Genomic DNA, 374,540 nt, shown 5'->3' with positions numbered 1-374,540 from the left:
TCGCATCCCCGATCCCGGTCACACCGTCATCGGTGGTAATCCGGAGCGTCACGAAGTTACGGGACGGACTGGTCACAAAAACTTCCGCGGCAATGATTTTCACAGTTGATCCAGGCTTTCGGTGTCGGTCTGCAGTGGAGGGCTCATGGGTGATGGAGCCGGGGGGTCTAGCGCTGGGTGGTTCCGCTGGGAGTGGCACCCAGCAGCATCAGCTCGTCCCGGCGGGGCAGGCCCTCCCAGTCACCGGCAGTGCTGACGGCGAAGGCCCCGGCGAGGGCGCCGCGCTGCAGCCGGCCGCCAACGTCTTCGCCGTCGAGCAGGGCGGAGAGGTAGCCGGCGGTGAACGCATCGCCGGCGCCCACGGTGTCGATGCTGGTGACCGGCACGGCGGGCGTTTCCCAGCGGCGTGCCGCGGTGTGGACGCCGGCGCCGGCCGCGCCCCGCTTGACCACGACCTCCCGGACCCCGCGGTCCAGAAGTTCGGCGGCGAGGGCCGTTTCGGCGTCGTCGGCGCGGCCGGGGTGCCCTGGCCCTGCGGCGACCAGACCGAGTTCGTCGTCGGAGGCGATCAGGATGGTGGCGTGCCGGGCCAGCGGGGTGAGGACTGCCCGCGCCTCGTCGCGGGACCAGAGCTTGCTGCGGTAGTTGACGTCGAGGGAGACTTCCAGGCCTTCGCCGGCGGCCCGGGCGGCCGCATATTCCACGGCCCTCCGTGCCTCCGGGCTGAGGGCGGCGGTGATCCCGGTGAGGTGCAGGACTCGGGCGCCGTTGTGCAGGGCCCGGTCGACGTCGTCACGCTCCAGCGTGGAGCCGGCGGAACCTGCGCGGTAGTAGAAGGCGCGGGTGACGTCGGCGGTGCGCTGCTCGAGGAACATGACGCCGGTGCTGCGGCTGCCGTCCACCCGGTGCCGGACCGCGATGCCCTCGCCCCGGAGCTGGCGCAGGATGAACTCACCGTGCGGGTCGGCGCCCAAGACGCCGGCCCAGCCCACCCGGTGGCCGAGCCGCGCGACACCGACGGCCACGTTCGACTCCGCCCCGGCCACGTGCATCCCCAGCGAACCGCCGGCGGTCAGCGGCCCGGCGGAGCGCAGCGAGACCATGGATTCGCCGAGGGTCACGAGGTCAGGGATCCCGAGGTCGGGAGTCCCGGCGTCGGGAGTCACCGCAGGCTCTCCGCGGCGGTCGGGCGGTCAAATTCGGCTGCGAGCGCCACAAAACGTCGGGCGCGGTCACGGACCGGGGCCAGGTCGCCGCCCGATGCGGCGTTCCCGAGGAGCGGGCTGCCCAGGCCGACGGCGACGGCGCCCGCCTGCCAGTAGCCGGCCGCCTCGTCGAGCCCGACGCCGCCGACGGGAATGAAAGGGATCCCGGGGAACGGGTCCAGCAGGGCCTTGAGGTAACGCGGCCCGCCGATGGACGCGGGGAAGAGCTTGACTGCGGTGGCGCCGCGGGTCATCGCCTCGTAGGCCTCGGAGGGCGTGAGTGCCCCGGCCAGGACCGGGATGCCGCGCGCGGCGGAGGCGTCGATGGACTCGGCGAGCGCCGGGGTGACCATAAACTGTCCGCCGGCCGCGGCGACGTCGTCCACGTCCTGCGAGGTCAGCACGGTGCCGGCCCCGACGAAACAGCCGGCCGGGGCCGCGGCGCGGACCTGCCGGATCGCCGCGAGGGCATCCGGCGTGGTCAGCGCGATTTCAACGTACCGGAAGCCCTCGGCCATCACCGCGAGGGCGGCCTGCGCGGCGGCCCGGCCGTCCGCGCCGCGCACAATGGCGACCAACCGGGTCGCCCGGATTCCGGCCAGCAGGGTCTCCGGGGTCAGGGTCTCCGGGGTCAGGGTATCGGGGGTCAGGACCTCGGGGGTCAATGCCTGGTTCGTGCCGTCCGTCATCTCAGTCACCATTCTGCGTAGGATCCGTCGTTGTGCCGCCAGACAGGTCCGCGCCAGGCGTGGCCGCGCTTGTCCGCGGCGCGGACCACGGCCTCGTCGATTTCAATGCCGAGACCCGGGCCGGTCAGGCGTTCGATGTGGCCGTCCACGAACTTGAGCGGGGATTTGTCCACCACGTAATCCAGGACTTCGGCGCCCTGGTTGTAGTGGATCCCGATGCTTTGCTCCTGGATCAGGAAGTTGGGCGTCGCGAAGCCCACCTGCAGGCAGGCGGCCAGGGCCAGGGGTCCCAGCGGGCAGTGCGGGGCCAGCTGCACCTCGTAGATTTCCGCGAGCGAGGCGATCTTGCGGACCTCGGTAATCCCGCCGGCATGGGAGAGGTCCGGCTGGGCCACGGCGATGCCGGCCTGCAGAGCGGGCAGAAATTCCTGCCGGCTGTACAGCCGCTCACCGGTGGACACCGGCGTCGTGGTGGAAGACGTGAATTCGCGCAGCAGGTGGGTGTTTTCCGGGACCAGGGGTTCTTCGAGGAAGAAGGGCCGGTAGGGTTCCAGCAGCGGCGCCACCCGCCGGGCGTTGGCGAGGCTGAAGCGGCCGTGGAAGTCGACCGCGACGTCGCGGTGGTCCCCGAGGACCTCGCGGGCGGCGGCGACGCGGCGGACGACGCCGTCGAGCTCCGCCACGGTGGCGATGGGGCTCATCCGGCCGCTGGCGTTCATCTTCACGGCGGTGAGCCCGACCTCCAGCTGGGCGCTGATCTGGTCGGCCACCTCGTTGGGCTCGTCCCCGCCCACCCAGCCGTACATCCGGATCCGGTCCCGGACGTGTCCGCCCAGAAGCTGGTGCACCGGGGTGTTGAGGTGCTTGCCCGCGATGTCCCACAGGGCCTGGTCCAGCCCGGACACGGCGCTGGCCAGGATGGGTCCGCCGCGGTAGAAGGAACCCTTGGTCATCACCTGCCAGTGGTCCTCGATCCGGAGCGCGTCGCGGCCGATCAGCACCTCGGAGAGCTGCTGGACGGCGGTGCGGACCGTTTCGCTGCGGCCCTCGCAGGTGGCCTCGCCCCAGCCGACGATCCCGCTGTCGGTCTCGATCCGGACGAAGAGCCAGCGCGGGGCGACCAGGAAGGTTTCAATTCTGCTGATGAGTGTCATCGTGGCCTAGCCCTTGGTCGCGCCGGCGGTCATGCCGGAAACGATGTACTTCTGCGTGAAGAGGGCAATGATCATGATCGGGATGGTGACCACGGTGGCGGCCGCCATCAGTCCGCCCCAGTCGATGCTGGCGTACGAGACGAAGTCGAAGATCGCGACCGGCAGGGTCTTCGTCTTGGAGCCGGAGAGCACCAGGGCGAACATGAAGTTGTTCCACGAGAAGATGAAGGACAGGATGCCGGCGGTGGCGATTCCGGCGACGGAGAGCGGGAGCGTGATGCGGCGGAAGGCTCCGATCGGGGTGAGCCCGTCGACCTGCGCCGATTCCTCGAGCTCGAGCGGCATCGAATCGAAGTAGCTCATCATGATGTAGACGATCAGCGGCAGCGCCACGAACATGTGGCTGAGGATCAGCACTTCGAAGCCGCCGACCATGCGCAGGTTGGAGAACACGTAGTACCACGGCACCAGCAGGGAGACGCCGGGGATGACGCGGGCCATCAGGACCACCAGGGCAGAGCGGTGCATCGTGAAGCGGCTCATCGCGTAGGCCGCCGGGACGCCCAGGACCAGGGAAAGCACCGTGGAGACGAAGGCCACCCAGAAGCTGTTGAAGATGAAGATGAAGTAGTTGTTGCGCTGCAGCACGTTGGCGTAGTTCTCGGTGGTGGGGCTGAAGAGCAGCGCCTTGCCGGTGTCGTAGATGTCCACGTTGGTCTTGAAGGAGGCCAGGAGCATCCAGAACAGCGGAGCGATCAGGAACAGCACGACGGCGATCAGGGCAACGACGCGGAAGACCTTGTACGCGCGGGTGGCCAGCGGCTTCCGGCGGCGTCGGGCCACGGGGGTCCGTGCCGCTGCGCCGGCCTGGGATGCGATGTTTTCGTTAAGGACGGTCATTTGTTTACCGCTTTCTTGCGCATGGTCAGCAGCCACATCGAGCCGACGATGATCATAAAGAACAGGATCAGCACCGCGGAGGACAGCCCGTACTGGTTGTAATCAAAGCTCAATCCGTAGGCGTAGACGTTGAGGGTCTCGACCTCGTGGAAGGAACCGCCGCCCTTGCCCTTGGTGGCGTAGAGGATGTCAAAGGTCTTCAGCGCGTCGATGCCCCGGAGCAGGATGGCCACGATCACGGTCGGCATCATCAGCGGGAGGGTGATGTAGAAGAAGCGCTGGAAGGAGCTGGCGCCATCCATGCGGGCCGCCTCATCGGGTTCCTCGGAGAGGGAGGTCAGGCCGGCGAGCAGGATGAGGACCACCATCGGGGTCCACTGCCACACGTCCATGAAAATCGTGGTGCCAAGGGCGGTGTCCTGCCCGGACAGCCACGGCTGCGGCGGGATCCCCACCATGCCGAGCAGCTGGTTGGCGAAGCCGATATTGGGGTCGAAGATCAGCCGCCACATCATGCCGACGGCCACGGGGGTCGCGACCAGCGGCAGCAGGATGGCCACCCGAACCCACTTTTCGCCCTTGAAGGGCCGCCACAGCAGCAGCGCGATGCACATGCCGAGCACGACTTCGCAGACCAGCGCGACGCCGGTGAAGGTCAGCGTGCGGCCGACGGCGGGCCAGAAGCGGTCCATGTCGGACAGGACCGTGAGGTAGTTTTCCAGGCCGATGAACTCGGAGGCGGCACGGACTGACCCCTGCGAGTCGGTGAGGCTCAGGTACAGAGTCCAGGCCAGCGGGAAGATAATCAGGACGCCGACGAAGATCATCGCCGGGGCCGCGAACAGCCACTTCCGGTGCCGGTTGGCCCAGGCGGAGAAGTTCTCACGCGCGCCGGGAGGGCGGCCGGCGCTGCGGGCAGGTGCGCTGCGGGAAGGGTTCAGTACAGACATGGTTCACCTAAGGAGTCGGGGGTGAAGTGACGAGCGGGCCGCGGCGGGACGGCAGCAGGGCTGCCGTCCCGCCGGGCTGGTGTGCACTCCGGCGCGCTGCGCGCGAGGGGCGCGAAGCGCGGAGGGCGTTATTTCTTTTCGGTGTCCAGGAACTTCTGGAAGTCCTCGTGGGCCGTGTCAGCAGCGGCGGACGCGTCCGCGCCGGTGATGGTGGCTACGATCGGGCCGCCCACGATTTCGCGGGCCTTGCCCACGGTGACAACCTCGGGACGGTCGTGGCCGACGCCGTTCTTGGCGCTGGCGGCGATGGCCTCGGCCAGGTCCTTCGGGTACGTGGAGGTGCCGGCGGGATCGGACCAGACGGAGGTGCGGGGTCCGGGGACGCCGGCCTTCTGGGCTTCCAGCGTGCGTTCCTTGCTGGTGGCCCACTGGATGAACTTCCAGGCGTTGTCCTGGTTGCCCGAAGCCTGGTTCACGGCAAGGCCCCACGACGGGATGTTGTACGGCTTGGACCCTGCGGGGCCGGCCGGCAGCGCGGCGAAGCCGACTGTGTCCGCGACCTTGGACTTGGCCGGGTCGGTGGCGTTCTTGTAGAGCGAGTCGGCCTCGGTGTAGAAGGCGGCCTTGCCCTGAGTGAAGATTGCCATCGCCTCGGGCCAGCTCATGTCGGTGCTGACGTTGGCCGGACCGTAGTTGCGGATCAGGCCGCCGTAGTACGCGTAGGCCTGCTTGGCGGCGTCGGAGTTGACGGCGGACTTGCCGCTGGAGTCGGTGAAGTCGCCGCCGAAGCTGTACAGGAAGCTGGAGAACTGGGTGACGGCTGCGGACTTGCCGGTACGGGCCACGAAGCCCGCGATGTCCGGCGAGGAAGCCTTGATGGCCTTGGCGGCAGCCTCGAGCTCTTCCATGGTCTTGGGAACCTCAAGGCCGGCGGCCTGCAGCAGGTCCTTGCGGTAGTAGAGCACTTCGCGTTCGGTGATGATCGGGACGCCGACCACCTTGCCGTCCGCCGTGGTGGCCTTGACCGGGCCCTCCTGGTAGTCCTTCCAGTCCCAGTTGGCGTCCCAGGACACCTTGGATGTCAGGTCGGCGAGGTAGCCGTTCTTGGCGAACGCCTTGCCCTCCTGCAGCGGGCGGTACATCATGACGTCGATCTCGTCGCTGCCGGCGTTGAGCTTGACGTTGTACTGGTCCGAGAGCTGGTCTTCGCCAAGCTGGGTCAGCTCGACCTTGAGGCCGCTGGACTTCTCGAATTCCGGAATGGCTGCCTTGATGCCTTCAGTCCAGACGTGGTTGGCCAGCGTGACCCGGACGGTGCCGGCGGCCTTCGCATCGCTGCTGCCGCTGCCGCCGCTGCAGGCCGTGAGCCCCAGCGACAGTGCCGCGGCGACCGCCGCGTACTGCATGATCGAACGTCGCTTCATTACGACTCCCTTAGTTCGTTAGGGCTGGATGTCATCGTCCAGCCGGCTGCAGAGGCATCTTTACATCTGCTCTGGAAGCGATCTTAGATAAATAAGGCAGACTTAAACAACCCCTTGCGGGCAACCAGTATGATTTATTTATGACAACCCCAAAGGCGGAGTCCTCAGCTGACCTGCATTCCCTGCTGGTCCACAAGCTGGGACTCGCTATTGCCGAAGGGACCCTCGCTCCGCACTCCATTCTGCGCCTGGACGAGCTTGAGGCGCAGCACAAGGTATCCCGCTCGGTGGTCCGCGAGGCCACCCGGGTACTCTCCTCCAAGGGCATGCTGGAATCACGACGGCGGCTGGGCACGGTGGTGCAGCCCGAAGACAGCTGGAACGCCTACGACCCGCAGGTGATCCGCTGGCGGCTGGCCTCCTCCAGGCGGCTGGAACAACTGAAGGCGCTGAACGAACTCCGCGGCGCGATCGAGCCGCAGGCCGCCCGGTTGGCCGCCGAGCGGGCCTCCTGGGATGCCGGCAGCGATCTGGTCTCGCAGGCTGCCCGGCTCTGGGCCGCGGGCCAGCGCGGAGACAACGACGAGTTCCTCCGGCTGGACATCGAATTCCACGCCGCAGTGCTCAAGGCCTCCGGCAACCCCATGTTTTCCCAGCTGCACAACCTGGTCACCGAGGTCCTGACCGGGCGGACCGAGCACGGCCTGATGCCGCACCTGCCGCACCACGAGGCGCTGCAGCTGCACGTGGATGTCGCCAGCGCCATCCAGCGCGGCGAGGCGAGCGCAGCGCATGCCGCGATGAGCCGGATCGTGGAGCAGTCCTCCGAGGAGATGGGCAGCATCTGGTCCAGCCGCCGCCAGCCGGCCGTCCCCGAGCCCGCCGCCACCCCCTAATCCAACCCGCCCAAATCCCCCAATCCCCCAATCCCCCAACCAATCCCATCAACGCGGGGTCACTTAGCGCCCATCCGGGGTGCCGGAATCGGCGCTAAGTGACCCCGCGTTGCTGGTTTGGTCAGTCCTCGGTGGGGGTGGTGCGCAGCGGGTGGTAGTTCCGCCAGCTGTGCTCGGGTGCGTAGCCGAGCAGGCGTTTGGCCTTGTCGATGGAGAGCAGGGTTTCGTGCTCGCCGAGCTCCCTGACCACCGGCACGTTCGGGAACACCTCCGCGGCGAGGCTGGTGCTGCTGCGGCCCATCACGGTGTCGGCGTTGGCGATGATGAACGCCTCGAACCCCGGGGTGCCGTGCTCGAGGGCGCGGGCCACGGCCTGCGCACCGTCCCGGCCGTCGATGTAGCCCCAGAGGTTCCACTTGCGCAGTTTCGCGTCGGCGTCGAAGCCGGGGAACTCCTCGTAGTCCTCCGGGTCCATCACGTTGGAAAAGCGCAGTCCGGTGATGCTCAACTCGGGATCCCAGCGGGTGAGCTGGACCGCCATCTGCTCCTCGAGGTGTTTCACCAGCGAGTAGGTGCTTTCCGGCCGGGCCGGGTATTCCTCGTCGACCGGAAGGTAGGGCGGGTCGACGTCGAACGGCAGACCCAGCACCGTCTCACTGGAGGCGTAGACAATCTTCTTGATCCCGGCCCGGCGGGCGGCCTGGAACACGTTGTAGGTGGCCAGCATGTTGTTCTCAAAGGTCGCGGCGTCCGGGGCGAGCCCGGGGGCCGGGATGGCGGCCAGGTGAACCACCGCGTCAAATCCTTCGTGCCGGTCCTCCAGGCCCAGCAGCACATCCACCACCTGGCCGTAGCTGCTGAGCTGCACCTCGGCGTATCCGGGTCCGCGAGTTCCGGTGCGGTCCAGGTTGGTGACCTCGTGGCCGTCAGCACCCAGCCGCCGGACGACACTCCGGCCAAGCTTCCCGCTTCCTCCAGTAACAGCAACTCTCATCGGGTCTCCTCGGGTCGTGGGGATTTGTTCCACCCTAGATCGAGCCGGGGACCGTGCACATCCCCGGGGCCGCCCGGCGCGGGCCCCGGGTGACTTTCGGCCCTAGGCAGTGCCGGGCGGACCGGGCAGTCTGGGGGCCATGAACGCTGATCAGCGGATAGTCGTGGGCGTGGACGGTTCGGATTTTTCGACGACGGCGCTTCGGCTCGCCGGGCGGATGGCCAAGAGTCTGGGGGCGCCGCTGGAGGTGGTGACCTGCCTCGGCACCTCGGATCTTTTCCTGGCCTCGCACCTGCCCGAAGAGCGCTCCCCCACCACAACCCAGCTGGAGGAGACGGCCAAGCGGCTCGTCAGCGAATCCCTGGAACGTGCCTTTGGCGGTGACGTCCCGGAGGGCCTGACCCGGACGGTGAAGTTCGGCCCCCCGGCCAAGGTCCTCGTGGAGGAGAGCCGGGACGCCCAGCTTTTGGTGGTCGGCAGGCGCGGCCGCGGCGGGTTCCTCGCGCAGATCATGGGATCGGTCAGCAGTGCCTGTGCGGCACACGCCCACTGCCCGGTACTGGTGGTTGGAGACGACACGGGACAGGCCCCGGCGAGGGGATGAACGGCGGCGTTCCGGTAGCGCAACATCCACAACAGACTGGACGCAACGCATGAGCCGGCTCCGCGGTCCGCTGGCTGCTGTCGCAGCGGCGGTGGCCGCCGCCGGTTACGTTCTTGCCGCCCGGCCCCGGCTGCTGCACTGGGGTGCGACCGCCCAGGAAGCCGCCGGCCCGCTTCCCGGCGACGAACTCGTCCGGACCCCGCGGATGCAGAGCACCCGCGCCGTCACCATCAACGCGCCGGCCGCGGACGTCTGGCCCTGGCTCGTCCAGCTGGGCGCCGGACGCGGCGGAATGTACAGCTATGACCTGCTGGAGAACGCCGCTGGGCTCGGCATACACAGCACGGACCGGATCCTTCCGGAATACCAGCAGCTCGACGTCGGCGATGTCATCCCGCTGGGCCCCGACGTCGGGATCCCGGTCCGGCGCCTGGAAACGGGATCCGTGCTGGCTCTGGGCGGGAGCATGGATCCGCGGACCGGGAGGATCACCGCGTCCGGCGGGGGCCCCGCGGGACCGCGGCTGGAGCTCGGCTGGGCCTTTGTGCTGCAGCCCGTCAACGGGCGCACCACGCGGCTGCTGTCCCGCACGAGGTACGACTATTCCCCGCTGGCAGTGGGGCTGATCCTCCGCCCCGTGCTGGAACCGCTGCAATTCATCATGGAACGGCGCATGCTGCTGGGCATTAAGTTCCGGGCCGAGCACCGCGGCGCCCCGTGACCTTGGGCCCTACGCCGGCCAAGCCCACAGGAATAACCTGAAGATTCAGGGGCGGTGCCCGGCCGCCCCGCCGACCCGGGAGGCAAACGGTGAACTCGGCCAGAACAAGCATCATCGCCGGCATCGCATTGATGGCGGCCGGCGTCTTGTTGCTGCTGGATCTGCTCGGGATCCTCGACAGCGCAGCCCTCGTGTGGCCGCTGCTGTTCGGAGCAGTCGGGACCGTTTTCCTGACGCTGTTCAGCCGCAGCCGGGACAACTGGTGGGCTGCCATCCCCGGCTCGGTGTTCCTGGGCCTGGCGGCGGTAGTCCTGAGCACGCTGCTCTGGCCGCGCTCGGCGGAGGACTGGGCCGCCGCATTCCTGTTCCTGTTCATGGGCGCAGGCTTCGGTGCCGTTTACCTGCGCGAACGCTCCAACTGGTGGGCGCTGATCCCCTGCGGGGTGATGCTGACGCTCGCCCTCGTCGTTGCCCTTCCGCAGACCTGGGAAGGCATGCCGCTCGCCGCAGTCCTGTTCCTGGGGCTTGCCGCCACCTTCGCGGCGCTGTCCCTGGTTCCTGTCCACGCCGGCCCCGGCCCGCGGCCCGGGGCTTTTCACCCGGAGACTGCGTACCCGGCGTCTTCGCAACCCTCAAGGATGAAGTGGCCGCTAATCCCGGCAGCAGTCCTGGCCGTGCTGGGGCTGATCTTCGCCGTGCAGTCCACGGTGCTGGTCACCGCGAGTGAGTTCCTGGTCCCGCTCCTTCTGGTGCTCGCCGGCGTGGCGCTGCTGGTGTACGCCTACCGCCACCGGGCCGGCGGGCACCATAACGTGCGCGGGGTCTGAGGGATCAGGCGTCGGCTGCCAGTTCGGCCATCGCCGCGCGCAGGCGCGTGCCGGCGTCCTCCGCCACCTCGCGGACGGCGGGGGCGCTGCTGAGCTGCACCATGGTTTGCGGATCGATGGCGTTGACTGTCGTCGCGGTCGCCCCGGTTTCGCGGCGCACCACGACGTTGCAGGGCAAGAGCGCCCCCATTTCCGGCTCTGCGGCGAGCGCCCGGCTGGCGAGCATCGGATTGCAGGCACCGAGGATGACGTAGTCCCCCAGGGCTTCCGCGGCGTCCTCGCCGAGTTTGGCGGCGAAGGTGGCACGCACATCGATTTCCGAGAGGATCCCGAACCCCTGGGCGGCGAGCGCTGTACGCGTCTTTTCGACGGCATCGTCCCAGCTCAGCGGAACGACGGCGGTGTAGGTGTAGCTCATGCGGTTACTCCTGGGAAGTGGTCCTGGCGGGCAGTAGGTAGTCGACGAACCAGTCCCTGGCAAGGATGGCTGCCGCCGCCAGCGTACCGGGTTCTTCGAAGAGGTGGGTGGCGCCCTGGACCACGGCCAGCTGGTTGGGGCAGCGCATCATGGACTTCGCCCTGCGGTTGAGCTCGAGCACCTCAGTGTCGTAGCTGCCCACGATGAGCAGCGTCGGCGCCCGGACGGCGGACAGCCGGGGTCCGGCCAGATCGGGGCGGCCGCCGCGGGAGACGACGGCGTCGATCCTCGCTGTCGGTTCGGAGGCCGCCCGGAGCGCCGCCCCGGCGCCCGTGCTGGCTCCGAAATAGCCAACCGTGCAGGATTCCGTGTCCGGCCGTGCGGTGAGCCAGTCAGTGGCCGAGGAGAGCCGGCGGGCGAGGAGTTCGATATCGAAGACGTTGGCGCGGTTGCGCTCTTCCGCCGGGGTCAGCAGGTCCAGCAACAGGGTGCCGAGTCCGGCCTGCTGCAGCACACCGGCCACATACCGGTTCCGCGGGCTGTGCCTGCTGCTGCCGCTGCCGTGGGCGAACAGCACCACGCCCCGGGCAGGGACCGGCAGGTGCAGCTGGCCCTGGAGGCGGACCGCGCGGGACGGGATCTCGACTTCACCATCGAAGTCCGCGGCATCCTGCGTCCCGGACGAGCCCGGATTCCGGGACTCCGGCGTCGAGTGCAGCAGCCGCTTCGCCGCGGCGTCGAGCAGTTGCACCACCTCCTCGTCGTCCGTGGGGGAGAAATCGCGGTAGTGGTAGCCGACCGCGGAGAAGTGGTGCGGGGTGGCTAGGCAGACGACCTCGTCGGGTTCGGTCAGGTTGCCGAGGGTGTCGGCGGGGGCGACCGGGACCGCCAGGATGACCCGCGCGGCGCCGAGCTTCCGGGCTATCCGGCAGGCGACCCGGGCGGTGGAGCCGGTGGCGATGCCGTCGTCGACGACCACAGCGATCCGTCCCGTCAGGTCCTGGCGCAACCTGCCCTTCCGGAACCGGGCCACCCGGTTCTCCAGCACGGCGCGTTCGTGGTTTTCAACGGCCTGCAATTCTGCGTCGCTGACCCGGGCATGGGCCAGCACGTGTTCCTCCAGCACCCGGGCCCCGCCCTCGCCGATCGCTCCCATCGCCAGCTCCGGCTGGTACGGGAGGCCCAGCTTCCGCACCACGATCACGTCCAGCGGCGCGTCGAGGGCGGCTGCAACTTCGAAGGCGACCGGGACGCCGCCTCGGGGCAGGCCCAGGACCACGATGTCCTGGCCCCGCAGTTCCGCGAGCCGCCTTCCGAGTTGCCGGCCGGCGTCGACCCTGTCCTTGAAAATGCTCATCGGTACGGCTTTCCATCGAGATCTCGGCCGCGGCCTCATCCAGGCGTGCCCTCCGCAGGCTGGGAAAAATGACCAGCTGACCGTTCCTTCCCACTATCTGCCCGGAACCCTCCGGAGGTGAGGGCCTTTATGCCCGGTTTGGCCGACGCTTCCGCGCCGGCCGGTGATGAAGCGGGTGACCGGCCTTAGCGGTGCTGAACCTGGCGGCCCGGCGTGCGATGTGGTGGGTCCTGCCGCGGCGCGGGATCCCGCGGGGCCGCAGGAGGACCGGCTGCTGGGCGGCCCGCGCGTAGAGCCAGGGCTTCGCCAGTTCGACCAGCACCAGGTACACCCAGCCGTCCCCAGCAGGGCGAGGAAGAACGGGACGGGTAGCGGAGCGAAGCCCAGCACACCGGCCAGCGGAGAGAGCGGGAGCTAGGCGCCGGCTGCCACGACGCCCAGGGAGGCCCCGGCCAGGCCCAGCGACGGTCGGCGATGAACCAGCCGGCGCGGAATTCCCCTCTGGACCTGAAGCTCTGGCATGCACGATCCGTTCGATCGTCGAGTTACGATCTAGGCCGGCGGACCGGCAGGAGACGGGGCCGGAGTCGCGGCTGGTGTGGTCGCGGCCGGCATCCCGGCGGTTTCCGCCAGGATGGTACAAATCGTGTCCTCGTGGGCCAGGATCCGGAAGTGGCCGGCGGTGTCCAGCTGGACGTTCCGGGCGCCCGGCAGCACGCTGCCCTCGGGGATATGCGGGTCGAAGATCCCGTAGACCGAGGTGATGCGCTCGTTGACACGCTCCTCCCGGGAGAGCTGCATGGTCACGGAGCTCCGGGGCGAAAACGCGCGCAGGCTCGGCAGCAGCATAAACGAGGCGTAGCGCGAGCCGGAGAACGGCGAGCAGACCGCCACCATGCCCGCGATCCGGCGTTCCCGGTCCAGTTGCATCATCACGAATTTGCCGATCAGCCCGCCCTTGCTGTGGGCGACGATCACCGTGTCCGAAAGGTCCTGCTCCCGGATGTAGGCGGCAATCAGATCCGCAGCCTTGGGGACAGCGAGCCGGTTCCGCCCCAGCAGGGAGAGCACGTGCACCGGATGGCCTGCCGCATGAAGCCGCCGGACCAGCGGGAGCATAAAGCGCCAATCCTCGTAGACTCCCGGAATCACGACGACGGGCCGGCCGGTGCCGCCGAGGAAATCGTCCGGGCTGGTCCGGGAGACGGCGCTGAGGAGCTGCCGGCCCGCGGCGTAGAGGTAATCCTGAACCCACCAGCCGGCGGACTGCAGGACGCCGCTCATGCCGGGCGCTCCTGGGGAGTCTCGCTGGCCGCCGGGCGGATGGCGGCGAAGTCCAGGATGGCTCCGGCCACTTCGTCGGAGCGGTTGTGCTGCACCACGTGCCCGGTCCCTTCGACTTCGAGCAGCTGCCCGTCCGCCGCTTGTGCGGCCAACCGGCGGCACCAGTCAGCGGAGGCTACTGGGTCGTTGGCCCCGCGCAGGACGAGAACCGGCGCCGTGACTCCGGTGATCCGCACTTCGGTGGGGTAGTCCATCATGACGCGCAGCGTTTTCAGGTACCAGGTCGGGCCGCAGCGCAAATAGTCCGTGAAGACCAGGGCATTCGAGGAGGGGCTCTCGAACAACACGCTGTCCCGGCCGAGCGCCAGGGCCTGCTGCGCCACGGTGCGGCGCCGGGGGTCGACCACCGGCCCCATCAGGACCAGCCGGGATATCCGGTTCGGCTGCTGCAGCGCGGCTTCGATCGCGAACTGGCTCCCCATCGAGTGCCCGACGAGTACGAATTCCAGGACGCCCAACTGCTCCAGCGCACCAAGGAGGTAGCTGGCGTGGTCCGCGACGGGGAGGGTATTCTCCGGGCGGGGCGTGGCGCCGAAGCCTGGCAGGTCGATCGAGTACGTATCAACGGATTCCGCCAGCAGCCCGTGAAGTCTGCTGAGATAGCGGTGCGATACGCCGATACCGTGGATCAGTACGACGGCGGGGCGCGCCGTTGCGTGGCCGGCCGGTCCCCTGGAAACGAACACATGGCCTAGCTGGCCTGCGGCCTCAATCTCGAAGCGTTCGGGCCTGCCCATGATGGCTCTTTTCTGTTCAGTGCTTCCTTGTAACGCCGTGGTCAGCGTACAGTAAGCATACTGACGGAATCCCGCCGGTCAGCTATCGCGTTTGTCCCGCTCGCTGAATTCCTCGTCAAGGTCGAAGTGCCTGAACTCGGTCTCCGGATTGGGTTCGCCGTCGGCCACATATTCATAGTCCAGTTGCCGCTGGACCTGGCTGTCCAGAACCTGCAACTCCTTGTCCCCCACGGCACTGAGGTCCTCCGGGAACTCATCGTCCGGCGTGAGGTGCAGCTTCTCGGTCATGGCACGCCTCTCTGGACCGGGAGGGTGGACTCGATAATGCGGTATCCCGGCCGCCTCCAGAATAACCGCGGCGGACGGAAAAAGGGAATATTTCAAGGAGCGGCCGCCCCGGCACCTGCCCGGCGCGCGGGCCGGCGGACACCCTTTCGAACGCGGGCCCACGACGCTCAAACGCTGCCGCGGCGGTATCTTGGTCAGGTCGGGACCCGGCCGGGTCCCCGTCAGCGCAGGCGGGCCCCGGCCCGCCGGCAACCCGCTGCTACTTCAGCTGCTAGTACAAGGGGAGGAACCGATGAGCACGGAGTCAAAGGAACCAGAGGACATTGTCGAGGACGGCGTCGAGGGCGGAAGCCAGACGGGGAAGGCGCCGGTGGCCCGCGAGGAGGGCGCCGAGGCGGCCACTAAGGGCACTGGTGACACCGAAGCGAGCGCCGCAGCGGGGGGCAAAACCGCCAACGAGGCGGCGGGGCCGGCCGAGGAGCAGGATGAACAGTCAGGTGACGACCGCGGCCTCACCACGGATTCCAGTCCTGACTAGCGGCCTCTGACCAACGGACTGACGGGCTAACCAACCAACCGACTAACCGACTAACCGACTAAAGGCGAAGATAACCCGGACTAACCTCGGGGCAAGGTCCGGACCCGGGTGGGACCCGGACCTTGCCCGAGGTCAGCACAACCCCGGCGTGGTTGTACGCTACGCCTGGCCCGGCTCGGGACCGACATTGACCAGCCACTCAGTTCCGAATTTGTCGGTGCACATGCCGAAAATGTCCCCCCAGGGGGCCTTCTCCATCGGCACGGTGATCTTTCCGCCGTCGGCGAGCTTGTCGAAATAGCCGCGCAACTCGGCCTCATCGGAGCCGCTCAGGGACACCGAAATGCTGCTGCCGGGCGTGTACTCCATCCCGTTGGGCGTGTCGGCGCCCATCAGGACCATGCCCTTCTCCGCGGTCAACATGCCGTGCATGATCTTGTCCTGCTCGGCGGGATCCTCGCTGGCGTGATATTCGCCAAACGTGCTCAGTGCCAGCTGGCCGCCAAAGACCGACTGGTAAAACGTCATGGCATCCTTGGCGTTGTCGCGGAAACTCAGGTACGGGTTCAGCGTGGTCATATCCGGAACTCCTTGCAGCTGGGGCGCCGGCCAGGGGGTGCCGCGGTGCGGCCGCGGCCGGCACGCTTTTACAGGGCATATCCTGCCCCAAATCAGCCGTCCAGGGTAGGTGTCCGGCGTCAGGACAGGGCCCGCCTGTCCGTGCTCCGGCCGCTCCGGCCGCTTACGCCGTTTGCCCGGCGTGCTCGCCTTCTTCTATTTCCTCCAGCAGCTTGTCGTTGAAGGCCGGAAGGTCGCGCGGGCTACGGCTGGTCACCAGGCCCTGGTCGACCACGACTTCCTGGTCACTCCAGTTGGCGCCGGCGTTCTTCAGGTCGGTCTGGAGCGTGTGGTAGGACGTGACGTTCCGCCCGCTGATGACGCCGGCGTCGATCAGCAGCCAAGGCCCGTGGCAAATCGAGGCCACCGGCTTGTGCTGCTCGAAAAAGGCGCGGGTGAAAGCCTGGGCGTTCTTGTCGACGCGCAGATGATCGGCGTTGACCACGCCGCCGGGGATCACCAGGGCATGGAAATCTGAGGCGTCAGCCTCCGCGGCGGTGAGGTCGACGGCGAAGGTCTCGGCCTTCTCGGTGCCGTTGTAGCCCTGCAGCTTCCCGCCCTTGGGCGCCACCAGTGTGGGTTCTCCGCCGGCTTTCTTCACGGCGTTCCAGGGGCTGGTCAGCTCCACCTGCTCCACGCCGTCCGTGAGCAGAAAGGCGACCTTTTTACCGGAAATATTGTGCTCTGACATGCGTCCTCCTCTGGTGTCCGGGGAGGCTCCCGCAGCCGGCGAACCGGCCGGGTCCTCCGCTCGGTGAGTGTGATGCCTTACAGGGTTTAGTCTAGGAAGCCGCAAAATAATAAGCAAGCTGATCATGTTCATGCAGGCCGCGCGCTGGCCCCGCTGGAGGTGTAAATGCACTCTGGCCAGCGCATCTTGGCGTCGCTACGCTGGCGGGAGAACTGCTACCCGAAAGAAGGAAGCGATGGACGAGCAACACATCCTGGAACGCATATCAGCGCTGGTGGAGGAAGAACAGGTGCTGCGGGAGAAGGCCCCGTCCTCCTCGCCGGACTACGAGCACGGTCCCGAGCACACCCGGCTGAAGCGCATCGAGGAGGACCTGGACCAGTGCTGGGATCTCCTCAGGCAGCGACGGGCCAAGCGGCAGTACGGCGAAAACCCGGATGAGGCGCAGCCCCGTCCCGTGGACCAAGTGGAAAACTACGAGTCCTAGCTTCCGGCCGCCCTGCCGGCCGGCATCGCGGCAAGCCGGGCCGCGGGCGGCGGGCTAAACGGTCAGGTGTGCCATGTTGATTGCGTTGCTGGGCGACGTCATGCTGGGCCGGCTGGTGAATGAACGGCTGCGGCAAGTGGCCGCCGATTACCCGTGGGGGAACACGGGTTCCGTGTTGAAGACAGCCGATCTCACAATCGCCAACCTTGAATGCGTTCTGGCCGCCGGCGGGCAGCCGGAAGCCGGGAAGGTCTTCCATTTCCGTTCCGACCCGAAGAACGTGGCAAGCCTCCGATCCGCCGGAATCGGGATGGTGTCGCTGGCCAACAACCATGTGCTGGACTACAGGGAAAGCGCCTTCCGCGAGATGCTGCCCGCCCTCGACGCCGCCGGCATCCTGCATGCCGGCGCCGGACTGGACCGGGAGGCCTCCCGCCGGCCCGCGGTGCGGCGCGTGGCGGGGACGGCCGTCGGCCTCATCGCCTGCACCGACAACCAGCCGGACTGGGAAGCGGACCGGGGCCCGGGCGTCTTTTACGTGCCGGTGGCGGACAGCGACCGCCGGGTGGCGGATCTGCTGGCCCTGGTCCGGCGGACGAGGACCCGGGTCCAGCTCCTGATCGTCTCGGCGCACTGGGGGCCGAACTGGGGCACCGGGGCACCGCCCGAGCACCGCGAGCTGGGGCGCGCACTGATTGAGGCGGGGGCCGACGTCGTCTTCGGTCACTCGCCGCACATCGTCCGCGGCGTCGAGGTGTTCCGGAAGCGGCCGATCATCTACAGCGCCGGGGACTTCGTGGACGACTACGCGGTGGATCCGCTGGAGCGCAACGACCAGTCGTTCATTTTCATGCTCGAGACCGACGCCGGCACACCGCGGTCGCTGCGGCTGTTTCCGACGCTGATCATTGATTTCCAGGCCCGCCTGGCGGGCGGGAGTTCCCGGCAGATCGCGGAGCGGATGCAGCGGCTCAGCCGGCATTTCGGAACCGCGAGCAGCTGGGACGCAGCCGGCGGGTTCCTGGTGATTCCGCTTGCTGCCGGGACTCAATACTCAGCGGATTGAGGCTCCGCGGGCTGGGCTGCCAGGTGCCGGGCTGGTGTCCGGCACCGGCCGGGCCGTTCCGATCTCCCGGTTCACGGCCGGCATGATCTCGGTGGCGAGCAGTTCGATGGACCGGGCGGTCTCGGCAAACGGCAGCCCGCCGAGACCGATCTGGGCCATGTAGCGGCTGTTGCCGAGGGTCGCCTGGACTTCCAGCAGTTTCTCGATGACCTGTTGCGGGCTGCCCACCAGGAGGCCGCCGCCGGGCTCGGTCCAGTCATCGAAGGTGGAGCGGGGGAAGTGGTCCACCGGGCGCGGCATGTTCTGTTCAAAGTAGGCCCGATAGTGGGGGAAGAACGTGTCGCGTGCCTGCTGTGACGTCGGGGCCGCGTAGAAGTGTCCGCCGACCCCGACCTGCAGGGTGGCCGGGTCGTGGCCGGCGTCGGCGGCGGACTGGTGGTAGAGCTCCACCAGGTGGCGGAACCGGGCGGGACCGGACAACAGGGCGACAAAAAGGGGCAGCCCCAGGCGTCCGGCCCGCGCAAAACTGGCCGGGGTTCCGCCGACGCCCACCCAGACGGGGAGCTTGTCCTGGACCGGGCGCGGCGCGATGTCCATTCCGGGAATGCTCTGGGTCAACGTTCCCTGCCAGGTCACGGCTGCGTTGTCCCGCAGTTCCAGCAACAGCTGCAGCTTTTCTTCGAACAGCGCGTCGTAATCCTCCAGTTCGTGGCCGAAGAGCGGATAGGACTCGATGAAAGCGCCCCGGCCGGCGATGATTTCCGCGCGCCCGTCGGAGATCAGGTCCAGTGTGGCGAACTGCTCGAAAAGCCGCACCGGGTCCTGGGTGGAGAGCACCGTGACGGCAGTGCTGAGCCGCAGGTTCGTGGTTTCCCTGGCAATGGCCGCCAGCACTATTTCCGGGGCGGACACGGCAAAGTCCCGCCGGTGGTGCTCACCCAGGCCCAGGAAGCCCAGGCCCGCCTGGTCCGCGAGCTTGGCGAGTTCAATGATCTCCTTGAGGCGCTGCTGCGGGGACAGTGCCTTGCCGGTGCTGAGGTTGCGGGAAAGCTCGCCGAAGGTAAAAATTCCAAAGTCCATGTTTCATTGAACATTCAAGCATTGGATTTCATTCCGCGCCCCGCCCTTCTAACGACGCGGATCTACCGACGCGCACGACGACGGCGGCGGGGTGTCGCACTGTCATCATTTAGCAGCAACACAACAAGCAGGGCTATGCTTTAAGTGGACAGTCGCAAGCGGCGTCCCGGCTCAAGCAGGGGGCACACGCAGGGTAGCTTTACCCTCCCGCCGTAAGGCCCCAAAGTGCTCAACCAGCCATTCAACCCACTCCCCCTCGATGAACTGACCGCCGTCTTCGCGCGCATCAAAGGCCTACTTCTGACCGAGGACAAGGTGGACCGGGCGCTGCAGCTGCTCGTGCAGGCGGTCAGGGATGCCATTCCGGGATCGACCGGGGCCGGAATTTCCCTGTTCGACGCCCAGGGGCTCGGCAGCAGCACTGCGGCGACGGACCGGTTCGTGGAGCTGGCGGACGCTGCCCAGCATGACTTGGGGCAGGGCCCGTGTGTCGCTGCCTGGACGGCAGGCAAAACCATCCTGGTGCAGGACGCGGCCGCGGAGTCCCGGTGGCCGCTCTGGAGCCAGGCCGTCGCTTCCATGCCGGTCGGCTCGCTGGTAAGCGCCCCGCTGGGCACGACCGGGGGCCCGATCGGAACCCTGAAAATCTACGCCGCCCTGCCTGCAGCCTTCACGGCCGCGACGGGGCTGCTGCTCGAGAAGTTCGCCGTTCCCGCCGCGACTCTGATGGCCCACGTCCAGGGCCCGGACACACCGCGGCAACTGAGCCGCCCGTTCAAGGGTGCGCTCGCCGGACGGGACACCACCAACCGCGCCTGCGGGGTCCTGATGGAACGCCACGGCTTGACCGCAGAGGAAGCGTTACTTGAGCTGCTGCGTCGCGCCCGGGCCGACGGAACGCCGCTGTCCGGGATCTGCTCCGACCTGACCGACGGCCCGCGCCTGCCGGCCCTCGACTGACGCGCACGTCGGCTGACGCGCGCGGGAATGCCCGCCAGTACCGCCGGCGTCAGCGTTTCTTGGCCATTTCCCCGCTGACGGTCAGCCGTTCCGCGACGTCGCGGAGCTTGATGTTCAGTTCGGAGCTGGCCCGGGAGAGCAGCAGGAACGCCTGCTGGGCGGTGATCTTGAACCGTTCCATCAGGATTCCTTTCGCCTGCCCGATCAGGTCCCGGGTATCCAGGGCCTGGGTGAGCTGGCTGACCTGCTGGCTGCCGGCGACGGCGACGGCTGCGTGGGCGGCAACCAGCGCCCCGATCCGCTCCGATTCGGCGTCGAAGGCCCCCACCTCCTCCCCGAACAGATTCAGGGCGCCGAGGTGCTCCCCGTCCACAAAGAGCTGGAAGGAAAGCATGCTCCGCGCTCCGAGCTCGTAGGCCGCCCGCGAGAAGTCCGGCCAGCGCTCATCCGTGCTGAGATCGGGGACGCTGACAACACGCTTTCCATACGAGGCGTCCAGGCACGGCCCCTGTCCCAATTCGCTCTGGAGGGCATCCACCCTTCGCGGAAGATCACTGGACGCGGCACGTGAGTCGATCGTCCGGTCTCCCGTGATCAGGCTGACCGAGGCATCGGCAGCGTGTGGCACGAGTTCCAGGGCGGCATGCACTATCCCGTCCAGCATGGTTTCAGTGTGCATTTCGTGCTGGAGTTCCCGTGCAATGTCGCCCAGCCGGACGGCCAATGCATCAGCACCGATCGGTTCGGTGCCCTGCTCACCCCTCGTCCGTTCGCCGGATTCTGCAGAATTTGGCACCATCATGGGCCCCCTCTTTTGTGCGTGGTTGATTCCCGATGCTGCTCTCCTTCGAAATATACCCCCGGGTCCGGGACCGGGACCGGGCCGCAGACAAATATTTAAGGACAGATGGCCCCGCATTCACATCGCTGTGTGAGACTTGTGACATCGGACTCAATCGAGACTGGCAGCCCTGCTGCACCGCAGACCTACGAGGAGCCTCGCAGACATGAACGTTCCAGACGACGACGCATCCGGACACCGCCAAATTCATGAGGAAAGCCAGCACCGGCCCGACCTCAGCAGCCTGCATGTCCGCGAGGACGTCGCCATTACCGGGCTCTGCGGCAACGTTCACCTGCCTACCGGCCGGACCTGCGATGTGTCCGAGCGGCACGGGGGATCGTGCAACTTCGTCGGTCCCGAGGACGCGGAAAACCTGACTGCCCACTAAGGATCCATCAGGGCGACGACGGCCGGGGCTGGTTGCCGGTCGGGGACCGCGCGTACTCTCACCGTGTGGACATTGTCGAATTCCTGTCCGAGCGGATCACCGAGGACGAAGCCGTTGCCCGGACCCTCCTCGGCGACCGGACGGTGTCGAAATCCGCCTCCTGGTACGAGCAGCGACTGCTGCTCGAATGCGAGGCCAAGCGGCGCCTGATCCGCATCGTGGAATCCGCCCGGCAGGCCGCCCTCACGGCATTGGTCAGCGATCTCGGCCAGGACGCGGGCTGGATCCCGCAGTCCTTGGAGTGGATGGAACACTCGCTGAATGCCCTGGCGCTCCCCTACTACGACCACCCGGACTTCGAAGAGGACTGGTTCCGCGTGTAGTGCCGCTGCGTGCTCGGCACCGCTCGGGGCCGGCGTCCGACGGCGGCCGAGTGGCGCCGTCGTCGGATTCGCCGTCGCCGTGGACCGCCAAGATATTCCAAAGGTCCGTGTGCAAGAGACGGTTGCGGGTTTACGCTTAGCACCGGGGGGGCGCTCAATAGCGAACACGCTTAATGGAGGCCACGATGTTTAGCCACTTCCGCCGACCGGGATCATCACGGGAACCGGCGCATCAGCCCGCCAGGGCACGCCAGAATCCCGGGACCGCCACGCCTCCGTCTGCCGGGCCACGGATGCGGGGGGCCGTCGGCGGCCTCGCTGCCCTGTGCCTCGCCGTGGCCGGAGGGTTCGTCGCGGCCGTCCCCGCAACCGCCGCCGAACCGGAACAACGCTACATAGTGGTGCTCAAGGACGGCGCAGTTGACCCCGGCGTCGCGGCCGTGGCCCAGAAAAGCAGTTATGGTCTGACCGTTTCCACGATCTATCGCGCTGCCGTGAGCGGGTACGCCGCCACGATGACCGCTTCCGCAGCGGCCCGCCTCGCTGCTGACCCGGACGTCGAGTTTGTCACAGTGGCAAGAGAATTCCAGCTGCCCGAGGAGCCCACGAAGAGCAGCCAGGTAACGCCGGACTGGCAGAAGAGGATCGGCGGTACTCGCGCCAAGGACCGGGGTGGGGCCCAGCAGGCGGTGGACGTCAACGTGGCAGTGATCGACAGCGGCATCGACGCCAGCCATCCTGAGCTGAATGTGCGCGGCGGCATCGACTGCTCCACCGGGTCGCCGGTAGAGGTGACCCCCACGGACAAGGTTGGCCATGGGACCTTTGTGGCCGGCGTGATCGGCGCCAAAGACAATGACGAGGGCGTGATCGGCGCGGCGCCGGGAACCCCGCTGTGGTCGGTGCGGGTCGTGAATGACGCAGACCTCATCACGGAGGAAATGCTTATCTGCGCCATCGACTGGGTGACCGGAACCCACAAGGACGAGGACCCGGACAACGACATCGAGGTGGCCAACATCAGCATCGGCGGCCCGGGCGCCGATACCGCCGACTGCGGCAAGGGCACGGATCCGATGCACTACGCCATCTGCCGTTCGGTCAAGGCCGGCGTCGCCTACGCCGTGGCGGCCGGCAACGACGGCCGGGACTTCGCCGACACTGTCCCCGCCACCTACGACGAGGTGCTGACCGCCACGGCGATGGCGGACTTCGACGGCAAGCCCGACGGCCTGGCAGCACCGGTCTGCGGGCAGGATGACTGGACCACGATCGGCCAACTGGACGACCATCCGGCCTTCTTCTCGAACTTCGCCACCACGTCCAAGGACAAGGCCCACACCGTCGCCGCGCCCGGAGTCTGCATCACCTCCACGTCACCGACGCCGGAAAGCTACGGTGTGGCCCATGGCACCAGTTTCGCCAGTCCGGCCGTCGCCGGCTCTTTGGCGCTGTGTATTAGCAAAGGAGAATGTGAAGGCTCAGGCAAGGCCCTGATGTCAAAGTTCCTGGAGGCCACCAAGGCGTACAACAAGAAGCACTGGCACTTCGGCTTCGACGGGGACCCGCTCCGCCCGATCAAGGGGCAGTACTACGGCTACCTTGCCCGGATCGCAGGATACTGACCCGGCGCGGGCCACCCAACCAGCTAGGAACCGGACCGGATCCGCCGCCACCAGGGACGGCGGATCCGGTCCGTTGGCCGCTCTGGTCCTTGGTCTGCGACTTGCCCTCCGTTCCGCTCTGCGGCCGATACTGCGAGCGCCGCGCGGCGTTCCCGCCAGTTCCGCACCTCGGCCTCGACATCACGGATCTTCGTGACCACCGGCGGTCCGCCGAGCAGTTGCCGCCGGGCATCAATGACGCGGGCGTTGAAATCTTCCAGCAGCTCACGGACTTGCTTTTCGGCGGTCAGCTCGTCGATCCGGGCGTCCAGTCCGGCGTCCTCGGTGCGGAGCAGGATGGCCTTTGGGCCCATCCCGGTAATGTTCTCGCGCTGCAGCAGGCCTTTGACCCACCAGTCGGGGTCGTACTTCCCGTCCAACCCGGGAATCGGCTTCCCGGCGTATTTGAGGTGGTCGAATTTGCCCTGCGCCATGGCATCGCGGATCAGGTACTCGGCCCGGGCGGCGTCGTCGAATCGAGCGCGCAGTTCCCGTTCCCTCTCTTCGGCGGCGGCCAGGTCAGCTTCTTCCTGCACCGTCATTCCGCTGACCCTCAGGGCGCGGAGTTCCGCGGCACGCTCCACCCGGCGCCGGAACGACCCGTTTGACCCGCCCATGGATTCCCTGCTTTCCTGGCTGCGCGGATTTGCCTTCTCATTCCAGTATGCGAATCAGGGTCCCGCAGGCCAAGGATGGCGGAGGAAGAGATCGGTGCTCGTGCGCTCCTTCGCCGGCCTCAATGGTGTGGGCAGGCATGAACGTGCCACCGCCGAAGCCATTTCCGCGGCAGCCAGTCTGTCCGCGCACACCGACGCCACCCTGATCCACGGCCCGCATGCTCAGAGCGTCGGCAGCACCTGCTCGCGGACTTGCCTGCGGAGGATTTTACCGAGCATGGACCGCGGCAGGTCCGGGACGGCAATGATCCGTTTCGGGACCTTGTAGCCGGCCAGGTGCTCGCGGCAGTGCCCGCGCAGGGCGTCCTCGTCCAGCGTTGTGTCTGGCTCAAGTTCGACGGCGGCAACCACCATCTCGCCGCCCCGCTCAAGTGGCTTGCCGATGACGGCTGCGTCCTTGACGTCCGGGTGCAGGCGCAGCACCGTCTCCACTTCGGTGGGTGAGACGTTGAAGCCGCCGGTGATGATCAGCTCCTTGGCCCGGTCCACGATGGTGGTGAAGCCGTCCTCGTCCACCGTCACGACATCACCGGTACGCAGCCAGCCGTCGGCGGTGAGGGTCTTCGCTGTTTCCTCCGGATTGTTCCAGTAGCCCTGGAACACCTGCGGACCTTTCAGCAGCAGCTCCCCCGGCTCGCCCGGCGCAACCTCGACCGAGGGATCGCGCAGGTCCACGACCTTCATCGTGGTCGACGGGAACGGCACGCCGATCGTGCCGTTCCGGCGGGTGGGGTGGAAGGGGTTGCCCAGCGCGACCGGCGAGGACTCGGTCATCCCGTAGCCCTCGACCAGCAGCCCGCCGGAGACCGACTCCCACAGTTCCACGACATGGTCCGGCAGGTTCATGGCGCCGGAGATGCAGTACTTGCAGGACCGGAGCGAGATGCCCTTCTCCTTCGCGGCCATGGCGGTGCGCTCGTAGATCGGCGGGACTGCGCAGTAGACCGTGGCGGGCGACTTCTTCATGGCGGCAAGCACAAGCTCCGGATCGAACTTCGGGAACAGGACCAGCAGGCCCTGCTTGCGGATGCCATAGGTGAGGTACAGCGTCATGCCGAAGGCATGGAACATCGGCAGGATCGCGTAGAACACTTCCTTGCGGTACTCGGCCCCCCGCATCCAAGCCTCACCCTGCAAGGCGTTGGAGTACAAGTTGAAGTGCGTGAGCATGGCACCCTTGGGCCGGCCGGTGGTTCCCGAGGTGTACTGGATCGCGGCGAGGTCATCCACCGACGGGCGGGGGTGGTCCGGACCAATGCGGCCGTGGCTGAGGAGTTCCTTCCACGGGATGGTTCCCGGGGCAGCACCGGTCAGCGCATCGCGGGACGCCCGCAGTTTCTTCACGGGCAGGTTCAGGGCCAGCCGCTTGACGGCAGGGAACGCCTCGAGCAGGTTGACGGAGACGACATGGTCGATCTCGATGTCGGACGGGAACTCACGGAGGGCCGACGCGGCTTTGTCCCAGGTGATCACGACGCGGGCCTGGTGGTCCTCGAACTGGTGGCGGAGTTCCCGGGAGGTGTACAGCGGGTTATGTTCGACGACGACGGCGCCGAGGCGCAGCACCGCGTAGAAGGCGACGACGTGCTGCGGGCAGTTGGGCAGGATCAGGGCCACCCGGTCACCGGCGCGGACCCCCAGCCGGCGCAGGCCCTCGGCGGCACGGTCGACCTGTTCGCCAAGTTCGGTGTAGCTGGTACGTCGTCCGAAGAATTCCAGCGCCGGTGCACTGCCGGCCTCGGCGACGGACCGCTCCAGCATCGCGACCAGCGACTCCGTGGGCAATTCGATGTGGGCAGGGACGCCCGGCTGGTAGTTCTTCACCCAGGGTTGCTGGTCCGTGTTCTCCATCATCACATCTTGCCGCGAACAGCGTTCCGACAGCGAATTATCGGTTCTTCCCGGGCTCGCCGCCCGCTAATGCCGCTAGGTAGGTCCGGACGTGACAACGTGCCGCCACAGCCAGAAATCGCGATCGTCCAGAATGGCGGCCCGCAGCTGGGCCGAATCGGGCGAAGGAACGTCCTCGGTCGCGATGACCAACAGCGGAAGCAAACCGGGGTCAACGTTCCTGGACTGCAAGTGCGCGCGCAGTGGGGGCAGTGTCCAGCCTGCGGGCCCGAAGGCTTTGTCAAAGGCTGCAAGCTGGGCAACCCGGGTGAACGCCATGTCGGACGATTCACTGCAGGCAGGGAAGCCACGACGTCCTGACCCAATGCGACCGCCCGGCCAGATCGCCGGCGACCCGGTCCGGGTCCAGCGGGGCACCGGTCAAGGCAGTTTCGACCAGGACGGTGTGCTCCCCCAGATCAGTGTTGCCACAACCCGGGGATCCCTTCCACCCGCCCGTCGCGAAGGGTGGTGGCTGTGGTCCGCGAGGGAATCAAGGTCCACCGCGCCGATCTATTGGGCTCCCGCCCAGTCGGGAGCGGCCCCGGCTCCCATCGACGGTGCTGTGACCCAAGCCTGCGTCATCCTGTGCCACAAGAATCTCGTTTCCAACTTCAATTACGTGGCTTCCCTCCAGGGAAGTTTGGGATCAGGAGCAGGAGCGCCGGCGAAAAGCGATCCGGAGCCTTGGGCGACCCTGCGTCCCCGAACATATCCGGCGGCAGTGAATGCCAGAACGGCAACGGTGGCGCCGGCTCGTCGCCAGCCCTGGGGATCAGCGCCACGGCTCCAATCCGCCAGGGCTGAGAAGACCGCCCTCGGCAGGACGCTGCGCACATACCGGCGTTCCGGGCCCAGGGCCCGTTTGTGGCCCACTACGTGACTGACCTGGGCCTTGGAAATTCCCTCCGCCCAGGACCGCTCCAGCATGTAGCGGAAGGTCCCGCGGTGGGCGGGTACGTGGTGGCGCACCAGGGCCGCGGGCTCATAGACGATGCGCGAACCCGGGGAGCCGATCGCAGCCCGGATGCACATTTCGGTCTCTTCGCATCCCAGCGGTTTCGTGCCCTGGCGGCCTAGGGCGACGTTGAAGCCTCCCACCTGCTGGAGCACCTGGAGCCGGAAGGACATGTTGGCGCCGATGACATTGCGCACTTCGGAGGCCACCTTGGGCATGCCGCGGTGGCTGCAGCCGACGATCCAGTCCAGTTCCGGGCCGAAGTGGCCGGGCCGGCCGGCTTCCCACACCGGTTCGACCTTTCCGCCGACTGCCAGGACGTCGGAATCGTCGTAGAGCGCCGTCAGCTTTTCGAGCCAGTCCGGGGCTGCCACGGCGTCGTCGTCCAGGAAAGCCACGATCTCCGAGGTGGCCAGGCCTACGCCGGTGTTCCGCGCCCCGGAGAGCCCCTGGAGCCCGGTGCTCTCCACCAGGGTGACGTCCTGCATGGCCGCCACGAGCCGCTTGTACAGGTCCTCGTTGTGGTCCACGACGACGATCACCTGCTTGGGCTGGAGCGTCTGGGCGTGGACGGAGTCAATGACGTCCATCAGCAGTTCCCAGCGCTGCTCCGTGTAGGAGCAGATGACAACGGACGCGGACGGCCGGAAATTGTAGTCGAGCACCTTAGGCTCCTTCCGCCACGGTGAGCACGCTGTGCGGATCCGTGGGTGTGCGGGCAAACCGGACATTCGGATAGGTGTACTTCACCCGTCGGAGGGCTTCGGGCCTTGCCCCGGCAGTTGGCGCTTCCCAGGTTGTGCATTCCCGGGCCAGGGTGCGGAGGACCCGCCATCCGTCACGGAAAGTCTGCAGGTTCGAGACTCCGGAGATGCGGTCAAGTTCGAAGCTCGGCACTTCCGCGATGCGGAGGCCGGCGCGGGCGGCCCGGACAATCAGCTCCGTCTCGATCTCAAAGCCGTCCGACTCCAGCTCGAGGACCTCCAGGCATTCCCGCCGCAGTGCAATGTAGCCGTAGCAAAGGTCGGAGTAGTTGCTTCTCAGAACCGTGTTCGCCAACCCCGTCAGGACCCGGTTGCCGGCATTCCGCAGCCAGGTCAGGTCCTCCGACCCGCCTCCGGTGACGTAGCGCGAGCCCTTGACGAAGTCGTAGTCGTGCTGGAGGGGGGAAACGAACCAGCCAATTTCCTGCGGGTCCATGCTCCCGTCCGCGTCCAGCATGACGATGATGTCCCCGGACGCTGCCGCGAAGCCGGCGCGGACAGCGATCCCTTTGCCCTTGCGGGGTTCCGCCACCACCACGACGTCGACCCGCAGTGCCCGGGCGACGTCGATTGTGTGGTCGTGGGAGCGCCCGTCCACGATAACGACCTCGTCCACGTAGGAAGGCATGCGCCGCAGAACCCAGGGTAAATTCATTTCTTCGTTAAGCGTCGGGATAACGACGCTGACCGAAGCCCTCGGCGAGGCGGCAATTCGCTCGGACGGCGAATTAGGGACCAAATTTGGAATAGACAAAAGCCTCACCAATTCATAAAATTTCCGGACGCCGATGGCCTAACCATCTGCGAATGAGAACCTAGCGGACGAATTCAAAGACATCCGTCGAATTATTAGCGACCCCGAACCCCAGCTGCCACTGACTGTGGCCTTGCCAAGAGCCTAAAGTTCACCCAAAGTTGTGTCACGAGTGGAAAATACTTGGTTGTTCGTTCCACTCGGCGCGAGGCTCCCGTACCTCTACTTGGGTCTTCGGGGCGGCCTACTCGGGAACTACGAGTCATTCTTCAACGGCGTACTCGGTCGGTAAAAAAAAGGTGCCGATATTCGCTGAGCTTCAGCGCTTTGGTCCTGATACTGGAACCGTACGCCGCTCCATTGGCAACGTCCAGAGCCGGCGCACCACAGCCACAGCAGGGTTGCCAAGTGGCTGCGCGTTCACGGGGAATCGGGATTCCGGGAGGCAGTGCCGCTGACACCCAGGGGGCATATCGCGGATTCCGTGTCAGTTATTTCTCCGCCAGGAAAGCAGAAGAAAAACTCAAATATAGAATAGTGCCCTTTTCACTTCCGGAAAGAGTAGCGAGCACCACCCTAGTCGGGAGACATCTGCAACACACCATGGAACCGGCGATCAAACGCATGAAAGACGCGGCGATCAAGGTGAGACGAACAGTCCGCTGGCTTAGCAAGAGCCTGGTGTTCGACGACGTGTGTTCTCCCTGCGCCGAGCAGTAAATACCCCCTTCTGCTCGAACGGGACATTTACGGACTAATTATTCTGTACCTCATTGACCCCTACTGTCCCTCAAGGCTTAGGGATCAGCCGTGGAACAGCACATTTTCGACGAAATCTAGCGCATATCCGCCCGATCGGACCGTGAGGATACTGACCGACCTCGTAACAATGGGTTCCGGGTTCGAGTCCCGGGGGCACCCAGGAAAAACCCCGTCTTTACTGGCCACAAGCCATGAAGGCGGGGTTTTGCTTTGCCCTGATTGGGCCCGAGGGGATGTTTACTTCCCAACGGATGCTCAGTGCACCGCACGCAGTACGGGTAGCCGTCGTCGACAATCAGCACAGTGCCGATGCAGGGACGGGGCTCGCTGGCGGGGGGTACGATTACCCGGCCCGACAAGGTCCAGGACCCTGATGTCTCCCAACCCCTGGTCAGGGTGTGGCAGGACCTATCCAACGCGATGCACCACCTTCTGGTCCGGCTCGAAGCAACTGACCACACTTCGTGGCCTTCCGGGTTAGGCTCGCATCATGAAGCGCCGGGGGTTACTTCTAATGCTGCTGGGCGCGGTCGCCATCGTGTTTGCCCTGGTGATGTTCAGTCGNTCGACCCGCAGTGCCCGGGCGACGTCGATTGTGTGGTCGTGGGAGCGCCCGTCCACGATAACGACCTCGTCCACGTAGGAAGGCATGCGCCGCAGAACCCAGGGCAAATTCATTTCTTCGTTAAGCGTCGGGATAACGACGCTGACCGAAGCCCTCGGCGAGGCGGGAAATGGCACCGACTGCGAATTCGGGACTAAATTTGGAATAGACAAATGCCTCACCACTCCATGAAATTTCCGGTGCTGATGGCAATGCCATCGGCGAATGAGAACCTATACGACGGATTCGAGATATCCGTCAAATTGACGTACGACCCCAGACTCAACTGCCACTGGACGGTGGCCCTGACTAGAGCCTAAAGTTCACGAAAATTTAAGTCACGAGTGGCTAATACTTGGTTGTCTGTTCTCGTTCGTGCGCGGTTCCCATGCCCCTACTTGGGTCTCCGAGGCCGCCTACTCGGGAAGCCCGAGTCATTCTTGAAAGGGGTACTCGCTCCGGGCGCAGAGGGCGAATTGCCGTTGAGTTTCAGGGAATTTTTCCCGATACTGAAACGGTACGCCGGCGGGATGGCAGGGTCTAGTGCAGTGTACCCCGCAGCCAGAGGCGACGTCGACGGAGGCTGAAGGTTTCAGGGGATGCGGGATTCTGGGTGGAGTTTCGGTGTCACCGCGAAATGATCGCGTATTCCATGAATACTTTCTCCGCCAGGAAGACAAAGGAAATCAACAACGTTAATACGCTTTTCACTTCCGCAGAGATTGGGTAGCATCAGCCTAGTCAGGTGACATCTGCAGATTCACCGCAGAAAAGGCGATCAAACGCATGAAAGAAGCGGCGATCAAGGTGAGACGAACAGTCCGCTGGCTAAGCCCGAGCCTGGTAATGGCATTAGTTGTTGCCGGAAGCCTGCTGGGAATCTCCACCAGCGCCTCGGCGGCTACTACTTACGGTTATCCCAGCATCAGCTACTCCGGAGTGAGCAATCCGCCAACATCGGACAAGCCGCAGAGCAAGCTCTGGTTCCACGCTGGATCGTGGTGGGCCGACATGTGGACTACCGGCACCGGCTGGCAAATTTACCGGATGAACGTCGCAACAAAAACCTGGGTCAGCACCGGTCTCACGAATGACACCCGCGGCAGCACGCTGGCGGACACGCTCTGGGACGGCACCCACCTCTACATCGCCTCCCATGTCGTCACCGTGTCCACTGAATCCTTCCATAAGGCATCCGTTTCGGGACAGCCGGCCAAGCTGTACCGCTACAGCTACGCCGGGGGAAAGTTCACCCTGGACAGCGGCTTCCCGACCACCATCATGAACAACAGCAGCGAGTCGATGACGATCGCTAGGGACAGCACCGGCGCCATTTGGGCGACCTGGACCCAGGTGTCCGGCAATTCAACCAGTGGCTACACCAACACCGTCTACGTCAACAGCTCCGCGAAGGGCGGAACCAGCTGGACCTCCCCGTTCGTAATTCCTATTGCCAGCCCGAACCCGGCACCGGATGACGTTTCGGCAATCGTGGCCTACGGCGGCAACAAGATTGGGGTCATGTGGAGCGACCAGCGCGCAGGCGCCGTGCGCTGGGCGACCCACACCGATGGGACCAGCGCCAAGTCGATGTTCTCCTGGAGACTGCGGGACGCCGTCAGTGGCAACAAACTCGCCGACGACCATCTGAGCGTCAAGACGCTTCAATCCGACAGAACCGGCCGTGTCTTCGCGGCGATCAAGACCAGCCTCAACGACGGTTCAACCAACAAGAGCCTGGCGCAGGTGAAGTTGGTGGTTTTCAAGCCCGGAACGGGCACGTTCTCGCAATCAACGATTGCCACGATTTGGGACTGCGTGTCCCGCCAGCAAATCATCCTGGATACGCAGAACAACACTGTGCACGCCTTCCTCACGGCCCCCGGGACCGGAGTCAGAGGCTGCGCCTACTCCGGCACTCCCGGCGCGATCTATGAAAAGACCGCGTCCATGGATAATCCGGTCTTCCCGTCCGGGCGTGGCACGCCGATCATCCAGGACGGCGCGTCAGCCAAAATGAACGACGTGACCACCAGCAAGCAGAGCGTGAACAGCACGACCGGCCTGGTGGTGCTGGCCAGCAACAACGTGACCAAGCGCTACTGGTTCTCCTACCGGGCACTGGGCGGAACCACTCCCCCTCTCGCCGCCCCGGCGGCCTCGTTCACCGCGCCTCCGACGTCGGGTGCTGCGCCATTGAATGTGGCCTTCACTGACACCTCCACGGGCGCACCGACCTCCTGGGCCTGGAATTTTGGGGACGGCGGCACGTCGACCACCCGGAATCCGTCGTACACGTATTCCACCGCCGGGATCTACACCGCGACCCTGACCGCCACTAATGCCGCCGGCTCGTCCTCGACCAGCAGGACGATCACGGTCACCGCGGGCAACCCGACGCCGTAGGCATCCATCAGTGTGCCGGTCGTTGTGCCTGTCGTTGCGCCGGGCTGCTGGCTAGACCGCGGACCAGCCGCCGTCGGAGGCGAGGATCGCGCCGTTGACGTTGGTACCGTCGTCGCTGAGCAGGAAGGTGATCGAGGCGGCAAGCTGCGCCGCGCTGGCAGGGGCCGGGATGTTCGCACCCATCAGCGGGCCGAGCCGTTCGGCGGCCAGCTGGGAACCCCAGGTGGCTTCGATGTTGGTGATGGTGGCGCCCGGGGCCACGGCGTTGAAGCGCAGGCCCTTGGGCCCGTACATCACCGAGGAGTTCTTGGTCAGGCCGACGACGGCGTGCTTGGACGCGGTGTACGCAGCGCCGGCGGCGGAACCGCGGAGCCCAGCCTCGGACGCGACGTTGACCACGGAGCCGGAACCCGCCTCCAGCATGAGTGGCACCACGGCACGGGTCAGGCGCATGAGGGCAGTGACGTTGATCCGGAAGACCCGTTCCCAGGTGGCGTCGTCGACCTCGTGAATCGGGGCGAAGTGGTCCATGATGCCCGCGACGTTGGCGAGCGCATCCACCCGGCCGCCCGCGGCAGCGACGACGGCTGCGACGGTTTCCTCGTCCGAGATGTCACCGGCCACCGGGACCAGGTCCAGGCCGGTGTTCCCGGCCACCAGCTCGTCCAGCCGCTCGGAGCTGATGTCGGCGGCGATCACCCTGCCGCCCTCCTTGGCAACGCGGAGGGCCGTGGCCAGCCCAATGCCAGAACCGGCGCCCGTGACGATGACCGTCTTGCCGGCGAAGCGGCCCGTGCTGATGGATTCCTGCCATGAAGCTTCGTTGCCCATAATGACCTTCCGAATGTTTCCAAATGCTGACACACCCACCTTATGACACGGTGTGTCATTATGAAAGGATGAATACTGGTGGGATGTTCGAGCAAGAGCCCAGACCCACCGGCACGCGATCGGCGGGACGTCCCGTGACGATCGATCCGGACGCCATCGCCGACCTCGCACTGCGGCTCTTTGCCGAAAAGGGCTATGAAAAGACCTCGATGGAGGACATCGCCGGCGCGGCGGGAATTGGGCGCAAAAGCCTGTACCGGTATTTCTCCAGCAAGGCCGATCTCGTCTGGGGCGGCATGGAACCGGTGATCGAGGCATCGGGAGTGGCCCTCGACGTGGCCCGGGACGGCCGCGACGGTGGCGACGGTGGCGACGGCCTCATGGCGGGCTTACGGGCGGCGGCCACCGCCGGAGTGGACCGGATTCCCGACTTGTCTGTGTCGCGGGGCCGGTTGCGCCTGATCGCCGCACATCCCGAGCTTGCCAGCCGCAGCTACGACACCCTGGCACCCCAGCGCGATCGGGCACGGCGCTACCTCGTGGATTTTGGCGTTCCGGAGGCCACTGCGGGCTACCTGTGTGCGGCCTATCTTGCCGCCACGTTTGAAGCGTGGATGCGGTGGGCCGCGGGCACGGATCCCGATCCCGTGCCGTACCTGCTGGCTGCCGTCGAGGTGCTGCGGGTGCCGGGGACCTGACGGGTTGTCGGCGTGGGATACGCCGCCGCAGTTTGCGCTGCGCTATTGCGCGATCGCTGCGAAACTGCGCAGCCGCTGCGCAAAATGCCCTGCGCTGCGGGTATTCGCGTAGCGACATCAATTTGTCGCAGCGGCAGACATTTTGCGCAGCGAGAAACGCGACGGCGGGGGTGACTGCCGCCGCGCCTCCTCCAGTGCCGTATCACCAACCAGACCGGGGCCAGCACCCGCTTCGACGTCATCCTCGCCCCCGCCGAAAGCTGAGCGGCAGGGTGACGCTGCGCTACTGCGCAGCCGCTGCGCAAAATGCCCTGCGCTGCGGGTATTCGCGTAGCGACATCGATTTTTCGCGGCGGCGGCCATTTTGCGCAGCGGAAAACGCGACGGCGGTGGGGGGTGTTTGGCCGCAGTTGTTTGACGGCACAGCGGGCCGGCGGGCAGCAGAGTGTCGAATTTTCCCCGTGGGTGACATCCTGAGCCTGTACCGCGTCCGCGGCACCAGGAACCGCGCGGTGTGTGCTGATATGCACCGGCACCCCGCCGTTGCTGCGCTTTCGGTCACCGCTGGTGCCGGGGAAGAGGCTTTATGACGGAGCACGACAAGGAGCACGACAAGGCACCCGGCGGCGGGGCGGTGCCGGACGGCCTGACGACGGCCGCCAACGACACCAACACCGGGGCGGTGCCGGACGGCCTGACGACGGCCGCCAACGGCACCGGCACCAACACCGGGGCGGAGTCTGTCGGCGCAGTTTCGGGTACAGACCGGAGCCGTCGAGGGATCTCGGAGTGGATCCTGGGCGGCGGGACCGACCCCGATGCGAGGTTCACGCTTGCCAACGAGCGCACGTTCCTGGCCTGGATCCGGACCTCCCTGGCGATGGTGGCCGGCGGCATCGCCGTCGAGGCCTTCACCGCGGAGCTGTTTGTCCCGGAGCTCCGCAAGACCGTGTCCGTGCTGTTGCTGCTGCTGGGGTTGGTGACTGCCGGCGGCTCGTTCTTCCGCTGGCTCAACGTGGAACGGGCCATGCGCCGCCAGACTCCGCTCCCGGCGCCTCTGATCGCTCCGATCCTGGCAGCCGGCGGCGCCCTGGTTGCGGCGGTCCTAATCGTTTTTGTGATCGGCCGGCCGGCCTAGCCATGGCGAAAACCAGGCCCGCGGCGGTACACAACGACCCGGGGCTCCAGCCGGAGCGTACGGACCTCGCCTGGCGGCGGACCTCATTGACGCTGGTCACGGCTGCCTGCATATTCCTGCGCTGGGTGCCACACCACGGCTGGTTTGCGGGCACCCTCGTGGCGGCTTCACTTGTGGTCGCCCTTGGCATCGCACTCACACAGCGGCGTCGCTACCACCACCACGCCAGCGGCATCGCCGGGGCCGTGATGCCCGCGAACGTCAGGGCGACGGCGGCCATCGCCGGCAGCGTCGTGGTCCTCGCCGGACTGGGCATCTACACGGTCGTATACCTGCCCCTGCAGCAATAGCGTGGGGTCGCGTCGGGTCAGGTGCTCAGGAACGACAGGTGGATGTCGCTGCCGTACCGGCGGATGATGTCCCGCTTCGCACTGCGGAAGGCCTCAAGGTCGCCCGCATGCCCGCGCTGCTCGATGCGGCGCCGGGCCAGTTCGTCGGCGATCACGTCCATAAACAGCTCGGCGAGAAGCAGCCGCGCGGAGTCCCGGAAGCGCCCGCGGCCGTCGACATAGAGCCGCACCGTGGGCGCCTCTGTGTTGATAATGACCTTGCGCTCCGCAGCGCTGTAGACGGCCCGGTCCGAACCGTAGTGCAGACTCCGGAATTCGTAGCCGACGAACAAATCCCTGCCGTGGTCCCGGGGCACCCGGTGCGCAACCGGGTGGTCGGCGGGGTGGTCGGCGGGGTGGTCGGCGGGGTGGTCGGCGGGTCGAACAACAGCAGCGTGCGGGGGCTGGCCGTCGCTGCGGTGCGAGGCGTGCTCGGCCACGACGATCTCGCACCACGCCCAGTAGGCGCCGGCCCGGACAGTGATCTCGCCCCGCTCCCCCGGCACGTCCCCCGTGACCGTCCACTCGATCCGCCGGGTCCGTCCAGGGAATCGACCGGAAGGGCAATCGGGTCTGGTTCAATCCGCATCGACTCCGGCAGGTCGAGCTCGAAGGTCAGCTGTCCGCCGTCGGGCAGCTGGCCCGCATCGAGCAGCAGGGCGACGTGGAACGGGTGCCCCGGTTTCCGGTAGTAGAACGGGGTGGTGAACCGCAGCGCGGCCGGCGGTTCCTCCTGGGCCGGCGTCGGGCCGGAGGCGTCCGGGGATGACTCGATGCCAAGGTCGACCACGGCCGCCTCGCTCATGTGTTGCAGCAGCCGCTCGATCATTTCGGCGGTGCGCCCCGAGGTGGTGGCCCGTTCCAGGTGCGTAAGTTTCTCCTTCTCGGCCAGCACGGCGCCGCCGATCATGGCGCTGACGGCCCGGGAAAACGCTGCCACGAACGGATCCTTGACGTTCAGGCCCTCCCGCTCGTCGCTGATGACGGCCTTGCCGCGGCCCAGCATCTCGGTCAGCGCCGCACAGCGAACGGCGCCGAAGAGGTACTCCGTTCCCACCTGGTTCTCGTATTCAAACAGCGTGCAATCGAGCACCGCCATGCCGGACAGGACCACCAGGCCGTTGGTGCGTTCGTCGCCCTTGAGCGTCAGTTCCACATCCTTGGCCCGCTTCAGCGTGAGGGTGAACGGATATTCCTGGCCCTCATGGCTGAAACTACCCGGCTGCTCCGGGCCGAGTAGGAGGACGGCCGGGGGTTCCTCGAAGCGGATCGTGTCGCTGCCGCCGTCCCCGGTTCCATGGTGGCCGCTGCCCGGCCGGCCAGGCGTCAGTACCACCGTCCGGCGCTCCAGTACGTCACGCAGGTAGATGTTGTCGCAGAGGGACTGCAAAAGGGTGGCGTGCTGGGTGATCGTGACGTGGGGATTGTCGACGACGATCGTCACCCGGGTGCCGCTCTGCGCGACGCCGGGTGGAAATCCCAGCCGGGCGTAGTCCGCGGGAAACGCCCGGCGGTCCTCCTCGCCGTCGTCGTAGAGGTAACCGCCGTTCTCCCCGCGGAAGACGTCGATGCGGGTGAACCGGCCGTCCTTGACGGTCTCGATCCAGCCGTGCCCCAGGCCGAAGATCGCCTGCTTCAGTCCGCGTCCGAAGTACCCGCGGCCGTTGCCCTCGCCGCGGGAGAGCGGGCTGTGCGCGCCGCCGTAGGTGAGGATGCGGGCGGCCTCCTCGAAGGACATGCCCTCCGCCTGGTCGGTCACCATGAGCACAGCTCCGGTGTGGTGCCGCTCGTAGCCGACGTGGATACTGCCGGTCACTGGCGTCCCGGTCTTCTCCAGCCGGGCGTAGCTGTCGTCGCTGTTGGTGATGAGCTCCACCAGCGCCTTCTCCACGGAAGCGAACCGGCGGGAGTCGATCCCGATCACCCGCTGGTCAACCTGGATTTCGGCAACCGTCATGGCGTCTCCCTCACTCGCAACCCCGCTGGTGCACCTGCTGCCGGCGCCGGACGGTGCCGATAGCTGGAGCCTAGCAGTTTGGCGGGTTGTAGCGCGGGTGTGCGAAATCGGCGGCGCCTGCCGGTTCGGGGGTCACCGCGCCCGCCACTTCGCGCAGCCCGGCGGCGACAGATTCGGGGGTGGTGTCGTTGATGAACGCGCCCATGGCGGCTTCGGACCCGGCCAGGTACTTGAGCTTGTCGGCGGCGCGGCGGGGAGAAGTCAGTTGCAGGTGCAGGTGGCCCGACCGGCGCAGGGCGGGCTCCAGCGGCGCCTGGTGCCAGGCCGCGATGTAGGGGGTCGGCGTCGGGTACAGGGCGTCAAAGCGCTTGAGCAGGTCCGGGTAGAGCTGCGCCAGTTCGTCGCGTTCGGCCCCGGTCAGGGCGGCGAGGTCCGGGACCGGACGGTGCGGGACGAGGTGGACTTCCAGCGGCCACCGCGCGGCGAAGGGGACATAGGCACTGAAGTGTTCGCCCTCCAGCACCATGCGGCTGCCGTCGTTGCGCTCGGCACGCAGCAGGGAGGAGGTGAGGGTGGCCGTGCCGTCCGAGTTGTCGAAATACCCGCCGGCCGCGGCGGCCAGGACCGCGGCGCGGGGCGTGACGTAGGGGTAGGCGTAGATCTGCCCGTGCGGGTGGTGCAGGGTGACGCCGATTTCCGCGCCCCGGTTTTCGAATGGAAAAACCTGCCGGATGCCGGGCAGAGTGCTGAGGGCCTCCGTCCTGTGGGCCCAGGCGTCGATCACCGTGCGGGTGCGGCGCCAGCCCAGTTCGGCGAATGATCCGGTGTGCTGAGGCGTGAAGGCCACCACTTCGCAGCGGCCGACGGCGGGTGCGGTGGTTCCCCAGACCGGCGCGGCGGGTATCTCGCTGGTGTCGGGCCCCAGCGAGGGGAAGCGGTTCTCGAAGACGGCGACGTCGTAGTCCGGCGCGGGGATCTCGGTCCGGTTGGCCGGCGTCGTCGGGCAGATGGGGCACTGATCCGCCGGCGGCAAATGGGTGCGTGACTGCCGGTGCGCCGCGACGGCGACCCATTCGCGGCTGAGCGCGTCGAAGCGCAACTGTCCGGGTTCGGCGCGGGCGGGCAGGTCCCGGTGGTCCACCAGGGATGCGGCGGAACGCTCGGCGGAGCCGGCATCGTCGAAGTAGACGATCTCGCGGCCGTCCGCCAGCCGGGTCATCGTGGTTCGCGTCATGGTCTCAGTTGTACACGAGGGGTCGCGTTCTGGTTGGTGGGGTTGTTGAAAACCAGGTAGAGGACGCGGAGCATAAGGACGGCTGAGATGCCGGCAAGGTTGTACCCGATGACGTGGAATAGCGGCAGGCCGGGGGCGACCTCGGCGCTGTTGCCGAATGCGAGCATGACGACGCCCATGATTCCGAGCACCCCGGCGATGAGTGTCAGCAGGGTTTGGCCCAACATGCGGGTCAGGACTTCCCGGTCGCGGCGGTCCGCGAGGAGCCGGACGTTGACGCTCAGGTGACCTTCCTGCAGGGCTGAGGCGAGCTGGTCAAGATGGCGGGGCAATTTTCTGAGGAGCGGGAGGGTGTCCAGCAGCTCCTGTTGTACGGTCTCCTTGATCCCTCCGAGGGTGAGGTGTTCTCGGATTTGGGCGCCGGCGAACGTCCGGGCTTCGGCGACTATGTCGAAGCCGGGTGCGAGTGACGTCAGGGTTCCGTCGACGGTTGCTATGGACCGGAACGCCCCGGCCAGGGCCGGGGGGATCGCGAGATCGAACCGGGCGAGGATACGTATCAGTTCGTTGAGGACTTTCAGGTCCAGAGGGACCCCGGGCTGGAGGGACGTGCCCATGAACTGGCTGAGCGTGCGTTTGAGGACGGGAACGTCGATCTCGTCGGGCCGGATCACAACCTCGAAGAGAGCGTCGACGAGAAGTCCGGCGTCGGCCCGGTCAATGGCCAGTACAACCTGTTGGATGCTGGTCCGGAGTTGGTGGTCCAGCCGGCCAACGGAGCCAAAGTCGACCATGCCCAGCCGGCCGTCGGCGAGGATGATGATGTTTCCCGGGTGCGGGTCGGCGTGGAATGTTCCGTCGATCATGATTTGTCGCAGGAGGCTGCGCATCAGTTGGGTGGCATAATCCTTGCGGATACCGGCGTCCATGGAGCCGGCTGTTGCCGGGTCGCTGAACGTGCGTCCATCCAGCATCTCCATCACGAGCACGCGTGAGGAACAGAGCCCGGGGACGTGAAACGGGATGACGACGCGCACAGCGTCCGGGTGCCCGGCCACGACGGTGCGGAGGGCGACTATGTTGCGTGCCTCCTGCTCGTAGTCCAGTTCTTCACGGAGGTTTTCCGCGAAGCCGCGGGCCAGTGCCTCCGTGCCTAGGGAGCTGCCGAACGTTGTCGAATCTTCCAGCTTCCTCCCCAGCCGCACGGCGATGTCCAGGTCAAGGGCTACCTTGTGCCGGATGTTCGGTCGCTGGACTTTGACAGCAACCCGGGATCCGTCGGGCAGGGTTGCCCGGTTGACCTGTCCGATCGACGCGGCGGCCAGCGGGGTTTCCTCGAAGTTGATGAAGACCTCTGCGATGGGGCGGCCGGCGTCTTGTTCGAGGATCAGACGGACTTCGTCCCATGGGACCGGGCCCACGTGCTGCTGCAGCCGGGACAGTTCGGTGATGTACGCGGGCGGCAGCAGGTCCGGTCGGGTGGAGAACATCTGGCCGAACTTCACGAACGTCGCGCCGGCTTCTTCGAGCGCGAGGCGCAGGGATCTCGCCCGTTCGGCGTTGACGTCCGGGTCGTTCGAGGTACGAAGCGGGTAGAGCCCGTGTCTGGCGCCGATGCGCAGGATCTGAGAGTACCGGATCCCTCGTTGGGATCCAGCTCTCAGTGCGTGCAGCCAGGTCTGCGGCGGGGGCAATACCCCGCGGGGGACGACGAGTTCGGCGATAACCAGGAACAGGAACGCGGCGAACAGCGCGATGCCGAACTGGATGCTGATGAACACGAGTCCGCGGTTAGGGGTCTGCCAGAGGATCTGGGATTCGAAGAGAAATTCCGTCCCGACCGCCACGATCAGGGCCAGGATGGTCCGGGCCGCTCCGACACGCACCCCCAGGATCCGCCGGGACAGAAGTGCCAGCAGCATCATGACTAGCGCGAGCAGCCCGACCATCCCGGCTATCAAGACAACTCGTCCTGGATCCATGCTTTTCTTCTCCTGAAGTCGTCACTGAGGTGCGCGACGGGTGGGTTGGTTGGGGTGGGGTCAGTTGGCGCGGGTGAGTTGGGCTTCAGCGGATTCTTTGCCGGAGACGCGCTTGCCGAGGGTGATGAACAGGAGGATCAGCCCGGCGGTGAGGCCGATGTGCCCCAGCCCGGAGATGCCTGCGACCGCGGCTGACGGAGTGAAGCCCTGGACAGTTAAGACGCCGCTGAGGACCATCATCGCGGCTGTGAGTGCAAGGCCGGCGTTGTAGCTCCAGAAGAACACGTTGAACATGCGCAGGCCGGAGAGGTTGAAGAGCTTGTCCAGTGCCAGAACGGCGAGGAAGAACAGCATGCCCAGGGCCAGGAGGTGGGTGTGCACCAGGGAAAGCTGGCTGCCGCCGGTGAAGTCGTTGGCTTTGGTGAATTCACGGTAGAACAATCCGGAAGCGAGGCCGCCGATCATGTAGGAGAGGGAGGCGTAGTAGAGCTTTTTCATGAGTGGGTTCCTTGGATAGATGAAATGGAGGTCGGAGGCCAATAATCAGGGGCTGCGGGTGGGCGGGCACGGTCATGCACGACACGTCGGCCGGGTTTGCGGGTATCAGACCGTCGTCAGCACGGGGGCGGTGAGTTTGCCGTCGCGCATGGTGGCGACTGAGTCGGTCAGCGGGACGAATTCGGTGTCATGGGTCACCATGACGGTGGCGACCATGAAGTCATTGGTGACACGGCGCAGCAGCCGAACGATGGAGTCGCTGCGGTCGTGGTCCAGGGCCGCGGTGGGCTCGTCCACGAGCAGGACCTTTGGATCTCCCATCAGGGCGCGGGCGATGTTGACCCGCTGGCGCTGGCCGCCGGAGAGCTGGTGCGGGCGCTTGTCTGCGCTGGAGCTGAGTCCGACGATGTCGAGGAGTTCTGCAGCTTTGGCCCGGGCGGCTTTGACTGACTTCCCGCGCAGGTGGTCGCCGATGATGAGTTGTTCGGCGGCGGTCAGGGACGCGAGCAGGTTGGGCTGCTGGAAGATGATGCCGATCTTCTCCCGCCGGAGTGCGGTGAGGTCCTTGTCGTCCAGCCCAGTGGCATCGGTGCCGTCGATGATCACCAGCCCATGGGTGGGGCGGACGAGGGTGGCGGCGGCGGCCAGCAGACTGGACTTTCCGGATCCTGACGGGCCCACAAGGGAAATCATCTGACCCGCCGGCACTGTGAGGTTCACAGCGTCCAGGGCTTTGAGTGTTCCGTCCCCGTCAGGGTATTCGAGGGTGACGTTGACGAGATTCAGGGAACCACGGGCGGCGGTGTGTGGGTCGAGGGGGCTGGGCGTGGAGGACATGGGTACTTCCTTCAGAATGTTCTCGGGCGGAATCTACAGCGGGGCCACGGACGTGACCGGCTGGCGGCTTGGCTGGTTGGCTGACCGGCTGGCGGGCCGGCCGGGGAGGGTCTAGTTCCCGCCGAGGGCGATCAGGGCGTCGACCTTGGTGACGCGGCGGACGGCCAGTGCCGCGCCGGCCAGACCGAGGGCGATGATTCCGAGGATGGGCAGGAGTGTTGTGGCGGGGGTGATCAGGAAGGGGGCTGCCCGGGCTGCGACGAAGCCGCCGAGGATGCCGATCCCGCCGCCGATTCCGGCACCGGCCAGCAGGACGATCGCGGCCTGGGTGATGGCGTCGCGCAGGATATAGCCGCTTGATCCGCCCATGGCCTTCAGGACCGCGATGTCGCGGGTCCGCTGGACGGTCCACACAGTCAGGAAGGCCACGATGACCAGGGCGGAGATGCCGTAGAGGAAGGCCTGCATCAGGTTCAGCGAGCCGTTTTCGCTCTTGTAGGAGCCCAGGGCCTGGAACGATCCGGTGCGTGAGTCGCTCACGGTGTGGGCAGCGATGTTGGCGGCGGCTTCGTCAACGCTGGCGCCGTCCCTGTAGGTGACGGCGGCGACGGTTCCGAGCTGCTCCGGGTCGGTCAGGTGGGCAAGTTTGGACCAAGTGGGAAGCGCAGTCCAGACCACACTGGTGTGGGAGTACCACTGGTCTTCGACCACGGCGCTGACGGTCAGCTCGAGTCCTCCGACGCCGGCCCTGTCTCCGGTCTTCAGGGCAAGGGCCTTGGCGACCGATTTGCCGATCACGACAGTGTCGGCGGTTACCGTGGACGGGGCCAGTTCGCCGTCCGGTGCGACGCCGAAAACGGCGACGTTGGTGGTGCCGGTGCCCGAACCGGTATCCGCAGCCACACCCTGGAAGCGGGTCTGGCTGATGCCCAGGGCTTCAGCGTTGCGTACGCCGGCCCGGTTCTTCCAGCTGTCGACCTGCGCAGCGGTGACCTCACTTTCGGTGAAGGAAGCCTTGGGCGCGTTCGCGCCGGGGGCGCCGAAGACGATGCTGTCCACCGCCTTGGAGGCGACTCCGCTGCCATTGACGGCGCCGAGTTTGTCAATTGCCGACGTCGACTGGTCCCCCAGCCCGGCCGTCAGTCCCGAGAGCATCACGAGCAGCAGGGTGATCAGGGCAACGACGCCGCCCATCAGGGCGAACCGGCCCTTGGCAAAGCGGATATCGCGGATAGCAAGAAACACGTTTGTTCTTCTTTCAGTGGATGAAGCAGCGGCCGAAAGGCCCTAAGTCCACCCTCCCGCGGGCCGGCCCCGGTGCCATCGTGCAGCCGGTTGATCCGCGGCGGAACATTGGCTGGCTCCCGGGTCAACCATTCGGTTGATCACACCTGCCTCGCGGTCCACCGCCAGCGGTCTGAACCATCTCCTTTTGACTTATCCACAGCCCGGATGAGCATAATGCAAGAGGACCGCCGACCTTATTGGATCGTAGGCGGACCGCTCGGAACAGTCATGCAGGACCATTTTCCTGCTGACGGCAGACACCTATTGCCCCTTCTCCCGTTGCAGGCACAGGCCCGCAGGGATTGATTATCGAGGCCCGGCGCGCAGACGCGCCGGCTGTGTGTCACTGCAGAAGCCGTTACCCGCCGTGCGCCTTTGCGCCCCCTGCGGTGCGGCCGGGATGTCTCACGGCCACATGCCTTCCGGGCGTCGAATCTGATGGAGAAGATCCAACGAACAGGAGTAGGCATGTCAATGCGAGTCGGAATCATCGGGGCTGGCCCCAGCGGGATGGCACAGCTACGGGCATTTGATTCGGCACGCCAGGCTGGAGCCAGCATCCCGGAGATCATGTGCTTCGAAAAGCAGGACGACTGGGGCGGCCAGTGGAACAACAGCTGGCGGATCGGCCTGGACGCCTTCAGCGAACCCGTCCACAGCAGCATGTACCGGCACCTGTGGTCCAACGGCCCGAAGGAGTGCCTGGAGTTCGCCGACTACACCTTCGACGAGCATTTCGGCCGGGCGATCTCGTCTTATCCCCCGCGCGAGGTCCTCTTCGATTACATCAAGGGCCGGGTGGAGAAATCCGACGTGCGCAAGTACGTGCGTTTCAACACGGCCGCCCGCTGGGTCTCGTATGACGAACAGGCGCAGGAATTCACCGTAGCCGTCGAGGATCTGATCACCGAAACGACCGAGACCCACATCTTCGACAAGCTGGTGGTCTCCACCGGCCACTTTTCCTTCCCCAATGTCCCCGAGTTCGAAGGCATCGGCGGCTTCCCGGGGGAAGTGCTGCATGCCCACGATTTCCGCGGCGCCGAACGGTTCGCCGGCCAGAACGTCCTGCTGATCGGCAGCAGCTATTCCGCCGAGGACATCGGCATGCAGACCCACAAAATGGGCGCTAAGTCCGTGACGTTCAGTTACCGCAGTGCTCCGATGGGCTTCGACTGGCCCGAGAACACGAGGGAACGCCCCCTGGTGACACGTTTTGAGGGCAGCACGGCGCATTTCAGCGACGGAACCACCGGAGACTTCGACGCCGTCGTCCTGTGCACGGGTTACCAGCACAAATATCCGTTCCTGCCGAGCGAGCTCTCGCTGAAGTCGCGCAACGTGCTCTACCCGGGCCACCTCTACAAGGGCGTGGTGTGGCAGGACAACACCAACCTGTTCTATCTCGGCGCGCAGGACCAGTACTACACGTTCAACATGTTCGACGCGCAGGCGTGGTTCGCCCGCGATGTGATGCTCGGCCGCATCGCGCTGCCGGACACCGCGGAGCGGGCAGCCGACGTCGCGGGCTGGCTGGAGCGGCAGTCCGCCCTGGCGGACCACGAAGCCGAAGCCGATTTCCAGACGGAGTATCTGCGTGAGCTCATCGCGCTGACGGACTACCCCGAGTTCGATTTGTACACCGTGTCCGAGCTGTTAAAGCAGTGGATGCGCGATAAGCAGGACCACATCCTCGGGTACCGGGACAACGTGCACCGCTCGGTGATGACCGGCACGATGGCTGCGAAGCACCACACGCGCTGGATCAACGCCATGGATGACAGCCTGGGGCGCTACCTCCAGGGTCCCTCGGAAAACGTGGACACCGGAGCCCTTGCTGCCCTCACCGCGGCGGCTCCCGCGGGACAGCACGGGTAGACCCCAACTTCCGCTTGCAGCGGTAACGATTCAGGGCGGACGACGGCGGAACACTTCCGCCGTCGTCCTGTTGCGTCCGCCCCCGCTGTGATGAGTCTCACGGGCAATAAATGCGACATCAGCTTGAGTCGCCGCCGCCGCTCCATGCACTATGAAAAGGTAAAGATTTACCATCCTGGTGGACGCAATGAGGCCATACCGGTGAGCTCGCAGAGCTGGCCAAGGTCTCAGGTGTTCCTGGTTGGACCCTCCGCGGCTCCGCATCGGTGCGGCAGCCGGACCTCCGGAATTATGAATGGAAGCACTGAACAATGACGTTTGAAACTGCCACCTCTGTCGCCCACAAACTCTGGGACCGCTCCAACATGCACCACGAGTTGGACGCCCTGATCCACGACCACTCGGTGCGCCACAACACCTCCAAGAGCAACATCGCGGTCCACGCCAGCGGCCCCAACACCTTCACGCTCAGCCTGAACCAGGGAGCAGCCAACCTCGAGTCGGCCTCCTCCTAGCTCCACAGCACCACAGCAACACCACGACGACGGCGGCGGCGGGACTTTCCCGCCGTCGTTGTTCCGTCTCAGGAACCGGTCAAGATCCCGGTCCAGGTCCCCAGCTCGGCCGACGTGGGCGGGTTGGCGCCTTGCCGGGAACAGGTGATGGCCGCGGCCCTGTTCGCATAAGCGGCCAGGGCGGACAGCTCGTCCCGCGTGAGGTTCTGCAGGCGAGGCCGTGCCGCGGCGCCCAACGCGTCCAGCTGCGCAAGTCCGGCGATCAACGCCGCCATAAAGGAGTCCCCCGCCCCGACGGTGTCCGCCACCGTGATGGCTTCCCCCGGCAGTTCCACCCGTTGCCGCCGGGTCAGGATGATGGGCCCGGCCGCGCCGCGGGTCAGCGCCACCAACGCCGGTCCGAGCTCCAGCCACGCTGCCAGCGACTCGTCCGGCGTTTTGTCGGGGTAGAGCCACAGCAGGTCCTCGTCGCTGGCCTTGACGATGTCGCTGGCGGCAACAAAGTCTTCGACCCGGTCCCGGGCACCGGCCGTGTCCGGGCTGACGGTGGGCCTGCAATTGGGATCGAAGCTGACGGTGGCGTACGGACGTGCCGCCTCAATCAGCCGCCGCACGGCCTCGCTGCCCGGGGACAGCACCGACGCGATGGATCCGGTGTGGACATGCAGTGAGCTCTCCACCGCAGCCAGGGCCGGAATGGACGCTCCGTTGAGATCCCAGCTGATGGAGAACGTGTAGTCCGCGGCCCCGGCGGCATCCAGGGACGCCACCGCGGTGGAGGTCGGCTGGGAGCCGCCGGCCGTGGCATCGACGCCGTTGCTCCGCAAATGGTCGGCGATCAGCTGCCCGTACGGGTCCTCGGCAAAGTGGGTGATGAGGTTGGTCCGCAGATCCAGGCGGGAGCAGCCGACGGCCACGTTGAGGGGGCTGCCGCCGGGGTGGGCTTCGGGCCTGGCGGTTCCGCGCCGCGGGTCATGGATGATGTCAACGAGTGATTCGCCGATGACGGTCACCAGGGATCCGTCATCAGGGTGGCGTGGCTGGGGACCGTCCCCTTGTGCTGGCATGGCTGCCTCCTTGCAGGGTGTTGAACGTGGTGTCTGGTCCGGTGCGGTTCAGCGGCCGGGGTAGACGATGGCCTTGAGCTGGCCTGCCTGCTTGCCTGCGTTGAGTGCCGCTTCGGAGTCGGCGAGGGCGAACCTGCCGGTGACCAGGATGTCCAGGTCCACTTTCCCGTCGGCGATCAGCTGGATGGCGAGCGGCCAGGTGTTGGTGTAGCGGAATACCCCGGAGAGCCAGATCTCCCGGTTCTGGATGTACGAGACGGGGAGTTCGACGTCGTCGGCCCCCAGTCCCACGAGGATGACCCGGCCGGCCGGTCCCACGGCCTTGATCCCGGAACGGACGGCCTGCGGGGCGCCGGAGGCGTCGATGAACGCATCGACGTCGAGCCCTTCGACGCTGTCCGTCCTGGCGTTCAGGGCGTGGGTGGCGCCGTGTTCGAGCGCGAACGCCAGCCGGTCCTCGGCGATGTCGGAGATGTAGATTTCGGTGGCGCCGTAGGCGCGGGCGGCCTGGGCGGCGATGATGCCGATGGGGCCGGCTCCGGCGATCAGCACCCGGCTGCCGGGTTTGATCTGCGCGCGTTCGCAGGCCCAGAGGCCGACGGAGAGCGGTTCGATGAGGGCCGCCGCCTCATCGCTGACGCTGTCCGGGATGTCGTAGGCGAAGTCGCCCTGGATGGTGACGTATTCGGCGAAGGCGCCGTCGATCGGCGGGGTGGCGTAGAACTCGATGTCGGGGCAGAGGTTGTACCGGCCGGCCTTGCACTGCTTGCATTTGCGGCAGGGCCGCTGGGGTTCGACGGCGACCCGCTTGCCGAGGCGGGCGGGGTCCACGGCGCTTCCGACGGCGGCGATCCGTCCGGAGAGTTCATGGCCGAGGATCAATGGGTGGTCCACGACGTAGTCGCCGATCCGGCCGTGCTCGTAGTAGTGGACGTCGCTGCCGCAGACGCCGACGGCGGCGACCTTCACCAGGACCTGGTCGGGTTCCAACTGCGGGACGGCCAGGGTTTCCATGGTCATGTCGCCCTGGCGTTTGAGCACTGCGGCGCGCATCGTGGCGGGTACTTCCGGATGGCCGGGCGTGCGGGACTGTGCGGTTGAGGTTGTCATCGAAGTTTTTCCTTTTCTTCCTGTACAGATCGAAGGGGCGGCGGTCGGCTACTTGACGGCGCCGAGCGAGAGTCCCTGGACGAGCTTGTCCTGGGCGGCGAATCCGGCGAACAGCACCGGCAGGGAGATGACGACGGCGGCAGCGCAGACCTTGGCGAGGAACAGTCCCTGGCCTGAGACGAAGCCGGTGAGGAAGACCGGCGCGGTGCCGGCCACGACGCCGGTGAGGACCCGGGCCAAGAGGAGTTCGTTCCAGCTGAAGATGAAGCAGATCAGGGCAGTGGCGGCGATCCCGGGCATTGCCACGGGGGCGACGACCTTACGGAGCGTCAGTAGCAGGCCCGCACCGTCAATCTGGGCGGCCTCCAGCATTTCGACCGGCACTTCGTCGAGGAAGGAGCGCATCATCCACACGGCGATGGGCAGGTTCATCGAGGTGTACATCAGGACCAGGAACCAGATGTTGTCCAGCGCGCCGATGTTTTTGGCGACGAGGTAGAGCGGCAGGACCGCGGCAACGACGGGCATCATCTTGGTGGAGAGGAAGAAGAACATCACGTCGGACCACTTCTTCACCGGCCGGATGGAAAGGGCGTACGCGGCCGGGATCGCCAGCACCAGCACCAGGACGGTGGAGAAGATCGAGGCGGTGGCGGAGTTGATCAGCGACGGCCACGGGCTGACACCGGAGGTTGCCCCGAAGAACTCCTGGTACGCGTCCAGCGTGAGGTCGGCGGCGATGGAGGGCGGGTTGGTCGCGGCGTCCGTTTCCGAGTGGAAGGACGTCAGGATCATCCACAGGACCGGTACTGCGAACATCAGGGCCAGCAGCCAGGCCGCGATCCCGGCAGCCGTGTTGTTCCGGGTGGGGTCCATGCGCGACTTGCCGCGGCGCCGTGGCTTGTTGAGTGCGGTCGGGCCGGAAACTGATGCCCGGGGCTCGGTGGGGGTGAGCGTGCTCATCGTGCTGCCTCCTTCTTGAAGAGCGAGAATACGGTGCGGAGTGCGAAGGTCGCCACGATGATGGTGCCGATGACCACCACGACGCCGGCGGCGGACGCCAGGCCATATTCGTTGGCGAAGTAAAACGTCTCGTAGATGGCGTAGGGCAGGTTGGCCGTGCCCAGACCGCCGGAGGTGAGGGTGAAGACAGCGTCGAAATTCTGCACGATGTAGATGGCCCCGAGCAGCCCGCCCAGCTCCAGATACTGCCGCAGGTGCGGCAGGGTAAGGTGGCGGAAAATCGCCCAGGGAGTTGCGCCGTCCATTTGGGCGGCTTCGACGGTGTCCATCGGACGGGACTGGAGACCAGCAAGCAGGATGAGCATCATAAATGGTGTCCACTGCCAGACCAGGGAGATGATGATCGCCATCAGCGGCGCCGAGGACAGCAGGTCCGTCTGGGGCGGGGTGTCGCTGCCGAACAGCGCCCAGACCCAGGTGAGAGTGCCGTTGATCAGGCCATAGACCGGGTTAAGGATGGCGTGCTTCCAGATGAGCGCCGCGGCCACCGGCACCACGAGGAACGGTGCGATCAGCAGGGTCCGCGCCAGTCCGCGGCCGATGAATTTCTTGTCCAGGAGCAGGGCCAGGCCCAGGCCGAGGACCAGGCTGGCCAGAACCACCGAGACGGTCATGACGATGGTGGTGAGGATTGCCTGCTGCATGTAGGGATCAGTGAGGACCTGAACGTAGTTCTCGAACCCGGCAAACCCGGTCGTGTCCGGGCTCAGACTGTTCCAGTTCAGGAAGGAAATGACCAGGGTCACCACGAACGGCAGCTGGGTGACGATGATGAGGAAGATCAGGGCCGGAAGCAGCGGTGCACGCCGCACCCAGGCCACGGCCCGTTCCCGCGCTCTGGCGTCCCTGGAAGGTTTGGCTGTGGTGCTCCCGTGCCGGGAGACGCGCGCCGTTGCGTTAGTCATGATGTTCTCCTGCAGTTGGGGTTGTGATTACTTGTACTTGTCGCCGACTTTTTGTGCGGCTTCCTGTCCCTTGACCAGCGCGTCGGACACGGTGCCCTGGCCGGCGATGGCGGAGCTGACCCCCTGGGACACCCTGGTGCCCAGGGCGGCGAACTCGGGAATGCCGACAAACTGGATGCCCACGGCCGGACGCGGCTGGACGCCGGGGTTGGTCGGATCGGCGTTCTCAATGGCGAAGCGTTCGGCCTTGAAGAACGGGGCAGCCTGCTGGAACTCGGCGTTCTCGTAAGTGGAGATGCGCTTGCCGGACGGGACTTTGGACCAGCCGAGCTTGGACGCCACCAGTTCCTCGTACTTCTCCGAGCTGGCCCAGGCGATGAACTTCCCGGCGGCATCCTGCTTCTTGGAGGCCGCCTGCACGGCCCAGGACCAGGTCCACAGCCAGCCCGAGGACTTAGTTTCCTTCACCGGGGCCTGGGCGTAACCGATCTTTCCCTTCACCGGGGAGGCCTCGGCTTCCAGGGCGCCGGCCGCAGAGGTGGCGTCGTACCACATGGCGACCTTGCCCTGGCTCATGTTGTTCAGGCACTCGGTGAACCCGGCCTGGGCGGCCCCCGCCGGACCGTGTTCCCGGACCAATTTGGTGTAAAACTCGACTGCTGCGGTGAATTCCGGGCTGTTGACCTGTGCGTTCCAGTCCTTGTCGAACCAGGTTCCGCCGAAGGTGTTCACCACCGTGGTCAGCGGTGCGAAGACCTGGCCCCAGCCGGGCTGGCCGCGCAGGCAGATCCCCTTCATGCCCGGGGCGGCACCGTCGGCCTGGGCGGCAAGGGCTGCGACCTCATCCCAGGTGGGCTGCTCCGGCATCGTCAGGCCCTTGGCCTCGAAGATGTCCTTCCGGTACATCAGGAAGGAGGATTCTCCATAAAACGGTTCGCCGTAGAGCTTGCCGTCCTTGCCTGTCAGCGAGGCCGTGTAGGCCGGCAGGATGTCCGCCTGGTTGAACTCGGGATCCTTGGCCACCTGGTCCAGCGGTGCCAGCCAGCCGTTGGCGGAGTAGAACGGGATCTCGTAGTTGGACAGCGACGCAATGTCGTACTGGCCGGCCTGGCTCGAGAACTCCTGGCTGATCTTGGCCCGGACGTCATTTTCCGGCAGGACGGTGTAGTTGACCCTGATGCCGGTTTCTTTGGTGAAGTTGTCGGCGGTGAGCCGCTGCAGGTCCTCCATCTGGGGGTTGTTGACCATCAGGACATTGATGGCGTTGGGGTCACCGGCGGAGTTGCCTCCGCCGGCTCCTGCACAGGCCGAGGCGCTGAGCGCCACGCACAGGGCACCTGCGGCCAACGCGGCGACGCGTGTTTTTGCGCGCATTCAAGGACTCCTTTGTTCTTCGGGGATGCAATGCGACCTGCATTCCGACTGCTGTGTCGGGGTGCGGCGCCGAAGGCGGGACCGGGGCTGGAAGCCGGGGTGCCGCGCTGATGTTCCTCAAGATTAGGCCTGTGGGATAGGACACAACTAGCGCCGTGGTTGCCGGTTTCTGATACTTATTTTCCCGACCGGCCCCGGGCCGCGCGCTACTCTGGGAGAAGGCAACCAATGGCGCTGTCTGTTTTTCATAACCCGGGGAGGCCCATGACGAGCGCATCGGATCCCAGCGACGGCGCAGCGGCCCGGCTGGCAGAAAGGCTGCTGGGCATGCGCGCCAACCGGGAGGTCATTCCGGAAGACCCGGACCATTCCGTCCGGTGGCACGAGCACGACTATCCCAGCCCGGTGGCACGCTGGAACTACCACCCCGAATATGAGCTGCACCTGATCCGGAAAGGCACCGGAAAGTTCATCGTGGGCGACCACATCGGCACGTTCGAGGCCGGCCATGTAGCGCTGGTGGGATCGGGGCTCCCGCACGACTGGGTCAGCGACCTCGAGCCCGGAGAAGTCCTCCAGGGCAGGGATGCCCTCATCCAGTTCGACGGGAAATGGGTGGACCAGGCCGCTTCCATCATTCCGGAAATGGCCGAGGTCAAGCCTCTGCTGGAACAGTCCTCACGCGGGATCGAATTCCTGGGACAGACAGCCAAATCTGCGGCCGCATCCATCAACGCAATGGGCGCCTCCAGCGGCCTGGAGCGGCTGCACCACCTTTTTGAGCTCCTCACGGTTCTTGCCCGTGCACCACAGGAGGAACGCCGCTACCTGGCCGAGGAATGGTTCCGCCCCCAACTGGACGGCCAGGCCGCGGCAGTAGTGGACATCGTCCTTGAGTACGTCTTCGGCAACCACGCCGGCAGCGTCAAGATGTCCGAGGCCGCGGCGCTGGTCGGAATGTCAGAGCCAACGTTTTCGAAATACTTCAAGCGGGCCACCGGCCAGAACTTCAGTGACTTGGTCCGCAAACTCCGGCTCGCCCATGCGCGGCGCCTGCTGCAGCACAGCGACAAGGCCATCTCGGCCATTTGCTACGAAGTGGGCTTCTCGAACCTGTCCAATTTCAACCGGCACTTCCTCAATGACGCCGGCGAAACCCCGCGCGACTACCGTCAGCGCGTGCAGAACTGACGGCCACAGCCACGGGACCCGCCTCGTCGACTGAGCGATTCCGCTAGCTCTCCCCGCGCGCGGCCCGGATCTGCGCACGGCGGCCGTCCAGATAGTGCTCAATATCCGGGACGCGGTGCAGGGACAGGGAGGCGGGCTCCATGCCTCTTCCCTCCAGCATCAATCCGTTGCCGCTGTGCTGATCGCTGGCCCACCAGCGATCAGCGTCCCGCCAAACTTCGAAGACCTCCGGAAGGTCGTCCACCGGTATGGCCACTTCTTCGCCGGGCTCGGACAGGAGCGCTTCCAGCCGATGCGCCAGTTCCTCTCCGCTGGCAGGAGGACCGCCCTCGGCCAGCCGGCGGTGGGCGATGGCCATCCGCGGATCCTCGGACGTCGTCGAGGTCCGCAGATACGGGCCCGATTCCACGGAGCCGTAGACCAGGCCCGCCGCAGTGGGCGGGCGGCTGCCGAGATCCCATTCGCCGATGGCCATCGGACCGGACCACCCCTGGAGCCCGTAACAGGGCAGCTCACCGGCGGACTCCCTGACAAGCTGCTCCATTTGGTCGTAGCGATCCCAGAATTCCTTGGGCCCAAGCCATCCCGTCAGCTTCATGGCGCAAGTATGCCACCACTCACTGGCTGACAAGCGGGAGATGTTTGGCTATACCTAGCGCTGCTATGTTTGATACCCTTCAGCTCTAGGTATAGGAGGCGCAGTGCGCATTGATAAAGACCTGGTCGCCGCCTCGGCCACTCCGCTCGTGCTGGGCATCCTGTCCGGCGGCGACCTCTACGGCTACGCCATCCTCAAACGCGTCAGTGAGCTGTCGGGCGGGGGCATGGAGTGGACCGACGGGATGCTCTACCCGCTGCTGCACCGGCTGGAGCGGCTCGGTTACGTGACGTCGTCGTGGGGCACGTCCGACGCCGGGCGCCGGCGCAAGCACTACGCCATTACTCCGGCGGGCCGGGACGCCCTCGCGGACCGCCAGGAGCAGTGGACCGTCGTCGCAGACGCTCTGCGTCAGGTGTGGCAGAGCTCGCCGCGGCCGTCCGGCGCGGTCGAGGGGTGGGCGTAATGGCGTCACACGCAGAGCTGGAAGCCCAGATCGACCGGTGGCGCGGCTACGTTCAGCGGCGCCAAGCGATCTCCCCCGCCGACGTCGACGAGCTGGAAGACCATCTGCGCGAGCAGATTGCGGACCGGCAGGCGACCGGACTCGATGACGAGGAGGCTTTCCTGGTTGCCATCAAGCGCCTCGGCAACCTCGACGCCGTCTCCCACGAGTTTGCCCGCGAACACTCCGACCGGCTCTGGAAGCAGCTCGTCCTCGTGCCGGAGGGCATCGACGGCGGCACGCCACCGTGGCGCGAGCTGGCCATGGTGCTCGCACTCGCCTTCGGCACGGGCGTGGCGGTCAAGATCGGCCTCGTCTGGATCGAGGACGGCGCAGCGCTTATGCGCAACCTCGGCCTGCTCGTCTTCCCGTTCCTCGCCGCCTACTTCGCCTGGAAGCGCCGCTTCACCGGCGCGGTGGCGGCGGGGCTGATCGCCTCCTTTGCCGTTCTGGCAGTCGCCCTCAACGTCTACCCGTTCGCCCCCGGCGGTTCCACCCAACTCCTCACCGCATTGCACGCCCCGGCCGTTCTTTGGCTGCTGCTGGGCGTTGCCTACGTCGGAGGCCGGTGGCGGTCAGACAAGCGACGGATGGACTTCGTCCGATTCACCGGCGAGCTCGCGATCTACTTCGCGCTGCTGGCGCTCGGCGGTGCAGTCCTGATCGCACTCACCCTGGCGATGCTGCAGATCGTGGGCGCCGACTTCGAACCGGTTCTGGAGGGCTGGATCCTGCCGTTCGCGGTGCCCGGGGCGCTTGTGGTTGCCACGTGGCTGGTCGAGGCCAAGCAACAGGTGGTCGAGAACATCGCCCCCGTCCTCACCCGCGTGTTTACGCCGCTGACCGTAGCCATGTTGCTGGTCCTTCTGGCCGTTCTTGCCACCGCGGGCGGCTTCGCCGACATCGACCGCAACCTGCTGATCCTTATGGACGCCGTCCTCGTGCTGGTTCTATCCCTGCTGCTCTACTCGATTTCCGCCCGCGACTCGCTCGCTCCTCCCGGGCTGTTCGATGCCCTGCAGCTGGTCCTGGTCGCTGCGGCCCTGGCCGTGGATGCCGTGATGCTGACTGCAATGCTTACCCGTATCGCGGAGTTCGGCTACAGCCCCAACAAGGTCGCCGCGCTGGGCCTGAACCTCCTGCTGCTGGTGCACCTGCTCCGGGCCGCCTGGCTCGCCGTCGGATTCCTGCGCGGCCGACGCCGGTTCGCCGCGGTGGAGCGATGGCAGACCCGGTATCTGCCGGTCTACGGCGTCTGGGCGACAGTCGTGGCCCTGGTCTTCCCGCTACTCTTCGGTTTCGTCTAGGCACTACCCGCGGCCATCTTTTTCGGGCTGCAATCCGTGGCAAATGCTGGCCGGCGAGCCTCTATTTTCGACCGTTCAGTCCCTACAATTTAAGTGTTGGCCTCCACGGCAACCGGTCGCGGGGGTGACCAAATAAGGAGAACCACCATGGGCCTGGGTGACAAGATCCACAATGCCGCTGAGAAACTGCACGGCAAGGGCAAAATGGCAGCCGGCGAAGCCACCGGCAACGACCGGCTGAAGGCCGAGGGCAAACGCCTCCACATCAAGTCCGAGCTCAAGCAGGCGGGCGAAAGAGTCAGGCACGCCTTCAAGAGGCACTGACACTAGCCGTCAGAGGCCGAGGTGCGGTCCGGTGGAGCGCACCACGGCTCTTGTCTGCCACCCGGCGACCAATGACTGCACCCCGCCCGTGCAGCGACCGTGTCCGCACCTGTCAGTTGTCAGTAAACTGGAACGCATGACCGAGCAGGAACCGGCCACGTCCAGGGCCGCTGCGGCTCCAGACGGCAGCGCGGACTTCCCTGAGGACCTGGCCGTCACCTCCATTCCTGTCGACGACGGCGGGGCCTTGCGCCTGCCCGATCCCGACGCAAGCGACAAGCCCTTGCGCAGTCCGGCACAGCGGTCCCGCACTTTCGCCGGGATCCTGGTGAACACCGCCGTCGCCAACATCACGACCAGCTATCTGTGGTTCGCCCTGACGTTCTGGGTGTACCTGCAGACCCGCAACGTGATCGCCACCGGGGTAATCGGCGGCGCGTACATGCTGTTGATCGCCGTTTCCAGCATCAGCTTCGGCACCTTCGTGGACCGCTACCGCAAGCTGGCCGTGATGCGCTTCGCCGGGGGCTTCACCCTGGTGATGTTCGTGCTGTCCGCGGTCATGTTCCTGCTGACACCCGCGGCTTTGCTGCTGGACCTGACCCAGCCGTGGTTCTGGGTCTTCTCCCTCGTCATCCTGGTCGGTTCCGTGGTCGAAAACATGCGCAACATCGCCCTCTCCACCACAGTCACCATCCTCATCGAACCGGACCGGCGGGCCAACGCCAACGGGCTGGTGGGTATGGTGCAGGGGCTGATGTTTATCGTCACTTCGGTGCTCTCCGGGCTGTCAGTCGGGCTGCTGGGCATGGGCTGGACCATCGTCGTCGCCTTGGCGCTCACGGCGCTGGCATTCGCGCACCTGCTCACGCTGCGCATGCCCGAGGAGGTGCGCGCGGCCGCCACGGACGCCCACGGCGGATTCGACCTGCGCGGCTCCTTCTCCGCCGTGCTGGCCATTTCCGGACTGTTCGCGCTGATCCTGTTCTCCACGTCCAACAACTTCATCGGTGGCGTCTACATGGCGTTGATGGATCCCTACGGCCTGGAGATGTTCCCCGTGGAGCTGTGGGGGACGTACTTCGCGCTCGGCGCCACCGGGTTCATCGTGGGCGGCGCGCTGATCGGCAAGTTCGGGCTCGGGTCCAATCCCTTGCGGAGCATGCTCATCGCGGTGATCCTGATGGGGGTTCTCGGCGCGGTGTTTACGCTGCGGGAGTGGGCCTGGCTGTACATCGCCGGCATCTGGCTATATCTGGTCCTGGTGCCGTTCGTGGAGGCCGCCGAGCAGACGATCATCCAGCAGGTGGTGCCTCTGCATCGGCAGGGCCGGGTGTTCGGGTTCGCCATGGCGTTCGAGTCTGCGGCAGCGCCGGTCACCGCGTTCCTCATCGCGCCGATCGCCCAGGTCTGGATCATTCCGTACGCGCGGTCTGCTGAGGGCGCCGCCCAGCTCGCCCCGCTGCTGGGCGAGGGCACCTCCCGCGGCATCGCCCTGGTCTTCCTGATTGCCGGCATCATTATGATCGCGGCCGCGCTGCTGGCCTTCCTGACGCCGGTCTACCGACGGGTCTCGGGGTCGTATGCGCGGACGGCCGCAGAGGCGCCGGGGACGGCGAACACCGCGTCCTCGTCCGCCGGATGAGTACGAACGTGTGCAAAGCCGCGGAGGCAATATCCGGTGTTGGCCGCACTCCTGCTGGCACACTGAACCGATGACCGAACCTCTTTCCCAGCCCAGGCGGCCTGGCATCCGCGCGGCGATGTTCGTTGACTTCGACAACGTCTATACGGGCTTGATGGCCCTGGATCCGGCGGCCGCCAAGAGGTTCGCCGAGGATCCCAAGCACTGGACGGAAGCGCTGGCCGACGGCGGAGCGGGCGAGGAATCCCGGCGTTTCCTGATCCGCAACTGCTATCTCAACCCGGTGGTCTACTCCAGGTACAGGCCTTACTGGACCCGTGCCGGCTTCCGCGTGATCGATTGCCCCTCCCTCACGCAACGCGGCAAGAGCAGCACGGACATCAATCTGGTGCTTGAGGCAATGGACGCACTCTCCGGCAGCGGCGGCATCGACGAATTCTTCATCGCCTCGGCCGACGCCGATTTCACGTCCCTGATACAGCGGTTCCGGGCCGCTGACCGGATGACCACCGTCATCGCGGCCGGCGCCGTCGCCTTCGCCTACCGGGAGATGGCGGACCATGTGGTGGAGTCCCACGACTTCGTCGCGATCCTCAACGGCACCACGGCGGAGCCAATCCGCACCGTGGAGTCCCAGTCCCCGAAGCAGCAGCACGTCCCGGCCGCGGCGAAGGTGAAAACCAAGGCAGCCTCGCCCGCGGTCCGGGAGGTACTGGAGTTCGTCCGCACCGCACCGGGACCGGTTGTCGGCGCGATGGTGGCCCACCGGGCCCTCACAGCCGACCCGTCCCTGAAGACAGACTGGGGCGGCTTCGGAAAGTTTGGGACCTGGGTGGCCCAGATCGGCCAAAGCGTCGAATATTCCCCAGCGCAGGGCGGTTGGGTCTGGGACGCCAAGCGGTTTTCGAGCGAGGATCTTCCTGCCCCGGCCGACGCGCAGCCCGGCATCGAGGAGCAGGTCACCCGGGTGACGGATGTTCCGGCACTTTCCGGCGCCCAGTTCCGGCAGGTATTCCTGTCCATGGCGGCCAGGCTTCGTGAGCATCCGCTCAACCGCACCGAGTTGTCTCGGCTTGTCAGGGATGATTGCGTCAGCGCGGGCCAGCCGGTCTCCCGCAACGCCGTGAACTTTGTCCTTCAGGGCCTGGCTTACGCCAATTTCCAGTTCAACGACGAGGCGACTGCGGCAGATCTCGCAGCAGCCTGGACCGCGAACGTGGAAGAACTCTGCCGGGTGGCGCTGCTGGAGTTCGACGCCGCCGAGAAGCTTGCGGTGCGGCGCTGGGCCAGCGGCGGGCTGCTGGAGTCCACAGACTGACAACTTCCCCGCGCCCTGGCGATGTAAGGCAGCATCCCAGGGTTGGGGCTCCGGCCTCCGCCAGTCTGATCATTCAAAGTGGCCGCAACCACTCTCCGATGCAACCACACTCAGATCAGACGTGCTGGTCGACGAGCACCGGGTTTCCGTCCGGGTCCAGGACCATAAAGCTCGCGGGTCCCGTCGTTCCTTCGTCTGCCTCGGAAAGGAATTCGGTGCCCTTGGCTTTTAGTTCCCGCTGGAGGTCGCGCACGTCGGTGAAGGCGTCCATGGCCTCCGCGTTCTGATTCCAGCCCGGGTTGAACGTGAGCATGTTCTTCTCGAACATGCCCTGGAACAGGCCGATAACCGTCTCACCGTTCTTCAGGATCAGCCAGTTCTGGGTGATGTCGCCGCCGAATCGGCTGAAGCCCAGGTTCTCGTAGAACGCAGCGGAAGCCGCGATGTCCTCGACGGCGAGACTGACGGAAAAGGCGCCGAGCTGCATGTGTTGCTCCACTCTCCAGAAGGACGGTTTGCATCGATGATACCCGCGGCCATATTCCGGTAACGCAGGACACAGTTCGGTCAGGCCGTCGGATGGAGGATCATTCCCGCGGGCTTCGTCGCCATCACCGCATCCATCCCGCTCCCCACCGTGATCGCTGATGTCGCCGCGGGGCCCGGATGCGTGATCTGCGTCACCATAAATGGCCAAAGGTCCGCGTAATCCGGATAGTACGCGTCTGCTGCCACCCCCAGAATTGAGGAACTAGCAGCACTGAGGAGGTGTACCAATGTTGGTTGACAGCATGCCGGGTCACAGGACCAGGGCAGATGAACCAAGCGTCCCGGTAGCAGCACCCGAACTCCGATCGGTCATGAGGCACTGGGCAACCGGGGTCTGCGTCGTGACTACGGCGACAGCCGGCAGGCAGGCAGGGCTGGTGATGAACAGTTTCGCCTCGGTCTCCTTGGAGCCGGCGCTAGTCTCCTGGTGCGTTGACAAGGCATCTACGAGTTTTGACATCTGGATGGAGACAGAAAACTTTTCAATCCACGTTCTGGATCAGGCCGACGCCCACTACGTTCCCCGGTTCGCACGGCGTGGCGTAGACAAGTTTGACGGCCTCACGACGCAGCCGGGCGCTACCGGCGCACCGGCATTGCCCGAGGTGCAACTCCGCCTGGATTGCCGCTTGTGGAGCCGGTACGAGGGCGGAGACCACATCATTCTTCTGGGCCGGGTGGAGCACATATCCCAGCCGGCATCGATCGATCCGCTGCTGTTGCACCAGCTACGGAAACCCTGAGCATTCGCCATTTCGTTCTTTCCAGAGCATCTCCACCAACCAGAAAGAGGCATCATGCACCCCATGAACAGAAAAGACCACTTCAAGCTCGGGCTGTTTTCACCGAATTGTTCCGGCGGCCTGGCAGTGACCAAGATCGAGGAGCGTTGGGGCGCCACCTGGGAGGAGAACCTCAGAATGGCCCGCATCGCTGACAAGGCGGGAATTGACTTTCTCCTCCCCATTGCACGGTGGATCGGATACAAAGGCGACACGAACTTTCATGGCTCGGTGCTTGAGCCCATCCCGTGGGCCGCTGCGCTCCTGGCATCAACGGAGCGGATATCCGTTTTTTCCACGGTTCATACGGCGTTCAACCATCCTTTGGTGACTGCCAAGCAGATTGCCACACTGGATGCCATAGGCGGCGGCCGGGCCGGATTGAACATCGTTGCCGGTTGGAACCAGCCGGAATACGAAACCATGGGCGTGGACATGGCCGACGCCCATGATGATCGATACGGATTCGCCCAGGAGTGGTGGGACGTCGTGCGAGAAGCCTGGGATCGTGACGAAATCTTTGATTTTGACGGTAAGTTCTTCTCGCTCAAGCACGTTGAGTCCTTGCCGAAACCCGCCGCTGGAAGGGTCCCGATCCTGAACGCCGGGTCCTCTGCGCAGGGCCGCAACTTTGCCGGTCGGAATTCTGACTTCGTGTTCACAATCGTTGGCGGGCCTGAAGACGGGGAGGATATCGTCCGTTCAGTCAAAACCAAGGCCATGGAGGACTACCAGCGCGAAGTTGGCGTGCTCACACTTAGCCATGTCGTTTGCCGGCCCACTCGCCAGGAAGCTACTGACTACTTGCACTACTATGCCGAGGAAAACGCGGACTGGGGCGCAGTTGACTACCTCATGAATCTGCAAGGTCTCCACGCAGAGTCCTTCACCAAGGAAATGCTGGCAACCATGAGATCCAGGTTCGCAGCCGGTCACGGCTCCTGCCCGCTGATCGGAACCCCGGATGATGTGGCTAACGAGATCGCCAGGTTTGCGAAGGCCGGCTTCGATGGCATGACATTGGCGTTCGTCGACTACGCGGGCGAGCTTGAGTACTTCGCACAGGAGGTACTGCCCCGCCTCGAGCGCCTGGGCGTGCGGCAGCCGCTGCTCGAAACCGTATAGAACTATTTTTTTCACCGTCAGGAGAGCTCTATGCAGGTGGTGGCTGCCTGAACTAGAATTGGGTCCTAGGCTTTGAGAGGACATTTGCATGGGCACTTCAAGTGGCGCAGATGTTTCTCTGAGCGGGCCGACTGTGCAGCCCCTTGCCGCATATCCCCTGACGCGAAGCAGGTCTGCGGCCGTCGTCCGGGATTCAGTCAACAGTCTGACCGCCGAGGAACACCTGCTGGTACCTCACCGCGGAAAAAGCATTGACGGAACAGTCAATGGGCTCCACGTCGGCGCTGTAAGCCTGGTCTTTGTGGCTTATGGCGCCGGCGTGACTGTTGTCAGCCCGCCCTCCGGCCGGAGGGCACTGCTTGTCATCCCGCGAGGACCCATGTTAGTGGAGTCCTGCGGCAACCAGTGGGTGGCCAACACACCGTTCGCGCTGAGCTCGCATCATCAGACCAAGATGGTCCCCGACCCCGACCGGGGAGCATTGATTGGCGGAGTAGACGCCGACATCCTCGAACGACATCTGGCCTTGACTTCCAGCCGACTCATGGTTAAGCCAATATCGTTGTCCAGCGACGTCCCGCTCCAGCTCAGCAGCCCCGCCATGGTGACCCACGCCTGGCTTGATGCCTGCCATGAACTGGACCAGGGCGTCCCGCCACAAGCAATTGGATGGCTTGAAAACATTCTCTTAGCCACTATGTCCGCGGGCCTAGCCCCTTTTCTTGAGACATCCTTCGCCCCGCTGCCGGAGTCCGGCCTCCCGCCCTATGTCGAGTTGGCGTGCCGGTACTTCGACCAGAACCTCAGGGGAAATATCCGAATCGACGACGTGGCATCCGCAGTCGGAATCAGCACCAGGCAACTGCATTCGGCCTTTAAGGACCACCTTGGACGGACCCCTGCCCAGGTTCTTCGGGACATGAGACTGGCCAACGCCCGGCACAAACTGGAGTCCCTGGGCCCGTCCATGAAGATTTCCATCGCGGGGGCTGCCTATGACTCCGGGTTCTCGCATCTTGGGCGATTCTCTGCCTACTACACGCAGAGATACCAGGAGTCGCCGTCTGCGACGGTCCAGAGGCTACGCGCCGAAGCCAAGGGCGTCGTTTAGCCATAGCCTGCGAAGGGTCATTCCAAAGAACCACCAAACATGCAATGCCGTCCATCGCCCGTGGCATTTGGGCGATGAACGGCATCCTGTGGCCGGCCGGGCCTACCGGGCGGCCACGGACTGCGCCGAACGGTCAGTGTCCCTGGAAGGCTTCGGCGAGCCACCAGGATCCGCCGTCGGATGCAATTTTCGCATCGATCACCAGAGGGCGGTTCTGGGATCCGGCATCAAAGTCGGCCACCCATTCCTTGACTGCCTGCAGATCTTCCCGGTTTCGTACCGTAATTCCAACAGCCCCGAATCCCCGGGCAATCGCAGCAATGTCAGTGTCTGGAAAAGTCACACTGCTAAGGTCAACGGTTTCGCCTTCCTGCGCGAAATGGTGCACTTCCGCGCCGTAAGCGGAATCGTTGTAGACAATGCAGACGAGCGGCAGCTTCAGGCGGACGGCCGTCTCCAGCTCGCTGATGCCCATCAGGAACCCGCCGTCACCGGCGCCCAGAACCGGCAACCGATCCGGCTGGGCCAGCGCCGCCCCGATGGCGGTGTAAAGCCCGAGACCAATGGCCTGGAATGCCTGGGTGAAGCAGAAACCGAATTCATCCGGCACCGCCAAGTACTGGCTGGGATAGCCCATGAAATTTCCGGAGTCCACGGAAACAATGCGGTTCGCCGGGAGGATCGAGTCGAGTTCCCGGCTAAGTACACGGGGATCAATCGACGTCGTTGTGGACAGGTCGGGCGTTTCCACGTCACGCCACCTCGAAGCCTGCTTGATGAGCACGGCATTCGCCTCAGTGCGGTACTTGTCCGTTGGCCCCGGCTCCATGTCTTTCAGAAGGACCAGGGCATCGTCCGCGGTGAGGGCCGAGTCGCCAAGCACTCCCAGCGAAATTGGCCTGTTGGCGCCCAGGGAGGAGTCTTCGACGTCGACCTGGACTACTTTGGCACCCGGCGATATCAGCCGGCCGTGCCGCATGGTCCACATGTTCAAGGTGCAGCCCCAGCCGACGATCAGGTCCGCTCCGGCGATGAGCTCCGCTGTCAGCGGAGACGAGAAACCTCCGGAGATGCCCAGGTTGAAGGTCTCGCCGTTGAAGAGTCCGTTGGCTACTGCGGAGGTAGCCACGAGGGCGCCGCTGAGCTCTGCGAGGGCGAGAATCGAGTCGCGGGCGCCTCGTCCCCCTCGTCCGGCCACAAAGACGGGACGTTCCGCTTGCCGGAGGAGCTGAACGAGCTGCTCGACGGCGGCGGGATCGGGACGCAGACGGGCGGATGGCTGGAGGGTTACGTCGTCAACGGAACCGGCCGCCACCGTCTGTTGAACATCCAGGGGAAGGCTCAGGACGACGGTTCGCCGTTCGTTGACCGCTGTGCGGAAGGCCCGAACGGTGTCCGCCACGGCGGACTCAGCGGAGTGGATCCGCTCGGCTACGGCCCCGACACTTCGGGCAAGTCCGTCCTGGTCAATTTTGAAGTTCGATCGGACGGCCGCTCCTTGCGTATCGGCTGTCAGGACAATCATGGGCGTGCGGCTCTTTGCCGCCTCCCCAATCCCCGTGATCGCGTTGCTCAGGCCACAGCCCTGGTGCGTGCTTACCACGCCGACCCTGTTTGACATCCGGGAGTAGGCGTCCGCCATGGTCGCGGCGCCGCCTTCATGCCGGGCCGCAGTGAAAGGCACCCCTTCGCGGATAAGAGTGTTGGTGACGTCGAAGTTTCCGCTGCCGACGACACCGAAAACGTGGCCGACGCCGAGCTTCGCCAGCGTCTGCCCGACCAGCGTCGACGTCCGGGTCGCCTCGCTCACGGTGCTTCCACCAGTGCGTAGACGCGGGCCGGGCTGCCGGTTCCACCGACAATGGGCAATGGCGCAACAATTAGAGTGGCTCCGAGCACAGGGAGTCTGTCGACGTGGCGAAGCGAAGTCACTCCATATTTGTCCGCACCCATTAGGTATGAGTGAACCGGAAACATGGGGTCAAAATTTGCGGCCTGTCCTGCATCAATGCCCACAGTCTCCACCCCGAACCCACTGATGCTGGCGTTCGTCGAGATCCACTTGGCACCGGCGGCCGAGACTCCCGGCGTGTGTGGTCCGGCCTCGTCCGCGTTGGCGAATTCTTCGGCGTTGTCGCCTCGAGCGGACCAGCCGGTGCGGAAGATGATCCAGCAGTTATCGGGGAAGGTGCCGTGCTCCTCCTGCCATTGCTCCAGATGCTCGGGCTCCAGAAGGAAATCCGGATCCTCGGCGACTTCCGCCGTTTTGTCGATGACAACAAGGGGTCCGACGAGACGGGACGGTTCGATCTGATCCACTGATTTGCCGTCACGGCCGGAGATCCAGTGAACGGGCGCGTCCACATGCGTGCCGGCGTGCTCCCCGACGGAGACGTCGTTCCACGCCCAGGCCGGCCCCGCGTCGTCGAAGTTGCTCACGGCAGACAGACTCAGGCCCACGGTGTTGGCGAAGGGCTCCGGCAGATTGAGTATCGGGGTATCCCTGCTCAGCGGAGTCGTGAGGTCGAGGACTTCCACCGAACCGTCAGCGAGGGCCTTAATCAGGGCATCTACTACAGACATTGCTCTCCTATCCAGTTTGCTTCATCAGTCAAACGGGCCTGGCCAGGCGGGGCGTATCCTTCACGCTTCCGGCCGGCCGAGCACACCAGCCCGGTGCATTCACGGGGAGCTGGCTGGTTCCGGTTGATCAGCGGGTCCGCTCCGGCGCATCCGGGTTTTACTGATTCTAACCACAACCGGCACCATTTGTATCGCTTTATTTGCGATCGAAATTATTTCACTACATTATGACCGCAACGTCGCGGCCGTCGGGGCATCCCCGCTTAGGACGGATGTTCAGGGGTGAGCACCGACCGGGCGTACCGTTGGGCCTTGGGGCCCAACAAGGCATGCACCTCAGCGAAGAGCGCCTCTGCCGCAATACCCGACCAGCCCTCCGGAAGGTACTTCTCCGGCAGCCCCGGGTCCAGGTACGGAAGGCGGCGCCACTGGGTCACCGTTGGCACATAGTCAATGAACGCCTGCCGCAATTCTTCCGCCGTCTCGGCCTGCCCGGGCAGGCGGCCGGACCAGCGCGTCCGCACGTCCTCGTGGCGCACCAGAAAGTCCGAATAGAGGGCGTCCAGGGCTGGAAGGTCCCACCACTGGCCGACCTTTGCCCTGCTGCTTGCTTCGCCCAGGTGAGCTGCCTTGAACAGGTCCACGTACTCCATCAGCCCGGCGCGGTCCAGCTGCTGGGCGATTTCGCCCGCCAGGCTGCCTGGGGCGATCCAGAGCCCCGGGGAAACCTGTCCGCAGCCCATGCGGGTCAGTATGGTGCGCAGCTTGTGGCGCAGGTGCCGCTGAGACTCAGGCACCGAAAACGACGTCAGCAACCAGTCGTCGCCTTCCTCGGCCCGGCGGGGCGAAAAGATGCGTTCGTCGCCGGCCTTGAACACTTCTTCCAGTCCCGGAGCGAGGCTGTACGCTGCGGAGCCGCCACGTTTCAGGCTGACCAGCACACCGCGTTTTTTGAGTCTGGACACCGACGACCGCACACCGGCCGATTCGACTCCGAGGTCGCTGAGCAGACGGATGAGGTCCGAGACGGCGAGGACGCCGCCTAGCTCCCTTGCATACAGTCCATAGACCGTCACGATGAGGTGTTGATGGCGCGGCATGGGGACCATATCGGGGATAGTTTCGGCGTTCGCCATGTGGCACCTCGGGTTGGTCGGAGTTCGGCCGTTACTAACCGGCACTTTCAAATCGCAGCCGTGCCGGCCCTTGTTTTCAGTTGGACACACGGCTGTGGCACCATTGGAACGGTCGTCAAACACCTTACATAATAAACCGGAGGGACCATACCTCCACGGGTCCGGGAGCGCCATGACAGCACGAACTCCACGGGTCGGTCACGCCAGCATCGACAAGGTAGTCGAGTGGGTTGATACCGACGCCTCGGGGCACCAGCACAACTCCGCGATCATGCGGTGGGTTGAAGCTGCAGAGGCCGAACTCATGCGGAGCCTCGACCTGCCTGACTACTTTCCCAGTGCGCCTCGCGTCCACCAGGAAATCTCCTACCGGTCCAAACTCTGGTTCGGCCAACTCATCACGGCGGCAGTCGAAGTCCGAAAGCTCGGCCGTACATCCCTGACCTATGCGTTCGAAGTCCGCGGCCATGAGCACTCCAAGTCCGCTGGGGGCGTCGCCGCCTTTGGAACCGTGACGGTTGCCCACGTGCCACCGGGCTTCGACACATCGCAGCCGTGGCCCGGTGGCCTGGTGGATGCCATCAACAGACTGATGGCAGAACATATCCCCGCCCCATAAATGGCACTGGGCATAAATGGCCCTGGACGGCGAAGCGGGCCGGCCGTGAGGCGTCAGCGGTCCGCAATCACCGCTATGCCCTGAATCTCGATTTCCGCTTCCTTCTGCCATAGCCGCGTGACGCCGATCCCCGCCATGGCAGGGTACTCGGTGCCGGCCATTTCCCGCCAGATCCGGCCGATCTCGCGGCCGTTGGCCATGTAGTCATCGACGTCGGTGAGATAGATCGTGACGCTGACCAGATCCCGCGCGTCGCCGCCCGCAGCGGTCAGCGTCGCCAGCACGTTCGAAAATGCCTGCCTGAACTGCTCGACAATTCCCCCTTCGACGATCTTCATGTCCTTGTCGAGTGCTGTCTGCCCGCCCAGGAAAACCATGTTTCCGGAAAGGATGCCGTGCGCATACCCGGACGGCTTGGGCAGTGAATCGGGGTTGATGGTCCTGTTCACAATGATCTCCTGTATCGGCGTTGTTGCTGGTGCGTGAAAGGCACTATTCAGATCTTCTCTGTCGTGCTAACTTGAGCATATGTGACGACCGTAACAAAGTCGATATATGGATTGAAGGGACCGGATCCCGCACGTCGGCTGCAGCCACCAGCACCAAGGAGTGAAGACCATGACAGACACAACCACCGAATACCTGACCGAGGGCGACAACTCGATCTATGCCGGATCCGACGGGCGAGTAGTTCCCGTAGTCACGAGGGCCGGGGAGGAAGACACCAATACTGCCCAGTCCGGGGACTGCGTCCGCGTTTCGGGCGTCTCCATCCAGCACACCCCGGCCACGAAGATCTGGTTCGGCCAGGTATCCAATGTTCCCGGCTACCGTTCCCTGCCCCACCACCACGGCGAAGCAGAGACCGGCGGTTACGTCCTGCGCGGCCAGGGCCGAATCTACTTCGGCGAGAACTACTCCGAGTACCAGGACATGAAAGCCGGAGACTGGGTCTTCGTTCCCCCGTTCATGCCCCACGTCGAGGCGAACATGTCGGTGACCGACGAGCTCGTGTGGCTCACCGCCCGCACCCCGGAGAACATAGTCGTCAACCTGGACGACGTCGCCGATGACACGCTCGCCGGCTACCGCCGGGCATAGACGATGATTCCAGCTACCCCGGCAATCAAAGCCCCCACGTCGGAGACCTTTCTCCGCGCCATCAACCTCACCCCGGTTCCAGCCCAGCATGCGGACGAGGCCTACGAAGCGGTGACACAGTATGTGCCGTGGCCCAAGTCCTACGGCGGCGACATGGTCGCCCAGTCGGCGGCGGCGATGATGCGTTCCGTGGAGTCGGACCGCAGCCTGCATTCGATGCACAGCTACTTCATGCGGCCTGTGGAGCTCGAGTCGAGCGTCAGGTACGAAGTTGAGCGCCTGCGCGACGGCCGCGGCTACTCCACGCGCAGCGTCCGCGGCTACCAGAACGGCAAAACGGTGTTCGCCGCGATGGGATCCTTCCACGTTCCGGAAAACGGCCCGGACTTCCAACCGGACGCCCCCGCCGCGGTTGAGCCCGAATCCCTTCGCTCGGCAGCCGAAGCGCTTGAGGAGACACCCGGTGCAGCCGCGGCCTACTGGTCAGCCGGACGCAGCTTCGACATGCGCCACATTCCGGGTCCCCTCTACGTCCAGGTCGAGGGCGAAAGCCAGCCCCATCAAGCAGTCTGGGTGAAGGCCTTCGACCTGCTGCCCGACGCCGGCGACGCCCATGCGACAGCGGATCTGCACCGCACCGCCTTGGCCTACGTGTGCGACTACACCATCCTGGAGCCGCTGCTGCGGGTAAACGACCTGCACTGGTCCTCGCCAGGGCTGAGCACGGCCAGCCTTGACCATTCCATGTGGTTCCACCGTGACGGCCGCGCGGACGGCTGGATCCTTTACGCGCAGGAAGCCGTTTCGGTTCAGAACAACCGCGGGCTGGCACTGGGCCGGTTCTTCGACAGGGACGGCCGCCTGCTCGCCACCGTGGCCCAAGAAGGCATGATCCGCCAAGCTTCCTGACCACCAAGCCCAACCATTAGACGCACTGAAAAGGAGTGGCCATGACACGAGCTTCCTCAGCCCATGTGGACACCTTTACCCATGACCACCTGCCGCCCGCCGAGACGTGGCCGACAATGGAGTTCACACTGCCTGAACTCCAGTACCCCGCGATGCTCAATGCCGGCGCTGTACTTATTGACGATGCCGTGGCCGAACACGGAGCCTCCCGCCCCGCGCTCCACACCCCCGACGGGACAACCTGGAGCTACGGCGAGCTCCAGAAGCACGCCAACCAGGCGGCGCAGGTCCTCACGGAGAATTTCGGCGTCGTCCCGGGCAACCGCGTCCTGCTTCGCGGTCCCAACAACCCCTGGATCGTCGCGGCCTGGCTGGGAGTCCTGAAAGCCGGCGCCGTAGTTGTCACCACGATGCCGATCCTTCGCTCGTCCGAAGTTGCCACGCTGCTCCGGCTGACCACGCCCGTCCTGGCGATCTCGGACCACCGCTTCTTGGACGAAATGGTTCTCGCGGCAGGCGACGACGCAACTGTGGTCCCGTACGGCGGCACCCGTGCCGATGACTTCCTTGCCCTGTGCGCAACCAAAAGCGGCGAGTTCACCAACGTGCAAACCGCGGCCGACGACGTCGCGCTTCTGGGGCCAACGTCGGGAACCACGGGCATGCCCAAGGTCACCATGCACTTTCACCGCGACATCCTTGCGAATGCGGACACCTTCGCGCGCCATATCCTCCAGCCCACCCCCGACGATGTTTTCGCCGGGTCACCGCCGATCTCCTTCACGTTCGGCCTCGGCGGACTTGTCGTTTTCCCGCTGCGATTCGGCGCCTCATCACTCCTGACCGAACGGTCCGGCCCGGTAGAGCTTGCCGAGCACGCCGCGGCCGCCGGCGTGACCATCCTGTTCACGGCGCCAACGGCTTACCGGGCAATTCTCAAGGCCGGCCGCGGCGATCTCCTCAGCCGGCTCAGGATCGCGGTCTCCGCCGGCGAACACCTGCCCAAAGAAACATGGGAGGCCGTTTACAACGCCACCGGCATCCGGCTGGTCAATGGCATCGGCTCCACGGAGCTGCTCCATGTCTTCATCTCCGCGTCCGGGGAAGACATCCGGCCGGGCACCACCGGCCTGGCTGTACCCGGGTACCGCGCCACCATCCTGGACGAGGATGGCAACGAGGTGGGTCCCAACCAGGCCGGCAGGCTCGCAGTAATCGGCCCCACGGGCTGCCGCTACCTGGATGACGAACGGCAGGCCAACTACGTCGTCAACGGTTGGAACGTCACCGGTGACACGTTCATCCGGGACGCCGACGGATACTTCATCTACCAGGCCCGTTCCGACAACATGATCATCTCTTCCGGCTACAACATCGGTGCCCCCGAAGTTGAAGCGGCCATCGACCAGCACCCCGACGTTGTTGAGAACGCCGTCGTCGCACGCCCCGACCCTGAACGCGGCAGCGTGGTCTGCGCCTTCATTGTCCTGCGCGAAGGCGTCGCTGCCGACGATGCCAAACGCAAGGAGATCCAGGACTTCGTCAAAGCCACGATCGCGCCGTACAAGTACCCGCGGGACGTCCGCTTCGTCAGCGAACTCCCCCGCAACCCCAGCGGCAAGCTGCAGCACTTCAAGCTGCGCGACCGCCTCGAACTCGACAACGACCAGCTGGCCGGCGCAGCCGCCACCCGGCCATAGAAGGAGCAGACCATGAAGATCGCTATCGTCGGAGGCGGCCCCGGGGGCCTGTACTTCGCAGCACTGATGAAACAGCTGGACCGCTCCCACGACATCACGCTCTGGGAACGCAACGCCGCCTCAGACACCTTCGGATTCGGCGTCGTTTTCTCCGACGAAACCCTCGGGGGCATCGGCAACGCCGACCCTGTGGTTGCTGAATACATGAGTCGGCGGTTTGCTCGGTGGTCCGACATTGATATCCACTTCCGCGATGAAATCCTCACGGTAGGGGGCCAGGGCTTCGCCGCGATGAGCCGCAAGGAGCTGCTGGAACTGCTGCAGCGCCGCTGCAGCGAACTGGGCGTGGACGTCCGGTTCAGTACCCCCGCACCGCCCATCGCCGAGCTCGAGGCCGGCTACGACCTGGTGCTCGCCTCCGACGGGATCAACTCACAGATCCGGGCAACCTACGCGGAGTCATTCGGGCCCAGCCTTGACCCCCGGCCCAACAAATTCATGTGGCTGGGCACCGACCAGGTTTTCGAGGCGTTCAAGTTCTTCGTCAAGGACACCGAGTACGGCACCATGCAGATCCACGGATACCCCTACTCCGACGAAGGCTCCACCTTCATCGTGGAAATGTCCCCCGATGTGTGGGACGCGGCCGGCTTCGGCGAGACAGCTGCCGAGGTGTTTGCCCCCGGTGTCTCCGATGAGAAGGCCATCAGCAAGATCCGCGCCATCTTCGCCGATGAACTCGCCGGACACGAGGTACTGTCCAACAACTCCAAGTGGCTGAACTTCACCACGGTCAAGAACCGCAGCTGGCGCCACGGGAACATCGTGCTGCTGGGCGACGCCGCGCACACCGCGCACTTTTCCATCGGCTCAGGCACCAAGCTCGCCATGGAAGACTCGCTCGCACTGGCTGCTTGCCTTCACGAGCACCAGGACCTTGAAACCGCCCTTGCGGCCTATGAGACCGAGCGTCGCCCCGTCGTCGAGTCCACCCAACGGGCCGCCCAGGCTTCGCTTGAATGGTTCGAACGCGTGGGACAGTACAAAGGCCAGGAGCCAACGCAGTTCGCGTTCAACCTGCTCACCCGCTCGCGCCGGATCACGCAGGAGAACCTGCGCCTGCGGGATCCCGGATTCGCAGAAACCGTAGAGCGCCACTTCGCTGAATCCCAAGGATTGCCGGACATCGCCCCCGCGATGTTCCAGCCCTACCGCATCGGGGAGCTGGAGCTCAAGAACCGTGTGGTCGTCTCCCCCATGGACATGTACTCCGCCGTCGACGGCATGCCCGGGGACTTCCATCTGGTCCATCTCGGGTCCAAAGCACTCGGCGGCGCGGGCCTGGTCATGACCGAAATGGTTTGCGTCTCAGCCGAAGGGCGCATTACTCCCGGATGCTCGGGCCTCTACACCGACGGACAACGTGAGAACTGGAAATCAGTTGTCGAATTCGTCCACACGCGCTCGACCGCGAAAATCGGCGTCCAAATCGGCCACTCTGGCCGCAAAGGCTCCACCCGGCTCATGTGGGACGGTATCGACGAGCCGCTCAAGGAGGGGAACTGGGAGCCCGTCGGCCCGTCAGCCCTCCCCTACGGCCCCGGCAACCACGTCCCCCGCGAAATCGACCGGACCGAGATGGACAGGGTCAAAGCTGATTTCGTCAGCTCAGCACGACGGGCAGCAGAAGCGGGGTTCGACCTGCTCGAAGTCCACGCTGCCCACGGATACCTGCTCTCCTCGTTCCTCTCCCCCGTCTCCAACCAGCGCACGGACGAGTACGGCGGAAGCCTGGAGAACAGGCTGCGGTTCCCGCTCGAGGTCTTCGACGCCGTTCGTGCCACCTGGCCCGCTCACAAGCCGTTGACGGTGCGCATCTCGGCGACTGACTGGATCGAGGGCGGAAACTCCTCAGACGACGCGATCGTGATTGCCCAGGCATTCGTCGATCATGGCGCGGCCGGCATTGACGTCTCCACGGGGCAGGTTGCCAAGGAGGAAAAACCCGCCTTCGGCCGGAGCTACCAGACGCCGTTTGCCGACAGGATCCGGCAGGAGGTTGCGGCGCCGGCCGGAGTCGCGGTGATTGCAGTCGGAGCCATTTCAAGTTTCGACGACGTCAATTCCGTGCTGCTGGCAGGCCGGGCCGACCTCGTTGCCCTGGGCCGCACGCATCTGTACGATCCGCAGTGGACTCTCCATGCCGCCGCGGAGCAGGAATACCAGGGCCCGGGGTCACAATGGATCCCCCAGTTCCAGGCCGGCCGCCGCAAGCCTCCCAGCGGCAGGACGGACGCCGTCCGTCCGCGGTTGTCCCTCCTCCAGGAACCGGAGTTGATCACACCCGACGGTCATCTGCGCTGGACGCCCGGAATCTCTGCTGCAGAGCCGAGTCTGGCTCAGTAGGACTTGTCGAATCCATGACTCATAGGTGATGCGGCGGCGGCGGGAAGGCTTGTTTCCGGATGATTGCCGGCTTCAATATCCAAGCCGCCCCGCGCCACCAGTCACCACTTCCAACACCACCGAAGGACCTCAATGGCTGCGTTGAACCACACCCAATGGCCAGTTCCACCGAAAACAACCAACCGCGTACTGCTCGCTTGCTGGCTCGCCATCCTCGCGGAGGGCTACGACGTGGGGGTTCTTGGCGCCATCATTCCCGCCCTCGCCGAATACAAGGAGTGGGACCTGAGCCCGCTGGAGCTCGGCGGGCTGGGTTCCTATGCCCTGATCGGGATGCTGATCGGCGCCATGACGATCGGCACTCTCTCAGACCGCGTCGGCCGCAAAAACATGTTGCTGCTGTCCGTCCTGATCTTCACTTCCACCCAGCTGGGCGCAGCCTTGGCACCCACGCCGGAGATGTTCGGGTTGTTCCGCTTCCTGGGAGGCCTGGGCATGGGCGGCATCATCCCCGTGGCAGCTGCCCTCACCATCGAGTATTCGGCCCCCAAACGCAGGTCCTTCAACTACGGCGTTATGTATTCCGGGTACTCATTCGGAATTCTCGCAGCCGCCCTGGTTGCCCTCGCACTGCTTCCGACGCTGGGGTGGCGCTGGGTGATTGGTGTGGGATTCATCCCGATCCTGCTTATCCCGATCCTGGCATGGATCCTCCCAGTCCCTTGAATTCCTGATGAGCAAGGGCCGCCGCGCTGAGGCCCTGCGCCTCGCGGGCAAGCTGGGCGTCACACCGTTTGTCGACAACGACTGGGCTCCAGCACCGGTTGCCGGCGAGGCTCTGAAGCCTGTGGGGTGGAAGCAGTCTTTGATGGCTCTCTTCTCCCGCGACTACCTCAGGCCCACCGTCTTCTTCTGGATATCCCTGTTCTGCGGCATGGTCCTCGTCTACGGCCTCAACACCTGGCTGCCAACCATCATGCGGAAGGCCGGCTACGACCTGGGCTCATCCCTGACGTTCCTGGCAGTCTTCAGCCTCGCCTCCGCCATCGGCGGCATGGTGCTCGGCCGGGCCGCCGATATCTACGGCAAGAAACTCATCCTCGTCCTCTTCTACGCCATCGGCGGTGTAGGAATCCTGTTGCTGATGTTCCCGAACAATATCTTCGTCAACTACGTCTTCGTCGCCCTGGCCGGCGTGGGTTCCATCTCAACATCCCTCGTCCTTACCGGCTGGGTGGCCGACTACTACCCGTCCTACGCCCGGGCAACTGCCACCGGCTGGGCCCTGTCCTTTGCCCGCATCGGAGCGATTTCCGGGCCACTCATCGGCGGCTGGATCGGATCGGCACAGCTTCCGTTCCAGTGGAACTTCATCGTCTTCGCGTTCGTGGCGATCCTGGCCGCCGTTGCGGTAGCGATGATCCCCAAGACGCCAGGCTCAAGGCCCGTCATCGAAACGAATGCATCCGCCAAGCTGGAGCCTTCGAGCCGACTGCAGTGACGGTCCGGACCTGATAAAAGCTGCCTGCAGCTGGATCGGACGATGCGCCCTCAGGCGCATCGTCCGATTCCGTTTACCGTCCTTATCAATCGACTAACGTCGTCAGCAATCGGCACAGCCGCACCACTTCTGCCGCTGGGCCCGGTGCGGCCTTCGGCTACGGGCTACCGAGTGCCGGATCTACTCACCGAGGAACCGAAGCAGGAACGGGAAGGTGGCATGCATCGTCCGCAGGTCCCCGCCGCTGGCGCCCTGCTCGCCGAGGTAGTCGCCGTGGCCGCCGGGGACAATCAGCAGGCGCGCGCCCGGGATGGCGGCGGCCATCCGTGCGGCATATTCGGCGGGGATAAAGTCGCGGTCGGCGCTCACCACCAGCGTTGAGGCCGTAATGGTTCCCAGCTCGCCGTCGGACCATCCGGGAAAGTCCAGGATGCGCCGGCTGTCCAGCTCGAAGAGCCGCTCCAGGTGGCCGGGCTCGGGGTTCAGAACGCGGTCGGCGTGCTTGTAAATGTCCGGCATGTCCTCGAGGGTGGCTTTCGCCATACCGTCCCAGAATTCCTCCGGCCGGGCATTGCGGTTCGCGAAGGTGGAGGCAGCAATGAGGTGCCGGACAACTGCCGGACGCCGGAGCGCCAGCGCAATGGCGGTGTGCCCGCCGGAGCTGAATCCCAGCACATCCACCGTTTCCACGTGGAGCTGGGCCAAAACAGCGAGGACGTCGCCGGCGGAGTTCTCGGCCGTGAGCGGGCGGCTGGTGGGCTGGGTGCGGCCGTGGCCCTCCTCCTCAACGGCGACGACCTGGCGATGTTCAGCCAACAGGGGGATGAGGTCGCCGAAGTTGGTGCCGATCGTGGAGCCGCCGCCCGGGATGAGGAGCAGCGGCGACTGGCCGGGCACCGCCTGGCCGTGGACCTCGTAATACATACGAAGCCCGTCGTTGTCCGCGTAGCCGTGGGTGAAGCTCACACGGAATCATAACGCCGGGCGCTTCCGACGAAAAGATGGGCAAGGCCAGGACCGGACGCATCAGGAGCTCCGATCACTGGTTAGTGGCTGAGCCCTTGGGTAGCGCGAGACCCTGCGCTCGGCCAACAATGATCACAAGGGCAGCGGACTGCAGTCAGGCTCAAGCTCGCCTTACTTCTTGAAGGCGCTACTACCTTTACGCAACCGAGTATTCCCACGAGTTCCGAAGGAGCTGGAAATGCCCAACGACCTTAATGACCTTGTCAGCGTCCGATACATGGTGGACGACGTCGATGCAGCGGTCGACTTCTACACCAAGTACCTCGGATTCACCGTCCGGATGAGCGCCGCACCGGCGTTCGCCGACGTCACCAGGGGCCGGCTGCGGCTGCTGCTAAGCGGGCCGAGCAGCTCGGCAGGCCGACCAATGCCGGACGGAACCGTGCCGGCGCCAGGAGGATGGAATCGGATCCACCTCATCGTGAGCGACATCGCCGCAGACGTGGACCGGCTGCGCGCCGCAGGCCTCACTTTCCGAAACGACGTCGTTACCGGCCCAGGCGGCCAGCAGATCCTGCTGGTAGACCCGTCCGGCAACGTTGTCGAGTTGTTCCAACCCGCCGGCGGATAGCGCCGCCATTGGCTGCATACCCATTTTCAACCAGGGGTGGAGCTCAGCAGCTCGTAATGCTCGACCACGGGAAACGGCTGGTAGAAGCGGTGCAACAGCTCGCGCCACTGCTGGTACTGCGGAGATCCGCGGAAGCCGATGGTGTGGTCCTCCAGACGTTCCCATTGCACGAGCAGCAGGTAGGTGTTCGGTGATTCGAGGGAACGCGAGAGCGACATCGTGACGAAGCCGGGCATCGACGCGATAATCAGGCGGGCCTGATCGAACGCAGCCTCAAACTCTTCTTCGAGACCGGAGATGACAGGCAGCAAGGCGTGTTCGGTAAGCATGGGCCCAGTGTCGCAGAATCCCTGGAGATTGACTTTCAGGTCCACATCAAAGGGTTGGGGATTCTGCCTCCGCCAGTCTGATCAGCCGAAGTTCGTCCTCGACCGCGCGGGAAGGCCAGTAGTCCTTAGCCAACTGCGATGCCCGGCTTTGGTCTGCGGCCGGGAAGAGCTTTCCGAGCAGCCCGGCGGCCTGGAGCAGGGCGATCAGCGCCGTCGTTCTGGCATCGGGCGCCTTCGCGACGGGCGACTTGGAATCAGGCTTCGCCTCTGGCGCCGTCGCTTCGGGCGCCTTGGTCTCAGGCTTGGAATCTGGCGCCTTGGTCTCAGGCTTGGAATCCGGCTTCGGCGGTACGAGCGGCCCCCCGCCGAGTGCCGCTTTGACCTTTTCCAGGAGCGCAGCTTCCGGACCGTGGTCCTTCTCCGGATACCGCGTGGACTTGAACAGGCCAAGGTGTTTTTCGCCGACATGTTCCACGATGCCGCGTGACGCCATCCGCTCGTAGACACGCTGCGCTTCGCCCCGGCCCTCCAGCATGGAGACCCACCGCTTGGGGGTATGGGGCCGGGATTTGCCACGGATGAGCTCCAGCTCGTGCTGGAAGTCCGTTGGCGGGGCGGCGCCGGTAGCCCGGACGTGCTTCCCCTGCAGGGCGATTGCACCGAGGAGTTCCAGCTCGGCCAGTATGGCCCCGGCCAAGGTAGTCCTGAGTGCGAACACGGGCACTTCAGGTTTGCCGTTCTTGTCGTTCGTTGCCAAGAGCAGGAAAGCCTGGGGAAGGCTCAGCTCATCCACCTTAGTTGTTTCAACATCCATAGGATCATGGTGGCGTAGTTGGGCAGCCACCACAATGAGGATTGCATGCCTGAAACCAAAGAGTTCGCTCCCCCGCTTCGCGCGCGGGATCCCACCGCTGCCTTTGACGCGGCCGACCGGCCGGCCGTTATAGATGTCGTCGACATTGCGACGTGGCAGGGCGGGACTGACCAGGTCATCGCGGCGCCGGACCGGGTCAGCGAGCCCGGCTAGCTTTCGTCGCAGAGCAGGTGGTACCAGCTGTCGGCGAGCACTTCGAGGGCGTGCTCGCGGTGGGGCTCGAGTTTGCGTCTCGTCCAGAGCGTTGCGACGTAGTCGAGCTGCGTGAACGCGAGCGTCCCGCGGATGTGGCGGGTTTCCTCTGAGAAGCGGCCGGCCAACTGCATGCCTCGGACGATGTCGGCGATGACCTCCTCATGCCATCCCCGGACCAGTGCCCGAACGTCATGATCGACGGCGGCGGCCTCGTCGAGCACGTCGAGGTAGGGGCGGAAGACCGGCCAGAGCACCGCGCGCGACTCGAGCCAGGCAAGGATGCCGGGCAGTTGGCCCGCCCGGACGACGTCGACGAGGTCGGCTGCCGTTGTCGCCCGGTCGGGGCCATCCGCGCGGTCCAGCACGGCGTTGACGCGCGCCATGAAGTCCCCCATCAGATCGCTGCGCGAGGGGTAGTGCGCGTAGAAGGTCGCCCGGGTTGTCCCGGCTGCCACGGCGATCTCGTCGATCGTTGTCGCTGCGTAGCCCTTCTCGGTGAAGAGCTCGAGCGCGCGGTCGATGATCGTGTCGCGGGTCAGCTGCTTCTGGGCCTCTCGCAGCGACGACATGACCCAATCCTATCCATGGAGTGCAGTAGGTTCCCGGCGGAGTCAGCCCGGCGCCCTCGTCAAGCCGCCAGGCGGAGCGCTGCGACGGGGCAGACCCTTACCGCAGCCTTCGCGGCGTCGACGTCGGCCCCGGTCACCTCCTCGACATCGATCACGAGTTCGCCGTCATCATCGAGGTGCATGAGCTTGGGCGCGGCTTCCTCGCAGAGCCCGTGTCCCTCGCAGCGCGGCCGGTCGAGTTCGATCCTCACGCGGCCACAACCTCGGCGACTTGGAGCTTGTCGATGCTCCGGGTCATGTTGCTCGGCACCCGGACGACGTCGGTGATGGTGATCGATTTTACCTGGCGTGCGAGGGCGCTCACGATGGCGTGGCCTTCGAGCTTCGCCAGGCCCTGCCCTGCGCAGCCGTGCGGCCCGTAGCCGAAGGAGAGGTGGTCCACGGGGTTGCGTGTCACGTCGAAGACATCGGGATTGTCGTAGTGGCGGGCGTCCCGGTTGCCCGCACCGATGAGAATGCCCAGCTGGGCGCCGGCGGGAACTGTCACGCCGTCGAGCTGCACGTCGCGGGTCGCCGTGCGGCCCCAGATGTGCAGCGGGGTCCAGTAGCGCAGCACCTCGGCGAACGCTGCGGGGACGAGCTCCGGGTTCTCGCGGACGAGCTGGAGCTGCTCCGGGTGGCGGCCGAACAGCGCGACGATGTTGCCGATCGAGGCGATCGTCGTGTCCACGCCCGCCCCAAGGTACTGGTGAATGATGTGCCCTGCGGAGCCTTCGGGGATGCCGCCACGGGCCTCGGCGTCGAAGATTCCGCGGCCGATCGAGCCGGGAGCGAGGTCGTCGGCGGTGACCGAGGAGCACCAGCCGTAGAGCTCGCCGGCGATCGGGAAGCTCTCCTGGGTGCGTTGGTTCAGCGGCCCGATAACCTGCATCGCCGCCTGTCCCCAGCGCAGCATGTTGTCCTTGACGTGTCCGCTGAAGCCGATGAGATCGGCGACGATCTCAAGCGGGAAGGCGCGGGCCAGGGAGTCGATGGCCTCGAAGCTGCCGCTGGCGACGAGTTCGGCGACGAGCTTGTCCGCCTTCTCGTCGATGATGACTTTCAGGCCGCGCAGTGCGCGGGGCGTAAGGTTCTCCGACAGCGTCGCGCGCAGCTGGGTGTGAACCGGCGGGTCGGAGGCGAGGGAGGTGCCCTGCAGCGCCTCGTTCACCATCGGGTTGAAGCCGAGGGTGGTGGACGAGAAGGTCGCCGGATCGCCGAGCACGTCGCGGATGATGTCGTAGCGGGTCAGCACGTAAAGATCGTTCTTGGGCAGGTGGACGACGCCGGCCTGCTCGCGCAGAGCGGCGTAGGTGGGGTAGGGGTTGACGAGGATGTCGTCGTTCCATATGTCGATGTCTGATTCGATGGGTGCAGTCACAGTGCTCTCCTTGCGGATAGTGGGTGGTGGTCGGTGAAGGGAAGCCGTCCGTCTCAGACGGCCATTTCGGCGTTCGCCTCAGTGGTCTCCGCGATGGCATCGGGGGTGGGCGCCGTCGAACGAGCGGTGATGAAGAGGGTGAGGATGGCGGAGGCGGTCGCCGCGATGGCAGCGACGAGGTAAACCGTTTGGAAGCCCTGGCCGAGCGAGGCCCCGGCCGCGCCCTGGATCTGCTGCTGCGCGGCGGTGAGGGCCTGGACCATGCCGTCGACGGCCGGTCCGGGTGCGCCGCCGGCCAGTGCCTGGCCGGAGAACTGGGCGATGACGCCGTCCCAGCCGGAGAGATAGCCCAGGGGCGGCACGTGGGAGAGCCCTTCGACGGCGTTGGCGGGCAGCCCCGCACCGCCGAGGATCCCGCCGAGCGGGCGCGCGAAGATCGAGGCGCCGATGCCGAACGCGATGGCCGAGCCGATGACCGGTCCGAGGGCGAAGCCGAGGTCGCGCAGCAGGTTCGTCGTCGCGGAGGCCATGCCGATGTGCTGCGGCGGGACGGTGTTGATTGCCACCGAGGTGACGGAGCCAACGGTGAGCGCGAATCCGATGCCCAGCAGCAGAAGCGGCTGAATGAAGGCCGTCCACGGGGTGCCGCCGAAGGCCTCCGGCGTGCCCAGGGAGAACGTCGAGAGCCAAAAGCCGGAGAGAGCCATGAAGGCGAAGCCCGAGGTAAGCACCCAGCGCGGCGCTACGTGGTGGATGAGCCACCCCACCACCGGGATGAAGGCGAAAGCCGGACCCTGGATGAAGACGAACAGCACCCCGACCTTCCACGTCTCGGCCAAAGCGAGACCGCCGACGGCGACGCTGGTGCTGAAGCAGATTGCGAGGAAAGCGAACATGCCGGTGACCGCGACGATGCCGGTGATCGAGTAGGCGCTGTTCTTGAACAGGGAGAGGTGGATGAGCGGCTGCTTGGTGCGCATCTCAATGATTACGAACAGGACCAAGAGCACGACGCCGACCGCGTAGCTCACGACGACATCCCAGGCGCCGAAGCCTGCATCGACCGCCTGGACGGTCGCGAAGAGCACGGCGATGAGGCCGAGCGCGAGGGTGAACTGGCCGGGCAGGTCGAGTTTGCGTCCCTCGGAGGCCGCGGAGTCCTTCGCCCGGAGCGCGACGAGGAGAACGACGACGGCGACCGCTGCCGCAACGAGGTAGGCCACCCGCCAGCCGCTGAACACATTCGGCGCGCCGGGCGCAGCGCCCGGAACCGTGAACAACTGGGCGGTGAGGCCGGCGAGCACGGGTGAGATGACCGCGCCGAGCGACAGGAACCCGGCCCAGGTGGCAATGACCCGCGCACGCGCCCGGTGATCCGGGGTGATCGCCGCGATCATCGACAGCGAGATGGGAAATAGGATGCCCGCCGCGATGCCGCCGACCGCCTGCGCGAAGATCATCATCTCGGTCGTCGGCGCCAGCGCAGCCAGGACGGATCCGACGACGCTCAACGCCGCGCCGGCGTACAGAAGCTTCTTGCGTCCGAACAGGTCGCCAAGGAGCCCCCAACTGAGCTCGAACACGACGATACCCATTAAGAACATGCCCGCGATCCAGGTCAGACCCGCGCCCGAGGTGTGGAATTCCGTGGCAAAGGTGCCGCTGAGGGCGCCCGGGAGGGCGTTGGTAATCTGCGCCAGTGTGACCGCGCTGTAGGCGGCAACGAACGTCGCACGTACCGAACCTCGGCTCGACACCTTAATGGTTTGACTCATCGATGAAACTCCCTTGTTTCCGTTCGATCCTGGGCTGGTGCCCCGGGGCTTTCGCCTATTGACCTCCGACCGCCCTGGGGCCCGGAAGTGATAAGCGCCATACGACAGTGTGAAGCCAAGGTTTACACGATGTCAATAGAATTTACAATCTGGATGTCGCGGTCGGAGTCCGGGCTCCGGCCATCCCTGGTCGAAGAACTCGCACAACCGGTTTCCTAGCATCTCCACGCCGCTAGGATGAGGGAAATGGGCTCGGTCCAATCATGAGCGAGCGGCCCGGGGCGCTTCGTACTGTCAGTTCAGTTACAACCGGGGGAAATACATGCGACCGACAGAGCCAAGTGCAAGACGGCCATACCTCTTCACGATCGTTATCGCGGCCTCGATTGCCTCAGTGAACGTCATCTCTGCTGGCACCGGTGCCGCATTGCCCGAGTTGCCGCCTACCGTGCTGGAGCTGCTCGCTGAACTGACCCTCGCGGTTCTGGCTATCGCGGTGCTGACGGCCCTGCGGTCTTGGAGGACAGTCGGTTTTCGTGCCCTTCCCAGGCTGAGAGACCTGCGGCTGTACTGGATTCCACTGCTTCCGGTGCTGCCGGTGGTCGCGGCTACGATTATCGGCATCTCCCGCATGCGCTTTGAGGAGGTCGCCTTTTTCCTGGTCCTGGCCTGCCTCATTGGTTTTGTTGAGGAGGTCTTCTTCCGAGGCCTGATTTTGCAGGCCCTCGCTCCGGCAGGGCTCTGGCGGGCAGCAATCCTTTCATCCATCGTCTTCGGAGTGATGCATCTGCTGAACCTCCTGTTCGGCGCGGACCTGGTGGCGACCCTGCTGCAGGCCGCCTATGCCACGGCGATGGGATTCGGCTTCGCGGCTGTAACGCTTCGGACGGGTGCCTTGTGGCCCCTAATCGTGATCCACGCGTTGATCGACTTCGCGGGCTTTGTCACCTCGGAGGGAACGGTCATGATTGCCCCGACGTCCACGGACATCGTCATCTTCACCCTCTACATCGTTGTCTTCGCAGCCTACGGAATCTTCATGATGCGAGCGGTCACACACCGATCAGCGCGGCCCCGGCCCGACACAGACCACACTCCGATATCCGGACACGCCTTTATCAGCGGCTCAGCCGATCCGCGCGACACACGGCCGAGCTGATCTGACATCTGCATAAGGCGTCGCCGTCTTGGGCTTGGGCATAGGCTGGGAGTTCGGCCTTACTTGCAAATTCTCAAAGTAGGAGAGCAACAATGCGCGCACTGCTGGTCGACGAGTCCTTGTGGGGCAACACAGACGCAGTCCAAGCTCGCTCGTCCCCGCGCGAGCCAGCCCGCGGCGTCCGGGAATGGCTTAGCCGGCTTGAACGACCCGGCGCCGAGATCCCCCCAGTCACGGCGCGGACCGGCGATGTGCTCACGCAACTTGGTAGTGGCTTGTGAAGATGTCGCCCGCCACCACGTGGCCTAACGGCGTGGGAGCCCCCTCCGGTACGTTGCCTCAGACTTGGCTGTGGCTTTCCGTTTCGGCCGCGATGCTCGCATTCGGCGGAAGTGTTTTTGGGCTCCTTACGCCGGCGGCGGTCTACGGGCACGAGACGGACCAGCTCTTCAACGCAGCCATTGCCCAGGACGTGGTGAACGGCCTGCTGGTTTCCCCGTTGATCGTGGTCCTCGCTTGGCTGGCCAGAAGAGGATCGGTCAGTTCGTGGCTGTCATTGATCGGTTTTCTGGGTTTTACCGTATACAACTACTCGATCTACGCATTCTCGATCCATTTCGGTCCTCTATTCCTGGTTTGGGTAGCTGTTCTTGGCCTCTCAGTATTCGCACTCGTCGGCACGCTGGCCAGCGTCATTGCCGAGGTCACTCACTTGGTCGGGCGAACAGCTACGGGTCTTGCCGGTTGGGTTCTCATTGTGACCAGCGTCCTGTTCACACTTCTCTGGCTAAGCGAGATCGTCCCTGACCTCATGGCGGGGGCACCATCGACCAGCGCCTCGGCCTGGAATGTGCCGACCAACCCGGTTCACGTACTGGATCTGGCGTTCTTCCTCCCAGCGGTATTCACATCAGGGGTGCTCTTAATACGTGGACACGTGTGGGGACACGCAACAGCGGCTGGTTCCCTTGCTTTCCTCGGGCTGACGACCTTACCGATACTCGTCACGCCAATCGTGTCGTATCTTCGTGCAAGCCCTGCAGGATGGTCCATCATGGTGCCCATCGGAGCTCTCGCGGTTGTCCTCTGGGTGGTCTTCTTTCGGCAGCTGGATTCAACGAGTCGACAGCAACGAAACCATGTGATGGGCTCGTCCCAGCACTAGGCTGATCGCGCCCGCCGCGGCACGCACCGTCGGAACAGTGGCCCGCGCCGGCACTCCGTTTGAGTGTCCGGCCCGGCCGTGCGATCGAACGGCTGGGCCGGAATGCGGTGGAGAAGTCAATGCTGAAACACGCCAGGCAGCCGTTGGTGACAGAAGTCAGCCTCGCATCCTTGATTCGGCGGGACCACTGGTCCACGTCAGTGGCGTATGTTCCCGGGATGCAGCACTGTAGGGGTGCCGGACGGCCTGCGGAGCCAGGTGGCCTGAGGCACTGGTGAACATCAAGAAGTCCCATCCCCAGAATGCTGGGAAGGGGCGGACTGTTCGACATCCCCCTGCGTTTGTGGCCACGACACGGGCACTGTCCGCCTAGGAGGGCTCGACTTTGTAGACTCAATGGAGATTCGACATGTCTCCCCTACTGAGACATGCCCGCCAACGGAAGAGCATCGATGAAGATTATCGTCCTAGTTAAGGAGGTCCCCGACACGTACGGGGACCGAAAACTGAACCTTGAAACAGGCCTTGCCGATCGAGGAGCCAGCGAGGCAGTCATTGATGAGATCGGTGAGCGGGCGTTGGAACTGGCCCTGACGTACGCGGACGCTAACGCGGGCACTGAGGTCGCGGTCCTCTCCCTTGCTCCCGAGAGTGCGACGGCAACGATTCGCAAGGGCCTTGCGATGGGTGCGGGAAGCGCCACCCTCGTCGCTGACGAGGCGCTCCGGGGTGCGGACCTGGGACTTACCGCGGAAACCCTTGCAGCAGCGATCCGTCGCGTTGAGTTTGACCTTGTGATCACCGGCAACGTTTCCACCGATGGGTCCGGCGGCATGATTCCCGCGATGCTTGCAGAATTGCTTGACGTCCCGCTTGCTACCGGCCTCAGCTCCGTGGAGATCAGCGACGGCGCGGTGTCCGGCTCCAGGCCCGTTGAATCCGGCGTACAGAAGGTGTCAGCGAACCTGCCCGCGGTAATTTCCATTACCGAGGCGCTTCCCGGGCCGCGCTTCCCGAACTTCAAAGGAATTATGGCGGCGAAGAAGAAGCCGCTTGAGACGCTTACCCTCGCCGACCTCGGGATCACGGCCGACAACCCGGACGCGGCGCGTTCGATCATGCTGACCGTTGCAGAGAAGCCCCCGCGTGCGGCCGGCGTAAAGATCATTGATGAGGGTGATGCCGGCGAGAAGCTCGCTGCCTTCCTTGTCGAAAACCGACTGGCTTAGGGAGTAACGACATGACTGAATTCGCTCGTGACGCAATCCTGGTCGTCATGGAAACCGGCCCTTCCGGTGAACTCGAGAAAGCTGCGGCAGGACTCTTCGGTGCTGCCGCTGCCGTTGGCACGCCAGTTGCATTGGTCCTTGCCGCACCCGGCACTGGGAGCGCCGCCGCCGCGGAGGCCTCGGTCCTTGGTGCCGCGCGCGTACTGATCGCGGAGGCGCCGGATCCTGCTGCGCTCGGAGTGCCGAGCGTTGATGCGCTTGCCGCCGCTGTGGAAAAGGTGCAGCCGGATGCGATCCTGATTTCGCATTCCCTAAATGGGCGTGACCTTGCCGGCCGATACGCCGCTCGAACGCGTGCAGCGATTTCCGCCGATGCGATCGGCGTCTCACGTGATGACGAGGGCGTCGTGGCACACCACTCCGTGTACGGCGGTGCCTACGATGTGACGTCAACGTCCACGTTTGGGGCGCCGGTAATTACGGTTCGTCAGGGCTCCATCGAAGCGCGTACTGCGGCCCAGCCGGAAGCGTCGGAGACCTTGGAAGTGGAGCGCTCCGAGAAGCCGGCCGCACGGATCGACTCGTTCGAGGAGGCAGTTGTTGCCACCTCGCGGCCGGAGCTGCGTGGTGCAGCGAAGGTTGTCGCGGGCGGTCGCGGCCTCGGGTCGGAGGAACAGTTCGCCCTCGTTGGACAGCTCGCCGATACACTCGGTGCTGCCGTGGGTGCCTCGCGTGCCGCGGTGGATGCGGGCTACATCCCGCAGGCGCATCAGGTCGGCCAGACCGGGGTTTCCGTGTCATCACAGTTGTATATCGCGCTGGGCATTTCCGGCGCGATCCAGCACCGGGCTGGCATGCAGACCGCGAAGACGATCGTCGCCATCAACAAGGATTCAGACGCGCCGATCTTCGAGATCGCCGACTTCGGTGTGGTCGGAGATGTCTTCAAGGTTGTGCCTCAGCTGATTAGCGCCCTTGAGGCTCGGAAGAATCAGTGATGGCATCTCTGTCTCGGTCCGTCCGGCGGGGCCTGCCGCGCGTCGAAGGTGGAGACCCCTGGCCTGCAGCAGGCCAGGCGCCCGCACACATCGTCACGGCAGCAGCCGAAGCCCGGTCGGCGTCTGATTCCGGGGTGGGACCGGTCACCGCCGGGCCGGCGCCTGCCACGCCGGCGGCCGCCGCGCCCTCTGCCCCCGCTGCTGCCGCCCAGGAAACGGCGCCGGCTGCGGCGTTGTCCGCCCCGGCCACCGCAGAGAACGCAGGCGCCGCCGCAGCGTCGCGGCAGCTTCGCCGTGGCCTGCCGCGCGTGCCGGGCGGCGAACCCTGGCCGCCAGCGGGCGAGGCTTCGCTGTCCGTGCCGGTTCGATCCGGGGCTCCCGCCGCAGTCGCCCCGCCCGCGCCGGCCCCAGATACTGCTGCTGCTCCCCAGGCCGCGCCGGCCGCAGCTGCTGCCGCGCACGCAGCGCCCGCCTCGACGTCCGCTGCAGCTACCCCGGCCACCGAACCCGCCACGCTGCCGGCGGGAACCACCCCGCTTCGCCGCGGTCTTCCCCGTGTCCCCGCTGGTGAACGGTGGCCGCCGGCCGGACTTGCTCCGGCGGTCGCCGCCGCCCCCGCGGTGCACGCAGCTCCCGAACACAACGCCCAGCCCCAGGCCCCGGCTACCACCGAGGCGGAGCCCAGTGCCGAGGTGGAGCCCGTTGCCCAGGCCCGGCCGACGGCGGCTGCGACCGCCAGTGCACCCGCGGTCCCAGCCGCACCCGCAGCGGCGGCCAAGCCCGCCGTCGTCGACAAGCCCGCCGTCGTCGAACAGCCCGTGCGGCCAAAGGCCGAGGCAAGGCTCTACGGTTCGCGCACCCTGAATGAGTGGATCAAACGCGTCGCGCTCCTCGCGCTCGGCGCCGTGGCCGCCGCAGCGATCCTTGTGCTCGCCGCGCGCGGTGTGACGACGCTGCCCGGCGTGCCAGAGTTCCTCGTGAGGTACCCCGGCGAGTATCACCTGCCCGAGACCGCAGAGCCGGGCTTCCCGTGGTGGGCGCAGTGGTCGCACTTCCTGAACATCTTCCTGATAGTGCTCATCATTCGCTCCGGCTATCAGGTGCGCACCCAGCAGAAGCCGCCGGCGTTCTGGACGCCCAAGCGCGGCGGCAAGAAGATCAGCATCAACCTGTGGCTGCACCAGTCGCTCGACATTTTATGGCTGGCCAACGGGCTCATCTTTGTGGTGCTGCTGTTTGCCTCCGGCCACTGGATGCGGATCGTGCCGACCAGCGCGGAGGTGTTCCCGAACGCGCTCTCCGCACTCCTGCAGTACATGACCCTGGACTGGCCCGTGGAGAACGGCTGGGTGAACTACAACAGCCTGCAGCAGCTCATGTACTTCCTCGTGGTGTTCATCGCGGCCCCGCTTGCGGCGATGACCGGTGTGCGCATGAGCGAGGTCTGGCCGAAGGACGCGAAGACGCTGAACAAGATCTACCCGGTGGAGGTTGCCCGCGCGATCCACTTCCCGACGATGCTGTTTTTCGTGCTGTTCATTCTCATCCACGTGTTCCTGGTGTTCTCCACCGGTGCGCTGCGCAACCTGAACCACATGTTCGCCGGCACCGACGTGGTGAACTGGGTCGGGTTCTGGCTTTTCGCGGCCGCAATCGCCATCACCGTGGCCGGGTGGTACGCCGCCCGCCCGATCCTGCTCGCACCCATCGCGAAGCTGTTCGGCCAGGTGAGCAGCCGCTAGATCCGGCCCCTACGACCAACGCGTCTTCCGGGGATCGGACACAACGTTCCGCAGGAGGCCCGGACGCGTTCGCACAAGCCGTGGCGAGCCTGCCCTAGGTGCTTCCGCGCGCGGGCCCGGGCTGTTCGCTGCTGCAGGAAGCCGGCCCCTCGCGCCAGGATTCAGGGCAGAATGGAACGCATGACCCTTACGACGTTCGCCCTTGTCCGCCACGGCCAGACGGATTGGAATGCTCAGCGCCGGCTGCAGGGGTCCACCGATATTCCACTGAACGACGTCGGCCGCGGCCAGGCGCGTGACGCCGTCGCCGTCCTGTCCGGCTACCAGTGGGACACCATCGTGTCCTCACCGCTGAGCCGTGCCGCGGAAACCGCCGACATGATCGCCGCGGGGCTGGGACTCGGCCCCGCCCGCCGCATAGCGGAACTCACCGAGCGCAGCTTCGGCCCCGCGGAGGGCTTGCAGGACGGCCCTGAACTGGACGCACTCCGGATCCCTGGTGGTTTCCGGGGCGCGGAAAGCGGGGACGGGGCAGCCCGCCGCGGGTTGTCCTCGCTGGAAGCCCTCGCCGAGGAGTTCCGCGGCCGCAGGGTCCTGGTGGTCGCCCACGGTTCGCTGATCCGTGTGACCCTCAGCCGTGCCATCGGCCGCACCCTGCAAAGCGTCGACAACGCCGTGCTCAATCTGGCCCACCACCATACTGTTGACGGCTGGCAGCTCGAATACTTCAACGGCGAGCGGATTGCTGCCGGCGTTCCGGGCTGACCAGTACTGCGGGCCCGTTCCTGAAGGGACCGACGACCTAGTCTGACGACCGGTGAAGGACAAAGATGCCGCCGTAAGCGGGCTGGTCCGATCGTTGCCGGTCACTGTCGGTGTATTCGCTCAGCACAGCGTAGATGCGCGTGATGAGGTCCTCAGCGTCTCCCTCGGAGAGGTGCAGCACGAAGCGTGAGAGGCTGGCGAGCGCATCCGGCCCAGCTTCCATCAGCTCCTCCCGAAACGCCTCGACCGGTGCCAGCGGACCGCCCGGACCAACTTCACGCAGTGCGGTGTCCAGATTCCAGGACCGCCCCGTGGAACGATACGGCTTCTCCAGCGCACCACTCTCTCCCGTACGGACCTCGGCGGGTTCCAGGAATCCGCTGGAGAGCAATTGCCGCACGTGATAGAGCATCGTCCCCGGATCCTGGCCCAGGCGGTCGGCGAGTTGCTTGTTGGTCAGTTCGTGGAGCCCGCACAGGCGCAGGATCCGCAAGCGCAGCGGATGGGCCAGCGCCTTGATTTCGCGGGCGCTTGCGGCGGGTTTCTTCTCCGCGCTCGTCTGTTCTGCGTCCGTCATGTACTCATCCTACAAATTGATGTACTAGATTCAACCCCCTTGAATTTTCTCAATCAATAGGGAATGGTTCACCTATGACTGGTCAGGCTGCGCAGGTTAAAGAACGGCAACGTGCGCCGCTGGGTGCGTCCTACTGGAAGCTGTGGACCTCATCCGGGCTGTCCAACCTCGCGGACGGCGTCTTCAAAATCGCGCTGCCGCTGCTGGCCGTTCAGCTCACACAGTCACCCACGCTGGTTGCCGGGCTGACCGTCGCGGCGACGCTTCCCTGGCTTCTCTTCGCGCTAACTGCCGGAGCGCTGGCCGACCGGCTGGACCGGCGCAAGCTCATGTTGTGGGCCAACCTCAGCCGCGCGATGCTGCCCGCCGTGCTGGTCGCCGTCGTCCTGCTGGATCTGGGCTCCATTTGGGCTCTGTACGTTATTGCATTGATGGTGGGTGTGGCTGAAACGCTCTACGACACCTCCGCGCAGTCGATCATGCCCCAGGTGGTGCACAGGGATCAGCTTCCGCGCGCCAACGGCCGGCTCTACGCCGTCGAGCTCACCGCCAACCAGTTCGTTGGTCCGCCGCTGGGCGGGCTGCTGGTGGCCATCGGCGTCGTGGCGGGCCTTGCCGTGCCGGCGGCGCTGTGGCTTGCGGCCGTCGGTGGCCTGCTCCTGGTCCCGGGGGCTTTCCGCATCGAACGGGAGCAGAAGACGACACTGCGGTTCGACATTGGCGAGGGTTTGCGGTTCCTCTGGAACCAGAAGATCCTTCGCACGCTCGCGGTGATGACCGGGGTGTTCAACTTCGCATCCAGCGCGGCTTTCGCGGTCTTAGTGCTGTTTGCCGTGGGCCCGGCTTCAGAAATGAAACTGTCCGAGGTGGGGTTCGGCCTCCTTTTGACGACCTCCGCACTCGGCGCCTTCGTCGGCTCATTCATCTCCGAATGGGCGGAGGCCAGGCTGGGCCGGTCGAAGTCCCTGGCGCTCACGATCCTCGGGAGCGCGCTGTTGGTAGGTGCGCCCGCCATGACCGACAACCCGTATCTTCTTGGCGCACTCCTCTTTGTGGGCGGCATGCTGATCATGCTGTGGAATATCATCACCGTGTCCCTGCGCCAGCGCATTGCTCCCGCCCGCTTGCTGGGCAGGGTCAACAGCGCCTACCGGCTGCTCGCGTGGGGCACCATGCCGCTCGGTGCAGCAGCCGGAGGTCTGCTGGCCCAATGGCTGGGGCTGCAGGTCATGTTCGGCATCATGGGAGTGCTGACCCTCGCGCTGCTCGGGATGATGCCCATCCTCACGGACAAGGCCATAACCGCGGCCGACGTCGAATCCTAAGTTGCGCGGGCGCTTTCCCCGTGGGCGCGTGCTGCACCTCAGGGCACATCCGAGACGCCCGTGTAGGTCGCGTAAGTGGCGAGTCCGGCTCGTTCATAGACCTGGAGGGTGAGTCCGCCAGGGGTGGCCTGGCTGCTGACGAGACGCAGTCCCGCGGACGGGCCGCGGTCGGGGAAGAGACGGCGACCGAGACCGACGATGACGGGAGCGACCACGAGCCGGAGCTCATCGATCAGCCCTGCGGCCAGCAGGGACTGGACGAGCCGGGCGCTTCCGTGGATCTGGAGTTCCCGCCCGGGTTGCTGTCTAAGTTCCGCGACCTGGGCTTCGACGTCGGCGGAGACGATCGTGGTCGGATTCCATGAGCCGGTGGTCAACGTGTGCGAGGCGACGTATTTGGGCAGGCTGTTCATGAGCACGGTGAAGGGATCATTCGGATCTGTGATCTGGGGCCAGGCCCTCGCGAAGGCGTCGTAGGTACGCCGGCCGAGCAGGAGTCCGTCGGCCTGGCCGAGCCATTCCGCGGCCTGGCGGATGAATGCTTGGTCCATGTAGGGGACGAGCCATCCACCCCGGGTAAACCCGTCGCTGGTGTCTTCCTCGGGCGATCCCGGGCCCTGCGATACGCCGTCGAGGCTCACGAACTCGGTCACTGTCAGCTTCATGGTCTTCTCCCTGCTCGGCACGATTAGGCTATGCAACGCAGACGCCAAGGGCAATGGCTGTGCGTCGCCGAATACAGCGGGCGCGTCCGCCTTCCGGTTCTGGGGACAATGCGGCCGGCGGGGCCAGAATGGCAGCATGAGCTTTACATCCTTCGGCCGCGTCCAGACCCCCGTCCTGGACATCGGGTACGAGTCCGCGGGCACTCCGGACGGGACCCCGGTCATCCTGCTGCACGGGTTCCCGTACGACGTTCGGGCCTTCGACGGCGTCGCTCCGATCCTCGCCGGCCAGGGCGCCCACGTGCTCGCGCCGTATCTTCGCGGCTTCGGGCCGACCCGCTTCCTTCATCCCGCGACGGTCCGGTCAGGGCAACAAGCCGCCCTCGGGCAGGATCTCGTCGACTTCATGGATGCCCTCAACATCGAGCAGGCAGTCGTTGCGGGCTACGACTGGGGCGGCCGGGCGGCGTGCATCGTGGCGGCACTGGACCCCGGACGCGTCGCCGGCCTGGTCACCGTCGGCGGCTACAACATGCACAACCTCGCGCGTTCCGGCGAGCCTGTGGACCCGGAATGGGAGCGTAGCTACTGGTATCAGTACTACTTCCACTCCGAGCGGGGCCGCCGCGGGCTGGAACGGAACCGGAACGACCTGTGCGAACTCCTCTGGCGGACCTGGTCGCCCGCCTGGGCTGGCGCACACCAGGCGTTTCCCGCCAGCGCCCCGAGCCTGCACAACCCTGATTTCGTCGACGTCGTCATCCACTCCTACCGCCACCGGTACGGACTGGTCGACGGCGACCCCCGGTACCAGCGGTTCGAGGACCTGATCGCCCAAGAGCCGCGGATCACCGTTCCGACGGTGGTGCTCGAAAGCGGGGACGACGGCGTCGGCGGCCCCGCGGCGACAGCCGGCAGAGACCACTTCACCGGCCCCTACAGCCAACGCGTCCTTCCGGGGATCGGACACAACGTTCCGCAGGAGGACCCAGACGCGTTCGCACAGGCCGTGGCGAGCCTGTTCGGCTAAGTGCCCGACGGTGACTGGTTCCACCTCGGGCCCAGCGGGAATGACTATGGCAGCTTGCATGGCCATCGAGTCGACCCAATCCCGGCCTCTGAGACACTGAGGGGGTTGTAGTGATCCCCAGCACATGGAGAGAAGTCATGAAGTACAACCCGGCCATCGAACCAAGCCCGTTGCCTCACTCGCCCTTCAAAAGCTGCACTATTCCCCGTCCCATTGGCTGGCTCTCCAGCGTCAGCACCACCGGCGTGGAAAACATCGCCCCCTACAGCCAATGGCAGAACCTGACGTTCGACCCGCCCATGGTCATGTTTTCAGCCAACCAGCACCCCGACGGGCGCCGGAAGGACACCGTGATCAACGCCGAGAGCACCGGCTGGTTCGTTTGGAACATGGCGACCTATCCGCTTCGGGAAGCCGTTAACAAGAGCGCCATGGCACTGGGCCCGGAGGAAAGCGAATTCGATCATCTGGGGCTCACACGCAGCTACGCCGATAATTACCCGATCCCCATGGTGCAGGAGAGCCCCGTGAAGTTCGAGTGCAAATACCATTCCACCCACCGGATCCCGGGGGCCACCCCCGCAGGGACGGTCGACGTGATCTTCGCAACCGTTGAAACCATCCATATCGACGATGCGGTCATAACCGCTGACGGACGGCTGGACATCAAGAAAATCGAACCCATTGCCCGCCTGGGCTACTTTGACTACACAGTGGTGCGTGAGACCTTCGAAATGCGGGTCCCCGGCACGGAACAGGACGCCCGGACGGGCAAGGAAGGACGAGCAGCATGAGCAGCGAGTTGACGTCGAATTCCATGCCCACGAAACCATTGCGCTGCGCGGTCGTCGGCGGTGGCATCATCGGTGTCGCCGTTGCACGGGAGCTGATCAACCGACTGGACGGCGCTTCGGTGACGGTCTACGAGAAGGAGGAGAAACTCGCCTATCACCAGACGGGCCACAACTCCGGAGTAGTGCATGCCGGCCTTTACTACGAACCCGGTGGCCTGAAAGCCACCCTCTGCCGCCGGGGAGTCGATCTGCTGAAGGAATACTGCGCCGCCAAGAAGCTCCCCTACGATCAGTGCGGAAAGCTGGTAATCGCCCAGACGGCCGAAGAAAGCCGGCGGCTTGACGACATTTTTGTCCGGGCACAAGCCAACCGTGTGCCCGGGGCCGCGATGCTAAGCAGCGAGGAGATCAAGGACGTGGAGCCGAATGCCGTCGGCCTCTCGGCACTGCACTCGCCGGAAACGGCCATCGTTGACTACGCCGCTATCACCAACGCCCTTGCCGACGATGTCCGCCAGGCAGGCGGGCAGATCAGGCTGGGACAGGAAGTCAGCTCCCTGGAGCAGCAGAGGCAGGGCGTCGTGGTGCACACCAGGGACGGAAGTGAACACTACGACCTTGCGGTGGCCTGTACCGGGCTTCAATCCGACCGGCTGGCCGCGTCGACGGGGGAACCGTCCACCCCCCGCATAGTGCCGTTCTTTGGGCAGTACTTTCTCCTCGGCCCGGAGGCACGCAACCAGGTCAAGGGACTGATCTATCCGGTCCCTGATCCGCAGCATCCGTTTCTGGGTGTCCACCTCACCAAGCGCATCGACGGCGAAATGATGCTGGGCCCCAACGCCTTCATCTCGTTCGGACGGGAATCCTACTCCTGGAAGGACGTCAATCTGCGCGATGTCCTGGACTACGCGCTCTTCCCCGGTTTCTGGAACTTCGCCCGCAAAAACCTGCCGTCGGCAGTGCGTGAGTTTCAGACGGTCATCAGCAAGCGCAAGTTCATCGGCGAGGCAATGCGCTTCGTCCCCTCGCTTGAGGGTGCGTCCATCATTCCCGGCACGCGGGGTGTACGCGCCCAGGCGATGAACGGGGATGGGTCGCTTGTGGATGACTTTGTGATTGCCCGCCGCCAGGACCTGGTCCTCGTGCGCAACGCACCCTCCCCAGGTGCCACATCCTCCCTGGCCATCGCCGAATACATCGTTAGCCAGGCGCTGGAAGGGCGCGACGTCCCCGGGCGGGCCACGGGGCAACTCCCTCACTGACCAAGGACAACGCGACACACCCAGGGCCGCACTGCGTCAGCCCCGCCGGATGCCGCGACGGCTTGGCCGCGGCTTCCGGCAGGGTCTGCTCAGCGGAAGGCCGGAATCCCGGTGATGTGGTTGCCCAGGATCAGCGTGTGCACCTCGTCCGTGCCCTCGTAGGTGCGCACGCTCTCGAGGTTGTTGGCGTGGCGCAGCGGGGAGTATTCCAGGGTGATGCCGTTGCCGCCGAGCATGGCACGGGCATCGCGGCAGATCTTGATCGCTTCGCGGCAATTGTTGAGCTTGCCCACGGAGATTTGGTGCGGTCGGAGGACTCCGGCGTCCTTTAGCCGGCCCAACTGCAAGGCAAGCAGCGTGCCCTTGTTGATCTCCAGTGCCATGTTGACTAGTTTCTCCTGGGTCAGCTGGTAGCCGGCGAGCGGTTTGCCGAACTGCATGCGCTGCTGCGAGTAGTCCCGCGCCGTGAGGTAGCTGTCACGGGCCGCTCCCATGGCACCCCAGATGATGCCGTACCGGGCTTCGTTGAGGCACTCGAACGGGCCGCGGAGTCCCTTGGCGTTGGGAAGCATGGCACTCGCCGGCAACCGGATGTCCGCCAGTTCAATGTCGCACTGAATGGACGCGCGCATGGAGAGCTTCTGCTCGATGGGGGTGGCCGTGAAGCCGGGAGTGTCGGTGGGGACGACGAAGCCGCGGACGCCGTCGTCGGTCATGGCCCAGATGATGGCCACCTGCGCCACCGAGGCCAGCCCGATCCAGCGCTTGCTGCCGTTGAGGATCCAGTCGTTGCCGTCGCGCTTTGCGAAGGTCTGCATGTTTCCGGGGTCGGATCCGGCGGAGGGCTCGGTGAGGCCGAAGCAGCCTATGGCAGTTCCGGCGGCCATGCGCGGAAGCCACTCGAGTTTCTGCTCTTCCGATCCGTGCTTGGCTATGGCGCTCATGGCCAGCGAACCCTGGACGCTGACAAACGTCCGCAGACCCGAGTCGCCGGCCTCCAGCTCCAGGGCGGCCAGGCCATACTCCACCGAGGACCGGCCCGGGCAGCCGTAGCCCTTGATGTGCATGCCGAGCAGTCCCAGTTCCGCCATTTGCGGGACAATCTCCAGCGGGAATTCCGCGCGCTCGAACCAGTCGGCGATGTTCGGTTTGATGACGGAGTCCACGAAGCCGCGGACTTTTTCCCGCACGGCGAGTTCCTCCGGCGTGAGCAGTGTGTCGATGCCGATGAGGTCTGATGTATCAGTCATGGTGCTACTTTCCGGTGGGTGTGGGTTGGAGGGCTGCCGGTTTGTTCTGCTCCGCGAAGGTCGCGCCGCGGTGTTCGCCGAGCAGCGGCGGCAGCCGCCGGTAGGTGGCGGGCGTTTCCGAGAGCTGGATGGGGTTGGCTACCTGTCGGGAGGTCCGGGGGCTGGCCCCGTCCGCAATCTCCACCACGGGCTCCAGCCCCAGGTCCGCGGCCAGCTGGATCGCCTCCACGATGGAGTTGACCTTGCCGGCAGGGACGCCCGTTTCGCTCAGAAGTCCCGACCATTCCACCGCCGGCTTATGCCGAAGCTGCTCCTCAAGCAACGCCTTCAGCTCGACCCGGTGGGCCACCCTGTTCTCGTTCCCGCGGAACCTGCTGTCCTCCGAAAGTCCGGGAACCCCCAGCACCCGTGCCAGGGCGGCAAACTGCTTGTCCGTTCCGACCGCCAGGGCGAGTGGCCCGTCCGCGGTTTGCATCGTCTCGTAAGGCGCAATGCTGGGATGAGCGTTGCCCATGCGCTGCGGGGACTCGCCGGTGGCGAGGGTGCTGGACGCCTGGTTGACGAGCCCGGCAAGCAGCGAGGACAGCAGGTTGACCTCAACCCGCTGGCCCCTGCCGGTCTGGTCGCGGCTCCGCAGCGCGGCCAGGATGCCCACCACTGCGTTTTGGCCGGTCACCACGTCCACCAGTGCCACCCCCACCTTGCTCGGTTCCGACTCCGGGGATCCGGTGACGCTCATCAGTCCCCCTACGGCTTGGACCAGGAGGTCGTATCCGGGCAGGTGCGCCCCGCCCTTGCTTCCAAATCCGGTGATGGAGCAGTAGACCAGGTCCGGGCGCTCCGCCCGGAGGGTCTCATAGTCCAGGCCGAACCGCTGCATAACGCCCGGGCGGAAGTTCTCAACAACGACGTCGGCTGCCAGCGCTATGTCCCGCGCCTGGGCGAGCCCTTCCCCGGTGCCCAGGTCGCACGCGACCGAGCGCTTGTTCCGGTTGACGCTGGAGAAGTACGTACCCGCGCCGTGTTCGTCCACGGGAGGCACCCAGGCTCGGGTGTCGTCACCGGCCGGGCTCTCCACCTTGATCACATCGGCGCCGAAATCAGCGAGCATCATGGTTGCAAAGGGTCCGGCGAGCACCCGGGAGAAATCCGCCACCTTGATTCCGGCCAACGGTGCGGCGGCGGGAGGGCCATCCGGGACAAATTGTGCGCTGTTCAACGAGCGTCAGCTCCTTCGGTGGTGGTTCTCGGGTCTCCGCTGGAGGCGGTCACGGGATTACGGAGGGTTCCAAGCCCCGTCACGCGGCATTCGGCGACGTCCCCCGGTTCGACCTGGACTGCTCCGGGCGTTCCGGTGGAGATGATGTCACCCGGGAAGAGCGGCATTACCTTGCTGTGGAAACTGATCAGGTATGCCGGGTCGTAGCGCATATTCGACACCGTATTGCTGCGGCGCACCTCCCCGTTGACCACGGTGGATACCGTGACTTCGGCCAGGGACCCGGCGGTATCCTCCACCTCGGCGAGGGGCACGATGCGGGGACCGAAGGAAAAGAATCCCGGAAAGTTTTTGGAGCGGGTAAGGAACCGCGGATTGCGCTGCAGGATGTCCTCGGCCGTCTGGTCCAGTACCGGTACGACGCCGGCCAGATACGACAGCGCATCCTCCGGCTCGACATTGCGGCAATACCGGCCGATCACGACGGCGATCTCCGCTTCGGTCGTGGTGCGCTGGCTCTGCTCCGGAATCGGGATGTTCTCGTCCGGGCCGATGACCGTGTGGTCACCTTTGATAAACGAGGCAGGCTCGTCGGGCACCGCCTCGGTTAGGTCGGAGGCGTGCTCCACGTAGTTCAGTCCGATCCCCCACAGCATGCGGGGGTGCCGGTAAGGGGCGCCGTAGGTGAGGTGCTCGGGATCGCGGAAGACGGCGTCGTCGGCCTTGGCTGCGGCTGTTTCCAGATCCCCGAGCAGGTCCCCGGTGAGGACGTCGAGAATGTCGCCGGTAAAGCCCGGGAGCAGATCGCGGACCAGCGCGGCTCCGCGTTGCGGGTGGACGACGGCCGCCTCTTCCCGGGCCTGCCCGGGGTTGGGCCTGTCGGGAGTGTCGCGGATCGCGCAGAGATGAAGGATGCGGGACGTCATGGGAATTGTTCTCTCTGTTAGTAGGAACGGACGAGTCCGCCGTCGCAGCGGATCTGTTCCCCGGTCACGTAGGATGCAGGTCCGCTTGCCAGGAAGGCCACGACTGCGGCGAATTCCTCGGGCCGGCCGTACCTGCCGGCAGGGATCGTTGCTTCCGAGGCCGCCCTCGTCTCTTCCGGCGAGCGGCCGGTGCGTTTGGCCGCCGTTGCGTCCAATGAGCCAACGCGGTCGGTGTCGATGCGGCCCGGGAGCACCATGTTGACGGTCACGCCGTCCTTTGCCACCTCCGCCGCCAGGGTCTTGAGGTAACCGGCGAGCCCGACCCGCCCGATGTTGGACAACGCCAGGTTGGGCAGCGGCTGCTGCACCCCGCTGGAGCCCACCGCCACTACGCGCCCCCACCCGCGCCCCCGCATGCCGGGAAGCACCAGGGCGGTGAGTCGAATGTGTTGCAGCAGCAGCTGGTGAACAGCGTCAAGGGCCTGTTCGTCGGAGATGTCCGCGGCGCCACCGGGAGGCGGTCCGCCGCCGTTGAGGATGAGCACATCGACGGGGCCAAAGGCCCCCACCGCGGCTTCCACCAGCGCCGACGGGGCGCCGATGTCCGTGAGGTCGATGCCGATGCCGACGGCGGAAGCCAGACGCGCAGCTTCCGCCTGCACCAGGTCCCCGCGACGCGCAGCTAGCACCACGTTGGCGCCTTCGTCGGCCAACGCCCGTGCGATGGCGAGGCCTATCCCCGAGCTAGCGCCCGGAACCAGAACGTTCTTTCCCTTCAACCCGGTGTCCATCAGGCAATCACCGCCCTAACGGCTTCGAGGTGGGCATCGATCAGGTACGCTAGTGCTTGCGGCAGTCTCGGAGCAGGCGGCCGTACGATGGATTCGGAGATGATGCCGCGGCGGCGCAGTACTTCCTTGCGCAGTGCCAATCCGACGCCGGGCTGGGCCTCGAAGTTCACCAGGGGCAGCCACGGTGCGAACGCGTCGCGGGCGGCGCGGAAGCCGCCGTCGGTCCATGCGGTCAGCGCGGCCTGGAGACCCTCGGGATGCGAGAATCCGGTCATGGCACCGGCCGCGCCGGCGGCCAGCTCATCCAGCAGTCCCACTCCTCCAAGCCCGCCGTATACGGGCACGGACGTGGCGCGCGTCAGCGCGGCAATCGCGGAGGCGGTCGGCGGAGCTTCCGACTTGACGGCCGCGATGAACGGGCACTGCGCCAGGACCTCAAGGATCTGCACCGCATTGATGTTCACGCCGGACGCCAAGGGGTAGTCCTGCAGCACGATTCCCGCGCCCGTTGCCCGGTGCACGGCGGTCAGGTGGGCCGCGAGCACCTCTGGATCGGAGCTGTTGGCCTGCACCATAAGTGCTGCAAGGTTGCTGCCCGCCGCTTTAACCGCGACACGGGCTTGCTCCAGCGCCACTGCCGTTGACCGGGCTGAAAGGCCCACCACGAGAGGCGCGCCCTTCCCCTCCTCCGCGACGGTGCGCACAACCAGGGCCTGCTCCTCGGTATCCAGGGATGCCCCCTCGCCGAAGACGCCAAGCACCACCATTCCGGTGGCCGGTATTGCGGTGTAGAGCTGCACTTCACGGCGCAGGGAAACGGTGTCCACGGCAAAATGCGTTCCGCTGAACGGTGTGGCCAGAACTCCCCAGAGCCCGAGGGCAAGGGGCGGGATCGATGTCGTCATAGTAAGGTGTCGTCCTTTCGGCCAAGGGCCATTGGAAACTGCGTGTTCGGGCGCTGGTCAGCGACGATGGCGGGGCTGGCGACCGGCCATTGCGGACGCCGGACAAGCGCCTGTGAAGGTCACGTCCGCTCTGGCTTTGTCTCCGGGGACGTGGACACGGCGGCGGCTCCGCCCGGTTCGTCCCGGCGATGCCGGCGCAGCCCGAGGATGTGGACCAGAACGCCCACGGCAATGATGGCCGCTCCGATGCCGATGTAGAGGGGTTCCATCACCAGCATGGGGAGTGATCCGACGCCCAGCAGAATCCTTTCGGGCCAGCGGGCTGGGCCGAGGAGCCAGGCCCCGGTTGCCACGGCAAGGGAGGCCACGGCCAGGAGCGAGACGATGAACGCCAGTGCAACCGTCCCGGGACCGCCCTGCAGGAGCAGCCCGACGCCGTCGTCGGAGAGCACAAAGATGAACGGGACCAGGAACGCCGACAGCGTGTACCGCCAGGTCAGCCACATCGTCTTGATGGGTTTGCCGCCGGTTATGGCCGACGCCGCGAACGGCGACAGTGCGGTTGGCGGTGACACCTCGCTGAGCACCGAGTAGTAGAAGATGAACATTGCGGCGGCGAAGGCCGGCACGCCGACATCCTGCAGTGCGGGTCCGATGATCACCCACGAAATGATGAAGCTTGCCGTTACCGGCACGGCAAGTCCCAGGAGGGTGACGGAGATCGCGGAGAAGATGGCGGTCAGGAGAAGGCTGCCGCCGGCAAAGTCCACGATGATGTTCGCGAGCTTCAGGCCCAGGCCGGTGAGGGTCATGATGCCGACGATCAGGCCGGCGGCCGCCATGACGGGGATCACGGAGAGGGCGCCCATGGCGCCGAGGGCGAGCGCGTCCCAGATGCGCTTGGGCGTCAGCCAGGACTGGCGGTCCAGGAAACTGAGTATGAATGCGAGACCGGTGGCGTAGACCACGGCCCGGAACGGTGTCATGCCCAGGGACATGAACACCACGATCGCGATGAGGGAACTGAAGTGGTAGCCGAACCGCAGCAGCAGTTTGCCGACCGGCTTGACGTCCAGCTCCACCGCCTTGGTCTTGAACCGCCGGGCGTCCATTTCGATGGCGAGGATGATGCCGAAGTAGTAGAGGACGGTGGGAATGGTGGCCCAGATGAGCACCTGGAGGTACGAGACTCCGAGCAGCGCGGCGATGATGAAGGCTGCGGCGCCGAGGGTGGGCGGGGACATGATGGCGCCGATACCGGCAGCCGCCAGGATGGCGCCGCCGTGTTCCTTCGGGTAGCCGGCCTTGCGCAGCAGGGGCCAGGAGATGCCACCGAGGGTCACGGTGGTGGCGACGCCGGAACCCGACACGGTGCCGAGCAGGAAGCCGGCCAAGGTCACGGTCCGGCCGGGGCCCGACTTCGACTGCCCGAAAGCGGAGAACGAGAGGTCGATAAAGAATTTGGTGGCGCCCGAGGCGCCCAGGACGGCGCCGTAGATGGTGAAAAGAATGATGTACGACGCCGCGACGTCGGTGGGAACCCCGAACAGCCCTTGCGTGCCCATGACGTTGTGGCCGACGAGCCGGATCCAGTTGAAGGAGGCCGTGTTGAACGGAGCAGGGACGAAGGAACCGAACGCCGCATACGCGAAGAAGCCCATCACGACCAGCGGGACGAGGATGCCCACCGTCCGGCGGGATGCTTCCAGCGTAACCAGGATTGCGATCACGCCCATGGCCAGGTCCAGGTAGGTCGGTGTGATCGCGCGGCGGAAAAAGCCGTCCCAGTCCGAGATGATATAGGCGAACGGAACCACGGCAATTGCAGCGAGCAGCCAGTCCAGGATGGGCGGGTTGTCCGCACGTCCGGACTCCTTGGCCCCGGTCGAGCGGCCCCACCCGCGGTAGACCAGGAACGTCATGGGCAGCGCGATCATCAGGAACGCGGGCAGGTAAAACTGGGTGGGCATCGGATTGAAGACCCAGTACAGGGCGAACAGGGACAACGCCACACCGATAACCTTCACCGCGGTGCCGGGCAGCCCGCTGAGGTGCCGGGCAGGTTTCTCCGCCTCGTACTCCGCGATCAGCGCCTCTTCATCAATCACCCCGCCGTTGTCCCTGGGGATGCCGGCGACCTCTTTGTCCGCGCCAGACTTGTCCGCGTCAGCTTTGTCCGCGTCAGACCGCATGGCGTGTCCCGGGGGTTCAGGCGAGGTGCGTGCCTGAACGGCTCCGTTGCCGTTGGGTGTCTCGGTCATGGGGTCTCCTTGAGGGATAGCACAACGAACGGGTCGCTGTCTTCGACTAGCTTCCATAGTTCAAGTGGCGGGGCACCCGGGACGTACACGGTGCGGCGGCCCAGATCGGTTGCTGCCAGCGACAGTCGGCTGAACTCCGCAGGGCGCCCCGGATCGGGGTCGGTCACCCATTCCCTGCGGTCGGTGTCCCCGGCCGCGGACGGCGGTCCGGGGACGGCGTAGTACTCTTCCAGCACCGCGAGCTGGTCGGCGGCCAGCTGGGCCAGGCGGTAGCTTCCGTCGGCCTGGACGGTGTACCGCTCTTCGGCGACGGTGCCGTAGATGGAATTGCGGTAGCTCACTGCGAACGTGTCCCCGGAAAGGGGAATACTGGCCAGCACGCCGCCGTCGTTGCTGATCACCATGGCGCGGGCACGGTGGGACTCCGCCGGCGCGCCGGCCACGGCAATCCCGCCCGCTCCCAGGAGGGCGAGGCAAACGAGGCCGACGACGGCGGCGGCTGGCTTCCGCATGGGGTGCTAGCTTCCGGCCCTGTCGAAGTAGGCCTTCGAACCGGGGCAGGTCTCCACGAAGGCAACCTTCCCCGCCGTGGCCTTATCCATCTCACCGGCGGCGGGATGGACCTTGACCAGGGCTTCCTTGTTGTCAAAGAGCGCGGTGGTGATGTCCTGCTGAAGCTGCTGGTCCATTTTCTTGCTGGCAACCAGGATGTTCGGCGAAGCGATCGCCGGGACGGCCTCGGTCTGGCCTTCGTAGGTGTTGGCCGGGATGTCCTGCTTCACGTAGTAGGCGCCGTATTTCTGCGCGAGCGGGTCCGCGTACTCCCCGATCGGAAGCAGCTTCATGTCGCCGTCGCCGGCCAGGTCAATCAGAGCGCCGGTGGGCAGCCCTCCGGACCAGAATCCGGCGTCGATTGTTCCGTCGCGCAGCGCAGCGACGGTTTCCGCCGCTCCGAGCTGGCGGCGCTGGATGCCGGAGGTCGGATCAATTCCGGCGGCTTCGAGGATGCGCAGCGCCCCGACCTCGGTGGCGGAGCTGGGCGCGCCGACCGAGATGACTTTGCCCGCCATGTCCTTGACGTTCTGGATCCCTTTGTCGTTGACCGTGACGGCCTGCATGAAGTTGTTGTAGATGTTGCCTAGGGAGCAGACCTCCAGGGGCTTTCCCTTGAATTCACCTTCGCCTTTGACGGCATCCGAAACCACGTCACCCACAGAGAAGGCGAGCTGCGCAGACCCGTTCTCGAGCAGCAGCATGTTGTCCACGGAAGCGTTCGTTTCCTGCACGGTGGCGTCATAGCCCTTGACCTTGTCCCGGATCACGGTGGCGAAGCCGCCGCCCAGCGGATAGTAGACCCCGCCGGTGCCGCCCGTGGCGATGGACAACGTGCCGCCCTGGCCCGAGGCACCCCCGCCCCCGCCACCGCCACCGCCGCTGGGAGCGGGGCTGCCGCACGCGGAAAGGAAAACTGCCGGCACAAGGGCTGCTGCTGCGCACAGACGCTGCAGGCGCCTCCGGGCAGGGATGGTCATTGCGGTCATGTTGTTCTCCCTAGGTGGTGATGGTGGTGTTGGTTGGGTGAGCGTCTGTCGGCCTGGTGAGCGGTTCTCCGGTAATTGCTGGCGGAACAGGAATGTCCCCGGCGGCGAGAATGCCGGCCAGCAGGCGGTAGTAGCCCACCAGCACCGTTAGCTCCATAATGCCTTCGTGGCCGAAGTATTCAAGGGCTGCCGCATGTACTTCGTGGCCGACAGCGTTGCCGCGCAGCAGTGCGCGCGTCAGGCCCAGCGCTGCGCTTTCGTCCGCCGCCAGGATGTCCGGGATTTCGCCGTCGTGCAGCCTCGTCAGCTCGGGGCCGCTAATGCCAACTCTTGTGGCGACCCGGCTGTGCGCGTACCACTCGTAGGCGGATTCCAGTTCCGCGGCGACGGCGCAAACTACCAGTTCCCGCGTGCGGTCCGGCAGTGACCCGCCAAAGCGCAGGACGGCACCCAAAGTCTGTACCGCGTTTCCAATCGCGGGCGAGTACAGCAGCGCGTTGAAGGGGCCGTAAAGACAGCCGGCTTCGTCGACGATGGAAAACGGCCCGTTTCCCCTCGGTGGGCCGGCGATGGCGCCATACAGATCGCGCTGCTGATCCGAGAGTTCATCTGGAGCGAGGAGGGGGAAGCGGCCGACCCGGGGGGATCCCGGAGCGGTGGACCCGGCTTCCCGGTGAGTCGATTCACACAAGGGTCCTGCCCCCGTCCACATACAGGACGTGGCCGGTGACGAACGCTGCCTGGCGGGATGCCAGGTAGAGAACGGGACCGGTGAGGTCGTTGACTGTACCGAGCCGGCCTGCCGGAACCATCGAGGTGTAGTGTTCGCGGACCCCGGGGCGGTCCAGATGCGTCCTCGTAAGTTCCGTGTCCACATAGCCGGGGGCGATGGCGTTCACCGTTACTCCGCGGGAGGCCCACTCGCGGGCCATGACCCGGACTAACTGGTTGATCCCGCCTTTGCTGGCTGCGTAGGGACCGTGGTCGGGATGTGCCAGGATGCCGGAGACCGACGAGCAGTAGATCTGACGCCCGAAGCCGGCCTCGACCATCACCCGGCCGGCGGCGCGGCCCAGTCGGAAGGCGCTGGTGAGGTTGATCTCCAGGATGCGGCTCCAGTCCTCATCCCTGGTTTCGAGAATCGGCACCCGGTGGTTGACGCCAATGGAGTGCACCAGGACGTCCAGTCCTCCGAGCCGATCCTGGGCTGCCGCGACGGCATCCTCGCAGCCCTCCGTGGTCGTGAGGTCGAGCCGTTCGGTGGCCGCGCCCTGGCCAAGTGCAGCCAGCCTGGAGTCATCGCGGTCCACCGCGAGCACGCTCGCGCCGGCTGCCACGAATTCCTCAATGCAGGCGCCACCGATTCCTCCGGCGCCTGCAACCAGCACCCGTGCCCCGCTCAAACCGAGCCAGTCGTTCACGGACGCCAAGAGGTTCCGGTGGGCGGTTGTGCCACGCCTGAGTTGAAGGCCGCATCATTGCGGGTTGCTCGGAAGACCATTTGGATAATGTATCCAATTCTGCGGCTCCGTGTAACCCGTGTCACACAATCGTTATGTCGGTCCGCGGCTGGGGACTTCTAGGAAGGTTCGGAGGGCATCCACGGCATGCTCCCGGTGCTCGTCCAGGAGCGCCACAAGCAGCTCCGCGTCGCCCTCCGCGAAGGCCTGGACGATGCGGGCATGTTCGCGCTCCACTCTGGCCCGGTTACTTTCAGCCCCGTAGTACACAAACCGGTACGCCTCGGTCGCGTCCCACAGGACCCGCACGATCCGTTCCAGACGCGGCATCCGGGCTGCTGCCAAGAGTTCGAAGTGGAACCGCCGGTTCGCCTCGGTCATCTTGAGCAGATCTCCGGCGGCGCTGGCCAGTTCAACGTCCCTGGCGGCCACCTTCATTGCGGCGAGTACACCGTCGCCGCGGTTCCCTACGGCTACCCGGGCGGCCTCGGATTCCAGCAGCTGCCTGAGCCGGTAGACCTCCAGAAGGTCTGTGAGCGACAGGCTGGCGACTTTATGGCCACGGTGAGGCTCGTAGACCACTTGGCCCTCGCTTTCGAGGACTTTGAATGCCTCGCGGACTGGAACGCGGCTGACACCAAATCGCTCGGCGAGAGTGTTTTGACGAAGCGGCTGCCCCGGCAGGAACTCCCCTGCGATAATCGCACGCCGCAGCTCGGAAAGGACGAAAGCCTGGGCGGTGGGGGGGCGCTTAATCTCTTTTGCGGCGTCCTCGCTCATGCCGCCACCGCCAACACGTCTGCTTTCACCCCTGAATTCTAGCTGGCGGCATCCGTCGCCGTTATCCACTGCCGGACACACCCGCTCCGAACGGCAAGGCCTGAGCGCGCGAGCGTCCGGCTTGTTGGGGACTCAGCAGCTTCGGACCACCTCTTCCGTTGCACAGCCAGGGCACAGGTCTACCTCAGCCCCCAACAACTCCCCTGCTGGAGAGTGATCACAGGAACACCCGCCCCAAGGAGGACCCCGATGATCATCTACCGCCCCATCGCCCCGCTCACCGCCGGCCGCACCGGACTCAGGTCGGCTTTGGCCGCCATGGCCCTGACCGCCGTACTCGGCACACCCTGGCAGGTCTCCAATGAATCGTCAGTGGCACCGGACGCCACTGCGGAAACAGGGCCGAACGCAGTCCGACAGCTCGGCGGCCCGACAGCCCGGCCGGATGGGTCCGGCCCGGTGTGACACCGTGGGGCTGGGTCAATGGCCCGGCCCGGTCGGCAGGCATAAGCTGATACCAGTACGTCTCTTCCAGCGCCGGGAAGGTCATCATGGACTCTGAAACCGCCGATGTGATCGATCATGATGTCACCACCATCACCTGTGTGTGCGGCAACACCGTCAGCAAGGACGGGTTGATTCAGGCCAACGCACAAGGCGTCCCCGTCTACATCGGAGACGACAGCCCGGTTCCCGCCGAGCTGGCGAAATGGCCTGCGGATGAGGATCTCTACACCCTGTGTCCCTCCTGCGGCCGCGTGTACCGTGACTCGGTCATCGAAGAGACAGGGACCGCGCCGGTTGCTTTCCGGGTCGACGTCACCGCTGGCCCAATTGCTGAGGCCATCCGACTCCACTGGAACCTCAGCGCCCAGGAATGAACCTGGTGAGCGGACCAAGATGTAAGCGGGGCCGCTTGGCATGACCAGCGAACGGGAACGCGACGAGGAGCCAACGGGAAACGTTGCGCTCGTGACCGGCGCGAGCCGAGGAGTAGGCCGGGGCATCGCACTGGGCCTCCTGGCCGCGGGGTTTCGGGTGTACGGAACGGGCCGCTCGATCGACCAGGCGGACCTGCCGCGGGAGATCCGGCGGCTGCGCTGCGACCATCTCAAAGACGAAGAGACGGCGGGCGTGTTTGATGCGATCCGTTCCGAGGGCAGCCGCCTCGATCTCCTCGTCAACTGTGCCTGGGGCGGCTACGAGAAGATGGTCGAAGGCGGCGCGTTCACGTGGCCTGCGCCGTTTTGGGAGCAGCCGATGCACCGCTGGACCGGCATGATGGACGCCGGCCTCCGCGCCGCCTTTGTTAGTTCGGCGCACGCGGCGCGCCTGATGACGCCGCGGCGCCGCGGCTTGATCGTCAACATCAGCTTCTGGGCCGCGCAGCGTCACCTCGGCAACACGATCTACGGCATCGCGAAAGCGGCGACGGACAAGATGACGTCCGACACTGCGGTTGAGCTGAAACCGTTCGACATCCCGGTGATCTCGCTCTACCCCGGTCTGGTGCGGACCGAGGCGGTGCTGGCGGCAGCGGAGGGCGGCGCGTTCGATCTCTCGACCAGCGAAAGCCCCGAGTTCATCGGCCGCGTGATCAACGCACTGTTCCACGATCCGAACCTGATGTCGCGCACCGGCCAGGTGCTCGTCGCCGCCGCAGTCGCGAAGGAGTTCGGCGTACTGGACATCGACGGAAAGTCACCACCGGCCCTGACCCTTGCGGACATCTAGGACGACGCGTTGATCTACTGAGCCCAGTCGGCGTCGTCGTAGGTGCGACCGCGCGTCGGCAACAATCAGCGGACGACGGCGGGACCCCCCTCCGTTGTCCGCCTGCGATTTTCCCCGCTACCGCTGCATTCGAGGCCGTGGTACTTTCAGCCTGATCAGGATGTCCTAACGCGGCCCCTATCCAGCCCGGCTCCTGGCACCACCCCAGAAAGCAGAGGCAACGATGCCAACACTAATGATCCTCCACGAAGTCGACGACGTTGAGCACTGGCTCAGCTCACCCAAAAGGGAAGAAGTCTTCGGGCCGCTGGGCATCACGGTTCGAACGTTCATCGACCCGGCAAAAAGCCACCGTGTAGGCCTGATCGTCCAGGTCCCCGACATGGAAACGTTCCAGCGGATTATGGAGTCCGAAGAGGCAGCCGAAGCGATGAAATTCGATGGCGTCCGTCCGGAAACACTCCTGACGCTCGTCGAGCCGTAGGCCCGCGGGGCCCGGCCCCGACGCGCGTTCGGCCGGTACCCCAGAGACGATAGTTTGGTGGGATGACGGCAACCTACAGATACAAGGTCGAGATCCTGCACCTGCTCGTGTCGCCGGGGCACGCCTACTTCGGCCGTGCACGAGAGGGCGCCGCCGCTGTCCCCACCACAGATGCCGAGCAGGCGGCCTTCGTAGCCGGCAAGGGAATCGTCGGCGATCGGTTCTTCGGCAAAGCCGCGCACATGGACGCTGCTGTCACTGTGTTCGCCGTCGAGGCCCTCGAAGCGATCGCCGCCGAGCTGGGAGCGGCACCCCTTGACCCGCTGCTGACGCGTCGCAACGTGCACATCCGCGGAGCCCAGCTGGCGCCGCTGCTCGGTCACGACTTCGCGCTGGAGTCCGGCGGGCAGCTGGTGCGTTTCAAGGCCGGGCGGCCGGCGCATCCGTGCGTCTGGATGGATGCGATGCTCGCCCCGGGCGCCCACAAAGCCATGCGCGGACGCGGCGGCGTGCGGTGCCAGGTACTCTCCGACGGCGTCCTGCACCGCGGCCCGGCAGTGCTGCTCAGTCCCGTGCCCCTCGATCCCGATCGCGCGGGAGACGCGACCCTGCTGCGCCCCTCGCGGCTGCCGTAGACCGATGCGGTGCCTCCGTCTACTGAGCCCAGTCGGCGTCGTCGTAGGGGCGGCCGCGGAAGTGGGCGCGGAGGTATTCCCCCACCACGGCGGCCCCCAGCTCACCTGCCTCGGGCGCCACGATGCGGCCGTCGATCCGTCGGGCCATCCGCTGGACGAACCGTTCCAGGCCCGGGTCATTGCCGAGCCGGAAGAACGTGGCCTGCGTGCCGGCACGGCCCAGCCGGTCCAGCTCGGCCACCGTCACGCGGATGGTCTCCGCGTCCGGCGGCCAGGCGAACCACGACTCGCCGTCGGCCAACAGGTGCGCAGTGGGTTCGCCGTCGGTCACCACGAGCAGGACGGGCTGCATCGACGGGTGCTGGCGGAAAAACCGGCCGGCCAGCAGCAACCCGTGGTGCAGGTTGGTGCCCTGCTCCCGCAGGGCCGGCAGGGCCGTGAGCTCGCCGATGTCCATGGACTGCGCGTAGCGGCCGAACGTGATCAGTTGCAGCCGGTCGCCGCGGAACCGGGTGGAGACGAGGTGGTGCACGGCGAGCGCGGTGCGCTTCATCGGCACCCAGCGTCCCTCGGCGGCCATCGAGAAGGACACGTCGACGAGCAGGGCGACGGCGGCCTGCGTGCGCGCCTCGGTCTCCGTCACCTCGATGTCGCCCACGGCGAGGCGCAAGCCGCGGCCCGGATCCCCGCCTTCGGCAATCGTGCGGCGGATCGCGTTGGTCATGGTCCGGGTGACGTCCCACGGCTCGGCGTCGCCGAACTCCCACTGCCGGCTGGAGCCGGTCTGCTCCCCGGCCGCGCCGGCAACGCGGGTGTCCCGGCGCCCCTGCCGGCCGGAGAGCTGCTTGGCGGTGTCCCGCAGCAGCGACCTGCCGAGCCGGCGCATGGCCTGCGGTGAGAGCCGGAGGTCACCGTCGGCCCCGCGCCGGAGGTAACCGCCGTCCTGCATGGCCCGTTCGATTTCCGCGAGGGTGCGGGCCGTCACGGCGGCATCCTGCCCCAGCTGGCGGGCGAGAGCGTCCAGGTCCAGGTCGTCGAGGCGGGAGCCGTTATAGGACTGGGAGAGTTGTTCGGCCAGCTCGTCCAGTTCGGCGAGGTCCTGCAGCACGCCGGTGCCGTCGCCGAGTCCGAGCCCCTCCTCCCCCTCGAAGCGTTCCGAGCCGGTCCAGTCCTCACCCGGGCGCAGGGCGCGCAGGCTGGCGTCGAGCTGGCCGAGTTGGGCCATGAGTTCCGGCGAGCCGAACGCCTGGGCGGAGAGCTGCATCAGCTCCTCGCGCTGCTCGGGGGACATGGATTTCAGGAGCCTCTGGGCGGCGGCCGCGCGCTGGGCGAGCGCGTCCACCAGCTCCTCGACCGATTGCGGGTTCTCCGGAAAGAAGGCGCCGTGCCGGGCCATGAACTCCCGGAAGTCAGCGTCGGTGTCCTCGCCGCGGCGGTGTTTGTCGAGGAGCTCATTGAGGTCCTGCAGCATCTCGTTGACGGCCTCGCGGTCCTCGTCCGTGGCGTTCTCGAGGGCCTGCTTCATTCCGGCGAACCGCTGGTCAAGGAGTTCGCGTCCCAGCAGATCCTTGATCTGCTCGTAGGCTTCCCGGGCGGTGCTCGACTGCCAGTCGTAGGAGGCCAGTTCGTTGACCGCAGCTGCCGTGGATTTAGGCAGGTTCTGCAGCTGCATCTCCCGGAAGGCGCGGTCGGTGTTGTCCATCATGGCGTCGCGGGCCAGCTGCTTGCGCTCCTCCAGCACCGCGGTCTCGAGCAGCTTCTGGACCTCGTTGAGGGTGCCGTCCAGCCGGTGCCGGCCCAGCAGGTCACTGCGTCGCTGCTGGACCCGGCCGGCGAGGTCGTCGAGCCCCTCGCGGCTGCGGCCGCCGCGCCGCAGGTACTCCTGCAGGGCGTGCCGGGGCGAATAGCCGGCCATCACGTCCTCGGCGATGGCGTCCAGCGCCTCCGCCAGGTCCACCGGCGGGGCGAGCGGATCCGGCCCTCCGGTGTACCGGCCGTAGCGGGACCGGTTGTGAGCGCTCATGGGCCCTCCTGTGTTTAGCCGTAGATCGTCGCCTCGTCGTCGGACTCCTTGGAGATCCGCCGGGCGAGGTAGAGACCTTCCAGCGCCAGTTCGACGGCGGCGGCGCGCTGCCCGTCGTTTTCCGCGCCCAGGCGCTCACTGATCTGGTCGTAAAGGCCGGAACGGTTGAGGGGCGGGAGGTTTTGCAGGAACTCCCGGGCCGTGACCAGTTCCCCGGTGGTCACCGTGGCGTGGCCGTCGAGCGCGGCAACGAGCGGACCCATGTCGATGCCGTGGAAGTGCGCCCGCACGGCTTCCGCGGTGGCGGTGCGCAGGAGGTGGTCCAGGATGTCCTGTTCCCGCCCTTCCTCGCCGGACTCAAACTCGATCTTCCCGGCGAGGACGTCCACTGCGGCGTCAAGGTCGATGATCCGGGCGACGGCCTCGTCCTCGCCGCGCACGCTGGCCCGGCGCAGGGCCGCCGCGGCCACGGTTTCGGCACCGGCGATGGCGAACCGGGCGGACACCCCGGAGGTCTGGTTGACCGCCGGGGACTGCCGGAGCGCCTGGGTGTAGCGGGCCAGGATTTCGAGGATGACGGGCGGGACGCCGGCCACCAGGTGCCCCTCCTGCCGGATGACGGCGACCTCGTCGTCGAGCTCGATCGGGTAGTGGGTGCGGATCTCGGCGCCGAAGCGGTCCCGCAGCGGCGTGATGATCCGGCCGCGGTTCGTGTAGTCCTCCGGGTTGGCGGACGCGACGACGAGGACGTCGAGCGGCAGCCGCAGCACGTAGCCGCGGATTTGGATGTCGCGTTCCTCCATCACGTTGAGCATCGAGACCTGGATCCGCTCGGCGAGGTCGGGCAGTTCGTTGATGGCAATGATGCCGCGGTTGGAGCGCGGGACCAGACCGTAGTGGATGGTTTCCGGGTCCCCGAGGCGGCGGCCCTCGGCCACCCGCATCGGGTCGACGTCGCCGATCAGGTCGGCGACGGAGGTGTCCGGCGTCGCGAGCTTCTCGACGTAGCGTTCCGAGCGGTGGCGCCACGCCACCCGCAGCCGGTCCCCCTCGGTGAGGGCACGGGCGCGGGAGTGCTCCGTGATCGGTTCGTAGGGGTGTTCGTTCAGCTCCGAATCCTCGATCACCGGCGACCACTCGTCCAGCAGCCCGGCCAGGGTGCGGAGGAGCCGGGTCTTGCCCTGTCCGCGTTCGCCGAGCAGCACGACGTCGTGCCCGGCGAGCAGGGCCCGCTCGAGCTGGGGCAGGACGGTTCGGCTGAAGCCGTACATCCCGGGCCAGGGATCGCGGCCGGCGGCGAGCGCGGCGAGCAGGTTGTCGCGGATTTCGCGGCGCAGGTCTTTGTGAACGTGGCCGGAGGCACGCAGTTCACCAACAGTGAAGATATCGGGGCGATCACTCACCCCTCTAAGGTAGTCCTCGACGGCGCGGGGAATCGAGCAAATTCTTAGATTCCCGCGCATTGGCCCGCCGTGCGGAATACGCTGGATGCTGATGACTGCAGCAACGCGGCCGGCATCGTCGGCACCACCACCGGAGCCCTCTCTGACGCAGCAGGGCACGCTCCTGCTTCTGGTGCGCCACGGGGAGACGCCTACCACGGGCACGGTGCTGCCGGGGCGGGCCCCGGGGCTGCATCTTTCCGACCGTGGCCGGACCCAGGCCGAACGGGTTGCGGAACGGCTCGCGGGCCTGTCCTTCAGCGCCCTCTATTCCTCGCCGCTGGAGCGCGCCCGCGAGACGGCGGAGCCGACGGCGGCCCGCACGGGACGGGATGTGATCCACGACGCCGGGCTGCTCGAGTGTGACTTCGGCGAGTGGACCGGCGCTTTGATCGCCGATCTGACGGCCTTGCCGCAGTGGCAGACCGTCCAGCACAACCCGTCCGCGTTCCGTTTCCCGAACGGCGAGAGCTTTCCGCAGATGCAGGCGCGGATCGTGGGATTCCTTGAGGCTCTGTGCACAGCCCACGCCGGGGGCGTCGTCGTGTGCTTTTCCCACGCCGATCCCATCAAGGCCGCCGTCGCCCACGCCCTGGGCACACACCTGGACCTGTTCCAGCGGATCGTCATTAGCCCGGGCTCGGTGTCCGCCATCTCGTTTGTGGAGGGTCAGGCACCCGCCGTACTGATGGTGAATTCGACGTCGGAACCGCTCAGCGGGCTGAGGGCACAGTGAGGTTGATGCCGAGTGCGTTGGGACCTTCGGTGAATCGGGGCAAACGGTGTCCGGCCGGGAGCTGACACTGCTCACTGAAGGCAGTGTCGAGCTGCTCGGACGCCTCCCCCGCAGCAGCAACGAGACGTTCCTCGTCCAGGTCGCCTGCGGGGACGACGCCGCGTATGCGGTCTACAAGCCGGAGGCCGGAGAACGGCCGCTGTCCGATTTCGGGCCGGGGCTCTACCGTCGCGAACGCGTAGCCTTCCTGCTCAGCGAGTCCCTGGCGTGGGGCCTCGTGCCGCCGACGGTGATCCGCGAGGAAGCCCCCTTGGGAGTCGGATCGCTGCAGTGGTTCATCGAGTGTGACTTCGGCGAGCACTACTTCACGCTGTACGAGGATGCCCCCGAGACCCACCGCGAGCTGGCGCGGATCGCCTTGTTCGACTACATCGCCAACAACACCGACCGCAAGAGCGGCCACGTGCTGCGCGGCTCTGACGGACGGGTGTGGGGCATCGACCACGGGCTGTGCTTCTCGGCAGGATTCAAGCTGCGCACCGTGATCTGGGACTTCGCCGGTGAACCCATCCCCGATGCCCTGCTCCTGAACATCGCCCCGCTCGCAGAGGCCGTGCCTCCCGAGGTGGCGGAACTCCTCGATGACGAAGAGGTCACGGCCCTGCAGCACCGCGTCCAGCGCCTGCTTCACGCGCGGGCGCTGCCGGTTGACCGCACCGGCATGCGCTACCCGTGGCCGCTCGTGTAAGCGTCGATCGTCCGCGTTTCGTGAGCTACTCACGGATCCTGCAGCTTCAGCGCCGCGGATCGAACCGCACGGGCTCGGAGCTGCTGAGTACTACTCCGAGCGCAGACCTCACATACGGGGACACCATGGCGCTTGAAACGCCGGTCAGCTTCGCGGCGTATTCGATTGCAGCCTCTCCGCCTCCTGCCAGAACTCGTCGACGCGCGCATTCCAATCGTCCGGCCGCTCCTGGAAGGGCTGGTGGGATTCGTTCGGCATCACCTCGAAATGTGCGCCCGGTATGCGACGGGCCACGGCCTCACCCAGTTCCGGTCGGCTCATCGGATCCACTCCGCCGGCCAGGACAAGGGTGGGCGCGTTGATCTGCCCCAACCGGCTTGCCGTCTCGTGGACCACGAACGCGTCCAGGAACTTCAGGAAATCCGCGGTGGACTGCTGATGCGGGAATGCGAGGACGTCCTCGATGATCTGGCTTACCATTCCGTTGTTGTGTGCCCGTGGGGTATAGACAAGCAGGTAGAAGAACTCCAGGAATGCGCGTTCGTCCGGTGCCAGCGTGGCCTGCCAGTGGATGGACCGGGCCAGCGTTTTCATGTACTCGTCCATTGCTGGCCAAGTGCTCTGTTGCACCAGGCTTCGTACCAGCTCCGGGTGCCGGAGAGTAAGCTCCTGAGCGATGATGCTGCCGCCGGAGAACCCTGCGACATGCGCTGAGGAGATGTTGAGACCTCGCAGCACTGCAGCCGCGTCGTCCGCCATCGCCTCGACGGTCGGTTGCCCCTCCGGCATGGCCGTGCGGCCCGCACCCCCGTTATCGAACGCCGTCATGCGGTAGCGGTCCGCCAGCCCGTCCAGCTGGAACTGCCAGGATTCGACAGTATCCGCCAGCCCGCCGATCAGCAGTACATCCGACCCCTCGCCGACCTGTTCCGTCCAGATTTCCAGTTCGCCCGCTTTCACGTACCGTCCCATTCCGGCCCTCCTGTCTCCTTCGGCCGCCCTTGAATGGTCCTGCCGGTGCCGGCGCCGGGCAGCGATCGGCAACCCGCAGGGCAGTCCATTCGTAATCTACTCTCGTGTGGGTGGGGTGCCTAGGGCGCGGATACGTGGCTGAGCCGGCAGTGTATTTCCGGCCGGTTCCGCCCGCTCCCTGCCATTCAGACGGGCCCTCCACGTTGTCCGTTGTCCGGCGCCGCAGGCGAATCTATACTGTGGACACGGCGAGCTGTTCCCCTGCCTTGGCGGCTGGAAGTATCGCCCTGCAGCGCCGACCCCGGCGAGATCAAATCCACTATTGGACCAGGGGTACCAACCCCCCCCATGGCACGGAAGAAGCAGACCGATGAGCACAATGCATCAGGGGGAGCAGGGCGACGCAGAGGACCGCGCCCTGCAGGAGTTGCGCGGACATTTGGCGGGGTCGGTGATCGAACCGCAGGATCCGTTGTACGACGAGGCTCGGGCGGTATGGAACGGTATGATCGACGTGCATCCGCGGGCCGTCATCCGGGCGGGAGCCGTCGGAGACATTGATCCCGTCCTGCACGCGGCCCGGCGCACCGGCCTGCCGCTTGCCGTACGCGGAGGCGGGCACAACATTGCCGGCCACGGCACTGTCGAAGGCGGCCTCGTGCTGGATCTAGGCCAATTGCGCGGCGTGGAGGTCGATGTGAAAAACCGGCTCGTGACCGTCGAACCCGGGGCGACCTTGGCAGACGTGGACCGGGTCACCGCCACGCACGGACTGGCCGTGCCGCTTGGGGTGATCAGCGCCACAGGGGTCGCCGGACTAACCCTCGGCGGAGGGGTGGGCTGGCTGACCCGGTCCAACGGGCTGAGCCTGGACAACCTGGCTTCCGCCGATGTCATCACCGCCACCGGAGAACACCTGCACGCCAGCGAAGAGGAGAACCCCGAGCTGTTCTGGGGGTTGCGCGGCGGGGGCGGCAACTTCGGGGTGGTCTCGTCTTTCACCTTCCGCGCCCGGCCGCTGCCGGCTGCCGTACTGGGTGGAAACTTCTTCTACCGCCCGACCCGCTGGAAGAGCGCGCTGAGCGCGTTCGGCCGGTGGACGCAGGACCTACCTGAGGAGATGAACCCGATCGTCTCCTTCATGGTGCTCCCGCCCGATCTCGAGATGGGGGAGGAACCGTGGATGATCATCGGCTTTGCCTGGGCTTCGGAGAATCACCAGCCCGGGCTCGAGCTGATCGAGCAGCTGCGCGACGCAGCGCCCCCAGACGAGGAGGAAGTCGCGCCGACCGCCTGGCTGGAGTGGCAGTCCGCCATGGACAGCCTCTTTCCCAAGGGCTCCAGAGGGTACTGGAAGAACGTGTCGTTCTCCCGGATGGACGATGTTGCCGTCGATGTTCTGGTCGGTTTCGCCTCTGAAGTCACCTGGTTAGGGACCGGGATCGATATCCACCACATGGAAGGGGCCTTCGGGCGTGTGCCGGAGGAGGCCACAGCGTTTCCCAACCGCTCGGCGAAGTACTGGCTGAACATCTACGGTTTCTGGCACGACCCGGCGGAGGACGAGCGGCTGAGCGCATTCGCCCGGAAGGCCTACGCTCTCATGCAGCCGTTCGGCGAGCAGGGCCAGTACGTCAACTTCCTCGGCGCAGAAATCGGACAAGACATGATCGAGGCCGCACGTCAGGCCTACGGGCAGGACACATATGACCGACTGGTGGCCCTGAAGAACCGTTTCGACCCGCACAACCTCTTCCGCCTCAACCACAACATTGTGCCGACCTCCGCCTGAGACAGCGACGGCAGGCGCATTCCGGGACAGGTGGAACGCTACGTTGATTGTGGCCCCGGAGGCGAGCAGGAAGAGCATCGCCATAAACGCGTTTGGCAAGCCTTCATCGGCTCGGAGCAGGGTGCGGCCGGCCGGTTAGCCGGCGTTTTCGGCGGAGACTCCGAGTTCCCGGGAAATGGTCCGGGTGGTTTCCAGCAGCTCGGCGGTAACCTTGTTCATCTCGTCTTGGTCGACGACTTCGGCGGGGAACACGACGGAGATGGCCAGCGGCAGCGAGTCCCCCGTAGAGAACACGGGGGCGGCGATGGAGGACACCCCTGGAATCACGCCTCCGGTGGTGACCGAGTATCCGGCGGAAAGCACGTTCTTTTTGATCCGGCTGATTTCCTCGTCCGGGTACGCGGACCGGCTGCGCCGGGCGCGGTCGGCTTCCAGTGCCCCGGCGGTCATGGACGGGGGCAGGTAGGCCAGGAACACCAGCCCGCCGGAGGATGTGAGCATGGGCAGTTTCGCCCCGACCCGGACGTTGATCGGGAGAGCGTGGGAGCCGTAGTCCCATCGCACGACCACGGGGCCGTCCTCACCCCATACGGAGATATTGACTGAATGTCCGCTGCTGTCGCGCAGCATCATGGCGTAGTCCGACGCGACGGCGACTTCGTTGGTGCGGCGCAGTGATTCGGCGCCGAGCCGGCGCAGGGCGGCGCCGAAGTCGTACCTTCCGGTCTTGGGGGATTGGGATGCCAACCCGGCGCGGACAAGGCTGACAAGGTAACGGTGTGCCTTGTTGGGCTGGAAGCCGCTGCGTTCGGCAATTTCGGACAGAGACATGGGGCCGCCCCCGGCTTCCAGGGCCTGCAGTACGCGCATGGCCAGCTCGACGGATTGGATGCCCTGCCGTTCCGGGGGCCCGGCCTGTTCCAACGCGCTCAATGCTGATACTTCCTTTGCTTCATGGTCCATTATGACCGGCCGCGTCCCGGCCGTAACGGATGACGGTCGGGACGCGGGGGTGTTTGCCTGTGCCAGTCGGGCTTCGAAGGGTCAGGGTCGTGGTGGGACGTTGGTGCCGGTGACGGCCGGCACCTGGACGCGGGGCACGAGCACCGAGGCGATGGCGCCGATCACCGCAGGGATGGCGAAGGCGTAGAAGTTCCATTCGACCGCGAGCCCTGAGGTCATCACCCAGGCGCCCAGTGAGGGCCCGACGATGGCGCCTACTCGGCCGAAGGACAGGGCCCAGGCCAATCCGCTGCCGCGCATGTCGTCCGGGTACCGGGTGAGGATGAAGCCGTTGACGAGGATCTGCGAGCCGATGAAGCCGACGCCGCTCAGGAACATGAAGATGAACAGCACGATCACGTTGGGGTTCATGCTCATGACGATGAGGCTGACGGCCCCGGTCAGGAAGGCCGCCACCACGACGGGTTTGGCTCCGATGGCATCGGCGATCCGGCCGCCGATGATCACGCCCACGCCGACGCCGATCCACATGGCCGCGGTCTGCAGCAGCGCTGAGCCCAGCGAGTAGCCGTTGGCCTGCATCATGGTCGGCAGCCAGGCCGTGATGCCGAAGACCAGCAGCAGGCCGCAGAACGTCATGACCCAGAAGAGCAGGGTTGCACCCGCTACGCCGCGGGAGAACAGCGGACCGATACCGGCGAAGTGCCGCTTTCCGGCCACCGTCAGCACCGGCGTGGGAAGTCCCATGGCTCGGCTCAGGCTGTGTGCTTCCTCCGTGCGGCCGCTGCGCAGCAGGTGCACGGGCGGTACCGGAAGCAGCTTCCAGGCGAACGGCAGGATGATCAGCGCAGGGAGGACGCCGATGATGTACAGCCAGCGGAACGAGGTGACCGGCAGCAGCGCGGCTCCCAGCAGCGGCGCGGCCAGACCGCCGGCGGCGTAGCCTGCCATGACGATGCCGGTGTTGCGGTTGCGGTGTTCCGGGACGGAGAGGTCCGCCACGTAGGCAAGCAGGGTGGGCAGTACGACGCCCAGGCCAAGTCCGACCAGGGTGCGGCCTGCCCCGAAGAGGGCCAGGTTCGGCGCGGCAGCGGAGAGCACCATGCCCGCGGAGAAGATGATGCAGCTGGCAAGGATGAGGCGCAGCGCCCCGATTCGGCGCATCAGGGCGCCGGCCAGTGCAGCGCCGATAAGCATCCCGACGCCGACCACGGAGCCCAGGGTTCCGGCGGATCCCTTGTCCACGTGCAGTGATCCGTCGGCCAGCAGTGCCGGCACTGAGACGCCGTACACGGCCAGGTCGTAGCCTTCAAGGGCCGCGATCACGAACGCGATGGTCAGCAGGGTCCTTTCGGTGATGACCCGGCCTGTTGTCGTGCCAGCAGTTTTTGTCGTCATTGACATCGTTATACTCCTACTGTTTGCGCGTTGCTGCCCGCTGTGGAGCATACATCGCTGTATTCACGGAGGAGCGTCTGGTACTCGCGGTCGGTCCGCGCGGCTCCGAAGATGTAGAAATCCGGACGGACAAGAACAGCCTGGCAGTCGTTTTCATCGAACCAGCGCAGGTAGCTTCCGGTGACGTCGGTGAAGGATCCGGTCATCTCGCCGCTGTCCGGGTCGATGACAGTGACGTCGCCCGGGCTGCCGCTCCCGGAGGAGCTGCGGCGCAGGAGCTTGAAGCCGTAGCCGAAGATCTCGTCGAACCGGCCGGACGCCGCGTCGGTGCGTACCTCGTCCTGGATGAACAGCCGGCCGTTGGCGGGGTGGTCCGAGCAGGAGACCAGGCCCGGCCCCAGACCGGGGAAGCGGAGCTTGTCCGGCTTCATGTTCTTCCGCCGGTTTTCCAGATACTGCAGGTCCCGCTCCCGTGCTTTTTGCGGATCGCGCATGGTCTGGACCTTGCCTAGTTCGATGCCCTTGTGCACGACGGCGGCCACGTGCGGCTCGCGCTCACTCTGGTAGGTGTCCAGGATGGCTTCCCGCGCCCGGCCGGAGAGCAGCAGGTCCAGCTTGAAGGCCAGGTTCTGCGCGTCCCGGATGCCAGAGCACATGCCCTGCCCAAGGAACGGCGGCATCTGGTGCGCCGCGTCGCCGGCCAGCATGATCCTGCCGCGCCGCCATGGGCGGGCGATGAGGGACCGGAAGGTGTACGTCGCTACCCGGATCAGTTCGGCCTGGTCCGGCAACAGGTACGGGGCCACGCGCGCCCAGACCCGCTGCGGGTCGCGTTCGATCAGGAAATCCTCTGCGGAGTCAAGCATAAAGCTGAAGCGGTGATGGTCCGGTCCCAGCGAGATGATGGACTGCGGCTGGTTCGGGTCGCAGACCTGCCGGGCGTGCGGCAGGTTTGTCTCTGCGGTGAGCCGGAAGTCGCAGACCAGCCACGGCTCGGAGAACCCGAAATCTTCCAGGTCCGCCTCCAGCCAGCCGCGCGTGAAGCCGTTGCCGCCGTCGCAGGCCACCACGAAGGATGCCTGGACGTTTCCGCCTGGCACTTGCAGTTCCACCCCGGCCGCAGTCTCGGCATAGCCCTCCACCGGCGCGTCGAACCGGACGGTGACGTTGGGCATCGAGCGGCAGAGACTGTCCAGCTCCTCTTCGAGCTCCGGCTGGTACATCATGTACCACTCGGACCAGCCGGAGGCGCCCTTGAGTGCGAACTCGTGCTCGATGAGCAGGTCTCCGGCGGCGTTGCGCCATTCGTAGTTCCGCTGGGCGTTTATTTTGGGCAGCATCTTCTCTGCGATGCCCAGCCGGGCGAAGGTCCGCATCGTTTCATCGTCAAAGATCGCGGCACGCGGCAGGTTGTACAGCCCGGCATAGCGTTCCAGCACCACGACCTGATGCCCGGCCTGGCCGAGCAGCGCCGCCATGGCCATGCCTACGGGGCCGTAGCCGACCACCGCAACATCGAATTTTTCCATCATCATCCTCTAGTCCTCCGGATCGGGACCACAGTTGTGATCCTTGACACTTAGCCACAGTAGGATTCATTATTAGTGAAGTCAATGCATATTAGTGAATGACTTCGAATCAAGATGCCAGGAGATCCCGTGAAAAAGATTGCCCTCGAAGAACACTTCGTCACCCCGGACCTTGTCGGGTACGGAAGCAGCACCAGTGCCATCGCCCAGCCCCAGGCGTGGGCCGATGCCTCCCGTCGGCTGCTGGACTTCCAGTCCGAGCGCCTCCCGGAGATGGACCTGTATGGCATCGACATGGAAGTGCTCTCGCTGAACTCCCCCGGCATTCAGGCCGAAACGGATCCGGGCACCGCGATCGCGAAGACCACCACGGTCAATGACTTCCTGGCCGGTGTCATGGCCGAGAACCCCACCCGGTTCTCCGGCTTCGCCGCCCTGCCGCTGCAGGATCCGCAGGCCGCGGCGAAGGAACTGGAGCGTGCGGTCACACAGTTGGGCATGAAGGGAGCGCTGGTGAACGCGCACACCAACGGCATGTACCTGGATGACCCCAAGCTCCGGGTCGTCTGGGAGATGGCAGAAGGCCTGGATATCCCTCTATACCTGCACCCGGCCAACGGCGTGGACACCGCCGATGTCCTGAGCGGACACCCCGAGCTTGTCGGCCCGATGTGGAGCTGGGGCATCGACACCTCGACCCACGCACTCCGGCTGATCTTCGGCGGGGTTTTCGATGATTTCCCGCAAGCCAAGCTCATGCTCGGGCACATGGGAGAGGGACTGCCCTATGTCCTCTGGCGGCTGGATTCCCGCTGGAACTTCCACAACCACCACGGCATCGAACTGGCCAAGGGCAACCCATCCCAGTACATTCGCGACAACCTCTACATCACCACCAGCGGCGTCTGCTCCCCCGCCCCGCTGCTGTGTGCCCTCCTGGCCATCGGCTCGGACCACATCCTCTTCGGCACCGACTACCCGTTTGAGACCATCAAGGAAGCCTCCGAATTCCTCGACAACGCTCCCATCAGCGAGGCCGACCGGGAAAAGATCGGCTTCCGCAATGCCGAACGGCTGCTGCGCCTCAACGTGCCGGAATCCGCCGGCGTACCGTCGCTGTCCGCCCGGTAATCCTCCGCGCCAATCCGACTACGGCGGCGCCTTTCGCCCAGGAAGGCGCCGCCACCCCACCGGCACAACCCGCCTAACCTTTCAGGAAAGATCGCCCTCATGAGTCTTGTCTTTGACCACATTTCCCTAGGCCAGCGGGTGCTGTTCGGCACTGGAAAAGCCGCGGAAAATCTCGCCGCGGAGATCGCCCGGCTGGGAGCGAAGCGCGTAATGGTGATCGCCTCCGAGTTCGAGGCGCAGATTGCCGGGCAGGTCACCCGAAACATCGACGTGGCCCTGGCTTACGATGACGTCGCCCCGCATGTGCCGATCGACAAAGCAGAGAAGGCCCGGGCCGCAGCCGCGGAGCACGGGATCGACCTGCTGGTATGCGTCGGCGGAGGGTCCACTACCGGGCTGGCCAAGGCCATCGCGCTGACGACCGGGATCCCGATCGTCGCGATTCCCACCACGTATGCCGGGTCCGAGGCCACCAACGTCTGGGGCCTGACCGAGGCGGCGCGCAAGGCCACCGGCGTGGACGACAGGGTCCTGCCCGTGACGGTGGTTTACGACGCAGAACTGACCCTGTCCCTGCCGATGGAACTGTCCGTGGCCTCCGGGCTGAACGCCCTGGCTCACTGCGTGGACTCCATGTGGGCCCCGCGTGTGGATCCGATCAACGCCGCGCTGGCCGCCGAGGGCATTCGTGCCCTGGGCCGGGGCTTGCCCCTGGTCAAGGCCGATCCGCAGGATCTGGCTGGCCGCGAACAGGCCCTCTACGGCGCCTACCTGGCCGCGGTCGCTTTCGCCTCCGCCGGCTCCGGGATGCACCACAAGATCTGCCACGTCCTCGGCGGAACCTGGAACATGCCGCACGCCCAAACCCATGCCGCCGTATTGCCGTACGTGCTCGCGTTCAACGCCCCGGCCGCCCCAGAGGCGGAGCAGCGCATCGCCGCCGCATTCGGCACCGAGAGCGCCGTCACAGGCCTCAACCGGCTGAGGGACACCCTGGACGCCCCGAGGGCGCTGAAGGACTACGGCTTCGCCGCTGAGGACATCCCCGAGGCTGTGGACCTCATCCTGCCCGTCATCCCAGCCTCCAACCCCCGCACCGCCACCACGGAGAACCTCACCGGACTCCTCCAGGCCGCCTACGCCGGCACCACCCCCGGCCTCTGAAAGGACAACCAGAAATGATCGACACCACCACCAGCGGCATCACTCCCGAGCAGGCCGCCGTCGAGGAACAGCTCACCGAGACCGTCATTGCCTCCTTCGCCGCCGCGCCCGACGCCCGGCTGAGGCAGCTGATGCAGTCCCTCACACGGCACCTGCATAACTTCATCCGCGAGGTCCGCCTCACCGAGGAGGAGTGGAACACCGGCATCGAGTTCCTCACCGCCGCCGGACACATCACCGATGACAAACGCCAGGAATTCATCCTGCTCTCCGACGTCCTCGGCGCGTCCATGCAGACCATCGCGGTGAACAACCACGCCGTCGGCAACGCGACCGAGGCCACCGTCTTTGGACCATTCTTCATCGAGGATGCCCCGGAGATCCCCAACGGCGGGGACATCGCCGGCGGCGCACCCGGCCAGCCCTGCTGGGTCGAAGGCACTGTCACCGACATTAACGGCAACCCCGTCCCGGGCGCCCGGATTGAGGTCTGGGAAGCCGACGAGGACGGGTTCTACGACGTCCAGTACACCGACGGCCGCACCGCCGGACGCGCCCACATCTTCGCCGATGAGAAAGGAAGCTACCGATTCTGGGGGCTCACCCCTACGCCCTACCCGATCCCGCACGACGGACCGGTCGGGAAGATGCTCGAAGCTGTCCACCGGTCCCCCGTGCGCGCCTCGCACCTGCATTTCATGGTCACCGCCGAGAATCTGCGCACGCTCGTCACTCACATCTTCGTTGAAGGAGACCCCCAGATTGAGACCGGCGACTCTGTGTTCGGTGTCAAGGCTTCTCTCATCAAGCGCTTTGAGGAACAGTCCCCACGCACCCCGACACCTGACGGCCGCGACCTCGGCGGCAAGTCCTGGACACGCACCCGCTTCGACATTGTCCTCGCCCCCGAAGGTACCTAGCTGGCTATAGGTCATGTCAAGTCCGCGTCCGGGCGCGATGGTGCACGCCTCGGGTGGGTCCGGGGCCGTGCGTAGGTTGTGTGGCGGCTGACGGTTGATTGGCTGGTCCGATGTGGTTCCGGGCTGCGCCCACGCTGACTTATCCGACCTTGGGGCAATTCTCCGGGTCATCTGGCGTCGTTCGGGCTGCGGCCGGGGCGAGGGGCCCCTCCAGGCCCGGCCCCGTCATCTCAAAGTCCACCGGACCCAACAAGCGGTGCCGACCCGCGTCGGTGACCGACAACGCAACTACCGTCTTGCCGACATCATCAGCCACAACCACGGGCAAATCAACGGCCACCGCGGCCTGAACAGACATAACAAACACCTCCGAAGGTATCGGGAGGACCCCGCGGATCAACCCGCCCGGGGCCCCAAGGGAATCTGATACATCCCGTCCTGACATCTCCGGAGGTGTTTGGGAAGGACTAACTCAACTCATATCAGCCGGTGCCGTGCACAACTGCCCGGTTCAGAGCTCTCGGTAGTAGTACAGCATTGGGTCGGTCTGGCCGGGTTCGGTGTTGGTGAACCCGTGTGCTTCGTAGAAACGGCGCGCATCGGTGTCCACGCCATCGACGTTGATCTCGAGGAGCGAACCGCCCCGGTCGCGTACCAAATCGAGTGCCGCGTCCAGGAGCGCGCTGCCGAGGCGGTGACCGCGCAGCCCTGGACGGACGTAGAGCTCATCGAGGATCGCGACCGGCCCTTCGTACCAAACCGGCAAGGCTAAGGATGAACAGCAGGGCCGCGACGATGTAGGGCGGCCGCCGCGATCGAGTCGGCATGCTGCCCGGTCCGACGAGCGGCCATGGCCGCGGTCTACGGCTTCCAGATCACCTTGTCAACGTCTGGCTTCGTGCTCACGATGCCGTATTTGACGAGCAAATCCGCGAACAGCTGGATTGCCTCCCTTGAAACGGCCGGGCTGTAGATCGAGAGCTTCGTTTGCGCCGCGACCGCCGGATCGGTGCCGAGCGCAGCGGGCATTGCCGCGCGGACCAGATCGTTGTTGTTGGCGAGGAAAGATAGCGCCTCGTCCATGGCAGCACCGAACCGTTTTACCAGGTCGGCGTCCTTGTCTACGAGGTTGCCGCCCGCGATCGTGACAAGTTCGTTCTCGCCTAGTCCGGTGTCATGGATGAAATCGCTGACGACCCTCCCGCCCTTGCCCGTCACCTGCTGCATGAAAGGCGAGACTGTCATTCCTGCATCAATCTGGGCGGCATCAATCTGGGCAGCAACCTCCGGGAACGACAATTGGACGAAAGTGACCTTGCTCGGATCCCCGCCATCAAGGGCTACAGCTTCCCGGATGCCGATCTCTCCGATGCTGCCCAGTGCGTTGACCGAGACCCTCTTGCCTTCGAGATCACGGGCGCTCTTGATGCCCGAGGAGGCACCGACAACTACCGCGGTTGCGTCTTCCACGACCTTGGGGTCGTTCTGAATAACACCATCTACGATGCGCACATCGAGACCTTGCGTGGCAGCGGTCAGAGCCGTGACCGGGCTAGCGAGCATGAAGTCCAGCTCTCCCGTTGCCAGCGCGGGCAGTTGCGCAGCACTGCTGCCCGCACCCATGACCAGTTCAAGGTCGATGCCGTGCTTCTCAAAGTAGCCCTTGTCGACGGCCACCTGGAGCGCCGCGACTGTGCTTGTGGGGAACACCCCGTACTTCACGCGCGTGAGCCCGGTGGAACCATTCCCGGCCTGGGTCGAACCGCTGCCGTCACCGCTTCCGGTTGCGCAGCCGCTAAGTACCAGCGCCAGCCCTAGGGTGCCGATCGTCACTGCACGCTTTTTTGTGATGTTCATATATATTTCGCTCTCCTTTGAGTGAATGCTGCGCGGCATTGTGCTCACCGCCGTACGGGCGACTTGCTGCAACAGTATTATCCACTAACGTATTTGTCACCTGATTATGCATTTCTATTATTCTTATGCGTTCTTGGCACAGGAACCAGCGGGTTTCAGGCAAGGCTGAATGGGTGGCGAGGTCAGATTCTGGCGTCGGTACACGACGCAGACCATCAAGCAGCAATGCCAGCTGCTGGAACGGATTCAGGAGTTCACGGGCGATTTTCCGTGGCAATGGCGTCCGGTGGACATTGAGGATTTCCTGGCCGGACTGCGTTCCCGTGAGAAGCCGATCAGCCTGATGACGTTGCGCTCGGATAGCTTTCGGCGATGCTCCAAGCCAGATCTGCTTTTGATAGAACACGCCCAGGTACACGACCGATGACGCCGTGCCGGCACGGCGGAGGGCGTTCATCGAGGCGGAACTGCAAAGGCGTTTCGATCACATCGACGATCTAATCGATCGTGAGTACGCGGTCGGCAACAAGCAGTGGCTGTACCTGTTCCGTGATTCGGTGGCGTTCAAGGTCTGCTGGCACCACCAAAGACGGATGAACCTCATGGACGAGGTCACCGTGGCACCTTCCTCCGCGCCAAACAGGAATTCTCAGTCGCCACGCCCTCCTCAACTGACTCACCGGACATGCCGTCAAACTGCCCGAGCTGCAGCAATCCCATCTAGACGTGTGGCAAGACGAAGGGCCGACAACAAGGTGCATTGCTGACGGCTCGAGGAGGGACTCATGCGGCGTCACCATCTCAAGTACCCCTGGCTGTATCCGGGTGCTCCTCTCCGTGGTGCTCCAGCAGCTCGTGCCTATGGTGAAGACCGATCCAGGGTGATGAAGCGAACGCGTCAATATCAAGACCTTGCGCCCGCGCTGGGTCCTCTCTTCTCCATGCCGGTCCCGGCAAAGGTGACCTGACCGCCTTCTGCGGAATCTTTATAGGCGGAACTTGACGTCCAGACATGGTTTGCTCTCATCCTTTGGGTTCAGGTCCGGGCTACACAAGCGCCGGTCACTGCTGGCCGGCTAAGTTGTGGACTGGCGATGGGGTATCAGAGTGGTCACCATCAGAAGGCGCGGAGGATGTCTTCGACGCGTTGTTTGGCGTCGCCGAAGAGCATTTGGGAGTTCTCGCGGAAGAAGAGGGGGTTTTGGACGCCGGCGTAGCCGGCGGCCATGGAGCGTTTGAACACGACGACGTTGTCGGCTTCCCAGACCCGGAGGACAGGCATGCCGGCGATGGGACTGCTGGGGTCTTCTGCTGCGGAGGGGTTGACGGTGTCGTTGGCGCCGATGACGAGGACGACGGAGGTGTCGCCGAGGTCCTCGTTGATTTCGTCCATTTCCAGGACGATGTCGTACGGGACTTTGGCTTCGGCGAGAAGGACGTTCATGTGTCCGGGCAGGCGTCCGGCGACGGGGTGGATGCCGAACCGGACGTTCACGCCGCGTTCGCGGAGCTGGTGGGCGAGTTCGGCGACGGGGTACTGGGCCTGGGCGACGGCCATGCCGTAGCCGGGTGTGATGACGACGCTGGAGGCGTTGGACAGCATTTCCGCGGTGGCCTGGGCGGTGATCTCGCGGTGCTGGCCGTGGTCAACATCCCCTGCGGTGGGGGCGGCGATGCCGAACCCGCCGGCGATCACGGAGATGAAGGACCGGTTCATGGCCTTGCACATGATGTAGGACAGGTAGGCACCCGAGGAGCCGACCAGTGCGCCGGTGATGATGAGCAGATCGTTGTTCAGCAGGAAACCCGCCGCGGCTGCGGCCCAGCCCGAGTAGCTGTTGAGCATGGACACAACCACGGGCATGTCACCGCCCCCGATGGAGGCTACCAGGTGCCAGCCCAGCCCGAGGGCCAGGACGGTGACCACGATCAGCAGCCACAGCTGGGAGTCATTGACGTACCAGACGGTCAGGGCGATGAACGCGGCCAGGGCGCCGAGGTTGATGGCGTTCTTGCCCGGCAGCATCAGGGGTGAGGATTTCATCCGGGCCGAGAGTTTCAGGAACGCCACGATCGAGCCGGTGAAGGTCACCGCGCCGATGAAGACGCCGATGAACACCTCGGCGTGGTGGACGGCCATCAGGTCCGCGGACAGGGCCGGGGCTTCAAGGTGCCCGTTCCAGCCCACCAGCACCGCGGCGAGGCCAACGAAGCTGTGCAGCAGCGCGATCAGCTCCGGCATGCCGGTCATTTCCACGACGCGGGCACGCCAGAGACCTATGGCGCCGCCGACCAGCACCGCGGCCACCAGCAGCACCAGCCCGGTCAGCCTGTGACCTGACCCCCAGACGCCCTGGAGGCTCAGCCAGATGGTCGCGGCGAGGGCGATGACCATCCCGGCGATGCCGTAGATGACCCCTGCCCGGGCCTTCTCGTGCTTGCTCAAACCGGCAAGGCTAAGGATGAACAGCAGGGCCGCGACGATGTAGGCCGCCCCCGCGATGGAGTCGGCGGTCAACGGACCGGAGACGGTGTCAGACACGGTAAGGCTCCTCGTAAGTGTTGTTGCTGCTTCGGTGGCGGCGCTCATGAACGTGCCTTCTCACCGCGGGAGAACATCGCGAGCATCCGCCGGGTCACAGCGAAACCGCCGAAAATGTTAATGCTGGCCAGCAGGACCGCGAAGGCGGCGAGCACCTGCATCACCGGGTTCTCGGACGTGACCTGCAGCAGCGCACCGACCACAATAATCCCGGAAATGGCGTTCGTGACAGACATCAGAGGGGTATGCAGGGCATGGTGGACTTTCCCGATGACGTAGAAACCGACCACGATCGAGAGCATCAGCACCGTAAAGTGCTGCGGCAGCGGCGCCGGGGCAACCGCGTTGATCACGAACAAAACCGCGATCCCTGCGGCGAAGAGACCAGCCTTGCCGGCAGCGCTGAGGCCCGGCTTCTTCTTCGGCGCGGTGCTTTCGGCCGCCGTGGTCTGGGTCTTGGCCGTGGGTGCGGCGGAGACCTGGACCTGTGGCGGCGGCCAGGTCTTCTCACCCTCGCGCACCACCGTCACCGAGCGCTGCACCACATCATCAAAATCGAGCCGCAGGACCCCGTCCTTGTCCTTGGTCAGGAGCTTGAGCAGATTCAGCATATTCGTCCCGTAAAGCTGGGAGGCCTGGGCAGGCAACCGCGCAGGGAGATCCGTGTAACCCAGGATCACCACACCGTTCTCCGTCACGATCCGTTCCCCGGCGACCGAGCCTTCCACGTTCCCTCCCTGCCCCGCGGCCATGTCAACGATCACGCTGCCGGACTTCATCCCGGCCACATCCTCGGCCGTGAGCAGCTTCGGCGCCGGACGCCCAGGAATCAGGGCCGTGGTAATGATGATGTCCACATCCCGTGCCTGCTCGGAGTAGACCTCCGCCGCCCGGGCGTTATACGCCTCACTGGTGGCCTTGGCGTACCCGTCGGAGGACTTCATCTCCTCCTCGACCTCCACCTTGAGGTAGGTCCCGCCGATGGACTTCACCTGTTCGGCGACCTCCGGCCGCGGATCCGTCGCACGCACAATCGCGCCCAGGCTGCTCGCCACCCCGATCGCCGCCAGACCCGCCACACCCGCCCCGGCGACCAGGACCTTCGCCGGCGGGACCTTGCCCGCCGCCGTCACCTGACCCGTGAAAAACCGGCCGAACTCATGCGCCGCCTCAATGACCGCCCGGTAGCCGGCGATGTTCGCCATCGAACTGAGCACGTCCATCGACTGCGCCCGCGAAATCCGCGGCACCGCATCCAACGCCAGCGCCGTGATCGGACGCGCCGCCAACGCCTCCACCAGATCCGGCCGCAGACCCGGGCTCAGCGACCCGATCAGCGTCGCGCCCGCCGCCAGACGGCCGATCTCCTCCGAGGTGGGCGGATTAACCCGCAGCACCACCTCACTGCCCCACGCCTCATCCGCCCCCACAATAACGGCGCCCGCTTCGGCATAGGCCTCATCACGAAATGACGCGGACTCCCCTGCACCCTTCTCAACCACAACCTCGTAGCCCAACCCCAACAACTGCTTCACAGTTGTGGGCGTCGCCGCCACCCTCGTCTCGCGGCCCAACTCGGCCACAATGCCAATACGTGCCATTTTTATCTAGTTCCCTTCGAGCGTGAATGGTAACGACGAAACGATCTGTCTCTCCACGCATAGTTACGATTCCTTGTATCTCGTGCGGCTTTCCAGCCTTGCCGTGTCGACTGATTTCAGGACCGCACTCCAACCGATGAGCCTATTCACTGTCGGCCTCGCGCACTCCCAGCCCGGCTTCGAGCGCCGGCTCCAGGCGGATACCGTCAGCATCGAGGCTGAGCGTCTGTGGAGTAAGCGGGTCGAATCGATCCGACGTAGCCACTCCCCTGTGCACGAAGTCAGTGACCAGCTTTCGCATGGCGACGGTTACCCGCGCCGATTCTGACATCGATGCGCCGTCGAGCATTGGGGCATCTCGCCATTGGGCGGTGTCGCCGAAGATGAACGGCAGAACGAAGCAGTGTGGCGCGTAGGCTGCCTCGAGCTTGCTGCGATGATCCAGCCGGACGACACGGGCGGGGACGCGTGCATGGGTTGCGATCTCGAGTGCGGGCGTGCGAAAAAGCGCCAGCGTGGCCGCGCGCACCATACGTAAATACGCGTCGGGATCATCGCCACGGCTTGCGAGATGGGCCGCCGCTGTTGCGGGATCGGTGAAAGTCCGATCGATAAACCGGTCCACGTCTGCCTTCGCATAATCCGCGCGCGGCCGGTTGCGAAGGAAGCCGGCAGACTCCTCGGCTGTCGTGATGAGAAGGACAGCGTCGGTATGGATTCGCTGGGCGGAGGAGGCGTAACGCGCCAGATCGCTTGGCGTCTCCTGCGATTCGGCGGGCATGTAGGGAAAAGCCTGGAGGTCGGCCCGGGCGCGTCCCTGCGCGGCAAGTAGCGCTCCGACCGGCGCGGTCAGCAGAGACGTCTCTGAGCCCACGGCGTCGATGACGGCCGCCCGATGCCGAAGCCAGATGTCCACGGGCAACGGTGCCAACCGAGGCATACTGATCAGCAGGGTCCGAGCGGCCAACCCGCGCATGCGGGGGTCGGTACTGAGCGCGTAGGCGTACCACGCCCCCGCAGAATCTCCCGCGATCGTTATGCTCCCGGGATCCCCGCCAAAGGCGCTGATGTTCTCTCGCACCCACTCCAATGCGGCCTGGAGATCACGTACCGGCTTGGTCGACTCTGCCGGGTCCCCGAGCGGACCGAAGTGCCCCGACACACCGAGCCGGAGGTTCACCGTGACGAGGACGATGCGCGCGTCACGCACAAAGGCTGGCGACTCGTACCATCGGCTTTCGCCCGAGCCGGTCGTGAAGCCGCCGCCGGGAATGAAGAACACGACGGGAAGTCCGTCGGCACCCGCCGGCGCCTGGACCCGAAGCGTGAACGCATCTTCCTGCTGCTCCAACTCACTGAGGGCGGGCCCCAGCAGGTTGTCGAGCACACCCGGCGTCTGCGGGAAGGCTATCGGCGGAACCTGTACTTCGCCTGACGAAATCGCGTCGATCTCACCGAACCGGGGATCAGTCCTCGGAGTCCCGTAGCGCACTCCCCGCGCGTCGATCACTCCTGCGTGAAGATGAGCGCGCACGTCACCCCGCGGGGTGGAAATCACGAGCATGGTGTTCACGCAATAAACTCGTGATCGCCCTCGCTGATCGCCTCGGTAATCTGCCAATACTCCACGTTCGTATAGGGCCAGACTTGCGAAACACGGCCGTGCGCGTTCTGATACCACGTGTGCACATAGGGCTGCCCCCATGCCATCCGGCGGTTGCCGGCGTCGATCCAGTCGACGAAGCGGTCCAGGGCCGCGGGCCTTACGTCGATGGCGGCCACACCCCTTTGCAGGATTTCGTAAACAGACTTGAGGGAAAACTCGACGGCACGTTCAATCATGAAGTGCAGGCTCCCGGCGACGACACCTCCGACGTTAGGGCCATAGATGAGGAAGAAGTTGGGGAAGCCGGGCACCGTGATGCCGTTGTAGGCGCGCGCATCGCCCTTCCAGAAGTCGTGGATCTCCACGCCGTCGCGACCGATGACCTCCACCTCATCGAGATAATCCGACGGCTTGAATCCGGTCGCGAAGACAACGATGTCGACTTCATGCTCAGCACCATTGCTGTCGACTATCCCGTGCTCGGAGAACCGATCGATACCCGCGGTCACAACCGTCGTGTGCGGGGATTTGAGGGCGTCGGCCCACACCCCGTTGTCACGGAGCATCCGCTTTGCGCCCGGCGGGTAGTTGGGAACAGCATGAGCGAGCAGGTCCGGGCGTTCCGCGAATTGCGCTTCGAGCAGCCCGGTCAGCACCTCCCGGACCTCCTGGTTCTTGCGGGAGACGCTCAATGGTGCGCCCGCCCAGTCTTCCTCTGCCGTCACGGTGTGCAAGCGGCCGGGGATACCCTGGATCGTCACCCATAGGCGGTTCCACTGCGCGTAGTGCGGCACCTTGCGTCGCAGCCAGGTGAAGGCGTCGGTGACGCGGTCGTGATAGTTCGGCGCCGGCAGCATCCAGGGTGCGGTGCGCTGGAAGAGCACCAGTTTCTCCACGTCGCCCGCCAGCGCCGGCACAATCTGGTAGGCGCTGGCGCCTGTGCCAATGACGGCAACGCGCTTTCCCGCGTAGTCCGCCTCGTGTGGCCACTCCTGTGAGTGCATGGTCACCCCGCGGTACTGGTCGATGCCCTCGAAGTGAGGGATGTGGGGGCGGTCCAACTGACCGAGAGCGCTCACGACGGCCGCGAAACTCCTGGTCTGCTCTTTCCCGGCGGCATCGCGGGTGGTGGCCTCCCACCTGCGGGCCCGCTCGTCCCAGCGGAGCCGGTTCAGCCGGGTGGAGAACTCGATATCCTCTACGATTCCCGCGCGCTCGGCGACGTCGCGGACGTAGTCGAGAACGTCCCCTCCCTTCGCGAACTGGTGGGGCCAGTCGCCCCGCTGCGCGAACGAGTACGAATACCCGAACGTCGGAGTGTCGAGCCGGACACCCGGGTAGGAGTTCTTGGCCCACGTCCCACCCAGCATTGGAGCGTCCTCGACGACGATATAGGGCACCCCGGCTTGCTTATACCTGTGTGCCGCAGCGATCCCGGCGATCCCTGCCCCGACGATGAGCACGGGGAACTCGCGACCATCAGCGATGTCCTCGAAATGCCATTGCGGCGCTCCACCTTTGTCTGTGGCGAGGTCAAGCTCATGCTTCAGCGAACCGTACCAATGCTCACGCCCCGCGGTGAGGAAACCCAGGAGATCAGTGACGATCTCATCCGGGAGCAGATCGACTGCTGTGATCCCGATGTCCCGGAGCTCGCGCAATCCGGCCAACGCCGCTGCCTTGGCGCGTTCCTGCTGATCGGGCGACATGCCACCGTGCGGATGGGGTTGGGTGTCCACCGGGCTCAGCGGAGGTTGCAGGTCGCTGCTCAGTGCAGACGTATCGCCGAGCGCCGCAGCGATGGCAACGAGCAGCACGGGAAGTTCCGCTTGTGCGATGATCTCCGCCAGAAAGGCATCGTCCTCGACGATGGGCTCTGCGCAAGGTTCCCAATAGAGATCATCGAACCGGGCGGTTTCGGACCGCGATTCCTGCATGTTGGGCATTCCGTTCCTCCTTGTAATTGTTATCGCCGTGAGTGTGGATTGACGTACGAACGCAGATTGTGGATGACGGACTGTTCGCTTTCGTCCGTGAATACCGCTGCAACGTAGCGGTCTGGACGAACCACCAGAGTGTGAGGTTTCCCCAGGTGTGGGACTGCGAGCACCCGCCCGGCGTCGAGCAGCAGCGGAGTGTTGTCTTCCTCAGTCGGCGAAACGGGCGTGCCAGCCAATCGAAGCCGGCGGGCGCCAAGCAAGGCCCAGAATGCATCCGGCCTATGCGTTGACGGGCTTTCGGCTTCCAGGGTCAACAGGGACCAGCCGTCGCCGAGGTGAGCGTCAAGCGGCGTCGTCCCGCCGTCCGGGTCGGTCACCGACGGCTGGCTCAGTGCGAAACCGACCGATGCCGCCAACCGGCGATCGACGTCCCGTCCCGCCTTGATGGCGACGCCGTTGCGGTAATCGGGCGGTGAGATGAAACGCATTGAGCCCAGATACCGGTGAATGGCGGGAATGAGGCTGACCGTGCGGAAGGCGATGTCCCGGACGTTGGTCTTCACTGCGCCCACAGCCATGACGACGGCCCCCGGTCCGGCGCGACACCTTCACCATTTTCGCTGCATGGGTGCGGCGTTCGGATTCGTAGGTGGACAGGAGGCGGTCCGTGCCTCCGCCGCGGAGCACTTCTAACAGCTTCCAGCTGAGATTGAGTGCGTCGCGCAACCCGGCGTTTAGCCCCTGCCCTGAGAAGGGCGGCATGAGGTGCGCGGCGTCACCGATCAGGAAGGAGCGGCCGGAGCGGTAGGTACGCGCGATGCGCTGGTGGGCGACATAGACGACGGCGCGCCTGACATCCTCCGGCCCGACCTGCGGATGGAAGGGCCGGGACAGCTCAAGAATTTGTGCCGGTGACGCCATCTCGTCCGCGTTTTCGTGGTCGAAAAGCATGAACTCCAGGCGCAGCCGCCCCTTGATCCCGGGGACCAGAACGTAGGGACGCGTCCCGTTGCCGTGGAACTCCGCGTAGGGCTCACGGTCCTCGGGCACGTTGAGCAGGTCGATGACAACCCAGCGTTCCTCCTGGGTCGACCCGACCAGGTCAATGCCTAGAGCTTCACGGACGAAACTGCGGCCGCCGTCTGCGCCGATGAGCCATGAGGCAGCCACAGCGCCATCTCCGGCGTCGGATTGAAAACCGACGGTGACCCCGTCTTTGTCCTGGGCGATCGCGTTGACTTGAGCACCTGTGAGAAATGAGATGCGATCGTCATTGCTTGCTTTTGTCCAGAGGAGGTCTTCCAGCACGGGCTGGTCGAACTGTGACTTGGCCGGGTGTCCGATGCGGGAAGGAGCCGGTTTCGACGAGGCAAGGGGCCTGTCGTTCAGTCCGAAGTAACGGCTCCCGGTGCCGAGCAGTGACTCCTCCTTCAGCGCATCGGCAAGGCCCAATCGGTCCATGGTCCGAAAGGTTTCGTCGGCGATGCTGATGGCCCTTGGCAGGTCCATCGGCGCGTTGGCGGCGTCGAGCAGCGCGACACGCGCGCCGCCGTCGGCGAGCAGCAGCGCCGCGGTCAGTCCCACCGGACCGGCACCGACAACCGCGACGTCGAAGTCGTCCATGGAGTTACCTTTGCGCATCTTTAGGCGACGAGGACGTTGCGCAGGGTACCGAGTTTGCCGACCTCAACCTCGACGACGTCGCCGGGGGCGAGGAACGTGGGCGGCTCCATGAACAGTCCCACGCCTCCGGGTGTGCCGGTCACAATGACGTCGCCCGGGGACAGCGGGGTGAATGCCGTCACGTACTCGAGGATCGCGGGGATGTCGAAGATGAGGTCAGCGACGGCGGCGCGCTGCCGGACTTCTCCATTGACCCTCGTCTCAACGACGAGTTCCGTGACGTCTCCGACCTCGGAAGCAGTCATGAAGTAAGGACCAAATGCGCCGCTGAGCGGAAAGTTCTTCCCGGGAGTCCACTGTCCGGTGTGGCGCTGCCAGTCACGTGCACTGAAATCATTAAACGCGGCGTAGCCGGCGACGACCTTAAACGCATCCTCCGGGCTGACGTGGTCCGCGGGAGCTCCCACGACCAATGCGACCTCGCCCTCATAGTCATACATGTCGCTCTCGCTGGGAATCGGCAAGTCGGCTCCATGAGCGGCAAGCGTGTCGGAGAAACGTGCGAACACCGTCGGCTTTCCGACGTCTGCCCTCCCCGTCTCTTCGCGGTGGCTGCGGTAGTTGACACCGATGCAGATCACCTTGCCCGGCGCAGCCAGGAGTGGGAGGAACTGGGTTCCTTCCACCGGCTGAACCGGCGCACCGTCGGATTCCGGCGTCGTGGCAAGCAGTCCGTCCACAATCGCTGACTGAAGCGAAGGAGAAAGATTGACGCCGCTGGGACCCAGGTCGAACAGCTGGCCGTCGATCTCCAGACCCCAGGTGGGCTGTCCTGCCGGGGTGAGGTAACTCGCGTAGCGCATGTAAGTCCTTTCTGGTGCCGACGGCATTCGCCGTCGGGGAAATCTTTGTGTTGCTTGAACTGTACGCAGAATGCATTCCTCAGTCAATAACGCACTTTCGAATGGTCAGTGCGTATGTGTAGTCTGAATTCATGGCACGACAAGCGAATGCAGAGACGATTAGCGTGGGGGTCCGCGACATGTTGCGGGCCGATATCTTCGCGGCACAGTGGGCCCCTGGCACAAACCTGCCGATCGGCGAGCTGACCAAGCGTTACGCCGCCAGCTCGACCGTGGTCCGGGAGGCCATGGTCCGGTTGGCAGGTGAAAAGTTGCTGCAGTTCCGCCCTAACCGCGGGTTCTTCATCTCGGAATACAGCCTCGAGGAATTGCGTGGCCTGGGTGAGCTCCGCTGTCGAGTGGAGGAATACGGCTTGACCCTGGCCATTGAACGAGGGGACGTCGATTGGGAGTCCGACCTCGTTGCCATACACCATCGGCTGGAACGGACGCCTCGCCGCGACAGCGAAGATCCTCACCACATCTCAACCGAATGGTTCATTGCCCACCAGGGGTTCCACGCAAAGCTGCTGGAAGCGTGCGGAGTCCCACTGCTGCAGGACTTCGCCGCCACCTTGGGCGAAGCGACAGCGCTTTACCGGCTGTGGACGGCTCCGGATCAGCGTGCCCAATCGCGGGACATCGAGGCTGAGCATCGTGCGATCCTCGATGCGACCATCGCACGCGACGCACCGTTGGCCACTCGCCTGCTGCGTGAGCACTACATGCGCACGATTGACATAATCGAAGCCGCCGAATTTCGTGCCGCCGCAAAGGCCGGGCCGGCGCCGGAGTGAACACTGCACGGGAGCTCTCTAGCCCCGCGCGACTGGGAAGGCCCCGTGCAGGCGGAAATCCTCGCCGTTATAGGTGCCCCACCGGTTGAACCACGTCCGGTCGTCCTGGTCCCATTCGATGGGGGGACGGTCGATCTCATGGATCTGCTCGAGGTCGGTGTACAACTCCACGACCGTGCCGTTGGGCTCGACGTAGTAGGCGGCGATGTTGTGTCCCGCGCCGTGACGGACCGGGCCCCAGATCAGTCGCCGGCCCCGGGCGAACAGCCGGTCACCGAGGCGCCCAAGGTCCGCTATGGACTGGGTCTGCCAGGCGTGGTGGTGCAAGGAACCGCGCCCCTTGATGAGGGCGATACCGTGGTGGTCGGGGTTGCAGCGCAGGAAGTAGGCGAAGTCCTTGCCGATGACGTCGGAGACCTTGAAGCCGAAGAACTGCACCAGAAAGTCCCTCATTGCTGTGGGATTCTGGGGGTGGATGTTGATGTGGCCGTAGCGGTCCGGGCCAAAGGATGACGGACCATGCCGGAACGTCTTCATGCCGACATAGACGTGATAGACGTATCCCTCGGGGCCCAGGACGGCGAAGCCCTCACCGATCTCCCGTTCCAGGGGACTGCGCGTGAGGATCGGAAACCCTCCGGCCTCGAGGCGCTTGCGGATGATCTCCAAACCCTCGGGGCTGTCGGCGACAAGGCCAATATGGTCAATGCCGTCCTCCTCGCTCTTCACGTAGACGAGCTCGTGGTGACGGTCCGCCGCGGACAAATAGGCCCTGTCGTCGTCGTTGTGTGTCATGCGCAGACCGAGGACGTCAGTCGCCAACTCGAGCGACTCATCGTAGTCGCGGGTCCGCATTGCGAGATAGCCCATTTCGGTAATCACACCCAGTGACATAGCTAAAACCTTTCTTTCAAAGTCGGCCGCTAAACGGAGCGGGACGCGCCGCCATCCACTCGGATGTTCTGGCCTGTGATGTAGCTGGCTTCTTCGCTGGCGAGAAACCGGATGACGCGGGCCACCTCTTTCGTACTGGCAGCCCTGCGCAAAGGTATTCGGGTGGTCCATTCCGCCGGAACAGTGCTCGGATCCTCTTTGGTGAAGCCCGGAAGAACGTTGTTCATCCGGATTCCGGAAGGTCCGTACTCGTCGGAGTACAACTTGGTGAAAGTACCCAGCGCCGCACGGAACGTTCCTGAGACCGGGTAGTTCGGGTTGGGCTCGAAGGGGGAACTCGTGGAGACATTGACGATCGCCCCACCACCCGCGGCAACCATGTGAGGGGTAACGATCCGGCTCATGCGGATGACGTTGAGAAGGTACATCTCGTAGCCCTCTGCCCACTCGTCATCGCTGATCTCCAGCACGGGCTTTCTGGCAGCGTGTCCGGAACTGTTAACCAGGACGTCGATGCGTCCGTAGGTGGTCAGCGCCAAGTCCGTGACTGCTTCCAGGTCCGCCACGGACCGGTTGGAACCCTTGGTTCCAACCCCGCCCAGGCTGCGGGCCAGCTCCATCGCGCTGCCGGAAGGCGAAAGCGCGGCAATACGGTACCCATCGCCGGCCAGTGCGCGGACCGCGGCGGCCGCGATGCCGCGGCCGCCGCCAATCACCAGTGCTACCCGGTCCGTACCGCTCATGGCTTGTCCGCCGCAGCCCCGAGGTCTGCGTAGTGCTGGACGAGCTTATCCATGGCCAGGGCAGAGAGCTCCGCGGCCTCGGCAAAGTCGATCTTGTCCCCCGCGGATGCCGAGATGTAAAAACCGTCCGTCAGTGCGCGGCCAAGCATGACGATCTTGCGGGCGAGGTCTGGTTTCACGCGCAAGGCTGCAGCGGGGATCCCCGGAGTGACAGCCTCGACCATGAGTTCGTACATCTCCTCGCGCACTTCCAGGTATTTCTGGCGTGCAGCGTTCCCCGCCAGCCGCTTCTCCAGCGCAAAGAGCAGTCCAATGATCCAGAATGCTTCATGCGCGTTCGCCGGGTCGGCGGAATTAGCCGCGGATCCGGCGATGGCCGTGCGGAGAATGACCCTGTTTTCCGGTCCCCGGTGCCGCGTCTTCCAGTTTTCGAAGCAGTAGTCGATCAGCGCGGCGAACAAGCCTTCTTTGTTTTCGAAGTGCCAGTACACCGAGCCGATCGGCAAACCGGATACTCGGGCCACCTCAGCCATCGTGGTGCCCTCGTAGCCCACCTTTACTGCAAGCTGCAGGACTGCCTCAAGAATGGCACGTTCATTTTCCGGGGTGGACTGGTGGACCCGGCGACGCTTGCCCGTTTCCGGCTTGACTGCTCCATTAGTGCTGACGTCAGCGCCGGCCCGGGGGTTCATGAACGCAACTCCCCGCCGGCTGTCGCCCGTTCGCCACCCGGGTTGATCTTGGCGAACTGAACTTCCTCGTAGACCTGATGGCGCAGTTCGCCGAAGCGGTGAAGCGACCTGGTGTCAGCCTGGCTGCGCACATCCGGAAGGTCGATGTGCAGGTCGGCCTGGATGATGGTCGGGGAACTCGAGAGCACCAGCACCCGCTCCGCAAGGTAGACGGACTCGTCAATATCGTGGGTGACAAAGAGAATTGTCATATTGAGGCGCTTCCAGACGTCGCGGACGAGGTCTTCGAGCTCGCCGCGGGTTTGCGCGTCGACTGCTGCGAAGGGCTCGTCCATGAGAAGCACGCTGGGGTTGGAGGCGACAGCACGGGCAATTGCGACGCGCTGCTGCATGCCACCGGAGAGCTGCCACGGGTAGCTCTTGGTCGCGTGGGAGAGACTGACGGCCTCGAGCGCCTCACTGACACGCGCCTTGCGTTCAGCCTTGGGCACGCCGGAGGTCTTCAGCGGCAGTTCGACGTTGGCTTCAACGCTCAGCCAAGGGAACAGGCTGCGGCTGTACTCCTGGAAGACCACTGCCATGCCCTCGGCAGGGCCGGCAACGCGCCGGCCGTCGAGCACCACGTCGCCGGATGTGGGGTCCAGGAGGCCGGCGATGCATTTGAGCAGCGTCGTTTTCCCCGAACCGGACGGCCCCACCAGGCAGGCGAACTCGCCGGCATGCAGATCGAAGGTGAGGGACCGTACGGCCTCTACTTCGTTGCGGCTGCCTACACCATAGACCTTGCGCAGCTGCTGGACACTGAGTCGGACTTCCGACTTGTTAGCCGTCATTCGAGGCCTCCTTTAGACCGTAGTACCATCCCAAAACGCGCTTTTGGATCGCTTGGAAAGCTACCGACAGCAGCACTCCAATGATTCCCAGGAGAACGATGCCGCTCCACATTTCCGGGATCGCGACGCGGTTTTGGAAGTTAATAATCGAATAGCCAATGCCGTCGGTCGAAGCGAACATCTCCGAGACGACCAAGAGGATGAGGCCGACCGCGAGGCTGTGGCGGATGCCGGCCATGATGAGCGGTGAGGCGCCCGGCAGCACGAGGTAGCGGATGCGGTCGAATCCACGCAGGCGGTAGACGCGGGCGGTATTGGTCAGGACTTCATCAAGGGACCGCACGCCTTCCACAGTATTCAGCAGGATGGGCCAGAGGCAGCCGAGGACGATCACGGTGACCTTCATCGTGTCATTGATACCGATCAGCAGTAGCAGAACCGGAATGAGGATCGTTGAGGGCACCGCCCTGATGAATTCGAGCAGTGGCTCGAGAAGCCAGCGCAAGTTCCGTGAGAGCCCAATCGCAACCCCGAGGACCACCCCGAGCACGATGGAGATCACGAGGCTGATGGACAGTCGCACCATGCTGGGGAGAACGTCCGTGAAGAACTTGTCGCTGAACCACACTTTGGCAAAAGTGCTGGCCAGCTTGTCCGGTTTGGGGACGAAGAAGTTCACTCCCTGGGCTGTGGCCGCCCACCAGATGGCGATGAGGATGGCCGGCAGGCCGAACCACATACCAAGGCGTTTGAGGACGATCATACCGCCACCTCCGAACGGACTGAGCTGTGCCAGAAGAGCACTTTGCGCTCAATGAAGCGGAATATCAGGTTTACCAGGATGCCCAGCAGGCCGGCTGTGAGGATAAGGGCAATCATGGCTGGCGGGTTGTCGTTGAGCTGGGCCTGCGCGACTGCCCGGCCGATCCCCGGCGTGCCGACAATGAGCTCGGAACTGATCGCGAGGATCAATGCGACTGTGGCCGCGATCCGAATGCCGGTCATCAGGTATGGCAAAAGCGTGGGTAGTACGAGGTGGCGGACCCGTTGCAGCCATGTCATCCGCATGGTGTGAACCGTGTCATTTGCCACCTTGTCGATATCGGTGATGCCGTACAGGACCTGGATCATGACGATCCAGAAGCAACCGTAAACGACGATCATGAGCTCGGCGCCGATTCTCGGTCCGAACAGCAGGGCAGCCAATGGGATCAGTCCCACGGCCGGGATGGGGCGGAGGAACTCGATGGTAGTGTGCGTCGCAGACCGCAGGAAGTTGCTGGATCCGATGAGCAGGCCGACTGCGACACCACCGAGGGTGGCGATGCCGAGCCCCAGGAACCACGCCCACATCGTCTGCCCCATGGTCAGCCAGAATTGGGTGAAGGTCAGGTTGGTAAAGAATGTTGGAAGCACCACCGACGGCGGTGGCAGGTGGTGCTGACTGACCGGGCCAAAGGCTGAGTAGAGTTCCCAGACGATGAGTGCGGCGAGGATGCCGGTGACACCCAGGACGTAGGGCCCGACAGCAGTCCACCGGGCAGCACGACGCACTCTGTGCTCCCGCGTAGGCAGGGTGCTCACAGCCACGCTGCTCAGGGTTGGAGTTTGCGTTTCCACGGTTTTGTTCTGCTCTCAGTTGTTGCGATCAATAGGCGGTCGGGGCCGACGAGCGGCCCCGACAGCGGGGTTACGGCTTCCAGATCACCTTGTCAACGTCTGGCTTGGTGCTCACGATGCCGTACTTGACGAGCAAATCCGCGAACAACTGGATGGTCTCTTTCGAGACGTCCGGGTTGTAGAGGGAGAGCTGTGCTTTCGCCGCGGCGGCCGGATCGGTGCCGAGCGCAGCAGGCATTGCCGCGCGGATCAGGTCATTGTTCGCAGTCAGGAACGGCAGTGCTTCCTTCATGGCTGCATGGAACCGCTTGACCAGGTCAGTGTTGCCGTCCACGACCTTTCCACTGGAGATCGTGACGAGTTCATTCTCGCCTAGGCCGGTGTCATGGATGAAGTCGCTGACCACCCGGCCGCCCTTGGCTACTACCTGCTGCATGAACGGCGAACCCGCCATCCCTGCGTCAATCTGGCCGGCTTCGATCTGGGCTGCCACCTCGGGGAAAGACAACTGGACGAACGTCACCTTCTTCGGGTCCCCGCCATCCTTGGCGACGGCTTCACGGATGCCGATTTCTCCAATGCTGCCCAGTGCGTTGACCGAGACCTTCTTACCTTCGAGATCACGGGCGCTCTTGATAGCCGAGGAGGCGCCAACAACCACGGCGGTGGAGTCTTCCACGATCTTGGGATCGTTCTGGGTAACACCGTCAACGATGCGGACATCGAGGCCCTGTGTGGTTGCCGTCAGTGCTGTGACCGGGCTGGCCAGCATGAAATCGAGATCCCCGGTTGCCAGAGCGGGCAACTGTGCCGCGCTGCTGCCCGCACCCACGACCAATTTGAGGTCGATGCCCTGCTTTTCGAAGTAGCCCTTGTCGATGGCAACCTGGAGCGCTGCAACGGTGCTGGACGGAAACATTCCGTAGTTGACTTTGGTGAGCCCGGCTGGGGCATTCGCGGCAGCCGTGGAGGCGCTGCCGTCCACCGATCCGGATGCACAGCCACTGAGAGTCAGGGCAAGTGCCATGGCACCAACGGCCGCTACACGGGTTGTCTTGATGTTCATAAGATTCGCTCTCCCTTGAGTGAACGCTGCGCGGGCCTTCCCGCCTACCGTCTGGACCGACGAGTTGCAGCAACAGTATTTCGTGATTAAGTCTTTGTCAACGAATTATGCATTCCAAGATCAATTATGCGTTTTGATAGGCCAATGTGACGTCAGCCACGCTGAATACTTTCTTGAGAACGTCGTTCAGTTCCTGGGCGATGCACTCTGCGGCCACCACGTGATCGGGCCGCACAACGATCGCGGAGAAGGGCCTCTCGTCGAACCAGGCCTTCAGGAGGCCGCTTTCGTCGCCAACCACTCGAACCCCCGGCGCTGCCGCAGCCTTAGCCCACGTCAGCTGCGTGGCCGGTACGGCGTGCACCAGGGTTCCGCCGAGACCTGCCAGTGTCTGCGCCTCGGCCTCGCTGACGAACGCCCGGGGATCGTTGTTCCATACGATGACCCGCCATCCCTGGCCGGTGGCGTCGTCCAGGAGGACCGAACGGCCGTCCTCGTTCCGGACCGTGGGCTGCGGGAATAATGTGCCCACTGCGCGCGGGGCATCCGCGCGATCAGGCAACGCCTTCCACGTGGGGAGTTCGGACGGAACCACGACGCCGTGCTCGTACTTGGGCATCGGTTTGTAGCCTTGGCTGTTGAGCCGGGCACGGGCCTTCGGCATCTTGTCTACTACGGCCGCTGCCATGTCGCGGACCGCCGTGCGCAGTCTGTTGTGGTCGGTGACGAGGTTCGCCATGTTCAACGACAACGCCACCATAGCCTTGACGTGTTCACGCCGTTCACCTTCATAGGAATCGAGTAGTTTGTCGCTGGCCTTCCCCTGAACCACTGCAGCGAGTTTCCACCCCAGGTTCAGGGCGTCCCGGATGCCGGAGTTCCAGCCTTGGCCAGCAACCACCGGCATGACGTGGGCAGCATCGCCGGCCAGAAGGAATCGTCCTACGCGGAACTTCTCGGCTACACGGGCGTGGTGGGCGTAAACCCGACGGCGGATGATGTTCAGGCCAGCGGGATCGGGCACGTGGGCGGCAAGGAGGCCGAAGACGAACGCATCGTCTTCGGCAAGCTCTTCAGATTCACCCTCGAACAGCGTGAATTCCCAGCGGCGGATTCCATGCGGCAGGCTAAGTGTCGCGTACCCACGCTTTGGATCCCCGCCAAAGACCGCATGCGGGGTACCGATGGGGTCATTGACGACGTCGATGACCAGTCCGCGGGTCGACCGCGTTTCGCCTTCGAATGCCAGCCCAAGGTGCTGCCGGGTCAAGGACCGGCCGCCGTCGCAGCCGACGACGTAGCTGCCGGTCACCTGTTCTTCGCCCGACGCGGTACTGACGGTGGCCGTCACGCCGTCGGAATCTGAGGCAAAGGCGCTCACTTGGCTGCCGAAGCGCACCTCGACGTGCGGGTACCGGGCGAGACCTTCCAGGAGTGCTTTGTCGACAAGAGGCTGGATGAAGCCGTTTCTGCGGGGCCAGCCAAACTCGCGGGTGGTGGGGTTGATCTCCGCAAGGATCTTGCGGTCGCCGTTGACGATCCGGATCTTCTGATCCGGGACGGTGTGCGGAAGCACCTTCTCCACCAGTCCGATGGTCTGCATGGTCCGCAGCGCCTCGTCATCGATGCCCACTGCGCGGGGGTAGTCGATGAGTTCGTCACGGCCTTCCAGGACCACTGTGCTCACGCCGAACTGTCCAAGGAGGTTGGCGAGGGTAAGCCCGACGGGGCCGGCTCCGATGATAATAACGTCCTTGCGGTCGCTCATTTTGTACCCCTCAGGGTGTTGATGGAGTCCTGGGCCGCGCGGCTCAGGAAGATAAGGTCGATGCCGAGGCCGACGTAGTCGACAAGCTCCCGGTCAAAGAGGTCAGCGGCGTAGGCGCTCGATCCTGAGTAGATGCCCAGCGTGACGCCGTGCGCCCTGGTCAACGTGGACAGGTGCACGATGGCGTCGCGCACGGGACCGTCCTCCCAGTCCCCCCTCCCCGGAAGTCCGTAGGAGACTGCCAGATCCGCGGGACCGATATAGATCGAGTCGAGCCCGGGGGTGGTGATGATACTTTCCGCGTGTTCGACGCCGGCAACCGTTTCGATCTGGGCGATCGTGGACACCGCTTGGTTTCCCGTCTCGGTGTAGGGCTGGCCCGGGTACAGGTTGGGGCGGCTGGGGCCGAGGCTCCTGTTCCCAACCCCCGGATACTTGGTCGCTTCCACGAGCATGCCCGCTTGTTCCCCGGACTCAATGGTCGGTGCGATGATGCCGCGTGCACCGCTGTCGAGCAGCCGCAAGATGGGGGCCGGATCCAGACCTCCCACCCGGGCGTAGGTGTACGCCGAATCCCGGGGCGCAGCGCGCAACATTGTGCACGCCGCTTCCAGCCCGACCTCGCCGTGCTGGAGGTCCACGACGACGCCGTCGTAGCCTGCAGCCAGAGCCCACTCCGTCACCGACAGGGACGGAAGCGCCTGGTGCAAGAGCGCCGGCGGCTGCCCGCCGCGGCTGTCCCACTTCATTCGGCTGTGCTTTCTGCGAGACGCTTCGCATGGGCGGCGGCGTTATGCCCGCCGAAGATGGGCGCGATCTCACGCCGTGCGATCTTCCAGTCGCCGTCGACTTGCCGGTAGACCTCGCGGAATTCGCCTACGCTGGCGGGCATCAACGGGTTCTCCGAGGAATCCCGGAACGTCATGTACTGTGTCCAGCCGTGGAGTTCTTCACCCACCCATGCCAGCCGAATGCCACCAATAATGTGTCGTCCAACGACGCCGGTAATCTTCGCGCGGCGTTCGCCCCAGGCTTTGATGGCGTCCCGGCCATCCATGTTCCCGAGCGGTCCGGTGGTGACTGCGTCCTCCGTGTACAGCTCCCACGTGGTGTCAGCTTTGCCGTGGTCCAGCCGCCACAACAGTTCCGAGATGAGCTGCTCGATGGCGACACGCGTTGCGACGTCGACTTCACGCATCGACGGCCTCCGTCAGATGTGCAACGACGCTTCCCAGCCCGTGTGAATACTTGGCGGTGTATGTAACGTTGGGGTCCCAGTCAACGATCAGCCCAATGGACCCGGAGAGCAGGATCTCACCCGCCCGGAGGGGCTTGCCGATCCTCAGGGAAGTTTCGGCCAGCCACTGGATCGCGTTGATGGGATCGCCCATGACGTTCGCACCGAGGCCGCGCGTCAGTTCTTCCTCTCCGCGGTACAGGACCATTTCGACCTGCTTGAGGTCGATTTCGCCATAGGGGACGCGAACCGGTCCGGTGACAATGCCCTCGCAGGCTGCGTTGTCGGCGATCGTGTCAACGATGCCCATCTTGTAGCTGAAGTAGCGGTTATCCACCAGCTCCATTGCCGGCGTGACGTAATCGATGGCGGCTTCGACTGAGGCCAAGTCCGAATCCAGGATGTCGGACTTCAGGACGAAGGCAATTTCAGCTTCGATCTTCGGGTGGAAGTACGCTGACGCCGGCCGCTCAATCGGCGACTCAAACGTCATGTTGTCGAGGATGATGCCGTAGTCGGGCTCGTCCACCCCGGCGCGCTGCTGAACGATCGGGTTGGTCAGACCCACCTTGCGGCCGACGCGACAGCGGCCTTCTGCGGCTTCCCGCCGCTGCGTCACGAGCTCGGAGATGCGGTAGGCCGCATCCTTGTCGTTCTCCGGCAGGCGATGGCGCACGAATTCGATCGGGGTGCGCAGGGTGCGCGCGTTGTAGAGATCTCCAGCGATCTCCGTGATGATGTCCGACATCTGGGTCAGGCCTTTCTGCGGAGGAAATCGAGTGTCTTGTCGTTGAAGCTGGTGGGGTCCTCCCACTGTGGCCAGTGGGCGGCGTTGCGAATCAGCACGAATTCACCGTCCGGAATTGCTGCCGCTAGAGACTCGCCCGTCGCCACGCCACCAGTTGGCTCGTGGTCGGTCCACACGAGCAATGCCGGCACGGGGATGGCCGCATAATCTTCCTCGGTGACCTGGTTTCGCGCCCGGATATCAGGCACCTGGAGCGCCATGATGTGCTCCATTGACTTGATGAAGCCGGGGCGCCCATAAATGGACCGACGGACCTCGACGAGCTCATCGGTGATCTGTTCAGGATCGTGAATGACCACTTGCAGTCGGGCCTTGACGTTCCCGTACGTCGGCTCCTCGACGGCCTTCCGGCTCACCGGACTCACCCGGGCCATCGAGCTGTTGCTGATCATTCGGCCGCCTGGTGCACTGAGAACAACGCTGCGCAGTCTCTCGGGGTGGTGCGCAGCGAACTTAATCGCTATCCAGCCGCCCAGGGACTCCCCGATGAGGTGCACCCGATCCAGTCCGAGCACGTCGAGGAGTTCGAGAAGGTGTGCCTCGTAGTCCGGGATTTCCAGGTCGGCGTCGGCGAGCGTCGAATAGCCGTGCCCCGGATAGTCGTATCCGATGACCCGGTACGTCTGGGCCAGTACCCGTATGTTGTGGGTCCACGCTTCGATGTGGCCGCTCGTGCCGTTGAGGAGGACGAGCGTCTGCTCCCCGGCGCCGACGGACAGGACGCGAGTGTTCCACTCCCCTACCCGAACATATTCAAGGGTGTGGGGCAGATCCGCGATCTGCTCCCACATTGTCTTCTGGCTCATACTGCGTTGGGGATGGCCGCTGTGATGCCGAACCCGGCGCCCCAGGTCCGGACGGGCCAGTACCGGTCGACCACCAAGTTGTAGTCGCCCACGGTGGACAGGGCGCTGAAGGCTGCAATCCAGGACCGCATCTCGTGGGCGGCACTGCCACCTTCCGCGATGAACTCGTCGTTATCCCAGCTGTCGACGTCGGTCAGGGACCCCGAACGGAACACGTCAAGCAGCTTCTGGTCCCATTCAGTGTTGAGCGGTGCACTCGAGGCGCGGCCATCCGCAATGGCCTGGATGCCCTCGATGATCTTGCCCTCGCGGGCAGCCCGGTCCGCCTTCGACGGCGAATAGGAAACCAGGCGCTGCTGAATCGGCTCAGGCGAACCGTCATACACCGGGATCGGGGGGTTATGTGACAAGCCTCCCGAGGCCACTAGGAGCACGCGCTTGTCCAGCTGCTGGGCCGCCCGGCCGATCGCCTCACCCATCATCCGAATACGGGACATGGGAGTGAGTGGTTTACCAAGCGCGTTGACGAAAACAGGCACGAACGGACGGGTGAATCCCGCACCGAAGAGGAATTCCAGCGGCTGCATCACGCCGTGATCGACCTCCAACCGTTCCGAACGGGCGATATCGATCCCCTGCGCGATGGTCAGCGCGTGCAGTTCACGTGCCACTTCCGAGTCGACCGGGAGCGGACCTTCCGAGGTCCCGTAGTCCCCCACGCCGACCGCCTGCGCACCGATAGCGAACGGAGGCATCATCGAGTACAAGACGCCGTTGAAGTGGTCGGGGCCGAAGATAACAGTGACGTCGGGGTTGAAGTCCTCGACGAAGGACCGTACATCGGCAATCGCTTCGTTGATCTCGGCAAAAATCGTCCCGCCCGGGTCAACGTTTCCAAACGACGGAGCATGTGACAGCGCGGCAAGTGCAAGTGACATCGAAATCCTCTCTGCTGCGCCCTCCATTGGACGCTTCCCTAGAGTCTAGATTCTAGATTCCATGTGTCAACCCTTTTTCTTAGATTTCTGTCCCAGTTTCGTGGCGCCGGAGCTGGGCGCCCGGTACCTCCTGGACCAGATCGAGATCACCGCAGATTCCTGCGGCCTGGATCTCGACCCGCTCTGGCGGGGCGCGCATACCGACAGGATCCCGGAAGGCACGCTGACAGCGGCATGCTCTAGGACTGGAGTCTCGACGGTTTCCGGGGCGATGAAGGATTGAACCTGCAGCTCCGCCTGGCACCCAAGAACTGGAGTACTCGCTCGAACATTTCAACGAAGAAAGTCAGGTTTCCTCTTACCGCACGCTGATCCTCGATACAGGGCGGGTCGGCGTCCCTTTCGCGTGCGAGCTGGGAACGGTGCCTGAGAAGGTACCTCATCGCCTGCACAACTACCCGGTTCAGAGCTCTCGGTAGTAGTACAGCATTGGGTCGGTCTGGCCGGGTTCGGTGTTGGTGAACCCGTGTGCCTCGTAGAAACGGCGCGCATCGATGTCCTCGCCATCGACGTTGATCTCGAGGAGAGAGCCGCCCCGGTCGCGCACCAAATCGAGTGCCGCGTCCAGGAGCGCGCTGCCGAGGCGCCGACCGCGCAGCTCTGGACGGACGTAGAGCTCGTCGAGGATCGCGACCGGCCCTTCGTACCAGACGTTGGGCCGGAAACTCAGCACAGCAACCCCGCTCGCCATATCGCCGATCAGCAGGACCACGACGTCGTCGCCCGCCAGGAGCTGCGTCAATCGCGATTGAAGCTCGCGAGCGCCCGGTGTCGGCGTCGAGAACTCAGTGTTGAAATCATGAAGCAACTGGGCAACGACGGCGGCGTCGGCCGTCGTCGCCCGCCGCGCAGAACCGCCGGAGGTCATGACCTCATCTTGAGTACTGGGCGACGCGGTGTCCACCCTGACCCCGGAACGCGTGGCTACGGAGCGAATCCCGTTGAACCGCTGATCACCCGGTCACGTCCGGCCAGCAGACCCGTCACGGCGAGAACCGCCATGATGCCCGCGGTGACGAGGAGCGGAAGCGTCCAGCCTCCGCTTATGTCGCGAAGCCCACCGAACATTACTGGCCCCACCGCAGCGAGACCGTAGCCGACAGATTGCGCCATGCCGGACAAGGACGCTGCCTGCGGGTAATTCACGGTCCGGAGGCTGAACAGCGACAGAGCGATGACAATGAGGCTCCCGCACCCGATTGCCCCAAGAATGACCCACAGCAATGTGAGGTCCGGCGCAAGTGCCAGCCCGAGAAACGTCACGAACGTGAGCGCGCCGCTCGTGAAGGATACAAGGCGTTGGTCCGACCCTCGGTGAAGGATTCCCCCTGTGGCAAGGCTGGCGAACACGCTGATGAGCAGGAATACGGACAGATGGACGCCCGCAGTGGTGGCGGGGACCCCTTGGCTTTGTTCGATGGTGGGCAGCCATGCCATCAGGACGTAGAAGGCGATCGATTGCAGTCCCATGAAGATTGTCACCTGCCAGCCCAAGGCTGAGGCCCAGGGCGACCGGTAGGGAACCACCGGCGTGGTGGCGTGCGCGGCGCCTGAGCTGTGCCGGCGCAGCCACGGCAGGAGCACCGCCATGGCGATGAGAGCCAGTCCCGCCCAGATTCCGAGGGCAAGCCGCCATCCCGCCGGGGACGTTTGTGCCACGGGAACGACGACGGCTGCCCCGATTGCGGCGAAGGCGGCCTGCATGGCGGTGTAGCTTCCGGTGACCTGGCTGACCCTCATCGGAAAGTCCCGCTTAACAAGGGAGGGCACCAGGACATTGAGAAACGCGATAGCCAGACCGATCAGTGCGGTGCCAGCCCAGATGACGCCGGGCAAGGGTAAGGAGCGAAGCACGATGCCCGAGGCGAGGATCAGCAGGGACATCCACAGTGCCCGGTCGAGACCCAGACGGAAAGCGAAGCCTGGTGCCACGGGGGAGAAAACTGCGAAAGCAATGAGCGGAAGACCCGTGAGGAACCCAGCTGCGGCACTGGATAACTCAAGGTCGCTGCTGATGTTCCCAAGTACCGGTCCCACGCTGACAAAGGACACCCGAAGGTTAACTGCGATGAGCAGAAGGCCGATGAAAGCGAAGCCGAACCTGGCAGTGCGGTCCGGCGCGTTCCGGGTGGCAGCGGGCATCATGCGTTCTTCCATCCTTCAAGCGGTGAGGAGCGCCCTCGCGCCTGCTACGGTTCCGCCGTTGCCAGACAAAAGTAGTCGCTGACTTGGCATTCCAATTTCCCGACAATTTACCCTACGCCGAGCTGGTTGCCGTCTCCTGCGTCCGTCTCGAGCCATTGCTACGGATGCGCCCACGGCGCAGCCGGGCGCCTGCCCAGCGCTGTCCCTAAGCCCGGATTCCATCGCTAGGATGAGGTCGGCGTTGCGGATGGTGGAGATCTTTACACCCTGTGTCCCTCAGGCGGCCGCGGGTACCGTGACTCGGTCATCGAAGAGACAGGAACCGCGCCCGTTGCTTTCCGGGTGGACGTTACCGCTGGCCCGACTGCCGAGGCCATCCGAGTCCATTGGAAGCTCAACACCCGGGAATGAACATGCCACGGCATTGAAGCGCAGGCCCCTGGGCCCGCTGGCCCGCATGAAGTTGCGGCTAACTCAGCCGACGAGGACCGCCGGATTCTCAGCGGTCAGCCGGCGCCCTGGCCCTCGCGGGCCACCTCCTCCAGAACCCTGGCTGTCGGCGATGCCGACACCAGCTGCCCTATCACTTCCGGTTTGTCCCACACCTGGCTGCGTAGCCGTTCCAGAAAGACGGTCGCTGCGTCCTTGGTGTCGAAGTCAAGGAGCACGGCGATGCTGTTCTGGTCCTCTGCATCCCGGAACACCCGGACAGACCGGGCGCCCGAGGCGGCGCGGCCTGCGGGATCGCTGTCGAAGACCTTCTTCCATGCCGCGTAGTCCCGGAGCTGATAACCAATCTGCAGGGTGAACATCGTTGTTCCTTTCCTCGGGCTGAATCAGGACCACGATAGGCCGTCCAGCGGCATCCCGGTAGGGCCGGGGGGCGGCGTGAACTCGGTGCTGCGCGACGGCGGGGCTTCCCGCCGTCGTCCGCCTGCGTTGGGTGCCGCGCCTATACAGTGCCGACCAGCCGCCGCCGGAGGCGAGGATGGCGGCGTTGATGTTGGTGCCGTCGTCGCAAGCCAAAAGTCGGCACACCTTTCGACCCTTTCATTGGGCGGGGAGGCGCCGCATGATAGGCGCATGGCTCAAATCGCATCAGCCGACGAATCCGCTGTTGCCAAGGCTCAGCGCGAGCTCGAAGCGGCCGGCGTCCGCACTGTGATCGGCACAGTGGTGAACGCTTCGGGCATCACGCTGGCCAAGAGCGTCCCGTTGGCCCGGCTCAAAACCTTCCAGCAATCCGGGATGGGCGCTGCCCCCGTCTGGCATGTCTTCACCATCGACGGCGGAATAGCGTTCACGGACACCATCACCACCGTTGGCGATATGCGCCTCAGGATCGATATCGCGGGGCTCCGTGTCCTGCCGGGTGGCCGGGCGTGGGCACCGGGCAGTCTTTTCGAACAAGACGGAGCCGCGTCTCCGGCCTGTGCCCGCGGTCTTCTGGCCGATGTCGGCGGCAGCCTCGACGAGGCCGGCTACCAGGCACTCGTGGGCCACGAACTTGAATTCTTCCTCGTCGCCCCAGACGGTTCAGCGCTGGAAGACGCACCTTGGGTTCCGTACGGGGCAACCGGCCTTCTGGACCGATCGGAATTCCTCGATGATCTGCTGTCAGCGATGAACCACGCCGGAGTTCCGGTGGAGCAGATCCACGCCGAGTACGGCAGAAACCAGTTCGAGTTTTCTCTTCCCCCGGCTTCGCCGGTCCAGGCCGCGGACACCGTGGTCCTTGCCAAGCTCATCGTTGGCATCGCCGCCCGGGCCTACAGCATGCAGGCCTCGTTCTCCCCGCTGCCCTTTCCCGGCACCGTCGGGAACGGTGCCCACCAGCACTTTTCGCTCCACAGGAACGGCCTGCCGCTGTTCTCCGGCGGCAGCGGACCGCACGGCATCCGCGACGAGGGAGGCGCGGCCATCGGCGGCATCATCGCAGGACTCCCCGATATCCAGGGTTTCCTCACGGGATCAGTTTTGTCCGGAAGCCGCCTGGTCCCCGGCACGTGGTCGGGCGCCTACTTGTGCTGGGGCCTGGAAAACCGGGAAGCCTCAGTGCGTTTCCTGAACGAGGGCCAGAGCAATCCGCACGGAGCCAACGTCGAGGTGAAAATCGTCGACCCGTCGGCCAACGTGTATCTGGCGTCCGCATCCATTCTGGCGCTCGCCCTTGACGGCATCCGCGGCGGGCGCCGGCTTCCGGCAGAGATCCCGGGTGACCCGGGACGGCTCTCGGAAGGCGAACGGGGCCGGGCCAACGTCCGGCTGCTCCCGGACTCCCCCGCCGCCATCATCGACACGCTGGACACATCACGCCTTGCCCGCGGGCTGCTCGGAAACGCCATCGTCGATGCCACGGTCGCCGTCCGGCGCTACGAACAGCGAATCTCCGCGGAACTCTCGCCGGACGAGCTTGCGGAACGCTTTCGACTGGCCTGGTCGATCTGATGGCGGGCGGTTCTTTCCCCGACTTCGTCGAACAAGTCAGCCTGATTGATCACCACGTGCATGGCGCGTTCCACGCCGACGGCGATGAGGCACGCTTTCAGAACTCGCTCAACGAAGGAAACACCGAACCGCTGGCCAACCCCGAGGACACCTACAACACCCAAATCGGACTCGCCATCCGGCGCTGGTGCAGCGGCATTCTTGATCTGCCGCGGCACGCCTCACCGGCGGACTACTGGAGCCGGCGCTCCGAGCTTGGAGAACTCGAGGTGAGCCGGCGCATGACCCGCGCTGCCGGCGTGAGCGACTGGCTGATCGATACCGGCCTGGATGCCGCTGACTACCTCGGCATGGCCGGCATGGCCGAGGCCTCGGGCGGGCGGACCCATGAGATCGTTCGGCTGGAACTGGTCGCGGAGTCGCTGATCCGGGAGATCGCCAACCCGGCAGATTACGTCGACGAGTTCGGTCAGCGGCTTCACGAGCTCACCCGCAGCGCCGTGGGCGTCAAAACAGTGCTCGCCTACCGTGCAGGATTCGACCGGAAGCTCAGCCGGCCGGCACCGGCTGCGGTGGTTGAAGCAGCCGGCCGCTGGCAGCAGAACCCGCGTGCGGGCAGCAACGCGAAGCTCACCGATGTGACACTTATTGCCCACGGGATCCACACGGCGGTGTCGATGAAACTTCCGCTGCAGTTCCATGTGGGATTCGGTGACCGCGGCCTGGACCTCCACAGGACCAATCCCCTGTACCTCCTGGATTTCCTCCGGTCCCGCGACGTCCGGGACACACCCATCATGCTGCTCCACTGCTATCCGTTCGAGCGCGAAGCCGGCTATTTGGCGCACGCCTTTGAAAACGTCTACATCGATGTGGGCCTTGCCGTGAACTTCACCGGGTCACGGAGCCGGGATCTGGTGGCCCGCTCCTTCGAACTGGCACCCTTCACGAAGATTCTTTACTCCTCCGACGCCTTCGGCCCGGCCGAACTCCACTACCTCGGAGCGAGACTGTGGCGCAACGCCATCACCAAGGTCGTCGGCGGATGGATCGACGACGACGACTGTTCCGAGGTGGACGCCCGCAGGATCGTGCAACTCATCGCACACGACAACGCCCGCCGCGTGTATGCGCTCCCCTGAGCGCCCACCCGAGATCCCGAGCAAGCCGCCGTCCAAGGTGGCAAGGGCTAGCGGGTTTGCGACGTTGGCTTACCTGGAGACCCAACGTCACACAACGCGACGGCCTCCGCATAGGCATCAGCAACGCCCTACCCTTGTCACGTGACTTTGACTAAGATTCGCACCGCCGCCGCGACCTCCCTCGCCGCTGCCGGTCTCCTGTTTACCCTCGCCGCCTGTTCCACGCCGGCCGCCACCCAGCCAACCACCTCTGCCACGGCGCCTACGGCAACGGCTTCATCCAGCGCCGCCTCCGAGCCCTGCGCCGGTGTGAAGGTCATCGTCGATTCGGGCGCCCTGAAGCAGGCCGCCGCTGATTCCTCCGTTTGCGTGACCGTCGACGGGCCGACTCCCGCTTCCAAGGTGCTGGACGAGGCAAAGGTGAAAACCGAGGGCACTGCCGAATATCCCAACGAACTGGTGTGCCGTGTGAACGGTGTGCCCGCCGCAGACCTCGACATCACCCACAAGGGCGGCACGTACCGGGAAGAATGCAGCAAGATGCCCGCCGCCTTTGCCTACTGGGCTCTTTGGGTTAAGCCGGCCTCCGGTGACTGGGCGTACGCGCAGGAAGGCCTAGCCACCTTGCAGGTGAGCCCGGGCGAGAGCCTGGAACTGCTCTTTACGGTCGACGGCGAACCGGCTGCCCCCGCGGCATGACCTTTCGACCTGCGCCGCTTCGCGCGGCGGCGGTCCTCGCCGTCGTCTTCATCGCGGCGCGGGTCATCTACCGCATCCTCTTCAACGGGGCGGGCATTGGCGAACCGGTTCTGTTCGATCTGCCGGCGATCCGGCTGCCTGCCCCGTACGCCCATGTGGTCCTCCTCGGTCCGGTTACGGCGCCCGGGCTGTGGGCGGCGGTCCTGTCCGCCCTGCCGATTGCCGGGATGTTCCTCGCCTTCGGGCTGCTCAACGCCTGGGTGGACGTGGCCCGCGGCTTCGTGCACCTGGCCCGCCGCGGCCCCGCGCAGGGCCTGGCCCGGATGCTGGTGGTGGCGTGGGCGGCGCTTCCGGCGCTTGCCGACGCCGTGACCTCCGTCCACTTGGCGTTCCGGTTGCGGGGCGAACGCTTCGGACCCAGAGCCCTGGTGCCGGTGCTCGAGCGCACGCTTGAGCACGCGGGCCGGGTTGCCGCGGCCCTGGAGTTGCGCGGCTTCGGGAGCCGGGCACCCCAGCAACCCGGCCAGGGCATCGAAGCCCCTCTTCTTGTCCGGGACGCGCACTTCCGCATTGGTGACGCGCAGGTGCGCGTCGCAGGGTTCGCACCGCCCAGCGGGTCCATAACTGTCATTACCGGGCCGACCGGATCCGGCAAATCCACCATCCTGCGGGGTATCGCCGGCCTCCTTTCACACGTAGACGGTGGAGAAATTTCCGGCACCGTGCGCGTCGCCGGAACGGACCGTGCCACCACGCCGCCCCGCGACACCGCCCGCCTCATCGGCGTCGTACTGCAGAATCCCCGCGCAGCATTCGCCAGCACCCGGGTCCGGGACGAAATCTCCCTCGCACTTGAGCTGCGAGGCATGGCACCCGGGACCGCCAAGGTCCGGGTGCTGGAGGTCGCGGAACGTATCGGTGTGTCGGCGCTGCTGGACCGGAATGTCAGCACCCTCTCGGCGGGTGAGGCCACGCTCGTAGCCATCGCCGCCGCAGTGGTGGATCAGCCTGCCCTGCTCCTGGTCGATGAACCCTTGGCCGACCTTGACACCGCAGCACGCGGACACGTCATCGGCGTGCTCAACGCCCTCGCCCGCGCTGACAGTGTCTGCGTCGTCGTGGCGGAGCACCGGGCTGCGCAGCTCGTACCGGTTGCCGATTCGTGGTGGACCATCGACGGCGGCGCCCTGGTGCCGGGTGCCGCGCCATCCGCGCCTTTGCACCCTGCCGATGCCCGTCCGGCGCCGGCAGTGCCGGCTGACCTCGCGCCCGTGCTGACTGCGGCAAAGCTCGCGGTGCACCGCAAAGGCAAGCCACTCGTGCGCGAGGCTTCCCTGAGCCTGCACCGCGGTGAGGTGGTGGCCCTGGTGGGTCCGAACGGTGCCGGGAAGTCCTCCCTGCTGGTGGCGCTTGCCCTCGGTGAAGGAACGGTCGACGGCGGCAGAGTCGAGGGCGGCCGCGTCGCCCTCGTCCCGGACGCGTCTGACGACCTCTTCACCAGGGATACCGTCGCGGCAGAGCTCCGGGCGGCAGATCGGCGTCGGTCGCGCCGAAAGAACAGCGCACGGTCTGTGCCCGGCTCGGCAGCTGCCCGCCTGGCCCTCTTGTGGGGAGACGTCCGAATGCCTATTGGACAGGAGCATCCCCGGGACCTGTCTGCGGGAGAACGCAGGATCCTTGCCATCGCTCTGCAGACCATGGACGCCCCCCAGGTACTCCTGATCGATGAGCCCACCCGCGGACTCGATCCGGCGGCGCGCACAGCGGTCGCCGCGGCGCTGCGGGCAGCGGCGGACGACGGCGCGGCGGTCCTCATCGCCACGCACGACCTCGACTTCGCCCACAGCCTCGGCGCCCGGATCCTCCCGATGCGTGACGGCGTCGCGCCCTCTTCAATGCCGGCCAATGCGCCTGAATCGCCGCTCCCGCTTCGCCGGCAGGAAAACGCCCGACTGATGCCACGGGTCATCGAACGAACAGACACCCAGGGTGCGGCCAGACAGCGCCGCATCCGGATGCCGCGGGGCGCCGAGCTTGCAGTTCTCGCAGCTGCAAACCTTCTGGCTCTCGGGGCGTTCTGCTGGCCGCTGCTCGCTGCGGCCTTCCCGGAGGACGCCGCCGCGGCCCTCCCCTACGCGGCGCTGGCTATTGCGCCGATCGCCGCCGCCGCCGTCGTCGTGTCAATGGACGGCTCCGTCCGCTCTGCACACACGGTGGCGTTGCTCGGCGTGCTGGCCGCCGTCGGTTCGGCGGTCCGGGTGGCGAGCACCGGCGTCGGGGGCGTGGAGGCAGTGTTTATCCTGCTGATCCTGGCTGGCCGGGCCTTCGGTGCCCGTTTCGGCCTGCTCCTCGGTGCCGCCACCATCGCCCTCTCGAGTGCTGTGTGGGGTGGCATCGGACCGTGGACGCCGTTCCAGATCTTCGCCTGTGCGTGGGTGGGCGCGGGGGCCGGCCTGCTCCCCCGCCGGGTGCAGGGCAAAGCCGAGCTGTGGATGCTGTGCGGCTACGGCGTCCTGGCGTCCTACGTGTTCGGCCTGCTGACCAACCTGTGGTTCTGGCCCTTCGCGGTGGGCGCCGGCACGGGCATCTCCTACGTGCCCGGCGCGCCGCTAGCCACGAACCTCAGCAGCTTCCTGCTCTACTCGCTGGTGACCTCGACGGCGGGCTGGGACACTCTGCGTGCCATCACTACGGTCATCGGAATCGCTGTGGTGGGCCGCGCCATTCTCGCCGCCCTCCGACGGGTGAAGCCGATCTCCAGCGCGGGTGGGCAGGCCGCGCAGGCCCAACCCGCCCAGTTAAGGGACCGGCTTCAACTCACACCTTGAAGTACTTCGCCTCCGGGTGGTGGAACACGAACGCGTCGGTGGACTGTTCGGGGTGCAGCATCAGCTCATCGCTCAGGACCACGCCCATCCGCTCTGGACGCAGCAGTTCGGTCACCTTGCGGCGGTCCTCCATGTCCGGGCACGCAGGGTATCCGAGCGAGAACCGCGCACCGCGGTAGTCGAGCTTGAACAGGCCGGCCTTGTCCTTCGGCTCCTCGGCCGCGAAGCCCAGCTCCGAGCGGATGCGTGCATGCCAGAATTCCGCGAGCGCTTCGGTGAGCTGCATGACCAGGCCGTTGAGTTCGTAATAGTCGCGGTAGTGGTTGCCTTTGAACAGCTCGCCAGTCACCTCATCGATCTTCGAGCCGGCGGTGACCAGCTGCACCGGAAGGACGTCGATCTGCCCCGATTCGCGCGAGCGGACGAAGTCGGCGAGGCACAGGTGCCGGTCGCGGCGCTGGCGCGGGAAGTTGAAGCGCAGCCGCTCGGTGCCGATCGGGCCGCCTGAGCCGCCGTCGGGGGCGAGCAGTCCCGCGGTGCCGAGGACGCCGTCGCGGTCCTCCCCGTGGTGCAGCACCACCACCTGCTCCCCCTCGGAGACCACCGGGAAATAGCCGTACGCGACGGAGGCATCCAGCATTCCCTCGCCGAGGATGCGGTCCAGCCAGTACCGCAGGCGCGGCCGGCCCTCGCGTTCCACCAGTTCCTCATAGGAGGCGCCGTCCTCGCCGCGGCCGGGCTTGAGCCCCCACTGCCCCATGAAGGTGGCGCGTTCGTCGAGGAAAGTAGCGTAGTCGTGGAGTGCGACGCCACGCACGATGCGCGTGCCCCAGAACGGCGGCGAAGGCACGTGATTGTCGGCGGCGACGTCGGACCGGCCGGGCATCGCCTCCGGCTCGGTCACCGTGAACTTCGGGCCGCCTTTATGGATCCGCTTCTTCAGCGGCGGAAGGCCGACGGCGGCCGGGTCGGCGCCGCGGGCCACCTGCACCAGCGGTTCCATCAGTGCCAGGCCCTCAAAGGCGTCCTTGGCGTACCTGACGGTTCCTTCAAACTGCTCCGCTAGGTCCTGCTCCACGTAGGCGCGGGTCAGGGCTGCGCCGCCGAGGATGATGGGCCACTTCTTCGCCAGGCGCCGGGACTGCAGTTCGGCGAGGTTCTCCTTCATCACCACGGTGGACTTTACGAGCAGCCCGGACATGCCGATCACGTCCGCGTTGTGCTCCTCGGCCGCGGCCATGATTTCGGCGATCCCCTGCTTGATGCCGATGTTGATCACTTTGTAGCCGTTGTTGGTGAGGATGATGTCCACCAGGTTCTTGCCGATGTCATGCACGTCGCCGCGCACGGTGGCGATCACCATGGTGCCTTTGCCCGAGGAATCCGATTTCTCCATGTGCGGCTCAAGCAGAGCCACCGCGGTCTTCATCACCTCGGCGGACTGCAGCACGAACGGCAACTGCATCTCGCCGGCGCCGAAGCGCTCGCCCACCACCTTCATGCCCTCGAGCAGCTGGTCGTTGATGATGGCGAGCGGGGTCATGCCTTCGCTGCGTGCGAGGTCGAGGTCCTCTTCAAGGCCCTTGCCCTCGCCGTCGATGATGCGCCGCGCCAGGCGTTCGCCGGTGGGCAGCGCCGCAAGTTCCGCCGCGCGCTGGTCCTTCAGCGCTGCGGTGTCGACGCCGGCGAAGAGGTCCAGCATGCTGTTCAGGGGGTCGTAGGTGTTGTTGCCGTCGGCGTCGTATTCGCGGCGGTCCCAGACGAGGTCCAGGGCCACCTTGCGTTGCTCCTCCGGCAGGGACGCGAGCGGCACGATCTTGGCGGCGTCAATGATGCCGCTGGACAGGCCCGCCTGCACGGCCTCGTGCAGGAACACCGAGTTCAGGGCCATGCGCGCTGCCGGGTTCAGGCCGAAGGACACGTTGGAGACGCCGAGCGTGGTGTGGATACCGGGGTACTTCGCGGTGATCTGGCGGATGGCCTCGATTGTTTCGATGCCGTCCCGGCGGGTTTCTTCCTGGCCGGTGGCGATGGGGAAAGTCAGGCAGTCGACGATGATGTCTTCCACGCGCATCCCCCATTCACCCACCAGGGAATCGATCAGGCGCGAGGCGATGGCCACCTTGCCCTCGGTGGTGCGTGCCTGGCCCTGTTCGTCGATGGTCAGGGCGATCACGGCGGTGCCGTGTTCCTTCACGAGTGGCATGATGCGCCCGAAGCGGCTGTCCGGGCCGTCGCCGTCCTCGTAGTTGACGGAGTTGATCACGGGGCGTCCGCCGATGTGTTCGAGCCCGGCCTGCAGCACCTGCGGTTCGGTGGAGTCGATGACGAGCGGGAGCGTGGAGGCCGACGCGAACCGCGAGACGATCTCCTTCATGTCCGCGACGCCGTCGCGCCCTACGTAATCAATGCAGACGTCGAGCAGGTGCGCGCCGACGCGGACCTGCCCGCGGGCGATGTCGACGCAATCGTCCCAGCGCTCGTCGAGCATTGCCTGGCGGAACGCCTTCGAACCGTTCGCGTTGGTGCGCTCACCAATGGCGAGGTACGCGGACTCCTGGTCGAAATTCACATGATGGTAGAGGGAAGCGATGCCGGCTTCACGCTCGGTGGGAACGCGGCTGCCGTCGGCGCCCCTCCCGCCGCTGGTGACGGCAACGCTGGCGCGCAAGGGCGCAAGACGTTCGACGACGGCGGCCATGTGCGCCGGCGTCGTACCGCAACAGCCGCCCACCAGGCCCAGACCGAATTCGCGCACGAACTGCTCGTGGGCGGTGGCGAGTTGGCTGGGCGAGAGCGGATAGTGCGCGCCGTTGGCACCAAGGACGGGCAGTCCGGCGTTGGGCATGCACGCGATCGCCACCGAGGACTGCTTGGCCAAGTGGCGCAGGTGCTCGCTCATCTCATCCGGCCCGGTGGCGCAGTTCAGGCCGATGGCGTCGACGCCGAGCGGCTCGAGCGCGGTGAGCGCGGCGCCGATCTCGGAGCCCATCAGCATGGTTCCGGTGGTCTCGACGGTCACCTCGACGAAGATCGGGAGCCGGACGCCGCGGGCCACGATCGCCTGCTTGCAGCCGTTGACCGCGGCTTTGGTCTGCAGGAGGTCCTGGCTGGTTTCGATGAGGAAGGCATCCGCTCCCCCGTCGATGAGGCCCTCGGCCTGCAGGGCGAAGGTCTGCTTGAGGTAGTCGTAGCTGGTGTGCCCGAGGCTGGGGAGCTTGGTGCCCGGCCCCATCGAGCCGAGGACCCAACGCATCCGCCCGTCTGTTTTTTCTGCCGCTTCTGCTCGCTCACGGGCGATCTCAGCGCCCTTCCGGGCGAGCTCTTCAATCCGGTCGTCGATGCCGTAGTCGGAGAGGTTTGACCAGTTCGCGCCGAAGGTATTGGTTTCGACCGCGTCGACTCCCGCGGCGAAGTACGCGTCATGGATGTCCGCGAGGACATCGGGCCGCGTGGCATTGAGGATCTCGTTGCAGCCTTCCAGCCCCAGGAAATCGTCCTCGAGGGACAGTTCCCGGTCCTGCAACATGGTGCCCATCGCCCCATCGGCAATGACGACCCGATGGTTCACCGCATCCAGCAGCTCCTGGGCGCGGACGGGGCGGGGCACGGACTCAATATCAAGCGCAAAACGAGGCATCCAAACAGACTACGGCGGGGCCCGAAACATTGCGGCGTGTTTCCATGTACTACGACTGCGGGTGGGGGGCCTGAGACGGTCCCGGCGACCAGTGCCTTGATCAGGGCCGGCCTCGACGGCCCCGCAACGGTCGAAGCAGACGTCGCCGAGGCGATGACCGCCCCTATCTCTGGCTCACCCGTCGCGTCGGGCTTGACGGTCTATCCCTCACCGCTGCCGGCTGGCTGCCGCCAGCCGTGGTCCGCGAGGCAATGACAGAGCTCGGCTTGGCCAAGGAGTGGATCGGCAAAGCCAACCGTGAGGACCAGACCCTGCCCGTCCTTCAGCTGCGCGAAAGCGCTCAACGACTCGGCCTGATCCGCAAAATCAAAGGCAGGCTCGTCCTCACATCTGCCACCAAGCGGCTGCTCGATGATCCCGCAGGCCTTTGGCTTTTCCTGGCACGAGTTCTTGCCCACCGGCACCGTCATGACTCCGAGCGCGACGCGGCGCTGTTACTCCTGCTCGAAGTCGCGGCAGGGAAACGAACCGGATGGGCTGACTACCTTGAAGCCGTCTCCTTCGGTCTCGGCGCGCTCGGTTGGAGCACCCGCACCGGAGCCGAACTGGAACAGAACACCGTTCAAGCCCTGCTAGTCGACGCCCAAGAAGTCCTGCTGAACCTCGGCATCTTCGACGACCGCTTCGGGCTCAAAGCCAACACCGTCAACACGCCAGGGCAAACCTTCGCCCGCGCAGCACTTCACTCATAACCACAACCAGCAAATCACCGACCCCGCGGCAACACACGTCCTCGGAGGCTAAATCGTGCAATTGAGGCACTGTATTCGCAGGTTCCCGACTACGCAGGCTCACCAGCACGCCCAAGTGGCTACTTTGGGGGTGTTAGAGAGGCGTTCCCAGAATGATAGTTTCTGTCGGCGGAGCCCCTCACTCTGGCATGGCGAAGCTCCGGTCAAATAGCGGTTGACCGGAGCTTCAATTCAGTGGGCGGCTCCAACCTTAGAGATGGCTGGAGAGGATCTTGATTTAGGCGAGAGTGAGGCTCCAGAGTTCGCGCGGATTAAGATCCCAGCCACCACCTTCAGTGGGTAGTTGACCAATAACGCTCTCCCGTCCGTGACCCCAGCGGTTGTTGTCCACGACGACAAGGTCCCCCGCCCTGAGTTGTACGCGAAGGGCAGCCCACTGAGCCGCCTCGGCCAACGATGCAACAACCTGGGTTACGTCGGCATCTGGCGCGATTCCCTGCAGGTGTTGGAGCAAGTCACTCTTAAGACGGACGCCGTAGTCATACTCGTGTTGTTTCGGTTCTATCGAGTAGGCAACTGAGCGCGTGACTCCGTCCGGATAAGGGATGCCAGATAGGAGCATCTTCAGCATCCGCAAGTAATCTAAGGGGTGAGCCTCGGATAGCCTCCGCAAGGCATCCGCCCAAGGCACTAGCAGGGACTCTCCATTCATTCCTTCTTCTCGGTCCTGCCAGCCGGGACTAGCCATCAGCATGCAGAAATACCGCGGTCTGAGTTCCAAAAGTGACTGCGAGGAATGCACGGCAAGCGGACCATCGATAGCGTGCGCTTCTCCACGTCGCGCTCCCTCGCGATCGTAACTGACCCGCCATATCGCGTCATGATCCGGGTGCGTGCCAGTGCCCCCTCCGTAGTACCTAAGCGGCGTGCCCAAGCGTTCCAGGAGGTGGATGAATTCGATCGCCGAAGCTGGGAAGCTTGTAACCCTGACGACGCCGCGCTCTCGCAGCACTGCGTCCATGTCCTTTGCCAGTAGCCCTATAGAAGTTGAGCCGTATTCGATATCGGTCAACCATGGCAGGCTCATCGGTGACTCTCCCTTATCTGGTTCATTTCTGCACCCGTGTGGGCAACGGCCTGGCCCATACGATCCTCTGGTGGATAGGGGATCACCTGCATTGACGCACCCGCACGTTCCCATGCCCTGGCCAGCTCAAGGTCAGGGCGATCGTGAAATCCCCTTGCGGAAGCCGCGCCCGATGAATTACCCGAAGGATGAGCGCCGACCATCATACGGCGCAACCAACGATCACGACCATCGAAGTTGGCCTTGAAAGGCGAGCGAGAGTGCACCGCCCGACGGTTGTCGAGAAGCAGCATGCCACCCTGTGCAAGCTTGCCTGAAACAGCAACAGCCTCCGCCGCCTTGTCCGCAGCTGCCATGGCGTGACGGGCCTCCTGCCCTACGGGGGTGGTGAGTTCCGGTTCAAATCGGAACTGGACCCCGACAGCATGTTCATCAAGGACCGGGATGACCGGCCGTGCATCATCATGCCGAATGGGTCGGCCTTCGCATTGGTAAGTGCCATGCATTCGGGCTAGATCCACGGCAAACATCGGCGCGGTCAGAGCCGCGATTTCCCGAGCGGTGAGTCGACTCTTGATGTCATTCAAGGATGCGATACTGGTCGCCGCTCTGCCGGCAGGATCTGCTCGTAGACAATGCAAGATCAGAAAGTCGGGCGGCGCAGGATGGAAAAACATCTCGGTGTGGAATCCAAGGGACACCGAGGAACTCTGGCTTGAGACCTGTTCCGCGTTCTTACTGGTCGGGTACACGTCATGCACAAGGCGCCCGGCCCGCTGATCACGAAAGGAGATGGGAAACCCAAGAGCGAGTGAGAACGTAACCATGATGAACTCACCCAAGGTGTTAGCCACCACATCCGTCATTTGGCCGACGCGCGGGGTGGGAGGCAGATCAGGGTCGACAGGAAGATTGGTTATGTAAACCTCAGGACGAGAAGTCATTCCCTCGGCGAACCGCTCGATCCTGTTCCTGGTGCACTCACTGAGCGCAGCCCAACCACTCTTGGCTTCCTCACGAAAGTCGGCGGGATCCACGCGTGGATCGCTAGTGGATCGCGTTGCTGCTTCCGCGAGCCTGGCTGACTCGTCGTCGTTCAGTGCGATCGTCGCCCACTCCTGGCAGACGCTTTTGACGAGGCTGGTAGTCATCTTTGTAGCCGCCTTTATCTCGATTCCGAATGAGTGGCTGAAAATTGTGAAGCCGCTATGCGGCCACGAAGGGCGGTGTTCTCACCGCTTTATAGAAAGGTGTGGGCCGCAAGTGCGGCCCACACCTTCTTTCCGATCAGCAGGCGTAACCGAAGTACCCCTGCGACTCCCAGGGATAGATGGACAACCGGAACCCGGAGCACCAACCCCTGTTCGCATACTGCTGCGCGAACCACCGATGTCCGTATGCCAGCGCGTAATACGCGGTCCGGATCTGAACCGGAGCCGATGCCGGAGGTGCCGGAACGCGACCGTTGCCCAAGTCTCGGGTTTCTGCCTTGCTGAGGTAGATCGTGCAGCGCCCGCCGCCGCAGTAGCCTACGGCTGCCTCCGCTGGCTGAGGAGCAACAATTGCTCCTCCTGTAGTAATGGCTGCAGCTAGCGCCAGCGCTGCTGCAGTGTTACGTATCTTCGTCCTAATCATCGAACCTGCCCTCTCCCTTTATCCCGATCCGCCTAATCGGTGATAGGAATATCGTGACCCGCGGCGCAGCACATCAACGCTGGCGGGACGTTTCTGAGACACTTGGGACGGAAGAGGGAATGCGTGCATGGAAAACGCCCGGGGCCTGTCGCGGCGGACGCCCATGAGCTCGCATTCGGACTGAGAAAATTCCGCGGACGCGTAGGCCTGCGGAGCTATGAGGAAATCCAGGCACGCTGGGCGGAAACAGCCCGTGGGACAGGTTCAGCATGCCCGGTTATTTCCCGCTCACAGCTCTCAAGGTACGAGCACGCCAACCTCCCGCCCTTGAAACACGCAGACCATTTGGACAAGCTGTACGGAGGGGGAGGATGGGTAGCTATGTCGATTAAGTCACTTTGGCGCAGCCGTTGGGATCCGTGGAGTGGAGACTCCGAAGAATGGGCCTGCAAAAACCACTTCGGCTGCTGGCCAGCTGACTACTCCGGAATGGTCTGGATCAAGATCAAGCCAAAGCCGACCGAGATAGACACTACGGTTGAGGTCGACCTGGAATGGGGCCCCTGGGGAAACACGATCACCGTAGACCTTCCAAAGGAAGGCGTCACGATCGCGACCGGGAAAGCCCGAGACGCCGATGGGATCAGTCGCACCTGTAACGTACAAGCGAATCGACCCGTTTTCACTCTGTTTGGAGCCGGCGAAGACCTCGACAATGAAAACGTCGTCGACGTACGGAGGGGATGGTCCATGCGCCATCCCGAGTGTGCGCCCAACGAACGGCAAAGCGGTCCGGCAGAGCCAACCCTCTTAGAGTAAGAAGTTACTAAACCACGGCCGAAACAGTAAGGTACGACTCCCTCTCGAGGGCCTCCCCTGTGTAAGTGCGAAGGCGCGTGTGGTCAGCGGCTGAGACCCTTCAGCGCCTGTTTAGGGGCGCCCGGAAGGGTGTGCGACTTTCGAGCTTTGTGGGCTTTGCTGTGCGTTGACGCGATGGCCGCTGCCGGCGGCGTCGCTTGGTCTCGGTCAGATTTGAGACGGGCTTGGACGGTTTCACGGTCTGCAACGTGGTCGAGGCCTCCCCTACGCTCGGCCGAGTCGTAGGCCGCGTCGGCTTGGGTTGGGATGCCGTCCTTTTGCCGTCACTCCCCAAGGATTTCCCAGCGTCGATAATGGCCGCTATGTAAACCCTCAGACGATGAGGCAACCCGTCCTGTCGCACTGTGGATCTTCTACTCGCGGGTCTCGTCCAGTCGAGCAGGGTCGCTAAACCTCCGCCACCGGAGCCGCGAACTGCGCCGCGTACAGCGCCGCATAGGCCCCGCCCGCGGCGAGCAGCTCCGCGTGCGTCCCCTGCTCCACGATCTGTCCGGCGTCCATCACCAGGATGAGGTCGGCGTCGCGGATGGTGGAGAGGCGGTGCGCGATCACGAAGCTCGTCCGGTCGGACCGCAGCGCACTCATTGCCTTCTGCACCAGCACCTCGGTGCGGGTGTCCACCGAGCTGGTGGCCTCGTCAAGGATCAGCACGGACGGCCGGGCCAGGAACGCCCGGGCAATCGTCAGCAGCTGCTTCTCGCCGGCGGAGACGTTGGAGCCCTCGTCCTCGAGCACGGTGTCGTAGCCCTCCGGCAGGGACCGGACGAACCGGTCCACGTACGTCGCCCGCGCCGCCTCCAGGATCTCCGCTTCGGTGGCGGCGGGCCGGCCGTAGGCGATGTTGTCCCGGATGGTCCCGCCGAACAGCCAGGTGTCCTGCAGCACCATGCCCATCCGCGAGCGCAGTTCATCGCGCGTCATCGCGGTGGCGTCCACGCCGTCGAGCGTGATCCGGCCGGCGTCGAGCTCGTAGAAGCGCATCATCAGGTTCACCAAGGTGGTCTTCCCCGCCCCGGTGGGCCCGACGATCGCCACGGTCTGCCCCGGCTCGGCCACCAGGCTCAGGTCCGCGATCAGCGGCTTGTCCGGTGTGTACGCGAAGGACACGTTCTCGAACACCAGCTTCCCCCGCGTCGCCGTGGGAGCCACCCCGGGCGCAGGATCCGGCGACTGCTCCTCGGTATCGAGCAGCTCGAACACCCGCTCGGCCGACGCCACGCCGGACTGCAGCAGGTTCGCCATCGACCCCAGCTGGGCCAGCGGCTGGGTGAACTGCCGCGAGTACTGGATGAACGCCTGCACGTCCCCCAGCTGCATCGTCCCGGACGCCACCTGCAGCCCACCCACCACGGCGATCCCCACATAGACCAGGTTTCCGATGAACGTCATGGCCGGCATGATCAGCCCGGAGATGAACTGGGCGCCGAAGCTGGCCTGGTACAGCTCCACATTCTTCTGCCGGAACGTCTCCTCCACCTCGCGCTGCCGGCCGAACACCTTCACCAGCGCGTGCCCGGTGTAGGTCTCCTCGATCTGGCCGTTCAGCTCGCCGGTGTGTTTCCACTGCGCCACGAACAGTTTCTGCGAGCGCTTGGCGATCACCGCCGTCGTCACCAGCGTCAGCGGAATGGTCACTAGGGCGATGATTGCCAGCGTCGGGGACAGGATGACCATCATCACCAGCACCCCCGCAACGGTCAGCACCGAGGTCACGGCCTGGCTGATGGACTGCTGCAGGCTCTGCGAAATATTGTCGACGTCGTTGGTCACCCGGCTGAGCAGCTCCCCGCGCTGCACGGTGTCGAAGTAGCGCAGCGGCAGCCGGTTGATTTTCGCCTCGATCCGTTCGCGCAGCCGGAACACTGTTCGCTGCACGACGCCGTTGAGGATATACGCCTGGATCCACATAAAGCCCGAGGCCAGCACGTACAACACCAGCGCCCACAGCAGCACGGAGGACAGCGCGGCAAAGTCGATCCCGGTACCGGGCGTCAGCGCCATAGCGCTGAGCATGTCCGCTTTCTGGTTCTCCCCCGCCGCCCGCAGCTGCGCGATCAGCTGCGCCTTGCTCACCCCGGCGGGCAGCTGCTTGGACACGACGCCGGAGAAGATCAGGTTCGTGCCCTCCCCCAGCAGCCGCGGGCCGATCACGGATAACGTCACGCTCACGACGGCGAGGATGAGTACCAGCGTCAGCCAGAGCCGCTCGGGGCGGAGTTCGCCCAGCAGCCGCTTGGCGGAGGGGCCGAAGTTCATCGCCTTCTCCGCCGGTATGTTCATTCCGGCGAACGGGCCGCCGCGGCCAGGGCCGCCGGCCGGGCGCGGGATCCGCAGCGGGGCCTCCTTGGCGCCGCCGGCACCGGTTCCGCCGGCAGTTCCGCCGGCGCCCGTGCCGGGCGTCTGCGACTCGACCTTGCTCACGCCGCCTCCTCCGCCGCGAGCTGGGAGTTCACGATCTCCTGGTACGTCTCCGAAGTCTCCAACAGCTCCTCGTGCGTTCCGTGCGCGACGATCCTGCCGTCGTCGAGCACCAAAATCTGGTCCGCGTCCGCGATGCTGGACACCCGCTGGGCGATGATCACCAGCGTCGCCCCGGCGGTGTGCCGCTTGAGCGCCTGCCGGAGCCGGGCATCCGTGGCCGTGTCCAGCGAGGAGAACGAGTCGTCAAAAATGTAGAGCTCGGGCCGTTTCACCAGCGCCCGGGCAATCGCGATCCGCTGCCGCTGCCCGCCGGAGACGTTGGTGCCGCCCTGCGAGATCGGCGCGTCCAGCCCGCCCTCCATCTCGCGGACGAAGTCCTCCGCCTGCGCGATGGCCAGCGCCCGCCAGAGTTCCTCCTCGGTGGCCTCGGGTTTGCCGTAGAGCAGGTTGCTGCGGACCGTGCCGGAGAACAGGTACGGCTTTTGCGGGACCAGGCCGATGTGCCCCCAGAGCAGGTCCGGGTGCAGTTCCCGCACGTCGACGCCGTCGATCCGCACCGAGCCGGACGTCGCGTCGAAGAGCCGCGGCATCAGGTTCACCAGGGTGGTCTTGCCGGAGCCGGTGGCCCCGATGATCGCCGTCGTCTGCCCGGCGCGGGCGGTGAAGCTGACGTCCGAGAGGACCGGCGCCTCGGCACCCGGGTAGGCGAACCCGACGTCGCGCATCTGAAGCTCGCCGCGGCCGGCGCCGGACAGGCTGATCGGGTGCTCGGGCGGGCGGACGCTCGATTCGGTCCCCAGCACCGCGCCGATCCGGTCCGCGGAGACGGCGGCGCGCGGGATCATGATGGCCATGAAGGTGGCCATCATGACGGACATCAGGATCTGCATGAGGTAGCTCAGGAACGCGATCATGGTGCCCACCTGCATGGAGCCGTCCTCGATCCGGAACGCGCCGAACCAGATCACGGCCACGGACGAGACGTTGAGCACCAGCATCACGGTGGGGAACGCGAGCGCCATCAGCCGGCCGGCGCGCAGGGCGGTGTCCGTGACGTCCTCGTTGGCCCGGGTGAAGCGGGCGGTTTCCACGTCCTCGCGGACGAAGGCGCGGACCACGCGGACGCCGGTGAGCTGTTCGCGGAGCACCCGGTTGACGGTGTCGATGCGGGTCTGCATGAGCCGGAACAGCGGCACCATCCGCGTGAGAATGAGCGCCACGGCCACCAGGAGCACGGGCACGCTGACCGCGATCAGCCAGGACAGCTGCACGTCCTGCCGGACGGCCATGATGACGCCGCCGATGCTCAGCATGGGCGCGGTGACCATGAGCGTGGCGGACATCAGCACCAGCTGCTGGACCTGCTGGACGTCATTGGTGGACCGGGTGATGAGGCTGGGCGCGCCGAACCTGGTGACTTCCTGCTCGGAGAATTCCGCGACCCGGGTGAAGATCGCGCCCCGGACGTCCCGGCCCAAGGCCATCGCGGCCTTCGCGCCGAAGTAGACGGCGGCGATGGTGCAGGCGACCTGCAGCAGCGTGATCATGAGCATCACCCCGCCGACGCGCAGGATGTAGTCCGTGTCCCCCTTCGCCACGCCCTGGTCGATGATGTCCGCGTTCAGGGTGGGCAGGTACAGCGACGCGATGGAGGCGGCCAGCTGGAAGACGACGACGGCGAGCAGCAGCCGGCGCTGCGGCCGCAGGTATTCGACGAGCAGTTTCCAGAGCATCCGGTCTCCCAGCCACGCACACTTCACTAGCGGTGATCCGAAGGTCAGTTTACGTCCGGAGGCCGGGAGCGGACCGGGTTCCTCTCAAGGCGAATCCGCTGTGTCTGCGCCCCGCCGCGGCCGAATGCGCCAATTAGGCCCAGCTCGCATTCCATCCCGGCGGAAGATGGCAACATGGGGACATGAACCCTGCTCACGGTGTTTCCGGCTTCTTCCGGCGTCCCGAGCCCATTAAACCCACGGCCGGTCAAGAATCGGTATGGGACTACCCGCGACCGCCAAGGTTTGAGCCTCGGTCCGAACGGGTCGTCGTGCGGCTTGGCGGGCAAGTGATTGCCGACACCACCGATTCAGTGCGCGTCCTGGAGACGAGTCACCCGCCTGTCTACTACCTGCCATTGGACTCGTTCCGTACCGGAGTGCTCGTCCCGGCCGAGGGAACCAGCTTCTGCGAGTTCAAGGGTGAAGCGCGGTACTTCGACGTCGTCGCCGGCGGCCTTGTCGTTCCCCGTGCCGGCTGGACTTACCCGGAACCCACCCGGGGTTTCGAGGCGCTCAGTACCCGGGTGGCCCTCTACCCCGGTCACATGGACTCCTGCGAGGTCGACGGCGAGCAAGTGACCTCCCAGGATGGTGATTTTTACGGCGGGTGGATCACCACGAAGATCGTCGGTCCGTTCAAGGGCGGCCCGGGCACTGCCGGGTGGTGAGAACACCGGTTTTGCGTTCCGGCAAGGTTTGCCCCCGCCTTCTGGGCTGCCCCTAAAGACCGCAGGCCGGTGTAGCTTGGCCTGATGCTGACCATTGGCTCGATCGTCATCCGGGTGGGCAACCTCGAACGCCAAATGAGGTTCTGGCAGGCCGCGCTGGGCTATGAACTGCGGCGCGAGCCCATCGACGACTTTGTCGTCCTGCAGCCGCCGGGCGGCGTCGGCACGTGTATCTCCCTGGACCGCGTGCCCGCTGCCGTCCAGGTTCCCCCGCGCCTGCATCTGGACCTGTATACCGAGGATCAGGACGCCGAAGTGCAGCGGCTCCTGGCCCTGGGCGCCACCCGGGTCGAGTGGAGCAAGCGGCCGGCGGATGCGGACTACGTGATCCTTGCCGACCCGGAAGGCAACCGCTTCTGCGTGGTGGACACCGCGCGCGACAACTCTGGGCCGCCTTCCCGGCAGCCCGGGACTTAGCCGTTCAGCACCACGTTGACCGGCGGTTCGCCCGCGAGCATGAGCTCGATCTGCCGCTGGACCAGCCGGCCCATCCGCGGGCGCATGGCCGAACTCGCCCCGCCCACGTGCGGGCTGATGATGACGCCGGGCGTCCGCCACAGCGGGTGGTCCTGCGGGAGCGGCTCGGGATCGGTGACGTCCAGGGCGGCACGGATCCGGCCCGTGGCGGTGTGCCGGACCAGCGCGTCGGTGTCCGCGACCGGTCCGCGGGCCACGTTGACAACCAGCGCGCCGTCGGGCATGGCCGCCAGGAAGGCGTCGTCGATGAGGTGGCGGGTGCCTTCGCTGAGCGGCACCCCTACGATGACGATGTCGTGCTCGGGCAGCAGGGTGAGCAGCTCCGCGATGCCGTGGACGTGGCCCCGCGGGTCCGTCCGTTCCCGGCTGGCCACCCGGGCCACGGTGGTTTCGAAGGGCAGCAGCCGGTCTTCGATCGCCTTGCCGACGCCGCCGTAGCCGACAATCAGCACGCGCCGGTCCGCCAGGCTGGCGGTGGGCCGGGTCTCCCACCGGCCCTCCTGCTGGTTCTGCAGCAGCCGCGGGAGCTCGCGCTGGCTGGCCAGGATCAGCGCCAGGGCCATCTCGGCGGTGGAGGTTTCGTGGACGCTGGCGGCGTTGGCGTACACCCGGCCCGGGGGCAGCCACTCCGTGACGCCGTCGTAGCCGATCGATTGGCTCTGCACGATCCCGGTTTCCACAGCAGCGAGGCCGCGCAGGACCTGCATGCCGCCCATGTAGGGCGGGACCACGATGTCGAGTCGCGGCCGGGGCGGTTCCCCCGACAGGTCCCACTCCAGAACGGTGACGTCGGGGTGGGGCTGGAGGTACTCACGCAGGGTCGCGTCGGGCAGGCTGACAGTAATTTTCCTCGGCATAGCTGCCAGCCTAGTGGTGCTTCAGCCGCCCAGTGGCGCTTACGGGGCAGGCCGTGTCCCATATCCGGCCCGGTCCCGGCTGGGAGTTTTCCCTCAGCTTCGTGTTGCCCCGCGCGGCCTTTGGACATGCCCCCCGGCCGGGCATAGATTGCAGGAAACCCCTCTGCGACGTGAAAGGTCCTGCACCATGAACACCTCGGGTTCACCCCGCCCGGCCGCCCGTTCCCTGAATGCCAGGGGGAAGCTTCTCCTGGTCTGGGCGGCCACGGCCCTCGTGCTGCTGGGCACGGCGAGCGTCGCCGTCGTCCGCACCGTGCCGGCCAACGGGACGGACTTCATCGCCGGCCCGATGGACCCAAGGCAGGAGCAGGCCGCCGCGGCCCAGGAAGCGAAGGCCGAAGAGACGCCGGCCCCGCGGGCCGCCGTCGACCTCGACGCCGAGATCGGGCGGATCCTGGCGGCGAACCCCGACTACCGGATCGGCGTCGCGCTGGCGGACACCCACGACGGCGAGCCGCGCAGCTACGGCGACGGCACGGAGTTCGTGGCCGCCAGCACCGCCAAAATCATCACGGCGGCCGCCTACTACCACCTGGTGGAGACCGGCGAGAAGTCGCTGGAGGTGCCGCTGGGAAGCTACGACGCCGCCTTCCAGGTCAAGGCCATGGTCAACGCCAGCAGCAACGACGCCTGGCTGCTGCTGATGCAGGACATCGGCTACCCCAAGCTGATCGAATACGCCGCGTCCATCGGGATCAGCTACGACCCCGAACAGAACCTGCTGACACCGGCCGAGATGTCGGACCTGCTCAAGCAGCTCTCCACCGGGAAACTGCTCAACGCCGAGAACACGGAGGAGCTGCTGGGCTACATGCAGAAGACCAACAACGAACGCCTCATCCCCGCCGGCATCTCCCCGGAGATCACGGTCCAGCACAAGTACGGCGAACTGGGGGGCTACGTCCACGACGCGGCCCTGCTCACCTCCGGCGACCGCTCGTACGCGCTGGCCATCTACACGTGGGGCGAGGACGGCGAGAGCGAGGCGCGCCTGGCCATGATCCACGAGCTGGCGGACGTTGTGAGCCGGGACCTGCTGGAGTAGCCAGGACCCAGGGCCGGGGGCAGGAGTGCTGGCGGAACCGGCGTCGTCGGGTAGCTACGTTAAAGGGCTCAGCCCCAGCTGCACGAGGTGCATCGGGGGCTGCGCGTTCCAGCTGGAGATCCGCTCTTAACGGCCGAAGAGCTTGGCGAAGAAGCCGGTTTTAGTGCTGACTTCACCCTCGTGACCCTTGCAGCGATCGGCGCTCTTGACGCCCCGCATGACCTGGTCAACGTGCTGGCCGCAGCCGGCCCAGGTGGTCTTCCCGCACTTCTTGCATGCAACCTGTCGGCACATCTGGTTCTCCTTGGTTGGTGGGTCTGTACTAATAACTATACCCCTAGGGGTATGTCCGGAAGAAATGCGGCTGGCGGGAACCCCCTGTTGCCGGGCGGCGTTGGTTCCGTACAGTGGCACCAGGGCTGGGCCGCTCCTGCACGAACTGACTTCCGAACCGTACCGAAAGGACTGCTGACATGGCTTACATCAAGGTTGGAACCGAGAACAGCACTGACATCGAGCTCTACTATGAGGACCACGGGAGCGGGCAGCCGGTGGTCCTGATCCACGGCTATCCGCTGGACGGATCGTCGTGGGAGAAGCAGACCACGGCCCTGCTGGGCGCCGGTTACCGGGTCATCACCTACGACCGCCGCGGCTTCGGCAAGTCCAGCAAGCCCACCGACGGCTACGAGTACGACACCTTCGCCGCGGACCTGAACTCCCTGCTTAACAGCTTGGACCTGAACGACGTCGTGCTGGTGGGCTTCTCGATGGGAACCGGCGAAGTGGGCCGCTACCTCGGCACCTACGGTTCGGCCCGGGTGGCGAAGGCCGTGTTCCTCGCCTCGCTGGAGCCCTACGTGCTGCAGGCCGACGACAACCCCGGGGGTGTCCCGCAGTCCGTGTTCGACGGCCTGATGGAAGCCGTGACGACCGACCGGTACGCCTTCTTCACCGAGTTTTTCAAGAACTTCTACAACAGCGACACCTTCCTCGGCACGCCCCGGCTCAGCGAGGAAGTCATGCGGGCTAGCTGGAACCTCGCGACCTCGGGCGGTCCTACTGCCTCGGCAGCCGCGCAGCCGCCCTGGCTCACCGACTTCCGCGCCGACATCCCCAAGATAGACGTCCCCGCGCTGATCGTGCACGGCACGGCGGACCAGATCCTGCCGATCGACGTCACGGGGCGGCAGTTCACTAAGGCCCTGCCCAGCGCCGAGTACGTGGAGATCGAAGGCGCCCCGCACGGCATGCTCTGGACCCACGCCGCCGAGGTCAACGAGGCGTTGCTGGGGTTCCTGGCGAAGCCGCAGGCCTAGGCTGACTCGCCTGGGGCGGGGCGGGGTGACCGCCGGGCGCGGCCCGGGATTGCCCCGGACTGGATATTGATCACCGGCCGCAGCAGGCGCAGGATGGAAGCACAGAATTCCGCGTCCTAGTCGGAAGAACCGAATCATGTCCATCATCAAATCACCAGGAAAGTCCCGCCCCCAGGGCGCCAAGATTGTGCTGATCCCGGCGATGGCCCTGGGGCTGATCGCGGGACCTGTTGGCTTGGCCGGTCCGGCCAGCGCCTCAACCTCCGAACGCGGCTGCACCGTGGATCCGCTGAAGCCCACCGAACACCACCACACGGTGGGCTTCCGGATCTATGTGGACTGCGATGGCAAGAAGACCGTGGACATCCGGCAGCTGCGCGTGGAAGTTGACCACCACGGGCATGACGATAGCTTAGGGGAGTCAACGATCCAGGAGTCCTTCGGTCCCCGCGACGGCTCCGTGACGCTCCACAGCTACTGGGACGTGCCGGAGAAGTCGCACCACCACGAGGCGGAGGTTTACCAGCTGGTTTCCTTCCGCGTCCGCAGCGGCGACAGCGACAATTGGTCCGACTGGACCCGCTGGGAGAAGAGCGACGTGGCGACGATCCAAGGCTGCGAATGCCACAACGCTGACAACTTCGCGCCCGGAGCCGGGTGACCTGACCCCGGCTCTCGTACGTCACCGCTGCGCGACGCCTTCGTCTTGCCATCCCCGGGCATCCTGAGTCTCGACTGACGGCTCTCGGCCGAGTGTCCTGCTGCAGTCCGGGGACGTTGCCTGCAGTCCTTGGGCACTGCCTGCGCTCCGCCCCGAAAATGCCCTAAGCAGAAAGGCAATTTGTTGCCATGCTTGTGCAATCGGTTGCCAATGGTGTGATCTTGGCCCTAGTCTGAGACAAACGCCGACGAAGTCGTCGGTACGCCAAGAACAAGGAACAGCAATGACGCAGAATTCCCTGCCCGTGAAAACGGGGCACACCACACACGGCCCGCCCACCGCAGTTCCGCAGAAAGAGTTGCGCCGCGCCGGATGGGCCGGCTTTATCGGCACCGTTCTGGAAAATTACGACATGGTCGTCTACGGCGTCGGCACTGCCATCATCTTCAACACGCTCTTCTTCCCCAACGTCTCCCCCGCTGTGGGCTTCATTGCCAGCTTCGGCGCCTACGCGGTCGGCTTCATCGCGCGGCCCATGGGAGGGCTGTTCTTCTCACGCTACGGCGACAAAATTGGGCGCAAGTTCGTCCTTGTTGCCACCCTTGCCCTGATGGGCACCGCGACCTTTGCGATGGGCCTGCTGCCGACCTACGAGTCCGTCGGTATCCTGGCCCCGATTCTGCTGACCGTCCTGCGCTTCATCCAGGGCTTTGGCGCGGGAGCCGAAATGGCCAGCGCCGTGGTGCTGTTGGCCGAGTTCGCTCCGAAGGGCAAGCGCGGCGCCATGACATCGCTGGTATGGGCCGGCGCCGCCGTCGGCTCCGTGTTCGGTTCACTGGCCTGGGTTCTGGTCCAGCAGCTGCCGCGGGAAGATCTGGAATCCTGGGGCTGGCGGCTCGTCTTCCTCTCCAGCGCACTGGTGACAATCGCCGCCTACCTGATCCGCCGCCACATGAAGGAATCCCCGGTCTTCGCTGAGCTCAAGCGGGAGCACGAGGAGTCCGCGTCACCGGTGAAAGAGGTTCTGCTGAAGGGACGTCGTCCGCTTCGCCAGGTCTTCCTCATCAACATGGGCACCCACGCCCACTCCTACATCTACCAGGCCTTCCTGGGCACGTTCCTGATCTCAGTGGTCAACATTGACAAGGCACTGATCCCCCAGCTGCTCGCGATGGGCGGCCTCTTCGCCATCCCCGCGGCACTGCTCGCAGGACGTGCCACCGACCGCTGGGGCCGCAAGCCAGTCAACGTCTTCATCCTCGCGTTTCTGTTCCTCTTTTCCTTCCCGGCATTCTGGCTCAGCAGCACGGGAAATATCTGGCTCATCGCCCTTGTCTACGCCGTCGGCTTCACGTTCGCCGTCGAAGGCGGCATCGCCGCCCAGTCCGCCATGTACGCCGAGCTTTTCGGATCAAAGTACCGGTATGCCGGTGTAGCGATCGCCCGCGAATTCTCTGCCATCCTCGGAGGCGGAATTGCTCCGATCATCTGCTCCGCCCTACTGGCCTGGGCCACCAATTCGTACTGGCCGATCGCCGTCTACATGATGGTGATCGTGGGCATCTCACTCGTCCAGGCCATCAAGACCCCTGAAACCAGGGACCGCGACCTGACGTCGGAAGAGAACGCCAACTAGAAAGGCGCGAATTCCGCCTCGTCCCTTGCGCCGCCGGCCCTGTTTCTTTGAGGGGTTCGGAATGGCGAACAGGCCGGACCCGTCCAACCGGCGGGCCCGGCCTCGTTGCGTCCAGGCCGGCCCGCGCCCGCCAGCCGGGGCTGCGAGCCAGCCGTCACCGCAACCGGCAGGTCAGGTCTGCTCGTCCCACATGCCGGTGTCGGCGGCGTCTTCCGGTTTGTCCTCCGCCTCGGGATCACCGGATCCGACATAGGCGGCGGGCACCGTCCCCGCGGCCTGGGTCAACTGTTCCTCACGGATGTTCCCCTGGCGGCCGGGCTCGACGTGCGGCTGCTGGACTTCGACGGCTTCCCGAGACTCGACGGCGTCCGGGTCGCCCGGGCCGCGCAGTCCGGCCGGATCGGTGCCGGGTTCTATGGGTTCACTCACAACACTGCCTTTCATCCGCGGATCAGATCCTTCCCACACTAACGTGGGGAGCGGAATGGCTGCGCGAATTTTCCACAACCCGGCTCCATGGACGCCGGCACCGAGACCCGAGGACCTGTCGATGCTTCTTGCCCAGTTCAATTCGGCCGGCCGCGCCGAGGCTGCCGAGGCCCTGCGCCCGTGCCTGGACATCCAGCGCTGGATCAATGCACTCGTCGACGGGCGCCCCTATTCCAGCCGCGACGCACTTCTAAAGGCGTCCCGCGCCGCGGCCTGCCCGTTCACCCCGGCGGAGATCGAAGCAGCGCTGTCCCACCACCCCCGGATCGGCGAGCGGGCCCGGGGAAACAGCGCCGAAGCCCGGCTGTCCCGGGCGGAACAGGCCGCACTCGACGCCGCCGACGCCGCCGTCGCGGAGGCCTTGGCAGAGGGCAACCGGAGCTATGAGGAGAAGTTCGGGCAGGTCTTCCTGATCCGCGCAGCCGGCCGCAGCCGCTTGGAGATCCTGGCCGCGCTCAGAACCAGGCTCGCCCACACCGCGGGCGAGGAACAGGCAATCATTGGGCAGCAGCTGCGGGAAATCGCGGTGCTCCGACTCGAAGGACTGATCGGCGAATGAGCATGTCCCACGTCACCACCCATGTACTGGACACCAGCACCGGCAAACCGGCGGCGGACGTCCTTGTAACCCTGCACGGCTTCGACGGCGGGCGGTGGGTCCAGCTTGCCGAGGCCGCCACCGACGCCGACGGTCGCATCATGCACCTGGGACCGGAGCGGCTGCCCTCGGGCACCTACCGGCTGGCATTCGACACCGGAAGGTACTTCGCGGCCAGCGGCACCGAGACGTTCTTCCCGGAAGTGACGCTTACCTTTGGCGTGGTCGGGACCGAGGCCCACTATCACGTGCCGCTCCTGCTGAGCCCGTTCGCCTACTCCACCTACCGCGGCAGCTGAGCGCGCCGCCGTCGGGCGTTAGGGTGGGCACATGGGCGAGACTGGAACACCAGGCACGACGGCGGTGCTGCTGGCGGCCGGCGCCGGGACCCGGCTGGGGCTCGGGCCCAAGGCGCTGCTCCCGTTCCGCGGCCGCACCCTCGTCGAAGTGCTGGCGGACGTCCTGCTCGCCGGCGGCTGCCGCGAGGCGCTGACGGTGCTCGGTGCGGATGCGGCAAGGGTCCGGGCCGCCACCGACCTCAGCCGGTACCGGGCCATCGTCAACCCGGACTGGGACACCGGGATGGGCAGCTCGTTCCGGCTGGGGGTTGCCGCGGCCGACCCGGGGGACCACGTGCTCGTCGCGCTGGTGGACCAGCCCGGGCTGACCCCGGAGATCGTCGCCCGCCTGCTGGCGGCCCACCGGCCGGGCCGGGTCACGGCCGCCGCCTACCGCGGACCGGACGGGAAACTCCTGCGCGGGCATCCGCTGCTGCTGGATTCCACCCTCCGTGCCGAAGCCGCGGAAAAGGCAACGGGCGACGCCGGGGCGCGCTTTTTCCTCCAGGCCCATCCCGAGCTGATCGACCTCGTGGACTGCAGCGACCTCTCCGGCGGCGAGGACCTCGACACCCCCGACCAGCTGCACCTGCTCGACTAGCCACACCAACCAACGCGGGGTCAGCTACGGCCCATCAGACCCCTCCGGATGGGCCGTAGCTGACCCCGCGTTGGTTTACGAAGCCGCGCGCAGCTCCTGCAGTCCCCGCTTGAAACCGGGCCGGCCCCCATGGGCGGGATGCCTGATTTTCGGCGCGTCCAAACCGCTGCGCTGGAGGCTGCGGTGGGCCACGTTGCCCACCGCCACGACCGTTTCGATGGGAAACTCCTCAATCAGCGCCTGCCAGAACGGGGTTCCCAGCGCCGCCTCGGCCGCCGTCGGAGTGCGGTTGGACAGCGGCCGCCCGGCCACGTGGGTATGCCACGGGCAGGCACTCCAGAGCAGGGGGAGGAAGTCCAGCTCGGCCAGCACCTCCCACATCACCGTCGCCGTTGGCTCCGCCGCCACGCCCGCAGCTTCGGCCGGCAGCCTGTAGCCCTTGCCTGGCCCGAACAGCCCGAAACTGTTGGCGGGGCCCTCGAACATGGTGCGGTTGGTAAAGGGAACCCCGGTGATCCTCATGCCCCGGAAGCCAGGGGCTTCCCCCAGCAGCAGCACCTCCGGGGAGCGGTCCCGCATTTCCCGTAAATAGATGGTCAGGTTCCGGCGGCGCTGCGCATTTCCTGGCACGGTGTGGTCGAAGAAGTTGGTGCAACCCGGCCCTGTCCTTACGCCCGCGAGCCGGTCCACAAAGCCATCGATGGAGGATGAAGTCATTCCCTGCCCGTTCCCTTTCGCAGCTCGTAAGTCCCAGTTCGTAGTCCATCAGAACATCCCGGCCGCTTCGCCGCAGACACTGTCCGCCGCTACGCCTCCGGCACAATCCGCCGTGCCGCCTAGCATAGGGGCATGACGGACATGACGGGCATGACGGACATGACCATCTTCACGGTGGGGCACTCCACTCATCCCATCGACGAATTCATCGGCATCCTGAAGGCCCACGGCATCAAGAAGCTGATCGACGTCCGCACCATCCCCAAGTCCCGGCACAATCCGCAGTACAACGGGGACGCCCTGGCGGCGAGCGTGCGTTCCCTCGGGATCACCTACCGGCGGATGGAATCCCTCGGCGGCCTCCGGCACGCCCGGAAAGACAGCCCCAACGGCGCCTGGCGGAACGTGTCCTTCCGCGGATACGCGGACTATATGCAGACCGAAGGATTTTCCCGGGCCATCGACCAGCTGGTGGAACGCGGGCGGTCGAACAATTCGGCGATCATGTGCGCGGAGGCCGTCCCGTGGCGCTGCCACCGGTCGCTGATCGGTGACGCGCTGCTGGTCCGCAACGTCGAGGTCCTGGACATCATGACGGAAAAGTTCGCCAAACCCCACACCCTGACCCCCTTCGCCCGCGTCGAGGGACAGCGGATCTGGTATCCCGCAGACCCGTAACGGCCGGCAACCCAACCACAACGCGGGGTCAGCTACGGCCCATAAAACCCGCCAACATGGGCCGCATCTGACCCCGCGTTGGTTTGGGGAGGGGCTACCAGCGCGGGTGGATCGATTCGCGGAAGTAGCGGTCGTAGATTTCGTGGACGCCGACGTCGAACGTTGCGTCAATGCCCCGGACCTCCGCCGCGGCGGCGTTGGCGCGGGCCTGGTCCAAGTTCCGCGCGCCGGGAATCACCGTGCTGACCCCGTCCTGCGCCGCGATCCAGGCGATGGCCGCCTGGGCGGGAGTAACGCCGTCGGGCACCAGCTCCTCGAACTCGGCCGCCGCCTTGAGACCCCGCGCGAAATCGACGCCGGAGAACGTCTCCCCGACGTCGAACGCCGAGCCGGTGCGGTTGAAGTTCCGGTGGTCGTCCGCCGCGAAGGACGTGTCCTCGGTGTACTTGCCGGAGAGCAGCCCCGAGGCGAGCGGCACGCGGGCGATGATGCCGACTCCGGCGGCCTCCGCCGCGGGCAGCACCTCGTCCAGCGGCTTGAGCCGGAAGGCATTGAGGATGATCTGCACGGTCGCCGTGCCTTCGTGGCGCATCGCTTCGAGGGCTTCGTCGGTCCGCTCCACGCTGACGCCGTAGTTCCGGATCGCCCCCTCGGCCACCAGGGTGTCCAGCGCGTCGTACACTTCGGCGTTGCTGTACACCGCGGTGGGCGGGCAGTGCAGCTGGACGAGGTCCAGTCGCTCCATGCCCAGGTTCCGCCGGGACCGGTCCGTCCACTCCCGGAAGTTGGCGAGGTTGTAGTGCTCCGGCCGCTGCTCCACCCGGCGGCCCATCTTGGTGGCCACCGTGATGTCCAGGCCCGGGTTGTCCGCCAGGAACGCCCCGATCGCTTGCTCGCTGCGGCCGTCGCCATAGACGTCGGCGGTGTCGAAGAACGTGACACCGGCTTCCACGGAGGCGGCCAGGATGGCCTGCGCCTGTGCGGGGTCCACGTTGCCCCAGTCCGCGCCCAGCTGCCAGGTCCCCAGCCCGACAATGGAGACGTTCCGTCCGGTCTTGCCCAAGATTCGCTGTTCCATCATCCGACTATAGGCCGTTGACATCCGTCAAAGGCATGGCCAGACGGACTTCCTTCAGCGCGAGGCAGATCTTGTCCCGGGCGCGCGGCAGCTGGGCTAACGCCGCGAAGGACGTGTCCTCGGGGCAGCCCTGCCCGGCTACCCCCGGCCAGAAAACAGGACCGAGGCCACACCCCGGGCGGCCTCCCGCGGGTCGGCGGGGAGCCCCGGAGGCAGGTTGCCGCTGAGCCACAGCGTTGCGAATCCGTGAACCAGGGACCATGCCGCCAGGGCCGCCTCCTGCGATTCCGGGCTGGATTCCGACGCCGCGAATGGGGCAGCTCCCCGGTAGAGTGACTCGCCCGCGCGCGCCCTGGCCGCGATCAGCTCCGGGTCATCGGCCCGGTACAGCTCCGGCCGGAACATCACGGCGAAGTGGGCGGGGTGCCCGACGGCGAAGCCAACATAGGCCACCCCCACTTCCAGGAAGTCGCCGGTTTGCCGCTGCGCCTCGGCCAGCGCGTCCGCCAGGAGCCCGAAGCCCTGCGCCGCGACGGCGGTCAGCAGGCCGGCCCTGTCCCCGAAGTGGTGTGCGGGGGCGGCGTGGGATACACCCGCCCGCCTGGCCAGGTCCCGCAGACTCAGGGCCGACGGGCCGGACTCGGCGATGACGTCGAGTGCGGCGCGGATGATCGTGTGCGGAAGATTTCCATGATGGTAAGGCGCGTGCGTGCTCATGCCTCCAGCCTAACTCCAATCTAGCCATTGACAAGTTCGGGATGGAGCGTAATCTAGTCAGTGTCAAGATTCTCCCGATGCACCTGAAAGGACGCATCATGGCTCCACTCATAACCCTCCTGGCCGTCACCCTCCTGCTGCGAGCCGCCGGTGCCGCCGGCATCAGGCCGCTTCGGTCCTGGCACACCAGCCTGCGCGGTGGCCTCGCGGCAATGTTCACACTCACTGGGACGGCGCACTTTAACGGCATGCGCGAGGACCTCATCGCAATGGTGCCGCCGGCCCTGCCCTACCCTGAGCTGCTGGTCACACTGACGGGCGTGCTGGAACTGCTTGCAGCCGCCGGCCTGCTCTACCGCCGGACGGTGCCGTGGGCGGCAGGCGGACTGACCCTGCTGCTGGCGGCCATGTTCCCGGCGAACGTCCACGCCGCACTTGCCGGACTAATGGTTAACGGCGAACCGGCCACGGCGCTCCTGCCGCGCACACTGATGCAGCTGGTCTTCGTCGCCGCCACGGTCATCGTTATGGTCCCCTACATTCGGGCCTTGCCCCGCCGTCGGTCAGCGGCCACCCGCACAGCGTTGCCCGCCAGGATCCCGGAAAGGCTCCACGAGTAACTGCAACAAAGCTGCGGCTGCGGTCCCGTCGGATGACATCCGGCCGGGACCGCCGCCTTGTCTCGACCCGGGCTCGTCCCCGGCCAGAACGCGGGGTCAGCTACGGCCCAAGATGCCCGCACAACATGGGCCGTAGCTGACCCCGCGTTGGTTTTAGCGGGAGGAGGCCAGGCGGGCTTCCTTCAGGGCAAGGTAGATCCTGTCCCGGGCGATCGGCAGCTCCGCGAACCTGACCCCGGTGGCGTTGCGGATGGCGTTGGCCAGTGCCGGCGCCACCGGGTTGAAGGGGCTTTCGCTCATGGACTTCGCGCCCAGCGGCCCCAGTTTGTCGCTGGTGTCCGCGAAGTACACCTCGCTGCGCGGCACGTCGGCGAAGGTCGGAATGTGGTACTGCCGGAGGATGTCCGTGGTGACCCGTCCGGCGTCGTCGACCCTGACCTCCTCATACAGCGCGGCGCCCAGCGCCTGCGCGATGCCGCCCTCGATCTGCCCGCGGCACTGCCTCGGGTTGACCACCACGCCGGCGTCGGCCGCCTGGACGCTCTGCAGGATCCGCAGCTCCCCGGTCCCGGTGTTCACGGCCACCCGGAAACCGTGGACGTTGAACGCCACCGACCGCGGGGTCCCGCCCCAACGCCCCTCGCCGGAAAGGTCGACGCCGGCCGCTGCGGCGGCGTCGAACAGTTCCGCGAGCGGCACCGGCGTTCCCTCGCAGATGACGGCGTCGCCGTCGAGCACGCAGCCGGAGGCCTGGACCTGCCGGAGTCCGGCGGCAAAGGCGCGGATCCGCACGGCCAGTTCCTCGGCCGCGGCCAGGGTGGCTTTCCCGGCGACCACGGTCCCGGCCGAGCCGAATGCGCCGGAATCGTGGTCCACCAGGTCGGTGTCCGACTGCCGGACCGTGATCCGGTCCGCCGTGGTGGACAGGGCGGTGGCCGCGAGCTGGGCGTGCACCGTGGTGGTGCCGTTGCCGAACTCTGCGGTCCCCACGTCGACCTGGTAGCTGCCGTCCGGCAGGACCCGGATCTTCGAATGTGCGAAGTGCCCCCGCGGCGGTACGGTGTCGATCATGGACAGCGCCGATCCCTCCCCGGTGACCCAGCCCGGGCCGAGGTCCGCGAGGCCGGCTGCGCGGTCGCGTTCCCGCCCGCGCGCCAGCGCGTCCTCGACCAGCTTCGTGCACTGGTCCAGCCCGTAGCTGCCGTAGAGCACGTCCTCCTGCGGGTCCGGCTGCGTGGAGAGCATGTCGTCGCCCTCGCGGACCATGTTGCGGCGGCGGAATTCCATCGGGTCCATGCCGATTCCGGTGGCGAGTTCGTCGACGGCGGACTCGATCGCGAAGATCATCTGGCTCAGGCCGTAGCCGCGGAAGGCCCCGGACGGGACCGTGTTGGTGTACACCGCATGGGCGTCCACCTTCTTGTTGGCGCAGTTGTACACGCCCAGGGACTCGCCGCAGCCGTGGAACATCACGCCCACGGAATGGTTGCCGTAGGCGCCCGCGTTGGTCAGCACCTCCAGCTGCAGGGCCGTCAGCTTGCCCTCCTTGCTGGCGGCGGCCTTGAGGTGGATGGTGAACGGGTGCCGGGTGGTGGCCGCGGTGAACTGCTCGGTTCGGGTGAATTCGAGCTGCACCGGGCGCCGCAGTTTGAGCGCGGCGAGCGCCACGATGTCCTCGGTCAGGACTTCCTGTTTGCCGCCGAAGCCGCCGCCCACCCGTCCTGCCACGACCCGGATCCGGTCCTCCGGCAGGCCGAAGACCCGGCCCAGGGTGCGCCGGACCAGGAACGGCACCTGGCTGGAGGTGCGGACCTGCAGCCGGCCGTCGTCGTCGACCGAGGCGATGGCGGCGTGGGTCTCCAGCGCGGTGTGCGCCACCCGCTGCGTGCGGTAGGTCTGCTCGTGGATGAAGTCCGCGGCGGCGAAGGCCGCCGCGACGTCGCCCAGGTCGGAGTGCAGCTCGGCCACGACGTTCTGTTCCGGCCGGCGGATCCGGGCGGTGACGGCGTCCTTGTCCCCGTGGAGCAGCGGGGCCCCGGGGCGCATCGCCTCCGGCGGGGTGAACACCGCGTCCAGCAGCTGGTACTGAACTTTCAGCGCCCGGACGCCGGCATCGGCCGCGGCGACGGTGTCGGCGACGACGGCCGCGATCCGCTGTCCGACGAACCGGACGACGTCGTCCAGTACCCGGGTGTCGTCCGGATCGTCGGTGAAGTGCTCGTGCTGCGCGGTGGAAAACAGCTGCGCGGGCGCGTCCTCGTGGGTGAAGACGGCCTCGACGCCGGGAATCCGCAGGGCGTCGGTGGAATCGATGGACAGCACGCGGGCGTGCGCGTGCGGCGAGCGCAGGAGTTTCACATGCAGGAGCCCGGGAAGCTCCGACGCCGGGACGTCCAGCGTGTAGCGCGCCGCGCCGGTGACGATCCCCCGGCTGGCGGGCGCCGGAACGTCGTCGCCCAGCTGGCCGGGCCGCGGCTCGGGCTGGCCGGCACCTGCGGTCCCGGAGCCCTGACCTACGGGGTCCGGGTGGCTCGATTCGCCGTGCGCGGCCTCGCCGCAGACGGCGTCCGCAATGGCCCGGTAGCCGGTGCAGCGGCAAAGATTCCCCTTGAGGTTCCGGGGCAGGTCGGCCTTCTGCTCCTCATCGAAGGTGGCCGCCGTCATCACCATGCCGGCGGTGCAGAACCCGCACTGGAACCCCTGCCGGTCCAGGAACTGCTGCTGCATGGGGTGCAGGGCTGAGCCGGCGCTGGTGGCGGCGGCGGTGCGGGCGAGGCCCTCCACCGTGGTGACGGCACGGCCTTCCGCGCGGACCGCGGGGTAGATGCAGCTGTGCACGGGAACACCGTCCACGTGCACGGTGCAGGCGCCGCAGTCGCCGCCGTCGCACCCTTTTTTGACACCGAAGTTGCCCTGCTCCCGCAGGAACGTCCGCAGGCACTGCCCGGGCCTCGGGTCGGACTGCGCCGCGGCGCCGTTGATCTCGATAGCCATGCTCAGACCCCTTCCTGCTGCGGTGATGCGCGACGCGGCGGCGATGCACGACGCGGCGGCCAGAAGTCGCCGGACACGTGTGCCGCGGTCCCCGCCGGGGCCGCCAGCTCGGCGCGGATTTCCTCGGCGAGCCGGTAGGTTATGTCCTTGCGCCAGGCGGGCAGTCCGTGGATGTCGTCGTGATAGAGGTCGTCCGGGATGGCGGCGTCCAACGCCGCTGACAGTGCGGCTGCCGGTGCGGATGCCGCACTGGTGCGTGCAGCATTGCCGCCGGCGTTGCTGGCCTCGATCTCGAGGCGCAGCTGCACGGGTTGCTTGGTGGCGGCCGTGACGGTGAGGACCAGGCCGCCGTCGGCGTCGAGCCTTCCGATCAGCAGCACACCGGACCTGCCCAGGTTGCTCAGCGACAACCGGCGGAACGCCACCCGCGAGGCAAGGGCCGACGCCGGGAGGTGGACACTGCGGAGCAGCTCGCCGGGTGCCAGGCAGTTGCGCCCGTCCCCCGTGACGAAGTCGGCTACCGGCACCGTGCGAGCGGCGCCGCCCGGGCCGAGCACCGTGGCCTCGCCGTCCAGGGCCGCGCACAGCGAGATCATGGGTCCGGCCGGCAGGGAGGTGCAGAGGTTGCCTCCCACGGTGGACATGTTCCAGACCTTGAACGACGCCACGAACGAATCACAGCACGGCCGGATCAGCTCCAGCGCAGGCCAGGTGGCGGCGTGCGTCCGTCCAGTTTCGGTGGCGGGCAGTGCATAGAGCTCGGCCACGGTGCAGGTGGCCGCGAGCTCGATCCCGGCTTCGGACACGGTGACGGCCGGCCAGCCGGCGGAGCCGAGGTCCAGCAGCCGCCTGAGCGGTTCCGGGCCAAAGGCGAAGCTGCCATAGGAAAACAGCACGGTGCCGCCGGCCAGCCAGGCATCTCCGGCCTGCCAGTCGGCCGGATCCGTCGTGCGGACCACGGCCTCGATGGTGTTCATGTCCATTGGCACCTCCTGGTGCTGCGGGTCTTGCTGCTGCGGGCTAGGTCTGTTGGGACACTGACGCTGCGGGTCTTGCTGCTGCGGTGGTGGTGGTGAGCACATTCTCGCCCCTCACCGCGGCCGGTGAAAAGAACCGCCCAGGCCCGGTGCGCCGGAATGCGCTGCGGTTTCGGATTTACGCGCCCCGGATTCCCGTCGCGCCGGTCTGAAAGCGCAGCGAAAACAGCACCCCGGCCGCCGGGTCAGTAGACCGGCCTAGTAGTCAGTCCGGGTCTTCAGCCTGTGCCAGGTGGTGAAGGGCTGCAGCACCGGCGGCGCTTCCGGACCGTTGAGCTCCAGCTGGTGCACGCGCAGGACGGAGTCGGGCCGGTTGTTCTCGAAATACTCGTAGAACGCGGCGTCATCGAATCCGACCGAGGCTGCGTCATGGCGGTCGGCGGCGAAAACCACCCGGTTCACGCGGGCCCACAGGGCGGAGGCCAGACACATGGGGCACGGTTCGCAGCTGCTGTAGAGCGTGGCTCCGCTCAGCTGAAACCGGCCCAGTTCGGTGCAGGCCCGCCGGATTGCCGTGACCTCGGCGTGGGCCGTGGGGTCGTTGGTGGCGGTGACGCGGTTGACGCCGTCGAACGATATTCCGTCCGCGGTGACGATAATCGCCCCGAACGGCCCTCCGCTGTTCATCACGTTGGCCGTGGCAAGCTCGATGGACCGGGCAAGATACGCCTGGTCCGTGACGATGACAGTCATGATGACACTCCCTGGTGCTGTGGAAGCCGGTACCGCCTAGCGAAAAACGTGATGCCAGTTCCGTCGGTTACCAGGCTTCAACGGGTGCGATGAAGGTTTAGTTGCGCCTGGTAGATAGCCTCCCGAGTCCGGGTGCTCGCCTTTGACACCAGCGAGACTAACAGCGCACCGCGGGCTGCGCCATGTTTTGCAGAGGAACAATTCCGCGACCTGGGATTTGTGTTTCCACGTTTTCACCGTCCGGCCAGATTGCGGTGTACACGGGCGCCAGGCCGGGTTAGCCTTGGGATAATTCGTGGTTCCGGCCACGTAACCTGGGAGCAGCAGGCAGGGTCGTAATGAGCTGGCGTGAATTGGCGCCGGCTCTTTTTTGTGGGCCGGCGGACAAAGCAACAAACGTGAAATGCGCAGGAAATTTCTTTGTGGGATTTTCATTCCACCTACCGGAAGTTGGTAACCGCATATGAACAGCAGGATCATCCTCGGGCCGAACCAGTTCGGCAAGGCTGAAGTGCGCGTCGTCAAGATCACCCGCGACACTGAGCGCCACGAAATCGAAGACCTGAACGTCACTTCGCAACTCCGCGGCGATTTTGCCGCGGCGCACCTCGCGGGCGACAACAGCCACGTGGTGGCAACCGATACGCAGAAGAACACCATCTACGCGTTCGCCCGGGACGGCATCGGCTCGCCGGAGGCCTTCCTGCTCCGGCTGGGCGAGCACTTCACGTCGAGCTTCGACTGGGTGTCCGGCGGCCGCTGGGAGGCGGAGTCCTATCGCTGGGACCGCATCCAGGCCCATGGCGCGGCCCACGACCATTCCTTCGTGCGCAGCGGCCAGGAAGTCCGGACGGCAGTTCTGGTACGCGACGGTGCCGACCGGCACCTCATCTCGGGGCTCAAGGACCTCACCGTGCTTAAGTCCACGCAGTCAGGCTTCGCCGGCTTCCCGCGGGACAAGTACACCACCCTGCCTGAGACCGCCGACCGGATCCTCGCCACCGATGTTTCCGCCCGCTGGCGCTTCAAGACCGGGACGGACTTCGCTTCGCTCGATTTCAACAAGAGCTACGGCGATATCAAGGCCCTCCTGCTGGAGGCCTTCACCGAGAAGTACTCCCATGCCCTGCAGCAGACTCTGTTCGACATGGGCGCCAAGGTCCTGGAAGCACACGGGGAGATCGACGAAATCAGATTCTCGATGCCGAACAAACACCACTTCCTGGTGGACCTTTCGCCGTTTGGCCTCGACAACCCCAACGAGGTGTTCTTTGCCGCCGACCGCCCCTACGGCCTGATCGAGGCGACAGTCCAGCGCGAAGACGCCGTACCGGCCGAGGCCGCCTGGTCCGGCATCGCCGGCTTCTGCTAGGAACGGACTCCGCCGCAGCACGGGAGGAAACCCAATGGGTGGCATCCAAAGCCAGGGGCGCTAGTGTGTTCGCCATGGCCACCGCGCCGGAAAAGCGTTCCGGTCATCGCGTCGCGCCCGACGCGCCGCACGGTTCGCGGCCGGATTCGAGGCATGAACCGCAGCACGATCGCAGCCTAGGAAAGGACCCACAATGGCTCTCACCATTTCAGCCCACAGCCCTGTTGACCGTGCGGAGGAGATCCTCACGCCGGAGGCCCTGGCCTTCATTGAGGAACTGCACCAGCGCTTCGCCGCCACCCGCGGGGAACTGCTCAAGGCCCGGGCGGGTAAACGCGAGGACGTGGCCCGCACCGGCCGGCTTGATTTCCTGCCGGAAACCCGCGCCATCCGTGCGGGCGACTGGAAGGTTGCCCCGGCCCCGGCAGCCCTGCAGGACCGCCGGGTGGAAATGACGGGCCCGGCCGCCCCGGCCAAGATGGCGATCAATGCCCTCAACTCCGGGGCGAAAGTCTGGCTCGCCGACCTCGAGGACGCCAGCACCCCCACCTGGCCCAACGTGATCGAGTCGATCCTGAACCTCCGCGACGCCGCGGCCGGCACCCTGTCCTACACGTCCCCGGAGGGGAAGGAGTACCGGCTCCGGACCGACGCGCCTCTGGCGGTCGTCGTCGCACGCCCGCGCGGCTGGCACCTGGGCGAAAAACATCTTTTGATCGGCGGCGAGCACACCGTCGGCGCCTTGGTGGACTTCGGCCTGCACTTCTTCCACATCGCCAAACAACTGGTGGAAAACGGCCAGGGCCCGTATTACTACCTGCCCAAGATGGAGAGCCACCTCGAGGCCCGTCTCTGGAACCAGGTCTTCGTCTTTGCGCAGGACTACCTCGGCCTCCCGCAAGGCACCATCCGCGCCACTGTCCTGATCGAGACCATCCCGGCCGCGTTCGAGATGGACGAGATCCTTTACGAGCTCCGCGACCATGCCTCCGGCCTGAACGCCGGGCGCTGGGACTACCTGTTCAGCATCATCAAGTACTTCCGCGACGCCGGCCCGGGCTTTGTGCTGCCGGACCGCGCCACCGTGGCGATGACGGCACCGTTCATGCGCGCCTACACCGAACTGCTGGTCAAGACCTGCCACCACCGCGGCGCCTTCGCGATGGGCGGCATGGCGGCAGTCATTCCCAACCGCCGCGAACCCGAGGTCACGGCCCAGGCCTTCGAGAAGGTGCGCGCGGACAAGACCCGCGAGGCGAATGACGGCTTTGACGGTTCCTGGGTGGCCCACCCGGACCTCGTGCCGGTCTGCCAGGAAGTCTTCGACGCCGTCCTGGGTGAGCGGCCGAACCAGCTGGACCGGCAACGCCCGGAGGTTTCGGTCACCGCGGACCAGCTCCTGGACATCGCCTCCGCCGGCGGCACGGTCACCGAGGCGGGCCTGCGGCTAAACCTCTACGTCGCCGTCGCCTATACCGCGGTGTGGATTTCGGGCAGCGGCGCCGTCGCGATCCACAACCTGATGGAGGACGCCGCGACGGCGGAGATCTCCCGCTCGCAGGTCTGGCAGCAGATCCGCAACCAGGTGGTCCTGGCCGACACCGGCCGGACCGTGACGCGCGAACTGGTGTCCTCGATCCTGGCCGAGGAGACCGAGAAGCTCCGCGGCGAGGTGGGCGAGGAGGCTTTCACAAAGCACTATGCGCCCGCCAGCAGGCTCATCGGCGACCTGTGCCTCTCCGAGGATTACACGGACTTCCTCACCACGCCGGCCTACGAACTGGTGGGCTGAGCCGTGGCCCTGCCGCCGTCAGGGTCCTTTACCGGCGCCGATCTGGGCAGGATCGATGCCCAGCTGGCGGCGACGGACCTGCTGCTGGCGCGGAACTATCCGGGCGACGACGGCAGCCGCCAGCCCGTGCACACCGTCTATGTCCCGGCGGACCGGTTCACTCCGGGCTTCGCCGCCGACTGGGGCGCCCAGGCCCTGGCTGCCGCCGACGCCCACGGCGGGCTGGAACGGCTGGGCGCCCTGCTCGGCCAGGACGCAGCCCTGGCGGCCGCCGTCGCGTCCCGGGTGTCCGCGAAGCTGGGCAGCGAGCCGATCGAGGATCTCCGGCTGGACTTTGAGGACGGCTACGGCGACCGGGGTGACGACGCCGAAGACGCCGACGCCGTCGCCGCGGCGGCCGCCGTTGCCGCCGCGGTGGCGGACGGCAGCGCCCCGCCGTTCATCGGGATCCGGTTCAAGTGCTTTGAGGCGCCGACCCGGGCCCGCGGGCTGCGCACCCTGGATCTGTTCGTCTCCGGCCTGGCCGCTGCCGGCGAGCTCCCGGCAGGACTGGTCCTGACACTGCCGAAGGTCACCACCGTGGCGCAGGTGCAGGCGATGGCGTTCGCCGTGTCCCGGCTGGAGGACCTGCACTCATTGCCCGCAGGCCGTCTGCGGTTTGAGATCCAGGTCGAAACGCCGCAGCTGATCCTGGGACCGGACGGCACGTCCCCGGTGGCGCAACTGCCGCACGCCGTCCCCGGGCGGATCAGCGCCCTGCACTACGGCACCTACGATTACTCGGCATCCCTGCACATCTCCGCGGAATACCAGTCGATGGAACACCCGGCGGCGGATCACGCCAAGGAGGTGATGCAGCTAGCCGTCGCGGGCACCGGCATCCGGCTCTCCGACGGGTCCAGCAACGTCCTGCCCGTCGGAGACGGCGTGCTGGACGCCTGGCGGCTGCACGGCCGGCTGGTCCGCCGCTCGCTGGAACGCGGCTACTACCAGGGCTGGGACCTGCACCCCGCCCAGCTGCCCAGCCGCTTCGCCGCCACCTACGCGTTCTACCGGCAGGGCCTCCCGGCCGCCGCCGCGCGGCTCCGCCACTATGCCGGGCGCACCGCGGGCGGCGTGCTGGACGAACCCGCAACCGCCAGAGCCCTGGCAGCGTTCGTGCTGCGCGGCCTCCAGTGCGGCGCCGCGGGCGCGGCGGAAGTCCACGAACTGACCGGCCTCGGCCTGCCCCAGCTGACCGTCCTGGCTCACCCCCGGCCGGCACAAACCGCCGCCTCCTCCAACCACTGACCCCGTCCCTGACCTTTTCACAAAGGAACGCACCCATGACCAGCTACTTCTCTCCCGACGGCGGCCTGCCGCCACAGACCCAGCTCCTCACCGACCGCGCCGTGGTCAAGGAGGCCTACACCGTCATCCCCAAGGGGGTGTTGCGCGACATCGTCACGTCCAACCTGCCCGGCTGGACCAGGACCCGGGCATGGATCATCGCCCGGCCGATCGCCGGCTTCGCCACAACGTTCTCGCAGCTGATCGTGGAGGTCGCCCCGGGCGGCGGCAGCCAAAAGCCCGAGGCGGAGGCCGGCGTCGAAGGCGTCATTTTCCTCACCAAAGGCGAACTGACGCTGACGCTCGACGGCGACATCCACCACCTGGAGGCCGGCGCCTACGCCTACCTCGCCGCGGGCTCGGACTGGAAGGTCTCCAACGACGCTCCCAGGGACGGCGGAACCGCAGGCGACGCCGGCGCGGGGGCTGCCAGTTTCCAGTGGATCCGCAAGGCCTATGAGCCGCTGGAGGGGTACACGGCGACGTCGTTCGTGACCCGGGACCAGGACGTCGAGCCGCGGCCCATGCCGGACACCAACGGCGTCTGGGCAACCACACGCTTCGTGGACCCGGACGACCTGGCCCACGACATGCACGTCAACATCGTCACCTTCCAGCCCGGCGGAACCATCCCGTTCGCCGAAACGCACGTGATGGAACACGGGCTCTTTGTCCTGGAGGGCAAGGCTGTCTACCGGCTCAACGACGACTGGGTGGAAGTCGAAGCCGGGGACTTCATGTGGCTCCGCGCCTTCTGCCCGCAGGCCTGCTACGCCGGCGGGCCCGGCCCGTTCCGCTACCTGCTCTACAAAGACGTCAACCGCCAGATCCGCCTCACCTGAGCGGTCCCCCGGTGTTGATCCTGTGCCCGCTCAATCCTGCAAGTTCCCCCATGATGGACCGCCCAGGCACTGGAGGCACGGATCCACTGGCGCCCAGGAGTGCTGCGATTTCCACGCCCAGGTCCAAGGTGGATCTCCCCATCCCGGCGCCAGAAGGTGCGGGCAGCTGGGACAGAACGTGCACGGCCGCGGCCTCTACGGCAAGAGCGGCTTCCTCTTCGCCCAGATGTGCCAGCATCATGGCGGTGGAGAGGATGGAGCCGATGGGGTTGGCCCATCCCCTGCCGGCAATATCAGGGGCGGACCCGTGAATGGCCTCGAACATGCTGGGCGCAGAGCCATCTAGGTTCAGGTTGGCGCTCGAGGCAACGCCAAGGCCGCCCTGGATGACGGCGCCGAGGTCCGTGATGATGTCGCCAAACAGATTATCGGTCACAACGACGTCAAAGCGCTCGGGTGAGAGCGGAAGGTGGAAGCACATGGCATCCACGTGCACATAGTCCAACTCGACGTCGGGGTACCGCTTGCTGAGGTCGTTGACCGTGTCCTGCCAGAGCCTTCCGGCCTCGACCAGAATGTTTGTCTTGTGGCAGAGGGTCAACTTGCCTCGTCGTCTCTGGGCCAGCCGGAAGGAAAAGTCCACCACCCGCTCCACGCCCACCCGCGTGTTGACTGATTCCTGCACGGCCACGGCGTAAGGCGTCCCGGCATGAACTGTGGAGCCCCGACCCACGTAAGCGCCTTCAGTATTTTCCCGCACAATAATCATGTCGCATCGCTCGGGTGTGAGCCCGGAGATGGGCGTCTTGACGCCTGAATAGAGCTTTACCGGTCTCAGGTTGACTGCCTGCTGGAAAGTTCGGCGCATCTCCAGGATGAAGCCACGTTCCAAAATTCCTGGCGGCACGGAGGGGTCCCCCATGGCGCCGAAGAGGATTGCGTCCTGACCGCGAAGCCGCAGCTCCAGCTCCTGGGTCCACAGCTCCGACGTGCGCAGATAGTGCTTGGCCCCGGCTTCCACCTCCATCCGTTCGGTGCTGAAGCCAAATGTGGTTTCGGCGGCGTCGAGGACCTTTAGCGAGGCCTCGATGACTTCCGGGCCGATGCCGTCTCCGCGGATGACGGCTATCTTGTGGGTACTCATGGGGCTCCTGGTTCTGATGGTTTGGGTGAGGTCATGTCATGGCGGATCAGGGCTGCTGCGACGCGCAGCCGCGCGCGGGCGAGCCGTTCGGCGTCGTCCGCGTTTCCAAGTTCCAGCGCGAGGACGAGGGCGGCATGTCCTGCTTGCGCGGCGGCCGCGGCCTCGGGCGTTGAGAGGACAGGCGGCCTGAAAAGCTGCTCGGTCAGGCGGATGAGACCGCTCTGCCGCTGCACGAACCCGTTGCCTGAGGCCCGCAACAGGCCCTCATGGAATCTTCCACTGAGCTGCGCGAAGCGCTTCTCCCGGCCTTGCAGCAGTTCCCGGCTCTCCGCTTCGGCAAGCTCGCGCAACTCCACCAGGGCGATCGGCTCAGCCGATGAGCCCCGGCGGAGAGCAACAAAGCGGGCGCAGGCGAGCCGGGCGGCCAGTCCCTCCACGGCCTCGCGGAATTCCAGCGCGGCAAGCATCTCCTCTGCGCCCATCGTGGCCACGCGTGCACCGCCGCGGTCGTCCGTGCGGACCAGGCCCTGTTCCTCCAGCAATCGCAGCGCTTCCCGCAGGGGCGTCCGGCTCAGGCTGAGCTCAGCCGAGAGCTCCGCCTGGGATAGCCGCGCCCCCGGCGCATACCGGCCTTCGAAGATGCGTTCCCGCAGCAGGGCGGCCGTCTCTTCGACAAGAGGCACCGCGCTTCGCCAGGCCGCCGTCTGGCCCATCTGCATGCCTCTTTTCATTCATGCTCACTGAGTAAGCGAGGGCCGATCCCGACGTTGTCAGGGGATCCGGACGGTAACCGGACAGTGACACCGAGTCTAAGGAGATTGCCGGGATCCCATCCCGGATCCTCACTGCGACCTTGCCGCCGAACCCCGCTCCTTGTCAATAGAAGCCCAGAATGCAGGCCAATCCTGGCGAATTTCATCCCAGTCGTTGACCGCGAGCTCATCCCGCGTCTACTCTGAGATCGTTACTGGTCAGACCACTAAGCAGCCGCTCGCGGCAGGAAGCGGGCACCATGTCCACCTTCACGGCTCCCTACCCGGATGGCCTCCCAATCGGCGAGGGATGGGCCGCCTGCACGGACCATCAGAAGATCGTTTTCCCCTACGACGGTTCGTTTGTAGCGGATTCCCCCGTGGGCAACGCCGACCACGCACACCGCGCCATGGATGCAGCGGCCGCGGTGCGCAGCGAAATGGCTGCGCTGAGCACCGGCGCCAGGCGCGCCCTCCTGATGGCAATCCACGACGCCCTGGCCGCTCACGGCTCCGAGCTCATCGACTTGCTGATCTTGGAAACCGGCAAGCCGCGCGTGGACTGCAACACAGAGCTGGCCAGGTCACTGACCACTTGGGCCGCCAGTGCCGAGGAAGTGGCGCACACACACGGTGAGACCGTCCCGCTGGATTTGCAGCCGCTCGGCGAGGGCATGTTCGGCTTTTGGACCCGCCGACCGGCCGGAGTCGTCGTCGGCATCACGGGTTTCAACTACCCACTGCTGCTCGCGAGCCACAAGCTGGCCCCCGCGCTCGCCGCCGGCTGCCCTATCATTGTCAAGCCTGCCCCGAACACGCCGCTGGCCTCGCTCTGGGCGGTGCACTTGATCCGCCGGGTCCTGACCTCACACGGAGTATCCGCCGCTGCCGTGCAGCTTGTCACGGGAGGCGTCGAGGTAGGTGCCAGCCTCGTTGCCGATCCGCGTACAGCGGTCGTCTCATTTACCGGGTCCGCCGCTGTTGGCCACCAGATAGCCCGGGATGCTGCACCGCGCAAGACCGTTCTGGAGCTCGGTTCCAATGCCGCTCTCATCGTCGCTAATGACGCTGTAATTGCTGACGCCGTCGACGCAGTGATCCGCGGTGGTTTCTACGCCAACGGCCAGGCGTGCATCTCGGTGCAGCGCGTGATCCTGGTGGAAACCATCGCTGAGGAGTTCGAGCAGGCGCTGATGGCCCGGCTGGGCGAAGTGCGCGTTGGAGACCCGCGGGAGGAAGGAACGCGGGTGGCCCCGGTAATAAACGAAACTTCCTCCCGGCGGATCACCGGCTGGATCGCCGACGCCGTAACGGACGGGGCGCGCCTGCTGAGTGGCGGGACCCTAATCGGGCTCAGCATCGCCCCCACCGTGATCGCCGAGCTTCCCGACGACGCAGAGCTTTGGTGCGAGGAAATTTTCGGCCCAGTTGTCTGCCTCCGGCGCGCGCCGGACGTGGCGTCCGCGATCGGGCTAGTCAACGAATCGCGCTACGGGCTGCAAGCCGCCATTTACACCAAGTCTCTTGAGTCGGCATTCGACGCCATCAACAGGCTCGACGTAGGCGGTGTCGTAGTTAACGAGATCCCCGGCTTCCGCTCGGACATCATGCCTTATGGCGGCGTCAAAGACTCCGGGATTGGCCGCGAGGGTCCGCGCTTCGCCATCGAGGAATTCACCGTGACCCGGATGGCTATGATCCGCCCCTAGTCAATACCTTTGGCAGCCCGGCACGGTGCTTGCCTCCAGTCGAGTTCGACCAACCCAACACAGCGAAGAGAGTCGTGCCTTGGATTACAGTAGGCTTTTCCACCTTTCTGGCCGCCGCATTATGGTGATTGGCAGCGGCAGCGGCATCGGCCGCGAGTCGGCGCTGGCCCTAGGGGCGCACGGCGCGGCCGTCATCTGTGCGGACCGCGACGGCGCGACGGCCGCCGAGACCGCGGCAATGATCGGGAACAACGCCAGCGCCATCACCTTGGATGTTTTGGACCATGAGGCCGTTCGCGCCGCCGCGCTGCAGTTCGGTGATATTGCCGCGCTCGTTTTCACCGCGGCAACGAATGTGCGCAAGCGCATCGCGGATTACACGATGGATGAGTTTGACCGTGTGGTGAATCTGAACCTGCGCGCGTCTTTCAGCGTCATCCAGTCATTTGCGCCCGCAATGGCCGCGAACGGCGGCGGCAGCATCATCGGATTTGCCTCAATCCGTGCGGTCACGGTGGAACCGGGGCAGGGAGCCTACGCGGCCACCAAGGCGGGCCTGGTGCAGCTGTTGCGCACCGCCGCGGCCGAATATGGTCAGTTCGGAGTGCGTGTGAACGCCATTTCCCCGGGAGTTGTGGAGACTCCGCTGACCGCGCAGATCAAGAACAACGCCGAATGGTACGACGCCTACGCGAGTAAGAGCGCATTGGGCCGCTGGTCCCGCCCCGAGGAGCTGGCGGGCGCCGTCGTCTACCTCGCCTCCGACGCCTCCAGCTTCGTCACCGGTTCTGTGCTCACCGTCGACGGCGGCTGGACCGCCGTTGATGGCCGCTTCGATCCGCCCGACGCCTAGGCGGACACAATGGGCCTCCCCAGGCAGGGCAGGGATCGCCACAGCCGGGGGCAGCGTCTTCTAGAATGACACCAGTAGATCATGTGCACCAGTTAAGGGAGACGGACGTGGCCGATGCTGTACCCGCCGCGCCGCGCGCCAAACGCGCCTTCGAGGCGGTCGTCGATCACATTGAACAGGCCGTACTCCGCGGCGAGCTGAAGGCCGGAGACCGGCTTCCCGGCGAACGGGAACTGGTTACCCGTTTCGAGGTGGGACGATCCTCAGTGCGGGAGGCCATGCGCGTGTTGGAAAGCGGCGGGCTCGTCGCTTCCCGGCCAGGCGACCCGCGTGGGGCAGTCATCCTGGCCCCCACCGCGGCCCCGCTCAGCAAACTCATGACACGGCTGACTGTCTCATCCAGCAGCAGCCTGGCCGATCTGCTCATATATCGCATGACGCTCGAGTCGGCCGCCAATTCACTGGCTGCGTCGCGACGCAGCGAGGCCGATCTGCTCAGGTTGGAAAAGGCCATGGCACGGATGCGCCATTGCGTGTCCTTGGGACGACACGAGTTCAGCCGGGCCGACCTCGATTTCCATGACGTGGTGGCCTGGGCCAGTGGCAATGCCATGATCAAGGTTTCCGCCGAAGCCGTCCGGGACTCCATCGAAACGCTCATCGAGAGTTCCATCCGCGGCAGCGGTGACGACGACGAACTCATGCTGCGCACCCTCGCCCACCACGCGGATGTCTTCGCCGCGATACGGGATCGGGACGCGCACCGCGCGGAGTATCTCGCGCGCAGCAGCCTTTTCGAGTACTACGGCCACCTGCTCACGGAGGACGACCGTGCGGCCCTGGCCGCGCTGGCATCCTTCGGCGCGCCGGTTACCCCCACACCTGACACGACCTAGTCCAGCGCCGCCCAGTTCGGCACCGCTGCAGCCGGGCGCACGGATTCGTACCAGGCGGCGGCGCGCAGGATCTGGGCGTCTGCGCCAACCGGGCCCGCCAACTGCACCCCGATGGGGCGGCCGTCGGGGGTGAACCCGCAGTTGACCGTGGCGGCGGGTTGTCCCGACATATTAAACGGCACGGTGAAGCCGATATGCGCCATAGTGCTGTCTGGGTCGTCGACCGGCATAGGCTGCTCGGCGGCGAAGGCGGCCATCGGCGCTACGGGTGAGAGAACGACGTCGAACGCTGCTGTGGCGGTGATGGTCGCCTTCTGCATCTGGTCGATGCAGCTGAAGTGGCGTATGGTCGCGGCCCCGTCGAAGCTGGCTCCACGGGAGCACCATCGGACAATATAGGGCAGCACCAGCGACTGATGAACTGGCGGCAGGGCGCTGTAGTCCACCCAGGAACGGGTTCGCCAGAAGTTGTCGAGGCCGTCGAGCATGTCTTGGTTGATGAACGCGTCCAGATGGGTAACCTCAGCGCCGTGCAGGGCGAAGACCTCCGCCACGGCTTCCACGGCCGCCAGAACTTCCGGGTCTGGGTCGGAGCCCGCCCCGGCATTGGTCTGGAGAGCCACCTTCATGCCTCTGATGTCCCCTCCGGTAATCCCACCGTCAGGGTCCAGCCAGTCCATCGGAGGGTAGGGGCGAGCCGTGTAGTCGCGAATGTCGGGCCGGGCCAGCACGCTCATGAAGAGCGCCGCGTCTGCTGCGGTGCGGGTCATCGGACCTGCGGCCCGGCCGATATATGGGACGTCCAGCGGTATCAGTCCGGCGCTGGGCTTGATGGTGGCCAGACCCTGCCAGGTTCCGGGCAGTCGAATAGATCCGCCGATGTCCGTTCCGACGTGCAGGGGGCCATATCCGGCCGCAGCGGCCGCACCGGCGCCGGCGCTGGAGCCGCCCGTCGTCCAGGCGGGGTTCCAGGCGCTGCGTGTCACCCCATGCAGGCTCGACACGCCAGAGGAAAGCATGCCCCAGTCCGGCATCGTGGTGGAACCCATAATGACGCCGCCACTCTCCAGGATGCGGTCCGTGATCGGCGCATTGGCGGTCGGCACGCGCGGGCCGGGCAGTGCAGTGCCGCTGGGCATGGGCACCCCCGCGCGGGCAACATTCTCTTTGACGGTAGTGGGAACGCCGTCTAGCGCGCTCAGGGGGGTGCCCACGCTCCAGCGCTGCTCGCTTGCCCGCGCATCCCGCAGCGCTTCCTCGGGGTTGAACACGAAGAGCGCATTGAGCACCGGCTCACGCTCCTCAATCCGGCTGATCACAGCGGCGCAGACTTCCACGGGAGAGAGCTCTTTTGCCGCGTAGGCCGCGCCGAGTTCCCGGGCGCTGAGAAGGTGGATTTCGGTGGAAAGGGTGGCGGCCATGGTCGGTTCCTTACGTCGTTCGCGGCAGGGAGTTCTGTTCGGAAAAGCTGGCCCTGGGTGCTGGATTATCTAGTGCTGCAGGGCAGCCTCACGGGCCGCCATTTCAGCCCGGAGGGACATGGTGGCACCAACCAGTGTGCGGGTGTACTCGTGCTGCGGGCGCTCGTAGATCTGCTCCGTGCTCCCGCTTTCCACAATCTCCCCGGACTGCATGACCACCACGTTGTCGCAGATGTGCCGGACCACGCCCAGATCGTGGGAGACGAAGACCAGAGTCAGTTGGTACTGATCAACCAGATCGGAGAGCAGGTTCAGCACTTGGGCGCGGACGGAGACGTCCAGGGCGCTGACCGGTTCGTCCGCGACAAGGACCCGGGGTCTGCAGATCAGCGCGCGGGCGATCGAGATGCGCTGGCGCTGACCACCGGAGAACTGATGCGGGAACCGCTCCGCAGAATCGGCCGGCAAATCCACCGCGGCGAGCATTTCCCGGACAAGCCTGCGCTGGTGTGCGCTGTCGACACGTTTGCCCGGGGCCAGCAGGGGCTCGGCGATGATGTCTTCGACCCGCATCCGCGGGTTGAGCGAACCCATGGGATCCTGAAAAACGATCTGGAGCTCGCGGCGCAGCTCGATGAGTTGGCTCTCACGCGCCCCTGCCACTTCGTTTCCGGCCACCCGCACGCTGCCTGCGCTCGGCTGGTCCAGCCCGGCCAGGATTCGCAGCAATGTGGATTTGCCGGAACCGGACTCCCCCACTACCCCGAAACGCTGTCCGGCCTGCACGTCAAAGGAGATGCCACGCAGCGCGTTCACCTCGCCGGGCTTCTTGAACAGCGACGTCCGGCCCCGCTCGTAAGTGCGCACCAGATTCTTGACGCTGATGATGGGTTCCGCTGCGGCCTCCGGGCCCCTCGACACCGCTAGTCCTTCGTCGGTAGGCTGCCCGTCCAACTCGGAGCCGTCTCGCCGGCCCGAGAAGGGCGCGCCTTCGTCGATTCCGGCCCCGCCGGGGTTGGAATTCTCGGCCGCGCGCTCGGCATCCGGGGCGGAGGTCTTAAGCCGCAATACGTTCGGCGGAACCGTGGACAGGACATCCTGGATGGTCGGTGGAACGTAGGCCGCGGCCGAGGCCACCGTGAACAGCCGTCCGTTCTCATCTGAGGCATCCAAGTCGGACGCCGCGAGCAAACCGCGAGTGTAGGGGTGCTGGGGGTGGGTAAAGACCTCCTCCGTGGAGCCCTCCTCCACCACGATGCCCCGGTTCATGACCAGGACCCGGTCGCAGACGTTGGCCACCACAGACAGATCGTGCGTGATGAACAGCAGCCCCGTGCCGCGCAGCTGCACAGATTCAAGAATCAGATCCAGCACCTGCCGTTGGACCGTGACATCCAGCGCCGTCGTCGGCTCATCGCAGAGCAGCAGCTCGGGGTCGTTGGCGAGTGCCATTGCCAGCATGACGCGCTGGCGCTGACCGCCGGAGAGCTGGTGCGGGTAGGCCTTGGCGGCCTCGGCGGGGTCGGGCAGCTTGACGCTGGCAAGCAGCTGAACTGCTTTGTCCCGTGCCTCGCGGCGTCCGGACACTGTCTTGTGCTTAAGCATCACCTCGGCGACTTGAGGGCCAACCTTCATCAGCGGGTTCAGGGCCGTGAGCGGCTCCTGGAAGACCATCGTCATGTCATTACCGCGGATCCGGCACATCTGCCGGTCCGTGGCCGTGACCAGGTCCTCATCACGCCCGGCGAGCCGGACAGAGCCGGTGGCCTGGACGCCCGGCGGCAGCAGGCCCATCAGGGCCGTGGTGGTCATGGACTTGCCGGAGCCGGATTCACCGATGAGCCCTACCCGCTCGCCGCGGTCCATTGTTAAGTTGAAGTCCCGCACCAGGGAACGGTCCTTAGTGGCAATATTGAGACCGGTCACCTGCAGCAGCGGTCCGGTACCTGGTTTCTTCGAGGTGCGCACGGCTTACCGTTCTCCATTCAGCTTCGGGTCAAAGCGGTCACGCAGGCCATCGCCCAGCAGGTTGAATCCCAGCACCGCCACCGCAATCGCGGCGCCCGGCCAGACGACAAGCATGGGGAAAGTGCCCAGGAACTGCTGCGATTCCTGCAGCATCCGCCCCCAGGAGGGCACCGGCGGCGGCGTGCCGACACCTAGGAAGGACAGCGCGGCCTCGGCCAGGACGGCGAGAGCGAAGGTAACGGAGCATTGCACCACCACCATGCCCGCGATGTTGGGCAGCACATGGCGGCGTGCGATGCGGAAAGCGCTTTGGCTCGAGGCCCTCGCGGCGAGGACATACTCGGTGCTCATCACCTGGAGGGTGCCGCTGCGGGCCACTCGGGCGAAGCCAGGGATCGAGCCGATGCCAATCGCGACCATCGCCGTCGTCGTGCTCGCGCCGAAGACGGCACCGAACATGATCGCAAGCAACAGCGCGGGGAAGGCCAGCAGAATGTCGGCCCCTCGCATCGTGATCTCCTCCGTCGCGCCGCCGCGCATTCCGGCGAGGATACCCAGCGGCGTGCCGACCACGACGGCGATGCCCACGGAGATGAGTCCCACCATAAGTGTGATGCGCGCGCCGTAGAGAATGCCCGAGAAGATGTCGCGACCGAACTTGTCGGTGCCCATCAGGTGTAGGGCGCTGGAGCCCTGCAGCCGCTCCGTCGGGAAGGCTTTCACCGGATCGTAGGGGGTCCAGAACAGTGAAATCAGTGCGGCAAGGACGACAATGACCACTATCGTCGTGCCGACCGCCAGAGTCGCAGAGAGCCTCCGGAGTGGACGCCGGACGACGGCGTCTGACTCGCCGGGAGGCGATGCAACGTCGGTGGACTGGAACATTAGGCCTTCTTCCGAATTCGCGGGTCCAGAACTGTGTAGAGCAGGTCGACCACCAGGTTGATGATGAGCGTGATCGCCACTAGCACCATGACGACCGATTGAACGGTGAGCATGTCGCGATTGCCCACAGCGTCCAGCAGCATGGAACCAAGGCCCGGAATGACGAAGACGCGTTCCACGACGACGGCCCCGACGATCAGCGCGGCCAATTGCACGCTCGTCACGGTCAAAACCGGGATCGAGGCGTTGCGCAGGCCGTGGCGTACCAGGGACTCCAACGGTCCCAGGCCCTTGGCCCGGGCTGTGCGTAGATAGTCTTCGCTCATGACTTCCAGCACGGCGGAGCGTACATAACGGGTCAGAATCGCTCCCTGCACGGAAGCCAGTGCCGCAACGGGGAGGACGAGGCGACGCAGGAAGTCCCCGAAGTCCTCGCCGGGCGGGGTCCAGCCGTTAGACGGGAGCCAACCGAGCCCCACAGCGAATACGACGACGAGCAGGATGCCGGCCAGGAAGCCTGGAATGGCAACACCTAACTGACTCATTCCGCTGATCAGGACACCGCTCGGCTGGCGGTGCCGTACAGCGGCCAGAGTGCCGAAAGGAATCGCGATGAGCAGGGCCACGACCATGGACAGCATTACGAGGATCAGGCTGACCTGGACGCGGTCCGCGATCATCGGGCTGATATCTTGGCGGGTGACGAGGGAGACGCCGAAGTTGCCCTGCGGCAGGCCCGTGACCCAGTCGATGTACTGGACTGACAAGGGCCTGTCCGTGCCGAGCTGCCTTCGTGTCTCCTCGAGAAGCTCCGGCGAGGCATTGACGCCGAGTGCGATCTGCGCGGGGTCGCCCGGGATGGCGCGCATGAGCAGGAACACCGCCGCCGTGGCCACAAAAAAGGTCACGATGAACCTGCTCAGGTTAACTAACAGCCGTACGACCATCCCGGCCCCCTTTCTAGAGTTCTAACGCGTGGTTGCGGACGTTCGGGCCTCTTACTTCCAGCCGGTTGCGGTGAGATCCAGGGCCTCGGTAACTGAATTGGCGGGGATGCCGGTCACGTCGGCCTTGGCTACCACCAGGTTCGGGAAAAGGAAGAGGACATTGGCGGGGGCGTCCTCGGTGATCGTGCGGACCACCTGTTTCATGCCGGCCACGTACCCGGCCTGATCCGCAGCGTCAGCCGCTGCGGCGACATCCTTGATTTTGGAATTGTCGTAACCGATGTAGTAGTCCGGGTTATTGAAGACGGTCAGCAGATCCCGGCTTTCGACGGCCAGCACCACCGACATTTGGTATTCGTGCTTGGTGAAGACCTTGTCGAGCCAGACGGCGGGGAATTCCGCGGTCTCGATCTTGGCGTTGATACCGACCTCTGCGAGCTGAGACACAACAATTTGGGAGACGGCATTGGCGTAGGGCCGGGTGGGGACCGTGAAGGTGATCTGCAGGTTTTCAGCGCCCGCGTCCTTGAGTAACTGCTTCGCCTTGGCTGGATCGTAGGGGTATGCGTCGTTGTGATCCTCGTAGTACGGGTCGGTCGGCGGAACCGGGGCACCCAGCAGGGTACCGTAGCCGCTCCAGGCGGTATCCAGAACGGCTTTTCGGTCGATCGCGTACATGACAGCCCGGCGGACCCGCACGTCGTTGAATGGTGCCACCTTGTTGTTCATGGTGAGCTCCACCTTGCCGTTGGACGTGCCCTCCAGGATCTGGAAGGCCTTGTCCTGCTCAAAGGTGGGCAGCAGCTCGGGTGCCTGCATGTTGTATACGACGTCCACGTCGCCCGAGCGCAGCGCGTTGGTGGTGGCTGTGGCGTCGGCAAAGTAGCGCAGGGTAACTGTCTTGAGCTTGGGGGCGGTCCCCCAGTAACCGTCCCGGGCGGCCATCTTGATCGCCTCTCCCCGTTTCCACGACTCGATGGTGAACGGGCCGGTCCCGATGGCAGTGTTGGCTAGGTCCGCCACACCCGAAGGATCGAACATGGCACCCACCGGCGTGCCAAGATCGAAGAGCCAGGCGTTGCTGGGCCTGCTCAGAACCACCGTCACCTCCGTGTCGCTCACTACGTTGACGGCGTCCACAACGTCCATCTTCTTCTTGAGGCTGGAGACCCACGAAGACTTGACCTGTTCCAAGCTGAACTTGACGTCCTCCGCCGTGAAGGCCTCGCCGTTCGAGAATTTCACATCCTTGCGCAGCTTGAAGGTGTAGCTCTTACGGTCCTCGCTCAATGTCCAGGACTCGGCCAGCGACGGCTGGATCTTGCCTTCCTGATCGATCTTCACGAGGCCTTCGTAAACGTTCGCCATCAGAGCCTGCGGGATTGCGGCGCCCGCCGTCTTGGTGAAATCCAAGTTGCTCGGCTCGCCCGTCAGCGCAACCGTCAGCGAGGTCTTGGCCTCCGCCTTGTTGGTGGAGCCGGCGCTAGAGCCGGCGGAACACGCTGTGAGGGACAGGGAGGCCGCTGCAAGGACGGCGGCGGCCGTTTTGAAACGCTTTGAGCTGCGCATAGGGGCTCTCCTTTTGGCTGGAGCAGTATCTGCGTGGAGGATTTGGTGTGACCTAGATAACATGAAACTAGATCGACCCTACTACTCGTTTACTGGTCTGACCAGTGAACGATGTTAACGAGTTATATGTGTCAACTTGGGTCCGGGTGGGACGTATGCTTTCCTCAAGCCAGCACCCGAGGTGGCCCAGCCGAAGGATTTATATGAACAACGTCACATTCACGCCTGCCGTTGCCGTCCTGACTTACGAGCGGGTCGTGGAACAGATCGAGCAAGCCATCGTCGCCGGGGATATCAGGCCGGGCCAACGGCTCGCCAGTGAACGGGAGCTCATGGTGCAGTTCTCCGTCAGCCGCCCGACAATCCGGGAGGCCCTGCGTGTTCTTCAGGCCCAAGGACTGATCGCCTCCAAACATGGCGGGCGAGGCGGGCCCGAGGTTCTGGCACCCTCCCCCGAAACCCTGGCCCGGTCTTTCACCACGATGGCCCGCGTCGCGTCTCTTTCACTCTCGGAGCTGGTCCAGTTCCGCACCGTGCTGGAAAGCTCGGCGTGCCAGCTGGCCGCCGCTCTTCACACCCCCGAGCAGCTCAGCGCAATGCGCGAGGCGATCGGGCGGATGGAAGTGGAGGTAGCCAACGGCTCGGACAGCTTCAACCGTGCCGATCTGGACTTCCACGCGAGCATCTGGGCGGCGAGCCACAACGATCTTTTGCGGATCTGCGGCCAAGCCGTTTCCGGCTCCATCCTCAAGCTCATGGACGACCGAATGGACCGGGCGTCGAACAAGAGCCGGGCCATGCACGAATCCCTGGAGCGGGACCGGGCCATCTTTGCCGCTATTGCGGAGGGAAATAGCGCCGCCGCCGGCGACTCCGCACGCAATGCAATCGCCTGTTATTTCGAGCAGTACCTGAACGAAGAAGGCGCGAGGGGCCTTCAGGCTCTCGGCGCCGTGATCGACCCCAAATAGGACGCCTGGAGATTGCGAGGACGCTCCAGTGCCACACACAAGACGCCCGGAATTTAGCCTGGATGCAACAACGGGTCGGCCTGCTGAAATACCCATTTAGGTCATTGCTCGTGACTCACTCAAACCAAGGAGGCTGGGGTGGCGCGCCGCCCACGGCCGTAATTCCTCGACGGCAGCACCGACTGTGAAGACCGTCGCATCATCGAAAGGATGGCCCACGATCTGGACTCCCGTGGGAATGCCGCAATCGGCCATCCCGCTTGGCACGGCCAGCACGGGGCAGCGGTTGGCGATATTGAATGGCGCCGTCATGTGAGCCTGCCAGTAGTGGTCAAGCCGCACCCCACCGGAAGCGTCGATCCCGTCAAGATACATACCATCCGCATCCAGGGCCGCGACGGCCGACGCCGGGCAGATCAAGGCATCGAACCCGGCCATCGCAGCGGCCAGCTCGGCCTGCATGCGGGTTTCGGCCCGGATGCCGTCGATGAAGCGGTTCTCCGCGGCAGCCTTGCGGGCGTCCGCCATGAAGCGCCGGGTGTAGTCGGCAAGCAACTCGGGCGAATCAGCGGTGTCATCCTCCATGGCCGGGCCCAGCAGGTAGCCGAAATGAGTGAACATCGTCCGGCTGATCTCCACGGTGGTCCAGGCAAGTTCGATCTCCTCCACCTCGGCTCCCGCCGAGCGCAGCGCTGAAGCGACAGCTCGCGTGTTGGCCTCGACATCCGGGGCCACGGGGTAGTCCCCCAGCCGGATGCACAGCGCGATCCGCAGACCAGCCGCCGAGGAGGCTCCAGCAACCGGCGGGGAAAGTGCCAGACGGCCCTCGAGCGATGTATGGTCCCCGGGATGCCGCCCGGACATGACGTTTGCCAGCAGGGCCGTGTCCGCGACGGTTCTGGCCATCGGGCCGTCACCGCGGTAGTGGTCCGCGGACAGCGGCGCGACGCCCGGGATCCGTCCGTACGGCGCCTTGTAGCCGACCGTCCCGGTAAAGGACGCGGGGAGCCTGGTGGACCCGGCGATGTCGGAGGCCGTGGCGAGCGGCGCTAGTCCCGCGGCCAGCGCCGCCCCGGAGCCCCCCGAGGAGCCGCCCGGGGAGTACTGCGGATTCCAGGGGTTGCGGGTGACACCCCACAAGGGGCTGTGGGTGACCGTGGCGCAGCTGTATTCCGGGGTGGTGGTGCGCGCATGAATGATTCCGCCGGCACGTCGGATTCTTTCTATGACGGGATGGTCTGCCGTTGCGAGGTCCCGTTTCCGGGCAACGAGTCCCTGCGAGAGGGTGCGACCTTTGAGTCCGTGCTTTTCCTTGGCGGCGACCGGCAATCCGAGCAGGGGCGTCAGGTCCCGGCCGCGGGCGTAGCTGGCGGCCGCCTGCCGGGCGGCGGGAAGTGCTTCCTCGAACAGAGTTTCAGTCAGGGCATTGATGCCCCCGTTGACGGCTTCCGTTCTCGCTGCCACCGCCTCCAGCAGTTCCACGGGGGAGAGTTCCCGGGAACGGAAGAGCCGCAGTGCGGCAGTGGCGTCGAGGTAGTGCAGCTCGGTCATACCGCGCCCGACGCCGACGGGCCATAGGAGTCGACGAGGGCCCCGCCGATCAGCTGGCGGGTGACTCCGGTGAGCATGTCCACTCCGGTTACCATGTCGGCGTCCGTAGTGAACTCCCGCTCGCAGTGCGAGACGCCGTCCACGCTGGGAATGAAGAGCATCACAGACGGGGCCACCGTGTTCATGGCAACAGAATCGTGGCCCGCCATGGTCTGGATACGCCGCGAGGAAAGGCCTAGGTCGGCGGCCACTTTGTCCGCGAGTTCCAGGCCGGCCACAGGGAAGCGTCGAATTGGTCTGATGTCGAAGTCCTTGACGTTGACTTTGATGTCGTGCGCGCGGGCGAGCACGTCGATGTCCTCGATGAGCTTGGCGCGGGCAGCCACGACGATGTCAGGATCGCCCGAGCGGAGGTCGGCCACGAGATGCACCCTGCGGGCCACCACGATCGGCGAGTTCGGTTCAAGGGTCAGTTGCCCCACGGACGAGACGAGGGCCTCGTCCGCGAAATCCTGGGTGACGTCGTGGACCATGAGGATGATCTTGGCGGCGGCAACCAGGGCGTCGTGCCGGTCGGCCATGGCCGTCGCCCCGGTGTGTGACTGTTCGCCCAAGACTTCGATGTCCAGTTTCTGGGTGTACCAGCTGCTGTCGACCAGGCCGATCGAGATCCCCTCACGCTCCAGTATCCGGCCCTGTTCGATGTGGACCTCCGCGTAGCTGGCGACCTCGGGCCCTTCGGAGGTGCCGAGGTAGCCGATGCCTTCCAGCGCCTCGCGCACCGTGATGCCCTGCAGGTCACGGACGTCCAGCATCCGTTCCCGCGGCAACAGTCCGGCGAAGACCGAGCTTCCCATGATGCTCGGGGCGAAGCGGCCGCCCTCCTCGTTGAACCAGTTCACGACCGCAAGGTTGAACCGGGGCGCCGGGCCGCCCGCCGCGACCTCGGCCTCAAGCCTCCGGGCCGCGTGCATCGCGGCGATGACACCGTACGCTCCGTCGAAACGCCCGCCGAGGGGCTGGCTGTCCAGATGCGAGCCGATGAGCACGTACGGCGCCCCCGGTGTCCACTCCAGCAGCCCGAACATGTTGCCGATTCCGTCCATCCGGAGTTCCCATCCGGCGTCGCGCACCCAGCCGGAGAACCAGTTACGTGTCTGCGCGTCCTCAGCCGTGGCCGCCTGGCGGTCCACACCGTTATGGGAGGTGGCGCCGATTGTTGCCACGTGGTGGAAGTCTTGGAGGAAAGTAAGTGAGGTCATGGAAAGTCCTTTGTGGATTGGGGGCGGCGAGGAAGAGGCGGTGGGCTTAGCCCATCCGCCCGCGCGTCTCAGGAACCTTGGTGAACAGCACCAGGAGGAGTACGACGAGGGCAGCGGCTGCCATGTAGAAGCCGGGCGCGTGGGGCACGCCGGTGCCCCCGACCAGGGCAGTGCCGATGAATGGTGCTGTCCCGCCGAAGAGCGCGTAGGCGCCGTTGTAGCTGATCGCGGCCGACGTGAAGCGTGTCCGGGTGGTGAAGATCTCGACGAAGAAGGTATAGCAGCCGCCTCCGTAGATGCAGAGTGCGACGACGAAGAGCGCCTGACCCAGCAGCGCGAGCAGCAGGCTGCCGCTCGTCACGAGCATGAAGCTCGGAACCGAGAACAAGGCCAAAGCGCCCGAACCTGCAATCAGCATTGGTTTGCGGCCAAAGCGGTCACTGAGGCGGCCGCCGATGGGAAGCAGGACAGCGTAGAGCGCCAGGGCTGCGGCATTGGCCATGAGCGACTGCTCACGGCTGAGGTGACCGGTGGTCTGGACATAGGACACGAAATAGGCCGAGAGGAAATAGAAGCCCATCGCAGTGAGACCCATGACGAAGATGACCTGCACCATGCGGAGCCTGTTTTCGCGGAAGGCCTCCCGGACCGGGCTGAATTCCTTGGTCTGGGTCGCCTTTGCCTCGTTGAACGCGTCGCTTTCCACGGTGCGGCTGCGGATCCAGACGCCGAAGAGGGCGAGCGGCAATGCCAGCAGGAACGGCAGGCGCCACCCCCAGGCCATGAAGGCCTCGTTCGGCATTGACTGGCTAAGGATGAGGATCATCGACCCGGCCACCACGGAGGGCAGCGCGGTGGCGGCGATGGTGATATTAAGCCAGAACCCGCGACTCTTGACCGGTGCGTGCTCGAAGACAAACGACGGCGCTCCCACGGATTCGCCGCCGGCGGAGAAGCCCTGGATGAGGCGGCAGAGGACCAGCAGGACAGGTGCCCAGGCGCCGATCTGGCCGTAGGTCGGGAGCAGCCCCATGAGTGCGGTTGCCCCGCCGATGGCGATGAGGGTGATGGTCAGGACACGGCGCCGGCCGATCCGGTCGCCCAGGGCTCCGAAGAACAACCCGCCGATGGGACGGACCACGAACGCTACGCCGAACGTGGCGAAGGTGGCCAGCATGGCCGTGACGGGATTGCTGCCGGGGAAGAAGAGCTGCGAGAAGATGACGGCGGTGAGGCCGTACAGGGTGAAGTCGTAGAACTCGATGAACTGGCCGATACTGCCCCCGGCCAGAACCCGTTTTTGCATCTTGCTGATGCGGGGGGTCGCGGGGGCGGAGCCGTGGTCCAGGGCAGTTGTGGTCAGCCTGGTCCCGGAGACCGGTTGCTGGTCCTTGGTGTCGTTGATGTCATTGATCGTCATGACAGCCACGCTAGAGGCGCCGTGTTTCGGGAATCCTGTGGCGTGTTACGGCCACGGGAAATGAAATCTGCCGTTGTTGCCGCAGTGTTGCCGGCATGACGTTGCCCGGACACGTTTCGGACACGTGGGACCTGGATCGGAACCATTGAATCTCCCTTGATCAGCATGGCTTTTCGCGCTTAGGAATGCGGCCTGGGTTGTCGCTGCGGGGATTTTTTCACTGGAGAGTCTCCGGCATCACCGCACTGCAGCAACTGTGTGTGATCCGCTTCACATCTGTCCAATTGATAGTTTTCGGCGGGCCTATTGATTTTGTCGATGCCAAAATTCTGGATGCCTGCCGCCGCCGTGCGCACGATCTAAGTCCGTGCGGCCCCATAGAGACGGATGCACGTCTCCTCGAAAGCCAGTGCCCTGCGGGTCGGCGTGACACCCTCGGGCCGGACCAGCATCACTTCGATTGGCGGGAAGTCGTCCGTGAGGGCGAGCGCCACAACCCGGCCCCCGGAGTAAGTTAGGTCGCTGTGAAGCCGCTGGTTGAGCATCGCGTACCCGTGGCCCTTCGCCACAAATGAGCGGACCGTTTCATAGCCGGCGAATCGGTGCCGCACATTGGGTGTCACTCCCGCAATGGCGTAAAGCTGCTCGTAGTATTCGCGGCTGTGCGGCAGGTCCAGCACCACCGACGGTTCGCCGTCGAGATCCTTCAATGCAATGCTCCGCTCGGGGCGGGATGCCGCCGGATGCTCGGCATGGACCAGGACATGTGGCGGCACCCGCTCCAGCACCGTGCGCGTGAAACCCCGGCCCAGACCGAGGCCGTACATCAGCGCCACATCGCACTGCCCATCCAGCAGGGCGGTCTGCAGGCTCGCCAGGTCGGCCTCAAGGAAGGAGACCTCGACTCCCGGGTGTTGGCCCTCGAAAGTCTGAAGAATAGCCGGGAGCCTGAACGGAGCCAGCGGCGAAAAGACTCCGACCTTGAGCTCGCCGACCAGGCTCGTTGCGAGCCCCCGGGCCGACTCGTAAAGGGAATCGGCGTGTTCCAGCAACACCTTGATGTCCTGGGCCAACTGCCGCCCTGATGGCGTCAGCCGCAGGCCGCGCGTCCGCAGGCGCACGAACAACTGCGTGGCCAGGCTGGCTTCAAGCTGGGCCATCGCTGTGGAGAGGGTGGACTGGGTCACCAGGAGCCGTTCGGCCGCGGCGGTCATGTTCTCGAGCTCTGCCACCACCGCAAAATACCGGAGCTGGGTGAGGGTGAAGGGTTTTGCCATTGGTCATTGCTCGCATTCTGCGTAGATCCGCACGCGTTACAGGGCTCGCAGCCGGTGCAAGAGGAGGGCGACATGCAGTGAGGTCCTCGATTCGGCGTCGCCGAGGTCGACGGCGAGCAGCTCCTCCAACTTACCCAGCCGGGCGTACAGCGTTGGCCGGCTGAGGTACCCGTTGCGGGCGAGGGCGGCCTTGTTCCCACCGGATTCAAGGTACTGTCCGAGCAGCTCCAGGTACCCATCCGCACCCCGGGCCTCGGCATCCAGCACCCCCGCCAGCTCGGACTCGACGAACTGCTGCACGCGCGGGTCCTTGCGGAGCAAGGCCAGCAGCCCCCGCAGGCGCACGTCGGTTGCGCGGTAAAAGGACTTGCGGTCGCCTGGCAACGTCGCGGCCGTCTCGGCGACATGGGAAGCCTCGTCTATACCCGCTGCCGCCTCCAGCAGGGAATCGCGCAGGCGGCCGACGCCGATGCTCCACTTCACTTCCGCTGGGCCGGCCGGCCGGATTCCGGCGAGGGGTGGACCGGCTGAAAGGTCCCCGGCGAGAGCGTCGGCGAGCCGCTGGAGCATCGGGTCTTCGAGTTGTTTCGCCGGGACCGCCAGGATCATGCCGACCGAACCGGACCTGATACTCGCTGTCAGCGCCGTTCCCGAGACGGATTTGAGCGCCCGGGCGAGCTGCTCGAGCAGCGAGCGCTCCTCCTGCTGCCCGGCCAGCGGATCACCGCCGGGTCCCGTGGTACCGGACGCGACACCCGAGGATGCTCCGCCGCTCCGGAACACCACCGGAACGTAGTAGGGCGAGCGTCTGAGGCCCAGCGCTGCGGCGCGCGTCTGGGCCTCCCCCTCTCCGAGACCTCTTGGCTGACGCAGTGCGTTCAGGAGCCCGGCCTGCGCCTGGTGGCTCAGCTCGCGCCGGTCCCGCTCGGCCAACCGGTTGATCGCCAGCGTCTGGGCGGCGCGTTCCAGCACCATAGCCGCAGCCTCGTCGTCGTCGAGCGCCACCGGAACCACGAGCCGCCCCCACAACTGCCGGCGCACGCCAACCGGAGTCTGCAACCAGGCCTCGGGCCCGCTCCGCGATGTCTCCGGAGCTGACGGTGTGGTCCGTGACCTCCGTTCCCAGTCATCGAGCAGTTCCGCCGCGGCCAGCTCCCGGGTCGAATAGGCAAGGACCAGGTGGGACAGGTCCTCCAGAACCACCGGAGCGCCGATCATCGTCGAGGCCTGCTCCACGACCTGCTGCGTCCCCGCGCTTTCCAGGCTCAGCACCGTGAACGCTTCGTGGACGTCCCGCGCCCGCTCCACGCGCTCCAACTGATCGGCCACGATCATGCGGTGCACGATCTCCGTAATCTGCACGAAGCGCACCCTCTGCTCCACCACAATCACGGGCAGTACCGTGCCCAGCGCGGCAACCCGGAGGGCATCCATGCTGCGCACTCTGTTTCCGATGACTTCAACGATTAGGCCCGAGGCTCCGGCCTCCTCCAGCGACCGGATGAACGATGACGTGAGACCGGGTTCCTTTTCCAGTTCCAGGCCCGTGGTGAGCACGAGCTCGCCGCCGGACAGTAGCCCGGAAATATCGAGTACTTCGCTCACGTGGACCCAGCGGACCGGGTTATCCAAGGCGATGTCGGCGCCGAGGATCTGCGGGCTAGCCTCACGCAACACCGGGAGGTCAAGGATGGAGCGAACAGTGGGCAACATTTACAAAGTGTAAAGCAGGCCAGAACCTTCTTTACACATCGGCTCTTACCGCCTGGCTTTGGCCCGGACACACTGGACGCAAGACACACGCCGTTCCGTATTAGGAGATTTACTTGAACAACATTGAGCACTGGATCAACGGCAGCTACATTCCGGCTGGCAGCCGGACGGCCCCCGTGACGAACCCGGCGACCGGTAAGGTGACTGGCCAGGTTTCCCTGGCCAGCCTTGAAGAGGGCCAGGCCGCGGTTGCGGCGGCCAAGGCCGCGTTCCCTGCGTGGCGGGACACGTCCCTTGCCCGCCGCACCCAGATCCTCTTCGCCTTCCGCGAACTGCTCAATGCGCGCAAGGGAGAGCTCGCCGCCATCATCACGTCCGAGCACGGGAAGGTCCTGGATGACGCCCTCGGAGAAGTGACCCGGGGTCAGGAAGTCGTGGAGTTCGCCTGTGGCATCCCGCACCTGCTTAAGGGCAGCTACACGGAGAACGCGTCCACCAATGTGGACGTCCACTCAATCCGGCAGGCACTGGGACCGGTCGCCATCATCAGCCCCTTCAACTTTCCGGCCATGGTGCCGATGTGGTTTTTCCCACTCGCCATCGCCGCCGGCAACACCGTTGTCATCAAACCGAGCGAAAAGGACCCCACGGCGATCAACTGGATGGCCGAACTCTGGAAGGAAGCGGGGCTTCCGGACGGCGTGTTCAACGTCCTGCACGGCGACAAGGTGGCCGTCGACGCCCTGCTGGGCCACCCCGACATCAAGGCCGTCTCATTCGTCGGTTCCACACCGATCGCCAAGTACGTCTACCAGACTGCGACGGCCAACGGGAAGCGTGTGCAGGCCCTCGGTGGCGCCAAAAACCACATGATTGTCCTGCCCGACGCCGACCTCGACCTCGCCGCCGACGCCGCGGTGAACGCCGGATTCGGTTCGGCGGGCGAACGGTGCATGGCCATTTCGGCACTCCTCGCGGTCGGCGGAATCGCGGACGAGCTCGTGACGAAAATTGCGGAGCGTACGCGGTCGCTCCGCACCGGCGACGGCCTGCGAGGCTGCGACATGGGCCCGCTCGTCACGGCGGTCCACCGCGACAAGGTCGCAGGCTACGTCGACGCCGGAGAGGCCTCGGGCGCCACGCTGGTGGTCGACGGACGCCACGTCGCCCCCGACGCTGAAGGGGACGGCTTCTTCGTCGGCCCCACGCTGTTCGACAACGTCACCCCTGACATGTCCATCTACCAGGATGAGATCTTCGGCCCCGTCCTGTCGGTGGTCCGGGTTGAGAGCTACGAGCAGGCGCTGGAGTTGATAAACACCAACCCCTACGGCAACGGCACCGCCATCTTCACCAACGACGGCGGCGCGGCCCGCCGCTTCGAGAACGAAGTGGAAGTGGGCATGGTCGGCATCAACGTCCCCGTCCCGGTCCCCATGGCCTACTACTCCTTTGGCGGCTGGAAGAACTCGCTCTTCGGCGACACCCATGCCCACGGCACCGAGGGAGTGGGGTTCTTCACCAGGGGCAAGGCCGTGACCTCCCGGTGGCTGGACCCCAGCCACGGTGGCATCAACCTCGGTTTCCCGCAGAACGCCTGACCGGCCCCACAGTAGAAAGGGACACGACATGACTTCCACGATTGACAGCGGCGTCCTGCCGCTCCAGCACGATCCCGAAGCAGCCCGGCGGGCCTACGAACTGGACCGCAAGCACGTCTTCCACTCCTGGTCCGCCCAAGACCTCCTGGACCCGATGGTCATCACAGCAGCGCAGGGATCCCACGTCTGGGACGGCGAGGGCAACAAGTATCTGGACTTCTCGTCCCAGCTGGTCAACACGAACATCGGCCACCAGCACCCCGCCGTCGTATCCGCGATCACGGCCCAGGCCGCGAAACTGTGCACCATCGCCCCGAGCTACGTCAATGACGCCCGCTCCGAGGCGGCCCGCCTGATCGCGGAGCGGACCCCCGGCGAGCTCGACAAAATCTTCTTCACCAACGGCGGAGCGGACGCCAATGAGCACGCCGTCCGCATGGCACGGCTCCACACCGGCCGGCACAAGGTCCTCTCCGCCTACCGCTCCTACCATGGTGGTACCCAACTCGCAGTGAACCTGACAGGGGACCCGCGCCGCTGGGCCAGCGACAGCGCCAGCACCGGGACCATCCACTTCTTCCCGCCCTACCTGTACCGCACAGCCTTCCACTCCGCGACAGAGGAAGAGGAAAGCCAGCGCGCCCTGGAACACCTCGAACAACTGGTCAGTTTCGAGGGTCCGTCCACTATCGCGGCACTGATTCTGGAATCGATTCCCGGGACCGCCGGAATCTACATGCCCCCACCCGGGTATCTCCAAGGGGTGCGGGAACTGTGCACCCGGCATGGCATCATCCTCATCGCCGACGAGGTCATGGCCGGCTTCGGCAGGACGGGCAAGTGGTTCGCCATCGAGCACTTCGACGTCGTCCCTGACCTGCTCACCTTCGCCAAAGGCGTGAATTCCGGTTATGTCCCGCTGGGTGGCGTTGCCATCAGCCCCGAAATCGCGGCCACTTTCGGAAAGCGTGTCTACCCGGGAGGCCTGACCTACTCCGGCCATCCGCTGGCAACTGCGGCCGCGGTAGCTACCATCAACGCGATGGAGGACGAACAGATCGTGCAACATGCCGCGTCGTTAGGTGAGACCGTGATCGGGCCGGCCCTGTCCGACTTCGCGGAAAACCATCGCTCGGTCGGCGAAGTTAGGGGAACCGGCGTGTTTTGGGCCATCGAACTGGTCAAGAATCGCGCGACCCGCGAGCCAATGGCCGCATACGGTAGTTCGAGCCCGGAAATGAACCAGCTGGTCGCCGCCTGCAAGTCCCGCGGATTGCTTCCTTTTGCGAATTTCAACCGTATCCACGTTGTTCCGCCGTGCAATATCAGCGCCAACGATGCCCAAACGGGCCTGGCCATTCTGGACGAAGTTCTTGATATCGCAGACAGCCTGATCAGCTGACATTATCGACACGAAGTGACTTGCCGTCCCTGGTTGGGACGGCAAGTCATCGCGTGGTGGAGCGCAAGCCGGGCGATAGCGGCGCCGGTCATTTTGCTTGGCGGGGCTTGCTAGCCTGAGGGTGTGAAATACGAGTCCCTGTGGATCGGAATGCTTATTGGCGCCGCCATCGGCCTTGCCATCGGTGTGGCCACCGTCGACAAGCCGTTCACCGGCCTGTTGATCGGCATTGCCGTCGGGGCGCTGGTGGGCCTGGCGGCCCGGAAGGACCCCACGAAGGGGTAAGCCCTGGACCAGGCCGCCCACACCGGAAAGAACCCACCATGACGTATTCCGTGAACTGCTCCATCCTGCTGACCGAATTGCCCCTGCTCGAGCGGCCCGCGGCGGCGAAGGCCGCCGGCTTCGACGCCGTCGAGTTCTGGTGGCCCTTCGCGTCGTCAGTTCCGGGCGATGCCGAGCTCACCCGCTTTGCGCGGGCGATCACCGACGCGGGCGTCCAGCTCGCCGGCCTCAATTTCCATGCCGGCGACATGCCCGCCGGGGACCGGGGCCTGGTGTCCTGGCCGGGCCGCAGCTCAGAGTTTAAGGACAACATCGACGTCGTGGCCGGCATCGGCGGCCGGCTCGGCTGCAAGTTTTTCAACGCCCTCTACGGCAACCGGCAGGACGGGCACACCCCGGAGTCCCAGGATGAACTGGCGGTCGCCAACCTCGCGGCGGCCGCCGCCGGCGTGGCCGGCATTGGCGGCACCGTCCTGCTCGAACCCGTCAGCGGCGCCCCGCGCTACCCGCTCCTTACGGCCGAGGACGCCCTCCGGATCATCTCCCGGGTGACGGAGGAAACGGGTGCGGGCAACATCAAGTTCCTCGCCGACTTCTATCACCTCTCCGTCAACGGCGACGACGTGGCAGCTGTCATCGAGAAGCACGCCCCCGACTTCGGCCACGTCCAGATCGCCGACAGCCCGGGCCGCGGAGCTCCCGGAACCGGCGGGCTGCCGCTTGGCGACTGGATCGCGCGCAGCCGCCAACTCGGCTACGAAGGCTACATCGCGCTCGAGTACAAAGAACCCGCAGAGACCGCCTTCGACTGGATTACCCGCCTGCGCATGTCCTCCTGACCGCCGCTGGCACCCGCCCGCGGTCCGGGCCACTTCGCCGCGGACACGCCGGCACCAGGCTTCGCCGTCGTCCCTGTCGACCACGTCGGGCCGCCCGGCCTGCCCCGCCTGCGGTCCGGGGGCACTTAGCCGCGGACACGCCGGCCGCCGTCGTGATCTGCGGCGTCGACGCCCGCAAAGTGCCCCTCGGCGGATCACGAGCCATCCTTCGGCGGCGGCTGCGCTCCGCAACTGTTCACGGGCCACTCTTTGGCGGAGCCTTCCAACCCGCCCGCGGTCCGGGGGCACTTTGCCGCGGACACGCCGGCCGCCGTCGTGATTTTCGACGTCGACGCCCGCAAAGTGCCCCTCGACGGTCCAGCGCCCGTCCTTACCGCCCCGCACCGGCCCCGGCGACCGCGTGAAATCCGGCTTCCGCGCGGTGCGTGCTTTGACGGAACCCGAAACCAAGGTAGACACATCTATAGCGGAGGCGGCGGCGCTTCTGGACCGGACGGTACCTCGGCGCCCAGCGGGCGCTGGCTGCAGAACCGCGGCAGGAAGCAAGGAGAGCCCGAATGCCTGAAGAACCCTTCGACTTCGTCATCCGGGGCCGCCGCGTCCTCACGCCGGACGGGATCGCGCCGCGCGAGGTGGGGGTGCGCGGCGGCAGGGTCGTTGCCCTCGAACCGCTCGGCAGCGGGCTCTCCGGCGCCGAGGTCATTGAACTTTCGGACGACGAAACCCTGATTCCGGGGCTCGTGGACACCCACGTCCACGTGAACGAACCGGGCCGCACCGAATGGGAGGGCTTTGCCTCGGCAACCCGGGCCGCGGCAGCCGGCGGCGTGACCACCATCATCGACATGCCGCTCAACAGCATTCCGCCCACCACGACGGTGGAAGCCCTCAACCTCAAACGCGACGTCGCCGAGGACCAGGCGTTCGTGGACGTCGGGTTCTGGGGCGGAGCCGTTCCCGGCAACAAGGCGGATCTCCGCCCGCTGCATGACGAGGGAGTTTTCGGCTTCAAGTGTTTCCTGCTGCACTCCGGCGTCGACGAGTTCCCCCAGCTGGACGCCGAGGAGCTGGAGGAGGACCTGGCCGAACTCCAGTCCTTCGACGCGCTGATGATCGTCCACGCCGAGGACCCCCGCGCGATCGACCGTGCGCCGCACGCGGCCGGCGCCGAGTACGCCAGCTTCCTGGCGTCCCGGCCGCGTGGCGCCGAGAACAAGGCGATCGCCGAGGTCATCGAACGTGCCCGCTGGACCGGCGCCCGCGCCCACATCCTGCACCTGTCATCCTCGGACGCGCTGCCTATGATCGCCAGCGCCAGGCGCGACGGCGTGCGGCTCACGGTGGAGACCTGCCCGCACTACCTCACCCTTATAGCTGAGGAAATCCCCGACGGGGCCACCGCATTCAAATGCTGCCCGCCCATCCGTGAGGCCGCCAACCGGGAACTGCTCTGGCAGGGCCTCCAGGACGGCACCATCGACTGCATCGTCTCCGACCATTCGCCCAGCACCCTGGACCTCAAGGACCTGGAGAATGGCGACTTCGCCGTGGCCTGGGGCGGCGTCTCCTCGCTTCAGCTGGGCCTGTCGTTGATCTGGACGGAGGCACTGCAGCGCGGCATCCCGCTGGGGCAGGTGGTGGCCTGGATGGCCCAAAAGCCCGCCGAACTGGCCCGGCTGACCACCAAGGGCCAGCTCGCTCCGGGGTTCGACGCCGACTTCGCCATCTTCGCGCCCGACGAGGCCTTCGTGGTGGACGCGGCCAGGCTCAAGCACAAGAATCCCATCACCCCGTACGACGGCAAGGCCCTCTCCGGCGTCGTCCGCAGAACCTTCCTGCGCGGGCAGGAGGTCGACGGCCGGACTCCGCGCGGAAGACTGCTCCGCCGCCCTGGGGCGCAGTCCGGCGGAATACAGCATCCGGGCCCGTGGTTGTGCAACGGCAGACGGCCAGATCCGTAGCTAACTCCGACGAACCCCGAAGGATCCCCCATGAGCCTCAACCCCACCATCAAGCTCCAGCCCGGAACCCCCGCCCCGGAATTCACCCTTCCGGACGCCACGGGACACAAGGTTTCACTGGCCGATTACCGCGGCAAGAACGTCATTGTCTACTTCTACCCGAAGGCCGCCACCCCGGGCTGCACCACCGAGGCCTGCGACTTCCGCGACAGCCTGGCCTCCCTGCAGGGCTCCGGCTACGAGGTGCTGGGCATTTCCCCCGATGCTCCCGAGGCGCTGGCCCGGTTCAGCGGCGACTTCTCGCTGTCCTTCCCGCTGCTTGCCGACGAGGACCACGCCGTGGCGGTGGCCTACGGCGCCTGGGGCGAGAATCTGGTTAACGGCGAAGTCACCGAAGCGATCGTCCGCTCCACCGTGGTCCTGGACCCCGAGGGCAACGTGAAGCTGGCGCAGTACCAGGTCAAGGCGCAGGGGCACGTCACCGCGCTGAAGGAGGAACTGGGCGTCTAGGACGCTGCGTTTCCGCGGCGCTTTCGGACGCACGCACCCCGGATCCCCGCCGTACCGGTCCGAAGCCGCCGCGAAAACCGGCTAGACCCGCGTGCCCGCCACGATGGTGGCTGTGGAGCGGAGTCGGATGGCGCCGTCGTGTTCGTAGCGGCCCAGCAGCGCGAAGACGTCGGAGCGGATCAGCTCCCGGGATGCCCGGTCCGCCGTCGCCAGGCCCACGCCGACGGTGGTCGCGATCTCGGTCATGAATTCCCAGTACAGCTCCGGTGTCTCGTGGACCAGGTCCGTGCTGACCTTCCGCTCGCTCACATCAACCAGTCCGGCGTCCCTGAAGACCCTGGTCATGAATCCCTGAGCGGCGCACCGGAACAGTCCCGGCGCGCCCGTCTTCGGCACCGGCAGCTCGGTGTGGCGGGCAATCGTCCCAAGGATCAGGGTGGCCCACGGGTTTTCGGCGGCCCGGCCCCAGACTGCGGCGCTGATCCGGGCGCCCGGCTTGGCCACCCGGGCCATTTCCGCTACCGCGGTGGACACCCGGGGGAAGAACATAAAACCGAAGCGGCAGAGGACCGCATCGAAAACCGCGTCGCCGAAGGGCAGTTGGGCGGCGTCGCCGACGGCGGTGTGTACGTTCGCCAGCCCGCGGGCTGCTGCCTTCTCGGCTGCGACCCGCAACATCCCCTCGGAGAGGTCCAGCAGGGTGACGCTGCCGCGCGGGACCAGAGCGGCCGCTGTGAGGCCCGGTTCGCCGGTTCCGGCTGCGACGTCGAGGACAGCGGCGTCCGGGCGCAACCGCGCCTCCTCGATGACCGCATCGCCAAAGGGGGCGTGCCAGCCGAGCACCTCTGCGTCCCATTTCCGCCAGCCGGTGGAGAACTCGTCCCAGGTACTGCGCTGCTGGTCCCTGATCCAGTCTGCTGAGGCTGACATGGGCGCTCCTTGGCTGTTCCGTGCCCTCCCCCACCCACTAGTGTGCTCCCGCCGCCGCGGCGGGAGCAATGGTTGCCGGGGCAGTAGGCTTAACGGCATGTCTACCCCCGAAAACCCCGGCACCGCAGGCGAGCAGCATGTCCCCGAACGGCGCGACGTCACCGTGCGCCGGGCGCCGAAGTACGTGCCGTTCCTCGTCCTGGGCGGGCTTCTGGGCTTCGGCGTGGCGGCTTTCCTCGCCTACGGCCTCCCGGGCGATGAAAGCTACGACGCCAGTGCGGTGTTCGGTTTCTTTATGATCCTATGTGGCGCCGGCGGCGTGATTCTTGGTGGCCTTACGGCGCTCGTCCTGGACCGCCTGAGCGTCCGCCGCGCCAGGCGCGCCGTCGTCGAATCCGTCCCGGATTCCGGGGATCAGCAAGGGGCCTGAGCGGGCCGCAGGTCATAAATCGGCCGCCGGGAAAGTCCTAGCGCACAACGTGAGATAATCGACCAGTGGCACGCGGCGATGGAAAACTTTCTCATGACCTTCTCTCTGGCGAAAAGGGCCCTCAGGACGCATGTGGCGTCTTTGGGGTCTGGGCTCCCGGCGAAGAGGTTGCAAAACTCACTTATTACGGGCTGTATGCACTGCAGCACCGCGGTCAGGAGTCGGCTGGTATTGCTACCAGCGACGGCAAGCGGATCAACGTCTACAAGGACATGGGGCTCGTATCCCAGGTCTTCGACGAGACAACGCTTAACACCCTGACCGGGCACCTGGCCGTTGGCCACTGCCGTTACTCGACCACCGGCGCCAGCCACTGGGCCAACGCGCAGCCCACCCTGGGCGCGACGGCGACCGGTACCGTGGCGCTGGCCCACAACGGCAACCTGACCAACACCGCCGAGCTCAAGGCCATGATTGTGGACCGCAACAGCGGCCAGCTCACCGGCGAAATGAAACAGGGCAACACCTCGGACACCGCCCTTGTCACCGCCCTACTGGAGGGCGAAGAGGGCAAGTCGCTAGAACAGACCGCGATGGACCTGCTGCCCAAGATCAAGGGCGGCTTTTGCTTTGTCTTCATGGATGAAGGCACCCTCTACGCGGCCCGCGACACGTACGGCATCCGCCCGCTCTGCCTGGGCCGGCTGGAGCGCGGCTGGGTGGTCGCTTCCGAGCAGTCCGCCCTCGCCACAGTCGGGGCGAGCTTCATCCGCGAAATCGAGCCGGGCGAGTTCATCGCGATCGACGAGGAGGGCGTCCGCTCGCAGCGATTCGCCGCGGCGACGCCGGCAGGTTGCGTCTTCGAGTACGTCTACCTTGCCCGCCCGGACGCCTCCATCGCCGGCCGCTCCGTGTACGAGTCCCGAGTGGAAATGGGCCGCCAGCTGGCACGCGAAAACACCCAGGAAGCGGACATCGTCATCCCGGTCCCGGAATCCGGCACCCCCGCGGCCGTGGGCTACGCCGAGGAATCCGGGATCCCGTTCGCGCACGGTTTCGTCAAAAACGCCTACGTGGGCCGGACGTTCATCCAGCCCTCGCAGACCCTGCGCCAGCTCGGCATCCGGCTCAAGCTCAACGCCCTCGAATCCGTGATCCGCGGCAAGCGCGTGGTGGTCGTCGACGACTCGATCGTCCGCGGCAACACCCAGCGCGCCATCGTGCGGATGCTCCGGGAAGCCGGCGCCAAGTCCGTGCACATCAAGATTTCCTCCCCGCCGGTCAAGTGGCCGTGCTTCTACGGCATCGACTTCGCCTCCCGCGCCGAGCTGATCGCCAACGGCGCCACCGTCGAGGAGATCACCCAGGCCATCGGCGCCGACTCGCTGGCCTACATCTCCGAAGAAGGCATGATCGGTGCCACCCAGCAGCCGCGCGAACGCCTGTGCACCGCCTGCTTCACCGGCAAGTACCCGATTGAACTGCCGGGCGCCGACAAGCTCGGCAAGAACCTGCTCGAACGCACCGATCTCGGCGGTCTCCCCGCAGCTGCCAGCTCCCCGGCCCCGCTCGCGGCTGTCCCGGCCGCCGCTGTCCTTGGCGGCCCCGCCGGGGACGCCCCCGACGTCGACCCCGGCACGACCCTGGATGACGACCCGGCCGAAAAGGTCGGTGCCACCGGCTGCGACCCGGGCCCGGACGCCGAATTCGAAGAACTGCTCACCGACGCCGATCGCATTGATCGTCCCATTGCAGCCGACAAGAAAGAGCCCGTATGACTTCCGCCTCCCCGGCCGCTGACATGAACGCCGCCCAGAACACCGTCGGCATCACCTACGCTTCCGCCGGCGTCGACGTCGAAGCGGGCGACCGCGCCGTCGAACTCATGAAGGATGCCGTCAAGGCCACGCACAACTCCTCGGTGATCGGCGGCGTCGGCGGCTTCGCGGGCCTGTACGACGTCTCGAAGCTGCTCACCTACAAGCGCCCGCTGCTGGCCACGTCCACCGACGGCGTCGGCACCAAGGTGGCCATTGCGCAGGCCATGGACATCCATGACACCATCGGTTTCGACCTGGTCGGCATGGTGGTCGATGACATCGTCGTCGTGGGCGCCGAACCGCTGTTCATGACCGACTACATCGCCTGCGGCAAGGTGGTCCCGGAGCGGATCGCGGACATCGTCCGGGGCATCGCTGCCGCCTGCTCCGTGGCCGGCACCGCCCTGGTGGGCGGCGAAACGGCCGAGCACCCCGGCCTGCTGGGCGAACACGAGTACGACGTCGCGGGCGCCGCCACCGGTGTTGTCGAAGCCGCCGACCTGCTGGGTCCGGACCGCGTCCGCGCCGGCGACGTGGTGATCGGCATGGCCTCCTCGGGCCTGCACTCCAACGGCTACTCCCTGGTCCGCCGCGTCATCAACCACGCCGGCTGGGCCCTGGACCGCCACGTCTCCGAGTTCAGCCGCACGTTGGGCGAGGAACTCCTGGAACCGACCCGCGTCTACGCCGCCGACTGCCTGGACCTGGCCCGCACCTTCCCGGTGAACGGCTCCGCCGGCGGCCGGGCCGTGCACGGCTTCAGCCACGTGACCGGTGGCGGCCTCGCCGCCAACCTGGCCCGCGTCCTGCCGCAGGGCCTACTGGCCACCGTGGACCGCGCCACCTGGCAGCTCCCGGCCATCTTCCGGCTCGTGGCCGAACTGGGCAACGTGCCGCTGGCCGATCTGGAGCGCACCCTGAACCTGGGCGTGGGCATGGTCGCGATCGTCTCACCGGAGGCAGCCGACGCGGCCGTGGACCGGCTCAACGATCGCGGGCTGCCGGCCTGGGTCATGGGCACCGTGGAGGAAAACTCCGACTCGATCATCAAGACCGGCCCGGACTACGTGCAGGGCGCCAAAGGCGTCGACGGCGGCGCCGTCCGGCTGGTCAACGCCTACGCCTGACCCTTCTCGAGCAACCCTTCTCGAGCAACCCTTCTCGAGTAACCCTTATCGAGTGCTCCGTAACTGCCGTTTAGCACGTCCAAAACGGCAGTTACGGAGCACTCGATCTGTGGTTAAACCTCGAGGACGCTGAAGACGCCGCCCTGCGGATCCTCAAGGGTGGCGATGGTGCCGGCCTCCTCGTCCTCGTCCGGTTCAATCAGTACCGTGCCGCCGGCCGCCACCGCCGCCGCGACCGCGTCGGCGACGCTGGACACCCCGAAGTACACCTGCCATCCCGGCTGGAGCGTGCCCTCGGCCTCCCCGGGGACCGACGCGATCCCGGCCACTTCCGCGCCGTCCACCACCAGCGTGGTGTACTTGCCGCCGTCGTCCTGCGGGTATTCCGTTACGTCGTGCCCGAAGAGCTGCTGGAAGAACCCGACGGCGGCCTGCGGCTCGGGCGTCAGCAGTTCCGCCCATGCCAGGGACCCGGGTTCCCCGCTGCGGGCGGCGCCGAAGTGGCTTCCGGCCTGCCAGGCGCCGGTGGTGCCGCCTCCGGGCGGGGCGAAGAAGACCATCACCCCTGTGCCGGCCACGTCCTCCGGGCCGAATTCCAGGGTGCCGCCGGCGTCCGCCAGGCTTTCGGCCAGCCCTTCGGCGTCGGCGGAGGCGAGGTACACGTTCCACTGCCCAGGTGCCTTGGCGGCCGACTGCTGCGGATTCTGCGGCGCGATCACGGTGACCAGGTCCTCACCCACAAAGGCCTGCGCATAGCTGCGCCCGTCCGGGGTGGGCAGGTCCTTGTAGCGCCAGCCGAAGATGGCGGAGTAGAAGGTCTTGGCCGCCCCGACGTCGCTGGTCTGGAGATCCGTCCAGCAGACCTCCCCTTCGGTGAACCCCGTGCGCGTGGTCATGGCCATCCCTCCGGAAGTTGGTGCGGGCCGGTGGATCCGGCAGCTTCAACCTAGCCTGAGGGTCCGGCCGGGACAACTGCGGACGGGCTTGGCCGGTAGGTAATCCGCGGGCAGCAGAAAACCCGCCGGCCTCTCCCGTTTCGGGAGCGGCCGGCGGGCCTGAAATCACGTGGTCGGCAATCCGCTAACGGAAAAACATGCCGGGAAGAAGTCCGACTAACCTATCCGACGGGAATCTACCTCGTCGTCGTCCTCTTCCACATCGTCCGCGTACTTATCCACATAAGCCGAATAATCTGGCTCAACCGGCTCGCTCGAGAAGCGGCTCGGTGCACGAACCTCAGAACTCTTGAGCTCACGCTGGAGCGCAGTGTAGTCAGTGTTCGGGGAGTAATACTTGATGTCCCGAGCCTGCTTGGTAGCTTTTGCCTTTTGACGGCCGCGCCCCATGGCGTGACCCCCTTTTGTACTCGGACCGGAGGTGGTCACCATTGGCGTTAGTGAGGCCCCGGAATGTTTGGTCAATTTGTCGTACACCTAGATTACATGCTTTCAGCGGTAACTGCTCCCCGGGACGGCCGCTGTGGGCAGTGTCGCACGCGGCAGTGCCCGGTACGGCGCCGCGGCGGCGTGCGGCCCGCCCGGCATCTTCGATAGAGTTCCGTAGTGGACCCCCGGAAACGGGTCCCTCCAGCGGGCGTCCAGTCGCGGAAAAATGCACGGAAGTGGTGAAGTCCCAGTGACCGAAGAGAACGAGAGGCCCGGCGGCACCCGCTGGCCCGGGGTTCCCCCTGCCGGCGGATCCGGCGAACGGTCCGCCCCGGCGGGACCGCCTGTAGAGTCGCCTGCGGTCCCGCCGAGACCTTCGGCGCCGCCGACGTCCGCGACGCCCGTTGTACCGTCGGCCGCCCCGGCTGCCTCGACTACACCGGCCACCCCGCACCCCGTCCGCCCGTCTATCCCGCCAGTCATCCGGGCCGACGCCGGGCAGCCCGGCACTCGCGAGCGTCGAAGCGGCCGCGCCACCGCCGGGGCCGCCACGGGGGCCGCCGGCGTTGCTCTGGCGGGGGCTACGAGGGCCGCCTCGGAAAAAGCCTCGCAGCTGGGCAGCATTGTCCGCCGCCAGGCTCCCACCAGAATCATCGCCGCCGTCGCCGCCGTCCTCATAATGGGCCTGTTGATCTGGTGGTTGACGTCGCTGGGCGGTGGCAGCACCACGCAGTCTGCGGACGCCTCCCCCGCTGCCGCTGCCGCCGCCGCACCGGCGCCTGCTCCCGCGAGCCGCGGGCCGTTACCGCTGGAGGGCGTCAGCCCGCTGGACTTCCAGCTCGGCGACTGTTTCAAGGATTTTGACCCGGAGGCGCCGCAGTCCACCATCGTGGATTGCACCGCAGGGCACTCGGCGCAGCTGATCGCGATCCACCAGTATCAGGAATCGGACGCCTATCCCGGCCTGACCGCACTGAAGGACAAAGGCCGCGAGACCTGCCGCAGTGCGCAATTGGCCGCCGCCGCCACCAGCTACGGCCTGAAGCAACGCAACGCCTACCCGAGCTCCTCAAGCTGGGACAACGGAGACCGCCGCGTGGACTGCTACGTCACCGCGGACGCCGGCAACGTGATCATGGAATCGCTGGTTCCCTAGGAAGTAACCGCGGAGCCCTCGGGTTCCAGCCCCAAACAAACTGCCAGCCGGACAAGTTTCCGGCTGGCAGTGTCTGTTTGAGGCGGCGACCCCTACCCCTTGCGGCTGACGGAGAGCCCGCTGCCGGTGGAGGCGCCGCCGTCGGGCCGGTCCGATGCCGCGGCGCCGCCCATGGTGAGCTCCGTGAGGTCCGGGGCGGTGTCCACGAGCACGGTGTCGCCGTCCACGATCTCGCCGGCCAGGATGGCCTTGGCCAGCCGGTCGCCGATTTCGCGCTGCACCAGTCGGCGCAGCGGGCGGGCGCCGTAGGCGGGGTCGAAGCCGGTCACCGCGAGCCAGGCGCGGGCACCCTCGGTCACTTCCAGGTTGAGCCGGCGGCCCTTCAGCCGTTCGCCCAGTTCCTTGACCTGCAGTTCCACGATCCGGGACAGCTCCTCGACGCTCAGCGGGTCGAACAGCACCACTTCATCGAGCCGGTTCAGGAACTCGGGCTTGAAGGAGGAGTGCACGGTGGCCATCACGGCTTCGCGCTTGGCGTTCGCGTCCAGCAGCGGGTCGACCAGGAACTGGCTGCCCAGGTTGGAGGTCAGGACCAGGATCACGTTGCGGAAGTCCACGGTGCGGCCCTGGCCGTCGGTGAGCCGGCCGTCGTCGAGCACCTGCAGGAGGATGTCGAAGACCTCCGGGTGGGCCTTGTCGACCTCGTCGAGCAGCAGTACGGAGTAAGGGCGGCGGCGGACGGCCTCGGTGAGCTGGCCGCCTTCCTCGTAGCCCACGTAGCCGGGGGGCGCGCCGACGAGGCGGGCCACCGAGTGCTTCTCCGAGTATTCGGACATGTCGATCCGCACCATGGCCCGTTCGTCGTCGAACAGGAAGTCCGCCAGGGCCTTCGCCAGCTCGGTCTTGCCGACGCCCGTGGGGCCGAGGAACAGGAAGGAGCCGGTTGGCCGGTTGGGGTCGCTGATCCCCGCCCGGGCGCGGCGGACGGCGTCGGACACCGCGGTGACAGCCTTGCTCTGGCCGATCAGCCGTTTGCCCAGCACCTGCTCCATCTCCAGCAGTTTCTGGCTCTCGCCCTGCAGCATGCGGCCGGCGGGGATGCCGGTCCAGGCCGAAATAACTTCGGCGATGTCGTCGGCAGTGACCTCGTCGGCCACCATGAGTTCCTGCTTGGCCCCGCCGCCGGCCACCCGTGCCGATTCCGCTTCGGCGGCCTCGTTGAGTTCCCGCTCGAGCGCGGGAAGTTCGCCGTACAGGATCCGGGAGGCCGCCTCGAGGTCGCCTTCGCGCTGGAACTTCTCCGCGGCGGAGCGCAGTTCGTCGATCTTGGCCTTCAGGTCGCCGACCCGGTTAAGGCCGGCCTTTTCGGCTTCCCAGCGGGCGTTGAGCGCGCCGAGTTCTTCATTCTTGTCAGCCTTGTCCGCACGGATCGCGGCCAGCCGTTCCACTGATGCGGGATCGGTCTCGTTGGCCAGCGCCAGTTCCTCCATGGTCAGGCGGTCCACGGAACGTTTTAGCTGGTCAATCTCCTCGGGGGCGGAATCGATCTCCATCCGCAGCCGGGAAGCCGCCTCGTCGACCAGGTCGATCGCCTTGTCCGGCAGCTGACGGCCCGAGATGTAGCGGCTGGAGAGGGTGGCGGCGGCGACGAGGGCGGAGTCGGCGATGGCGACCTTGTGGTGCGCCTCGTAGCGTTCCTTGAGTCCGCGCAGGATGCCGATCGTGTCTTCAACGCTCGGCTCCCCGACGTAGACCTGCTGGAAGCGGCGTTCCAGGGCGGGGTCCTTCTCGATGTTTTCGCGGTACTCATCCAGCGTGGTCGCACCGATCAGCCGCAGCTCGCCGCGGGCCAGCATGGGCTTGAGCATGTTGCCGGCGTCCATGGAGCTGTCCCCGGACGCGCCGGCCCCCACCACGGTGTGGATCTCGTCGATGAAAGTGACGATCTGGCCTTCGGAGCCCTTGATCTCCTCCAGGACGGCCTTGAGCCGTTCCTCGAATTCGCCGCGGTACTTGGCACCGGCCACCATGGAGGCGAGGTCCAGGGCGACCAGGGTCTTACCGCGCAGACTCTCGGGAACATCATTGGCGACAATCCGCTGGGCAAGCCCTTCGACGACGGCGGTCTTGCCGACGCCGGGTTCGCCGATGATAACGGGGTTGTTCTTGGTCCGGCGGCTCAGCACCTGGATGATGCGGCGGATCTCGGCGTCGCGGCCGATGACCGGGTCCAGCTTCCCGGCGCGGGCAACCGCGGTGAGGTCGGTGCCGTACTTCTCCAGCGCCTGGAAGGAATTTTCGGGGTCGGCGTTGTCCACCTTGCGGTCGCCGCGGACACCCGGGAGAGCCGCGAGCAAAGCCTCGTGGGAAGTCCCGGATTCGCGCATGAGTTTGCCGACGGCGTCGCTTCCCGACGCAAGCCCCAGCAGCAGGTGTTCGGTGGAGACGTAGCTGTCGCCGAGCCGTTCGGCCTCATTCTGGGCATTCTTGATGGCCTGCAGCGCGGTGCGGGACATCTGCGGCTGCTGCACCGAGCTGCCGGAGGTGGACGGAAGGGCCTTGATGGCAGTGCTCGCCTGGACGCTGACGGAGTCCGGGTCCGCCCCGGTGGCGCGGAGGAGCGCGACGGCGACGCCCTCGCGCTGGTCCATGAGTGCCTTGAGGAGATGGGCGGGCTCGAGCTGGGGATTGCCCGCCGTCGAGGCGTTCATGGCGGCTGCCGCAAGCGCCTCCTGGCTCTTGGTGGTGAATTTGGCGTCCAAAGAGAGCTCCTTCCGGGAACATGCTGGTAATAAAGTTGAGTCTACTACGCTCAACTTTGCATTTGGTCCCTTTGGCTCCATGTTTGCCGACAGCGAAACGGCTGTCTAGGGCCGGAGTCCCCGCGCCCGCCGTCTCCCCACGGGACATGCCCTCCGCTCCCGCGGGCCACCGGACATAGTGCCAACATGCGCACTGCGCAGGCCCGGGACTGGGCATGTCCTCCGCATGTCCTCCGCACGCGCGAACCTGAGGTGCCCGGGGCTGGATATGCCCTCCCCCCGCAAGGGCCGGTGGACATAGTCCCGACATGTCCATTGCCCAGGTCCCGGACTGGGCATGTCCCCAAGGGGTGGGGCACTGAAGGGGGCATGTTCCGTTAAGGCAATTCGACGGTCGGCTCCCCCAAGGAGCCGACCGTCGATTGATGGGCGCCGGTCCGATGTCGGCGGACCAGCTCCACGGAGCGGTCGGGAAACCGCTCCTGCAGGAAATTTCGCTGTTCGTGGATCATGTCACACATATGACAAATCTGTCACGTATCTCTTTGAATGTTTCCCGTAGGTAGTCTTTGATCATGAACGAAACAGCGGCAGCGCAGCACCCCAACACCCGGTCCGTGTTCCTGGACAAGGAGCACCCGGCCGCCTGGCGGGCCCTTAACGGCTTGGGCTTGAAAGCGAAGGAGGCCGCGGAAGAGGCCGGCATTGACCGGACCTTGATCGAGCTGCTGAATGTCCGCATATCGCAGATCAACGGCTGCGCCTATTGCCTGGACCTGCACGTGGGCGACGCCGTGAAGAACGGTGAATCCACCCAGCGCCTCGCCGTCCTGCCGGCCTGGCGGGACACCGGCCTCTTCACCGAAAAGGAACGCGCTGCCCTGACCCTGGCCGAGGCCATCACCAACATCTCCGACGCCAGGGCCCGCGAGCACGAGGGTGCGGCGGCCCGGAAGCACCTCACGGACGGGGAGTTCTCCGCCGTCAGCTGGCTCGTGATCACGATGAACGCGTTCAACCGGGTTTCGATCGTCAGCCAGCACCCGGTCCGCAAGGACCGCGGCTAGCCTGCGGCCCGGACCCGCGACGCGGGTTCGCTTCCGCGACGCGGGTTCGCTTCCGCGACACGGGTTCTCTTCCGCGACGCGCATCCGTACCCGCGACACGGGTTCTCTTCCGCGACGCGCACGAACGCCACCGACAGGGGAATACCCGGTGCGCCCGCACTTTCGCGCGTCATGGAAACATTGGCGCCGCGGGAAGGCCTAGCTTGCGGCGCGCACTCCGGTTGGCGCTGCGCATTTGTCCTGGCGACACGCATTCCCGCTGGTGGCGCCGTCACGCCGGGGAGCTTGTGGCACCCCAACGCCAGGGAGCTGGTGGCGCCGTCACGCCGGTGAGCTTTGTGACGCGGTCACGCCGGGTAGATCGACACCGCCGCGGCCTTGACCACGAAATAGACGTCGAGTCCGGGAACCAGTCCGAGGTCGGCGGAGGCGGCCGGGGTCACGTCGGCGGACAGCTCGCCGGCACGGACCCGGATCTGGTCCCCGTGCGGCTCCAGGTCCGTCACCCTGACGCGGAACGAGTTCCGCGGGCTGCCGTGCGCCTCGCTCAGGAACACCGACACGGCCGACGGCGGGAACGCGGCCACGCCGGCCTGACCGGCAAGCAGCGGGGCGTCGTGCTGGCCGGCGAACTCAAGACCCTCGGCGGACCGGATCCCGGCCGACGTCGCGGTCCCCGACACCAGGTTCAGCCCGGCCAGCCCGGCGGCGAAGCGGCTGCGCGGCCTTCGGAGGACGTCACGGGTGGGTCCGTCCTCGGTGATCCGGCCACCCTCCATCACGATCACCCGGTCCGCGAGCATGTAGGCGTCCAGCACGTCGTGCGTGACGATGATGGCACGCCGTCCGGCCAGGACCCGCTTGAGCAGCCGCCGCAGCAGTGGAGCCGCGTGGATATCCAGGGCGGAGAGGGGCTCGTCCAGCAGCAGTACCTCCGGGTTCACGGCCAGGGCACGCGCGGCCGCCACGCGCTGCGCCTGACCGCCGGACATGTCCCCCGGCCGCCGGTCGGCGAGGTCCGCGGCGTCGACCTCGGCCAGCCAGTGCCGGGCGGATTCCCGGGCTTCCCGTCGGGGCACGCCCGCGCTCCGGGGACCGAAGGCGACATTTTCCAGGGCGCTCAGGTGCGGAAACAGCAACGGATCCTGGGCCAGCAGGGCGATGCCGCGGCGGTGCGGCGCGGTCCAGGTGTGCACGCCTGCACCGAGCTCGAACAGAACCCGGCCGTTCACCTCGGAGCGCCCGGTGTCCGGCCGGAGCAGCCCCGCAATCACGGCGAGCAGGGTGGATTTTCCGGCCCCGTTCGGGCCGAGCACGGCGACCGTCTCGCCGGGCGCCAGGGTCAGCGACACCTCGAAGCGGCGGGCGGCGAGGGCGGCGTCGAAAGTGAACGTCATGACGCCACCCGCTCCGGCGTGCCGGCCCGGGACACGCTGCGGGCGGCACCCGCGGGCCCGGATCCGCGGTAGGAGAGTCCGACGACCACGACCGCCACCACGACCAGCAGCAGGGAGAGCGCGACGGCGGCGTCGGCGTCGGTCTCGCGCTGCAGGTAGATTTCCAGCGGCAGCGTGCGGGTGACGCCCTGGAGGCTGCCGGCGAAAGTGAGGGTGGCGCCGAATTCGCCGAGGCTTCTGGCAAAGGACAGCACCGCCCCGGATGCGAGCCCCGGCAGGACCAGCGGCAGGGTGACCCGGCGCAGCACGGTGCTGGGCCTCGCTCCGAGCGTTGCGGCGACGGCCTCGTACCGGCTTCCGGCCGAGCGCAGGGCCCCTTCCAAGCTGACCACGAGGAACGGCAGGGCCACGAAGGTCTGGGCGAGCACCACCGCCGTCGTCGAAAACGCGATCTGGATCCCGGCGATTTCGAGGGTCCGGCCCAGCAGGCCCTGGCGGCCGAACGCGTAGAGCAGCGCGATGCCGCCGACGACCGGCGGCAGCACCAGCGGCAGCAGTACGAAGGAACGCAGCAGCCGCTGGCCGGGGAAGTCGGCGCGGGCCAGCACCAGCGCCAGCGGCACCCCGAACAGCACACACAGCACCGTACTCGCAGCGGCCGTGCGCAGGCTCAGACCCAGTGCCGTGAGGGAGGATTCGGAGGTGACCAGCGGGATGAACTGCGGCCAGTTGACCCGGGCAACCATGGCCACGAGCGGCAGCAGCACCAGCAGAGCCCCGACCGCGGCCACGCCCATGACCCAGCGCGGAATCCCGTGGTAGGCACTGTGGCTCCGGTGCATCATGGGTTCCCGGGGGTTCCGAAGCCGGCGCCGCTAAGGAGCTGCCGGCCTTCGTGACCCGTCACAGCCGCAATGAAGGCGGCCGCGAGGTCCTGGTTCCGGCTGGTCCGCAGCGCGGCGATCGGATAGGTGTTCACGGCCCTCGCGGACTCGGCGAACGGGATTTCCTTCACTTTGTTGCCGGCGGCCAGGACGTCCGTGACGTAGACCAGCCCGGCGTCGGCCTCGCCCGAAACGACCTTGCCCAGAACATCGGTGACGGACGATTCCTCGCTCACCGGCTGCAGCGTGATGCCGGTTTCCTTCTCGACCGTCTGCGCGGCCGCGCCGCACGGAACCTGAGCCGCGCACATAACAACCTTCACCCCCGGCCTGGCCAGATCCGCCAGCGAGCTGATCGACGCCGGGTTCTTCGGGGGCACCGCGATGGTCAGCACGTTCGTGGCGAAGTCCTGGGGCGGTCCCTCCACGAGCGAGGCCTCGGAGAGCTTGGCCATGTTCCTGGTGTCGGCGGAGGCAAAAACGTCAGCCGGTGCGCCCTGGCTGATCTGGGTGGCGAGGTCGGAGGACCCGGCGAAGCTGAGGGTCACGGTGGTTCCTGGGTTCCGGGTTTCAAACTGCTCGGCGAGCGCCGTGAAGGGGGCCTTGAGCGAGGCCGCGGCGAAGACCGTGATGGTCCTGCCTTCGCCGCCGGCTCGGTCCGTCGCGCCGCAGCCGGCCAGGCCGGCGGCAAGGCAGCCGGCAAGGCAGCCTGCTGCCAGCAGGGCACCGGCCCTCAGGCCAACCCCCGGGCCGCCCCTCATATGATGCCCTTGCCTTTGGGGGTTTCAATGATCACCGTGGTGGCCTTGACGACGGCGGTCGCGACCGAACCGAGTTCCAGCCCGAGCTCGCGCACGGCCTCGCTGCTCATCAGGGACACCACCCGGAACGGCCCGCACTGCAGCTCCACCTGGGCCATGACGGTGTCGGCGGTGATGGCCGTGACGAGGCCGACGAAGCGGTTTCGGGCCGAGCTGCCGGCTTTGGCCGGGTCCTCCGGAAGCTGGGCCTGCTCCCGGGCGAGCCGCGCGAGTTCCAGCCCGTCGACGGCGAGCCGTCCGGCGTCGTCCTTGAGCGGCGTCAGGCTGCCGTTCTCGGTCCAGCGCCGGATGGTGTCATCGCTGACGCCCAGCAGACGGGCCGCCTCGGAAACGCGAATATTAGGCATAGGGAAACTGTAGCCCGCATGTGCGGATAATTGCCCTTCTTTGATCCGCAAATCCGAGAGGTGCTGCCGGCTCTTGCCCGGGCACGCCAGCTGGCGCATACAGGTTTGTTGTAGCCCCGGTAGTGTCCTTCGACTTAAACTTTTGCGAGGGGTGGAGTCTCGGTGCCTAGGAGCGCCGCTGTGCATTGGATCAAACCTGAAGACCCGGGCTACGACGACCGGGCCACCCAGCAGCATGGCCTCGCGCTCACCGGGGGCCGCGTCTCCACCACCGGCCTTGCCGGCTTCACGCTGGGCGGCGGCTCCGGCTGGCTCGAGCGGGCCTTCGGATTCGCCTGCGACGACCTGATCTCGGTGGACCTGGTCACCGCATCCGGGGACCAGCTGACCGCAAGCGCAACGGAGAACCCCGAGCTGTTCTGGGCCCTGCACGGCGGCGGCGGGAACTTCGGCGTCGCCACGTCCTTTACCTTCAGCCTGCACCGGCTCGGGCCCAAGGTCCACGCGGGCCTGTTGCTGTGGCCGGGCGACGCTGCTCCCGAGATCAGCCGCGGATACCGCGAACTGGCGCTCGCGGCGCCAAACGAGGAAACGGGAGCCATCATCTACCTCACCGCCCCCGACGAATCCTTCGTGCCGCGGGAGATGGTCGGCAAGATGGCGGTCGGCCTCGTCTACCTATACGCCGGGGACGCCGCGGAGGGGGCCGACCACGCCAAGCCATACCAGGCACTCAAGCCCGCCGTGGACCTTCTGGAGGACATCGACTACGCCGATTTCCAGTGTTCCCTGGACGATCCCCCGGGCAAGTACAACTACTGGAGCGCGGACTACCACGACGAACTTTCCGACGACGCCCTCGACGTCATCGTCGAGTCCGCCCGGAACTTGCCCGGGCCAAGTTCGCAGCAGCTGATTGCCCACTGGGGCGGGGCTGTGGGTGGCGCGGCTGCGACGGCGACTCCGCTGCTGAACCGGAACGCCAGCTGGGTGACGCACCCGTTCGGGCTGGGCGATACACCGCAGGGCGGCGAGGACGCGAAGGCCTGGGTCAAGCGGTTCCGGCGCGACATCGCGCCCTTTGCGACCGGCGGGGTGTGGCTGAACTTCATTGGCGACGAAGGCCAGGAGCGGGTCCGGGCTGCCTTCGGGGAGGAGAACTACAGCCGGCTGGCGCGGGTGAAACGGGAGTTCGATCCGGAGAACACGTTCCGCGGCAACCAGAACATCCGGCCCGCCGCTTCGTGACCGGCGGGCCTGTCCCTCCGGGCCTGCACGCCCTGCTGTGAGACGGTTGGTAAGTAGCATGACCATCCGAGAGTGGGAGACAAACAGCATGGGCAGTCCCGAGAAGACCACCCCCTGGGGCGACAGCCTGGGCCGCGCCAGCATCAGGACCGCGCAGGTCCTGCTGCTGCTGGTCCTGACGGTGGTGGTGGTCTATGCCCTGATCCAGGTCCGGCTCGTGGTGATTCCCGCGCTGCTGGCCCTGATCCTGGCCGCCGCCATCTCACCCTTCGTCCACTGGCTGCGCCGCCGCGGCTGGCCGAGCGCCGCCGCAACCGGATTCTCGTTCGTGGCGCTCCTGCTCGCGTTCGGCGCCGTGATCACCGCGATCGTGTTCGCCGTCGTGAGCCAGGCCGATGAACTGGCGAGTAAGGCCACGGAGGGCTTTGACCGGGTCTACGACTTAATCCGCACCGGTCCCTTCCCGATCGACGACCAGCAGATCCAGCAGGCGCGCGACGCCGCCGTCGACTTTGCCACCAGCAGCACGGTCGGCGCCGGCGCTATCTCCGGGCTCAGCGCGGCCGGCAACTTCATCACCGGCGCCCTGCTCATGGCCGTGATCCTGTTCTTCTTCCTGAAGGACGGCGAACGCATCTGGGCCTTTGTGCTGCGGGCGTTCAAGGGCGAGAAGCTGGTGAAGGCACGCCGCGCCGGGGAACGGAGCCTCAACGTGCTTGGCGGCTACGTGCGCGGCACTTCCATCGTGGCATTGGTGGATTCCTTCTTCATCGGCCTGGCCCTTGTCATCATGGGGGTCCCGCTCGCACTGCCGCTGGCGGCGCTGACGTTCATCGGCGCCTTCATCCCGCTGATCGGCGCCACCCTGGCCGGCATCCTCGCGGCGCTCGTCGCACTCGTCGCCAATGGTCCGCTGGCCGCCCTGATCGTCATCATCGTCGTGATCGTCGTGAACCAACTGGAGGGCAACTTCCTGCAGCCCGTTGTGATGGGACAGGCGCTCAACGTGCACGCCCTCGTCATCCTGCTGGCCCTGACGGCCGGCACCATCCTTGCCGGCATTATCGGCGCCATCCTTGCCGTCCCCCTCGTGGCAGTGGGCTGGGCAGCGATCAAGGCCTGGAACTCGGCAGACGGCATCACCCCCGCGGACATCGCGGAGGCCGAGCATGAGACCCGGCTGAATGAAAAGGGCGAAGGCGTGCGCTCCAAGCCGCACACCGCCCGGACGCCGGCAGAGGAGCAGTCCGACACCGCCGCTAGTGACAGGGCCGACAGCGAGGCCAGCCAGGGCTGATCCGCCGCCCTCCGCGGCCGGATTAGACTTCGCCCATGGCCATCTATGTTGATCCTCCGCTCTGGCCGGCGCACGGAACACACTTCTCGCACCTGGTCTCGGACACCTCGCTGGAGGAACTGCACACCTTCGCGGCGGCGTCGGGCATCCCGGAAAGGGCGTTCGACGGCGACCACTACGATGTCGCCGAGGCCCGGTACAGCGACCTCGTCGCGGCCGGGGCCGTCCCGGTGGAGGGGCGGATCCTGGTCCGGAAACTGATCGCCAGCGGCCTGCGGATCCCGGCCCGGCGGCGCAGCGGCTCTCTCAGGCTCCCCCTGCTGACACGCTGGAACGCCGTTCTTCCGGGCCACGACGCGCTCTTCCTGGACCTGATGGACCGCTGGGGTGAGGAGCACCGGAGATATCACGGCCGCACCCACCTGCTGGCGGTCCTCGAGGCCCTGGACCTGCTGACCGAGCCGGCCGATCCGCCGGGCACCGTGCTGCTCGCCGCCTGGTTCCACGACGCCGTCTACCGCGGCATCGCGGGCCAGGACGAGGAGGAGTCGGCCCGGCTCGCCGAGGACCGGCTGGCCCATGCCGGCCTCCCCGCGGCCGAAGTGGACGAGGTGGCCCGCCTGGTGCGGATGACGGCCGACCACCAGCCGGAGACCGGGGACGACGCCGCCGCCCTGCTCAGCGACGCGGACCTCTCGGTGCTGGGCGGGGAGCCGGCAGCCTACGCCCGGTATCTGGCCGCCGTCCGGCAGGATTTTGCGCACATCGGCGACGACGACTTCGCTACCGGACGTGCCGCCGTCGTCCGCCAGCTCCTGCAGCTGGATCCGCTCTTCCACACCCGCCGGGGCCAGGCACTCTGGCTGGAGACGGCGCGGCGGAACCTGCAGGGCGAGCTCGGATAGGCGGGACGCTCAGTCCACCAGCAACGCGGAGTCACTTACGGCCCATAATTGCCCTCGGGATGGGCGCTGGGTGACCCCGCGTTGTCTGGGGTGATCAGGCGCTGCGGCGGAGGTGTTCGGCGAGGCGGTCGAAGGACTCACGCCAGCCGACGCCGTGGCCGTCGCGGTTGTCGATCGCGTCGAAGGGGCCCTGGAAAAACGTCATCCGGGTGCCGCCGTCGATCTCCTCCAGCTGGAAGGTCACCTCGGTCTCGAAGCCGCGGGTCCCGTCGTGCTTGTCCCAGGCGTGGGTGAAGACGAAGAGATTGGGCGGTTCGATGTCCGTGTGGACACCGCTCCACCAGTGCTCCTCACCGGTGCTGTCGCGGACCATGCAGGCCCGGTAAAGGCCGCCGATCTCCAGATCGGCGTCGATGCTCTCGCGGGGAACGTGGAACCCGCGCGGCCCCCACCACTGCGGGGCCTGCTCGGCATCGGTGAGGGCGGACCACACCCTGGCGATCGGTGCCTGGAATTCGCGGGTGATGACGAGCATGAGGTCTTCGGGCGGAGCGGGGGCTTCGCCTTGGCCGGACGTTGCCGGAACAGCTGTGACATGTTCGGACATTGCGGTATTCCTCCTCGAAAACGGGCTAGTGGTAGGCCCTGCTGTAGGTCGTCACGAAGGGCTTGTCGCTCGGGACGATCTGCTTGCCCAGCGGCATGAGCGAGACCGGAATGAGCTTGAGGTTGGCGATGGCCAGCGGGATTCCGACGATGGTGATGGCCATGGCGAAGGCGGTGACCACGTGACCGATCGCGATCCAGATGCCGGCGACCAGCAGCCAGATGACGTTGCCTAGCAGCGAAAACACCCCCGTGCCTCCCGGGCGGTCCACCACGGTGCGCCCGAACGGCCACAGCGCATAGTTCGCGATCCGGAACGACGCAAGGCCCCACGGAATGGTGACGACCAGCAGGCAGCAGATGACCCCGGCCGCGAAGTAACCGAGTGCGAGCCAGAGCCCGCCAAAAAGCAGCCAGATGATGTTAAGCAGTGTCTTCATGGCTCTATTCTCCCCCGGCGGACGTGCATCCGGCCTAGGGGTTCACCCTGAACATTTCCTGAAATGCGTCCGGTGACGCGGGCGGAGGGCGCGCGGCTTTGCGAACGCCCGGATGGGCATAATACTGGGAGCATGCCCGCACTCCTGAAGCTTGCCCTGATCGTCGCCGTCGTCCTGCTGGTCGTTGGCGTTGTTGTGAAGGCTGTGCAGTTCCTGCTCTATGTGGGTGTTCTGCTCCTGCTCGGCGCCGGCGTCGTGTACTTCCTGCGCCGCTCCCGCCTCACCCGCTGACGCCGCCGCCCGGGATGCGCAGATGACAACCATCGGGGACCTTCTGGGCCCCATTCTCGAAGTCATGACGTGGGTGGGTTTTGTCCTGGGCCTGCCGCTGCTCTGCTGGGGCTGGAACTCGCGGCGCCGCCGGTGCTCATGGACGGGTACCACCGGCACGGTGATCAGCGCCGGCGGTTTCATGGGCTACAGCTGGACGGACCACCACGACGCCGACCACCGCTCCCTGCTGCCGGCGGCCGAGTCGCACGGTCTCGTGGTCGGGTCCGACGTCGACCTCTTCTACGACGTGTGCCACCCCTCCCGCTGGGGGCTCAAACCGCCGCGGCACGACAACGCGGCCTGGACCCTGGGCTGGATCCTCACCGGAGTGGGGATCCTGTCCACGGTCGGCGGCTTCGTGCTCCTGCTCTTCTAAACGTTCGAACCGTTGGCTGGTAACATTCGAACCGTTGGCTAAGCCTGCTTCACCAGCGCTGCCTCGACACTGATCTTGACCTTGTCGCTGACCAGCAACCCGCCGGCTTCGAGGGCGGCGTTCCAGGTCAGGCCGAATTCCTTGCGGCTGATGTCCGTCTCCGCGCTGAACCCGGCGCGGGTGGCGCCGAACGGGTCGACTGCGATCCCGGTGAACTCGACTTCCAGATCCACCGGCTTGGTGACGTCGCGGATGGTGAGGTCTCCGGTCAGCGTGTAGTCCTCGCCGTCGCCCCTGATTCCGGTGGCTCGGAAAGTCATATCCGGGTACTTTTCGACGTCGAAGAAGTCGGGGCCGCGGACGTGGCCGTCACGGTTCGCGTCGCCCGAGTCAAAGCTGGCGGTCTTGATGCTGGCATGCAGGCTGGAGTCGGCGAGGGAGTCGCCGACACGGGCCTCCGCCGAGGCCTCATTGAAGCGGCCACGGACCTTGCTGATGCCGGCGTGCCGGACGCTGAAGCCGACTTCACTGTGGGACATGTCCAGCGTCCAGACGCCGGGGGTCAATCCTTCGGGCAGTGTCACTATGGTCTCCTTTGCAGGTGGCGGGCCGCGCCCGCCGGTACATCCGGGGTACTCCCCCAAGGAGCCATGCTAGCCACGGCGCGGCGGCGCGGCTAGCCTTTCGGCCGAACCCCCGCTGCGCCCGAACCCAACGCCCGCGGCCCGCCCGGCGCGGCGCCCGAGTTACGCCGCTGGCTGCGGCGTCCAGCCGATCGCCGGTGCGATGTGCCGGGCTACTGTGCCCAGCAGCTTGGCGTTGAAATCCACGCCGAGCTGGTTGGGGACCGTCAGCAGCAGGGTGTCGGCGGCCTGGACGGCGGCGTCGGCGGCCAAGTCCGCGGCAATGGCGTCGGGCGCGCCGACGTAGCTCCTGCCGAACCGGGCCACGAGTCCGTCGATCACCCCAACCTGGTCGCGTTTCTCGCGCAGCGCGCTGAGGCCGAAGTACCGCCGGTCCTCATCGTCGACGATCGGCAGGACGCTGCGGCTGACCGAGACGCGGGGCTCGTGTTGATGGCCGGCGTCGGCCCAGGCCTGGCGGAACATGGCGATCTGCTCGGCCTGCAGCTGGTCGAAGGGCACACCGGTGTCCTCGGTGAGCAGCGTGGAGCTCATCAGGTTCATGCCCTGTTCGGCGGTCCAGACGGCGGTGGCCCGCGAGCCGGCGCCCCACCAGATCCGCTCGCCAAGGCCGGCCGAATGCGGCTGCACGGGCAGCAGCCCGGATCCCCCGCCCGCGTAGCGCGGCTCTGCCTCCGCCATCCCGGCCCCCGAGATGGCGCGGCGGAACACCGCGGTGTGTCTCCGGGCCATGTCCGCGTCGGTCTCCCCGTCAGCGGGGACATGCCCGAAGGCGGCGGCGCCGTCGCGGGCCGGTTCGGGTGAGCCGCGGCTGATCCCGAGCTGCAGCCGTCCACCGCTGATCAGGTCGGTCGCGGCTGCCTCCTCGGCCATGTACAGGGGGTTTTCGTAGCGCATGTCGACCACGCCGGTTCCCATTTCGATCCGGCTGGTCCGGGCGGCGACGGCGGCCAGCAGCGGGAACGGGGAGGCCTGCTGCCGGGCGAAGTGGTGCACGCGGAAGTAGGCGCCGTCCACACCGAGCTCCTCGGCCGCGACGGCCAGTTCGATGCCCTGCAGCAGGGCGTCACGGGCGGTCCGGGTGCGGGAGCCCTCGCCGGGGCCCCAGTGTCCGAAGGACAGAAATCCGATGCGCTTCATGTCAGGGCCAACACGGCGCGGACCGGCGGCATTCCTGCGGCGCCCTTCAGGGCTTCGCGGCCAGGGACTTGGCCGCCGCCACGAAGTCCCGGATCTTGGCCAGGTCCTTCACCCCGCGGGAGGACTCGACGCCGGAGGAGACGTCCACGCCCCAGGCGCCCGCCTGCGAGGCCGCGCCGGCGACGTTGGCCGGATCCAGCCCGCCGGCCAGCAGCCAGTGGCGACCTGCCAGCCCTTTGGCGCGGACCGAGGCATAGTCCCAGGCTTCGCCGGAGCCGGGCACGGCAGCGTCGATCAGGAGCAGGTCCTCGCCCCAGTCCGCGAACGCCTCGGGTGCGGCGGACATCGTGACGGCCCGGATCAGCTTGAGTCCGGCGTCGTGCACGGTGCGCACGTCTGCCGGGGTGCGGTCGCCGTGGAGCTGGATCCAGTCCAGTCCGGCTTCGCGGGCCCGGGCGGCGGCGTCCCCGGCGGCCTCGTGCCGGAAGACGCCGACGACGGGGAGTCCCGCCGGGACGTGGGCCAGGAGCTCCCGAGCCCGCGCCGGGGTTACTTCGCGGGGGCTGCCGGTCAGGACGAACCCGACGGCGTCGGCCCCGGCTTCCGCAGCGGCCAGGACCGACTCGGGCGTGCTGAGCCCGCAAACCTTGACGAACATCCGGCTCCTTTTGCAGTGTTTCCTGTTCCTGACGTTAGCAAGGACGGCGGCCCGGCCGCGCGTCGTGCCCTGAGGGTTACGGCGCCGGCCGACGCCGCGGCGTCCACAATCCAGCGGGCGTCCAGCGGATTAGGCGGCCGGTCCCGGCGGATAGGCTAAAGGGATGCAGATCATCCGCTATGCCGAGCTGAAAGCCCAACCCTGGCGCAACGGCGGCGGGGTGACCCGCGAACTGGCCAGCCACACCAACGCCGCTTCTCCGCAGGACAATGCGGGGAAGAACACCAACTGGGACTGGCGGGTCAGCATCGCCGAGGTGTCCAAGGCGGGCGACTTCTCGGCTTTCCCCGGCATGGACCGCGTGCTGACGGTGGTTGAGGGCGAACTGCTGCTGCTGACTGTCGACGGGGCCGAGCACCCGCTCGAGAAGTACCGCCCGTTCCGGTTCTCCGGCGACGCCGCGGCGGCCGGAGCGCTTCCGACGGGCGACATCCGCGACCTGAATGTCATCACGCGCATCGGCGCGTTCAAGGGCTACACGTCCATTATCGAACTCTCCAAGAAGCGGGCCCACCCCGTATTCGAAGGCCAGTTGGGGATCCTGCTGCAGGGCCAGGCGTCCGTCGCTCCCGGCACCGCCGGCGACGGGTCCGGCGGCGCACCCGATGCAGGGGCACCCGGTGCACCGGCACCAGGAAGCACAGCGGGCGGCGGCAACTCTGAGGCGGCCGCCGCCGGGCCGACAGCGCTCGGCCGCTATGACGCCGTCGTCGGTTCCGACACCGACACCCCCGAGATCCTGGGCCGCGGCTTCCTCGCGGTCGTGTCGATCAACCGGGTCGCGGCCTAACTCTCCGTAGCCTTCACCCGGGTGGCGCCGATCCCCACCGAGTCCTCCGACAGCCGCTGCGCGAGCCAGATCGGCACAATCGAGACAACAATCAGGACCACCGCCACGACGTTGACCACCGGCGCCTGATTGGGCCGGAAGAGGTTCTGCAGGATCCAGATCGGCAGGGTGGTGTCACCGGCGCCGATGGTGAACGTGGTCACGATAATCTCATCAAAACTCAGCGCGAAGGCCAGCAGCCCGCCGGCCAGCAGGGCGGAGCGGAGTTGCGGAAACGTGACCAGCCGGAACGTGGTGAACACGCCGGCGCCCAGATCGGCGGATGCCTCCTCCAGCCCGCCGTTCATCCGCCGCAACCGGGCAATCACATTGTTGAACACGGTCACCATACAGAAGGTGGCGTGCGCGATCACCACCGTCCACAGGCTCAGCGAGACACCCAGGATAGTGGTGAACATGTTGTTCAGGGCGATGCCGGTCACGATCCCGGGCAGCGCGATCGGCAGGATCACGAGCAGGCTGATCACGTCCCGGCCGAAGAATTTGTAGCGCAGCAGTGCCAGCGCCAGGAGCATCCCCAGCACCAGGGAAATGAGGGTCGAGACCGCCGCCACCCAGAGCGAGGACACCAGGGCCTCGCGGACGCCGGAGGAATCGAAGGCGCGCCCCCACCACTCCAGGGTCAGTCCCCGCGGCGGCCAGCCAAAGGTCCGGTCCGCGTTGAAGGAGTTCACCACGACCAGCAGCAGCGGCACATAGATGAACAGGAACACCAGGGTCGTCACGACGCCGAGGATGACTTTGGCGCTTCGGGAAAGTCTCATCGTGCTCCTACCGGACGTTCAGGGTTCACAGGCTGTCAAGGGTTCACGGACTGGCCGCGCTTCACAGGCTGTTGAGGGCGCCGGAGCGCCGGACAATGAAGAGATAAAGCGTGATGATCGCAATCGGGACCAGCGAGACGGCCGCGGCGAACGGCAGGTTGTTGGCCGCTCCCACGTTCGCGTAGACCACGGTGCCGAGCATCTGCGTGGTGCCGCCGACGATCTGGGCCGTGATGTAGTCGCCCAGCGAGAGCGAGAACGTGAAGATCGTCCCGGCAATGATGGAGGGGACCAGCAGGGGGAACATGACCAGACGCACGGTGGCCAGGGGTTTCGCGCCCAGGTCACTGGAGGCTTCCAGCAGTGAATCGGGGACCCGGTCGAATCCGGCGTAGATCGGCAGGATCATAAACGGCAGCCAGATGTAGGACAGCGTCACGATCACGGCCGTCTCGCCGTATCCCGGGGACTCGAGCCCGGCCGGCGTCCCGAGCCACTCCAGCAGCCCGCCGTCGGCGAGCACGTTCCGCCACGCGTAGGCCTTGACCAGGTAGCTCGCCCACAGCGGCATCAGGACGGCCACCACCAGCAGCTTCCGCCAGCGGGAACTGGCGACCTTGGCGATGAAGAACGCCATGGGCAGCGCAAGGATCAGGTCGATCACGGTCACGGCGAGCGCGATCCACAGCGTCCGCAGCGTGATGCGCTGGTACACCGGATCGGTCAGGACCGTGACCAGGTTGTCCGCCGTCCAGACCGTGGACACCTTGCCGGTGAAGGTGTCCACGGTCCAGAGCGCGGTGATCAGCAGCGCTGCCAGGGCAGCGATGTAGACCAGCACCAGCCAGCCGGCGGGGGCCGTAATCAGCCCCGCGAGCCGCAGGTTCGGCCGGCGGTGCAGCAGCGCCGAGACCCGGTTGGCCCTGGCCGGCGGCACGGCGGCGCCGGCCCGGGGCGCCCCGGGGGCCGGCTGCCGCGTCTGGAGCGCCATCTCAGCCCTTGATTTCGGTCCAGGCCTTCGTCCACTCCGAGTAGTCCGTGCACTTGACGTCCTTGCGGCCGTCCAGGCATCCGGCCACCGGGGTGGTCCAGTACCAGATCTGCTTCGCGTAGGCCTCGTCACCGGAGTGATAGGTCTCGCAGTGTGCCTTGTCCTTGGTCAGTTCGCAGGCCTTGGGGTTGGCCGGTGATTCGCCGAAGTATTCCGCCACCGCCGCGTTGGCCGCGGGGCTGGCAATGTAGTCGAGCCACAGGTACGCGCAGTTCTTGTTCTTGGACGTCGCGCTGATCATCCAGGTGTCCGACCAGCCGGTGGCGCCCTCTTCGGGGAGCAGCGTCTTGACGTTGGTCCCGTTCGCAGTGGCGATGTTGGCGCCGACCTGCCAGGTGGTGCCGACCACCGTGCTGCCGCTCGCGAAGGCCTGGACCTCCTTGACGACGTCGCTCCAGTATTCGCCGATGTGCTGGCGCTGCTCCTTCAGCACGTTCACCGAGGCGGCGAGCTGGTCCTTGTCCAGCGCATAGGGGTTCTTGATGCCCAGCTCGGGCTTGTGTGCCATCAGGTACACGGCGGCGTCGGCAATATAGATCGGCGAGTCGTACGCCGTGACCTTTCCGCTGTGCCGCGCAGCGTCGTCGAAAACGGCCCGCCAGGAGGTGGGGGCAGGCGTGACGGCATCCACGGAGTACATCAGCAGGTTGGCGCCCCAGCCATGGGGCATCCCGTAGTTCTTGCCGTCCACCGTGTTCCAGGCCTTGTCCTTCAGGAACGGGTACACGTCGGGATAGTTCTTCAGCAGGCCGGTGTTGACGGGCTCCACGTTGTTGCCGGCGATCAGCCGCAGGGAGGCGTCACCGGAGGCCGAGACGACGTCGTACTGGCCCGTGCGCATCAGGGTCACAGCTTCGTCCGAGGTGCCGAAGGGCTTGAAGTTCACCTGGCATTTGGTCTCGGACTCGAAGGCGGTCACCCAGTCCACGGCCGGGTCGTTGCTGCCGTCCTCGACATAACCTGGCCAGGCCAGGATGGAGAGTTGCCCTTCGCCCTGGCCGATTTCAGACTTGACCGGCTGGGCCGACGGGCTGGCTCCTCCCCCGCCGGTGGTGCCGCATCCTGCCAGGGCGAGTGCTGCCGCCGCGGCCACCCCGACTACCAGGGAGGCCCTATTCCTTGATGCCATGATCCTTACCTTTCGTTTCGGGGGTGGAACGACCTCCTGGCTGGACCCGGAAGTTTCAGTCGCCGTCGGACGGCAGCCAGACGGCGGCGTCGTCATCCCAGCTCACGGTGACGCGCCGGTCCAGCAGTTCGGCGTCGCCTCCGGGCAGCGTCTCCGGCGTCAGGACGACGACGGCGGGACCGTCGTCGAGCTGTACCCTCACCTGCGTCGCGTGCCCCACGTAGACCAGCGCGGTCACCGTTCCGGGGCGGGAGGTGACGCCGGGCCGCGGTTCCGGCGCCGCCGTCCAGGACAGGCGCAGCCGTTCCGGCCGGATGCAGACCTGTTCCGCCCGGCCGTAGAGCTTCTGCGCGAGCGCGGCGTCGAAAATGTTGGAGGTGCCGACAAAGTTGGCCACGAACGCACCGCCGGGCCGCTCGTAGATCTCGTGCGCCGTGCCGATCTGTTCCAGGCTGCCGTTGTTGAACACGCCAATCCGGTCGCTCATGGTCAGGGCCTCCTCCTGGTCATGGGTGACGAAGATGAACGTGATGCCGAGCGAGCGTTGCAGTTCCTTGAGTTCAACCTGCATCTGCTGCCGGAGCTTCAGGTCCAGGGCGCCGAGCGGCTCATCCAGCAGCAGGACTTTCGGCTGCACCACCAGGGCCCGGGCGAGGGCGACCCGCTGGCGCTGGCCGCCGGAGAGCTGGGCGGGCTTGCGTCCGACGAACTTGCCCAACTGCACCCGCTCCAACGCTTCGCGGGCCCGCCCGTGCCGTTCCTTCCGGTGCATTCCCCGCACGCGCAGGCCGTAGGCGACGTTGTCCACGAGGGACATGTGCGGGAACAGGGCGTAGTCCTGGAAGACGGTGTTGAGGTTCCGTTCGAAGGGCGCCAGCCCGGTGACGTCCCTGCCCTCGAGCTCGACACTTCCCGAGGTTGGCAGCTCGAAGCCCGCGATCAGGCGCAGGACCGTGGTCTTGCCGGACCCTGAGGGGCCGAGCATGGAGAAGAATTCGCCCTGCCGGATGTCCAGGTCCACGGCGTTCACGGCGACGGTGTCCCCGAAGACCTTGGTGAGTTTCCGCAGCCGGATCGCCGGAACCGCATCCGTTCCGGCCTGCCGGCCGGCGGCGAGTGTCTCGGTCATCGGGTGCGCCTAACTCCGTTGCCGGATCGTCATAGCTGCGGCACAGCGGGACGTGAGGCAGACCACATCGGGCTGATGGGCCAAATACTATTACTCCACTGCTTTTATGCACAGACCCCGGCAAAAGCCGCTGATTCGGGATGAGATCACCCCTTCGCCGGCCGCCCCTGCACCCCGTCAGTTCGCCACCCCGCGGGGGCGTTGCTACGCTGGAATCAAGTCCCCTTCTTCGGGGCTCCGGACGACGGTTCAGTACCCGGCACGCGACAAGACTGGCCACAGGAGCAGTTATGTCGTGGTTAATTCTCATCCTTTCCGGGTCGCTGGAAGCCGTCTGGGCCGCAGCCCTGCACCGCACCTCGCGGGCCACAGGCCGCCGCCGGATCGCACCGGCCGCCGTTTTCCTCGTCTCCGTGCTGGCCAGCACCGGCGGCCTCGCGGTCGCCATGCAGTCCATCCCGACCGGCACCGCCTACGCCGTCTGGGTGGGCGTCGGCGTGGTGCTGACCTCCGCCTACGCCATGATCACCGGCGTTGAACCCGCGACGGCAGCACGGATCCTGCTGCTTGGCGGGGTCGTCGCCTGCGTGGCCGGCCTGAAGCTGGTGGCGTGACCATGGCCGCGAACCGCACTCCGAAATCAGCAGGCAAGACGCCCGCCGCCACGGTCGCATGGCTCGTCCTGCTCGCCTCCGCCGTGCTGGAGGCGGTCTGGGCCACGGCCTTGGGACTGTCCGACGGTTTCACCCGGCCGCTGCCCACCCTCGTGTTCGCGCTGACCGCGACGCTGAGCATGGTGGGGCTGGGCCTGGCCGTAAAAAGCATCCCGCTCGGCACCGCCTACGCCGTCTGGGTGGGGATCGGCGCCGCACTGACCGTCGGCTGGGCGATGGCGACCGGCGTCGAGCCCGCCAGCCCGCTCAAACTGCTGTTCATCGCGGGGATCGTGGGCTGCGCAGCCGGACTGAAGCTCCTCCCGGCCCGGGTACCCGCGGCGTCCGCGGCTGCCCCGACGCTCCCGCCCACTTAGTCCGCGCCGTGACCGGTTTTCCGCGGGGACACGCCGTGGCGTCGGCCGTTCCGGGCCGGCAACTGGGCGGGAGCGGCGGAATACACCGGTCCGGGGACGGGTTGGCGGTAAAAACAACGAAGGGAAACCCCCATGAAGGCAACACACGTGCGGCTCGGCGAAGGCCTGGCGGTCAGCCCGCTGGGGTTTGGCGGCATGGCCCTGACCCCGGTGTACGGCGCCGTGGATCCGGCCGAGGCGCTGCGGACCCTGCACCATGCGGTGGATGCCGGCGTCAGCTTCATCGACACGGCGGACATCTACGGCGGGGGCGGCAACGAGGAACTCATCGCCAAACTCCTGAAGGAACGCCGCGGCGAAGTGCAGCTGGCCACCAAGTTCGGCCTGGTGGGCACACCGTCGACCGGCTACTCCGACATCCGCGGCGACGCCGCCTACGTACGGCAGGCGGTGGACCGCAGCCTGCAGCGCCTCGGCACCGACGTCATCGACCTGTACTACATGCACCGCCGTGACCTCCGCGTTCCGATAGTGGAAACCGTGGAGGCCATGGCGGGGCTGGTGCAGGCCGGCAAAGTGCGGCATCTTGGCCTGTCTGAGGTGACGGCCGAGGAGCTGCGGGAAGCCAGCGGCATCCACCCGATCGCCGCGGTCCAGAGCGAGTGGTCGATCTGGAGCCGCGACGTGGAACGCAACGTTGTTCCTGCGGCAGTCGAGCTTGGGGTGGGTTTTGTGCCGTATTCGCCGCTGGGCCGGGGATTCCTCACCGGCACCGTGGACGCGTCGAAGCTGGGCAGCGGCGACTTCCGCCGCAACATCCCCCGCTTCGCCGAGGCGGCGCTGGACGCCAACCAGGGGGTGGTTGCCGCCGTGCAGGCAGTCGCGGCTGAACTTGCCGCGTCCGGGCAGGCTGCAACTCCTGCCCAGGTCGCCTTGGCCTGGCTGCTCGCGCAGGGCCGGAAGCTGGGACTGCCGGTGGTCCCCATCCCCGGCACCCGCAGGGCGGACCGGATCGACGAGAATCTGGGAGCCCTGACGCTCGACTTCGCCGCGGCGCACCTGACGAAACTCGACGCCGCCGCGGACGCCGTCGTCGGCTCCCGTTCCGCGGACCCCAACTGGGTGTCCGAGGGCCGTGAATAAGCGCCTCCGTAGACTGATGCCCATGGACTCGCTTATTCACTCGTTACGTGACATCACCATCCGCCGGATTTCGGTCAGCGAGATGGACAACAACGTGTATCTGCTCACCAGCAAGGCATCGGGCGCGCAGCTCCTGATCGATGCGGCCGATGATCTGGCCGCCATCCAGGGGCTGCTTACCGACGCCGCCGCGGATACTTCCGCGACGCCGAAGCTGGCGCTGGTTGCCACCACCCACCAGCACTGGGACCACGTCCGTGCGCTGCCGGGCCTGGTGGCGGCCACCGGGGTGAAGACGGCGGCCGGGACGGATGACGCCCCGGAGCTGCCGGTGCCGGTGGATGTGCTGCTGAACCAGGGCGACGTCGGCAACTTCGACGGCTTCGATGTGACGGCAGTGCATCTGCGCGGCCACACTCCGGGTTCGATCGCACTGGTGTACCAGGACCCCGAAGGCCCGGCGCACATTTTCTCCGGCGACTCGCTGTTTCCCGGTGGCGTGGGCAACACCCAGAAGGATCCGGAACGATTCGCCCGGCTGATCAGCGACGTGAGCGAGCGGCTGTTCGAGGTTTATCCGGATGACACCGTGGTGCACCCGGGCCACGGGAAGCAAACCACCCTGGGCGCGGAACGCCCGCACCTGGCGGAGTGGCGCGCCCGCGGCTGGTAGCCGGCGCTGCGCTTCCTGCTTCGCGCTGATCCACGCTGCGCTTCCCGATCCACGCTGCGCTTTGTGCTTCGCACTGCGTTTCTTGCTTTACGCTTCGCCCAGGGCCGGTCGCTGCGGGTATACCCGCAGCGACCGGCCCTTCGCGTAGCGCCAGCTATTTTGTGTAGCGAAAACCCGAAGTCTTAGCGGCTGCGGCGTTCGTTCGACGCCGGGGCGGATGCGCGGCGGGGGCCGCCGCTGCGTGCCGGACGGCCTTCGCTGGAGCGGCCGTTGCCGCCACCTGCGTAGGATCCGCCCGAGGTGCCGCCGGTGTTGGAGGACCAAACGGCCGCATTGGACCCGGTCTTGCTTCCGCCGGTCTTGGCACCGGCAGCTGCACGCTGGCCCGTTGCCGGGCGACCGCCGCGCTGGCCGCCGGTGGCGCCGCCCGTGCGGGGGGCACCGCCGGAGCGGGGAGCACCGCTGCGGGGAGCCGAAGCGCCCCGGGCGTCGCTGCGCCCTTCTGCGGCGCGGCCGTCGGAACCGCGGCCGGCCGATGCGCGGCCGCCGGCGGCCGGAACATCATTGCGGTGGGTACCGTACGAGGTCGAGCGGGCGCGGACGCTGCGGCGCTCGGCGCGCTCGGCGTCCTGCCGGTCCTCGTTCCGCTCGATCACACGATCCGCTGCGTTGCGGGCAGCAGTCTGGCCTTCGTAGGCCACGGCACGGCGCTCGGCGCGGGGCAGATCGGTGCGGGGAGCCTCGGCTCCGACGCGTCCGCGTCCGCCACGACCGCCACGGCCACCCGCGGTGGGTGCAGCCTGGGTGGTGCGGCGGGCCCGCTTGCGCTCGGCGTTGGCACCGGTGGAGCTGCCGCCGCCCTGGTTGGACTTGGCAGCCAGCAGGGCAGCGCGGGTGCGCGGATCGATCTTGTCAGCCATTTCGCCGACCAGTTCTGCAACCAGCGGCGAGTTGGCAGTGACGCGCTCGAAGTTAACCTCGACGCCGGCAGCCTTCATCAGCTTCTTGACGTCGGACTGCTGCTCCGGCAGGGTCAGCGTGACGACGGTGCCGTCGGAGCCTGCGCGGGCGGTACGGCCCGAGCGGTGCAGGTAGGCCTTGTGTTCGGTGGGCGGATCCACGTGGATGACCAGCTCGACGTCGTCGACGTGGACACCGCGGGCGGCGACGTCGGTGGCGACCAGGACGCGGACTTCACCGGAGGCGAACTCCGCCAGGTTGCGGTCACGGGCGTTCTGCGAGAGGTTGCCGTGCAGGTCGACGGCGGGGATGCCGGCGTCGGTCAGGGTCTTGGCAAGCTTGCGGGCGTGGTGCTTGGTGCGCAGGAAGAGCACCCGGCGGCCGGCGCCCGAGGCGAGCTCGACGATCAGCTGCTTCTTGACGGTCTGGTCGTTGACGACGAGCACGTGGTGTTCCATGGTGGTCACCGCGGCCTGTGACTCGTCCACCGCGTGGGTCAGCGGGTTGGACAGGTAGCGCTGGACGATCTTGTCCACGCCGTTGTCGAGCGTGGCGGAGAACAGCATGCGCTGGCCCTGGCTGGGGGTCATGTCCATGAGCTTCTTGACCACGGGGAGGAAGCCGAGGTCGGCCATGTGGTCGGCCTCGTCCAGGACGGTGATCTCGACGCCCTCGAGGGTTAGGACGCGCTGGCGGATCAGGTCCTCGAGGCGGCCCGGGCAGGCGATGACGATGTCGACGCCGGCGCGCAGCGCCTTTTCCTGGCGGGCCTGGGAAATGCCGCCATAAATAACGGTCGTGTTCAGGCCCATGGCCGTGGCCATGGGCTCGATGGTCGCGTTCAGCTGGGTGGCCAGCTCACGGGTCGGCGCGAGGACCAGGCCCATCGGGCGGCCGGGCTTGCGGAAGTGCTTGGCTTCCCGCTCAGCGAGTCGTGCTACAAGCGGGATGGCGAAAGCAATGGTCTTGCCGGAGCCGGTGCGGCCGCGGCCCAGGACGTCGCGTCCGGCCAGCGTGTCCGGCAGGGTCTTGACCTGGATGGGGAACGGTTCGATGATCCCCTGGGCGGTGAGGGTGTCGGCGAGGGCCTTGGGCGTGCCGAGGGCAGCGAAAGTAGTCATAGGTTTCAAAGGTCTTTCAGGCGGTATCCGTGCGGATATCGGCCCCGGCGCCGGTTGGCTCAGGGGTTCGCCGAAGAAAAGTCAGGTGATCAACCGGCCAGCTGCTGTTAAGGCGGCGGCCGGGACCAAATAGAACGCGTTCATCGACGCAGGATGTGCCTCTCACATGAAAAAATCCCACTCCCTGCGGCTGGAATCCGGAAGGAATCCATCAGGGGAACCGGTTGATGAACCGGAACGTTAGTGGGCATCACTGCACATCAAGTTCCCTCAGTCTATCATCCGGCGGGGCCAATCCCGTTTCCGCTGCTCAGGACACCAGGCTGGGCGCCTGGAACAGCGGGACGTGCGACGCCGTCACCCGGGCCGCCGGGGCCGCCGCCGGCTGTTTGGACGCCCCATCCGCGACCGCCGGCGAAACGAACTCGCCCGCCGGCACCGCAACGCGCAGGATAACCAGCGCCTCGGTGTCGATCAGCCTCCGGGTGCCGGTCCGCTCGTCCAGAATCCAGAACAAATCCGTGGCCGGCACCGTCCGGATCACCTCGCCCCGGTGGAACATCCGCCCGTTATGCCACGCCTCAATCTTGTCCCCCACTGACAACTCCTCACACGATTGAACCTGACGCGCCGCTTCTACAGTCATGGCCTGCTCCTATCCCGGATTCGGATTCACCCCAGTGTCATTCCGTCCTCCGGCTTCAGCCTCCACTACCGAGGTTTCGGGGGCGTTTCCGGGCGGTGATTTTCGTATGTCGATTTCCGGCGCCGGCCGATTTGCTGGTGTCCCCCGGGGGCCTTCCCCTGCCATGATGTGGGAATAACCCCACGGCCTTACGACCCCAAGGACAACGATGAAGGAGCACGAGCACACCGAACACGGCAGCAACGTCAGCGCAGCCCAGGTGTGGGACGAGAAATACAGCAGCCGCCCCAGGATTTGGAGCGGCGAGCCGAATCAGCAGCTGATCGCCGAGGCCGCGTCCCTTTCCCCCGGAACGGCCCTGGACCTGGGATGCGGCGAGGGCGCGGATGCGATCTGGCTCGCCAGCCGTGGCTGGAAAGTCACCGCCGTCGACGTCTCCGCGGTCGCGCTGGAGCGGGCCGAAGCGCATGCGCGGGAGCGCGGGCAAAGCGGGAACATCACCTGGGTGCAGCAGGATCTGGCCACCTGGGTGCCCGAGGAGCTCTTCGACCTGGTCACGGCACAGTTTCTGCATTCCACTGTGATGCCCTGGCAGCAGGCCCTCCAGCTAGCGGCCGCAGCGGTGCGGACCGGGGGGACGCTGCTGATCGTGGGCCACCACCCCGACGGGCTGCCGTCGGGCCACAATCACGAACCGGAGATGTTCTACACGGCCGAGCAGTTGGCCCAGGAGCTGAGGATCGAGGAACCCGAGTGGCGACTCGACCTCGTCGACACCCGGCACCGCAGCAGCACCGGCCCCGACGGCGAGGCTGCCGCCCTGACGGACGCCGTGCTGCGCGCCACCCGCCTTACCGCACACTGAGCTCATCCGACCCCTGAGCTCACCCGGCCGGGACCTCCCGAGGACCGGCCGGGGACGGACTCAGCGGGGACCCGACGCCGGAGCGCGCCGCCGGGCCACCCGCGGGGCGACGGCAACCGCGGCGATGCCGATCAACGCTGTCAGGGCGAAGACACCGCCAAAGGCCGCCGCCGCGGTCGGGAACGCGGTAAAGATGATGCCGGTGGTGGCGAGCGAAAGTGCCCCGCCCAGCGAGTCGGAAATGGACATCGCCGAACTGTTGAAGCCTTCCTCTTCCTTGCTGGACAGCGCCAGGGTCATCACGCTCAGGCGTGAATACATCAGCCCCATGCCGCCTCCGGCGACCACCCAGGCGACGATCGCCACGGCGGCCGGCCAGCTGAGGACCGTGGTCAGCAATACCAGGACGACGGCGCCGAGGACCAGGGCCGCCCCGATTCGAACAGCGCGGCGGTGATCCAGGCGTGACCCGAGGCGGCCCTGGACCGCGGAACCTGCCGCCCACGCGACGGCGCCGCCGGTCAGGGCAAGGCCGGCGAAGGTGGGGGAGAAAGCGTAGCGCTCCACGAGCAGGTACGGCAGATAGACCTCGGCGCCGAAGAACGCGGCGGAGGCCAGGCCGCGGGTGAGGATAACGCTGGGGAGTCCGCGGCGGCCCGTCAAAGTTCCGCGCGGCACCAGCGGGCGGACGGCGATGAGGGCCACGACGACGGCCGCCACAGCTACGACCCCGCCCGCCGCCGGGAGCCTGGCGGAGAGGTTCAGGCCGAGCACGGCGAGCGCTGCGAGGGCGGCCCAGGCCAGCCGCCCGGTCCCCGAGGACCGGTGCGAACCAGTGGACATGTCCTCCGGTGCCGCGGCTGTCGGCGGTGCGCCGTCCGGCATGCCGCCGGCGGTGCCGCCGGACTTAGCGTCGGGCGTGCCGTGCAGCCCGCGCAGGGCCGGCACAATCATCAGCAGTGCCGGCAGCACAAGCCCCACGACGCCGAGGAACACCCAGTGCCAGCTGGCCAGCTGCGCCACGATGCCGGCGGCGAACGGACCCACCAGCGAGGGGATCACCCAGGCTGCGGAGAAGGCGGCGAAGATCTTCGGGTGCAGCACCGGCGGGTAGACGCGGGCGATCACGACATACAGCGCCACCGTTATGGCGCCGCCGCCCAGGCCCTGGACCAGCCGGCCGGCCACGAGGGCAGGCATGCTCGCTGCTGTCCCCGCGAGCAGCAGGCCCACCACAAACATGGCGACTGATGCGTACAGCGGTCCGACCGGGCCGCGCCGGTCGGACCAGTTGCCGGCGGCCACCATGCCGATGACGCCGGTGGCGAGCGGGCCTGCGAAGGCCAGTGCGTAAAGGCTGGCCCCCGCCAGCTCCCGGCTGACCAGCGGCATGATCGTGGTCACCGCCAGCGATTCGAAGGCGGCCAGGAACACGAGTGCACAGGCGCCCAGGGTTACCAGCAGGTAGTCGCGGTGGAAAATGCCGGCTGATTCCAGGGTCGGGGCGGGAACGGAACGGGGCAAGGGCCTGGCCTGATCAATAGTCGTGTACGAACCTCAACGTGGGTTCAGGTCGAGGTCGGCTGCCGCGGAGCTTTCTGGCGGGTCCGGGATGTGGCTCAAGGGGAAGCATGCCACAGCCGGCGGGCCGGGCGCACCATGCGCGCGGCGTCGGTGCCTGGGGGTGCGACGGGAACCTGCCTGAAGACCCCAAAGTCCTGATCCCCGGGCTTTCATCCGTTATCGGATGCCCGTGTCGGGCCGAAGTGCCCTTCTTGCGAATCCCTACCGAAACGTAGCGTGTGCCTTACAAGACAAAGGGGGGCCTGCGATGTCCGCTCGGGCAGTAGTGACAGCTGGAGTATTCCGGGCGGCGCCGGGGGCGAGGGCCAGGCGGCGGCTTACCTGCATCGTCGCCGCGCTGCTGGCACTGGCGGGATGTTCCTCCGGGCCCTCGACGCCGGGCGGACCGACGACGGCGGATCCGTCCTCTTCATCTGCCGGCACCCCGTCGGCGGATACTGGCTCGGCCGGCGCTCCATCGGCGGGCGCGCCGAGCAAGGTCTATACGGACCAGGAATTGATGGCGATCATTAACGCCGTGGGCCAGAACCGCCAGTCACAGGGATGGGCACAGGACTCCCAGCGGATGCGAAGCGTGGCGGCGGGCGGCTCATACCCGGCGCAGAGACCGTGACGACGCCAGGCGACTGCGCGGTCTTCGCGTCCCGAAATCCCTTCGCCCAATGGGCGGACAAGAGTGTGAACATGGCGGAAGGAATGATGCCAATCGCCGGAACGCGGGAGTCGGGACCGACGACAACCATCATGCTCACGCTCCGGAGCGCGGAGGCGTCCGCGATCTCCCAGGCCGACTTCAACTACACAGACGACTTGGCTGCCCGCTGCAGCCAGTTCGACGTCGCGTCCACGGAGTCCGGCAGGACCTCGACGTACGCGGTCCAGCTCCTCAACGCACCGCCTGCCGGGGAGAAGAGGTTCGCCTGGCTGCAGACCACAAAACCGCAGGACCCCGGGGATTTTGGCTGGGTCGGGCTCCGGGTGCTGGCGGGCACGATGTCCGTCACGCTGGGTCTCTCCGTCGCCGCACCGAGCTCCGAGGCCGACGCCCGCCCCGCCCTCGATTCCATGGCCGCGCTGGCACAGGAGCTCATCGACCAGGCCGCGCAGCACCCGCCATCGGTAGCTGCGGCTCCGCCGAACTCCCGCACCCCGGACGATCTCGTCGCACTGCTTAAGGGCATTGCGGGACCAACCGGGAAAACAGTGGACATGCCTGCTGCGTCAGTCATCGGTTCGGAGCGTCCCGGCATTGATCTCGGCCAGCCGTCCCAGGGGCCACGGCCGCCGTGCAGCTTCAGCGGCGCCGCCTACCAGTCGCCGATCGGCTCGGTGGTCGGCCAGGGGCAGATCCAGGGTGCCAGCAAGATGGATTTCATCGAGCTCGCAGTGATCAGCATGCCCACAACCGCGACGCCACCATACCCGTTCGATGCCCAGGCCGCAGCGCTCCGCGACTGCCCGGCAATCCAGGAGGACCTGGGCGGAGGCACGCGCCAGTGGTCGGGCACCAAGCAGCTGAACATGGCCGGCGCCGGCGACTCAAGCTACGCCGTCGCCTACCAGTTAGCCGACGAGACCGGTCAATGGCACGTCCTCGTCGGCGCACGGAAGGGGACGCTGGCGGTGGAGGCGAGCACTGTCAGGTCCTCGGAGGCCGACGCGCAGCCCGCCGCGGACGTGCTGGCCGGCGTTCTCGGCCAGGTCTTCGCCAAAGCGGGCCTGTGATGCCACGTCGCGGCTGGGCGGCCGGCGCCGTCGTGGCCCTTCTGGCCCTCGCCGCGTGCACCCCGCCACCCGGCGGTACGTCGCCGTCGACCCCCGCCCGGCAGTGCGTCTCCGGGCAACACCTCGCCCGACAGTGCGCCACCCGCCGCCGCGGCGCCGGGCGAGATCTATACGGACCAGCAGCTCGTTGACCTGGCGACGACGGTGGTGCGCTCGCGAAACCTTCAGGGGATCGTGGTTGACACACGGACCCTCCGTGAGACGGCCAAGGTCGTCACACCGCCCGCCAGCACCGGCGCCACGACGCCGGAGCAGTGCGGCGCCTTCCGACTGCACGAGGAGACGGAGACCGCGACACGCCGGACCGATCCAGACGTGAGCTTCGCGGAGGGCCGCATGCCCCTCACCGAGCAGTCGTCGCAAACGACAACCATCGTCTTCGTGATCAGGAGCGCCCCGCACGACAAACTCGCCGCTGCGGATTTCAATAAGACGGCTGTCCTGGCGGCAGAGTGTTCCCAATTCGAGCGGAGCTACACCTACTCCATGGCCGGCGGAACGATGTCGTCAAGGTACGAGGCCCAACTTCCGGCGGCGCCGCCCGTCGGGCAGCAGGCATACGCAACCACGCAGAAGGCGAAGGGACTGGGGCCCAAAGACATCGGGACCGCTGGACTGCAGGTGCTGGCCGGGACGATGTCCATCGACATGGCTCTGACGGTCTGGCCGGTAAATGCTGAAACGACTGCACGGGCAGTGGACTCCATGGCGGGCTTCGCCCGGGACCTCATCGACGAGGCAGTGAAGAACCCGCCCAGCGCCCCGCAGCCGAATCCGGCGGGCGCCCGCAGCCCGGAAGAGCTAAGCCAGCTGCTCACGGGAGTGACTGGAGGGGCCGGCAGGGAGCTCTACGTGACGCCGACCGAGGCCCGCGTGGTTTCGCGGGCACCAGGGGCCTCACCGCTCCCGTCGCGCGCCAGCTGCGCCTACGACGACGCCGCCTACTACGGAACACTCGCCGGCGGAGCGACCCTGGCCCAGGGCATCGTCTCCACCGGCGACAAGATGATCTCGCTCGACGTGACCGTCATCAGCATGGGCACAGCCCTCGCGCAGCCCTACCCTTCGACCTCCGGACGTCGGCAATCAGCGACTGCACGTCCATCCAGGCGAACGTCCTGGGGCAGGGCCCACTAACCTGGCCGGCGGTGCAGCCCCTGACCGTGCAGTTCGACGCCGATTCCAGCCACGCCTTCAGCTACCAGACCTCGGACGGATCCGGCCAGTCCTACGTCCGTCTCGGTGCCCGGACGGGGACGCTGTCGGTGGAGGTCAGCAGGATGACTTATCGGCCGCTTGCGCAGGGCGATGTCCAGGCCGCAGTCGACGCGGCAAGCACCGTCATCCAGCAGGTGTTCGCGAAGGCCGGCGTTTAGGGAGCGCCAGGGGCGCCTCGGCCGGCCGGGCCTGTGTGAGGCTTTTCCAGATGGTGCGTCCCAGGCCGCCGTCAGCCGCCGATGAAGCGGTTCCGCCCGGCGCGGTAGCCGAACACCGCCGCCAGCGATCCGACGGCGAGGAAGAGCACACCCGCCGCCGCGAACGACCCCGTGGCCTGGTGCAGCTGGCCGACCAGCAGGGTCCCGGTGGACCCCACTCCGTAGCCCACACCCTGCATCATCCCGGACAGATGCGCCGCGGTGTGGCCGTCCCGGGTGCGGACCATGATCATGGTGAGCGCGACGGCGGTCAGGCTGCCCTGGCCCAGGCCCAGCAGCCCGGTCCACAGCCAGATCAGCTCCAGCGGGCCGAAAATGCTCAGCGCAAAGCCGCCACCGGTCATCAGCGCCACCACAGTGTTGATCGCGCGCTGGTCCCGGAACCGGGTGGCGAGCGCCGGCGCGAACAGGGACCCGAGCATCTGCAGCAGAATCGACACGGAAACGATCACCCCGGCCGTTCCGCCGTCCACCCCTCGCTCGCGCAGAATCGGGGCCAGCCAGGCAAAGACGCTGAACGACATCATCGCCTGCAGCACCATAAAAATCGTCACCTGCCACGCGACCGCCGAACGCCAGACGTTCACGCCGCCGTGCGCAACCTGGTGCCGGCCGTGGCGCTGCCGGAGGGCCAGCGGCAGGAACAGCAGAAGAACGACACCGGCGGGCAGCGCCCAGAACCGCAGCGCCGCCGTCCACTCCCCTGACGCGCTGAAGACCGGATAAGTGAAACCGGCGCCGAGGGCCGCGGAGGCGCAGATCGCCGTGGTGTAGAGGCCACCCATCAGGCCGAGCCGGTGCGGGAAGTCACGCTTGACCAGACCGGGCAGCAGCACGTTGCACAGCGAGATCGCCGCACCGCAGGCAGCCGTCCCGGCCAGCAGTGCCGGCAGGTGCCCGGCGCCGCCGGCCTCCAGGGGCCGCAGCAGGAGCCCTGCCGTGAGCACGGCCATGGCGCCCAGGAGCACACGCTCGGCGCCGAAGCGGCGGGCCAGGACGGGTGCGAGCGGCGCGAAAACCCCGAGCAGCGTTACCGGCACGGTGGTGAGGACGACGACGGCCCAGCCCGGCAGCCCGGCGTCGGCCGTCACCTCGGGAAGGACCGCGGAGAAGCTGGAGAAGACGGTGCGCAGGTTCAGCCCGATCAGGACCAGGCACACACCCAGGTAGGCCAGGCTGCGCCGGCTGCCGACCCGGGTGGGCTCCGCCGCGGGGACGTCGTCGATCTCGGCGTCCACCAGCATGCTTCGGCGGTCTTCGGCCCCGACGCCTGTGACGGCGGGGTCCTGGGAGCTTTTCGGTACAGTCACGGCCCCATTCTGGCAGGCTCCGGGGCGGGCGCCGGGACTCCACTATTCTGGAAGGGATGAGTGAATCCCCAGAATCCCCCGAATCACCGAAGCCTCCCCGGCCGGTGACCCCCGGCAGCCAGGCCTCCTTCGGCACCTACGGCGGCCGCCCGGTCAGCTTCGTGCGCCGCGGCACCCGCCTGCAGGGCCGCCGCCAGGTCGCGTGGGAGGAACATTCCGACCGGTGGGCCGTGGAAGTCCCCCGCCACATCGCCAACACGTCCGTGCACCCGGACTATGTCTTCGACGCCGCGGCCGAATTCGGCCGCACGGCCCCCCTGATCGTGGAGATCGGCTCCGGCCTCGGCGACGCCGTCTGCCACGCCGCCGAGGAGAACCCGGGCAAAGACTTCCTCGCTGTTGAGGTCTACACCCCGGGACTGGCCAACACCCTGATCAAGATCAACAGCCGCGGCCTGGCCAACGTCCGCGTCGTGGAAGCAAATGCCCCTGAGGTGCTCGCCACCATGCTGCCGGCCGGATCCGTGACCGAACTCTGGGTCTTCTTCCCGGACCCGTGGCACAAGTCCCGGCACCACAAGCGCCGCCTCATCCAGCCTGCTTTCGCCGAGCTCGCCGCTCGGGCCCTCAAGCCCGGAGGCATCTGGCGGATCGCAACAGACTGGTCGAACTATGCCGTCCACGTCCGCGAGGTCCTGGCCGGCTCCGCCGACTTCGAGAACCTTCACGACGGCGAGCGCAGCGGCGACGAGAGCCCGCTCACCCAGGTCTGGGAATCCGGCGTCGAGTCCCTCGTGGGCGGGGCCCCGGTGAAGGAGGGCCGTGCCCCGGTGAGCACCGAACATACCGGCCCCAACGAGGGAATCGATGAGGCCGGCGGCTGGGCGCCGCGGTTCGACGGGCGGATCCTGACGAGTTTCGAGAACAAGGCGCACGAGGCCGGCCGGCTCATCTTCGACCTCAGTTACCGGCGCCGCTAGGCCCGCCACACGTCAGTGCTGTTCCCGGCGGGTTTCGCGTGGCACGATTACGGAAAGGCATGAACCGGGCGGAATGGTCGTCCGGCAGAACCACCGAGTCAGTCGAGGAATCCGCCATCAAAAGAGAACTGAAGGACGCCGCGGACGCGGCCGAAAGCGTCACGAATTCCCGCGCACTGGAGCTGGTGGCCCGTGCCGGTTTTGCGGTCAGCGGCATCCTGCACTTTCTGATCGGACTCGTCGCGATCCGGCTGGCCATGGGGGGCGAAGGCGACGCCGACGTCAGCGGCGCCGTGGAGCAACTCGCCGCGCAGCCGGCCGGGCCGTTGCTGCTCTGGAGTTCCTTCGTAGCCTGCGTGGCCCTTGCGATCTGGCAGGCAAGTGACGCGATCTTCGATTTTGAACACCTGCCGGCCAAGAAAAAACTGGGGAAGAAGGCCAAGGCCGCTCTCCAGGCTGTGGTCTACGCCGGACTCGCCGTCACCCTGTACTCCTTCGCCAGCGGCGCCGGCAAAGATAACAGCACCTCCACGAGCGACCTCACGGCGTCCGTGATGAAAGCCCCCGGTGGCTACGCCCTGCTGCTCGTCGTTGGCGCGGCCGTGGCGATCGCCGGGATCGTCTACATCATCCGGGGCTTCCGGCAGTCCTTCGCCAAACACCTCCGCCTCCCCGCCTCGCTGCGGGCACGCTCGGCGGTGACTATCCTCGGCGTCGTCGGCTACGCCGCCAAGGGCATCGCCCTGCTGCTGGTGGGGCTGCTGGTCATCATCGCCACGGTCAGGGTCCACCCCGAGGAGTCCACCGGGCTCGACGGCGGCCTGAAGGCCCTCCGCGACCAGCCTTTCGGCCTGTACATCCTTGCTGCCGTCGGCCTTGGCCTGATCTTCTACGGCGTCTTCATGATGGTGCGGGCCAAACTCGCCAAGATGTAATGCCGGACGTGGACAGCCCGGACGTCCGCGAACCCGTCCCGGGTGCCGCCTGCGTGCTGGCCGGCACACTGATCTCCGACGGCGCCGCCACCGCCGACTCCATCGTGGCGGTGGCTGGCGGCAGGATCGCCTACGCCGGGCGGCGGAGCGGCTTCGACGCCGCCGGGTTCCGCGCCGGCGTCCGCGCTGCGGGCTTCGGGCACGCGGAGGAAATCAACCTTCCTGCTGGCAGCTCGATCCTTCCCGGCCTCGTTGACCTGCACTGCCACGGCGCAGCCGGCGGCGATTTCCCCACCGGTGACAGCACAGCGTGCCGCGCGGCCGTCGCATTCCTGCACCGCAACGGAACGACGACGCTGCTGGCCAGCCTTGTAACCGCGCCGGCGGAGGAGCTCATCCGGGGAATCACGGTGCTGCGGCCGCTCGCGGACGAGGGCCTCATCGCCGGCATCCACGCCGAAGGCCCGTTCCTCGCCCGCGCCCGCTGCGGCGCGCAGGACCCGGAGTGGCTCCGGAACCCGGATCCTGGGCTGCTGCGCCGGCTGCTGCACGCGTCCGGCGGCACGCTCACAACCATGACCTATGCCCCCGAACTGCCCGGAGCCGCCGGGCTGGTCAGCCTGCTCGCCGCGAACGGTGTCACGCCGTCGCTGGGACACACCAACGCCGATGCCCACACCGCCGCCGACTCGCTGGCCCGCGCGGCGGAAGACCTGCGCGGAACGGGCCGGCGGCCGACGGTGACGCACCTGTTCAACGGGATGCCGCCGCTTCACCACCGGAGCCCCGGACCCGTGGCGGCGTGCCTGCGCCTCGCGGCCGCAGGCGCCGTGGCGGTGGAACTCATCGGCGACGGCGTCCATCTGGACCCCGAGACGGTCCGGATGGTGTTCGGACTGGTCGGCGCCGACAACATCGCCCTGGTCACCGATTCCATGGCGTCGACCGGCCTGCCCGACGGCGACTACGGGCTCGGCCGCGCGGCGGTGGTGGTCCGCGAGGGCGTGGCGGCGCTGAAAAGCACCGGCGCCCTCGCCGGCGGCACGGCCACGCTGCTCGACGTCGTCCGCCGGACCATCGAGGCCGGCGTCGCACCCGCAGACGCCGTGAAGGCCGCGACCCTGGTCCCGGCCGGGATCCTGGGGCTTGGGACCGAGATCGGGAGCCTGCGGCCGGGCATGCGCGCCGACGTCGTGGCGGTGGACCACGACTTCCGGCTGGTCGCCGTACTGCGTGGCGGGCAACCCCTGGCGCGGCCAACGTCATGATGCTCGGGAAACTGGGGCTTTGTGATCGTTTGTTGCAGAACGTGTCGTAATTATTGGGAAATCGAAGATTCTGCAGGAAAGTAGGTGTTGCCTCCGTCCGAAACGGTCGCGGCAACAAGAAACGTCCTTCTGAACGAATTACCAACCATCCAGATCGGCTGAGAGACCTGGCTCGATGACGCCGTAGCAACCACCTTCGGGCACGGTGCTAATGCCAGGACCGATGGATATTGCCACGATCCCAAGTTCCACTAACCGGCGCCCTGCGGTGGCTGGCGTGTGTGGGGCCTGTGATTCTGGAGTTCCCCGGTCATGACCGAGAGGATCCGCGATGGATACCAATGAATCACGCACGGCCACGACGAACGCGAAGGCAAAACGCCGCCCGCTGCGGTTGCTGACATTGATGGGCGCGGCGGCCCTGGCCCTGAGCGCCTGCGGCGCCAACCCGGCCGGCACCCCGGCATCGCAGACCCAGGATGGGCCGCCGGTCCAAGGCGGAACGTTCGTCTTCGCCGAGGTCACCCCGATCAACAACTTCCAGACCCAGGCGGCGCGTTTCTACGAAAAGGCGAACGTCCTGAACAGCGTGCTGGACCGGCTGACCTATTTCGATGCCAAGAAGGGCGAGCTTGTCCCCTGGATCGCCAGCAAGTTCACCGCAAGCGAGGATCAGACCAAGTTCACCTTCACGATCCGCCCCGGAGTGACGTTCAGCGACGGAACACCGCTGGACGCCAAGGCGGTCCAGGCCAACTTCGAGGCGCTGGGGAAGGGCATTGAAAGTGCGAAGATCCAGCCGAACGTCGACTTCTCGACCTACCAGTCCTCACAGGTCATCGGCGGGGACCAGGTGGAAGTAACGCTGTCCTCCCCCGACGCCAACTTCCTGCGCGCCACGTCCTCCGTCACCGCCGGACTCGTTTCGCCGAAGACCCTCACCCTGGACAACGCCGGCCAGTCGGCCATCGCGAAAATCTCGGGATCGGGTCCCTTCACCTTCGAATCAGAGAAGGCAGATGAGGAAATCGTCCTGGCCAAGCGTTCCGACTACTCCTGGGCTCCGGAGGGTGCCGCCAACCAGGGCGCCGCCTATCTGGACAAGGTCGTCGTGAAGTACCTGCCGGAAGTGGCACACCGTGCTGGTGCCGTGCAGACCGGCCAGGTTGACCTGGTTCGTGGCCTGCAGCCGGCCGACGAAACTGCCCTTGCCGGGAGCGGCAACCAGGTCCTGCCGGCCAAGGGCATTGACCTGACGGCAAACATGGCGGCAGTGCGGGTCGGCAGCGGCAAGCTGTCGGACGCGAAGGTCCGCCAGGCACTGCAGCTCGGCATTGACCGGCCGACGCTCAAGGACACGGTGCTCTCCGACAGCTACGAACTCGCCGGCTCCATCCTGAACCGCGAAGCGCCTGACTTCGTTGATCTCTCCGCTGACCTGGCCTACAACCCCGAGAAGTCCAAGAGCCTGCTGGAGGAGGCAGGCTGGGCAGTTGGCTCCGACGGCATCCGCGCCAAGGACGGCCAGAAGCTCGAGGTCACCGTCACGTCGTCAAACAACTCTGTGGTGATCAAACCCGCCTTTGAACTGATCGAGCAGCAGTGGCGCGAGATCGGCGTGAAGTTGGTCAACCGCGCGGCGGACAACGCCTTCCTGGCGACTGCCATGAAGGATCCCAACGTGGAATTCTTCGGAACCCGGCAGTTCGCCTACGGCGGCCTGGGGCCGGTCTTCGGCCCGGTCACCAACACGCAGACGTTGAACGCGGACCCGCAGCTCAATGAACTCTTCGCCACGGAACGCGCCGCCACGAGCGCAGCCACGCACAAGCAGTCCGTCGCCGAAGAACAGCGCGCGCTGGTTGTCGACCAGGCGTTGGCCCTCGTTCTCTGGGACGAAGTCCAGGTCTACGGCGCCAACGCCACGTCGCATGTCGAATTCACCTCCGGCACCGCGCCGATCTTCCAGGGCGCCTGGAAGACCGGCAAGTAGATCGTCATGGGTCTCTACTTTGCGCGGCGCCTCGGACAGGCACTGCTTGTCATCTGGCTGGCGTACACGCTCGTCTTCCTGGCAGTACAGCTGCTTCCCAGCGATCCGGTCACGATCTTCCTCTCGGCGGACGCTGCAGCTGACCAGGCAACGATTGATGCCATGAAGGCCCAATACGGCTACGACCAGCCGCTGCTGGTGCAGTACCTAAGCCAGCTCGGGCAGTTGCTCGGTGGCGACGTCGGGTACTCCCTGGCCTCCGGGCAGTCGGTGGCAACCCGCATCGGAGCGGTGGCCGGATCCACCCTGTCGTTGGCCTCCAGTGCCTTCGTGTTGGCCGTTGTCCTGGCGGTGGCCCTCGTGGCCGCGGCCACGTTGAGCCGCTCGACGGCGCTGAAGCGCTTCATCACCAATCTCCCGCCGTTGTTCGCAGCGGTTCCGGTGTTCTGGCTCGGGCTCGTGCTGCTGCAGCTGCTGTCCATCCAGCTCGGCGTGATGTCCCTTTTCCCGGACGGTTCCTTTGCATCGCTGGCCGTTCCCGTCCTGGTCCTGGCCCTTCACGTTTCCGCCCCAATCGCGCAGGTACTGCTCAAGAGCATCACCCACGTCTATGAGCAACCGTTTATCGACGTACTGCGGGCCAAGGGCGCGTCCCCCGCGTGGATCTTCTACCGCCACGCCCTGAAGAATGCTGCGGGGCCGGCAATGACCATTGCCGGCATCACGGTCGGAACCCTGCTTGCCGGTTCCGTCATCACGGAGACCGTTTTCGCCCGCTCGGGCCTTGGCTCGGTGGTCCTTCAAGCCGTCACAGTCCAGGATGTCCCGCTGGTCCAGGGCCTGGTCCTGCTGACGGCGTCGGCGTTCGTTGCAGTGAACCTGATCGTCGACCTGCTGTATCCGCTGCTGGATCCCCGCATCCTCAAGAGCAGTGCCCACGGCTCGCCACGAGCACTGAGTGCCTGAGACCGAACGGAGAACCTTGTGAGCCTCGAGCTACTACCAACAGATCCGATTGAAGAGGTGGCGCTGCCGCCGGCCGGTCGCGGCGCCGTCCCGACCGGCCAGGGAAAGCGCGAAAGAAGCATCCTGCGCTCGGCGAGCCTGTGGCTGACCGTCCTTCCGTTGCTGATCGTCCTGGGGTGGGCATTTCTGCCGGGCCTGTTCGGCGCCTTCGACCCCATCAGCGGCATTCCGAAGCAGAAGTTCCAGCCGCCAAGTGCCGGGCACTGGTTCGGCACCGACCACTTGGGCCGGGACGTCTACTCGAGGGTCGTGCACGGCACCTCGCAGACCCTGCTCACCGCAGGGCTCGCTGTCCTGATCGGCTTCGTGGTGGGAACGGCCCTGGGTCTGTTCGCTGCGACGGCCGGCCGGGCCGCCGATGCGAGCACCATGCGCCTCGTGGACGTGCTCCTGGCCGTGCCGGGATTCCTGATCTCCCTGATCATCGTGACGGCGTTCGCGCCCGGACCGATCTCGCTCGGCGTGGGCGTGGGCATCGCCTCGATTGCCTCGTTCGCCCGCGTGGTGCGCTCCGAAGTCCTGCGCGTCCGCAACCTGGACTACGTCGAGGCCGCCTTCGTCAACGGAGGATCCTATTGGTCCGTCATCTGGAAGCATGTCCTGCCGAACTCCTGCGGCCCGGTCCTCGCACTGCTGGCAGTTGACCTGGGTGCTGCCATTCTCGCAATTTCCGGGCTTGGCTTCCTCGGCTTCGGCGCCCCGCCGCCCACCCCGGAATGGGGCTTGCTGATCTCTGAGGGTCGGCAATACCTTGCTGGCGCGTGGTGGATGACCAGCCTGCCGGGCCTGGTCATCGTGCTGACGTTCGTGCTTTTGGCCGGTCTCGGACGCCAACTTCTCAAGATCTTCCGGTTCTAGTCAGGAGCCCCATGACCATCAACTCAGTAAAACCCATAGCCGGACCCGGCCCGCTACTTGAAGTGCGCGGATTGCAGGTCGCATACGGCCGCGGCCCAGGGGCCGTTGTGGCCGCAGAGTCACTCGAACTGGTCCTCAAGCCGGGCGAAATCGTTGCCGTCGTTGGCGAATCCGGTTCCGGCAAAAGCACGCTCGCAAAATCGCTCATCGGCCTTCTCCCCGAAGCGGCCACGGTCTCTGCCGGAACCATCGTGTTCGATGGAATTGAGCTGACCGGGCTTTCCGAACGCGCGCTTGAGGAAATCCGTGGACGCAAGATCGGCATGGTTCCGCAGGACCCCGGCGCCTCGCTGGATCCGGTGAAGACGGTCGGATCCCAGGTGGCCGAGGTCTTCCGGCTGCACCCGGAGGAAGGCAAGCGCTCCAAAAGCGAGATCCGGGCGGAGGTCATCCGGCTCTTCGAACTGGTGGGCATCGACCGTCCGGCGGAGCGACTGAAACAGTACCCCCACGAACTCTCCGGCGGCCTCAAGCAACGGGTCCTGATTGCGATCGCCTTCAGTCTGGGACCGAAGCTGCTGATTGCCGATGAGCCGACCTCGGCGCTGGACGTCACCGTGCAGCGCCGGGTGCTCGAGGTTTTCAGCAGGCTGGCGCGGGACCACGGGACGGCCGTCATCTTCGTGACGCATGACCTGGCCGTCGCAACCGATCTGGCCGACCGGATCGTGGTGATGCGGCAGGGCAGGATCCTTGAAGACCGTCCGGTCACCGACATCCTGGCGCAGCCGGAGGACGACTACACCGTCAGGCTGCTCCGGGAGGCCTCTCCGACCGCCCCGAAAGCTGACCCGGCCGACGTGGATACAGCCCGCGAGGAGCCCGTTGCTGCGATCGAAGTCCGCGGCCTCACCAAGGTCTTCGGCCGGGGCGGGACTGAACACCGCGCCGTGGATGACGTCAATTTTGCGGTGCGCCAAGGAACCACGTTCGCGCTGGTCGGGGAATCCGGGTCAGGCAAGTCCACAACAGCCCGCATGATCATGCGGCTGCTCGACCCTACTGCAGGCACCGTGGTGGTGCACGGGAACGATGTCACGTCAACCCAGGGCAAAGACAAACGCGAGCTGTGGCGCTCCCTGCAGCTGGTGTACCAAAATCCGGATTCGGCGCTCGACCCGCGGCTGACCGTTCAAGACATCGTCGCCGAACCCCTGGTGAATTTCCGTGTGGGGTCACGCCTGGAACGTCGTGCCCGGGTTGCCGAACTCCTGGACCAGGTGAACCTCCCCGCACGCGTCACCGGCAGCAGGACCAAGGAACTCTCCGGCGGCCAGCGCCAGCGCGTGGCGATCGCCCGGGCCCTCGCCCTTGGCGCGCGCACCATCGTGCTGGACGAGGCCCTGTCCGCCCTGGACGTCCTGACGCAGGCGCAGATTCTGGTCCTGCTCGAAAACCTGCAGCGCGACCTGGGACTGTCCTACCTGTTCATTTCCCACGACCTGCACGTTGTTGAACGCTTCGCCCATGACGTCGGCGTGATGAGTCGGGGCCAGCTGCGAGAAGTCGGCCCGACTGCGCAGGTCTTCTCCAACCCGCAAAGCGAATACACCCGTCTGCTGCTCGACTCCAACCCCGGCCACCGCCTGCGCGACCTCGTTGCGGCAACCGGCCACTAAGAACGTCAGTCCCCCTTCAACGTTAGGAACATGATGACTGTCTCGACAGAAGTAAGAGAACTCAGCGGAGAGGCCCGCTACGCGGCGTTGTCCGCCCGCTTCCAGGATGTCTTCGCGCGGATTGCAGAGGGTGCCCTGGAACGCGAGTCCAACCACGTCCTGCCGTTCGAGCCCGTCGCCTGGCTGAAGGAAAGCGGATTCACGACCCTTCGCGTCCCCGCCGGGCACGGCGGCGACCCCGTCAGCTATGAGCACCTGAGCCGGCTGCTGATCGAACTCGCCGCCGCGGACTCCAACGTTTCACACCTGCTGCGGTCACACTTCTCGTTCGTGGAAACGATTGCGCTGCAGCCCGTCGAATTCCGCAACCGCTGGTTCCCCCGCGTCCTCGCCGGGGAGATCTTCGGCAACGCTGCCACGGAACGCTCCGGCAACGCGCTGGGCACCACCCAGACCAAGCTCCGCGAGGAGGACGGCCGCTGGCTGCTCAAGGGCGAAAAATACTACACAACCGGCAGCATCTTCGCCGACTGGGTCGTGGTCATGGCGAGCACGGAGGGCCTTGAGGGCCGCCAGTACGCGCTGGTCCGCGTGAACGACCCCAAAGTCACGATCCTCGACGACTGGGACGGGTTCGGGCAGCCGCTCACCGGCACCGGAACTGCCATCTTTGATGACGTGGAGGTCGACGCCGGGGACATCATCCAGCGCAGGGTCACCAGCACGCTGGAACCGGCTTTCTTCCAGCTCGCACTGCTGACCGTGCTCGTCGGAATCGGCCACGCGGCGCTTCGCGACGCCAGCAAGCTGGTCCGCGAGCGCACCCGTACCTTCAATACCGGGTCAGGTTCACTGTTCAGGGACGATCCGCTGATTCAGGAACGCGTGGGCCAGATCGCCGCCGGCGTCTACGCCGCGCAGTCCATCGTTGTGGCAGCCGCACGCGATCTGGATGCCGCCGTCGACCCTTCTCTCGGACTTGATGGGGAGGCGGCCTTCGTCCGGGCCGAGCTGGGGGTGCAGCAGGCCCATGTGACGGTCCCCGGCCTGGTTCTGGCCGCGGCGAATGAGCTGTTCGATGTCACCGGCGCTTCGTCGACCAGCCGCGGCAAGGGGCTGGACCGGCACTGGCGCAACGCCCGGACGGTAGCCACCCACAACCCGGTGGTGTTCAAGGCGCGGTCCGTCGGCGACTATCACATCAACGGAACCATCCCCACGGGCCTCCACAGCATCGGCGACGCGGTCCCCGCAACCACGCCCAGCCAGGGGAGCGATTCCTGATGGGGACCTTTGACGAACGTCCCCGGCTGCTCCTGAGCGCTTTCGTGATGAACACAACCACCCACATCCTGGGCGGTCAGTGGCGGCATCCGGAGGCGCAGCAGCACCGCTTCAACGAGCTGCAGCTGTGGGTCGATCTGGCCCGCGAGCTGGAGGAGGCAAAATTCGATGCGATGTTCTTCGCCGACGTCGTGGGGCTGTACGGTGACCACGAAGGCGGCTGGGCCTCGCTGGTCGAGCGGGGGCTTCAGGTCCCCTCGAACGATCCGCTGGTGCTCTGCTCCGCACTGGCCGCAGTGACCAAAGATATTGGCCTCGCCATGACGAGCTCGGTGATCCAGTCGGATCCGTTCCAGCTGGCCCGCCAGCTGTCGACCCTGGACCATATTTCCAATGGCCGTGTCGCCTGGAACATCGTTACCAGTGTGTTGGAGAACGCCCACCGGAACTTCGGCAACGCCGGGCTCACTCCGCACGACGACCGGTACGACTGGGCCGAGGAATACACCGAGGCTGCCTACAAGCTCTGGGAGGGTTCCTGGGACGACGACGCACTGCTGGCCGACAAGGTCCGCGGCATCCATGCGGACCCGGCGAAGGTCCACAAGATCAACCACCGCGGGACCCGTTACTCCATTGACGGCCCGCACCTGGTCGCGCCAAGCCCGCAGCGCACCCCGTTCCTGTTCCAGGCGGGGAGCTCCGCCCGCGGCAAGAAATTCGCCGCGGAGAACGCGGAGGCAACCTTCCTCTTTGCGCCCAACGTTGACTACGTCAAGAAGCAAACTGCCTCGATCCGGGCCCTCGAGTCCGCGGCAGGCCGGGCCGCCGGCGACGTCAAGATCTTCGGCGGACTGTCCTTCGTGATCGGCAGCACCGAGGCAGAGGTCGCCCGCAAACAGGCCGAATACGACGAGTACCTGGATCTCGACACGATCATCGCGCATATCGGCGGCGGGATCGGCGTCGATTTGGGCGGCCTCCCGCTCGATACCCCGCTGGGCGAGATCGAGACCGAGGGTGCCCAGGGTGTTCTTCAGGCGGCCATTGCGTCCGTTCCCGGCGGCAAGCCGACCATCGGTGACCTGGCGCGCTACCGCGCCAAGGCCCAGCAGATCGCCGGCACCCCGGATCAGATCGTGGACGAACTGGAACGCTGGCAGGATGCCGGGATCGATGGTGTGAACATCATCAACCAGATCATTCCGGGGTCCTACACGGACTTCATCCAGGGCGTACTGCCCGAGTTGCAGCGCCGCGGCCTGGCCCAGACGGAGTACGCGCCGGGCACGCTGCGGGAGAAGGTCTTCGGCCGTGGCCCGAAGCTTGAGCCGACCCACCCCGCAACACGCTATCGCGGTGCCTTCAGCGACCTGTCGGCCGCAGCAACGGTGAAGCCGACGAACGACCTGGCTTCGCTGCCGGCTTAGCCGGGCGCCATCTGACCACGGCAGGCAGCGTGCCTGCCGTGGTCAGACGGAGTGCCTGCCGTGGTCAGGCGGCGCCGGAAAGCAGTCCGCGCGGAGCCGAACGCCGGAGTAGTTGCCAGGGCCTCGGGCAGCACAGGGTTGCCCAGCGGCGACGGAGAGTTGTCGACTCCGGCAAATTTTTCGGTTCCCGACCGGGCGAACTGGGCGGCCAGATGCTGATGTTCCTGCGCCAGCATGTTCACCGTGAACTTGCCTGCCCCGCGCGGGCTCAGGTCTGAATGATCCGTCATGGCAATTTCCTTTCGAGGCTTTCCCCCCATCAAGCACCGTTGCTTCCGGTTCCCAACACACCAGCCGAAACCTGCGGACGCGGAGCGCAACATGGCTTCACACGACACCGGAAATTACGACGGCGGTCCGTCACTCCGCTTCATGATGTGACCGCCGCCCTGCCGCGTGGATCAGGGCTTGAAGTCGTCATGGACCACTACCCGGGACAGCTCAATCGTTCCGTCCGGCAGACGCCAGAAGTGCAGCCGCCGGGCCGATGCCACCTTCTGCTCGATCGCCGCGCGGTAGCACCTGGCCCCGTCCGCGCGCACCAGCGGGGCAGTGTCTCCGCCCGGGGTCGACCGCAGCGCATGGACTTCCCGCGCCGCGTTCCGCTCGGCCATCCCGGTCAGGACCTCCACAATGGCCTTCAGCGCCTTCGCCACAACTCCGGGTTCGGTGAAGCCGTAGAGGGTCGCCGCAAACTCCGGGCCGACTGTCCAGTCCGGGGGCAGCACGTGCCGTGCCTTGTCAACCGCCGACACGTTCTTGGCCCAGGCGAGGTACACATCGTGCCGCATGCGTTCTGCGGCCGTCGCGAAGAGTCCCTCCGAACCGCTGGCCATGGCGCGTTTGAGCGCCGGCTGCGTCCGGCGCTTGTAGGCCCGGAGGTCGAGGAGTTCTTCCTGCCGCCGGGAGAGACGGACCTCCGCGTCCTCCAGAGCCGCCCGCGCCGACTCGGCGATCTGTCGTTCCGCCGCGAGTTCCGCCCGGAGGGTGTCCTGCTTCAGCTGGAGGCTGACGAGTCCCGCCCCGGCCGTGCTGGCAGCGGCGACCAGTTCCTGCAGGGCCGCGACTATCCTCCGCTCGGCTTCGAGCTGGAGTTGGGTGCTCATCAGCGCAGCCGACGGCATTGGAGACCGGCCGGCTGCCGCGCCGGAAGTCCCGTGTGCCGCGTCTTCGGTTCGCGCCCCGGGGGCGCCCGCGGCTTCGGCGGCGAACGTCCGGCCCGAGGTGGGCTGCTCGGTGAGGTGCCGTCCGGGCCGGAGCCAGGGGGTACCGCCCGTCAGGAGCGCGGGCGCCTCCACGACGCCAGCGTCATCGTCGACGTCGAGCAATGACAAGGCCACGGCCCCGCTTTCCCGCAGGAACCGCGCCACCACCACTTCGCCTTCCGTGACGAGGCTGTCCACGGTGTCGAGGGGGTTGGCGGAGACCCGGGCCTGGTCAACGGTCCAGCTCACTCCCGGGTAGAGGGTGAGTCTCGCGCCCTTGGCGCTGACCTGCTCGGCCAGGGCGAGGACGAGGTCTCCGGACCGGTAAAGCTCCGCCAGCCGGGGTGCGGTCTTCAGGGCGTTGATGTCCAGCGTCCTGTCCTCGTCGTTGAGGTCGCCTTCCACGGACTGGCCGAGGTCGAGCATCCAGTCGAGGCGGACCGGCGGGACCACGCGCTCGCGCTGGATGGTGCAGCAACTGCCGTCGCCCAGTTCGATGATCGCCCGGGAGCCAGCGCTGGCGAAGGCCTTCACGGTACCCCGGACGCGCCGGGGCAGAGAGCGGACCGGCGCAGCCTTCGACGGGACGACGGTGATCAGTCCCAGCACGTCCTCGATGATGTCCTCGGCCGCGCGGGCAGCCGTCCGGCGGTCGCGGGCCATCCGCAGCGGGCTGCGGTGCACGTCGGTCATCCAGCGACGATCCTCCGAGTAGACACGCGCCGCATTGCCGAACACGTGCGCCCCGTACGGCAGGCTGTCGCCGAAGGCATAGCTTTCCGGACCGTTTTCCAGCCAGTAGACCTCGGCCAGATCCCCAATCTTTCGAAAGATATGTTCCACGTCGATCCGGTTGTCCTGCTGCCCCGGATGCCATGAGACAACCGCCGCCGGTCTGGTCCGTCCCGCCGCCATCAGCCGCAACGCGAGTTCTGTCCCCGAGGTGACAACTACATAAGACTGTTCCATAACGAATCCCCAATCGCCGGCGCGGACGGTGGCCGCAGGTGCTGGGGAAGACGGCCGCTCCCCCACCATCAGTAGAGCAGCGGGGTCCGACATTCTGCGCGCGGGCCTCCGAAGTTACCCCCCGGGGGGCACCGCTTGATGCAGGGCTGGCGCCTCCCCGGTTACCCCCGGGGCACAGCGATGACCGCCATGGTCTGCTGCTGCCCGTTCCGCATCTCGACGCTGGAGATGTTGGTGAGCTGCAGGGGTGTGGCTCCGGTGATCCGGACCCTTCCGCTGGGCGTTGCGGTCCAGGCGCAGGCGCGGTCTTCGCCGCCATCGTTGTCCTTCACCCACAGCGAGAACGTGCCGTCCACCGGCAGGCTCCGGCCCTCGACGGCAAGCTCGGTGCCCCATGTTTTCTTGACCATGCCCACCGTGATCTGCAGGCCGCCGCTGGCCTGGACGGAATAGCTGGCGTCCGGTTTGGGCGGCTGGTTGACCAGCGGCGCGGCCAGGATTCCGAGCGTGAGGCACGCGGCGGCGACCGCAGCGAGCGCCGCCGTCCAGCGGCGTCGTGCTGTCCGGCGCCGCGCGGACAATTCGTCCAGCATCCGCCGCGGCACCGCGGCCGGAGCGGGGACTGACAGCGCCGGGACCGAGGGCGCCGGCTCCCTCCCGGCGGCGGCCGTGGGGGCGCCGAGGGCGACGGCGTCGGGCACCGGGAGCGCGTCCAGCAGCGCCGGGAGGCTGGCCAGTTCGTCCAGTTCCTGCCGGCAGTCCGCGCAACCGCCCAGATGCTGCTCAAAGGCGGCGGCCTCCTCCGGCGCCAGCCCGCCCAGCAGGTAGGCGCCGAGCAGCTGGTGCAGTTCCGTGCCGTTCACCGCTGCACCCCCATCTCATCAAGGATCGTCCGGAGGGCGCGCACGGCGTAGAACGCCCGGGACTTCACCGTTCCGCTCGGGATATTCAGACTGACCGATGCCTCCTTGACGGTGTAGCGGCGGTAGTGGAGGGCGACAAGAACCTCCCGGTGCTCCGCGCTGAGCCGCAGCAGCGCCTCTTCCATCAGTACCCGGTTGAGGAGTTCGTCGACGCGTTCCTCGCCGCCGGCCGGGTCCGCCAGATCCCGGTCCGCCGTTTCGCGGGGCCGGCGCTGGGCCTTGCGGTAGTTGTCGATCATGATGTTGCGGGCTGTCCTGAACAGGTAGCTGCGCAGGCTGCCGGTGATCTGGGGTGCCTGCTGCCAGACCCGCAGCACGGTCTCCTGCACGACGTCGTCCGCCAGCTGCGGATCCCGGCAGGCGCTGAGGACAAAACGCCTGAGCGCCGGCCCGTGGTCGCGGTAGATCGCCGCCACCACGTCTTCGTCCAGCGACATACCCGTCCTCCCTGGCTCGCGCAGTCCTGCGCAGTCCTGCGCGGTCCTGCGTGCGGTCCTGCGCTTTGACCCTATGACGTGCGGACCGCCGGAACGGTTCACGCGTGAGGATTCCGGGCGCCCGTGCGGGATCTGCTGTGAACCATTCTTCCGCCAGCGGCGTCATACCGGGTAGCGCCGGCCTGCCCAGTTGGCCGGTTCGAGTCAAGGAGCAGCAGATGAAAAGGCACCTCAGCATTGGCTTGTCCGCTTTCGCCCTCGCAGCCCTGCTCTCCGGCTGCGCTGGCACCAGCGGGACCGGCACCTCCACGCCGCCGGCAGCCGCGACGACGGCGCCCGGCAGTGCCCCGGCGACTTCGGCTCCGGCGTCGGCCCCGGCCGTCTCCACACCCGCCGTCGCCACGCCGGACCTCAAGGTCGCGGAGTCAACCGCGGGCACCATCGTGGTCGACGGCAAGGGGATGAGCGTCTACTTCTACACGAAGGACGTGAAGGACTCGGGGACCAGCGCCTGCACCGGCGGCTGCCTCGCGGCGTGGCCTCCGGTCCTCGCCGCCGCCGATACACCAACGGTCGACGGCGTCACCGGCACCGTGGGCACGATTGACACCCCCGATGGCACGAAGCAACTGACCGTCAACGGGATGCCCGTGTACTACTACGCCAAGGATCTGGCCGCCGGGGACATCCTGGGCCAGGGGGTCGGCAGCGTCTGGTACCTCGTGGCACCCTCAGGTGAGATGATCACCGCCGCCGGGTAGCAACAAGCACGGGCCTAGCTGCCGCCGCGGCCAGCTGCTACGGCGGCAGCGGCCTAACTTGAGACTTAGTCGTCTTCGAGCTCGAATTCGACGGCGGCCAGAATCTCCTTCGTGTCCGGGTGGATCATGACCGCTTCGCGTTCGTCGTCCAGCATGAGGAACTCGCCCTGGTCCGTGGTGAAATGCCACGCCAGGGTGGTCTGGCCGTCGTGGTCATAGTTGGGGTCCCCCATGGTGATCTTCAGGAGCGTGTGGCCGGCCACGTCGCAGAGCTCGCGGATGATCATCTCGAATTCCGGGCTGTCCAGGAGTTCATCTTCGGCGGCCTCGGCCTGGCGTTCGGCCAGGTTGGGGATCCGGGACACCCGCTCGGCCACATGGCGGTCGAGTTCCTCCTCGTCCAGGACCAGCAGGTCCGGCTGGCCCCGCAGCCAGGCGGCGTTGAGCGCGATGATGTCTTCGGTCTCCAGCAGGGTTTCGAACTCGCCGTCGAGCTCCTCCAGCTGACGGACAGCGTCCGGAACGCCCGCGTCGGCGCCGTCGTCCAGATCCGCGTCCCCGTCCAGGTAGGCGTCGGCTTCCTCCTCGGAAAGCAAATCGAAGGCAGCGGCGGTGCGGTTGAAGAGGTCCAGGTGCGCCGTGGCCCCCATCCCTTCGAGCCCGGCCCTGATGTAGGCGTCGATGTCCTCGCGGTCCGGCGCGGTGAAAACGTACTGGGCGAACCCTCCGCCCAGCGACTGCGTCACGTAGAAGTCAACGTAGTAGCTGCGCAGGGCGGTGGGCGCGATTTCGTCGACGTCGAGCAACTCCGCGTACATGGTGTTGACCACGTCCACGTTGGCGTCCACGACGTCCGCGTTGCTGCCGTTGATGCTCTCCCGCGGCAGGACCGGCGCGTAATTCGTGGCGGGAAGGGTGGCGGGTAGGGCGGTGGAAAGGCCGTTGCTCATGGAAAATCCTCACTGCTGAAGGCGGGTGGCACTCCGGACCCTTTCACGGTACGTGGCACCGCGGGGCCCGCGGCTGAGCCGGAGCTGAACGTCCGGCGAAGTTTGGGTGTCCCGGGCCGGCGCCTTCCGCAGCCCGGTTATCCACATGGGCAGGGCCGGGTAAGGGGAGTCCCGCCAGGCTCGATAAGATGGATCAGATGACCAACTGCTGAAAGTAGTGCGCACATGCCATCCCATCCGGACGAGAGTGCGGCACTGGCAATACAGACACCCGCGATCAACGACCGCTCCCTCGCGGCCGGACTTGCCTACGCCATGGGGAGCCGTGTTTCCGGGATTTCCTTCGACGCTGCCACCGGGCTCATGCTCGGCAAGGTGCGGGGCGGCTCCGATGTGCCGTATTCGACGACGGCGAAGCTGGTCCGCAAGGCGGGCGGCTGGAGCTGCACCGTGGGCGTCTGCAGCTGCCCGGTCCGGAAGGACTGCAAGCACGTGGCGGCACTGTTGTTCGCCGCCGAGGACAACCCCGCGATCCGGGTCCAGTTGCTGGCCCCCGCCGATTCCAGGCTGTCCCGGCAGGCGCCGGTGCTTGAGGTGGCTGACTGGGAACAGGCGCTCAGCCCGCTGATCGCCCGGCCGGGAATCACGCAGTCCACCAACGGCATCCCGCTGGCACTCCAGTTCGAGATCGAAGAACCCGCCCCGCATTTCTCCTACACCGGCCGCCGGGATCCGCTGCGCAGCGTCCGCCAGCTCAAGGCGCGTCCCGTGATCATGGGCGCCAAAGGCAAGTGGATCCGCGGCGATGTCTCCTGGAACACCCTGAGCTACCTGAGCTACCGGCGCGAATGCAACGAGGCCCACGTCGAGTGGATGCAGGAGTTCCTCGCCTCACACACCGCACAGGCCAACCGCCAGCATGCGGGGACCGGCCTGTGGCTGGGCCTGAACACCTATGCCGGCAAGAACTTGTGGAGCCTGCTGTCGCAGGCCCGGAAGGTCGGCGTCGCCCTGGTCCACAGCCGGGGCTCGGAGCCCGTGCGGCTCGTGGAGCAGCCGGCCGACGTCGGGCTCAACCTGACCCGGTTCGGCCACGCGCCGGTTCCGGCCGGGGACGACGCCGGCGCCGTTGCGCCGGCTGCCGGCGGCGCGAACGACGGCGGGCTGTCCCTTGCCCCCACCATCACGGTAGAGGGCGAAGTCGTCGATCCTGCGTCCGTCGGGACCATCGGGCGCCCCGCCCACGGGATCTTTCTGACCTCCGGGCCCGATGCCCTGCCCGGTGTCGCAGCGACGGACACCATCATCACGCTCGCCCCGCTGGAACCGGGGCTCAGCGAGGAGCTGCTGACCTTCGTCACGGCCGGAACCACGCTGCACATTCCGGCCCGGGACGAGAGCCGCTTCCTGACCGGCTTCTACCCCAAACTCAAGCAGAGCGCCCGGGTGACGGCCTCCGATGAGTCCGTGGAACTGCCCCAGCTGGCCGTTCCCACCCTGTCGCTGCTGGCGAACTATGGCGCGGACCACCGGGTCCGGCTGCACTGGGAATGGCACTACAAGTCCGGCACCCTCGTCACGGCCCAGCCGCTGTGGCGCCACCCCGGCGACCACGGCTACCGGGACGACCCCGCCGAGGCCCGGCTGCTCGAAGCCGTGGGGCAGCCCTGGGACGTGGTGGCGGCACTGGGCGAGTCCGCCACGGGCGGCTGGGGCACGCCGCGGCTGGCGGCATCGGCTGAACTCAGCGGCCTGGACACGCTGGCCTTCACCGAGGAGCTCCTCCCCGCCCTCCGTGAGATCCCCGGCGTCGCAGTCGATACCGCCGGCGACATTGCCGACTACCGGGAGGCCGAAGAGGCCCCGGTCGTGTCCATCTCCACCAAGGCCACCGAACAGCGGGACTGGTTCGACCTGGGCATCCAGATTTCCCTGGAGGGCCAGCCCGTGTCCTTTGCGGCCGTTTTCTCGGCTCTGGCGGCCGGCCAGACCAAGATGCTGCTCCCCAGCGGGGCCTACTTCTCCCTGGACCTGCCCGAACTGCACCAGCTCCGTGCCCTGATAGAAGAGGCCCGGGAACTGCAGGACAACAAGGACGCGCCGCTGCAGATCAGCCGTTTCCAGGCCGGGCTCTGGGACGAGCTGGCCCAGCTCGGCATCGTGGACCAGCAGGCCGCAGCCTGGCGCGAGGCGGTCGGCGGACTGCTGGAAGGCGGCGTGAAGGGCCTGCCGTTGCCGGCGACGCTCAACGCCGAGCTGCGCCCGTACCAGCTGGAGGGGTTCAACTGGCTCAGTTTCCTCTACCGCCACGGACTCGGCGGCGTGCTGGCCGATGACATGGGCCTGGGTAAGACCGTGCAGGCACTGGCGCTGATCTGCGCCGCGAAAATCGCCGCCGGCATGCCTGCTGCGGCGTCCGACGGCGACGCTGTTGCCGCGGACGCTGGCACGGAAACTGACGCTGCGGCTGCTCCCGGGGACGCCTCTGACGCTGCGCCCGGCGCTGCCCCGTTCCTCGTGGTCGCCCCCACGAGTGTCGTCGGAAACTGGGAGGCAGAGACTGCGCGGTTCGCCCCCGGACTCACGGTGCGCGCGATCAGCGAGACCTTCGCCAAAAGCGGCTCGGACCCGGTTTCGGCCATGGCGGGGGCGGACATCGTGATCACCTCCTACGCCCTGTTCCGGATCGACTACGAGGCCTACGCCTCCAAGGAATGGGCCGGCCTGGTCCTGGACGAGGCCCAGTTCGTCAAGAACCACCAGTCCAAGGCCTACCAGTGCGCCCGGAAACTCCCGGCAGTGTTCAAACTGGCCATCACCGGCACCCCGCTGGAGAACAACCTGATGGAGTTCTGGGCCCTTACCTCGATCGTGGCGCCGGGTCTCTTCTCCAGCCCGAAGCGGTTCGCCGAGTACTACCAGAAGCCGGTCGAAAAGAACGGCGACAAGGCCCAGCTGGACAAGCTCCGGCGCCGGGTCCGTCCGCTGATGATGCGGCGCACCAAGGAGCAGGTCATCCACGACCTGCCGCCCAAGCAGGAGCAGATCCTCGAGGTCGTGCTGAACCCGCGGCACCAGAAGGTCTACCAGACGCACCTGCAGCGTGAACGCCAGAAGATCCTGGGCCTGATCGACGACGTCAACAAGAACCGCTTCACCATTTTCCAGTCCCTCACGCTGCTGCGGCAGCTCAGCCTGGACCCGTCGCTGATCGATCCGTCGCTCTCCGGGGTGCGGTCCAGCAAGCTCGATGTACTCTTCGAGCAGCTGGAGGACCTCGTGGCGGAAGGGCACCGCGCCCTCATTTTCAGCCAGTTCACCGGCTTCCTGGGCAAGGTCCGGGAGCGGCTCGTCGAGGAGAACATCGAGTTCTGCTACCTCGACGGCAGCACGCGCAACCGCACCGACGTCGTCAATGAGTTCAAGAACGGCGCCGCCCCGGTGTTCCTGATCAGCCTCAAGGCCGGCGGCTTCGGCCTGAACCTGACCGAGGCGGACTACGTGTTCCTGCTGGACCCGTGGTGGAACCCCGCCTCGGAGGCGCAGGCCGTGGACCGCACGCACCGGATCGGGCAGGCCCGCAACGTCATGGTCTACCGGCTCGTCGCCAAGGACACCATCGAGGAAAAGGTCATGGCGCTCAAGGCCCGGAAGTCCCAGCTGTTCGCCGACGTCATGGAGGGCGACGCACTATCCGGCGGAGCGCTCACCGCGGAGGACCTGGCCGGGCTGTTTAACGACTGACGGGATTCATACGCTGGCGCGGGCCCGGAGCCGGGCCAGTAGCGTCGCGGCCAGCAGCGCCGTCGTCATTTCCAGTGCCATGACCCCAAGGAGTGCCCCGGTGCCCGACGCCGCCGCTCCGGTTGCGGCAGGAGCGGCGGCAGCGGCGGCAGCATGGTGGATGGGCGCCGGTCCTCCGGCCCCGGAACCGACGCCGAGGAGCAGGACCGCGTGCACCCCTGTCATCACCAGTGCCGAGGCCATGACCTGCCGAAGGGCGCCCACCCGTCCCCGACGCCAAATGTGCAGTGCACAAGGCAAGCACACCGCCACCATGCCGAGCATGAGCAGGTTCAGCCACGTCCCGTGCTGGTTCCCGGCGACAAGCCACAAGTGCGCGAAGCACGACACCGCTGTCACAACTGCGCAGATCCGGGGATGAAGGACAATGCCGGCCCAGCCGCCCACACACCCTGTCGCGGTCACGGACATGTTCTAGCTGTGGCAGTGGCCGCCGGCCGGCTGTGCACTCGCGGGCACATCCAGCACGGGGCTGCGGTCAAAGAAACCCTCCGGCCGCAACTTGAAGCCTGCCGTATCCACGGGCATGATGGGCCAGTCCTCCGGACGCGGGAAATGCGTGAGGCCGAACGTGTGCCAAAGCACGATGTCCTGGCCGTCCAGGTCCCGGTCCTGGGCAACATAAGCCGGCAGCCCCGCCCCGCCCGAATGCTGGTTCACGAAGTCGCCCGTCGGGTAGCGCTCCTCCTCGGCGTGCCGGGTGACCCACAGGTCCTTCGTGGCGAAAGCGGCGCGCCGGGCGATCGAGGACTCCGGGTCCGCCAGCAGGGTGGGTTGCCCTTCGGCATGGAGCTTGTATGCCACGGGTTCGCCGAGGCGGTTCCGTGACTGCGGGTTGGAGATGACCCAGGTCCGGCCGTTGCGGGCGTCGGCCTCGCGCGCCCCCTCGGATTCGCGGGCGATAAGCGTGCGCTTCCGGGAAAAAGCGTTGCCGCGTTCGTTGCCTTCGCCCATCGCTTGCCGGACGACATCCTCTTCCTCGACCCGGTTGGTGAGGCCGTCGATTGCCATGTCGAGGCGCGCGCTGAAAAGGTGCTGGTGGAACGGGGCGCCCAGACCCGGCGCGAGCTGGGAGATATTGGCCGACCCGCCCTCCGGGAAGGCGGACGTAAAGACAACGCCGGTTGCCTTGGCCTCGAACTCGATGGTTCCGTCGAGGTAGAGGTACCAGTAGAAGCCGTAGTCATAGTTTCCGATGGTGGTGAAGAACGAGATCACCAGGCGGCGGTTGCGGCGGGTATAACTGATGCCGGTCCAGAGATCGCTGTGCTTGGCCAAGATCCCCCAGTCCTCCTCGTGCATGCAGATGCCGTTGCGGATCTCGCGGGGGTTGCCGAAGGCGTCGCTGATGACAGGGCTGAGGTAGGTGATTTCGCCGAGGCAGTCGCACCCCAGTTCAAGGGAGTTGGCGTACTGGCCCACGAGGTATTCACCGGTGTCGAAGTAGTTCTGCCAGGACCGGATCGGCGATGGATCCCCGTACGGCACCACCATTTCGGCGATCGACGCCCGGTTGATGACGGGCCGCAGACGGTCGCCGTCCTGGAACGCAAGGTTGTGCAGCACCACGCCTTCGCGCACATCGAATCCGACGTCGACACTCCACTTTTCCCACTCGACGTGGTTGCCGCCGGTGACTGTGAAGCTAGGCCCGTCAGGCTGGGTGATGTTGATGGGTTTCTGCGTGGTGCGCAGCGGTCCGGTCAGCTCCGGATCGGTGTAGTTCCCGTGCTCTGCGGGAATCGGGACGGCGGCGGTGTCCAGGACCTGCGTGACCTCCTTGCTGACGACGTCAACGTACGCCACGAGACCGTCCACGGGGTGCGCCCAGGCGCTGTCCTTGGGGAAATCCTGAACGAAGGCCAGGCCACGCAGTATCCGGCGCCCCTTTTCCTCCGGGTACTCGAACACACCGGCGGACAGCGGGGCAACACGGACCTTGCTGACGTCCAGTCCGCGGCTGGCCAGCGCCGTTAGCCACCGCTCATCCGTGGCCAGAAGCTCCTCGACCATCTCGAACTCCTCCTCTAGGACAGGAAGCTCGCCGGCCACTGCGGTGTCCAGCTCGACGACGGAGATTACAACGCCGCTGGAAACGGAGACGGTCACGTCGGACGGGCGCCCTCCCGAGACATCGTGGACGAACACCCGGAACCGGCGGTCCTCGATTTCCGCCGCCGCGTTCCTCGGGCGCTCCACGAGGCCCAAGTAGGCGATGCGTTTAGTCTCGCCCAGCAGGCCCGCCGTGCGCAGGATGCCTTGGACCTCCGTAATTTCGGTGCCCGCGGCCAGGCGGTAGGGAGTGCTGGTGTCAGTTTGTACGGTCATTACGGCGGCCTTCGCTCGGGGACCCTGGCGGGCCAGAACTTTATTTTCTATAGTTGTAGAGAATACGGAAATGTAAGCTGTGCCACAAGAGTCCGACGTGAAATATTTTGGGGAGCTGTCCGGTGCCAAAGATTGTCGACCACGACCAGCGGCGGCTTGAACTCGTCGACGCTACGTGGCGGATCATCGCCCGGCTCGGCATCGAAAGTGCCACCATGCGTGAGATCGCGCTCGAGGCCGGCTTTGCGAACGGGGCCCTCAAGCCGTATTTCCCCTCGAAGGATGACCTGCTGACCTTCGCATTCGGGCACGTCTTCAACCGCACCAACGATCGCATCGCCGGGGTCACCGCCGGACTGGCAGGACTTGCGGCCCTGAGGGCATTTTGCGTCGAGGTGCTGCCCCTGGACGAGGAGCGGATCAACGAGGCCCGGATTGTCATTCCGTTCTGGCAAAAGGCCATCAACGATCCGGAAAAGGCCCGCATCCATAAGGACTCGATGCAGCAGTGGCTTGCGGCGATGCGCCAGTACCTTGCCGAGGCGCGGCAGGCCGGCGCCATCACCACCGACGTCGACGACGCCACCCTCGCCGGACAGTTGCTCAACCTCCTCCTCGGCGCGCAGATCGCCGCGGCACTCGCCCCGGAGGGCCAGGTGGAACTCGGGCTCAACGAGCAACTGGAAGGATTTTTGACCTTGCTGGGCTGCTAGGCCGTGCGCAATTCTTTATTCGCCGGTTGTCGAAAAAAGATGACATTGGCGGGCTGCGGCGCTACCCTGAAAGGACTGTGTCCCATAACACATCCCTGAAATACGACGGCGTCAGGATTTTTCTATGACCGTGGTTGCAACTCGCCCATCGCTCACTCCCGCCGGACAGAACGTCCAGACCAGCACGGCTGAATCCTTCGACCACTGGCGGCACCTCGTCGCGGAGTCGTTTGTTCCTCTGGCCGCCTCGAGCAGGGATGCGGACAACTTCCGCGGCCGCATGCGGGCCCGCAGGCTGGACCGTGTGGCCGTGGTCGAGGTCTCCTCCACGAGCCATGAGGTGCACCGCACGCCGGCGCTGATTGCGCAGTCCAACCAGCGCTATTTCAAGCTCAATCTCCAGCTGGAGGGCACCGGGCTGCTCATCCAGGACAACCGCGAAGCTGTCCTGCATCCGGGCGACCTCTCCATCTACGACACCAGCCGCCCCTACACGCTGGCCTTCGAGGGGGACGCGCGGCTCATGGTGGTGATGTTTCCCTGGGACGCGCTGTCCTTGCCGCCGGACTGCATCGCGCAGCTGTCGGCCGTGCGCATGGCCGCCGACGGCGGCCTCGCCTCGATCGTCGGGCCGTTCATCGCCCATCTCGCGGAGAACCTGGATGTCCTGAGCGGCCCCAGCGGGTCCCGCCTCGCTACGAATGCCCTCGATCTCGTGTCCACGATGCTGCATTCGGAATTGGACATGTCCCCGGACCACATGAAGCCCCAGGCCCTCCTGGCGGCCTCCGTCCGCGAGTACATCGACGCCCGCTTGGCAGATCCGCTCCTCTCGCCAGCTTCCATCGCGGCAGCCCATTTCATCTCCACCCGCCACCTGCACAACGTGTTCCATGAATCCGGAACCACCGTGGCGAGCTGGATCCGAACCCAGCGGCTGGAAGGAGCGCGCCGCGAACTGCGAGATCCGCTCCGGGCCGGCATGCCGGTAGGGGCCGTGGCCGCCCGCTGGGGCTTCGTGGATGCGGCCCATTTCAGCCGCTCTTTCCGTGATGCCTTCGGCGAATCCCCCAGTGACTGGCGGCGCGGCGCCTAGCTGCACGCTGGCCATGACGTCGGGACGCTTTGGTCGTGCGAAAAGGGAGAACCTTCGGGCGGGAGCCATCCAGCTCCGCACCGGCCACTGAAGTTTCCTTGCCCCACACAACGCCTGTCTGACTGTTCACGGCAGGGCATTCCGCATCACCCGTGATCGAGGACCACCGTCCGACCGCCACGCCGCGACGGAGCGCGCTCTGGTCACTGAGTCGACCTACAGGCCTTCACCACCGATGGCCAACGAACCGCGGCGCTCGATCAGTCGAAGGCCACCAACCTCATGATTCAGCACTGAGCCGCGGCCGAGTGGGGTCACTTTGGGGCTGCGAAAGCCACCAACCCGGCCCCTCGCCCGGCGTGTCAGTGTCAAAGTGGCCCTGCTGCGCCGCGCTTGGCGGCAAGCGCCGGGAATCCGCAACATCCGCCGTCAGCACGGCCAGCAGCGACGCAAAGGAGGCGGTGCCGGATCAGCCCGGCACCGCCCCTCAGCGACTACGGCCGGTCGCTAGGCCGGGACTGCCTCCCTCGCGGCCCTGCGCTCCACGCCGACTTCGACCAGCACGCCAGCCGCAAACACTACGGGCACAGCGATCAGCAGGCCCACGGCCGTTTCGGCACTGCCGCCAATCAGTGCCGTGAAGTTGCTGACAACAAGGGACAGAACCCAGCCAAGAAGCAGGGTGGCGAGTATCGGCGCCACTTTGGTTTGCCAGACCTGGCCGGCTACGTTTTCGCGCCGGAAATACGCGACGACGGCAAGGGAGCAAAGGATATACAAGACGAGGAGTGCCGCCACGGCCAGCCCGCTGAACCAGGAAAAGAGGGTCAGGACAGGGTCCAGGGACAGCAGGGCGAACGGTGCCACGAGCAGGAACGCGATCACGGTCTGGATCCGCCCGGCGACGGCGGGAGCCCGGTGCCGGTTGGTGCGAGCCACGGCGCCTGGCATCGACCCGCGAAGGGCCAGTGAATGGAGGTAGCGGTTGATGCCGTTGTGGAAGGCGATGATGCCGGCCAGCAGAGACGTCACGAGCAGGATGCCCGTGACGATTCCGGCCCAGGGCCCGAACAGCTCCACCATCGGCGTAAGTACGAAGGAGGTGGAATCGCCTGATTCGAGGGCCGCCCCCGCGGCATCGATGACATGCGAGGGGCCGTAGTAGCTGACCAGCATCCACGAAATGAAGGAGAAGAACACCGAGATGACCCCCACCGAAAGGTACGTCGCACGGGCCACCGTGCGGTGGGCATCCTTGGCTTCGGCGGAGTAGATTGCCGTTGATTCGAAGCCAAACATGGAGGCGACAGCGAACATGATGGCCACGCCCGGGGCTCCGGTGGCGATCGCCTCCGGAGAGAAGGAGGCCGCCAGGCTGATTCCTTCCGGGCCGCCGCCCCGCAACAGCACGGTGATGCCGAACAGGATCAGGATGGCGACCTCCAGGCCCACGAGCAACGCCAGGACCCGGGCCCCCAGTTCGATATTGAGAGATCCCAGCACCTGCACGCCCGCCATGGTGACGACGGCCAGCAGCCACCAGGGAACCACGATGCCGGCGGATCCGAGAAGCCCCGAGAACGCCGCGCCGTACAGCCCGTACATCGCCGCCTGGACCGTGCTGTACGCAAGGAGCGCTAGCCACGCGGCTCCCGCTCCGGTCTTGCGCCCAAAAGCGGCCGTCACATAGGCGTAGAAGGCGCCGTTCGCCTGGATCTTGCGGCTCATCGCAACGAACCCGACGGCGAAGATCACGATGACTATACCCACCACCAGATACGCCCCGGGCGCTCCGGGACCGTTGCCGAGGGCTGCGGCCAGCGGTGAGGCCCCGACGATTCCGGTAAGCGGCGCTTGGGCGGACAAAACAAAGAAGAGAATGCCCATGACGCCGACGCTGCCGGCGCGCAGCGCTGTGGAGTGCTCCTCGCGGGGACTGGCTTCCGCGGTCCGGGGCTCGGATTTTGAAATACTCATCGGATCCTTCTTACGGTCAGGAGTCGGGGAAATTGCGGTCTGGGGTACGGAGGTTCCTGCACCGCGCAATCCAGCTTCGCAGGTGACGCCCGTCACCCTTTTGTCGATCAGCGATCGGTTGTTGTTCCTCAGCGCAACGGCAATTAAGGCCGCTCGATCCTTCGCAGTGTGTCAAATGCCGTTCGCGCAAAGACAAGACTGCACGCCCGCACCGGAGGACAGTCGGACATGACGGTACGGCCGCTCTGTAAGCAGCCAGTGCCACACCGCCCCGCGCCTAAACACCCGAGCGCTTCAATAACCCCGCGCATCAATTACTCGAAGTGGAGTACCCCATGGAAACGTACGACGCCCTCCTTGCCTCGATCACCCCGGATGCCAGCGAAACCCGGACGATCCTTGACCCCGCCACCGGCGCCATCGTCGGCAACGCGCCAGTGCACACCCTGGAGGACCTGGATCGCGCAGTTGCCGCGGCCGCTGCTGCCCAACCCGCGTGGGCGGCACTCGGCCACGACGCGCGGAGCGCCGTACTGCTAAGGGCGGCTGACGCCGTCGAACGCTCGGCCGAGGAGCTCGCCCGCCTGCTCTCCCGCGAGCAGGGCAAACCTCTGAACGGCCCCAATGCGCGGTTCGAGGTCGGTGCTTGCGCCGCCTGGCTCCGCACCGCCGCAAGCACCCCGCTAGACCCGGAAACCGTAGTGGACGACGGCGAAACCCGCGCCGAACTGCACTACCGGCCCATCGGCGTCGTCGGGGCGATCGGGCCCTGGAACTGGCCCATGATGATCACGACTTGGCAGATCGCACCGGCCCTCCGAATGGGCAATGCCGTGGTGGTCAAGCCCTCGGAACACACCCCGCTCAGCGTCCTCGCCCTGGCGAAGGTCCTCAACGAGGAGCTTCCCGAAGGCCTGCTCACGGTCGTCGCCGGCGGCCGCGACGTCGGCGTCCGACTGGCCGAACACCCCGCGATCGGCAAGGTGATGTTCACCGGTTCCACCGCCACAGGTAAGGCGATTATCAGGTCGTCCGCCGACACCGTCAAACGGCTCACCCTGGAGCTCGGCGGCAACGACGCCGGCATCGTCCTGCCCGACGCCGACCCCAAGGCGATCGCCGAGGGGCTCTTTTGGGGCGCCTTCATCAACACCGGCCAGACCTGCGCCGCCCTCAAGCGCTTGTATGTCCACAGCGACATCTACGATGAAGTCTGTGAGGAACTCACCGCCGTCGCCGCCGCGATGCCCATGGGCGTAGGACTGGATGAGGCCAATGTGCTCGGCCCGCTCCAGAACAAGCAGCAGTTCGACATCGTGGCCCGGCTGGTTGAGGCCGCCCGCGATTCCGGGGCCAAGGTACTTCTCGGCGGAAACCCAGACACGGACCAGCCCGGCTACTTCTACCCCGCCACCCTGGTGGCCGACATCGAAAACGACAATCCCCTGGTGGCCGAGGAACAGTTCGGTCCCGCACTGCCCATCATCCGCTACAACACCGTGGACGAAGCAGTGACGATGGCCAACGCCCTGGACGTGGGACTCGGCGCCTCAGTCTGGTCCGCCGATTCGGCTGCGGCCCGCAAAGTCGCCGCCCGCATCCAGGCCGGCACGGTCTGGATCAACAAGCACGGCGCCGTTGACCCGAGGGTCCCTTTCGGCGGCGCCAAGCAGTCCGGCTACGGCCTTGAGTTCGGCGTCGAAGGACTCAAGGCTCTGGGCGTGCCGCAGGTCATCAACGGCTGACGGGCCAGGGGTAACCTGCGACGACGGAGGCCGGGGGTGCCCCGGCCTCCGTCGTCGCAGCATCTGACTGGCGCTGACCGTCGCGAAACCCCCGACTTGTGACGCTGAACGCGAGCCGTTTGGTTACCTAGGCTCCCGGCATGAAAACATACCGACCATGGTCCAGAAAATTGCGTACCAGGGTGAGCCCGGCGCCAATTCCAATATTGCCTGCGCACAGATGTTTCCCGAGCTGGAAAGCGTCCCGTGCGCCAGCTTCGAGGATGCCTTAGAGCTGGTTTCCGGCGGCGAAGCTGCGCTGGCCATGATCCCCATTGAGAACTCGATCGCCGGCCGCGTGGCTGACATCCACATCCTGCTGCCACTATCCCGTCTGCAGATAGTGGGCGAGTACTTTCTTCCGATCCATTTCGACCTGTTGGGCATCCCGGGCAGCACCATCGAGGGTGCCACTGAGGTCCACAGCCACATCCACGCCCTGGGCCAGTGCCGCAAGTTGATCCGCAATGCCGGCCTGAAGCCTGTTATTGCCGGGGATACCGCCGGTTCTGCCCGTGAAGTGCGGGAGTGGAACGATCCGGCCAAGCTGTCCCTCGCTCCCCCGCTCGCGGCCCGGATCTACGGCTTGGAGGTGCTGGCCTCGCGGGTGGAGGATGACCCGTCAAACACCACCCGGTTCGTGGTCCTGGCACCGGAAAAGGAACTGCTGTCCCGGGAAGCATTGCCGGAAGCGGCTGTGACAAGCCTGCTATTCCGAGTCCGGAACGTGCCCTCCGCACTCTTCAAGGCGCTTGGCGGGTTTGCCACGAACGGCGTGAACATGACAAGGCTGGAAAGCTACATGGTGGGCAACGAGTTTGCTGCCACCATGTTCATGGCCGACGTCGAAGGCCATCCCGAGGACCTGCCCGTGCGACTGGCCCTTGAGGAGCTGGACTTCTTCACCACCGAAGTGCGCATTTTGGGCGTCTATGCCGCCGCCGGTTACCGGAGCGGGCAGGCCGCCACGAGCTGAGGGCCTCGCCGCGCACAAAAAGTGCGGCTTGCCGGCGTCGAACACTTCCTTCGACGCAGCGTACAAGCAGTAATTTCGCTGCGGATCCGGGCTGGTGACGCGCAAAAGGTAAAGCGCTGCGGGTATACCCGTAGCGCTTTACCTTTGCCGTGTCATGGGACGTCTTCCGCAGCGGAATCGGGCTGAGCCACGAAATTACACGAGCGTGGGCGGGTGCCTGTCCCGGCGCTTAGCCCGCGTGATCCTGGAACTCGGGGGCCCGGCGGCCTCCCTGCAGGAGCGGCGCGAAGAACGCGCCGAGTTCTGCCGTCGCCGACAGGGGCAGGACGTTCGCCACGTACTGGTCCGGGCGTACCACCACGACAACACCGCCGCGGTCGAGGCCGCGCAGCTCGAAGATGTCCGAACTTGGATCGGTGGCGTAGACCTTCTCGTAGTCCGTGAGCTGGAAGGGCCCCACCAGCGGTTTGAACGCCGGGGGAACAGCGCCGATGTCGACGCCCGTGTGGTCCTGCTGGTAGATCACTTTCACGTCGAACCACGCGTCACGGTCAGCCCCCTTGGGGGTTGCAGCGATTGGCGAGTCCGTCGCGTTCGCAATCCACTCGGCGAAGTCCGCGGTGGGTGACTGGGCACCGGCCGCTGCGGCGTCGGCGAAAACGTAGATGCGCCACCGCCCGTCCGCCGTTGCATGGTGGCCCAGGTGCATCGGGTTGGTGTCGCAGACACGCGCAACCTGCGCAGACTTGAAGCGCTTGCCGATGGGAAAACCGGTGGCCAGGTCCTGATGGGCGGCCTCGGCGGTGAGCATGGACGGCGTGTACTCCGTCATGAACCCGGCCGGGAACTCGGCGGTGCGCACGTAGAAGTCCTCGAGCTCCGAGGGGCTGTCGAACTCCTCGGGCTTCTTTGCCATCATCGTCGACCACTCCTTGTCGAAGTCGATGAGGTTCTTCGCGATGACCTGGCGCTCGGCCGAGTAGGTGGACAGCAGGCTCTCCGGGCTGCGGCCCTCAAGCACGTGCCCGAGCTTCCAGCCCAGGTTGAAGCCGTCCTGCATGGAGACGTTCATGCCCTGGCCGGCCTTGGCGCTGTGCGTGTGGCATGCGTCGCCGGTGATGAACACATGCGGCGTGCGCGTGCCGATCTGGTCCGGCAGGACGTCGTCGAACCGGTCAGTGAGACGGTGGGCGACCTCGTACACGCTGTGCCAGGCAACATTGCGCACGTCTAGGGTATAGGGGTGGAGGATCTCGTTGGCGTGGGCGATGATCTGTTCGATGCTGGTGCTGCGCACCGCGCCCTTGTCATCCGGGCCGACCTCGCCCAGATCAACGTACATCCGGAAGAGGAAACCGCCTTCGCGCGGGATCAGCAGGATGCTTCCGCCCGTTCCCGACTGGATGGCGCACTTGGTGCGGATGTCCGGGAAGTCCGTGACCGCAAGGACGTCCATCACTCCCCAGGCGTGGTTCGCCTGGTCGCCCGCGAGGGTGCAGCCGATCGAATCCCGCACTTTGCTCTTGGCGCCATCCGCGCCGACGACGTACTTCGCCCGGACAATGCGCTCCCGGCCCTCGTCAGGACCGGCCGTGTGGACGAGGGTGACGGTGACGGGGTACTCCCCCTCGTCGGCGATCTCCAGGCTCCGGAACTCCAGCCCGTAGTCCGGCGACATCCGGGTGGGCGAGTTCGCCATGAACTCAGCGAAGTAGTCCAGCACGCGGGCCTGGTTGACGATGAGGTGCGGGAACTCGCTGATCCCTGTCGTGTCGTCCACGGCGCGGGCGCCACGGACGATCCGGGACGGGTCGGCCGGTTCCGGCTTCCAGAACGCCATCTCGGTGATGCGGTACGCCTCGGCGATGATCCGCTCGGCAAAGCCGAAAGCCTGGAAGGTCTCGACACTGCGGGCCTGGATTCCGTCGGCCTGGCCGATGGGGAGCCGCCCGCCGCGGCGCTCCACAATCCGCGTGGTGATGCCCGGGAACTGCGACAGCTGCGCGGCAGTGACAACGCCCGCCGGCCCGGTGCCCACAATGAGCACGTCGACCTCGTCGGGAAGCTGGGTGGGCCGGTCGATGCCGACGCCGGCGGCTGGCTGGACTCGCGGGTCACCGGATACGTAACCGTGGTGGTGGAACTGCACGGGCTTTCCTCACTTCGCTGTGTGGCACTTCGTGGTGTGGCGGACTGGCGCCAGGTTCGGTGTTCGATATTAGAACGCAATGTTCGATAATAGAACTTTTATCTTCAATCCAAACTGTACGGCAGATATGACGTGGCTTACAAGTGTCGGAAAAACTCCCGCAAACAAGGGGTTGACGTGACCCGGTTCCTGGGCAATAGTTTTCGTATACGATTTCGTACTCGATGAGGAGCACCCTTTGGAACAGGTCACCGACCGCACCCTGGCCGCGGCCCGCAAGGTCATCGCGGTGCATATCAACTACCCCAGCAGGGCAGCCCAGCGTGGCCGTACCCCTGAGCAGCCGTCGTATTTCCTGAAGCCATCGTCCTCCCTGGCGGTCAGCGGTTCAACAGTTGAGCGTCCTGCCGGCTGCGAACTCCTCGGCTACGAAGGCGAGATCGCCCTGATCATCGGCAAGCCCGCCCGCCGGGTGGGCGTTGAGGAGGCGTGGAGCCACGTCGAGTGGATCACGGCGAGCAACGACCTCGGCGTCTACGACCTCCGCTACGCCGACAAGGGCTCCAACCTCCGGTCCAAGGGCGGCGACGGCTTCACGCCCGTGGGCCCGGGACTGATCGCCGCGGACGCCGTCGACCCGGCCCAGCTGCGGATCCGCACTTGGCACAACGGCGAACTGGTCCAGGACGACACCACCGGGGACCTGCTGTTCCCGTTTGCCCGCCTGGTCGCTGACCTGTCCCAGCTGCTGACCCTCGAGGAAGGCGACATCATCCTCACCGGCACCCCCGCCGGGGCCTCCGTGGCCAAGCCGGGCGACGTCGTCGAGGTTGAAGTCAGCACCGTTGACGCCAACGCTGAAAGTGCGACGGCGGGTGGCGCCGGTTCCGGCGGCCCCTCCAGCGGCAGGCTGGTCACCCGGGTGGCGGAAGGCACGACGCCGTTCGCTGACTTCGGCGCGCAGCCCCGGACCGATGACCTGCAGCGGGAGGAAGCCTACGGCTCGCGTGAAGCGGCCGGGCTCGCCGCCGTCGGGCATGTCCAGTCAGCGGAGGCTGCGGCCGCCGCCGTCGGGCATGTCCTGTCGCCCGCGCTGAAGGCGAAGCTCGAAAGCGTCTGCACGGCAACCCTGTCCTCCCAGCTGCGCAAGCGCGGCCTGAACAACGTCAGCATCGACGGCCTCACCTCCACCCGTCCGGACCGGCGGATCGTGGGCCTGGCCCGGACCCTGCGCTACGTGCCCAACCGCGAGGACCTCTTCAAGACCCACGGCGGCGGCTTCAACGCCCAGAAGAAGGCCATCGATTCGGTCAACGAGGGCGAAATCCTGGTGATGGAGGCCCGCGGCGAAAAGGGCACGGGCACGATCGGCGACATTCTGGCCCTCCGCGCCCAGGTCCGCGGCGCCGCCGCCGTCATCACCGACGGCGGTGTCCGCGACTTCTCCGCCGTGGCCGCGATGGACATGCCCACCTACTATGCCAACCCGCACCCCGCAGTGCTGGGCCGCCGGCACATCCCGTGGGACACCGACATCACGATCGCCTGCGGCGGCACCACCGTGCAGCCCGGGGACATCATCGTGGCCGACGCGGACGGCATCCTGGTGATCCCGCCGGCGCTGGCCGAGGAACTCGCAGACGATTCGATCGCCCAGGAACGCGAGGAGGTCTTCATCGCCGAGATGGTGCAGCAGGGTCACAGCGTGGACGGCCTGTACCCCTTGAACGCCGAATGGCGGACCCGCTACGAGGAATGGGAGGCAGGCAAAGCCAATGACTGACACCGCCAGCGCCACCGGCACGCACAGCGGCACGCACCCCGCCGCGCACCCAGGCAGCAAATCCGAGCAGGCCTACGCGGCCGTCAAGGCCCGGATCGTGAACGGGACCTACTCCCCCGGCTACCGGCTGGTGCTGGCGAAGATCGCCGAGGATTTGGGTGTCAGTGTGGTGCCGGTCCGCGAAGCCATCCGCCGGCTCGAAGCCGAGGGCCTGGTGACCTTCGAGCGGAACGTCGGAGCCACCGTCGCCGGGATCGACCCCACCGAATACCTCTACACAATGCAGACCCTCAGCATCGTCGAGGGCGCCGCCACGGCCCTGTCCGCTCCACTGATCGGGCCGGCGGACGTGGCCCGCGCCCGGGCCGTCAACGACGAGTTGCGGGAGTGCCTGCAGCACTTCGACCCCGTCCGGTTCACCCGGCTGAACCAGGACTTCCACAGCATCCTTTTCGAACACTGCCCCAACCCCCACATCCTGGACCTCGTCCACCGGGGCTGGAACCGGCTGGCGTCGCTGCGGTCCTCCACGTTCCGCTTCGTCCCCCGCCGCGCCCACGAATCGGTGGACGAACACGAGGCACTGCTCCGGCTCATCGAGTCCGGCGCCAGCGCCGACGAAATCGAAAAAGCCGCCCGACTGCACCGCTCCGCCACTCTGGACGCCTACCTCGCCCAAAGCAACACGGGGTCACCTAGCGCCCATTAACCGGCCCCGCATGGGCCGTAGGTGACCCCGCGATGCAATACCAGACAGGAAAAAACAATGACCTTCACTGCCGAAGAGGCTTCAACCCATTACGTCCCGCGGGACCTTCCCACCCGCATCCAGCACTACATCAACGGCGAATTCGTTGATTCGGTGGGCGGGGCGACCTTTGAGGTGCTGGATCCGGTCTCCAACACCAACTACGCCACCGCCGCCGCCGGCCAGAAAGAGGACATCGACCTCGCCGTCGCCGCTGCGCGCAAGGCCTTCACCACCGGGCCGTGGCCGCGGATGAAGCCGCGCGAACGCGCCCGCGTCCTGAACAGGATCGCCGACGCCGTCGAGGCACAGGAGGCGCGTCTGGCCGAGCTGGAAACGTTCGACACCGGCCTGCCGATCACCCAGGCCAAGGGCCAGGCGCTCCGGGCGGCGGAGAACTTCCGGTTCTTCGCTGACCTGATCGTGGCCCAGTTCGACGACGCCATGAAGGTCCCGGGCGCGCAGATCAACTACGTCAACCGCAAGCCGATTGGCGTCGCCGGCCTGATCACGCCCTGGAACACCCCGTTCATGCTCGAGTCCTGGAAGCTGGCGCCGGCGCTGGCAACCGGCAACTGTGTGGTGCTCAAACCCGCCGAGTTCACCCCGCTGTCGGCCTCGCTGTGGGCGCAGATCTTCAAGGACGCCGGGCTGCCCGACGGCGTGTTCAACCTCGTCAACGGCCTCGGCGAGGAAGCCGGCGACGCGCTGGTGAAGCACCCGGACGTTCCGCTGATCTCCTTCACCGGCGAAACCACCACCGGCCAGACGATTTTCCGCAATGCCGCGGAAAACCTCAAGGGCCTCTCCATGGAACTCGGCGGCAAGTCCCCGTGCGTCGTGTTCGCCGACGCGGACCTGGACGCCGCAATCGACTCCGCACTGTTCGGGGTCTTCTCACTCAACGGCGAGCGCTGCACCGCCGGCTCCCGGATCCTGGTGGAGCGCGGCGTGTATGAGAAATTCTGCGACAAGTACGCCGCCCGCGCCAAAAACATCGTCGTCGGTGACCCGCACGACCCCAAGACCGAGGTCGGCGCCCTGGTCCACCCGGAGCACTACGCCAAGGTCGCCTCCTACGTGGAGATCGGCAAGTCCGAAGGACGGCTGCTGGCCGGCGGCGGCCGCCCGGCCCACCTGCCCGAGGGCAACTACATCGCGCCGACCGTTTTCGCCGACGTCGCCCCGGATGCCCGGATCTTCCAGGAGGAGATCTTCGGCCCGGTCGTCGCGATCACCCCGTTCGACAGCGACGAGGAAGCACTGGCCCTGGCCAACAACACCCGGTACGGGCTGGCCGCCTACATCTGGACCCAGAACCTGACCCGGGCGCACAACTTCTCGCAGAACGTCGAGGCCGGCATGGTCTGGCTCAACAGCCACAACGTCCGCGACCTCCGCACCCCTTTCGGCGGGGTCAAGGCCTCCGGGCTGGGACACGAGGGCGGCTACCGCTCGATCGACTTCTACACCGACCAGCAGGCTGTCCACATCACCCTCGGCACCGTCCACACGCCGAAGTTCGGCAGCGTCGAAGACTCCGCCGCCGCTGGCGACAGCTAATCCTCCACCCCCTTTCAAAGAAGAGAGAGCATCATGACCAACTTTGTCCCCACCCCCTCCGTTCCGGCACCGGACATTGTCCGCTGCGCCTACATGGAAATTGTGGTCACCGACCTCGCCAAGTCCCGCGCGTTCTACGTGGACCTGCTGGGCCTGCACGTCACCGAGGAGGACGAGAACAACATCTACCTGCGGTCCCTCGAGGAGTTCATCCACCACAATCTGGTGCTCCGCAAGGGACCCATCGCCGCCGTCGCGGCCTTCGCCTACCGGGTGAAGTCACCTGCTGAGGTGGACGCCGCCGAGGCCTACTACAAGGAACTGGGCTGCCGCACCGAACGGCGCAAGGATGGCTTTACCAAGGGCATCGGCGACGCCGTCCGGGTGGAGGATCCGCTGGGCTTCCCTTACGAGTTCTTTTACGAGGTGGAGCATGTCGAGCGGCTCACGCAGCGCTACGACCTCTACTCCGCCGGCGAACTGGTCCGGCTGGACCACTTCAACCAGGTCACCCCGGACGTTCCCCGCGGCCGGAAATACCTGGAGGACCTGGGCTTCCGCGTCTCGGAGGACATCCAGGATTCCGACGGCGTGACCTACGCGGCCTGGATGCACCGCAAGCAGACCGTGCACGACACCGCCCTGACCGGCGGCAACGGCCCGCGGATGCACCACATCGCGTTTGCCACGCACGAGAAGCACAACATCATCCAGATCTGCGACAAGATGGGCGCCCTGCGCATCTCGGACCGGATCGAACGCGGCCCCGGCCGGCACGGCGTCTCCAATGCCTTCTACCTCTACATCCTGGATCCGGACGGCCACCGCGTGGAGATCTACACCCAGGACTACTACACCGGCGACCCGGACAACCCGGTCATCACCTGGGACGTCCACGACAACCAGCGCCGCGACTGGTGGGGCAACCCCGTGGTCCCGTCCTGGTACACCGAGGCCTCCCTGGTCCTGGACCTCGACGGCAATCCCCAGCCCGTCATCGAGCGCGAAGAGAAGAGCGAAATGGCGGTGACCGTGGGCGCCGACGGCTTCTCCTACACCCGCAAGGACGGAAACCCCGACGGGGACCGGACAGGCTTCAAGCTCGGGGCGCAGCTGTAGCCATGCTGGACGCCAAGACGATCGAGGCCATCGCGGACGAACTGGTCGAAGCCGGCCGCAACCGGAAACCTATCCCCCGCCTGACGGCCCGCTACCCGGACATGACGGTGGAGGACTCCTACGCGGTGCAGCAGTTGTGGCGGCGCCGCAACGAGGAAGCCGGCCGGACGCTGGTGGGCCGCAAGATCGGCCTCACGTCGAAGGCAATGCAGGCTGCCACCGGCATCACCGAACCGGACTACGGCGCCATTTTCGATGACATGGTGCTGGAGACCGGCTGCTCGGTGGAGTGGGACCAGTACACCCACCCCCGGGTCGAGGTGGAGCTGGCGTTTGTCCTCAAAGACGCGCTCAAAGGCCCCGGCTGCACCATCTTTGATGTCCTGCGGGCCACCGACTACGTGGTTCCGGCCCTGGAGATCCTGGACTCCCGGATCGAGATGGAGGGCCGGACCATCGTGGACACCATCTCGGACAACGCCGCCATGGGGGCCATGGTGATCGGCGGCAACCCGGTGAAGCCGGACGCCGTGGACCTCCGCTGGGTCTCGGCCATCCTGTACAAGAACCAGACCGTGGAGGAAACCGGTGTCGCCGCCGGCGTCCTTGACCACCCGGCAAACGGGGTGCACTGGCTGGCCAACAAAATCGCCGCGCACGGGGACAGCATGAAGGCCGGCGACATCATCCTGGCCGGCTCCTTCACCCGACCGATGTGGGTGTACAAGGGCGACACCGTCCACGCAGACTACGGACCACTGGGAGTTGTGACATGCCGCTTCGAATAGAACCCCAGAACACCTTCCGGGATGCCCTGGCGGCGGCGAACCGCCCGCTGGCAGGGATGTGGGTGTGCTCGGGCAGCCCTCTGGTGGCCGAGCTCTGCGCCGGATCCGGCCTGGACTGGCTCCTGGTCGACGCCGAACACAGCCCCAACGGCCTCGAATCCGTCCTCGCCCAGCTCCAGGCCATCCACGGTTATCCGATCCACACCCTGGTCCGGCCGCCTGTGAACGACACCGTGGTGATCAAGCAGTACCTGGACCTGGGCGTCCAGAATCTGCTGATCCCGATGGTCAATTCCATGGCCGAGGCGGAAGCCGCGGTGGCGGCAACCCGCTACCCGCCGCAGGGCGTGCGCGGGGTGGGTTCTGCCTTGGCCCGCGCCGCGCGCTGGAACCGGATTCCCGATTACCTGGCCCGGGCCGGTGAAACCATCAGCGTCACGGTCCAGATCGAATCCGGCGCGGCCGTGGAAGCGGTGGAGGGCATCCTGTCGGTCGACGGCGTCGACGCCATCTTCCTGGGCCCGTCCGACCTTGCGGCGTCGATGGGCCTGCTGGGGCAGCAGGAACACGAGGAGGTGCGCACCGCCGTCGAGCATTGCCTGGCCGCTGCCAAGGCGGCCGGGAAACCCGCCGGCGTGAACGCCTTCAATCCCGATACCGCCCGCCGCTATCTGGCCAACGGTGCCAACTTCGTCCTCGTGGGCGCCGACGTCGCCCTGTTGGCCCGAGGCTCCGAAGCCCTCGCCGCCAAGTACGTCCAGGACCTCGACGGCGGCACCCCCGCCAGCTACTGACTACTCAACGCGGGGTCAGCTAGCGCCGGTAAATCCACCTGGGATGGGCGCGGAGTGACCCCGCGTTGCTTGGCTCAGGCAGCAGCCGGCACGGTCGCGGACCGGGAGGACGTCTGGTTCCGGAACCACGTGGCCAGTTTCTTGCCCCGCCCCTTCCACCAGCTGTCCTCGTCACCGCCGTTGCGCCACCGGTAGATCACCATGACCATCATGAAGACTCCACCGGCAACGTCCTGCCACGTCCCGCTGGCTGCGTCGATCAGCACACTCACCGCACAGATCAGGATCGATGGCCAGGCCAGTGTGGCGAAGACGGTGTTTGCCACGTAGCGGCGGTGGGACCGCGGCACGGAGAGGGCGCGGACCATGTCGAAGCAGACACAGACGACGACGATTGCCTGGCCGAGGGACAACAGGACTGAGCCCGTCAAGGATCCCGCGAACATTACCAGGGTGTGGAGCCCGGAGTTCATAGCCTGTCCGCGATCGTTGCGGGTCCAGGCGCTGATTTACCCGGCGTCAATGGATCTAACATGCGGTGCCCCCCGGCTGTCCTCGCTGCTTGGCTGGCTCTGGCGCCAGCCTTTCCTGCCAGGACAATTCAAACGGTCGTGCCGCACTGATGTCACGCAAACGCTGTACCCGTCTTTCCGGTCAGCACTACCCGGTTGCGGGGCGTGCGTACTCGCTCCGGCAGCCCTGGACTACGTGGAAGACACCGCGGACTACGTGGAGGGGACGGAACGCCCAGCGTGCTGCGTCACTCGCTGTTCCGCGGTCTCCACACGACGACGGCCTGGGAACGCGCCCGGGGGCGCTTGCCCCGGACCAGGCTGACGACATCGCCCGCGGGCCCGGCAGCGAAGATGCGGGACTCCACGCTGCGGGGGCGTCGTTCGAGCTCTTCACTCAGTTCGGTGACGCGCCGCTGCAGTGCTGCGACCTGGTTCTCCAACTGGAGGATCCGCTTGATGCCCTCCAGCGAGACGCCCTCCTGCGAGAGCCGCTGCACCTCGCGTAGCATGTTGACGTCCCGCTGCGAATAGCGGCGGGACTTGCCGGGGGCGCGGCTCGGCGAGACGATCCCCAGCCGGTCATACTGCCGCAGCGTCTGCGGGTGCATGTCCGCCAACTGCGCGGCGACGGAGATCACGAAGATCGGCTGGTCGAAGTCGAACTCGATGGCCATGGCGGGGCGTCCGTTCCTAGAGCCGGGCCTTGGCTGCCAGTTCGGCGCGGACGTCCTCGCCGGCGGTGGCCGCGGCGAAGGCCTGGACGGCTTCCTCGGCTTCCTTGTTCAGCTTCCTTGGGACGGCGACGTCGATGGTCACCAGCAGGTCACCGGTGGCCTTCGAGTGCTTGACGCCGCGTCCCTTGACGCGGAGCGTGCGGCCCGGCGGAGTGCCGGCGGGGACCCGTACCCGGACCTTGTCGCCGTCGATGGTCGGAACCTCGATGTCGGCGCCCAGGGCTGCCTCCGGGAAGGTGACCGGGACGTGGATGCGCAGGTTGTCGCCGTCGCGGACGTAGAAATCGTGCGGTTTCACCGAGACGGTAACCATCAGGTCCCCGTTGCCGGCCGGTCCGTACTGGCCCTTGCCTCGGACCCGGACTTTCTGTCCGTCCTTGATCCCGGCCGGGACCCGCACGTCGATGACTTCGCCGTCGGGTTCACGCAGGCCGATGGTTGTGCCGCGGATGGATCCCGCGAAGGAAATGGAGGTCGACGCCGTCCGGTCCGCACCTTTTTGCGGCGGGCGCTGGAAGGACTGGCCTCCGCCGCCGAAGCCGCCACCGCCGAAGAGGTCGGCGAACTCGGGGGGAATGCCGCCGGCCGTGCTGTAGCCGCCGGAGTGCCGTCCCCCGGCACCTGTGAAGAGCCCGCCGAAGAGGTCTTCGAAGCCAGCCCCGCCGGCGCCGCCACCGCCGCCCGGAGCGAACCGGGCTCCGCCGCCCATGGCCCGGATGGCGTCATACTGCTGCCGCTCGTCGGGGTCGGAGAGTACGGAATAGGCCTCGGAGATGTCCTTGAACTTCCGCTCCGAAGCAGCGTTGCCCGCGTTGGTGTCCGGGTGGTGCTGCCGCGCGAGCTTCCGGTAGGCCTTTTTGATGTCGGCGTCGGAAGCGTCCTTGGCGATTCCAAGGATCTTGTAAAAGTCCTTGTCCACCCAGTCCTGGCTAGCCAATGGCGTTTCCTTTCAAATACAAAGAGTTAAGGCGAGTAACGCGCTGGCGCGGAGGCCGGATAGGGGGCGGCGGTGTGGAGGGCACCGCGGAGCGGGCACCGCCCCCTATCCGGCGTAGCGCCGGACGTTTTTACGCCGGGACAGCCACGATGACCTGTGCCGCCCGAAGGACCCGGTCACCGGACCTGTAGCCCGAGCGCAGGACCTGGCTGACGGTGTCGATCTCGACATCCGGGCCGGGCTGCTGAATGAGCGCCTCGTGGATTGTCGGGTCGAACTCCACGCCGGTCTCGGCGATACGCACCAGACCGTACGTCTTCAGCGCGTTCTCCAGCTTCGCGGCGATCGCGGCGAACGGGCCGTCCGTGAGGTCCCCGTGCTGCCGGGCGGCGTCGACGTCGTCCAGTACCGGCAGCAGGGAGTTCAGGACGCCGATGACGGCCATCTCCCCCGCCACGGCACGGTCGCGTTCGACCCGCTTGCGGTAGTTGACGTACTCGGCCTGCAGGCGGCGAAGGTCATTCCTGAGCTCCTCCGCCACCGCACCGTCGGCGCCCTGGGCCACGGACTCCGCGGCCGGGACCTCAACACTGTTGAGGATGTCCTCCGCCTGTGACAGGGCGTCACCGGAATCAGAGTCCCCGGCGGCTGCGCGTTCCTGGTCGGGGTGCCGGGCCTGGCCGGTCTTCGGATCAACCTTGCGGTTGTCGTGGATGATCGGCTTCTGCGGCTCGTTCTCCCGCTGTTCAGCGTCGCGACGGCTCTCGGAAGAACCGTGCTCTTCTTCGTTACCGTGATGGGGCATGATTACTTCTTCTCGTCTTCGTCAACGATTTCGGCGTCGACGATGTCCTCGTCGGTGCCGGCTGCCTTCTCACCTTCGGGTGCACCCTGGGCGCCGGTGGCGCCGTCCGGGGAACCTGCCTGGGCGTAGATGGCCTCGCCGAGCTTGGTCTGGGAAGCCTGCAGCTTCTCAAACGCGGTCTTCACGGCTGCGTCGTCGGTGCCTTCGAGGGCGGCCTTGAGGGCGTCGACGTCGGCCTTGACCTCAGTCTTGACCTCTTCGGGCAGCTTGTCGGCGTTGTCCGCGATCAGCTTGTCCACGGAGTAGGCCAACTGCTCGGCAGTGTTGCGGGTGTCGGCTGCCTCGCGGCGGGCCTTGTCCTCTGCTGCGTGCTCCTCGGCGTCCTTGACCATGCGGTCGATGTCTTCCTTGGAGAGGCTGGAACCGCCGGTGATGGTCATGGACTGTTCCTTGCCGGTGCCCTTATCCTTCGCGGAGACGTGGACGATGCCGTTGGCGTCGATGTCGAAGGTGACCTCGACCTGCGGCACGCCGCGCGGTGCCGGAGCGATCCCGGTCAGCTCGAAGGTGCCCAGCGGCTTGTTGTCGCGGGTGAACTCGCGCTCGCCCTGGAAGACCTGGATGGACACGGACGGCTGGTTGTCATCCGCCGTGGTGAAGGTTTCGGAGCGCTTGGTCGGAATGGCCGTGTTGCGCTCGATCAGGTGCGTCATGATGCCGCCCTTGGTCTCAATGCCGAGGGAAAGCGGGGTGACGTCGATCAGGAGGACGTCCTTGCGCTCGCCCTTCAGGACACCGGCCTGCAGGGCGGCGCCGACGGCGACGACCTCATCCGGGTTGACGCCCTTGTTCGGCTCCTTGCCGCCGGCGAGTTCCTTGACCAGGTCGTAGACGGCCGGCATACGGGTGGAGCCGCCGACCAGCACGATGTGGTCGATCTCGGAAAGCTTGATGCCGGCTTCCTTGATGACGTCGTGGAACGGCTTCTTGGTGCGCTCGAGCAGGTCCTTGGTGAGGTCCTGGAACTTGGCGCGGGTCAGCTGCTCGTCCAGGTGCACCGGGCCGTCGGGGGTGACGGAGAGGTACTGCAGGGAGACGTTGGTGCTGGAGGAGGAGGAGAGCTCCTTCTTGGCCTGCTCGGAGGCCTCACGCAGGCGCTGCAGGGCGATCTTGTCCTTGGACAGGTCGATGCCCTTGACCTTGAGCTGGTTCAGCAGGTAGTCGACAACGCGCTGGTCCCAGTCGTCGCCGCCGAGGCGGTTGTCACCAGCGGTGGAACGGACCTGGATCGTGGAGAAGTCGTCCTCGTCCTTGCCCACTTCGAGCAGGGAAACGTCGAAGGTTCCGCCGCCGAGGTCGAACACGAGGATGAGCTCGTCTTCCTTGCCCTTGTCCAGTCCGTAGGCCAGGGCGGCCGCGGTGGGCTCGTTGACGATGCGGAGAACCTTGAGGCCCGCGATTTCGCCGGCTTCCTTGGTCGCCTGGCGCTCGGCGTCGTTGAAGTACGCGGGGACGGTGATCACGGCGTCGGTGACCTTTTCACCCAAGTATGACTCGGCGTCGTTTTTGAGCTTCATGAGGATACGCGCGGAGATTTCCTGCGCCGTGTACTTCTTGTCGTCAATGGCGACGCTCCAGTCGGTGCCCATGTGGCGCTTGACGGAGGCAATGGTGCGGTCAATGTTGTTGACCGCCTGGCGCTTGGCGATTTCACCCACGAGCACTTCGCCGGACTTGGAGAATGCAACAACCGACGGAGTGGTGCGGCCACCCTCGGCGTTGGCAATGACGGTGGGCTCGCCACCTTCGAGAACTGAGACGACGGAGTTGGTCGTTCCGAGGTCAATACCTACTGCACGTGACATGTGTTGCTTCCTTCTTTTTCCTGGGAAACTTGCCGGAATGGCTGCGGACCCAAAGGATCCAACCGCTGTTGAGTGATCTGCACTCAACTTTACCGCGCGTCGGATCAAAGTCAATCCAAGGTTGAGTGATGTGCGCTCAACTTGGGATTCCGGGATTACACATGGCAGTTCCCGGAGGCCACTCCTTCCCGGAATTCCGGGCATCTTCGGTCACCGCGAAGCTTCGAAACCCTGTCTGTTCGCTGAACGCGAAGTAGGTCGCTTACCGGTCTCCGCGGCCAGTTTCGCCGGTGGAATCGTCGGAATCGTCGCGCGCCGGAGCTTCTTCGTCCACGCTGCCGTCAGTCCTCCGGGCACCCGCATCGCCGGCGGCGCCATAGTCGCCTTCCGGATACTCGCCCTCTTCGCCGGCCGCGGACCGAGCGCTTGTTGCGCCAGCGGCAGCACGGTCCCCATTCGGATACGCGCGGTCCTCGTCGGCGGCGCTGCTGCTGACACCCGCGTCTCCGTAGTCCCCCTCGGAGTAGGCTCCTTCCTCGAGGCCGACGGCGGTGGCGCCGCTGACGCCGGCCGCACCATAGTCTCCGGTGGGGTATTCGCCTTCTACCGCCTCGGGCGGGTTCTCCCCCGCGGTGCCCGCCGAGCCGTAGTCGCCCTCCACATACTGGCCCTCCGCGGGCTCGTCCTCGGGTTCCGCTGCCGCTCGGTCGAACTCGTTGTTTTCGGACATGGTTGGATCCTTCCCGGAAGCATCGGCGCGCCCAGGCAGGCGCAGGGGCAGTCTATCGAGCAGCGCCGGTCGGCAACAGAGGGGGACAGAACCCCAGGCACGGCGGCGGTTCCCGGGTGGGGCGGCCCATCAGCCGGACCGCTCCCCGGCGGGTCGAAGTCCAGCGAGGTCCGCCAGCGCAGCCAGATGGTGGGCGAACAGATCGTCCGCGGCCGCGAAGGTGCCTGCCCCGTACTGGCCGAAAACTTCGAAGCTGATGGCGCCGAAGAGGGAGGTCCAGACGAGCGCGCCGCGCGCCAGCAGCGGGTCCGGCACGGCCAGTCCCATTTCGCCGCGGATGCGCCCCAGGTCGGCGGCAAGCGGCGGCCCGACGGCGGCCCGGCCGCCAGGTTCCGCTAGTTGCCCGGCTCGGTACGCGCTGTCGAAGAGTGCCATCAGGGCGTAGATGACGCGGGTGCCCGGTCCCGTGGTCCGCTCGGCGGGCGCCCGGTAGCCGGGCACGGGGCTGCCGAACAGGAGTCCGTAGCGGGCCGGTTCGCGCAGCGCCCAGCGCCGGACCGCGGCTCCCAGGGCGCTGAACCGTCCGGCGAAATCGCCGGCCGGTACGGCGGCCACGGCGGCGTCCACTTCGTCGCCGAGTTCGTTGTAGGCGTCGATGAGCAGCAGGGTCAGCAGTTCCTCGCGGTTCTCCACATAACGGTAGACGGCTGAGGAGACGACGCCGAGGTCGCGGGCCACGGCGCGGAGTGACAGCGCGGCAGCCCCATGCAGCGCCAGGTGCTCCCGGCCAAGCCGCACAATGTCCTCGATGGTCCGGGTGCGGGCACGCTCGCGGGGCGTGGCCGGTTTCGCAGTCGGCGGCTTTGCGGGCGGGGCCGGCTCCACGGACGGCGCAGTGACGATTGGCGGCATAAGTCCAGCATTCCACAAAGCAGAGCAGTGTCAACAAATGTGAGCACTGCTCTTGACTTGAGGCGCGGCGGAGGTCATCCTGATTTCGGAGAGCACTGCTCTCGGCAACGTCCAGCCGGCCAGGCAGGACGGTCCGGCACAGTCGAGAGTTTCCACCCAGCGAGAGCGAGAGCACCATGTCCCAGCCCGAATCCCCCGAATCCCCCAGCTTCCCCGGTTCCGCTTCTGCCCCCGGATCCCAACCCGGCTCCCCCGCCCCGGCCCGGCATGTGGTCACCGGGGCAGGTCCGGTCGGCTGGACGGTTGCCGAGCAGCTCGCGGCCGCGGGCCACCGGGTGCGGGTGCTCACCCGGTCCGGCAGCGGTCCCGACCACCCGCTCGTCGAGAAGATATCCGTCGATGTGTCCGACCCCTCCCGGCTCGGTGAGCTGTTCCGCGGCGCCAGCGCCGTGTTCCACTGCATCCACGGCTCGAAGTACAGTGCCAGCATCTGGGCTGAGGAGCTTCCGGGCGCCGAGCAGTCGGTGCTTGCCGCAGCGGGCAAAGCCGGCGCCGGCGTCGTCTTTCCGGAAAGCCTGTACTCCTACAGCGAGCCGGACCGGCCGATGACCGAGGAGGGCCCGCGGAATGCCCGGGGCGGCAAGCGGGGAGTCCGCACCGGGCTGCTGGCGGCCCGCGCCGCGTCCGCCACGGACACCGTGAGTGTGGTGGCGAGTGACTTCTTCGGGCCCAGGGTGCGGGGCGCGCATGCCGGCGAACGGATGGTGAAGCCGGTGCTCGCGGGGAGATCCCTGATGGTGGTCGGGAACGCGGACCTGCCGCACTCGTTCACGTACGTTCCGGACCTGGCCGCCGCCATGATCGCGGCCGCGCAGAATCCCGCAGCCTGGAACCGCGTGTGGCATGCTCCGACCGGGCCGGCCCTGAGCCAGCGGAGGATCGCCGGAGCGTTCGCCGCCGCCGCCGGCGTCCGGGCCCCGCGGGTGGCCGCCGTCCCCGGCTGGATTCTGCGGACGATGGGCATGTTCTCCCCAGGAACCCGCGAACTGGCGGAAACCCTCTACCAGTTTGAGCATCCTTTTGTGATGGAATCGCGTGCCACCGAGGAGGTCCTGGGGCTGCGCCCCACCCCCCTCAACGAGGCAGCCGCCGCCACCGTTGCCTGGTGGAAGCACCAGGAACAGTGACGGAGCGGCTGCGGTCGGGTTTGCCGGCTAGCGGATTCCCACCTCCGCGGATTCCGGCTCGGTTTCCGGTTCCGGAGTGGACGGAAGGGCTCGTGCGGCGCCATCCGCATCGGGGCGTCCCAGCTTGCTGGGCCACCAGATCCGCGGTCCGATGTCGTAGGCCAGGGCCGGGATGAGCAGCGAGCGGACCAGGATGGTGTCCAGCAGCACTCCGAAGGCCACAATGAAGGCCAACTGCACCAGGAACATGATGGGGATGACGCCCAGGGCAGCGAAGGTGGCCGCGAGGACCACTCCGGCGGACGTGATCACACCGCCGGTAACCCCCAGCCCGCGCAGGATGCCCGGCCGCGTTCCGTGCTTCAGGGACTCCTCCCGGACCCGGCTCATCAGGAAGATGTTGTAGTCAACGCCCAACGCCACCAGGAAGACAAAGCCGAAGAGCGGCACGGTGGCGTCGGCTCCGGAGAACCCGAAGATGTTATTGAACACAGCGGCGGAGACACCCATCGCGGCGCCGTAGGACAGAACCACCGACGCGACCAGCAGGACCGGCGCCAGCACAGAGCGAAGCAGCAGCATCAGGATCACCAGGATCACGGCGAGGACCACCGGGATGATGGTGACGAGGTCACGCTGGGCGGTGGTGTTTGTGTCCAGCGCAGTCGCCGTCACGCCGCCGACCAGTGCGCCGCCGTCGATCTTCTTGAGTTCCTGGCGGAGGGCCACGACGACGTTTTCAGCCTCGTTGGAGTCCGCGGCGTAGTTCAGCGTCGCGTTGATCAGGACCTTCCCGTCCCTTTCCGCTGGCGTTGCGGGTGCACCGGGGGCGCCGGCAACGACCGGTGCGCCGCCGTCGGCCAGCAGGTACGCGGCCCCGATGCCGTCGGTCGCCGTGGTCTTGTCCAGCACGTCCTGGGCCTTGGCCTCGTCAACGACGATGACGGCGGGACTGCCGGAGCCGGCGTCGAAGTGCCGGGCCAGGGCGTCCTGGCCGTCGACGGCGTTGGAGGCGGTGAGGATGACGTCGGTCTGCGGGACGCCGTTGGCCTTGAGCTGCAGGACACCGGCGGAGGCCACCAGAAGCAGCAGCACGGACGCGATCCAGACGGTCCGGGGGCGGCGGGAGACGAGGGAGCCGGTGGCACGCCACAGGCCCTTCTGGCCCTCCAGTCCGGTGACGAGTTCAGGCTCGCGCCCGGCCTCCGGGAGCAGCTTGGGGCGGAAGGGCCAGAACGCGGCCCGGCCCAGCAGCGCCATCATCGCGGGCAGCAGCGTCAATGCGGCGAAGAGCGAGCACAGGATGCCCGCGGCGGCCACCGGCCCGAGGGCCTTGTTGGAGTTGAGGTCGGAGAACAGCAGGCAGAGCAGGGCGATGATCACCGTGGCGCCGGAGGCAACGATGGGTTCCCACGATTTTTTCCAGGCTGTGAGGGCGGCGGCCGTGCGGTTGGTGGTGTGGGTCAGGGCCTCACGGAACCGTGCCACATAGAGCAGCGCGTAGTCCGTGGCGGCACCGATCACCAGGATGGACAGAATGCCCTGGCTTTGGCCGTTGAGCTGGATCCAGCCGAGCTTGGCCATGCCGAAGACCAGCATGATGGCGGCGCAGAGGGCGAAGACGGAGGTGAACAGCACGGTGATCGGCAGCAGCAGCGAGCGGTAGACGATCAGCAGGATCAGGAACACCGCGCCGAGGGCCACGAGCAGCAGGATGCCGTCAATGCCGGCGAAGGCACTGACCAGATCCGCCGTGAGCCCGGCCGGGCCGGTCACGAAGGTCTGCATTCCCTCCGGAGCGGATGTCTGCACCTCCGTGCGGAGTTCGTTGACGACTTCCTTCACTTCGCCCGAGGACTCGATCGGAACCACAAACTGCACTGCCTTGGCATCCTCGGACGGGATCGGGCCGATGACGGTGCTGCCGGCGCCCAGCGCCTCAAGCTTGCCCTTAAGGGCCGCTGCCTCGCCGAGCTGGGCCGGAGTGAAGGCGGATTCGCTCTCGATGATGATGACGGCAGGGATCTCGTTGGAGTCCCGGAACTTGGCCTGCCAGTCCTGCGCCGCCGTGGCCTCGGCTCCGGCCGGGAGGAAGGACGCCTGGTCGTTCGAGGAGACCTCGCTCAGCCGGCCAAAGGTGGGTCCGCCGATCCCGGCTATGGCCAGCCAGGTGATGACGAGCAGCACGGGAACCAGCCAGCGCAGCCAGAAGGGGACGCGGGCACTTCCTAGTGGGGTCTTGTTCATGGTTCCTTCTGGTGCGAGTCTCGGAAGAGTAGAATTGAGTCCATAATAGACTATCTCCACCATGGAGATAAACAGTCGCTGGCGGATTCCTGAGAAACATTTGCGGCGACGGGCCGCGGTCCGGGGTCCCATCGCACTGCAGTAAACTCCGGAGGTCGCCATCTGCGGAGCAGGCGAGGACCACCACAGGGAGAGGAAGGTGCGCACCGTGACAGTCGATCCGTCAGGACGCCCCGACTCGTCAGGACGCCCGGACTCTTCCGAGCCGCCGTCTGCCGGGCCGCCGCCGCTGGTCCGGCTGCTGCAGGAGTTCAGTCTGGAGGCCAACCGCTACGTGGATTCCGCCGGCGGACGAAATGACATGCACCGGACGGACCTGAATGCCCTGGCTGTGATCATGCAGCACGCGGCCAGGAACGAGATTGTCACGCCGGGGGTGCTCCGCAGGGAACTCCACCTGAGCTCGCCGGCAACCACGGCCCTGATCGACCGGCTGCACAACTCAGGCCACGTGGTCCGTGAACGACAGGGCTCGGACCGCCGCCAGGTCCAGCTCCGCATGACCCCCAAGGCCTACCGCGACGGCGGCGCGATGTTCCAGCCGCTGGCCCGCCACATGGCGGCCGCGATTGCCGAATTCACCCCGGAGGAACTGGAAGTCGCGACCCGGTTCATGGCCTCGATGATCGAGGCGACGGTCAGGGCCGGGCAGGAGGCGGCGCAGCCTGCGCCGACGCAAAATACGGCGCCCTGAGGCAATTTCCGCGGCCGGAGCGGTAGCGTTTCCTTATGAGTGCGCAGCAGCCCGACGATGTGTACACCCACGGCCACCACGAGTCGGTGGTCCGTGCCCACGCCTCCCGGACGGCGGAGAACTCCGCGGCGTTTGTGATCCCGTACCTCACCCCCGGCGTTTCGGTGCTCGACGTCGGCTGCGGGCCCGGCAGCATAACGTGCGATTTCGCCGCGCTTGTCTCCCCCGGGAACGTTACCGGGCTGGACCGCTCGCCCGAGGTGATCGGCCAGGCGACCGCCCTCGCTGCCGGGCGCGGCGTGCAGAACGTCGGCTTTGTCGCCGGCAACATCTACGACCTCGACTTCGAGGATGAAACGTTCGACGTCGTGCACGCCCACCAGGTTCTGCAGCACCTCACGGATCCGGTTGCCGCCCTGCGGGAGATGCGCCGCGTCGCCAAGCCCGGCGGGATAGTGGCGGTGCGCGACGCCGATTTCCACGGCATGAGCTGGTTCCCGGCCGTCCCCGAGCTGGATGAATGGATGGAGCTCTACCAGCGGATCGCCCGCCGCAACGGTGCCGAACCCGACGCCGGCCGCCGCCTGGTTTCCTGGGCCCAATCCGCCGGGTTTACCGACGTCGCACCGTCCAGCAGCAACTGGCTCTACGCCACGGACCAGCAGCGCCGCTGGCAGGCCCGGGTCTGGGGCGAACGTGTGCTGCACTCAGCCTTTGCGGACCAAGCGCTGGAGTACGGCTTCGCCAACGCCGCGGACCTGGCCCGGATTTCAGCCGGCTGGCACCGCTGGGGTTCCACCGATGACGGCTGGTTCCTGATCCCCAACGGCGAGGTGATCGCCCGGGCCTGAGCGTCAGCCCTTTGTCCACATAGCCGCATTCCCTCCTGCCGCGGCCGCCGGAAACTTTCTAGCATCAGGACATGATCATCCAAGCAGGCTTTGACTTAGAGATACTGGCCCGCCCGCTCATCCTCCAGCACGGCAGGCCCATGCCCAGGCTCGTGCTGATCTGCCTGGACGCGGACATGCAACTAAACGATGTGGACGTCGTCCCCGGCGATTTCGTGGGCTGCCTGGTCCCTTTCCAGGATGCCGTCCAAGCGGCACTGGTTCCTGGAGACACGAAGTACTTTGCGATCGCCCATCCCGGCAGCTTCGGTGACGCCTACGGCTACCCGGATCCGATTCTGGACGAGGCCCGCGCCTTGGAATCGAAGGCAGCTGAGCGGGGTATCCAGCTGATCGGCCACTTCGCCCTCGACGAAACCGGCTACATGTCCGCCCGTGCGCGCTCGTACTTTGACCAGTATCCGCATCACGCGGACCTGCCAAGGACCATGTTCCACTGGTCGCATTCAAAGCTGGGAAAGTGTGGCCGAGCACGTTCGTATGTCGCCGCTGGTGACTCTCTTGGATCGCGGCAGTGCCGCGGTCCGGGGTATTCCCTGCCTTGGGATCTGCCGCTAGGGTGCAGTCAGAGACCCAACGGCGAGGAGATCCCATGCGTGACGTGACGGCCGGCCTGTTCAGCTCCGTGGACGGCGTGGTGGAAGACCCGTTCCGGTGGCAATTCGACAGCTTCGACGAGGAGCTGGGAGCGGGGATGGAGGAGATGATGGGCCGGATCGATACCGGGATCCTGGGCCGCATCGGGTACGAGCAATGGGCGCAATACTGGCCGAACGCTGAAGCCGACGCCGACTTCGGCGGGTTCATCAACCCGCTGCCCAAATTTGTGGCGTCCCGGACCCTGGCCGGCGAGCTGGCGTGGCAGAATTCGCAACTGATCGAGGGGACCCTGGAGGATTTCGTCGCGGGCTTGAAGAACGGCGACGGCGGCGACATCGGCGTCTTCAGCAGCATCTCGCTCGTCCGCCAGTTGCTGTTCGCCGGACTGCTCGACAGCCTGATGCTGATCGTCCATCCCGTGATCGCGGGCACGGGCCGGCGGCTCTTCAACGACGGCGATCCCCTGACCCGGCTGGAGCTCCAGGCGTCCCAGCAGACCAGCAAAGGCAACATGATTCTGAGCTACGGTCTGCGCGCCAGCTGAGGGGAGCGTCTGGCCCCGGTGATTCCGGACGGCCGGCAGCACCCGGCGGAAAAAGGGAGGTCCGCGGCCGTAAACTGAATCAGTGCAACCCTCCCTTTGGCTGGCCCTGGCGGGCGCCGGTGTCCTGATCAGCTTCACACCCGGCGCGGGCGCCATAAACACTATGAGCAACTCGCTGAACTCCGGCTTCCGGCGTTCCATCTGGGGGATCCTGGGCCAGCAGGCCGCACTGATTGTGCACATCGTGATCGTGGCCCTCGGCGTCGGCGTGCTGGTGGCAAGCTCGCCCGTGGCTTTCAATGTGATCCGTTACGTCGGCGCCGCCTACCTTGTCTATTTGGGCATCCAGCAGTTCCGGCACAAACCCGATCTCGACCAGGAAAAGGCCGCCGCCCTGCGCAACGAGCCAGCGTTCTCCATGTTCCGCCGCGGCCTCTGGGTGAACCTCTTAAACCCCAAGGCGGTCGTCTTCTTCCTCGCCTTTATGCCGCAGTTCATCCGTCCGGAGAATCCGCTGCTCCCGCAGTACCTGATAGTGTCCGCCACAGTGATTGTGATTGACATCCTGGTCATGTGGTTCTTCTTCGCCGCTGCGGCCAAGTCCTTCCAGCACTTCACGCACGATGCCCGCGGGCAGCGGATCCTCAACCGGACCTTCGGCGTGCTGTTCATGGCGGTCGGCGTGATGCTGGCCCTGATCCACTGACGGCCGGTGGCCGCAGCCGGTCATTGCTGCACGGAATTCAGCTTCCGCAGGTCGGCCTTCCTGATCTTGCCGCTGGCTGTCCGGGGCATCTCATCGACAAACACCACGGACTTGGGGATTTTGTAGCGCGCAAGGCGACCTTCCAGATACCGCCTGAGCTGCTCCTCAGTGAGTTGGGCACCCTCACGCAGCAGAACGACTGCCCGGGGCACTTCGCCCCACTTCTCATCCGGCACGCCAATCACGGCCACGCTTCCCACCGCCTCGAGTTCCGTGATGGCCTGTTCCACCTCGGCGGGGTAGATGTTCTCGCCGCCGGAAATGATCATGTCCTTAAGCCGGTCTGAGATGAAGACGAAGCCGTCGTCATCCTTGTACCCCATATCGCCTGACTTGAACCAGCCGCCCTCCGCATATGACTCGGCGGTGGCGTCAGGCCTGTCCCAGTATTCGGGGATCACGTTCGGGCCCTTGATCTGGATCTCGCCAACCGTCCCCGGAGCAACGGTGCTCCCGTCAAAGCCTGCGATCCGCACATCCGTGAAGAACTGCGGAAGCCCGGCGGATCCAGCTTTGTCTCTGGACCGCGCTGCCGGCAGGGTAGTGGCGCCCGGAGCAGTCTCGGTCATGCCGTAGCCGTTGGAGAACCGCAGCCCGCGCGCTTCGTAGGCCTCCAGCACCCGCATCGGCACCGCTGAACCGCCGCAGGTCAGCTTGTTCAAGGAGCTAAGGTCCGCAGTGGCCCACGCCGGATGCTCGGCGAGCATCTGATAGGTGGTGGGTACTCCGCTGATAGTGGTCGCCCGGTGCCTTTCAATGAGTTCCAGTGTCCGGCCCGGTTCGAACTTCGGCTCCAGCACCACAGTTCCTCCTTTGAGGAGGGTCGGCAGGACGCCCATGTCCAGTGACGCCACGTGAAACATCGGCGAAATCATCAGCGCCACGTCCTGCGAGGAGAAGTCGAAATCAACAATCACATTGATGCAGTTCCAGGTGACGTTGCCGTGGGTCAGCAGGGCCCCCTTGGGCCGGCCCGTAGTCCCGGAGGTGTAGAGGATCATGGCACCGTCGTCCAGCGTGACCGGTTCATCGACCGGCTGGTCCGAACCGGAGGCCAGCAGGTCCTCAAAGTCCTCCACCGCCGCCGGGCCCTCAGCGACTCCACTCCGCACCGCCGGGTTACTGCCAGCATCGTCGGCGACGATGACAAGCCTCGCCACCGCCGTGCCGACTGCCCCGCGGGCCGCCAGATCTCCCAGGCCGCCTGCATGGACCAGCGCCCGGGCGCCACAGTCCTGCAGCTGGAACTGGATTTCCGGGGATGCCAGCCGTGTGTTGAGCGGGACGAAGATGGCGCCCAAGGTGCCGCAGGCAAAGAGGGTCTCCAGGAAGGAAGGGTGGTTCTCGCCCAGGTACGCAACCCTGTCCCCCTTGGCCACGCCACGGTCCCGCAGGGCGTTGGCGAGCCGCAGAGTCCGGTCGGCGAACTGTTCATAACTGAGTTCCCGGTCTCCGCTGATCAGGGCGGTCTTGCTGCCGGACTTCGGGCGGCGACGTTGCAGCCATGAGCCGATGCCAAAATTTTCCACGGCGAATCCTTTCTACTGTGAGGTTAGCCCGTTGCGCGGGACCCGATGAAGGGTCAGGCCTGGACGGTCTGGAGGTCGTTGTTCTTCGGTTCCCGGGTCAGCAGGATGAAAATGATGGAGACCACCGACATGGCCGCCAAGTACCAGACCACCGATGTTGTGTCCTGCCCGGAGTCCTTGTAGATCTGCGCCACGATGCCCGGGGTGAAGCCGGCGCCCAGCAGGGTTGCCAGCTGGTAGCCCAGGGATGCCCCGGTGTAGCGGGAGGTGGTGCCGAACTGCTCGGACACGAAGGCCGCCAAAGGACCGAACAGCGTGGAATGGATCATCAGGCCGATGGCGAACGCCACGAAGATCAGCACGATGTTGTTGGAGGAGAGCAGCTGGAACATCGGCACCAGGTAGATGATGAAGAGAACAAGTCCGCCGATCATCACCGGCCGCCTGCCCACCTTGTCGGAGAGCTTTCCGCCCAGGATGACAAACACAATGGACAGGGCCGACGCTGCGGCAAACGCGTACAGCACACCCTGCCGGTCCGCGCCCTTGGATACTGCGAAGGTCACCGAGAACGTCGCCAGGACCACCTGGAGGGCGAAGCCGGCGGCCCCGGCCAGCATGGTGAAGATCAGAGTCTTGGGGCGCCGCAGCACCAGCAACAGCGGAATATCCAGCTTGGCAGTGATGCCCTGGCGGATGGCTTCCTGTTCGGCCTGCGCCTTTTCGGCCTTTTCCTGTTCCAGCGCGGCCTTGAAGATGGGGCTTTCGGAGACCTTCAGCCGGACGAACATGCCTATGCCCAGCAGGACGAAGGAGAGCAGGAACGGCACGCGCCAGCCCCAGCTCAGGAACTGGTCGTTGGGCAGGGCCGAAAATGCGCCCATGATCAGGGTGCCCAACACGGCGCCGGTAGGCGCACCGGCATTGACGAAGGATGCCGCAAAGCCGCGCTTGCCGGATTCGGAATGCTCCAGTGCCATCAGGGCTGCGCCGCCCCACTCGCCGCCGACGGCAATGCCCTGGACGACGCGGAGGATCACCAGGAGCACAGCGCCCCAGGGACCGGCCACGGAGGCGTCCGGAACCACCCCGATCAGCGTGGAGGCGACGCCCATCATCAGCATGGAGATGATCAGCATGTTCTTGCGGCCCAGCTTGTCGCCAAAGTGGCCGAAGATGACGCCGCCCACGGGACGGGCCACGTAGCCGGCGGCGAAGGTGCCGTACGCGGCCACGACGCCCACCCAGTCGTCCATGCCGGAGAAGAATACTTTCGGGAAGACCACCGCCGCAGCTGTGGCGTAGAGCAGGAAGTCGTAGTACTCGATGGTGCTGCCCAGGTAGCTCGAGGCAATGACGGTGCGCGCTTCCTTGCGCCGCTCGGCAGTGCCCATAGCCTGGAGGTGAGTGAGTTGGGACATGGTTGTTCCTTTGAACAGAGGAAGGTTCTTGGGGGAAGACTTTTACTTGTAGAAGCGGGCAAGGAACTCGGCGACGACGGCGGGGCGCTCCTGGCCTTCGATTTCGATCGTGTTGGCGACCTTGATCTGGGCGCCGCCCTTAACCTCGGTGACCTCGGCGATGGTGGCCTGCATGCGAATGCGGGAGCCTACCTTGACGGGCGAGGTGAAGCGGACCTTGTCCAGTCCGTAGTTGACCTTGGTGGTGACGCCGTCGACGTCGAACAACTCGCCCCAGAAGGGGATGATGAGCGAGAGGGTGAGAAAGCCGTGGGCGATCGGGGCGCCGAACGGGCCGTCCTTGGCACGCTCGGGGTCAACATGGATCCACTGGTCGTCACCGGTGGCGTCGGCGAACTTGTTGATCTGTTCCTGGGTGATTTCGCGGTACTCGGTGACCCCGAGATCGGTGCCGGCGAGGGTGAGCAGTTTGTCGAAATCGACGACGAGATTGGGCATGGTGTCCTCCTGGAGGGCTGGGTGGGGTAGGGAACTGTCCGACGGCGGTGCCGGAGCGGGGTGTGTTGGTTTGGGTGGGGGTGCCGGGTCAGCGAGTGAAGGCGCTTTCGCCGGTCAGGGCCCGGCCGACGATGAGGGCATTGATTTCGTGAGTGCCTTCGTAGGAGTAGACGGCCTCGGCGTCGGCGTGGAAGCGGGCGACGTCGGTCTCGAGGGTGATCCCGTTGCCGCCGACCACTTCGCGGGCGAGTGCGACGGTTTCGCGCATCAGCAGCGACGTCTGCATTTTGGCCAGGGCGGAGTCCTGGTCCCGGTAGATGCCCCTGGACTGCTGTTCGGCCAGCCGCACCACGAGGGACAGCGCCGACGTGACATTGCCGAGCATCCGGGCCAGTTTCTCCTGGACCAGCTGGAAGGATCCGAGCGGGCGGCCGAACTGCCGGCGTTCCGTGACGTAGCGCAGGGCCGCCTCGAAGGCACCGGCCGCGATGCCCGTGGCGATCCAGGCGACATCCGAGCGCATCGCCCGCAGCATTGCCGCGACATCCCGGAAGGAGTTCACGTTGTGCAGCCGCATGGCTTCCGGGACACGTACGCCGTCGAGGGTGATGTGCGCGTTCTGCATCATCCGCAAGGCGGTCTTGCCGTGGATCTTCTCCAGCGTCACGCCGGGCGCATCCCGCTCGACGAGGAAGGCCTTGACCTGGCCGTCGGCCACGTCGCGGGCGAACACGGCCAGGACGTCGGCGGTGGCGGCGCCGCCGATCCAACGTTTGGCGCCGTCGAGGACCCAGCCGTCGCCCTCGCCGTCCTGAACCCGGCGGGCTGTCGTGGAGAGCCCGCCGGCGATGTCCGAGCCGGACTCCGGTTCGGTCAGTGAGAAGACGCCCTTGAGCGAGAAATCGATGACCTTCGGCATCCACTGCGCCTGCTGTTCGGCGGAGGCGCCAACCCGGATGGCGGTCCGGAACAGTCCGGCCTGGGCTGTGTAGAAGGTGGCGAGCGAGGCGTCGGTGCGGGCGAGTTCGAAGATCCGGAAGCCCTGGTAGATTCCGCGGGCCGGGTTGCCCTCCGGGCCGCGCAGTTCAGCCGGTTCCATCAGGTCCAGGCCGATCAGCGGCTCGGCGAGTTCATCCGGGAACTCGCCGCGTTCCCAGTAGTCCGCCAGCAGCGGCCGCGCCTTCTCGTCCAGGAAGCTCCGCAGCCTGCCCAGCACGCGGCGTTCCCCCGCCGTCAACAGGGACTCGGCGTCGTAGTAGTCGCAGACGCCGTACAGCCGGGTTTGTTGTTCGGTATCGACAGTCATCTCAGCCTCCCAGTCCGAGCAGGCGGACGGCGTTGTGCTTGAGGATCTTGGGCCGGACCTCGTCCTTGAGCGGCAGGTCCGCGAAGGCGCCCAGCCACTTCTGCGGGGTGATCAGCGGGAAGTCGGTGCCGAAAAGGACCTTGTCCTGCAGCACGGAGTTGGCCATCTTCACCAGGGATTCCGGGAAGTACTTCGGGGACCAGCCGGAGAGGTCGATGAAGACGTTGGACTTGTGCGTGGCGATGGAGTTGGCCTCGTCCTGCCACGGCACCGAGGGGTGGGCCATGATGATCTGCAGTTCCGGGAAGTCCGCCGCGACGGCGTCCAGCAGCAGCGGGTTGGAGTAGCCCAGCTTGATGCCGTAGCCGCCCGGGAGCCCGGCGCCCATGCCGTTTTGTCCGGTGTGGAAGATGGCCGGCAGCCCGAGTTCCTGCAGGGTGGCCCAGAGCGGGTAGAACTGTTCGTTGGACGGGTCGAAGCCCTGCAGGGACGGATGGAACTTGAACCCGCGGGCCCCCAGGTCGATGGCCTGGTGCTTGGCGCCCTGGATGGCCTCGGGGCCGGTCCGGGGATCGACGCTGCCGAACGGGATCAGCACGTCGTTGTTCCGCGCGGCGCCGGCGATGAGGTCTTCGATGCTGTTGGGCTCGTGGTTGAGCTGGGTGCGGGCATCGACGGTGAATACGACGGCGGCCATGTTCAGTCCGCGGTAGACCTCGGCGATCCGGTCCAGCGACGGGGTACGGTCCTCGGACTTGAAGTACTTGGCGGACGCTTCGGTCAGGGCCGGCGGCAAGGATTCGTGGCCGTGGCCGTCCACCTCGAGGTGGACATGCATGTCGATCGCGTCGAGCTTCGCGGCATCGATGCCGAGTTCATAACGCTGGGAGGCCATGTCAGCGGACTTCTGCCGGTTCGGGCTTGAGGTCTTCGGGAAGCGGCAGGAATTCCTCGCCCACGCTCTGCAGTTTATCGCCGAAGAGCTTCCCGAAGTTATCGATCAGGTCGGCATAGCCCCAGCCACCTTCGCGGTACTCCGTAACGGCAGCCTCCGGGTGGGTCCACAGCTGCAGGCGGTCTCCGCCGGCGCCGATGGCCTGGCCGGTGATGCCGGCCGCTTCGTCGGAGGCGAGGAAGGCAATGAGTCCGGCGACGTCGGCGGCGGTGCCGAAGCCGAGCTCGTGGCGGAAGAAGGCCGGCATGGCCTCGCCACGCTCGTCCGCTTCGACGGCCTTCTGGAAGTACGGGACCGTCTTGGTCATGGCGGTGGCGGCCACCGGGATCACGGCGTTGGCGGTAACGCCGGCCTTCTTCATTTCCAGGGCCCAGGTGCGGACCATGCCGACGATGCCGGCCTTGGCGGCCGCGTAGTTGGTCTGGCCGAAGTTGCCGCGCTGTCCGGTGGGCGAGCCGATGGTAATGATGCGGCCGGCTATGCCGTTCTCCTTGAAGTAGGCGAAAGCTTCGCGGGCGCAGGTGAAGGTGCCCTTCAGGTGGACATTGATCACGGCATCGAAGTCCTCGTCGGTCATCTTCAGCAGGGACTTGTCCCGCAGGATGCCGGCGTTGGTGACCAGGATGTCGAGCCGGCCGAAGGACTCCGCTGCCTTCTGCACGAGCTGCCGGGCGGCTTCGGTGCTGCCCACCGGCGCGACGACGGCGACGGCACGGCCGCCGTCAGACTCAATGGTCCGGACCGCTTCGGCTGCGACCGCGGCGTCGACGTCGTTGATGACGACGGCGGCACCCTGGCGGGCGAGCTCCCGGGCGTAGGCCAGGCCGAGTCCCCGGCCGCTTCCGGTGACGATTGCGACTTTTCCTGACAGGCTCATAATGCTCCTTTGCACTGCGCCTTGCGGCGGGTATCCCTCGGAAGCCTGTGTATGTGAGGCACATCTCCCTTGACTGCTTCAATTAGAAACGTAATCCTTGAAAATGTCAATCATTTATTTATGCATTCAAAATAGCGTCCGGACGTGAAGAAGCACCTCCGTGCCGGATATTCCGGAAGCCCTTCAGCGGACTGGCACCCCGGGACGCCGTCAGCGTCCAGTCCCTCGCAAACCCGGAGGCGATGGAATGGTTCATCGCCCAAGCACAGAGCTACCGGGAGCGCGAGAACAGTGCGATCATTGAATAATTCAACGAACCGGTCTTCACTGCCCGAAAGGCGTCATGACACTCCAGGCAACTGCCGCCGTCGAAAGCTCCGGCGGGGCTTCCAGACGGCTGGCGGACTCAAGCATCAGCACTGACATCGGCTTCCTGCTGGCCAAGCTGCACGCGGCTGGCAGCGTGCTCAACAACGCCGCACTTGCGGAGTTCGGGCTGAAAGAGCGGTCCTACTCCGTACTGGCGCTGGCATGCAGCAATCTGGGACCCACGCAACGCGAACTCGCTGAATTCCTCAGCCTCGATCCCAGCCAGATCGTGGCCCTTATCGATGAGCTGGAACAGCGCGGACTGGTGGAGAGAAAACCGGGAACCGCCGACCGGCGGCAGAAACTGGTGTCCGCCACAAGCGCGGGACGCACCCTGCATGCTGCCGCCCAGAAAGCCACCCAGGCCGCGGAAGCACGCCAACTGGCGATGCTTACCGGCGGGGAGGTGGCGTCACTGCGGTCCATTCTCCGCAAGGCCGTCTGGACCGGGACTCCCGAGAACCGTTAGTTCGAAATCTGTAAACTCCAAGTGACTAATTTGTAATATCCGGAGCCCGGAAACTAGCCAACAGGTCCCGCATGATTCATCCTTAGCACTATGACCTCAATGCCGAGCCAGTACCGGATCATCACGGTCTGCACCGGGAACATCTGCCGGTCGCCGATGGCCGAACTGATGCTGGCCGAGTCCATGGCCACCGCGGGTCTGGCCGGCACCGTGGTGGATTCGGCAGGAATCACGGCCTTTGAAGCGGGACGTCCGATTGACCCGCGGGCCGCCCGGAAGCTCACCGCCAAGGGGATTTCGTCGGACCGTCATGTGGCACGGGAATGGGACTCCGGCTGGTTCCACAACCGCGAGCTCATCCTGGCCCTCGATGTGGACCACTTCGGCTGGCTGCAGCAGACGGCGCCGGACGACAGGTCCTTGGCGAAGATCAGGATGCTTCGCAGCTTCGATCCGGCCGTAGCGGGCAAGGACCCCCTCGATCAGGGGATTGAAGACCCCTGGTACGGGGGCCACGCGGACTTCGACCTCACCTGGGACCTGATCCACGCCGCGCTTCCCGGGATCGTGGCGCACGTCCGGGCTGAGCTCGCGCAGCGACGGCCCGACCTGCGAAATCCCGGCTCAACAGGGCACCGGGTACGCTCTATTTCATGAGTCCCGCACCCGTCATCATCGCCATCGACGGACGATCCGGCGCCGGCAAGACCACCCTGGCGATCGAACTGGCGGCGCGGCTCCGCGAGCACCACAAGGTTTCCCTCTTTCACCTCGAGGACATTTACCCCGGCTGGAACGGGCTGATGGCAGGCATTGAGCGCTACGCCACAACGGTCCTGGCCCCGCTGCACCGCGGCGAGAAGGCCGAATGGGTCAGCTGGGACTGGACGGCGCACTACGACGGCGATGTCCGCACCACCCAGCCCGCCGAAATTGTCCTGGTGGAAGGCGTGGGAGCGGCCGCGGCGGCCGCCCGCCCCTTCCTGAGCGCAGTGATCTGGACCGATTCGCCCGAACCGGACCGGCGCAGCAGGGCCCTGGCCCGCGACGGTGACAGCTACGAACCCTACTGGGACCAATGGGCCGCGCAGGAGCAGGAGTGGCTGGCCGTGGACGACGTCCCCGCCGGGGCCGACGTCCGGGTGCTCAACCTGGCTGACGGCGCCGCTCCGGCGGATGTGCTGCAGGCGCTCCAGTACCTTCCGTCGCTGTCGCCCGTACTGCTCCCGGAACTTGCCGCCCGCCGCGGCCTCGAGCTCCGCGCGGAACGGATCGACGCCGCCCCGGACCCGGCCGCGCTGTTCGAGACCCTTTTCGGCCGCTCAGCCAATGCCGTCTGGCTCGATTCATCATTGAATCCGCGGGATACCGGGCCGGAGGGCGGCCCGGGGCCGGAAGGCAGCGCCGCTGCGGAACGGAGCCGCTTCAGCATCCTGGCGGACGACGGCGGCCCGTTCGGCCAGTCGGTCCGGCACCGTTCGGGGACAACCAGTGTGAGCGTCGGCACCGCCGTCGTCCGTGCTGAAGGGCCATTCTTCCGCTGGCTTGACGGTGTCTGGGGCCGCCGCCGGCTCCAGGGCCCGGAGGGCTACCCCTGCGACTTCACTTTGGGCTGGCTTGGCTACCTCGGCTACGAACTCAAACGTGAGACCGGCGGCAGCGACGTCACGGCCGAAACGCCCGATGCCTGCCTGCTGTTCGCCGGCCGCGCCGTGGTCCTGGACCACGTGCAGCACACGGTCTGGCTGCTGGCACTGGACTCTGCCGGCGCCGCGGACTGGCTGGACACGGCGCGCGCCGCCGCGGTCGAGGGACCCTCCGGGCGGCCGGCGGCGGGCGGCAGCGGCGCCGTCGAACCTCCCGCCGCCGGCTCCGCTCCGCCGGACTTCGCGGCACGGGACTCGGAAATCTCCTATAAGGCCAAAGTCACCGACGCACAGCATGAGATCGCCGAGGGCAACACGTACGAGGTCTGCCTGACCACCGCGCTGACGGCCGAACTTCCCGCCGCCGCCCCGGCCCCGTTCCAGTCCTATGTGGCGCTGCGCCGGAGGAATCCCGCCCCTTTCGCGAGCTACCTGCGGTTCGGGGACCTCACGGTGGCGAGCACCTCGCCGGAGCGCTTCCTTCGGATCACGGCCGACGGCGGGATGCGGGCGGAGCCGATCAAGGGGACCCGGCACCGGGACCCGGACCCGGCCAAGGACGCGCTGCTGCGGCAGGAGCTGGCGTCCTCGCCGAAGGACCGCGCCGAGAACATCATGATCGTGGACCTGCTGCGCAACGACCTCAGCCACTTCGCGGTGCCGGGTTCGGTCTCGGTCAGCCGGCTCTGCGCGATCGAAAGCTACGCCACGGTGCACCAGATGGTGAGCACCATCGATGCCCGCCTCCGGCCCGGGATGCCCCGGGCCGAGGCGGTCGCGGCGTGTTTCCCCGCCGGGTCCATGACCGGCGCGCCGAAGGTCAGCACGATGGCCATCCTGGACCGGCTCGAGGGTGCACCCCGGGGGATCTACGCCGGCGCGATCGGCTATTTCTCGCTCAGCGGCGCGGCCGATCTCGCCGTCGCCATCCGGACCCTTGTGCTCACCGGGCGGGCCGGGGGCCGAACCGGACTCAGCCTCGGCGTCGGCGGCGCGATCACGGCGGATTCCTCGCCGCAGGAGGAGTACGAGGAGATCCGGACCAAGGCCTTCGGCGTGCTCTCTGCCCTCGGCGCGGAGTTCCCGGCCGGCTGACGCAGGCTACTGCAGGGTGGACGTCAGCCGCGCGACGTTGTCCACGTATTTGACGCCAATGGGCCGCTTCATCCAGTCCTCGAGCGTCAGTTCGCGCGATATGTCCCGGTAAGCGTCCTCCACGGCGCTGATCCGCCGCACGATGTCCTCGCCCAGAAGCATCACCGAGACCTCCAGGTTCAGCGAGAAGGAGCGCATGTCCATGTTGCTGGAACCCAGCACGGCCACCTCGTTGTCAATCGTGAAGTGCTTGGCGTGCAGCACAAACGGCGCCTTGTACAGGTAGATCCGCACGCCGGCTTCCAGCAGCGCCTCATAGTAGGACTGCTGGGCGTGGTGGACCAGGAACTGGTCACCCTTTTCCGAGACGAAGAGTTCGACGTCGACGCCGCGCTGCGCCGCCGTCGTCACCGCGTACAGCAGCGAATCATCCGGAACGAAGTAGGGGCTGCAGATCGAGATGGTGCGCTGTGCCGAGTAGATCAGCGTGTTGAAGAGCCGCAGGTTGTTTTCGGTGATGAAGCCGGGCCCGCTGGGCACCACCTGCGCCGTGATGTTGCCGGCGTGCAGTTCGGGGCGGTGCGCGAGCTGGCCCTCCAGCGACTCATCGGTCTCGCTGAGCCAGTCGGTGGCGAAGACGACGTTGAGGGTGGTGACGATCGGCCCGCGCAGGCACGCCATCAGCTCGACCCATTCGCGGCCGAGCTTGCGGTGCCGCGGGTTGTTGTAGGAGGGCTCGATCAGGTTCTGCGAACCGGTGAAGGCGACCTCGCCGTCGATCACCATGATCTTGCGGTGGTTGCGCAGGTCCGGGCGGCGCCACTGCCCCTGCAGCGGGTTCAGCGGAAGCATGGGCCGCCAGCGGATCTTGCTGGCCTTGAGCCGGGCGATCAGCCGGCGGTAGCCCTTGATCCGCAGCGTCCCCAGGTGGTCGAACAGGAGGCGGACCTCAACGCCGCGCTCGGCGGCCTCTTCCATCGCGGTCAGCAAGTCGTCGGTAACGTGGTCCGAGCTCAGGATGTAAAACTCGGCATTGACGAAGGTCTCGGCCTTGCGGACGGCGGCGGCCATGGCCTTGATGGAGTCCGGGTAGCCGGGCAGGAGCTCGACATAGTTGCCGTCGACCATCGGCAGCGAGCCCAGGGTCTTGTTCAATTCCGCCGCGGAGGACACCCATTCCGGGCCCTCGTAGCCGCTTTCCTGCATTGCCAGATCGGACGCGCCGGCGCGCACCCGGGTGTTCACGGCGTCCTGCTGCGCCCGGCGTTTGCGGGAGAGGCGGAAGTTGCCGAAGAGCAGGAAGAGGACCACGCCCACCGCCGGGACGAAGAAAATGACCAGGAGCCAGGCCATGGCCGTGGTAGGACGGCGGTTTCCCGGGATGATGCCGAGAGCCACCACCCGGATGACGAGGTCGACCACGGTCAGAATCAGGATCACCCACGACGGAAGCGTTTCCGCCAGCGAAAATGGCCACAACACAGGCGAACCCCTCAAGTTCCAGACCCGCGGAACAGTTCCGGAACGGGCAACCTTCAAATCCTAACCCGCGGCATGCCGCACTAAGCTGAAGCCATGACTTCTCCTGCCGCCGCCCCCGCCCCTGCCCCGGTGCTGGTCTTCCTGGATCCCGCGTTCGACGACGGCCGGCTGGCCGATGCCACCAAGCCACAGCTGATGGCGACGGACCAGGGCGCCACCCGCGGCGACGGGGTCTTCGAGTCATTGCTGGCCGTGGGCGGGCAGCCGCGCAAGCTCCAGGCGCACCTGAACCGGCTCGCCGGGTCCGCCCGGCTGCTCGACCTGGACATCCCGGCCGAGGACGCCTGGCGCCGGGCGATCACGACGGCTATCAGCGAATACCGGCGCCAGCACGTGCCGGGCGCCGCGAGCAGCACTGACGACGAACTCGTGGTCAAGCTCCTCGTGACCCGCGGCGTCGAAGGTGCAGCCAGGCCCACCTGCTGGGTCCAGGCCTCCGCCCCCGGACCGGCCGGGAGGCGCCAGCGCGAGACCGGGGTCGACGTCATCCTGCTGGACCGCGGCTATGACAGCGAAGTAGGGGAGCGGGCGCCGTGGCTGCTCATGGGCGCCAAGACACTCTCCTACGCCGTCAACATGGCCGCACTCCGCTACGCGCACGCCCAGGGCGCGGACGACGTCATCTTCACCTCGGCGGATGGCCGGGTCCTGGAGGGCCCGACGTCGACCGTGCTGCTCGCGCACCTGGAGACCTCCGACGACGGGGCCGGCGCGGTCCGCACCGTCCGGCGGCTCATCACGCCCCAGCTCGACAGCGGGATCCTGCCCGGCACCTCGCAGGGTGCCCTGTTCACAGCGGCCAAGGCCGCCGGCTGGGAGCTGGGCTACGGCCCGCTGGAGCCGCAGGACCTGTACGACGCCGACGCGGTCTGGCTGATCTCGAGCATCCGGCTGCTGGCGCCCGTCAACCACATCGACGGCAAGGAAATCGGCACCCCGGAGCTGCGCCGGCAACTCACGGCGGAGCTCAACGCGCTCTACGCCACCATCGAGTAGCCCCGCCCCACACTCCAAACCCCAACGCGGGGTCACCTACGGCCCATCCGGGACGGCGGAATGGGCCGTAGGTGACCCCGCGTTGGGGTTGATCCCGTTACCTAACATGACGGCGGCGGCTCTGCGGGCCGGCGCCGAAGGTGTTACGTTTTTGGTGAGTAATGAGACCCGGCGCCAAGCCCTGACTGGCCGGTCGGCAACCCTCCCTTTCGCGGCGGGGTGCCTCAGGTGAATACTCGGCATATCGACCATTCGAGCTGCAAGCGTGAAAGAAGGAGATCCGTCGTGCCTGACGCGTCCGCCCCCGCTGTCCCCGTTACAGCACCAGTCCCAGCCCCCGCCGCCGCATCCGGCCCCGCCGAAGCGAAACTGGCCTACCGCCTGTTCACCGGCCCCGATGACCGCGGCTTCTGCGAGCGCGTCTCAGCCGCCCTCGCCGACGGTTATGTGCTGCACGGCAACCCGGCCGCGACGTTCAACGGCAGCAGCGTCATTGTGGCCCAGGCCGTCGTCCTGCCGGCAGCGATCGCCAGCGCCGACGCCGCCGTCGCCAACGCCGTGGACGACCTTGAGTTCGACGGCGAGGGCCTCGCGTGAGCTACGCCGGGGACCTCAGCCCGCACGAGGCCTGGGCCAAGCTTGAGGACGGCGCCATCCTGGTGGACGTCCGCACCGAGGGCGAATGGGCCCACATCGGCATCCCGGACACCGCGTCCGCGGGCGACCGGCGGAACGATCCGCTCTTCATCCAGTGGAACCTCGCCGGCGGCATCCCCAACACGCGGTTCGTGGAACAACTGACCCTGCAGGCGCCCGCGGGCGACGGCACCGATCTGGTGTTCCTGTGCCGTTCCGGGGCACGGTCCATCGCCGCGGCGATCGCCGCGACCGAGGCAGGCTTCACCTCCTACAACGTGCTCGAAGGCTTTGAAGGCGAACCGGACCGCAACGGCGAACGCACCGTCAACGGTTGGAAAAACCGCGGCCTGCCCACCAACGCCGGAAAGCACTAAGTGGGCTTCAACCCTGACGCCGCCGGCTGGAGTGCCGACACCCAGGCTGTCCGCGGCGGACTCGACCGCACCGGTTTCCAGGAGACGTCCGAGCCGATCTTCCTGAACTCCGGCTTCGTGTACGAATCCGCGGCCGCCGCGGAGCGCGCCTTCACCGGCGAGGACGAGCGGTTTGTCTACTCCCGCTACGGCAACCCCTCGGTGGCCACCTTCCAGGAACGGCTCCGGCTGCTGGAAGGAACCGAGGCCTGTTTCGCCACCGCCTCAGGCATGTCCGCGGTTTTCACCGCGCTCGGCGCCCTGCTGGCTGCCGGCGACCGGGTGGTCGCGGCCCGTTCGCTGTTCGGCTCGTGCTTCGTCATCCTCAACGAGATCCTGCCCCGTTGGGGTGTGGAAACGGTCTTCGTGGACGGCCCGGACCTGGCGCAGTGGCAGGCGGCGCTCTCGGAACCCACGACGGCCGTCTTCTTCGAGTCGCCGTCGAACCCTATGCAGGAGATCGTGGACATCGCGGCCGTAAGCGAACTGGCGCACGCCGCCGGTGCGACGGTCGTCGTCGACAATGTCTTTGCCACTCCCCTGCTGCAGCGCTGCGGCGAACTCGGCGCGGATGTGATCGTGTATTCCGGGACCAAACACATCGACGGGCAGGGCCGGGTGCTCGGCGGCGCGATCCTGGGCACCAAGGAGTTCATCGGGGGTCCGGTCAAGCAGCTGATGCGCCACACCGGCCCGGCGCTCTCGGCTTTCAACGCCTGGGTGCTGACCAAGGGGCTGGAGACCATGGCCCTGCGGGTGAACCACTCCTCCGCGTCGGCACTGCGGCTGGCCGAGTGGCTCGAGGAACAGCCTGCGGTCAGCTGGGTCAGGTACCCGCTGCTGCCGTCCCATCCGCAGTTCGACCTGGCCGCCCGGCAGATGAAGGCAGGCGGCACCGTGCTGACGTTCGAGCTGTCCCCGTCCGGCGGTCGTTCCGCGAAAGAGGCCGCCTTCGCGCTGCTGGATGCGCTGCGGATCATCGACATCTCCAACAACCTGGGCGACTCGAAGTCCCTCATCACCCACCCCGCAACCACAACGCACCGCGCGATGGGCCCCGACGGCCGGGCGGCGATCGGGCTGAGCGACGGCGTGGTGCGGCTCTCCGTGGGCCTTGAGGACCTCGATGACCTGGTCCGCGACCTCGGCCAGGCGCTCAAACAGGTCTAGCGTCTGCAGCCGGACTTCCCGCACCGCTGACGGTCAGGCAGCCGGGGACGTTACTGCGGGAGCGGCCTCACTCAGTCGCCGCAGCTTCGGAATGGCGATCCGCTTGTTGAGGGCGACGGCGGTGCCGGAACCATCATCGTGGGACCAGCGCAGGAGGGCCGGGCCTTCGCGGGGATCGCCTTCGAGGAAGTCAGGGGCGCCGCCCAGGGGCAGGAAGCCGCTCGCCTTCAGGCTGAGGCCGAACTGCTCGGTCCAGAAGTACGGCTGGAAGTCGAGCTCGGCCGCGTCATCGCCCCGTACCAGTGCCAGCGCCGCGGCCTTGCTCTGCTCGATGGCGCTGGTCCACAGCGGAACGCGGTGGATGCCGCGCCTGGTCGGGAACGCGGCCACATCTCCCGCGGCGATGATGCCGGGCCGGACGCGCCCGCGGGAGTCGACTTCGAGCCGGCCGTTGGTCAGCAGGCCACTCGAGGCCAGCCACTCGACGTTGGGCGCGTCCCCCACGGCGCTGATCACGAGCCCGGCCTCAAGGGTTGAACCGTCGGCGAGCGCAACCAGCGTGCGGTCGCCGGCGTCTCGCAGTTCGACCGCGGCGGACGGGGCGAGCTTCAGACCGCGGCTGAGGGCAGCTGCCACGAAAACGTCGGACAGGTACGGACCCAGCTGCCGGGTCAGGGGACGGTCCTGCGCCGCGACGGTCACCTCGCACCCCACGGAGAGGCAGCCGGAGGCGATCTCCATCCCTAGCGCACCGCCACCGATGACGACGACGGACGGACGGTCTGCCAGCCGGCGGCGCAGCGCCAGCGCATCGTCGAGATTGCGCAGGGTAAGTTCTTCCCCGCCGGCGCCCGGATGTCCAGCGGGGCCGAGGCGCCGTGCCCGGGAGCCGGTGGCGATGACCAGGCCGTCGAACGGCAGTTCGCTGCCGTCGTCGAGGTGCACGCGCTTCCGGCCGGGATCGAGCCGCGTGGCGGTCCTGCCCAGGATCTCCTGTGCCTCGTGGGTCGACGCAGGCAGCTGGTGGGAGGTCATGTCGTCGGAGTCCAGGAGGGCAGCCTTGGACAGCGCGGGACGACTGTACGGCGCATGGTGCTCATCGCCGACGATGCTCAGGTCTCCGTCGAAACCGGCGGCCCTTAGGGAGTCACCGGCGGTAAGGCCGGCTATGCCGTTTCCGACGACGACGACGCGTTCCATGCTCATTCCAGCCGCAGCGCGGCAACCGGGCAGACGCGAACCGCGGCCTTCGCCGGTTCAAGATCGCGGTCGACCGTTTCGACGTCCAGCACAAGTTCGCCCTCATTGTCGAGGTGCATCAGCTGGGGGGCGACTTCCTCGCACAGGCCGTGGCCTTCGCAGCGCGGTCGGTCAAGGACAATCTTCATGACTTTCTCCTTTGAATACCGGAATACAGTGGCGTGCCTCACACCGTCCTTTTGAGCTTCCCAGCTGAAGGACAAGTCGGCAAATGAATAATTCTCATCATTCATATGCAGGGCGTGAATGAATCGGTAAACTGAGGGACCCGCGCCGGACAGACCGCGCGCTGAACTGAGGTGCGCGATGGAAGTTATGCCGGGACTGAGCTGGAATGTGAAAGACAGCCTTGTTTCGTATGTAGAGGCCTCGAGGACGGCGTCGCGGAAGCGTCCGCCCCCGCCTCCCGATCGGGGACGGGGTTCTTCTTTCCCTGGAGCCTCGAGTCTCTCCAGCGGACGAAAGGGACAGACGGTTCCGTTCGTTTGGAGCTGGCAGCATCCTTGACGGGGCAGGGGAAAATCCTGCCGGGCGGGAAGTACGCCGTCGGCCGGCCGCTGAGTCCAGTCCGCGTCGTCCTCAGCGAGCGTCATGCCTAGCAACCTGGAACAATCCGGAACGGACGGAGAGCTGGCCCGGCTGGCGTCGGTGGACCTCAACCTGCTGGTGCCGCTTCTGGCGCTGCTTGACGAGCGGTCGGTGACCAACGCGGCGAGCAGAATCGGGCTGTCCCAGCCGGCCATGAGCCACGGGCTGACGCGCATGCGGCGGATGTTCAATGACGAACTTCTCGTGCGGCAGGGGCGCGGAATGGTCCTGACGCCGCGGGCCGCGGAACTCCTCCCGGCCTTGCGGCAGACGCTCACGCAGACGGCCCGGCTGGTCAACGCCGCGCCGTTTGACCCCGCCACCGACGGCCGCCTGATCACCGTGGCCATGACGAACAGCACGGCGTTCGTCATCGGCAGCACGATCACCCGGCTCCTGGCGGAACGTGCGCCGAACACGGTCCTACGGTTGCGCACCACGTCCTCCGCCACCATCGCGGTATTCGCGGAGGACGCGGCCGACGTCATCCTGCTTCCCGAAACGTTCGCCACGCCGTACCCCCGCGAGCGCCTGTACGACGACCGCTGGGTTGTCGTCACATCGTGGGAGTCACCGCGGGATGCCGATGCGCTGGAGCTGCTGGAGGTCGTGCCCCACGTTGTGTTGGACGCGTCCCCGGAACGCCTCCGGCCGTATGAAATCCTCGACGAACACCAGGTGCCGTACAGGGTCCGCCAGCGCGTGTCCGACTACCTCTTCATTCCGCATCTGATCGCCCGCGCCGGCGGGGTGGCTGTCCACCGGTATCAGGTCGGCCTGGAATTCGAGGGCCGCTTCGACCTGCGCATGGAGGAGTTCCCCTTCCCCATCCAGACCCTGGGCATCGACATGGTCTGGAATCCCTGGCTCGCGGAGGACCCGTTCAAGGACTGGTTGCGCGGGATCCTCGTGGAGGCCGCCGCTCCGTTGCGGGCCAGATACGGTCCACCCGCATAAATCATTCAGCGCACGCATGGGTTATATGCGGATTATTCACTTCCGTTATGGGTGGCCTGTGGTCTTGAATGGTCTGAGCGGTGATGGGGGGCGGATCTCAATGAGGCGCTGGGAAACTGGGAAGTCTTCTCCTCCAACGCTGACGCCTTCAACGAGCCAATGAACGCCGCCCCGGGACGAGCCTGGCGACCGTCGGGGAGCCCGAGCGCCAGATCAGCAACATGACCCACAACCTCAACAAGCTGCCCGTGCTCTTGGTCGAGCCTGCCTGAGCCGCGGCAAGTGGGGTTCAGCCGCGGCGGACCCGGCCCAGGGACGAACCCTCATCGGCCGGGTCCCCGACGGCCGCTTCACGCATGGTCACTTCGACGGCCTGTTCGACGACGGCGGCCAGCCCGCCGGAGCGGAACGGCCGCCGCTGCAGCTCCGAACCGGTGCCTTCCGCCAGGATCCGGGCGACGCCGTCCTGCACGAGTTCCAGCTCGCCCTGCTCCTCCAGCACAGGAGCCACGAAGTCCACCAGGGCGTGGACAACGTCCGCGGCCGGGGCAGGGGTGAAGGTTCCGAAGTCCAGCAGCTGGCCGCGGAGGCCGCAGTTGCTGGCCTGCCAGGCGGCCATCCGCAGGAGCAGCGTGGGCACCGGGGCGGGATCGACGCCGTCGTTCCATTCCCGGGACGCTGACTCCACAAGGGCACGCACCAGCACGGCGATCAACGCCGCGTCCTCGGCCCGCAGGCAGACATCGGCGACCCGGACCTCCACGGTGGGGTGATGCCGGCACAGCCGCGCGTCGAAATAGACCATGCCCTCGTCCATCAGGACGCCGCTTTCCACCAGCCGGGTGACCACGCGCCGGTACACCGGCAGGCTGCCGAAGATCATCGTGGGACCGGAGCCGGGCCAGCGGTTCCACGCCTGCGTGCGGTAGCTTTCGAACCCGGTTTCCGCGCCGTTCCAGAAGGGGGAGTTCGCGCTGAGGGCGATCAGAACGGCGAGCTTGTCGCGGATGCGGTCCATCACCGCCACGCCTTCCTCCGGGGACTCCACAAACGTGTGGACGTGGAGGCCGCAGGTGAGCTGGTTCCGGACCGTGAGCCCGAAGCGCCGCTGCATGGTCACATAGCGCTGCTTCGGCGTCAGGTGCGTGGCGGAGCCCTGGGGCGAGGTGGCGAGGGCGGCAACGCGGCCGCCGTGCAGCCGGGCTGCCTGGTCGGCGAGGGCCCGGCCCTGCTTGAGCTGCCGGAGCATACCGGTGTAGTCCCGGCACGGCCGCGTCTGGGTCTCAATCTGTTCCAGCTTGAGCTCATAGCTGAAGTCGGCTTCCTCGTGGACCGGCTCCCCTACGGCGTCGTCGGCCCCGCCGGCATCCGGCGTCGGCGGCACAAGGGTGGGCAGCATGACGTCCGCGAGGGCAAGCAGCATCCCCGTTTCGGGATCCACTATGAGCAGTTCTTCCTCCACGCCGAAGGTCCGCATGTTTCTATTGTGCGACAGGATCCGCCGAAAGGCCCCCCAACGCGGGGTCACTTAGCGCGGATGGGGAGCCCGGGACGGGCCCGATCTGACCCCGCGTTGCTGGGGTTGCTGGGCGGAGTCAGTCCTGGAAATACTCGATCTTGGCGCCAATGGTGTTGAGCCGCTCCGCCAGGTCCTCGTAGCCGCGCTCGATCACGTAAATGTTGCGCAGTTCGGAGACGCCGCGGGCGGCGAGCATCGCCAGCAGCAGGCAGGCAGCGGGGCGGAGGGCCGGCGGGCAGCCCACCTCTGCCGCGCGCCACCGAGTGGGCCCGTTGACGTAGATCCGATGCGGGTCAAGCAGCTGCACCTGGGCGCCGAGTTTGTTCAGCTCGGTGAGGTAGATCGCACGGTTGTCGTAGACCCAGTCGTGGATCAGGGTCTGCCCGTGCGCATTCGCGGCGATGACCGCGAAGAACGGCAGGTTGTCGATGTTCAGCCCGGGAAAGGGCATCGGGTGGATCTTGTCCTCCGGGGCGCGCAGTTCCGAGGGCTTGGTGGTCACGTCCACCAGCCGGGTGTGCCCGTTGCGGGCCAGGTACTCCCCGGACACTTCGAGCCGCTGGCCCATCTGTTCCAGCGTCGCGAGCTCGATTTCCATGAATTCGATCGGAACGCGGCGGATGGTGACTTCCGAGTTGGTGACGATGCCGGCGGTGATCAGGCTCATCGCCTCGATCGGGTCTTCGGAGGGGAAGTACTCGATGTCGACGTCGACGTCGGGGTGGCCGGTGATCTTCAGGGTGGTGGTGCCCACGCCCTGGATCTCGACGCCGAGCATCTGAAGGTAGAAGCAGAGGTCCTGCACCATGTAGTTGGGACTGGCGTTGCGGATGATCGTGGTGCCGCTGCGGTGGGCGGCGGCCATGATGGCGTTTTCGGTGACGGTGTCGCCGCGTTCGCTGAGCACGAAGGAGCGGTCGCGACCGTCCGGCGGCGGCGCCTGCACCGTATAGAAGCCGGTCGTGGCATCTACGCTGAGCCCGAACTGCCGCAGCGCCTGCATGTGCGGCTGCACGGTGCGGGTGCCGAGGTCGCAGCCGCCCGCATACGGCAACCGGTATTCGGCGGCTTCGTCCAGGAGCGGGCCCAGCAGCATGATGACGCTGCGGGTCCGGCGGGCGGCCTCGACGTCCATCGAGCCGAGGTCCAGGACCGCGGGACGGCGGATCTGCAGATCGTTGGCGTTGAGCCAGGTGCATTCGACGCCGATGCTGGTCAGCACCTCGACGATCCGGTTGACCTCTTCGATCCGGGCCAGCCTGCGCAGGGTTGTGGTGCCGCGGTTGATCAGGCTGGCGCAGAGCAGTGCGACGCCGGCGTTCTTGCTGGTGTTCACGTCGACCGAGCCGGACAGGGTGCGGCCGCCCTCCACCCGGAGGTGCGTCATCGCCGGCCGGCCCACCTTGAGGATGCTCCGGCCGAGAATCGCCTCCAGCCGCTGGATCATTTTCAGGCTCAGGTTTTGCTTGCCCTGTTCCATCCGCGCGACGGCGCTCTGGCTGGTTCCCAGCTCGGCAGCGAGCTGCTCCTGGGTCCAGCCCTTCTCGCCGCGGGCGGCGCGGAGCAGGGCGCCAACGTGTTCAGCAGTCTCTAGAGTCATACCAAAAAAATATCACGCATGAGCTATTGAAGGCGCTTTTCCTCGGATAAATGGCACTGATCTCACAGGCCTATCCGCTTCGTGCGATAACCGGACGATTCGCGGCTTGGGTAGCAACAAGTTTTTAGAAGCCCACCGGGCAGGGCGGTCACGGCCATGGCCAGACAGTGGCAGGCTGTGGATTCGAACCCTAGGACTGGCGTTCCGGCTTTGTTTGCCGGTCTTTCGTGTCGGTCTCGAAGGGCGCGCCTGCGGCCGGCGGCTCGCCCGCCGCGAGACGGTCCGACTCTCGAGCCCCAACAACAGACTGGGCTCCACCGGACCCGGCTTCGGCAGGTGAGGGTCCAGGCGGTACGCCCCCGGTTGTTCGTGCCGAGCCTGTCACGATCCTCTGCCCCTCGGTCATGGCGGGGTCGTTAAACACCTGCTCGACGGGCGCCTCGCCTGTCTTCGCCCGTTCCGGATGCGAATGATCCCCCTGCGCCTCGGTCCCCGCCTCCGCGACGTCGACCGCTTCTCCCACATCTGCACCGCTACGGGAATCATCTGTCTGGGCGTCCGCACCGGACGAGGCGCGCCGGGCCTGAGATCTATCCTCTTGGGCGCCGTGCAAATTATCGCCCGACTCTGGTTCTACTGGGTTGGCATGGGTTTCCGGTGTGCCCATATCCGGGTCGATCTTGCTGGCCAGGTCATTGGCGGACTCCTCCGGGGGGCCGTCAATAGACTGCTGTCGGCCCAGGTCGCCGTCGCGGTCCGCCCTATCGTTTTCAGGGTTCTTGTCCATCAGGTCGATCCTCCGTCTGGCTGCCTTGCTTGGGTGTGTGGTCTGACAGCATCAGACATAGCAGCGCGCTGACCGATAGTCCATAGCAAGCGACCGCGACAAAGGCCATCCGACCGGCAGCGAACGCCTGGTCGGCATCACTGTTGGGCGAGGAAGACCATGTTCCAGGTTCCCGCCGTCACGGCAGCCGCGACGGCGGCGGCGGCAATCAGCAGACCGCCCGTGAACACCCAGGCGTCCAGGCCGCTGAAGGACGATTTCCGGGCCCACGTCCGTTGCGCGCCGCCGAAGCCCCGGGCCTCCATGGTGACGGCAAGCCTGGAGGCGCGCCGGACGGCCTGGACCAGCAGCCCAAAGCTCTGCCCCAGGGTGGCGCGAAGCCGTTCCAGCGGGTTCCCGTGCGAGCCCACTCCGCGGGCGCGCCGTGCCATGCCGATGGTCTGCCATTCTTCGGCCATCAGCCCGACAAGCCGCATCGCGGCCAGCGTCCCGAGGACGAAGCGGTGCGGCAGTTTCGCCTTCTGCGCGAGCGCGTCGGCCAGGTCCGTGGGGTCCGTGCAGCTCATCAGCAGCACGGCCGGCAGCGCGATGGCCAGGCCCCGGAGCATAAAACCCAGTCCGAGTTCGAGGGATCCTTCGCTGATGGACCAGATCCGGGCATCGAGCAGGATGCTGCCGCTGTCCGGCGCCAGGATGGTGGTGCTCCAGCCGCCCAGCGCCGCGGCCAGGATCAGCGGCCAGCCGCGCTGCCAGAGCAGCCCGATGGTCAGCCCGGCAAGCGGAAGCAGTGCCAGTTCGAAGGCGAGCGCCACCGAGGCGGAGATCCAGTCGATGGACAGCGCCAGGACCATTGTGATGAGCATGACGGCGGAAAATTTGGCCAGCGGGTTGGCCCGGGTCAGCAGGGCATGGTTGCCGCGCAGGGTCAGTTCGTGCCTCATGGCGCCGCGGCCCTTCCCGGTTCGCGCGGTCCCGCTTCCCGGGACCCCGGCTCACGTGGTTCAGGGGCGCACAGGCTCAGTTCGGTGCCGCCGAGGACCTCACTGAATTCGGCATCGTGCGTGACAGACACGACGGCGGTGCCGCCGTCGAGGAGTTCGGAGAGGAAGGAGGCGAGTTCGGCCCAGGTGTTGGCGTCCTGGCCGAAGGTCGGTTCGTCCAGGACGAGCACCCGGGGATGCGCGGCGAGCACGGTGGCCACGGACAGGCGCCGTTTCTCACCGCCGGAGAGGGTGTAGGGATTGGCGTCGACCAGGTCCGTCAGCCGGAGCCGCTCCAGCAGTTCGTCCACCCGGTCCCCGCCGCGGCCCAAATGCCGGGGCCCGAACATCAGTTCATCCAGCACCCGTCCGGTCACGAACTGGTGCTCGGGTTCCTGGAACACCGTGCCGATCCTGGCGATCAGCTGCTGGGCCTTCCACTTGTACGGATCGATTCCGGCGCCGGCGCTGAGCTCCAGCGTGGCGGACACCCTGCCGGACACCGGAGCGAGCAGGCCGGCCAGGGTCAGCGCGAAGGTGGACTTACCCGAGCCGTTGGGTCCGGTGATGGTCAGCGCCTCCCCGGCGCGGACCTGGCCGGTGATGCCGGACTGCACGGGCTCCGGCGGGATCGGGCGGAACCCTCCGCGCAGTCCCGCACGCCGCGGCCGTTCGCGCGACACGGCCAGATCCTCGGCCGCCAACAGCAGCTGCCCCGCACCGGTGGCACGGGTAGCACCGGCGCCTCGCGCCCGGGTCGGCGGCACGTAACCGGGAACCCAGACCCCGGCCGCGGTGAGCATGTCCCGTGCCTGCGCCAGGACCTGGTCCGGCGGCCCGTCGATCAGCACGGCGGAGTCCGCGGCCGATCCGGGCTGCAGCACCACGATCCGGTCCACCAGGTCCTTCCAAACGGAGACCCTGTGCTCCACCACCACCAGGGTGGCCCCGGTCTTGGCCACGCAGCGGCCGACGGCGTCGCGGACTTCCAGGACGCCGGCCGGGTCCAGGTTGGCCGTGGGTTCGTCGAGCAGGATCAAGCCGGGGCGCATCGCCAGAATGCCGGCGAGCGCCAGCCGCTGCTTCTGGCCTCCGGAGAGCGCCGACGTCGGATGGTCCAGCGGCAGCCGGCCCAGCCCGACGTCGTCCAGGGCCTCGGCCACCCGCCGCCAGATGTCGGCCGGGGGCACGGCCAGGTTTTCGGCGCCGAAGGCCACGTCGTCGCCCAGGCGCGAGAGCACCACCTGGGTCTCCGGGTCCTGCTGCATCAGTCCGGCCCGGCCGCGCTGGGCCCGGGGCGCGGCGCCGTCGATCAGCAGGCTGCCGGTCTCGTCCGCGTCCTCGGCGTCCGCCGCCGCGCGGCCAGCGGCCAGGTCACCGGTACGGTGAGCGTCACCGGCGGAGCTGTCGCCCAGCACCCCGGCCAGGGCATGGAGCAGCGTGGACTTACCGGCGCCGGAGGGCCCCAGCAACAGGACCCGCTCGCCGGGCCGGATGTCGAGGTCCAGGGAGCTGACGGCGGGCCTGGACCTGCCGGCGTGCCGCCAGCCCCAGCCCCGCGCGGTGACCCCGGCCGGGCGTACTGCATTGTCCCCGGGCATCAGGAGAAAACGGCCTCCTTGGCCGCCTTGCGCGAGGCGAACGAACCCAGCACGCCGGTCCTGGCCAGGCCCCGGGTGGCGAGCCAGGACAGCCCGCCGGCGATCACGGCGCCGGAGATGGCCGTGAAGATGATGTAGGCCAGCTTGTCGCCGCCGGCGTACGCGATGTTCCAGCCCCAGGGCAGGAACGCATCATTGAGCCCGCAGAACAGTCCCGCACCGGCCCCGGCCAGCAGGGACACCGGCAGGTTGAACTTCTTGTACACAAACGCGGCGAACACCAGTTCGGCGCCGAGGCCCTGCAGAAGGCCGGAAAGCAGCACCGTGGTGCCGTACTGCGAGCCCATGATCAGCTCTCCGGTTGCGGCCACGGTTTCGCAGAACAGCGCGGCGCCCGGCTTGCGGATAATGAGCATGCCCAGCACCGCCGGGATCATCCAGCCGCCGGCGTAGAGCCCGCTCAGCGGCGGGTAGAACGCGTTCACGGGGGCGGAGATGAGGTTGGCGCCCTGGGACCAGGCCCAGAAGATCACGCCGCCGGCCACCGCGATCAACGCGGCCACCACAATGTCCACCACACGCCAGTGGTAGCTGCGGCGGGTGAGCGTCTGCGGGGCAGATGTATCAGTCATGTCGTCCTCCTGAGGAACAGGAGGGGAGAGTGCCCCGGGTCCGCAGCTTCCGCCGCCGCTCCGGGCACTCTGAGATCTCGACTCCCTTGCGCCGGTACTAACCGGATCAGGTTCGAGGGTCTGCGGCTGTCCGCACTCTCAGCGCCCACCTGTGGTGTCCCCGGATTTCTCCGGTGATTCCCGACGGCGGCGCTCCCCTGTCGTATTTAATGTCGCCCTTATGGGCGTGGCCCAGTTTACACCTGTCGGGCGTTGCTTTTCCGGGTCAGCGTCATAATCCCGTGGCCGCGGCGCCGGTGACCCGGAACGCAGTGCTTGGTAGAGTCGGCAAGGCAATGGGACCACCGACGCCGCCTGCGCGGCGGCTAAACCCCCGGGAGCTAAAACACGTGACCGACTCAGCAGTGTCTTCCCCCGATTTCGACCCGGACTCGCCCGACGAGCAACCGCCCGGATCCCTCGCGGCGCTGATCGGCCGCATCCTGGCCGAAATGGACGAATTGCAGTTCCAGTCGTTCAGCAAGGACGACGCCCTGGATTTGGGACTCCGCCTGGTGGAACTCGGCCGGCAGCGTTCGCACCCGATTGCCGTCGACATCACCAAGGGGGAGCAAGTGCTCTTCCACGCGGCCCTGGAAGGCGCCACCCCGGACAACGACCGCTGGATCAGGGCGAAACAGCGCACCGCCGCGCGCTATGAGGTCCCGTCGCTGCTGGTGGGCCTTCGGGCCCGGGCAGACGGCCGGCGGATCGAGGACAACGCCTGGTTCGACCAGTCGGAGTTCGCCGCGCACGGCGGCGCCTTCCCCATTTACGTGCGCGGGACAGGGATGGTCGCCACCGTCACGGTTTCGGGGCTGCCGCAGAAGGCCGACCATGAGCTGGCGGTGGAAGCCCTCTCGGAAATCCTTGGCCGCGCCGGAACCCCGTGAGACTAGGCGAAGCTGGACCGCCGGTCCAGGACCGTTAGGCTAGGGGAAGCCCTGTTTTCTCCCGCTAGGAGCCCCGAAATATGAATATCATGATCAAACTGCTCGGCACCGGCATCAGCCTGCTCGCCGGCTTTGTCGGCACCAAGCTTGTTGACACGGTCTGGGAGAAATCCACGGGCAACAAGCCGCCCAAGGGCCACGACGACGACGTGCCCACCACGCTGCGCTCAGCCCTGACCTTCGCGCTGATCTCGGCCTCCGTCAGCGCCATCATCCAGGTCCTCGCCAACCGCGGCACCCAGCGGGCGATCACGCGTTTCGCCAAGTCTCAGGACATCGTCTAGCCATCTGCGTCCAGCTTTCACCGCCTGCGGCCATTACCGCCTTTCGGTGACCTCGCCGCCGTCGTCGTCGGTGAAACCGCGGGTGCCCGCTGCCTGCTGCACCACCGCTTCCAGTTCATCGGTGCTGAGCAGTTCCGGGTGCAGGTGCTTGGTGCGGTACCCGGCCCGGCCCACCATATGGGCCGACACCGGCACGGTCAGGAGCTGGAAGATCCAGGCCACCACCAGCACCGGCCAGACCCACCAGGTGCGCAGCTGCAGGCCCAGCGCGAAGAGCAGCAGGAACAGCCCCAGCACCTGCGGCTTGGTGGCCGCGTGCATCCGGGTCATCAGATCCGGAAAGCGGAGCAGCCCCACCGCCGCGGCGAGGGACATCAGGGCGCCGACCACCAGGAAGACCGCCGAAACCGCGTCGATCACGGCGTCGCCGGAGAATGCTTCAGGATTCACGCCTTTTTCTCCCGCCGGTCGGCAACGAAGCGGGCCACCGTGACGGAGCCGACGAACCCGATCAGGGACACCGCCACCAGCAGCATGAGGTTGTTCAGGTGCCGGTTCACGGCCATGTCGATGCACAGTGCCGCGCCCAGGATCGCCAGCAGCACGTCCGCGGCGAGCACCCGGTCCAGCAGCGACGGGCCCCGGGCGATCCGGATGATCGCTCCCCCGGCGGCCAGGGACAGCACCACCGAAGTCACCGTCAGGACGAGCTGCATCATGACCCCACCTCCTGGTTGAGAGCGGACAATTCGGCCGGGGTGCCCATGACCCGGATCAGCCCCGCCTCCGTGGCGCGGACGTTCCTGCGCAGTTGCGCGGCATCCTCCGCAGTGCGGACATTGATGCCGTGGATATAGAGCGTGGAGGTGGAGCGGTCCACTTCCACCACCAGTGACCCCGGGATCAGAGCGGTCACGTGCCCCGTCGCCGTGACCAGCAGATCGGAGTGGCTCCGCAGCGGGACGGCGACGACGGCGCTGATCACCTTCGGGCCTTTGGCCACGGCCAAATACAGCACCTGGAAGCTCGCCGTCACGACCCTGGCCAGGAAGCCAAGTGCGAACGCGGCCGCCCGGAGGATGTTGAAGCGACCGCCGAGCTCCACCGGCGGCAGGTAGAACAGCCGGGCCACCACAATGGCGATGAGCGCACCAAAGAGCAGGTTCCCCGGGCTGAAGTTCTGCCACAGCGCGCCCCAGACAATCACAAGCCAGACCAGCAGCGGCAGTTCCTGGCGCAGCGAGATGCGTTTCCGGCTCATTTGCGCTCCTGCCCGCTGGCTGGCGGAACGCCGCCGGTTTCCGGCTCAGGCTGGGCGATGGCCGGGACCGGCGCCCCATCGCCGAGAACCGCGTGAATATACGAGGTCCGGTCCAGCATGTCGACGGCGGACTGGTCCGCCACCTTGAACAGCGGCCCGGCGAACACCGTCAGGCCGACGCCCAGGACGACCAAGCCCAGCGTGGAGCCGACCATAGTGCGCGGCAGCAGGGTGACATTGGTCTTTCCGGCCCGGTCCCCGGTGGACGACTCCGTAGGGTCCGCCAGCAGCACGGGGTCGGGGTGTTCTGCGTCCTCGGGCTTACGCCAGAAGGCGCGGTTCCAGACCCTTGCAATGGCCAGCAGGGTCAGCAGGCTGGTCACCACCCCGCCGATCACCAGGGCGTAGGCGAGCGGGGTTCCGAGCTGGACACCGGCCTGCAGCAGGCCGACTTTACCCAGGAAGCCGGAGAACGGCGGGATGCCGGCCAGGTTCATGGCCGGGACGAAAAACAGCACCGCCAGCAGCGGGGACAGCTTGGCCAGGCCGGCGAGGCGGTCCACCGAGGAACTGCCGCCCCGGCGTTCAATCAGGCCGGTCACCAGGAACAGGCTGGTCTGGATCGTGATGTGGTGGGCGACGTAGAAGACGGCGGCACCCAGCCCGGCCACCGAGGACATCGCCAGGCCGAACACCATGTAGCCGATATGGCTGACCAGGGTGAAGGACAGCAGACGTTTAATGTCGCTCTGGGCCAGCGCGCCAAGGATCCCTACCAGCATGGTCAGCAAGGCGGCCACCATCAGGGGGCCGTTGAACGTGTCCCCCGGAAACAAAAGAGTCTCGGTCCGGACCATGGCGTAGACGCCCACCTTGGTGAGCAGTCCGGCGAACACCGCCGTGACAGGGGCCGGCGCCGTGGGGTAGGAGTCGGGAAGCCAGAAGGAGAGCGGAAACACCGCGGCCTTGATCCCGAAGGCCACGAGCAGCATCACGTGCAGCAGGTTCTGCGTGCCCTGGTCCAGGTCCGCGAGCTTGACGGCGAGATCGGCCATGTTGATGGTCCCGGTGGCCCCGTAGATCATGGCGATCGCGATCAGGAAGAGCACTGAGGACACGACCGAGACCACCAGGTAGGTCACCCCGGCCCGGATCCGCGGACCCGTCCCGCCGAGGGTCATCAGGACATAACTGGCGGTCAGCAGGATCTCGAAGCCCACGTAGAGGTTGAACAGGTCCCCGGCGAGGAAGGCGTTGGAGACGCCGGCCACCAGGATCAGGTACGTGGGGTGGAAGATCGAAACCGGAGCGTCCTCGTCCCCGTCGGCCATGCCCTGCCCGGTGGCGTAAACCAGCACGGCAAGGCTCACGGCGGATGACACCACGAGCATCAGCGAGGAGAACTGGTCCACCACCATGACGATGCCCCACGGCGGCAGCCAACCGCCGATGTTCACCGCCGCCGTGCCGCCCTCCCAGACGGAGGCCAGCAGCCAGCACTCGAGCAGCAGGGTCAGCGAAAGGACCACGATGCTGACGGTCCGCTGGGCCCGGGAATAGCGGATCAGCAGGAAGGTCAGGGCGGCTCCGAGGAGGGGAAGGATGACGGCGAGCGGGGCGAAGCTGGCAATGTTCACTGTCCGCCTCCTTCCTTGCTGGGTGGCGTGACGTTCAGGGACCCGGGCTGTTCCTCCGACGCGACCGCCTCGGCGTCGAGCGTGCGGTCGGCGACCTTGACGGTGGCGTCAGCCCCGGCGGGAACGTCGGAGACCGCCTGGCCTTCCGCGCCGATCATCGTCAAGGGGAATTCGGAGGTCTCCACCGGGATCACCGAGTCGTCCTCGGCGTCGAAGCTGGGGGTCTTGGCGACGCGGCGGTCTTCGGCGTCGTCCTGGATTTCGTCCTGGCGGCCCAGCACCCAGGTGCGGTAGATAATGCCGAGCATAAACGCGGTGACGGCGAAGGAGATCACGATCGAGGTGAGGATCAGGGCCTGCGGGAGCGGATCGTTGTACTCCCCGGGATCGGTGTCCTTGCTGTACAGCGGCGCCAGGCCGGCATAGCCGCCCGTGGCGAGGAGCAACAGGTTGGTGGCATTGGCGAGCACCATCAGCCCGAGCAGGACCCGGGTAAGACTGCGCTCCAGGATCAGGTAGATGCCGCAGGCATACAGTGCGCCCATCACCGTCAGCAGGGTCAGATTAACGCTCATGCTTTTCCCTTGGCTGTGGTTTCTGCCGCGACTCCGCCGGCTTCCTGCTCCTCGGACGGTTCTGCTGCGTGCTCCTCGAAGTGCTCGTCGATCTCGGCCCCCAGGCTGCGCAGCACATCCAGCACCAGGCCGACGACGACGATGTAGACGCCGATGTCGAAAATTGTCGAGGTGACGAACTTGACGTCGCCAAAGACCGGCAACCAGAACTCAAGAATGGCGGTCTGGAACACCTGGCCGCCCAGCAGGAGCGGCGCCACACCGGAGGCCGCGGCAGTGGCGAGGCCGATGCCCAGCAGCGCGCCGGCGCTGACCGGAGTGGCTTCGCGCAGCTCGAAACGGCCGCCGGCCAGATACCGGATGGTGAGTGCCAGGCCGGCGGTGAGACCGCCGGCGAAGCCTCCGCCGGGGAGGTTGTGGCCGGCCAGCAGGAGGTAGATCGAGAAAACAATCATCGAGTGGAAGATCAGCCGGGTGACCACCTCGAAGATGATCGAGCGGCGTTCCGGCGCCAGGGTCCGCCCGGCCACAAGCCACGCATCGCGGCTGGAGGCGGCAAAGCGGCGGCTCATGGCTAGCGCGGCGGCGTCGCGGGTGTTGTCCCGGCCTGCGCTTCGGCTCGGCTGTCGGCGCCCCACGGAGCCCGCTTCCACCGTGGCGGAAGTCTGGATCCGGTCCCCCCGGCCCCGGACGAAAATCAGGCTCGCAACCCCGGTGGCGGCCAGCGCCAGCACCGAGATTTCCCCGAACGTGTCCCAGGCGCGGATATCCACCAGGGTGACGTTGACGATGTTCAGGCCGCCGCCGCCTTCATAGGCAAGCTTCGGGAATTCGAGCGAGATGGGCGTCGCCACCCGGGCGCCCAGGGCATAGATCGCAACGAAGACCATGGTGAGGCCGAACGCCGCGCCGATGATCACGCGGATCACCCGGTATCGCCCGCCGGTGCGGTCGCGCAGTTCCGCGGGGAGGCTGCGCATGGCGAGGACGAACGCCACCAGGATGATGGTTTCCACCAGCATCTGGGTCAGCGCGAGGTCCGGGGCGCCCTGCAGCGCAAACATCAGGGCGATGCCGTAGCCGGTAACGGACACCATCAGCACGGCCAGGAAGCGCTTGTTGGCACGCACGGCGGCCAGCGCGCCGATCACGATCCCGGCGCCGACCACGATCTGCAGCGGGGCGTTGGGGTCGATGAAGTAGAGGTCCGTGGGCAGCGGCTTGCCCGCCAGCACCAGCGCGGTCAGCGGCAGGACGAACGCCACAGTCAGGATGACGGACAGGTAGAAGTACAGGGAACCCCGCTGGGTCCGCCCGGTGATCCAGACGGCGGCGTCGTCGAGTGCGCCGATCATCTGCTGGTAGTTGCGGTCACCGTCGATCCAGCCGGGGACCAGCCCCTGGAGCCGGGAGACGGCGTTGCGGCCGTAAAACATGGCCAGGCCCAGGGCGAAGGTGATGGCGGTCAGCCCCAGGGCCGGGGTCACCCCGTGCCACAGCGCCAGGTGCCCGGCCGCGGCGGCCGGGTCCTCGCCGTCGGGCACGAACAGCGCCGCGTACGGCTGGATCCAGCCGTCCACCGGAGCCGGCCACAGCCCGTAGACGATGGTCAACAGCGCCAGGACGGCGGGGGCGGCCAGGAAGGCCGGCTGGATCGGTTTGAACGGCGTGGCCTCGACACCGGGCTTGACGGCGAAGGCGCCCCACATGAACCGTGCACTGTAGGCGAAGGTCAGGATGGACCCCAGCACCACGCCGATCAGGACCACGAGCCCCCACACGCCGGCGGCGGCGTCGGTGCCGTAGTGAACGAACGCTTCGAACACCGACTCCTTCGCGACGAAGCCGGCCAGCGGCGGGATGCCGGCCATCGAGGCCGCGCCAACCGCGGCGACAATCGCGAGGGCGCGGGAGGAACGGTAGACGCCGGAAAGCTTGCGGATGTCGCGGGTTCCCGACTGGTGGTCAATAATGCCCACCACCAGGAAGAGCGTGGCCTTGAACAGACCGTGGGCCAGCAGCAGGGCGAGGCCGGCGAGCGCCGCGTCGGGTTTGCCGAGCCCCACAACCATCGTCAGGAAGCCGAGCTGGCTGACCGTGCCGTACGCCAGGATGAGCTTGATGTCCGTCTGGCGCAGCGCACGGTAGCCGCCGACCAGCATCGTGGCCAGGCCAAGGCCGAGCACCAGCGGCAGCCAGGGCGGGGTGCCGGCGAATCCGGGCGCCAGCCGCGCCACCAGATAGATGCCGGCCTTGACCATGGCCGCGGCGTGCAGGTAGGCGCTCACCGGGGTGGGTGCCGCCATCGCGCCGGGCAGCCAGAAGTGGAAAGGGACCAGGGCGGATTTGGTGATCGCACCAATCAGGATGAGAACGACGGCGGCGGCCACGGCTCCGGCGGCGGGCCCGGCGACGAGGGCCGGTGCCAGCTCGAGGATGGCCGAGATCCGGTAGGTCCCGGCGTTGAAGCCCAGGATGATCAGGCCAACCAGCATGCTCAGGCCGCCGGCGGTGGTCACAATGAGGGCCTGCAGCGCGGAGCGACGCGCTGACAGCCTGGTCCGGGCGTAGCCGATCAGCAGGTAGGACAGGACAGTGGTCAGTTCCCAGAAGATGAACATCAGGAGCAGGTCATCGGCGGTGACCAGGCCGAACATGGCGCCGGCGAAGGCCAGCAGCTGGGCGCCAAATCCGCCGAGGTAGTCGTCCTTGTCCTTGAAATACCGGGCGCAGTAGACGAGGACCAGCGCCCCGACGCCGAGCACCAGCAGGGACATCACCCAGGCCAGCGCGTCCATCCGGAAGGCGAGCTCAATCCTCAGCTCGGGGATCCAGGGCAGGACTTCGGCCACTCCGGTGCGGGCTGCGCCGGTGTCGGCATACACAGCACCGTGCTGCAGGACCAGCCAGGCGAACGAGCCCGCCGGCACCGCCGCGAGGGCGTAAAACGAATTCCGGCCGAACTTCCGGAAGAGGAATGGCGCCACAGCAGCCACCGCGAAGTGCACGGCAAGGACTGTGATCACTGGTATCTCCGCAACGTCAGGAATTCGATGGTCAAAAGTTGGAGCAGGCGGGGCATTCGTTAGGTTCAGTCCGGACAGTTTACCAAGCGTTGACAAATTCTTTTGGCAGCATGCGTCAGGCCCCGTCCCGGCTGCGGATAATATTCGAGCTATGAACTCCGCTGCTCCCCCAGAGGCCGTGCGCCCCGCTTCGGAACTGGAATCCGGAAACCAGGTCTCGCAGAAGGGACGCGTCCTCGCGTGGGCTGCCTGGGACTGGGGCTCGGCCGCGTTCAACGCGGTCATGACCACATTCGTGTTTACCGTGTACCTGACTTCCAACGCCTTCGGCGGGGAGGACCAGGCCTCAGCTGTCCTGGGCGGAGCACTCGCCATCGCCGGCGCCGCCATCGCCCTGCTGGCCCCGGTGACCGGGCAGCGTTCCGATGCCGGCGGGCGCCGGAAGCTCTGGCTCGGGGTGAACACTGCCGCCGTCGCGCTCCTGACCGCGCTGTGTTTCTTTGTCTTCCCGCGCCCGGAGTTCCTGCTGCTCGGGGTGACCCTGATTGCGCTGGCGAATGTCTTCTTCGAGTTTGCCGGCGTGAACTACAACGCCATGCTTGCCCAGATCTCCACCCCGCAGAACATCGGCAGGGTCAGCGGCTTCGGCTGGGGCATGGGGTACCTCGGCGGCATCGTGGCCCTGCTGCTTGTTCTCCAGGTGTTCGTCCAGCCCAGCTTCGAGTGGTTCGGTGCCTCCACGGTGGACGGCTTGAACATCCGGCTGGTCGCGGTGTTCTCGGCGCTGTGGTTCTTCGTCTTTGCGCTGCCGGTGCTGTTCGCCGTGCCTGAGCTTCCCAAGACCAGGCAGGGCGCGGGCCCGGGATTCCTGGCGTCCTACGGGTTGCTGGTGCGCCGGGTCAAGGCGATCCACCGGACCAGCCCGCACACGATCTACTTCCTGCTGGCCAGTGCCGTTTTCAGGGACGGGCTGGCCGCGGTGTTCACCTTTGGCGGCATCATCGCCGCGGGTACGTTCGGCTTCGAACTCAAGGACGTCATCCTTTTCGCGATTTTCGGGAACGTTGTCGCCGCGGTCGGCGCCATCGTGGGCGGCTTCCTCGACGACCGGGCCGGACCGAAAGCGGTCATCACCGGTTCGCTGCTCGGGCTGCTGATTGCCGGCTCCGTGATCCTGGTCCTTGGCAACGGGAGATATTCCTTTTTCGGCATGGACTGGGACGGCTCCACCACGTTCTGGGTCTTCGGATTGTTCCTGTGCCTCTTTGTCGGGCCGGCGCAGTCCTCCTCGCGGGCCTACCTCGCCCGGCTCGCCCCGCACGGTGAATCCGGCGAACTGTTTGGCCTCTACGCCACCACCGGCCGGGCGGTCAGCTTCCTCGCCCCCGCCCTGTTTACGCTGTGCATCGCGATAGCCGCCCCGCTGGTGGCCCCCGGTGAGGCGCAGCGCTGGGGCATCCTCGGCATTATGGTGGTGCTGCTGGCCGGGCTGCTGCTGCTGCTCCCGGTGAAGGCGCCGGGCAGGACGGAAATCGCCACCGTCCCCGCTGGCTGAAGCGGCCCTAAAAGCCCGGGCAGCGCACTAGGCTGGAGGCATGAACGTGGATGAAACAGACCTCCCTGGACTGGGCCGGCGCAAGGACTTCATGACCGCCTCCGGGAGGCGGATCGGCGTCGTGGAATACCGCGAAGGCCAGACTGAACTGATCGTTTCCACCTGGGATGATCCGGACACCTGCCAGGCGTCCATCCCCCTGACGGCCGATGAGGCCGCCGCGCTGGGAAACCTGCTGGGCGGCCAGCGGCTGGCCATGCAGCTTTCCGAGGCCCACCGCGAGGTTCCGGGAATCGTCACCAGGCAGTTCTCGATTGCCGCCGATTCCCCGTTCCATAACCAACCGATGGGCAAGGCCGCCATCCGGACCCGGAGCGGCGTCTCGATCGTCGCCATCATGCGCGAGGGCGAGGTGGTCCCCTCACCCGGACCCGACGTCGTCCTGCACCCCGGCGATCTCCTCGTGGCAGTCGGAACACAAGAAGGCCTGGACACAGCGGCCGGCATCCTGCGCAACGGCTGAGCGGATGGATCCGCTCGCACTGACCCTGATCGAACTCGGGGCCGTCGTCTTCTGCCTCGGCCTGCTGGCGAGGCTGGCCGGGCGGGTCGGCATGTCCCCCATTCCGCTCTACCTCATCGGCGGCCTGTTTTTCGGCGCCGGGGGCATCGTAAAACTCGAGGGCATGCACGAATTCACCCATCTCTCGAGCGAAATCGGCGTCATCCTCCTCCTGCTTATGCTTGGACTGGAATATACGGCCGCGGAGCTGGTCACGGGGCTGCGCCGCTCCTGGCAGGCCGGTGTCCTGGACCTTGTCCTGAACTTCCTGCCCGGTGCCATCCTGGCGGTCCTGCTGGGCTGGGGCGCTGTCGGAGCCATGGTGATGGGCGGCGTCACCTACATCTCGTCGTCGGGGATCGCAGCCAAGGTGATCACTGACCTGGGCCGGATCGGTAACCGTGAAACCCCGGTGGTCCTCTCCATCCTCGTGTTCGAGGACCTCGCCATGGCGGTCTACCTGCCGATCCTCACGGCCACCCTGGCCGGCGTCAGCTTCGTCGTGGGGCTGCAGACCGTCGGGATCTCACTCGCCGTGGTCACAGTGGTCCTGCTTGTCGCGCTGCGCCACGGGCACCATGTGTCCAAGGCCGTGCACAGCGAGAACTCCGAAGTGTTCCTGCTCAACCTGCTGGGCGCCGCCCTGCTGGTGGCCGGGCTGGCCGCCGCCATGCAGGTATCGGCAGCCGTGGGGGCCTTTATGCTCGGGATCGCCATTTCGGGTGCCACTGCCCACAGCGCCACCCGGATCCTCGAGCCATTGCGGGACCTCTTCGCAGCCATCTTCTTCGTGGTCTTCGGCCTCAACACCGACCCCGCCACCATCCCGCCGGTGCTCGGCTGGGCCCTCCTGCTGGCCCTCGTCACGGCGGCCACCAAGATGCTCACCGGAATCTGGGCGGCGAAGCGCGCCGGGATCGGCCTGCCGGGGCGTTTCCGGGCCGGCGCCGCGCTGATCGCCCGCGGGGAGTTCTCGATCGTTATCGCCGGACTCGCGGTCGCCTCCGGGGTGGTGCCCGCGGAGCTTGCCGCGCTGGCCACCGCCTATGTGCTGATCATGGCCGTGACGGGCCCGCTCGCCGCCCGGTTCGTGGAACCGGTGGTGGCGATGCTGCGCCGGCCGGCGAAACCGCCGACAGTGCGGACAGCCGACGGAATCTAGACCTCGGTGCGGTGGAAGTTCAGGTGGCTCCGGCTCGCGGTCGGGCCGCGCTGGCCCTGGTAGCGGTTGCCGTACTGGCCGGAGCCGTACGGGTGTTCGGCAGCCGAGGTGAGCCGGAAGAAGCACAACTGGCCGATCTTCATGCCCGGCCACAGCTTGATCGGCAGGGTCGCCATGTTGGACAGCTCCAGGGTCACGTGGCCGGAGAATCCGGGATCGATGAATCCCGCGGTGGAGTGCGTGAGCAGGCCGAGCCGGCCCAGCGAGGACTTGCCCTCGAGCCGGGCGGCGATGTCGTCGGGGAGCGTCACCGTCTCGTAGGTGGAGCCGAGCACGAATTCGCCGGGGTGGAGGATGAAGGGCTCGCCGGTCTCAACCTCTACCAGCCGGGTCAGCTCGGGCTGTTCCTCGGCCGGGTCAATGTGGGCGTACTTGTGGTTGTCGAAGAGCCGGAAGAACCTGTCGATCCGGACGTCCACCGACGAGGGCTGCACCATGGCAGGGTCGTACGGCTCCAGAACAATCCGTTGGGAGTCAATTTCGGAACGAATGTCGCGGTCGGAGATCAGCACAGTCTCAAATTACCGTACTCTCCCGGATCAACCGCGCGCGGGGCTTCTGTTAGCCCGGCTGTTACAGCTCTGCCTGTTCTTCCAGCACGGACTTCAGCTGCTCCAACTGGCAGACTTCTGCCTTCATCCGCCGGCCGAACGGGGACTTCAGCCGGGCCAGGAGCCCACGGGGCTCGCATTCCAGGGCGAAGCGGACGCGGGTGCTCCCGCCTTCGGTGCTCAGGTAGTAGCCGCCACGCGTCCGCTCCGGGCCGGCAACGACCCGGTATTGGATTTCCGCGCCGGGCCGCGCCGCGGTGATCTCGAAATCTCCGCTCACGGTCCGTCCGCCAGGTCCGGCGGTGGTCTGGCGGTAGACGGCCCCCTTGGTCCCGGCAGCGCCGGATTCCAGTTCGATGCTCCGGACGCCCGCACGCCAGCTCGGCAGGTTGCGGGCGTCGATCAGGAAGTCATACACGCTCCTGGCATCCCGTTGGATGACGACGTCGTACTCTGCAATGGTCACGGAAATCCTTGCTCGGCGGACGGCTGATAAGCGTAGCCCGCTTCCCCCGAACTGCAGCTAACCCCTTCAGGATAGACAGCAAGGCCCGTCTCCCGCGGCTGCGGGGACGGGCCTTTATCGAAGAGTTATCGACTCCCCGGTTTGTGTACTGGTCTGTGACCACTGCCGAACAGCAACGCGGGGTCAGCTACGGCCCATCCCGGGGTCGGGGATGGGCGCGATGTGACCCCGCGTTGCTGTGGCTCCCCCGCGGCGCCGGTCGAGAGCCTCCCGGCGGGCCGGGTCAGTCCCTGAGGTGCGCGAACGCCTCGTCTACGGCCTGCCAGGGAGCCGTTCCCGGCTCCTGTGTCACCCACCAGATGAGCCCGGCCAGTGCCGTGCTTTGTACGGACCATGCGAACACCTGGGCGCGGAGGGCGTCGACACCCGGTTGCGCGACGGCGAAGTCGCAGAGGCACTGGCGCCACAGCCGGAACGGGGCCGAGCTGCTGCTCTGCAGCTCGGGGGTCCGTCCGACGATGCGGATCCGGTGGCGTGCGGTCGGATCGACGTCACCGTCGCGGATCATGCCGACGAGGGCGGTGCGGGCGCGCTCGAGCAGCGGCGCCTGCGGTGAGGTCTGCTCAAGCGCGTCCGTGAGGATCTGGAACGACGCCGTGAGCGGGCCCCACACGATGTCCGCCTTCGTCGGGTACCGGCGGAAGATCGTGCGCGCGGTGACGCCCGCCTCGGCAGCGACGTCGGCGACGGCGACCTCGTGGAATCCGCGCTCGGACCAGAGTCGAAGGGCGACGGCCTCGGTCTGGTCAGCCGTGACCACGACCGGGCGCCCGCGGAGTGGTTTCGGTGTCCCGGCGTTGGTCATGGCAATACCCTAATCCGACGTCTTTATGTCATAGAGTGACGCAAAGCAGCCCGGCAGCGTCCCACCCGGACACAGGCGTCCGGGAAGCGAAAGAGCAAGCCATGTCAGAGTCGAAGCCCGTTGACCACAGCTATGACGTCGTTGTCGTCGGCACCGGTGCCGCCGGCCTGGCAACAGCCATGGGCGCCTCAGACGAGGGCCTTCGGGTCCTCCTTCTGGAAAGCACCGGCAAGTGGGGCGGCAACACGTCCATGTCCGGACGCGGCATGTGGATGCCCAACAACCCGCTCATGCAGCGCGACGGCGCCGGAGACTCCCGCGGCGAGGCGCTGACCTACCTCGAAAAGACGGTCGGCGACGAGGGTCGCGCCACGACGCGGGCCCGCAAGGAGGCGTTTGTCGACGGGATCGCCGACTTCGTCACCACCGCCGAGAAGTACGGCGTGACATTCGTGCGTGCGGCGGACTATCCCGACTACTACCCCGAGCTCCCTGGCGGCAAGATCGGCCGTGGCATCGAGGTGAAGCCGTTCGACATCAAGAAGATCGGCGACTGGTGGAAGACCTGCCAGGCGCCCGCCGCCCTGCCGGTCAAGACTGACGACGTTTGGCTCCTGGGGCGCGCCTGGTCGACGCCGGCCGGCTTTGTCCGGGGTGCGCAGCTCGTCTTCCGCGCCCTCGGCGGCGTGGTCACCGGCAAGAAGCTCGGCGGCATCGGCGCCGGATTCGCCGCCGCATTCCTTGATGTCGTGGTGCAGCAGCAGGGGGCCGAGCTGTGGCTGAATGCGCCGCTGCAGGATCTCGTCGTCGAAAACGGCCGCGTCGTCGGGGTGCGGATCACGCGGAACGGCAGGCCTGTGACGATCGGCGCGACGCGTGGGGTGATGCTCGCCGGCGGCGGCTTCGACCACACCAAGGACCTCCGCCAGAAGCACCACGGGATCGACGGCGCCCCGTCGGGCGCTCCGGGCAACCTCGGGCGCCCCATCGAGATCGCGCAGGACAACAGCGCGGCGCTCGAACTCATGGACGACGCGTGGTGGGGCGGATCGATCGCCGCCGCGCCGGGTCACGGACCCGCGTTCATCGTCGGGGAACGTTCGCTGCCCTACTCGGTCATCCTCGATGCCAAGGGTGACCGGTTCGCGAACGAGTCCGAGTCCTACGTCGACCTCGGCCACCACATGCTCGAGCACGACAAGGACGGCCCGTACTGGATGGTCGGCGACGTCCGGCACGCCCGCCGCTACCTCCGCACCTTCGCGATCGACCCGAAGAACAACAAGGCCATGAAGGAGGCGGGGATCATGGTCAAAGCGGATACCCTCGCCGAGCTCACCGCGAAGCTCGACATGGATCCCGCCCGGCTGAAGGCGACCATCGACCGGTTCAACGGTTTCGCGCGCACCGGCGTCGACGGCGACTTCGGCCGCGGCAACTCAGCCTACGACCGCTACTACGGCGATCCGACGGTTCACCCCAACGCGTGCCTCGGACCGCTTGAGAAGGGCCCGTTCACCGCGTTCAAGGTAGTAATCGGGGACCTTGGCACCAAGGGCGGCGTCGTCACCGATGCCGAGGCACGGGCCTTGCGCGAGGACGGCACCGTCATCGAGGGCCTCTACTCGGCGGGCAACAACGCCGCGTCCGTGATGGGGCGGACCTACCCCGGTCCGGGCTCGACCATCGGACCCGCCGTCGTGTTCGGTCTCCGCGGCGCGCGCCACATGGCACGCCAGGGCGGTTGACCGCGCAGGGACGGGCGGGCTGCCCGAGAACCACCAAGGCGACCTGGAACGGCCTGCCCTCGTGGCAGGCTGTTCCGTGGGGGGAGGTAGCCGCCGCGATCGGACGCCGGGTGTTCTGAGAAGGCTTCCGACTGGGGTAATGTGAAGCTCGTTGTTTTCACCGGGATTGTTGTCAGATTCTTGGCTGGTCCCCGTGCGGCTGTAGCTCAATGGTAGAGCGCTAGCTTCCCAAGCTTGATACGCGGGTTCGATTCCCGTCAGCCGCTCCAATTCTTCTCCAAACTCCGCTCAGCGGACCTCCCGGCCGTTAGGCCGCTGCCTGTATCGTTCGAAGTCAGGAACCTCTTCGGTTCCGCTACAGGAGCGATCATGGCTGACAAATCCCCCCGTCAAGCAGCATCCAAGAAGTCCGCAAAATCCATCAAGGAAAAGCGGGCCGACAAGAGAACCGCCGCAGCGCCGCCCAGCTCCCTGGACAAGGCCACCGGCTCCAAGCCGGCCACTCCCAAAAAGAAGTGAGCGGAACTGTGAGCCTCTTGACCCTCGGAGTCCTTGCCAGCACGCGGAAACCGGACGAGCGCCGCCTCCCGATCCATCCCCTGCACGTGGGCCGCATTGCCCCGGAACTCCGGCAGCAGCTCATCCTGGAGAAGGGCTATGGCGAGCGTTTCGGCGTCTCGGACGCCCACCTCGCCCCGCAGGTTGGGCGCATCGTCCCGCGGGCGCAACTGCTGGCCGAGGCCGACGTCGTCCTGCTGCCCAAGCCGCAGCCCGAAGACCTGGCCGAACTCCGGGACGGGCAGGTTCTGTGGGGTTGGCCGCACTGCGTCCAGGACCGGGCGGTCACGCAGCTGGCGATCGACAAGAAACTCACGCTGATCGCCTTTGAGGCGATGAACCACTGGGCCAGCGACGGCGGCTTCGGCCTCCACGTCTTCCACAAGAACAACGAGCTGGCCGGCTACTGCTCCGTGCTGCATGCCCTGGCCCTGACCGGGTCCACCGGGGATTACGGCCGCCGCCTGAGCGCCGTCGTCATCGGCTTCGGGGCCACGGCCCGCGGCGCGGTCACCGCGCTCAACGCGCACGGCATCCATGAGGTCCAGGTCCTGACCAGCCGCGGTGTGGCCGCGGTGGGCTCGCCCATCCACTCGGTGCGGATCGCCCAGTTCGACCATGACGACAAGGCGCCGTTCCTCAGCGAGGTCATCACCGAGCGCGGCCGGGTTCCGCTCGCACCGTTCCTGGCCGGGAGCGACATCGTGGTGAACTGCACCCTGCAGGACCCGAACGCGCCGCTGACGTACCTGCGCACCGAGGACCTCGACGCGTTCCGGCCCGGCAGCCTGATTGTGGACGTGTCCTGCGACGAGGGAATGGGTTTCAGCTGGGCGAAAACCACCACGTTCGCCGAGCCGATGTTCAAGGTCGGGGACCATATCGACTACTACGCCGTGGACCACAGCCCGTCGTACCTGTGGAATTCGTCCAGCTGCGAAATCAGCGAAGCGCTGCTGCCATTCCTGGAAACCGTCATCACCGGCCGCGAGGCCTGGACGTCGAACGAGACCATCCGGCGCGCGATCGAAATCCGCGACGGCGTCATCCTCAATCCGGAGGTACTGCAGTTCCAGCAGCGAAAGCCGGAGTACCCGCACCTGCCGCTCATGGAGTGACCCCTGACTGCGTACTTGTCGATGTACCTACTCGGTTGCGTACTTACGCATACCATTGATCCACCCGTATTCGTGGCTTATCCTTAGTGTGTTGAAGGTCAAGCAGCGGCCTATGACAACGATTCGAACTACGGACGTTGTCTGGTGTGTCTGCCGTGCGGCTGACCCGCCGGAGGCGTTCGGGATAGGCCGACAATGACGCCAGCCATTAACCGACCACACAGCTCCACCGCATCGGCAACCCGGAGTCTCAAACCCGTGGCCCCGCTCTCGCAGGTAGTGCACCGCGGCGCGTCCGCGCATCACCCGAGCCGCGGACGCCTCGACCCGCACCAGACGACCCTAGTTGAGGCCGAATACGTCGGTAACCCCTACTGCGAACGGTGCGGGACCGACGAATTCATTTATCTTGAGACATTTGTTCCGGCCACGCATCACAGGGACGGTTCCATCAACCGGCTGGGCGAAGTGACGTACTTCTGCTCCGGTTGCGACGATTTCTCTGCGCACGCCGTGCCGGCGACCTGGGTGCCGCCGGGCTGGTACTTCGGCTGAGTCAGCGGGCGTCGAGCGCCCTTAAACCACGAGCCGGGCGGCCACTATTGGAGGGTGGCTGCCCGGCTCGTTTGTGTTTTCCGGCGGAGCGGCGGTCCTTAGATCAGCCCCTCGGACAGGTGGTTCGGCGTGCCGAACCGGTGCGCCGTGATGCTGATGGCCTGCTCGTGCAGGTACGGCAGCAGCTCAACGCGTCCGGCTTCGGTGACCGGGTGGTGGTAGCTGGCCAGGTCGGGACGTCCGCCGGTCGCCTCGGCCAGTGCCGTGGCGTTCCCTCCGATGAGCCGGATCCGCGAGGTGGCAAGCCTCGCGGCGCCGGCGAGCCGGGCCGCGAAGGCCAGCCAGCCGGCGTCGTCCTCCAAGGTCTGGTCAATGCCGAGCCCGGTGAGCACGGTGCGCAGCTGGGCGGGAAGTTCGACGGCGGTGGACACGGTCAGCGCGGAACCGGCCAGCACGCCGGCTGCCACCGTCCGGACCAGGCGGGCCAGCGGTTCGCCTTCGGAGAGCCGCACCGTGACCGGCAGCGCGCGGTAGCGGAAGATGTTCCGCTCGGCGCTCAGTCCGGAAACGTCCTTGGCCGTTCCGAATTCCTCGGCCCAGGCGACAGCGTCGGAGGCCAGGGCACGGCGCAGGACCTCCAGCTCCCCTGCGGACAGGATGCCCTGCGCCGCCTGCTCGATCCGGCGGACGCCGGGATGCGCGGCCGTCCCGGCATTCCCCGCCGCGGCGCTGGGCTTGCTGGCCCATTCGCCGAGACCAAGGAGATAGTTCGGCCCGCCGGCCTTGGTGCCGGCGCCGACGGCGGACTTCTTCCAGCCGCCGAACGGCTGGCGCTGCACGATGGCGCCGGTGATGCCGCGGTTGACATAGAGGTTGCCGGCCTGGACGGTGTCGAGCCAGAGACCCAGTTCCGCCGGGTTCAGCGAATGCAGTCCGGAGGTGAGGCCGTAGTCGATCTGATTCTGGATGGCGATGGCATCCTCAAGGGTTTCCGCCGTCATCACGCCCAGCACCGGGCCGAAGAATTCGGTCAGATGGAAGTAGGATCCGCGGCGCACGCCGTAGCGGACGCCCGGGCTCCAGAGCCGGCCCGTCTCGTCCAGTTTCCGGGGCTCGACGGCCCAGCTTTCGCCTTCGCCCAGCGTGGTGAGGGCGTTGAGCAGCTTGCCGCCGGCGGGTTCGATGATCGGGCCCATCTGGCTCGTCGGGTCCTCCGGGTAGCCAACCTTCAGCGAGGTGACGGCGTCGATCAGCTGGTTGTGGAAGCGCCTGGACCTGGCCACCGATCCGACCAGGATGACGAGCGAAGCGGCGGAGCACTTCTGGCCGGCGTGGCCGAACGCGGAGTAGGCGACGTCCTTGGCTGCGAGGTCAAGGTCGGCACTCGGGGTGACGATGATGGCGTTCTTGCCGCTGGTCTCGGCCAGCAGCGGCAGGTCCTTGCGGAAGGAGCGGAAGAGTTCGGCGGTTTCGTAGCCGCCGGTCAGGATCACGCGGTCCACCGCGGGGTGGGAGATCAGCTGCCGGCCAAGCTCCCGCTCACCCAGCTGGACCAGGGCCAGCACGTCCCGCGGGACGCCTGCTTCCCAGAGTGCTTCGATCATCACGGCGCCGCTGCGGCGGGCCTGCTTGGCGGGTTTGATCACGACGGCGGAGCCGGCGGCAAGGGCCGCGAGGGTGGAACCGGCCGGGATGGCCACCGGGAAGTTCCACGGCGGGGTGACCACGGTGAGCTTCGCCGGGACGAAGGTGGCGCCGTCGACGTCGTCAAGCCGGCGGGCCGATTCGGCGTAGTAGTGCGCGAAGTCGACGGCCTCGCTGACCTCCGGATCGCCTTGGTCAATGGTCTTGCCGGTCTCGCTGGCCATGACCTCCAGCAGGTCGGCGCGGCGGGATTCGAGGACGTCGCCGGCGCGGTGCAGGATCGCCGCGCGCTCGGCGCCGGACAGCGCACCCCAGGCTTTGCCTTTGTCCACAGCGGTTTCAATGACCCTGTTGAGGGTGGTCTCGTCGTTAATCGTGGCGGCCTCGACGGCGGCGTTGCCCAGCACCGAGGTCGGCACCCGCCCCAGGATGGCGCGGCCCCAGTCCCGGTTGGCCGGCAGCGACGGGTCGGTGTCCGCGGTGTTCTCGAAGGAGTCGTGCGGCATCGGCTCGGCCGGAAGGGCACGGTTCTGCCGGCGGTTGGGCGGCGGGACCTCGTCGTCGAGCCTGGTGAGCGAGGCGAGGAAGCGCTGCTGCTCGCGTTCGAACAGGGTTTCGTTCTCACTCAGTTCGAAGACGGCGGACATGAAGTTTTCCTGGCTGGCGCCTTCCTCCAGCCGGCGGATCAGGTAGGCGATCGCGACGTCGAACTCGGCCGGGTGGACCACAGGAGTGTAGAGCAGCAGCGAGCCGACGTCCCGCTTGACGGCTTCCGCCTGGCCCTGGGCCATGCCGAGCAGCATTTCGAATTCGACGCCGGATTCCACGGCGCGTTGCTTGGCGAGAAGCCAGGCAAAGGCGATGTCGAAGAGGTTGTGCCCGGCGACGCCGATCCGGATGTTGCGGATCCGGTCCGGGTGCAGCGCGTAGTTGATGACGCGCTTGTAGTTGGTGTCCGAGTCCTGCTTGGTGTGCCAGGTGGCCAGCGGCCAGCCGTGCAGCGACGCCTCCGCCTGTTCCATCGGCAGGTTCGCGCCCTTGACCACGCGGACCTTGATCGCGGCGCCGCCGGCGGCGCGGCGCGCGGCGGCCCAGTCCTGCAGGCGGATCATGGCGGAGAGCGCGTCCGGCAGGTAGGCCTGCAGCACGATGCCGGCCTCGAGGTCCTTGAATTCGGGCTTGTCCAGGATCCGGGTGAAGACCGCAATGGTCAGGTCAAGGTCCTTGTACTCCTCCATGTCCAGGTTGATGAACTTGGCTTTCTGTCCGCCGGTGGCAAAGGAGGCGGCGCGGGTGAAGAGCGGCGTGAGCTTCTGGACGACGTGTTCCACGGCCTCGTCGAAGGCCCAGGCGGAGTGCGGGGCCACCGTGGAGGAAACCTTGATGGAGACGTAGTCGACGTCGGGGCGGGCCAGCAGCTTGTGCGTGCCCTCGAGGCGGCGCGAGGCCTCGTGTTCGCCGAGCACGGCCTCGCCCAGCAGGTTGACGTTGAGCTTGATGCCGTCCTTGCGGATCCTGGCAATGGCGGGACCCAGCTTCGCATCGGTGGCATCGACGATCAGGTGCCCGACCATCTCCCGCAGCACGCGGCGGGCGATCGGGATGACCATTTGCGGCAGGACCGGAGCCATCGTGCCGCCGAGCCGGACGGCGCCGCGCATGTACCAGGGCAGGAACGCCGGGACCTTGGGGGCCAGCGCGGCGAGGTTGTGGGCGGCGACCTGCAGGTCCTCGGGGCGGACCACGCCGTCGACGAACCCGACCGTGAAGTCCAGCCCGTTCGGGTCCTTCAGGACCCCGGCCAACTGCTCGGCGGACGCGTCGACCGGGACCTTGGCTGCCTCGGTGAGCCAGCGGCGTACCAGCCTGATGGTCTCCTCGGCGAGGGCTGCGGCCTCAAGGACCGGAGAGCCCTCCGCGACAGGTGCATGCACTCCCGGCTGCGTTGAAATGTTGGTCATGGCTGGTACTCGTTCTTTCTCAAGAGGGACGTTCTAAATTCAGTATGGGCCCGGATTTTCATAAGATAAAGCGATGTTTTTTGAGCAATACTGGTTAGAAAAATTGAGCGGTCTGCGACCTCCGCCACGACCGCAACCCACCCCCCCGACGCTCCCTCACTTCCGGCAGCGTTTCGGGCGACGCTCCCTCACTTCCGGCAGCGAAACGGCGAACCCTCCCCCACGGAGTGAGAGAGGGTTCGCCGAGATTGGGCCGGATCCGAGGGAGCGTCCGGTTATTTGCCGCAGGAAGTGAGGGAGCGTTGGGGGGTCAGCCGGTGTGGCGGTGCATCTCGACGAGTTCCTCGTGCCGCGGACTGTCCGGATTCATCAGCGAGTGCTTACGGCCGTAGCCGAAGTAGATGGCCAGGCCGATGACGAGCCAGACGCCGAACCGCATCCAGGTCTCCCAGTGCAACTGGAACATCAGGAACGCCGACGCCAGTACGCCGAACGCCGGAACCAGCGGCATGAACGGCAGCCGGAAGGTGCGCGGGGCGTCGGGCTTCTTGTAACGGAACACGATGACCGCGGCGCAGACGACGACGAACGCGGCCAGGATGCCGATGTTTGTCAGGTCGGCAACCGCCTTGATCGGGAACACGCCGGCCAACAGGGCGGAGGCGACGCCGGCGATCCAGGTGACACGCTGCGGGGTGCCGTGGCGGTCAGTCTTGGCGAACCAGCCGGGGAGCAGTCCGTCGCGGCTCATCGAGAACCAGACGCGGGTGACGCCGAGCAGGAAGGTGAGCATCACGGTCAAAATGGACAGCACGGCAAAGACCGAGATGATCGTGGCGATCACCGGCAGGCCCACTCCGTTGAACGCCGAGGCAAAGCCGGCCTTGGGGTCGATGTCCTGATAGTTCTGCATGCCGGTGAGGACCAGGGTTGCCGCGACGTACAGGAGCATCGCAATAATGAGGGACAGGATGATGGCCTTCGGCATGTGCTTCTTGCCGTCGGTCGCCTCTTCCGCAGCGGTGCTCATTGCGTCGTAGCCAAACACGGCGAAGAAGACCGTCGCCGCGCCCGCAACGACCGGGCCGAACCCGCTGGGCATAAACGGGTTGTAGTTTCCGGTATCGATGTAGAAGATGCCGAGGCCGATGATGAACAGGATCAGGACCACCTTGATGGCGACGGCCACGAGTTCGAAGCGGCCGAAGGTCTTGGTGCCCCGGGACAGGATCCAAGTGACGATGAGGCAGACGACGATCGCCGGGATGTTGACGATGCCACCGGTGCCTTCATCCGGGGTGGCGGTCATCCAGACAGGCATCTGGATGCCGATGCCGGATAGGAAGGCGGCGAAGTAGCCGGAAATGCCGATCGCCACCACGGCCACAATCGCGATGTATTCCAGCAGCAGGTCCCAGCCAATGAACCAGCCGATGATTTCGCCGAGCGCCACGTAGCCGTAGGTGTACGCCGAGCCGGCCCGCGGGATCATGCCCGCGAATTCCGCGTAGGACAAGGCCGCGGCCGCCGAGGCAAGTCCCGCGATCAGGAAGGAGAACAGCACGGCCGGGCCGACGCCGGGTTCGGATTCGCTGCCGTGGGCCACCAGGCCCGCCAGCGAGAAGATGCCGACGCCGATGATGCCGCCGACGCCGATGGCGGTCAGTTGCCACAGCCCGAGGCTCTTGAACAAGCCGCTGTGGAGGTTTTCTTCCTCGATGTCGTCGATGGGCTTCTGCCGCATGATCGACCTGTCTATATCTTTTGCAGTCATCAGGGTCTCCCGCTCAGGTGTGATACCCATCAATCCACCCAGTGATGGGGGTTACTCGGTCTCAACAGTATGCAATCCGAATTGCATTAGATAAAGTGAATTCTCCTAATCAATATTCATTAGAATCACAAAGGAATTAGAATGCTGGATGTCCGGCGATTGCGTCTGCTGCGCGAGCTGAAGATCCGGGGCACCCTGGCCGAGGTAGCTGAGGCACTCCAGTACAGCCCGTCGTCGGTCTCGCAGCAGCTGGCCCTGCTGGAAAAGGAAGCGGGCGTCCAGCTGCTTCGCAAGACCGGACGCCGGGTCCAGCTCACTCCGCAGGCCGAAGTCCTGGTGGCCCACACGGCCCACCTGCTGGAAACGCTGGAACAGGCCGAGGCCGACCTGGCAGCCTCCCTGACGACTGTGACCGGAACGGTCCGCATTGCCGTCTTCCAGTCCGCGGCGCTGGCCCTGATGCCGGACGCCCTCACCCGGATGACGTCGCGTTATCCCGAAGTGCGGATCGAGATGACCCAGCGGGAACCCGAGACCGCGCTGCATGAGACCTGGGCACGGGACTTCGACCTGGTGATTGCCGAGCACTACCCCGGCCACGCGGCCCCCCGGTATGCCGAACTCGACCGCCTCCACCTCACGAGCGATGCGATCCGGCTCGCGGTTCCGCCGCGCACCCCCGGCGGGGCGGCCATCACGTCCCTGACGGATACCGCCGGGCTGCCCTGGGTGATGGAGCCCCGCGGGGCGGCGTCGCGGCATTGGGCCGAGCAGGCGTGCCGCAGTGCCGGGTTCGAGCCCGACGTCCGCTTCGAGACAGCCGACCTGCAGGCGCAGATCCGGCTGATCGAGTCCGGGAACGCCGTGGCCCTGATGCCGGACCTGGTCTGGACGGGCAGAGGCACGACGTCGCAGCTGATCACCCTGCCGGGCGACCCGCACCGGACCATCTTCACCTCGGTCCGGCGCTCCAGCGCGAAACGCCCGGCCATCCTGGCGACCCGCGAGATCCTGGCCGAGACGGCGGCGTCGATTCCGGCCGCAGCTTAAGCCCGTGGCCCCGCGGCCCCGCACCCCTGACCCCATGACCCCGTGACCCCGTGACCCCGCGGACGGTGTTGGATGGCTCACAGCGCTCCCGCCAGCCCGGCGCTAGACTTGTCCCGTTATGAATCGCACAATATTCAAGTCCAAAATCCACCGCGCCACGGTCACCCACGCGGACCTCCACTATGTCGGCTCGGTCACCGTGGACCTGGACCTGCTGGAAGCTGCCGATATCCTGCCCGGCGAGCTGGTCTCCATTGTCGACGTCACCAACGGCGCCCGGCTGGAAACCTACACGATTGCCGGCGAGCGCGGATCCGGGGTCATCGGGATCAACGGTGCCGCCGCGCATCTGATGCACGAGAACGACATCATTATTCTGATCACCTACGCCCAGATGACCACGGATGAGGCCAAGGCTTACAGCCCCAAGGTGGTCCATGTGGACAAGGACAACAAGATTGTCCAGATCGGCAGCGACCCCGCGGAGGGTCATACCCCCGGGATCATGCGGCCGCCCTACGCGCTGAACAACGCCGCGCTCAACTGACATTCATACTTCTGCCGTAACAGCCGGCCCGCGCAAATAAAGCTGATTACTCTGGAAGGGTGACTGCCGCCCTTCCCCTGCCTTCCATGCTGAGCGCCGCGTGCTAGGCGTCCTCGCCGGATTCTTCGTGGTCTGGTGCATCATCCTGGTGGGCATGTTCGTTGGCCGGCGGGGAATCCTGGGCGAGAACGCCCGCTCCGTGCTCAGCGCGCTGACCTTCTTCGTCGCCAGCCCCGCCCTGCTGTTCGACACCCTGAGCAAGGCCAAAGTCCACGACGTTTTCGCCGCCCCGCTGCTGGTCGCCGCGGTCGGTGCCATCACGACCGCGGCACTTTTCTTCGGCATCGTCCGCTTCCTGCTCAAGCGCTCCCTGCCGGAATCACTGCTGTCCTCAATGAGCGCTTCGCTGGCCAACTCCGCGAACCTCGGTATCCCCATCGCCGTTTACGTCCTGGGGGATGCAAGCTATGTGGCGCCGCTGCTGATCTTCCAGCTGGCGTTCTTCACTCCCCTGTTCCTGATGCTCCTGGACGCCACCACCAGCAAGCACCGGACCACCCCGCTGAGCTTCCTGCTGATGATCCTGCGGAACCCCATGATCGTTGGTTCCGGCCTTGGCCTGGCGGTGGCCGCCACCGGCTGGCAGGTGCCGCCTCTGGTGATGGAGCCTATCCACCTGATCGGCGGGGCAGCGATTCCGGCCATGCTGCTCGCCTTCGGGATGAGCCTGAACGGGTCCCGCCCGCTGCAGGCCTCGGCCGGGCGCCGTGCCGACACCCTGCTGGCCAGCGGCTTCAAGCTCATTGTCCATCCCCTGCTGGCGTACCTCTTTGCCCGCTTCGTCCTGCACCTGGACGGCCACGCACTGTTCGCCGCGGTGGTCACCTCCGCCCTGCCCAGCGCCCAGAACGTCTTTGTCATCGCCAACCGCTACCGGACCGGCCTCACCGTCGCTAAGGACACCATCCTGATCACGACCATCGTCGCGGTGCCTGCCATGATCGGCGTCGCGCTGCTCCTGGCCTGAACGTCCGGCCGTCGACGCTTCCGCGTATCCCGCACCACACCCTCCGGAGGACAAATGAGAACCAGCCTGGACACCGTCATCATCGGAGGCGGGGCCATGGGCTCGGCGGCGGCCTGGGCCCTCGCCAGCCGAGGACGGGCCGTGACGCTGCTGGAACAGTTCAGTCCCGGTCACCGCAACGGCGCCTCCCACGGCGCCACGCGCAACTTCAACCCCGGCTACGCCGATCCGAACTACGTGGCCATGCTCGCCGAGGCCGTTCGCCTGTGGGACGAGCTCGAGGCCGACGGCGGCGAGCGCCTGCTCGCGCGCACCGGCGTCGTGAACCACGGGCCCGATCCGCGGCTGCACGACGTGCAGAACGCCCTGCACGGTGCCGGCCTGCGGGCCGAATTCCTCAGTGCCGCGGCAGCCGCCGAACGCTGGCGCGGCATCCGGTTCGACCAGCAGGTCCTGCACATGCCCGACGGCGGGCAGTTGAATCCCGACGCCGCCCTGCCGGTGCTGCAACGTCTCGCCGCCGCCCGCGGGGCCGACATCCGGCACCGGGTCAAGGTGCTGGACATCGATCTGGACGACGACGGCGTCCGGCTCACGGTCGATTCCGGCGGGCGCACCGAGATGCTGGCCGCCCGGCAGGCCGTAGTCACCGCCGGGGCCTGGACCTCCAAGTTGCTCGGCGGGATGGCGCCCCTCCCCCGGCTGACCGTCACCCAGGAACAGCCGGCGCACTTCGCCGTCGCGGACCCGGGCGCCGTCTGGCCCGGGTTCAACCATGCTCCCGGCTCCGGTGCGGAATACGCGGACTGGTATTCACCGGTCTACGGCATGCAGACCCCGGGCGAGGGAATCAAGGCCGGCTGGCACGGCGTGGGACCGGTCGTGGACCCGGACCGGAGGTCTTTCACGCCGGAGCCTGCACAGCTGGCGGCGCTGCAGCAGTACGCGCGGCGATGGCTGCCCGGAGTGGATGCCGGCTCCCTCACCGACATCAGCTGCACGTACACCACCACCGTGGACGAGAACTTCATCCTTGACCGCATCGGACCGCTGGTGATCGGGGCGGGCTTCTCCGGCCATGGCTTCAAGTTCACTCCTGTCATCGGGCGCATCCTCGCGGACCTCGCCACCGGCGAAGGCCCGGCGCCGGCCATCTTCTCGGCCGCCCGGCCAGGAGTCCGCTGACCCCCACCGCGCCACGCCAGGACCAACGCGGGGTCACTTCGCGCCCATCCCGGGCCCCGGCACCGGCGCGAAGTGACCCCGCGTTGCTGTGCGCAGCGGTAGGCTGGGACCGGTCTTAAGACGTTGCTCGGGCACCCCCGCGCAACAGCACGAAATGGGGAGAATTGCACAGGGTCAGAACACGCGGCGGCGCCAGGTCCGGAGCTGTCGACTGGGTCGCGGCCGGGCTGGCCGGGCTGCTGCTGGTCTCCGCGACGGCGTGCGCCAACACTGGGACGGCTCCGGCCGCGGCCCCGCCCGCCGCGAGTTCCACGGCCAGCACCGCCGCGGCCGCCTCACCGACACCCGGCGTCCGGCTGGACCCGGAGCCCGGCGCGAGCGAGGGGGCGGGCCGCGCGGCCCAGCAACCTGCCCCCGCCGCCAAGGTCCTGGACGTGCTGGCCACGATCCCGGTGAAGGGCCGGGCGCCCAAAACGGGTTACTCGCGCGACCAGTTCGGCCAAGCCTGGGCAGACACCGACCGCAACGGCTGCGACACCCGCAATGACATCCTCCGCCGGGACCTCGCCGACCTCGCCCTGAAACCCGGCACCCGGGACTGCGTCGTCCTCTCCGGCATCCTCAACGACCCCTACACGGCAACGCTGATCAACTTTCTCCGCGGCAGCAACACCAGCGACGCCGTGCAGATCGACCACGTGGTGGCGCTCAGCGACGCCTGGCAAAAGGGGGCACAGCAACTCACCGCGGCCCAGCGGCTCGCCTTCGCCAACGATCCGCTGAACCTGCTCGCGGTGGACGGTCCCGCCAACCAGCAAAAGAGCGACGGCGACGCCGCCACCTGGCTGCCCGCGAACAAGTCCTACCGCTGCGACTACGTGGCCCGCCAGATCTCGGTCAAGTCCAGCTACGGGCTGTGGGTTACCCAGGCCGAGCACGATGCAATGACCCGGGTTCTCGGCGGCTGCCCGGACCTGGCCGCCCCCACCAGCCAGGCGCCGCCGCCTCCCCCGATGCAGGCGGCGACCCCAGCGCCGGCGCCCGCCGCCCCGGCACCGGACCCGGCAGCGGCGTATTACGCCAACTGCGCGGCGGCCCGCGCCGCCGGTGCCGCGCCGCTGCGGGCAGGCCAGCCGGGCTACCGCGTGCAGATGGACGGCGACCGCGACGGTGTCGCCTGCGAATAGCAGGACCAACGCGGACAGCGGAACAGCGGGCAAAGCAGGCAACAGGTCGAGGCTCCGGCGGAGGCTCTAGTTCTTGGGCAGTGCGTCCAACAGCCTGGCGCAGCGGATGAAACCCAGATGCGAGTATGCCTGCGGGTGGTTTCCCAGATGCGTTTCGGTGTCCGGGTCGTACTCCTCCGGCAGCAGCCCGGTCGGCCCGAACAGGTTGACCAGCTGGTCGAACAGGTCCCACGCCTCCTCGATCCGGCCCACCGCAACGTAGGCCTCGATCAGCCAGGTGGTGCAGATGTGGAAGCCGCCCTCCAGGCCCGGCAGTCCGTCGTCGTACCGGTAGCGGAACACCGTGGGACCCACGCGCAGTTCCCGTTCCACCGCCGTGACGGTGTCCAGGAAGCGCTGGTCGCTGACGTCGAGCAGCCCGGAAAGGCCAATGTGCAGCACCGCGGCGTCCAGGTCCGGGCTGTCGTAGGCGACGGTGTAGGATTCCGAACTCTCGTCCCAGCCTTCGCTCAGGACTTCGTTCCGGATGGCGTCAGCGGCCGGTTTCCAGGCGGGCAGCGGTGTCCGGCCGTGCCGCACGGCGGTGCGCAGTGCCCGGTCCAGCGTCACCCAGCACATCACCTTGGAGTAGACGTGGTGCCGCGGCGCCCGCCGGGCCTCCCAAATCCCGTGGTCCGGCTCGTGCCAGCGGGCCAGCACGGCGGAGGCCATTTGCACCATCAGCTCCCAGTGGGCGTCGGCCAGATTTCCGCGCCGGGCGGCCAGGGCGTCGATCAGCTCGGCGATCGGCCCGAAGACGTCCAGCTGCACCTGGTGGTCCGCGGCGTTGCCGATCCGGACCGGGCGGGAGCCCGCGTAGCCGGGGAGGCTTTCGATGATGGCTTCAGTGGACAGTGGCGACCCGGTCACCGAATACAGCGGGTGGAGCCATTCCGGTCGGGGGGCGTGGGCCAGGATCCGCCCCAGCCAGGCCAGGAAACCGTCCGCCTCGGACGTCGACCCGAGATCCACGAGTGCGTTGACCGTCATGGAGCCGTCGCGCAGCCAGCAGTACCGGTAGTCCCAGTTCCGCGTGCCGCCGATCCCTTCCGGCAGCGACGTCGTGGGCGCAGCCAGGACCGCGCCGGTGGGCTCGTGGACCAGGGCGCGGAGCACCAGGGCCGAGCGGCGGACCAGGGAGGGTTTCACCGCGGGCAGCTGCAGGGACTGCACCCAGCGCCGGGAATGATGCGCGACGGCGGCGCGGCGCGAGTTTTCCTCGGGAGCTTGGGTGCGCTGCGGTGCTGTGTCGCCGCAGCGCAGGTTCAGCACCACCGGGCCGTGCCGGAGGTCCACTTCGGCGGTGGCGGTGGCATGCCGCCCGTCAGAGGTGATGGAAAAGTCAGCCCCGGGTGCCAGCAGGGTGATGGGATCCGCGGTGCCCACGAGGTGCAGCTCCTCGCCGCGGGCTTCCATGCTGAAGGACGCGTTGGCGTAGTCCGGGCGGGGCGCAAAGACAATCCGCGCCGCTCCGGTGCCCGACAGGACCCGGACCAGGCTGGTGACGCCTTCCGGTGCCGGCTCCAGGTAGTCGGTGACGGTGACATCCGCCCAGCGGGTTTCCACGATCATGGTGCTGTCCACATAGCGCTGCCCCAGGACTTGCGAGGCCTTCACCGGCTCGACCGAAAAATGACCGGCCGCATCGCCGCCGAGAAGGTGGGCGAAAAGGGATCCCGAGTCGGGCAGCGGGTGGCTCATCCAACAGATCCGGGCGTCCGGCGTGATGAGTGCCGTGGAGGACCCGTTGCCGATCATGGAATGCCGCTCCAGCCCAACGGCGTCCTCCCCGAACAGCCAGGCCCGGCGGAGTTCAAAAAGGATGGCAAGGACCCTGGCAAAGGACTCCGGATCCCGGAGCCGGTGCCCAGCCACTGTCGGGCCCTCCCCTACCCGTAGCGCCATGTCGGGTCCGCGCAGGGTCTGCATTGCGAACTCATCGCTGGCCGCGTCCCCCGCGTAAAGGGCCGCGCTGACGCCAAGCATGGAGCGCAGGTGTTCCAGTGCGCCGGCCTTGGCCGGCTCCACCACGGACAGGTCCAGGACCGAGCCGTCCACAATGAAGGACAGCCCGTGCGCCCGGGCGATTTCCTCCGCCTGCTGCATGGCCAGCGCTGCCACGTCGGGGGCGGCCGGGCGGGTGTGCACGGACACGGCGACGGGCTTCCGCTCGATGGTGATGCCGCGGTACGCGCCCACGGTTTCGGCGAGCGCCTGGCTGGCCTGCTGCAGCAACGATTCGGTGGCGAGGGACAGGCCGTGGGCGTACCCCATGTCGAACTCCGCGCCGTGCGAGCCGACCAGGTGCACTTCGGCGGGGAGCCGGGAGACGGCCGCCAGGTCACGCAGGGACCGTCCCGAGATGACGGCGGCGTGGGTGTTCGGAAGGGCGGCCAGCGCCCGGAGCGCAATCGCAGCACTGCCCAACGGCAGGGTCTCGGTGGAAATGCCTTCCGCGCTGCACAGGGTCCCGCCATAGTTGCAGGCCACGAGCAGCCCGGGCGTGCGGGCCAGGATCTTGAGTTCCGCCAGCAGCTGCGGCGTCAGGCCGTCGTCCGCGGCGTTGGTCTGCACAAAGGCGCGGAGCAGGCCCAGCGGCAGCGATTTCGTCAGGAGAGCAGAGTCGGCCAAGGACTGGTTGAGCGGGGTGGGCATGCGCGGAGTCCTTTGATTAGTCCCCAATGCCTGCATGAGACCGCCCGTAAAGGACGTACTTCCAGTATCCGCCCGGCCCATTTCCCGCGGGTGTCCCGGTTGTTGCAGCTATGTAACATCCGCGTGCGCCGGACCCACGGCGCCGCTGCCGCCGGACTCCCGCGAAGCCCATCGGGGCGCAGCCTCCGGCGTTTAGACCCGGACCAGGCCGGCGACGTCGGCCAGCAGCTGCACCGACCGCAGCCGCGCCTTCGTGCCGGTGCTCTGGTGCGCGACGATCAGCTCGTCGGCGTCGGCATGGGCGGTGAATCCGTCGAGGTATTCCAGCACGGCGTCCGGTGTTCCAACGGCGGAATACTTCATCATCTGCGCGACGTGCTGGCCCTGCGGCGAGTCCAGGATCATGTCCGCCTCGTCGTCGCTGAATTCGCGGCCGTTGCCGAAGAACAGCGCGACGCGCGCTCGTTTGGTGGCCTGGAACGTCTCCTGCGCCTCGGCAGCGGAATCCGCTGCGATCACGTTGACTCCGGCAATGACGTGCGGGGCGTCAAGCTGCGCGGAGGGCTGGAAGTCGCGGCGGTAAATGGCGACGGCGTCCTGGAGTGCGTTCGGCGCGAAGTGCGAGGCGAAGGCGTACGGCAGGCCAAGTTGCGCGGCGAGCTTGGCTCCGAAGAGCGAGGATCCGAGGATGTAGAGCGGCACGCTGGTGCCCTTGCCGGGGGTGGCTTCCACGCCCTGGATGCGCGTGGGGCCGGTCAGGTAGCCCTGAAGTTCCAGCACGTCCTGCGGGAAGCTGTCCGCGGACATCGGGTCCCGGCGCAGGGCGCGCAGCGTGTTCTGGTCGCTCCCGGGCGCGCGGCCCAGTCCCAGGTCAATCCGGCCCGGGTGCAGGGTTTCGAGAGTGCCGAACTGCTCGGCGATGGTCAGCGGCGAGTGGTTGGGCAGCATCACGCCGCCGGCGCCGAGCCGGATCCTCTCGGTCTGGGCGGCGATGTGGGCGATCAGCACGCTGGTGGCCGAGGAGGCGATGGCCGACATGTTGTGGTGCTCGGCGTACCAGACGCGGCGGTAGCCGAGCTTCTCGGCGAGCTGTGCCATGGCCACGCTTCCCGCGAAGCTCTCTGCCGCCGTCTGGCCCTTGCCGATGGTTGCCAGGTCAAGGATGGAAAGCGGAACAGTCACGGAAAAGCCGGCCTTTCGTAGCGGGGAGTCTCTGGCGCAGCGCCGGGTCCCGGCACACGCACACAATGGACAACGACGCCGGGCTCCCGGATATTTCTGCCCTAGCGGCGGCGCAGGCCATAAACGGGCCTCACGGCCGGTCCCGCCACCGCGCGCCGGCGGTGGCGCCTAGTCCAGATCAGGGTCAGGGCAGGAATAGTTGTAGTCCAGGCCGCCGGAAACGTACTGCGTCAGGGCCACCCGGCCGCCGGGTGTGAGCGCCGGCAAGGAGCAATTGGCCTTGGCCCCCGTCAGCGACCGCGCACCCGCCAGCCAGCTGGGCAAACCTGCGAGCGGGCTGCTGGACGGGACCGTCCCGGCGATCTGTCCCCACTGGTAGCCGGTGGAATAGAGGCCGACGTCGGCTTTGATGCTCTTGAAGTAGGCGGCCATTCCCTCCAGGTCGGCGACGTTGTCGGCCTTGACGGGCTGCCAGCTGTTTTCGGTCTCGACATCCAGCCACCACAGGTAGTCCTGCGGATTGGCGACTCCGCGGATCGTGGCGTCGTCGTACGCCTTGGCGTAGCCGTACATGTACGAGCAGGCTCTGAAATCGTCCGGTTCGCTGCTACACACGCCGTACGGGTTGGGCACGTCGACGCCGCCGTAGTGGTTCGATTTCGGCCACCATGATCCCTGCAGGCCCGGATTTGCCGTATTGACATACAGCGCGACCCTCGGCTGGGGGGTGATCGCCGGGTCCGGGGCGGTGTCTGCCCACGCGAGCTGGGCTGCCAGGCACGGGTTGGTGGTGTTGGCGAGGCCGTTGTTCACCCCGACGATGGCGAATGCTGGCTTTTTCGGGAGGGTCTTTCCGCACTGTGGCCACGAAACGTCGATGCCGACCGGGTTGGACGGCGGCGGGGCCGCGGCGGCCGGCCCTCCGCCCAGCAGCACGAGGCCAAGGGTGATGGCGGCGGAAGCAAGCTTGGTCAATACCCGGGTAGCCATACCCCAGCTTACTTCCGCGCCCGGCCCGGGTCCCGGAAAGCCGACGCGCGAGTCGGCGAACGGAATACTCAGCCGCCTTACGGAGTTTCCGCCCCTATGGGCCGGCAACGCCCCGCAGGCCGGACTCGAAGCCCCGAACGGGGCCCTCTCAAGTTTTCAACGCCGGCCGTGGGGCCGGCAGAACAGGAGCTTCACATGGCTAACATCCTGATGGTCGTATCCGCCGCTGATTCCCTCACCATGCGGGACGGCAGCGAACACCCCACCGGTTTCTGGGCCGAGGAGCTGGTGGTTTCCCACCGACTCCTGCTCGAAGACGGTCACAGAGTCCAGCTGGCCACCCCCAGCGGCGCGAAGCCCACGGTCGACGAGGTCAGCCTCGCCGCCGAGTCCGCCGGCGGCCAGGACCGCGCCGACGGGTTCCGGAAGTACCTGGCCGGGCTCGACGACGAGCTGTCCGCGCCGCTGGCCCTGGCCGACGTCGACCTCTCCGCCTACGCTGCGATCGTCCTGCCCGGCGGCCACGGCCCGATGGCCGACCTCTACCGGGATGCCGACCTCGGCAGGCTGCTGGTTGCGGCGAACACGGCCGGCAAGGTCATTGCCCCGTTCTGCCACGGCCCCGCCGGTCTGCTGAGCGCCACGGACGACGCCGGGGCGTTTGCGTTCGCGGGACGGCGCGTCACCGTGTTCACCAACGAGGAGGAACTCAACGGCGGCACCGGCGCCAACACGCCGTGGTTCGTCGAGGACGAGCTGAAAGGCAAAGGCGCGATCGTTGAGAACGCGGCCGCCTGGACCTCCCACGTGGTGCGCGACGCCAACCTGATCAGCGGCCAGAACCCGCAATCCAGCGAGGATGTGGCCAAGGAAGTCGTTAAGGCCCTCGCCGAATAACACTGCAGTTGTAAGACCTGCTCTAGCCGGGTCCAGCGACGCCGGACCCGGCTAAGCTGTCGGCATGGCCATCAAATCCACTGCAGACAAAGTCGCCACCATCCAGAAGGGTTACACCCTCGAGGGACCCACGATCGAACTGGGCGCCGCGATCATCGACGGCGAAGTCCACAAGGATGCTCCCGTCCGGCTCCCGCTCTCCATGATGAACCGCCACGGGCTGGTGGCCGGCGCAACCGGTACGGGCAAGACAGTCACCCTGCACATGATGGCCGAACAGCTCTCCACCGCCGGGGTCCCGGTGTTCCTCGCCGATATCAAGGGCGACCTCTCCGGCCTCGCCACGGCCGCCACCGGCAGCGAGAAGCTGCTGGCCCGCACGGATGGAATCGGCCAGACCTGGTCCGGCAAGACGTTCCCGGTGGAGTTCCTGGCCCTGGGCGGCGACGGCTACGGCATCCCGGTCCGCGCCACTGTCACCTCCTTCGGCCCCATCCTGCTCTCCCGCGTCATGGAGCTCAACGACACGCAGGAATCGAGCCTGCAGCTGGTCTTCCACTTCGCGGACAAGAACGACCTCGAGCTGATCGACCTGAAGGACCTGCGCGCCGTCATCCAGTTCCTCACCTCTAAGGAAGGCAAGGACGACCTCGAGGAACTCGGCGGGCTGTCCAAGGCGACCGCCGGTGTCATCCTGCGTGAACTGATCACCCTTGAGGCCCAGGGCATGGAGAAGTTCTTCGGCGAGCCCGAGTTCGACACCGCCGAATTGATGCGCACCGCCCCGGACGGGCGCGGCGTCATCACCTGCCTGGAACTGCCCACCCTGCAGACCAAGCCGATGCTGTTCTCCACCTTCCTGATGTGGCTCCTTGCCGACCTCTTCGACGAGCTTCCCGAAGCGGGCGACCTGGACAAGCCGAAGCTGGTGTTCTTCCTGGACGAGGCCCATCTGCTGTTCAACGGCGCCTCGAAGGCCTTCCTGGACGCCATCACCACCACCGTGCGGCTGATCCGGTCCAAAGGCGTCGGCATCTTCTTCGTCACCCAGACCCCCAGGGATGTCCCCGCTGAGGTCCTGGGCCAGCTGGCCAACCGCGTGCAGCACGCCCTCCGTGCCTACACCCCGGAGGATGCCAAGGCGCTCAAGGCCACGGTCTCCACCTTCCCAATGAGCGACTACGACCTTGAGGAAACCCTCACCTCGGCCGGAATCGGCGAAGCTGTCATCACCGTCATGAACGAGAAGGGCGCTCCGACTCCGGTGGCACTCACCCGCCTGCGGGCACCGGAATCCGTGATGGGCCCCAGCGCCGACGCGCTGATCTCCAGCACCGTGGCCGGCTCGGCGCTGCTGCCCATGTACGGCACCGCCGTCGACAACGTGTCCGCCTACGAGAAGATCTCCGGTAACGCTTCGTCCGACGACGCCGCGGCGGCTCCGAGCGCGGGCGGCGGTGTCGGTGGCACCGCCGACGTCGACGCCGACGCGCGGCGGATCGAGGAGGAAATCCTGGGCCGCCCCAGCAGCCGGCCCGCTCCGGCGCCCGAGCGCGCGGAACCCGAGCGCCAGGCACCTGCGCGCCAAGCACCACGGCAGTCCGAACGGCCGCCGTCGGACGGCGGCGGGTTCGCAGGGGCCCTGGGTGGCGCCCTCGGCGGAGGCCTCAAGAGCATGGCGCGGTCGCTGGGAACCCAGATCGGACGCGAACTGTTGCGCGGAGTCTTCGGCACGGCCCCCAAACGCCGCCGCCGTTAGGGGTCCGGGAAGCATTAGGACCCCTCCCGGACTTGCCCCTGCCGGCTGGCCGGGCGGTGATCCGGAGTGCCCTGCCAGGGTGGGCCGCCTGTGACAAGAGGAATCCGCTGGGGTGCAGGTAACGTAAGGTACGTGCAAATGAGTCAGGCGTTGGTCAAAATCGCAGCCGGGTGGCTGATGGGCCTGATGCTCGCCGTGGCCGGGGCAATCGTCGCGGTCAACATCGTGAATGGCTCAATCGCGAGCCCGCAGCAGCCAGTGCGCGAATACCTCGATGCGTTGCAGAAGGGCGAGGGCGAGAAGGCCCTGGGCCTGTTACGCGCCTCGGTACCCCAAGGCAACCCCGCCATGCTGGACGGCACGGCGCTACAGACAGCGGCCGCGCGGATCAGCGGCGTAAAGTACGGCGACGCCGAGGACCGCGGCGGAAACCAGGTCATGGTGCCGATCGACTACACGATCGACGGCAGCCAGTTGCGGACGGAGTTCCTGCTGGAGAAGTCCGGCGTGGAATGGTTGTTCTTCCACAAGTGGGCGTTTGTCCCGGCTGCCCTTCCGATCCTTGACGTCACGGTGGTCAACTCCAGCGAGGCCACTCTCAATGGCGTTCCGGTGAACATGCCCAACGGCAGCAACTTCTTCCCCGTGTTTTATCCGGGCGAGTACGAGGCGTCCCTGGCCGGTGAGTACTTCTCGGCCCCGCCCACCAAGGCGACGCTGTCCGGCCGGGACGTGCCCGTGGCCCCGCTGAACCTGATGACCGAGGCCACCGACGGACTGAAGTCCGCCGTGAGCGGCAAGGTCAAGGAGTTCCTGGACAGCTGCGCCGACACGGCCGACAAAGAGCAGAAGCTCCAGCCGGACTGCCCGTTCTACCACACGACCAACAACCGCGTCATCGACGGCACCATCGACTGGAGCATCACCGAATACCCCACCGTCAGCATTGAGCCCTTCGACGGACGCTGGCTCGTGGCCCCCCTGGACGGCAAGGCGCGGATCAAGGCCCAACAGGTGGATCTGTTCACCGGGGCGGTAGCGGAAGTCAACGCAGTCCACGATTTCAGCTTCACCACCCGTCTGGACGTCGACGCCGGCACCGTCAAGGTCACCCCGCTCCTGAGCTACTGAGCCAGTAAGCGGCTGCGCAGTGAGCGGTCCACGCGCAGCCCGTCTTCCGCTAAGTTTGTCGCTGCAGGCCCGCAATAACCTGCCCGCCGTGACACCGACCGTGGAAGATTCAGCCCGGCGAGGACGGCCAGGGCTTCGGCCATCATTCGCGCCGGTGAGTACATGACGTGCTCGTAGTAGTACCGGAGCACCGCGCAGCCCGTGACGACGGAGGCGTTTAACCATGGTGCCGAATCGATGCTTGAGGCCGAGAAGGACCTGGCGGGCGCGGCCATTGCGTCTCCCCGGGAGCCTGTCCCGCAGGAACTCGGTTTCCACCGCCCAGAGACGGTAGGGCGCAGCGCTGCGGCAAGTGATGAGCTGCCTCCGCTGCAACAGCGCTATGTGGTCCGGCGGCGTCGTCGGGAGTGCATAGAGTCCGCGGACCGGCTGGAGGACGCTTGCCCGCACCGCCGCCGCAGGGCCGCATCGTCGGCCCCTAGAAGGGCGAGCGCGGGCCTTCGGGCCGCTCCCCCGCAGATGGCCAAAGCCCTGAAGACATCCATAGGGCAATTCTTCGCCGACCCGGGGGCGGCCGGAACGCCCACCAGCTATGTGGACATCCTCGCGTCATCCGGCGCAGTTTTTTTGCGGCTGGCCGCATCCGCCGGGCCGAGGAATGCGCGGATCCCGGCTCCGTTTAAAGCCAAAAGGCTGCTGCCCGTGACGCCCTGGTCACGAACAGCAGCCAAATTTGGCCGCACGAATGGAACTCAGTCCATGCCGCGCAGGTCCAGCACCAGTTCCGTGTCGCCGTTGGCCTGCAGCAGCACCGGAATGCCCCAGTCCTGCTGGTACAGGTGGCAGGCCGCGTGGTCCGGGATCTCACCGTCCGCATCCTCGGGGCCGTCGCAGGCAGCGGCGCGGGCGGTGATGTGCAGCACTCCCTCCGGCACGTCGGAGGAGAGTTCCAGGGTGCGGAGCAGGCCCACCGAAGTCCCGCCGCCGGCCAGCAGCAGTTCCGGCGGGGTCGAGGAAATCTTCAGCTGGGTCGGATCGCCCCAGCGGTCGTCCAGTTTCTGGCCGGTCGGTGCGGTGAAACGGATAGTCAGCTCCAGCAGCCCGGGGGCCACGGGGCTCTTGGGCCGGTGGGTCTGGGCCGCTCCCTCGTCAACCTGCTGTGCTTCCTTGGGGATCGGCACGTAGACCAACTGGTGCTTGTTGGCCTCGACCACCACCAGCAGAGGTTCGGCGCCGGCCACCTGCGTGTGGTCCACAATGACATCGGAGGGCTCGGACAGCCCGCGAGCCAGCGTGGAGACGGTGCCGGAGGCGGGGTCGTAGCGGCGGACGGCACCGTTGTAGGTGTCCGCGATCGCCACGGAGCCGTCCGGCAGCACGGTGACGCCCAGCGGGTGCTGCAGCCGGGCATCGGAGGCCTGCCCGTCGCGGAAGCCGAAGTCGAACAAGCCCTTGCCGACAGCGGACTCCACGGTGATGCCGCCGCCGTCGCCGATCACGAGCTTGCGCAGCGCCGAGGTCTCGGAGTCCGCCACCCAGATGTTGCCGTCGGCGTCCTCGGCGAGACCGGAGGACTGGGCGAACCAGGCTTCCTCGGCCGGCCCGTCCAGCAGGCCTTCGAGTCCGTTGCCGGCGATGATGGAGACAGCCCCGGAGCGCGGGTCGAAGCTGAAAATCTGATGCACGCCGGCCATGGCAACCACGACGGCGTTCAGCTTGGTGGACCAGACAACGTCCCAGGGCGAGCTAAGCGAGACCTGCAGCGGGTCCGCCTCCAGCCGGGCCCCGTAGGCGACGCCCTCCTCATCGACCCTGGCCGGTCCGGTTTCCAGCAGCCGCTGGACACCGTTGCCGGCCAGCGTTCTGGTGGTTCCGTCTCCGAGATTCAGACCGCGCAGGCGGTGGTTCACGGTATCGGCGATCACGACGTCGTAGCCCGCCTCGACGGCGGCTTCCACGGGGAGCAGGACCAGGCCCTGGGGTTCGTTGAAGCGTGCCGCCGCGGCATTGCCGTCGAGGTGGCCCTTCGCGCCCGATCCGTAGGTGGCCAGCACCGTCTGGAAGTCGGTGGAGAGTTCCACGAGACGGTGGTGCCCGGTGTCGGTGACCAGCCAGGACCCCGCGTCCGGGGCGCTTCCGACGCCGCGGCCGGCGGGGAGGAACAGGGCCTTCCCGGGGAACCGCAGCGTCCCCGACGTCGGCTCCGGCGCCACATAGGGTCCGTCGCCCCGGTGCAGGGTGCCCTTGGCCTCGTGCTCGGCGATCAGCTCAGGGATGAGCACCGCGAGGCCGTCAGCGTGGCCTTCGCCGGAGAGGTGGGCCACGATGTAGCCCTCGGGGTCGATGACCACCAGCGTAGGCCAGGCGCGTGCCGTGTAGGCCTTCCAGGTGTCCAGCTCGGGATCGTCCAGGACCGGGTGGCGGATCTCGTAGCGCTCGACGGCGGCAGCGAGGGCCACCGGGTCCGCCTCGTGCTCGAACTTGGGCGAGTGCACGCCGACAGTGACGAGGACGTCGGAGTACTCCTGCTCGAGCGGTCTGAGTTCGTCCAGCACGTGCAGGCAGTTGATGCAGCAGAACGTCCAGAAGTCCAGCAGCACAATTTTGCCGCGCAGGGATTCCAGGTCCAGGGACTTGCCGCCGGTGTTCAGCCAGTTGCGGCCGACCAGCTCGGAGGCCCGGACCCGGAGGTGGGTGCGTACGGTTTCGGTCATGAGCGTCCTTCCAGCTTTGAGTTGCGTTCGGCAAGCTTGGCATCGCGCTCGGCCAGCTTGGCAAACATATCGTTGTAAGCAGTCAGATCGGCGTCGTTATTCCTGTCTGCCGCCCGGTCGGTGCGCTTGGACTCGCGCGCATCGGAGCGGGACCACATAACGGCGACGCCGATCGCAACCAGCAGGGTGGGCACTTCGCCGATGCCCCATGCCACCGCTCCGCCCATCTGCTGGTCAAGCAGGGCTGAGGGGCCCCAGGTCCGGCCCAGGTTGCCGAAGTAGTCCGCGGCCAGCAGGCCGGTTCCGCCCATGATGGCGACGCCGAAGAAGGCGTGGAACCCCATCGTGGCCAGGAGCAGCAGCAGCCGCATGGGGTACGGCGCGCGGCGGGGCAGCGGGTCCGTGCCGATCATGGTCAGCACGAAGATGTAGCCGGTGAGTGCGAAGTGCAGGTTCATCAGCTCGTGGCCCACATGGTCACGCATCGCGTAGCCGAACGCTTCCGAGTAATAAAACAGCACGATCGAGCCGGCAAAGTTCGCGGCGGCGAACAGCGGATGCGTCACCAGCTGGGAGAACTTCGAATGCACGAAGATCAGCAGCCATTCCCGGGGGCCGCGCGAGCTGTCCCGCCGCGGCGTGAGTGCCCGCAGGGCCAGTGTCACCGGGGCGCCGAGGACCAGGAAGATCGGGGCCACCATGGTCAGGGCCATGTGGTCCACCATGTGCGCGGAGAACAGCACCCGGCCGTAGACTGCCGGCGGGCCGGAGGTCACATAGGTCAGGACCCCGAGACCGATGACCCAGTTGACGGTCCGGAACCAGGACCAGGAGTCCCCGCGTCGGAGCACCTTCCGCAGGCCGAGGACGTAGGCCACGAGGCCAAAGACCGCGACGGCGACCCAGAGCCAGTCGAGCCGCCATTCGGTCAGCCAGCGCTCCGGGGTGAGTTCCGGTGGCAACTCGTAGCCGGAGACGATAAAGGCCGGGGAGGCATCCGTTACCGGAGCCTCGCTTCGCGGCGGCGCTGAGCGGCCAAGTGCGACGGCGATGCCCGACGTCGCGCCCATGATCAGCAGCTCCGCGATGACGAGCTGCCAGAGCACGCGGCGGGCGGACAGTCCGCCGCGTTGACTCCCCAGCTGCGGGATGACCCAGCGGCGGTGCATCAGGCCGATGCCGCCGAGGACGAGGGTGGCTGCTGCTTTGGCGAGGATCAGCTGCCCGTACGTCGAGCCGAAGAGGTCGTTCCAGGAGGTGAGGCGGATGCTGGAATTGATCACCCCGGACGCGAAGACCAGAACGAAGGCGAAGCCGGCCAGGGAAGAGAAGCGACGGAGTGTCGGTTCGGTGATATCCGGGCGGCTCCCCGCCTTGGAGCCGGACGCCGCGCCTCCCAGCACGCCGGAGAGCAGCACCAGCATGATGATCCCGCCGAGCCAGGCTGATATCCCCACCAGGTGCAGGCCGAGCGAGTTGATGGCGCCCTCGTGGTCGGCTGAGCTGGCGGAGTGGCCGATCAGCGCGGCTGGTACGAGTCCGATGAGGGAGAGCAGCAGGGTTGCCGTCAGGCCGCCCAGGGAGCGGACGCCAAAGAGGGCGGTGGTGACTACGGCGGCGATGATGACGACGGCCAGCCAGGCGCGGCCCGAGTCGATGTCGGTCATGAAGTAGACGAGGGACCGGGTGTACTCCGGGTCCCCGGAGACCTCCTGGCCGGCGATGTCCGAGTAGCTCAGCACCAGCACCGCAATCGCCGAGAGTGTCCAGACGGCGCCCGCTGCGGCCGCGACCGCCAGCGCCCGGGTGAACGCCGGGTGTTCCGGGAGATCCTTGGCCTTGGACCGCGATCCGGCAAGTGAGCGGGGCAGAATTCCTACGGCGAAGAGCAGCCCGCCGATGACTGTGGCAAGCGAGGTGTTGTGGACGGCCTTGCTGACCGGCAGCCCCCAGCGGACCAGGCCGCCCGGGTCAGAGACCCCGCGGGCGGCTGCCGCCCCGGAGAACAGCAGGGCTGCAGCAAGCGCCAGGAACAACACTGCAAGACCCGCGAACAGCCAGGGGCGGGAGACCCCGCCGGAACCGGCAACAGAACCTCGCTCTCCCCCGGACGGGGTGGGGGCGGCTGTTGTGGCACGGGGATTTGCTGCGGAAGGCACAAGTCCATTGTCCGCTACGCCCCGCCTGCTCGCCGAATCGAGCCTGCTGCGCACCCTGATGAAAAAGGAGCGGCGACCCATTGGGTCGCCGCTCCTTTCAAGCGTTCAAGAAGACTACTTCTTCTTGGAGACAGCAGCCTTCAGCTTGGACCCGGCGGTCAGCTTCACGCTGTGGCCTGCGGCGATCTGAATGGTCTCGCCGGTCTGCGGGTTGCGGCCGGTGCGAGCTGCACGGTCGGTGCGCTCAACAGCGAGCCAGCCCGGGATGGTGATCTTTTCGCCTGCGGCGACGGAGGTCTCGAAGACCTCGAACAGTGCATCCAGCACGGAGTTGACGGCTGCCTGGCTGGTGCCGGCCTTGCCTGCTACCTCTGCAACAAGTTCACTTCGGTTCTTAGCCATTTATGTCCTCCTGGACGGTCATGATCTCTGGAGCCTGCACGCGGCATGCGCACAAGCCACTGTTCGAAAACTTACCAGCTTGCCGCCGCCGAGATGGGAAATTCCGCGTGTTTTCGGCCTTTTTCAAGGAAAAACCCACGAATCGGCGTCTTTGGGACGCATATTTCGCCGTCAGCGGACGCTCCCTCAGTTCCGGCGGGGGTCTGCCCCGCGTTGCCCAAGGCGTACGACGGCGGTACCAGCCCCCTTGCCGCGGCCCGGCGGGCCCCGCCGGCGGGTGTTTGGGGGGTTAAATGCGGGAGAGCCCCGACCTGTGTGGTTGGGGCTCTCGACCGTGTAATGATGTTCCGGCGGTGACCTACTCTCC

344 protein-coding genes, 1 tRNA gene, 2 pseudogenes and 4 riboswitches are annotated in these 374,540 nt (G+C 66.4%); of the genes and pseudogenes, 158 read left to right on the top strand and 189 right to left on the bottom strand.

Features of this window, described 5'->3' with window-relative positions; genetic code table 11:
* Nucleotides 1–167 precede the first annotated feature (167 nt).
* The 6 genes from AC50X9_RS01735 to AC50X9_RS01710 all read right to left on the bottom strand — a co-directional run bounded on the left by AC50X9_RS01735 (nt 168) and on the right by AC50X9_RS01710 (nt 6,322).
* Nucleotides 168–1,166 carry a sugar kinase gene (locus AC50X9_RS01735; RefSeq protein ID WP_494889482.1) on the bottom strand — a complete coding sequence of 333 codons (999 nt, stop codon included), beginning with the start codon at nt 1,164–1,166 and terminating at the stop codon, nt 168–170.
* Complete coding sequence (locus tag AC50X9_RS01730; protein WP_494889480.1) at nt 1,163–1,894, bottom strand: bifunctional 4-hydroxy-2-oxoglutarate aldolase/2-dehydro-3-deoxy-phosphogluconate aldolase; 732 nt, start codon at nt 1,892–1,894, stop codon at nt 1,163–1,165. The genes AC50X9_RS01735 and AC50X9_RS01730 overlap by 4 nt, the downstream gene beginning before the upstream one ends.
* 5 nt (nt 1,895–1,899) lie before the next feature.
* Nucleotides 1,900–3,048 (bottom strand): galactonate dehydratase, encoded by a 1,149-nt coding sequence (gene dgoD, locus AC50X9_RS01725; protein WP_494889478.1) that lies wholly within the window; start codon nt 3,046–3,048, stop codon nt 1,900–1,902.
* A gap of 6 nt (nt 3,049–3,054) precedes the next feature.
* Nucleotides 3,055–3,948: a carbohydrate ABC transporter permease gene (locus AC50X9_RS01720; RefSeq protein ID WP_494889476.1), complete on the bottom strand. Its 894-nt coding sequence runs from the start codon at nt 3,946–3,948 to the stop codon at nt 3,055–3,057.
* Nucleotides 3,945–4,898 (bottom strand): carbohydrate ABC transporter permease, encoded by a 954-nt coding sequence (locus AC50X9_RS01715; RefSeq protein ID WP_494889474.1) that lies wholly within the window; start codon nt 4,896–4,898, stop codon nt 3,945–3,947. The genes AC50X9_RS01720 and AC50X9_RS01715 overlap by 4 nt, the downstream gene beginning before the upstream one ends.
* A 128-nt stretch (nt 4,899–5,026) precedes the next feature.
* Nucleotides 5,027–6,322, bottom strand: a complete 1,296-nt coding sequence (locus AC50X9_RS01710; protein ID WP_494889472.1) for an ABC transporter substrate-binding protein — start codon at nt 6,320–6,322, stop codon at nt 5,027–5,029.
* Between the two features lie 140 nt (nt 6,323–6,462).
* Between AC50X9_RS01710 and AC50X9_RS01705 the strand changes: the two genes are divergently transcribed.
* Nucleotides 6,463–7,218 (top strand): FadR/GntR family transcriptional regulator, encoded by a 756-nt coding sequence (locus tag AC50X9_RS01705; RefSeq protein WP_494889470.1) that lies wholly within the window; start codon nt 6,463–6,465, stop codon nt 7,216–7,218.
* A 121-nt stretch (nt 7,219–7,339) separates the two neighbouring features.
* Here AC50X9_RS01705 and AC50X9_RS01700 read toward each other — a convergent pair whose 3' ends face one another.
* Nucleotides 7,340–8,212, bottom strand: coding sequence for an NAD-dependent epimerase/dehydratase family protein (locus AC50X9_RS01700; protein WP_494889468.1), 873 nt, complete (start codon nt 8,210–8,212; stop codon nt 7,340–7,342).
* A 139-nt stretch (nt 8,213–8,351) separates the two neighbouring features.
* Here AC50X9_RS01700 and AC50X9_RS01695 point away from each other — a divergent pair, with 139 nt between their 5' ends.
* The 3 genes from AC50X9_RS01695 to AC50X9_RS01685 all read left to right on the top strand — a co-directional run bounded on the left by AC50X9_RS01695 (nt 8,352) and on the right by AC50X9_RS01685 (nt 10,364).
* Entirely contained in the window at nt 8,352–8,816 is a 465-nt protein-coding gene (locus tag AC50X9_RS01695; RefSeq protein ID WP_494889466.1) for a universal stress protein, read from the top strand.
* Between the two features lie 49 nt (nt 8,817–8,865).
* Nucleotides 8,866–9,537, top strand: coding sequence for an SRPBCC family protein (locus tag AC50X9_RS01690; protein WP_494889464.1), 672 nt, complete (start codon nt 8,866–8,868; stop codon nt 9,535–9,537).
* 89 nt (nt 9,538–9,626) lie between these two features.
* On the top strand, nt 9,627–10,364 hold the full coding sequence (locus AC50X9_RS01685) for a hypothetical protein (RefSeq protein ID WP_494889462.1): 738 nt from the start codon (nt 9,627–9,629) through the stop codon (nt 10,362–10,364).
* A 4-nt stretch (nt 10,365–10,368) separates the two neighbouring features.
* Here AC50X9_RS01685 and AC50X9_RS01680 read toward each other — a convergent pair whose 3' ends face one another.
* The 5 genes from AC50X9_RS01680 to AC50X9_RS01660 all read right to left on the bottom strand — a co-directional run bounded on the left by AC50X9_RS01680 (nt 10,369) and on the right by AC50X9_RS01660 (nt 14,508).
* A complete protein-coding gene (locus tag AC50X9_RS01680) occupies nt 10,369–10,782 on the bottom strand; it encodes a DUF302 domain-containing protein (protein WP_494889460.1) in 414 nt (137 codons plus the stop codon).
* Between the two features lie 4 nt (nt 10,783–10,786).
* Nucleotides 10,787–12,139: a phosphoribosyltransferase family protein gene (locus tag AC50X9_RS01675; RefSeq protein ID WP_494889458.1), complete on the bottom strand. Its 1,353-nt coding sequence runs from the start codon at nt 12,137–12,139 to the stop codon at nt 10,787–10,789.
* A gap of 552 nt (nt 12,140–12,691) precedes the next feature.
* Complete coding sequence (locus AC50X9_RS01670; RefSeq protein WP_494889456.1) at nt 12,692–13,423, bottom strand: esterase/lipase family protein; 732 nt, start codon at nt 13,421–13,423, stop codon at nt 12,692–12,694.
* Nucleotides 13,420–14,220, bottom strand: coding sequence for an alpha/beta fold hydrolase (locus AC50X9_RS01665; RefSeq protein ID WP_494889454.1), 801 nt, complete (start codon nt 14,218–14,220; stop codon nt 13,420–13,422). Before AC50X9_RS01665 ends, AC50X9_RS01670 begins: the two co-directional genes overlap by 4 nt.
* Before the next feature lie 78 nt (nt 14,221–14,298).
* Complete coding sequence (locus tag AC50X9_RS01660) at nt 14,299–14,508, bottom strand: hypothetical protein (protein ID WP_494889452.1); 210 nt, start codon at nt 14,506–14,508, stop codon at nt 14,299–14,301.
* Nucleotides 14,509–14,800: 292 nt separating this feature from the next.
* Here AC50X9_RS01660 and AC50X9_RS01655 point away from each other — a divergent pair, with 292 nt between their 5' ends.
* The gene (locus AC50X9_RS01655; protein WP_494889450.1) at nt 14,801–15,046 is read left to right on the top strand and encodes a hypothetical protein; all 246 of its coding nucleotides are present in this window, start codon (nt 14,801–14,803) and stop codon (nt 15,044–15,046) included.
* A gap of 159 nt (nt 15,047–15,205) precedes the next feature.
* Here AC50X9_RS01655 and AC50X9_RS01650 read toward each other — a convergent pair whose 3' ends face one another.
* Both AC50X9_RS01650 and AC50X9_RS01645 read right to left on the bottom strand, forming a co-directional pair.
* Nucleotides 15,206–15,625, bottom strand: a complete 420-nt coding sequence (locus AC50X9_RS01650; protein ID WP_494889448.1) for a VOC family protein — start codon at nt 15,623–15,625, stop codon at nt 15,206–15,208.
* Nucleotides 15,626–15,788: 163 nt separating this feature from the next.
* Nucleotides 15,789–16,355, bottom strand: a complete 567-nt coding sequence (locus tag AC50X9_RS01645) for a type 1 glutamine amidotransferase domain-containing protein (protein ID WP_494889446.1) — start codon at nt 16,353–16,355, stop codon at nt 15,789–15,791.
* 235 nt (nt 16,356–16,590) lie between these two features.
* Between AC50X9_RS01645 and AC50X9_RS01640 the strand changes: the two genes are divergently transcribed.
* Nucleotides 16,591–16,842: a DUF2630 family protein gene (locus AC50X9_RS01640; RefSeq protein WP_494889444.1), complete on the top strand. Its 252-nt coding sequence runs from the start codon at nt 16,591–16,593 to the stop codon at nt 16,840–16,842.
* Between the two features lie 73 nt (nt 16,843–16,915).
* A complete protein-coding gene (locus tag AC50X9_RS01635) occupies nt 16,916–17,908 on the top strand; it encodes a CapA family protein (protein ID WP_494889442.1) in 993 nt (330 codons plus the stop codon).
* Here AC50X9_RS01635 and AC50X9_RS01630 read toward each other — a convergent pair.
* A complete protein-coding gene (locus tag AC50X9_RS01630; RefSeq protein WP_494889440.1) occupies nt 17,897–18,988 on the bottom strand; it encodes an LLM class flavin-dependent oxidoreductase in 1,092 nt (363 codons plus the stop codon). The genes AC50X9_RS01635 and AC50X9_RS01630 overlap by 12 nt on opposite strands.
* A 225-nt stretch (nt 18,989–19,213) precedes the next feature.
* Between AC50X9_RS01630 and AC50X9_RS01625 the strand changes: the two genes are divergently transcribed.
* Nucleotides 19,214–19,948 carry a GAF and ANTAR domain-containing protein gene (locus tag AC50X9_RS01625; protein ID WP_494889437.1) on the top strand — a complete coding sequence of 245 codons (735 nt, stop codon included), beginning with the start codon at nt 19,214–19,216 and terminating at the stop codon, nt 19,946–19,948.
* Nucleotides 19,949–19,997: 49 nt separating this feature from the next.
* On the opposite strand, the gene AC50X9_RS01620 is transcribed toward AC50X9_RS01625, so the two are convergent.
* A complete protein-coding gene (locus AC50X9_RS01620) occupies nt 19,998–20,750 on the bottom strand; it encodes a GAF and ANTAR domain-containing protein (protein WP_494889435.1) in 753 nt (250 codons plus the stop codon).
* Between the two features lie 205 nt (nt 20,751–20,955).
* On the opposite strand from AC50X9_RS01620, the gene AC50X9_RS01615 reads away from it, so the two are divergent.
* From AC50X9_RS01615 to AC50X9_RS01605, 3 genes are all read left to right on the top strand, one after another.
* Nucleotides 20,956–21,180, top strand: coding sequence for a hypothetical protein (locus AC50X9_RS01615; RefSeq protein WP_494889433.1), 225 nt, complete (start codon nt 20,956–20,958; stop codon nt 21,178–21,180).
* A 65-nt stretch (nt 21,181–21,245) separates the two neighbouring features.
* Nucleotides 21,246–21,563: a DUF6221 family protein gene (locus AC50X9_RS01610; protein WP_494889431.1), complete on the top strand. Its 318-nt coding sequence runs from the start codon at nt 21,246–21,248 to the stop codon at nt 21,561–21,563.
* 185 nt (nt 21,564–21,748) lie between these two features.
* Nucleotides 21,749–23,188, top strand: a complete 1,440-nt coding sequence (locus tag AC50X9_RS01605; RefSeq protein WP_494889429.1) for a S8 family serine peptidase — start codon at nt 21,749–21,751, stop codon at nt 23,186–23,188.
* Nucleotides 23,189–23,211: 23 nt separating this feature from the next.
* On the opposite strand, the gene AC50X9_RS01600 is transcribed toward AC50X9_RS01605, so the two are convergent.
* The 6 genes from AC50X9_RS01600 to AC50X9_RS01575 all read right to left on the bottom strand — a co-directional run bounded on the left by AC50X9_RS01600 (nt 23,212) and on the right by AC50X9_RS01575 (nt 29,773).
* Nucleotides 23,212–23,844: a DnaJ family domain-containing protein gene (locus AC50X9_RS01600; protein ID WP_494889427.1), complete on the bottom strand. Its 633-nt coding sequence runs from the start codon at nt 23,842–23,844 to the stop codon at nt 23,212–23,214.
* 222 nt (nt 23,845–24,066) lie between these two features.
* Nucleotides 24,067–25,755 (bottom strand): long-chain-fatty-acid--CoA ligase, encoded by a 1,689-nt coding sequence (locus AC50X9_RS01595; RefSeq protein ID WP_494889501.1) that lies wholly within the window; start codon nt 25,753–25,755, stop codon nt 24,067–24,069.
* 75 nt (nt 25,756–25,830) lie between these two features.
* Complete coding sequence (locus AC50X9_RS01590; RefSeq protein ID WP_494889425.1) at nt 25,831–26,073, bottom strand: hypothetical protein; 243 nt, start codon at nt 26,071–26,073, stop codon at nt 25,831–25,833.
* Between the two features lie 339 nt (nt 26,074–26,412).
* Complete coding sequence (locus AC50X9_RS01585) at nt 26,413–27,417, bottom strand: glycosyltransferase family 2 protein (protein ID WP_494889423.1); 1,005 nt, start codon at nt 27,415–27,417, stop codon at nt 26,413–26,415.
* A 1-nt stretch (nt 27,418) separates the two neighbouring features.
* Nucleotides 27,419–28,279 carry a glycosyltransferase family 2 protein gene (locus AC50X9_RS01580; protein WP_494889421.1) on the bottom strand — a complete coding sequence of 287 codons (861 nt, stop codon included), beginning with the start codon at nt 28,277–28,279 and terminating at the stop codon, nt 27,419–27,421.
* A gap of 1,230 nt (nt 28,280–29,509) precedes the next feature.
* The gene (locus tag AC50X9_RS01575; protein ID WP_494889419.1) at nt 29,510–29,773 is read right to left on the bottom strand and encodes a glycosyltransferase; all 264 of its coding nucleotides are present in this window, start codon (nt 29,771–29,773) and stop codon (nt 29,510–29,512) included.
* A gap of 709 nt (nt 29,774–30,482) precedes the next feature.
* Here AC50X9_RS01575 and AC50X9_RS01570 point away from each other — a divergent pair.
* Nucleotides 30,483–32,042 (top strand): PKD domain-containing protein, encoded by a 1,560-nt coding sequence (locus AC50X9_RS01570; protein ID WP_494889417.1) that lies wholly within the window; start codon nt 30,483–30,485, stop codon nt 32,040–32,042.
* A gap of 51 nt (nt 32,043–32,093) precedes the next feature.
* Here AC50X9_RS01570 and AC50X9_RS01565 read toward each other — a convergent pair whose 3' ends face one another.
* Nucleotides 32,094–32,873 (bottom strand): SDR family NAD(P)-dependent oxidoreductase, encoded by a 780-nt coding sequence (locus AC50X9_RS01565; RefSeq protein WP_494889415.1) that lies wholly within the window; start codon nt 32,871–32,873, stop codon nt 32,094–32,096.
* Between the two features lie 134 nt (nt 32,874–33,007).
* On the opposite strand from AC50X9_RS01565, the gene AC50X9_RS01560 reads away from it, so the two are divergent.
* The 3 genes from AC50X9_RS01560 to AC50X9_RS01550 all read left to right on the top strand — a co-directional run bounded on the left by AC50X9_RS01560 (nt 33,008) and on the right by AC50X9_RS01550 (nt 35,059).
* Nucleotides 33,008–33,571: a TetR family transcriptional regulator gene (locus AC50X9_RS01560; RefSeq protein WP_494889413.1), complete on the top strand. Its 564-nt coding sequence runs from the start codon at nt 33,008–33,010 to the stop codon at nt 33,569–33,571.
* A gap of 781 nt (nt 33,572–34,352) precedes the next feature.
* A complete protein-coding gene (locus AC50X9_RS01555) occupies nt 34,353–34,709 on the top strand; it encodes a YidH family protein (RefSeq protein ID WP_494889499.1) in 357 nt (118 codons plus the stop codon).
* A 2-nt stretch (nt 34,710–34,711) separates the two neighbouring features.
* Nucleotides 34,712–35,059, top strand: a complete 348-nt coding sequence (locus tag AC50X9_RS01550; RefSeq protein ID WP_494889410.1) for a DUF202 domain-containing protein — start codon at nt 34,712–34,714, stop codon at nt 35,057–35,059.
* A gap of 17 nt (nt 35,060–35,076) precedes the next feature.
* Here the strand turns inward: AC50X9_RS01550 and AC50X9_RS01545 are convergent, their stop codons facing one another.
* The 7 genes from AC50X9_RS01545 to AC50X9_RS01515 form a co-directional block, all read right to left on the bottom strand.
* Nucleotides 35,077–35,220 (bottom strand): hypothetical protein, encoded by a 144-nt coding sequence (locus AC50X9_RS01545; RefSeq protein ID WP_494889408.1) that lies wholly within the window; start codon nt 35,218–35,220, stop codon nt 35,077–35,079.
* Nucleotides 35,211–37,055 carry an ATP-binding protein gene (locus AC50X9_RS01540; protein ID WP_494889406.1) on the bottom strand — a complete coding sequence of 615 codons (1,845 nt, stop codon included), beginning with the start codon at nt 37,053–37,055 and terminating at the stop codon, nt 35,211–35,213. Before AC50X9_RS01540 ends, AC50X9_RS01545 begins: the two co-directional genes overlap by 10 nt.
* Nucleotides 37,056–37,125: 70 nt before the next feature.
* Nucleotides 37,126–38,289, bottom strand: a complete 1,164-nt coding sequence (gene galT, locus AC50X9_RS01535) for a galactose-1-phosphate uridylyltransferase (RefSeq protein ID WP_494889404.1) — start codon at nt 38,287–38,289, stop codon at nt 37,126–37,128.
* Nucleotides 38,286–40,271, bottom strand: a complete 1,986-nt coding sequence (locus AC50X9_RS01530; protein ID WP_494889402.1) for an ABC1 kinase family protein — start codon at nt 40,269–40,271, stop codon at nt 38,286–38,288. The genes galT and AC50X9_RS01530 overlap by 4 nt, the downstream gene beginning before the upstream one ends.
* A gap of 60 nt (nt 40,272–40,331) precedes the next feature.
* Nucleotides 40,332–40,769 (bottom strand): DUF2871 domain-containing protein, encoded by a 438-nt coding sequence (locus AC50X9_RS01525; RefSeq protein WP_494889397.1) that lies wholly within the window; start codon nt 40,767–40,769, stop codon nt 40,332–40,334.
* 105 nt (nt 40,770–40,874) lie between these two features.
* Nucleotides 40,875–41,606 carry an ABC transporter ATP-binding protein gene (locus tag AC50X9_RS01520; protein WP_494889393.1) on the bottom strand — a complete coding sequence of 244 codons (732 nt, stop codon included), beginning with the start codon at nt 41,604–41,606 and terminating at the stop codon, nt 40,875–40,877.
* A gap of 111 nt (nt 41,607–41,717) precedes the next feature.
* Nucleotides 41,718–42,851 carry an FtsX-like permease family protein gene (locus AC50X9_RS01515; RefSeq protein ID WP_494889391.1) on the bottom strand — a complete coding sequence of 378 codons (1,134 nt, stop codon included), beginning with the start codon at nt 42,849–42,851 and terminating at the stop codon, nt 41,718–41,720.
* A 510-nt stretch (nt 42,852–43,361) separates the two neighbouring features.
* Between AC50X9_RS01515 and AC50X9_RS01510 the strand changes: the two genes are divergently transcribed.
* Both AC50X9_RS01510 and AC50X9_RS01505 read left to right on the top strand, forming a co-directional pair.
* A complete protein-coding gene (locus AC50X9_RS01510) occupies nt 43,362–44,771 on the top strand; it encodes a trimethylamine monooxygenase (RefSeq protein WP_494889389.1) in 1,410 nt (469 codons plus the stop codon).
* A gap of 311 nt (nt 44,772–45,082) precedes the next feature.
* The gene (locus tag AC50X9_RS01505) at nt 45,083–45,286 is read left to right on the top strand and encodes a hypothetical protein (protein ID WP_494889387.1); all 204 of its coding nucleotides are present in this window, start codon (nt 45,083–45,085) and stop codon (nt 45,284–45,286) included.
* A 68-nt stretch (nt 45,287–45,354) separates the two neighbouring features.
* Here AC50X9_RS01505 and AC50X9_RS01500 read toward each other — a convergent pair whose 3' ends face one another.
* From AC50X9_RS01500 to AC50X9_RS01480, 5 genes are read right to left on the bottom strand one after another with little or no spacing between them, the layout of a single operon-like run.
* Complete coding sequence (locus AC50X9_RS01500) at nt 45,355–46,353, bottom strand: carbohydrate kinase family protein (protein WP_494889386.1); 999 nt, start codon at nt 46,351–46,353, stop codon at nt 45,355–45,357.
* A 48-nt stretch (nt 46,354–46,401) separates the two neighbouring features.
* Nucleotides 46,402–47,463 (bottom strand): NAD(P)-dependent alcohol dehydrogenase, encoded by a 1,062-nt coding sequence (locus AC50X9_RS01495; RefSeq protein ID WP_494889385.1) that lies wholly within the window; start codon nt 47,461–47,463, stop codon nt 46,402–46,404.
* A gap of 48 nt (nt 47,464–47,511) precedes the next feature.
* On the bottom strand, nt 47,512–48,426 hold the full coding sequence (locus AC50X9_RS01490) for a carbohydrate ABC transporter permease (protein WP_494889384.1): 915 nt from the start codon (nt 48,424–48,426) through the stop codon (nt 47,512–47,514).
* Nucleotides 48,423–49,391: a carbohydrate ABC transporter permease gene (locus AC50X9_RS01485; protein ID WP_494889383.1), complete on the bottom strand. Its 969-nt coding sequence runs from the start codon at nt 49,389–49,391 to the stop codon at nt 48,423–48,425. The genes AC50X9_RS01490 and AC50X9_RS01485 overlap by 4 nt, the downstream gene beginning before the upstream one ends.
* A 27-nt stretch (nt 49,392–49,418) precedes the next feature.
* On the bottom strand, nt 49,419–50,765 hold the full coding sequence (locus AC50X9_RS01480) for an ABC transporter substrate-binding protein (RefSeq protein ID WP_494889382.1): 1,347 nt from the start codon (nt 50,763–50,765) through the stop codon (nt 49,419–49,421).
* A 264-nt stretch (nt 50,766–51,029) separates the two neighbouring features.
* Here AC50X9_RS01480 and AC50X9_RS01475 point away from each other — a divergent pair, with 264 nt between their 5' ends.
* Complete coding sequence (locus tag AC50X9_RS01475) at nt 51,030–51,956, top strand: AraC family transcriptional regulator (protein WP_494889381.1); 927 nt, start codon at nt 51,030–51,032, stop codon at nt 51,954–51,956.
* A 43-nt stretch (nt 51,957–51,999) separates the two neighbouring features.
* On the opposite strand, the gene AC50X9_RS01470 is transcribed toward AC50X9_RS01475, so the two are convergent.
* Nucleotides 52,000–52,554, bottom strand: coding sequence for a hypothetical protein (locus AC50X9_RS01470; RefSeq protein WP_494889380.1), 555 nt, complete (start codon nt 52,552–52,554; stop codon nt 52,000–52,002).
* A 103-nt stretch (nt 52,555–52,657) separates the two neighbouring features.
* Between AC50X9_RS01470 and AC50X9_RS01465 the strand changes: the two genes are divergently transcribed.
* The 5 genes from AC50X9_RS01465 (at nt 52,658) to AC50X9_RS01445 (ending at nt 57,653) form a co-directional block, all read left to right on the top strand.
* A complete protein-coding gene (locus AC50X9_RS01465; protein WP_494889379.1) occupies nt 52,658–53,020 on the top strand; it encodes a PadR family transcriptional regulator in 363 nt (120 codons plus the stop codon).
* Nucleotides 53,020–54,366, top strand: coding sequence for a permease prefix domain 1-containing protein (locus tag AC50X9_RS01460; protein WP_494889377.1), 1,347 nt, complete (start codon nt 53,020–53,022; stop codon nt 54,364–54,366). Before AC50X9_RS01465 ends, AC50X9_RS01460 begins: the two co-directional genes overlap by 1 nt.
* A gap of 147 nt (nt 54,367–54,513) precedes the next feature.
* Nucleotides 54,514–54,690 carry a CsbD family protein gene (locus AC50X9_RS01455; RefSeq protein ID WP_494889375.1) on the top strand — a complete coding sequence of 59 codons (177 nt, stop codon included), beginning with the start codon at nt 54,514–54,516 and terminating at the stop codon, nt 54,688–54,690.
* A gap of 136 nt (nt 54,691–54,826) precedes the next feature.
* The gene (locus AC50X9_RS01450; RefSeq protein WP_494889372.1) at nt 54,827–56,335 is read left to right on the top strand and encodes an MFS transporter; all 1,509 of its coding nucleotides are present in this window, start codon (nt 54,827–54,829) and stop codon (nt 56,333–56,335) included.
* Nucleotides 56,336–56,405: 70 nt separating this feature from the next.
* The gene (locus tag AC50X9_RS01445) at nt 56,406–57,653 is read left to right on the top strand and encodes an NYN domain-containing protein (protein ID WP_494889366.1); all 1,248 of its coding nucleotides are present in this window, start codon (nt 56,406–56,408) and stop codon (nt 57,651–57,653) included.
* A gap of 115 nt (nt 57,654–57,768) precedes the next feature.
* On the opposite strand, the gene AC50X9_RS01440 is transcribed toward AC50X9_RS01445, so the two are convergent.
* Nucleotides 57,769–58,140 carry a VOC family protein gene (locus tag AC50X9_RS01440; RefSeq protein WP_494889364.1) on the bottom strand — a complete coding sequence of 124 codons (372 nt, stop codon included), beginning with the start codon at nt 58,138–58,140 and terminating at the stop codon, nt 57,769–57,771.
* 289 nt (nt 58,141–58,429) lie between these two features.
* Here AC50X9_RS01440 and AC50X9_RS01435 point away from each other — a divergent pair, with 289 nt between their 5' ends.
* From AC50X9_RS01435 to AC50X9_RS01425, 3 genes are all read left to right on the top strand, one after another.
* A complete protein-coding gene (locus AC50X9_RS01435; RefSeq protein WP_494889362.1) occupies nt 58,430–58,945 on the top strand; it encodes a flavin reductase family protein in 516 nt (171 codons plus the stop codon).
* Between the two features lie 63 nt (nt 58,946–59,008).
* A complete protein-coding gene (locus AC50X9_RS01430; protein ID WP_494889360.1) occupies nt 59,009–60,109 on the top strand; it encodes an LLM class flavin-dependent oxidoreductase in 1,101 nt (366 codons plus the stop codon).
* Between the two features lie 319 nt (nt 60,110–60,428).
* Nucleotides 60,429–61,220 (top strand): AraC family transcriptional regulator, encoded by a 792-nt coding sequence (locus tag AC50X9_RS01425; protein ID WP_494889358.1) that lies wholly within the window; start codon nt 60,429–60,431, stop codon nt 61,218–61,220.
* Between the two features lie 133 nt (nt 61,221–61,353).
* On the opposite strand, the gene AC50X9_RS01420 is transcribed toward AC50X9_RS01425, so the two are convergent.
* The 3 genes from AC50X9_RS01420 to AC50X9_RS01410 form a co-directional block, all read right to left on the bottom strand.
* Nucleotides 61,354–63,030, bottom strand: coding sequence for a thiamine pyrophosphate-binding protein (locus AC50X9_RS01420; protein ID WP_494889356.1), 1,677 nt, complete (start codon nt 63,028–63,030; stop codon nt 61,354–61,356).
* Nucleotides 63,027–63,803, bottom strand: coding sequence for a cyclase family protein (locus tag AC50X9_RS01415; RefSeq protein ID WP_494889354.1), 777 nt, complete (start codon nt 63,801–63,803; stop codon nt 63,027–63,029). The genes AC50X9_RS01420 and AC50X9_RS01415 overlap by 4 nt, the downstream gene beginning before the upstream one ends.
* A 263-nt stretch (nt 63,804–64,066) precedes the next feature.
* Nucleotides 64,067–64,939 carry a PaaX family transcriptional regulator gene (locus AC50X9_RS01410; protein ID WP_494889352.1) on the bottom strand — a complete coding sequence of 291 codons (873 nt, stop codon included), beginning with the start codon at nt 64,937–64,939 and terminating at the stop codon, nt 64,067–64,069.
* Between the two features lie 172 nt (nt 64,940–65,111).
* Here AC50X9_RS01410 and AC50X9_RS01405 point away from each other — a divergent pair, with 172 nt between their 5' ends.
* Nucleotides 65,112–65,558 carry an acyl-CoA thioesterase gene (locus tag AC50X9_RS01405; protein ID WP_494889350.1) on the top strand — a complete coding sequence of 149 codons (447 nt, stop codon included), beginning with the start codon at nt 65,112–65,114 and terminating at the stop codon, nt 65,556–65,558.
* Nucleotides 65,559–65,611: 53 nt separating this feature from the next.
* Here AC50X9_RS01405 and AC50X9_RS01400 read toward each other — a convergent pair whose 3' ends face one another.
* Nucleotides 65,612–66,010, bottom strand: a complete 399-nt coding sequence (locus tag AC50X9_RS01400; protein WP_494889497.1) for a RidA family protein — start codon at nt 66,008–66,010, stop codon at nt 65,612–65,614.
* Between the two features lie 166 nt (nt 66,011–66,176).
* On the opposite strand from AC50X9_RS01400, the gene AC50X9_RS01395 reads away from it, so the two are divergent.
* The 5 genes and pseudogenes from AC50X9_RS01395 to AC50X9_RS01375 all read left to right on the top strand — a co-directional run bounded on the left by AC50X9_RS01395 (nt 66,177) and on the right by AC50X9_RS01375 (nt 73,175).
* The gene (locus AC50X9_RS01395; RefSeq protein WP_494889348.1) at nt 66,177–66,659 is read left to right on the top strand and encodes a cupin domain-containing protein; all 483 of its coding nucleotides are present in this window, start codon (nt 66,177–66,179) and stop codon (nt 66,657–66,659) included.
* Nucleotides 66,660–66,662: 3 nt separating this feature from the next.
* Nucleotides 66,663–67,568 carry an acyl-CoA thioesterase gene (locus AC50X9_RS01390; RefSeq protein ID WP_494889346.1) on the top strand — a complete coding sequence of 302 codons (906 nt, stop codon included), beginning with the start codon at nt 66,663–66,665 and terminating at the stop codon, nt 67,566–67,568.
* A 41-nt stretch (nt 67,569–67,609) separates the two neighbouring features.
* A complete protein-coding gene (locus tag AC50X9_RS01385) occupies nt 67,610–69,268 on the top strand; it encodes an AMP-binding protein (RefSeq protein ID WP_494889344.1) in 1,659 nt (552 codons plus the stop codon).
* Between the two features lie 12 nt (nt 69,269–69,280).
* Complete coding sequence (locus AC50X9_RS01380; RefSeq protein ID WP_494889342.1) at nt 69,281–71,674, top strand: bifunctional salicylyl-CoA 5-hydroxylase/oxidoreductase; 2,394 nt, start codon at nt 69,281–69,283, stop codon at nt 71,672–71,674.
* 132 nt (nt 71,675–71,806) lie between these two features.
* Nucleotides 71,807–73,175: pseudogene (locus AC50X9_RS01375) on the top strand (MFS transporter).
* Between the two features lie 180 nt (nt 73,176–73,355).
* Here the strand turns inward: AC50X9_RS01375 and AC50X9_RS01370 are convergent.
* On the bottom strand, nt 73,356–74,141 hold the full coding sequence (locus AC50X9_RS01370) for an alpha/beta fold hydrolase (RefSeq protein WP_494889340.1): 786 nt from the start codon (nt 74,139–74,141) through the stop codon (nt 73,356–73,358).
* Nucleotides 74,142–74,379: 238 nt separating this feature from the next.
* Here AC50X9_RS01370 and AC50X9_RS01365 point away from each other — a divergent pair, with 238 nt between their 5' ends.
* Nucleotides 74,380–74,772 carry a VOC family protein gene (locus AC50X9_RS01365; protein ID WP_494889338.1) on the top strand — a complete coding sequence of 131 codons (393 nt, stop codon included), beginning with the start codon at nt 74,380–74,382 and terminating at the stop codon, nt 74,770–74,772.
* Nucleotides 74,773–74,798: 26 nt separating this feature from the next.
* Here AC50X9_RS01365 and AC50X9_RS01360 read toward each other — a convergent pair whose 3' ends face one another.
* The gene (locus AC50X9_RS01360; RefSeq protein ID WP_494889336.1) at nt 74,799–75,101 is read right to left on the bottom strand and encodes an antibiotic biosynthesis monooxygenase family protein; all 303 of its coding nucleotides are present in this window, start codon (nt 75,099–75,101) and stop codon (nt 74,799–74,801) included.
* 46 nt (nt 75,102–75,147) lie between these two features.
* Nucleotides 75,148–75,915, bottom strand: a complete 768-nt coding sequence (locus tag AC50X9_RS01355; protein WP_494889334.1) for a GOLPH3/VPS74 family protein — start codon at nt 75,913–75,915, stop codon at nt 75,148–75,150.
* A 45-nt stretch (nt 75,916–75,960) separates the two neighbouring features.
* Here AC50X9_RS01355 and AC50X9_RS01350 point away from each other — a divergent pair, with 45 nt between their 5' ends.
* Nucleotides 75,961–76,128, top strand: a complete 168-nt coding sequence (locus AC50X9_RS01350) for a hypothetical protein (protein WP_494889332.1) — start codon at nt 75,961–75,963, stop codon at nt 76,126–76,128.
* Here the strand turns inward: AC50X9_RS01350 and AC50X9_RS01345 are convergent.
* The 4 genes from AC50X9_RS01345 to AC50X9_RS01330 are packed head-to-tail and all read right to left on the bottom strand — an operon-like array spanning nt 76,125 to nt 79,934.
* Nucleotides 76,125–76,739: a TetR/AcrR family transcriptional regulator gene (locus tag AC50X9_RS01345; protein WP_494889330.1), complete on the bottom strand. Its 615-nt coding sequence runs from the start codon at nt 76,737–76,739 to the stop codon at nt 76,125–76,127. The genes AC50X9_RS01350 and AC50X9_RS01345 overlap by 4 nt on opposite strands.
* Before the next feature lie 59 nt (nt 76,740–76,798).
* Nucleotides 76,799–76,990 (bottom strand): ferredoxin, encoded by a 192-nt coding sequence (locus AC50X9_RS01340; RefSeq protein ID WP_494889328.1) that lies wholly within the window; start codon nt 76,988–76,990, stop codon nt 76,799–76,801.
* Complete coding sequence (locus tag AC50X9_RS01335; RefSeq protein WP_494889326.1) at nt 76,987–78,159, bottom strand: cytochrome P450; 1,173 nt, start codon at nt 78,157–78,159, stop codon at nt 76,987–76,989. The genes AC50X9_RS01340 and AC50X9_RS01335 overlap by 4 nt, the downstream gene beginning before the upstream one ends.
* 53 nt (nt 78,160–78,212) lie before the next feature.
* On the bottom strand, nt 78,213–79,934 hold the full coding sequence (locus AC50X9_RS01330) for an MFS transporter (protein WP_494889324.1): 1,722 nt from the start codon (nt 79,932–79,934) through the stop codon (nt 78,213–78,215).
* A 394-nt stretch (nt 79,935–80,328) separates the two neighbouring features.
* Between AC50X9_RS01330 and AC50X9_RS01325 the strand changes: the two genes are divergently transcribed.
* From AC50X9_RS01325 to AC50X9_RS01300, 6 genes are all read left to right on the top strand, one after another.
* Entirely contained in the window at nt 80,329–81,093 is a 765-nt protein-coding gene (locus AC50X9_RS01325) for a CPBP family intramembrane glutamic endopeptidase (protein WP_494889322.1), read from the top strand.
* A gap of 313 nt (nt 81,094–81,406) precedes the next feature.
* Nucleotides 81,407–82,258 carry a hypothetical protein gene (locus AC50X9_RS01320; protein ID WP_494889320.1) on the top strand — a complete coding sequence of 284 codons (852 nt, stop codon included), beginning with the start codon at nt 81,407–81,409 and terminating at the stop codon, nt 82,256–82,258.
* 452 nt (nt 82,259–82,710) lie between these two features.
* Entirely contained in the window at nt 82,711–83,487 is a 777-nt protein-coding gene (locus tag AC50X9_RS01315; RefSeq protein ID WP_494889318.1) for an electron transfer flavoprotein subunit beta/FixA family protein, read from the top strand.
* A gap of 11 nt (nt 83,488–83,498) precedes the next feature.
* The gene (locus AC50X9_RS01310) at nt 83,499–84,485 is read left to right on the top strand and encodes an electron transfer flavoprotein subunit alpha/FixB family protein (protein WP_494889316.1); all 987 of its coding nucleotides are present in this window, start codon (nt 83,499–83,501) and stop codon (nt 84,483–84,485) included.
* Nucleotides 84,485–86,227 (top strand): cytochrome b/b6 domain-containing protein, encoded by a 1,743-nt coding sequence (locus tag AC50X9_RS01305; protein WP_494889314.1) that lies wholly within the window; start codon nt 84,485–84,487, stop codon nt 86,225–86,227. The genes AC50X9_RS01310 and AC50X9_RS01305 overlap by 1 nt, the downstream gene beginning before the upstream one ends.
* 171 nt (nt 86,228–86,398) lie before the next feature.
* Nucleotides 86,399–86,992 carry a histidine phosphatase family protein gene (locus AC50X9_RS01300; RefSeq protein ID WP_494889312.1) on the top strand — a complete coding sequence of 198 codons (594 nt, stop codon included), beginning with the start codon at nt 86,399–86,401 and terminating at the stop codon, nt 86,990–86,992.
* A 37-nt stretch (nt 86,993–87,029) separates the two neighbouring features.
* On the opposite strand, the gene AC50X9_RS01295 is transcribed toward AC50X9_RS01300, so the two are convergent.
* Entirely contained in the window at nt 87,030–87,569 is a 540-nt protein-coding gene (locus AC50X9_RS01295; RefSeq protein WP_494889310.1) for an ArsR/SmtB family transcription factor, read from the bottom strand.
* Between the two features lie 74 nt (nt 87,570–87,643).
* On the opposite strand from AC50X9_RS01295, the gene AC50X9_RS01290 reads away from it, so the two are divergent.
* Entirely contained in the window at nt 87,644–88,894 is a 1,251-nt protein-coding gene (locus AC50X9_RS01290) for an MFS transporter (RefSeq protein WP_494889309.1), read from the top strand.
* 38 nt (nt 88,895–88,932) lie between these two features.
* On the opposite strand, the gene AC50X9_RS01285 is transcribed toward AC50X9_RS01290, so the two are convergent.
* Nucleotides 88,933–89,559: a dihydrofolate reductase family protein gene (locus AC50X9_RS01285; RefSeq protein ID WP_494889307.1), complete on the bottom strand. Its 627-nt coding sequence runs from the start codon at nt 89,557–89,559 to the stop codon at nt 88,933–88,935.
* Between the two features lie 136 nt (nt 89,560–89,695).
* On the opposite strand from AC50X9_RS01285, the gene AC50X9_RS01280 reads away from it, so the two are divergent.
* The 3 genes from AC50X9_RS01280 to lhgO all read left to right on the top strand — a co-directional run bounded on the left by AC50X9_RS01280 (nt 89,696) and on the right by lhgO (nt 92,648).
* The gene (locus AC50X9_RS01280) at nt 89,696–90,589 is read left to right on the top strand and encodes an alpha/beta fold hydrolase (RefSeq protein ID WP_494889305.1); all 894 of its coding nucleotides are present in this window, start codon (nt 89,696–89,698) and stop codon (nt 90,587–90,589) included.
* A 137-nt stretch (nt 90,590–90,726) separates the two neighbouring features.
* Nucleotides 90,727–91,383 (top strand): flavin reductase family protein, encoded by a 657-nt coding sequence (locus AC50X9_RS01275; protein ID WP_494889303.1) that lies wholly within the window; start codon nt 90,727–90,729, stop codon nt 91,381–91,383.
* The gene (gene lhgO, locus AC50X9_RS01270; RefSeq protein ID WP_494889301.1) at nt 91,380–92,648 is read left to right on the top strand and encodes an L-2-hydroxyglutarate oxidase; all 1,269 of its coding nucleotides are present in this window, start codon (nt 91,380–91,382) and stop codon (nt 92,646–92,648) included. The genes AC50X9_RS01275 and lhgO overlap by 4 nt, the downstream gene beginning before the upstream one ends.
* Nucleotides 92,649–92,737: 89 nt before the next feature.
* Here lhgO and AC50X9_RS01265 read toward each other — a convergent pair whose 3' ends face one another.
* From AC50X9_RS01265 to AC50X9_RS01215, 11 genes are all read right to left on the bottom strand, one after another.
* Entirely contained in the window at nt 92,738–93,898 is a 1,161-nt protein-coding gene (locus tag AC50X9_RS01265) for an acyl-CoA dehydrogenase family protein (protein ID WP_494889299.1), read from the bottom strand.
* A 4-nt stretch (nt 93,899–93,902) separates the two neighbouring features.
* Nucleotides 93,903–95,117 carry a CaiB/BaiF CoA transferase family protein gene (locus tag AC50X9_RS01260; RefSeq protein ID WP_494889297.1) on the bottom strand — a complete coding sequence of 405 codons (1,215 nt, stop codon included), beginning with the start codon at nt 95,115–95,117 and terminating at the stop codon, nt 93,903–93,905.
* The gene (locus tag AC50X9_RS01255) at nt 95,114–96,043 is read right to left on the bottom strand and encodes a fumarylacetoacetate hydrolase family protein (protein ID WP_494889295.1); all 930 of its coding nucleotides are present in this window, start codon (nt 96,041–96,043) and stop codon (nt 95,114–95,116) included. The genes AC50X9_RS01260 and AC50X9_RS01255 overlap by 4 nt, the downstream gene beginning before the upstream one ends.
* Nucleotides 96,044–96,060: 17 nt before the next feature.
* Complete coding sequence (locus AC50X9_RS01250) at nt 96,061–96,822, bottom strand: SDR family oxidoreductase (protein ID WP_494889293.1); 762 nt, start codon at nt 96,820–96,822, stop codon at nt 96,061–96,063.
* A gap of 11 nt (nt 96,823–96,833) precedes the next feature.
* The gene (locus AC50X9_RS01245) at nt 96,834–97,739 is read right to left on the bottom strand and encodes a dihydrodipicolinate synthase family protein (RefSeq protein WP_494889291.1); all 906 of its coding nucleotides are present in this window, start codon (nt 97,737–97,739) and stop codon (nt 96,834–96,836) included.
* 119 nt (nt 97,740–97,858) lie between these two features.
* Nucleotides 97,859–100,000, bottom strand: coding sequence for a TRAP transporter permease (locus AC50X9_RS01240; RefSeq protein ID WP_494889289.1), 2,142 nt, complete (start codon nt 99,998–100,000; stop codon nt 97,859–97,861).
* Nucleotides 99,997–100,512, bottom strand: a complete 516-nt coding sequence (locus AC50X9_RS01235) for a hypothetical protein (RefSeq protein WP_494889287.1) — start codon at nt 100,510–100,512, stop codon at nt 99,997–99,999. The genes AC50X9_RS01240 and AC50X9_RS01235 overlap by 4 nt, the downstream gene beginning before the upstream one ends.
* 6 nt (nt 100,513–100,518) lie before the next feature.
* On the bottom strand, nt 100,519–101,541 hold the full coding sequence (locus tag AC50X9_RS01230; protein WP_494889281.1) for a TAXI family TRAP transporter solute-binding subunit: 1,023 nt from the start codon (nt 101,539–101,541) through the stop codon (nt 100,519–100,521).
* Nucleotides 101,542–101,551: 10 nt separating this feature from the next.
* Complete coding sequence (locus AC50X9_RS01225) at nt 101,552–102,232, bottom strand: carboxymuconolactone decarboxylase family protein (RefSeq protein WP_494889279.1); 681 nt, start codon at nt 102,230–102,232, stop codon at nt 101,552–101,554.
* The gene (locus AC50X9_RS01220) at nt 102,225–102,962 is read right to left on the bottom strand and encodes an SDR family NAD(P)-dependent oxidoreductase (RefSeq protein WP_494889277.1); all 738 of its coding nucleotides are present in this window, start codon (nt 102,960–102,962) and stop codon (nt 102,225–102,227) included. The genes AC50X9_RS01225 and AC50X9_RS01220 overlap by 8 nt, the downstream gene beginning before the upstream one ends.
* A 132-nt stretch (nt 102,963–103,094) precedes the next feature.
* Nucleotides 103,095–103,781 (bottom strand): GntR family transcriptional regulator, encoded by a 687-nt coding sequence (locus AC50X9_RS01215; protein ID WP_494889275.1) that lies wholly within the window; start codon nt 103,779–103,781, stop codon nt 103,095–103,097.
* Between the two features lie 249 nt (nt 103,782–104,030).
* Here AC50X9_RS01215 and AC50X9_RS01210 point away from each other — a divergent pair, with 249 nt between their 5' ends.
* From AC50X9_RS01210 to AC50X9_RS01190, 5 genes are all read left to right on the top strand, one after another.
* The gene (locus tag AC50X9_RS01210; RefSeq protein WP_494889273.1) at nt 104,031–104,246 is read left to right on the top strand and encodes a hypothetical protein; all 216 of its coding nucleotides are present in this window, start codon (nt 104,031–104,033) and stop codon (nt 104,244–104,246) included.
* 86 nt (nt 104,247–104,332) lie between these two features.
* On the top strand, nt 104,333–104,662 hold the full coding sequence (locus AC50X9_RS01205; RefSeq protein WP_494889271.1) for a hypothetical protein: 330 nt from the start codon (nt 104,333–104,335) through the stop codon (nt 104,660–104,662).
* 40 nt (nt 104,663–104,702) lie between these two features.
* Nucleotides 104,703–105,515: an SDR family NAD(P)-dependent oxidoreductase gene (locus tag AC50X9_RS01200; protein WP_494889269.1), complete on the top strand. Its 813-nt coding sequence runs from the start codon at nt 104,703–104,705 to the stop codon at nt 105,513–105,515.
* Nucleotides 105,516–105,738: 223 nt separating this feature from the next.
* Nucleotides 105,739–105,999 carry a hypothetical protein gene (locus AC50X9_RS01195; protein WP_494889267.1) on the top strand — a complete coding sequence of 87 codons (261 nt, stop codon included), beginning with the start codon at nt 105,739–105,741 and terminating at the stop codon, nt 105,997–105,999.
* A 62-nt stretch (nt 106,000–106,061) separates the two neighbouring features.
* Nucleotides 106,062–106,634 carry an MOSC domain-containing protein gene (locus tag AC50X9_RS01190; protein ID WP_494889265.1) on the top strand — a complete coding sequence of 191 codons (573 nt, stop codon included), beginning with the start codon at nt 106,062–106,064 and terminating at the stop codon, nt 106,632–106,634.
* A 19-nt stretch (nt 106,635–106,653) separates the two neighbouring features.
* Here the strand turns inward: AC50X9_RS01190 and AC50X9_RS01185 are convergent, their stop codons facing one another.
* A complete protein-coding gene (locus AC50X9_RS01185; protein WP_494889263.1) occupies nt 106,654–108,657 on the bottom strand; it encodes a vWA domain-containing protein in 2,004 nt (667 codons plus the stop codon).
* 14 nt (nt 108,658–108,671) lie between these two features.
* A complete protein-coding gene (locus tag AC50X9_RS01180) occupies nt 108,672–110,060 on the bottom strand; it encodes a sigma 54-interacting transcriptional regulator (protein ID WP_494889261.1) in 1,389 nt (462 codons plus the stop codon).
* 91 nt (nt 110,061–110,151) lie between these two features.
* Here AC50X9_RS01180 and AC50X9_RS01175 point away from each other — a divergent pair, with 91 nt between their 5' ends.
* Together AC50X9_RS01175 and AC50X9_RS01170 are read left to right on the top strand one after the other, a co-directional pair.
* Nucleotides 110,152–110,835: an MSMEG_4193 family putative phosphomutase gene (locus AC50X9_RS01175; protein ID WP_494889259.1), complete on the top strand. Its 684-nt coding sequence runs from the start codon at nt 110,152–110,154 to the stop codon at nt 110,833–110,835.
* Nucleotides 110,836–110,881: 46 nt separating this feature from the next.
* Nucleotides 110,882–111,583, top strand: coding sequence for an SCO1664 family protein (locus AC50X9_RS01170; RefSeq protein ID WP_494889257.1), 702 nt, complete (start codon nt 110,882–110,884; stop codon nt 111,581–111,583).
* 144 nt (nt 111,584–111,727) lie between these two features.
* Here AC50X9_RS01170 and AC50X9_RS01165 read toward each other — a convergent pair whose 3' ends face one another.
* A complete protein-coding gene (locus AC50X9_RS01165; protein WP_494889255.1) occupies nt 111,728–112,555 on the bottom strand; it encodes an alpha/beta fold hydrolase in 828 nt (275 codons plus the stop codon).
* 370 nt (nt 112,556–112,925) lie between these two features.
* Here AC50X9_RS01165 and AC50X9_RS01160 point away from each other — a divergent pair, with 370 nt between their 5' ends.
* The gene (locus AC50X9_RS01160) at nt 112,926–114,347 is read left to right on the top strand and encodes an FAD-binding oxidoreductase (protein WP_494889253.1); all 1,422 of its coding nucleotides are present in this window, start codon (nt 112,926–112,928) and stop codon (nt 114,345–114,347) included.
* A 135-nt stretch (nt 114,348–114,482) separates the two neighbouring features.
* On the opposite strand, the gene AC50X9_RS01155 is transcribed toward AC50X9_RS01160, so the two are convergent.
* The 3 genes from AC50X9_RS01155 to AC50X9_RS01145 all read right to left on the bottom strand — a co-directional run bounded on the left by AC50X9_RS01155 (nt 114,483) and on the right by AC50X9_RS01145 (nt 118,243).
* Nucleotides 114,483–115,280 carry an IclR family transcriptional regulator gene (locus AC50X9_RS01155; RefSeq protein ID WP_494889251.1) on the bottom strand — a complete coding sequence of 266 codons (798 nt, stop codon included), beginning with the start codon at nt 115,278–115,280 and terminating at the stop codon, nt 114,483–114,485.
* A 111-nt stretch (nt 115,281–115,391) separates the two neighbouring features.
* Nucleotides 115,392–116,708: an MFS transporter gene (locus tag AC50X9_RS01150; protein WP_494889246.1), complete on the bottom strand. Its 1,317-nt coding sequence runs from the start codon at nt 116,706–116,708 to the stop codon at nt 115,392–115,394.
* Nucleotides 116,709–116,716: 8 nt separating this feature from the next.
* A complete protein-coding gene (locus AC50X9_RS01145; protein ID WP_494889244.1) occupies nt 116,717–118,243 on the bottom strand; it encodes a bifunctional 3-(3-hydroxy-phenyl)propionate/3-hydroxycinnamic acid hydroxylase in 1,527 nt (508 codons plus the stop codon).
* Between the two features lie 123 nt (nt 118,244–118,366).
* Between AC50X9_RS01145 and AC50X9_RS01140 the strand changes: the two genes are divergently transcribed.
* The 3 genes from AC50X9_RS01140 (at nt 118,367) to AC50X9_RS01130 (ending at nt 121,452) form a co-directional block, all read left to right on the top strand.
* Nucleotides 118,367–119,368: an amidohydrolase family protein gene (locus AC50X9_RS01140; protein WP_494889242.1), complete on the top strand. Its 1,002-nt coding sequence runs from the start codon at nt 118,367–118,369 to the stop codon at nt 119,366–119,368.
* Nucleotides 119,369–119,467: 99 nt separating this feature from the next.
* Nucleotides 119,468–120,532 carry a maleylacetate reductase gene (locus tag AC50X9_RS01135; RefSeq protein WP_494889240.1) on the top strand — a complete coding sequence of 355 codons (1,065 nt, stop codon included), beginning with the start codon at nt 119,468–119,470 and terminating at the stop codon, nt 120,530–120,532.
* 14 nt (nt 120,533–120,546) lie between these two features.
* A complete protein-coding gene (locus tag AC50X9_RS01130; RefSeq protein WP_494889238.1) occupies nt 120,547–121,452 on the top strand; it encodes a dioxygenase family protein in 906 nt (301 codons plus the stop codon).
* A 511-nt stretch (nt 121,453–121,963) separates the two neighbouring features.
* Here the strand turns inward: AC50X9_RS01130 and AC50X9_RS01125 are convergent.
* From AC50X9_RS01125 to AC50X9_RS01080, 10 genes are all read right to left on the bottom strand, one after another.
* Complete coding sequence (locus AC50X9_RS01125; protein ID WP_494889236.1) at nt 121,964–122,218, bottom strand: GNAT family N-acetyltransferase; 255 nt, start codon at nt 122,216–122,218, stop codon at nt 121,964–121,966.
* A 95-nt stretch (nt 122,219–122,313) separates the two neighbouring features.
* Nucleotides 122,314–123,309: an ABC transporter substrate-binding protein gene (locus AC50X9_RS01120; RefSeq protein WP_494889234.1), complete on the bottom strand. Its 996-nt coding sequence runs from the start codon at nt 123,307–123,309 to the stop codon at nt 122,314–122,316.
* Nucleotides 123,248–123,766 carry a hypothetical protein gene (locus AC50X9_RS01115; RefSeq protein ID WP_494889232.1) on the bottom strand — a complete coding sequence of 173 codons (519 nt, stop codon included), beginning with the start codon at nt 123,764–123,766 and terminating at the stop codon, nt 123,248–123,250. Before AC50X9_RS01115 ends, AC50X9_RS01120 begins: the two co-directional genes overlap by 62 nt.
* 660 nt (nt 123,767–124,426) lie before the next feature.
* Nucleotides 124,427–125,899 carry a Re/Si-specific NAD(P)(+) transhydrogenase subunit beta gene (pntB, locus tag AC50X9_RS01110; RefSeq protein WP_494889230.1) on the bottom strand — a complete coding sequence of 491 codons (1,473 nt, stop codon included), beginning with the start codon at nt 125,897–125,899 and terminating at the stop codon, nt 124,427–124,429.
* Nucleotides 125,896–127,452 (bottom strand): Re/Si-specific NAD(P)(+) transhydrogenase subunit alpha, encoded by a 1,557-nt coding sequence (locus tag AC50X9_RS01105; protein ID WP_494889228.1) that lies wholly within the window; start codon nt 127,450–127,452, stop codon nt 125,896–125,898. The genes pntB and AC50X9_RS01105 overlap by 4 nt, the downstream gene beginning before the upstream one ends.
* Nucleotides 127,453–127,594: 142 nt before the next feature.
* Complete coding sequence (locus AC50X9_RS01100; RefSeq protein WP_494889495.1) at nt 127,595–129,016, bottom strand: carboxylesterase family protein; 1,422 nt, start codon at nt 129,014–129,016, stop codon at nt 127,595–127,597.
* A 5-nt stretch (nt 129,017–129,021) separates the two neighbouring features.
* The gene (locus AC50X9_RS01095; RefSeq protein ID WP_494889226.1) at nt 129,022–131,004 is read right to left on the bottom strand and encodes a flavin-containing monooxygenase; all 1,983 of its coding nucleotides are present in this window, start codon (nt 131,002–131,004) and stop codon (nt 129,022–129,024) included.
* Nucleotides 131,005–131,024: 20 nt separating this feature from the next.
* Nucleotides 131,025–131,375: a hypothetical protein gene (locus tag AC50X9_RS01090; RefSeq protein ID WP_494889224.1), complete on the bottom strand. Its 351-nt coding sequence runs from the start codon at nt 131,373–131,375 to the stop codon at nt 131,025–131,027.
* Nucleotides 131,341–132,621 (bottom strand): FAD-dependent monooxygenase, encoded by a 1,281-nt coding sequence (locus AC50X9_RS01085; protein ID WP_494889222.1) that lies wholly within the window; start codon nt 132,619–132,621, stop codon nt 131,341–131,343. The genes AC50X9_RS01090 and AC50X9_RS01085 overlap by 35 nt, the downstream gene beginning before the upstream one ends.
* 20 nt (nt 132,622–132,641) lie before the next feature.
* Nucleotides 132,642–133,484 carry a fumarylacetoacetate hydrolase family protein gene (locus AC50X9_RS01080; protein ID WP_494889219.1) on the bottom strand — a complete coding sequence of 281 codons (843 nt, stop codon included), beginning with the start codon at nt 133,482–133,484 and terminating at the stop codon, nt 132,642–132,644.
* Between the two features lie 131 nt (nt 133,485–133,615).
* On the opposite strand from AC50X9_RS01080, the gene AC50X9_RS01075 reads away from it, so the two are divergent.
* A complete protein-coding gene (locus tag AC50X9_RS01075; protein WP_494889215.1) occupies nt 133,616–134,320 on the top strand; it encodes a GntR family transcriptional regulator in 705 nt (234 codons plus the stop codon).
* An 18-nt stretch (nt 134,321–134,338) separates the two neighbouring features.
* Here the strand turns inward: AC50X9_RS01075 and AC50X9_RS01070 are convergent, their stop codons facing one another.
* From AC50X9_RS01070 to AC50X9_RS00995, 16 genes are all read right to left on the bottom strand, one after another.
* Nucleotides 134,339–135,214: a VOC family protein gene (locus AC50X9_RS01070; RefSeq protein WP_494889213.1), complete on the bottom strand. Its 876-nt coding sequence runs from the start codon at nt 135,212–135,214 to the stop codon at nt 134,339–134,341.
* Between the two features lie 29 nt (nt 135,215–135,243).
* The gene (locus tag AC50X9_RS01065; protein ID WP_494889211.1) at nt 135,244–135,957 is read right to left on the bottom strand and encodes an SDR family oxidoreductase; all 714 of its coding nucleotides are present in this window, start codon (nt 135,955–135,957) and stop codon (nt 135,244–135,246) included.
* Nucleotides 135,954–136,649 carry a TetR/AcrR family transcriptional regulator gene (locus tag AC50X9_RS01060; RefSeq protein ID WP_494889209.1) on the bottom strand — a complete coding sequence of 232 codons (696 nt, stop codon included), beginning with the start codon at nt 136,647–136,649 and terminating at the stop codon, nt 135,954–135,956. Before AC50X9_RS01060 ends, AC50X9_RS01065 begins: the two co-directional genes overlap by 4 nt.
* Nucleotides 136,646–137,482, bottom strand: a complete 837-nt coding sequence (locus tag AC50X9_RS01055) for an ABC transporter ATP-binding protein (protein WP_494889207.1) — start codon at nt 137,480–137,482, stop codon at nt 136,646–136,648. Before AC50X9_RS01055 ends, AC50X9_RS01060 begins: the two co-directional genes overlap by 4 nt.
* The gene (locus AC50X9_RS01050) at nt 137,472–138,245 is read right to left on the bottom strand and encodes an ABC transporter permease (protein ID WP_494889205.1); all 774 of its coding nucleotides are present in this window, start codon (nt 138,243–138,245) and stop codon (nt 137,472–137,474) included. Before AC50X9_RS01050 ends, AC50X9_RS01055 begins: the two co-directional genes overlap by 11 nt.
* Nucleotides 138,242–139,036 carry an ABC transporter permease gene (locus AC50X9_RS01045; RefSeq protein WP_494889203.1) on the bottom strand — a complete coding sequence of 265 codons (795 nt, stop codon included), beginning with the start codon at nt 139,034–139,036 and terminating at the stop codon, nt 138,242–138,244. The genes AC50X9_RS01050 and AC50X9_RS01045 overlap by 4 nt, the downstream gene beginning before the upstream one ends.
* 136 nt (nt 139,037–139,172) lie before the next feature.
* The gene (locus AC50X9_RS01040) at nt 139,173–140,168 is read right to left on the bottom strand and encodes an ABC transporter substrate-binding protein (protein ID WP_494889201.1); all 996 of its coding nucleotides are present in this window, start codon (nt 140,166–140,168) and stop codon (nt 139,173–139,175) included.
* A 124-nt stretch (nt 140,169–140,292) separates the two neighbouring features.
* Nucleotides 140,293–141,936, bottom strand: a complete 1,644-nt coding sequence (locus tag AC50X9_RS01035; protein ID WP_494889199.1) for a bifunctional 3-(3-hydroxy-phenyl)propionate/3-hydroxycinnamic acid hydroxylase — start codon at nt 141,934–141,936, stop codon at nt 140,293–140,295.
* On the bottom strand, nt 141,933–142,685 hold the full coding sequence (locus AC50X9_RS01030) for an HpcH/HpaI aldolase family protein (RefSeq protein WP_494889197.1): 753 nt from the start codon (nt 142,683–142,685) through the stop codon (nt 141,933–141,935). Before AC50X9_RS01030 ends, AC50X9_RS01035 begins: the two co-directional genes overlap by 4 nt.
* Nucleotides 142,682–143,134, bottom strand: coding sequence for a nuclear transport factor 2 family protein (locus AC50X9_RS01025; RefSeq protein WP_494889195.1), 453 nt, complete (start codon nt 143,132–143,134; stop codon nt 142,682–142,684). The genes AC50X9_RS01030 and AC50X9_RS01025 overlap by 4 nt, the downstream gene beginning before the upstream one ends.
* Nucleotides 143,127–143,921 carry a 2-keto-4-pentenoate hydratase gene (locus AC50X9_RS01020; RefSeq protein WP_494889193.1) on the bottom strand — a complete coding sequence of 265 codons (795 nt, stop codon included), beginning with the start codon at nt 143,919–143,921 and terminating at the stop codon, nt 143,127–143,129. Before AC50X9_RS01020 ends, AC50X9_RS01025 begins: the two co-directional genes overlap by 8 nt.
* Nucleotides 143,922–143,926: 5 nt before the next feature.
* A complete protein-coding gene (locus tag AC50X9_RS01015) occupies nt 143,927–144,787 on the bottom strand; it encodes an alpha/beta fold hydrolase (RefSeq protein WP_494889191.1) in 861 nt (286 codons plus the stop codon).
* Nucleotides 144,784–145,725 carry a 3-carboxyethylcatechol 2,3-dioxygenase gene (locus AC50X9_RS01010; protein WP_494889189.1) on the bottom strand — a complete coding sequence of 314 codons (942 nt, stop codon included), beginning with the start codon at nt 145,723–145,725 and terminating at the stop codon, nt 144,784–144,786. The genes AC50X9_RS01015 and AC50X9_RS01010 overlap by 4 nt, the downstream gene beginning before the upstream one ends.
* A gap of 463 nt (nt 145,726–146,188) precedes the next feature.
* Complete coding sequence (locus AC50X9_RS01005; protein ID WP_494889187.1) at nt 146,189–146,653, bottom strand: GNAT family N-acetyltransferase; 465 nt, start codon at nt 146,651–146,653, stop codon at nt 146,189–146,191.
* Between the two features lie 56 nt (nt 146,654–146,709).
* Nucleotides 146,710–147,930, bottom strand: coding sequence for an MFS transporter (locus tag AC50X9_RS01000; protein WP_494889185.1), 1,221 nt, complete (start codon nt 147,928–147,930; stop codon nt 146,710–146,712).
* Nucleotides 147,931–148,436: 506 nt separating this feature from the next.
* Complete coding sequence (locus tag AC50X9_RS00995; RefSeq protein ID WP_494889183.1) at nt 148,437–148,742, bottom strand: hypothetical protein; 306 nt, start codon at nt 148,740–148,742, stop codon at nt 148,437–148,439.
* 271 nt (nt 148,743–149,013) lie between these two features.
* On the opposite strand from AC50X9_RS00995, the gene AC50X9_RS00990 reads away from it, so the two are divergent.
* The 4 genes from AC50X9_RS00990 (at nt 149,014) to AC50X9_RS00975 (ending at nt 155,047) form a co-directional block, all read left to right on the top strand.
* The gene (locus AC50X9_RS00990) at nt 149,014–150,378 is read left to right on the top strand and encodes a type I glutamate--ammonia ligase (RefSeq protein ID WP_494889181.1); all 1,365 of its coding nucleotides are present in this window, start codon (nt 149,014–149,016) and stop codon (nt 150,376–150,378) included.
* Nucleotides 150,378–151,520, top strand: coding sequence for an amidohydrolase family protein (locus AC50X9_RS00985; protein ID WP_494889179.1), 1,143 nt, complete (start codon nt 150,378–150,380; stop codon nt 151,518–151,520). The genes AC50X9_RS00990 and AC50X9_RS00985 overlap by 1 nt, the downstream gene beginning before the upstream one ends.
* Nucleotides 151,521–151,661: 141 nt before the next feature.
* On the top strand, nt 151,662–152,219 hold the full coding sequence (locus AC50X9_RS00980) for a hypothetical protein (RefSeq protein ID WP_494889177.1): 558 nt from the start codon (nt 151,662–151,664) through the stop codon (nt 152,217–152,219).
* Nucleotides 152,216–155,047 (top strand): ATP-binding cassette domain-containing protein, encoded by a 2,832-nt coding sequence (locus tag AC50X9_RS00975; RefSeq protein WP_494889175.1) that lies wholly within the window; start codon nt 152,216–152,218, stop codon nt 155,045–155,047. The genes AC50X9_RS00980 and AC50X9_RS00975 overlap by 4 nt, the downstream gene beginning before the upstream one ends.
* On the opposite strand, the gene metH is transcribed toward AC50X9_RS00975, so the two are convergent.
* On the bottom strand, nt 155,037–158,687 hold the full coding sequence (gene metH, locus AC50X9_RS00970; RefSeq protein ID WP_494889173.1) for a methionine synthase: 3,651 nt from the start codon (nt 158,685–158,687) through the stop codon (nt 155,037–155,039). The two genes, AC50X9_RS00975 and metH, sit on opposite strands and share 11 nt — an antisense overlap.
* Before the next feature lie 251 nt (nt 158,688–158,938).
* Between metH and AC50X9_RS00965 the strand changes: the two genes are divergently transcribed.
* Complete coding sequence (locus AC50X9_RS00965) at nt 158,939–159,439, top strand: hypothetical protein (RefSeq protein WP_494889166.1); 501 nt, start codon at nt 158,939–158,941, stop codon at nt 159,437–159,439.
* Nucleotides 159,440–159,716: 277 nt separating this feature from the next.
* On the opposite strand, the gene AC50X9_RS00960 is transcribed toward AC50X9_RS00965, so the two are convergent.
* The 4 genes from AC50X9_RS00960 to AC50X9_RS00945 form a co-directional block, all read right to left on the bottom strand.
* Nucleotides 159,717–160,511, bottom strand: a complete 795-nt coding sequence (locus AC50X9_RS00960; protein WP_494889164.1) for a TauD/TfdA family dioxygenase — start codon at nt 160,509–160,511, stop codon at nt 159,717–159,719.
* An 11-nt stretch (nt 160,512–160,522) separates the two neighbouring features.
* The gene (locus tag AC50X9_RS00955; RefSeq protein ID WP_494889162.1) at nt 160,523–161,677 is read right to left on the bottom strand and encodes a TauD/TfdA family dioxygenase; all 1,155 of its coding nucleotides are present in this window, start codon (nt 161,675–161,677) and stop codon (nt 160,523–160,525) included.
* 1,750 nt (nt 161,678–163,427) lie between these two features.
* On the bottom strand, nt 163,428–165,461 hold the full coding sequence (locus AC50X9_RS00950) for an ABC transporter ATP-binding protein (RefSeq protein WP_494889160.1): 2,034 nt from the start codon (nt 165,459–165,461) through the stop codon (nt 163,428–163,430).
* Nucleotides 165,458–167,194 (bottom strand): ABC transporter ATP-binding protein, encoded by a 1,737-nt coding sequence (locus AC50X9_RS00945; RefSeq protein WP_494889158.1) that lies wholly within the window; start codon nt 167,192–167,194, stop codon nt 165,458–165,460. Before AC50X9_RS00945 ends, AC50X9_RS00950 begins: the two co-directional genes overlap by 4 nt.
* Before the next feature lie 182 nt (nt 167,195–167,376).
* Here AC50X9_RS00945 and AC50X9_RS00940 point away from each other — a divergent pair, with 182 nt between their 5' ends.
* Both AC50X9_RS00940 and AC50X9_RS00935 read left to right on the top strand, forming a co-directional pair.
* Nucleotides 167,377–167,904, top strand: coding sequence for a DUF427 domain-containing protein (locus tag AC50X9_RS00940; RefSeq protein ID WP_494889156.1), 528 nt, complete (start codon nt 167,377–167,379; stop codon nt 167,902–167,904).
* Nucleotides 167,905–167,988: 84 nt separating this feature from the next.
* A complete protein-coding gene (locus AC50X9_RS00935; RefSeq protein WP_494889154.1) occupies nt 167,989–168,381 on the top strand; it encodes a VOC family protein in 393 nt (130 codons plus the stop codon).
* Here the strand turns inward: AC50X9_RS00935 and AC50X9_RS00930 are convergent.
* Nucleotides 168,378–169,298, bottom strand: coding sequence for a 2-hydroxyacid dehydrogenase (locus AC50X9_RS00930; RefSeq protein WP_494889152.1), 921 nt, complete (start codon nt 169,296–169,298; stop codon nt 168,378–168,380). The genes AC50X9_RS00935 and AC50X9_RS00930 overlap by 4 nt on opposite strands.
* Before the next feature lie 187 nt (nt 169,299–169,485).
* Here AC50X9_RS00930 and AC50X9_RS00925 point away from each other — a divergent pair, with 187 nt between their 5' ends.
* On the top strand, nt 169,486–170,403 hold the full coding sequence (locus tag AC50X9_RS00925) for a serine hydrolase (protein WP_494889150.1): 918 nt from the start codon (nt 169,486–169,488) through the stop codon (nt 170,401–170,403).
* Nucleotides 170,404–170,529: 126 nt separating this feature from the next.
* On the opposite strand, the gene AC50X9_RS00920 is transcribed toward AC50X9_RS00925, so the two are convergent.
* Nucleotides 170,530–170,697: a DUF8730 family Cys-rich protein gene (locus tag AC50X9_RS00920; RefSeq protein ID WP_192815714.1), complete on the bottom strand. Its 168-nt coding sequence runs from the start codon at nt 170,695–170,697 to the stop codon at nt 170,530–170,532.
* Nucleotides 170,698–170,876: 179 nt separating this feature from the next.
* On the opposite strand from AC50X9_RS00920, the gene AC50X9_RS00915 reads away from it, so the two are divergent.
* The 3 genes from AC50X9_RS00915 to AC50X9_RS00905 all read left to right on the top strand — a co-directional run bounded on the left by AC50X9_RS00915 (nt 170,877) and on the right by AC50X9_RS00905 (nt 174,019).
* Nucleotides 170,877–171,722, top strand: a complete 846-nt coding sequence (locus AC50X9_RS00915; protein ID WP_494889148.1) for an alpha/beta fold hydrolase — start codon at nt 170,877–170,879, stop codon at nt 171,720–171,722.
* A 136-nt stretch (nt 171,723–171,858) separates the two neighbouring features.
* Nucleotides 171,859–172,383 (top strand): hypothetical protein, encoded by a 525-nt coding sequence (locus AC50X9_RS00910; RefSeq protein ID WP_494889146.1) that lies wholly within the window; start codon nt 171,859–171,861, stop codon nt 172,381–172,383.
* Between the two features lie 283 nt (nt 172,384–172,666).
* Nucleotides 172,667–174,019 carry an MFS transporter gene (locus AC50X9_RS00905; protein ID WP_494889144.1) on the top strand — a complete coding sequence of 451 codons (1,353 nt, stop codon included), beginning with the start codon at nt 172,667–172,669 and terminating at the stop codon, nt 174,017–174,019.
* Between the two features lie 171 nt (nt 174,020–174,190).
* Here the strand turns inward: AC50X9_RS00905 and AC50X9_RS00900 are convergent, their stop codons facing one another.
* On the bottom strand, nt 174,191–174,448 hold the full coding sequence (locus AC50X9_RS00900) for a hypothetical protein (protein WP_494889142.1): 258 nt from the start codon (nt 174,446–174,448) through the stop codon (nt 174,191–174,193).
* A 121-nt stretch (nt 174,449–174,569) separates the two neighbouring features.
* Here AC50X9_RS00900 and uraD point away from each other — a divergent pair, with 121 nt between their 5' ends.
* Genes uraD through nboR form a run of 3 tightly spaced genes read left to right on the top strand, consistent with a single transcriptional unit; the run spans nt 174,570 to nt 176,045 of the window.
* A complete protein-coding gene (uraD, locus tag AC50X9_RS00895) occupies nt 174,570–175,067 on the top strand; it encodes a 2-oxo-4-hydroxy-4-carboxy-5-ureidoimidazoline decarboxylase (RefSeq protein ID WP_494889493.1) in 498 nt (165 codons plus the stop codon).
* Nucleotides 175,064–175,405 carry a hydroxyisourate hydrolase gene (uraH, locus tag AC50X9_RS00890; protein ID WP_494889140.1) on the top strand — a complete coding sequence of 114 codons (342 nt, stop codon included), beginning with the start codon at nt 175,064–175,066 and terminating at the stop codon, nt 175,403–175,405. Before uraD ends, uraH begins: the two co-directional genes overlap by 4 nt.
* A 31-nt stretch (nt 175,406–175,436) precedes the next feature.
* Nucleotides 175,437–176,045 carry a nicotine blue oxidoreductase gene (nboR, locus tag AC50X9_RS00885; protein WP_494889138.1) on the top strand — a complete coding sequence of 203 codons (609 nt, stop codon included), beginning with the start codon at nt 175,437–175,439 and terminating at the stop codon, nt 176,043–176,045.
* A gap of 75 nt (nt 176,046–176,120) precedes the next feature.
* Here nboR and AC50X9_RS00880 read toward each other — a convergent pair whose 3' ends face one another.
* Nucleotides 176,121–176,762 (bottom strand): uracil-DNA glycosylase, encoded by a 642-nt coding sequence (locus tag AC50X9_RS00880; RefSeq protein ID WP_494889136.1) that lies wholly within the window; start codon nt 176,760–176,762, stop codon nt 176,121–176,123.
* 132 nt (nt 176,763–176,894) lie between these two features.
* On the opposite strand from AC50X9_RS00880, the gene AC50X9_RS00875 reads away from it, so the two are divergent.
* A complete protein-coding gene (locus tag AC50X9_RS00875) occupies nt 176,895–177,440 on the top strand; it encodes a DUF488 domain-containing protein (protein ID WP_494889134.1) in 546 nt (181 codons plus the stop codon).
* Between the two features lie 94 nt (nt 177,441–177,534).
* Here the strand turns inward: AC50X9_RS00875 and AC50X9_RS00870 are convergent, their stop codons facing one another.
* Both AC50X9_RS00870 and AC50X9_RS00865 read right to left on the bottom strand, forming a co-directional pair.
* Nucleotides 177,535–178,518 (bottom strand): aldo/keto reductase, encoded by a 984-nt coding sequence (locus AC50X9_RS00870; RefSeq protein WP_494889130.1) that lies wholly within the window; start codon nt 178,516–178,518, stop codon nt 177,535–177,537.
* A 138-nt stretch (nt 178,519–178,656) separates the two neighbouring features.
* Entirely contained in the window at nt 178,657–179,235 is a 579-nt protein-coding gene (locus tag AC50X9_RS00865) for a TetR/AcrR family transcriptional regulator (RefSeq protein ID WP_494889128.1), read from the bottom strand.
* Nucleotides 179,236–179,333: 98 nt separating this feature from the next.
* Between AC50X9_RS00865 and AC50X9_RS00860 the strand changes: the two genes are divergently transcribed.
* A complete protein-coding gene (locus AC50X9_RS00860; RefSeq protein ID WP_494889122.1) occupies nt 179,334–179,855 on the top strand; it encodes a DoxX family protein in 522 nt (173 codons plus the stop codon).
* A 153-nt stretch (nt 179,856–180,008) separates the two neighbouring features.
* On the opposite strand, the gene AC50X9_RS00855 is transcribed toward AC50X9_RS00860, so the two are convergent.
* The 3 genes from AC50X9_RS00855 to AC50X9_RS00845 all read right to left on the bottom strand — a co-directional run bounded on the left by AC50X9_RS00855 (nt 180,009) and on the right by AC50X9_RS00845 (nt 184,579).
* Nucleotides 180,009–182,849 (bottom strand): molybdopterin-dependent oxidoreductase, encoded by a 2,841-nt coding sequence (locus AC50X9_RS00855; RefSeq protein WP_494889120.1) that lies wholly within the window; start codon nt 182,847–182,849, stop codon nt 180,009–180,011.
* A 2-nt stretch (nt 182,850–182,851) separates the two neighbouring features.
* The gene (locus tag AC50X9_RS00850; RefSeq protein ID WP_494889118.1) at nt 182,852–183,832 is read right to left on the bottom strand and encodes an FAD binding domain-containing protein; all 981 of its coding nucleotides are present in this window, start codon (nt 183,830–183,832) and stop codon (nt 182,852–182,854) included.
* Nucleotides 183,833–184,084: 252 nt separating this feature from the next.
* On the bottom strand, nt 184,085–184,579 hold the full coding sequence (locus AC50X9_RS00845; RefSeq protein ID WP_494889116.1) for a nucleoside deaminase: 495 nt from the start codon (nt 184,577–184,579) through the stop codon (nt 184,085–184,087).
* A 463-nt stretch (nt 184,580–185,042) separates the two neighbouring features.
* Between AC50X9_RS00845 and pucL the strand changes: the two genes are divergently transcribed.
* The 4 genes from pucL (at nt 185,043) to AC50X9_RS00825 (ending at nt 189,914) form a co-directional block, all read left to right on the top strand.
* Complete coding sequence (gene pucL / locus AC50X9_RS00840; RefSeq protein WP_494889114.1) at nt 185,043–185,951, top strand: factor-independent urate hydroxylase; 909 nt, start codon at nt 185,043–185,045, stop codon at nt 185,949–185,951.
* Nucleotides 185,952–186,144: 193 nt separating this feature from the next.
* Nucleotides 186,145–187,743, top strand: a complete 1,599-nt coding sequence (aceB, locus tag AC50X9_RS00835; protein WP_494889112.1) for a malate synthase A — start codon at nt 186,145–186,147, stop codon at nt 187,741–187,743.
* A gap of 3 nt (nt 187,744–187,746) precedes the next feature.
* Nucleotides 187,747–189,033, top strand: a complete 1,287-nt coding sequence (locus AC50X9_RS00830) for a DUF6986 family protein (protein WP_494889110.1) — start codon at nt 187,747–187,749, stop codon at nt 189,031–189,033.
* 35 nt (nt 189,034–189,068) lie between these two features.
* A complete protein-coding gene (locus tag AC50X9_RS00825; protein ID WP_494889108.1) occupies nt 189,069–189,914 on the top strand; it encodes a bifunctional allantoicase/(S)-ureidoglycine aminohydrolase in 846 nt (281 codons plus the stop codon).
* Here the strand turns inward: AC50X9_RS00825 and AC50X9_RS00820 are convergent.
* On the bottom strand, nt 189,907–191,058 hold the full coding sequence (locus AC50X9_RS00820; protein WP_494889106.1) for a 3-isopropylmalate dehydrogenase: 1,152 nt from the start codon (nt 191,056–191,058) through the stop codon (nt 189,907–189,909). The genes AC50X9_RS00825 and AC50X9_RS00820 overlap by 8 nt on opposite strands.
* The gene (locus AC50X9_RS00815; RefSeq protein WP_494889104.1) at nt 191,055–191,777 is read right to left on the bottom strand and encodes a GntR family transcriptional regulator; all 723 of its coding nucleotides are present in this window, start codon (nt 191,775–191,777) and stop codon (nt 191,055–191,057) included. Before AC50X9_RS00815 ends, AC50X9_RS00820 begins: the two co-directional genes overlap by 4 nt.
* Nucleotides 191,778–192,070: 293 nt before the next feature.
* Between AC50X9_RS00815 and AC50X9_RS00810 the strand changes: the two genes are divergently transcribed.
* The 3 genes from AC50X9_RS00810 to AC50X9_RS00800 all read left to right on the top strand — a co-directional run bounded on the left by AC50X9_RS00810 (nt 192,071) and on the right by AC50X9_RS00800 (nt 195,268).
* Nucleotides 192,071–193,519, top strand: a complete 1,449-nt coding sequence (locus AC50X9_RS00810; RefSeq protein ID WP_494889102.1) for an aldehyde dehydrogenase family protein — start codon at nt 192,071–192,073, stop codon at nt 193,517–193,519.
* A 121-nt stretch (nt 193,520–193,640) separates the two neighbouring features.
* A complete protein-coding gene (locus tag AC50X9_RS00805; protein WP_494889491.1) occupies nt 193,641–194,372 on the top strand; it encodes an SDR family NAD(P)-dependent oxidoreductase in 732 nt (243 codons plus the stop codon).
* Between the two features lie 107 nt (nt 194,373–194,479).
* A complete protein-coding gene (locus AC50X9_RS00800; RefSeq protein WP_494889100.1) occupies nt 194,480–195,268 on the top strand; it encodes a FadR/GntR family transcriptional regulator in 789 nt (262 codons plus the stop codon).
* Here the strand turns inward: AC50X9_RS00800 and AC50X9_RS00795 are convergent.
* The 5 genes from AC50X9_RS00795 to AC50X9_RS00775 form a co-directional block, all read right to left on the bottom strand.
* Nucleotides 195,265–196,689, bottom strand: a complete 1,425-nt coding sequence (locus tag AC50X9_RS00795) for an amidase (protein WP_494889098.1) — start codon at nt 196,687–196,689, stop codon at nt 195,265–195,267. The two genes, AC50X9_RS00800 and AC50X9_RS00795, sit on opposite strands and share 4 nt — an antisense overlap.
* A 69-nt stretch (nt 196,690–196,758) precedes the next feature.
* Nucleotides 196,759–198,657 carry a dipeptide ABC transporter ATP-binding protein gene (locus tag AC50X9_RS00790; protein WP_494889096.1) on the bottom strand — a complete coding sequence of 633 codons (1,899 nt, stop codon included), beginning with the start codon at nt 198,655–198,657 and terminating at the stop codon, nt 196,759–196,761.
* A gap of 3 nt (nt 198,658–198,660) precedes the next feature.
* Nucleotides 198,661–199,542, bottom strand: a complete 882-nt coding sequence (locus tag AC50X9_RS00785; protein WP_494889094.1) for an ABC transporter permease — start codon at nt 199,540–199,542, stop codon at nt 198,661–198,663.
* Nucleotides 199,542–200,489: an ABC transporter permease gene (locus AC50X9_RS00780; protein ID WP_494889092.1), complete on the bottom strand. Its 948-nt coding sequence runs from the start codon at nt 200,487–200,489 to the stop codon at nt 199,542–199,544. Before AC50X9_RS00780 ends, AC50X9_RS00785 begins: the two co-directional genes overlap by 1 nt.
* 51 nt (nt 200,490–200,540) lie before the next feature.
* Complete coding sequence (locus AC50X9_RS00775) at nt 200,541–202,058, bottom strand: ABC transporter substrate-binding protein (protein ID WP_494889090.1); 1,518 nt, start codon at nt 202,056–202,058, stop codon at nt 200,541–200,543.
* A 203-nt stretch (nt 202,059–202,261) separates the two neighbouring features.
* Between AC50X9_RS00775 and AC50X9_RS00770 the strand changes: the two genes are divergently transcribed.
* The gene (locus tag AC50X9_RS00770; protein ID WP_494889088.1) at nt 202,262–203,029 is read left to right on the top strand and encodes a FadR/GntR family transcriptional regulator; all 768 of its coding nucleotides are present in this window, start codon (nt 202,262–202,264) and stop codon (nt 203,027–203,029) included.
* Between the two features lie 96 nt (nt 203,030–203,125).
* Here the strand turns inward: AC50X9_RS00770 and AC50X9_RS00765 are convergent, their stop codons facing one another.
* From AC50X9_RS00765 to AC50X9_RS00745, 5 genes are all read right to left on the bottom strand, one after another.
* The gene (locus AC50X9_RS00765; protein WP_494889086.1) at nt 203,126–204,580 is read right to left on the bottom strand and encodes an amidase; all 1,455 of its coding nucleotides are present in this window, start codon (nt 204,578–204,580) and stop codon (nt 203,126–203,128) included.
* Nucleotides 204,577–205,842, bottom strand: coding sequence for a M20 family metallo-hydrolase (locus tag AC50X9_RS00760; RefSeq protein ID WP_494889084.1), 1,266 nt, complete (start codon nt 205,840–205,842; stop codon nt 204,577–204,579). The genes AC50X9_RS00765 and AC50X9_RS00760 overlap by 4 nt, the downstream gene beginning before the upstream one ends.
* Nucleotides 205,843–205,888: 46 nt before the next feature.
* A complete protein-coding gene (locus tag AC50X9_RS00755; protein ID WP_494889082.1) occupies nt 205,889–207,262 on the bottom strand; it encodes an MFS transporter in 1,374 nt (457 codons plus the stop codon).
* 359 nt (nt 207,263–207,621) lie between these two features.
* Nucleotides 207,622–208,539 carry a LysR substrate-binding domain-containing protein gene (locus AC50X9_RS00750; RefSeq protein WP_494889080.1) on the bottom strand — a complete coding sequence of 306 codons (918 nt, stop codon included), beginning with the start codon at nt 208,537–208,539 and terminating at the stop codon, nt 207,622–207,624.
* A 36-nt stretch (nt 208,540–208,575) separates the two neighbouring features.
* Nucleotides 208,576–210,252 carry a PucR family transcriptional regulator gene (locus tag AC50X9_RS00745; RefSeq protein WP_494889078.1) on the bottom strand — a complete coding sequence of 559 codons (1,677 nt, stop codon included), beginning with the start codon at nt 210,250–210,252 and terminating at the stop codon, nt 208,576–208,578.
* Between the two features lie 113 nt (nt 210,253–210,365).
* On the opposite strand from AC50X9_RS00745, the gene AC50X9_RS00740 reads away from it, so the two are divergent.
* The 6 genes and pseudogenes from AC50X9_RS00740 to bcp all read left to right on the top strand — a co-directional run bounded on the left by AC50X9_RS00740 (nt 210,366) and on the right by bcp (nt 216,850).
* Nucleotides 210,366–211,853, top strand: coding sequence for a CoA-acylating methylmalonate-semialdehyde dehydrogenase (locus tag AC50X9_RS00740; protein ID WP_494889073.1), 1,488 nt, complete (start codon nt 210,366–210,368; stop codon nt 211,851–211,853).
* Between the two features lie 28 nt (nt 211,854–211,881).
* Nucleotides 211,882–213,255: an aspartate aminotransferase family protein gene (locus AC50X9_RS00735; RefSeq protein ID WP_494889068.1), complete on the top strand. Its 1,374-nt coding sequence runs from the start codon at nt 211,882–211,884 to the stop codon at nt 213,253–213,255.
* Between the two features lie 123 nt (nt 213,256–213,378).
* Nucleotides 213,379–213,540: a hypothetical protein gene (locus AC50X9_RS00730; RefSeq protein ID WP_494889066.1), complete on the top strand. Its 162-nt coding sequence runs from the start codon at nt 213,379–213,381 to the stop codon at nt 213,538–213,540.
* A gap of 38 nt (nt 213,541–213,578) precedes the next feature.
* Nucleotides 213,579–214,379 carry a hydroxypyruvate isomerase family protein gene (locus AC50X9_RS00725; protein ID WP_494889064.1) on the top strand — a complete coding sequence of 267 codons (801 nt, stop codon included), beginning with the start codon at nt 213,579–213,581 and terminating at the stop codon, nt 214,377–214,379.
* A 557-nt stretch (nt 214,380–214,936) separates the two neighbouring features.
* Nucleotides 214,937–216,274, top strand: a pseudogene (gene allB, locus AC50X9_RS00720) (allantoinase AllB); the annotation flags it as partial.
* A gap of 96 nt (nt 216,275–216,370) precedes the next feature.
* Entirely contained in the window at nt 216,371–216,850 is a 480-nt protein-coding gene (gene bcp, locus AC50X9_RS00715; RefSeq protein WP_494889062.1) for a thioredoxin-dependent thiol peroxidase, read from the top strand.
* 81 nt (nt 216,851–216,931) lie between these two features.
* Here bcp and AC50X9_RS00710 read toward each other — a convergent pair whose 3' ends face one another.
* Nucleotides 216,932–217,780 carry a class I SAM-dependent methyltransferase gene (locus AC50X9_RS00710; RefSeq protein ID WP_494889060.1) on the bottom strand — a complete coding sequence of 283 codons (849 nt, stop codon included), beginning with the start codon at nt 217,778–217,780 and terminating at the stop codon, nt 216,932–216,934.
* 97 nt (nt 217,781–217,877) lie between these two features.
* Between AC50X9_RS00710 and AC50X9_RS00705 the strand changes: the two genes are divergently transcribed.
* From AC50X9_RS00705 to purM, 3 genes are all read left to right on the top strand, one after another.
* Entirely contained in the window at nt 217,878–218,210 is a 333-nt protein-coding gene (locus AC50X9_RS00705; protein WP_494889058.1) for a hypothetical protein, read from the top strand.
* A 65-nt stretch (nt 218,211–218,275) separates the two neighbouring features.
* A complete protein-coding gene (gene purF / locus AC50X9_RS00700) occupies nt 218,276–219,988 on the top strand; it encodes an amidophosphoribosyltransferase (RefSeq protein WP_494889056.1) in 1,713 nt (570 codons plus the stop codon).
* Complete coding sequence (purM, locus tag AC50X9_RS00695) at nt 219,985–221,157, top strand: phosphoribosylformylglycinamidine cyclo-ligase (protein ID WP_494889054.1); 1,173 nt, start codon at nt 219,985–219,987, stop codon at nt 221,155–221,157. Before purF ends, purM begins: the two co-directional genes overlap by 4 nt.
* 113 nt (nt 221,158–221,270) lie before the next feature.
* Here the strand turns inward: purM and AC50X9_RS00690 are convergent, their stop codons facing one another.
* Both AC50X9_RS00690 and AC50X9_RS00685 read right to left on the bottom strand, forming a co-directional pair.
* On the bottom strand, nt 221,271–222,053 hold the full coding sequence (locus AC50X9_RS00690) for a VOC family protein (protein ID WP_494889052.1): 783 nt from the start codon (nt 222,051–222,053) through the stop codon (nt 221,271–221,273).
* Between the two features lie 216 nt (nt 222,054–222,269).
* Nucleotides 222,270–222,503: a DUF3073 domain-containing protein gene (locus tag AC50X9_RS00685; protein WP_282381218.1), complete on the bottom strand. Its 234-nt coding sequence runs from the start codon at nt 222,501–222,503 to the stop codon at nt 222,270–222,272.
* Nucleotides 222,504–222,792: 289 nt separating this feature from the next.
* Between AC50X9_RS00685 and AC50X9_RS00680 the strand changes: the two genes are divergently transcribed.
* On the top strand, nt 222,793–223,698 hold the full coding sequence (locus tag AC50X9_RS00680) for a septum formation family protein (protein ID WP_494889050.1): 906 nt from the start codon (nt 222,793–222,795) through the stop codon (nt 223,696–223,698).
* A 92-nt stretch (nt 223,699–223,790) separates the two neighbouring features.
* Here AC50X9_RS00680 and clpB read toward each other — a convergent pair whose 3' ends face one another.
* A complete protein-coding gene (gene clpB / locus AC50X9_RS00675; protein WP_494889048.1) occupies nt 223,791–226,460 on the bottom strand; it encodes an ATP-dependent chaperone ClpB in 2,670 nt (889 codons plus the stop codon).
* 575 nt (nt 226,461–227,035) lie between these two features.
* On the opposite strand from clpB, the gene AC50X9_RS00670 reads away from it, so the two are divergent.
* Nucleotides 227,036–227,527: a carboxymuconolactone decarboxylase family protein gene (locus AC50X9_RS00670; RefSeq protein ID WP_494889046.1), complete on the top strand. Its 492-nt coding sequence runs from the start codon at nt 227,036–227,038 to the stop codon at nt 227,525–227,527.
* A gap of 347 nt (nt 227,528–227,874) precedes the next feature.
* Here AC50X9_RS00670 and AC50X9_RS00665 read toward each other — a convergent pair whose 3' ends face one another.
* From AC50X9_RS00665 to AC50X9_RS00650, 4 genes are read right to left on the bottom strand one after another with little or no spacing between them, the layout of a single operon-like run.
* The gene (locus AC50X9_RS00665) at nt 227,875–228,924 is read right to left on the bottom strand and encodes a sulfate/molybdate ABC transporter ATP-binding protein (protein WP_494889044.1); all 1,050 of its coding nucleotides are present in this window, start codon (nt 228,922–228,924) and stop codon (nt 227,875–227,877) included.
* On the bottom strand, nt 228,921–229,769 hold the full coding sequence (locus tag AC50X9_RS00660; RefSeq protein WP_494889042.1) for an ABC transporter permease: 849 nt from the start codon (nt 229,767–229,769) through the stop codon (nt 228,921–228,923). Before AC50X9_RS00660 ends, AC50X9_RS00665 begins: the two co-directional genes overlap by 4 nt.
* The gene (gene modA, locus AC50X9_RS00655) at nt 229,766–230,569 is read right to left on the bottom strand and encodes a molybdate ABC transporter substrate-binding protein (protein WP_494889040.1); all 804 of its coding nucleotides are present in this window, start codon (nt 230,567–230,569) and stop codon (nt 229,766–229,768) included. Before modA ends, AC50X9_RS00660 begins: the two co-directional genes overlap by 4 nt.
* Nucleotides 230,566–230,976, bottom strand: coding sequence for a TOBE domain-containing protein (locus AC50X9_RS00650; RefSeq protein ID WP_494889038.1), 411 nt, complete (start codon nt 230,974–230,976; stop codon nt 230,566–230,568). The genes modA and AC50X9_RS00650 overlap by 4 nt, the downstream gene beginning before the upstream one ends.
* Before the next feature lie 180 nt (nt 230,977–231,156).
* Between AC50X9_RS00650 and AC50X9_RS00645 the strand changes: the two genes are divergently transcribed.
* The 3 genes from AC50X9_RS00645 to AC50X9_RS00635 are packed head-to-tail and all read left to right on the top strand — an operon-like array spanning nt 231,157 to nt 234,426.
* Complete coding sequence (locus tag AC50X9_RS00645; protein ID WP_494889036.1) at nt 231,157–232,224, top strand: FAD-binding oxidoreductase; 1,068 nt, start codon at nt 231,157–231,159, stop codon at nt 232,222–232,224.
* Nucleotides 232,225–232,282: 58 nt separating this feature from the next.
* Nucleotides 232,283–233,521: an AI-2E family transporter gene (locus AC50X9_RS00640; protein WP_494889034.1), complete on the top strand. Its 1,239-nt coding sequence runs from the start codon at nt 232,283–232,285 to the stop codon at nt 233,519–233,521.
* A 35-nt stretch (nt 233,522–233,556) separates the two neighbouring features.
* Nucleotides 233,557–234,426, top strand: a complete 870-nt coding sequence (locus AC50X9_RS00635; protein ID WP_494889032.1) for a DUF4031 domain-containing protein — start codon at nt 233,557–233,559, stop codon at nt 234,424–234,426.
* A gap of 94 nt (nt 234,427–234,520) precedes the next feature.
* Here the strand turns inward: AC50X9_RS00635 and AC50X9_RS00630 are convergent, their stop codons facing one another.
* A complete protein-coding gene (locus AC50X9_RS00630) occupies nt 234,521–235,033 on the bottom strand; it encodes an SRPBCC family protein (protein WP_494889030.1) in 513 nt (170 codons plus the stop codon).
* 25 nt (nt 235,034–235,058) lie between these two features.
* Nucleotides 235,059–235,472, bottom strand: a complete 414-nt coding sequence (locus AC50X9_RS00625; protein ID WP_494889028.1) for a YccF domain-containing protein — start codon at nt 235,470–235,472, stop codon at nt 235,059–235,061.
* Between the two features lie 132 nt (nt 235,473–235,604).
* Between AC50X9_RS00625 and AC50X9_RS00620 the strand changes: the two genes are divergently transcribed.
* Nucleotides 235,605–235,763: a hypothetical protein gene (locus AC50X9_RS00620; RefSeq protein WP_494889026.1), complete on the top strand. Its 159-nt coding sequence runs from the start codon at nt 235,605–235,607 to the stop codon at nt 235,761–235,763.
* Between the two features lie 22 nt (nt 235,764–235,785).
* The gene (locus AC50X9_RS00615) at nt 235,786–236,181 is read left to right on the top strand and encodes a hypothetical protein (RefSeq protein ID WP_494889024.1); all 396 of its coding nucleotides are present in this window, start codon (nt 235,786–235,788) and stop codon (nt 236,179–236,181) included.
* A 38-nt stretch (nt 236,182–236,219) separates the two neighbouring features.
* On the opposite strand, the gene AC50X9_RS00610 is transcribed toward AC50X9_RS00615, so the two are convergent.
* The 3 genes from AC50X9_RS00610 to AC50X9_RS00600 form a co-directional block, all read right to left on the bottom strand.
* Nucleotides 236,220–236,765 carry a YceI family protein gene (locus AC50X9_RS00610; RefSeq protein ID WP_494889022.1) on the bottom strand — a complete coding sequence of 182 codons (546 nt, stop codon included), beginning with the start codon at nt 236,763–236,765 and terminating at the stop codon, nt 236,220–236,222.
* A gap of 162 nt (nt 236,766–236,927) precedes the next feature.
* The gene (locus AC50X9_RS00605; RefSeq protein WP_494889020.1) at nt 236,928–237,965 is read right to left on the bottom strand and encodes an LLM class flavin-dependent oxidoreductase; all 1,038 of its coding nucleotides are present in this window, start codon (nt 237,963–237,965) and stop codon (nt 236,928–236,930) included.
* 46 nt (nt 237,966–238,011) lie between these two features.
* On the bottom strand, nt 238,012–238,623 hold the full coding sequence (locus AC50X9_RS00600; RefSeq protein ID WP_494889018.1) for a phosphoribosylanthranilate isomerase: 612 nt from the start codon (nt 238,621–238,623) through the stop codon (nt 238,012–238,014).
* Between the two features lie 163 nt (nt 238,624–238,786).
* On the opposite strand from AC50X9_RS00600, the gene AC50X9_RS00595 reads away from it, so the two are divergent.
* Nucleotides 238,787–239,473, top strand: a complete 687-nt coding sequence (locus tag AC50X9_RS00595) for a HutD/Ves family protein (RefSeq protein ID WP_494889016.1) — start codon at nt 238,787–238,789, stop codon at nt 239,471–239,473.
* Here the strand turns inward: AC50X9_RS00595 and AC50X9_RS00590 are convergent.
* From AC50X9_RS00590 to AC50X9_RS00575, 4 genes are all read right to left on the bottom strand, one after another.
* Nucleotides 239,470–240,297, bottom strand: a complete 828-nt coding sequence (locus AC50X9_RS00590; protein ID WP_494889014.1) for an ABC transporter permease — start codon at nt 240,295–240,297, stop codon at nt 239,470–239,472. The genes AC50X9_RS00595 and AC50X9_RS00590 overlap by 4 nt on opposite strands.
* Nucleotides 240,298–240,358: 61 nt before the next feature.
* Nucleotides 240,359–241,288 (bottom strand): ABC transporter permease, encoded by a 930-nt coding sequence (locus tag AC50X9_RS00585; RefSeq protein WP_494889012.1) that lies wholly within the window; start codon nt 241,286–241,288, stop codon nt 240,359–240,361.
* A 1-nt stretch (nt 241,289) separates the two neighbouring features.
* On the bottom strand, nt 241,290–242,477 hold the full coding sequence (locus AC50X9_RS00580) for an extracellular solute-binding protein (protein WP_494889010.1): 1,188 nt from the start codon (nt 242,475–242,477) through the stop codon (nt 241,290–241,292).
* Between the two features lie 55 nt (nt 242,478–242,532).
* Nucleotides 242,533–243,606 carry an ABC transporter ATP-binding protein gene (locus AC50X9_RS00575; RefSeq protein ID WP_494889008.1) on the bottom strand — a complete coding sequence of 358 codons (1,074 nt, stop codon included), beginning with the start codon at nt 243,604–243,606 and terminating at the stop codon, nt 242,533–242,535.
* Between the two features lie 216 nt (nt 243,607–243,822).
* A riboswitch (guanidine-III (ykkC-III) riboswitch) is annotated at nt 243,823–243,887 on the top strand.
* 9 nt (nt 243,888–243,896) lie between these two features.
* On the opposite strand from AC50X9_RS00575, the gene AC50X9_RS00570 reads away from it, so the two are divergent.
* The 4 genes from AC50X9_RS00570 to AC50X9_RS00555 all read left to right on the top strand — a co-directional run bounded on the left by AC50X9_RS00570 (nt 243,897) and on the right by AC50X9_RS00555 (nt 246,452).
* Nucleotides 243,897–244,220, top strand: coding sequence for a DMT family transporter (locus tag AC50X9_RS00570; RefSeq protein WP_494889006.1), 324 nt, complete (start codon nt 243,897–243,899; stop codon nt 244,218–244,220).
* Nucleotides 244,221–244,222: 2 nt separating this feature from the next.
* Nucleotides 244,223–244,636, top strand: a complete 414-nt coding sequence (locus AC50X9_RS00565) for a DMT family transporter (protein ID WP_494889488.1) — start codon at nt 244,223–244,225, stop codon at nt 244,634–244,636.
* Between the two features lie 132 nt (nt 244,637–244,768).
* Nucleotides 244,769–245,779: an aldo/keto reductase gene (locus tag AC50X9_RS00560; RefSeq protein WP_494889004.1), complete on the top strand. Its 1,011-nt coding sequence runs from the start codon at nt 244,769–244,771 to the stop codon at nt 245,777–245,779.
* Nucleotides 245,780–245,801: 22 nt separating this feature from the next.
* Nucleotides 245,802–246,452 carry an MBL fold metallo-hydrolase gene (locus AC50X9_RS00555; RefSeq protein ID WP_494889002.1) on the top strand — a complete coding sequence of 217 codons (651 nt, stop codon included), beginning with the start codon at nt 245,802–245,804 and terminating at the stop codon, nt 246,450–246,452.
* 182 nt (nt 246,453–246,634) lie between these two features.
* Here AC50X9_RS00555 and AC50X9_RS00550 read toward each other — a convergent pair whose 3' ends face one another.
* Entirely contained in the window at nt 246,635–248,533 is a 1,899-nt protein-coding gene (locus tag AC50X9_RS00550) for a DEAD/DEAH box helicase (protein WP_494889000.1), read from the bottom strand.
* A 310-nt stretch (nt 248,534–248,843) separates the two neighbouring features.
* Entirely contained in the window at nt 248,844–249,179 is a 336-nt protein-coding gene (locus tag AC50X9_RS00545) for a hypothetical protein (RefSeq protein WP_494888997.1), read from the bottom strand.
* Nucleotides 249,180–249,387: 208 nt separating this feature from the next.
* Here AC50X9_RS00545 and AC50X9_RS00540 point away from each other — a divergent pair, with 208 nt between their 5' ends.
* A complete protein-coding gene (locus tag AC50X9_RS00540; RefSeq protein WP_494888991.1) occupies nt 249,388–250,044 on the top strand; it encodes an SAM-dependent methyltransferase in 657 nt (218 codons plus the stop codon).
* Between the two features lie 60 nt (nt 250,045–250,104).
* Here the strand turns inward: AC50X9_RS00540 and AC50X9_RS00535 are convergent, their stop codons facing one another.
* Nucleotides 250,105–251,568: an MFS transporter gene (locus AC50X9_RS00535; protein ID WP_494888989.1), complete on the bottom strand. Its 1,464-nt coding sequence runs from the start codon at nt 251,566–251,568 to the stop codon at nt 250,105–250,107.
* 744 nt (nt 251,569–252,312) lie between these two features.
* On the opposite strand from AC50X9_RS00535, the gene AC50X9_RS00530 reads away from it, so the two are divergent.
* From AC50X9_RS00530 to AC50X9_RS00520, 3 genes are all read left to right on the top strand, one after another.
* On the top strand, nt 252,313–253,353 hold the full coding sequence (locus tag AC50X9_RS00530; RefSeq protein ID WP_494888987.1) for a hypothetical protein: 1,041 nt from the start codon (nt 252,313–252,315) through the stop codon (nt 253,351–253,353).
* 234 nt (nt 253,354–253,587) lie between these two features.
* Nucleotides 253,588–254,550 (top strand): hypothetical protein, encoded by a 963-nt coding sequence (locus tag AC50X9_RS00525; RefSeq protein ID WP_494888985.1) that lies wholly within the window; start codon nt 253,588–253,590, stop codon nt 254,548–254,550.
* Nucleotides 254,551–254,561: 11 nt separating this feature from the next.
* Nucleotides 254,562–254,789 (top strand): hypothetical protein, encoded by a 228-nt coding sequence (locus AC50X9_RS00520; protein ID WP_494888983.1) that lies wholly within the window; start codon nt 254,562–254,564, stop codon nt 254,787–254,789.
* A 71-nt stretch (nt 254,790–254,860) separates the two neighbouring features.
* On the opposite strand, the gene AC50X9_RS00515 is transcribed toward AC50X9_RS00520, so the two are convergent.
* Nucleotides 254,861–256,093 (bottom strand): MFS transporter, encoded by a 1,233-nt coding sequence (locus tag AC50X9_RS00515; RefSeq protein WP_494889486.1) that lies wholly within the window; start codon nt 256,091–256,093, stop codon nt 254,861–254,863.
* 122 nt (nt 256,094–256,215) lie between these two features.
* Between AC50X9_RS00515 and trmB the strand changes: the two genes are divergently transcribed.
* The 9 genes from trmB (at nt 256,216) to AC50X9_RS00470 (ending at nt 267,612) form a co-directional block, all read left to right on the top strand.
* The gene (gene trmB / locus AC50X9_RS00510) at nt 256,216–257,139 is read left to right on the top strand and encodes a tRNA (guanosine(46)-N7)-methyltransferase TrmB (protein WP_494888981.1); all 924 of its coding nucleotides are present in this window, start codon (nt 256,216–256,218) and stop codon (nt 257,137–257,139) included.
* Nucleotides 257,140–257,198: 59 nt separating this feature from the next.
* On the top strand, nt 257,199–258,074 hold the full coding sequence (locus AC50X9_RS00505; RefSeq protein ID WP_494888976.1) for a DUF1206 domain-containing protein: 876 nt from the start codon (nt 257,199–257,201) through the stop codon (nt 258,072–258,074).
* Nucleotides 258,074–259,342 (top strand): N-acetylglucosamine-6-phosphate deacetylase, encoded by a 1,269-nt coding sequence (locus AC50X9_RS00500; protein ID WP_494888974.1) that lies wholly within the window; start codon nt 258,074–258,076, stop codon nt 259,340–259,342. Before AC50X9_RS00505 ends, AC50X9_RS00500 begins: the two co-directional genes overlap by 1 nt.
* Nucleotides 259,343–259,484: 142 nt before the next feature.
* Nucleotides 259,485–259,572, top strand: a riboswitch (SAM riboswitch).
* A 101-nt stretch (nt 259,573–259,673) separates the two neighbouring features.
* Nucleotides 259,674–261,335: an ABC transporter substrate-binding protein gene (locus AC50X9_RS00495; RefSeq protein ID WP_494888971.1), complete on the top strand. Its 1,662-nt coding sequence runs from the start codon at nt 259,674–259,676 to the stop codon at nt 261,333–261,335.
* A gap of 6 nt (nt 261,336–261,341) precedes the next feature.
* Complete coding sequence (locus tag AC50X9_RS00490) at nt 261,342–262,301, top strand: ABC transporter permease (RefSeq protein ID WP_494888969.1); 960 nt, start codon at nt 261,342–261,344, stop codon at nt 262,299–262,301.
* 18 nt (nt 262,302–262,319) lie between these two features.
* Nucleotides 262,320–263,219 (top strand): ABC transporter permease, encoded by a 900-nt coding sequence (locus AC50X9_RS00485; protein ID WP_494888967.1) that lies wholly within the window; start codon nt 262,320–262,322, stop codon nt 263,217–263,219.
* Between the two features lie 11 nt (nt 263,220–263,230).
* Nucleotides 263,231–264,898 (top strand): dipeptide ABC transporter ATP-binding protein, encoded by a 1,668-nt coding sequence (locus AC50X9_RS00480; RefSeq protein WP_494888965.1) that lies wholly within the window; start codon nt 263,231–263,233, stop codon nt 264,896–264,898.
* Nucleotides 264,899–264,931: 33 nt separating this feature from the next.
* Entirely contained in the window at nt 264,932–266,182 is a 1,251-nt protein-coding gene (locus AC50X9_RS00475; RefSeq protein WP_494888963.1) for an acyl-CoA dehydrogenase family protein, read from the top strand.
* A complete protein-coding gene (locus AC50X9_RS00470; protein ID WP_494888961.1) occupies nt 266,182–267,612 on the top strand; it encodes an LLM class flavin-dependent oxidoreductase in 1,431 nt (476 codons plus the stop codon). Before AC50X9_RS00475 ends, AC50X9_RS00470 begins: the two co-directional genes overlap by 1 nt.
* Here AC50X9_RS00470 and AC50X9_RS00465 read toward each other — a convergent pair.
* The 4 genes from AC50X9_RS00465 to AC50X9_RS00450 form a co-directional block, all read right to left on the bottom strand.
* Entirely contained in the window at nt 267,609–267,902 is a 294-nt protein-coding gene (locus AC50X9_RS00465) for a flavin reductase (RefSeq protein WP_494888959.1), read from the bottom strand. The two genes, AC50X9_RS00470 and AC50X9_RS00465, sit on opposite strands and share 4 nt — an antisense overlap.
* Before the next feature lie 171 nt (nt 267,903–268,073).
* Nucleotides 268,074–269,846, bottom strand: coding sequence for a hypothetical protein (locus tag AC50X9_RS00460; protein ID WP_494888957.1), 1,773 nt, complete (start codon nt 269,844–269,846; stop codon nt 268,074–268,076).
* 161 nt (nt 269,847–270,007) lie between these two features.
* Nucleotides 270,008–270,709 carry an anti-sigma factor family protein gene (locus AC50X9_RS00455; protein ID WP_494888955.1) on the bottom strand — a complete coding sequence of 234 codons (702 nt, stop codon included), beginning with the start codon at nt 270,707–270,709 and terminating at the stop codon, nt 270,008–270,010.
* On the bottom strand, nt 270,706–271,206 hold the full coding sequence (locus AC50X9_RS00450; RefSeq protein ID WP_494888951.1) for a sigma-70 family RNA polymerase sigma factor: 501 nt from the start codon (nt 271,204–271,206) through the stop codon (nt 270,706–270,708). The genes AC50X9_RS00455 and AC50X9_RS00450 overlap by 4 nt, the downstream gene beginning before the upstream one ends.
* A 218-nt stretch (nt 271,207–271,424) precedes the next feature.
* On the opposite strand from AC50X9_RS00450, the gene AC50X9_RS00445 reads away from it, so the two are divergent.
* Complete coding sequence (locus AC50X9_RS00445) at nt 271,425–271,967, top strand: COG4315 family predicted lipoprotein (RefSeq protein WP_494888945.1); 543 nt, start codon at nt 271,425–271,427, stop codon at nt 271,965–271,967.
* Nucleotides 271,968–272,032: 65 nt separating this feature from the next.
* Here AC50X9_RS00445 and AC50X9_RS00440 read toward each other — a convergent pair whose 3' ends face one another.
* Nucleotides 272,033–272,917, bottom strand: coding sequence for a DMP19 family protein (locus AC50X9_RS00440; protein ID WP_494888943.1), 885 nt, complete (start codon nt 272,915–272,917; stop codon nt 272,033–272,035).
* A gap of 225 nt (nt 272,918–273,142) precedes the next feature.
* On the opposite strand from AC50X9_RS00440, the gene AC50X9_RS00435 reads away from it, so the two are divergent.
* The gene (locus AC50X9_RS00435) at nt 273,143–276,661 is read left to right on the top strand and encodes a DEAD/DEAH box helicase (RefSeq protein WP_494888941.1); all 3,519 of its coding nucleotides are present in this window, start codon (nt 273,143–273,145) and stop codon (nt 276,659–276,661) included.
* 6 nt (nt 276,662–276,667) lie between these two features.
* Here AC50X9_RS00435 and AC50X9_RS00430 read toward each other — a convergent pair whose 3' ends face one another.
* Entirely contained in the window at nt 276,668–277,132 is a 465-nt protein-coding gene (locus tag AC50X9_RS00430) for a hypothetical protein (RefSeq protein WP_494888939.1), read from the bottom strand.
* Between the two features lie 3 nt (nt 277,133–277,135).
* Nucleotides 277,136–279,049, bottom strand: coding sequence for a primary-amine oxidase (locus tag AC50X9_RS00425; protein WP_494888937.1), 1,914 nt, complete (start codon nt 279,047–279,049; stop codon nt 277,136–277,138).
* Between the two features lie 122 nt (nt 279,050–279,171).
* On the opposite strand from AC50X9_RS00425, the gene AC50X9_RS00420 reads away from it, so the two are divergent.
* Together AC50X9_RS00420 and AC50X9_RS00415 are read left to right on the top strand one after the other, a co-directional pair.
* Nucleotides 279,172–279,762, top strand: coding sequence for a TetR/AcrR family transcriptional regulator (locus tag AC50X9_RS00420; protein ID WP_494888935.1), 591 nt, complete (start codon nt 279,172–279,174; stop codon nt 279,760–279,762).
* Nucleotides 279,763–279,886: 124 nt separating this feature from the next.
* Entirely contained in the window at nt 279,887–280,858 is a 972-nt protein-coding gene (locus tag AC50X9_RS00415; RefSeq protein ID WP_494888933.1) for an AraC-like ligand-binding domain-containing protein, read from the top strand.
* 507 nt (nt 280,859–281,365) lie between these two features.
* On the opposite strand, the gene AC50X9_RS00410 is transcribed toward AC50X9_RS00415, so the two are convergent.
* Nucleotides 281,366–282,835, bottom strand: a complete 1,470-nt coding sequence (locus AC50X9_RS00410) for an APC family permease (protein WP_494888931.1) — start codon at nt 282,833–282,835, stop codon at nt 281,366–281,368.
* 335 nt (nt 282,836–283,170) lie between these two features.
* Between AC50X9_RS00410 and AC50X9_RS00405 the strand changes: the two genes are divergently transcribed.
* A complete protein-coding gene (locus AC50X9_RS00405) occupies nt 283,171–284,580 on the top strand; it encodes an aldehyde dehydrogenase family protein (protein WP_494888929.1) in 1,410 nt (469 codons plus the stop codon).
* Between the two features lie 157 nt (nt 284,581–284,737).
* Nucleotides 284,738–285,595, top strand: coding sequence for a prephenate dehydratase (locus AC50X9_RS00400; RefSeq protein WP_494888927.1), 858 nt, complete (start codon nt 284,738–284,740; stop codon nt 285,593–285,595).
* Nucleotides 285,596–285,824: 229 nt separating this feature from the next.
* Here AC50X9_RS00400 and AC50X9_RS00395 read toward each other — a convergent pair whose 3' ends face one another.
* The gene (locus AC50X9_RS00395; RefSeq protein ID WP_494888925.1) at nt 285,825–287,744 is read right to left on the bottom strand and encodes an FAD-binding monooxygenase; all 1,920 of its coding nucleotides are present in this window, start codon (nt 287,742–287,744) and stop codon (nt 285,825–285,827) included.
* Nucleotides 287,745–287,982: 238 nt separating this feature from the next.
* Here AC50X9_RS00395 and AC50X9_RS00390 point away from each other — a divergent pair, with 238 nt between their 5' ends.
* From AC50X9_RS00390 to AC50X9_RS00365, 6 genes are read left to right on the top strand one after another with little or no spacing between them, the layout of a single operon-like run.
* Nucleotides 287,983–289,527, top strand: coding sequence for a fumarylacetoacetate hydrolase family protein (locus AC50X9_RS00390; protein ID WP_494888923.1), 1,545 nt, complete (start codon nt 287,983–287,985; stop codon nt 289,525–289,527).
* Entirely contained in the window at nt 289,520–290,236 is a 717-nt protein-coding gene (locus AC50X9_RS00385; RefSeq protein ID WP_494888921.1) for a GntR family transcriptional regulator, read from the top strand. Before AC50X9_RS00390 ends, AC50X9_RS00385 begins: the two co-directional genes overlap by 8 nt.
* 57 nt (nt 290,237–290,293) lie before the next feature.
* Entirely contained in the window at nt 290,294–291,838 is a 1,545-nt protein-coding gene (hpaE, locus tag AC50X9_RS00380; protein ID WP_494888919.1) for a 5-carboxymethyl-2-hydroxymuconate semialdehyde dehydrogenase, read from the top strand.
* 33 nt (nt 291,839–291,871) lie between these two features.
* On the top strand, nt 291,872–292,957 hold the full coding sequence (gene hpaD, locus AC50X9_RS00375) for a 3,4-dihydroxyphenylacetate 2,3-dioxygenase (RefSeq protein WP_494888917.1): 1,086 nt from the start codon (nt 291,872–291,874) through the stop codon (nt 292,955–292,957).
* A 2-nt stretch (nt 292,958–292,959) separates the two neighbouring features.
* The gene (gene hpaH / locus AC50X9_RS00370) at nt 292,960–293,745 is read left to right on the top strand and encodes a 2-oxo-hept-4-ene-1,7-dioate hydratase (protein WP_494888915.1); all 786 of its coding nucleotides are present in this window, start codon (nt 292,960–292,962) and stop codon (nt 293,743–293,745) included.
* On the top strand, nt 293,730–294,539 hold the full coding sequence (locus AC50X9_RS00365; protein WP_494888913.1) for an HpcH/HpaI aldolase family protein: 810 nt from the start codon (nt 293,730–293,732) through the stop codon (nt 294,537–294,539). Before hpaH ends, AC50X9_RS00365 begins: the two co-directional genes overlap by 16 nt.
* 74 nt (nt 294,540–294,613) lie before the next feature.
* On the opposite strand, the gene AC50X9_RS00360 is transcribed toward AC50X9_RS00365, so the two are convergent.
* From AC50X9_RS00360 to AC50X9_RS00330, 7 genes are all read right to left on the bottom strand, one after another.
* Nucleotides 294,614–295,012: a hypothetical protein gene (locus AC50X9_RS00360; RefSeq protein WP_494888911.1), complete on the bottom strand. Its 399-nt coding sequence runs from the start codon at nt 295,010–295,012 to the stop codon at nt 294,614–294,616.
* A gap of 287 nt (nt 295,013–295,299) precedes the next feature.
* A complete protein-coding gene (locus tag AC50X9_RS00355) occupies nt 295,300–295,728 on the bottom strand; it encodes a heat shock protein transcriptional repressor HspR (RefSeq protein ID WP_494888909.1) in 429 nt (142 codons plus the stop codon).
* Nucleotides 295,729–295,744: 16 nt separating this feature from the next.
* Entirely contained in the window at nt 295,745–296,725 is a 981-nt protein-coding gene (locus AC50X9_RS00350) for a DnaJ C-terminal domain-containing protein (protein ID WP_494888907.1), read from the bottom strand.
* Nucleotides 296,726–296,855: 130 nt separating this feature from the next.
* Nucleotides 296,856–297,530, bottom strand: coding sequence for a nucleotide exchange factor GrpE (locus AC50X9_RS00345; protein ID WP_494888905.1), 675 nt, complete (start codon nt 297,528–297,530; stop codon nt 296,856–296,858).
* Nucleotides 297,531–297,532: 2 nt separating this feature from the next.
* Entirely contained in the window at nt 297,533–299,395 is a 1,863-nt protein-coding gene (gene dnaK / locus AC50X9_RS00340; protein ID WP_494888903.1) for a molecular chaperone DnaK, read from the bottom strand.
* A 262-nt stretch (nt 299,396–299,657) separates the two neighbouring features.
* Entirely contained in the window at nt 299,658–300,125 is a 468-nt protein-coding gene (locus AC50X9_RS00335) for a hypothetical protein (RefSeq protein ID WP_494888901.1), read from the bottom strand.
* Nucleotides 300,126–300,254: 129 nt separating this feature from the next.
* Nucleotides 300,255–301,037 carry a TetR/AcrR family transcriptional regulator gene (locus AC50X9_RS00330; protein ID WP_494888899.1) on the bottom strand — a complete coding sequence of 261 codons (783 nt, stop codon included), beginning with the start codon at nt 301,035–301,037 and terminating at the stop codon, nt 300,255–300,257.
* A 176-nt stretch (nt 301,038–301,213) separates the two neighbouring features.
* Here AC50X9_RS00330 and AC50X9_RS00325 point away from each other — a divergent pair, with 176 nt between their 5' ends.
* Complete coding sequence (locus AC50X9_RS00325; RefSeq protein ID WP_494888897.1) at nt 301,214–302,224, top strand: NAD-dependent epimerase/dehydratase family protein; 1,011 nt, start codon at nt 301,214–301,216, stop codon at nt 302,222–302,224.
* A 27-nt stretch (nt 302,225–302,251) separates the two neighbouring features.
* Here the strand turns inward: AC50X9_RS00325 and AC50X9_RS00320 are convergent, their stop codons facing one another.
* Nucleotides 302,252–304,471, bottom strand: coding sequence for an MMPL family transporter (locus tag AC50X9_RS00320; RefSeq protein WP_494888895.1), 2,220 nt, complete (start codon nt 304,469–304,471; stop codon nt 302,252–302,254).
* A gap of 208 nt (nt 304,472–304,679) precedes the next feature.
* Between AC50X9_RS00320 and AC50X9_RS00315 the strand changes: the two genes are divergently transcribed.
* The 5 genes from AC50X9_RS00315 (at nt 304,680) to AC50X9_RS00295 (ending at nt 307,986) form a co-directional block, all read left to right on the top strand.
* Nucleotides 304,680–305,225: a MarR family winged helix-turn-helix transcriptional regulator gene (locus AC50X9_RS00315; RefSeq protein ID WP_494888893.1), complete on the top strand. Its 546-nt coding sequence runs from the start codon at nt 304,680–304,682 to the stop codon at nt 305,223–305,225.
* Nucleotides 305,226–305,260: 35 nt separating this feature from the next.
* Nucleotides 305,261–306,076 carry a methyltransferase domain-containing protein gene (locus AC50X9_RS00310; protein WP_494888891.1) on the top strand — a complete coding sequence of 272 codons (816 nt, stop codon included), beginning with the start codon at nt 305,261–305,263 and terminating at the stop codon, nt 306,074–306,076.
* 71 nt (nt 306,077–306,147) lie between these two features.
* Entirely contained in the window at nt 306,148–306,741 is a 594-nt protein-coding gene (locus tag AC50X9_RS00305) for a hypothetical protein (RefSeq protein ID WP_494888889.1), read from the top strand.
* Nucleotides 306,729–307,280 (top strand): dihydrofolate reductase family protein, encoded by a 552-nt coding sequence (locus tag AC50X9_RS00300; protein ID WP_494888887.1) that lies wholly within the window; start codon nt 306,729–306,731, stop codon nt 307,278–307,280. Before AC50X9_RS00305 ends, AC50X9_RS00300 begins: the two co-directional genes overlap by 13 nt.
* Nucleotides 307,281–307,362: 82 nt before the next feature.
* Nucleotides 307,363–307,986 carry a LysE family transporter gene (locus tag AC50X9_RS00295; protein ID WP_494888885.1) on the top strand — a complete coding sequence of 208 codons (624 nt, stop codon included), beginning with the start codon at nt 307,363–307,365 and terminating at the stop codon, nt 307,984–307,986.
* 20 nt (nt 307,987–308,006) lie between these two features.
* Here AC50X9_RS00295 and AC50X9_RS00290 read toward each other — a convergent pair whose 3' ends face one another.
* From AC50X9_RS00290 to AC50X9_RS00265, 6 genes are all read right to left on the bottom strand, one after another.
* Nucleotides 308,007–309,575: an acyl-CoA synthetase gene (locus AC50X9_RS00290; protein ID WP_494888883.1), complete on the bottom strand. Its 1,569-nt coding sequence runs from the start codon at nt 309,573–309,575 to the stop codon at nt 308,007–308,009.
* A 53-nt stretch (nt 309,576–309,628) separates the two neighbouring features.
* The gene (locus AC50X9_RS00285; RefSeq protein ID WP_494888881.1) at nt 309,629–310,996 is read right to left on the bottom strand and encodes an MFS transporter; all 1,368 of its coding nucleotides are present in this window, start codon (nt 310,994–310,996) and stop codon (nt 309,629–309,631) included.
* A 42-nt stretch (nt 310,997–311,038) separates the two neighbouring features.
* Nucleotides 311,039–311,494 carry a MaoC family dehydratase gene (locus tag AC50X9_RS00280; protein WP_209742095.1) on the bottom strand — a complete coding sequence of 152 codons (456 nt, stop codon included), beginning with the start codon at nt 311,492–311,494 and terminating at the stop codon, nt 311,039–311,041.
* A gap of 88 nt (nt 311,495–311,582) precedes the next feature.
* Nucleotides 311,583–312,800, bottom strand: a complete 1,218-nt coding sequence (locus AC50X9_RS00275) for an acyl-CoA dehydrogenase family protein (protein WP_494888878.1) — start codon at nt 312,798–312,800, stop codon at nt 311,583–311,585.
* A gap of 1 nt (nt 312,801) precedes the next feature.
* On the bottom strand, nt 312,802–313,695 hold the full coding sequence (locus AC50X9_RS00270) for an amidohydrolase family protein (RefSeq protein ID WP_494888876.1): 894 nt from the start codon (nt 313,693–313,695) through the stop codon (nt 312,802–312,804).
* 1 nt (nt 313,696) lies between these two features.
* Nucleotides 313,697–314,632: an SDR family NAD(P)-dependent oxidoreductase gene (locus AC50X9_RS00265; RefSeq protein ID WP_494888874.1), complete on the bottom strand. Its 936-nt coding sequence runs from the start codon at nt 314,630–314,632 to the stop codon at nt 313,697–313,699.
* Between the two features lie 343 nt (nt 314,633–314,975).
* Here AC50X9_RS00265 and AC50X9_RS00260 point away from each other — a divergent pair, with 343 nt between their 5' ends.
* From AC50X9_RS00260 to AC50X9_RS00250, 3 genes are all read left to right on the top strand, one after another.
* Nucleotides 314,976–315,470 carry a MarR family winged helix-turn-helix transcriptional regulator gene (locus tag AC50X9_RS00260; RefSeq protein ID WP_494888872.1) on the top strand — a complete coding sequence of 165 codons (495 nt, stop codon included), beginning with the start codon at nt 314,976–314,978 and terminating at the stop codon, nt 315,468–315,470.
* Nucleotides 315,471–315,560: 90 nt separating this feature from the next.
* Nucleotides 315,561–316,127 (top strand): low molecular weight protein-tyrosine-phosphatase, encoded by a 567-nt coding sequence (locus tag AC50X9_RS00255; RefSeq protein WP_494888870.1) that lies wholly within the window; start codon nt 315,561–315,563, stop codon nt 316,125–316,127.
* The gene (locus AC50X9_RS00250; RefSeq protein ID WP_494888868.1) at nt 316,124–318,211 is read left to right on the top strand and encodes a chorismate-binding protein; all 2,088 of its coding nucleotides are present in this window, start codon (nt 316,124–316,126) and stop codon (nt 318,209–318,211) included. The genes AC50X9_RS00255 and AC50X9_RS00250 overlap by 4 nt, the downstream gene beginning before the upstream one ends.
* A gap of 6 nt (nt 318,212–318,217) precedes the next feature.
* Here AC50X9_RS00250 and cls read toward each other — a convergent pair whose 3' ends face one another.
* Nucleotides 318,218–319,693: a cardiolipin synthase gene (cls, locus tag AC50X9_RS00245; RefSeq protein WP_494888866.1), complete on the bottom strand. Its 1,476-nt coding sequence runs from the start codon at nt 319,691–319,693 to the stop codon at nt 318,218–318,220.
* Nucleotides 319,694–319,786: 93 nt separating this feature from the next.
* Between cls and AC50X9_RS00240 the strand changes: the two genes are divergently transcribed.
* The 4 genes from AC50X9_RS00240 to AC50X9_RS00225 all read left to right on the top strand — a co-directional run bounded on the left by AC50X9_RS00240 (nt 319,787) and on the right by AC50X9_RS00225 (nt 322,971).
* Entirely contained in the window at nt 319,787–320,749 is a 963-nt protein-coding gene (locus tag AC50X9_RS00240) for an aminodeoxychorismate lyase (protein WP_494888864.1), read from the top strand.
* A gap of 157 nt (nt 320,750–320,906) precedes the next feature.
* A riboswitch (SAM riboswitch) is annotated at nt 320,907–321,021 on the top strand.
* A 97-nt stretch (nt 321,022–321,118) separates the two neighbouring features.
* Nucleotides 321,119–321,346, top strand: a complete 228-nt coding sequence (locus AC50X9_RS00235; RefSeq protein ID WP_494889484.1) for a DUF1737 domain-containing protein — start codon at nt 321,119–321,121, stop codon at nt 321,344–321,346.
* Nucleotides 321,343–321,762 (top strand): rhodanese-like domain-containing protein, encoded by a 420-nt coding sequence (locus AC50X9_RS00230; protein WP_494888862.1) that lies wholly within the window; start codon nt 321,343–321,345, stop codon nt 321,760–321,762. Before AC50X9_RS00235 ends, AC50X9_RS00230 begins: the two co-directional genes overlap by 4 nt.
* Nucleotides 321,763–322,971 (top strand): O-succinylhomoserine sulfhydrylase, encoded by a 1,209-nt coding sequence (locus AC50X9_RS00225; protein WP_494888857.1) that lies wholly within the window; start codon nt 321,763–321,765, stop codon nt 322,969–322,971.
* A gap of 33 nt (nt 322,972–323,004) precedes the next feature.
* On the opposite strand, the gene AC50X9_RS00220 is transcribed toward AC50X9_RS00225, so the two are convergent.
* Nucleotides 323,005–324,171: an NAD(P)/FAD-dependent oxidoreductase gene (locus AC50X9_RS00220; RefSeq protein ID WP_494888852.1), complete on the bottom strand. Its 1,167-nt coding sequence runs from the start codon at nt 324,169–324,171 to the stop codon at nt 323,005–323,007.
* Between the two features lie 2 nt (nt 324,172–324,173).
* On the bottom strand, nt 324,174–324,359 hold the full coding sequence (locus tag AC50X9_RS00215; protein WP_494888850.1) for a ferredoxin: 186 nt from the start codon (nt 324,357–324,359) through the stop codon (nt 324,174–324,176).
* Nucleotides 324,360–324,822: 463 nt separating this feature from the next.
* On the opposite strand from AC50X9_RS00215, the gene AC50X9_RS00210 reads away from it, so the two are divergent.
* Nucleotides 324,823–325,776 carry a LysR family transcriptional regulator gene (locus AC50X9_RS00210; RefSeq protein ID WP_494888848.1) on the top strand — a complete coding sequence of 318 codons (954 nt, stop codon included), beginning with the start codon at nt 324,823–324,825 and terminating at the stop codon, nt 325,774–325,776.
* A 289-nt stretch (nt 325,777–326,065) separates the two neighbouring features.
* Here AC50X9_RS00210 and AC50X9_RS00205 read toward each other — a convergent pair whose 3' ends face one another.
* The 6 genes from AC50X9_RS00205 to AC50X9_RS00180 all read right to left on the bottom strand — a co-directional run bounded on the left by AC50X9_RS00205 (nt 326,066) and on the right by AC50X9_RS00180 (nt 332,895).
* Nucleotides 326,066–327,253, bottom strand: a complete 1,188-nt coding sequence (locus tag AC50X9_RS00205; RefSeq protein ID WP_494888846.1) for a glutamate--cysteine ligase 2 — start codon at nt 327,251–327,253, stop codon at nt 326,066–326,068.
* A 118-nt stretch (nt 327,254–327,371) separates the two neighbouring features.
* Nucleotides 327,372–328,895, bottom strand: coding sequence for a UDP-N-acetylglucosamine 1-carboxyvinyltransferase (locus AC50X9_RS00200; RefSeq protein WP_494888844.1), 1,524 nt, complete (start codon nt 328,893–328,895; stop codon nt 327,372–327,374).
* 190 nt (nt 328,896–329,085) lie between these two features.
* Complete coding sequence (locus AC50X9_RS00195; protein WP_494888842.1) at nt 329,086–329,682, bottom strand: hypothetical protein; 597 nt, start codon at nt 329,680–329,682, stop codon at nt 329,086–329,088.
* Nucleotides 329,683–329,819: 137 nt separating this feature from the next.
* Entirely contained in the window at nt 329,820–330,623 is an 804-nt protein-coding gene (locus tag AC50X9_RS00190; protein ID WP_494888840.1) for an energy-coupling factor transporter transmembrane component T family protein, read from the bottom strand.
* Nucleotides 330,620–332,263, bottom strand: a complete 1,644-nt coding sequence (locus AC50X9_RS00185) for an ABC transporter ATP-binding protein (RefSeq protein WP_494888838.1) — start codon at nt 332,261–332,263, stop codon at nt 330,620–330,622. Before AC50X9_RS00185 ends, AC50X9_RS00190 begins: the two co-directional genes overlap by 4 nt.
* On the bottom strand, nt 332,263–332,895 hold the full coding sequence (locus AC50X9_RS00180) for an ECF transporter S component (RefSeq protein ID WP_494888836.1): 633 nt from the start codon (nt 332,893–332,895) through the stop codon (nt 332,263–332,265). The genes AC50X9_RS00185 and AC50X9_RS00180 overlap by 1 nt, the downstream gene beginning before the upstream one ends.
* 65 nt (nt 332,896–332,960) lie before the next feature.
* Nucleotides 332,961–333,104, bottom strand: a riboswitch (TPP riboswitch).
* Nucleotides 333,105–333,284: 180 nt separating this feature from the next.
* On the opposite strand from AC50X9_RS00180, the gene AC50X9_RS00175 reads away from it, so the two are divergent.
* Both AC50X9_RS00175 and AC50X9_RS00170 read left to right on the top strand, forming a co-directional pair.
* Nucleotides 333,285–333,827, top strand: a complete 543-nt coding sequence (locus AC50X9_RS00175) for a heme-degrading domain-containing protein (RefSeq protein ID WP_494888834.1) — start codon at nt 333,285–333,287, stop codon at nt 333,825–333,827.
* A gap of 80 nt (nt 333,828–333,907) precedes the next feature.
* The gene (locus AC50X9_RS00170; RefSeq protein ID WP_494888832.1) at nt 333,908–334,171 is read left to right on the top strand and encodes a DUF4235 domain-containing protein; all 264 of its coding nucleotides are present in this window, start codon (nt 333,908–333,910) and stop codon (nt 334,169–334,171) included.
* A gap of 33 nt (nt 334,172–334,204) precedes the next feature.
* On the opposite strand, the gene mnhG is transcribed toward AC50X9_RS00170, so the two are convergent.
* The 6 genes from mnhG to AC50X9_RS00140 are packed head-to-tail and all read right to left on the bottom strand — an operon-like array spanning nt 334,205 to nt 340,670.
* Nucleotides 334,205–334,621 carry a monovalent cation/H(+) antiporter subunit G gene (mnhG, locus tag AC50X9_RS00165; protein ID WP_494888829.1) on the bottom strand — a complete coding sequence of 139 codons (417 nt, stop codon included), beginning with the start codon at nt 334,619–334,621 and terminating at the stop codon, nt 334,205–334,207.
* The gene (locus AC50X9_RS00160; protein WP_494888823.1) at nt 334,618–334,890 is read right to left on the bottom strand and encodes an MrpF/PhaF family protein; all 273 of its coding nucleotides are present in this window, start codon (nt 334,888–334,890) and stop codon (nt 334,618–334,620) included. Before AC50X9_RS00160 ends, mnhG begins: the two co-directional genes overlap by 4 nt.
* Nucleotides 334,887–335,432, bottom strand: a complete 546-nt coding sequence (locus tag AC50X9_RS00155; RefSeq protein WP_494888821.1) for a Na+/H+ antiporter subunit E — start codon at nt 335,430–335,432, stop codon at nt 334,887–334,889. The genes AC50X9_RS00160 and AC50X9_RS00155 overlap by 4 nt, the downstream gene beginning before the upstream one ends.
* On the bottom strand, nt 335,429–337,069 hold the full coding sequence (locus AC50X9_RS00150) for a Na+/H+ antiporter subunit D (RefSeq protein WP_494888819.1): 1,641 nt from the start codon (nt 337,067–337,069) through the stop codon (nt 335,429–335,431). The genes AC50X9_RS00155 and AC50X9_RS00150 overlap by 4 nt, the downstream gene beginning before the upstream one ends.
* On the bottom strand, nt 337,066–337,644 hold the full coding sequence (locus tag AC50X9_RS00145) for a Na(+)/H(+) antiporter subunit C (RefSeq protein ID WP_494888817.1): 579 nt from the start codon (nt 337,642–337,644) through the stop codon (nt 337,066–337,068). Before AC50X9_RS00145 ends, AC50X9_RS00150 begins: the two co-directional genes overlap by 4 nt.
* Nucleotides 337,641–340,670 carry a Na+/H+ antiporter subunit A gene (locus tag AC50X9_RS00140; protein ID WP_494888815.1) on the bottom strand — a complete coding sequence of 1,010 codons (3,030 nt, stop codon included), beginning with the start codon at nt 340,668–340,670 and terminating at the stop codon, nt 337,641–337,643. Before AC50X9_RS00140 ends, AC50X9_RS00145 begins: the two co-directional genes overlap by 4 nt.
* 151 nt (nt 340,671–340,821) lie before the next feature.
* Between AC50X9_RS00140 and AC50X9_RS00135 the strand changes: the two genes are divergently transcribed.
* The 3 genes from AC50X9_RS00135 to AC50X9_RS00125 are packed head-to-tail and all read left to right on the top strand — an operon-like array spanning nt 340,822 to nt 343,949.
* Nucleotides 340,822–342,225: an MFS transporter gene (locus AC50X9_RS00135; protein WP_494888813.1), complete on the top strand. Its 1,404-nt coding sequence runs from the start codon at nt 340,822–340,824 to the stop codon at nt 342,223–342,225.
* 40 nt (nt 342,226–342,265) lie between these two features.
* The gene (locus AC50X9_RS00130) at nt 342,266–342,748 is read left to right on the top strand and encodes a cation:proton antiporter regulatory subunit (protein ID WP_310058411.1); all 483 of its coding nucleotides are present in this window, start codon (nt 342,266–342,268) and stop codon (nt 342,746–342,748) included.
* A gap of 4 nt (nt 342,749–342,752) precedes the next feature.
* Entirely contained in the window at nt 342,753–343,949 is a 1,197-nt protein-coding gene (locus tag AC50X9_RS00125; RefSeq protein ID WP_494888810.1) for a cation:proton antiporter, read from the top strand.
* Here the strand turns inward: AC50X9_RS00125 and dcd are convergent.
* The 3 genes from dcd to AC50X9_RS00110 form a co-directional block, all read right to left on the bottom strand.
* Nucleotides 343,946–344,521 (bottom strand): dCTP deaminase, encoded by a 576-nt coding sequence (gene dcd, locus AC50X9_RS00120; protein WP_494888808.1) that lies wholly within the window; start codon nt 344,519–344,521, stop codon nt 343,946–343,948. The genes AC50X9_RS00125 and dcd overlap by 4 nt on opposite strands.
* Nucleotides 344,522–344,582: 61 nt before the next feature.
* Nucleotides 344,583–345,026: an SRPBCC family protein gene (locus AC50X9_RS00115; RefSeq protein WP_494888802.1), complete on the bottom strand. Its 444-nt coding sequence runs from the start codon at nt 345,024–345,026 to the stop codon at nt 344,583–344,585.
* 283 nt (nt 345,027–345,309) lie between these two features.
* The gene (locus AC50X9_RS00110) at nt 345,310–345,891 is read right to left on the bottom strand and encodes a TetR family transcriptional regulator (protein WP_494888800.1); all 582 of its coding nucleotides are present in this window, start codon (nt 345,889–345,891) and stop codon (nt 345,310–345,312) included.
* Nucleotides 345,892–345,992: 101 nt separating this feature from the next.
* Between AC50X9_RS00110 and AC50X9_RS00105 the strand changes: the two genes are divergently transcribed.
* The 5 genes from AC50X9_RS00105 to AC50X9_RS00085 all read left to right on the top strand — a co-directional run bounded on the left by AC50X9_RS00105 (nt 345,993) and on the right by AC50X9_RS00085 (nt 349,870).
* Complete coding sequence (locus AC50X9_RS00105; protein WP_494888798.1) at nt 345,993–347,639, top strand: FAD-dependent oxidoreductase; 1,647 nt, start codon at nt 345,993–345,995, stop codon at nt 347,637–347,639.
* Nucleotides 347,640–347,834: 195 nt separating this feature from the next.
* A tRNA-Gly gene (locus tag AC50X9_RS00100) sits at nt 347,835–347,908 on the top strand.
* A 100-nt stretch (nt 347,909–348,008) separates the two neighbouring features.
* Entirely contained in the window at nt 348,009–348,158 is a 150-nt protein-coding gene (locus AC50X9_RS00095) for a hypothetical protein (RefSeq protein ID WP_494888796.1), read from the top strand.
* An 8-nt stretch (nt 348,159–348,166) separates the two neighbouring features.
* Nucleotides 348,167–349,315, top strand: a complete 1,149-nt coding sequence (locus tag AC50X9_RS00090; protein WP_494888794.1) for a N(5)-(carboxyethyl)ornithine synthase — start codon at nt 348,167–348,169, stop codon at nt 349,313–349,315.
* Between the two features lie 258 nt (nt 349,316–349,573).
* Nucleotides 349,574–349,870, top strand: coding sequence for a hypothetical protein (locus AC50X9_RS00085; protein WP_494888792.1), 297 nt, complete (start codon nt 349,574–349,576; stop codon nt 349,868–349,870).
* Nucleotides 349,871–349,968: 98 nt separating this feature from the next.
* Here the strand turns inward: AC50X9_RS00085 and AC50X9_RS00080 are convergent, their stop codons facing one another.
* Together AC50X9_RS00080 and AC50X9_RS00075 are read right to left on the bottom strand one after the other, a co-directional pair.
* Nucleotides 349,969–353,475 carry a bifunctional proline dehydrogenase/L-glutamate gamma-semialdehyde dehydrogenase gene (locus AC50X9_RS00080; RefSeq protein ID WP_494888790.1) on the bottom strand — a complete coding sequence of 1,169 codons (3,507 nt, stop codon included), beginning with the start codon at nt 353,473–353,475 and terminating at the stop codon, nt 349,969–349,971.
* 310 nt (nt 353,476–353,785) lie between these two features.
* Complete coding sequence (locus AC50X9_RS00075) at nt 353,786–355,249, bottom strand: amino acid permease (RefSeq protein WP_494888788.1); 1,464 nt, start codon at nt 355,247–355,249, stop codon at nt 353,786–353,788.
* A 141-nt stretch (nt 355,250–355,390) separates the two neighbouring features.
* On the opposite strand from AC50X9_RS00075, the gene AC50X9_RS00070 reads away from it, so the two are divergent.
* The 5 genes from AC50X9_RS00070 (at nt 355,391) to AC50X9_RS00050 (ending at nt 360,245) form a co-directional block, all read left to right on the top strand.
* The gene (locus AC50X9_RS00070; protein WP_494888786.1) at nt 355,391–356,299 is read left to right on the top strand and encodes a LysR substrate-binding domain-containing protein; all 909 of its coding nucleotides are present in this window, start codon (nt 355,391–355,393) and stop codon (nt 356,297–356,299) included.
* A gap of 118 nt (nt 356,300–356,417) precedes the next feature.
* A complete protein-coding gene (gene panD / locus AC50X9_RS00065) occupies nt 356,418–356,846 on the top strand; it encodes an aspartate 1-decarboxylase (protein WP_494888784.1) in 429 nt (142 codons plus the stop codon).
* A 100-nt stretch (nt 356,847–356,946) separates the two neighbouring features.
* Nucleotides 356,947–357,873: an AEC family transporter gene (locus tag AC50X9_RS00060; RefSeq protein ID WP_494888782.1), complete on the top strand. Its 927-nt coding sequence runs from the start codon at nt 356,947–356,949 to the stop codon at nt 357,871–357,873.
* Nucleotides 357,874–357,927: 54 nt separating this feature from the next.
* Nucleotides 357,928–359,058, top strand: a complete 1,131-nt coding sequence (locus AC50X9_RS00055; RefSeq protein ID WP_494888780.1) for an FAD-dependent oxidoreductase — start codon at nt 357,928–357,930, stop codon at nt 359,056–359,058.
* 164 nt (nt 359,059–359,222) lie between these two features.
* A complete protein-coding gene (locus AC50X9_RS00050; RefSeq protein ID WP_494888778.1) occupies nt 359,223–360,245 on the top strand; it encodes a GmrSD restriction endonuclease domain-containing protein in 1,023 nt (340 codons plus the stop codon).
* Nucleotides 360,246–360,311: 66 nt separating this feature from the next.
* On the opposite strand, the gene AC50X9_RS00045 is transcribed toward AC50X9_RS00050, so the two are convergent.
* From AC50X9_RS00045 to AC50X9_RS00035, 3 genes are all read right to left on the bottom strand, one after another.
* Nucleotides 360,312–362,939 carry a trehalase-like domain-containing protein gene (locus tag AC50X9_RS00045; protein WP_494888776.1) on the bottom strand — a complete coding sequence of 876 codons (2,628 nt, stop codon included), beginning with the start codon at nt 362,937–362,939 and terminating at the stop codon, nt 360,312–360,314.
* A 192-nt stretch (nt 362,940–363,131) separates the two neighbouring features.
* Nucleotides 363,132–364,121, bottom strand: coding sequence for an LLM class flavin-dependent oxidoreductase (locus AC50X9_RS00040; protein ID WP_494888774.1), 990 nt, complete (start codon nt 364,119–364,121; stop codon nt 363,132–363,134).
* Between the two features lie 168 nt (nt 364,122–364,289).
* The gene (locus AC50X9_RS00035; RefSeq protein WP_494888772.1) at nt 364,290–365,111 is read right to left on the bottom strand and encodes a glycoside hydrolase family 25 domain-containing protein; all 822 of its coding nucleotides are present in this window, start codon (nt 365,109–365,111) and stop codon (nt 364,290–364,292) included.
* A 195-nt stretch (nt 365,112–365,306) separates the two neighbouring features.
* Between AC50X9_RS00035 and AC50X9_RS00030 the strand changes: the two genes are divergently transcribed.
* The 3 genes from AC50X9_RS00030 to AC50X9_RS00020 all read left to right on the top strand — a co-directional run bounded on the left by AC50X9_RS00030 (nt 365,307) and on the right by AC50X9_RS00020 (nt 368,898).
* A complete protein-coding gene (locus tag AC50X9_RS00030) occupies nt 365,307–366,008 on the top strand; it encodes a type 1 glutamine amidotransferase domain-containing protein (protein ID WP_494888770.1) in 702 nt (233 codons plus the stop codon).
* Nucleotides 366,009–366,072: 64 nt separating this feature from the next.
* Entirely contained in the window at nt 366,073–367,767 is a 1,695-nt protein-coding gene (locus tag AC50X9_RS00025; protein ID WP_494888768.1) for a helicase HerA-like domain-containing protein, read from the top strand.
* Nucleotides 367,768–367,905: 138 nt separating this feature from the next.
* Nucleotides 367,906–368,898: a hypothetical protein gene (locus AC50X9_RS00020; RefSeq protein WP_494888766.1), complete on the top strand. Its 993-nt coding sequence runs from the start codon at nt 367,906–367,908 to the stop codon at nt 368,896–368,898.
* 752 nt (nt 368,899–369,650) lie between these two features.
* Here the strand turns inward: AC50X9_RS00020 and AC50X9_RS00015 are convergent.
* From AC50X9_RS00015 to AC50X9_RS00005, 3 genes are all read right to left on the bottom strand, one after another.
* A complete protein-coding gene (locus tag AC50X9_RS00015; RefSeq protein WP_494888764.1) occupies nt 369,651–371,612 on the bottom strand; it encodes an NHL domain-containing thioredoxin family protein in 1,962 nt (653 codons plus the stop codon).
* On the bottom strand, nt 371,609–373,771 hold the full coding sequence (locus tag AC50X9_RS00010; RefSeq protein WP_494888762.1) for a bifunctional copper resistance protein CopD/cytochrome c oxidase assembly protein: 2,163 nt from the start codon (nt 373,769–373,771) through the stop codon (nt 371,609–371,611). The genes AC50X9_RS00015 and AC50X9_RS00010 overlap by 4 nt, the downstream gene beginning before the upstream one ends.
* 114 nt (nt 373,772–373,885) lie before the next feature.
* A complete protein-coding gene (locus AC50X9_RS00005; protein WP_024367639.1) occupies nt 373,886–374,173 on the bottom strand; it encodes an HU family DNA-binding protein in 288 nt (95 codons plus the stop codon).
* Nucleotides 374,174–374,540: the final 367 nt, after the last annotated feature.

It is taken from the genome of Pseudarthrobacter sp. HLT1-3, from assembly GCF_059383535.1.
This window is presented reverse-complemented; position numbering and strand designations above follow the sequence as displayed.

What these genes read in the sequence shown, in the direction of transcription:
- AC50X9_RS01475 (WP_494889381.1), top strand. Translation starts at nt 51,030, where the DNA reads ATGACGAGCGCATCGGATCCCAGCGACGGCGCAGCGGCCCGGCTGGCA.
- AC50X9_RS00185 (WP_494888838.1), bottom strand. Translation starts at nt 332,263, where the DNA reads ATGCCCGGGGACAATGCAGTACGCCCGGCCGGGGTCACCGCGCGGGGC.
- uraD (WP_494889493.1), top strand. Translation starts at nt 174,570, where the DNA reads ATGCTTCTTGCCCAGTTCAATTCGGCCGGCCGCGCCGAGGCTGCCGAG.
- AC50X9_RS01265 (WP_494889299.1), bottom strand. Translation starts at nt 93,898, where the DNA reads ATGACTGATACATCAGACCTCATCGGCATCGACACACTGCTCACGCCG.
- AC50X9_RS00170 (WP_494888832.1), top strand. Translation starts at nt 333,908, where the DNA reads ATGAATATCATGATCAAACTGCTCGGCACCGGCATCAGCCTGCTCGCC.
- AC50X9_RS00580 (WP_494889010.1), bottom strand. Translation starts at nt 242,477, where the DNA reads ATGGCATCAAGGAATAGGGCCTCCCTGGTAGTCGGGGTGGCCGCGGCG.
- hpaH (WP_494888915.1), top strand. Translation starts at nt 292,960, where the DNA reads ATGCTGGACGCCAAGACGATCGAGGCCATCGCGGACGAACTGGTCGAA.
- AC50X9_RS00690 (WP_494889052.1), bottom strand. Translation starts at nt 222,053, where the DNA reads ATGACCACGCGCACGGGGTTCACCGAAGGGGAGGTCTGCTGGACGGAT.
- AC50X9_RS01255 (WP_494889295.1), bottom strand. Translation starts at nt 96,043, where the DNA reads ATGACGTCCCGCATCCTTCATCTCTGCGCGATCCGCGACACTCCCGAC.
- AC50X9_RS01185 (WP_494889263.1), bottom strand. Translation starts at nt 108,657, where the DNA reads ATGAGCGCTCACAACCGGTCCCGCTACGGCCGGTACACCGGAGGGCCG.
- AC50X9_RS00600 (WP_494889018.1), bottom strand. Translation starts at nt 238,623, where the DNA reads ATGTTCGTCAAGGTTTGCGGGCTCAGCACGCCCGAGTCGGTCCTGGCC.
- AC50X9_RS01715 (WP_494889474.1), bottom strand. Translation starts at nt 4,898, where the DNA reads ATGTCTGTACTGAACCCTTCCCGCAGCGCACCTGCCCGCAGCGCCGGC.
- AC50X9_RS00155 (WP_494888821.1), bottom strand. Translation starts at nt 335,432, where the DNA reads ATGAGCCGGAAACGCATCTCGCTGCGCCAGGAACTGCCGCTGCTGGTC.
- AC50X9_RS01305 (WP_494889314.1), top strand. Translation starts at nt 84,485, where the DNA reads ATGGCATCTCTGTCTCGGTCCGTCCGGCGGGGCCTGCCGCGCGTCGAA.
- AC50X9_RS00195 (WP_494888842.1), bottom strand. Translation starts at nt 329,682, where the DNA reads ATGGACAAGAACCCTGAAAACGATAGGGCGGACCGCGACGGCGACCTG.
- AC50X9_RS01235 (WP_494889287.1), bottom strand. Translation starts at nt 100,512, where the DNA reads ATGCGGAAGCCAGCCGCCGCCGTCGTCGGCCTCGTTTGCCTCGCCCTC.
- AC50X9_RS00410 (WP_494888931.1), bottom strand. Translation starts at nt 282,835, where the DNA reads ATGAGTATTTCAAAATCCGAGCCCCGGACCGCGGAAGCCAGTCCCCGC.
- AC50X9_RS00190 (WP_494888840.1), bottom strand. Translation starts at nt 330,623, where the DNA reads ATGAGGCACGAACTGACCCTGCGCGGCAACCATGCCCTGCTGACCCGG.
- AC50X9_RS00070 (WP_494888786.1), top strand. Translation starts at nt 355,391, where the DNA reads ATGCTGGATGTCCGGCGATTGCGTCTGCTGCGCGAGCTGAAGATCCGG.
- AC50X9_RS01165 (WP_494889255.1), bottom strand. Translation starts at nt 112,555, where the DNA reads ATGGGACGGTACGTGAAAGCGGGCGAACTGGAAATCTGGACGGAACAG.
- AC50X9_RS01285 (WP_494889307.1), bottom strand. Translation starts at nt 89,559, where the DNA reads ATGAAGCTGACAGTGACCGAGTTCGTGAGCCTCGACGGCGTATCGCAG.
- AC50X9_RS00865 (WP_494889128.1), bottom strand. Translation starts at nt 179,235, where the DNA reads ATGAGCACGCACGCGCCTTACCATCATGGAAATCTTCCGCACACGATC.
- AC50X9_RS01430 (WP_494889360.1), top strand. Translation starts at nt 59,009, where the DNA reads ATGAACAGAAAAGACCACTTCAAGCTCGGGCTGTTTTCACCGAATTGT.
- AC50X9_RS01395 (WP_494889348.1), top strand. Translation starts at nt 66,177, where the DNA reads ATGACAGACACAACCACCGAATACCTGACCGAGGGCGACAACTCGATC.
- dnaK (WP_494888903.1), bottom strand. Translation starts at nt 299,395, where the DNA reads ATGTCACGTGCAGTAGGTATTGACCTCGGAACGACCAACTCCGTCGTC.
- AC50X9_RS01280 (WP_494889305.1), top strand. Translation starts at nt 89,696, where the DNA reads ATGAGCTTTACATCCTTCGGCCGCGTCCAGACCCCCGTCCTGGACATC.
- AC50X9_RS01060 (WP_494889209.1), bottom strand. Translation starts at nt 136,649, where the DNA reads ATGAACCCCCGGGCCGGCGCTGACGTCAGCACTAATGGAGCAGTCAAG.
- AC50X9_RS00860 (WP_494889122.1), top strand. Translation starts at nt 179,334, where the DNA reads ATGGCTCCACTCATAACCCTCCTGGCCGTCACCCTCCTGCTGCGAGCC.
- AC50X9_RS01470 (WP_494889380.1), bottom strand. Translation starts at nt 52,554, where the DNA reads ATGAAGCTGACGGGATGGCTTGGGCCCAAGGAATTCTGGGATCGCTAC.
- AC50X9_RS00940 (WP_494889156.1), top strand. Translation starts at nt 167,377, where the DNA reads ATGAACCCTGCTCACGGTGTTTCCGGCTTCTTCCGGCGTCCCGAGCCC.
- AC50X9_RS01175 (WP_494889259.1), top strand. Translation starts at nt 110,152, where the DNA reads ATGACTGCAGCAACGCGGCCGGCATCGTCGGCACCACCACCGGAGCCC.
- AC50X9_RS00965 (WP_494889166.1), top strand. Translation starts at nt 158,939, where the DNA reads ATGACAGAGCTCGGCTTGGCCAAGGAGTGGATCGGCAAAGCCAACCGT.
- AC50X9_RS01010 (WP_494889189.1), bottom strand. Translation starts at nt 145,725, where the DNA reads ATGTCACTTGCACTTGCCGCGCTGTCACATGCTCCGTCGTTTGGAAAC.
- AC50X9_RS00820 (WP_494889106.1), bottom strand. Translation starts at nt 191,058, where the DNA reads ATGAGTACCCACAAGATAGCCGTCATCCGCGGAGACGGCATCGGCCCG.
- AC50X9_RS00905 (WP_494889144.1), top strand. Translation starts at nt 172,667, where the DNA reads ATGACGCAGAATTCCCTGCCCGTGAAAACGGGGCACACCACACACGGC.
- bcp (WP_494889062.1), top strand. Translation starts at nt 216,371, where the DNA reads ATGAGCCTCAACCCCACCATCAAGCTCCAGCCCGGAACCCCCGCCCCG.
- AC50X9_RS00810 (WP_494889102.1), top strand. Translation starts at nt 192,071, where the DNA reads ATGTCCACCTTCACGGCTCCCTACCCGGATGGCCTCCCAATCGGCGAG.
- AC50X9_RS00805 (WP_494889491.1), top strand. Translation starts at nt 193,641, where the DNA reads ATGGTGATTGGCAGCGGCAGCGGCATCGGCCGCGAGTCGGCGCTGGCC.
- metH (WP_494889173.1), bottom strand. Translation starts at nt 158,687, where the DNA reads ATGCCTCGTTTTGCGCTTGATATTGAGTCCGTGCCCCGCCCCGTCCGC.
- AC50X9_RS00815 (WP_494889104.1), bottom strand. Translation starts at nt 191,777, where the DNA reads ATGCAGATGGGCCAGACGGCGGCCTGGCGAAGCGCGGTGCCTCTTGTC.
- AC50X9_RS01230 (WP_494889281.1), bottom strand. Translation starts at nt 101,541, where the DNA reads ATGACCGCAATGACCATCCCTGCCCGGAGGCGCCTGCAGCGTCTGTGC.
- AC50X9_RS00935 (WP_494889154.1), top strand. Translation starts at nt 167,989, where the DNA reads ATGCTGACCATTGGCTCGATCGTCATCCGGGTGGGCAACCTCGAACGC.
- AC50X9_RS00430 (WP_494888939.1), bottom strand. Translation starts at nt 277,132, where the DNA reads ATGTCCGTGACCGCGACAGGGTGTGTGGGCGGCTGGGCCGGCATTGTC.
- AC50X9_RS01550 (WP_494889410.1), top strand. Translation starts at nt 34,712, where the DNA reads ATGGCGAAAACCAGGCCCGCGGCGGTACACAACGACCCGGGGCTCCAG.
- AC50X9_RS00975 (WP_494889175.1), top strand. Translation starts at nt 152,216, where the DNA reads ATGACCTTTCGACCTGCGCCGCTTCGCGCGGCGGCGGTCCTCGCCGTC.
- AC50X9_RS01190 (WP_494889265.1), top strand. Translation starts at nt 106,062, where the DNA reads ATGACGGCAACCTACAGATACAAGGTCGAGATCCTGCACCTGCTCGTG.
- AC50X9_RS00080 (WP_494888790.1), bottom strand. Translation starts at nt 353,475, where the DNA reads ATGACCAACATTTCAACGCAGCCGGGAGTGCATGCACCTGTCGCGGAG.
- uraH (WP_494889140.1), top strand. Translation starts at nt 175,064, where the DNA reads ATGAGCATGTCCCACGTCACCACCCATGTACTGGACACCAGCACCGGC.
- AC50X9_RS00425 (WP_494888937.1), bottom strand. Translation starts at nt 279,049, where the DNA reads ATGACCGTACAAACTGACACCAGCACTCCCTACCGCCTGGCCGCGGGC.
- AC50X9_RS01145 (WP_494889244.1), bottom strand. Translation starts at nt 118,243, where the DNA reads ATGATGATGGAAAAATTCGATGTTGCGGTGGTCGGCTACGGCCCCGTA.
- AC50X9_RS00620 (WP_494889026.1), top strand. Translation starts at nt 235,605, where the DNA reads ATGCCCGCACTCCTGAAGCTTGCCCTGATCGTCGCCGTCGTCCTGCTG.
- AC50X9_RS01450 (WP_494889372.1), top strand. Translation starts at nt 54,827, where the DNA reads ATGACCGAGCAGGAACCGGCCACGTCCAGGGCCGCTGCGGCTCCAGAC.
- AC50X9_RS01360 (WP_494889336.1), bottom strand. Translation starts at nt 75,101, where the DNA reads ATGCTTACCGAACACGCCTTGCTGCCTGTCATCTCCGGTCTCGAAGAA.
- AC50X9_RS01150 (WP_494889246.1), bottom strand. Translation starts at nt 116,708, where the DNA reads ATGACGACAAAAACTGCTGGCACGACAACAGGCCGGGTCATCACCGAA.
- AC50X9_RS00750 (WP_494889080.1), bottom strand. Translation starts at nt 208,539, where the DNA reads ATGGCAAAACCCTTCACCCTCACCCAGCTCCGGTATTTTGCGGTGGTG.
- AC50X9_RS01545 (WP_494889408.1), bottom strand. Translation starts at nt 35,220, where the DNA reads ATGGACGTGATCGCCGACGAACTGGCCCGGCGCCGCATCGAGCAGCGC.
- aceB (WP_494889112.1), top strand. Translation starts at nt 186,145, where the DNA reads ATGGCTCTCACCATTTCAGCCCACAGCCCTGTTGACCGTGCGGAGGAG.
- AC50X9_RS00110 (WP_494888800.1), bottom strand. Translation starts at nt 345,891, where the DNA reads ATGACCAACGCCGGGACACCGAAACCACTCCGCGGGCGCCCGGTCGTG.
- AC50X9_RS00105 (WP_494888798.1), top strand. Translation starts at nt 345,993, where the DNA reads ATGTCAGAGTCGAAGCCCGTTGACCACAGCTATGACGTCGTTGTCGTC.
- AC50X9_RS01615 (WP_494889433.1), top strand. Translation starts at nt 20,956, where the DNA reads ATGAACGTTCCAGACGACGACGCATCCGGACACCGCCAAATTCATGAG.
- AC50X9_RS01020 (WP_494889193.1), bottom strand. Translation starts at nt 143,921, where the DNA reads ATGTCGGACATCATCACGGAGATCGCTGGAGATCTCTACAACGCGCGC.
- AC50X9_RS00250 (WP_494888868.1), top strand. Translation starts at nt 316,124, where the DNA reads ATGAGTCCCGCACCCGTCATCATCGCCATCGACGGACGATCCGGCGCC.
- AC50X9_RS01205 (WP_494889271.1), top strand. Translation starts at nt 104,333, where the DNA reads ATGGACTCTGAAACCGCCGATGTGATCGATCATGATGTCACCACCATC.
- AC50X9_RS00665 (WP_494889044.1), bottom strand. Translation starts at nt 228,924, where the DNA reads ATGACGTTCACTTTCGACGCCGCCCTCGCCGCCCGCCGCTTCGAGGTG.
- modA (WP_494889040.1), bottom strand. Translation starts at nt 230,569, where the DNA reads ATGAGGGGCGGCCCGGGGGTTGGCCTGAGGGCCGGTGCCCTGCTGGCA.
- AC50X9_RS01640 (WP_494889444.1), top strand. Translation starts at nt 16,591, where the DNA reads ATGGACGAGCAACACATCCTGGAACGCATATCAGCGCTGGTGGAGGAA.
- AC50X9_RS00765 (WP_494889086.1), bottom strand. Translation starts at nt 204,580, where the DNA reads ATGACCGAGCTGCACTACCTCGACGCCACTGCCGCACTGCGGCTCTTC.
- AC50X9_RS01445 (WP_494889366.1), top strand. Translation starts at nt 56,406, where the DNA reads ATGACCGAACCTCTTTCCCAGCCCAGGCGGCCTGGCATCCGCGCGGCG.
- AC50X9_RS00130 (WP_310058411.1), top strand. Translation starts at nt 342,266, where the DNA reads ATGAACGTGGATGAAACAGACCTCCCTGGACTGGGCCGGCGCAAGGAC.
- AC50X9_RS01380 (WP_494889342.1), top strand. Translation starts at nt 69,281, where the DNA reads ATGAAGATCGCTATCGTCGGAGGCGGCCCCGGGGGCCTGTACTTCGCA.
- AC50X9_RS00030 (WP_494888770.1), top strand. Translation starts at nt 365,307, where the DNA reads ATGGCTAACATCCTGATGGTCGTATCCGCCGCTGATTCCCTCACCATG.
- AC50X9_RS00930 (WP_494889152.1), bottom strand. Translation starts at nt 169,298, where the DNA reads ATGCCGAGGAAAATTACTGTCAGCCTGCCCGACGCGACCCTGCGTGAG.
- AC50X9_RS00005 (WP_024367639.1), bottom strand. Translation starts at nt 374,173, where the DNA reads ATGGCTAAGAACCGAAGTGAACTTGTTGCAGAGGTAGCAGGCAAGGCC.
- AC50X9_RS00320 (WP_494888895.1), bottom strand. Translation starts at nt 304,471, where the DNA reads ATGAACAAGACCCCACTAGGAAGTGCCCGCGTCCCCTTCTGGCTGCGC.
- AC50X9_RS01240 (WP_494889289.1), bottom strand. Translation starts at nt 100,000, where the DNA reads ATGACCGAGACACCCAACGGCAACGGAGCCGTTCAGGCACGCACCTCG.
- AC50X9_RS01040 (WP_494889201.1), bottom strand. Translation starts at nt 140,168, where the DNA reads ATGAACATCAAGACAACCCGTGTAGCGGCCGTTGGTGCCATGGCACTT.
- purM (WP_494889054.1), top strand. Translation starts at nt 219,985, where the DNA reads ATGACTTCCGCCTCCCCGGCCGCTGACATGAACGCCGCCCAGAACACC.
- AC50X9_RS00180 (WP_494888836.1), bottom strand. Translation starts at nt 332,895, where the DNA reads ATGACTGATACATCTGCCCCGCAGACGCTCACCCGCCGCAGCTACCAC.
- AC50X9_RS00160 (WP_494888823.1), bottom strand. Translation starts at nt 334,890, where the DNA reads ATGATGCAGCTCGTCCTGACGGTGACTTCGGTGGTGCTGTCCCTGGCC.
- AC50X9_RS01690 (WP_494889464.1), top strand. Translation starts at nt 8,866, where the DNA reads ATGAGCCGGCTCCGCGGTCCGCTGGCTGCTGTCGCAGCGGCGGTGGCC.
- AC50X9_RS00075 (WP_494888788.1), bottom strand. Translation starts at nt 355,249, where the DNA reads ATGACTGCAAAAGATATAGACAGGTCGATCATGCGGCAGAAGCCCATC.
- AC50X9_RS00710 (WP_494889060.1), bottom strand. Translation starts at nt 217,780, where the DNA reads ATGTCAGCCTCAGCAGACTGGATCAGGGACCAGCAGCGCAGTACCTGG.
- AC50X9_RS01385 (WP_494889344.1), top strand. Translation starts at nt 67,610, where the DNA reads ATGACACGAGCTTCCTCAGCCCATGTGGACACCTTTACCCATGACCAC.
- AC50X9_RS00240 (WP_494888864.1), top strand. Translation starts at nt 319,787, where the DNA reads ATGACTTCTCCTGCCGCCGCCCCCGCCCCTGCCCCGGTGCTGGTCTTC.
- AC50X9_RS00435 (WP_494888941.1), top strand. Translation starts at nt 273,143, where the DNA reads ATGCCATCCCATCCGGACGAGAGTGCGGCACTGGCAATACAGACACCC.
- AC50X9_RS00915 (WP_494889148.1), top strand. Translation starts at nt 170,877, where the DNA reads ATGGCTTACATCAAGGTTGGAACCGAGAACAGCACTGACATCGAGCTC.
- AC50X9_RS00285 (WP_494888881.1), bottom strand. Translation starts at nt 310,996, where the DNA reads ATGTCCCAACTCACTCACCTCCAGGCTATGGGCACTGCCGAGCGGCGC.
- AC50X9_RS00220 (WP_494888852.1), bottom strand. Translation starts at nt 324,171, where the DNA reads ATGGAACGCGTCGTCGTCGTCGGAAACGGCATAGCCGGCCTTACCGCC.
- AC50X9_RS01540 (WP_494889406.1), bottom strand. Translation starts at nt 37,055, where the DNA reads ATGACGGTTGCCGAAATCCAGGTTGACCAGCGGGTGATCGGGATCGAC.
- AC50X9_RS00575 (WP_494889008.1), bottom strand. Translation starts at nt 243,606, where the DNA reads ATGACCGAGACACTCGCCGCCGGCCGGCAGGCCGGAACGGATGCGGTT.
- AC50X9_RS01135 (WP_494889240.1), top strand. Translation starts at nt 119,468, where the DNA reads ATGAGTCTTGTCTTTGACCACATTTCCCTAGGCCAGCGGGTGCTGTTC.
- nboR (WP_494889138.1), top strand. Translation starts at nt 175,437, where the DNA reads ATGGGCGAGACTGGAACACCAGGCACGACGGCGGTGCTGCTGGCGGCC.
- AC50X9_RS01210 (WP_494889273.1), top strand. Translation starts at nt 104,031, where the DNA reads ATGATCATCTACCGCCCCATCGCCCCGCTCACCGCCGGCCGCACCGGA.
- AC50X9_RS01070 (WP_494889213.1), bottom strand. Translation starts at nt 135,214, where the DNA reads ATGTCACTGGGTGTGATTACCGAAATGGGCTATCTCGCAATGCGGACC.
- AC50X9_RS00875 (WP_494889134.1), top strand. Translation starts at nt 176,895, where the DNA reads ATGACGGACATGACGGGCATGACGGACATGACCATCTTCACGGTGGGG.
- AC50X9_RS00275 (WP_494888878.1), bottom strand. Translation starts at nt 312,800, where the DNA reads ATGACTGTCGATACCGAACAACAAACCCGGCTGTACGGCGTCTGCGAC.
- AC50X9_RS00440 (WP_494888943.1), bottom strand. Translation starts at nt 272,917, where the DNA reads ATGAGCAACGGCCTTTCCACCGCCCTACCCGCCACCCTTCCCGCCACG.
- AC50X9_RS01295 (WP_494889310.1), bottom strand. Translation starts at nt 87,569, where the DNA reads ATGACGGACGCAGAACAGACGAGCGCGGAGAAGAAACCCGCCGCAAGC.
- AC50X9_RS00565 (WP_494889488.1), top strand. Translation starts at nt 244,223, where the DNA reads ATGGCCGCGAACCGCACTCCGAAATCAGCAGGCAAGACGCCCGCCGCC.
- AC50X9_RS01655 (WP_494889450.1), top strand. Translation starts at nt 14,801, where the DNA reads ATGAGCACGGAGTCAAAGGAACCAGAGGACATTGTCGAGGACGGCGTC.
- AC50X9_RS00560 (WP_494889004.1), top strand. Translation starts at nt 244,769, where the DNA reads ATGAAGGCAACACACGTGCGGCTCGGCGAAGGCCTGGCGGTCAGCCCG.
- AC50X9_RS00985 (WP_494889179.1), top strand. Translation starts at nt 150,378, where the DNA reads ATGGCGGGCGGTTCTTTCCCCGACTTCGTCGAACAAGTCAGCCTGATT.
- AC50X9_RS00480 (WP_494888965.1), top strand. Translation starts at nt 263,231, where the DNA reads ATGACCATCAACTCAGTAAAACCCATAGCCGGACCCGGCCCGCTACTT.
- AC50X9_RS01630 (WP_494889440.1), bottom strand. Translation starts at nt 18,988, where the DNA reads ATGGACTTTGGAATTTTTACCTTCGGCGAGCTTTCCCGCAACCTCAGC.
- AC50X9_RS00335 (WP_494888901.1), bottom strand. Translation starts at nt 300,125, where the DNA reads ATGTCCGAAAACAACGAGTTCGACCGAGCGGCAGCGGAACCCGAGGAC.
- AC50X9_RS01115 (WP_494889232.1), bottom strand. Translation starts at nt 123,766, where the DNA reads ATGAACGCCCTCCGCCGTGCCGGCACGGCGTCATCGGTCGTGTACCTG.
- AC50X9_RS01665 (WP_494889454.1), bottom strand. Translation starts at nt 14,220, where the DNA reads ATGGGCAGGCCCGAACGCTTCGAGATTGAGGCCGCAGGCCAGCTAGGC.
- AC50X9_RS00735 (WP_494889068.1), top strand. Translation starts at nt 211,882, where the DNA reads ATGACTTCCACGATTGACAGCGGCGTCCTGCCGCTCCAGCACGATCCC.
- AC50X9_RS00515 (WP_494889486.1), bottom strand. Translation starts at nt 256,093, where the DNA reads ATGCTGGTGGACGCCGAGATCGACGACGTCCCCGCGGCGGAGCCCACC.
- AC50X9_RS00595 (WP_494889016.1), top strand. Translation starts at nt 238,787, where the DNA reads ATGCAGATCATCCGCTATGCCGAGCTGAAAGCCCAACCCTGGCGCAAC.
- AC50X9_RS00265 (WP_494888874.1), bottom strand. Translation starts at nt 314,632, where the DNA reads ATGAGCCTGTCAGGAAAAGTCGCAATCGTCACCGGAAGCGGCCGGGGA.
- AC50X9_RS01605 (WP_494889429.1), top strand. Translation starts at nt 21,749, where the DNA reads ATGTTTAGCCACTTCCGCCGACCGGGATCATCACGGGAACCGGCGCAT.
- AC50X9_RS01620 (WP_494889435.1), bottom strand. Translation starts at nt 20,750, where the DNA reads ATGATGGTGCCAAATTCTGCAGAATCCGGCGAACGGACGAGGGGTGAG.
- AC50X9_RS00650 (WP_494889038.1), bottom strand. Translation starts at nt 230,976, where the DNA reads ATGCCTAATATTCGCGTTTCCGAGGCGGCCCGTCTGCTGGGCGTCAGC.
- AC50X9_RS00495 (WP_494888971.1), top strand. Translation starts at nt 259,674, where the DNA reads ATGGATACCAATGAATCACGCACGGCCACGACGAACGCGAAGGCAAAA.
- AC50X9_RS00530 (WP_494888987.1), top strand. Translation starts at nt 252,313, where the DNA reads ATGGCGGAAGGAATGATGCCAATCGCCGGAACGCGGGAGTCGGGACCG.
- AC50X9_RS00205 (WP_494888846.1), bottom strand. Translation starts at nt 327,253, where the DNA reads ATGCGGACCTTCGGCGTGGAGGAAGAACTGCTCATAGTGGATCCCGAA.
- AC50X9_RS00795 (WP_494889098.1), bottom strand. Translation starts at nt 196,689, where the DNA reads ATGGCCGCCACCCTTTCCACCGAAATCCACCTTCTCAGCGCCCGGGAA.
- AC50X9_RS00260 (WP_494888872.1), top strand. Translation starts at nt 314,976, where the DNA reads ATGACACTCCAGGCAACTGCCGCCGTCGAAAGCTCCGGCGGGGCTTCC.
- AC50X9_RS00785 (WP_494889094.1), bottom strand. Translation starts at nt 199,542, where the DNA reads ATGTTCCAGTCCACCGACGTTGCATCGCCTCCCGGCGAGTCAGACGCC.
- AC50X9_RS01405 (WP_494889350.1), top strand. Translation starts at nt 65,112, where the DNA reads ATGACAGCACGAACTCCACGGGTCGGTCACGCCAGCATCGACAAGGTA.
- AC50X9_RS01600 (WP_494889427.1), bottom strand. Translation starts at nt 23,844, where the DNA reads ATGGGCGGGTCAAACGGGTCGTTCCGGCGCCGGGTGGAGCGTGCCGCG.
- AC50X9_RS01410 (WP_494889352.1), bottom strand. Translation starts at nt 64,939, where the DNA reads ATGGCGAACGCCGAAACTATCCCCGATATGGTCCCCATGCCGCGCCAT.
- AC50X9_RS01595 (WP_494889501.1), bottom strand. Translation starts at nt 25,755, where the DNA reads ATGGAGAACACGGACCAGCAACCCTGGGTGAAGAACTACCAGCCGGGC.
- AC50X9_RS00945 (WP_494889158.1), bottom strand. Translation starts at nt 167,194, where the DNA reads ATGCTCTGGAAACTGCTCGTCGAATACCTGCGGCCGCAGCGCCGGCTG.
- AC50X9_RS01635 (WP_494889442.1), top strand. Translation starts at nt 16,916, where the DNA reads ATGTTGATTGCGTTGCTGGGCGACGTCATGCTGGGCCGGCTGGTGAAT.
- AC50X9_RS00625 (WP_494889028.1), bottom strand. Translation starts at nt 235,472, where the DNA reads ATGAAGACACTGCTTAACATCATCTGGCTGCTTTTTGGCGGGCTCTGG.
- AC50X9_RS01700 (WP_494889468.1), bottom strand. Translation starts at nt 8,212, where the DNA reads ATGAGAGTTGCTGTTACTGGAGGAAGCGGGAAGCTTGGCCGGAGTGTC.
- AC50X9_RS01075 (WP_494889215.1), top strand. Translation starts at nt 133,616, where the DNA reads ATGGCACGACAAGCGAATGCAGAGACGATTAGCGTGGGGGTCCGCGAC.
- trmB (WP_494888981.1), top strand. Translation starts at nt 256,216, where the DNA reads ATGAGTGAATCCCCAGAATCCCCCGAATCACCGAAGCCTCCCCGGCCG.
- AC50X9_RS01720 (WP_494889476.1), bottom strand. Translation starts at nt 3,948, where the DNA reads ATGACCGTCCTTAACGAAAACATCGCATCCCAGGCCGGCGCAGCGGCA.
- pucL (WP_494889114.1), top strand. Translation starts at nt 185,043, where the DNA reads ATGAACAGCAGGATCATCCTCGGGCCGAACCAGTTCGGCAAGGCTGAA.
- AC50X9_RS00445 (WP_494888945.1), top strand. Translation starts at nt 271,425, where the DNA reads ATGAAAAGGCACCTCAGCATTGGCTTGTCCGCTTTCGCCCTCGCAGCC.
- AC50X9_RS01290 (WP_494889309.1), top strand. Translation starts at nt 87,644, where the DNA reads ATGACTGGTCAGGCTGCGCAGGTTAAAGAACGGCAACGTGCGCCGCTG.
- AC50X9_RS01015 (WP_494889191.1), bottom strand. Translation starts at nt 144,787, where the DNA reads ATGAGCCAGAAGACAATGTGGGAGCAGATCGCGGATCTGCCCCACACC.
- AC50X9_RS00630 (WP_494889030.1), bottom strand. Translation starts at nt 235,033, where the DNA reads ATGTCCGAACATGTCACAGCTGTTCCGGCAACGTCCGGCCAAGGCGAA.
- AC50X9_RS00270 (WP_494888876.1), bottom strand. Translation starts at nt 313,695, where the DNA reads ATGGCCTCCCAGCGTTATGAACTCGGCATCGATGCCGCGAAGCTCGAC.
- AC50X9_RS00095 (WP_494888796.1), top strand. Translation starts at nt 348,009, where the DNA reads ATGGCTGACAAATCCCCCCGTCAAGCAGCATCCAAGAAGTCCGCAAAA.
- AC50X9_RS00670 (WP_494889046.1), top strand. Translation starts at nt 227,036, where the DNA reads ATGAACGAAACAGCGGCAGCGCAGCACCCCAACACCCGGTCCGTGTTC.
- dgoD (WP_494889478.1), bottom strand. Translation starts at nt 3,048, where the DNA reads ATGACACTCATCAGCAGAATTGAAACCTTCCTGGTCGCCCCGCGCTGG.
- AC50X9_RS01675 (WP_494889458.1), bottom strand. Translation starts at nt 12,139, where the DNA reads ATGAGCATTTTCAAGGACAGGGTCGACGCCGGCCGGCAACTCGGAAGG.
- AC50X9_RS00545 (WP_494888997.1), bottom strand. Translation starts at nt 249,179, where the DNA reads ATGACTGTAGAAGCGGCGCGTCAGGTTCAATCGTGTGAGGAGTTGTCA.
- AC50X9_RS01085 (WP_494889222.1), bottom strand. Translation starts at nt 132,621, where the DNA reads ATGGACGACTTCGACGTCGCGGTTGTCGGTGCCGGTCCGGTGGGACTG.
- AC50X9_RS00415 (WP_494888933.1), top strand. Translation starts at nt 279,887, where the DNA reads ATGACCGTGGTTGCAACTCGCCCATCGCTCACTCCCGCCGGACAGAAC.
- AC50X9_RS01435 (WP_494889362.1), top strand. Translation starts at nt 58,430, where the DNA reads ATGTTGGTTGACAGCATGCCGGGTCACAGGACCAGGGCAGATGAACCA.
- AC50X9_RS00405 (WP_494888929.1), top strand. Translation starts at nt 283,171, where the DNA reads ATGGAAACGTACGACGCCCTCCTTGCCTCGATCACCCCGGATGCCAGC.
- AC50X9_RS01345 (WP_494889330.1), bottom strand. Translation starts at nt 76,739, where the DNA reads ATGTCGTCGCTGCGAGAGGCCCAGAAGCAGCTGACCCGCGACACGATC.
- AC50X9_RS01100 (WP_494889495.1), bottom strand. Translation starts at nt 129,016, where the DNA reads ATGCTCGTGATTTCCACCCCGCGGGGTGACGTGCGCGCTCATCTTCAC.
- AC50X9_RS00325 (WP_494888897.1), top strand. Translation starts at nt 301,214, where the DNA reads ATGTCCCAGCCCGAATCCCCCGAATCCCCCAGCTTCCCCGGTTCCGCT.
- AC50X9_RS00465 (WP_494888959.1), bottom strand. Translation starts at nt 267,902, where the DNA reads ATGACGGATCATTCAGACCTGAGCCCGCGCGGGGCAGGCAAGTTCACG.
- AC50X9_RS01160 (WP_494889253.1), top strand. Translation starts at nt 112,926, where the DNA reads ATGAGCACAATGCATCAGGGGGAGCAGGGCGACGCAGAGGACCGCGCC.
- AC50X9_RS01105 (WP_494889228.1), bottom strand. Translation starts at nt 127,452, where the DNA reads ATGGCACGTATTGGCATTGTGGCCGAGTTGGGCCGCGAGACGAGGGTG.
- hpaD (WP_494888917.1), top strand. Translation starts at nt 291,872, where the DNA reads ATGACCAACTTTGTCCCCACCCCCTCCGTTCCGGCACCGGACATTGTC.
- AC50X9_RS01350 (WP_494889332.1), top strand. Translation starts at nt 75,961, where the DNA reads ATGCCTGAAACCAAAGAGTTCGCTCCCCCGCTTCGCGCGCGGGATCCC.
- AC50X9_RS00505 (WP_494888976.1), top strand. Translation starts at nt 257,199, where the DNA reads ATGAACCGGGCGGAATGGTCGTCCGGCAGAACCACCGAGTCAGTCGAG.
- AC50X9_RS00355 (WP_494888909.1), bottom strand. Translation starts at nt 295,728, where the DNA reads ATGGCCATCGAGTTCGACTTCGACCAGCCGATCTTCGTGATCTCCGTC.
- AC50X9_RS01710 (WP_494889472.1), bottom strand. Translation starts at nt 6,322, where the DNA reads ATGAAGCGACGTTCGATCATGCAGTACGCGGCGGTCGCCGCGGCACTG.
- panD (WP_494888784.1), top strand. Translation starts at nt 356,418, where the DNA reads ATGAATCGCACAATATTCAAGTCCAAAATCCACCGCGCCACGGTCACC.
- AC50X9_RS01460 (WP_494889377.1), top strand. Translation starts at nt 53,020, where the DNA reads ATGGCGTCACACGCAGAGCTGGAAGCCCAGATCGACCGGTGGCGCGGC.
- AC50X9_RS01495 (WP_494889385.1), bottom strand. Translation starts at nt 47,463, where the DNA reads ATGACAACCTCAACCGCACAGTCCCGCACGCCCGGCCATCCGGAAGTA.
- AC50X9_RS00850 (WP_494889118.1), bottom strand. Translation starts at nt 183,832, where the DNA reads ATGGACATGAACACCATCGAGGCCGTGGTCCGCACGACGGATCCGGCC.
- AC50X9_RS00305 (WP_494888889.1), top strand. Translation starts at nt 306,148, where the DNA reads ATGATCATCCAAGCAGGCTTTGACTTAGAGATACTGGCCCGCCCGCTC.
- AC50X9_RS00955 (WP_494889162.1), bottom strand. Translation starts at nt 161,677, where the DNA reads ATGACTACCAGCCTCGTCAAAAGCGTCTGCCAGGAGTGGGCGACGATC.
- AC50X9_RS00500 (WP_494888974.1), top strand. Translation starts at nt 258,074, where the DNA reads ATGCCGGACGTGGACAGCCCGGACGTCCGCGAACCCGTCCCGGGTGCC.
- AC50X9_RS00300 (WP_494888887.1), top strand. Translation starts at nt 306,729, where the DNA reads ATGCGTGACGTGACGGCCGGCCTGTTCAGCTCCGTGGACGGCGTGGTG.
- AC50X9_RS01680 (WP_494889460.1), bottom strand. Translation starts at nt 10,782, where the DNA reads ATGAGCTACACCTACACCGCCGTCGTTCCGCTGAGCTGGGACGATGCC.
- AC50X9_RS00255 (WP_494888870.1), top strand. Translation starts at nt 315,561, where the DNA reads ATGACCTCAATGCCGAGCCAGTACCGGATCATCACGGTCTGCACCGGG.
- AC50X9_RS01650 (WP_494889448.1), bottom strand. Translation starts at nt 15,625, where the DNA reads ATGACCACGCTGAACCCGTACCTGAGTTTCCGCGACAACGCCAAGGAT.
- AC50X9_RS00200 (WP_494888844.1), bottom strand. Translation starts at nt 328,895, where the DNA reads ATGACTCTAGAGACTGCTGAACACGTTGGCGCCCTGCTCCGCGCCGCC.
- AC50X9_RS00540 (WP_494888991.1), top strand. Translation starts at nt 249,388, where the DNA reads ATGAAGGAGCACGAGCACACCGAACACGGCAGCAACGTCAGCGCAGCC.
- AC50X9_RS00705 (WP_494889058.1), top strand. Translation starts at nt 217,878, where the DNA reads ATGTCTACCCCCGAAAACCCCGGCACCGCAGGCGAGCAGCATGTCCCC.
- AC50X9_RS01505 (WP_494889387.1), top strand. Translation starts at nt 45,083, where the DNA reads ATGACGTTTGAAACTGCCACCTCTGTCGCCCACAAACTCTGGGACCGC.
- AC50X9_RS01080 (WP_494889219.1), bottom strand. Translation starts at nt 133,484, where the DNA reads ATGCGCTACGCGAGTTACCTCACCCCGGCAGGACAGCCCACCTGGGGT.
- AC50X9_RS01390 (WP_494889346.1), top strand. Translation starts at nt 66,663, where the DNA reads ATGATTCCAGCTACCCCGGCAATCAAAGCCCCCACGTCGGAGACCTTT.
- AC50X9_RS00135 (WP_494888813.1), top strand. Translation starts at nt 340,822, where the DNA reads ATGAACTCCGCTGCTCCCCCAGAGGCCGTGCGCCCCGCTTCGGAACTG.
- AC50X9_RS00660 (WP_494889042.1), bottom strand. Translation starts at nt 229,769, where the DNA reads ATGATGCACCGGAGCCACAGTGCCTACCACGGGATTCCGCGCTGGGTC.
- AC50X9_RS01200 (WP_494889269.1), top strand. Translation starts at nt 104,703, where the DNA reads ATGACCAGCGAACGGGAACGCGACGAGGAGCCAACGGGAAACGTTGCG.
- AC50X9_RS00925 (WP_494889150.1), top strand. Translation starts at nt 169,486, where the DNA reads ATGAACACCTCGGGTTCACCCCGCCCGGCCGCCCGTTCCCTGAATGCC.
- AC50X9_RS00360 (WP_494888911.1), bottom strand. Translation starts at nt 295,012, where the DNA reads ATGAACTCCGGGCTCCACACCCTGGTAATGTTCGCGGGATCCTTGACG.
- AC50X9_RS00365 (WP_494888913.1), top strand. Translation starts at nt 293,730, where the DNA reads ATGCCGCTTCGAATAGAACCCCAGAACACCTTCCGGGATGCCCTGGCG.
- AC50X9_RS00825 (WP_494889108.1), top strand. Translation starts at nt 189,069, where the DNA reads ATGACCAGCTACTTCTCTCCCGACGGCGGCCTGCCGCCACAGACCCAG.
- AC50X9_RS00870 (WP_494889130.1), bottom strand. Translation starts at nt 178,518, where the DNA reads ATGGAACAGCGAATCTTGGGCAAGACCGGACGGAACGTCTCCATTGTC.
- AC50X9_RS00400 (WP_494888927.1), top strand. Translation starts at nt 284,738, where the DNA reads ATGGTCCAGAAAATTGCGTACCAGGGTGAGCCCGGCGCCAATTCCAAT.
- AC50X9_RS00725 (WP_494889064.1), top strand. Translation starts at nt 213,579, where the DNA reads ATGACGTATTCCGTGAACTGCTCCATCCTGCTGACCGAATTGCCCCTG.
- AC50X9_RS01330 (WP_494889324.1), bottom strand. Translation starts at nt 79,934, where the DNA reads ATGAGTCAAACCATTAAGGTGTCGAGCCGAGGTTCGGTACGTGCGACG.
- AC50X9_RS00780 (WP_494889092.1), bottom strand. Translation starts at nt 200,489, where the DNA reads ATGGTCGTACGGCTGTTAGTTAACCTGAGCAGGTTCATCGTGACCTTT.
- AC50X9_RS00475 (WP_494888963.1), top strand. Translation starts at nt 264,932, where the DNA reads ATGACTGTCTCGACAGAAGTAAGAGAACTCAGCGGAGAGGCCCGCTAC.
- AC50X9_RS01510 (WP_494889389.1), top strand. Translation starts at nt 43,362, where the DNA reads ATGTCAATGCGAGTCGGAATCATCGGGGCTGGCCCCAGCGGGATGGCA.
- AC50X9_RS00490 (WP_494888969.1), top strand. Translation starts at nt 261,342, where the DNA reads ATGGGTCTCTACTTTGCGCGGCGCCTCGGACAGGCACTGCTTGTCATC.
- AC50X9_RS01195 (WP_494889267.1), top strand. Translation starts at nt 105,739, where the DNA reads ATGCCAACACTAATGATCCTCCACGAAGTCGACGACGTTGAGCACTGG.
- AC50X9_RS01530 (WP_494889402.1), bottom strand. Translation starts at nt 40,271, where the DNA reads ATGGATCCAGGACGAGTTGTCTTGATAGCCGGGATGGTCGGGCTGCTC.
- AC50X9_RS01695 (WP_494889466.1), top strand. Translation starts at nt 8,352, where the DNA reads ATGAACGCTGATCAGCGGATAGTCGTGGGCGTGGACGGTTCGGATTTT.
- AC50X9_RS01705 (WP_494889470.1), top strand. Translation starts at nt 6,463, where the DNA reads ATGACAACCCCAAAGGCGGAGTCCTCAGCTGACCTGCATTCCCTGCTG.
- AC50X9_RS00760 (WP_494889084.1), bottom strand. Translation starts at nt 205,842, where the DNA reads ATGACCTCACTTACTTTCCTCCAAGACTTCCACCACGTGGCAACAATC.
- AC50X9_RS00310 (WP_494888891.1), top strand. Translation starts at nt 305,261, where the DNA reads ATGAGTGCGCAGCAGCCCGACGATGTGTACACCCACGGCCACCACGAG.
- AC50X9_RS01645 (WP_494889446.1), bottom strand. Translation starts at nt 16,355, where the DNA reads ATGTCAGAGCACAATATTTCCGGTAAAAAGGTCGCCTTTCTGCTCACG.
- AC50X9_RS00035 (WP_494888772.1), bottom strand. Translation starts at nt 365,111, where the DNA reads ATGGCTACCCGGGTATTGACCAAGCTTGCTTCCGCCGCCATCACCCTT.
- AC50X9_RS01590 (WP_494889425.1), bottom strand. Translation starts at nt 26,073, where the DNA reads ATGGCGTTCACCCGGGTTGCCCAGCTTGCAGCCTTTGACAAAGCCTTC.
- AC50X9_RS00055 (WP_494888780.1), top strand. Translation starts at nt 357,928, where the DNA reads ATGAGAACCAGCCTGGACACCGTCATCATCGGAGGCGGGGCCATGGGC.
- AC50X9_RS00020 (WP_494888766.1), top strand. Translation starts at nt 367,906, where the DNA reads ATGAGTCAGGCGTTGGTCAAAATCGCAGCCGGGTGGCTGATGGGCCTG.
- AC50X9_RS00605 (WP_494889020.1), bottom strand. Translation starts at nt 237,965, where the DNA reads ATGAAGCGCATCGGATTTCTGTCCTTCGGACACTGGGGCCCCGGCGAG.
- AC50X9_RS00770 (WP_494889088.1), top strand. Translation starts at nt 202,262, where the DNA reads ATGAACAACGTCACATTCACGCCTGCCGTTGCCGTCCTGACTTACGAG.
- AC50X9_RS00640 (WP_494889034.1), top strand. Translation starts at nt 232,283, where the DNA reads ATGACCATCCGAGAGTGGGAGACAAACAGCATGGGCAGTCCCGAGAAG.
- AC50X9_RS01480 (WP_494889382.1), bottom strand. Translation starts at nt 50,765, where the DNA reads ATGCGCGCAAAAACACGCGTCGCCGCGTTGGCCGCAGGTGCCCTGTGC.
- AC50X9_RS00920 (WP_192815714.1), bottom strand. Translation starts at nt 170,697, where the DNA reads ATGTGCCGACAGGTTGCATGCAAGAAGTGCGGGAAGACCACCTGGGCC.
- lhgO (WP_494889301.1), top strand. Translation starts at nt 91,380, where the DNA reads ATGAGCAGCGAGTTGACGTCGAATTCCATGCCCACGAAACCATTGCGC.
- AC50X9_RS01485 (WP_494889383.1), bottom strand. Translation starts at nt 49,391, where the DNA reads ATGACTAACGCAACGGCGCGCGTCTCCCGGCACGGGAGCACCACAGCC.
- AC50X9_RS00015 (WP_494888764.1), bottom strand. Translation starts at nt 371,612, where the DNA reads ATGACCGAAACCGTACGCACCCACCTCCGGGTCCGGGCCTCCGAGCTG.
- AC50X9_RS00145 (WP_494888817.1), bottom strand. Translation starts at nt 337,644, where the DNA reads ATGAGCGTTAATCTGACCCTGCTGACGGTGATGGGCGCACTGTATGCC.
- AC50X9_RS00775 (WP_494889090.1), bottom strand. Translation starts at nt 202,058, where the DNA reads ATGCGCAGCTCAAAGCGTTTCAAAACGGCCGCCGCCGTCCTTGCAGCG.
- AC50X9_RS01245 (WP_494889291.1), bottom strand. Translation starts at nt 97,739, where the DNA reads ATGACGACATCGATCCCGCCCCTTGCCCTCGGGCTCTGGGGAGTTCTG.
- AC50X9_RS01525 (WP_494889397.1), bottom strand. Translation starts at nt 40,769, where the DNA reads ATGAAAAAGCTCTACTACGCCTCCCTCTCCTACATGATCGGCGGCCTC.
- AC50X9_RS01355 (WP_494889334.1), bottom strand. Translation starts at nt 75,915, where the DNA reads ATGGATGTTGAAACAACTAAGGTGGATGAGCTGAGCCTTCCCCAGGCT.
- AC50X9_RS01300 (WP_494889312.1), top strand. Translation starts at nt 86,399, where the DNA reads ATGGAACGCATGACCCTTACGACGTTCGCCCTTGTCCGCCACGGCCAG.
- AC50X9_RS01050 (WP_494889205.1), bottom strand. Translation starts at nt 138,245, where the DNA reads ATGATCGTCCTCAAACGCCTTGGTATGTGGTTCGGCCTGCCGGCCATC.
- AC50X9_RS00550 (WP_494889000.1), bottom strand. Translation starts at nt 248,533, where the DNA reads ATGACTACTTTCGCTGCCCTCGGCACGCCCAAGGCCCTCGCCGACACC.
- AC50X9_RS01030 (WP_494889197.1), bottom strand. Translation starts at nt 142,685, where the DNA reads ATGAAGTGGGACAGCCGCGGCGGGCAGCCGCCGGCGCTCTTGCACCAG.
- AC50X9_RS00210 (WP_494888848.1), top strand. Translation starts at nt 324,823, where the DNA reads ATGCCTAGCAACCTGGAACAATCCGGAACGGACGGAGAGCTGGCCCGG.
- AC50X9_RS01035 (WP_494889199.1), bottom strand. Translation starts at nt 141,936, where the DNA reads ATGAGCGACCGCAAGGACGTTATTATCATCGGAGCCGGCCCCGTCGGG.
- AC50X9_RS01565 (WP_494889415.1), bottom strand. Translation starts at nt 32,873, where the DNA reads ATGGGCAACGAAGCTTCATGGCAGGAATCCATCAGCACGGGCCGCTTC.
- AC50X9_RS01520 (WP_494889393.1), bottom strand. Translation starts at nt 41,606, where the DNA reads ATGTCCTCCACGCCCAGCCCCCTCGACCCACACACCGCCGCCCGTGGT.
- AC50X9_RS00590 (WP_494889014.1), bottom strand. Translation starts at nt 240,297, where the DNA reads ATGAGACTTTCCCGAAGCGCCAAAGTCATCCTCGGCGTCGTGACGACC.
- AC50X9_RS01490 (WP_494889384.1), bottom strand. Translation starts at nt 48,426, where the DNA reads ATGAGCACGCTCACCCCCACCGAGCCCCGGGCATCAGTTTCCGGCCCG.
- AC50X9_RS00635 (WP_494889032.1), top strand. Translation starts at nt 233,557, where the DNA reads ATGGCCATCTATGTTGATCCTCCGCTCTGGCCGGCGCACGGAACACAC.
- AC50X9_RS01275 (WP_494889303.1), top strand. Translation starts at nt 90,727, where the DNA reads ATGAAGTACAACCCGGCCATCGAACCAAGCCCGTTGCCTCACTCGCCC.
- AC50X9_RS00995 (WP_494889183.1), bottom strand. Translation starts at nt 148,742, where the DNA reads ATGTTCACCCTGCAGATTGGTTATCAGCTCCGGGACTACGCGGCATGG.
- AC50X9_RS01055 (WP_494889207.1), bottom strand. Translation starts at nt 137,482, where the DNA reads ATGACGGCTAACAAGTCGGAAGTCCGACTCAGTGTCCAGCAGCTGCGC.
- AC50X9_RS00460 (WP_494888957.1), bottom strand. Translation starts at nt 269,846, where the DNA reads ATGGAACAGTCTTATGTAGTTGTCACCTCGGGGACAGAACTCGCGTTG.
- AC50X9_RS01455 (WP_494889375.1), top strand. Translation starts at nt 54,514, where the DNA reads ATGGGCCTGGGTGACAAGATCCACAATGCCGCTGAGAAACTGCACGGC.
- AC50X9_RS01500 (WP_494889386.1), bottom strand. Translation starts at nt 46,353, where the DNA reads ATGCCAGCACAAGGGGACGGTCCCCAGCCACGCCACCCTGATGACGGA.
- AC50X9_RS00345 (WP_494888905.1), bottom strand. Translation starts at nt 297,530, where the DNA reads ATGCCCCATCACGGTAACGAAGAAGAGCACGGTTCTTCCGAGAGCCGT.
- AC50X9_RS01120 (WP_494889234.1), bottom strand. Translation starts at nt 123,309, where the DNA reads ATGAACATCACAAAAAAGCGTGCAGTGACGATCGGCACCCTAGGGCTG.
- hpaE (WP_494888919.1), top strand. Translation starts at nt 290,294, where the DNA reads ATGACCTTCACTGCCGAAGAGGCTTCAACCCATTACGTCCCGCGGGAC.
- AC50X9_RS00470 (WP_494888961.1), top strand. Translation starts at nt 266,182, where the DNA reads ATGGGGACCTTTGACGAACGTCCCCGGCTGCTCCTGAGCGCTTTCGTG.
- AC50X9_RS00570 (WP_494889006.1), top strand. Translation starts at nt 243,897, where the DNA reads ATGTCGTGGTTAATTCTCATCCTTTCCGGGTCGCTGGAAGCCGTCTGG.
- AC50X9_RS01415 (WP_494889354.1), bottom strand. Translation starts at nt 63,803, where the DNA reads ATGTCTGTAGTAGATGCCCTGATTAAGGCCCTCGCTGACGGTTCGGTG.
- AC50X9_RS01215 (WP_494889275.1), bottom strand. Translation starts at nt 103,781, where the DNA reads ATGAGCGAGGACGCCGCAAAAGAGATTAAGCGCCCCCCCACCGCCCAG.
- AC50X9_RS01310 (WP_494889316.1), top strand. Translation starts at nt 83,499, where the DNA reads ATGACTGAATTCGCTCGTGACGCAATCCTGGTCGTCATGGAAACCGGC.
- AC50X9_RS00125 (WP_494888810.1), top strand. Translation starts at nt 342,753, where the DNA reads ATGGATCCGCTCGCACTGACCCTGATCGAACTCGGGGCCGTCGTCTTC.
- AC50X9_RS00745 (WP_494889078.1), bottom strand. Translation starts at nt 210,252, where the DNA reads ATGTTGCCCACTGTTCGCTCCATCCTTGACCTCCCGGTGTTGCGTGAG.
- AC50X9_RS01130 (WP_494889238.1), top strand. Translation starts at nt 120,547, where the DNA reads ATGATCGACACCACCACCAGCGGCATCACTCCCGAGCAGGCCGCCGTC.
- AC50X9_RS01315 (WP_494889318.1), top strand. Translation starts at nt 82,711, where the DNA reads ATGAAGATTATCGTCCTAGTTAAGGAGGTCCCCGACACGTACGGGGAC.
- pntB (WP_494889230.1), bottom strand. Translation starts at nt 125,899, where the DNA reads ATGAGCGCCGCCACCGAAGCAGCAACAACACTTACGAGGAGCCTTACC.
- AC50X9_RS01570 (WP_494889417.1), top strand. Translation starts at nt 30,483, where the DNA reads ATGGCATTAGTTGTTGCCGGAAGCCTGCTGGGAATCTCCACCAGCGCC.
- AC50X9_RS01025 (WP_494889195.1), bottom strand. Translation starts at nt 143,134, where the DNA reads ATGCGTGAAGTCGACGTCGCAACGCGTGTCGCCATCGAGCAGCTCATC.
- AC50X9_RS00880 (WP_494889136.1), bottom strand. Translation starts at nt 176,762, where the DNA reads ATGACTTCATCCTCCATCGATGGCTTTGTGGACCGGCTCGCGGGCGTA.
- AC50X9_RS00910 (WP_494889146.1), top strand. Translation starts at nt 171,859, where the DNA reads ATGTCCATCATCAAATCACCAGGAAAGTCCCGCCCCCAGGGCGCCAAG.
- AC50X9_RS00845 (WP_494889116.1), bottom strand. Translation starts at nt 184,579, where the DNA reads ATGACTGTCATCGTCACGGACCAGGCGTATCTTGCCCGGTCCATCGAG.
- AC50X9_RS00585 (WP_494889012.1), bottom strand. Translation starts at nt 241,288, where the DNA reads ATGGCGCTCCAGACGCGGCAGCCGGCCCCCGGGGCGCCCCGGGCCGGC.
- AC50X9_RS00280 (WP_209742095.1), bottom strand. Translation starts at nt 311,494, where the DNA reads ATGCCCAATCTCGTCGTCGATTTCGACAAACTGCTCACCCTCGCCGGC.
- AC50X9_RS00990 (WP_494889181.1), top strand. Translation starts at nt 149,014, where the DNA reads ATGGCTCAAATCGCATCAGCCGACGAATCCGCTGTTGCCAAGGCTCAG.
- AC50X9_RS01670 (WP_494889456.1), bottom strand. Translation starts at nt 13,423, where the DNA reads ATGAGCGGCGTCCTGCAGTCCGCCGGCTGGTGGGTTCAGGATTACCTC.
- AC50X9_RS00330 (WP_494888899.1), bottom strand. Translation starts at nt 301,037, where the DNA reads ATGCCGCCAATCGTCACTGCGCCGTCCGTGGAGCCGGCCCCGCCCGCA.
- AC50X9_RS01440 (WP_494889364.1), bottom strand. Translation starts at nt 58,140, where the DNA reads ATGCAGCTCGGCGCCTTTTCCGTCAGTCTCGCCGTCGAGGACATCGCG.
- AC50X9_RS00215 (WP_494888850.1), bottom strand. Translation starts at nt 324,359, where the DNA reads ATGAAGATTGTCCTTGACCGACCGCGCTGCGAAGGCCACGGCCTGTGC.
- AC50X9_RS00045 (WP_494888776.1), bottom strand. Translation starts at nt 362,939, where the DNA reads ATGCCCACCCCGCTCAACCAGTCCTTGGCCGACTCTGCTCTCCTGACG.
- AC50X9_RS00755 (WP_494889082.1), bottom strand. Translation starts at nt 207,262, where the DNA reads ATGACGATCAATGACATCAACGACACCAAGGACCAGCAACCGGTCTCC.
- AC50X9_RS00685 (WP_282381218.1), bottom strand. Translation starts at nt 222,503, where the DNA reads ATGGGGCGCGGCCGTCAAAAGGCAAAAGCTACCAAGCAGGCTCGGGAC.
- AC50X9_RS00615 (WP_494889024.1), top strand. Translation starts at nt 235,786, where the DNA reads ATGACAACCATCGGGGACCTTCTGGGCCCCATTCTCGAAGTCATGACG.
- AC50X9_RS01095 (WP_494889226.1), bottom strand. Translation starts at nt 131,004, where the DNA reads ATGCCCAACATGCAGGAATCGCGGTCCGAAACCGCCCGGTTCGATGAT.
- AC50X9_RS01000 (WP_494889185.1), bottom strand. Translation starts at nt 147,930, where the DNA reads ATGATGCCCGCTGCCACCCGGAACGCGCCGGACCGCACTGCCAGGTTC.
- AC50X9_RS00855 (WP_494889120.1), bottom strand. Translation starts at nt 182,849, where the DNA reads ATGGCTATCGAGATCAACGGCGCCGCGGCGCAGTCCGACCCGAGGCCC.
- AC50X9_RS00450 (WP_494888951.1), bottom strand. Translation starts at nt 271,206, where the DNA reads ATGTCGCTGGACGAAGACGTGGTGGCGGCGATCTACCGCGACCACGGG.
- AC50X9_RS01065 (WP_494889211.1), bottom strand. Translation starts at nt 135,957, where the DNA reads ATGAGCGGTACGGACCGGGTAGCACTGGTGATTGGCGGCGGCCGCGGC.
- AC50X9_RS01005 (WP_494889187.1), bottom strand. Translation starts at nt 146,653, where the DNA reads ATGACCTCCGGCGGTTCTGCGCGGCGGGCGACGACGGCCGACGCCGCC.
- AC50X9_RS01730 (WP_494889480.1), bottom strand. Translation starts at nt 1,894, where the DNA reads ATGACGGACGGCACGAACCAGGCATTGACCCCCGAGGTCCTGACCCCC.
- AC50X9_RS00025 (WP_494888768.1), top strand. Translation starts at nt 366,073, where the DNA reads ATGGCCATCAAATCCACTGCAGACAAAGTCGCCACCATCCAGAAGGGT.
- AC50X9_RS00385 (WP_494888921.1), top strand. Translation starts at nt 289,520, where the DNA reads ATGACTGACACCGCCAGCGCCACCGGCACGCACAGCGGCACGCACCCC.
- AC50X9_RS01660 (WP_494889452.1), bottom strand. Translation starts at nt 14,508, where the DNA reads ATGACCGAGAAGCTGCACCTCACGCCGGACGATGAGTTCCCGGAGGAC.
- galT (WP_494889404.1), bottom strand. Translation starts at nt 38,289, where the DNA reads ATGACGCGAACCACGATGACCCGGCTGGCGGACGGCCGCGAGATCGTC.
- AC50X9_RS00555 (WP_494889002.1), top strand. Translation starts at nt 245,802, where the DNA reads ATGGACTCGCTTATTCACTCGTTACGTGACATCACCATCCGCCGGATT.
- AC50X9_RS01365 (WP_494889338.1), top strand. Translation starts at nt 74,380, where the DNA reads ATGCCCAACGACCTTAATGACCTTGTCAGCGTCCGATACATGGTGGAC.